Source organism: Actinomycetospora succinea (assembly GCF_004363095.1).
GTDB lineage: Bacteria > Actinomycetota > Actinomycetes > Mycobacteriales > Pseudonocardiaceae > Actinomycetospora > Actinomycetospora succinea.
Genome location: NZ_SNYO01000001.1, coordinates 683,868 through 1,140,815, shown reverse-complemented (window position 1 = coordinate 1,140,815; position 456,948 = coordinate 683,868). Strand labels below are relative to the sequence as shown.

442 protein-coding genes, 2 tRNA genes and 2 pseudogenes (2 of these 446 running past the window's edge) are annotated in these 456,948 nt (G+C 74.6%); 180 read left to right on the top strand and 266 right to left on the bottom strand.

What is annotated here, in order from left to right; all coding sequences use genetic code 11:
* The 4 genes in view from EV188_RS05440 to EV188_RS05425 are tightly spaced (at most 28 nt apart) and all read right to left on the bottom strand, a layout consistent with a single transcriptional unit that may run on beyond the window.
* Positions 1–255: the 5' portion of an alpha/beta hydrolase gene (locus EV188_RS05440; protein WP_243741485.1), read on the bottom strand. Its footprint begins 450 nt before the window's first position; only the first 255 of its 705 coding nucleotides appear in the window; the start codon lies at positions 253–255; its stop codon lies beyond the left edge, outside the window.
* A gap of 28 nt (positions 256–283) precedes the next feature.
* Entirely contained in the window at positions 284–871 is a 588-nt protein-coding gene (locus tag EV188_RS05435) for a maleylpyruvate isomerase family mycothiol-dependent enzyme (RefSeq protein WP_133825141.1), read from the bottom strand.
* Complete coding sequence (locus tag EV188_RS05430; protein WP_133825140.1) at positions 868–1,299, bottom strand: VOC family protein; 432 nt, start codon at positions 1,297–1,299, stop codon at positions 868–870. The genes EV188_RS05435 and EV188_RS05430 overlap by 4 nt, the downstream gene beginning before the upstream one ends.
* Positions 1,300–1,308: 9 nt before the next feature.
* Positions 1,309–1,752, bottom strand: a complete 444-nt coding sequence (locus EV188_RS05425; RefSeq protein ID WP_243741484.1) for a helix-turn-helix domain-containing protein — start codon at positions 1,750–1,752, stop codon at positions 1,309–1,311.
* A 76-nt stretch (positions 1,753–1,828) separates the two neighbouring features.
* Here EV188_RS05425 and EV188_RS05420 point away from each other — a divergent pair, with 76 nt between their 5' ends.
* Entirely contained in the window at positions 1,829–2,290 is a 462-nt protein-coding gene (locus tag EV188_RS05420; RefSeq protein ID WP_133825138.1) for a peroxiredoxin, read from the top strand.
* A gap of 9 nt (positions 2,291–2,299) precedes the next feature.
* Here the strand turns inward: EV188_RS05420 and EV188_RS05415 are convergent, their stop codons facing one another.
* Together EV188_RS05415 and EV188_RS05410 are read right to left on the bottom strand one after the other, a co-directional pair.
* Positions 2,300–3,124, bottom strand: a complete 825-nt coding sequence (locus EV188_RS05415) for a DUF1295 domain-containing protein (RefSeq protein ID WP_133825137.1) — start codon at positions 3,122–3,124, stop codon at positions 2,300–2,302.
* The gene (locus EV188_RS05410; RefSeq protein WP_243741483.1) at positions 3,121–4,452 is read right to left on the bottom strand and encodes an SAM-dependent methyltransferase; all 1,332 of its coding nucleotides are present in this window, start codon (positions 4,450–4,452) and stop codon (positions 3,121–3,123) included. Before EV188_RS05410 ends, EV188_RS05415 begins: the two co-directional genes overlap by 4 nt.
* Positions 4,453–4,604: 152 nt before the next feature.
* On the opposite strand from EV188_RS05410, the gene EV188_RS05405 reads away from it, so the two are divergent.
* The 3 genes from EV188_RS05405 (at position 4,605) to EV188_RS05395 (ending at position 7,013) form a co-directional block, all read left to right on the top strand.
* Positions 4,605–5,297: a M50 family metallopeptidase gene (locus tag EV188_RS05405; RefSeq protein ID WP_133825135.1), complete on the top strand. Its 693-nt coding sequence runs from the start codon at positions 4,605–4,607 to the stop codon at positions 5,295–5,297.
* 94 nt (positions 5,298–5,391) lie between these two features.
* Positions 5,392–6,117, top strand: a complete 726-nt coding sequence (locus tag EV188_RS05400; protein ID WP_133825134.1) for an alpha/beta hydrolase — start codon at positions 5,392–5,394, stop codon at positions 6,115–6,117.
* Positions 6,118–6,173: 56 nt separating this feature from the next.
* Complete coding sequence (locus tag EV188_RS05395; protein WP_133825133.1) at positions 6,174–7,013, top strand: lysophospholipid acyltransferase family protein; 840 nt, start codon at positions 6,174–6,176, stop codon at positions 7,011–7,013.
* Between the two features lie 194 nt (positions 7,014–7,207).
* Here EV188_RS05395 and acs read toward each other — a convergent pair whose 3' ends face one another.
* Entirely contained in the window at positions 7,208–9,145 is a 1,938-nt protein-coding gene (acs, locus tag EV188_RS05390) for an acetate--CoA ligase (protein ID WP_133825132.1), read from the bottom strand.
* Between the two features lie 241 nt (positions 9,146–9,386).
* On the opposite strand from acs, the gene EV188_RS05385 reads away from it, so the two are divergent.
* The 3 genes from EV188_RS05385 (at position 9,387) to EV188_RS05375 (ending at position 12,599) form a co-directional block, all read left to right on the top strand.
* On the top strand, positions 9,387–10,919 hold the full coding sequence (locus EV188_RS05385; protein ID WP_133825131.1) for a DUF7782 domain-containing protein: 1,533 nt from the start codon (positions 9,387–9,389) through the stop codon (positions 10,917–10,919).
* A 28-nt stretch (positions 10,920–10,947) separates the two neighbouring features.
* On the top strand, positions 10,948–11,421 hold the full coding sequence (dtd, locus tag EV188_RS05380) for a D-aminoacyl-tRNA deacylase (RefSeq protein ID WP_133825130.1): 474 nt from the start codon (positions 10,948–10,950) through the stop codon (positions 11,419–11,421).
* A gap of 179 nt (positions 11,422–11,600) precedes the next feature.
* Entirely contained in the window at positions 11,601–12,599 is a 999-nt protein-coding gene (locus tag EV188_RS05375; RefSeq protein ID WP_133825129.1) for a sigma-70 family RNA polymerase sigma factor, read from the top strand.
* A 238-nt stretch (positions 12,600–12,837) separates the two neighbouring features.
* Here EV188_RS05375 and EV188_RS05370 read toward each other — a convergent pair whose 3' ends face one another.
* From EV188_RS05370 to EV188_RS05355, 4 genes are all read right to left on the bottom strand, one after another.
* A complete protein-coding gene (locus EV188_RS05370) occupies positions 12,838–13,341 on the bottom strand; it encodes a hypothetical protein (RefSeq protein ID WP_133825128.1) in 504 nt (167 codons plus the stop codon).
* Positions 13,342–13,574: 233 nt separating this feature from the next.
* Positions 13,575–16,265, bottom strand: a complete 2,691-nt coding sequence (locus EV188_RS05365; RefSeq protein WP_133825127.1) for a bifunctional acetate--CoA ligase family protein/GNAT family N-acetyltransferase — start codon at positions 16,263–16,265, stop codon at positions 13,575–13,577.
* 34 nt (positions 16,266–16,299) lie between these two features.
* The gene (locus tag EV188_RS05360; protein ID WP_243741482.1) at positions 16,300–17,499 is read right to left on the bottom strand and encodes an acetoin utilization protein AcuC; all 1,200 of its coding nucleotides are present in this window, start codon (positions 17,497–17,499) and stop codon (positions 16,300–16,302) included.
* Between the two features lie 17 nt (positions 17,500–17,516).
* Positions 17,517–18,446, bottom strand: coding sequence for a sulfurtransferase (locus EV188_RS05355; RefSeq protein ID WP_133825126.1), 930 nt, complete (start codon positions 18,444–18,446; stop codon positions 17,517–17,519).
* A gap of 85 nt (positions 18,447–18,531) precedes the next feature.
* On the opposite strand from EV188_RS05355, the gene EV188_RS05350 reads away from it, so the two are divergent.
* Together EV188_RS05350 and galE are read left to right on the top strand one after the other, a co-directional pair.
* The gene (locus EV188_RS05350; RefSeq protein ID WP_133825125.1) at positions 18,532–19,260 is read left to right on the top strand and encodes an iron-dependent transcriptional repressor DtxR; all 729 of its coding nucleotides are present in this window, start codon (positions 18,532–18,534) and stop codon (positions 19,258–19,260) included.
* Positions 19,261–19,308: 48 nt separating this feature from the next.
* Entirely contained in the window at positions 19,309–20,319 is a 1,011-nt protein-coding gene (gene galE / locus EV188_RS05345) for a UDP-glucose 4-epimerase GalE (RefSeq protein WP_133825124.1), read from the top strand.
* A gap of 19 nt (positions 20,320–20,338) precedes the next feature.
* Here the strand turns inward: galE and EV188_RS05340 are convergent, their stop codons facing one another.
* Positions 20,339–21,403, bottom strand: a complete 1,065-nt coding sequence (locus EV188_RS05340) for a DUF4192 domain-containing protein (RefSeq protein ID WP_166659719.1) — start codon at positions 21,401–21,403, stop codon at positions 20,339–20,341.
* 166 nt (positions 21,404–21,569) lie between these two features.
* On the opposite strand from EV188_RS05340, the gene sthA reads away from it, so the two are divergent.
* Together sthA and EV188_RS05330 are read left to right on the top strand one after the other, a co-directional pair.
* Positions 21,570–22,997 (top strand): Si-specific NAD(P)(+) transhydrogenase, encoded by a 1,428-nt coding sequence (sthA, locus tag EV188_RS05335; protein WP_133825122.1) that lies wholly within the window; start codon positions 21,570–21,572, stop codon positions 22,995–22,997.
* Positions 22,975–24,138 (top strand): aminotransferase class V-fold PLP-dependent enzyme, encoded by a 1,164-nt coding sequence (locus EV188_RS05330; protein WP_243741481.1) that lies wholly within the window; start codon positions 22,975–22,977, stop codon positions 24,136–24,138. Before sthA ends, EV188_RS05330 begins: the two co-directional genes overlap by 23 nt.
* 70 nt (positions 24,139–24,208) lie before the next feature.
* On the opposite strand, the gene EV188_RS05325 is transcribed toward EV188_RS05330, so the two are convergent.
* A complete protein-coding gene (locus EV188_RS05325; protein ID WP_133825121.1) occupies positions 24,209–25,336 on the bottom strand; it encodes a baeRF2 domain-containing protein in 1,128 nt (375 codons plus the stop codon).
* Positions 25,337–25,469: 133 nt separating this feature from the next.
* Here EV188_RS05325 and EV188_RS05320 point away from each other — a divergent pair, with 133 nt between their 5' ends.
* The 8 genes from EV188_RS05320 (at position 25,470) to EV188_RS05285 (ending at position 31,281) form a co-directional block, all read left to right on the top strand.
* Complete coding sequence (locus EV188_RS05320; RefSeq protein WP_243741480.1) at positions 25,470–26,300, top strand: fumarate hydratase; 831 nt, start codon at positions 25,470–25,472, stop codon at positions 26,298–26,300.
* Positions 26,297–26,860 (top strand): fumarate hydratase C-terminal domain-containing protein, encoded by a 564-nt coding sequence (locus tag EV188_RS05315; RefSeq protein ID WP_133825119.1) that lies wholly within the window; start codon positions 26,297–26,299, stop codon positions 26,858–26,860. Before EV188_RS05320 ends, EV188_RS05315 begins: the two co-directional genes overlap by 4 nt.
* The gene (locus tag EV188_RS05310; RefSeq protein WP_133825118.1) at positions 26,857–27,321 is read left to right on the top strand and encodes a cupin domain-containing protein; all 465 of its coding nucleotides are present in this window, start codon (positions 26,857–26,859) and stop codon (positions 27,319–27,321) included. The genes EV188_RS05315 and EV188_RS05310 overlap by 4 nt, the downstream gene beginning before the upstream one ends.
* Before the next feature lie 11 nt (positions 27,322–27,332).
* The gene (locus tag EV188_RS05305; protein ID WP_243741479.1) at positions 27,333–28,175 is read left to right on the top strand and encodes an endonuclease/exonuclease/phosphatase family protein; all 843 of its coding nucleotides are present in this window, start codon (positions 27,333–27,335) and stop codon (positions 28,173–28,175) included.
* 100 nt (positions 28,176–28,275) lie between these two features.
* Positions 28,276–29,022: a dienelactone hydrolase family protein gene (locus tag EV188_RS05300; protein ID WP_133825116.1), complete on the top strand. Its 747-nt coding sequence runs from the start codon at positions 28,276–28,278 to the stop codon at positions 29,020–29,022.
* A gap of 1 nt (position 29,023) precedes the next feature.
* Positions 29,024–29,281 carry a DUF6295 family protein gene (locus EV188_RS05295; protein ID WP_133825115.1) on the top strand — a complete coding sequence of 86 codons (258 nt, stop codon included), beginning with the start codon at positions 29,024–29,026 and terminating at the stop codon, positions 29,279–29,281.
* 161 nt (positions 29,282–29,442) lie between these two features.
* A complete protein-coding gene (locus EV188_RS05290; protein WP_133825114.1) occupies positions 29,443–30,216 on the top strand; it encodes a PadR family transcriptional regulator in 774 nt (257 codons plus the stop codon).
* Positions 30,217–30,375: 159 nt separating this feature from the next.
* Entirely contained in the window at positions 30,376–31,281 is a 906-nt protein-coding gene (locus EV188_RS05285; RefSeq protein ID WP_243741478.1) for an alpha/beta fold hydrolase, read from the top strand.
* Here EV188_RS05285 and EV188_RS05280 read toward each other — a convergent pair.
* Positions 31,278–32,324, bottom strand: coding sequence for an alpha/beta fold hydrolase (locus EV188_RS05280; RefSeq protein ID WP_133825113.1), 1,047 nt, complete (start codon positions 32,322–32,324; stop codon positions 31,278–31,280). The two genes, EV188_RS05285 and EV188_RS05280, sit on opposite strands and share 4 nt — an antisense overlap.
* A 50-nt stretch (positions 32,325–32,374) precedes the next feature.
* Here EV188_RS05280 and EV188_RS05275 point away from each other — a divergent pair, with 50 nt between their 5' ends.
* Entirely contained in the window at positions 32,375–34,423 is a 2,049-nt protein-coding gene (locus EV188_RS05275; RefSeq protein WP_243741477.1) for a prolyl oligopeptidase family serine peptidase, read from the top strand.
* A gap of 74 nt (positions 34,424–34,497) precedes the next feature.
* Here the strand turns inward: EV188_RS05275 and EV188_RS05270 are convergent, their stop codons facing one another.
* Together EV188_RS05270 and EV188_RS05265 are read right to left on the bottom strand one after the other, a co-directional pair.
* Entirely contained in the window at positions 34,498–34,698 is a 201-nt protein-coding gene (locus EV188_RS05270; protein ID WP_133825111.1) for a DUF397 domain-containing protein, read from the bottom strand.
* Positions 34,699–34,827: 129 nt separating this feature from the next.
* On the bottom strand, positions 34,828–35,694 hold the full coding sequence (locus EV188_RS05265) for a helix-turn-helix domain-containing protein (protein WP_133825110.1): 867 nt from the start codon (positions 35,692–35,694) through the stop codon (positions 34,828–34,830).
* 242 nt (positions 35,695–35,936) lie between these two features.
* On the opposite strand from EV188_RS05265, the gene EV188_RS05260 reads away from it, so the two are divergent.
* The gene (locus tag EV188_RS05260) at positions 35,937–36,221 is read left to right on the top strand and encodes a hypothetical protein (RefSeq protein ID WP_133825109.1); all 285 of its coding nucleotides are present in this window, start codon (positions 35,937–35,939) and stop codon (positions 36,219–36,221) included.
* Positions 36,222–36,330: 109 nt separating this feature from the next.
* Positions 36,331–36,591 carry a plasmid mobilization protein gene (locus EV188_RS05255; protein WP_133825108.1) on the top strand — a complete coding sequence of 87 codons (261 nt, stop codon included), beginning with the start codon at positions 36,331–36,333 and terminating at the stop codon, positions 36,589–36,591.
* A gap of 3 nt (positions 36,592–36,594) precedes the next feature.
* Here the strand turns inward: EV188_RS05255 and EV188_RS05250 are convergent, their stop codons facing one another.
* The 4 genes from EV188_RS05250 to EV188_RS05240 form a co-directional block, all read right to left on the bottom strand.
* Positions 36,595–36,999 (bottom strand): hypothetical protein, encoded by a 405-nt coding sequence (locus EV188_RS05250; protein ID WP_133825107.1) that lies wholly within the window; start codon positions 36,997–36,999, stop codon positions 36,595–36,597.
* Between the two features lie 64 nt (positions 37,000–37,063).
* The gene (locus EV188_RS31370; protein WP_166659718.1) at positions 37,064–37,231 is read right to left on the bottom strand and encodes a hypothetical protein; all 168 of its coding nucleotides are present in this window, start codon (positions 37,229–37,231) and stop codon (positions 37,064–37,066) included.
* A 59-nt stretch (positions 37,232–37,290) separates the two neighbouring features.
* Positions 37,291–37,779 (bottom strand): GNAT family N-acetyltransferase, encoded by a 489-nt coding sequence (locus EV188_RS05245; protein ID WP_133825106.1) that lies wholly within the window; start codon positions 37,777–37,779, stop codon positions 37,291–37,293.
* A 21-nt stretch (positions 37,780–37,800) separates the two neighbouring features.
* Positions 37,801–38,199: a VOC family protein gene (locus EV188_RS05240; protein ID WP_133825105.1), complete on the bottom strand. Its 399-nt coding sequence runs from the start codon at positions 38,197–38,199 to the stop codon at positions 37,801–37,803.
* Between the two features lie 68 nt (positions 38,200–38,267).
* Here EV188_RS05240 and EV188_RS05235 point away from each other — a divergent pair, with 68 nt between their 5' ends.
* Positions 38,268–39,011 (top strand): TetR/AcrR family transcriptional regulator C-terminal domain-containing protein, encoded by a 744-nt coding sequence (locus EV188_RS05235; protein WP_243741476.1) that lies wholly within the window; start codon positions 38,268–38,270, stop codon positions 39,009–39,011.
* On the opposite strand, the gene EV188_RS05230 is transcribed toward EV188_RS05235, so the two are convergent.
* The 7 genes from EV188_RS05230 to EV188_RS05200 form a co-directional block, all read right to left on the bottom strand.
* Positions 39,001–40,212 (bottom strand): CynX/NimT family MFS transporter, encoded by a 1,212-nt coding sequence (locus EV188_RS05230; RefSeq protein ID WP_133825103.1) that lies wholly within the window; start codon positions 40,210–40,212, stop codon positions 39,001–39,003. The genes EV188_RS05235 and EV188_RS05230 overlap by 11 nt on opposite strands.
* Entirely contained in the window at positions 40,209–41,114 is a 906-nt protein-coding gene (locus tag EV188_RS05225; protein ID WP_243741475.1) for a patatin-like phospholipase family protein, read from the bottom strand. The genes EV188_RS05230 and EV188_RS05225 overlap by 4 nt, the downstream gene beginning before the upstream one ends.
* Positions 41,115–41,185: 71 nt before the next feature.
* Positions 41,186–42,145, bottom strand: a complete 960-nt coding sequence (locus tag EV188_RS05220; RefSeq protein WP_166659717.1) for an esterase-like activity of phytase family protein — start codon at positions 42,143–42,145, stop codon at positions 41,186–41,188.
* Positions 42,146–42,170: 25 nt separating this feature from the next.
* A complete protein-coding gene (gene ppsA, locus EV188_RS05215) occupies positions 42,171–44,552 on the bottom strand; it encodes a phosphoenolpyruvate synthase (RefSeq protein ID WP_133825100.1) in 2,382 nt (793 codons plus the stop codon).
* 120 nt (positions 44,553–44,672) lie between these two features.
* Positions 44,673–45,059, bottom strand: coding sequence for a DUF3037 domain-containing protein (locus tag EV188_RS05210; protein ID WP_133825099.1), 387 nt, complete (start codon positions 45,057–45,059; stop codon positions 44,673–44,675).
* Complete coding sequence (locus EV188_RS05205; RefSeq protein WP_133825098.1) at positions 45,056–45,808, bottom strand: HipA family kinase; 753 nt, start codon at positions 45,806–45,808, stop codon at positions 45,056–45,058. The genes EV188_RS05210 and EV188_RS05205 overlap by 4 nt, the downstream gene beginning before the upstream one ends.
* Positions 45,809–45,825: 17 nt before the next feature.
* Positions 45,826–46,392, bottom strand: a complete 567-nt coding sequence (locus EV188_RS05200) for a nucleotidyltransferase (RefSeq protein WP_133825097.1) — start codon at positions 46,390–46,392, stop codon at positions 45,826–45,828.
* A 55-nt stretch (positions 46,393–46,447) separates the two neighbouring features.
* On the opposite strand from EV188_RS05200, the gene EV188_RS05195 reads away from it, so the two are divergent.
* Positions 46,448–47,197: an endonuclease/exonuclease/phosphatase family protein gene (locus EV188_RS05195; RefSeq protein ID WP_133825096.1), complete on the top strand. Its 750-nt coding sequence runs from the start codon at positions 46,448–46,450 to the stop codon at positions 47,195–47,197.
* On the opposite strand, the gene EV188_RS05190 is transcribed toward EV188_RS05195, so the two are convergent.
* From EV188_RS05190 to EV188_RS05170, 5 genes are all read right to left on the bottom strand, one after another.
* Complete coding sequence (locus EV188_RS05190) at positions 47,158–47,838, bottom strand: hypothetical protein (RefSeq protein ID WP_133825095.1); 681 nt, start codon at positions 47,836–47,838, stop codon at positions 47,158–47,160. The two genes, EV188_RS05195 and EV188_RS05190, sit on opposite strands and share 40 nt — an antisense overlap.
* A 54-nt stretch (positions 47,839–47,892) precedes the next feature.
* Positions 47,893–51,237: an ATP-binding protein gene (locus EV188_RS05185; protein ID WP_166659716.1), complete on the bottom strand. Its 3,345-nt coding sequence runs from the start codon at positions 51,235–51,237 to the stop codon at positions 47,893–47,895.
* Positions 51,238–51,406: 169 nt separating this feature from the next.
* Positions 51,407–54,262 (bottom strand): vitamin B12-dependent ribonucleotide reductase, encoded by a 2,856-nt coding sequence (locus EV188_RS05180; protein WP_133825093.1) that lies wholly within the window; start codon positions 54,260–54,262, stop codon positions 51,407–51,409.
* Between the two features lie 99 nt (positions 54,263–54,361).
* Positions 54,362–54,895 carry a transcriptional regulator NrdR gene (gene nrdR, locus EV188_RS05175; RefSeq protein ID WP_243741474.1) on the bottom strand — a complete coding sequence of 178 codons (534 nt, stop codon included), beginning with the start codon at positions 54,893–54,895 and terminating at the stop codon, positions 54,362–54,364.
* A gap of 404 nt (positions 54,896–55,299) precedes the next feature.
* Positions 55,300–55,887, bottom strand: a complete 588-nt coding sequence (locus EV188_RS05170; RefSeq protein WP_208113979.1) for a LysM peptidoglycan-binding domain-containing protein — start codon at positions 55,885–55,887, stop codon at positions 55,300–55,302.
* Between the two features lie 217 nt (positions 55,888–56,104).
* Here EV188_RS05170 and lexA point away from each other — a divergent pair, with 217 nt between their 5' ends.
* The 3 genes from lexA to EV188_RS05155 all read left to right on the top strand — a co-directional run bounded on the left by lexA (position 56,105) and on the right by EV188_RS05155 (position 58,818).
* Positions 56,105–56,887 carry a transcriptional repressor LexA gene (lexA, locus tag EV188_RS05165; RefSeq protein ID WP_133825092.1) on the top strand — a complete coding sequence of 261 codons (783 nt, stop codon included), beginning with the start codon at positions 56,105–56,107 and terminating at the stop codon, positions 56,885–56,887.
* An 81-nt stretch (positions 56,888–56,968) separates the two neighbouring features.
* Positions 56,969–57,658 carry a FadR/GntR family transcriptional regulator gene (locus EV188_RS05160; protein ID WP_133825091.1) on the top strand — a complete coding sequence of 230 codons (690 nt, stop codon included), beginning with the start codon at positions 56,969–56,971 and terminating at the stop codon, positions 57,656–57,658.
* A complete protein-coding gene (locus tag EV188_RS05155) occupies positions 57,655–58,818 on the top strand; it encodes an MFS transporter (RefSeq protein WP_133825090.1) in 1,164 nt (387 codons plus the stop codon). Before EV188_RS05160 ends, EV188_RS05155 begins: the two co-directional genes overlap by 4 nt.
* A gap of 289 nt (positions 58,819–59,107) precedes the next feature.
* Here the strand turns inward: EV188_RS05155 and EV188_RS05150 are convergent, their stop codons facing one another.
* From EV188_RS05150 to dapF, 4 genes are all read right to left on the bottom strand, one after another.
* Positions 59,108–59,989 carry a LysR family transcriptional regulator gene (locus tag EV188_RS05150; protein WP_133825089.1) on the bottom strand — a complete coding sequence of 294 codons (882 nt, stop codon included), beginning with the start codon at positions 59,987–59,989 and terminating at the stop codon, positions 59,108–59,110.
* Positions 59,990–60,096: 107 nt separating this feature from the next.
* Positions 60,097–61,029, bottom strand: coding sequence for an NHL repeat-containing protein (locus tag EV188_RS05145; protein ID WP_243741473.1), 933 nt, complete (start codon positions 61,027–61,029; stop codon positions 60,097–60,099).
* A 71-nt stretch (positions 61,030–61,100) separates the two neighbouring features.
* Complete coding sequence (gene hflX / locus EV188_RS05140; RefSeq protein WP_133825087.1) at positions 61,101–62,630, bottom strand: GTPase HflX; 1,530 nt, start codon at positions 62,628–62,630, stop codon at positions 61,101–61,103.
* Between the two features lie 42 nt (positions 62,631–62,672).
* Complete coding sequence (dapF, locus tag EV188_RS05135; protein ID WP_133825086.1) at positions 62,673–63,512, bottom strand: diaminopimelate epimerase; 840 nt, start codon at positions 63,510–63,512, stop codon at positions 62,673–62,675.
* Between the two features lie 116 nt (positions 63,513–63,628).
* Between dapF and EV188_RS05130 the strand changes: the two genes are divergently transcribed.
* Positions 63,629–64,231: an acyl-CoA-like ligand-binding transcription factor gene (locus EV188_RS05130; RefSeq protein ID WP_166659715.1), complete on the top strand. Its 603-nt coding sequence runs from the start codon at positions 63,629–63,631 to the stop codon at positions 64,229–64,231.
* Between the two features lie 57 nt (positions 64,232–64,288).
* Positions 64,289–66,214 (top strand): MDR family MFS transporter, encoded by a 1,926-nt coding sequence (locus EV188_RS05125; protein ID WP_133825084.1) that lies wholly within the window; start codon positions 64,289–64,291, stop codon positions 66,212–66,214.
* Positions 66,215–66,397: 183 nt separating this feature from the next.
* On the opposite strand, the gene miaA is transcribed toward EV188_RS05125, so the two are convergent.
* Positions 66,398–67,318: a tRNA (adenosine(37)-N6)-dimethylallyltransferase MiaA gene (gene miaA, locus EV188_RS05120; RefSeq protein ID WP_208113978.1), complete on the bottom strand. Its 921-nt coding sequence runs from the start codon at positions 67,316–67,318 to the stop codon at positions 66,398–66,400.
* A gap of 125 nt (positions 67,319–67,443) precedes the next feature.
* Between miaA and EV188_RS05115 the strand changes: the two genes are divergently transcribed.
* Positions 67,444–68,880: a DUF349 domain-containing protein gene (locus EV188_RS05115; RefSeq protein ID WP_133825083.1), complete on the top strand. Its 1,437-nt coding sequence runs from the start codon at positions 67,444–67,446 to the stop codon at positions 68,878–68,880.
* Here the strand turns inward: EV188_RS05115 and EV188_RS05110 are convergent, their stop codons facing one another.
* Both EV188_RS05110 and miaB read right to left on the bottom strand, forming a co-directional pair.
* Complete coding sequence (locus EV188_RS05110) at positions 68,881–69,306, bottom strand: Rv2732c family membrane protein (protein ID WP_133825082.1); 426 nt, start codon at positions 69,304–69,306, stop codon at positions 68,881–68,883. It abuts the gene before it with no gap.
* Positions 69,307–69,312: 6 nt separating this feature from the next.
* Positions 69,313–70,857, bottom strand: coding sequence for a tRNA (N6-isopentenyl adenosine(37)-C2)-methylthiotransferase MiaB (miaB, locus tag EV188_RS05105; protein WP_133825081.1), 1,545 nt, complete (start codon positions 70,855–70,857; stop codon positions 69,313–69,315).
* Positions 70,858–70,889: 32 nt separating this feature from the next.
* Between miaB and EV188_RS05100 the strand changes: the two genes are divergently transcribed.
* A complete protein-coding gene (locus EV188_RS05100) occupies positions 70,890–71,846 on the top strand; it encodes a TAXI family TRAP transporter solute-binding subunit (RefSeq protein ID WP_133825080.1) in 957 nt (318 codons plus the stop codon).
* On the opposite strand, the gene EV188_RS05095 is transcribed toward EV188_RS05100, so the two are convergent.
* Both EV188_RS05095 and EV188_RS05090 read right to left on the bottom strand, forming a co-directional pair.
* Positions 71,822–73,282 carry a sensor histidine kinase gene (locus EV188_RS05095; RefSeq protein WP_133825079.1) on the bottom strand — a complete coding sequence of 487 codons (1,461 nt, stop codon included), beginning with the start codon at positions 73,280–73,282 and terminating at the stop codon, positions 71,822–71,824. The genes EV188_RS05100 and EV188_RS05095 overlap by 25 nt on opposite strands.
* A 3-nt stretch (positions 73,283–73,285) precedes the next feature.
* Positions 73,286–73,960 carry a response regulator transcription factor gene (locus tag EV188_RS05090; protein ID WP_133825078.1) on the bottom strand — a complete coding sequence of 225 codons (675 nt, stop codon included), beginning with the start codon at positions 73,958–73,960 and terminating at the stop codon, positions 73,286–73,288.
* Between the two features lie 205 nt (positions 73,961–74,165).
* Here EV188_RS05090 and EV188_RS05085 point away from each other — a divergent pair, with 205 nt between their 5' ends.
* From EV188_RS05085 to EV188_RS05060, 6 genes are all read left to right on the top strand, one after another.
* Positions 74,166–74,894 (top strand): amino acid ABC transporter ATP-binding protein, encoded by a 729-nt coding sequence (locus EV188_RS05085; protein ID WP_166659747.1) that lies wholly within the window; start codon positions 74,166–74,168, stop codon positions 74,892–74,894.
* Positions 74,895–74,912: 18 nt separating this feature from the next.
* Positions 74,913–75,809, top strand: coding sequence for a glutamate ABC transporter substrate-binding protein (locus tag EV188_RS05080; RefSeq protein ID WP_133825076.1), 897 nt, complete (start codon positions 74,913–74,915; stop codon positions 75,807–75,809).
* Between the two features lie 66 nt (positions 75,810–75,875).
* Entirely contained in the window at positions 75,876–76,520 is a 645-nt protein-coding gene (locus EV188_RS05075; protein WP_133825075.1) for an amino acid ABC transporter permease, read from the top strand.
* A complete protein-coding gene (locus EV188_RS05070) occupies positions 76,517–77,374 on the top strand; it encodes an amino acid ABC transporter permease (RefSeq protein ID WP_133825074.1) in 858 nt (285 codons plus the stop codon). Before EV188_RS05075 ends, EV188_RS05070 begins: the two co-directional genes overlap by 4 nt.
* Positions 77,375–77,381: 7 nt before the next feature.
* Positions 77,382–77,897, top strand: a complete 516-nt coding sequence (locus tag EV188_RS05065) for a GNAT family N-acetyltransferase (protein WP_208114028.1) — start codon at positions 77,382–77,384, stop codon at positions 77,895–77,897.
* 2 nt (positions 77,898–77,899) lie between these two features.
* Positions 77,900–78,355, top strand: a complete 456-nt coding sequence (locus tag EV188_RS05060; protein ID WP_133825072.1) for a DUF3592 domain-containing protein — start codon at positions 77,900–77,902, stop codon at positions 78,353–78,355.
* A 50-nt stretch (positions 78,356–78,405) separates the two neighbouring features.
* Here EV188_RS05060 and EV188_RS05055 read toward each other — a convergent pair whose 3' ends face one another.
* From EV188_RS05055 to EV188_RS05030, 6 genes are all read right to left on the bottom strand, one after another.
* A complete protein-coding gene (locus EV188_RS05055) occupies positions 78,406–79,260 on the bottom strand; it encodes a succinate dehydrogenase/fumarate reductase iron-sulfur subunit (RefSeq protein WP_133825071.1) in 855 nt (284 codons plus the stop codon).
* Between the two features lie 2 nt (positions 79,261–79,262).
* A complete protein-coding gene (locus EV188_RS05050; protein WP_133825070.1) occupies positions 79,263–81,260 on the bottom strand; it encodes a fumarate reductase/succinate dehydrogenase flavoprotein subunit in 1,998 nt (665 codons plus the stop codon).
* Entirely contained in the window at positions 81,260–82,096 is an 837-nt protein-coding gene (locus EV188_RS05045) for a hypothetical protein (RefSeq protein WP_133825069.1), read from the bottom strand. The genes EV188_RS05050 and EV188_RS05045 overlap by 1 nt, the downstream gene beginning before the upstream one ends.
* 310 nt (positions 82,097–82,406) lie before the next feature.
* Positions 82,407–83,057 (bottom strand): regulatory protein RecX, encoded by a 651-nt coding sequence (locus tag EV188_RS05040; protein ID WP_243741472.1) that lies wholly within the window; start codon positions 83,055–83,057, stop codon positions 82,407–82,409.
* A gap of 4 nt (positions 83,058–83,061) precedes the next feature.
* A complete protein-coding gene (gene recA, locus EV188_RS05035; RefSeq protein ID WP_133825068.1) occupies positions 83,062–84,102 on the bottom strand; it encodes a recombinase RecA in 1,041 nt (346 codons plus the stop codon).
* A gap of 264 nt (positions 84,103–84,366) precedes the next feature.
* Entirely contained in the window at positions 84,367–84,561 is a 195-nt protein-coding gene (locus tag EV188_RS05030; RefSeq protein WP_133825067.1) for a DUF3046 domain-containing protein, read from the bottom strand.
* 110 nt (positions 84,562–84,671) lie between these two features.
* Here EV188_RS05030 and EV188_RS32890 point away from each other — a divergent pair, with 110 nt between their 5' ends.
* Complete coding sequence (locus EV188_RS32890) at positions 84,672–84,797, top strand: hypothetical protein (RefSeq protein WP_279536700.1); 126 nt, start codon at positions 84,672–84,674, stop codon at positions 84,795–84,797.
* Between the two features lie 2 nt (positions 84,798–84,799).
* Here the strand turns inward: EV188_RS32890 and EV188_RS05025 are convergent, their stop codons facing one another.
* On the bottom strand, positions 84,800–86,266 hold the full coding sequence (locus EV188_RS05025; RefSeq protein WP_133825066.1) for a glycosyltransferase family 39 protein: 1,467 nt from the start codon (positions 86,264–86,266) through the stop codon (positions 84,800–84,802).
* A 131-nt stretch (positions 86,267–86,397) separates the two neighbouring features.
* Between EV188_RS05025 and EV188_RS05020 the strand changes: the two genes are divergently transcribed.
* Positions 86,398–87,615: a sensor histidine kinase gene (locus EV188_RS05020; protein WP_133825065.1), complete on the top strand. Its 1,218-nt coding sequence runs from the start codon at positions 86,398–86,400 to the stop codon at positions 87,613–87,615.
* Positions 87,612–88,313: a response regulator transcription factor gene (locus EV188_RS05015; RefSeq protein WP_133825064.1), complete on the top strand. Its 702-nt coding sequence runs from the start codon at positions 87,612–87,614 to the stop codon at positions 88,311–88,313. Before EV188_RS05020 ends, EV188_RS05015 begins: the two co-directional genes overlap by 4 nt.
* Here EV188_RS05015 and EV188_RS05010 read toward each other — a convergent pair.
* Complete coding sequence (locus EV188_RS05010) at positions 88,294–88,977, bottom strand: GAP family protein (protein WP_133825063.1); 684 nt, start codon at positions 88,975–88,977, stop codon at positions 88,294–88,296. The genes EV188_RS05015 and EV188_RS05010 overlap by 20 nt on opposite strands.
* Positions 88,974–90,209 carry a patatin-like phospholipase family protein gene (locus EV188_RS05005; protein ID WP_133825062.1) on the bottom strand — a complete coding sequence of 412 codons (1,236 nt, stop codon included), beginning with the start codon at positions 90,207–90,209 and terminating at the stop codon, positions 88,974–88,976. Before EV188_RS05005 ends, EV188_RS05010 begins: the two co-directional genes overlap by 4 nt.
* A gap of 67 nt (positions 90,210–90,276) precedes the next feature.
* On the opposite strand from EV188_RS05005, the gene EV188_RS05000 reads away from it, so the two are divergent.
* Complete coding sequence (locus tag EV188_RS05000) at positions 90,277–94,998, top strand: ATP-dependent helicase (RefSeq protein ID WP_133825061.1); 4,722 nt, start codon at positions 90,277–90,279, stop codon at positions 94,996–94,998.
* An 88-nt stretch (positions 94,999–95,086) separates the two neighbouring features.
* A complete protein-coding gene (locus EV188_RS04995) occupies positions 95,087–96,067 on the top strand; it encodes a hypothetical protein (protein WP_133825060.1) in 981 nt (326 codons plus the stop codon).
* Positions 96,068–96,090: 23 nt separating this feature from the next.
* Here EV188_RS04995 and EV188_RS04990 read toward each other — a convergent pair whose 3' ends face one another.
* From EV188_RS04990 to EV188_RS04975, 4 genes are all read right to left on the bottom strand, one after another.
* Positions 96,091–96,333: a hypothetical protein gene (locus EV188_RS04990; protein ID WP_133825059.1), complete on the bottom strand. Its 243-nt coding sequence runs from the start codon at positions 96,331–96,333 to the stop codon at positions 96,091–96,093.
* 8 nt (positions 96,334–96,341) lie between these two features.
* Entirely contained in the window at positions 96,342–97,484 is a 1,143-nt protein-coding gene (locus tag EV188_RS04985) for an inorganic phosphate transporter (RefSeq protein ID WP_133825417.1), read from the bottom strand.
* Between the two features lie 130 nt (positions 97,485–97,614).
* A complete protein-coding gene (locus tag EV188_RS04980) occupies positions 97,615–98,427 on the bottom strand; it encodes an IclR family transcriptional regulator (RefSeq protein ID WP_133825058.1) in 813 nt (270 codons plus the stop codon).
* A 93-nt stretch (positions 98,428–98,520) separates the two neighbouring features.
* The gene (locus tag EV188_RS04975) at positions 98,521–100,032 is read right to left on the bottom strand and encodes a M28 family metallopeptidase (protein ID WP_133825057.1); all 1,512 of its coding nucleotides are present in this window, start codon (positions 100,030–100,032) and stop codon (positions 98,521–98,523) included.
* A gap of 169 nt (positions 100,033–100,201) precedes the next feature.
* Between EV188_RS04975 and EV188_RS04970 the strand changes: the two genes are divergently transcribed.
* The 5 genes from EV188_RS04970 to EV188_RS04950 all read left to right on the top strand — a co-directional run bounded on the left by EV188_RS04970 (position 100,202) and on the right by EV188_RS04950 (position 106,793).
* Positions 100,202–102,019 carry an MFS transporter gene (locus EV188_RS04970; protein WP_243741471.1) on the top strand — a complete coding sequence of 606 codons (1,818 nt, stop codon included), beginning with the start codon at positions 100,202–100,204 and terminating at the stop codon, positions 102,017–102,019.
* 55 nt (positions 102,020–102,074) lie between these two features.
* On the top strand, positions 102,075–102,398 hold the full coding sequence (locus EV188_RS04965; RefSeq protein ID WP_133825056.1) for a hypothetical protein: 324 nt from the start codon (positions 102,075–102,077) through the stop codon (positions 102,396–102,398).
* A 25-nt stretch (positions 102,399–102,423) separates the two neighbouring features.
* Positions 102,424–103,302: a DNA-formamidopyrimidine glycosylase family protein gene (locus EV188_RS04960; RefSeq protein ID WP_133825055.1), complete on the top strand. Its 879-nt coding sequence runs from the start codon at positions 102,424–102,426 to the stop codon at positions 103,300–103,302.
* 33 nt (positions 103,303–103,335) lie between these two features.
* Positions 103,336–106,056: an ATP-binding protein gene (locus EV188_RS04955; RefSeq protein WP_133825054.1), complete on the top strand. Its 2,721-nt coding sequence runs from the start codon at positions 103,336–103,338 to the stop codon at positions 106,054–106,056.
* Between the two features lie 104 nt (positions 106,057–106,160).
* Positions 106,161–106,793, top strand: coding sequence for a hypothetical protein (locus tag EV188_RS04950; RefSeq protein ID WP_133825053.1), 633 nt, complete (start codon positions 106,161–106,163; stop codon positions 106,791–106,793).
* On the opposite strand, the gene EV188_RS04945 is transcribed toward EV188_RS04950, so the two are convergent.
* On the bottom strand, positions 106,768–107,184 hold the full coding sequence (locus EV188_RS04945; protein WP_133825052.1) for a DUF2000 domain-containing protein: 417 nt from the start codon (positions 107,182–107,184) through the stop codon (positions 106,768–106,770). The genes EV188_RS04950 and EV188_RS04945 overlap by 26 nt on opposite strands.
* A 50-nt stretch (positions 107,185–107,234) precedes the next feature.
* Between EV188_RS04945 and EV188_RS04940 the strand changes: the two genes are divergently transcribed.
* A complete protein-coding gene (locus tag EV188_RS04940; protein ID WP_133825051.1) occupies positions 107,235–108,044 on the top strand; it encodes a helix-turn-helix transcriptional regulator in 810 nt (269 codons plus the stop codon).
* 82 nt (positions 108,045–108,126) lie between these two features.
* Here EV188_RS04940 and EV188_RS04935 read toward each other — a convergent pair whose 3' ends face one another.
* The 4 genes and pseudogenes from EV188_RS04935 to rimO all read right to left on the bottom strand — a co-directional run bounded on the left by EV188_RS04935 (position 108,127) and on the right by rimO (position 111,952).
* The gene (locus EV188_RS04935; RefSeq protein ID WP_133825050.1) at positions 108,127–108,957 is read right to left on the bottom strand and encodes a PspA/IM30 family protein; all 831 of its coding nucleotides are present in this window, start codon (positions 108,955–108,957) and stop codon (positions 108,127–108,129) included.
* A 511-nt stretch (positions 108,958–109,468) separates the two neighbouring features.
* Positions 109,469–109,684: pseudogene (locus tag EV188_RS33180) on the bottom strand (helix-turn-helix domain-containing protein); the annotation flags it as partial.
* A gap of 154 nt (positions 109,685–109,838) precedes the next feature.
* Positions 109,839–110,465 carry a CDP-diacylglycerol--glycerol-3-phosphate 3-phosphatidyltransferase gene (pgsA, locus tag EV188_RS04925; protein ID WP_133825048.1) on the bottom strand — a complete coding sequence of 209 codons (627 nt, stop codon included), beginning with the start codon at positions 110,463–110,465 and terminating at the stop codon, positions 109,839–109,841.
* Positions 110,462–111,952 carry a 30S ribosomal protein S12 methylthiotransferase RimO gene (gene rimO / locus EV188_RS04920; RefSeq protein WP_133825047.1) on the bottom strand — a complete coding sequence of 497 codons (1,491 nt, stop codon included), beginning with the start codon at positions 111,950–111,952 and terminating at the stop codon, positions 110,462–110,464. The genes pgsA and rimO overlap by 4 nt, the downstream gene beginning before the upstream one ends.
* A gap of 95 nt (positions 111,953–112,047) precedes the next feature.
* On the opposite strand from rimO, the gene EV188_RS04915 reads away from it, so the two are divergent.
* Positions 112,048–112,581 (top strand): amino-acid N-acetyltransferase, encoded by a 534-nt coding sequence (locus tag EV188_RS04915; RefSeq protein WP_166659713.1) that lies wholly within the window; start codon positions 112,048–112,050, stop codon positions 112,579–112,581.
* Between the two features lies 1 nt (position 112,582).
* Here EV188_RS04915 and EV188_RS32175 read toward each other — a convergent pair whose 3' ends face one another.
* The 5 genes from EV188_RS32175 to EV188_RS04890 are packed head-to-tail and all read right to left on the bottom strand — an operon-like array spanning position 112,583 to position 117,603.
* The gene (locus EV188_RS32175; protein WP_208113977.1) at positions 112,583–113,287 is read right to left on the bottom strand and encodes a CPBP family intramembrane glutamic endopeptidase; all 705 of its coding nucleotides are present in this window, start codon (positions 113,285–113,287) and stop codon (positions 112,583–112,585) included.
* Positions 113,288–113,297: 10 nt separating this feature from the next.
* A complete protein-coding gene (locus EV188_RS04905; RefSeq protein WP_133825046.1) occupies positions 113,298–115,331 on the bottom strand; it encodes a sensor histidine kinase in 2,034 nt (677 codons plus the stop codon).
* Entirely contained in the window at positions 115,331–115,993 is a 663-nt protein-coding gene (locus EV188_RS04900; RefSeq protein ID WP_133825045.1) for a response regulator, read from the bottom strand. Before EV188_RS04900 ends, EV188_RS04905 begins: the two co-directional genes overlap by 1 nt.
* 6 nt (positions 115,994–115,999) lie before the next feature.
* Positions 116,000–117,085, bottom strand: coding sequence for an alpha/beta-hydrolase family protein (locus tag EV188_RS04895; RefSeq protein WP_133825044.1), 1,086 nt, complete (start codon positions 117,083–117,085; stop codon positions 116,000–116,002).
* A complete protein-coding gene (locus EV188_RS04890) occupies positions 117,082–117,603 on the bottom strand; it encodes a phospholipase A2 family protein (protein WP_133825043.1) in 522 nt (173 codons plus the stop codon). Before EV188_RS04890 ends, EV188_RS04895 begins: the two co-directional genes overlap by 4 nt.
* A 158-nt stretch (positions 117,604–117,761) precedes the next feature.
* Here EV188_RS04890 and EV188_RS04885 point away from each other — a divergent pair, with 158 nt between their 5' ends.
* Positions 117,762–118,910, top strand: coding sequence for a sensor histidine kinase (locus tag EV188_RS04885; RefSeq protein WP_133825042.1), 1,149 nt, complete (start codon positions 117,762–117,764; stop codon positions 118,908–118,910).
* Positions 118,907–119,569 (top strand): response regulator, encoded by a 663-nt coding sequence (locus tag EV188_RS04880; RefSeq protein WP_133825041.1) that lies wholly within the window; start codon positions 118,907–118,909, stop codon positions 119,567–119,569. Before EV188_RS04885 ends, EV188_RS04880 begins: the two co-directional genes overlap by 4 nt.
* On the opposite strand, the gene EV188_RS04875 is transcribed toward EV188_RS04880, so the two are convergent.
* From EV188_RS04875 to EV188_RS04865, 3 genes are all read right to left on the bottom strand, one after another.
* Positions 119,530–120,741, bottom strand: coding sequence for an MFS transporter (locus tag EV188_RS04875; RefSeq protein WP_243741470.1), 1,212 nt, complete (start codon positions 120,739–120,741; stop codon positions 119,530–119,532). The two genes, EV188_RS04880 and EV188_RS04875, sit on opposite strands and share 40 nt — an antisense overlap.
* A 91-nt stretch (positions 120,742–120,832) precedes the next feature.
* A complete protein-coding gene (locus EV188_RS04870) occupies positions 120,833–121,795 on the bottom strand; it encodes a LysR family transcriptional regulator (protein ID WP_133825039.1) in 963 nt (320 codons plus the stop codon).
* Positions 121,795–122,286 (bottom strand): putative immunity protein, encoded by a 492-nt coding sequence (locus tag EV188_RS04865; RefSeq protein WP_133825038.1) that lies wholly within the window; start codon positions 122,284–122,286, stop codon positions 121,795–121,797. Before EV188_RS04865 ends, EV188_RS04870 begins: the two co-directional genes overlap by 1 nt.
* A 113-nt stretch (positions 122,287–122,399) precedes the next feature.
* Between EV188_RS04865 and EV188_RS04860 the strand changes: the two genes are divergently transcribed.
* The 9 genes from EV188_RS04860 (at position 122,400) to EV188_RS04820 (ending at position 131,474) form a co-directional block, all read left to right on the top strand.
* Positions 122,400–123,314, top strand: a complete 915-nt coding sequence (locus EV188_RS04860) for a fumarylacetoacetate hydrolase family protein (protein WP_208113976.1) — start codon at positions 122,400–122,402, stop codon at positions 123,312–123,314.
* Entirely contained in the window at positions 123,311–124,309 is a 999-nt protein-coding gene (locus tag EV188_RS04855) for a cyclase family protein (protein ID WP_243741469.1), read from the top strand. The genes EV188_RS04860 and EV188_RS04855 overlap by 4 nt, the downstream gene beginning before the upstream one ends.
* On the top strand, positions 124,309–125,436 hold the full coding sequence (locus EV188_RS04850; protein WP_133825036.1) for an FAD-dependent monooxygenase: 1,128 nt from the start codon (positions 124,309–124,311) through the stop codon (positions 125,434–125,436). Before EV188_RS04855 ends, EV188_RS04850 begins: the two co-directional genes overlap by 1 nt.
* Before the next feature lie 11 nt (positions 125,437–125,447).
* Positions 125,448–126,383 (top strand): VOC family protein, encoded by a 936-nt coding sequence (locus EV188_RS04845; RefSeq protein ID WP_133825035.1) that lies wholly within the window; start codon positions 125,448–125,450, stop codon positions 126,381–126,383.
* Positions 126,383–127,339 carry a fumarylacetoacetate hydrolase family protein gene (locus tag EV188_RS04840; RefSeq protein ID WP_133825034.1) on the top strand — a complete coding sequence of 319 codons (957 nt, stop codon included), beginning with the start codon at positions 126,383–126,385 and terminating at the stop codon, positions 127,337–127,339. The genes EV188_RS04845 and EV188_RS04840 overlap by 1 nt, the downstream gene beginning before the upstream one ends.
* Positions 127,336–128,355, top strand: a complete 1,020-nt coding sequence (locus EV188_RS04835) for an amidohydrolase family protein (protein ID WP_133825033.1) — start codon at positions 127,336–127,338, stop codon at positions 128,353–128,355. Before EV188_RS04840 ends, EV188_RS04835 begins: the two co-directional genes overlap by 4 nt.
* A 24-nt stretch (positions 128,356–128,379) precedes the next feature.
* Complete coding sequence (locus EV188_RS04830; protein ID WP_133825032.1) at positions 128,380–129,033, top strand: alpha-ketoglutarate-dependent dioxygenase AlkB family protein; 654 nt, start codon at positions 128,380–128,382, stop codon at positions 129,031–129,033.
* The gene (locus tag EV188_RS04825; RefSeq protein ID WP_133825031.1) at positions 129,030–129,302 is read left to right on the top strand and encodes an Ada metal-binding domain-containing protein; all 273 of its coding nucleotides are present in this window, start codon (positions 129,030–129,032) and stop codon (positions 129,300–129,302) included. The genes EV188_RS04830 and EV188_RS04825 overlap by 4 nt, the downstream gene beginning before the upstream one ends.
* Positions 129,303–129,371: 69 nt before the next feature.
* Positions 129,372–131,474 carry an HNH endonuclease signature motif containing protein gene (locus EV188_RS04820; RefSeq protein ID WP_133825030.1) on the top strand — a complete coding sequence of 701 codons (2,103 nt, stop codon included), beginning with the start codon at positions 129,372–129,374 and terminating at the stop codon, positions 131,472–131,474.
* 14 nt (positions 131,475–131,488) lie between these two features.
* Here the strand turns inward: EV188_RS04820 and EV188_RS04815 are convergent, their stop codons facing one another.
* The 3 genes from EV188_RS04815 to EV188_RS04805 form a co-directional block, all read right to left on the bottom strand.
* The gene (locus tag EV188_RS04815; RefSeq protein WP_133825029.1) at positions 131,489–131,977 is read right to left on the bottom strand and encodes a P-loop NTPase family protein; all 489 of its coding nucleotides are present in this window, start codon (positions 131,975–131,977) and stop codon (positions 131,489–131,491) included.
* Positions 131,978–131,999: 22 nt separating this feature from the next.
* Positions 132,000–134,699 carry an FtsK/SpoIIIE family DNA translocase gene (locus EV188_RS04810; RefSeq protein ID WP_133825028.1) on the bottom strand — a complete coding sequence of 900 codons (2,700 nt, stop codon included), beginning with the start codon at positions 134,697–134,699 and terminating at the stop codon, positions 132,000–132,002.
* An 81-nt stretch (positions 134,700–134,780) separates the two neighbouring features.
* Positions 134,781–135,539, bottom strand: a complete 759-nt coding sequence (locus EV188_RS04805) for a hypothetical protein (protein WP_133825027.1) — start codon at positions 135,537–135,539, stop codon at positions 134,781–134,783.
* Between the two features lie 535 nt (positions 135,540–136,074).
* Here EV188_RS04805 and EV188_RS04800 point away from each other — a divergent pair.
* From EV188_RS04800 to EV188_RS04745, 12 genes are all read left to right on the top strand, one after another.
* On the top strand, positions 136,075–136,533 hold the full coding sequence (locus EV188_RS04800; RefSeq protein ID WP_133825026.1) for an MSMEG_3727 family PQQ-associated protein: 459 nt from the start codon (positions 136,075–136,077) through the stop codon (positions 136,531–136,533).
* 36 nt (positions 136,534–136,569) lie between these two features.
* Positions 136,570–138,261 carry a PQQ-dependent dehydrogenase, methanol/ethanol family gene (locus EV188_RS04795; protein ID WP_133825025.1) on the top strand — a complete coding sequence of 564 codons (1,692 nt, stop codon included), beginning with the start codon at positions 136,570–136,572 and terminating at the stop codon, positions 138,259–138,261.
* Positions 138,262–138,318: 57 nt separating this feature from the next.
* The gene (gene pqqA, locus EV188_RS04790; RefSeq protein ID WP_133825024.1) at positions 138,319–138,408 is read left to right on the top strand and encodes a pyrroloquinoline quinone precursor peptide PqqA; all 90 of its coding nucleotides are present in this window, start codon (positions 138,319–138,321) and stop codon (positions 138,406–138,408) included.
* A gap of 94 nt (positions 138,409–138,502) precedes the next feature.
* Positions 138,503–138,718 carry a rubredoxin gene (rd, locus tag EV188_RS04785; RefSeq protein ID WP_133825023.1) on the top strand — a complete coding sequence of 72 codons (216 nt, stop codon included), beginning with the start codon at positions 138,503–138,505 and terminating at the stop codon, positions 138,716–138,718.
* A gap of 13 nt (positions 138,719–138,731) precedes the next feature.
* Positions 138,732–139,496, top strand: coding sequence for a ribonucleotide-diphosphate reductase subunit beta (locus tag EV188_RS04780; protein WP_133825022.1), 765 nt, complete (start codon positions 138,732–138,734; stop codon positions 139,494–139,496).
* A 74-nt stretch (positions 139,497–139,570) separates the two neighbouring features.
* The gene (pqqA, locus tag EV188_RS04775; protein ID WP_133825021.1) at positions 139,571–139,663 is read left to right on the top strand and encodes a pyrroloquinoline quinone precursor peptide PqqA; all 93 of its coding nucleotides are present in this window, start codon (positions 139,571–139,573) and stop codon (positions 139,661–139,663) included.
* Positions 139,664–139,750: 87 nt separating this feature from the next.
* Positions 139,751–140,692, top strand: a complete 942-nt coding sequence (gene pqqB / locus EV188_RS04770) for a pyrroloquinoline quinone biosynthesis protein PqqB (RefSeq protein ID WP_133825020.1) — start codon at positions 139,751–139,753, stop codon at positions 140,690–140,692.
* 8 nt (positions 140,693–140,700) lie between these two features.
* Positions 140,701–141,435 (top strand): pyrroloquinoline-quinone synthase PqqC, encoded by a 735-nt coding sequence (gene pqqC / locus EV188_RS04765; protein WP_133825019.1) that lies wholly within the window; start codon positions 140,701–140,703, stop codon positions 141,433–141,435.
* Complete coding sequence (pqqD, locus tag EV188_RS04760) at positions 141,432–141,713, top strand: pyrroloquinoline quinone biosynthesis peptide chaperone PqqD (protein ID WP_133825018.1); 282 nt, start codon at positions 141,432–141,434, stop codon at positions 141,711–141,713. The genes pqqC and pqqD overlap by 4 nt, the downstream gene beginning before the upstream one ends.
* Positions 141,706–142,842, top strand: a complete 1,137-nt coding sequence (gene pqqE, locus EV188_RS04755) for a pyrroloquinoline quinone biosynthesis protein PqqE (RefSeq protein ID WP_243741468.1) — start codon at positions 141,706–141,708, stop codon at positions 142,840–142,842. Before pqqD ends, pqqE begins: the two co-directional genes overlap by 8 nt.
* 48 nt (positions 142,843–142,890) lie before the next feature.
* Positions 142,891–143,490: a TMEM165/GDT1 family protein gene (locus tag EV188_RS04750; protein WP_166659712.1), complete on the top strand. Its 600-nt coding sequence runs from the start codon at positions 142,891–142,893 to the stop codon at positions 143,488–143,490.
* A gap of 7 nt (positions 143,491–143,497) precedes the next feature.
* Positions 143,498–144,565 carry a sodium:calcium antiporter gene (locus EV188_RS04745; RefSeq protein ID WP_133825016.1) on the top strand — a complete coding sequence of 356 codons (1,068 nt, stop codon included), beginning with the start codon at positions 143,498–143,500 and terminating at the stop codon, positions 144,563–144,565.
* A 24-nt stretch (positions 144,566–144,589) separates the two neighbouring features.
* Here EV188_RS04745 and fdhA read toward each other — a convergent pair whose 3' ends face one another.
* The 3 genes from fdhA to EV188_RS04730 all read right to left on the bottom strand — a co-directional run bounded on the left by fdhA (position 144,590) and on the right by EV188_RS04730 (position 146,952).
* Positions 144,590–145,804 carry a formaldehyde dehydrogenase, glutathione-independent gene (gene fdhA, locus EV188_RS04740; RefSeq protein WP_208113975.1) on the bottom strand — a complete coding sequence of 405 codons (1,215 nt, stop codon included), beginning with the start codon at positions 145,802–145,804 and terminating at the stop codon, positions 144,590–144,592.
* A gap of 78 nt (positions 145,805–145,882) precedes the next feature.
* Positions 145,883–146,344 (bottom strand): hypothetical protein, encoded by a 462-nt coding sequence (locus EV188_RS04735; protein ID WP_133825015.1) that lies wholly within the window; start codon positions 146,342–146,344, stop codon positions 145,883–145,885.
* Positions 146,341–146,952: a phosphatase PAP2 family protein gene (locus EV188_RS04730; RefSeq protein WP_166659711.1), complete on the bottom strand. Its 612-nt coding sequence runs from the start codon at positions 146,950–146,952 to the stop codon at positions 146,341–146,343. Before EV188_RS04730 ends, EV188_RS04735 begins: the two co-directional genes overlap by 4 nt.
* A gap of 37 nt (positions 146,953–146,989) precedes the next feature.
* Between EV188_RS04730 and EV188_RS31365 the strand changes: the two genes are divergently transcribed.
* On the top strand, positions 146,990–147,376 hold the full coding sequence (locus EV188_RS31365) for an NUDIX hydrolase (RefSeq protein WP_166659710.1): 387 nt from the start codon (positions 146,990–146,992) through the stop codon (positions 147,374–147,376).
* Between the two features lie 2 nt (positions 147,377–147,378).
* On the opposite strand, the gene EV188_RS04720 is transcribed toward EV188_RS31365, so the two are convergent.
* A complete protein-coding gene (locus EV188_RS04720) occupies positions 147,379–148,476 on the bottom strand; it encodes an MFS transporter (protein ID WP_166659709.1) in 1,098 nt (365 codons plus the stop codon).
* Positions 148,473–148,808, bottom strand: a complete 336-nt coding sequence (locus EV188_RS04715) for an ArsR/SmtB family transcription factor (protein WP_133825011.1) — start codon at positions 148,806–148,808, stop codon at positions 148,473–148,475. Before EV188_RS04715 ends, EV188_RS04720 begins: the two co-directional genes overlap by 4 nt.
* Before the next feature lie 70 nt (positions 148,809–148,878).
* Between EV188_RS04715 and EV188_RS04710 the strand changes: the two genes are divergently transcribed.
* The 5 genes from EV188_RS04710 (at position 148,879) to EV188_RS04690 (ending at position 151,856) form a co-directional block, all read left to right on the top strand.
* Positions 148,879–149,412: an ArsI/CadI family heavy metal resistance metalloenzyme gene (locus EV188_RS04710; RefSeq protein WP_133825010.1), complete on the top strand. Its 534-nt coding sequence runs from the start codon at positions 148,879–148,881 to the stop codon at positions 149,410–149,412.
* Positions 149,413–149,464: 52 nt separating this feature from the next.
* On the top strand, positions 149,465–150,175 hold the full coding sequence (locus EV188_RS04705) for a DUF1326 domain-containing protein (RefSeq protein ID WP_208113974.1): 711 nt from the start codon (positions 149,465–149,467) through the stop codon (positions 150,173–150,175).
* Between the two features lie 4 nt (positions 150,176–150,179).
* Positions 150,180–150,995 (top strand): DUF2182 domain-containing protein, encoded by an 816-nt coding sequence (locus tag EV188_RS04700; protein WP_133825009.1) that lies wholly within the window; start codon positions 150,180–150,182, stop codon positions 150,993–150,995.
* Between the two features lie 61 nt (positions 150,996–151,056).
* On the top strand, positions 151,057–151,380 hold the full coding sequence (locus tag EV188_RS04695) for an ArsR/SmtB family transcription factor (protein WP_133825008.1): 324 nt from the start codon (positions 151,057–151,059) through the stop codon (positions 151,378–151,380).
* The gene (locus tag EV188_RS04690; RefSeq protein WP_133825007.1) at positions 151,377–151,856 is read left to right on the top strand and encodes an SRPBCC family protein; all 480 of its coding nucleotides are present in this window, start codon (positions 151,377–151,379) and stop codon (positions 151,854–151,856) included. The genes EV188_RS04695 and EV188_RS04690 overlap by 4 nt, the downstream gene beginning before the upstream one ends.
* Positions 151,857–151,867: 11 nt before the next feature.
* Here EV188_RS04690 and EV188_RS04685 read toward each other — a convergent pair whose 3' ends face one another.
* The 4 genes from EV188_RS04685 to thyX all read right to left on the bottom strand — a co-directional run bounded on the left by EV188_RS04685 (position 151,868) and on the right by thyX (position 155,662).
* On the bottom strand, positions 151,868–153,661 hold the full coding sequence (locus EV188_RS04685) for a ribonuclease J (RefSeq protein WP_133825006.1): 1,794 nt from the start codon (positions 153,659–153,661) through the stop codon (positions 151,868–151,870).
* Positions 153,662–153,827: 166 nt separating this feature from the next.
* Positions 153,828–154,244, bottom strand: coding sequence for an SMI1/KNR4 family protein (locus EV188_RS04680; RefSeq protein ID WP_133825005.1), 417 nt, complete (start codon positions 154,242–154,244; stop codon positions 153,828–153,830).
* A complete protein-coding gene (locus EV188_RS04675) occupies positions 154,245–154,877 on the bottom strand; it encodes a TIGR03085 family metal-binding protein (protein WP_133825004.1) in 633 nt (210 codons plus the stop codon).
* 29 nt (positions 154,878–154,906) lie between these two features.
* On the bottom strand, positions 154,907–155,662 hold the full coding sequence (gene thyX / locus EV188_RS04670) for an FAD-dependent thymidylate synthase (protein ID WP_424922908.1): 756 nt from the start codon (positions 155,660–155,662) through the stop codon (positions 154,907–154,909).
* A 99-nt stretch (positions 155,663–155,761) separates the two neighbouring features.
* Between thyX and EV188_RS04665 the strand changes: the two genes are divergently transcribed.
* Complete coding sequence (locus EV188_RS04665; RefSeq protein WP_208113973.1) at positions 155,762–156,508, top strand: toxin-antitoxin system HicB family antitoxin; 747 nt, start codon at positions 155,762–155,764, stop codon at positions 156,506–156,508.
* Positions 156,505–157,422: a DUF4097 family beta strand repeat-containing protein gene (locus EV188_RS04660; protein ID WP_133825002.1), complete on the top strand. Its 918-nt coding sequence runs from the start codon at positions 156,505–156,507 to the stop codon at positions 157,420–157,422. The genes EV188_RS04665 and EV188_RS04660 overlap by 4 nt, the downstream gene beginning before the upstream one ends.
* Positions 157,423–157,589: 167 nt before the next feature.
* Here the strand turns inward: EV188_RS04660 and EV188_RS04655 are convergent, their stop codons facing one another.
* The 3 genes from EV188_RS04655 to EV188_RS04645 are packed head-to-tail and all read right to left on the bottom strand — an operon-like array spanning position 157,590 to position 161,033.
* Positions 157,590–158,345: a succinate dehydrogenase/fumarate reductase iron-sulfur subunit gene (locus tag EV188_RS04655; RefSeq protein ID WP_133825001.1), complete on the bottom strand. Its 756-nt coding sequence runs from the start codon at positions 158,343–158,345 to the stop codon at positions 157,590–157,592.
* Positions 158,346–158,358: 13 nt separating this feature from the next.
* Positions 158,359–160,335, bottom strand: a complete 1,977-nt coding sequence (locus EV188_RS04650) for a fumarate reductase/succinate dehydrogenase flavoprotein subunit (protein WP_133825000.1) — start codon at positions 160,333–160,335, stop codon at positions 158,359–158,361.
* Between the two features lie 2 nt (positions 160,336–160,337).
* The gene (locus EV188_RS04645; RefSeq protein WP_133824999.1) at positions 160,338–161,033 is read right to left on the bottom strand and encodes a succinate dehydrogenase cytochrome b subunit; all 696 of its coding nucleotides are present in this window, start codon (positions 161,031–161,033) and stop codon (positions 160,338–160,340) included.
* Positions 161,034–161,109: 76 nt separating this feature from the next.
* Between EV188_RS04645 and EV188_RS04640 the strand changes: the two genes are divergently transcribed.
* Positions 161,110–162,054 (top strand): LysR family transcriptional regulator, encoded by a 945-nt coding sequence (locus EV188_RS04640; protein WP_133824998.1) that lies wholly within the window; start codon positions 161,110–161,112, stop codon positions 162,052–162,054.
* Here the strand turns inward: EV188_RS04640 and EV188_RS04635 are convergent.
* Positions 162,024–163,277, bottom strand: coding sequence for a winged helix-turn-helix domain-containing protein (locus EV188_RS04635; RefSeq protein ID WP_133825409.1), 1,254 nt, complete (start codon positions 163,275–163,277; stop codon positions 162,024–162,026). The genes EV188_RS04640 and EV188_RS04635 overlap by 31 nt on opposite strands.
* A gap of 152 nt (positions 163,278–163,429) precedes the next feature.
* Between EV188_RS04635 and EV188_RS04630 the strand changes: the two genes are divergently transcribed.
* The 3 genes from EV188_RS04630 (at position 163,430) to EV188_RS04620 (ending at position 166,343) form a co-directional block, all read left to right on the top strand.
* Entirely contained in the window at positions 163,430–163,702 is a 273-nt protein-coding gene (locus EV188_RS04630; protein ID WP_133824997.1) for a hypothetical protein, read from the top strand.
* 74 nt (positions 163,703–163,776) lie between these two features.
* The gene (locus EV188_RS04625; protein ID WP_243741466.1) at positions 163,777–165,066 is read left to right on the top strand and encodes an acetyl-CoA hydrolase/transferase family protein; all 1,290 of its coding nucleotides are present in this window, start codon (positions 163,777–163,779) and stop codon (positions 165,064–165,066) included.
* Positions 165,063–166,343 carry a wax ester/triacylglycerol synthase domain-containing protein gene (locus tag EV188_RS04620; protein ID WP_133824996.1) on the top strand — a complete coding sequence of 427 codons (1,281 nt, stop codon included), beginning with the start codon at positions 165,063–165,065 and terminating at the stop codon, positions 166,341–166,343. The genes EV188_RS04625 and EV188_RS04620 overlap by 4 nt, the downstream gene beginning before the upstream one ends.
* Here EV188_RS04620 and EV188_RS04615 read toward each other — a convergent pair.
* Both EV188_RS04615 and EV188_RS04610 read right to left on the bottom strand, forming a co-directional pair.
* Complete coding sequence (locus tag EV188_RS04615) at positions 166,304–167,062, bottom strand: methylenetetrahydrofolate reductase (protein WP_133824995.1); 759 nt, start codon at positions 167,060–167,062, stop codon at positions 166,304–166,306. The genes EV188_RS04620 and EV188_RS04615 overlap by 40 nt on opposite strands.
* Positions 167,059–167,550: a beta-class carbonic anhydrase gene (locus tag EV188_RS04610; protein WP_133824994.1), complete on the bottom strand. Its 492-nt coding sequence runs from the start codon at positions 167,548–167,550 to the stop codon at positions 167,059–167,061. Before EV188_RS04610 ends, EV188_RS04615 begins: the two co-directional genes overlap by 4 nt.
* 79 nt (positions 167,551–167,629) lie before the next feature.
* Here EV188_RS04610 and EV188_RS04605 point away from each other — a divergent pair, with 79 nt between their 5' ends.
* On the top strand, positions 167,630–168,223 hold the full coding sequence (locus EV188_RS04605) for a GNAT family N-acetyltransferase (protein ID WP_133824993.1): 594 nt from the start codon (positions 167,630–167,632) through the stop codon (positions 168,221–168,223).
* Between the two features lie 9 nt (positions 168,224–168,232).
* Positions 168,233–168,820 carry a hypothetical protein gene (locus EV188_RS04600; protein WP_133824992.1) on the top strand — a complete coding sequence of 196 codons (588 nt, stop codon included), beginning with the start codon at positions 168,233–168,235 and terminating at the stop codon, positions 168,818–168,820.
* Here EV188_RS04600 and dapB read toward each other — a convergent pair.
* The 7 genes from dapB to truB all read right to left on the bottom strand — a co-directional run bounded on the left by dapB (position 168,817) and on the right by truB (position 176,498).
* Positions 168,817–169,551, bottom strand: coding sequence for a 4-hydroxy-tetrahydrodipicolinate reductase (gene dapB, locus EV188_RS04595; protein WP_133824991.1), 735 nt, complete (start codon positions 169,549–169,551; stop codon positions 168,817–168,819). The genes EV188_RS04600 and dapB overlap by 4 nt on opposite strands.
* On the bottom strand, positions 169,548–170,828 hold the full coding sequence (locus tag EV188_RS04590; RefSeq protein WP_243741465.1) for a M16 family metallopeptidase: 1,281 nt from the start codon (positions 170,826–170,828) through the stop codon (positions 169,548–169,550). Before EV188_RS04590 ends, dapB begins: the two co-directional genes overlap by 4 nt.
* 89 nt (positions 170,829–170,917) lie before the next feature.
* Positions 170,918–173,215: a polyribonucleotide nucleotidyltransferase gene (locus tag EV188_RS04585; RefSeq protein ID WP_133824990.1), complete on the bottom strand. Its 2,298-nt coding sequence runs from the start codon at positions 173,213–173,215 to the stop codon at positions 170,918–170,920.
* Positions 173,216–173,485: 270 nt separating this feature from the next.
* Positions 173,486–173,755 (bottom strand): 30S ribosomal protein S15, encoded by a 270-nt coding sequence (rpsO, locus tag EV188_RS04580; protein ID WP_133824989.1) that lies wholly within the window; start codon positions 173,753–173,755, stop codon positions 173,486–173,488.
* 197 nt (positions 173,756–173,952) lie between these two features.
* Positions 173,953–174,438, bottom strand: coding sequence for a helix-turn-helix domain-containing protein (locus EV188_RS04575; protein ID WP_133824988.1), 486 nt, complete (start codon positions 174,436–174,438; stop codon positions 173,953–173,955).
* 97 nt (positions 174,439–174,535) lie between these two features.
* Positions 174,536–175,486 (bottom strand): bifunctional riboflavin kinase/FAD synthetase, encoded by a 951-nt coding sequence (locus EV188_RS04570; RefSeq protein ID WP_133824987.1) that lies wholly within the window; start codon positions 175,484–175,486, stop codon positions 174,536–174,538.
* A gap of 64 nt (positions 175,487–175,550) precedes the next feature.
* Entirely contained in the window at positions 175,551–176,498 is a 948-nt protein-coding gene (gene truB, locus EV188_RS04565; protein WP_243741464.1) for a tRNA pseudouridine(55) synthase TruB, read from the bottom strand.
* A 64-nt stretch (positions 176,499–176,562) separates the two neighbouring features.
* On the opposite strand from truB, the gene EV188_RS04560 reads away from it, so the two are divergent.
* Positions 176,563–177,831, top strand: a complete 1,269-nt coding sequence (locus tag EV188_RS04560) for a geranylgeranyl reductase family protein (RefSeq protein WP_243741463.1) — start codon at positions 176,563–176,565, stop codon at positions 177,829–177,831.
* Positions 177,832–178,058: 227 nt separating this feature from the next.
* Here EV188_RS04560 and EV188_RS04555 read toward each other — a convergent pair whose 3' ends face one another.
* The 8 genes from EV188_RS04555 to rimP all read right to left on the bottom strand — a co-directional run bounded on the left by EV188_RS04555 (position 178,059) and on the right by rimP (position 186,801).
* On the bottom strand, positions 178,059–179,384 hold the full coding sequence (locus EV188_RS04555) for an MATE family efflux transporter (RefSeq protein WP_133824985.1): 1,326 nt from the start codon (positions 179,382–179,384) through the stop codon (positions 178,059–178,061).
* Positions 179,381–180,394, bottom strand: a complete 1,014-nt coding sequence (locus EV188_RS04550) for a DHH family phosphoesterase (protein WP_133824984.1) — start codon at positions 180,392–180,394, stop codon at positions 179,381–179,383. The genes EV188_RS04555 and EV188_RS04550 overlap by 4 nt, the downstream gene beginning before the upstream one ends.
* Before the next feature lie 74 nt (positions 180,395–180,468).
* On the bottom strand, positions 180,469–181,008 hold the full coding sequence (gene rbfA, locus EV188_RS04545) for a 30S ribosome-binding factor RbfA (RefSeq protein ID WP_133824983.1): 540 nt from the start codon (positions 181,006–181,008) through the stop codon (positions 180,469–180,471).
* Positions 181,009–181,041: 33 nt separating this feature from the next.
* A complete protein-coding gene (locus EV188_RS04540) occupies positions 181,042–181,338 on the bottom strand; it encodes a DUF503 domain-containing protein (RefSeq protein WP_133824982.1) in 297 nt (98 codons plus the stop codon).
* A gap of 68 nt (positions 181,339–181,406) precedes the next feature.
* A complete protein-coding gene (infB, locus tag EV188_RS04535) occupies positions 181,407–184,571 on the bottom strand; it encodes a translation initiation factor IF-2 (RefSeq protein ID WP_133824981.1) in 3,165 nt (1,054 codons plus the stop codon).
* 59 nt (positions 184,572–184,630) lie between these two features.
* Positions 184,631–184,903, bottom strand: coding sequence for a YlxR family protein (locus tag EV188_RS04530; protein ID WP_243741522.1), 273 nt, complete (start codon positions 184,901–184,903; stop codon positions 184,631–184,633).
* A gap of 147 nt (positions 184,904–185,050) precedes the next feature.
* Positions 185,051–186,157 (bottom strand): transcription termination factor NusA, encoded by a 1,107-nt coding sequence (gene nusA / locus EV188_RS04525; protein ID WP_133824979.1) that lies wholly within the window; start codon positions 186,155–186,157, stop codon positions 185,051–185,053.
* A complete protein-coding gene (gene rimP / locus EV188_RS04520; protein WP_133824978.1) occupies positions 186,154–186,801 on the bottom strand; it encodes a ribosome maturation factor RimP in 648 nt (215 codons plus the stop codon). The genes nusA and rimP overlap by 4 nt, the downstream gene beginning before the upstream one ends.
* 217 nt (positions 186,802–187,018) lie before the next feature.
* Between rimP and EV188_RS04515 the strand changes: the two genes are divergently transcribed.
* Positions 187,019–187,510, top strand: coding sequence for a hypothetical protein (locus tag EV188_RS04515; RefSeq protein WP_133824977.1), 492 nt, complete (start codon positions 187,019–187,021; stop codon positions 187,508–187,510).
* Positions 187,507–187,989 (top strand): ferritin-like domain-containing protein, encoded by a 483-nt coding sequence (locus EV188_RS04510; RefSeq protein WP_243741462.1) that lies wholly within the window; start codon positions 187,507–187,509, stop codon positions 187,987–187,989. The genes EV188_RS04515 and EV188_RS04510 overlap by 4 nt, the downstream gene beginning before the upstream one ends.
* 52 nt (positions 187,990–188,041) lie before the next feature.
* Here the strand turns inward: EV188_RS04510 and EV188_RS04505 are convergent, their stop codons facing one another.
* Together EV188_RS04505 and EV188_RS04500 are read right to left on the bottom strand one after the other, a co-directional pair.
* Positions 188,042–189,415, bottom strand: a complete 1,374-nt coding sequence (locus EV188_RS04505) for a hypothetical protein (protein WP_133824976.1) — start codon at positions 189,413–189,415, stop codon at positions 188,042–188,044.
* Positions 189,416–189,502: 87 nt separating this feature from the next.
* Positions 189,503–190,312 (bottom strand): SDR family NAD(P)-dependent oxidoreductase, encoded by an 810-nt coding sequence (locus tag EV188_RS04500; RefSeq protein WP_166659707.1) that lies wholly within the window; start codon positions 190,310–190,312, stop codon positions 189,503–189,505.
* Between the two features lie 44 nt (positions 190,313–190,356).
* On the opposite strand from EV188_RS04500, the gene EV188_RS04495 reads away from it, so the two are divergent.
* Positions 190,357–190,767 carry a secondary thiamine-phosphate synthase enzyme YjbQ gene (locus EV188_RS04495; protein ID WP_133824974.1) on the top strand — a complete coding sequence of 137 codons (411 nt, stop codon included), beginning with the start codon at positions 190,357–190,359 and terminating at the stop codon, positions 190,765–190,767.
* A gap of 16 nt (positions 190,768–190,783) precedes the next feature.
* On the opposite strand, the gene EV188_RS04490 is transcribed toward EV188_RS04495, so the two are convergent.
* Positions 190,784–191,971 (bottom strand): ROK family transcriptional regulator, encoded by a 1,188-nt coding sequence (locus tag EV188_RS04490; RefSeq protein ID WP_133824973.1) that lies wholly within the window; start codon positions 191,969–191,971, stop codon positions 190,784–190,786.
* Between the two features lie 60 nt (positions 191,972–192,031).
* Between EV188_RS04490 and EV188_RS04485 the strand changes: the two genes are divergently transcribed.
* The 5 genes from EV188_RS04485 (at position 192,032) to EV188_RS04465 (ending at position 198,989) form a co-directional block, all read left to right on the top strand.
* Positions 192,032–192,697, top strand: coding sequence for an HAD-IA family hydrolase (locus tag EV188_RS04485; protein WP_243741461.1), 666 nt, complete (start codon positions 192,032–192,034; stop codon positions 192,695–192,697).
* Positions 192,694–193,920 (top strand): MFS transporter, encoded by a 1,227-nt coding sequence (locus tag EV188_RS04480; protein ID WP_133824971.1) that lies wholly within the window; start codon positions 192,694–192,696, stop codon positions 193,918–193,920. Before EV188_RS04485 ends, EV188_RS04480 begins: the two co-directional genes overlap by 4 nt.
* A gap of 104 nt (positions 193,921–194,024) precedes the next feature.
* Positions 194,025–195,290: an alpha/beta hydrolase family protein gene (locus EV188_RS04475; protein ID WP_133824970.1), complete on the top strand. Its 1,266-nt coding sequence runs from the start codon at positions 194,025–194,027 to the stop codon at positions 195,288–195,290.
* Positions 195,287–195,979, top strand: a complete 693-nt coding sequence (locus tag EV188_RS04470; RefSeq protein ID WP_133824969.1) for a DUF1345 domain-containing protein — start codon at positions 195,287–195,289, stop codon at positions 195,977–195,979. Before EV188_RS04475 ends, EV188_RS04470 begins: the two co-directional genes overlap by 4 nt.
* 193 nt (positions 195,980–196,172) lie before the next feature.
* On the top strand, positions 196,173–198,989 hold the full coding sequence (locus EV188_RS04465) for an AfsR/SARP family transcriptional regulator (protein WP_133824968.1): 2,817 nt from the start codon (positions 196,173–196,175) through the stop codon (positions 198,987–198,989).
* On the opposite strand, the gene EV188_RS04460 is transcribed toward EV188_RS04465, so the two are convergent.
* Entirely contained in the window at positions 198,982–200,724 is a 1,743-nt protein-coding gene (locus EV188_RS04460; RefSeq protein WP_133824967.1) for a proline--tRNA ligase, read from the bottom strand. The two genes, EV188_RS04465 and EV188_RS04460, sit on opposite strands and share 8 nt — an antisense overlap.
* A gap of 50 nt (positions 200,725–200,774) precedes the next feature.
* On the opposite strand from EV188_RS04460, the gene EV188_RS04455 reads away from it, so the two are divergent.
* The gene (locus EV188_RS04455; protein ID WP_133824966.1) at positions 200,775–201,449 is read left to right on the top strand and encodes a hypothetical protein; all 675 of its coding nucleotides are present in this window, start codon (positions 200,775–200,777) and stop codon (positions 201,447–201,449) included.
* Here EV188_RS04455 and EV188_RS04450 read toward each other — a convergent pair.
* On the bottom strand, positions 201,413–202,390 hold the full coding sequence (locus EV188_RS04450) for a sugar-binding transcriptional regulator (RefSeq protein ID WP_133824965.1): 978 nt from the start codon (positions 202,388–202,390) through the stop codon (positions 201,413–201,415). The genes EV188_RS04455 and EV188_RS04450 overlap by 37 nt on opposite strands.
* 210 nt (positions 202,391–202,600) lie before the next feature.
* Here EV188_RS04450 and EV188_RS04445 point away from each other — a divergent pair, with 210 nt between their 5' ends.
* On the top strand, positions 202,601–202,873 hold the full coding sequence (locus EV188_RS04445; RefSeq protein ID WP_133824964.1) for a cupin domain-containing protein: 273 nt from the start codon (positions 202,601–202,603) through the stop codon (positions 202,871–202,873).
* A 4-nt stretch (positions 202,874–202,877) separates the two neighbouring features.
* Here the strand turns inward: EV188_RS04445 and EV188_RS04440 are convergent, their stop codons facing one another.
* The 4 genes from EV188_RS04440 to EV188_RS04425 all read right to left on the bottom strand — a co-directional run bounded on the left by EV188_RS04440 (position 202,878) and on the right by EV188_RS04425 (position 208,076).
* Positions 202,878–204,722, bottom strand: a complete 1,845-nt coding sequence (locus tag EV188_RS04440; protein ID WP_133824963.1) for a coiled-coil domain-containing protein — start codon at positions 204,720–204,722, stop codon at positions 202,878–202,880.
* A gap of 188 nt (positions 204,723–204,910) precedes the next feature.
* Positions 204,911–206,332: an HNH endonuclease signature motif containing protein gene (locus EV188_RS04435; protein WP_133824962.1), complete on the bottom strand. Its 1,422-nt coding sequence runs from the start codon at positions 206,330–206,332 to the stop codon at positions 204,911–204,913.
* A gap of 185 nt (positions 206,333–206,517) precedes the next feature.
* Positions 206,518–207,606, bottom strand: a complete 1,089-nt coding sequence (locus EV188_RS04430) for a cysteine--tRNA ligase (protein WP_208113972.1) — start codon at positions 207,604–207,606, stop codon at positions 206,518–206,520.
* The gene (locus EV188_RS04425; protein ID WP_133824961.1) at positions 207,603–208,076 is read right to left on the bottom strand and encodes a LapA family protein; all 474 of its coding nucleotides are present in this window, start codon (positions 208,074–208,076) and stop codon (positions 207,603–207,605) included. The genes EV188_RS04430 and EV188_RS04425 overlap by 4 nt, the downstream gene beginning before the upstream one ends.
* Positions 208,077–208,211: 135 nt before the next feature.
* Here EV188_RS04425 and EV188_RS04420 point away from each other — a divergent pair, with 135 nt between their 5' ends.
* Positions 208,212–208,880, top strand: coding sequence for an alpha/beta fold hydrolase (locus tag EV188_RS04420; RefSeq protein WP_133824960.1), 669 nt, complete (start codon positions 208,212–208,214; stop codon positions 208,878–208,880).
* Here the strand turns inward: EV188_RS04420 and EV188_RS04415 are convergent, their stop codons facing one another.
* From EV188_RS04415 to EV188_RS04390, 6 genes are all read right to left on the bottom strand, one after another.
* On the bottom strand, positions 208,881–209,231 hold the full coding sequence (locus EV188_RS04415; RefSeq protein ID WP_133824959.1) for a cobalamin biosynthesis protein: 351 nt from the start codon (positions 209,229–209,231) through the stop codon (positions 208,881–208,883).
* Entirely contained in the window at positions 209,232–210,098 is an 867-nt protein-coding gene (locus tag EV188_RS04410; RefSeq protein ID WP_133824958.1) for an alpha/beta fold hydrolase, read from the bottom strand.
* Positions 210,095–211,453 carry a cobyrinic acid a,c-diamide synthase CobB gene (locus tag EV188_RS04405; protein ID WP_208113971.1) on the bottom strand — a complete coding sequence of 453 codons (1,359 nt, stop codon included), beginning with the start codon at positions 211,451–211,453 and terminating at the stop codon, positions 210,095–210,097. The genes EV188_RS04410 and EV188_RS04405 overlap by 4 nt, the downstream gene beginning before the upstream one ends.
* Positions 211,450–212,064: a cob(I)yrinic acid a,c-diamide adenosyltransferase gene (gene cobO / locus EV188_RS04400; RefSeq protein ID WP_133824956.1), complete on the bottom strand. Its 615-nt coding sequence runs from the start codon at positions 212,062–212,064 to the stop codon at positions 211,450–211,452. The genes EV188_RS04405 and cobO overlap by 4 nt, the downstream gene beginning before the upstream one ends.
* A 58-nt stretch (positions 212,065–212,122) precedes the next feature.
* Entirely contained in the window at positions 212,123–214,156 is a 2,034-nt protein-coding gene (locus tag EV188_RS04395; RefSeq protein WP_133825403.1) for a VWA domain-containing protein, read from the bottom strand.
* 241 nt (positions 214,157–214,397) lie between these two features.
* On the bottom strand, positions 214,398–215,213 hold the full coding sequence (locus tag EV188_RS04390) for a S1 family peptidase (protein WP_243741460.1): 816 nt from the start codon (positions 215,211–215,213) through the stop codon (positions 214,398–214,400).
* 377 nt (positions 215,214–215,590) lie between these two features.
* Between EV188_RS04390 and EV188_RS04385 the strand changes: the two genes are divergently transcribed.
* Complete coding sequence (locus tag EV188_RS04385) at positions 215,591–216,991, top strand: mycothione reductase (RefSeq protein WP_133824954.1); 1,401 nt, start codon at positions 215,591–215,593, stop codon at positions 216,989–216,991.
* Positions 216,992–217,004: 13 nt separating this feature from the next.
* Here the strand turns inward: EV188_RS04385 and EV188_RS04380 are convergent, their stop codons facing one another.
* Both EV188_RS04380 and EV188_RS04375 read right to left on the bottom strand, forming a co-directional pair.
* Positions 217,005–217,868 carry an ABC transporter permease gene (locus tag EV188_RS04380; protein WP_133824953.1) on the bottom strand — a complete coding sequence of 288 codons (864 nt, stop codon included), beginning with the start codon at positions 217,866–217,868 and terminating at the stop codon, positions 217,005–217,007.
* Positions 217,868–218,848 carry an ATP-binding cassette domain-containing protein gene (locus tag EV188_RS04375; protein WP_133824952.1) on the bottom strand — a complete coding sequence of 327 codons (981 nt, stop codon included), beginning with the start codon at positions 218,846–218,848 and terminating at the stop codon, positions 217,868–217,870. The genes EV188_RS04380 and EV188_RS04375 overlap by 1 nt, the downstream gene beginning before the upstream one ends.
* A 68-nt stretch (positions 218,849–218,916) precedes the next feature.
* On the opposite strand from EV188_RS04375, the gene EV188_RS04370 reads away from it, so the two are divergent.
* The gene (locus EV188_RS04370) at positions 218,917–219,567 is read left to right on the top strand and encodes a TetR/AcrR family transcriptional regulator C-terminal domain-containing protein (protein WP_133824951.1); all 651 of its coding nucleotides are present in this window, start codon (positions 218,917–218,919) and stop codon (positions 219,565–219,567) included.
* Positions 219,568–219,569: 2 nt separating this feature from the next.
* Here the strand turns inward: EV188_RS04370 and EV188_RS04365 are convergent, their stop codons facing one another.
* Together EV188_RS04365 and EV188_RS04360 are read right to left on the bottom strand one after the other, a co-directional pair.
* Positions 219,570–219,749 carry a hypothetical protein gene (locus tag EV188_RS04365; protein WP_133824950.1) on the bottom strand — a complete coding sequence of 60 codons (180 nt, stop codon included), beginning with the start codon at positions 219,747–219,749 and terminating at the stop codon, positions 219,570–219,572.
* A 163-nt stretch (positions 219,750–219,912) separates the two neighbouring features.
* Positions 219,913–220,578, bottom strand: a complete 666-nt coding sequence (locus EV188_RS04360; RefSeq protein WP_133824949.1) for a TetR/AcrR family transcriptional regulator — start codon at positions 220,576–220,578, stop codon at positions 219,913–219,915.
* A 103-nt stretch (positions 220,579–220,681) separates the two neighbouring features.
* Between EV188_RS04360 and EV188_RS04355 the strand changes: the two genes are divergently transcribed.
* Positions 220,682–221,131 carry a nitroreductase/quinone reductase family protein gene (locus EV188_RS04355; RefSeq protein WP_133824948.1) on the top strand — a complete coding sequence of 150 codons (450 nt, stop codon included), beginning with the start codon at positions 220,682–220,684 and terminating at the stop codon, positions 221,129–221,131.
* Between the two features lie 30 nt (positions 221,132–221,161).
* A complete protein-coding gene (locus EV188_RS04350; RefSeq protein ID WP_133824947.1) occupies positions 221,162–222,385 on the top strand; it encodes a saccharopine dehydrogenase family protein in 1,224 nt (407 codons plus the stop codon).
* Here the strand turns inward: EV188_RS04350 and EV188_RS04345 are convergent.
* The 12 genes from EV188_RS04345 to dxr all read right to left on the bottom strand — a co-directional run bounded on the left by EV188_RS04345 (position 222,364) and on the right by dxr (position 234,821).
* Positions 222,364–223,893 carry a cobyric acid synthase gene (locus tag EV188_RS04345; protein ID WP_133825402.1) on the bottom strand — a complete coding sequence of 510 codons (1,530 nt, stop codon included), beginning with the start codon at positions 223,891–223,893 and terminating at the stop codon, positions 222,364–222,366. The two genes, EV188_RS04350 and EV188_RS04345, sit on opposite strands and share 22 nt — an antisense overlap.
* A 44-nt stretch (positions 223,894–223,937) precedes the next feature.
* Positions 223,938–224,513 carry a pyridoxamine 5'-phosphate oxidase family protein gene (locus tag EV188_RS04340; protein ID WP_133824946.1) on the bottom strand — a complete coding sequence of 192 codons (576 nt, stop codon included), beginning with the start codon at positions 224,511–224,513 and terminating at the stop codon, positions 223,938–223,940.
* A 13-nt stretch (positions 224,514–224,526) separates the two neighbouring features.
* Entirely contained in the window at positions 224,527–225,000 is a 474-nt protein-coding gene (locus EV188_RS04335; protein ID WP_133824945.1) for a hypothetical protein, read from the bottom strand.
* Positions 225,001–225,033: 33 nt separating this feature from the next.
* The gene (locus EV188_RS04330; RefSeq protein ID WP_133824944.1) at positions 225,034–226,044 is read right to left on the bottom strand and encodes a dihydrofolate reductase family protein; all 1,011 of its coding nucleotides are present in this window, start codon (positions 226,042–226,044) and stop codon (positions 225,034–225,036) included.
* Between the two features lie 4 nt (positions 226,045–226,048).
* Complete coding sequence (map, locus tag EV188_RS04325) at positions 226,049–226,906, bottom strand: type I methionyl aminopeptidase (protein WP_133824943.1); 858 nt, start codon at positions 226,904–226,906, stop codon at positions 226,049–226,051.
* A gap of 41 nt (positions 226,907–226,947) precedes the next feature.
* Positions 226,948–227,670 carry a GIY-YIG nuclease family protein gene (locus EV188_RS04320; protein ID WP_133824942.1) on the bottom strand — a complete coding sequence of 241 codons (723 nt, stop codon included), beginning with the start codon at positions 227,668–227,670 and terminating at the stop codon, positions 226,948–226,950.
* Positions 227,671–227,704: 34 nt separating this feature from the next.
* On the bottom strand, positions 227,705–228,070 hold the full coding sequence (locus EV188_RS04315) for a DUF3054 domain-containing protein (protein ID WP_133824941.1): 366 nt from the start codon (positions 228,068–228,070) through the stop codon (positions 227,705–227,707).
* Positions 228,071–228,084: 14 nt separating this feature from the next.
* Positions 228,085–228,918 (bottom strand): GNAT family N-acetyltransferase, encoded by an 834-nt coding sequence (locus tag EV188_RS04310; protein ID WP_133824940.1) that lies wholly within the window; start codon positions 228,916–228,918, stop codon positions 228,085–228,087.
* Positions 228,919–228,983: 65 nt separating this feature from the next.
* On the bottom strand, positions 228,984–230,999 hold the full coding sequence (locus tag EV188_RS04305; protein WP_133824939.1) for a S9 family peptidase: 2,016 nt from the start codon (positions 230,997–230,999) through the stop codon (positions 228,984–228,986).
* 41 nt (positions 231,000–231,040) lie between these two features.
* The gene (ispG, locus tag EV188_RS04300) at positions 231,041–232,204 is read right to left on the bottom strand and encodes a flavodoxin-dependent (E)-4-hydroxy-3-methylbut-2-enyl-diphosphate synthase (RefSeq protein WP_133824938.1); all 1,164 of its coding nucleotides are present in this window, start codon (positions 232,202–232,204) and stop codon (positions 231,041–231,043) included.
* Between the two features lie 73 nt (positions 232,205–232,277).
* Complete coding sequence (locus EV188_RS04295; RefSeq protein ID WP_133825401.1) at positions 232,278–233,570, bottom strand: M50 family metallopeptidase; 1,293 nt, start codon at positions 233,568–233,570, stop codon at positions 232,278–232,280.
* A 72-nt stretch (positions 233,571–233,642) separates the two neighbouring features.
* Positions 233,643–234,821, bottom strand: a complete 1,179-nt coding sequence (dxr, locus tag EV188_RS04290; protein ID WP_133824937.1) for a 1-deoxy-D-xylulose-5-phosphate reductoisomerase — start codon at positions 234,819–234,821, stop codon at positions 233,643–233,645.
* A 96-nt stretch (positions 234,822–234,917) separates the two neighbouring features.
* Here dxr and EV188_RS04285 point away from each other — a divergent pair, with 96 nt between their 5' ends.
* Complete coding sequence (locus EV188_RS04285; protein WP_133824936.1) at positions 234,918–235,241, top strand: DUF2631 domain-containing protein; 324 nt, start codon at positions 234,918–234,920, stop codon at positions 235,239–235,241.
* The gene (locus EV188_RS32430) at positions 235,238–237,223 is read left to right on the top strand and encodes an APC family permease (RefSeq protein WP_133824935.1); all 1,986 of its coding nucleotides are present in this window, start codon (positions 235,238–235,240) and stop codon (positions 237,221–237,223) included. The genes EV188_RS04285 and EV188_RS32430 overlap by 4 nt, the downstream gene beginning before the upstream one ends.
* Before the next feature lie 68 nt (positions 237,224–237,291).
* Here the strand turns inward: EV188_RS32430 and EV188_RS04275 are convergent, their stop codons facing one another.
* On the bottom strand, positions 237,292–238,674 hold the full coding sequence (locus EV188_RS04275) for an FAD-dependent oxidoreductase (protein ID WP_133824934.1): 1,383 nt from the start codon (positions 238,672–238,674) through the stop codon (positions 237,292–237,294).
* A 64-nt stretch (positions 238,675–238,738) separates the two neighbouring features.
* On the opposite strand from EV188_RS04275, the gene ligD reads away from it, so the two are divergent.
* On the top strand, positions 238,739–239,701 hold the full coding sequence (gene ligD, locus EV188_RS04270; RefSeq protein ID WP_133824933.1) for a non-homologous end-joining DNA ligase: 963 nt from the start codon (positions 238,739–238,741) through the stop codon (positions 239,699–239,701).
* A 6-nt stretch (positions 239,702–239,707) separates the two neighbouring features.
* Here ligD and EV188_RS04265 read toward each other — a convergent pair whose 3' ends face one another.
* The 14 genes from EV188_RS04265 to rpsB form a co-directional block, all read right to left on the bottom strand.
* A complete protein-coding gene (locus tag EV188_RS04265; RefSeq protein ID WP_133824932.1) occupies positions 239,708–240,967 on the bottom strand; it encodes a GNAT family N-acetyltransferase in 1,260 nt (419 codons plus the stop codon).
* A 7-nt stretch (positions 240,968–240,974) separates the two neighbouring features.
* Complete coding sequence (gene rlmN / locus EV188_RS04260; RefSeq protein ID WP_133824931.1) at positions 240,975–242,123, bottom strand: dual-specificity RNA methyltransferase RlmN; 1,149 nt, start codon at positions 242,121–242,123, stop codon at positions 240,975–240,977.
* Complete coding sequence (locus EV188_RS04255; RefSeq protein ID WP_133824930.1) at positions 242,120–242,812, bottom strand: hypothetical protein; 693 nt, start codon at positions 242,810–242,812, stop codon at positions 242,120–242,122. The genes rlmN and EV188_RS04255 overlap by 4 nt, the downstream gene beginning before the upstream one ends.
* 54 nt (positions 242,813–242,866) lie before the next feature.
* On the bottom strand, positions 242,867–243,838 hold the full coding sequence (locus EV188_RS04250; RefSeq protein ID WP_166659706.1) for an electron transfer flavoprotein subunit alpha/FixB family protein: 972 nt from the start codon (positions 243,836–243,838) through the stop codon (positions 242,867–242,869).
* Between the two features lie 11 nt (positions 243,839–243,849).
* On the bottom strand, positions 243,850–244,605 hold the full coding sequence (locus EV188_RS04245; RefSeq protein ID WP_133824928.1) for an electron transfer flavoprotein subunit beta/FixA family protein: 756 nt from the start codon (positions 244,603–244,605) through the stop codon (positions 243,850–243,852).
* Between the two features lie 5 nt (positions 244,606–244,610).
* On the bottom strand, positions 244,611–247,106 hold the full coding sequence (locus tag EV188_RS04240; protein WP_133824927.1) for a GcvT family protein: 2,496 nt from the start codon (positions 247,104–247,106) through the stop codon (positions 244,611–244,613).
* Between the two features lie 15 nt (positions 247,107–247,121).
* Positions 247,122–247,943, bottom strand: a complete 822-nt coding sequence (locus EV188_RS04235) for a methylenetetrahydrofolate reductase (protein ID WP_133824926.1) — start codon at positions 247,941–247,943, stop codon at positions 247,122–247,124.
* Between the two features lie 11 nt (positions 247,944–247,954).
* Positions 247,955–249,181, bottom strand: coding sequence for a glycine cleavage T C-terminal barrel domain-containing protein (locus EV188_RS04230; protein ID WP_133824925.1), 1,227 nt, complete (start codon positions 249,179–249,181; stop codon positions 247,955–247,957).
* A 183-nt stretch (positions 249,182–249,364) separates the two neighbouring features.
* The gene (locus tag EV188_RS04225; protein ID WP_208113968.1) at positions 249,365–250,087 is read right to left on the bottom strand and encodes a class I SAM-dependent methyltransferase; all 723 of its coding nucleotides are present in this window, start codon (positions 250,085–250,087) and stop codon (positions 249,365–249,367) included.
* Entirely contained in the window at positions 250,084–251,022 is a 939-nt protein-coding gene (locus EV188_RS04220; protein WP_133824924.1) for a phosphatidate cytidylyltransferase, read from the bottom strand. Before EV188_RS04220 ends, EV188_RS04225 begins: the two co-directional genes overlap by 4 nt.
* A 6-nt stretch (positions 251,023–251,028) precedes the next feature.
* Complete coding sequence (frr, locus tag EV188_RS04215; RefSeq protein WP_133824923.1) at positions 251,029–251,586, bottom strand: ribosome recycling factor; 558 nt, start codon at positions 251,584–251,586, stop codon at positions 251,029–251,031.
* Positions 251,587–251,599: 13 nt separating this feature from the next.
* Positions 251,600–252,346: a UMP kinase gene (gene pyrH, locus EV188_RS04210; RefSeq protein ID WP_133825399.1), complete on the bottom strand. Its 747-nt coding sequence runs from the start codon at positions 252,344–252,346 to the stop codon at positions 251,600–251,602.
* A gap of 104 nt (positions 252,347–252,450) precedes the next feature.
* Positions 252,451–253,275 (bottom strand): translation elongation factor Ts, encoded by an 825-nt coding sequence (gene tsf, locus EV188_RS04205; protein ID WP_133824922.1) that lies wholly within the window; start codon positions 253,273–253,275, stop codon positions 252,451–252,453.
* Positions 253,276–253,318: 43 nt separating this feature from the next.
* Positions 253,319–254,329: a 30S ribosomal protein S2 gene (gene rpsB, locus EV188_RS04200; RefSeq protein ID WP_133824921.1), complete on the bottom strand. Its 1,011-nt coding sequence runs from the start codon at positions 254,327–254,329 to the stop codon at positions 253,319–253,321.
* A gap of 526 nt (positions 254,330–254,855) precedes the next feature.
* On the opposite strand from rpsB, the gene EV188_RS04195 reads away from it, so the two are divergent.
* Complete coding sequence (locus tag EV188_RS04195; RefSeq protein WP_133824920.1) at positions 254,856–255,446, top strand: M23 family metallopeptidase; 591 nt, start codon at positions 254,856–254,858, stop codon at positions 255,444–255,446.
* Positions 255,447–255,452: 6 nt separating this feature from the next.
* Here EV188_RS04195 and EV188_RS04190 read toward each other — a convergent pair whose 3' ends face one another.
* The 10 genes from EV188_RS04190 to trmD all read right to left on the bottom strand — a co-directional run bounded on the left by EV188_RS04190 (position 255,453) and on the right by trmD (position 265,825).
* Entirely contained in the window at positions 255,453–256,604 is a 1,152-nt protein-coding gene (locus EV188_RS04190) for a FliA/WhiG family RNA polymerase sigma factor (RefSeq protein WP_341770737.1), read from the bottom strand.
* Entirely contained in the window at positions 256,597–257,550 is a 954-nt protein-coding gene (locus tag EV188_RS04185) for a tyrosine-type recombinase/integrase (RefSeq protein ID WP_424922907.1), read from the bottom strand. The genes EV188_RS04190 and EV188_RS04185 overlap by 8 nt, the downstream gene beginning before the upstream one ends.
* Positions 257,551–257,922: 372 nt before the next feature.
* Entirely contained in the window at positions 257,923–259,158 is a 1,236-nt protein-coding gene (gene dprA / locus EV188_RS04180) for a DNA-processing protein DprA (protein WP_133824918.1), read from the bottom strand.
* Positions 259,155–260,723: a YifB family Mg chelatase-like AAA ATPase gene (locus EV188_RS04175; protein WP_133824917.1), complete on the bottom strand. Its 1,569-nt coding sequence runs from the start codon at positions 260,721–260,723 to the stop codon at positions 259,155–259,157. The genes dprA and EV188_RS04175 overlap by 4 nt, the downstream gene beginning before the upstream one ends.
* Position 260,724: 1 nt before the next feature.
* On the bottom strand, positions 260,725–261,123 hold the full coding sequence (locus EV188_RS04170) for a YraN family protein (RefSeq protein ID WP_133824916.1): 399 nt from the start codon (positions 261,121–261,123) through the stop codon (positions 260,725–260,727).
* Positions 261,124–261,286: 163 nt separating this feature from the next.
* Positions 261,287–261,607, bottom strand: coding sequence for a DUF2469 domain-containing protein (locus tag EV188_RS04165; protein ID WP_133824915.1), 321 nt, complete (start codon positions 261,605–261,607; stop codon positions 261,287–261,289).
* Positions 261,604–262,392, bottom strand: a complete 789-nt coding sequence (locus EV188_RS04160) for a ribonuclease HII (RefSeq protein ID WP_424922916.1) — start codon at positions 262,390–262,392, stop codon at positions 261,604–261,606. Before EV188_RS04160 ends, EV188_RS04165 begins: the two co-directional genes overlap by 4 nt.
* 152 nt (positions 262,393–262,544) lie before the next feature.
* The gene (gene lepB, locus EV188_RS04155) at positions 262,545–263,507 is read right to left on the bottom strand and encodes a signal peptidase I (protein ID WP_133825396.1); all 963 of its coding nucleotides are present in this window, start codon (positions 263,505–263,507) and stop codon (positions 262,545–262,547) included.
* Between the two features lie 1,008 nt (positions 263,508–264,515).
* On the bottom strand, positions 264,516–264,875 hold the full coding sequence (rplS, locus tag EV188_RS04150) for a 50S ribosomal protein L19 (RefSeq protein ID WP_133824914.1): 360 nt from the start codon (positions 264,873–264,875) through the stop codon (positions 264,516–264,518).
* Positions 264,876–264,976: 101 nt separating this feature from the next.
* Positions 264,977–265,825, bottom strand: coding sequence for a tRNA (guanosine(37)-N1)-methyltransferase TrmD (trmD, locus tag EV188_RS04145; RefSeq protein WP_133824913.1), 849 nt, complete (start codon positions 265,823–265,825; stop codon positions 264,977–264,979).
* A gap of 45 nt (positions 265,826–265,870) precedes the next feature.
* Between trmD and EV188_RS04140 the strand changes: the two genes are divergently transcribed.
* Complete coding sequence (locus tag EV188_RS04140) at positions 265,871–266,599, top strand: MgtC/SapB family protein (RefSeq protein ID WP_208113967.1); 729 nt, start codon at positions 265,871–265,873, stop codon at positions 266,597–266,599.
* Positions 266,600–266,603: 4 nt separating this feature from the next.
* Here the strand turns inward: EV188_RS04140 and EV188_RS04135 are convergent, their stop codons facing one another.
* From EV188_RS04135 to EV188_RS04115, 5 genes and pseudogenes are all read right to left on the bottom strand, one after another.
* A complete protein-coding gene (locus EV188_RS04135; protein WP_133824912.1) occupies positions 266,604–268,502 on the bottom strand; it encodes an ABC transporter ATP-binding protein in 1,899 nt (632 codons plus the stop codon).
* A gap of 5 nt (positions 268,503–268,507) precedes the next feature.
* Positions 268,508–269,047, bottom strand: a complete 540-nt coding sequence (gene rimM / locus EV188_RS04130) for a ribosome maturation factor RimM (protein WP_133824911.1) — start codon at positions 269,045–269,047, stop codon at positions 268,508–268,510.
* Positions 269,048–269,057: 10 nt separating this feature from the next.
* Positions 269,058–269,297, bottom strand: coding sequence for an RNA-binding protein (locus EV188_RS04125; protein ID WP_133824910.1), 240 nt, complete (start codon positions 269,295–269,297; stop codon positions 269,058–269,060).
* 58 nt (positions 269,298–269,355) lie between these two features.
* Positions 269,356–269,688 (bottom strand): annotated as a pseudogene (rpsP, locus tag EV188_RS04120) (30S ribosomal protein S16); the annotation flags it as partial.
* Between the two features lie 124 nt (positions 269,689–269,812).
* A complete protein-coding gene (locus EV188_RS04115; RefSeq protein WP_243741458.1) occupies positions 269,813–270,562 on the bottom strand; it encodes a LamB/YcsF family protein in 750 nt (249 codons plus the stop codon).
* 55 nt (positions 270,563–270,617) lie between these two features.
* On the opposite strand from EV188_RS04115, the gene EV188_RS04110 reads away from it, so the two are divergent.
* On the top strand, positions 270,618–272,042 hold the full coding sequence (locus EV188_RS04110) for an MFS transporter (RefSeq protein ID WP_243741457.1): 1,425 nt from the start codon (positions 270,618–270,620) through the stop codon (positions 272,040–272,042).
* A 61-nt stretch (positions 272,043–272,103) separates the two neighbouring features.
* Here EV188_RS04110 and EV188_RS04105 read toward each other — a convergent pair whose 3' ends face one another.
* Positions 272,104–273,198, bottom strand: a complete 1,095-nt coding sequence (locus EV188_RS04105) for an amidohydrolase family protein (protein WP_133824907.1) — start codon at positions 273,196–273,198, stop codon at positions 272,104–272,106.
* A 38-nt stretch (positions 273,199–273,236) separates the two neighbouring features.
* Between EV188_RS04105 and EV188_RS04100 the strand changes: the two genes are divergently transcribed.
* On the top strand, positions 273,237–273,635 hold the full coding sequence (locus EV188_RS04100; protein WP_243741456.1) for an MmcQ/YjbR family DNA-binding protein: 399 nt from the start codon (positions 273,237–273,239) through the stop codon (positions 273,633–273,635).
* Here the strand turns inward: EV188_RS04100 and ffh are convergent, their stop codons facing one another.
* The 8 genes from ffh to smc all read right to left on the bottom strand — a co-directional run bounded on the left by ffh (position 273,636) and on the right by smc (position 286,819).
* Positions 273,636–275,258 carry a signal recognition particle protein gene (gene ffh, locus EV188_RS04095; RefSeq protein ID WP_133824906.1) on the bottom strand — a complete coding sequence of 541 codons (1,623 nt, stop codon included), beginning with the start codon at positions 275,256–275,258 and terminating at the stop codon, positions 273,636–273,638.
* Positions 275,259–275,370: 112 nt separating this feature from the next.
* Positions 275,371–277,848, bottom strand: coding sequence for a [protein-PII] uridylyltransferase (locus tag EV188_RS04090; protein WP_133824905.1), 2,478 nt, complete (start codon positions 277,846–277,848; stop codon positions 275,371–275,373).
* Positions 277,849–277,934: 86 nt separating this feature from the next.
* Positions 277,935–278,273 (bottom strand): P-II family nitrogen regulator, encoded by a 339-nt coding sequence (locus tag EV188_RS04085; protein ID WP_133824904.1) that lies wholly within the window; start codon positions 278,271–278,273, stop codon positions 277,935–277,937.
* Positions 278,274–278,278: 5 nt separating this feature from the next.
* Positions 278,279–279,574 carry an ammonium transporter gene (locus EV188_RS04080; protein ID WP_133824903.1) on the bottom strand — a complete coding sequence of 432 codons (1,296 nt, stop codon included), beginning with the start codon at positions 279,572–279,574 and terminating at the stop codon, positions 278,279–278,281.
* Between the two features lie 193 nt (positions 279,575–279,767).
* Positions 279,768–280,166 carry a VOC family protein gene (locus EV188_RS04075; protein ID WP_133824902.1) on the bottom strand — a complete coding sequence of 133 codons (399 nt, stop codon included), beginning with the start codon at positions 280,164–280,166 and terminating at the stop codon, positions 279,768–279,770.
* Between the two features lie 52 nt (positions 280,167–280,218).
* Positions 280,219–281,964: a signal recognition particle-docking protein FtsY gene (gene ftsY / locus EV188_RS04070; protein WP_424922906.1), complete on the bottom strand. Its 1,746-nt coding sequence runs from the start codon at positions 281,962–281,964 to the stop codon at positions 280,219–280,221.
* A gap of 407 nt (positions 281,965–282,371) precedes the next feature.
* Entirely contained in the window at positions 282,372–282,950 is a 579-nt protein-coding gene (locus EV188_RS04065; protein ID WP_133824901.1) for a hypothetical protein, read from the bottom strand.
* Between the two features lie 152 nt (positions 282,951–283,102).
* Positions 283,103–286,819, bottom strand: a complete 3,717-nt coding sequence (gene smc, locus EV188_RS04060) for a chromosome segregation protein SMC (RefSeq protein ID WP_133824900.1) — start codon at positions 286,817–286,819, stop codon at positions 283,103–283,105.
* Between the two features lie 139 nt (positions 286,820–286,958).
* On the opposite strand from smc, the gene EV188_RS04055 reads away from it, so the two are divergent.
* Together EV188_RS04055 and EV188_RS04050 are read left to right on the top strand one after the other, a co-directional pair.
* On the top strand, positions 286,959–287,408 hold the full coding sequence (locus EV188_RS04055) for an SRPBCC family protein (RefSeq protein ID WP_133824899.1): 450 nt from the start codon (positions 286,959–286,961) through the stop codon (positions 287,406–287,408).
* Positions 287,409–287,490: 82 nt separating this feature from the next.
* Entirely contained in the window at positions 287,491–287,715 is a 225-nt protein-coding gene (locus EV188_RS04050; RefSeq protein WP_133824898.1) for a hypothetical protein, read from the top strand.
* Positions 287,716–287,741: 26 nt separating this feature from the next.
* On the opposite strand, the gene EV188_RS04045 is transcribed toward EV188_RS04050, so the two are convergent.
* On the bottom strand, positions 287,742–288,281 hold the full coding sequence (locus tag EV188_RS04045; protein WP_133824897.1) for a helix-turn-helix transcriptional regulator: 540 nt from the start codon (positions 288,279–288,281) through the stop codon (positions 287,742–287,744).
* A gap of 165 nt (positions 288,282–288,446) precedes the next feature.
* Here EV188_RS04045 and EV188_RS04040 point away from each other — a divergent pair, with 165 nt between their 5' ends.
* On the top strand, positions 288,447–288,935 hold the full coding sequence (locus tag EV188_RS04040; RefSeq protein WP_133824896.1) for a DUF1059 domain-containing protein: 489 nt from the start codon (positions 288,447–288,449) through the stop codon (positions 288,933–288,935).
* A gap of 52 nt (positions 288,936–288,987) precedes the next feature.
* On the opposite strand, the gene mutM is transcribed toward EV188_RS04040, so the two are convergent.
* From mutM to coaD, 6 genes are all read right to left on the bottom strand, one after another.
* Positions 288,988–289,863, bottom strand: a complete 876-nt coding sequence (gene mutM / locus EV188_RS04035; RefSeq protein ID WP_133824895.1) for a bifunctional DNA-formamidopyrimidine glycosylase/DNA-(apurinic or apyrimidinic site) lyase — start codon at positions 289,861–289,863, stop codon at positions 288,988–288,990.
* Positions 289,856–290,626, bottom strand: coding sequence for a ribonuclease III (gene rnc, locus EV188_RS04030; RefSeq protein WP_133824894.1), 771 nt, complete (start codon positions 290,624–290,626; stop codon positions 289,856–289,858). Before rnc ends, mutM begins: the two co-directional genes overlap by 8 nt.
* A gap of 25 nt (positions 290,627–290,651) precedes the next feature.
* On the bottom strand, positions 290,652–290,834 hold the full coding sequence (gene rpmF / locus EV188_RS04025) for a 50S ribosomal protein L32 (protein ID WP_133824893.1): 183 nt from the start codon (positions 290,832–290,834) through the stop codon (positions 290,652–290,654).
* A gap of 15 nt (positions 290,835–290,849) precedes the next feature.
* A complete protein-coding gene (locus EV188_RS04020) occupies positions 290,850–291,437 on the bottom strand; it encodes a YceD family protein (protein WP_133824892.1) in 588 nt (195 codons plus the stop codon).
* Between the two features lie 69 nt (positions 291,438–291,506).
* Entirely contained in the window at positions 291,507–292,268 is a 762-nt protein-coding gene (locus tag EV188_RS04015) for an ATP synthase F0 subunit B (protein ID WP_166659705.1), read from the bottom strand.
* A gap of 105 nt (positions 292,269–292,373) precedes the next feature.
* Positions 292,374–292,847 carry a pantetheine-phosphate adenylyltransferase gene (gene coaD / locus EV188_RS04010; RefSeq protein WP_133824891.1) on the bottom strand — a complete coding sequence of 158 codons (474 nt, stop codon included), beginning with the start codon at positions 292,845–292,847 and terminating at the stop codon, positions 292,374–292,376.
* A 34-nt stretch (positions 292,848–292,881) separates the two neighbouring features.
* Between coaD and EV188_RS04005 the strand changes: the two genes are divergently transcribed.
* Positions 292,882–293,544 (top strand): GNAT family N-acetyltransferase, encoded by a 663-nt coding sequence (locus EV188_RS04005; RefSeq protein ID WP_166659704.1) that lies wholly within the window; start codon positions 292,882–292,884, stop codon positions 293,542–293,544.
* Here EV188_RS04005 and EV188_RS04000 read toward each other — a convergent pair.
* A complete protein-coding gene (locus EV188_RS04000) occupies positions 293,534–293,893 on the bottom strand; it encodes a hypothetical protein (RefSeq protein ID WP_133824889.1) in 360 nt (119 codons plus the stop codon). The two genes, EV188_RS04005 and EV188_RS04000, sit on opposite strands and share 11 nt — an antisense overlap.
* 134 nt (positions 293,894–294,027) lie before the next feature.
* Between EV188_RS04000 and EV188_RS32165 the strand changes: the two genes are divergently transcribed.
* Together EV188_RS32165 and EV188_RS03990 are read left to right on the top strand one after the other, a co-directional pair.
* Positions 294,028–295,011, top strand: a complete 984-nt coding sequence (locus EV188_RS32165) for a hypothetical protein (RefSeq protein WP_208113965.1) — start codon at positions 294,028–294,030, stop codon at positions 295,009–295,011.
* Positions 295,008–295,226: a hypothetical protein gene (locus EV188_RS03990; RefSeq protein ID WP_133824888.1), complete on the top strand. Its 219-nt coding sequence runs from the start codon at positions 295,008–295,010 to the stop codon at positions 295,224–295,226. The genes EV188_RS32165 and EV188_RS03990 overlap by 4 nt, the downstream gene beginning before the upstream one ends.
* Before the next feature lie 40 nt (positions 295,227–295,266).
* Here EV188_RS03990 and EV188_RS03985 read toward each other — a convergent pair whose 3' ends face one another.
* From EV188_RS03985 to EV188_RS03975, 3 genes are all read right to left on the bottom strand, one after another.
* Positions 295,267–295,692, bottom strand: a complete 426-nt coding sequence (locus EV188_RS03985; RefSeq protein WP_133824887.1) for a hypothetical protein — start codon at positions 295,690–295,692, stop codon at positions 295,267–295,269.
* Positions 295,693–295,878: 186 nt separating this feature from the next.
* Entirely contained in the window at positions 295,879–296,424 is a 546-nt protein-coding gene (gene rsmD, locus EV188_RS03980; protein WP_133824886.1) for a 16S rRNA (guanine(966)-N(2))-methyltransferase RsmD, read from the bottom strand.
* Positions 296,421–299,801 carry a pyruvate carboxylase gene (locus tag EV188_RS03975; RefSeq protein WP_133824885.1) on the bottom strand — a complete coding sequence of 1,127 codons (3,381 nt, stop codon included), beginning with the start codon at positions 299,799–299,801 and terminating at the stop codon, positions 296,421–296,423. Before EV188_RS03975 ends, rsmD begins: the two co-directional genes overlap by 4 nt.
* Positions 299,802–299,925: 124 nt before the next feature.
* On the opposite strand from EV188_RS03975, the gene EV188_RS03970 reads away from it, so the two are divergent.
* Positions 299,926–300,633, top strand: coding sequence for a hypothetical protein (locus tag EV188_RS03970; RefSeq protein ID WP_133824884.1), 708 nt, complete (start codon positions 299,926–299,928; stop codon positions 300,631–300,633).
* Positions 300,634–300,689: 56 nt separating this feature from the next.
* Here EV188_RS03970 and EV188_RS03965 read toward each other — a convergent pair whose 3' ends face one another.
* From EV188_RS03965 to EV188_RS03955, 3 genes are all read right to left on the bottom strand, one after another.
* Entirely contained in the window at positions 300,690–301,490 is an 801-nt protein-coding gene (locus tag EV188_RS03965) for an alpha/beta fold hydrolase (RefSeq protein WP_166659703.1), read from the bottom strand.
* A 318-nt stretch (positions 301,491–301,808) separates the two neighbouring features.
* Positions 301,809–302,705 (bottom strand): C40 family peptidase, encoded by an 897-nt coding sequence (locus tag EV188_RS03960; RefSeq protein ID WP_133824882.1) that lies wholly within the window; start codon positions 302,703–302,705, stop codon positions 301,809–301,811.
* 400 nt (positions 302,706–303,105) lie between these two features.
* On the bottom strand, positions 303,106–305,361 hold the full coding sequence (locus tag EV188_RS03955; protein WP_133825391.1) for an ATP-dependent DNA helicase RecG: 2,256 nt from the start codon (positions 305,359–305,361) through the stop codon (positions 303,106–303,108).
* 167 nt (positions 305,362–305,528) lie between these two features.
* Between EV188_RS03955 and rpmB the strand changes: the two genes are divergently transcribed.
* A complete protein-coding gene (rpmB, locus tag EV188_RS03950; protein WP_133824881.1) occupies positions 305,529–305,717 on the top strand; it encodes a 50S ribosomal protein L28 in 189 nt (62 codons plus the stop codon).
* 10 nt (positions 305,718–305,727) lie between these two features.
* Here the strand turns inward: rpmB and EV188_RS03945 are convergent, their stop codons facing one another.
* Entirely contained in the window at positions 305,728–306,555 is an 828-nt protein-coding gene (locus EV188_RS03945) for a helix-turn-helix domain-containing protein (RefSeq protein WP_133824880.1), read from the bottom strand.
* A gap of 317 nt (positions 306,556–306,872) precedes the next feature.
* Positions 306,873–307,115, bottom strand: coding sequence for a DUF397 domain-containing protein (locus tag EV188_RS03940; protein ID WP_133824879.1), 243 nt, complete (start codon positions 307,113–307,115; stop codon positions 306,873–306,875).
* 121 nt (positions 307,116–307,236) lie between these two features.
* Between EV188_RS03940 and EV188_RS03935 the strand changes: the two genes are divergently transcribed.
* Positions 307,237–307,689 carry a hypothetical protein gene (locus EV188_RS03935; RefSeq protein WP_133824878.1) on the top strand — a complete coding sequence of 151 codons (453 nt, stop codon included), beginning with the start codon at positions 307,237–307,239 and terminating at the stop codon, positions 307,687–307,689.
* 4 nt (positions 307,690–307,693) lie between these two features.
* Here EV188_RS03935 and EV188_RS03930 read toward each other — a convergent pair whose 3' ends face one another.
* A complete protein-coding gene (locus tag EV188_RS03930; RefSeq protein WP_133824877.1) occupies positions 307,694–308,380 on the bottom strand; it encodes a uracil-DNA glycosylase in 687 nt (228 codons plus the stop codon).
* A 164-nt stretch (positions 308,381–308,544) separates the two neighbouring features.
* Here EV188_RS03930 and EV188_RS03925 point away from each other — a divergent pair, with 164 nt between their 5' ends.
* The 7 genes from EV188_RS03925 to EV188_RS03895 all read left to right on the top strand — a co-directional run bounded on the left by EV188_RS03925 (position 308,545) and on the right by EV188_RS03895 (position 319,840).
* Positions 308,545–308,934: a CU044_2847 family protein gene (locus EV188_RS03925; RefSeq protein ID WP_133824876.1), complete on the top strand. Its 390-nt coding sequence runs from the start codon at positions 308,545–308,547 to the stop codon at positions 308,932–308,934.
* Between the two features lie 31 nt (positions 308,935–308,965).
* The gene (locus EV188_RS03920) at positions 308,966–312,799 is read left to right on the top strand and encodes a hypothetical protein (protein WP_133824875.1); all 3,834 of its coding nucleotides are present in this window, start codon (positions 308,966–308,968) and stop codon (positions 312,797–312,799) included.
* A gap of 131 nt (positions 312,800–312,930) precedes the next feature.
* Positions 312,931–315,084 (top strand): malate synthase G, encoded by a 2,154-nt coding sequence (locus EV188_RS03915; RefSeq protein ID WP_133824874.1) that lies wholly within the window; start codon positions 312,931–312,933, stop codon positions 315,082–315,084.
* A gap of 26 nt (positions 315,085–315,110) precedes the next feature.
* A complete protein-coding gene (locus EV188_RS03910; protein WP_166659702.1) occupies positions 315,111–315,860 on the top strand; it encodes an HAD family hydrolase in 750 nt (249 codons plus the stop codon).
* A gap of 4 nt (positions 315,861–315,864) precedes the next feature.
* A complete protein-coding gene (locus EV188_RS03905) occupies positions 315,865–317,316 on the top strand; it encodes an FAD-binding oxidoreductase (RefSeq protein ID WP_133824872.1) in 1,452 nt (483 codons plus the stop codon).
* Complete coding sequence (locus EV188_RS03900) at positions 317,313–318,455, top strand: FAD-binding oxidoreductase (protein ID WP_133824871.1); 1,143 nt, start codon at positions 317,313–317,315, stop codon at positions 318,453–318,455. Before EV188_RS03905 ends, EV188_RS03900 begins: the two co-directional genes overlap by 4 nt.
* Positions 318,452–319,840, top strand: a complete 1,389-nt coding sequence (locus EV188_RS03895; protein WP_133824870.1) for a (Fe-S)-binding protein — start codon at positions 318,452–318,454, stop codon at positions 319,838–319,840. The genes EV188_RS03900 and EV188_RS03895 overlap by 4 nt, the downstream gene beginning before the upstream one ends.
* Positions 319,841–319,897: 57 nt before the next feature.
* On the opposite strand, the gene EV188_RS03890 is transcribed toward EV188_RS03895, so the two are convergent.
* The gene (locus EV188_RS03890; RefSeq protein ID WP_133824869.1) at positions 319,898–320,314 is read right to left on the bottom strand and encodes a VOC family protein; all 417 of its coding nucleotides are present in this window, start codon (positions 320,312–320,314) and stop codon (positions 319,898–319,900) included.
* A gap of 87 nt (positions 320,315–320,401) precedes the next feature.
* Between EV188_RS03890 and EV188_RS03885 the strand changes: the two genes are divergently transcribed.
* A complete protein-coding gene (locus EV188_RS03885; RefSeq protein WP_133824868.1) occupies positions 320,402–321,349 on the top strand; it encodes a helix-turn-helix transcriptional regulator in 948 nt (315 codons plus the stop codon).
* Between the two features lie 36 nt (positions 321,350–321,385).
* Here the strand turns inward: EV188_RS03885 and EV188_RS03880 are convergent, their stop codons facing one another.
* Positions 321,386–322,384 carry a thiamine-phosphate kinase gene (locus EV188_RS03880; protein ID WP_133825390.1) on the bottom strand — a complete coding sequence of 333 codons (999 nt, stop codon included), beginning with the start codon at positions 322,382–322,384 and terminating at the stop codon, positions 321,386–321,388.
* A 138-nt stretch (positions 322,385–322,522) separates the two neighbouring features.
* Here EV188_RS03880 and EV188_RS03875 point away from each other — a divergent pair, with 138 nt between their 5' ends.
* Together EV188_RS03875 and EV188_RS03870 are read left to right on the top strand one after the other, a co-directional pair.
* On the top strand, positions 322,523–322,759 hold the full coding sequence (locus tag EV188_RS03875; RefSeq protein ID WP_133824867.1) for an Lrp/AsnC ligand binding domain-containing protein: 237 nt from the start codon (positions 322,523–322,525) through the stop codon (positions 322,757–322,759).
* A gap of 6 nt (positions 322,760–322,765) precedes the next feature.
* Positions 322,766–323,323 (top strand): DUF3515 domain-containing protein, encoded by a 558-nt coding sequence (locus EV188_RS03870; RefSeq protein WP_243741455.1) that lies wholly within the window; start codon positions 322,766–322,768, stop codon positions 323,321–323,323.
* Here the strand turns inward: EV188_RS03870 and EV188_RS03865 are convergent.
* From EV188_RS03865 to pdxR, 3 genes are read right to left on the bottom strand one after another with little or no spacing between them, the layout of a single operon-like run.
* Positions 323,313–324,398, bottom strand: coding sequence for a D-alanine--D-alanine ligase family protein (locus EV188_RS03865; RefSeq protein WP_133824866.1), 1,086 nt, complete (start codon positions 324,396–324,398; stop codon positions 323,313–323,315). The two genes, EV188_RS03870 and EV188_RS03865, sit on opposite strands and share 11 nt — an antisense overlap.
* A gap of 21 nt (positions 324,399–324,419) precedes the next feature.
* Positions 324,420–325,217 (bottom strand): tryptophan 2,3-dioxygenase, encoded by a 798-nt coding sequence (locus EV188_RS03860; RefSeq protein WP_133824865.1) that lies wholly within the window; start codon positions 325,215–325,217, stop codon positions 324,420–324,422.
* Positions 325,214–326,596 carry a MocR-like pyridoxine biosynthesis transcription factor PdxR gene (gene pdxR / locus EV188_RS03855; protein ID WP_243741454.1) on the bottom strand — a complete coding sequence of 461 codons (1,383 nt, stop codon included), beginning with the start codon at positions 326,594–326,596 and terminating at the stop codon, positions 325,214–325,216. The genes EV188_RS03860 and pdxR overlap by 4 nt, the downstream gene beginning before the upstream one ends.
* Before the next feature lie 69 nt (positions 326,597–326,665).
* Here pdxR and EV188_RS32425 point away from each other — a divergent pair, with 69 nt between their 5' ends.
* Positions 326,666–327,313, top strand: a complete 648-nt coding sequence (locus EV188_RS32425) for a pyridoxamine 5'-phosphate oxidase family protein (RefSeq protein WP_243741453.1) — start codon at positions 326,666–326,668, stop codon at positions 327,311–327,313.
* Between the two features lie 13 nt (positions 327,314–327,326).
* Here the strand turns inward: EV188_RS32425 and EV188_RS03845 are convergent, their stop codons facing one another.
* From EV188_RS03845 to EV188_RS03835, 3 genes are all read right to left on the bottom strand, one after another.
* Complete coding sequence (locus EV188_RS03845) at positions 327,327–327,797, bottom strand: ATP-binding protein (RefSeq protein ID WP_133824862.1); 471 nt, start codon at positions 327,795–327,797, stop codon at positions 327,327–327,329.
* An 83-nt stretch (positions 327,798–327,880) separates the two neighbouring features.
* Positions 327,881–328,912: an NAD(P)H-dependent glycerol-3-phosphate dehydrogenase gene (locus tag EV188_RS03840; RefSeq protein ID WP_243741452.1), complete on the bottom strand. Its 1,032-nt coding sequence runs from the start codon at positions 328,910–328,912 to the stop codon at positions 327,881–327,883.
* Positions 328,909–329,649, bottom strand: a complete 741-nt coding sequence (locus EV188_RS03835; protein WP_243741451.1) for a lysophospholipid acyltransferase family protein — start codon at positions 329,647–329,649, stop codon at positions 328,909–328,911. The genes EV188_RS03840 and EV188_RS03835 overlap by 4 nt, the downstream gene beginning before the upstream one ends.
* Before the next feature lie 179 nt (positions 329,650–329,828).
* On the opposite strand from EV188_RS03835, the gene cofC reads away from it, so the two are divergent.
* Positions 329,829–330,527, top strand: a complete 699-nt coding sequence (gene cofC / locus EV188_RS03830; protein WP_208113964.1) for a 2-phospho-L-lactate guanylyltransferase — start codon at positions 329,829–329,831, stop codon at positions 330,525–330,527.
* A gap of 101 nt (positions 330,528–330,628) precedes the next feature.
* Here the strand turns inward: cofC and EV188_RS03825 are convergent, their stop codons facing one another.
* Positions 330,629–332,251, bottom strand: a complete 1,623-nt coding sequence (locus tag EV188_RS03825) for a DUF6777 domain-containing protein (RefSeq protein WP_133824859.1) — start codon at positions 332,249–332,251, stop codon at positions 330,629–330,631.
* 156 nt (positions 332,252–332,407) lie between these two features.
* Positions 332,408–334,129, bottom strand: a complete 1,722-nt coding sequence (locus EV188_RS03820; protein WP_133824858.1) for a DUF6777 domain-containing protein — start codon at positions 334,127–334,129, stop codon at positions 332,408–332,410.
* A gap of 199 nt (positions 334,130–334,328) precedes the next feature.
* Between EV188_RS03820 and EV188_RS03815 the strand changes: the two genes are divergently transcribed.
* The 4 genes from EV188_RS03815 to glxA all read left to right on the top strand — a co-directional run bounded on the left by EV188_RS03815 (position 334,329) and on the right by glxA (position 342,677).
* Complete coding sequence (locus EV188_RS03815; protein ID WP_133824857.1) at positions 334,329–337,241, top strand: AfsR/SARP family transcriptional regulator; 2,913 nt, start codon at positions 334,329–334,331, stop codon at positions 337,239–337,241.
* A gap of 81 nt (positions 337,242–337,322) precedes the next feature.
* Positions 337,323–339,665, top strand: a complete 2,343-nt coding sequence (locus EV188_RS03810; protein WP_424922905.1) for an RNA degradosome polyphosphate kinase — start codon at positions 337,323–337,325, stop codon at positions 339,663–339,665.
* Positions 339,662–340,573, top strand: coding sequence for an NUDIX hydrolase (locus EV188_RS03805; RefSeq protein ID WP_133824856.1), 912 nt, complete (start codon positions 339,662–339,664; stop codon positions 340,571–340,573). Before EV188_RS03810 ends, EV188_RS03805 begins: the two co-directional genes overlap by 4 nt.
* Positions 340,574–340,724: 151 nt before the next feature.
* Complete coding sequence (gene glxA, locus EV188_RS03800; protein ID WP_133824855.1) at positions 340,725–342,677, top strand: radical copper oxidase GlxA; 1,953 nt, start codon at positions 340,725–340,727, stop codon at positions 342,675–342,677.
* A 46-nt stretch (positions 342,678–342,723) separates the two neighbouring features.
* On the opposite strand, the gene EV188_RS03795 is transcribed toward glxA, so the two are convergent.
* A complete protein-coding gene (locus tag EV188_RS03795; RefSeq protein ID WP_133824854.1) occupies positions 342,724–343,548 on the bottom strand; it encodes a siderophore-interacting protein in 825 nt (274 codons plus the stop codon).
* Between the two features lie 39 nt (positions 343,549–343,587).
* A complete protein-coding gene (locus tag EV188_RS03790; RefSeq protein WP_133824853.1) occupies positions 343,588–344,415 on the bottom strand; it encodes a LysR family transcriptional regulator in 828 nt (275 codons plus the stop codon).
* An 83-nt stretch (positions 344,416–344,498) separates the two neighbouring features.
* Here EV188_RS03790 and EV188_RS03785 point away from each other — a divergent pair, with 83 nt between their 5' ends.
* Positions 344,499–345,206 (top strand): SDR family oxidoreductase, encoded by a 708-nt coding sequence (locus tag EV188_RS03785; protein WP_133824852.1) that lies wholly within the window; start codon positions 344,499–344,501, stop codon positions 345,204–345,206.
* A 6-nt stretch (positions 345,207–345,212) separates the two neighbouring features.
* Here EV188_RS03785 and leuD read toward each other — a convergent pair whose 3' ends face one another.
* Both leuD and leuC read right to left on the bottom strand, forming a co-directional pair.
* Complete coding sequence (gene leuD / locus EV188_RS03780; RefSeq protein ID WP_133824851.1) at positions 345,213–345,803, bottom strand: 3-isopropylmalate dehydratase small subunit; 591 nt, start codon at positions 345,801–345,803, stop codon at positions 345,213–345,215.
* Between the two features lie 11 nt (positions 345,804–345,814).
* Positions 345,815–347,233: a 3-isopropylmalate dehydratase large subunit gene (leuC, locus tag EV188_RS03775; protein ID WP_133824850.1), complete on the bottom strand. Its 1,419-nt coding sequence runs from the start codon at positions 347,231–347,233 to the stop codon at positions 345,815–345,817.
* 43 nt (positions 347,234–347,276) lie between these two features.
* Between leuC and EV188_RS03770 the strand changes: the two genes are divergently transcribed.
* Complete coding sequence (locus EV188_RS03770) at positions 347,277–347,978, top strand: IclR family transcriptional regulator (RefSeq protein ID WP_166659701.1); 702 nt, start codon at positions 347,277–347,279, stop codon at positions 347,976–347,978.
* Here the strand turns inward: EV188_RS03770 and EV188_RS03765 are convergent.
* Positions 347,975–348,292 carry a DUF3040 domain-containing protein gene (locus tag EV188_RS03765; RefSeq protein ID WP_166659700.1) on the bottom strand — a complete coding sequence of 106 codons (318 nt, stop codon included), beginning with the start codon at positions 348,290–348,292 and terminating at the stop codon, positions 347,975–347,977. The genes EV188_RS03770 and EV188_RS03765 overlap by 4 nt on opposite strands.
* Positions 348,293–348,654: 362 nt before the next feature.
* On the opposite strand from EV188_RS03765, the gene EV188_RS03760 reads away from it, so the two are divergent.
* Together EV188_RS03760 and EV188_RS03755 are read left to right on the top strand one after the other, a co-directional pair.
* Positions 348,655–348,834, top strand: a complete 180-nt coding sequence (locus tag EV188_RS03760; RefSeq protein ID WP_133824847.1) for a hypothetical protein — start codon at positions 348,655–348,657, stop codon at positions 348,832–348,834.
* A 20-nt stretch (positions 348,835–348,854) separates the two neighbouring features.
* The gene (locus EV188_RS03755) at positions 348,855–349,598 is read left to right on the top strand and encodes a hypothetical protein (protein WP_133824846.1); all 744 of its coding nucleotides are present in this window, start codon (positions 348,855–348,857) and stop codon (positions 349,596–349,598) included.
* A gap of 10 nt (positions 349,599–349,608) precedes the next feature.
* On the opposite strand, the gene EV188_RS03750 is transcribed toward EV188_RS03755, so the two are convergent.
* Complete coding sequence (locus EV188_RS03750; RefSeq protein ID WP_243741450.1) at positions 349,609–351,096, bottom strand: ferredoxin reductase family protein; 1,488 nt, start codon at positions 351,094–351,096, stop codon at positions 349,609–349,611.
* 183 nt (positions 351,097–351,279) lie between these two features.
* On the opposite strand from EV188_RS03750, the gene EV188_RS32160 reads away from it, so the two are divergent.
* Entirely contained in the window at positions 351,280–352,257 is a 978-nt protein-coding gene (locus EV188_RS32160; protein WP_208113963.1) for a hypothetical protein, read from the top strand.
* Between the two features lie 169 nt (positions 352,258–352,426).
* Here the strand turns inward: EV188_RS32160 and EV188_RS03740 are convergent, their stop codons facing one another.
* From EV188_RS03740 to EV188_RS03715, 6 genes are all read right to left on the bottom strand, one after another.
* Positions 352,427–353,521, bottom strand: a complete 1,095-nt coding sequence (locus EV188_RS03740) for a winged helix DNA-binding domain-containing protein (protein WP_133824845.1) — start codon at positions 353,519–353,521, stop codon at positions 352,427–352,429.
* Positions 353,522–353,552: 31 nt separating this feature from the next.
* Entirely contained in the window at positions 353,553–354,572 is a 1,020-nt protein-coding gene (locus EV188_RS03735) for an amidohydrolase family protein (protein ID WP_133824844.1), read from the bottom strand.
* The gene (locus EV188_RS03730; protein WP_243741449.1) at positions 354,569–355,318 is read right to left on the bottom strand and encodes an NAD(P)-dependent oxidoreductase; all 750 of its coding nucleotides are present in this window, start codon (positions 355,316–355,318) and stop codon (positions 354,569–354,571) included. Before EV188_RS03730 ends, EV188_RS03735 begins: the two co-directional genes overlap by 4 nt.
* Before the next feature lie 8 nt (positions 355,319–355,326).
* A complete protein-coding gene (locus EV188_RS03725; RefSeq protein WP_133824842.1) occupies positions 355,327–356,409 on the bottom strand; it encodes a 4-oxalomesaconate tautomerase in 1,083 nt (360 codons plus the stop codon).
* Positions 356,406–357,101: a 4-carboxy-4-hydroxy-2-oxoadipate aldolase/oxaloacetate decarboxylase gene (locus EV188_RS03720; protein ID WP_133824841.1), complete on the bottom strand. Its 696-nt coding sequence runs from the start codon at positions 357,099–357,101 to the stop codon at positions 356,406–356,408. Before EV188_RS03720 ends, EV188_RS03725 begins: the two co-directional genes overlap by 4 nt.
* 72 nt (positions 357,102–357,173) lie before the next feature.
* Positions 357,174–357,824 carry a GntR family transcriptional regulator gene (locus tag EV188_RS03715; RefSeq protein WP_208113961.1) on the bottom strand — a complete coding sequence of 217 codons (651 nt, stop codon included), beginning with the start codon at positions 357,822–357,824 and terminating at the stop codon, positions 357,174–357,176.
* Positions 357,825–357,937: 113 nt separating this feature from the next.
* Here EV188_RS03715 and EV188_RS03710 point away from each other — a divergent pair, with 113 nt between their 5' ends.
* The 3 genes from EV188_RS03710 to ppk2 all read left to right on the top strand — a co-directional run bounded on the left by EV188_RS03710 (position 357,938) and on the right by ppk2 (position 361,400).
* Complete coding sequence (locus EV188_RS03710) at positions 357,938–358,861, top strand: amidohydrolase family protein (RefSeq protein WP_133824840.1); 924 nt, start codon at positions 357,938–357,940, stop codon at positions 358,859–358,861.
* Positions 358,858–360,228: an MFS transporter gene (locus tag EV188_RS03705; protein ID WP_133824839.1), complete on the top strand. Its 1,371-nt coding sequence runs from the start codon at positions 358,858–358,860 to the stop codon at positions 360,226–360,228. The genes EV188_RS03710 and EV188_RS03705 overlap by 4 nt, the downstream gene beginning before the upstream one ends.
* A 212-nt stretch (positions 360,229–360,440) precedes the next feature.
* The gene (gene ppk2 / locus EV188_RS03700; RefSeq protein WP_133824838.1) at positions 360,441–361,400 is read left to right on the top strand and encodes a polyphosphate kinase 2; all 960 of its coding nucleotides are present in this window, start codon (positions 360,441–360,443) and stop codon (positions 361,398–361,400) included.
* A gap of 1 nt (position 361,401) precedes the next feature.
* Here ppk2 and EV188_RS03695 read toward each other — a convergent pair whose 3' ends face one another.
* The gene (locus EV188_RS03695; protein WP_133824837.1) at positions 361,402–361,737 is read right to left on the bottom strand and encodes a bifunctional 3-phenylpropionate/cinnamic acid dioxygenase ferredoxin subunit; all 336 of its coding nucleotides are present in this window, start codon (positions 361,735–361,737) and stop codon (positions 361,402–361,404) included.
* Positions 361,738–361,974: 237 nt separating this feature from the next.
* On the opposite strand from EV188_RS03695, the gene EV188_RS03690 reads away from it, so the two are divergent.
* Entirely contained in the window at positions 361,975–363,417 is a 1,443-nt protein-coding gene (locus EV188_RS03690) for an MFS transporter (protein WP_133824836.1), read from the top strand.
* A gap of 8 nt (positions 363,418–363,425) precedes the next feature.
* Here EV188_RS03690 and EV188_RS03685 read toward each other — a convergent pair whose 3' ends face one another.
* Entirely contained in the window at positions 363,426–364,601 is a 1,176-nt protein-coding gene (locus EV188_RS03685) for an NAD(P)/FAD-dependent oxidoreductase (protein WP_133824835.1), read from the bottom strand.
* A 376-nt stretch (positions 364,602–364,977) separates the two neighbouring features.
* Between EV188_RS03685 and EV188_RS03680 the strand changes: the two genes are divergently transcribed.
* The 3 genes from EV188_RS03680 to EV188_RS03670 are packed head-to-tail and all read left to right on the top strand — an operon-like array spanning position 364,978 to position 367,136.
* A complete protein-coding gene (locus EV188_RS03680; protein WP_133824834.1) occupies positions 364,978–366,123 on the top strand; it encodes an aromatic ring-hydroxylating oxygenase subunit alpha in 1,146 nt (381 codons plus the stop codon).
* A 39-nt stretch (positions 366,124–366,162) separates the two neighbouring features.
* Positions 366,163–366,351, top strand: a complete 189-nt coding sequence (locus tag EV188_RS03675) for a hypothetical protein (RefSeq protein WP_133824833.1) — start codon at positions 366,163–366,165, stop codon at positions 366,349–366,351.
* Between the two features lie 5 nt (positions 366,352–366,356).
* A complete protein-coding gene (locus EV188_RS03670; RefSeq protein ID WP_133824832.1) occupies positions 366,357–367,136 on the top strand; it encodes an IclR family transcriptional regulator in 780 nt (259 codons plus the stop codon).
* Between the two features lie 84 nt (positions 367,137–367,220).
* On the opposite strand, the gene purU is transcribed toward EV188_RS03670, so the two are convergent.
* Positions 367,221–368,072, bottom strand: a complete 852-nt coding sequence (gene purU, locus EV188_RS03665) for a formyltetrahydrofolate deformylase (protein WP_133824831.1) — start codon at positions 368,070–368,072, stop codon at positions 367,221–367,223.
* A 10-nt stretch (positions 368,073–368,082) separates the two neighbouring features.
* The gene (locus EV188_RS03660) at positions 368,083–369,447 is read right to left on the bottom strand and encodes an L-serine ammonia-lyase (protein WP_133824830.1); all 1,365 of its coding nucleotides are present in this window, start codon (positions 369,445–369,447) and stop codon (positions 368,083–368,085) included.
* Positions 369,448–369,549: 102 nt separating this feature from the next.
* On the opposite strand from EV188_RS03660, the gene EV188_RS03655 reads away from it, so the two are divergent.
* Complete coding sequence (locus EV188_RS03655; protein WP_133824829.1) at positions 369,550–370,218, top strand: GntR family transcriptional regulator; 669 nt, start codon at positions 369,550–369,552, stop codon at positions 370,216–370,218.
* A 20-nt stretch (positions 370,219–370,238) separates the two neighbouring features.
* Here the strand turns inward: EV188_RS03655 and EV188_RS03650 are convergent, their stop codons facing one another.
* Genes EV188_RS03650 through glyA form a run of 7 tightly spaced genes read right to left on the bottom strand, consistent with a single transcriptional unit; the run spans position 370,239 to position 379,431 of the window.
* Positions 370,239–370,739, bottom strand: a complete 501-nt coding sequence (locus EV188_RS03650) for a formimidoyltetrahydrofolate cyclodeaminase (RefSeq protein ID WP_133824828.1) — start codon at positions 370,737–370,739, stop codon at positions 370,239–370,241.
* Positions 370,740–370,768: 29 nt separating this feature from the next.
* Positions 370,769–373,252, bottom strand: a complete 2,484-nt coding sequence (locus EV188_RS03645) for a GcvT family protein (RefSeq protein ID WP_133824827.1) — start codon at positions 373,250–373,252, stop codon at positions 370,769–370,771.
* Between the two features lie 32 nt (positions 373,253–373,284).
* On the bottom strand, positions 373,285–373,878 hold the full coding sequence (locus EV188_RS03640; RefSeq protein WP_133824826.1) for a sarcosine oxidase subunit gamma: 594 nt from the start codon (positions 373,876–373,878) through the stop codon (positions 373,285–373,287).
* Complete coding sequence (locus EV188_RS03635) at positions 373,871–376,636, bottom strand: 2Fe-2S iron-sulfur cluster-binding protein (protein ID WP_133824825.1); 2,766 nt, start codon at positions 376,634–376,636, stop codon at positions 373,871–373,873. Before EV188_RS03635 ends, EV188_RS03640 begins: the two co-directional genes overlap by 8 nt.
* Positions 376,633–376,887: a sarcosine oxidase subunit delta gene (locus EV188_RS03630; RefSeq protein ID WP_133824824.1), complete on the bottom strand. Its 255-nt coding sequence runs from the start codon at positions 376,885–376,887 to the stop codon at positions 376,633–376,635. The genes EV188_RS03635 and EV188_RS03630 overlap by 4 nt, the downstream gene beginning before the upstream one ends.
* 10 nt (positions 376,888–376,897) lie before the next feature.
* On the bottom strand, positions 376,898–378,136 hold the full coding sequence (locus EV188_RS03625) for a sarcosine oxidase subunit beta family protein (RefSeq protein ID WP_133824823.1): 1,239 nt from the start codon (positions 378,134–378,136) through the stop codon (positions 376,898–376,900).
* Positions 378,133–379,431, bottom strand: coding sequence for a serine hydroxymethyltransferase (gene glyA / locus EV188_RS03620; RefSeq protein WP_133824822.1), 1,299 nt, complete (start codon positions 379,429–379,431; stop codon positions 378,133–378,135). Before glyA ends, EV188_RS03625 begins: the two co-directional genes overlap by 4 nt.
* Before the next feature lie 111 nt (positions 379,432–379,542).
* Here glyA and EV188_RS03615 point away from each other — a divergent pair, with 111 nt between their 5' ends.
* Positions 379,543–379,782 (top strand): hypothetical protein, encoded by a 240-nt coding sequence (locus EV188_RS03615; RefSeq protein ID WP_133824821.1) that lies wholly within the window; start codon positions 379,543–379,545, stop codon positions 379,780–379,782.
* Positions 379,783–379,897: 115 nt separating this feature from the next.
* Here EV188_RS03615 and EV188_RS03610 read toward each other — a convergent pair whose 3' ends face one another.
* The 3 genes from EV188_RS03610 to EV188_RS03600 are packed head-to-tail and all read right to left on the bottom strand — an operon-like array spanning position 379,898 to position 381,229.
* The gene (locus EV188_RS03610) at positions 379,898–380,080 is read right to left on the bottom strand and encodes a hypothetical protein (RefSeq protein WP_133824820.1); all 183 of its coding nucleotides are present in this window, start codon (positions 380,078–380,080) and stop codon (positions 379,898–379,900) included.
* A gap of 46 nt (positions 380,081–380,126) precedes the next feature.
* Positions 380,127–380,582 carry a hypothetical protein gene (locus EV188_RS03605; protein WP_133824819.1) on the bottom strand — a complete coding sequence of 152 codons (456 nt, stop codon included), beginning with the start codon at positions 380,580–380,582 and terminating at the stop codon, positions 380,127–380,129.
* Entirely contained in the window at positions 380,579–381,229 is a 651-nt protein-coding gene (locus EV188_RS03600; RefSeq protein WP_133824818.1) for a DJ-1/PfpI family protein, read from the bottom strand. Before EV188_RS03600 ends, EV188_RS03605 begins: the two co-directional genes overlap by 4 nt.
* Before the next feature lie 74 nt (positions 381,230–381,303).
* Between EV188_RS03600 and EV188_RS03595 the strand changes: the two genes are divergently transcribed.
* Together EV188_RS03595 and EV188_RS03590 are read left to right on the top strand one after the other, a co-directional pair.
* Positions 381,304–381,732: a MarR family winged helix-turn-helix transcriptional regulator gene (locus tag EV188_RS03595; RefSeq protein WP_133824817.1), complete on the top strand. Its 429-nt coding sequence runs from the start codon at positions 381,304–381,306 to the stop codon at positions 381,730–381,732.
* Positions 381,729–382,136 (top strand): DoxX family protein, encoded by a 408-nt coding sequence (locus EV188_RS03590; protein ID WP_133824816.1) that lies wholly within the window; start codon positions 381,729–381,731, stop codon positions 382,134–382,136. The genes EV188_RS03595 and EV188_RS03590 overlap by 4 nt, the downstream gene beginning before the upstream one ends.
* Here EV188_RS03590 and EV188_RS03585 read toward each other — a convergent pair.
* The gene (locus EV188_RS03585) at positions 382,133–382,723 is read right to left on the bottom strand and encodes a TetR/AcrR family transcriptional regulator (protein ID WP_133824815.1); all 591 of its coding nucleotides are present in this window, start codon (positions 382,721–382,723) and stop codon (positions 382,133–382,135) included. The genes EV188_RS03590 and EV188_RS03585 overlap by 4 nt on opposite strands.
* 94 nt (positions 382,724–382,817) lie before the next feature.
* On the opposite strand from EV188_RS03585, the gene EV188_RS03580 reads away from it, so the two are divergent.
* Genes EV188_RS03580 through EV188_RS03545 form a run of 8 tightly spaced genes read left to right on the top strand, consistent with a single transcriptional unit; the run spans position 382,818 to position 391,706 of the window.
* Positions 382,818–384,335, top strand: a complete 1,518-nt coding sequence (locus EV188_RS03580; protein ID WP_133824814.1) for a class I adenylate-forming enzyme family protein — start codon at positions 382,818–382,820, stop codon at positions 384,333–384,335.
* Entirely contained in the window at positions 384,332–385,123 is a 792-nt protein-coding gene (locus EV188_RS03575) for an MBL fold metallo-hydrolase (protein WP_133824813.1), read from the top strand. Before EV188_RS03580 ends, EV188_RS03575 begins: the two co-directional genes overlap by 4 nt.
* A 9-nt stretch (positions 385,124–385,132) precedes the next feature.
* The gene (locus EV188_RS03570) at positions 385,133–385,897 is read left to right on the top strand and encodes an SDR family NAD(P)-dependent oxidoreductase (RefSeq protein ID WP_133824812.1); all 765 of its coding nucleotides are present in this window, start codon (positions 385,133–385,135) and stop codon (positions 385,895–385,897) included.
* Between the two features lie 8 nt (positions 385,898–385,905).
* Positions 385,906–388,245 (top strand): xanthine dehydrogenase family protein molybdopterin-binding subunit, encoded by a 2,340-nt coding sequence (locus EV188_RS03565; protein ID WP_133824811.1) that lies wholly within the window; start codon positions 385,906–385,908, stop codon positions 388,243–388,245.
* Positions 388,242–389,078: an FAD binding domain-containing protein gene (locus EV188_RS03560; RefSeq protein WP_133824810.1), complete on the top strand. Its 837-nt coding sequence runs from the start codon at positions 388,242–388,244 to the stop codon at positions 389,076–389,078. The genes EV188_RS03565 and EV188_RS03560 overlap by 4 nt, the downstream gene beginning before the upstream one ends.
* The gene (locus tag EV188_RS03555; RefSeq protein ID WP_133824809.1) at positions 389,075–389,560 is read left to right on the top strand and encodes a (2Fe-2S)-binding protein; all 486 of its coding nucleotides are present in this window, start codon (positions 389,075–389,077) and stop codon (positions 389,558–389,560) included. The genes EV188_RS03560 and EV188_RS03555 overlap by 4 nt, the downstream gene beginning before the upstream one ends.
* Complete coding sequence (locus tag EV188_RS03550) at positions 389,557–390,888, top strand: enoyl-CoA hydratase/isomerase family protein (RefSeq protein WP_133824808.1); 1,332 nt, start codon at positions 389,557–389,559, stop codon at positions 390,886–390,888. The genes EV188_RS03555 and EV188_RS03550 overlap by 4 nt, the downstream gene beginning before the upstream one ends.
* A gap of 5 nt (positions 390,889–390,893) precedes the next feature.
* Complete coding sequence (locus tag EV188_RS03545; RefSeq protein WP_133824807.1) at positions 390,894–391,706, top strand: alpha/beta fold hydrolase; 813 nt, start codon at positions 390,894–390,896, stop codon at positions 391,704–391,706.
* Here EV188_RS03545 and EV188_RS32155 read toward each other — a convergent pair whose 3' ends face one another.
* From EV188_RS32155 to EV188_RS03490, 11 genes are all read right to left on the bottom strand, one after another.
* A complete protein-coding gene (locus tag EV188_RS32155) occupies positions 391,707–392,603 on the bottom strand; it encodes an SRPBCC family protein (protein ID WP_243741448.1) in 897 nt (298 codons plus the stop codon).
* Between the two features lie 22 nt (positions 392,604–392,625).
* Positions 392,626–393,948 (bottom strand): FMN-binding glutamate synthase family protein, encoded by a 1,323-nt coding sequence (locus EV188_RS03535; RefSeq protein WP_133824806.1) that lies wholly within the window; start codon positions 393,946–393,948, stop codon positions 392,626–392,628.
* Positions 393,949–393,963: 15 nt separating this feature from the next.
* Positions 393,964–394,680, bottom strand: a complete 717-nt coding sequence (locus EV188_RS03530) for a glutamate synthase (RefSeq protein ID WP_133824805.1) — start codon at positions 394,678–394,680, stop codon at positions 393,964–393,966.
* The gene (locus EV188_RS03525) at positions 394,668–395,561 is read right to left on the bottom strand and encodes a class II glutamine amidotransferase domain-containing protein (RefSeq protein ID WP_133824804.1); all 894 of its coding nucleotides are present in this window, start codon (positions 395,559–395,561) and stop codon (positions 394,668–394,670) included. Before EV188_RS03525 ends, EV188_RS03530 begins: the two co-directional genes overlap by 13 nt.
* Before the next feature lie 54 nt (positions 395,562–395,615).
* Positions 395,616–395,891: a hypothetical protein gene (locus EV188_RS03520; RefSeq protein WP_133824803.1), complete on the bottom strand. Its 276-nt coding sequence runs from the start codon at positions 395,889–395,891 to the stop codon at positions 395,616–395,618.
* A complete protein-coding gene (locus EV188_RS03515; RefSeq protein ID WP_133824802.1) occupies positions 395,891–396,568 on the bottom strand; it encodes a hypothetical protein in 678 nt (225 codons plus the stop codon). Before EV188_RS03515 ends, EV188_RS03520 begins: the two co-directional genes overlap by 1 nt.
* A gap of 1 nt (position 396,569) precedes the next feature.
* Positions 396,570–398,033 (bottom strand): APC family permease, encoded by a 1,464-nt coding sequence (locus tag EV188_RS03510; RefSeq protein WP_133824801.1) that lies wholly within the window; start codon positions 398,031–398,033, stop codon positions 396,570–396,572.
* Positions 398,030–398,212, bottom strand: a complete 183-nt coding sequence (locus EV188_RS03505; RefSeq protein WP_133824800.1) for a hypothetical protein — start codon at positions 398,210–398,212, stop codon at positions 398,030–398,032. The genes EV188_RS03510 and EV188_RS03505 overlap by 4 nt, the downstream gene beginning before the upstream one ends.
* Positions 398,209–398,673: a hypothetical protein gene (locus EV188_RS03500; RefSeq protein WP_133824799.1), complete on the bottom strand. Its 465-nt coding sequence runs from the start codon at positions 398,671–398,673 to the stop codon at positions 398,209–398,211. The genes EV188_RS03505 and EV188_RS03500 overlap by 4 nt, the downstream gene beginning before the upstream one ends.
* Positions 398,670–398,966 (bottom strand): hypothetical protein, encoded by a 297-nt coding sequence (locus EV188_RS03495; RefSeq protein WP_133824798.1) that lies wholly within the window; start codon positions 398,964–398,966, stop codon positions 398,670–398,672. The genes EV188_RS03500 and EV188_RS03495 overlap by 4 nt, the downstream gene beginning before the upstream one ends.
* Positions 398,967–399,133: 167 nt before the next feature.
* On the bottom strand, positions 399,134–399,856 hold the full coding sequence (locus EV188_RS03490; RefSeq protein WP_133824797.1) for a FadR/GntR family transcriptional regulator: 723 nt from the start codon (positions 399,854–399,856) through the stop codon (positions 399,134–399,136).
* A 174-nt stretch (positions 399,857–400,030) separates the two neighbouring features.
* Here EV188_RS03490 and glnT point away from each other — a divergent pair, with 174 nt between their 5' ends.
* The 5 genes from glnT to EV188_RS03465 are packed head-to-tail and all read left to right on the top strand — an operon-like array spanning position 400,031 to position 406,464.
* Positions 400,031–401,389 (top strand): type III glutamate--ammonia ligase, encoded by a 1,359-nt coding sequence (glnT, locus tag EV188_RS03485; protein WP_133824796.1) that lies wholly within the window; start codon positions 400,031–400,033, stop codon positions 401,387–401,389.
* Between the two features lie 32 nt (positions 401,390–401,421).
* Positions 401,422–402,699: a sarcosine oxidase subunit beta family protein gene (locus tag EV188_RS03480; RefSeq protein ID WP_133824795.1), complete on the top strand. Its 1,278-nt coding sequence runs from the start codon at positions 401,422–401,424 to the stop codon at positions 402,697–402,699.
* Between the two features lie 45 nt (positions 402,700–402,744).
* Positions 402,745–403,011, top strand: a complete 267-nt coding sequence (locus EV188_RS03475) for a sarcosine oxidase subunit delta (RefSeq protein WP_133824794.1) — start codon at positions 402,745–402,747, stop codon at positions 403,009–403,011.
* On the top strand, positions 403,008–405,836 hold the full coding sequence (locus EV188_RS03470) for a 2Fe-2S iron-sulfur cluster-binding protein (RefSeq protein ID WP_243741447.1): 2,829 nt from the start codon (positions 403,008–403,010) through the stop codon (positions 405,834–405,836). The genes EV188_RS03475 and EV188_RS03470 overlap by 4 nt, the downstream gene beginning before the upstream one ends.
* Positions 405,829–406,464, top strand: coding sequence for a sarcosine oxidase subunit gamma (locus EV188_RS03465; protein WP_133824793.1), 636 nt, complete (start codon positions 405,829–405,831; stop codon positions 406,462–406,464). The genes EV188_RS03470 and EV188_RS03465 overlap by 8 nt, the downstream gene beginning before the upstream one ends.
* Positions 406,465–406,469: 5 nt before the next feature.
* On the opposite strand, the gene EV188_RS03460 is transcribed toward EV188_RS03465, so the two are convergent.
* From EV188_RS03460 to EV188_RS03450, 3 genes are read right to left on the bottom strand one after another with little or no spacing between them, the layout of a single operon-like run.
* Positions 406,470–407,270 carry a cyclase family protein gene (locus EV188_RS03460; RefSeq protein WP_133824792.1) on the bottom strand — a complete coding sequence of 267 codons (801 nt, stop codon included), beginning with the start codon at positions 407,268–407,270 and terminating at the stop codon, positions 406,470–406,472.
* A gap of 14 nt (positions 407,271–407,284) precedes the next feature.
* Positions 407,285–408,238, bottom strand: coding sequence for a fumarylacetoacetate hydrolase family protein (locus EV188_RS03455; protein WP_133824791.1), 954 nt, complete (start codon positions 408,236–408,238; stop codon positions 407,285–407,287).
* Positions 408,235–409,500, bottom strand: a complete 1,266-nt coding sequence (locus tag EV188_RS03450) for an MFS transporter (protein ID WP_133824790.1) — start codon at positions 409,498–409,500, stop codon at positions 408,235–408,237. The genes EV188_RS03455 and EV188_RS03450 overlap by 4 nt, the downstream gene beginning before the upstream one ends.
* A gap of 129 nt (positions 409,501–409,629) precedes the next feature.
* Between EV188_RS03450 and EV188_RS03445 the strand changes: the two genes are divergently transcribed.
* A complete protein-coding gene (locus EV188_RS03445) occupies positions 409,630–410,280 on the top strand; it encodes a TetR/AcrR family transcriptional regulator (protein WP_133824789.1) in 651 nt (216 codons plus the stop codon).
* Between the two features lie 9 nt (positions 410,281–410,289).
* Here the strand turns inward: EV188_RS03445 and EV188_RS03440 are convergent, their stop codons facing one another.
* A complete protein-coding gene (locus EV188_RS03440; RefSeq protein ID WP_133824788.1) occupies positions 410,290–411,012 on the bottom strand; it encodes a DUF3159 domain-containing protein in 723 nt (240 codons plus the stop codon).
* A gap of 85 nt (positions 411,013–411,097) precedes the next feature.
* Positions 411,098–411,844, bottom strand: coding sequence for an enoyl-CoA hydratase/isomerase family protein (locus EV188_RS03435; RefSeq protein WP_166659699.1), 747 nt, complete (start codon positions 411,842–411,844; stop codon positions 411,098–411,100).
* A gap of 68 nt (positions 411,845–411,912) precedes the next feature.
* Between EV188_RS03435 and EV188_RS03430 the strand changes: the two genes are divergently transcribed.
* The 5 genes from EV188_RS03430 (at position 411,913) to EV188_RS03410 (ending at position 417,329) form a co-directional block, all read left to right on the top strand.
* A complete protein-coding gene (locus EV188_RS03430) occupies positions 411,913–412,143 on the top strand; it encodes a hypothetical protein (protein ID WP_133824786.1) in 231 nt (76 codons plus the stop codon).
* Between the two features lie 56 nt (positions 412,144–412,199).
* The gene (locus tag EV188_RS03425; RefSeq protein ID WP_133824785.1) at positions 412,200–414,113 is read left to right on the top strand and encodes a S9 family peptidase; all 1,914 of its coding nucleotides are present in this window, start codon (positions 412,200–412,202) and stop codon (positions 414,111–414,113) included.
* A gap of 31 nt (positions 414,114–414,144) precedes the next feature.
* Complete coding sequence (locus tag EV188_RS03420) at positions 414,145–414,783, top strand: DJ-1/PfpI family protein (protein WP_133824784.1); 639 nt, start codon at positions 414,145–414,147, stop codon at positions 414,781–414,783.
* Between the two features lie 92 nt (positions 414,784–414,875).
* Positions 414,876–416,897: an HNH endonuclease signature motif containing protein gene (locus EV188_RS03415; protein WP_166659698.1), complete on the top strand. Its 2,022-nt coding sequence runs from the start codon at positions 414,876–414,878 to the stop codon at positions 416,895–416,897.
* Between the two features lie 48 nt (positions 416,898–416,945).
* Positions 416,946–417,329 carry a DUF2255 family protein gene (locus tag EV188_RS03410; RefSeq protein WP_133824782.1) on the top strand — a complete coding sequence of 128 codons (384 nt, stop codon included), beginning with the start codon at positions 416,946–416,948 and terminating at the stop codon, positions 417,327–417,329.
* Positions 417,330–417,332: 3 nt separating this feature from the next.
* Here EV188_RS03410 and EV188_RS03405 read toward each other — a convergent pair whose 3' ends face one another.
* Together EV188_RS03405 and EV188_RS03400 are read right to left on the bottom strand one after the other, a co-directional pair.
* The gene (locus EV188_RS03405; RefSeq protein ID WP_133824781.1) at positions 417,333–419,282 is read right to left on the bottom strand and encodes a heavy metal translocating P-type ATPase; all 1,950 of its coding nucleotides are present in this window, start codon (positions 419,280–419,282) and stop codon (positions 417,333–417,335) included.
* A 2-nt stretch (positions 419,283–419,284) separates the two neighbouring features.
* Positions 419,285–419,656 carry an ArsR/SmtB family transcription factor gene (locus EV188_RS03400; RefSeq protein WP_133824780.1) on the bottom strand — a complete coding sequence of 124 codons (372 nt, stop codon included), beginning with the start codon at positions 419,654–419,656 and terminating at the stop codon, positions 419,285–419,287.
* 60 nt (positions 419,657–419,716) lie between these two features.
* Here EV188_RS03400 and EV188_RS03395 point away from each other — a divergent pair, with 60 nt between their 5' ends.
* Both EV188_RS03395 and EV188_RS03390 read left to right on the top strand, forming a co-directional pair.
* Positions 419,717–420,025 (top strand): hypothetical protein, encoded by a 309-nt coding sequence (locus tag EV188_RS03395; RefSeq protein WP_133824779.1) that lies wholly within the window; start codon positions 419,717–419,719, stop codon positions 420,023–420,025.
* Between the two features lie 292 nt (positions 420,026–420,317).
* Positions 420,318–421,892 carry a DUF1996 domain-containing protein gene (locus tag EV188_RS03390; RefSeq protein WP_133824778.1) on the top strand — a complete coding sequence of 525 codons (1,575 nt, stop codon included), beginning with the start codon at positions 420,318–420,320 and terminating at the stop codon, positions 421,890–421,892.
* Positions 421,893–421,946: 54 nt separating this feature from the next.
* On the opposite strand, the gene EV188_RS03385 is transcribed toward EV188_RS03390, so the two are convergent.
* The 9 genes from EV188_RS03385 to EV188_RS03345 form a co-directional block, all read right to left on the bottom strand.
* Positions 421,947–422,573, bottom strand: a complete 627-nt coding sequence (locus EV188_RS03385; protein WP_133824777.1) for a L,D-transpeptidase — start codon at positions 422,571–422,573, stop codon at positions 421,947–421,949.
* Positions 422,574–422,669: 96 nt separating this feature from the next.
* On the bottom strand, positions 422,670–423,299 hold the full coding sequence (locus EV188_RS03380) for a trimeric intracellular cation channel family protein (RefSeq protein WP_133824776.1): 630 nt from the start codon (positions 423,297–423,299) through the stop codon (positions 422,670–422,672).
* 21 nt (positions 423,300–423,320) lie between these two features.
* A complete protein-coding gene (locus tag EV188_RS03375; protein WP_133824775.1) occupies positions 423,321–424,475 on the bottom strand; it encodes a cytochrome P450 in 1,155 nt (384 codons plus the stop codon).
* A complete protein-coding gene (locus tag EV188_RS03370; RefSeq protein ID WP_243741446.1) occupies positions 424,472–425,623 on the bottom strand; it encodes a cupin domain-containing protein in 1,152 nt (383 codons plus the stop codon). The genes EV188_RS03375 and EV188_RS03370 overlap by 4 nt, the downstream gene beginning before the upstream one ends.
* Positions 425,620–426,939, bottom strand: coding sequence for an MFS transporter (locus tag EV188_RS03365; RefSeq protein ID WP_133824774.1), 1,320 nt, complete (start codon positions 426,937–426,939; stop codon positions 425,620–425,622). The genes EV188_RS03370 and EV188_RS03365 overlap by 4 nt, the downstream gene beginning before the upstream one ends.
* 17 nt (positions 426,940–426,956) lie before the next feature.
* Positions 426,957–427,877: a 4-hydroxy-tetrahydrodipicolinate synthase gene (dapA, locus tag EV188_RS03360; protein WP_133824773.1), complete on the bottom strand. Its 921-nt coding sequence runs from the start codon at positions 427,875–427,877 to the stop codon at positions 426,957–426,959.
* Positions 427,874–428,800, bottom strand: a complete 927-nt coding sequence (locus EV188_RS03355) for an ornithine cyclodeaminase family protein (protein WP_133824772.1) — start codon at positions 428,798–428,800, stop codon at positions 427,874–427,876. Before EV188_RS03355 ends, dapA begins: the two co-directional genes overlap by 4 nt.
* On the bottom strand, positions 428,797–429,657 hold the full coding sequence (locus EV188_RS03350) for a fumarylacetoacetate hydrolase family protein (RefSeq protein ID WP_133824771.1): 861 nt from the start codon (positions 429,655–429,657) through the stop codon (positions 428,797–428,799). Before EV188_RS03350 ends, EV188_RS03355 begins: the two co-directional genes overlap by 4 nt.
* Positions 429,654–430,796, bottom strand: a complete 1,143-nt coding sequence (locus EV188_RS03345) for an LLM class flavin-dependent oxidoreductase (RefSeq protein ID WP_133824770.1) — start codon at positions 430,794–430,796, stop codon at positions 429,654–429,656. The genes EV188_RS03350 and EV188_RS03345 overlap by 4 nt, the downstream gene beginning before the upstream one ends.
* A 99-nt stretch (positions 430,797–430,895) precedes the next feature.
* On the opposite strand from EV188_RS03345, the gene EV188_RS03340 reads away from it, so the two are divergent.
* Complete coding sequence (locus EV188_RS03340; protein ID WP_133824769.1) at positions 430,896–431,819, top strand: LysR family transcriptional regulator; 924 nt, start codon at positions 430,896–430,898, stop codon at positions 431,817–431,819.
* On the opposite strand, the gene EV188_RS03335 is transcribed toward EV188_RS03340, so the two are convergent.
* Positions 431,809–433,017 carry a cytochrome P450 gene (locus tag EV188_RS03335; protein ID WP_166659697.1) on the bottom strand — a complete coding sequence of 403 codons (1,209 nt, stop codon included), beginning with the start codon at positions 433,015–433,017 and terminating at the stop codon, positions 431,809–431,811. The two genes, EV188_RS03340 and EV188_RS03335, sit on opposite strands and share 11 nt — an antisense overlap.
* 143 nt (positions 433,018–433,160) lie before the next feature.
* On the opposite strand from EV188_RS03335, the gene EV188_RS03330 reads away from it, so the two are divergent.
* A complete protein-coding gene (locus EV188_RS03330) occupies positions 433,161–434,108 on the top strand; it encodes an EamA family transporter (RefSeq protein ID WP_133824767.1) in 948 nt (315 codons plus the stop codon).
* On the opposite strand, the gene EV188_RS03325 is transcribed toward EV188_RS03330, so the two are convergent.
* The 3 genes from EV188_RS03325 to EV188_RS03315 form a co-directional block, all read right to left on the bottom strand.
* Positions 434,105–434,899, bottom strand: a complete 795-nt coding sequence (locus EV188_RS03325) for an alpha/beta fold hydrolase (RefSeq protein ID WP_133824766.1) — start codon at positions 434,897–434,899, stop codon at positions 434,105–434,107. The genes EV188_RS03330 and EV188_RS03325 overlap by 4 nt on opposite strands.
* Positions 434,900–434,962: 63 nt before the next feature.
* Positions 434,963–435,035 (bottom strand) — tRNA-Glu (locus tag EV188_RS03320).
* 50 nt (positions 435,036–435,085) lie between these two features.
* A tRNA-Gln gene (locus EV188_RS03315) sits at positions 435,086–435,157 on the bottom strand.
* A gap of 189 nt (positions 435,158–435,346) precedes the next feature.
* Between EV188_RS03315 and ileS the strand changes: the two genes are divergently transcribed.
* The 5 genes from ileS to EV188_RS03280 all read left to right on the top strand — a co-directional run bounded on the left by ileS (position 435,347) and on the right by EV188_RS03280 (position 444,435).
* A complete protein-coding gene (gene ileS / locus EV188_RS03310) occupies positions 435,347–438,487 on the top strand; it encodes an isoleucine--tRNA ligase (protein ID WP_133824765.1) in 3,141 nt (1,046 codons plus the stop codon).
* Positions 438,488–438,738: 251 nt separating this feature from the next.
* Positions 438,739–440,907, top strand: a complete 2,169-nt coding sequence (locus EV188_RS31355; protein WP_166659696.1) for an HNH endonuclease signature motif containing protein — start codon at positions 438,739–438,741, stop codon at positions 440,905–440,907.
* 195 nt (positions 440,908–441,102) lie between these two features.
* Positions 441,103–441,768 carry a hypothetical protein gene (locus EV188_RS03290; RefSeq protein ID WP_133824764.1) on the top strand — a complete coding sequence of 222 codons (666 nt, stop codon included), beginning with the start codon at positions 441,103–441,105 and terminating at the stop codon, positions 441,766–441,768.
* 129 nt (positions 441,769–441,897) lie between these two features.
* Positions 441,898–443,622 (top strand): LamG-like jellyroll fold domain-containing protein, encoded by a 1,725-nt coding sequence (locus tag EV188_RS03285; RefSeq protein ID WP_133824763.1) that lies wholly within the window; start codon positions 441,898–441,900, stop codon positions 443,620–443,622.
* Positions 443,623–443,640: 18 nt separating this feature from the next.
* Entirely contained in the window at positions 443,641–444,435 is a 795-nt protein-coding gene (locus EV188_RS03280; RefSeq protein WP_133824762.1) for a class I SAM-dependent methyltransferase, read from the top strand.
* A 1-nt stretch (position 444,436) separates the two neighbouring features.
* Here the strand turns inward: EV188_RS03280 and EV188_RS03275 are convergent, their stop codons facing one another.
* The 10 genes from EV188_RS03275 to EV188_RS03230 form a co-directional block, all read right to left on the bottom strand.
* A complete protein-coding gene (locus tag EV188_RS03275) occupies positions 444,437–445,228 on the bottom strand; it encodes an ABC transporter permease (protein WP_243741445.1) in 792 nt (263 codons plus the stop codon).
* 3 nt (positions 445,229–445,231) lie between these two features.
* Positions 445,232–446,098 carry an ABC transporter ATP-binding protein gene (locus EV188_RS03270; RefSeq protein ID WP_133824761.1) on the bottom strand — a complete coding sequence of 289 codons (867 nt, stop codon included), beginning with the start codon at positions 446,096–446,098 and terminating at the stop codon, positions 445,232–445,234.
* Positions 446,099–446,103: 5 nt separating this feature from the next.
* Positions 446,104–447,165, bottom strand: coding sequence for an ABC transporter substrate-binding protein (locus EV188_RS03265; RefSeq protein WP_133824760.1), 1,062 nt, complete (start codon positions 447,163–447,165; stop codon positions 446,104–446,106).
* Between the two features lie 100 nt (positions 447,166–447,265).
* On the bottom strand, positions 447,266–448,258 hold the full coding sequence (locus tag EV188_RS03260; RefSeq protein WP_133824759.1) for a LysR family transcriptional regulator: 993 nt from the start codon (positions 448,256–448,258) through the stop codon (positions 447,266–447,268).
* Between the two features lie 45 nt (positions 448,259–448,303).
* Complete coding sequence (locus tag EV188_RS03255) at positions 448,304–449,149, bottom strand: alpha/beta fold hydrolase (protein ID WP_243741444.1); 846 nt, start codon at positions 449,147–449,149, stop codon at positions 448,304–448,306.
* Positions 449,146–450,213 (bottom strand): amidohydrolase family protein, encoded by a 1,068-nt coding sequence (locus tag EV188_RS03250; RefSeq protein ID WP_133824758.1) that lies wholly within the window; start codon positions 450,211–450,213, stop codon positions 449,146–449,148. The genes EV188_RS03255 and EV188_RS03250 overlap by 4 nt, the downstream gene beginning before the upstream one ends.
* Positions 450,210–451,310 carry an amidohydrolase family protein gene (locus EV188_RS03245; protein WP_133824757.1) on the bottom strand — a complete coding sequence of 367 codons (1,101 nt, stop codon included), beginning with the start codon at positions 451,308–451,310 and terminating at the stop codon, positions 450,210–450,212. Before EV188_RS03245 ends, EV188_RS03250 begins: the two co-directional genes overlap by 4 nt.
* A complete protein-coding gene (locus EV188_RS03240; protein WP_133824756.1) occupies positions 451,307–451,732 on the bottom strand; it encodes a Rieske (2Fe-2S) protein in 426 nt (141 codons plus the stop codon). Before EV188_RS03240 ends, EV188_RS03245 begins: the two co-directional genes overlap by 4 nt.
* A gap of 60 nt (positions 451,733–451,792) precedes the next feature.
* The gene (locus EV188_RS03235; RefSeq protein ID WP_133824755.1) at positions 451,793–453,082 is read right to left on the bottom strand and encodes an MFS transporter; all 1,290 of its coding nucleotides are present in this window, start codon (positions 453,080–453,082) and stop codon (positions 451,793–451,795) included.
* 47 nt (positions 453,083–453,129) lie between these two features.
* Positions 453,130–454,281: a CaiB/BaiF CoA transferase family protein gene (locus EV188_RS03230; protein ID WP_133824754.1), complete on the bottom strand. Its 1,152-nt coding sequence runs from the start codon at positions 454,279–454,281 to the stop codon at positions 453,130–453,132.
* A 152-nt stretch (positions 454,282–454,433) separates the two neighbouring features.
* On the opposite strand from EV188_RS03230, the gene EV188_RS32885 reads away from it, so the two are divergent.
* Both EV188_RS32885 and EV188_RS03220 read left to right on the top strand, forming a co-directional pair.
* Positions 454,434–455,915 carry a class F sortase gene (locus EV188_RS32885; RefSeq protein ID WP_133824753.1) on the top strand — a complete coding sequence of 494 codons (1,482 nt, stop codon included), beginning with the start codon at positions 454,434–454,436 and terminating at the stop codon, positions 455,913–455,915.
* Positions 455,916–455,927: 12 nt separating this feature from the next.
* The gene (locus EV188_RS03220) at positions 455,928–456,668 is read left to right on the top strand and encodes an AIM24 family protein (RefSeq protein ID WP_133824752.1); all 741 of its coding nucleotides are present in this window, start codon (positions 455,928–455,930) and stop codon (positions 456,666–456,668) included.
* 1 nt (position 456,669) lies between these two features.
* Here EV188_RS03220 and lysS read toward each other — a convergent pair whose 3' ends face one another.
* A protein-coding gene (gene lysS / locus EV188_RS03215) for a lysine--tRNA ligase (RefSeq protein ID WP_133825379.1) crosses the window boundary here: on the bottom strand, positions 456,670–456,948 show its 3' portion. The gene runs 1,368 nt beyond the window's last position; the window shows 279 of its 1,647 coding nt (coding positions 1,369–1,647); the start codon falls outside the window, past its right edge; its stop codon occupies positions 456,670–456,672.

The following is a 456,948-nucleotide window of genomic DNA, read 5'->3' as shown; positions in this document are numbered from 1 at the left end:
CCGGGCGTCCTGCACGGGGTCGAGGTCGGGGGCGTTCCAGCCGCGGTAGCGGTAGCGCAGCAGCCCGACGTCCACGCCGCGGCGGGCGCCCGCGGCGGCCAGGCTGCGGGCGAACGGCACCATGCGCAGGTAGGGCAGGCGCAGCCCGTCGGCGGCGTCGTGGCCCTCGGGGCGTCCGCCGTGCAGCACGAGCACCGCCCCGACGGCGGGCCCGCGCGTCGCGGGACGGACGCGGTCGAGGCGCGGCAGGGTCACGCCCCCATCCTGCGGCCGCCGGCCCGTCTCAGCGCGCGAGGACCGACCCGCGGCGCCCGCTCAGGGCGAGGATCACGTCCGCGGCGCTGCCGGCGACGGGCTCCCCGTGACCGTGCGCCCAGTCGAGGTCGGTCGCCCGCAGCGCGCGGCCGGCGGTGTCGACCCCGAACACGGTGCGGTCGCCGGCGCCGACGAGCTGGTGGAGCACGGTCCGTGCGGCCTCGTCGGCGCACACCCGGCCGAGGCCCAGCGGCACCGTCACGTCCAGTCCGTGGATCACGACGTGCGTCAGGGACCCCGCCATGCCGCCCCCGGGCTGCGCGAAGGACGCCATGGTGTCGCTGCGCAGGTCGGCGAGCAGGTCGGCCGGCGGGAGCGACGCCCCCGTCTCCGCCAGGCGGTCGGAGGTCCGCGCGAAGTCGTACCCGTCGGCCGCCAGCTCGGCGGCGAACCGGTCGGCCGGGTAGCGCGCGGCCATCGTGAGGTGGGCGACGACGTGGGCGACCGACCAGCCGGCGCACAGCGAGTCGGCCGCCCACCCCTCGGGCCCGAGGGGGGCGAGCGCCTCGGCCAGCGCGGCGAACTCGTGGGCGACGAGTGCCTCGAGCGTGCTCATGTCGTGTCTCCGTCCTCGCGAGTCTGGGTGAGCCGGACCTGGTTGCCCGACGGGTCGCGGAAGCCGGCGTCGAGGCCGTAGGGCCGCGGCTCGGGCTCCTCGGTGAACTCGACGCCACGGGCGCGCAGCAGCGCGTGGTCGCGCCGCACGTCGTCGGTGGCCAGGAAGATCGCTCCGCCGAGGCCCTGGGACGTGACCGCGCGGATCAGCTCCGTCTGCTCGGGGGTCACGACAGGCGGCTCCGGGATCGCCATGAGGACGAGCTCGAACCCCGGCTGGCCCGGCGGCCCCACGGTCAGCCACCGGAACCCGCCGAGCTCCGGGAAGGTCGCGTCGGCGCGCAGCTCGAACCCGACCTTGCCGGTCCAGAACTCGGCGGCGACCTGCTGGTCGTGCACCCAGACGTTGACGCGGTGGACGGCGATCACACGGCGAGACTAGGAAGCCGCCGGCGCCGAATCTTCTCGAAAGCTCCGGTTCTGCGGCCGACCGTGGAACCGCACGACGCACCCCGGCACGAGCGCGTGGTCGTGGGCCGGGGGAAAGGCCGCCCGGTACGCGGTGGGCGTGCGGCCGAAGACGCGGCGGAAGCTGGCGGTGAAGCTGCCGACGCTGCTCAGCCCCACCTCGGTGCAGACCCGCGCCACCGAGTGGTCGGTGTGGCGCAGCAGGGTTGCGGCGCGCTCGAGCCGTCTCGTCAGCAGGTACGCGTGCGGCGTGACCCCGAAGGCCGCGGCGAATCGCTCGCTGAAGTACGCGGGGCTCAGGGCTGCGGCGCGCGCGAGGTCGGGGACCGTCAGCGGCTCGGCGTAGGACCGGTCGGCGAGGTCCCGCGCGCGCAGCAGGTGGCGCTCGACCGGGTGGGAGGTCGGCGTGGGCACACCGCCATCATCGCCGAACCGCTCCCCGCCCGGCCACGAACGAGGTCGAACCCAGCAGACCGGAGGACGACACCGCATGAAGACCGGAGACACCGCCCCCGACTTCGAGCTCGCCGACGACACCGGCACCCGCCGGACGCTGTCCGGGCTCCTCGCCGACGGCCCGGTGGTGCTGTTCTTCTACCCCCTGGCCTCCTCGGGCGGGTGCACCCAGGAGAGCTGCCACTTCCGGGACCTCGCCGGGGAGTTCGCGACGGTCGGCGCGCAGCGGGTCGGCATCAGCGCCGACTCCGTCGAGAAGCAGCACGCGTTCTCCAGCGCGCACTCGTTCGGCTACCCGCTGCTGTCCGACCCCGACGGTGCCGTGGCCAAGCAGTTCGGCGCGAAGCGCTCGTGGCTCCCGGCCCTGCCCGTCAAGCGCCGGACCTTCGTCATCGACACCGACCGCACGGTCCTCGGGGTCATCGGCGGGGAGATGAAGTTCGACCAGCACGCCGACGACGCCCTCGAGCTGCTCCGGTCGCGCCAGGGCGCGTGACGCGCCCCCTCACGTGGCGCGGGCCGGGCGTGAACCCGGGGGCAGCGGGAGGAAGCCCGAGGTGCGGCGGACGTACTCGTCGTACCCGGGCCGCCCCGACATCGACTTCTCCGTCAGCTCCTTGCCGGTGACGCTCACCAGCAGGTAGGTCATCAGCAGCGGCCCGACGACCGTGACCAGTGCCCACGGGTGCCCCGCGGCCACGACGAAGATCCCCCACCAGACACACGCGTCGCCGAAGTAGTTCGGGTGGCGGGTGTAGCGCCACAGGCCCGAGTCGAGGATCTTGCCCTTGTTCTCCGGGTCCGCCTTGAACGCCGAGAGCTGCGCGTCGCCGACGGACTCGAAGACGAACCCGACGAGCCACAGCAGCACGCCCACGATCACCACCGGCAGCACCGTCGACGCGCGGACCATCGCCGCGAGCACCGGCAGCGACACCACGAGCATCACGCCCGCCTGCGGCAGGTAGACCTTGCGCAGCACCGTCGAGGTCACCGCGCCGGGCGCGTGGTCGTCGCCGAGCATCGCGGCGTAGCGCGGGTCCTCGCCCTTCCCGCGGTTGCGCAGCCCGATGTAGATCGCGAGCCGCAGCCCCCAGACCGCGACGAGGGCGAGCGCGACCGTCCGCACCCCGGCGTCCCCGACGCCCATCACGCCGGAGATCAGGTACGCGACGATGCCGACGGCCACGAACCCGAGGCCCCACGTCACGTCGACGACGCTGTGGCGCCCGGTGGCGCGGGCGACGGCGAGCGTGATGCTGAACGCCGCCACGACCGTCGCCACCGCGCCCACGAGCAGCAGGCCGAAGGCCGTCAGGTCGAAACTCACGTGCCCGGCTTACCCGCCTCCGTGCGCGAGCGCACCGCCCAGTCGTCGCGGGTGGCCGGCATGCCGCTGCGGCCGCGGTCGGTGGGGCGGGCCAGGAGGATCTGGTCGACGCCCATGCGGTTCTCCTCGAACGCCAGCGCGCCGCCGGCGAGGTAGAGCCGCCACATGCGGGCGCCGCGCTCGCCGACCAGCGACACCGCCTCGTCGAACCGCTCCTCGAGCGTGGCGAGCCAGGCCCGGATCGTCGGCACGTAGTGCTCGCGCATGACGTGGACGTCGCGGACCTCGAGGCCCGCGTGCTGCAGGAACGTCAGGGTGTCGCCGACGGGGCGCATGACCATGTCCGGGGTCACGTAGGTCTCGATGAACGCGCCACCGCCGGGGGCGTTCGCGCCCCGGGACATCTGCTGCACCAGAGCCCGCCCGCCGGGGCGCAGCGCGCCGTGCAGGATCGCGGCGAACGTCGGGTAGTGCTCGTCGCCGACGTGCTCGCCCATCTCGATCGCGCTGACGGCGTCGAACGGGCCGTCGACCGCGGTGATCTTCTCGGCGACGTCGCGGTAGTCGAGCAGGTCGACCTGGACCTGGCCGGCCAGCCCCTCGGCGCGGATGCGAGCGTTGACGTGGTCGCGCTGCTCGCGGGAGATCGTCACGGCCCGGACCTGCGCGCCGTGCTCCCGGGCGGCGTGGACGGCGAGCGAGCCCCAGCCGCAACCGATGTCGAGCAGGCGGCGGCCCGGCGCGAGGTCGAGCTTGCGGCAGATCAGCTCGAGCTTGTCGTGCTGGGCCCGGGCGAGGGTGCTGTCCTCGCTCGTCCAGTAACCGCTCGAGTAGGCCATCGAGGCGTCGAGCAGCAGCGAGTAGAACGCGTTGCCGGCGTCGTAGTGGTGGGCGATGACGTCGCGGTCGCGCCGGCGGCTGTGGAGGCGGCCCTTGATCTTGATCGCCTCGGGCGGGGGTGCGGGCTTGGTGCCGAGGAGGCCGAGCCTGACGGCCTGCGCGGCGAGTCCCAGCAGCTCTGTGGCCCCGGGTCGGCGCTTGGTGATCGTCCCGGAGTTCACCAGCGACCACATCGCCGACAGGCCCTCGGCGAGGTCGCCGTCGACGTCCAGGTCGCCCGAGACGTAGGCGTGCGCGAGCCCCATCTCCCCCGGCTCCCACAGCAGGCGGCGCAGCGCCCGCCGCGAGCGCAGCACCACGGTCGGCACGCCGGGCCCCGGCGCCGCCCCGGCCTCGCTGCCGTCCCACGCCCGGATGCGCACCGGGACCGGTCCGTCGAGGAACGCCCCGACCGCACCCGCCACCCGCGCCGCCGCTCCTGCACCCACGCCGATCTCCCTCCGCCTGTGTCGCAGCATCATCGGACCGCGGCGGGGATCGGTTCGGCCGGTGCGCATCCGTCACAGTCGCTCGTCGCGATCAGGTGTAGGCGGCGTGTCGTTCGGGTGAGCTGCCTACTGACCGTGGTGACATTCACACCATGGGGGGCCTGGGGGTTGGTCTAGGAGTCAATGACGTCCCGATCGTGGGGCAGCCGGTGGCGTTCGGGGCGGGATTCATCGCGCTGCTTGTCGTCTGCTTTTCGATGTACGTCGCGCGGTACTTCTATTTCTACGCTTCAACGGGCGGGGCTCTCCTCGTGCTCGTCGGCCTTGCTCGACCGGTCGCCGGCTACACGCTCGGCGACGAGCATCGAGTGTTCGCGAGCATCGTCGGTTTCGTTGGCGGACGGACCGCTCTCGTCCTGCAGGCCATCGGAAACTACGTCGGCGCGCCTCTGCTCGGACTAGCAAGCGCAGCCCTGATCGCCGTGGGGAATCCCTGGGCCGTGCTCTTCGGCGCAACCTTCCTCTCACTCCTCGCGCTCCTCGTCGCACTCAACCCGCTCGCCTTCACGATCCCGCTGCTCGTGGTGCTGGGCCTTGGCGCGACGCTGTTCTACGGGAGCGGAGCACAGCAGGCGTTCGCGGCGGCCTTCGTCGCATGGTTCCTTCTCCTCGCCGGGACGCTCGGGGCCTTCCGTATCCCAGGACTTGGTGGCGGCCCCAACACCCTGGCAGGGAAGACCTTCATACCCGGCTTCTTGTGGCAGCTCCTGTTCATCGGCGTCGCGATCGTCGCCCTCATCGTCGGCGGGCAGCTCCTCCTCCGCCCCGGTTACGACATCGTCTAGCGACCACTACCGCAGGAAGCCGCACCCCAGCAGGATCGGTCGCACTCGGCGACGACGCCGGGGACGGCTCTCGACCGCGCGGGAGGACACCCCGATGAGCACGTATGTCCTGGTCCACGGCTCCTGGCACCACGGCGGCCTCTGGGAGGGCGTCGCCGAGCCCCTCCGCGCCGACGGCCACACCGTCCACACGCCGACCGTCGCCGGCCACGGCAAGGGCGTCGACAAGGCCGTCGTCCACGACGACTGCGTCGCCTCGATCGTCGACCACATCGTCGGCCAGGACCTGAGCGACGTCGTCCTGCTCGGCCACAGCTTCGGCGGCACCGTCATCGCCCGCGTCGCCGAGGAGATCCCCGACCGGCTCCGGCGGTTGATCTTCTGGAACGCGTTCGTGCCCGCGCCCGGCAACTGCCTCGACGACGAGACACCGCCGCACTACCGGGAGCTCTTCGCGCAGCTCGCGGCGTCGACCGACGACGACACGATCATGCTGCCCTTCCCGATCTGGCGGGAGGCGTTCATCCAGGACGCGCCGCTCGAGCTGGCGCAGTCGACCTACGAGCTCCTCTCCCCCGAGCCCGCCCAGCCCTTCCGGGACAAGCTCGCGCTCTCCCGCTTCTACGAGCTCCAGATCCCCCGCTCGTACATCAACGCGACCGAGGACATCGCCCTGCCGCCCGGCGAGTGGGGGTGGCACCCGCGGATGTCGAGCCGCCTGGGGATGTACCGCCTGGTGCAGCTGCCGGGGAGCCACGAGGTCATGTTCACGAACCCGGGCCTGCTCGCGCAGAAGATCGTCGAGGCCGGGCGCGACTGAGGCGCCGAGCAGTTCTACGCATGCACGCCGCGCCCCGGCGAGACATGATCCGGGGCATGGCGCGGCAGGACCGACTCCGGCGGATCTCCCAGTCCCACGACCGTCGGCGCTCGGGGCGGGCGATCCGGCTCTGGCGCAAGCTCGCGATCTGGGTGCTCTACCCGCGCACCGACCGCGGGTTCTGGTACGGGTTCGCGATCGACCTGCTCTGGCCGGTGCTCATGGCCGTGGCGCGCTGGGACTTCCGCGGCGGCAACCAGGTCCCGACCAGGGGCGGGGCGCTGCTCGCGGTCAACCACCTCTCGCACGTCGACCCGATCGTCCTCGTGTCCTACGTGCTCGCGAACGGCCGCGTGCCCCGCTTCCTCGCGATGAAGGAGCTGTGGGGCAAGACGGTGGTCGGCGCGCCCCTACGCTGGGGCCGGCACATCCCGGTCGACCGCAAGGCATCCGGGATCGAGGCCTACCGGGCGGCGGTCGAGGCGGTGCAGCGCGGCGAGGTGGTCGTCGTCTACCCGGAGGGCGGGTTCGCCGACCACTCCGACGGCTGGCCCCGCGCCGCCCGCACGGGCATCGCTCGGATGGCCCTGGAGACCGGCGCGCCCGTCATCCCCGTCGCACAGTGGGGCTCGAACCATCTGCTGCCGCCCACCGCGTCCCGCCCGACGCTGTTCCCCCGCGCCACGCTGCGGGTGCTCGCCGGCCCGCCCGTCGCGCTCGACGACCTGCGCGAGGGCCGCATCGGCCGCAAGGCCCTGCAGGAGGCCACCGACCGGATCATGGGCCGGATCACCGAGCAGCTCGCCGTGCTGCGCGGCGAGGAGCCCCCGCGGCCACCGGAGACCGAGGAGCCCGCCCCGGCGGCCGCCGACCTCCAGCCGCCCGCCGTGAGCTGACCGAACCGGCCGGGCCGAGATCACGGGCACCGTTATGCACCCGGCCTCGCCGTTCCGGTGCACCACGTCGCCCCTGATCTCCGTGAGCGCGCCACCCCTCGCCCGTCGACGCCCCCCGGCGGAGACACGAACGGCGCCCCCGCTGCATCGAAAGCAGCGAGAGCGCCGTTCGTTCCTCGAACCCTGCGGGCGACCTAGCCGTTCATCTGCTTCTGCATCTGCTCGACGACGCTCGGGTCGACGAGCGTGGACGTGTCGCCCAGCTCCTCGCCCTCGGCCAGGTTCTTCAGCAGCCGCCGCATGATCTTCCCCGACCGCGTCTTCGGGAGATCGCTGGAGAAGATCACGGTGGCCGGGCGAGCCAGCTTCCCGATCGACTGGGCGACCTGCTCGCGCAAGGCCTGCTCCAGCTCCTCGGTGCCCTCCTTGTCGCCCTTGAGCGACACGAACGCGACGATCGCCTGGCCGGTGTCGTCGTCCTTGCGCGCCGCGACCGCGGCCTCGGCCACGTCGGCGTGCTCGACCAGCGCGCTCTCCACCTCGAAGGTCGAGAGACGGTGGCCGGACACGTTCACGACGTCGTCGATGCGACCCATGAGCTGGATGTCGCCGTCGGCGTCGTACTTGGCGCCGTCACCGGCGAAGTACGCGTCGGAGTACTTCGACCAGTAGGTGTCCTTGAAGCGCTCGTCGTCCTTATAGAGCGTGCGCATCATGCCGGGCCAGGGCTGGGTGAGCACGAGGTTGCCAGTCTGCTCGACGTCGAGCTGGTTGCCCTCGTCGTCGCGGATCTCGGGCCGCACGCCCGGGAACGGCTGCTGCGCCATGCCCGGCTTGAGCGTGGTGATCCCCGGCAGCGGCGTGATCAGGATGTGCCCGGTCTCGGTCTGCCACCAGGTGTCCATGATCGGCGCCGTGCCGCCGCCGATGTGCTCGCGGTACCACTCCCACACGTCGGGGTTGATCGGCTCACCGACGCTGCCCAGGATCTTGATCGACGACAGGTCGTGGCCCTCGATGTGCTGCTCGCCCGCCTTCATGTGCGACTTGATCGCCGTCGGCGAGGTGTACAGGATCGTGACCCCGTACTTGTCGATGATCTTCCACCAGACGTCCTTGCCCGGGTAGCCGGGGACGCCCTCGAAGAGCACCGAGGTGCACGCGTTGGCCAGCGGGCCGTACGTGATGTAGCTGTGTCCGGTGATCCAACCGATGTCGGCGGCGCACCAGTAGACCGAGTCGTCCTTGACGTCGAAGACGAGGTTGTGGGTCGTCGTGACGCCGAGCAGGTAGCCGGCCGTGGTGTGGACGACGCCCTTGGGCTTGCCCGTCGAGCCGGAGGTGTAGAGCAGGAAGAGCAGGTCCTCCGAGTCCATCGGCTCGCAGGGGCAGCTCTCCGGGTCGTCCGACTCGTCGGCCACGAGGTCGTGCAGGTAGACGTCGCGGTCGTTCATCGGGATGTCCGCGCCCGAGCGCCGCACCACGACGATCTTCTCGACGGTGGTGGGCCCGGCGTCCAGGCCCTCGTCGGCGTTGGTCTTCTGCGCGCCGGCCTTGCCGCCGCGCATCGCCTCGTCCTGGGTGATGAGGACCTTGCACTCGAGGTCGTTGCAGCGCTCCGCCACGGCCTTGCCGCTGAAGCCGCCGAACACCACGGTGTGCGGCGCGCCGAGACGGGCGCACGCAAGCATCGCGACGACGGCCTCGGGGATCATCTGCATGTAGATCCCGACCGGCACGCCCTTGCCGACGCCCAGCTTCTTGAGGCCGTTCGCCATCTTGACGACCTCGCGCTGCAGGTCGGAGAACGTGATGTCCCGGGCCTCCGGGGAGTCGGGACCGTCGTCGGGCACCACGTGCAGGGCGACCTTGTCGCCCTTCCCGCCCTCGACGTGGCGGTCGACGCAGTTGTAGCAGGCGTTCAGCTTCCCGCCGACGAACCACTTCGCGTACGGGAGCTGCCAGTCGAGGACCTCGTCGTAGTCCTCGAACCAGTCCAGGCGCGCCTTGGCCTGCTCGTCCCAGAACTCCCGGAGGTCCTGCTCCTTCATCTCCGGCCGCACGTTGGCCGTCTTCGACAGCTCCGGGTCCGGCGGGTACGTCTTCCCCTCGGTGGCCGTCTGTTCCGACATCCGCGTGTGCCTCCCCGTCGATGTGCGGCACCGGCCGACGCCGGGTCGACGCCGGGTGCCCTTGCTGTGTGCGCAGCGTCTTGCACTTCTCCGCCCGTGACAACGGTGCGTTCGGAGGGGTCGGGGACAGGGTGGCCACGCCGACCTGCGGTGCAGGTGTGACGATCTCCCCGTGCCCCGACCCGACCTGCCGGACGCTGAACGTCGCCCTGCGGACGGTGTCGACGTCTCAGATGCCCGAATGTGGCGTGGCTTACGCACCGCCCTCGCCCGCGGCGGGTTCACCGTCGACGGCGTGGCCGCGCTGCTCGGTCCGGGCGCCCGCGCAGCCCTCGACCGCGGGGAGACCACGCCGGCCCGCCGCGCGGCCAGAAATGCGGGGAACAGCAGGGACGCCGGGCCCGCCGGAACGCTCGTGCGCCTGTTCCTGCTGGGCGACGCCGTCCCGCGCGCCGAGGCCGCGGCCGCCCTCGAGCCCGCCGACCTGGACGAGGCGGTCGCCGCCGGGCTGCTGAGCAGCGCCGACGGCCAGGTCCGCGCCGCCCTCGACCTGCGCCCGCACGGCGACGCGGCCATCCCCGACGCGGCGCCGTGGTGGGTGCTCTCGGACCTCGAGGTCGGCCCCGCCACGCGGACGGCAGGCCGCGAGCACGTCCTCGGCACCGGCGCGGCGTCGCTGTCGCTGGCGCGGGCGACGGTGCGGCGGCCGGTCGGGACGCTGCTCGACGTGGGCACGGGGTGCGGGGTGCAGGTGCTGCACTCGTCGGGGCACGCCGCGGAGCTCACCGCCACCGACGTGTCCGAGCGGGCGCTGGACATGGCGCGCGTGACGTTCGCGCTGTGCGGGCTCGACGTCGAGGTGCTCGCCGGGCCGTGGCTGGAGCCGGTGGCGGGACGGCGCTTCGACCAGATCGTCAGCAACCCGCCGTTCGTGCCCGGGCCGCCGCAGGTCGACCACGTCTACCGGGACTCCGGGCTCGGCGGCGACGGGGCGAGCGCGCTGCTCGTCGGCGCCCTGCCCGCGCACCTCACCGAGGGCGGGGTCGCGCAGCTGCTCGCGTCGTGGCTGATCACCTCCGAGGACTGGACCGAGCGCCCCCGCACCTGGCTGGACGAGGCCGCCCGATCCGCGGCGCCGGGCGGGCTCGACGCCTGGGTGGTCCAGCGCGACGTCGCCGACCCCGCCCTGCACGTCGGGACGTGGCTGCGCGACGCCGGCGTCGACCCCGCCTCCCCGGAGGGGACCGCCCTGTCCGAGCGGTGGCTGGACTTCCTCGCCGCCGAGGGCGTGCACGCGATCGGGTTCGGGTTCGTCACGCTGCGCCGGACCGCGCCCGACGTCGCCGGCACCGTCGTCTGCGAGGACCTGCGCCAGTCCCACGACGACCCCCTGGGCCCGGAGATCGCGGCCTGGCTCGACCGCACCGCCTGGCTCGCCCGGCACCCCGGTGACGCGCTGCTCGACGCCCGCCTGCGCGTCCCGGACACCGTCGCCCTCGAGCGCGGGCTCGTCGGCACCGACGAGGGCTGGGAGGCCGTCGCGGCGACGCTCGTGCGCCTCGACGGGCCCCAGTGGCGCCACGACGTCGACGAGCTCGGCGTCGCGCTGCTCGCCGGGTGCCGGGGGTACCTCCCGCTGCGCGACCTCGTGGAGCTCCTCGCCGTCGCCCACGGCCGCGACCCCGACGAGCTCGCCGCCGCCGCCCTGCCCGTCGTCCGCGACCTCGTGCACCACGGGATGCTGGTCGCAGGTGAGGGATACGGGTCGTCATGACGACCCATAACCCTCACGAGGCGAAGCCATGAGAGCCGTCGTCAGCCGCGTCACGACGGCCCGGGTGGTCGTCGACGGCTCGGAGGGGCCGGAGGTGGTCGGCGCGCTCGAGGAGCCCGGGCTGCTCGTCCTGCTCGGCGTGCACCGCGACGACGGCCCCGACGCCGCGGCCACCATGGCCCGCAAGCTGCACGAGCTGCGCATCCTGCGCGACGAGCGCACTGAGCTCGATGATCGAGCTCCGCGGAGCTACGTCTCCTGCGCGGACACCGGCGCCGGCCTGCTCGTGGTCAGCCAGTTCACCCTCTACGGGGACACCCGGAAGGGCCGGCGCCCGTCGTGGTCGGCGGCCGCCGGGCCGGACGCCGCACGCGCCGCCGTGGACGCCGTCGTCGCCGCGCTGCGCGAGCGGGGCGCACCCGTCGCGACCGGGAAGTTTCGAGCGGACATGCGCGTTGAATCCACCAACGACGGCCCGTTCACGGTGATCGTCGAGAGCTGAACGCCGGAGATCTCCGCTCCCCGCCACACGTTGTCCGCGAGTGGTGCCCGCCATGCGTCATGCACGACACAGCGGGCACCCGTCACCGGACGCCCACGGCGGGAACGAACGCCGATCCCGACGCGTTCGACCTAGTGACGCGGCGCCACAGCACCTTCGCGCCGCGCAGGGAGGAAGCAATGACGGCGACACTCGCACCGCAGACCGGGTCCGAGACGGTGTTCCCCTCGGTGCCTGCTGAGAGCGACCTCGACGCCCAGGGCCCTGCGGCGGACCTCGTCCGCGTCTACCTCAACGGTATCGGAAAAACCGCGCTGCTGACCGCCGCCGACGAGGTGGAGCTGGCGAAGCGCATCGAGGCCGGTGTGTACGCAGCGCATCTGCTCGAGGAGTCCGGTGACGACCTCGAGCCGCAGCGCGCCACCGACCTGCGCGCGGTGGCCCGCGACGGCCGCCGCGCCCGCGCGCACCTGCTCGAGGCCAACCTGCGCCTCGTGGTCTCGCTGGCCAAGCGGTACACCGGACGCGGCATGCCGCTGCTCGACCTGATCCAGGAGGGCAACCTGGGTCTGATCCGGGCCGTGGAGAAGTTCGACTACAGCAAGGGCTTCAAGTTCTCGACCTACGCGACGTGGTGGATCCGCCAGGCCATCACCCGCGGCATGGCCGACCAGGCCCGCACCATCCGCCTGCCCGTCCACCTGGTCGAGCAGGTCAACAAGCTGGCCCGCATCAAGCGTGACCTGCACCAGACCCTCGGCCGCGAGGCCACCAACGAGGAGCTGGCGGAGGAGTCGGGGCTGACGCCCGAGAAGGTCGCCGACCTGCTCGACCACAGCCGCGACCCGGTCAGCCTGGACATGCCGGTCGGCTCCGAGGAGGAGGCCCCGCTCGGGGACTTCATCGAGGACGCCGAGGCCACCGACGCCGAGTCGACGGTCATCTCCGGCCTGCTCCACGACGACATGCGCCGCGTCATCGCGACGCTGGACGACCGCGAGCAGAACGTCATCCGGCTGCGCTACGGCCTCGACGACGGCCAGCCGCGCACGCTCGACCAGATCGGGCGCCAGTTCGGGCTCTCCCGCGAGCGGGTGCGCCAGATCGAGCGCGAGGTCATGGTCAAGCTGCGCGACGGCGACCGCGCGCGGCGGCTCAAGGCCTACGCCGCGAGCTGAGGCTCGACCCGCCACGAGTGGCACGCTGCGTGACGGGATCGGTCCCGCAGCGGCCACCGGGTCGACGCATTGACGGTGACTCGCCGGTAACGGCAGTCTGAACCGCACGGGCCGGATGTGACCCCACTCACGTGGGGTCACCCGGCCCGGCCAAGTCCACGAGGCGGGCCCGAGCGCTCGCCGGCGACGGGAGACCGGGACGGTCGGGGGCCGGCCCGGTCTTCCGGCTTTCCGGTTCTTAGGGAACCGCGCCCGTGAGGACCACCGGGCGCTCCCCCAGCGGCGCCGCGAGCGTCGCCTCCAGCGGCGGGTACACGAGCTCCCGCGTGCACGGGCCCGGCCCGGTGCTGAACTGCTCGACACGCAGCACGACGCGCTCGGTGTCCTGCTCCACCACGGTCAGCCGAGCGTCGGTGCAGCCTCCCGCGCGGCCGTAGACCCCGACGACGGCGTCCCCGCGCGTCCACACGAGCGTCGGCAGCCCGGCCGGGAGCGCGCTCGCGTCGACCCGTCCGGTCGGCAGCGCCGTCGCGCCCGCCGGCGGCGCCGCCGTCAGCGGATCGGGCTCCGCCGGGACCGGGCGGTTCGACGGCGGCGGCGCGCCGGTCGGGATCATGGGCGGGGCTGACGGGGTGCCGGCGGGCTCCGGCGGGTCCGACTGCCCACACCCCGCGGCCAGCAGGACCGCGGCCGCGAGCAGGCCGAGGCGCAGGGTCGGCGGGAGAGCAGGGGGTCGGCGCATGGTCCGACCGACCGTAGGGCGGCCCCGCGCTCGATGCCGTCTCGACGCGGTCACTCCTTCGAGCAGCCCTGTGATGGTTACTGGCTGGTATCGCTCGCCTGGCGAGCGATACCAGCCAGTAACCGGGTCGAGTCGGCTCAGACGCCCGCCAACGCGCACCGGCGTCGCCGTCGCGCTCCCGCCCGGCGGAGACGTGCTGGTCCTCGCCTACCTGGCGCTCGCGGCGCTCGCGCTCAGCGCAGTCGCCGCGGCCCGCCGTCGCGGGGTCCCGGCGGTGGCCCGAGCGTGACCGTGACGCCGGTCGGGTGCGCGCCGCGGTCGGCGGCGAGCACCGGGTCGAGCACCAGCGAGCGGATCTCGGGGATCGCGTCGGCGAGCACGCCGATGCGCAGCACGAGGTCCTCGAGCGCGGGGAGGTCGGCGCGCCGGGCGCCGCGGTAGCCGTCGAGCAGCGGGGCCGCGCGGGGTGCGCGGACGAGCGTCGCGGCGTCCATCGTCGACAGCGGCGTGGCGCGGTAGGCGCGGTCTCCGAGCAGCTCGCCGACGACGCCCGCGAGGCCGAACGAGACCAGCGACCCGAACGACGGGTCGTCGCGGATCTCGATCACGCACGGGATGCCCGGCGGCGCCTGGACCTGCACGTACACCTCGTCGGTGCCCGAGAGCTCGACGAGCTGCTCGTAGGCGCTCGAGATCGCCGTGGACTCGGTGAGCCCCACGTGCACCCCGCGCAGGTCGGTGCGGTGGCGCCAGGCCCGGTCGGCGGTCTTGAGCACGACCGCGCCGCCGAGCTCGCGGGCCACGGCCACGGCGTCGTCGGCCGAGTGGACGCGGCGGAACGGGGCGACGACGACCCCGACGCAGCGCAGCAGCGCGTCGGCCTGCTCGTCGGTGAGCACCGTGCGCGGGCCGGGCGCGATGTCGTCCACCAGCGCCCGCGCGGCCTCGACGTCGACGCCCTCGGGCACGACGAAGTCGCCGACCGGCCGCGAGCGCCACTGCGTGTACCGCACGGCCCGGGACAGGGCGAGCACCGCGCGCTCGGGGCTCGGGTAGGACGGGATGCTGCCGCGCCCGGGCCCCGCGTGCCCGTTCGACACGGTGAGCACCTCGGGCACGCCCTCCGAGGCGAGGAACGTCGAGACCACCGGCTTCTCGGCGTCGCGCACCGCGTCGGCCAGCGCGCGGGCGTGGTCGGTCGGGTCGGTGGTGACCGCCGGGACGAAGACGACGACGAGGGCGTCGCACTGGTCGTCGGCCAGCAGGTCGGCGACCGCCGCGCGCAGCTCCTCCGCCCCGGCGCCCGTGCCGAGGTCGACGGGGTCGCGGGCCAGGAACAGACCCTGGGCGAGCACGACGTCGGCGGCCAGGATGCCGAGCGCGGTCGAGTTGCCGACGATCCCGATCCGCGGGCCGGGCGGCAGCGGCTGGTGGGCGAGGAGCTGGGCGGCGTCGAAGAGCTCGTCGACGGAGTCGACGCGGATGACCCCGGACTGGTCGAACACCGCGCCCACCGCGGCCTCGTCGATCGGCTGCGCGCTGCCGGCGAGTCCCGGTGCCACGGCGACGTGCCGCCCGCTCTTCACCGCGATCACCGGCTTCGTCCGGGCCAGCCGGCGGGCGACGCGGGCGAACTTGCGCGGGTTGCCGAAGCTCTCGAGGTAGAGCAGGACGACGTCGGTGTCGGGGTCGGTGTCCCAGTACTGCATGAGGTCGTTGCCCGAGAGGTCGGCGCGGTTGCCGGCCGACACGAACGACGAGAGCCCGAGACGGCGGTCGGCCGCGGCGGCGAGGATCTGGATGCCCAGCGCGCCCGACTGGCAGAAGAAGCCGACCCGGCCGGGCGGCGGCAGGTGCGGCGCGAGCGAGGCGTTGAGCGACACCTTCGCGTCGAGGTTGATCACGCCGAGCGCGCTCGGCCCGACGACGCGCATGCCGTTGGCGCGGGCGTCGGTGACCAGCTCGCGCTGGGCGGCGAGCCCGGTCGGGCCCGTCTCGCCGAAGCCCGAGGTGATCACGACGAGCGCGCGCACCCCCTTGGAGAGGCAGGCGTCGAACACGCCGGGCACCTCGTCGGGCGGCACCGCGAGCACGGCGAGGTCGACGTCGTCGGGGATGTCGGTCACCGACGGGTAGGCCCGCACCCCGCGCACCGAGCGCGCCTCGGGGTGCACCGGGTAGACGGGGCCGGTGAACCCCCCGCGCAGCAGGTTCGCGAGCACCACGTGGCCGATCTTCGTCGCGTCCGGCGAGGCGCCCACGACCGCCACGGAACGCGGGGTGAGGACGTTGGCGACGCTGCGGGCCTCGGCGCGCTGCTCGCGGGAGAGCTGGACCTCGCGGGCGCGGGAGGTCGACGCGACGTCGAACTCCAGGTGCAGCGTCGAGCCCTCGAGCGCGCGGCTGACCTCGAACCCGGCCTCGCGGAACACCCGCACCATCTGGTGGTTCTCGGTGAGCACCTCGGCGACGAAGCGGGTCAGCCCGCACTCGCGGGCGGCCGCCGCGAGGTGCTCGAGCAGGATCGAGCCCAGGCCCCGCCCCTGGTGGTCGTCGCGGACGACGAACGCCACCTCGGCGGCCGGCGACTCCGCGAGCCGCACGTAGCGCCCGATCGCGATGATCTCCCGGCCGAGCCAGAGGACCAGGGCGACCCGGTCGTGGTGGTCGACCTCGACGAAGTTCTTGAGGTCGCGCTCGGGGATCTGCGGATAGGGGCTGAAGTAGCGGAAGTAGCGGGTGCGGTCGGAGAGCCGGCCGTGGAACGCGACCACGGCGTCGGCGTCGTCGGTGGAGATCGGGCGCAGGTGGGCCGTGGCCCCGTCGGAGGCCACGACGTCGGCCTCCCAGTGGGCGGGGTAGGGCGCGTCGGGCACCGCCCGGACCTCTGCGGTGATGGCGTCGGGGTCCGCCGTCTCGGTCATCCTCGCCCTCGGGTGGGTCGGGGTACTGCTGTGGTCAGTCGCGGGAGTCCGCCGGGTCGAGGCCGTGCAGCGGGAACACGGCCCGCCGGGTCTCGAGCAGGAACGGGTCCACCTCGACCTCGGTGAACCCGCCCCACGGCTCGAAGTCGGTCGGGGCGTCCTCGGTCATCGAGGTCGGCAGGGGCCGGCGGGTCTTCTCGGTGGCGTAGGACGTCCAGTCGGCCGGGATCGGGCGGTGCGGCTCGACGTCGCGGTCGAGCACCGTCGCCAGCAGGTGGGTCCACGAGCGCGGCACCGCCCGGAAGAGGCCGTAGCCGCCCCCGCCGAGCGCGAGCCACTGGCCGCCGCTGTGCTCGGCGGCCAGCCGGCGCAGGCTCTGGTAGATCGCGCGGTGCCCGTCGACCGAGAGCGAGAGCTCGGCCAGCGGGTCCTCGTGGTGGGTGTCGACGCCGCACTGGGTGACCAGGATCTGCGGCTGGAACGACCGCAGCAGCCCGGGCACGACGGCGTGGAAGGCGCGCAGCCAGCCGGCGTCGCGGGTGCCAGGCGGGAGCGCGAGGTTCACCGCGCTGCCCGACGCCCGGCCCGAGCCCAGCTCGGAGGCGAACCCGGTGCCCGGCCACAGCGTGCGCGGGTGCTGGTGCATCGAGATCGTCAGCACCCGGTCGTCGTCGTAGAACGCGGCCTGGACGCCGTCGCCGTGGTGGACGTCGGTGTCGATGTAGCAGATGCGCTCGTAGCCGTGGTCGAGCAACCACGAGATCGCGACGGCGCAGTCGTTGTAGACGCAGAAGCCCCAGGCGTGGTCGGCCATCGCGTGGTGCAGGCCGCCCGCGATGTTGACCGCCCGGTCGGCGCGGCCCTCGGCGATCTCCCGGGCCGCGGCGATCGAGCCGCCGCAGACCAGGGCGCTCGCCTCGTGCATGCCCTCGAAGATCGGGTTGTCGGACGTGCCGAGCTGGTGGCGCGGGTCGTCGCCGTGGGACGGGGCCCGGCGCACCGCGTCGAGGTAGGACGCGACGTGGATGCGCTCGACCTCGGAGTCCGGGGCGGGCACCGGCACCAGCGGCTCGATCCCCTCGAGCACCCCGAGGGAACGGGCAAGGCGCATGGTGAGGTCGAGGCGCACCGGGTGCAGCGGGTGCTCCTCCGAGAGCTTGTAGCCCAGGAGGCTCTCGTCCCACACCACGGCCACGCGGGCCGGGTCCACGGTCGGCGCACCGGAGCTGGTCACGCCCGGACCCTACCGACCTACCCGGCGCCCTCGCCGGTCTCGACCGGGCGTCCCGTCCCGCACCAGTGCGACCAGCTGCCGACGTACAGGCCCGCGGGGTCCTCGGGCGGACGCAGCCCGGCGTGCTCGAGGCCGAGCACGAGCATCGCCGCGCTCACCCCGGAGCCGCAGTACGCGCCGACCGACCCGGCCTCCTCCACCAGCGGGCGCAGGATCGCGGCGGCGTCGTCGGGGTCGCGCCAGTGGCCGTCGGCGATCAGCGACGCGGCGGGCATGTTCGCCGCGCCCGGCACGTGGCCGGCGATCGGGTCGAGCGGCTCGGTCTCGCCGCGGAAGCGCTCGGCCGCGCGGCCGTCGAGCAGCACGCCGCCCTCGTCCGCCGCCACGCCCGCGGCGTCCTCGGCGGTGAGCACCGGCATCGAGCCCGCCGTGAGCCGCAGGCCGCCGGGCCGGCGCACGCCGCCCGACGTCGTCGCGACCTCACCGCCGGCCGCCGTCCACGCGGGCCAGCCGCCGTCGAGCACCGCGACCTGGCCGGGGTGGAGCCCCGCCCACCGCAGCACCCACCACGCCCGCGCCGACGCCATCCCGTCGCCGCCGTCGTAGAGGACGATCTCGGAGTCGTCGTCCGCCCCGGCGCGCTGCACGGTCTCCTCGAGCACGTCGGGATCGGGCAGCGGGTGGCGTCCCGCGGGCCCGGGCGGGCCGGCGAGCTCGGTGTCGAGGTCGACGTAGACCGCGCCCGGGATGTGCCCCGCCTCGTGCTCCACGAGACCGGGCGGGTCCTCCCGCGCGGCGGCCTTGCGCTCCTTGGCGTTGCGGGGCGGCGGGCGCAGCGTCCAGCGCACGTCGAGCACGACGGGACGCCGGTCCTCACGCCCCAGCGCCTCCCGCAACCAGGCGACGGACACGACCGGTGTGGGCAGGGGACCCGGCGAGGTGGCCATGGGACGATCGTGCCCTGCCCCACGAAGCGACCGCCGTCCGGTGTCTGGCGCCGTCGGTACCATGGGTGCGGAGAAAGGGGTGGACATGAACGACCTCATCGACACCACCGAGATGTACCTCCGCACGATCTACGAGCTCGAGGAGGAAGGGGTCGTCCCCCTCCGAGCCCGCATCGCGGAGCGCCTGGAGCAGAGCGGGCCGACCGTGAGCCAGACCGTGGCGCGCATGGAGCGCGACGGGCTCGTCCACGTCGCCGGCGATCGCCACCTCGAGCTCACCCCCGCCGGCCGCGCCAAGGCGGTCGCCGTCATGCGCAAGCACCGCCTCGCCGAGCTGCTGCTCGTCAACGTCATCGGGCTCGAGTGGGAGCACGTCCACGTCGAGGCGTGCCGCTGGGAGCACGTCATGAGCGACGCGGTCGAGCGCAAGCTCTTCACGCTGCTCGGCGAGCCCTCGGTGTCGCCGTACGGCAACCCGATCCCCGGCCTCGAGTCCCTGCGCAGCGGCGCGGAGATCGACGGCGAGGTCACCGCGCCGCAGCGCACGCCGACGCCCGACGAGGCCGGCCTCGTGCGCCTCGACGAGTTCGCGCGCAGCGGTGGCGGCAAGGTCGAGGTGCGCCGCATCGCCGAGCACATCCAGCTCAACGAGCCGCTCATGGCCCACCTCAAGTCCGCCGGTGTCCTGCCCGGCAGCGACGTCGACGTCATCGCCATCCCCCGCTTCGGCGACGCCGTGGGCGTCGGGCACAAGGGCGCGCGCTCGGAGGTCGACCCCCTGGTCGCCCACGCCGTCCTGGTCCGCGCGCAGTAGGTCCACCCAGCCCGTCCGGCGCCGGGTCCGCCCGGCACACTGGCGACCATGACGCTGGTGGTCACGGGCGGGGCGGGCTACGTCGGCAGTGTGTGCGCACAGCACCTGCTCGACGCCGGGCACGACGTGGTGGTGGTCGACGACCTCACCACCGGGCACGAGGACGCCGTCCCCGCGGGCGCGCGGCTCGTGGTGGGCGACGTCGCGGAGGTCGCCGACGACGTCCTCGGCGCCGGGGGCGTCGACGGCGTGATCCACTGCGCGGCCCGCTCGCTGGTCGGCGAGTCGGCCGAGAAGCCCGCGAAGTACTGGCACGGCAACGTCGTCACGACGATCGCCCTGCTCGACGCGGTGTGCCGCCACCGCGTGCCGCGCCTGGTGTTCTCGTCGACGGCCGCGACCTACGGCGAGCCGGAGTCCTCGCCGATCACCGAGGACGCACCGACCCGGCCCACCAACACCTACGGCGCCACGAAGCTCGCCGTCGACCACGCGATCGGCACCTACGCCGCCGCGTCCGGGGGCGAGCTCGGCGCGGTGAGCCTGCGCTACTTCAACGTGGCCGGCGCGCACGCGGGCGCCGGGAGCGCCCTCGGCGAGCGGCACACCGTCGAGACCCACCTCATCCCGCTCGTGCTCCAGGTCGCCCTCGGGCAGCGGGACGAGATCGCGATCTTCGGCGACGACTGGCCCACCGCCGACGGCACCTGCGTGCGCGACTACATCCACGTCGACGACCTCGCCGAGGCCCACCTCCTCGCGCTCGACCTGCTCGCCCGCGGCGACGCCTCCGTGATCGAGAAGGCGGGCGGCCACCTCGTCTGCAACCTCGGCAACGGCACCGGGTTCTCGGTGCTCGAGGTGATCGAGGCCTGCCGCCGCGTCACCGGCCACCCGATCCCGGCCCGCGTCGCCCCGCGACGCACCGGCGACCCCGGGGTCCTCGTCGCCTCGTCCGCGCGCGCCCGCGACGAGCTGGGCTGGAAGCCGACCCACACCGACCTCGACGGGATCGTCGCGGACGCCTGGGCCTTCGCGCGGTCCCGGGCCGCGGGCTGAGCGCATCGCCGGCTGAGACTCACCCGGCCCGTCCCCGCAGGTGCGCCACCGACTCGGCGCTCGCGTCGCGGATGACCGCGCGCACCGCCTCCGGGCCCGCGCCGGTCGCGAGGAGCGTTTGCACGATGGTGGTCAGCCGGTGCCCCGGGTCGGCGCGGTGCGCACGCTCGAGGGCGACCCCGACCAGCGCCGAGCCGCCCCGCACCAGCAGCGTGCAGGCGAGCAGCACCGCGGGGTCGGCGACCTCCGGGGCCGGCACCGCCCGGACCAGCAGCGTCCACAGTGCCTGCGCGGCCGCCGCCACGGCCTCGTCCGGGTCGAGCGCCCAGCCCATGGCGGCGTCGCGCACCACGGGGTCGCCCAGCGCCACGGCGACCCGGGCGATCTCGGTGTCGGTGAGCACCCGGCCGGCCGCCACCTCGTCGCGCGCCGTCGCGACGGCGTCCAGGTCGCGGCGCGCGGCCGCGGGCCCGCCGAGCTCGCGGTCGAGGATCGCGGCCTCGAGCTCGGCGCGCAGCAGCCCGTCGAGGCGCGGGAGCGGCGGGCCCGGGGCGAGCGAGGCCTCGAGCTCGGCCCGCGAGTCGTAGGTGACCTGCCCCAGCCAGGCCGCGGCGGCCGCAAGCGGCGAGTCGTCGGTCGGCCCGACGGTGCCGCGGCAGTCGCACGGCGGGTAGCAGCGCCAGGGCGCGCCGCCGGCGATGCGCGGCACCCACATCCGCGTGGCGGTGTCGACGCCGTGGCCGGTGAAGGCCTCGCGGGCGGCGTCGGCGACGTCCCGGCGCGGCGGGTCGGCCAGACCGTCCGTGCCGTCCGCCTCCTCGACCACGATCACCATCACCTCCCGCGGGCCGGTCGCCGCGACCCGCGCGGCGCACCCGTGCACCACCGCGTCGAGGTCGTCCGGCGGCGGGAGGTCCGCCCGTGCGACGACACCGAGACGGCGGCTCCGGCCGGTGCCGTGGACCGCGACCAGGACGAGGGACGCCACGGGCCGGAAGCCCAGCAGGTGGGGCACCGCGGCCACGAGCTCGCCGGGGTCGTGCAGGCGCAGGGACAGGGACGCGGACCGGGGTTCGGTGTTCACACGGGTTCCGACGCAGCGGCGGTTCCCCCGGCTCCGAACGATTTCCGGGCCTGTGGACAACGGGCCCGCGCTGTTCGCGCGCCCGTCACCGGCGGTGCGGTTGCCGGTCTGCGCGGCGACGGCGAGGGTGAGCAGCGTGCACCCGGTGGATCCGCCCGCTGAGCCCGTGTCCGAACCCGATGCCGCACCGCGCCGCGACTACGACCTCGTGGTCATCGGCTCCGGCCCCGGCGGGCAGAAGGCGGCGATCGCGGCGGCCAAGCTCGGCAAGCGCGTCGCCGTCGTCGAGCGTCGCGGCATGATCGGCGGTGTCTGCACGCAGACCGGCACGATCCCGTCGAAGACGCTGCGCGAGGCCGTCCTCTACCTCACCGGCTACGCGATGCGCGGGCTCTACGGCGAGAGCTACCGCGTCAAGCAGGACATCACCGTCCAGGACCTGCTGGCCCGCACCCACTTCGTCATCGGGCGCGAGGAGGAGGTGATCCGGGCGCAGCTGCAGCGCAACCGGGTCGACCTGCTCGCCGGCGCCGCGCGGTTCGTCGACGACCACAGCATCGAGGTCATCGGCGAGCGCCGCGGCGAGCACCAGGTGGTCACGGCCGACCGCGTCGTCATCGCCACCGGTACCCGGCCCGCCCGGCCGCCGCAGGTGGAGTTCGACGACCGCCGCGTCCTCGACTCCGACGGCATCCTGACCATGGAGCACATCCCGTCGAGCATGGTCGTCGTCGGTGCCGGCGTGATCGGCATCGAGTACGCCTCGATGTTCGCCGCCCTCGGCACGCGCGTCACCGTCGTCGAGCGGCGCCCGCAGATGCTCGACTTCTGCGACGCCGAGGTCGTCGAGTCGCTGAAGTTCCACCTGCGCGACCTCGCGGTCACCTTCCGCTTCGGCGAGGAGGTCTCCGGGGTCTCGGTGTCCGAGCGCGGCACGGTGACCACGCTCGTCTCCGGCAAGAAGATCCCGGCCGAGACGGTCATGTACTCGGCGGGGCGCCAGGGCGTCACCGACGAGCTCGCCGTCGAGCGCGCCGGGCTCGAGACCGACGCCCGCGGCCGGATCAAGGTCGACGAGCACTTCCGCACCGCGGTGCCGCACATCTACTCGGTCGGCGACGTCATCGGCTTCCCCGCGCTCGCGGCGACGTCGATGGAGCAGGGCCGGCAGGCGGCGTACCACGCGTTCGGCGAACCGGTCCATTCCATGGCCGAGGTCTCGCCGTTCGGGATCTACACGATTCCCGAGGTCAGCTACTGCGGGGCGACCGAGTCCGAGCTGACCGAGAAGGCGGTCCCCTACGAGGTCGGCATCTCGCGCTACCGGGAGCTCGCGCGCGGCCAGATCGTCGGCGACGACTACGGGATGCTCAAGCTGCTGGTCTCCCCCGACACGCACGCGCTGCTCGGCGTGCACGTGTTCGGCACCTCGGCCACCGAGCTGGTGCACATCGGGCAGGCGATCATGGGGTGTGGCGGGACCGTCGACTACCTCGTCGACGCCGTCCTGAACTACCCGACGCTGTCCGAGGCCTACAAGGTCGCCGCGCTCGACGCGACGAACAAGATCCGTGCCCTCGAACAGTTCGCCTGAGCCCGGGTTCGCGCGCACCGACTTCGTCCTGCCCCGCGCGCCCGACGGCTCCGACGCGGTCTACCTCGCCGGCAACTCCCTCGGCGCGCAGCCCCGCGCCGCGCGGACGGCCCTGCTGGCCGCCGTCGACGAGCAGTGGGCGGCGGTCGGCGTCGCGGGCTGGGAGGACTGCGGCTGGTGGGCGACCCCGCAGCGCCTCGGGGACCGGGTGGGCGCGCTGGTCGGGGCGGCGCCGGGGCAGGTCGTCGTCGGCGACTCGACGTCGGTGCAGCTCTTCGGCGCGCTGATTGCCGCCGCCCGGCTGCGTCCCGGGCGCAGCGTGCTGGTCTCCGACGGCGGCCACTTCCCCACCGACCGCTACCTCGCCGCGTCGGTGGCGCGCCTGACGGGTCTCGAGCTGCGCACCGCCTCGCCCGACGCGATGGTCCCGGACGCCGACACCGCGGTGGTCGCCGTGCCCGCCGTCGACTTCCGGACCGGCGAGCGCTGGGACCTCGCGGCGATCGTCGAGCGCGCCCACGAGGCCGGCGCCGTCGTGCTCGTCGACCTCTCGCACGCGGTGGGCGTGATGCCGGTGGCCCTCGACGCGCTCGACGTCGACCTCGCGGTGGGCTGCACGTACAAGTACCTCAACGGCGGGCCCGGCGCGCCGGCGTTCGCCTACGTCGCGGCCCGCCACCACGACGTCCTCGACCCGCCGCTCACCGGCTGGACCGGGCACGCCGACCCGTTCGCGATGACCGAGGCGTGGACGCCGGCGCCGGGCGTCGGGCGCCTGCGCATCGGGACCCCGCCGATGCTCTCGATGCTCGCGCTCGACGGGGCGCTCGGGGTGTTCGACGGCCCCGACAGCCCTGACCTCGCCGGTGTCCGCGCCGCGTCCCTGGCGCTCGGCGACGCGTTCCTCGAGGCGCTGCCGGACGCCGCGGACGTCGTCACCCCGCGCGCGCACGAGCGCCGGGGCGGGCACGTCGCGGTCCGGGTCCGCGACGCCGAGGGCCTGTGCGCGGCGCTGGCCCGGCGCGGCGTCGTCGTCGACGCCCGGCCGCCGGACCTGCTGCGCTTCGGCTTCGCGGCGCCGTACGTGACCGTCGACGACGCCCGCACCGCGGCGCGGGAACTGGCGGGGCTGGTCCAGTAACAACGAACGCGCCGTTCGCTGCGCTGGGAGCAGCGAACGGCGCGTTCGTGTCGTACGGCGGTGGCGGAGATCAGCTCCCGGTCGGGAAGCGCAGGTTCGCGCCGACGCCGTCCTGGAGCTCGGCGCCACCGCCGAGGACCTGGACGTCGCCGCCGAGCGCGCCGACGGCGCGCAGCAGCACCTGCTCGGCGGGCCGGGCGACGGGCTCGACGTCGGACATCTCCTTCAGGTTGGCCGGGTCGGTGGAGATCTGCTCGGGCGAGGAACCGACGTAGAGCTCCCCGGGCACCTCCTGGCCGTCGACCAGCAGCAGCGTGTCGACGGCGCCGGTGCGGGCGGCCTCGAGGACCGGCTCGAGGCCCTCGACCGCGTTGGCGTGGCCCTTGCCCTCCTCGAAGCGTTGGCGCACGCGCGTCTCGCGCTCGGTGGCGACGACGCCGGCGGCCGTGAGCATCTCGTCCTCGAGCGCGTCCTCCGACGCGCCGGCGGCCCGGCTGCCGGCCTCGATCTCGCGGGTGATGTCGGCGAGGTCGCCGGGCAGCTCGTTGCGCACCGAGGAGCGGCCCTGGACCTCGCCGGCCAGGACGATGACCTCGGGGCGGAACTGCTTGACCGCGCTGCGGATGCCCTTGACCACCTCGTCGGCGTTCTCGTACGACGCCATCTCGTGGCGGTTCTGCCGCGTGCGGTTGCCGGGACCGCCACCCCGCGCCTTGTGCACGGTCTCGATGGCCTGGCCCTTGATCGTCTCCTCGGAGAGCTCGCGGGCGCCCTCGCTGTTGTCGGCGATCACCTGGTACAGGTCGCCGCCGGTCTGGTCGACCACGGCGAGCAGCACGCGGACCGAGCCGGTCTGGCTGCGGTAGTACCGGCCGAGCTCGGGCAGCGGCGACCAGACGGCGATGTCGCCCGCCGCGTCGACGGCCTCGACCTCGTCGTCGAAGAGCACGCCGTCCGCGGACGCCACCAGGACGCGACCGACGCCGGTGACCGAGCCGGCACGCTCGCCGCCCAGCTCGTCGTCCAGCGCGGCGAGCGTCTTGTCGTCGGCGCCGGCCTCCTTGAGCTGCTTCTGCAGGTCCCTCCAGCGCAGCTCGACCTGCTTCGCCGAGTTCTCCCCGGCCTGCACGGCCTCCAGGTAGACCGTCGCGAACGGGCCCGGCCGCTCGAAGATCTCACGGGTGCGCGACAGGTCCATCCGGTGTTCCTCCTCTGATCCCGCGCGGGTCGCGGGTCGGTTCTCGGGGTGTCCCCACGCCTACCCGAACGCCCGGCTGCACATGCGTCCTCGCCCCGAGTGCGGTAAGCCGGGCGACGTGCGGGAGATAGCCGTGGACGACGTCGCCGACACGGTCCGGCGGCTGTGCATCGAGGCCAACCACGAGCTGCGCGGCGACCACGTCGACGCGCTGCGCCGGGCCCGGGACCGCGAGCAGTCCCCGATCGGGCAGGAGGTGCTCGACCGGCTGCTCGCCAACGCGGAGGTCTCGGCGCGCGAGCAGATCGCGTTCTGCCAGGACACCGGCTACGCCGTCTGCTTCCTCGAGATCGGCCAGGACGTCCACTTCACGGGCGGCTCGCTCGCCGCGGCCCTCGACCGCGGCGTTGCCGACGGGTACCGCGAGGGCTACCTGCGCGCCTCGCTGGTCCGCTCCCCCGTCGACCGCACCAACACCGGCGACAACACGCCCGCAATGGTCCACTACGACCTCGTCGAGGGCGACGGCGTCCGCCTGACGCTGCTGGTCAAGGGCGCGGGCTGCGACAACATGTCGGCGCTGCGGATGCTGACGCCGGCGGCCGGGGTGGCGGGCATGAAGCGCTTCGTCGTCGAGACGATCGAGGCGGCGGGCCCGAGCGCCTCGCCGCCGGTGACGGTCGGGATCGGGATGGGCGGGACCTTCGACCGCGCCGCGGTGCTCGCGAAGAAGGCGCTGACCCGCGAGCCCACCGGGTCGCCGTCCCCGGTCCCGGAGCTCGCCGAGCTGGAGGCCGAGCTCGTCGACGCGATCGACGCCACGGGCATCGGGCCGGCGGGCTTCGGGGGCACGGTGACGACGGTGGCCGTGCACGTCGAGGCCTACCCGACGCACATCGCCGCCTTCCCCGTCGCGCTCAACCTCGACTGCCACTCCCACCGCGTCCGGACGGTGACGCTGTGACCCGCGCGGTCCGGCTGCCGCTCGACGCCGAGGTCGTCGGGGAGCTGCGCAGCGGGGACTCGGTGCTCCTGTCCGGCCCGCTCGTGACCGGCCGGGACGCCGCGCACGGCCGCTTCGCCGAGGCGATCGAGGGCGGCGGGCTGCTCCCGTTCGACCCGGCCGGCGAGACCCTCTATTTCGTCGGCCCCACCCCCGCCCGGCCCGGGCACGCGATCGGCGCCGCCGGCCCGACCACCGCGTCGCGCATGGACGCCTGGTCGCCGCTGCTCGTCGAGCGAGGCCTGCGCGGCATGATCGGCAAGGGCCGGCGCTCGGAGGCCGTCAAGGACGCGATGCTCGAGCACGGCTGCGTCTACTTCGGCGCGATCGAGGGCACCGCGGCGCTCCTGTCGCAGTGCGTCGTGTCGTCCGAGATCATCGCCTACGAGGACCTGGGCGCCGAGGCCGTGCGCCGTCTCGAGGTCCGCGACTTCCCCGCGCTCGTCGTCAACGACCTCCACGGCGGCGACCTCTACCGCGACGGCCCGGCACGCTGGCGCCGCGCGCCGGCCTCGCCATGAGCACGATCTCGTTCCCGGACGGCCAGCGGATGACCGTCGAGGCGTCGGCACCGGACTTCGTCTTCTCCGCCGTCCTGCCGCCCCGGCACGCGGGCCCGCCCGCTCATCGGCACCGTCGCGAGCGCGAGGTGTTCACCGTCGAGGAGGGCCGCCTCGTGGTGCGGCTCGGGAGCGAGCGGCGCCTGCTGGTGCCCGGGGAGTCGGTCGCCGTGCCGCCCAGCACGACCCATGCGTTCGCCAACCCCTTCGACGAGCCGGTCCGGCTCCGCACGGTGGAGGCCCCGGCGGGCCCGCTGCAGGCCCAGCTCCGCGCCCTGGCCGCCGCGTCGGGACGGCCGCCGCTGCTCGAGCTGGCGCGGATCAACGCCGAGCACGGCTTCTCGTTCACCGCCGCCGGCCTGCCCGACGGGCCCCAGCGCGTCCTCTGGCGGCTGCTCGCGCGATGGGCGGCGCGCCGGTGACGGCCCCGCACGTGACGACCCTGCGCGTGGCGACCTGGAACCTCTGGTGGCGCTTCGGTGACCCCGACCGGCGCCGGCCCGCGATCGCCGCCGAGCTGCGGGACACCGACGCCGACCTCGTCGGGCTGCAGGAGGTGTGGTCCCGCGGCGACCGGCACCTCGCCGCGGAGCTCGCCGACGAGCTCGGGCGGCACGTCGCCTTCGTCGCCGTCCCCGATCCCTCGTTCTGGACCGACCGCCTCGGGGACGACTCCTTCGGCCTCGGCAACGCGGTGCTGAGCCGCTGGCCGCTGCGCGACGTCCGCGCCGAGGTCCTGCCCACCGGGGGCGGGCCGGAGGCCCAGATCCTGCTCTCGGTCGTGGCCGACACCCCGGCCGGCTCGCTGCGCCTCGTCACGACGCACCTCACCCCGGCCCTGACGGACTCGGCCCGCCGGGTCGCCCAGGTCCGCGCGCTCGCGCGCCACGTGGTGGACGCGGAGCCCACCGACCTCCCGCCGGTCGTCACCGGGGACTTCAACGCCGAGCCGGACTCCGACGAGATGCGGCTGCTCGAGGGCCACCTGACCGCGCCGGCGGAGCCCGGCCTGCTGCTCGCCGACGCCTGGCGGTGGGCGACGCCGCCCGCGCGGGACGACGGGGCGACCTGGCGGTCCGACAACCCCTACGTCGCCGCGCGCGGGGACCCGCCGTCGCGTGTCGACCGCGTCCTGCTCGGGCTCGGCCGCGGTCGGGTGCCCGTCGGCGTCGAGAGCGTCGGGCTGCTCGGCACCCGCGGCCGTCCGGGTCCCGACGGCGAGGTCTGGCCGTCCGACCACGCCGGCGTCGTCGTCGACCTGCGGGCCGGGACGTGACCGGAGCGGGGCACTTCGGTCGAACCACGCCCACGGGGTGCCCGGCGGGGCCGCGGGTGCTCTGATCGACCGCACAGACATCGACGTGCGGAGGCGGAGCATGCAGTACGACGCGATCCTGGCCGAGACGATCGGGATCCGCGGGCACGCGGACGACGAGATCGAGGCCTACACCGCGCGGCCGATGGACGGCGGGTCGCGCGGCGGCATGATCGTCATCCACCACATGCCGGGCTACGACGCCGGGACGAAGGAGATCACCCGGCGCTTCGCGACCATGGGCTACCACGCGATCTGCCCGAACCTCTACACGCGCGAGGCCCCCGGCGCCGACCCCGACGACGCCGCCGCCACCGCCCGCGCGCAGGGCGGCGTGCCCGACGAGCGGTTCGTCGGCGACGCCGCGGGCGCCGCGCGCTGGCTGCGCAGCCTGCCCTCGGCCAACGGCAACGTCGGGGCGATCGGCTTCTGCTCCGGTGGGCGCCAGGCGGTGCTCGCCGGCATCGAGGTCGACCTCCAGGCCGCCGTCGACTGCTACGGCGCGTTCGTCGTCGGCACGCCGCCGGAGGGGTTCCCGCTGCAGGTCTCGCCGCTCGCCGACCGCATCCCCGAGCTGCGTGCCCCGCTGCTCGGCCTGTTCGGCAACGAGGACTCCTACCCCTCCCCCGACCAGGTCGACGAGCTGGAGAAGCTGCTCCAGGAGAACGGCAAGGCCTACGAGTTCCACCGCTACGACGACGCCGGCCACGCGTTCTTCTCCGTCGACCGCCCCGCCTACCGCGTCGCCGCGGCCGTCGACGGCTGGGAGAAGATCAGCTCCTTCCTCGCCCGCCACCTGGGGTCCTGACATGTGCACCTACAGCACCGAGAAGCTCGACCTCGCGAAGTCCAGCGGCAAGGGCCCCGAGGGCTGGTTCCCGCTGGAGACGGCGACCGTCTACTACGACCACCCCGTCCACGCGCCCGACGAGCACACCGTCAACATCGACTTCCTCAACCCCGGGCGCGGGCCGGGCGCGCGCGTCGCCGTGGAGCTGAGCCTCGACTCGGCGCGCGCGCTCCTCGCCGCCCTCGCCGTCACCGTGGAGCGCGCCGCGCACCACTGAGCCCGCCCCCGACGGTGATCAGGGGCGACGTCGCGCACCTTCGGGCGGTCCCGAGGTGCGTGGCGGCACCCCTGATCACGGTTCGGCATCGGCGCCTTGCTGTACCGACAGTCGCGATATATCGTTGACGTGTCGCGAACGAACGAAGAAGGAGGAGCGACATGACTACCCACGATTTTCCCGGCGGTCGCCGGGACGTCGATGACGACGGCCCCGAGGGCCGTGCACACGGGCGGGGACGCGGGCACGGCCCGCACCGCCACCCCGGCTTCGGCCGGGAGGCCATGTTCGGTGAGTTCCCGGGCGGTCCGCGCGGGAAGTTCCGCCGTGGCGGACGACGGGGCGGCCCGTTCGGCCGGCCCGGCTTCGGGCCGGGTGGCCCGGGCGGATTCGGTGGCTTCGGTGGCCCCGGCGGCGGCTTCGGCGGCCCGCGCGGCGGACACCGTGGTCGCCGGGCGCGCGGTGACGTGCGCACGGCGGTGCTGGCCCTCCTCGCGGAGGCGCCGATGCACGGCTACCAGATCATCCAGGAGATCGGCGAGCGCTCCGGCGGGTCCTGGCGACCCAGTCCGGGGTCGGTCTACCCGACCGTCTCGCAGCTCGCCGACGAGGGCCTGGTGCGCACCGAGAAGGCCGAGGGCCGCTCGGTGATCCACCTGACCGACGCCGGCCGCACCTACGTCGACGAGCACCGCGAGGAGCTCGACGCCGTCTGGAGCACGGCCGCCGCCGAGGACGGCTTCAGCGCGCTGCGCGAGGCCGGGGCGGGGCTGGCCGGCGCCGTCGCGCAGGTCGCCCAGGTCGGTCGGGACGAGCAGGTCGCCGAAGCGGTGCGCCTGCTCGACGACACCCGCCGGCGCCTCTACCTGCTGCTCGCGGGCGAGGAGACGGCGAGCACCGACGCCCCGGACGACGAGTCCGACACCGCCGGGTGAGCGTCACGGGCCGGCAACGCGCGCGACACGTCGTGTCACACGACCGGCCTAGGCTCCGGATTTCGCTGATCTCCGCGAGACCGAGGAGGCCTCGGACCGGCCGTGTTGCTGCGCCGACCACCGTCGGGACCACCCTCGCCCGGCCCCGTCCTGCGGGACGTGCCGGGCGAGGAGTGGACCCTGCAGTACCGCACCGTGCACGGGTATCGCCGTGCCTTCCGCCGCGCGGGCTCGGGCCCGGTGCTGCTCCTGATCCACGGGATCGGCGACGACTCGTCGACGTGGGGTCCCCTGCTCGACGACCTCGCCCGTGACCACACCGTCCTGGCCCCCGACCTGCTCGGTCACGGCGGCTCGGACAAGCCCCGCGGCGACTACTCCGTCGCCGCCTACGCCAACGGGATGCGCGACCTGCTCGGGGTCCTCGACATCGACCGGGCCACCCTCGTCGGGCACTCGCTCGGCGGCGGCGTGGCGATGCAGTTCGCCTACCAGTACCCCGAGCGCACCGAGCGGATCGTCCTCGTCGGCGCCGGCGGCGTCTCGCGGTCGGTGAGCCCGGCGCTGCGCGCGGCGTCCCTGCCCGGCGCGCAGCTCGTCCTCGGCATGCTCGGGATGCCCGGGGTCCGCGCCCCGACCGAGGCGGCGATGTGGGCGCTGACCCGCCTCGACCACCCGCTGGGCCGTGACGCCGAGGACCTCGTCCGGATCGTCGACGCCCTGCCCGACGCCACGAGCCGCAGCGCCTTCCTGCGCACGCTGCGCGCGGTCGTCGACTGGCGCGGCCAGGTCGTCACCATGCTCGACCGCTGCTACCTCACGGCCGGCATGCCCACGCTGCTGCTGTGGGGCGCTGACGACATGATCGTGCCGGTCGAGCACGCGCGCGTCGCGCACGAGGCCATGCCCGGCAGCAGGCTCGAGGTCTTCGACGGCGCCGGGCACTTCCCGTTCCACACCCACGCGGACGCGGTGCTCGCCGCGCTGCGCGCCTTCCTCGCGGACACGGAGCCGGCGCGCTGGAGCGCGGCGGAGTGGCGCGAGCTGCTGCGGACCGGCCGCTAGGACGACAGCATCTCCGCCATCACCGCGTGGATGCGGCGCGTGTCCTCGTCGAGGAGCCCGAACATCGCGAAGTGACCCGCCGGGGTGTCGATCACGCGCAGCTCGCCGTGCGGCATGTGCCCGGCGTCCTCCTCGCAGTCGGCGACCGGGAAGAACTGGTCGCCGCCGAAGGGCACGACGAAGAAGTGCGTCGAGATCCGCCCCAGCGCGACGGGCAGCGAGCCGTTGCCGTGGGCCGAGAGGTCGGCGTCCCGCCACTTCGTGGCCTGGCTGACGAGGTTGTTGGGGTCCATCGGGGCGAACCAGGCGCGGACGAAGCCCTGGCGGAAGTCGTCGACGCTCGCGAAGCCGAGCCGGCGCCAGTGCTCCCCGCGGTACCACTCGGGCGTGAAGCCGAGCAGCGAGAACGCGAGCGCGTGGCGGGCCAGGCCGAGGCGCACGTCGGCGGCGTCGGCGTAGAAGCCGCCCGCGAAGGCCGGGTCGGAGCGCAGCAGCTCGAGGTGCAGGTCGATGAAGACCTGGTTGTGGACCGGCGTCCGCGCCGTGCCCGCGAACGCCGCTGCGCGCGGGACCATCGCGGGGAACCGGACGGCCCACTCGTACGTCTGCTGCGCGCCCATCGACCAGCCCAGCACGGCGTGCAGCCGCTCGATGCCGAGGTGCTCGGTGACGAGGCGGTGCTGCGCGACGACGTCGTCGACGATCGACACCGGCGGGAACTGGCCGCGGTCGAACGGCGCCGGGGTGTTCGACGGCGAGCTGGACATCCCGCCGCCGAGCTGTCCGGGACAGATGACGAAGTACCGCTCCGGGTCCAGCGGCAGGCCGGGCCCGATGTGCCTGTCGAGCGACGACGGCGTCCCGGAGTACATGTGCGGGAAGAGCACCGCGTTGTCCCGCGCGGCGTTCAGCGTGCCGTGCGTGCGGTAGGCGAGCCGGGCGCCCGACAGCGTGTAGCCGGACCGGAGGACGAAGGCCCCGAGGTCGGCGTACTCGTGCTCGCCCTGCTGCTCATGGGTGTAGTACCCGGCCACGCGCGACATCAGATCACGCCGTCCTCCGGGCCCGTCGCGCGATGGGTGAGGATGGAGCGGTGAGCTCCCCGGCACCCTCCACGCCCGACACCCCCGACGACCCCTACCTCTGGCTCGAGGACGTCACCGGCGACGACGCGCTGGCCTGGGTGCAGGAGCGCAACGACGAGTCGCTCGAGGTCCTGACCGGATCGGAGCGCTTCGCCGAGCTGCGCGACGACCTGCGCGCGATCCTCGACGCCGACGACCGCATCCCCTACGTCCGCCGGCGCGGCGAGCTGCTCTACAACTTCTGGCAGGACGCCGAGCACCCCCGCGGGCTGTGGCACCGCACCACGCTCGAGAGCTACCGGTCCGGCGACCCCGACTGGGAGCTGCTGCTCGACGTCGACGCGCTCGCCACCGCCGAGGACGAGAACTGGGTGTGGGCCGGCGCGGGCGTGCGCTACCCCGACTACACGCGCGCGCTGGTCCAGCTCTCGCGCGGCGGCGCCGACGCGACCGTGGTGCGCGAGTTCGACCTGGGCACCCGGGAGTGGATCACCGACGGGTTCACGCTCCCCGAGGCCAAGAGCCGGGTGAGCTGGATCGACGAGGACACCGTCTTCGTCGGCACCGACCTCGGGTCCGGATCGATGACGACGTCGGGCTACCCGCGCGTGATGCGCCGGTGGCGGCGCGGGCAGCAAGTCGCCGAGGCCGAGATCGTCTTCGAGGCCGGCGAGACCGACGTGTCGGCGTTCGCGGGCCACGACCACACGCCGGGCTACGAGCGCGACTTCGTCGGGCGCAGCCCCGACTTCCACACCAGCGAGGAGTTCCTGCTCCGCCCCGACGGCACGCAGGTGCTCATCGACGTCCCGCCGGACGCGGACACCGATATCGAGCGGGAGTGGCTGCTGGTCCGGACGCGCTCGCCGTGGTCGCTGTCCGGCACCGAGTACCCGGCCGGCGCGCTGCTCTGCTTCGACTTCGAGGCCTACCTCGCGGGCGACCGCACCGCGCGCGTGCTGTTCGCGCCGACCGCGAGCCGCTCGCTGAGCTCCCACGCCTGGACGAAGAACCACCTCGTCCTCTCGGTGCTCACCGACGTCGTGACCCGCCTCGAGGTGCTGACGCCGTCGCGCGACTGGGCGCGCCGGGAGCTGCCGGCGGGCCCCGACCTCGGCTCGGTCGACCTCGTGGGCGTCGACCCCGACCAGAGCGACGAGTACTTCCTCGACACCGACGGCTACACGCAGCCCTCGACGTTCCTGCGCGGCGAGCTGGGGCTCGACAGCGACCCCGACCCCGAGGTCCTGCGCACCGCGCCGGCGCGCTTCGACGCCACCGGGCTCGAGGTGCGGCAGTTCTTCGCCACCTCCGACGACGGCACGCGGATCCCCTACTTCGTGGTCGGCCGGGTCTCGGACACCCCCGGACCGACGCTGATGACCGGCTACGGCGGCTTCGAGATCGCGCTGACGCCTGGGTACAGCGGGCTCATCGGGCGCGCCTGGCTCGCCCGCGGCGGCACCTACGTCGTCGCCAACATCCGCGGCGGCGGCGAGTACGGGCCGACCTGGCACACCGCGGCGCTCGGCGAGCACCGCCACCGTGCCTACGAGGACTTCGCCGCGGTCGCCCGCGACCTCGCCGACCGTGGGATCACGACGGCGTCGCAGCTCGCGATCCACGGCGGCAGCAACGGCGGGCTGCTCATGGGCGTGATGCTCACGCGCTACCCGGAGCTGTTCGGGGCGATCGTGGTGATGGTGCCGCTGTTCGACATGCGCCGGTTCCACCTGCTGCTCGCCGGGGCGTCGTGGATGGCCGAGTACGGCGACCCCGACGTGCCCGAGGAGTGGGCCTGGATCGCGCAGTACTCGCCGTACCAGAACCTGCGCGCCGACGAGGCGTACCCGCCGGTGCTGGTCACGACCTCGACCCGCGACGACCGCGTGCACCCCGCCCACGCCCGCAAGGCCGTGGCGCGGATGCGCGAGCAGGGCCACCGGGTCGAGTACTACGAGAACATCGAAGGCGGCCACGGCGGCGCGGCCGACAACGCCCAGCGCGCGTTCCAGTGGGCGCTCGTCTTCGAGTTCTGCTGGCGCCAGGTGGGCTGAACGGGCAAAGAGAAAGCGGCCACGAACCCCAGAGGGAGGGGTCCGTGGCCGCTGCGACCTTCAACGCAACCGAGCTACAGGCTCTCCCGGTCGAATTCGCCGGCCTTGACGCCGGCGATGAAGGCGTCCCATTCGTGCGGCGTGAACACATGAGGAGCGCCGCTGTGATCTTTCGCGTCTCGGACGGCCACCTGCCCGGCGGGGAGCAGTCCCACCTCGACGCAGGCACCGCCTGCGCAGAACGAGGAACGCACGTACTGGGGAGCATCAGACACGAAGGATCTCACCTCTCATCGGGGATCTCCCACCCGACGAGCCGGCATGGGAGCCCGCTCCCTCCCTCCCGAGGGAAGGAGGGAGAGGGTTCTGAGGACGATGTCGAGCGATGAGAGGAAATCGTTCGATCATCCGGACACCCCCAGTTCCGCCAGGTGGCGAACGAGGGTCTTGCTCTCTTCGGCAGAAAGCGACGAATATTCGAGGGCGTCGAATGACGCGACGAATCGTGCGACGTCGTCGCGATCGTCGAAGTAGGCATCGTGAAACGCGCTCTCGAGGTTGACCACGATCGGGTCGACCTCTTCGCGTGGCACGAAGATGGTGAAGGGACTTTGTAGCGCGAGGTGCGGCGGCGCCTCGAACGACCGGACCCGCAGGTCGGCAGTATCCATGAGCTCGACGAGCCGCTCGAGCTGCCGACGCATGAGAGCGGCATCGCCGATCTGTCGGCGAAGGACCGCCTCGTCGAGGATGAACCGGAGACGCGGAGCGCCGTCCGCACGCAAGAAGAGTTCCTGGCGCTTCATGCGGACGTCGACGAGGCCCTCCAGCTGGCCCTTCGACAGATCGGGCAGCGTTGTCGCCAACAAAGCGCGCGCGTAGTCCTCGGTCTGGAAGAGACCATTGAGGTAGGGCGCGCAGTACCCGCGAATCTCCGCCGACTCCGACTCCAGCGAGACGTAGTGGTCGAGATCGGCCGGGCTGGCATCCGAGTAGGGATGCCACCAGCCCTCAGCCTTGCTCTCGGCCACCCAGCGTTCGGCCTTGCGCCGGTACTCCTCGTCCTCGACGCCGTAGAGCGTCAGGAGGTTGCGGACGTCCCAGACCTTGGCCGGGATCTGGGCATTCTCCAACCGACTGATCTTGCTCGGAGAAGCCTCGAGTTCACGGGCCACCTGGTCGAGACTCATGCCGGCCTCGCCGCGCAGACGGCGCAGCTCGGAGCCAAGCCTCTGTCGGACCACCACGGGCCCGAAGGAGCGCTCGGCCACCGATCCCCCCTCACGCCGGCCGACTCATCAGGTCTGACTTATGCATGCATTCGGGTCGCGCGCGCAACTTGCACAGTAACGGCCTTGCTGAGCCGTTGCCTCCCACGACGGTGCACTTTAGCGTTGAGTCATCGCACGATCGCACCGGGTCGACTCCGACACGCGGAGCAACCCGATCGGCGACAGGACCGAGCAAACGACGGGGAGAGCGCGCCCAGCACGACCTCACGGGGGAGGCACTCATGGCAGGCGACGACGCTCCAGGGGCACCCGGCGAAGACCGGCGTCCAAGACGGACCCGCGACGTGCTGAGACGGGCGATCAGGACCGCCAGCGCCGAGTTCAACCTCCGCCGCCGCATCGAGGCGATGCTCGCGAACATGCGCGCGTTCGGCCGTCAGGAAGAGCTGAGCCACGCCGACCAGCGCTGCGTCGTGATGGCCTACCAGCTCAGCCGTCTGCAACCTCCCTTCCCGGACCTCGACCCGCGGCCCGCTCCCCCGTCGACCCTGGAGCCGACCGCCTGAGCCGACGTCCGCAGCGAATGCTCTTGCATTTGGACGTCCGATCATTCTGGACTGTCGTCTGTGCTACGTAATACAGTCGCGGAATGCGAGCTGTTTCGGGAGTCACCTGATGCCGGCCGCCGACACGTCACCGGCGACGTTCCGCGTGAGCCCCCAGGAGCGCTACCTCCTGGAAGCCGTAGCGCACTACACCGGCAAGACGATGTCGGCGTTCGTCCGAGAAGCCGCGCTCGGTGTCGCACGGGGTGTGGTCCGGGACGTTGGGTCGGAGACGGTGCTCGAGGGTGATCGTGAGTGGAGCGAGAAGGGCAGGCTCACCATCGAGGAGCGCCGCGAGGCCCTGGAACAGCAACGCGACCACAAGATCTGACAGTTAGCGCACGGTGAACAGCCCGCTGGGCGGGCCGCCGGTGTCACGGACGATCGACCACGCGGCCTCGTAGATCCGCTCTCGCGCGAGGTTCAGGAGCCCACGGTTCTCCGCGGAGCGCGTCGCGAGCTCCTCCAGGACCGGATCGAGCAGGACGAGCACGCCGACCAGGTTCTCGGTGTCGACCGCACACCCGGGCGTGGCGTAGTGCCGCACGATCTGCAGGTAGCGCATCGCGTAGGCCGCGATCTCCACAGCCGGAGCACCGTTGGCGACGTGGTCGACGTCGTGGAGCGGGATCGGGTACTGCGCCGGCACGGCGAAGTCGACGCGCAGCGCGTCGAAGACGCGGCCGGACAGTCCGTGGAGGTCGAGCACCTCCTGGGGCTTGTTGCCCTCGGATCGCACCCGGTCACCCCCCGAATCCCCGCCACGAGGAACGGTAGGCATTCACTCGGCCGAATGACAGGGGTCAGACGAGGCCGTGGGCCAGCGACATCGCCGCGACGCCGGCCGCGACACCCAGTGCGAGGACCGGCACCACGATCGCTCCGACGACCGGGATGCGGGAACAGACCATCGCGACCAGCAGTGCGACGACGATGACCAGGACCGCGACGGTGTGCGCTGAGAGCTGCATGACGCCTCCTCTGTAGTACGTAATACAGACTACAGAGTCGGTTGCGCCCCGCCAAGTACTCACCACAGATCGCGGGTGAACCAGTGGTGGGCATAGGGGTTGGCGTTGTAGGGCTCGGTCTCGACGAATCCCTCGCGGACGTAGAGCGCGCGGGCCGCGGCGAGGTCCTCGGCGGTGTCGAGGACCAGGCGCCGTAGCCCGGCCTCGCGGGCCAGGTCCGTCAGGTGCGCGAGCAGTCGCCGCCCGAGACCCTGGCCCCGGATCGTCGGGTCGACCCACATGCGCTTGACCTCCCCGGCGCCCGGCGGCACGTCGGCGCCCTCGAAGCGCAGGCCAGCGCAGCCGACGACCTGCTCGTCCGCCTTCGCCACGACGAACACGCCGGACGGCGGGGTCAGCGCCATCGGGTCGTCGGCGAGGAACTCCTCCGACCACTCCGGCTTCGGCGCCTTCTCCGGCCACCGGCGGGCGAGCTCGCCGGCGTAGGCCCGCAGGGCGGTCAGGCCGTCGGGCGAGTCGGGGCGCACGGGCGCCAGGACGATCTCCACGCCCCCATCGTGACGGCCCGCTCAGCGGTACTCGGGAGCCACCTCGCCGTTCCAGTCGACGAGCTGCACGATCACGCGGTTCGGGTCGCGCACCTGGAACGCGCGCTCACCCCAGGGCTCCGGGGTCAGCGGCATCGTGATCGTCACGCCCTCCCCCTCGAGGCGGGCCAGCTCGCCCTCGAGGTCGTCGACGACGAACGCGAGGATCAGCCCGGCGGCGTGCTCGTCGCGCTGGTCGGCCGGCAGCGACGCGAGCCCGGTGCGCAGGAACACGACGGACATGCCGGCGTCCTCGCGCGCCAGCGACGCGAACCCGTCGGCCGCCACGACCTGCTCGAACCCGAAGTGGTCGACGAGGAACGCCGCCGACGCCGCGGGATCGGCGACGGTCAGCGAAACCGCGGACGCGGTGATCTTCATGGGCACCCCTTCTCTCCGTACGCTGTACAACGTACGCCGTACAGAGAACCTGTGCCAGGATGACCGCCGTGGCCACGGACCCCGCGCGCACGCTCGCCCTGCTGTGGCGGGTCGAGCCGCCGGCCGGCGCGCGCGGGCCACGGCGGGGCCTCGACCTCTACGACGTCGTCGCCCGCGCGACCGCGCTCGCCGACGCGGGCGGACCCGACGGCCTCGCGGCGCTCAGCGTGCGGGCGCTGGCCCGCGAGCTCGGCGTCGCCCCGATGACGCTCTACACCTACGTCCCCGGGCGCGAGGAGCTCGCCGACCTCGTCGTCGACGCCGCGTACGCCGCCATGGCCCGCCGGGACACCGCGGGCCTCGGATGGCGCGAGCGCCTCACCGCGGTCGCCGAGGAGAACCGCACCCTGTACCGCGCCCACCCCTGGGCCGCGCGCGTCGACCCCGGACGCCCCGTGCTCGGTCCCGGCGAGACCGCGAAGTACGAGCACGAGCTCGCGGCGTTCGACGAGCTCGCCGAGACCGCCAGTCTCGACGACGTCGACCGCGACGCCGCCCTGACCTTCCTGCTCGACGTCACCCGGGCCGCGACGCTGGTCGAGCAGCAGTCCGACGACACGGGCGACGCGCAGGCGTGGTGGGCGGCCCGCGCCCCGGTGCTCGAGCAGGTCCTCGACCCCGGCCGCTACCCGCGCGCGGTCCGCGTCGGCGCTGCGGCGGGCGCCGCCCAGCAGTCGGCGCGCGACCCCGACCGGGCCTGGCGCTTCGGCCTCGAGCGGGTGCTCGACGGCCTCGCGGCGCTCATCCGCTGAGCACGTGCCGGTCCCGCCCGGCGCCCCACCCCACGACGAGCAGCGGCACCACGAGCACCAGCATCACGACCAGCGGCACGGTCCAGCCGCCGCTCGCGTCGTGCAGCGCGCCGAGGGCGAACGGCCCGAGCGCGGCGAGCGTGTAGCCGATGCCCTGCGCCATCGCGGAGAGCTCCGCGGTGTGCTCGGTGTCGGGCGAGCGCAGGGTGATCAGCAGCAGCCCGAGGGCGATGTTCGAGCCCTGCGCGATCCCGAGCAGCACCATCCAGAGCGCGGCCAGCGACCCGGGCGCGGCGAGCAGGCCCACGTAGCCGACGACGTAGAACGAGGTCGTCGTGACGACCACGACGCTCTGCGACGGGCGGCGCATCGCGAACGACGGCGCCGTCGCGGAGAACACGAGGCCGACGAACCCGGCGAGCGACAGCAGCAGCCCACCCTCGGCCGGCGTCTTCCCGGCGTCGACGAAGATCGTCGGGATCCAGGCCGACAGCGCGTAGAACTGCAGCGACTGCAGCCCCATGAACAGCGTGACCTGCCAGGCGAGCGGGTCGCGCAGCAGCGCGCTGCGCAGCGTCTGGCCCTCCCGCGCCGGCGGCGGGGGCACGGTGCGCCGCCGCGCCCGCGGCAGCCACACCACGAGTGTCACGAGCGTGAGCAGCCCCCAGAGGCCGAGCGTCGCGCTCCAGTCCAGGCCGGTGAGCCGCTGCATCGGCACCGTGACCGCGGCCGCCACCGCGCCGCCCCCGGTCAGGACCATCGAGTACGCGCCGGTCATCGCGCCGGTGCGGTGCGGGAAGTCGCGCTTGACCAGCGTCGGCAGCGACACGTTGCCGATCGCGATGGCGGTGCCGACGAGCACGCTGCCGACGAGGATCACCGCGAGCGAGGAGAGCAGCCGCAGCGCGATCCCGATCCCGAGCACCACGAGCGCCGCGACGAGCAGCCGCTCGAGCCCCCAGCGCCGGGCCAGGCGCGGCGCGACGGGCGCGAGGAGGCCGAAGCAGAGCACCGGGAGGCTGGTCAGCAGCCCGGCGACGCCGCTGGAGACGCCGAGCGCCTCGCGCGCCTGGTCGACCAGCGGCGCGACGCCGACCACCGGCGGGCGCAGGTTGGCGGCGAGCAGGAGCACCGCGAACGCGGCGACGAACCCGCCGCGCCGGACGGCGGTCGCGCCCGCGGTGGGGGTCGGAGCGGTCACGCCCACGCCTGCGCGATCTCGGCGGCCCGCGCACGGCCCTGCTCCCGCCCGGCGCGCGCGGACGCCGGCATCGTCGCCGGGTCGAGGACGTTGGTGCCGAACGCGGCGACGGAGGTCTCGTCGGCGATGACCGCCACGGCGGTCGTGTCCGGGTGCTGCTCGGCGCGGTGCTCGATCTCCTGGGTCACCGAGCGGAACGGGCCGCCCGCCGGCGGGTCGAGCGGGGCGACGACGATCAGACGCCCGGCGGGGCCGACGACGTCGAACCCGTCGTCGTCGGCGCGCGCCACGTGCACGATGGACGCGACGCCGCCGTCGATGTACCGGCGCGGGCCCACCGTCATCGGCGGCCACACACCGGGCACGGCGCAGCTGCCGGCGACCGCGTCGACCAGCCGCACGCGGGTCTCGCGGGTGAAGACGGCGAGGTGCCCGGTCTCGGCGTCGACCGCGGTGATGCGCAGGTCGACCTTCGGCCACTCCTTCACCGGCAGACGGGCGTCGATGACCTCGAGCCGCTCGGCCTCCGGGGGCGTGTCGGCGGCCAGCGCCCACGCGCCGAGCCGGGCCCGCATCTCCCCCGCGTCGGCGGCGCCGTCCATCGCGGCGGCGAGCTCGGCGCCGAGCACCTCCATGTCGAGGTTCGCCGGCGGCCCGCTGCTGCCGGAGCCGTCGCCGGCGAGGTGCTCCTCGTGCACGGCGGCGAGGTCGACACCCGTCGCGAGGAGCGTCCCGACGACCGATCCGGCCGAGGTGCCGACGATGCGGTCGGCGAGCCCGAGGTCGACGCCGCCCTCGGCGAGCCCGACGAGGACGCCGACCTCCCAGGCGATGCCGGCGAGGCCGCCGCCACCGAGGACGAGGGCGCGGACGGGCGTGGTGGTGCGAGCGTCGGCGGTCACCGCGCCACCCTCTACCCCCGCGGCACGCGGCGCACGGCTGATGTCGCCGATGGCACGATTCACGGCGGTGTTCATCCCGGGGGCAGGCGCACGAGGACGTCGTAGAGCCGGGTCGTCTGCTCGGGGTCCTGGTTGTCGTCGCTGACGAGCAGCACCCGCAGCGCGCCGTCGATCGTGCGCCCGAGCACGGTCATGCCCTCGACGTTGTCGAGCAGCGGGTTCGCCTGGGCCTGCTGGGCGGTGGCGCCGAGGCTCGGGCAGGCGCCGAGGTCGGCGAGCAGCGTGCGCGGCAGCGCGCCGTCCGTGGCACGCGCCGGGTCGGCGAGGGCGAGGTGCACGGTGTTGCCGACGCCGGAGGTGTAGGAGCGCTCGATCACCAGCAGGCGCCCGTCCCCCGTCGCCGCGAGCTCGGAGACGTCGAGCCCGGGGTCGGGGCGGTAGGTCCACCCCGCACCGGGCCACGTCACGAACCGCCGCACCCCGGGGTCGTCGCCGTCGAGCGCGCCCTCCATCGCGGCGACCACCGGCCCGCCGGGCGCGAGGACGGCGACGCCCTCGAGGGTCTCGTTGCGCCGCGCCCGGTCCGCCACGTCGGGCGGGACGTCCAGGCGCCCCTCGACCCGGCCGGCCCGGTCGAACCGGAGCACCGCCACGTCGCTCTCCGAGGTGACCAGGCGCGTCCCGTCGCCCTCGACCGCGATCCCCTCGGCGTCCAGGGACGCGCCCGTCCCGTCGACCAGCGGCGTCGCGCTCGTCGGCTCCCGGGTGCGCGGGTCGAGCGTGAAGAGCACCGAGCGGTCGCTCAGGGCCAGCAGCGCGCCGTCGCGGTCGACGGCGAGCCCCGAGAGCCCGGCGACCGGCCACGTCCGGCGCGCCCCGTACTCGCGGCCGTCGAGGACGTCGGAGAACCCGGTGATCTCCACGTTCGGCGAGCAGGGCGTCGGGGCCACCGTCGCGGACGTCGGTCCCGGCGCCCCGCCGCACGCCGCCAGCACGATCAGCAGGAACGTGAGCGCCGCTGCTCTGGTCACGCCGCGCAGCGTGCCGTAGCCGGGCTCAACCCCGCTTCTTCTCCGCCTCCGCGACGCGCTCGATCACGGTGAGCACGCTGTCGGGGTTCAGCGACATCGAGTCGATGCCGTGGGAGACGAGGAACTCGGCGAGGTCGGGGTGGTCGCTCGGGCCCTGGCCGCAGATGCCGACGTAGCGGTCCTTGGCGTGCGCCGCCTCGAGCAGCATCGTGATCATCTTCTTGACCGCGGGGCTGCGCTCGTCGAACAGGTGGGTGAGCCGGTCGTCGTCGCGGCCGATGCCCAGGGTGAGCTGGGTGAGGTCGTTGGAGCCGATCGAGAAGCCGTCGAAGCGGTCGGCGAACTCGTCGGCCTGCAGGACGTTCGACGGGATCTCCGCCATCACGTAGACCTGCAGCCCGTCGCGGCCGCGCTCGAGGCCGTACCCGGCCATCGTCTCCAGCACCCGGTCGGCCTCCTCGGGCGTGCGGCAGAACGGGACCATGACGATCACGTTCGTGAACCCCATGACCGTGCGCACGCGCTCCAGCGCCCGGCACTCCAGCGCGAAGGCCTCGCGGTAGTCGTCGCTGTAGTAGCGCGACGCCCCGCGCCACCCGAGCATCGGGTTCTCCTCGTCGGGCTCGAACTGCGTGCCGCCGAGCAGCCCCGCGTACTCGTTGGTCTTGAAGTCCGAGAGGCGCACGACCACCGGCTCCGGGTACTGCGACGCGGCGATCGTCGCGATACCGCGGGCGAGGTGGTCGACGAAGTACTCGCCCTTGTCCTCCCAGCCCGCGGTCAGCTCCTCGATCTGCGCCTTCGCGTCGGCGTCCTCCAGCTCGTCGAGGTGCAGCAGCGCCAGCGGGTGGGCCTGGATGACGTTGTTGACCAGGTACTCCATGCGCGCCAGCCCGATGCCGTGCGCGGGCAGCCGCCACCACTGCATCGCCGCGGCGGGGCTGCCGATGTTCATCATCACGCGGGTCTCGGGCTGCGGGACCGACTCGAGGTCGAGCTCCTGCTCCTCGTAGGCGAGCAGGCCCTCGTAGACGTGCCCCTCGTCGCCCTCGACGCACGAGATCGTCACCTCGCGGCCGTCGCCGAGGACCTCGGTGGCGTTGCCGGTGCCGACGATCGCGGGCACGCCGAGCTCGCGGCTCACGATCGCGGCGTGCGACGTCCGCCCGCCCCGGTCGGTGACGATCCCGGCGGCGCGCCGCATGATCGGCACCCAGTCCGGGTCGGTCATCTCGGTGACGAGCACCTTGCCGTCCTCGAAGGAGTCGACGTCGTCCGCCGACGCGATCACCTGCACCTCACCCGCGGCGATCGCCTGCCCGATCGCGAGGCCGGAGACGAGCACGTCGCCGGACTCGGTGAGGCTGAACGTCGAGAGGGTGCCGGCGCCGGCGCGCGACTGGACGGTCTCGGGACGCGCCTGGACGACGAACAGCTCGCCGGTGCGCCCGTCGCGCGCCCACTCGACGTCCATCGGGCGCTCGTAGTGCTTCTCGATCACCGCGCCCCAGCGGGCGAGCTGGAGGATCTCGTCGTCACCGAGGACGAACGCGCGCCGCTCCTCGGCGGTGGTCTCCTCGTTCGTCGTCGGCTCGGGGCCGTCGTCGGTGTAGACGAGCTTGCGCTCCTTCGCCCCGACGGTCTTGGCGAGGACCGGGACGAGCTCGTCGTTCTCGAGGAACGGCTTGTAGACCGTGTACTGGTCGGGCGTGACCTCGCCGCCGACCACGTTCTCGCCGAGGCCCCACGCGGCGTTGATGATCGCGGTGTCGGGGAAGCCGGTGTCGGAGTCGATCGTGAACATGACGCCCGCCGACCCGAGGTCGGAGCGCACCATCTTCTGGATGCCGATCGAGAGCGCGACGTCGGTGTGCTCGAAGCCCTGCTCGACGCGGTAGCTGATCGCCCGGTCGGTGAACAGCGACGCGAAACAGTCCTTGCACGCGGCGAGCAGCGCGTCCGCGCCGGTGATGTTCAGGTAGGTGTCCTGCTGGCCGGCGAAGCTCGCGTCGGGCAGGTCCTCGGCGGTCGCGCTGCTGCGCACGGCCACGTCGACGTCGGTCGTGTCGTAGCGCTCCCCCAGCTCCGCGTACGCCGAGCGGATCGCCTCGGCCGTCGACTCGGGGAACTCGGCGCGGTCGAAGAGGTCGCGGACGGCCTTGCCGGCGTCGGCGAGCTCGCGCTTCCCGTCGGCGAGCTCGCCGAGGATGCTCGCGATCCGGTCGTCGAGCTCGTTGGCCGCGAGGAACGAGCGGTAGGCCGTCGCGGTGGTCGCGAAGCCGCCGGGGACCCGGATGCCCTTCTCCGCCAGGTTCCCGATCATCTCGCCGAGCGAGGCGTTCTTCCCGCCCACCTCCTCGACGTCCCCGGACCCCACCGTCTCCAGCCAGCGGACCTCGTCGGCCACCGTGTCCTCCTCCGTCGTGGCCGGCGCGCCGCCGCTCGCCGCGACGGTTGCGCGCGGCCGACCACTTGCCGTAGTCCCCCGTCCGCACCCCGGGGGAAACGCGGGAGCGATTCAGGCGGGTCAGGTGGGGCGGACGAGCCGGGCGACGAGCCGCTCGATCTCGGCGTCCGGGTCGGCGGTGAGCCCGGTGTGCACCGGACCGGGCTGCAGGACGGTGCTGCGCGGCGCGGTCAGCCAGCGGAAGCGCTCGCCCGGGGAGAGCACGGCGGCCGGTCCCTCGCCCCGCACCGCCCGTTCCCAGGCCTCCACGGCGTCGCGCACCGCGTCGAGGTCGGCACCGGCGTCGAGCATGCGCACGCGGTCGACGTCGAGGGCGGTCCGGGCGTCGAGGTGCTCGCGGTGGCGGCAGTAGAGCAGGACGCCGACGTTGACGCACTCGCCGCGCTCGATGTCGGGCACGGCGCGCAGCAGGGCGTACTCGAACGTGTCCATCTGCCCGTTCGTCATCGCGGCACCCACGCCTCTCGCGCGGCGAGACGGCCCAGCAGGTGCTCGACGTAGGCCTCGCGCAGCGCGTCGGGCGACGGGAACGCCGGGTCCTCGAGCCAGATGTCCGGGACGCGGTGCACGACGTCGATCAGCAGACCGGCGTCGACCAGCCCGGCGAGCTCGGCGTCGGCCTCGACACGCGCGGTGGCCGCGGGCGCGAGCACGTGGTCGCCCGCGTCGTAGGGCCGGGCGACCGCGGCGGCCGCACGCGCCCAGGAGTGGTGGAAGTACAGGCAGGCGCCGTGGTCGATCAGCCACAGGTCGCGGTGCCAGCGCAGCAGGTTCGGGTTGCGCCAGGAGCGGTCGACGTTCTCGACGAAGGCGTCGAACCACAGGACCCGCGACGCCTCGGCCGCGTCGACGCGGTGCGCGACGGGGTCGAAGCCGATGGCGCCGGGCAGGAAGTCCATGCCGAGGTTGTCGCCACCGCTGCGGGCGAGGAGCTCCTGGACCTCCCAGTCGGGCTCGGCGCGGGCGATCACGGGGTCGAGCTCGAGCACCACCAGCTCGGGCACCCGCAGGCCGAGCCGCCGGGCCAGCTCGCCGGCGATCACCTCGGCGACCAGCGCCTTCGCGCCCTGCCCGGCGCCGGTGAACTTGGCGACGTAGGTGCCCAGGTCGTCGGCCTCGACGAGCCCCGGCAGCGAGCCGCCCTCGCGCAGCGGGGTGACGTACCGGGTGGCGACGACCCGGCGCAGGACGGACACGGGGCCATCCAACACGCTCACGGCGTGGGCGACCCGGGAGCCACGCGGAGGCGCCGCAGCAGGAACAGGCACGCCACGGCGAGGTCGTTGTCGGCCGTCGCCGCCTCGGCGCGCGGCCAGTCGATCTTCTCGCGCAGGGCGCGGGCGGTCGGGAGGACCTTGGACAGGTCGCAGGCGTGCTCGTTGAGCGCCGCGAGCTTGCCGATGATCAGGTCGGTGGCGTCGACGACGGGCATCCGCACCGAGAGCACCTCCTGCTCCACGGCGCGCCCGAGCAGCTCGTCGTCGACGGTCTCGCTGGCCAGGCGGAACAGGACGTCGACCATCGCGCCGTCGCTGTAGACCTTGAACAGCCAGTCCTCGGGCGGGTGCGCCACGTCGAGGCCGGCGGCGGCGAGGACCTCGGCGGCACGTCCGGCGTCGGTCTCGGTGACGACGAAGTCGACGTCGTTCTCCGGCTCCGGCCCGCCGAGGGCCCACCCGGCGTACCCGCCGGCCAGCGCGAACCCGACCCCGCCCTCGCGCAGGGACACCGCGACCCGCTTGAGCGCCTCGCGCCGTCCGGCGCCGTCGGGGTCGCTCATGGGACGTCCGTTACCCCGGGTGGGCCGACGCCGAACCCGGGGAACCCGGGGGCTCGTGCGACTCGGGACCTGGAACGTGCTGCACGGGGCCGCCACCGCGGACGGGCCCGTCGACCTGCAACGCTTCGCCGACGCCGTCCGCGGCCTCGACGTGGACGTGCTCGGGCTGCAGGAGGTCGACCGGGCCCAGCCCCGCTCGGGCGAGGCCGACCTGGCCGCGGTGGCGGCCGAGGCGCTCGGCGCGACCGACCACCGCTTCGCGCCGACCCTGCACGGCGTGCCGGGGACGTGGGTCGAGGCCGACGTGCCCGGCGCCCCGGCCTACGGCGTCGCCCTGCTGTCGCGGTACCCGGTGACCGAGTGGCGCGTGGTGCCGCTGCCGCGCCTGCCCCGCGACGTGCCGCTGGTGGTGGGCAGGCCCCGCCGGCTCGTCGTGGTCCGCGACGAGCCCCGGACCGCGCTGCTCGCCCGCGTCGCCGGCCCGCACGGCCCGGTGGCCGTCGTCACCACGCACCTGTCGTTCATCCCGGGCTGGAACCTCGTCCAGCTGCGCCACCTCGCACGGACGCTGCGCGACGAGGAGGCGCTCGTCGTCACCGGCGACCTCAACCTCGGCGTGCGCCGCGCCCGGCTCGGCAGCGGGCTGCACGGGCTCGCCCACGGCCGGACGTTCCCCGCCGACGCCCCGCGCCGCCAGATCGACCACCTGCTCGGACGCGGCGTCGTCGCCTCCGCGCCGCGCGTGCACCACCCGCCGCTCTCCGATCACCGCGCGCTCTCGGCGACGGTGGTGCCGGCGGAGTAGGGCGTCACCGGGGACCGGTGCGGCGCGCGGACCATCGCGACGGCGAGGCCCACGGTGGCGACCGCCTCGAACAGCTCGACCTGCAGGCCCGTGAGCACCGGGGCCTCGGGCAGCGGCACGAGCACGCCGAGCGCGGAGAGCACGAAGGCGACGCCGATCCAGCGCGGCACGTGCCCGTGCACGAGCAGCGCGACGCCGACGAGCAGCACGCCGGCCACGAACACGAGGCCGCCGACCGTCTGCAGCGTCACGAAGGACGGGGCGGCGAGGATCGAGCCGTCGGCCGGCACGAGGTCGGGCCGGGTGCCGACGATCTCGCGGGCGACGAAGCCCTCGACGACCAGGTGCGACTGCGCCGAGAGCGCGTTGCCGATCATGTAGAGCCCGAAGCCGACGAGCCCGAGCAGCCCGACGCGCGGGGCGAGCCAGGCGTACGCGGCGGGCAGCCCGAGCATGAGCAGCACCGCGCCGCCGTAGAGCAGCAGGTACGCGGGTGGCCCGCCCTCCGCGGTCATCGACGCCACGGAGTGCGACCGGCCGTCGACCACCGGGTGCAGCACGCCGCCCGCGAGCCCGGCGAGGCCCGACGCGGCGAGCGCGGTCGCGCCGAGGGTGTGGACGAGACGGCGGGTGACGATCACGGGAGGCTCCCTGGCTCCGAGGAGACCCGGCCGGTCTCCTGTCGTCCGGGAGCGTCACCGTCCGGACTTGTAGACGGCTTGCAGGTCGCCGTGCAGGGCCGCGGTCTCCGCCAGCCACCGGGGCGCGCCGATCCGGCGGGCGAGGTCCGCGGCCCGGTCGAGGGCAGCGGCGGCCGCCCGGGGCTCGCCGGCGGCGATCGCGGCGCGGGCGAGCACGAGGTCGACCGGGGCGAGCACGAGCTGGCCGTTGACGGTGTGCACGAGACGCCCGCGCCACGGGGCGAGGTCGGCGCGCGTGCGGCGCAGGACCTCCTCGTCGCCCAGGCGGGCGGCGGCCAGGCACTGCAGCGCGGTCTCGAGCAGCCACGTCCCCTCGCGCGGCAGCGGGGGCAGCGGCCATCCCGACCGCGCGCGCTCCTCCTGCCCCGCGTCGAGGCGGGCGTGGACGAGCAGCACGGCGACCAGCGCCGGGTCCCGCGCGGCGATCTCCTCGAGCTCGCCGAGCATCGGTGACGCGTCGCCCCCGGCGGCGGCGAGCGTGGTCATCGCCCAGGCGCGGATGACGCGACCGTTGGGGTCGCCCGTGGCCGCGAGGCGGGTGGTGAGGTCGTCGAACGCCGCCCACGCGGCCTCGGTGCTCCCGGCGACGAGGTCGAGGGTGGCCTCGAACAGGGCCACCGAGAGGAGCAGGACCGGGAGCTGGCCACCGGTGGCGACGGCGGCCGCGTCGTCGAGGTGGCGCCGGGCCTCGTCGAGCGCGCCGCGGCCGACCGCCTCGGCCGAGAGCACGAGGTGGGCGAGCGACCGGTGCTCTGGCAGGCCCGCGCGGGCGGCGAGCGCGAGCATCTCCTCGCCGGTGCGGCGGTGGTGGTCGGGGTCGGGCACGGCGAACGTGTGCAGGTACTCGACGTTCAGCGCGCGGCACAGCAGGCGCGCGTCACCGATCTCCCGGGCGATCGCGAGCGCCTCCACCGCGGCGGGCCGGCCGGTCTCGAGGAGCCAGGGCTCGCACTCGTGGGCGAGGGCGAGCAGGAGGTCGACGCGCAGCGCGCGGTCGGCGGGGTCGACGGTCGCGAGGAGCTCCTGCAGGCGCGCGACGGCCGGCCCGTTGTCCTCGTCGCTGGGCCGGGTGCTCCAGAGCGTCGTCACGTCCCAGCGCCACGCCCGGGCCTCGAGGGCGAGGTCGCCGAGGGCCTGCGCTGCCGCGACGGCCCGGGCGCGCTCGGCGCGCGCGGCCAGGAGGTCCCCGCTCGCCGCGAGGGCCCCGACCAGCTCGCCCTGCGCGTCGACCCGGCTCTCCGGGGTGCCGGCGCCGAGGTCGTGGGCGCGCAGGACCGCCCGCCACCAGCGCACGGCGTCGTCGACGGCGCCGGCCTCCCGGGCGTCGCGGGCGCCGGCCCGCAGGTGGGGCAGGGCCCGCGCGGCCGTCGCCGCCGACAGGGCGACCTCGGCGTGGTGGGCGAGGGCGTGGACGCGGTCGGGGTGCTCGCGCTCGAGGACGTCGAGCAGCGCCAGGTGCATCCGGGCGCGGCGCAGCGGCGGGGTGCGCTCGGCGAACGTGTCCCGGATCAGCGCGTGGGCGAACCGCAGCCCGGTGTCGGGGCGCTCGACGAGCAGACCGGCGACGACGCCGGTGTCGAGGTCGTCGAGCAGGTCGTCGTCGTCCAGCCCGCCGCGCAGGGGGTCGACGGCGAGCAGCAGGTCGACGTCGACGTCGCGGCCGAGCACCGCGGCCCGGGTCAGCGTCGCCACGGCGCGCGCCGGGAGGCGCTCGACCCGGCGGTCGATCAGCTCCCGGACCCCGGCGGGCACCCCGCGCGCGGCGACCTCGACGCCCTCGGACGCCACGAGCCGCCCGAGCTGGCCGAGGAACAGGGCGTGGCCCGCCGCCCGCTCCACGAGCGCGCGCCAGATGTTCTCGGGGAGCTCACGGCCGGCGACCCGGCGCAGCAGCGTGCGCGCCGAGACCTCGTCGAGGCCGCCGAGGTGGACCCGGTCCGCGGTCCGGCCGGCGAGCAGGGCGAGGGTGCGGGCGAGGTCCTCGGACACCTCGTCGTCGCGGAAGCTCGCGAGCACGAGCACCGGGTCGGTCGACGTCGTCACCAGGTGGCGCAGGACCTGCAGCGTCTCGCCGTCGGCGCGGTGGACGTCCTCGGCGACGAGCACCGCGAGCCCGTCGGCGCGGACCGCGTCGAGCGCCGCCGCGAGCTCCCCGGTCAGCGTGAACGCGTCGCGCGCCGCGGGCGGGGCGCCGGTGTGGCGGGTCAGGAGGTCGCGCCACGCCCAGCCGGGCGGGGCGCCGTCGACCTCCGAGCACTGGGCCCGCAGCACCCCGAACCCGGCGAGCTCCCCGGCCACCTGCTCGAGCAGCGCCGACTTGCCGCTCCCCGCCGCGCCCTCGACCCACAGGACCGCGGCTCCCCGCCCGCCGGCCGTCGCCCGCACCGCCCGGTGCAACCGCGCCCGCTCCCCGGCGCGCCCGAGGAACCCCGCCCCGGCTGCAGCGAACGTGGCGTTCGCTGCTTCTCCGCGCGCGTCGTCCCCGGTCGCGTCGGCCTCGCGCGGGGGTGGCGTGCCCCGGGTGGCAGCGACCGTGGCGTTCGCTGCGTCCAGGCGCCCGAACTCCCCGGTCGCGCGCGCGCACGGCGATCCCACGTCCCCCGCGAGGACCGCGGACTCGGCCGCGCGGAGATCCGCGCCCGGGTCCACGCCCAGCTCGTCGACGAGGCGGTCGCGGGTGGCCCGGACGACGGCGAGCGCGTCGCCCTGGCGTCCCGCCGCCGCGAGCGTGCGGGCGAGCACGGCGGCGGTCCGCTCGCGCAGCGGGTCGCCGCGCAGGACGGCCTCGAGGTCGGCGAGCGCGTCGTCGGGGCGTCCCACCGCGATCGCGGCGGCGCCGGCGAGCTCGGCGGCCGACGCCCGGGTCGCGATCAGCCGGTCGACCTCGGCGCCCGCCCACGGCTGGTCCGCCGACGCCGCGTAGGGCGGGCCGGCCCAGAGCGCCCGGGCGTCCGCGAGCAGCGCGAGGGCGCGCTCCGGCTCCCCGGACTCGCGTGCCCCCGCGACGAGCGCGACGTAGTGCCAGGCGTCGACGGCCTCGGCGGGCAGGTCCAGCCGGTAGCCGGGGGCCGCGCTGACGAGGACCCGCGCGGGGCGGCGGGGCCCGCGGTCGGGCTCGAGGACCCGCCGCAGGTGGGAGACGTAGGCCTGGAGCGCGCCGATCGCCCGCGGCGGCGGCTCGCCGGCCCACAGGTCCTCGACGAACCGGTCGGTGGGCACCACGGCGCCGTTCGCCGCGACGAGCAGCGCGAGGACCGCCCGCTGGCGGGGCCCGCCGAGGTCGAGGCGCCGGCCGTCGAGGTGCGCGCGCACCTCGCCCAGCACCCCGATCTCGAGCACGCGATCAGCGTACGGAGATCGCGCGGGGTGATCAGGCCGGGCTGACCCGCTCCCGGCCACGACCCGGCAGCCAGCGTCCGTCCTCACCGCCCGGGGTGCCCGACGTCGTCACGACGCCGGACACCCCGGGCGGGCTGGGGAGCGGACCTGGTCTCGGGCGGCGGCAGCGTCAGCTGCAGCCGCTGGTGGAGCCGCAGCCCTCGCAGACGTAGCAGGAGCCCGCGGGGCGCATCTTCGTGCCGCAGGTCAGGCACAGCGGCGCGTCGGCCGCCTTGCCCTGCTGCAGCTCGAGCAGCTCGGTGGAGCTGCCGACCGACACGTCGGCCTTGCGCTGCGCCGGGTTCTCGCCCGACTCGGGCACGGCCACGTCGATCGAGGTCCGCAGCGACTCGACGTCGGCGGGCTCGGCCGGCGCCGCCGGGGCGGCGGGCGCCCCGGTGCCGTAGTCGGTGGCCGCGACCTGGGCCGAGCGCTCGTCCGCGGAGAAGATGCCCAGCTGGGCGCGCTTCTCGTAGGGCAGGTGGTCGAGCGCGATGCGGCGGAACAGGTAGTCGACCACGCTGGTGGCCATGCGGACGTCGGGGTCGTCGGTCATGCCCGCCGGCTCGAAGCGCATGTTGACGAACTTGGAGACGTAGGTCTCCAGCGGCACGCCGTACTGCAGCGCGATCGAGATGGCCATCGAGAAGGCGTCCATGACGCCGGCCAGCGTCGAGCCCTGCTTCGACATCTTGACGAAGATCTCGCCGAGGCCGTCGTCGGGGTACGAGCCCGCCGTCATGTAGCCCTCGGCGCCCGCGACGGCGAACGACACCGTCTCGCTCGGGCGCTTCTTCGGCAGGCGCTTGCGGACCGGGCGCTGCTCGACGACCGCGGGCGCGGCCTCGGTGGTCTTCTCCGCGGCGTTCTTCTTGCCGGTGGACAGCGGCTGCCCGACCTTGCAGTTGTCGCGGTAGATCGCGAGCGCCTTGAGCCCCATCTTCCAGGACTCGAAGTAGATCTCCTCGACGTCCTCGACGCTGGCCTGCTCGGGCATGTTGACGGTCTTGGAGATGGCGCCGGAGATGAACGGCTGGACCGCGGCCATCATCCGCACGTGGCCCATCGGTGCGATCGAGCGCTGGCCCATCGCGCAGTCGAACACCTCGTAGTGCTCGGGACGCAGGCCCGGGGCGTCGATGACGTGGCCGTGCTCGGCGATGTACTCGACGATCGCCTCGCTCTGCTCGGCCTGGTAGCCGAGGAGGTCGAGCGCGCGCGGGATGGTCTGGTTGACGATCTGCATCGAGCCGCCGCCGACCAGCTTCTTGAACTTGACCAGCGAGAAGTCCGGCTCCACCCCGGTGGTGTCGCAGTCCATCATGAAGCCGATGGTGCCGGTGGGGGCGAGCACGCTGGCCTGGGCGTTGCGCCAGCCGTTCTTCGCCCCGACCTCGAGGCCGGTCTGCCACTGCGCGGTGGCGGCGTCGCGGACGCGGGCGTCCTCGCGGTGCATCGTGCGGATGGCGTCGTTGGCCGCGGCGTGCTTGCGCATGACCCGGCGGTGGGCGTCGGCGTTGCGGGCGTAGCCGTCGTAGGGGGCCACCGCGCCGGCGAGCTCGGCGGAGCGGCGGTAGGCCGTGCCGGTCATCAGCGAGGTGATCGACGCCGCCAGCGCGCGGCCGCCCTCGGAGTCGTACGCGCGGCCCGTCGCCATGAGCAGCGCGCCGAGGTTGGCGTAGCCGATGCCGAGCTGGCGGAAGGCGCGCGTGGTGTCGCCGATCGCCTCCGTCGGGAAGTCGGCGAAGCAGATCGAGATGTCCATCGCGGTGATGACCAGCTCGACCGAGCGCACGAAGTCGTCGACGCGGAAGGTGTTGTCGTCGTCGAGGAACTTCATGAGGTTCAGCGACGCGAGGTTGCAGCTGGAGTTGTCCAGGTGCAGGTACTCCGAGCACGGGTTGGACGCCGTGATGCGCCCGGACTCCGGCGAGGTGTGCCAGTCGTTGATCGTGTCGTCGTACTGCAGGCCCGGGTCGGCGCACTCCCAGGCGGCCTCGGCCATGCTGCGGAACAGCGACTTGGCGTCGACGGTGTCGATGACCTCGTTGGTCATCCGCGCGCGCAGGCCGAACTCGCCGCCCGACTGCACCGCGCGCATGAACTCGTCGGAGACCCGGACCGAGTTGTTGGCGTTCTGGTACTGCACCGAGGCGATGTCGGAGCCGCCGAGGTCCATGTCGAACCCGGCGTCGCGCAGCACGCGGATCTTGCGCTCCTCGTCGCGCTTGGTGGCGACGAACTCGGCGACGTCGGGGTGGTCGACGTCGAGGACGACCATCTTGGCCGCGCGGCGCGTGGCCCCGCCGGACTTGATGGTGCCGGCCGAGGCGTCGGCGCCACGCATGAACGAGACCGGCCCGGAGGCGGTGCCGCCCGAGGACAGCAGCTCCTTCGACGAGCGGATGCGCGAGAGGTTCAGGCCGGCGCCGGAGCCGCCCTTGAAGATCAGCCCCTCCTCGCGGTACCAGTTGAGGATCGACTCCATCGTGTCGTCGACCGAGAGGATGAAGCAGGCGCTGACCTGCTGCGGCGAGGTGGTGCCGACGTTGAACCAGACCGGCGAGTTGAAGCTGAAGTACTGGTGCAGCAGCATCCAGGTCAGCTCGTGGGAGAAGACCTCCGCGTCCTCGGGGGTCGCGAAGTAGCCGTGCCGCGTGCCCGCCGCGGTGTAGGTGCCCACCACGCGGTCGATGAGCTGGCGCAGGCTCGACTCGCGCGCCTCGGTGCCCAGGGCGCCGCGGAAGTACTTGCTGGTGACGATGTTGACGGCGTTGACCGACCAGGCCTGCGGGAACTCGACGCCACGCTGCTCGAAGTTGATCGAGCCGTCGCGCCAGTTCGTCATCACCACGTCACGGCGTTCCCACACGACGTCGTCGTAGGGGTGGACCCCCGCGGTGGTGTGGACACGCTCGATGGTCAGACCCCGCCGCGGCGCGGCGGTTCCCGACTCCTCGGACGTGGTGCCGACGGTCTCCGTCATCGGTGCCATCCCTCTGTTCGTCGCTCGCGACGGTCCGGCGGCGCTTCCCCACGCTCCGACCCGTCGCTGTCTCTCACCGACACTGTGTGTCCCCGACCGTCAGTCCCCGGCCCGTGCCGCCGGCACGTCCCGCACGTCCGATCCCGGCTCCCCCGCAGTGTCGTCCCGACCCCCGACATCCCCGTCCGGCGCGGCGGCGCGCAGGTCGGCGATCTCGGCCTCGAAGTCGGCCACGGAGGAGAAGTTCCGGTAGACGCTGGCGAAGCGCAGGTACGCCACCTCGTCGAGCTCGCGCAGCGGCCCCAGGATGGCCATGCCGACCTCCTGGCTGGGCACCTCGGCGGTGCCCGCGCCCCGGATCGTCTCCTCGACCCGGTGGGCCAGCTGGGCCAGGGCGTCGGTGTCGACCGGACGCCCCTGGCAGGCCCGGGCCACCCCGCGCACGACCTTGTCGCGGCTGAACGGCTCGGTGACCCCGCTGCGCTTGACCACGGCGAGCACCGGTTCCTCGACGGTGGTGAAGCGCTTGCCGCACGACGAGCACGACCGGCGTCGCCGGATCGCCTGCCCCTCGTCGGCCTCGCGCGAGTCGACGACCCGGGAGTCGGTGTGCCGGCAGAACGGACACCGCATGTCGACTCCCCCTCCCGCGTCGCGGCCCCCTCGGCGGAGTTGTCCCCAACCCCCGTGATCGCGGACCCGGATTCCCGCCGTCCTGGGGACGGACCTGGGGATCGCCGGGCCCGACCCGTGGATCGAGCGCCCCCGCCGGTGGAGCACCACCGTTGTCCCGGTGGAAGACCCTGTGGAAGGACCTTCACCAGTGTGCACAAGCTGTGGACTAACTACACCAGTGTAACCACTAGATGTTGGGGTGGGACGGTAGCGACGCGCCGACGTCCGATGCAACTCCCCAGCCACCCACTCGTCGCCCGGGCGCCGAGCGGACGTCGCCCGAGGATCAGCGGGCCGGGCTGTCGATCAGCGGGGCGTGCGGTGCCCGAGTGGGTGTCCCGATCGCGCACGAGCCGTCCGGATCACCCCGCGGCGGGCACCACGAGCGGGCGACCGGCGGCGACGGCGGAGCCGTCGAGGCCGTTGAGCTCGCGGATCCGGGTGACGACGGCCCCGGTGTCGGCGCCGGGGGCGACACGGCCGGCGACGTCGGTGAGCGACTCCCCCGCACCCACGACCGCCACCGTGGTGCCCGTCGGGGCCGGCCCGGCCGGGGCCCCGGACGGCACGACGAGGCCGAGGAGCACGCCGACCAGCGCGCCCAGCAGGACACCGAGGACCGCGACCGCGGCGACCCGGCGCCGGCGCAGGACGACCGGCGTGACCTCGGCGGCGATCCGCTCGCGGGGCGCCGTCGCCCCTCCCCCGGCGACCCGCGGGCGCACCGGAGGGAGCGCCGCCGGCGCGCGCCGTCCGGCCGGGCGGACGGGCCCGCGCGCGTCCTCGGGGCGCGCCGGGCGCGAGCCCGCGGGCTGCGGGCGCGCGGCCGGGCGGGCGAGCGGCGTCGGCGTCACACCTCCGGGCGACGCCTCCTCGGCACGCGGCGCGGGCACGCGGCCCGCCGTCTCGGCGTCGCAGCGGCCCAGCGGACCGGTCGTCCCCACGGACATGTCGACCTCCTCGCATCGCACACGCGTTCGATCGAACGCGTGTGCGATGTCTAGCATCGACCCCCGACAACGTCGACGGATCGCCCGGCGTGTCGTTCGAACACGTGTTTGATCCCGTCGGTGCACGGCGCTACTTTCGCCGTCGAACCCCCCGCCACCTGCGCGGGGCGCGGCACCCCCGCCGGGCGCCGCGGACGACGTCGGAAAGGACACGGCCATGGCACGCACGCCCCAAGGCCCGGACGGCCCCGAGGAGTCGGGGGCACGGCCAGCGGTGGCCGAGGTGGCCGACGCGGTCGTGCCGGCCCGGGTCCACCCCTTCCCCGAGCCCGCGGACGCCGACGCGTCGCCCGGCCTCACGCCGCGCCAGCGCAAGGTCCTCGAGGTCATCCGCGACCACGTCGAGCGCAACGGCTACCCGCCGAGCGTGCGCGAGATCGGCGACGCGGTCGGGCTGACGTCCACGTCCTCGGTGGCCCACCAGATGCGCACCCTCGAGAAGAAGGGCTACCTGCGCCGCGACCCCAACCGGCCGCGCGCGCTCGACGTCCGCCTCCCCGAGGAGCTCGAGGGCGCCGGCGCCGAGCCCGCCGTGCACACCGAGGAGATCCGCGCCGACCGGCCCGCGCCGACCTTCGTGCCGGTCGTCGGCCGCATCGCCGCCGGTGGCCCGATCCTCGCCGAGCAGGCCGTCGAGGACGTCTTCCCCCTGCCCCGCGAGCTCGTCGGCGAGGGGTCGCTGTTCCTCCTCAGCGTCGTCGGCGACTCGATGATCGACGCCGCCATCACCGACGGCGACTGGGTGGTCGTCCGCCAGCAGCCCGTCGCCGACAACGGCGAGATCGTCGCGGCGATGATCGACGGCGAGGCCACGGTGAAGACGTACCGGCGCAAGGACGGCCACATCTGGCTGATGCCCCACAACGACGACTTCGAGCCGATCCCGGGCGACGAGGCCACGGTGCTCGGCAAGGTCGTCGCGGTGCTGCGCCGGCTGTAGCGGACGGGGCCCTCCTCCACGGCTTGCCGTCGGAGGGCGCCCGACCTATCGTCCAGGTCATCTGATGACCTGAGGAGTGTTGTGCGGGCCGTACGCCGTGGCGGGCTGGTGGAGCAGGTGATCGACGCGCTCACCGCGCCGATCGAGAGCGGGGAGTGGCCGCCCGGGCACCGGTTGCCGGCGGTCACCGATCTCGCCGCGGAGCTGGAGGTCGGCCGGTCGACGGTGCGCGAGGCCGTGCAGGCGCTGGCGCACCGCGGGCTGCTCGAGGTGGCCCAGGGCCGCGGGACGTTCGTCGCCGAGTACCCGGGCGCCGGGACGTGGACGTTGACGCTGCGGCGCACCGAGGCGCTCGACGTCTACGAGGCGCGGCGCGGTCCGGAGATCGAGGCCGCCCGCCTCGCCGCGCTGCGCCGCACCGACGACGACCTCGTCGCCATCGCGGCCGCGATCGCCGACCGGCGCACGGCCCGCACCTGCGGGGCGGTCGGCGAGTGGGCCGCCGCCGACCTCGCGCTGCACCGCGCCGTCGTGACCGCGACCCACAACCCCGTCCTCGGCCGGATCTTCGACGCCCTCGCCGACGGCGTCCACGACTCGTTCACCCACACCAGCGCCGACCCCGGCTCCGGCGTCGACACCGCCGCCGAGCACGACGCGCTCGTGGACGCGATCGCGCGCCGGGACCCCGAGGCGGCCGCCGCCGCGACCCGCGGCTACCTCGACGCCTGCGAGGGCGAGCTCCGCGGGCTGCTGGGCGGGACGGCGTGAGCGGTCGCCGCCGGGCCCTCGGGCTCGCCGTCGAGCACGGGGTCGACGACCTCTACCAGGGCGCGGTCCCGGCGCTCGTGCCCGCGCTCGTCGCCGTCCGCGGCTGGGACCTCACCCGCGCCGGCGGCATCGTGCTGGCCGCGACCGTGCTGTCCTCGCTGGCCCAGCCGCTCTTCGGCCTCGTCACCGACCGCCGGCGGATGCCGCGCCTGCGCATCCTCGGGATGCTCCTCGCGGCCGCCGGCGTCGGGGCCGTCGGGCTCACCGACTCCTACCTCGCGACCTGGTGCGCCGTCCTGCTCTCCGGTCTCGGCATCGCGGCCTACCACCCGGAGGCGGCGCGGGCGGTGCACGCGACCGGCACCGGCGACCGCGGGATGGGCTGGTTCACCGTCGGCGGGCTGGCCGGGTTCGCGGCCGGGCCCGCGGCGGTCGGGCTCGTGGTCGGCGGGCTGGGGCTCGCCGCGACGCCCCTGCTCGCGGTGCCCGCGGTCGTCGCGGCGATGCTGGGGCTGCTCCCCCGCCGGCGTCCCGGGCCGGTCACCACGTCCTCCGAGCCGCCCGTGCTCGAGGGACGCGAGGACTGGCGGCGCTTCGGGTGGCTGACGGGCGTGGTCGTCACCCGCTCGATCGCGTTCTACGGCCTGAGCGCCTTCCTCGCCGTGCACCTCACGATGCGTTTCGGGTTCGGCCCGGGGCTGGCCGCGACGACGCTGGGGATCTTCACCGGTGCCGGCGCGGTGGCCACCGTCGCGAGCAGCGCGCTGACCCGGCGCTGGGGGCGGACGGCGGTCCTGCGCTGGTCCTACGTCGCCGCCGTGCCGCTGCTCGCGGCCACGCTGGTCGCGCCCTCGCCCGTCCTCGCGCTCGCCGCCACCGGGCTGCTCGGGGCGGCGCTCGGCGTGCCCGTCCCCGTGCACACCACGCTCGGCCAGGCCTACCTGCCGCGGCACCTCGGCCTCGCGGCATCCGTGACGCTCGGGCTCGCGGTCAGCGCCGGCGGGCTCGCCTCCCCCGCCCTCGGCGCACTCGCCGACCACCGGGGCACCACGGTCGCGCTGGCGGTGCTCATCGCCGGCCCGGTGCTCGCGGCGGTGCTGACGCTGGCGCTGCGGGACCCCGCCGATCCGGCGGCGCGAACGGGGACTCCGGACGCGTAGAAGCAGCGAACGGCCCGTTCGTTGCGTCCGCCTCGGGACCGCGGCGCTCGCGCACCCACGCCCGGACGCCGACCGTGACGACGACGGCGCCGACCACCAGCACCGCGACCGGGATGCCGAGGCCCCAGAACCGTTCGGCCGCGCCGCCCCGGGACGCGACGAGCCCGCCGAGGAGCACCAGGGGGACGAGCAGCACGGGGAGCGCGCGGTGCAGGGCCGGTTCCATCGCCCGAGCCTGACCCGGCGCGCCGGCCCGCACCATGCGCGATCCCGAGAGCCGGCCTCCGTCTCAGGCAGAGGCAGCGTGGCGGAGGTGCTCGGCGAGCTCGTCGACGCCGGGTCCCGGGCGGGCGCCGCGGCGCAGGACCAGGGTGCGACGCGCGAACGGCTCGGCCAGCTCGCACACCGCGAGGCCCCGGTCCGGGTCGACGACGTGGCGCGGGACGACCGCGAGCCCTACGCCGGCCGCGGCCAGGTCGACGACGGTGCCGAGGTCCACGGCGCGTCCGCGGTAGCGGGGCACCGGGGCGTGCTCGCCGAGGTTGGCCTCGAGGGTCTGCGCGAGCGGCGCGTCGGGCTCGAGACCGACCAGCGGGTGCTCGGCGGCCTCGGCGAAGGTCATGGCCTCGCGCCCCGCGGGGGCGCCGCCGGGCGGACCGACCACGACCAGCGAGTCGTCGGTCAGACGGTCCGCGGCGCTCGGCGGGTCGTCGCGGGCGTCGACGACGACCACCCCGAGGTCGGCCTCCCCGTCGGCGAGCATCCGGACGGTGTCGGCGCTGCGACGCTCGCGGGTGACGACGTCGACGTCCGGGTGGGCGACGAGGAAGCCCACGAGCGCGCGGGGCACCAGCCGGCGCATCGCCGAGCTCCCCGCGAGCAGGGTCACCGGGGTGCCCGCCGGCCGCCGGTACCCCGCGACCGCGCCCTCGAGACGCCCGAGGTCGTCGAGCACCTCCCCGGCGTGACGCGCGAGGGCGCTGCCCGCCGGGGTCGGGCGCACCCCGCGGCGCCCGCGCACGAGCAGCTCGACGCCGGCGTGGTGCTCGAGCGCCCGGACGCGCGCGCTGGCCGACGGGAGGCTCAGGTGCAGGCGCGCCGCCCCCGCGGTGATCGACCCCTCGGTGACGACCGCCCGGAAGAGCCGCAGGTCGAGCAGGTCGTAGCGCACGTGACGCAGCCTACGGCCGCGACGCAGGCAGAAACCGATGATCAACGAGGACTTCGGGCGCGTAGAAGCAGCGAACCGCCCGTTCGCTGCGGGAGGCTCGAGGCGCGTCAGCCCCGGCGCCGGCGCACCACCGCGACGACGGCCACGAGCGCGAACACGCCCGCCGCGACAGCGAGGACCACGCCGATGCTGGCGAGCGGCTCCGGGAGGCCGGCGCGGTCGGCCACCGGGGCGGCCGAGGGCGTCGCCGGCGGAGCGTCGACCACCAGCCCCGTCGCCCCGGGCACGGCGTGCAGCGGCGCCGGCGGCCCGTCCTCCGGCGTCTCGCCGGTCGAGAGCAGCGTCCCGTCCGGCGCGAAGGCCAGGGCCTCGCCCTGCACCTCGTTCGGGAGGGGCACCCGCACCGGCGTCGCGCGCAGGGCCGCGACGACGTCGTCGGCGGTCGCGGTGCCGCCCGGCGCCGGGTAGAGCCAGGCGTCGGCGTAGGTGCGGAGCGCGACGACGCGGCCGTCGGCGGAGATCGCGCCGCCGGTGTACGCGCCCGCGCCCAGGGACGTGATCGCCTCGCCGGGCACGACGACCTCGCCGGCCCGCCGCAGCGTCCCCCGTCCCCCGCCGCCCACGGGCGAGTCGGCGACGTAGACCCCGCTGCGCCCGCTGAGGTCCTTGGTGACGATCACCGGCCGGTCGTCGCCGGGCATCAGCAGCGACTCGGCGTCGTGGGCGCCGTCGGGGTAGGTCAGGCGGGTGATCGTCTCGTCGCCCCCGGGATCGATCCGGAGGACGGCCACCGTGCTGCGCTTCCGGTCGTTGTCGCCGATGTCGGCGAGCCACAGCGTGCCGTCGGCGCCGCGGGCGAGGTCCTCGACGTCGCGACCCTGGTCGGGCACCTCGATCTCGCCCACCACCGCGCACGTGTCGTCGAGCCGGTACACGGTGCTCGGGTTGCCGCTGTCGTTGACGACCTCGACGGCGCCGTCGGCCGCCACGACCAGCCCCGACGTCTCGGCGAGCCGCGGGTCGTCGAGGGTGCAGCGCACGTCCGGGTCGGCCCACGCGACGCCGGGAGCAGTCAGCCCGGCCAGGACCAGCAGGACCAGCGCGAGGACTCTCAGGGCACCCGCGCCGGATCCACGGCCGCCGCGCGCAGCGACGCCGCGAGCTCCTCCGAGACGCGGGCGTGCAGCACCGTGCCCTCGGGGGTGTGGCGCTCGGCGAGCACCTCGCCCTCGCCGTGGGCGCGGGCGACGAGGGCGCCCTCGGTGTAGGGCAGCAGCACCTCGAGCTCGACGTCGGGGTGCGGCAGCTCCTCGGCGAGGCGGGCCGTGAGCCGGTTCAGCCCCTCGCCCGTCTGCGCCGACACGAACACCGCGCCGGGCAGCGCCCCGCGCAGCTCCGCGAGCGCCATCGGCTCGGCGGCGTCGACCTTGTTGACGACGAGGAGCTCCGGCGGCGCCGGCGCGTCGAGGTCGGCGATGACCTCGCGCACCGCGGCGATCTGGTCCTGCGCGGACGGGTCGGAGCCGTCGACGACGTGGACCAGCAGGTCGGCCTCGGCGACCTCCTCCAGCGTCGAGCGGAACGCGTCGACGAGCTGGTGGGGCAGGTGGCGCACGAACCCGACGGTGTCGGTGAGCGTGACCTCGCGCCCGTCCTCGGTCTCCCAGCGCCGCGTGGTCGGGTCGAGGGTCGCGAACAGCGCGTCCTGGACCAGCACCCCGGCGTCGGTGATCGCGTTGAGCAGGCTCGACTTGCCGGCGTTGGTGTAGCCGGCGATCGCCACCGAGGGCACGGCGTTGCGCCGGCGCCCGCCGCGCTTGGTGTCGCGGACGGTCGACATCGCCTCGATCTCGCCGCGCAGCTTGGAGATGCGCCGGTGGATGCGGCGGCGGTCGGTCTCGAGCTTCGTCTCACCCGGACCGCGGGTGCCGACGCCGCCGCCGCCCGCCCCGCCACCACCGCCGGCGCCGCCGCCCTGCCGGGACAGCGACTCGCCCCAGCCGCGCAGGCGGGGCAGGAAGTAGCGGAGCTGGGCCAGCTCGACCTGCGCCTTGCCCTCCCGCGAGCGCGCGTGCTGGGCGAAGATGTCGAGGATCAGCGCGGTCCGGTCGACGACCTTGACCTTGAGCTTCTCCTCCAGGTTGCGCAGCTGGCCGGGCGAGAGCTCGCCGTCGCAGATGACGGTGTCGGCGCCGGTGGCCTGCACCGTCTCGCGCAGCTCGATCACCTTGCCGGAGCCGACGAACGTGCCGGGGTCGGGCGTCTGGCGGCGCTGGATGAGGCCGTCGAGCACCTCGGATCCCGCGGTCTCGGCGAGGCGCGCCAGCTCGACCAGCGACGCCTCGGCCTCCCGGGAAGTGCCCTCGGTCCAGACGCCGATCAGCACGACGCGCTCGAGGCGCAGCTGCCGGTACTCGACCTCGGTGACGTCGGTGAGCTCGGTGGACGACCCGGTGAGGCCGGGGACCCGTCGCAGCGACGTGCGCTCCTCGAGGTCGAGGGCGCCACCGGTGGGCTCGTCCGCCGGCTCGACGAGGTCGTCCGGGGCGGCGGCCCGGGGGTCGAGGCGGATGCTGCTCGAGCGCCGCGTGGAGCGGGCGGGGCTCGAGGGTCGGGGGTCCTGCGGTGCGGGTTCTGTCATGTTGCCGTCCATGGTTCCACGAGGGGCAACGCGAAAACCACCTCAGACACCCGCCGGGACCGCCGCTCCCCACGTGCCGTGGGCGACGAGCTCGGCCGGGCCGGTCAGCGTCGTCGTCGCGCCGTCGACGCCGACGAGCAGCGTGCCGCCGGGCGTGTGGACGGTGACGGTGCCCGTGTGCCGGCCGGCGGCGTCGAGGGCGGCGACCGCCCCGGCGACCGTGCCCGTGCCGCACGAGCGGGTCTCGCCCGAGCCGCGCTCGTGCACGCGCAGGCGCACCGCGCCGTCGGCGAGCGGCGTGAGGACCTCGACGTTCACCCCGTGGGGGAAGAGCGTTCGGTCGTAGGCGGGCGGCGCGGCGAGGTCGAGGGCGTCGAGCGGGGTGCCGGTGACGCAGGCCAGGTGGGGGTTGCCGACGTCGACGGCGACGCCGGTGAGCTCGACCCCGTCGACGACGGTCGTCGACGCGGGCCCGAGCACGGAGGGGCCCATGTCGACGGTGACCGGGCCGGTGCGGTCGACCGTGACCCAACGCGTGCCCGCGCGCGTGGCGACCGGGTGGGTGCCGGGCGCGACGAGGCCGGCGTCGAGCAGGTAGCGCGCGAAGACGCGCACGCCGTTGCCGCACATCTCGGCGAGCGAGCCGTCGCCGTTGCGGTAGTCCATGAACCAGGTGGCCTCGGTGCCGTCGACCCCCGCCGCGACCGCGACCGGCGCGTCGGTGCGCACGACGCGCAGCACCCCGTCGGCGCCGATGCCGCGCCGCCGGTGGCAGAGCGCGCGGACCAGGTGGCCGTCGTCGGTGTCCAGGTCGATCGAGCCGTCGGGGTCGGGGAGCACCACGAAGTCGTTCTCGGTGCCGTGTCCCTTGACGAACTCCACGTCGTCCAGCCTAACGACGCCCGCCGGTCCTGCGTCCGCTGCACAAGTTCGTGACGTGCAAAACACCTCGACGCGCAAAACTGCAGACACTGCAAGATCGGCGTACCGTCGATGACGTGACCACGGGACTGCGCGAGCGCAAGAAGCTCCGGACGCGGCGGGCGCTCGGAGCCGCCGCCCTCGAGCTCGCGGTGACCCACGGGCTGGCCGAGATGACGGTCGAGCAGATCGCCGACGCCGCCGACGTGTCGCCGCGCACCTTCTTCAACTACTTCTCGTCGAAGGAGGAGGCGGTCGTCGCCGCGGACGTCGAGCGCGCCCGCGACTCGGCCGAGCGCCTGGCCGAGCGCCCGCTCGACGAGCCGGTGCTCGACTCGGTCCGCGCGGTGATGCACGAGATGGTCGGCGACGCCCCGCGCTCGCGGGAGTGGATCGCCCAGGTCCGGCTGGTGAAGTCCGAGCCGTCGCTCGTGCCCCAGCAGCTCGCGGCCTACGCCGCCGCCGAGGCGCACCTCACCGCGGTCATCGCCGAGCGCACCGGCCTCGGCGCCCAGGACCTCTACCCGGCGGTCACCGCCGCCGCCGTCATGTCCGCGATGCGCGTCGCCACCACGCGGTGGCTCGAGTCCGACGAGCACGGCGACCTCGTCGGCGTCGTCGACCGGGTGATCGACCTGCTCGCCGTGGGTCTCCAGTCACCGCCCTCGCGCGCGCCCTGAGCCCCGGCGCCACCCCGCACGTCCACCACCCCTGCGCTCCCCCGACGGAGAACCCTGATGTCCGCACCGGCGACGACGCCGCCCGCTCTCGCTGACAGCGCCGAACCCCCCGCCACCCGCCACGTGCTGGTGGCCCTCTCGGGCCTGCTCATGGCCCTGTTCGTCGCGATCCTGTCCTCGACGATCGTGTCCAACGCGCTGCCGCGGATCCTCGCCGACCTCGGCGGCACCCAGGCGCAGTACACGTGGGTCGTCACCGCGTCGCTGCTCGCGATGACGGCGTCGACCCCGATCTGGGGCAAGCTCGCCGACCTCTTCTCGAAGAAGCTGCTGGTCCAGATCGCGATCACGATGTTCATCGTCGGGTCGATGCTCTGCGGCCTGACGACGAGCACCGAGATGCTCATCGGCTTCCGCGTCATCCAGGGCCTCGGCATGGGCGGGCTCATGGCGCTGGCCCAGGTCGTGATCGCCGCGATCATCCCGCCGCGCGAGCGCGGCCGGTACTCCGGCTACCTCGGCGCGATCATGGCCGTGGCGACGGTCGGCGGCCCGCTCATCGGCGGCGTCATCGTCGACACCATCGGCTGGCGCTGGTGCTTCTACGTCACCGTGCCGATCGCGGTCGTCGCGCTCGTCGTCCTGCAGCGCACCCTGAGCGTGCCGACGGTCAAGCGCGAGGTGCACATCGACTACCTCGGCGCGGTCCTCATCGCCGCCGGCGTCTCGGCGCTGCTCATCTGGACCTCGCTGGCCGGGCACCAGTTCGCCTGGGGCTCGTGGACGTCGGTGGCCTGGGTCGGCGGCGGCATCCTCGCCCTCGTCGCGGCCGTGGTCGTCGAGTCGAAGGTGCGCGAGCCGATCGTGCCGCTGCACCTCTTCCGCAACCCGACGGTCGCGCTGGCCACGATCGCCGGCCTGTTCGTCGGCGTCGCGATGTTCGGCTCGACGGTCTACCTGAGCCAGTTCTTCCAGCTCGCCCGCGGCGCGACGGCCACCGAGGCCGGCCTGCTCACGCTCCCGATGATCGCCGGGCTGTTCCTCGCCTCGACGGTCGTCGGCCAGCTGATCTCCCGCTACGGCCGCTGGAAGCCCTACCTCGTCGGCGGCGGCATCCTGCTCACCGCCGGGCTGCTGCTCGAGGGCCTGTTCGTCAGCGCGACCGTGCCCTACCCGCTGCTCGCGGTGTTCATGGCGATGGTCGGCATCGGCGTCGGCGCCACCCAGCAGAACCTCGTGCTCGCGGTGCAGAACCAGGTCGCGATGAGCGAGATGGGCGCCGCCAGCTCCACGGTCGCGTTCTTCCGCTCGCTCGGCGGTGCGGCCGGCGTGGCCGCGCTCGGCGCGCTGCTCACCACCCAGGTCTCGAGCTCGATCACCGCGGGCCTGGCGAACCTCGGCATCCCGGCCTCGGCCACCGGCTCCTCGGGCGGCCAGATCCCGAACCTCGCGACGCTGCCGGCGCCGATCCGCACGGTCATCGAGAACGCCTACGGCGACTCGATCGGCACCCTGTTCCTCGTCGCCGCGCCGCTGGCGCTCCTCGCGCTGGTCGCGATCGTCTTCCTGCGCGAGGTGCCGCTGCGGCACACGATCGACATCGAGTCCACGGTCACCGAGACCGAGACGGGCGCGACCGGTGCCGACACCGTCCGCCTGCGCCGCCCGACCCTGCGCGGGATCGTGCGCCACGACGGCGAGCCCGCCCCGTACGCGGTGCTCACGGTCGTCGACGCCGACGGCCGCCAGCTCGGACGGGCCGTTGCCGGGCACGACGGCGCCTACACCGTCGACGCCGCGACCCCCGGCCGCCCGCACCTGCTCGTCGTGCAGTGGCAGGGCAACCCGCACGTCGAGGCGCTGGGCGGGGCCACCGGGCCGCAGCACCGCGACATCGCGCTGACGACGTCCTCGCACACGGGCCGGCACTCGCGCGCGGAAGCTCTCGACGCCCCGACGGTGTCGCTGGGCGCCGAGCGGTAGCGCTCGCCCGCCCCGGGTTCCGACCGAAGGGCCCCTTCGCTCAGCTAGATCGAGCGAAGGGGCCCTTCGCTCGTCTCCGGGAGGAGTGCCAGGGAGATCAGGGGCGACGCCATGCACCGTCGGCGTCCGGCGACGTGCGTGACGTCGCTCGTGATCACCGGCGGGGCCGGGCCTCGCGACACCTCAGAGCAGGCCGAGCACCGCGGCGACGAGGTCCGGTGCGGCGGCGTCGAGCCACTGCACGCGGGTGTCGCGCCGGAACCACGAGCGCTGGCGGCGCACGAGCCGCCGGGTGGCGACGACCGTGCGGCGCCGGGCCTCGTCGAGGTCGATCGCGCCGTCGAGGTGCTCGAGGACCTCGCGGTAGCCGACGGCGCGCGACGCCGTCACGCCGTCGCGCAGCCCGCGGTCCGCCAGCGCCGCCACCTCGTCGACGAGCCCGCCGGCGAGCATCGCGTCGACGCGCACCTCGATCCGCTCGTCGAGCACCGCGGTGTCGCGGTCGAGCCCGACGAGCACCGCGTCGTGCCGCGGCGCCCCCGGCACGGGCAGGCTCGCCGCGAACGGGCGCCCGGTCAGCTCGACGACCTCGAGCGCCCGGACGATGCGGCGCCCGTTGCTCGTGAGGATGTCGCGCGCCGCGTCCGGGTCCCGCGCGGCGAGGCGGGCGTGCATCTGCCCCGGCCCCACCGCCGCGAGCTCGGCGTCGAGCCGGGCCCGCAGCGCCGGGTCGGTGCCGGGGAACTCGAGGTCGTCGAGGACCGCCTGCACGTAGAGCCCCGACCCGCCGACGACCAGCGGCACGCGTCCCCGCGCCCGGATCGCGTCGACCGCGGCGCGGGCGTCGCGCTGGTAGGCCGCGACCGTGGCCGTGTCGGTGACGTCGAGGACGTCGAGCAGGTGGTGCGGCACACCGCGGCGCGCGTCCGGCGGGAGCTTGGCGGTGCCGACGTCCATGCCGCGGTAGAGCTGCATGGCGTCGGCGTTGACGACCTCCGCGCCCGACCCGCGGCGGGCGAGCGCGTCGGCGAGGTCGAGCGCGAGGTCGGACTTCCCGGTCGCCGTCGGGCCGACCAGGGCGATCGGGGCGATCGGGCGGGTCATCGCCGCCCAGGATGCCGGACGCCCGACCCGGGTCGCGCGAGCCCACCACGGGGGCAGGGAGTTCCTGCACACTCGGCGGACCTGCTTGAATGCCCGAACCGTAGGAGCTGGAGGTGTCGGGGCCGATGACCGACGAGCAGGCTGCGGAGGCCGTCGACGGGGCGCGCCCCGACGGCGCCACCGAGGCCGCACCCGAGGCCGTCACCGTGACCTCCCCCGAGGTCGCGCAGGCCGTCCCGCAGGCCACCCCCGACGTCGCGCACACCGACGCTGCTGCTCACCCGGCCCCGCCGGCCGCCCCCACGCCCGGCCCCTCCGGGTCGGCGCCCGCGTTCCCGTCCGTCCCGTCGGCGGCGGCCGACCCCGCGCGCTGGGGCCGGGTCGACGACGACGGCACCGTGTGGGTCACGACGGCCGACGGCGAGCGGGCGGTCGGTTCCTGGCAGGCCGGCGACGCCGTCGAGGGCCTCGCCCACTTCGCGGTGCGCTTCGACGACCTGCGCACCGAGGTCGACCTGCTCGTCCGGCGTCTCACCGGCGGCCGGGGCGAGGCCCGCGCGATCCTGCGCAGCGCCACCACCCTGCGCGAGAAGCTCGTCGACGCCGCCGTGGTCGGCGACGTCGTGGGGCTCGGCCACCGTCTCGACGCCGTGGTCGCCGCCGCCGAGGGCGCCGAGGAGACCGAGCGGGCCGCGCGGGCGGGCGCGCGCGACGACGCGGTCGCCCGCAAGGAGGCGCTCATCGCCGAGGCCGAGACCCTCGCCGAGGAGACCACGCGCTGGAAGCACGCCGGCGACCGCTTCCAGGCGATGATCGAGGAGTGGAAGGCGGTCAAGGGGATCGACCGCAAGACCGACGACGCGCTGTGGAAGCGCTTCTCCCGCGCCCGCGAGACGTTCGCCCGCCGCCGCGGCGCCCACTTCGCCGAGCTCGACCGCGCCCGCACCGCCGCGAAGGCGCGCAAGGAGGACCTGGTCGTCGAGGCCGAGTCGCTCACCGAGTCCACCGACTGGGGGCCGACCGCCGGGCGCTACAAGGAGCTCATGGCGGAGTGGAAGGCGGCCGGGCGCACGAGCAAGGACGCCGACGACGCGCTGTGGGCGCGGTTCCGCGGCGCCCAGGACGCGTTCTTCTCCCGCCGGTCGGAGGCGTTCTCGGCCCGCGACGCCGAGTTCACCGACAACGCCCGCGCCAAGGAGGCGCTGCTCGCCGAGGCCGGGCGCATCGATCTCTCCGACGTCGACGCCGCCCGCACCGCGCTGCGCGAGGTGCAGGAGCGCTGGGACGCGATCGGCAAGGTCCCGCGGGAGCGGGTGCGGGAGTTCTCGGCGCGCCTCAAGGAGGTCGAGGACCGCGTGCGCGCGGCCGTCGACCGCCGCTGGCAGGCCGCGGACCCCGAGACCGAGGCCCGGGTCGGCCAGTTCCGCGCGCGCGTCGAGCAGTTCGAGGCCCAGGCGGCCAAGGCGCACGCGGCGGGCGACCGCCGCCGCGCCCAGGAGGCGGAGCGCCAGGCCGCGCAGTGGCGGGAGTGGCTCGCCGCCGCGGAGGACGCGACCCGGTAGTCAGCGCCGGGAGAAGGCGAAGCTCGCCCAGCGCCCGGCCAGCACGATCATCGCCAGCAGCGCCAGCCAGAGCCCGATGCCCGGGCCCGTGCCGGCGCTGGTGTTCTGCGACCAGATCGCCCACAGGCCCGTCACCGAGGTGATCGTGCAGCCGGCGGCCGTGACGAACACGGCGGGCCAGCGCCGGGTCAGCAGCGTGACCGCGGTGCCGACCACGCCGAACACCACCGCGAGCGTGCCGAACAGGCGCGGCAGCCCGGTGACGCCGGGGCGGCCGAGGACGACCTCCCAGCCCGACGCGCCGAGCCCGGTCCACGGCAGGACCGCGGCGAGCAGCAGCACGAGGACCGCGACGGCGGCGACGAGCGCGCCGGGCCCGAAGTCGACGCGGGCCGAGGGGGCGGGGGCGGTGGAGGATTCGGTCATCGGTGCTCAGACCTCCGTCAGGGGTGCCGGGAGACGGAGCGCAGCGGAGCTCGACCCGTCGGCCGAGCAGCCCGGGGCCGACACAGCCGGCGCGGCGGCCGGCGGGCCGAGCGTCGGCAGGCCCAGCCCGGTGGTGCGCGGCGTGGTCGGCCGCTGCCCCGCCGCGTGGGCGTCGCCGGCGCGCGTGCGGCGGTGGGTCAGGACGTCGCCGTCGGCGACGACGTGGTGCGGAGCGCCGTAGGTGGCGCGGACGGTGACGACGTCGCCGGGCCGGATCTCCTCCGTCGTCCCGGTCGGCGTGAAGTGCACGAGCCGCCCGTCGCGGGCGCGCCCGCTCATCCGCCGGGTCGCGGTGTCCTTGCGGCCCTCGCCCGTGGAGACGATCAGCTCGAGCTCGCGCCCGACCTGCTCCCGGTTGAGCTCCAGGGAGATTTCCTCCTGGAGCGCGACCAGCCGGTCGTAGCGCTCCTGCACGACGGCCTTCGGCACCTGGTCGGGCAGCGAGGCGGCGGGCGTGCCGGGGCGCGGCGAGTACTGGAACGTGAAGGCCTGCGAGAACCGCGACGCCTCGACCACGCGCAGCGTCCCGGCGAAGTCCTCCTCGGTCTCCCCGGGGAAGCCGACGATGATGTCGGTGGTCAGCGCCGCGTCGGGCATCGCGGCGCGGACGTCGTCGACGATGTCGAGGTAGCGCTTCGCGCGGTACGACCGGCGCATCGCCTTGAGCACCCGGTCGGACCCCGACTGCAGCGGCATGTGCAGCTGCGGGCAGACGTTCGGCGTCTCGGCCATGGCGGTGATGACGTCGGAGGTGAAGTCGCGCGGGTGCGGGCTGGTGAACCGGACCCGCTCGAGGCCCTCGACGCGCCCGCAGGAGCGCAGCAGGTCGGCGAACGCGGTGCGCCCGCTGGCCCGGTCGTCGAACGAGACGCCGTACGCGTTGACGTTCTGGCCGAGCAGCGTCACCTCGAGCACACCCTCGGCGACGAGCGCCTCGACCTCGGCGAGGATCTCCCCCGGGCGCCGGTCGACCTCCTTGCCGCGCAGCGACGGCACGATGCAGAAGGTGCAGGTGTTGTTGCAGCCCACGGAGATCGAGACCCAGCCGGCGTAGGCGGAGTCGCGGCGCGCGGGCAGGTGCGACGGGAAGGTCTCGAGCGCCTCGAGGATCTCGACCTGGGCCTCGCCGTTGTGCCGGGCGCGCTCGAGCAGCGCGGGCAGCGACCCGGTGTTGTGGGTGCCGAAGACGACGTCGACCCACGGCGCCTTCCGCACGACGGCGTCGCGGTCCTTCTGGGCCAGGCAGCCGCCGACCGCGATCTGCATGCCGGGCCGCTGGGCCTTCTCCGGGGCGAGGTTGCCGAGCTGGCCGTAGAGCTTGTTGTCGGCGTTCTCGCGCACCGCGCAGGTGTTGAACACGACCAGGTCGGCGCCGTCGGCGTCGTCGGTGTGCTCGTACCCGGCCTCCTCCAGCACGCCCGCGAGGCGCTCGGAGTCGTGCACGTTCATCTGGCACCCGTGGGTGCGGATGTGGAAGGTCGCGGCCGTCATCAGGGCCCAGGGTAGGCCTCCGGGGTGCGACGATGCCGCGCGTGGTCGCCTCCCGCCGCACGGTCCTCCTGACGGCGCTCGCCGCCGCGGGCGCGGCCGCCGCCGGCTGCGCCGGACCGGCCGGCGGCGAGTCGCCGGTCGTCGTCGCGACGGGCGGTCCGCAGGGCGTCTACCGGCGCCTCGGCGACGCCCTGGCCGGCATCTGGGGCGTCGATCCCGGCGTCGCCACGGGCGTGCTCGGTAGCGAGGGCTCCGTCGACAACGTCGGCATGCTCGTCTCCGGGCGCGCGCGGGTCGCGTTCTGCGCCGCCGACGTCGCGGTCGACGGCGCGGTCGACGGCGCCCGGCCCCGCCACCCGCTGCAGGCGCTGGCCCGGGTGCACGACGACGGCATCCACGTCGTCGTGCCCGCCGAGTCGCCGGTCCGCCGCCTCGCCGACCTGCGCGGGCGCCGGGTGTCGGTCGGCGCCCGGAACTCGGGCGTCCTCGTCATCGCCCCGCGCCTGCTCGCCACCGTCGGGCTGACCGCCGAGCGGGACATGGACGCGGTGATGCTCGGCCTCGACGACTCCCTCGCGGGCCTGGAGCGCGGCGAGCTCGACGCGTTCTTCTGGTCCGGCGGCGTGCCCACCGCGGGCGTCGACCAGCTCGCCCGACGCCGCCCCGTGCGCCTGCTCGACCTCGGCGAGGAGACCGCCCGGCTGCGCACCGGCTACCCGGTCTACGACGTCACCACGGTCCCGGCGGGCACCTACCGGCTCCCCGACCCCGTGAGCACCACGTCGGTGCGCAACGTCCTGCTCGTCACCGCGGACATGGCGCCGGACCTGGCCGAGGCGCTGGTCCGCTCGATGCTCGAGCGCCGCGACGCCCTCGCGCTCGCCGACCCCGCCGGGCGCAGCATCGACCCGCGCACCGCCATCGGCACCCAGCCGGTGGCCCTGCACCCCGGCGCGGTCGCGGCCTACCGGGCGTTCAAGGGGGTCTGAGCTCCCGCCTCGGCCGCCCCCGCCTCCCCCGCGGCGTCCCGCGCCGCGCCCGGCGGCAGGCGCAGCACGACGCGCAGGCCGCCGTCCTCGGGCAGCTGCAGCACGAGCTCCCCGCCCGCGCGCTCGGCCGACCGCGCGGCGATGGCGAGGCCGAGCCCGGTCCCGTCGTGCCCGTTCTGGGCCGGTGCCCGCCAGAACCGGTCGGTCGCCCGCTCCAGCTCCGCGGGGTCGAGGCCGCGGCCGTGGTCGCGCACGCCGATCTCGACCCGGCCCTCGACGCGGGCGGTCGACAGCTCGACCTCGGTGCCCGGCGGGGCGTACTTCAGGGCGTTGTCGAGGACGGCGTCGAGCACCGCGACCACGGAGTCGACGTCGGAGCGCGCCACGAGCCCGCCCGGGCCGCGGCGGCGCAGGGACAGGCCCTCGTGCTCGGCGAGCACCCGCCACGCGTCGGCCCGGTCGTCGAGCAGCGGGTCCAGCGGCATCGCCACGGGCTGCGCCGGGCGTCCCTCGGCCTTCGCCAGCGCGAGCAGCGCGTCGAGCACGCCCGCGAGCCGGTCGGTCTCCTCCAGCGCCGCGCCGTGCTCCTCGCGCAGGTTGTCGTCGACCCGCGCGTCCGGCGCGGCGAGGGCGGCGCCGACGTTCTGCATCCGCAGGCGCAGCGCGGTCAGCGGGTTGCGCAGCTGGTGGCCCGCGTCGGCGACGAACGCGCGCTGGGACTCGAGCGCGTGGGTCACGCCGGCCGCCATCTGGTCGAAGTGCCTGCTCAGCCGGCGCAGCTCGGGCGGCCCGCGCCCGTCGCCGACCGGCCGTGGCGCCCGCCCGGCCCGCACGGCCGCGGCGACCTGCGCGGTGCCCTCGTCGAGGCTCTCGACCGGGGCGAGGATCCAGCGCACCAGCGGCAGCGCGAGCCCGGCCGCCACGGCGAGCGCCACCAGGCCCGCCGCGGCGAGCGCCGCCCACACCCGCAGCGTCTCGGCCCGCGCCGGCGCGATCGGCGAGATCGTCACCGCCGCGCCGCGGACCTCGCCGCCGACGAGGACCGGCTCGGCGAGCAGCAGCGGCGCGCTCTGCCACGGCCACACCGGGTCCGGCGGCTCGGAGCGCTGACCGGCGAGCGCGAGCTGGACCCGGCGCGCGGCGGGCTCGGGCACCTCGGACCGCGACGACGCGAGCACCCGGCCCTCGCGGTCGACGACCAGCGCGGTGACGCCGTAGACGTCGTCGTAGCGTGCGAGCTCGGCGGCCAGGGCGCTCGTGTCCCCGTCGCCGACCGCGCGCTGCGAGAGCGCGGCGAAGCGCGAGGTGTCGCCCAGCCGGTCGGCGAACAGCCGCGAGGTCGCCGTCGACGCCGACGCGCCCGCGAGCGGCAGCCCGAGGCCCAGCACCAGCATCCCGACCAGCACCGAGAAGACGACGAGCAGCCGCGTGCGCACGGTTCAGGCCCCCGTCGCCAGCCGGTACCCCACGCCCCGGACCGTCGCGACCATCCCCGGCCGGCCGAGCTTCGTGCGCAGCGTGGCGACGTGGACGTCGAGGGTGCGGTCGGCGCCCGGCCACCGGCGTCCCCACACCTCGGCGACGAGGCGGTCGCGGGTGCACACCGCGCCGTCGGCCTCGGCGAGCAGCGCGAGCACCGAGAACTCCTTGCGCGAGAGGGACACGTCGGCGCCGTCGACGGTCAGCGTGTGGCGGGCGCGGTCGAGCACGACGCCCTCGCCCAGCTCGGTCACGGGGTCCGGAGCGGCAGCCGGGGCGGTCGTCCCCCGGCGCCGGCGCACCGCGTGGATCCGGGCGACGAGCTCGCCGATGTCGTAGGGCTTGACCAGGTAGTCGTCGGCGCCGTAGTGCAGCCCGAGGATGCGCTCGTCGACGCTGCCGCGGGCGCTGACGACGATCACCGGGACGTCGGCGGCGTCGCGGATGCGCCGGCACACCTCGAGCCCGTCGACGTCGGGCAGGCCGAGGTCGAGCAGCACCACGTCGGTGCCGGGCAGGTGCGGCAGCACCGCGAGGCCGCGGCTGACCCGCTCGACCTCCATCTCGTGGCGGGACAGCGCGGCGCGCAGGGCCGCGGCGACCCGGTCGTCGTCCTCCACGACGAGCACTCGCACGGCGGCCCCCTCTCGGCGGCGAACGTCCCCGACGTCCCTGACGTTACGGAGCGGCGGGGTAACCCTAAGTCTTCCTCAAGAGCGTGGACGCCCAGATCACGGCGCTGGCACCTTCCGTGCACCGCCTCACGGTGGAGCGACGGACAGGAGCCCGAGCATGGCCGACCAGACCCCAGCGCCGTCAGGACCCTCCTCCGGCACCCCGATGGTGCGGATGACGGGCGTCAACAAGCACTTCGGCGACCTGCACGTCCTGCGCGACATCGACCTCGAGGTCGCCCGCGGCGAGGTCGTCGTCGTCCTCGGCCCGTCGGGGTCGGGCAAGTCGACGCTGTGCCGGGCGATCAACCGCCTCGAGCCCGTCGACGGCGGCACCGTCGAGATCGACGGGACCCCGCTGCCCGCCGAGGGCCGCGACCTCGCGAAGCTGCGCTCCGACGTGGGCATGGTGTTCCAGCAGTTCAACCTCTTCGCCCACATGACGATCCTCGACAACGTCACGCTGGCGCCGACGCGGGTGCGCGGGAAGTCGAAGTCCGAGGCGCAGGAGCGGGCGCGGACCCTGCTCGACCGCGTGGGCATCGGCAACCAGTCCGACAAGTACCCCGCCCAGCTCTCCGGCGGCCAGCAGCAGCGCGTGGCCATCGCCCGCGCGCTCGCCATGGAGCCCAAGGTGATGCTCTTCGACGAGCCGACCTCGGCGCTCGACCCCGAGATGGTCGGCGAGGTCGTCGAGGTCATGTCCGGCCTCGCGAAGGACGGCATGACCATGGTCGTGGTCACCCACGAGATGGGCTTCGCCCGCCGCACCGCGCACCGCGTCGTGTTCATGGCCGACGGCGAGATCGTCGAGGACACCACGCCGGACAGCTTCTTCTCCCGGCCCGCCACGGAACGGGCCCGCGACTTCCTCGGCAAGATCCTCACCCACTAGAAGTTGGAAGGAGCCGTCATGAGACGCCTCGTCTCGCTCCGGTCCCTCGGCGTGCTCCTCGCGGTGCTCGCGATGGCGTTCGGCGCCGCGTGCGGCCGTGAGGGCAGCCCCGGCGGTCAGCCGGTCGCGGGGTCCCCGGTCGCCCAGAACGTGCAGGTGCCCGGCTCGCCGGTGTTCGCCTCGATGCAGCAGCGCGGGCGCCTGATCCTCGGCGTCAAGAACGACCAGCCGGGCCTCGGCATCCAGGACCCGACCACCGGCCAGTACACCGGCTTCGACATCGAGATCGGGCGCATGGTCGCGGCCGGCCTCGGCTTCGCGCCCGAGCAGATCGAGTACCGGGTCATCCCGTCGGCCGCCCGCGAGGACGCGATCTCGCGCGGCGACGTCGACCTCTACGTCGGCACGTACACGATCAACGACAGCCGCAAGCAGCGCGTCGGCTTCGCCGGCCCGTACTTCGTCGCCGGCCAGGACCTCCTCGTCCGCGCCGACGACCAGTCGATCACCGGCCCGCAGACCCTGCAGGGCAAGCGGGTCTGCTCGGCGACCGGCTCGACGCCGATCCAGCGGGTCCGCGAGCAGAACCTGACCCAGAACGTGGTCGAGTTCCAGAACTACTCGCAGTGCGTCGACGCCCTGCGCGGCGGCCAGGTCGACGCCGTCACGACGGACAACGCGATCCTGCAGGGCTACGCCGCCCAGACCCCCGACCAGCTGCGCGTCGTGGGCCAGACCTTCTCCGAGGAGCCGTACGGCATCGGCATGAACCGCGACGACGTCGCGCTGCGGAACAAGGTCAACGACCTGCTCCAGCAGGCCGAGAACGACGGCACCTGGACGCGGCTCTACAACGAGACGCTGGGCCGCTCCGGCACCCCGGCGCCCCAGCCCCCGCCCATCGAGCGCTACTAGGCGCTCCGCGCACGTGAGGGATCCGGGTCGTCATGACGACCCGGATCCCTCACGAGGGGAGACCCCATGGACGTCCTGTTCGGCAACCTCTCCGAGTACCTCACCCGCTTCGGCGGCACGATCGGGCTGTTCGTGCTCTCGGCGATCGCGTCGCTGATCCTGGGCGTGATCCTGGCGGCGATGCGGGTCAGCCCGGTCCCGGCGATGCGCGCGGTCGGTACGGGCTACGTGACGCTGCTGCGCAACACCCCGCTGACCCTCGTGCTGTTCTTCTTCGCCCTCGGGTTCACCAAGCTCTTCTTCTACCTGCCGTTCTTCCTCCTCGCGGTCATCGGGCTCTCGCTCTACACGGCGGCGTTCGTGTGCGAGGTCGTGCGCGGCGGGATCAGCACGGTGCCCGCGGGCCAGTCCGAGGCGGCCCGCGCGCTCGGGCTCGGCTTCAGCCAGACCCTGAGCCTCGTCGTGCTGCCGCAGGCGGTGCGCTCGGTGATGCCGCCGCTGACGAGCGTGCAGATCGCGCTGCTGAAGAACACCACCGTCGCCGCGGGCTTCTCGGTGTTCGAGGCCGGCGGGTTCTACCGCGCGGTCAACGAGCAGGGCGGGTCGACGCTGGTGGCGCTGCTGTGGGTCGCGGTCGGCTTCATCATCCTCGTGATCCCCCTGACGGTGCTGCAGCGCCGGCTGGAGAAGCGCTGGAGCGTGGCCCGATGAGCGCCCCGACCGCGGTCCTCTTCGACGTCCCGGGGCCGCGCGCGAAGGCCCGCAACACGGTCGCGGGCGTCGTCACGCTGGTGTTCGTCGCCGCGCTGGTCGGCGTCATCATCTGGCGGCTCGCGGCCACCGGACAGCTCGACGCCCGCGCGTGGGAGTGGATCCTCTACGAGAACGTCCAGCTCGCCCTGCTCGACGGCCTGGTCAACACGCTGCGGGCCTTCGCGTCCGGCGCCGTGCTGGCGCTGGTCCTGGGCGCGCTGCTCGCCCTCGGGCGGCTCTCCGACCACCGCTGGCTGCGGACGCTGTCGAGCTGGTTCGTCGAGCTCTTCCGGGCCGTGCCGCTGGTCGTGCTGATGTTCCTCTTCTACTACGGCCTGCCGTCGGTCGGGATCACCGTCTCGACCTACGCCGCCGTGGTGCTGGGCCTGACGCTCTACAACGGCGCCGTGCTCGCCGAGGTGTTCCGCGCCGGCGTGCTCGCCGTCCCGCGCGGGCAGTCGGAGGCCGCGTACGCCCTGGGCCTGCGCAAGTCGGGGGTCATGCGCTTCGTGCTGCTGCCGCAGGCGGTGCGCTCGATGCTCCCGGCGATCGTCAGCCAGCTCGTGGTGCTGCTCAAGGACTCGGCGCTCGGGTTCCTCATCACCTACCCCGAGCTGCTGTTCCAGGCCCAGTTCCTCGGGTCGAACGCGACGCTGGGCTCGCCGCTGATCCCGGTCGCCATGGTCGTCGCGGTCATCTACATCGCGCTCTGCCTGCTGCTCTCGTGGCTCGCGTCCTGGCTGGAGGCCCGGTCGCGCCGCAATCCGGCGGTCCTCACGGTCGCGCCGACCGAGCGGGCGGATGCGACCTGACCCCGTCGTGATCCGCGCGGCGCGCCCCGGTGAGCTCGAGCTGCTCCGGCAGATCGAGGTCGCCGCGGGCGCGCCGTTCCGCGACGTCGGCATGGACCCGATCGCCGACGACACCCCGCCCTCGACGGTGGTCCTCACCGGCGCGCTCGAGCGCGGCGGGCTGTGGGTCGCCGCCGAGGACGATCGACCGGTCGCCTACCTCATGGACGACGTCGTCGACGGCGAGGCGCACCTCGACCAGGTCTCCGTGCACCCCGACCACGCCCGCCGCGGCATCGGGGCCGGGCTCGTCGAGCACCTCGCCGGCCGCGCCCGGGCCGCCGGGCGCGCCGCGATCACCCTGACCACGTTCGTCGACGTGCCGTGGAACGCGCCGTACTACGCCCGGCTGGGGTTCCGCGCGCTCGCCGACGACGAGCTCGGGCCGGGGCTGCGCGCGGTCCGCCGGACCGAGGCGGCGCGGGGGCTGGACCGCTGGCCCCGCGTGGCGATGCGGCGCGATCTCGGGGCCGGAGACCCGTAGTCGTGGCCCGGTCGCGCGTCGGGTGGTCCGTGGTCACGCTCGTGCTCGTCGCCGGCACCGGCTGGCTGCTGTGGCAGGCGGGCACGGCCATCTGGGACGCCACGTCGCTGGCGGTCCGGGGCGAGGTGGTGTCGGCCCGGGTGGTCGACGTCGACCTCCACACCAGGCTGGGTATGGCCGACGACTACCTCGTCGTCCCGGGCGGTGACGTCGCCGTCCCGATCAGCACCCATAGCGAGGACATCCCGGTCGGCGCCGTCGTGGACGTCGTCGTCGACCCCGACGACCCGGGCCGCGCCGATCTCGCGGGCGACGGGTGGCCCTGGCTCGCCACGCTGATGCCGCTGTTCCTCGCGGTGGTCTGCGGCGTCACGGCGCTGCTCACCCTGGGGTTCGCGCTGGGCGTGCCGATGCCGTTCGAGGAGAGCGGACCCGAGAGGGATGCCGAGGAGACCTAGACACGCGACGGACCCGTGTCCTCGGGACACGGGTCCGTCGCGTCGGGATCTCAGGTCGTGCCGACCGGGCCGATCCGGTCGGCGTCGAGCGCGGACCCGTTGTCCGGGCCCGGGTTCTCGAGCGATTGGGCGCCGGTGGCGCCGCGCTGCTCGAGGTCCTGCCGCTTGAAGATCTTCTTGCCGAGCCAGACCAGCGGGTCGTACTTCCGGTCGACGACGCGCTCCTTCATGGGGATGAGCGCGTTGTCGGTGATCTTGATGTGCTCGGGGCAGACCTCGGTGCAGCACTTGGTGATGTTGCAGTAGCCGAGGCCGCCGTCCTCCTGCGCGTCCTCCTTGCGGTTGCGCACGTCGAGCGGGTGCATGTCCAGCTCGGCGAAGCGCATGAGGAAGCGCGGACCGGAGAACGGCTCCTTGTTCTCCTCGTGGTCACGGACGACGTGACACACGTTCTGGCAGAGGAAGCACTCGATGCACTTGCGGAACTCCTGCGAGCGCTCGACGTCGACCTGGCTCATCCGGTACTCGCCGGGCGCGACACCCTCCGGCGGCGCGAACGCCGGGACCTCCCGGGCCTTCGCGTAGTTGAAGTCCACGTCGGTGACGAGGTCGCGGATCACCGGGAACGTCCGGATCGGCGCGACCGAGATCTCCTCGTCCTCGCCGAACGTCGACATGCGCGTCATGCACATGAGGCGCGGACGCCCGTTGACCTCGGCGCTGCACGACCCGCACTTGCCGGCCTTGCAGTTCCAGCGCACCGCCATGTCGCCGGCCTGGGTGGCCTGGAGCCGGTGCATGATGTCGAGGACGACCTCGCCCTCCTCGACCTCGACGCGGTAGTCGACGAAGTCGCCGCCGTCCGCGTCGCCCCGCCACACCTTGAACTGCGCCTGGTAGCCCATGCTTACGCTCCCCCTCCCGTGTGCTCGCTGCCCGGGTCGTCGGCGTTGACCTCGTCCTTCCGGACCGGGGCGTCGCTGCGGTGGCCGCCCAGCTCGTCGCCGGTGTAGTACTTCTTCAGCTCGTCCATCTCGAACAGGTCGAAGAGGTCCGACCGCATCGAGGGCTGGCCCTGGTGCTCGAGGGTCACCTCGCCGTCCTGCAGCGAGCAGACGAGCAGCTCGCGGCGCCAGTTCTCGTCCATCGTCGGGTAGTCGTCGCGGGTGTGGCCGCCGCGGCTCTCCTGCCGCTCGAGCGCGGCCATCGCGATGCACTCGCTGACCATGAGCATGTTGCGCAGGTCGAGCGCGAGGTGCCAGCCCGGGTTGTAGGCGCGGCGGCCGTCGACCGCCACGCGCGGGATCCGGTCGCGGAGCTCGTGGAGCTTCTTGAGCGCCAGCTCCATCTCGTCGGCCTTGCGGATGATGCCGACGAGGTCGTTCATCGTCTGCTGCAGTTCCTGGTGCACGGTGTAGGCGTTCTCGCCGCCCGAGTTCTGGATCGGGCGCTCGACGTCCTCGCGCGCCGCCGTGACCGACTCGTCGGACACCGTCGGCACGCTGGCCAGGCCGTCCAGGTACGCCGCCGCGCCGGCGCCGGCGCGGCAGCCGAACACCAGCAGGTCGGACAGCGAGTTGCCGCCGAGCCGGTTGGAGCCGTGCATGCCGCCGGCGACCTCGCCCGCGGCGAAGAGCCCGGGCACCGCCGACGCCGCCGTGTCCGGGTCGACCTCGACCCCGCCCATGACGTAGTGGCAGGTCGGGCCGACCTCCATGGGGCCCGCGGTGATGTCGACGTCCGCCAGCTCCTTGAACTGGTGGTACATCGACGGCAGCCGCCGGGTGATCTCTGCGGCCGGCATGCGGCTGGAGACGTCGAGGAAGACGCCGCCGGCCGGCGAGCCGCGGCCCTCCTTGACCTCGTTGTTGATCGCGCGGGCGACCTCGTCGCGGGGCAGGAGCTCCGGCGGGCGCCGGTTGTTGTCCGCGTCGGTGTACCAGCGGTCGCCCTCGTCCTCGCTCGTGGCGTACTGCTCGCGGAACACCTCGGGGATGTAGTTGAACATGAAGCGCACGCCGTCGGAGTTCTTGAGGACGCCGCCGTCACCGCGCACCGACTCGGTGACGAGGATGCCCTTCACGCTCGGCGGCCAGACCATCCCCGTGGGGTGGAACTGGACGAACTCCATGTTCAGCAGCTTCGCCCCGGCGCGCATGGCCAGCGCGTGGCCGTCGCCGGTGTACTCCCACGAGTTGCTGGTGACCTTGAACGACTTGCCGACGCCGCCGGTCGCGAGCACGACCGCCGCGGAGTGGAAGCAGACCAGCTCACCGGTGGGGCGCTGGTAGCCGAACGCGCCCGCGACCCGGTCGCCGTCCTTGAGCAGCTCGGTGATCGTGTACTCGTGGAAGACCTTGAGGTCCGACTCGTAGTCGCCGGTGCGCGCGAAGTCCTCCTGCTGCAGCGAGACGATCTTCTGCTGCAGGGTGCGGATCAGCTCCAGGCCCGTGCGGTCGCCGACGTGGGCCAGGCGCGGGAAGTTGTGCCCGCCGAAGTTGCGCTGGCTGATCTTGCCGTCGGGCGTGCGGTCGAACAGCGCGCCGTAGGTCTCGAGCTCCCAGACCCGCTGCGGCGCCTCCTTGGCGTGCAGCTCGGCCATGCGCCAGTTGTTGAGGAACTTCCCCCCGCGCATGGTGTCGCGGAAGTGGACCTCCCAGTTGTCCCGCGGGTTCGCGTTGCCCATCGACGCGGCGATCCCGCCCTCGGCCATGACCGTGTGGGCCTTGCCGAACAGCGACTTGCAGATGATCGCGACCCGCTTGCCCCGCAGGCGGGCCTCGATCGCGGCCCGCAGGCCCGCTCCCCCGGCACCGATGACGATGACGTCGTAGGTGTGGTGGGTGACGGCGGTCGGGGGTTCGTGGGCCGCTTCGAACGCTGTGGTGGTTCCGGGGTCGGTCATCAGTTCACGATCCGCAGGTCGGAGATGGTGCCGCTCGAGACGAGCATGATGTAGAGGTCGGTGAGGATCAGCGTGGCGATGGTGATCCACGCGAACAGCATGTGGCGCGTGTTCAGCTTCGAGACGCCGGTCCAGATCCGGTAGCGCACCGGGTGCTTCGAGAAGTGCTTGAGGCGCCCGCCGGTGATGTGCCGGCACGAGTGGCACGACAGCGTGTAGAGCCAGAGGCCGATCACGTTGATCAGCAGGATGATCGTGCCCAGCCCGATCCCGAACGACGTCTGCCCCGTGGCCGGGTCGGTGCTCTGGAACGCCAGCACCATGTCGTAGGTGTTGAGGATCGAGATCAGGCCGGCGACGTAGAAGAAGTACCGGTGCGCGTTCTGCAGGATCAGCGGGAACCGCGTCTCCCCCGTGTACTTCGTGTGCGGCTCCGCGACCGCGCACGCCGGCGGCGACGACCAGAACGCCCGGTAGTACGACTTCCGGTAGTAGTAGCACGTCAGCCGGAACAGGAGCAGGAACGGCAGCGAGACCAGCGCGTAGGGCAGGAACCACGGCAGCGCGGGGAACCACTGGCCGAGGTGGCTCGCCTCCGGGACGCAGGAGGCGGTCACGCACGGCGAGTAGAACGGCGAGAGGTAGTGGTACTCCTCGACGTAGTACGCCGCGCCCCACAGCGACCGGATCGTCGCGTAGACGACGAAGGTCGCGAGCCCCAGCGCATTCGCCAGCGGCGGCAGCCACCAGCGGTCGGTGCGCAGGGTGCGCTGTCGGATGTCGGGGCGTCCCGGCGCCGGCGGCCGGTACGTCCCGGAGTCGTGTGTGGTGGTCACGGCACCGGTCCTGTCCTGGTGGGTCGTCCTCGTCTGCGGAGACGCGGCGTCGGCGGGTCGCGACGCCGGCCGAGCCGGCCGGTGTCGGTGCGGAACCCCGCGGACGCGACGCTCTGTGGTGCGCCGCACACTACGACGCGTCGAATACCGATGTCGCCCGGGTCACCCCGGTGCCGGGGCGTGACGATGGCCACGTCCGTGATCGGGACCGGTCCACCGGCGGCGTTCTCCGTGCGCACGGGCGCGTGACGGCCGCGACCGGCGGTACCGACAGCCCGCCGACGGTCGTGGCCCGCGGCGCGCGGGACCGTCAGCGGTCGTCGGCGTCCGGCTCGGCGCCCGCCAGGAGGTCGTCGAGCGACCCGGCGCCGTCCTCACCCTCCGGAGCCGCCGTCGGCGAACGCTGCGCCAGCGCCTCCCGCACGACCGTGTAGGCGACGCCGGCGTCGTAGCCCTTGCGCGCGAGCATCCCGACCAGGCGCCGCGCGGCCACCGCGTCGTCGAACCGGGCGAGCGAGGGCAGCCGCCGGTCGACCAGCGCCCGGGCGCGCGCCTGCTCGTCGTCGCGGCTGATCTCGTCGATCGCCGTGGTGGCGGTCTCGCGCTCGACGCCCTTGCGGTGCAGCTCGCCGGCGAGCGCGCGCTTGCCCAGACCCTGGTGGCGGTGTCGCGAGGACACCCACTGCTCCGCGAACGCGGCGTCGTCGACGAGCTTGGCCGCGGCGAGCCGGTCGAGCACGCGGCCGGCGACGTCGTCCGGGACGTCCTTGCGGGCCAGCGCGTCGGCCAGCTCCGCGCGGGAGCGGGCGCGCGTGGTGAGCATGTTCAGGCAGATGGTGCGCGCGACCGACGCGGGGTCGGCGGGCGGATCCGCCTGCGCGTCGTGCCCGTCGGGGTCGGGCGGCTCCGGCGCGCGCCCCCGCGACGTCCGGCGCCGCCCGGCCCCCTGACCGATCGCCACCGGCTCAGAAGTCGACCGGGGCGGGCGTGCTGTCGTCGGCGTCGAGCTTGGGGCCGATGCCGAGCTTCTCCTTGATGCGCTTCTCGATCTCGAGGGCGACGTCCGGGTTGTCGCGCAGGAACTTGCGGGCGTTCTCCTTGCCCTGCCCCAGCTGGTCGCCCTCGTAGGTGTACCAGGCCCCCGACTTGCGGACGATCGCCTGCTCGACGCCCATGTCGATCAGCGAGCCCTCCTTCGAGATGCCGTGGCCGTAGATCATGTCGAACTCGGCCTGCTTGAACGGCGGGGCCACCTTGTTCTTCACGACCTTGACCCGCGTGCGGTTGCCGACCGCGTCGGCGCCGTCCTTGAGCGTCTCGATGCGACGGATGTCGAGCCGGACCGAGGCGTAGAACTTCAGCGCCTTGCCGCCCGTGGTGGTCTCCGGCGAGCCGAACATGACGCCGACCTTCTCGCGGAGCTGGTTGATGAAGATCGCCGTCGTGCCCGAGGCGTGCAGCGCACCGGTGATCTTGCGCAGCGCCTGGCTCATCAGGCGGGCCTGGAGACCGACGTGGCTGTCGCCCATGTCGCCCTCGATCTCGGCGCGCGGCACGAGGGCGGCCACCGAGTCGACCACGATGACGTCGAGCGCGTTCGAGCGGATCAGCATGTCCATGATCTCGAGCGCCTGCTCACCGGTGTCGGGCTGCGAGACCAGCAGCGCGTCGGTGTCGACGCCGAGCGCCTTGGCGTACTCGGGGTCGAGCGCGTGCTCCGCGTCGATGAACGCCGCGATGCCGCCCTGGGCCTGGGCGTTGGCGACCGCGTGCAGCGTCACCGTCGTCTTGCCCGAGGACTCCGGGCCGTAGATCTCGACGACGCGGCCGCGCGGCAGGCCGCCGACCCCGAGCGCCACGTCGAGCGCGATCGATCCGGTGGGGATGATGTTGACCGGCGCCCGGCCCTCGTCGCCCAGCCGCATGACCGAGCCCTTGCCGAACTGCTTGTCGATCTGGGCGAGGGCCAGCTCGAGCGCCTTGTCGCGATCCGGTGCCTGTGCCATGGGGATGTCACCTTCGGGGTCAGGGGTCGACTCTCGGACGCCGACGGTAGGCGGGGGGTCCGACATCGCGGTGCCGGAGCCGGTCGCCCTGGGGACGGACGGAACGGTTGTGGACGGACGGCGGCGACGCTGACGTCGCAGGACGACCGTACGGAGCAGGGTAGACGAACACGTGTTCGAGTGGGGAGCCCGGGCGGGCCCGGGCGTGTCGGCAGGTCACCGGCACTCCCACCGGCGTCCTCACCGGCACTCCCACCGGCGTCCTCACCGGCGTTCGACCGGCACCTCGAACTCCGCGCACACCGCGCGCCAGACGTCGCGCGGCTCGTCCCCGTCCTCGAGGGCCTGCTCGACGGTGCGTCCCCGCAGACCGCCGAAGACGTGGTCACGGGCGATCGAGCCGGCGCGCACGGTGCCGAACTCGTCGTCCATCAACTGCCGGAAGTGGGTCAGCCGCACGTTCCCCACGATAGGTCCGACCCGACCGGCCGGCGCCGCCCTCCCCGCGGGCGGCACCGGCCGCGGAGAACCTCACGAACCGGGCACACCGCGCGGCGTAACCTCGGCCCGTGGCCCTCCTCCTCGCCGCCGCGCTCGACCCCACCGGGGGCACGCTCGGCACGATCGTGGCCGTGCTCGGCCTGGTCGCGGCGCTCGTCGTGCTCCTGCGCTGGTGGTTCCAGAACCGCCGCTAGCGCTACGTCACGTCCAGGTGCCGCAACGTCGGCCAGAAGCTCTCCCACGGCGCGAGCCGCCCGGTCGCGAGCCAGACCGTCGCGTCGGTGCCGGCCGCCCCGACGGGCCGGACGTCGGCGAACCACGGCCGCAGCTCGTCGGCGCTCGATCCGAGGTAGAGCACCGCGTCGACGTCGTCGCTCGGCGGCGGGAACCATCCGTAGCTGCGGTTGCTGCTCAGGGCGGGCGGCAGCGCGTCCTCGGGCGCGGCGACGTCCAGGTAGGCGGCGTAGATGTACGACTCGGCCATCACCCCGGTGCGCGCCCGCTGCTCCGCGGGCAGCGCGTCGTAGGCGTGGACGGTCGCGCCCGCGACGGTGTCGGCGACCTCCGGCGCGGCCATCACCGTCGAGAGCGGCATCATCGCGATCGCCGCGGCGGCGCCGATCACGGTCGCGGGCCACGCGACCCAGCTCATCCGCCGGTGCCCCGCCTCGCGGCGGCGCTGCAGCCCGACGGCACCCACCGCGGCGAGCAGCCCGTAGAGCCCGGCGAGGTAGTAGGGGCGGCCGAGCGTCACGGAGAAGAACGCGTAGAGCACCACCGTCGTGAGGGCGAGGTAGCGCAGCTCGGCCAGGTGCGGGTCACGGACGAGACGCCACAGACCGTAGAGACCGAGCGGCACGCCGATCACGCCCGCGGCCGCGATCATCCCGAGCATGACCCCGGAGAGCCCGCCGTAGAGGAACTCGGCCTCGGAGGCCACCACCGGTCCCATCCGCAGCTGCGGCCACCCGTGGAGCGCCTGCCAGACCAGCGTCGGCGCGGCGATCGCGGCCGCGAGGACGGCCCCGACCCACAGTCGGCGGCTGCGGAGCATCGCGCGCGGCCCGAGCACGGCCACCGAGGCCAGCAGCACCGCCGCGAGCAGCAGGATCTGGAACTTGGTCTGCGCCCCGACGCCGACGACCACGCCGACGGCCACGAGCAGGCGGTCGTCGCGCACGCGCCACCAGCGCACGAGCAGCCAGCCCAGGGTGAGCCAGAGGACGGGCTCGAGCGTGTAGGGCGTCGTCCAGTGCCCGCCGATGGCGAGCCAGAGCCCGGTCCCCTGCGCGATCGCCGTGAGCGTCTGCGCCCGCCGGTCACCGCCGAGCTCGCGGGCGATCAGGGCGGCGAGGACGACGGAGGCGGCGGTGGCCGCGATCGCCGGCAGCCGGAGGACCAGGACGTTCCCCGGGGCGAGGAGGTCCATCAGCCCCGCGAGCAGCGGCGCCACGGGCGGCTGGTCGGCCGAGCCCCAGTCGAGGTGGTCACGCCCGATCGCGAGCATCAGGGCCTCGTCGAAGAACCACCCCGGCCGCCACGCGACGGCGAGGTGCGCGGTCGCCACCAGGGCGGCGACGACGCCGACGGGCCGGCGCGCGAGCCGGTGCCGGGGGCGGGGTGCGGGCGTCGTGACCGGCGCAGGGGCCTCCGTGACGGACATGGCAGTGATCGTCGCGAGGAGCGGGCGACGCCCACCACGGTGCGACGTCCGGGATGCCCCCGCCGAAAGGACGAGCCCTGATCGACCTTCGACCGAGGCCGCTGTCGGACGGTGCCACTAGCGTGGCCGTCGTGCCGACCACCGGGCCCACGCCGCGCTTCTGGGACGCCGGCGCGGTCGCCCTGTCCCTGCTCGGCACCTATCTCGTGCTGTGGGTCGACCCCGCGACGTCGCCGGGCGAGGCCCCGGCATGGTGGTGGGTCGACCTCGCGGGCGGTGTCGCCGCGGCGGGCGTGGTCCTCGCCCGTCGCCGCGCCCCGGTGGGCTCCGCCCTCGTCGTCTACGCGCTGGCGGTGCCCTGCACGTCGGCGTGGCTGGCCGGGGCGGTGGCCACGTTCTCCCTGGCCGTGCGCAGGCCCTGGCCCACCGCCGCCGCCCTGGGTGCCTTCTCGCTCGCGCTCGGGCCGTTGCAGGGACTCCTCCGGCTGCAGAGCCCCGAGAGCGCGTCCTGGGGCTCGTTCGCGTGGGCCGCGGGCACGACGGTCGTGGTGGTGGCCACCGGCGCCGCCGTCCGTGCGCGCCACGAGCTGATGGACTCGCTGGTCGAACGCGCGGAGCGCGCCGAGCGCGAGGCGGCCCTGCGCGCCGACGCCGCCCGCACCGCCGAGCGCACCCGCATCGCGCGCGAGATGCACGACGTCCTCGCCCACCGGCTCTCGATGGTGTCGCTGCACGCCGGCGCGCTGGCCCACCGGCGCACGGCGTCGCCCGACGAGATCCGCGACGCGCTCGAGGTGGTCCGGGCCGGCGCTCGCGAGGCCCTCGTCGACCTGCGCGCCATCCTCGGGGTGCTGCGCGACCCGGACGCCGACCCGTCCGCGCCGGGCGAGGTGGGCACCGCGGCGATCGCCCCGCAGCCCACGCTCGCCGACCTCGACCGCCTGGTGGACGGCGTGCGCGCGGCCGGCACCCCCGTGACGCTGCACCACGGGCTCGACGGCGTGACCGTGCCCGACGAGTGCGGGCGCACGCTCTACCGGATCACCCAGGAGACGCTGACCAACGCCGCCCGCCACGCCCCGGGCCGGCCCGTCGAGGTGCACCTCCGCACCGCCGAGGACGGCGAGGTCGAGCTCGACGTCAGCAACCCCCTGCCGTCCGCGGGCGCCGGGCCGCCGGGCAACGGGCTGCTCGGCATCACCGAGCGGGTCGAACTCGCGGGCGGTCGCGTGCTCTCCCGCGGGCCCGACCACGGCCGCTTCCGGGTCGCGGTGCGGATCCCGCGGCGGTCCGAGGAGAGGTCGGCGGACGAGCGCCCGGCCGTCGCAGCCCGGGAGGAGATCGCGTGACCCGCGTGCTCGTGGTCGACGACGACGCGCTCGTGCGCTCGGGGCTGCGCCTCATGCTCGGCGAGGCGGAGGACATCACGATCGTCGCCGAGGCCACCGACGGCGACGAGGTGCCGGCCGCGGTCGCCGAGCACCGCCCGGACGTCGTGCTCATGGACCTGCGGATGCCGCGGGTCGACGGGGTGCGCGCCACCGCGGAGCTCCTCGCCGGCACCGACCCGCCGGCCGTGCTCGTGCTGACGACCTTCGACTCCGACCAGGACGTCCTCGCCGCCCTGCGGGCGGGCGCCACCGGCTACCTCGTCAAGGACACCCCGCCCGCCGACATCGAGGACGCGATCCGGCGGGTGGCGGCCGGCGGGACGAGCCTGTCGTCGTCGGTCACCCGGCGGCTGATCGCGGCCGCGACCGGTGGCGACGGTCGGGGCGGACGCGAGGACCGCAGCACCGCGGCGAGCACCCGCCTCGCCGCGCTGTCCGAGCAGGAGCGCGCCGTCGCCGCGGCCGTCGGGCGGGGCTGGGGCAACGCCCGCATCTCGACCGAGCTGTGGCTCTCGCTGTCGACGGTGAAGACCTACCTGTCCAGCGCGCTGGCCAAGCTCGACCTCGACAACCGCACGCAGCTCGCGCTGCTCGCCCACGACGCCGGGCTGTCGACCGAGGACGACGGCGGCGACCTCACCCCAGGAGGCCGCTGAGCCCCTTGACCACGAGGTAGATCCCCACGGCGCCGACCAGCCCCCCGAGCAGCACCCGGGAGTTGCGGTGCCCCCACGCGTGCGCCGACCGCACGATCTCCATGGTGCGGTCGGGTCGCAGCAGCACCAGGACGAGCGCCGCGACGGGCGCCGCGAAGCGCAGCAGCGTGTACACCGACACCTGCACGATCCCGTCCACCGCGCCCGGGTGGGTCTGCAGGATCGCCACGAGCGCGGCGAGGTAGTAGAGCCCGGGGAGGTTCGTCAGCAGCCCGGCGCCGATCACCATCGGCACCGTGGGGGCGCGCAGCCGCCGGTCGAGGGCCTCGGGCAGGACGGTGCTCCGCTCCCGCTTGCGCTCCTTCCGGGGCCGGCGCAGCTTGATCGGGTGCCCGGCGAGGTGGAAGCCCGCCCAGACGACGGCGAGCACCCCGAGCACGACGTCGACCCAGAGACGGCCCGCCGTGGCCTCCGAGGTGCGCGTGCCGGTGTGCAGCCAGGTCACGACGACGATCCCGACGCCGAGGGTGATGGCGGCGCCGGCCACCACGTAGGCGACCAGCAGCCGGCGCGACTGCTCGGAGAGCAGCAGCGCGTAGACGATCGCGAGCGTCACCCCGCGCACCGCGCTGACCAGGCCGAGGACGAGCGCCTCGGGGCTCATCGCTCGTCCTCCGGCACCGGGCCGAGCCGCAGGGCGACGACGCGCCGGCCGACGACGGTCACCGTGAGGACGCCCGGGGCGCCGTCGACGGTCACCCGCCACGTGACGTCCTCGCCCACCAGTTCCTTGCGCGTGACGTCGCGGACCACGGCGTCGGCGAGGAACGCCGGCAGGTCCGCCGGCGGCACGACCGGGGCCTCGACCTCGATCGCGGCGCCGGCGAGCAGCTCCCCCAGCACCACGACGTCGCCGTCGGTCCACGCCTGCTCGAAGCGCAGCGCGGCCAGGAAGACGTCGGCCTGGTGGCGGCCGCGGCGGCGCAGGTCGCGCAGGAAGGAGACGTCCCGGTTGACCTTGGACGCCGCCCCGAGGAGCCCCGCCGCGGGTGGGCGGGCCAGCTCGAGGACGCGGACGGCGACCTGGCGGTACCCGCTGTCCGCGGTGAGCGTGCCGGCCGCGAGGAGCTGGTCGATCTTCTCGATCGAGGCGAGCTCCTGGTAGAGCGAGAGGTTGCCGGCGAGCTCGTTGCGCCGGTCGGCGATGTCGAGGGTGGTGCGCGGCTCGTCGTCGCGCCGCGTCGGGTTGATCTGCACGACCCACAGCTCGTCGGGGTCGTCGTCGAGCAGCGGCGCGACCGGCGGGTTCTGCGAGAACAGCCCGTCCCAGTACGCCCCCTCCTCGACGTGGACCGCGCGGAAGAGGGTGGGGATCGCCGCCGAGGCGAGCACCGTGTCGGGGGTGATCACGTCGCGGCGGCTGTCGAACGCCCGGAACGCGCCGCTGCGCACGTCGACCGCGCCGAGCACGAGCCGGGGGTGGCGGGCGTCGGTGTCGGCGGTGAGCGCGTCGAAGTCGACGTGGCGGCGCAGCAGCCGGCGGAACTCCTCGCGGCCGTCGAACGGCGGCGGCACCAGATAGGGGTTCAGCGGCGGCGCGAGGCCGAGGCTCTGCGCGAGCCCCGCCCCGACGAGCAGGGCGTTGCCGACGCGCTCGATCGGCCCGCTGGCGGCGTTGTCCTCCCAGAAGGCCTCGAGCACGGACGGGATGGCGTCCCGCCGGCCCTCGCGCAGCACCGACCACGCGAGCAGCGCGTTGATCGCCCCGCCGGAGGTCCCGCTGACCGCCACGATGTCGTGACCGTCGAACGCGCCCCGGTCGACGAGACGGGCCACGACGCCCGCGGTGAACGCGGTGTGGCTCCCGCCTCCCTGAAAAGCCAGCGCGATCCGCACCCGGTGAGGCTAGCGGTGTCCGATCCGCTCAAGCGTGGTTGTCGGGGGTCGGGGGCACCATGGAGTCGTGAGTGTCCTCGACCGCTTCTCCCCCGCCACCCGCGACTGGTTCACGGGTGCCTTCGAGGGCGCCACGCCGGCACAGGCGGGCGCCTGGGAGGCGGTCGCCGGCGGGCAGCACGCGCTGGTCGTCGCGCCCACCGGCTCGGGCAAGACGCTGGCCGCGTTCCTCTGGGCGCTCGACCGGCTGGCCACCACGCCGCCGCCCGAGGAGCCCACGCGCCGCTGCCGCGTCCTCTACGTCTCGCCGATGAAGGCGCTGACCATCGACGTCCAGCGCAACCTGCGCTCGCCGCTCGCCGGGCTGGGCCAGGCGGCGCAGCGCCTCGGGCTCCCCCGTCCCGACGTCACGGTCGGCTCGCGCACCGGCGACACCCCCGCCGACGAGCGCCGCTCGTTCAACCGCACGCCGCCCGACATCCTCGTCACCACGCCCGAGTCGCTGTTCCTGCTGCTCACCTCGGCGGCGCGCGAGTCGCTGCGCGGCATCGACACGGTGATCGTCGACGAGGTCCACGCGGTGCTCGCCTCCAAGCGCGGGGCGCACCTGGCGCTGAGCCTCGAGCGTCTCGACGCCCTGCTCGACGCGCCGGCCCAGCGCATCGGGCTCTCGGCCACCGTGCGCCCCATCGACGAGGTCTCCGCGTTCCTCGGCGGCGGACGGCCGGTGCGGGTGGTCGCGCCCGAGTCGACGAAGACCGTGCAGGTCCGCGTCGAGGTGCCGGTCGAGGACATGGCGGCGCTCGACAGCGGGGGTGACAACGCCTCCGGGCCGGGCGTCGAGGAGGAGGTCGAGGGGTCCGCCGCCGGTGCGGCGCAGCGGGCCTCGATCTGGCCCGCGGTGCAGGAGCGCATCCTCGACCTGGTCGGCGAGCACCGCTCGACCATCGTCTTCGCCAACTCCCGACGGCTGGCCGAGCGGCTCACGGCGCGGATCAACGAGCTGGCCACCGAGCGGGCGCAGGCGTCGGCGGAGGACTCGCCCCCGGTGGAGCTGGACGACGAGGCCGACGAGCTCGCCCCGGTGATCGGGCCGTTCCCCGCCGAGGCGGTCGGCCAGTCCGGGACGGCCGAGCCCGCCGAGGTGATCGTCGCCCGCGCCCACCACGGCTCGATGAGCCGCACCCAGCGAACCCAGGTGGAGGAGGCGCTCAAGTCCGGCCACCTGCCGTGCGTCGTCGCCACGTCCAGCCTCGAGCTGGGCATCGACATGGGCGCGGTCGACCTGGTGGTGCAGGTCGAGGCGCCGCCGTCGGTGGCCAGCGGGCTCCAGCGGGTCGGCCGCGCGGGCCACCAGGTCGGCGCGATCTCCTCCGGCGTCGTCATGCCCAAGTACCGGGGCGACCTCGTGTCGTGCGCCGTCGTCGCCGAGCGGATGGCGAGCGGGGCCATCGAGGCGATGCACTACCCGCGCAACCCGCTCGACGTGCTCGCCCAGCACGTCGTGTCGATGACGGCGATGGAGCAGTGGTCGGTCGAGGACCTCGCCGCCCTCGTGCGCCGCGCCGCCCCGTTCGCCGGCCTGCCCGACTCGGCGCTGGGCGCGGTGCTCGACATGCTCGCCGGGCGCTACCCCAGCGACGACTTCGGCGAGCTGCGCCCGCGCATCACGTGGGACCGGGTCACCGACCAGCTCTCCGGGCGGCCCGGCGCCCAGCGGCTCGCGGTCACCAGCGGCGGCACGATCCCCGACCGCGGGCTCTACACGGTGGTCACGCCCGGGTCCGGCGAGGGCGGCACCGGCGGCTCGCGGGTGGGCGAGCTCGACGAGGAGATGGTCTACGAGTCCCGCGTCGGCGACACCTTCCTGCTCGGCTCCACGAGCTGGCGGGTCCTCGACATCACGCGCGACCGGGTGGTCGCCGAGCCCGCCCCCGGCGTGCCGGCGCGGATGCCGTTCTGGAAGGGCGACGCCCTCGGGCGCCCGCTCGAGCTGGGCCGGGCGCTCGGTGCGTTCGTGCGCGAGCTCTCCGCCGCCGACGACGAGGCGGCCCACGAGCGCGCGCAGGCCGCGGGGCTCGACGAGAACGCGATCACCAACCTGCTCACCTACCTGCGCGAGCAGAAGGAGTCGACGCGCCACGTCCCCAGCGACCGCACGATCGTCGTCGAGCGCTTCCGCGACGAGCTGGGCGACTGGCGCCTCGTCGTGCACTCCCCCTTCGGCGCGCAGGTCAACGGCCCCTGGGCGCTGGCGATCGCGGCTCGGTTCCGCGAGACGCGGGGCCTCGAGGTGTCGGCCGCGAGCGCCGACGACGGCATCGTCCTGCGCCTGCCCGACGCCCTCGACGACGCCGGCGAGGAGATCATGCCGACCGCCGAGGACGTGCTGCTCGACCCGGACGAGGTCGAGCAGATGGTCACGGCCGAGGTCAGCAACTCGGCGCTGTTCGCGTCGCGGTTCCGCGAGTGCGCGGCCCGGTCGCTGCTGCTGCCGCGCCGCGACCCCACGCGGCGCACCCCGCTCTGGCAGCAGCGCCAGCGGGCGGCGCAGCTGCTCTCGGTCGCGAGCCGCTTCGAGCAGTTCCCGGTCGTGCTCGAGACGATGCGCGAGTGCCTGCAGGACGTCTACGACGTCCCGGGCCTCACCGAGCTGATGCGCGACGTCCGCTCGCGCGGAGTGCAGGTCGTCGACGTCGCGACCACCAGCGCGTCGCCGTTCGCGCGCACGCTGATGTTCGGCTACGTCGGGATGTTCCTCTACGAGCTCGACGCGCCGCTGGCCGAGCGGCGGGCCGCCGCGCTCTCGCTCGACTCGGCGCTGCTGGCCGAGCTCCTGGGCTCCGAGGCCATCCGCGAGCTGCTCGACGGCGACGTGCTCGCCGAGATCGAGGGCCAGCTGCAGCGCACCGACCCCGAGCGCCACGTCCGCGACGTGGAGGGCACGGCCGACCTCCTGCGGTTCGTCGGCGACCTCACCACCGCCGAGGCCGCCGCCCGCGGGGTCCGGGAGGAGTGGCTCACCGAGCTCGAGTCGTCCCGGCGGGCGATCCGCGTGCGGGTCGCGGGCGAGCAGCGCTGGATCGCGATCGAGGACGCGGGCCGCTTCCGCGACGCCCTCGGCGCGGGCCTGCCGGTCGGGGTGCCCGAGGCCTTCACCGAGCCCGTCACCGACCCCCTCGGCGACCTCATCGCCCGCTTCGCCCGCACCCGCGGCCCGTTCCCGGTCGCCGCGCCGGCCCACCGCTTCGGGCTCGGCGTGGCCGTGGTCGGCGGCGTGGTCGACCGGCTGGTGTCCACCGGGCGCCTGGTCCGCGGCGAGCTGCGCCCCGACGGCGCGCCGCCGCTGCCCGGGGTGCCCGCCGATCTGGCCGGTAGCGGCCCGGACGTCTGCGACGCCGAGGTGCTGCGGCGCCTGCGCCGCGGCTCGCTCGCCCGGCTGCGCGCCGAGGTCGAGCCGGTGGAGCCGGCGGCACTCGGGCGGTTCCTGCCGGCGTGGCAGGGCGTGGGGCGCAGGATTCGCCGCGCGCCCGGCCCCGACGACGTGCTCGGCGTGGTCGAGCAGCTCGCGGGGGCGCCGATCCCCGCGAGCGCCCTGGAGAGCCTGGTGCTCCCGGCGCGGCTGCCCGGCTACTCCCCCGCGCTGCTCGACGAGCTCACCAGCGCCGGCGAGGTCACGTGGACCGGCTGCGGCACGCTCGCCGGCGGCGACGGCTGGCTGGCGGTCGCGCCCACCGACCTCGCCGACCTCCTGCTGCCCGACGCCGAGCCCGACATGGTCGACACCCCGCTGCACCGCGCGCTGGCCCAGACGCTGGACGCCGGCGGGGCGCTGTTCTTCCGCCAGGTCACCGAGCGCGCCCAGGCGGTGCTGCGCGAGGGGGGCGAGGCGGAGACCGCGATGCCCGACGACGCCACGATGGTCGCCGCACTCTGGGACCTGGTGTGGGCGGGGCTCGCCACCAACGACACGCTCGCCCCGGTCCGGGCGCTCGTGTCCGGCGGCGGCTCGCGGGGTTCCGGCGGTTCGAAGGGCGGCGCCCACCGGCAGCGCCGGGCGCCCTCGCGGGGTCGCTACGCGCGGCTCGGCCGCGCGCCCATGCCCTCGCGCACGGGTCCGCCGACGGCCGCGGGGCGCTGGTCGGGGGTGCCGGCGCGCGAGGAGGAGCCGACCCGCCGCGCCCAGGCCCGCACCGAGGCGTTCCTCGAGCGCCACGGTGTGCTCACCCGCGGGGCGCTCGACACCGAGCGCGCCACCGGCGGCTTCGCCGGCATCTACCCGGTGCTGCGGGCGATGGAGGAGTCCGGGCGCGCCCGGCGCGGCTACGTCATCGAGGGCCTGGGCGCCGCGCAGTTCGCGGTGCCCGGCGCGATCGACCGGCTGCGCGCCGAGTCGCGCGACGACGACGGCGCCGGCGAGGCGAAGGCCCTGGTGCTCGCGGCCACCGACCCCGCCCAGCCGTGGGGCGCGGCGCTGGAGTGGCCGGCCACCGTCGGGGAGGGATCCCACCGCCCGGGGCGCAAGGCGGGCGCGCTGGTGGTGCTCGTCGACGGCGAGCCGGCGATCTACGTCGAGCGCGGCGGCAAGTCGCTGCTGAGCTTCACCACGTCCCGCGAGGCGCTCGCCGCCGCCGCGGCCGCGCTGACCACGGCCGTGCGCGAGGGCTGGCTGGGCAGCATCGCGGTGGAGAAGGCCGACGGCTCGGGCGCGCTCGACGGCGTCCTCGCCGAGGTCCTCACCGAGGCTGGGTTCCGCCACAGCCCGAAGGGCCTGCGGCTGCGGGCCTGACCGGACGCGCTCACCCACCCTCCCCGCGCGCGCTCGCGGCGCCCACGGCAGGCTGGACGGCGCACCGTCAACGACCCTGGGGAGAGCGATGGCGCTGGCGTGCCCGACGTGTGAGGAGTCCGCCGCCGAGTACCTCGGCATGGCCGACGACGGCCGCAACATGATGCGCTGCACGGCCTGCGGGCACGAGTGGGTCCTCGGGGCCAAGCCGGTGTCGCCGCGGGCGGTCAGCCAGACCACGCGGTCGCGCAGCACGAGCTCGACCAGCAAGAAGTCCAGCACGACCACCCGGCCCCCGACGCGCTCCTCGGCCAGCGTGACGCGCTCCGCCGGCCGGACCTCGGGCACGCGCGGCCCGGTCCGGGAGCGCGAGCGGCGCCCGCTCGAGGACGTCGGGACCGCGCGGGCGCGCTTCACGGCGACGGCTGACCAGGTGACGCCGGAGCGCTGGCGGATCCTCGAGGGGCTGCGGCGGGAGTTCCTGTCCGACTTCCCGCACCCCGACGAGGAGGCCGGGCGCTACCGCGACGTCTACCGGCAGGCGTTCGAGGCCGACGCGCTCCCCTACACCACGCCGGTGGCCCTCAAGGACTTCGCGAACAGCAAGGTCGTTGCCCGGCCCGGCAACATGAGCCGGTTCAACGACGAGTGGCGCGCGCTCGGCAACGTGCGTGCGGCCGAGGCGTTCCGCGGCGTCGTCGACCACCTGCTGCGCGGCGAGGACCCGCCCGCGCCGGAGGACCGGCTGACCGAGCTGATCACCTCCGACGACGCGCCCGCCATGCCCGGGTTCCGCGAGGCGATGCTGACGCGCGTCCTGTGCATCGCCGAGCCGGAGCGGTTCCTGCCGATCCTGATCTACACCAGCCCGTCCGGGGGCAAGCGCGAGATCGCCCGGCAGGTGTTCGGCCTCGAGCTGCCGTCACCGGAGACGACGTCGCAGACGATCGGGCGCCTCGCCTACTGGAGCAACGACCTGCTGGTCGAGCTGATCGGCAGCCGGTTCGTCGACCTCGACCACGCGCGCCAGTTCCTGTGGTGGGTCAAGGACCATCCCGACCTGGCGTAGGACACGCCGGCCTCGGGCGCGCGTCAGGAGACGATGACGTACAGCCCGAACCCGACGATCGCGACGACGGCGGCGAGGCACACGGCCGCGATGGCCGTGCCGGCGCCCGCGCTCAGGGTCGGCGCGCCGTCCTCGGCCCCGCCGGGCCGCGGGCGCACGCGCGCCGACAGGCCCACCAGGGCGAACGACACCAGCACGACGACCGCGACGCCCGCGGCGAGGGACACCACGGACACGAGGCCCAGCGAGGCCCAGTCGATCGTCATGATCGCTCCTATCGGGCCGGGACGGCCGGCTCGTGGGCGACGGCGGCGTCGTCGCCGACGTCGTTGACGTTGTCGGCCGTGACCGGACGGCGACGCGAGACGGCGTAGATGCCCGCGGCGAGGGCGATCGCGACGACGGCGACCAGGACGATCCCGACCGTGCCGGCGGAGGCCACCCAGGCCGCGACCGCGCCGACGGCCGCCGCCGCCGGCAGGGTGAGGATCCAGGCGACGACCATCTGGCGGGCCACGCTCCACCGCACCGCGGCGAGGCGGCGCCCCGAGCCGGCACCGAAGATCGCACCGGTCGCCACCTGGGTGGTCGAGAGCGCGAGGCCGAGGTGCGAGGACGTGAGGATCACCGCGGTGGTGCTCGCCTCGGCGGCGAAGCCCTGCGGCGTCTCGATCTCGCTGACCCGCTTGCCGAGGGTGCGGATGATCCGCCAGCCGCCGAGGTAGGTCCCGAGGCCGATCGCGAGGCCCGCGGAGAGGATCACCCAGAACGGCGGGCCGGAGTCCGGCGAGAGGACGCCGGCCGTGATGAGGGTCAGCGTGATGATCCCCATGGTCTTCTGGGCGTCGCTCGTGCCGTGGGCGAGCGCGACCATCGACGCCGACCCGATCTGGCCGGCCTTGAAGCCCTTCGTGACCGTGCCGCTGTCCGCCCGCGCGGTCGTGCGGTAGGCGAGGTAGGTCGCGGTCAGCGCGATGATCCCGGCGAGGACCGGCGAGACGATCGCGGGCAGGATGACCTTGGAGAGCACGGCGCCGAAGTGCACGGCGCCCAGGCCCGCGGCGACCACGGTGGCACCGATGAGCCCGCCGAACAGGGCGTGCGACGAGCTCGAGGGCAGCCCGAGCAGCCAGGTCAGCAGGTTCCAGATGATGGCGCCGATCAGGCCCGCGAAGATCACCACGGGCGAGATCCGGGCCTCGTCGACCAGGCCGCTCGAGATCGTCCTCGCCACCTCGACGGACAGGAACGCGCCGACGACGTTGAGCACGCCGGCGATCAGGACGGCCACCTTCGGCCGCAGCGCGCCGGTGGCGATGGAGGTGGCCATGGCGTTGGCCGTGTCGTGGAAACCGTTCGTGAAGTCGAAGACGAGGGCGGTGATGACGACGACGATGACGATGAGCGAGACGTCCACCGGCGCCGTCACCCCCCTCCGTGGCTGGCGCGGCCGCGACCGTCGGCGGCCGTCTCGGACGGGGCAGAGGACGCGGTCATCGCCGTTCTACCTACCCGGAGGCTCCCCGTGGATCACCTCAGCAGGGTGATCAGGAGGTCGAGCCGCCCCAGCCGAGGCGGCTCGACAGGTCCTCGGCGGCGGCACGCAGCTCGGGGACGATCGCGCGCGCCCGGCGCCGCGGGAGCCGGTACGACGGGCCGGCGGCGCTCAGCGCGGCGACGACGTCCCCCGCCGCGCCCCACACCGGGACCGCGACGGCGTGCAGGCCGACCTCGAGCTCCTCGAACGAGCGCGCGTGGCCCTCGTCGACGACCCGGGCGAGCTCGGTGCGCAGCGCGGCCGGCTCGGTGATCGTCGACTCGGTGTAGCGGGGCAGGCGCCGGCGCAGGAAGGCGCGGCGCTCCGGGTCGCTCATGTAGGCCAGCAGCACCTTGCCGGCCGACGTCGCGTGCAGCGGGGTGCGGCGGCCCACCCAGTTCTGGGTGGTCACCGACGCGGTCCCGAACTCCTGGGTGACGTTGATGGCCGCCTCGCCGTCGTGGATGGCGAGGTTGACCGTCTCCCCCACCTGCTCGGCGAGCTGCTGGCAGGTCGGCTGGCCGAGGCGCGCGATGTCCATCCGGCCGGTGGCGGACGCGGCGAGGCGCACCACCCCGAACCCGAGCGCCACCCGCCCGCGGTCCCCGAGCTGCTCGAGCATCCCGCGGCGCGCGAGGGCCGCGACGAGCCGCGAGGCGGTGGACTTGTGCACGCCGAGCTCCTCGGCGAGCTCGGTGATGCCGACCTCGCCGCGCTCGGCGACCACCTCGAGCGCCGTCACCGCCCGGTCGACCGAGCGGACGAGCGAGGGCTCGCTCCGTCCACGTCCGGTCTCCTCGGAGTCGCCGTCGGTGGCCGTCATGGCTGTCCATCCTCCCCGATCGGACCTGCCCGGCCGGGAAGAGGGGGGTCGCGCCGGCGCCGCGGGTTGCGTGATCCGCAACCCTACCGCGTCTCAGCGCGTCTGACGCTGCTCGCGAGTGGGGACTCCGTTCGGCCCACCGAGATCGACCGCATAGGTGCCGACGCCCACGGCGAGGGCGTCGAGCATGCGGTCGAGGGCGACGCGGTCGATGTTGGTCAGCGAGTCGCAGGCCTGGTGGTAGCAGGCGTCGTAGGGCGCGCCCGCCCGGCCGCCCCAGAGCGTGGCCTGCTCCGGGGTCTTGACCTCCTCGGCCCCGCTGAAGAGCCCGCCCGACGGGATGCCGGCCTCGACGAACGGCCCGTAGTCCGACCGGCCGTCGAAGTCGGTGCCGCGCGGCTGCACCCCGGCCGCGGTCAGCGCGTCGGCGAGCGTGCGCTCGATGCCCTCGGACCCCCGCGGCCCGGGCGGCGCGCCCTGCCGGTCGGAGTCGTCGCCGTCGTAGACGAAGTAGGCGGGGTTCGGCGAGGCGAGCATGTCGGCGTTGAGCAGCACGGCGATGTCGCGGCGCGCCTCGGGCGTCAGGCCCTGGACGTAGGCCGTCGAGCCGAGCAGCCCGACCTCCTCGGCGCCCCACCACGCGAACCGCACGGCGTTCGTCACCGGGGGCGCGCCGCCGAGGCGCACGGCGAGCTCGAGCTGCGCGGCCGAGCCGGAGCCGTTGTCGTTGATCCCCGGGCCCTCGGGCACGGAGTCGAGGTGGGCGCCGGCCATGACGACCTCGTCGGTCCGGCCCGTCGTCGTCTGCGCGATGACGTTGCGGGTCGTGATCGTCCGCGACTGCGTCACCAGCGTGACCGTCGCCGGCTGGCCGGCGCGGCCGAGCAGCGCGTCGAAGTCCGGCTGGAGGAGCCCGCCGGTGGGCAGGCGGCCCTCGCCGACCGAGCCGAGGGTGCCGCCGAGCGGGCCGGCGACGTTGTTGCCGACGAGCACGGCGGCGGCGCCGACCTCGGAGGCGATCTGCTGCTTCTGCGTGAACGTGCACGCGCCCCGGCGGACCAGCAGCACCGCGCCGCGGGCCGGCAGGTTCGCGTAGTCGGTCGCCTCGCAGCCCGGCGTCGGGTCGCCCGGCGCGTCCGGCGCCACGACCAGCGGCCCGGTGACGCCCTCCGGCGGGGTCGTCGGCGAGTAGGTCAGCGCCGTCACGGCCGGGCCGGGCGCGCCGCCGACCGCGAGCGTCTGGGCCTGGGCGGCGAAGGTGTCGAACGGGAAGCTCGGCGTGTCCACCCGGTACCCCGCCGCGCGCAGCTGCCCGGCGACGTAGTCGACGCTCGCGTCGTAGCCCGGCTGCCCGGACGCGCGGTTGCCGCCGTTGGCGTCGGCGATCCGCTGCAGCTCCTCGAGCCGCGCGTACGCCCCGTCGCCGGTGACCTGCTCGGCGAGGCGCCGCGACAGCCCCGGGTCACCGGTGGGCGCGGGGCCGGACGCGGACGGCGGCGGGGGTGTCGTCTGCTCCCCGGCGCCGCCGGCGGGTCCGCTCCCGCACGCCGCGAGCGCCAGCACGGCACCGAGGGCGAGGGCCGTCACGACCCGCGTGGCGCTCATGCTCACGGACCGTAGCGGATGGCTTCGGGTGGAGTGACAGGAACCACCCCGGACCGCGCACGGAGGCCCGGAGCGACCCGATTCACGTCCTCGCGCCACTTCCGCAGCGACCGTCGCGGGCTACAGTTGGTTGGCACAGCCAACGATCGCCGGTCCTCGAGGAGAGTGTGTGGCGCACGCCGACGAGCCGGAGCAGACCGGCACCCGGCCCAGCCCGGCCCTCGTCGTCACGGTCCTGTCCTCGGTCGGCCTCGTCGCGTCGCTGTGCATGACCCTGGTCGTGCCGCTCGTGCCCCAGCTCCCCCAGCTGCTCTCGACGACGACGGCCACCGCGTCGTGGGTGATCACGGCGACCCTGCTCGCCGGCGCGGTCGCGACGCCGATCGCCGGCCGCCTCGGCGACATGATCGGCAAGCGCCGGGTCCTCGTCGCCACGCTCGGGCTGCTGGTGGCCGGCTCCGTCCTCTGCGCGGTCACCGACGACCTCGTGCCGGTGCTGATCGGGCGCTCGCTGCAGGGCGTCGCGGTCAGCGCTGTCCCGCTCGGCATCAGCCTGATGCGCGACACGCTCCCGCCCGCGCGCCTCGGGTCGGGCATCGCGCTGATGAGCGCGACGCTGGGCATCGGCGGCGGGCTGGGCCTGCCGCTCGCGGCCGTGATCGTCGAGATCGCCGACTGGCACGCGCTGTTCTGGGTCGCCGGCGGCCTCGGCCTCGCCGGGCTCCTGCTCGTCGCCCTCGTGATCCCGGAGTCGTCGACCCGCTCGGGCGGGCGCTTCGACGCCGGCGGCGCGATCGGGCTCTCGATCGGGCTGATCGGGCTGCTGCTCGCCGTGTCCAAGGGTGGCGAGTGGGGCTGGGGCAGCGCGGCCACGCTCTCGTCGGCCGGCGTCGCCGTGGTCGCCCTCGTCGCGTGGGGCTTCTACGAGCTGCGCGTGCGCGACCCGCTGGTCGACCTGCGCCTCAACGTGCGCCGGGCGGTGCTGCTGCCCAACCTGATCTCCATCCCCGTCGGCGTCGCGATGTTCACGGGCATGGTCGTGTTCCCCCAGCTGCTCTCGGCGCCGGTCGCGTCGGGCCACGGGCTGGGGCTCACCCTGCTCGTCGCCGGTCTGACGCTCGCGCCGAACGGCATCGTCATGATGCTGATGTCGCCGGTGACCGCCCGGATCTCCGCGCGGTGGGGCCCGCGGGCGTCGCTGCGCATCGGGCTCGTCATCATCGGCGTCGCCTACGCCGCAGGCACGATGCTGCTCTCGGAGGCGTGGCAGATCTCGCTGGTCATCGCGGTGATCGGGGCCGGGGTCGCCCTGGCCTACGGCTCGCTGCCCGCCCTGATCATGCGCGCGGTCCCGACGACGCGGACCGCCGCCGCCAACGGCCTCAACACCCTCATGCGCTCGATCGGCACGTCGACCGCGTCGGCGGTCGCCGCCGTCGTGCTCGGGGCGTCGACGGTGCGCGTCGAGGGGTCGCTGGTGCCGTCGCTGGGCGCGATCCAGACGACCCTGCTCATCGCGGCCGGGTGCGCGCTGCTCGCGCTCGTGGTCAGCCTGGCGGTGCCGAACCTGCCGGAGCCGAGCGAGCACGTCGAGCAGATCGAGCCGATCGGACCGGCGGAGAGCCCGCACGACGGTGCGCCCCTGCTCCGCGGCCGCGTCCTGCACGACCACGGCGGCCCCGCCGCGGGCGCGCGCGTGACGCTGGTCGGCAACGACGGGCGCCAGCTCGCCGTCACGCCGGTCGACCCCGACGGGGCGTTCGCCGCCGACCCCGGCCCCGACCGCCCGGTGCTGCTCATCGCCGGGCTCGCCGGCGCGCGGCCCACCGCCGTGCACGTCGCGCCGGGCCAGGACACCCTCGAGCACCCGCTGGTGCTGGCCCGCGCCGCCGACCCGCTCGCCGCGGTGACGCGCCCCGGCCCGGAGCTCACCGAGATCTCGAGCGCCGAGTGCACCTCCGCCGGGTGTACCCCGCGGGGTTTGTGACCCGCTCCACCCGTGGCACTCCGTGGGTCCGCCCCACGAGCCCCGGGAGGGATCCTTGTCCAGCGACGACACCCCCGTGGTGGCCGTCCGGGAGGCCATCACGGCCCTGCGCGCGGGCACGGTGACACGCGAGCTCGACGGCCGGGACCTCGCGATGCTCGGCACCGAGGCCCGGGCCCTGGTCGAGCAGCTCGTCGACGTCCTGATGAGCGTCGACCGCGCGACCACCGACCCGCGCGATCCGCACACCCGCGACCTCGAATCGCTGCGCTCCCGCCTCGCGACCGCGCTCGCGCCGGTCGACGTCGCGGGCGGCGATCCCCGCGACGGCGTCGAGGAGGCACCCGCGCCCGCCCACCACGGCACGGCGGACGACTGACCACCCACGATGGGACGATGGCTGCGTGCCCGAGGGTGACACGGTCTTCCTCGCCGGCCGGCGGATGCACGACGCGCTGGCCGGCCAGGAGCTGACGCGCGGGGAGCTGCGGCACCCGCGGCTGGTGGAGCACGACCTCGCGGGCCGCACGGTCCTCGAGGTCGTCAGCGTCGGCAAGCACCTGTTCACGCGCCTCGACGACGGCACCAGCCTGCACAGCCACTTCCGCATGGACGGCACCTGGCACCTCTACCGGCCCGGCCGGCCGTGGCGCGGGGGCCCGGAGCACTCGATCCGCGCGATCCTCGAGGTGCCCGACCGGGTCGCCGTCGGCTACCGGCTCCACGACCTCGACCTGCTGCCCACCGAGCGCGAGGACACCTGGGTCGGGCACCTCGGGCCCGACCTGCTCGGCGACGACTGGGGACCCGACGCCGAGGCCGAGGTAGAGCGCCTGCTGCGCGCGGACCCGGCCCGCGAGCTCGGCGCCGCCCTGCTCGACCAGCGGGTGGCGTGCGGGGTCGGCAACCTCTACAAGGCGGAGGTCTGCTTCCTGGTCGGCGTCTCCCCGTGGACGACGGTCGGCGACCTGACGGACCGCCAGGTGCACGACGTCGTCGCGTGGTCCCGCAAGCTGCTCCTGCGCAACGCCTGGCGCCCCGAGCAGTCGACCACCGGTGACCTCGGCGGCAACGCCCAGCACTGGGTGTTCGAGCGCGGCGGGCGGGGCTGCCGGCGCTGCCGCGACGTCGTGCGGACGGCGGGCCAGGACGACGGGAGCCCGGACCGCGAGGACCGGATCGCCTACTTCTGCCCCACCTGCCAGCCGGGCCCCCACCCGCCGCTCGAGCGCCGGCGCGGCCGTCGGCCCCAGCAGCAGTCCGGTCGCCAGGCGCGCTACTAGGGCCGGAGGCCGGACCGGTCCACACTGCGTTCCGTGGACGCTGCGCCGCCCGGCCGCGAGCACGAGACGGCCGCGCTCGTCTCGGCGCTGGACGACGCGTGCGCCGGCCGGGGCACCGCGGTGCTGGTGGTCGGCGAGGCGGGCATCGGCAAGTCGACCCTGCTCGGGGCGCTGGTCGACGCGGCGGAGCACCGCGGGGTGCCCGCGCTGCTCGGCCGGGCGAGCGCCGACCTCGGCACCCCCGCCTTCTGGCCGTGGCTGCGCCTGCTGGGCAGCCCCGCGGCGCGGGACCGGGGCCTGGACCCGGGCGTGCTCGACCTCGGCGCGGCGGCCGCGGACGGCAGCGACGCCCGGGCCCGCTTCGGCGCGATGGCCGACACCGCCGACGCCCTCGCGGCCGCCGCGGACGGCGGGCTCGTGGTGGCCGTCGAGGACGTGCACGCCGCCGACCCCGCCTCGCTGGCGCTGCTGCACCACCTGGTCGGCGAGGTGGTGGCGACGCGCGGGCCGGCCCTGCTGCTCGTGGCCACGTCCCGGGAACCGGCACCCGAGGGGCTCGAGGCGGCGGTCCCGACCGTGCTGCGCCCGGGCCGGCTCGGGCGCGGGCCCGTCGGCGAGCTGCTGCGACGCCGTGACGGCACCGAGCCCGACGGCGCCGCGGTCGACACCCTGCTGCGGGTGAGCGCGGGCCACCCGCTGCACCTGCGCGAGCTCCTGCGCGCCCCCGCGATTCACGCGGAGGCGGTCGCGCCCCTGGTGCGCCGGCGCGTCGCCGCGCTCTCCCCCGCCGCGCAGGACCTGCTGGCCACCGCCGCGGTCGCCGGCGAGGACGTGGAGCTCGCCCTCCTCGGCGGGCACCCCGCCGAGCTGCTCGCGGCGCACCTGCTCGTCGAGGACCCGCAGGACCCCGGGCGGGTGCGCTGGTCCCACGCGCTGGTCCGCGCCGCCTGCCGGGACGGGCTCCCGCCGGCGCGGCGCCGCGACGAGCACCGCCGGCTCGCCGACGCCCTGCCGCCCGACCGGGCGGGCGAGGTGGCGGGCCACCGGCTCGCGGCCGCCGACTCGCCCGCGGGCCGGGCCGCCGCGGCGAGCGCGTGCCGTGCCGCCGCGGAGGACGCCACCGCCCGGCGGGCGCCCGACGACGCCGCCGACTGGTGCCGGCGCGCGCTGGAGGTCACCGACGACCCCGTGGCGCGGGCCGAGGTGCGGCTGGCGCTGGCCCGGGCGCTCGTGCGCGCCGACCGCACCGCCGACGCCCTCGACGAGGCGGCCGCCGTTGTCGACGCCGCCGAGGACGCCGGGCGCGCCGACCTCGCCGCCGCCGCGGCGGTCGTGGTGCGCGGGATCGGCCCGGACCTGGTCGCCGGGCGGGTCGAGGCGCTCGTCGCGCGCGCCGGCACGCTGCTCGCCGGCGAGGACTCGGCGCGCCGGGCGCGGGTGCTGGCGCAGGAAGCCATGGTCGCGGGGGTCCGGGGCCGGTCGGACGAGGCGGCGGAGATCTCGGCGCGGGCGCTCGCGATGGCCGACCGGCACGAGCACGAACCGGACGGCGTCGATGCGGTCCTGCACGCGCTGCACGCCCGCTACGAGCTGTGCGGCGGGCCGGGCCTGGTGTCGGAACGGCTCGCCGTCGGGCGGCGGACCATCGCCCTCGGCACGGCGACGCGGCGGCCCGAGGCCCTGGTCTGGGGCCACGTGTGGCGCATCGAGGACGCCTTCGAGCTGGGCGCGCTGGACGTCGTCGAGGCGGGGATCGAGGCCCTCGGCGAGGTCGCCGACCAGCTCGGCGGCACCCTCGCCCGCTGGCACGAGCTCCGGGCGCGCGCGGCCCGCGCCCACCTCGTCGGGCGGTACGACGAGGCGTTCGCGCTGGCCGGCCGGTTCCGCGAGCTCGGCCGCCGCAGCCAGGACCCGACGGCCGAGGCGATGTACCAGGCGTTCGTGACCCTGCTGCACCGCGACCTCGGCACCCTCGCGACGTGGCACCCCGACGGGGACGCGATGGCCCGCACGGCACGGCTCCCCGTCATGTGGGCCACCGCCGGCGTCGCGTTCCTCGACCGTGGCGACGCCGACCTCGCCCGCACGCTCTACGCCGAGCTGCGCCCGCACCTGTTCGCGGTGCCGCACAGCAACCGCTGGCGCCCCGTCGTGTGCTGCGGGAGCGAGCTGGCCGTCGCGTTCGGCGACACCGAGGTCGTCCGGGCGACCCTGGACCAGCTGCTCCCGCACACCGCGCTGCGCACCGACAGCAGCACCGGCTGCCCCGGGCCGGTCGCCCGGTTCGCCGCCACCGCCGCCCGCCGGCTCGACGAGCACGACGAGGCCGTCCGGCTGGCCGACCAGGCGGTGACCTCGGACCGGCGCCTCGGCGCGATGCCGGGGCTCGCGCGCTCGGGCCTGGAGCTGGGCCGGGCGCTCGCGGCGCGGGGCACCGCGGCCGACCGGGACCGCGCCCGGCGGGTCCTCGAGGAGTCCCGGACCGTGGCCCGCCGCCTGGGGCTGCGCCCGACGCTGGACGGCGCCACGGCGCTCCTGGGCGAGCTCACCGGGCTCGGTCCCGGCGCGGGCTCGCTGACCGCCCGCGAGCGCGAGACCGTCGCCCTCGTCGTCACCGGGCTGGCCAACCGGGAGGTCGCCGCCCGGCTCGTGGTCAGCGAGCGCACCGTCGAGAGCCACGTCCGCAACGCGCTGGCCAAGCTCGGGCTGCACAACCGCACGCAGCTCGCCGCGTGGGCGGCGGAGGCCCTCTAGCCGGCCCTGCGTACCGGGAACTCCGTGCCAGCACGGAGGTCTCCCCGCGGCGCCCGGACCACGCTCGACGGCATCCACCAGCACACCGAGAGGACGTGGACGCCGTGTTCGCCCGATTCCAGACCGTCAGCTCCCCGCACACCGACGACCTCGAGGCCCGCCGCGGCGAGCTCACCGACATCCTGCGCCGCCACGCCGGCTACGGCGGGGCCTACTTCATGGTCTCCGGGCCGACCGCGATGCGGGCCCTGGTGACCCTGTGGGCCACCGAGGAGGACGCCCGCGCGGCGTCGGAGCGCACCCGCGCGGCCACCGGGGACACCGCGTCCCCGGTGACCATCCACGAGGACACCGTCTACGAGGTCACCGAGGACGAGCCCGGCCCGGCCGCGGACGCCGAGCCCACGGTCGCGGCCGTCGCGGCCTTCGACGGGCCGTTCAGCGACGCCGGCCGGGACGCGATGGACCGGATCCACGGCGGCAAGGTCATCCCGGCCGTGCGGGCGCTGCCCGGCACCGTGCGGCTGCTGTTCCTCTGGGACCGGCTCTCCCGCTCGATGCGGGGGCTGCACCTCGCCACCGACGCCGCCCCGCTGGACGCGGCCGGGCCCGCCGTCGACGCCACCGACCCGGCCGCGGGCGAGGACCCGGCGCTGATCTCGCCGCCGGACCGCGTCGAGCGCTGGGCGGTGGGCGGCGCCGACGTGCCGGTCACGGGTGCATCCGCGCGCCCTTGACGATCTTGTCGACGGCGTTGCGCGGACCGTGGACGGCGATCCCGACGAGGTCGAGGTCGTCGCGGGCCACCTTCGCTACGGCCGCGCGGTTGTCGGCGTCGTTGCCGGTGGCGAAGAGGTCCGCGGTGAACACGGCGATCCGCAGGCCCCGGCCCAGCGCGCGGCCGTGGGCGGCGCGGAGCACGTCCGCGTCGGCGGCGAACACCATCACCGGCTGCCCGAGCATCGCCAGGTACGGGGTGCCGTCGGCGTCGACGTAGGGCTCGCCGACGAGCTCCGGCGTCGCCGCGGTGATCCCGCTGGTGAGGAACGCGGTCACGTTGAGGGCCTGCCAGCCCGCGAGGTCGTCGCGCAGCACGACGGCGATCTTGGTGTCGAATCCGCTGGTCATGGCGCCCACGATCACCCGCCGGCGGCGCCGCGGTCTTGTACGTTCCTGGCATGGGCGAGCACGCCGGGGAGCTCGTGAGGGCCTGGCGCCCGGCCGTCCCGGGCGTCACCGAGGTCTTCCACGCCCGCTTCACCGAGCACGCGTACCCGTCGCACACCCACGACACCTGGACGCTGCTGATCGTCGACGACGGCGCGGTGCGCTACGACCTCGACCGCCACGAGCACGGCGCGCTCCCGGCCTCGGTGACGCTGCTGCCGCCCCACGTCGCCCACGACGGGCGCTCGGCGCGGCCCGGCGGGTTCCGCAAGCGGGTCGTGTACCTCGACGACACCACGCTGGGACCGTCGCTCACCGGGCACGCCGTCGACCGGCCGGCGTTCGACGACCCCGTCCTGCGCCGCCGCGTCGACCAGCTGCACCACGTCCTCGCCCACCCCGGCGAGGAGCTGGCGGCGCAGAGCAGGCTCGCGCTGATCACCGAGCGGCTGGCGGGGCACCTCGGAGGGCACCTCGGGGAGGCATCGAACGGGCGCCGACCCGACCCGGGCCTCGCGCACCGGCTCCGCGACCTGCTCGACGCCCGCGTGCGCGAGGGTCTCGGGCTCGACGAGGCCGGGCGGCTGCTGCACGCCCACCCCACGCACCTCGTGCGGGCGTTCGGCGCCGAGTTCGGGCTCCCGCCGCACCGCTACCTCACGGGCCGGCGCATCGACCTCGCGCGACGGCTCGTGCTCGCGGGCATGCCGCCCGCGGATGTCGCCACGACCGCGGGCTTCCACGACCAGGCGCACCTCACGCGGCACTTCCGCCGCGTGACCGGGACGACGCCGGGGCGGTTCGCCGCCCGCCCCGGCTGATCCCCGCCGCCCCGGACGAACGAACGGCGCTCTCGTTGCTGCACAAGCAGCGAGAGCGCCGTTCGTTCCTCGAGGCGCGCGCTCAGTTCTGGCGCGGCACCTGCTGCTGCGTCGGCTGCTGCTGGGGCTGCGCGGGCTGGGCCGGCTGCACCTGCGGCTGGGCCGGCTGGCCCGCCGGGACCTGGCCCTGACCCTGCCCCATCGAGGCGCGGATCTGGTCGAGACGGCTCTTGCCCGCGTAGTCGCGCGAGGCGGCCTCGACCTCGAGCATGCGGCCCTGCACGCTGTTCTGCGCGAGCTCGGCCTGCCCGAGAGCCGTCGAGTAGCGGCGCTCGATCTTGTCGCGCACCTCGTCGAGGTTCGGGGTGTTGCCCGGCGCCGCGACCTCGCTCATCGAGCGCAGCGACGCGGAGACCTGCTCCTGCATCTTGGCCTGCTCGAGCTGGCTGAGGAGCTTGGTGCGCTCGGCGATCTTGGTCTGCAGCGTCTGGGCGTTGCGCTCCACGGCCTGCTTGGCCTGCTGGGCGGCGCCGATCGACTGGTCGTGCAGCGTCTTGAGGTCCTCGACGTTCTGCTCGGCCGTCACGAGCTGCGAGGCGAACTGCTCCGCGCTCTGCTCGTAGCGCTGCGCGCCTTCCTCGTCGCCCTTGGCCCGGGCGTCGTCGGCCATGACCAGCGCCTGGCGTGCCGAGGCCTGCAGCTTCTCGATGTCGGCGAGCTGACGGTTCAGCTTCATCTCCAGCTGTCGCTGGTTGCCGATCACCGACGCGGCCTGCTGCGACAGCGCCTGGTGCTGACGCTGCGCGTCCTCGATGGCCTGCTGGATCTGGACCTTCGGGTCCGCGTGCTCATCGATCTTCGAGGAGAACGCGGCCAGGAAGTACCGCCAGGCCTTGACGAAGGGGTTGGCCATCTGCTCCCGCCCAACTCATGATGTCGATCCGGCTCAGGCGGCGACATCCGCGCCTGGTCTCACGGTCCATCGTCTCACCTCCTCGCGGAGGCTTCCACCGACCCGCCGAACCCGACGATCACCCTGGGAACAGGGCTCACATCGATCACACCGGTCAGGCCGCGACGCACTCCACCGTCGGCCGGCGGAGACCGTCGGCACCCCCGGCCAGGCCCACCAGCCGCACCGTCGTCGCACCCTCGACCGGCGCCACGACCTCCTCGCCGTCGTCGGTGAGCGGGGTGCCCTCCGGCTCGGGCAGCGCGACGGTGCGCGGCGCGGCCGGCTCCGCGGGCTCGGGCGGCGTGGGGATGCGGGCCGACATGCTCGCGGCCGCGGCCTCCCCCGACTCGCTCTCCGGCTCGAACGCCTCCTCGACCGCGGTGCGCAGCTCGTCGTCGACGGCGTCCGCGAAGCCGCCACGTGCACCGGCGCCGACCGGCACCCGACGCGGCGTCGGACGCATGAGGTCGGCGACCTCGTCGAGCAGCTCCGGCAGCGGCAGGTCCAGCGCCTCGCAGACGGCCGCGAGCAGCTCGCTCGACGGCTCCTTGCGGCCCCGCTCGATCTCCGAGAGGTAGCCCAGGCTGACCCGCGCCTCCCGCGAGACGTCCCGCAGCGTGCGGCGTCGCTCGGTCCGGGCGCGCCGGATGGTCCCGCCGATGGCCTCGCGCAACAGCAGCGACATGCCACACCTCCCAGCACCGGTCGTGGGTGTCCCCGTGGCGACGCCCGGGAGAGCTCCTCCCGGACCTCGACGACCGTGTGCGTCCACCGTACCGAGATCGACGGGACGGCGACGCCGGCGCGAGCCCGGGGCTGTTCGTCCTGAGCGAACAGGCTCAGGCGGCCCGCGCCCGGGCGCGCAGCCGCAGGGCTCTGACCAGGTAGTCGACGCCCGTGACGACCGTGACCACCACCGCGGCGATCATCAGCACGGCCACGCCAGGCTCGACGAACGCCGGCAACGGCATGATCGCGAGCCCCAGTGCCACCGTCTGCAGCACCGTCTTGATCTTGCCGCCGCGGCTCGCCGGGATGACGCCGTGGCGCAGCACCCAGAACCGCAGCAGCGTCACGCCGAGCTCGCGCGCCGCGATCGTGATGGTCACCCACCACGCCAGCTCGCCGAGCATCGAGAGCCCCACGAGCGCGGCGCCGGTGAGGGCCTTGTCGGCGATGGGGTCGGCGATCTTGCCGAAGTCGGTGACGAGGCCCCAGCGGCGCGCGAGGTCGCCGTCGAAGGTGTCGGTGAGCGAGGCGATCGCGAACACCGCGAACGCCGCCCACCGCCAGGCCGTGCTCTGCCCGTGGTCGACGAACAGCACCACGAGGAAGACCGGCACCAGGAGGAGCCGGACCACGGTCAGCGCGTTCGCGATGTTGACCAACGGCACCGGGGCCGGCGTGACGACCCCGGCCGTGGACGCGGTGGACGGGGACTGCCCGCCCGAGCCGCGGGTGGTCATCGGGCCCCGGCGCCGACGGGCGCCCGGTCGTCGCTGTCGTCGGTCTCGGGGGCCTCCCCCGTCCGGTGCCGCGCCTCGACGACCAGGTCGATCCCCTCGGCGTCGATCACCTCGGCCGTCACGACGGACCCGGGCGCGAGCGCGTCGAGCAGCTCCTCGTCGCCCTCGAGCCGGCACTCGCCGTCGACGTCGGGACCCTGGTGGGCGGCGCGGCCGATCCACTCGGCCTCGTCCTCGTCCCACCGCTCGACCAGCACCTCGACGGTCGTCCCGACGCGGCGGGCGGCGCGGTCCTCGGCGACGTGCTCGGCGAGGCTCGTGATCCGCTCGACGCGCGCGGCGATCTCCGTCGGCTCGATCTTGTCGGGCAGCCCGAGGGCCTCGGTGCCGTCCTCGTCGGAGTAGCCGAACACCCCGACGGCGTCGAGCTCGGCCTCGGCGAGGAACGCCTCGAGCTCGGCGAGCTCCTCCTCGGTCTCGCCGGGGAAGCCGACGATGACGTTGGAGCGGATGCCCGCCTCCGGGTCGAGCGCGCGGATCTCGCGGCAGAGCGCGAGGAACGTCTCGCGGGAGCCGAAGCGCCGCATGCGACGCAGCACCGTGGCGCTGGCGTGCTGGAAGGAGAGGTCGTAGTAGGACGCGACCCGGGGCGTCTCGGCGATGGCGCGCAGCAGCGGCGGCCGCACCTCGGCCGGCTGGAGGTACGAGACGCGGACCCGGCGCATCCCGGGCACCACCGCCAGCTCGCCGAGCAGGCGCTCGAGCGCCCCGCCCGCCGCGCCGCGGGCGTCGATGTCCTTGCCGTAGGACGTGGAGTTCTCGCTGACCAGCAGCACCTCGGCGACGCCGTGGTCCGCGAGCCAGGCGGCCTCGGCGACGACGTCGCCCGGGTCGCGCGAGACGAAGGCGCCGCGGAAGGACGGGATCGCGCAGAACGTGCAGCGCCGGTCGCAGCCCGAGGCGAGCTTCAGCGGGGCGACCGGGGCGTCGTCGAGGCGCTGCCGCGGCACCGTCGGCACCCACTCGTGGCCGGGGATGCTGGTGTCGCGCACCGCCTCGGGCCGCTTCACCGGGCTGATCGGCAGCAGCGCGCGCCGGTCGGTGGGCGTGTGGGACGCGAGCGGGCGCCCGGCGAGGACGTCGTCGAGCCGGGACGGCAGGTCGCCGTAGTGGTCGAAGCCGAGCACCGCCGCGGCCTCGGGCAGCGCCTCCGCGAGCTCGGCGCCGTACCGCTCGGCCATGCAGCCGACCGCGACGACCTTCGCGTCGCCGCCACCCGCCGCCAGCACGGCGTCGACCGAGTCCTTCTTGGCCTGCTCGACGAAGGTGCAGGTGTTGACGACGACGACATCCGGCCCATCACCATCGACATAGCCCTCGGACCCGTCGGCGGACGCCGCGACGTCCCAGCCGTCGGCGGCGAGCCGGCCGGCCAGTTCCTCGGAATCGACGTCGTTGCGGGCGCACCCGAGGGTCACCAGCGCCACACGGGGGCGCTCTGGGGCATCAGGGGAGCGCTCGACCACCTGCCCAGCCTATCGGCCCGGGGGCTGGCCTACCCTCCGCTGGTGGTGAGCACCGGGTGACCGAGATCGTCGACAGCGCCGCAGACCGGGCCGCACCCGTCCTCCTGCGACGCGCCCGCACCGCCGACGTCCGGGGCATCAAGACCCTCGTCGACTCGTTCGCCGACGACAACATCCTGCTGCGCAAGCCGCTGGTCACCCTGTACGAGACGGTCCAGGAGTTCCGCGTGGCCGTCCGTGGCCGGGAGGTCGTGGGCTGCGGGGCGCTGCACGTGCTGTGGGAGGACCTCGCCGAGATCCGCACGATCGCCGTCGACCCGCGGATGCAGGGCGCGGGCATCGGGCACGGTCTCGTGCACGAGCTGTTGGCCCAGGCGCGGGCGCTGGGACTGCGCAGTGTGTTCGTGCTCACCTTCGAGGTCGCGTTCTTCGAGCAGCACGGGTTCCGCGAGATCGAGGGCTCGCCGGTGAGCCCGGACGTCTACGCCGAGATGATGCAGTCGGCCGACGAGGGCGTCGCCGAGTTCCTCGACCTCGCCTACGTGAAGCCGAACACGCTCGGCAACAGCCGGATGCTGCTCGAGCTGTGACCTACAGCACCAGCGCCGCCAGCCCGAACACCAGCGCGTTGTTGACGCCGTGCGCGACGACGCCGGGCCAGACCGAGCCACTGCGGCGCAGCAGCAGGGCGTTGAGCACGCCGAGCACGAACGCCGCCGGCAGGACGACCGAGAGGCCGTGGGCGAGCGCGAACACCAGCGAGCTCCCGAGCACCGCGACCCACGCTCCGTAGCGCCCCAGGGCCGTGGTGACGACCCCGCGGAAGAGCAGCTCCTCCCCCACCGGCACGACGACGGCCCCGAGCAGCATCATCAGCGCGAAGGTCGGGAGATCCCCGGTGATCCCCGGGAGGAAGGCGGCCTGCGGATTGGACGTGTCCCCGCTCAGCAGCACGTACCCGATGACGATCACTCGGTTGACGAGGAAGGCGACCACGCCCGCCCCCAGGCCGGCGAGCAGCCACCGCCGCGTCGTCGCTCGCGCGCCGATCGCCGGCCACGAGCGCACCCGGACCACGACGGCCAGCGCCGCCGCCCCGAGCGCGGCGCACCCCGAGACGCCGATCGACGCCACGGCGAGCGACGCCGAGCCCGGCGCCACCACCCCGCTCAGCGGGATCACGGCGAGGACGGTCAGCGCGAGGTAGCCGACGAGGGCCACCGCGATCTCGGTCCAGCCCGGGCGGGCCGGCGCCGGGGCGCCGACGGTGGGTTCGGGTGCTGGTGAGGTGGTCACCCCGGCGACGCTAGGGCGCCGCCGGGGCCGTGATCGTCCGCCGCGGAGCGGGTCCCGGCCCGTCGGCGTCCTCCTCGAGGAGGAGGCCCGCCTCCCGGCGCGGCAGGTGCGCGGCGACCCGCCAGCCGGCGCCGCAGGGGCCCGCCTCGACGGTGCCGCCGACGAGGGCGGCCCGCTCGCGCATCCCGACGATGCCCAGCCCGGAGCCCTCCCCCGCCTGTCGGTGCCCGGCGCGGACGCCCTCGTCGACGACCTCGACCGCGACGACGTCGGGCTCGTGGCGCACGGTCACCCGGGTCGGCGCGGGGCCCGCGTGGCGCAGGGCGTTGGTGAGGGCCTCGGTGACGATGCGGGCGGCGATGACGTCGGTCTCGGGCCGGTCGGCGGAGGCGTCGCCGACGACGTCGACGGTGACCGGCAGCCCGGCGTCGCGCACCGGGGCCACGAGCGCCGTGACCGCCGCGGTGTCGAGCTCGAGGTGCTCGGCCGCGTCGCCCGACGGCACGCCGGGGCCGAGCCCCTCGAGCAGGGTGGGCAGGGCGCCGGCGATCCGCTCGCCGGCCTCGGTGATCGCGTCCAGGGTGGCGGGCTCCGGGGCCACCCGGGCGGCGTGCACGGTGACCACGAGCGCGGACAGCTCGTGGGCCAGGACGTCGTGGAGCTCGCGGGCCAGCCCGAGGCGCTGCGCCGTCACCGCCCGTGAGGCGGCCGCAGCCGCGCGCTCCGCGGACCGGCGGGCGTCGGCCTGCGCCGAGCGTCGCTGGAGCACGCCGAGGCCCCAGACGGCGGGGACGAGCAGGTAGGACAGCGCGATGCCGGCGCGGCCCACCGGGACCGCACCGGGCCAGCCCACCACGAGCGTGGTGACCAGCACCGCGGCCGAGCACACCGTCACCGTGACCGCGGACGCCACGGTGCCCGCCGCCAGGCCCGCGCCGAAGACCAGCACGCCCCACGTCGCCTCGGTGACGATGTGGGTGGTGCCCAGCACGGAGCCGACACAGGAGGCCGCCGTGGCGACGACGAGCGCGGGCAGCGGGGCGCGGCGCCACCACCCGAGAGCCAGCGCCTGGACCACCAACGGCGTGAGGGCGAACGGGCGCCCGACGTCGAGGTCGAGCATCGCCATCGCGTCCGTGGCCGGGCCGGGCTCCAGATGCGGGATCGCGACGTTCGCCAGCAGTCCGATCCCCGCGGTGACCGCGAGCGCGACGGCCCCGAGCAGCAGCCCCCCGCGCGAGGGGCGCCACGAGGGCGCGTCCGGGCGCGGTGGAGCCGCCACCTCGGTGTCCGCGGCCGGCGGCGCCGCACGCAGGACGGACAGCGCGCGGCGCATGCCCGCGAGGGCGGCGCGGGCCTCGGCGGCGATGGCCGAGAGCGTCGGTCCGGGGTCGTCGACCGGGGTCAGGGCCCTCGTGCGTGTCACCACCCGCTCGACCCGGACCGCGACCAGCTCCCGCAGGTCCCCGGCGAGGCGGTCGCGCTGGGCGGCGAGGGCGTCGGCGAGCCGGTCGTGCTCCTCGCGGCGTCGCCGGACCGCAGCCTGCGCCGCCCGGGCCCGGGTGACGACGGCCAGCGCCGAGACCGCGAGGACCACCGGCACGAGCGTGACGTCCATGCCGACCGCGAGCCCCACCGCCGTCTCCGGGTCGCCGGGATACACGGCGAATCCGGCGAGCAGCGGCGCCAGCACCGAGGTCCCGATCGTGGCGAGCGCCCCGGGCACGGGCCGGGCGCGGCGGACGACCCCGTAGACCAGGACCGCCCACGCCCAGGTCGCGACGGTGCCCGAGACCATCCACCCGATCGGCACCATCACGCCGAACACCAGCAGGGCACCGACCGGACGCTCGCGGCGCCAGAGCACCGGCACCGTCTGCACCGTCCCCGTCGCGATCACCGCGAGGACCCCCGCCGTGCTCGTCCCCGGGACCCAGGTCCCCAGCGTCAGGGCGGTCAGCACCACCATGACCAGCAGCAGGCCGACCACGACCGCGTCGACCGGTCGCAGCTCGGGCAGCAGGTCGCTCCAGCGCCGGGGCACTACGTCCCCCGCGCCGGCACCAGGCCGCACTCGAAGGCGTGGACGACGAGCTGCACCCGGTCGCGGCGCTCGAGCTTGCGCAGCAGGTGGGCGACGTGGGTCTTCACCGTCGACTCGGCGACGACCATCTCCGCGGCGATCTCGGCGTTCGACAGCCCGCGGGCGACGAGCACCAGCACGTCGTGCTCGCGGGCGGTCAGACCCTCGGGCGGGCCGTCGGGCGGCGCGGGCACCGGTTCCTGGGCCACCCAGTCGCGGACGAGGCGCGTCGTCACCGACGGCGCGAGCAGCGACTCCCCCGCGTGCACCGTGCGGACCGCGCGCACGAGGTCCTCGGGGTCGGAGTCCTTGAGCACGAAGCCGCTGGCGCCCCCGCGCAGCGCGCGGCGCACGTAGTCGTCGACGTCGAACGTCGTCACGACGAGCACCCGCGTCTCGGGGTACGCCGCGGTGATCTGCTCGGTCGCGGTGAGCCCGTCGCCGCCGGGCATGCGGACGTCCATGAGGACGACCTCGGGCCGGTAGGACGCCACGGCGGCGACGGCGGCGGGACCGTCGCCCGCCTCGCCGACGACGTCGATCCCGCCCGCCGCGGTGAGCACCGTGCGGAACCCGGTGCGCACGATGGGCTGGTCGTCCACCAGCAGCACCCGGATCCCCACGGCGGATCATCCTGCCAGCAGGTGGTCCCACGCCGCCCGCTGCTCGGCGCCGTAGTGGTGCCCGGACCCGGCCGGCGCGCCGACCGCGCCGAGCAGGTCGACCGAGGTCTGCACGAACGACACGACCGGCACCCACGGCGTGCCCGTCGGCCGGTCCGGCGGGGCCACGAGCAGGCGCGTCGACCTCACCGCCGCCGGGTCGGACGGGTGGACGAGCACGGTGGCGCCGGCCGTCCGGGTGTCGGCGGGCGGCCCGACCCACAGCGCCCCGTCCGCGGCGCCGGGGCGGTGCGCCCACGCCTCGGCGCCGGCGAGCGCGCCGAGGCTCTGGCCGTAGAGCAGGACCCGCTCGCCCGGAGCGCGGGTCGCCGCGACCGCCCCGAGCAGCGCCTCGGTGGTGGCGACGGCGTCGTCGCGGGCGGTCAGGTACGACCACCAGCTCGGGGCGTCGTCGTACGCGACGGCCACGGTCGCGACGTCGCCCCCGGTCGCCGCCTCGAGCGTCGACAGCGCGGCCGGGTCGGTCCAGCCCGACCCGGTCGGGACGACGACCACGACGGTCCGCCGGGCCGGCCCGCCCTGCGCGCGGAGCGCCCCGACGGCGGCGTCGGCGCGCTCGGCGGGCGAGCCCGGCCCGAGGGGCAGGGCGACGTGGACGGGCGAGACGCGCAGCGGCGACCCGGTGGTCGCCGTTGCCGGGGCCGGAGCCGCCACGGCGGTGCCGCCGGCGACCCCGCCGAGCGACACCACGAGCGCGACGGCCAGCGCGCCGGACGTCAGCGCCCGGGCCGGGACCGTCTCCCGTCTCGCGGCGAGCACGATCGCCGTCCCCGCCACCGCGAGCAGCGCCCAGCCGACGGGCCCGAGCCCCATGTCCACGCGCTGCGCGTCCTGCCACCCGAGCGTGACCGCGACCCACGCCCCGACGAGGACGACGCCGACCGCCGGGACCGCGGCACCGGCCCACCGGTCCACGCGCCACCCGATCCCGGCCAGCACCGCCGACTCCACGAGCTGGGTGACGACGTCGCGGGGCAGCATCGGCGGGAACGTCGACACCGCCAGCAGCAGGCCTGTGAACACCCCGATCACGGCTCGCCCCGCACGAACGGCCCGTGCTCGACGACCGGGACGCTCCAGCCCTGGCGCCAGGAGTTCACGGCGACGACGAGGTCCGCGACGCCCGCGAGGACGTGGCACCGCGCGGGCCCGGTCTCGCAGGCCGCCGACAGGTCCCGCGCGAGCTGCTCGTCGATCGCCCGCCGCGCCCAGGGCCCGAGCGGACCGCCCTGCGCGGCGGCGTGGCGCAGCAGGTCGTAGCCGAGGTCGTGGGCGCGGCACGCGTCGTCGAAGGAGGCAGGCAGGTCGACCGGCGACGAGCACGAGCCGCGCGGGTCCAGCAGCTTCCCGCCCACGACCACCGGGCGGTCGCCGGCCGCGAAGGACGCCGGGATCGCCACCGCGGTGCGGTCCGGGCCGGTCAGCTCCGCCACCGCCCGCGCCGACTCGGCGTCCTCGGGGCCCCGCTGGGCCACGGTCGCCCGCCCGGTGCCGGAGGCGAGGAACAGCGCGGCGAGGACGGCGGCGAGCGACGCGAGAAGCCTGGTCACGACCCGGAACGATCATCGGCGAGGGCCTCGTCGGGCGTCGCCCCGCAGAGCCGTCCCCCGGGCGCTACGCCGGCGGCGGGTCGGGCGGGACGTCATACCCGGGGCTGAGGACCTGGGAGGGACGACACCGCCGGCGCCGCCTCCTAACCTCCTGCTCCATGCGCCGGAACCGCTGGTCGTACGCCGGCCGCATCGTCCTGGCGGGCATCCTGCTGGCGATCGCCTGGCCGACCTCCCTCAACGAGCTCGCCGTGACCCCGGCGACGGCGCTGGCGGTCGCCCTCGTCGTCGCGCTCCCGGTGCTCGTCGCGCCGGAGCACCCGTGGCGGGCGTGGGTGGCGTCGGCGCTCGGCGGGGTGCTGATCGCGCTGCTCGTCGGGGCCGCGCCCGGCTACGCGCTGAGCGTGCAGGCCGTGCACCTCGTGGTGCTCTGCGGCCTCACCGCGCTCGTGGTCGCGCGGTGCGCGCCGTGGGCGGCCGCGGTCGCGACGGCCGGGCTGGTCGGCCTGTTCGTCCTCGCGACGCGCACCACGGAGGGCGCCGGGCTCGGGATCTTCTTCACCGTGGTGGTGCTCGCGGTCGGGCTGCTGGGCCGGCGGGTGCTCACCCAGCGGCGCCAGATCGTCGAGGCCGAGGAGCAGCGCGCCGACGAGGAGTCGCGGCGCGCGGTGCTGCAGGAACGCGCGCGGGTCGCCCGCGACCTGCACGACGTCGTGGCCCACTCGATGTCGATGGTCGTGGTCCGCGCCGAGACCGCCCGCTACCGGCTGCCCGCGGTCGACGCGGCCTCGGCCGAGGAGTTCACCGCGATCGGCGACGCGGCCCGGGCGGCGCTCACCGAGCTGCGCGGCGTCCTCACCGTGCTCCGTGCCGACGACGACGCCGCCGACCTGACGCCGCAGCCGGGCGCCGACGACGTCGACGAGCTGCTCGCCGCCACGTCCGCGGCCGGCGTCGAGCTGACGGTGACGACCACCGGCGACCCCGCCGGGCTCGGGCCGGCGGCGTCGGTCTCGCTGTACCGGATCCTCGCCGAGGCCCTGGCCAACGCCTCGCGGCACGCCGCCGACGTGCCGGTCGCGGTGACCATCGACCACACCCCGGACACTGTGCGCCTGCGGGTCGTCAACGGGCCCGGGCGCTCGGCGGCGGGCCCGGGCTCCGGTCTCGGGCTGCCGGGGATGCGCGAGCGGGCCGCCGCCGTCGACGGTGCCCTGACCGTCGGCCCGACCGGGGACGGCGGGTTCGCGGTGGACGCGAGCCTCCCGGCCGGGCGTGCGACGCTGAGCCGTGTGAGCGGCCCGTGACCCGGATCCTCGTCGTCGACGACCAGGCCATGGTCCGCGAGGGGTTCGGCGCGCTGCTGGACGCCCAGGACGGGCTCGAGGTCGTCGGCCACGCCGCCGACGGCGAGGCGGCCGTGGCGGCGGTGGACCTGCACACCCCCGACGTCGTGCTCATGGACGTCCGCATGCCGCGCCTCGACGGCCTCGCCGCCACTCGCCGGATCCTCGAGCGCCACGACGACGTACGGGTGCTCGTGCTGACCACGTTCGACGTCGACGAGTACGTCTACGAGGCCCTGCGCGCCGGGGCGAGCGGCTTCCTGCTCAAGGACGCCCCGGCCGACGAGCTGGTGCGGGCGGTCCGCGTGGTCGCCGGCGGCGACGCGCTGCTCGCGCCGTCGATCACCCGGCGCCTCGTCGCCGAGTTCGCGTCCCGCGCGGTCCCCGCCCGCTCGGTCCCGGCGCGGCTCGACGTGCTCACCGCCCGTGAGCGCGAGGTGCTCGTCCTCGTCGCCCGCGGGATGTCGAACGCCGAGATCGCCGCCCACCTCGTGCTCGCCGAGCAGACGGTGAAGACCCACGTCGGGCGGATCCTCACCAAGCTCGACCTGCGCGACCGCGTCCAGGCCGTCGTCCTCGCCTACGAGACGGGCGTCGTCACCGCGCGGCTCGACCGCTGAGAGCTGCGCACGATCACAGGCGCCACCACGGCCACCGCTGCCGTCAGCACGCCCAGCGCCAGGATCGCCGCCGAGAGGCTCCCGAGCGGGCCGGCGACGGCGAGCAGCACGAGCGGGCAGAAGAACTGGCCGATGAACATCGCGGCGGTCCAGAAGCCGGTGCCCCGGCCGCGCTCGGCGAAGCCCAGCCCCGACAGCGCCCAGGTCAGCAGCGTCGGCAGGAGCAGGCCGGTGCCGGCGCTCGCGATCACGGCACCGACGGCGATCACGGGCACCGACGGGGAGATCCCGACGACCACGAGACCGACGGCCGCGAGCCCGAGGGCGACCGGGAGCAGGACCCGCGTGCCGCGCCGGGCGACCCGGCCGAACGTGTAGCCGCCCGCCGCCGTCGCGAGCGAGGCGACGGCGCTGAGCAGGCCGATCGTGGCCGTCGACGTCACGCCGACCGAGGCCAGCACCAGGGAGAGCTCGGCGATCGGGGTGTAGAAGACGATCCCGCCGAACAACGTGACCAGGCACGGCACGGCGATGAGCCGCCACGGCACGGGCGGCAGCTCGGCGGCCCGGGTCCGCCCGGTGGAGCGCACGAACACCGCGACGAGCACCGCGACGACGAGGCTGGAGAAGTACAGGACGAACGGCGCCCGCCAGCTGACCGCGCCGAGCGCGCCGCCGAGCCCGAAGAAGACGGTGGCCGCGAGCGTCGTCGCGATCGTCTGCCGGCCGAACCAGCGGTCGCGGGACGTGCCGTCGAACAGGTCGGCGAGCAGCGTCGTGCAGGCGGTCATGATCGCGGCCTCGCAGATCCCGACCCCGACCCGGCTGGCGACGATCGCGCCGAGCGAGTCCAGGTAGAGCGGCGCGGTGCCGAACAGGGCGTAGACCACGAGGGCGGCGACGAGCACCCGTTTGCGCCCGGCTGCGTCGACGATGCGACCGGCGACCGGCGCGAGCAGGCCGATCACGAGCGCGGGCGCGGTGAGGACGATCGGGACCAGCGCCTCGACGCCCGCCGTGCCCGCGAAGGCCTCCATCATCCGCGGCAGCACCGGTGCGAGGAGCACCGAGCCCAGGATGGGCAGGCAGCTGCCCGCCAGCAGGATCGCGCCCTGCCCGGTCGCGCCCCGGGACCGGGCCGCCCTGCCCTGGTCCGCTTCCTCGCCGGTCACCGTCACGGTCTCCTCCGCACTCTCTCCCCGGGGGCCGTGATCGGCACCACACGTCCGGCGAGTGTCGGGGCGGGCGAGGAGTGATCGGAAATCACTCCTGTTGGGGGTCACCATCCGCGGCGCTGATGGCGGGCAGGTCCGCGCCCACCTCGGTGAGCAGCCCCCGCAGCCACCGGTGGGCGGGGTCGGCGTCGTACGTCGGGTGCCACCACATGGCCTCGACCAGGGGCGTCGCGGTGAACGGGCACGGCAGGACCCGCACCCCGTCGTCGGGACGCAGCCGCGCCGCCAGCCGGCCCTGCAGCAGGCCGACCCGGTCGGTGCCGGCGACGAGGTCGGGGATCGGCAGGAACGACTCCACGACGACCTGGGCGCGCGGCTCGATGCCGTGGGCCCGCAGCTGCTGCGCGGCGGGGATGAACGCGGTGGGCCGGTGGTAGACGGTCACCCACGGCAGCGCGGCGAGGTCGTCCAGCGTGACCGTCTCCCCCACCCGGTCGTTCGTCGTGGCCACCAGCACCACCCAGTGGTCCTCGTAGAGGTCGAGGTAGGGCATGTCGTCGACGAACCCGTGCGGCAGGAGCAGCCCGTCCACCGCCCGCAGGCGCTCCGCCGCCCCCGTGACGTCCTCGGGGCGGTGGGGGCACAGCCGCAGCCGGGCCCTCGGCGCCGTGCGGGCGAACGCCGCGGCGAGCGGCGGCCCGAGCACGCTCGTCGCGTAGTCGGAGACGAGCAGGGTGAACTCGCGGGTCGTGGCCGCGGGGTCGAAGTCGGGCGCGGCCGAGAACACCCGCTCGATCCCCGCCACCGCGGCCTCGGTGCGGTCGATCAGGCGCGCCGCGAGCGGGGTGAGCTCGTAGCGGTTGCCGACGCGGACCAGCAGCTCGTCGCCGAAGTGGCGGCGCAGCCGGGCGAGCGCGGCACTGACCGCGGGCTGCGAGAGCCCGAGGGCGGCCGCGGCGCGGGTGACGTTCCGCTCGGTGAGCAGCGCGCGCAGGGAGAGCAGCAGGTTGAGGTCGAGGTTGGCGAGCCGGAGCGGCGGTGCCTCGTCCATCAGGTAGGCGTACCAGACCGCAGCGCGGCGTCGAGGGCGCGCATCAGCTCGCCGGCGCGTCCGTACCCGGGCGGCGCGGGCGGGTACCGGCGCAGGACGTCGACGACGACGGGCGGGGCGAGGTCCCGGCAGCGCTCCAGGTGGCCGTCGTCCCCCAGCGCCAGCGTCGCGGACGCCGCCGCGCCCAGGATGTGGCCGACCTGGGTGGCCGTCGCCAGCGGGTGCAGGAACGCCGCGCCCGCCGCGTGCCCGGCAGCCCGTGCCGCCTCGCGGGCCGAGGCGTCGGAAGCCTCCCGCGCCGCCCGGTGGGCCGCCCAGGCGACGTCGCGCAGGGCCTTCGTGCGCCCGGCGCCGGCGGCGAACGCCCGCGCGGTGTCGATCGCGGCGCGGGGCCGCGGGTCGTCGCCGACGAGCGCCAGCGCGGGCTCCGCGCAGGCCACGGCGTAGGCGGTGACCGCGCGGATCTCGTCGAGGGACAGCTGCACGGGCATCAGCCTCGCCGATGCCCGGCATCAGCGGTTGGGCCTTCCGGGCCCGCGCGCGGCGGCCGCATCGTGGTCGCGACCACACCGACGATGTTGCGGAGGGCACGCCCATGGGGGCGATGAGGCTGGGGACGTTCGCCGACGCGAGCGGGCGCGGGTTCGCGGGGCTGGTGACGGACGCGGAGACGGTCGTCGAGGTCGGCGCGAGCACGCGGGAGCTGCTCGCCGACTGGGACCGGGTGCTGCCGACGCTCGACGCGATGTCCGAGGCCGAGGGCGTCCCCCTCGACGACCTCACCGTGCTCCCGCCCGTCGAGCCCGGACAGATCCTCCAGTCGGGCGCCAACTACCGCACCCATGTCATCGACCTGGCCGCCGCGCACCACGCCGAGCGCGGGAACCGACCGGACGCGGAGCTCCGGGCGGAGGTCGCGGGGATGATGGACCGGCGCGCCGCCGAGGGCACGCCCTACCTGTTCATCGGCCTCCCGTCGGCGGTCACCGGCCCGAGCGACGACGTCGTGATCCCGCCGTGGACGCAGAAGTTCGACTGGGAGCTCGAGCTGGCCGCGGTGATCGGCCGCGAGGCGTTCCGCGTCGACCGGTCCCGGGCGCTGGACCACGTCGCCGCGTACACGATCGCCAACGACCTGACCGCCCGCGACCAGGTCTTCCGCCGCGACATGCCCGAGATCGGCACCGACTGGTTCCGCGCCAAGAACGGCCCCGGCTTCACCCCGCTCGGCCCGTGGCTCGTGCCCGCCCGGGACGTCGACCCCTCCGACCTGCGACTGCGCCTGGAGCTCAACGGCGAGGTCATGCAGGACGAGACCACCAAGGACATGCTCTTCGACGTCGCCGCCCTCGTCGCCGCGGCCTCGGAGATCACGCCGCTGCGTCCCGGCGACCTGGTGCTCACCGGCAGCCCTGCGGGCAACGGGATGGCGCTCGGCCGGCTGCTGCGCGCCGGGGACGTCATGACCGGGTCGATCACCGGTCTGGGCACCCAGACCACCCGGGTGGTGGCCCCGTGACCGCCGCCGCCGCGACCACCGACCGGACGGCGATCGTGGCCGCCGGGCACGACCCGGCGAAGCCCGAGGAGGCCGTCGCCGCCGTCGCCGCCCGCGTCTCGCGCTGGGGCCGCTGGGGTCCCGACGACGTCCTGGGCTCGCTGAACCTGCTCACCCCCGCCAAGCGGGTCGAGGGGGCGGCGTGCGTCCGCACCGGGACCGCGTTCTCGCTGTCCCAGCCCTTCGACGAGACCGGCCCGCAGAACGGCTGGAAGAAGCGCACCAACCCGGTGCACACCATGCTCGGCACCGGTCACGAGGCCCTCGACGGCGAGTTCCCCCACGGCATCGGCGGCGCCGACGACGTCATCGCGATGCCGCTGCAGTGCTCGACGCAATGGGACGGCCTGGGCCACATCTTCGACCACGGCAAGGCGTGGAACGGCCGGGACGCCGCCGCGGTGGTGCGGGTCGAGGGCGACCGGCTCACCGGCATCGAGACCGCCGCCGCCCACCTCGCCGGGCGCGGGGTCCTGCTCGACGTGGGCCGCGTGATCGGCGGGGGCGAGCTCCCCGACGCCTACCCGATCACCGCCGACGAGCTCGACGAGGTCGCCCGGGTCCAGGGCGTCGAGGTCCGGCCCGGCGACATCGTCTGCGTGCGCACCGGGCAGTACGCCCGCACGCGCCGCGACGGCTGGGGCGGCTACGCCGGCGGCCCGGCGCCCGGCCTGTCGTTCACCACGCTCGACTGGCTGCACGACACCGACATCGCCGCGGTGGCCACCGACACCTGGGGCGTGGAGGTCCGGCCGAACGAGTTCGACGTGGCCTTCCAGCCGCTGCACCAGGTCGCCATCCCGCACCTCGGCCTGTTCCTCGGCGAGATGTGGGACCTCGACGGTCTCGCCGACGCCTGCGCCGCCGACGGCCGCCACGACTTCTTCCTCACCGCCGCGCCGCTGCGGATCACCGGCGCCGTCGGCTCCCCCGTCAACCCGATCGCGGTGAAGTGATGATCTCCGATGTCTTGGTGGTCGGCGGTGGCGCCGCCGGCGCCGCCACCGCCATCCTGCTGGCCCGCGCCGGGGTGGCCGTCGACCTCGTCGACGCCACGCCCGCGATCGGCGCCTCCGGGTCCGGCATCACGCTGCAGGGCAACGCGCTGCGGGTCTTCCGCGACCTCGGCGTCCTCGACGACGTCCTCGCCGCCGGGTACGCGTTCGACGAGGTCGGGTTGCGCACCCCCGACGGCGGCGTCCTCGCCGTCATCCCCGACGCCCGCACCGGCGGGCCGGACCTGCCCGCGACCGTCGGGATGCCGCGTGGCGAGATGGCCCGGCTGCTGGCCGAGCGTGCCGCCGAGGTCGGGGTGAAGGTCCGCACGGGCGTCCGGCTGGAGAGCGTCACCGAGGCCGGGGAGGCCGCCTGCGACGACGGCACCCGGCAGACCTACGACCTCGTCGTGGGCGCCGACGGGCTCAACTCCGCGGTCCGCGCGCAGATGGGCATCGACACCCGCCCGGAGCCGCTCGGCATGGGCATCTGGCGGGTCTTCACGACGCGGCCCGAGGACGTCACGCGGACCGACCTCACCTACGGCGGCGCCGCCTACATCGCGGGCTACTGCCCCACCGGCGACGACTCGATCTACGCCTACCTCGTCGAGGACGCGGCCGACCGCACCGGCCTGTCCCCCGACGAGCAGCTCGCCACCATGCGCGAGCTGGCCGGCCACTACGGCGGGCCCTGGCGCGAGATCCGCGAGCGGATGACCGACCCGTCGCGGGTGAACTACACGTGGTTCACCCACCACCTCGTCGACGGCCCGTGGCACCGGGGGCGCGTCGTGCTCGCCGGCGACGCGGCCCACTCGTGCCCACCCACCCTCGCGCAGGGCGCGGCGATGGCCCTCGAGGACGCGTCGGTGCTGGTCGAGGAGGTGCTCGGCGGGGACGACCTGGACAGCGCCCTCGCGGCCTACACCGCCCGGCGCCGCGAGCGGGCCGGCGCGGTGGTGGCGGGCTCGGTGCAGCTCGCCCGCTGGCTGCTCGACCACGAACCCCCGCCCCAGGCCGGCGGCGCCGCCGACGTCCCGGGGCTGATGGCCCGCACCTCCGCCCTTCTCGCGCAGCGGCCGTAAGGAGCACCCGCATGGACCGCCTGATCACCCACCTCCGGCACGTCGACCTCGCCGTGCCCGACTTCGACACCCAGCTGGCCTTCTACCGCGACCTCTGGAAGCTCTCGCCGGAGACCACCGACACCGGCATCGCGTTCCTCGCCGCGGAGGGCTCGCCCGAGCAGTACCAGGTGCGGCTGCGCGCCGACGCCGACAAGCGCGTCGACCTCATCGCGTTCGGCGCCGGGACGCCCGGCGACGTCGACGCCCTGGCCGAGAAGCTGGGCCGGGACGGCGTGACGCTCGTCAGCACGCCGGACAAGCTGGCGACCCCCGGCGGCGGCTACGGCTTCCGCTTCTTCGACCTGGAGGGGCGCACGATCGAGGTGTCGGCCGACGTCGCGACCCGTGCGCACCGCCGCGTCGAGGAGGGCGAGTCGGTGCCGGTGAAGCTGTCCCACGTCGTCATCAACTCGCCGCAGCCCGAGGCCCTGGTCGCCTGGTACGACCGCCACCTGGACTTCAGGCTCTCCGACACCCTGTTCTCGCCGCACATGGGCGAGATGATGTGGTTCCTGCGCTGCAACCCCCAGCATCACTCGCTCGCGATCGCGCGCTGCCCGCACGTGTCGCTGCACCACGCGAGCTTCGAGCTGCGGGGCATCGACGAGTACATGCGCGGCACCGGCCGGCTGCTGCGGGCGGGCGTCGAGAAGGTCTGGGGCCCGGGCCGGCACCTGGCCGGGAACAACACGTTCTCCTACTTCCTCGACCCGCAGGGCAACACCGTCGAGTACACGACGGAGCTGGAGTGCCTCGACGAGGACACCTGGCACCCGTCGCTGTACGACTTCACGAACCCCGAGGTCTCCGACCAGTGGGGCACGGCGAACCCGATGAGCGAGTTCGTCGCGAAGAAGTCCTTCAACGACCCCGACCGCGGCGTGTTCGTCGCTCCCCCGGTCTGATGCGGATCGCCTCGGTCCTCGCCGACGGGTCCTTGCGCGTGGGCGTCGTCGTCGACGACCACGTCCACCTGCTCGACCGGCCCGTCACGGTGCTCTCGCTGCTGCAGGAGGGGACGCTGCTCGACGCCGGTCGGGAAGCCCTGCGCGCGCGTGCGGTGGCGCTCGCCGACGTCCGCCTGCTCGCCCCGCTCGAGCCCCCGAGCGTGCGGGACTTCGTGACGTTCGAGGAGCACGTGGAGGGCATGCGGGCCCCCGCCGGGCTCCCCGACGCCTGGTACGACGCGCCGACCTTCTACTTCTCGAACCCTGCCGCGACGCTCGGGCCCGCCGACGACGTCCCGGTGCCGCCGGGGTGCGCGGTGCTCGACTTCGAGCTCGAGGTCGCCGCGGTGATCGGCCGCACGGGCCGCGACGTCGCGTCCGCCGACGGGTGGGGCCACGTGGCCGGACTGACGATCCTCAACGACTGGTCGGCGCGCGACCTCCAGTCCCGCGAGATGCAGGTCGGCCTCGGCCCGGCGAAGGGCAAGGACACGGCGACGACGCTGGGGCCGTGGCTGGTCACCGCCGACGAGTTCACGCCCGACGGCGAGGGCTTCCTGGACCTGGCGCTGCGGGCGTCGGTCAACGGCACGGTCGTCGGCGAGGACCTGCTCTCCAACATGGGCTGGCCCTTCGGCGACCTGATCGCCTACGCCTCGCGCGGCACCGAGCTCCGCCCCGGCGACGTCCTCGGCTCCGGGACCTGCGGCAACGGTGGCTGCCTCGGCGAGCTGTGGGGCCGCGGCGCGTCCCGCACCGACCTGCCCCCGCTCACCCCGGGCGACGTCGTGACGCTGGACGTCGAGGGCATCGGGACGCTGACCTCGCGCGTCGTTCCCGGCGCCACCCCGACCCCCATCCCGCGCGCCCGGCCCCGTCCCCGCACCCGACCCGCGCACCGGGAGCACGCATGAGCCCGACGACCGACGTCCACGCCCACCTCCTGGTGCCCGCCGCCGAGGCCCTCGTCGCCGACGAGCCCGCCCTCGGCGACGCCCGCGCCGCCGAGGCCCGGGCCGCCGGGGCGGCGTCGGCGCGCGTCAACCGCGAGCAGATCGCCGCCCTCGGCCCGGCGCTGACCGACCGCGCCGTCCGGCTCGCGGGCATGGACGCCGCGGGCATCGAGGTGCAGCTCGTCAGCCCGATGCCGATCCACCACACCTGGGCCGAGCGCGACCTCGCCGCCCGCTACGCGGCGACCGTCAACGACGGGGTGCTCGCCCACTGCGCCGGCGCCCCGGACCGGCTCGTCGGGCTCGGCACGACGCCCCTGCAGCACCCCGACCTCGCCGTCTCGGTGCTGCGCGCGGCGATCGCGGACGGGCTGCGCGGCGTCGAGGTCGGCACCCACGTCACCGGACCGGACGGCGCGCGCCGGGAGCTCGACGACCCCGCGCTCGCCGGCTTCTGGGCCGCCGCCGCGGAGCTCGAGGCGATCGTGTTCGTCCACCCCTGGGGCTGCACGCTCGGCGAGCGCCTCGACGTCGGCTACCTGTCCAACAGCGTCGGCAACCCCGTCGAGACCACCGTCGCGCTCTCCCGGCTCGTGGCGTCGAACGCCCTGCCCGCGGGGGTCCGCGTCCTCGCGGCCCACGGCGGCGGCTTCTTCCCGCAGGGCACCGCGCGCCAGGACCACGCCTGGCACGCCCGCCCCGGCGACCGCGCGGCGGCGGCCTCGCCGAGCGAGGCCCTGCGGCGGCTGTGGTTCGACGCGCTGGTCTACACCCCCGAGGCGCTGCGGCACCTCGTCGCCGTCGCAGGCGCCGACCGCGTCGCCCTCGGGACCGACTTCCCGTTCGACATGGGCGTCACCGATCCGCTCGACCGCCTCTCCGCCGCCGGCCTCGACCCCGCCGACGCCGAGCTGGTCCGCGCGGGCAGCGCCGCCGCCCTGCTCGCCCCGGCCCGCGAGCGCGCCGCGCCACGGTGAGGCGGCGTCCGGTGTTCCCCCGACGTGCTCGAACTGATCCCGCGCTCGCGACGTGAGCTGGCGCCCGGCGTCGTCCACGTGCCGGACTGGCTGTCCGAGGACGCGCAGCGCGTCCTCGTCTTCGCGGCCCGGGAGTGGGCGCGGGAGGGACCCGGCGCGCGGCACGCGACCCTGCCGAACGGCGCCCGGATGAGCGTCGAGACGGTGTGCCTCGGGTGGCACTGGATCCCCTACCGCTACAGCCGCACCCGCGACGACCAGGACGGATCGCCGGTCCAGCCCTTCCCCGCGTGGCTGGCCGAGCTCGGGGCGAGCGCCGTCGCGGACGCCTACGAGGACCCCGGCGTCGACTACCGCCCGGACGTCGCGCTGGTCAACTCCTACCGCGGGGACGCCCGTCTCGGGATGCACCAGGACCGCGAGGAGCTCGCCCCCGACCCCGTGGTGTCGCTGAGCCTGGGCGCGGCGTGCGTGTTCCGGATCGGTTCGCCCCACGACCGCCGCGGCCCCTGGCAGGACGTCGAGCTGCAGTCCGGCGACCTGATCGTCTTCGGCGGGCAGCACCGGCTCGCCTACCACGGCGTCCCGAAGCTGCTGCCCGACCGCGACGTCCCCGACATCGGGACCGCCCCCGGCGAGCGCCTCAACATCACCCTGCGCGTCTCGGGCCTGGCGTGACCTACCGGCTGGTCGGTCCCGACGGCCGCCCGTACGCGTCGCCGGTCCCGGGCACGCTCGGCGGGCACCGCCGCCTGCGCCTCTACGGGCGGCTCGACTGCCCGAGCGCGCTGCGCTGGCTCGCCCGCGGGCACTACGCGCGGCACCGCGTCTTCTTCGCCGACGAGGCGACCGCCCGCGCCGCGGGGTTCCGGCCGTGCGCGGTCTGCCTGCCCGAGGCGTACCGCGCGTGGCGGTCTTCCGACCCGGGGATCGTGACCATTCTGTGACCTGCCGTGGTGGTCTGACCTGGGCTTTTCGGGGCGGGGTTGTCGGGGGTCGGTCCTAGCGTTCTCGGTGTGAGCATCGACCACGACCTGAGCCTGGCCGGCCCGGCCGGGCTGGCGGGTCGTGAGCCGGATGCGGGTCTGGTGGCCGAGCTCGACGGGATCGACCCGACGGTGTTGACCGGGGAGGACCTGGCGGCCTATGTGCGGGCGCGGTGGCGGGTGCACAACCGGGCCGAGGCCCAGCTGCTGGCCGGGCTGCGCGAGCTGGGCACGGCGCAGGACGGGCACACCGGGCGGCTGGCGAGCTCGGATGAGTTCTCCGGTGACGAGGTCGCCGCGGTGCTGGGCTGCTCGCGCACCGCGGCGTCGGCGCGCCTGGATCTGGCCGACGACCTGGCGGTGCGGCTGCCCGCGCTGGGTCGGGCGTTGTGGGACGGGCGCCTCGACGAGCCGAAGGTCCGCGCGATCAGCGAGCTGACCCGGGACCTGGCCGACGACCACGCCCGGCTGGCGGTGGCGGTGGTGCTGCCCGAGGCGGCGGGGTTGGCGGTGATGGCGTTGCGGGAGCGGGTCGCCGAGGTGGTGCTCGACATCGACCCCGACTGGGCGGAGCGGCGTCGGCGGCGGGCGGAGTCGCGGGGCCGGGTGGATCTGACGATGAACCCCTCGGGGACCGCGACGTTGGCGGTGGTGGACGCCCCCGCGGCGGAGGGGATCGCGTCGATGTCGCGGATCGAGGCGCTGGCCGCGGTGGTGCGCGGGCTGGGGGTGCTGACCCCGATCACGCTGCTGCGCCGTCAGGTCGGTACCCGGCTGCTCGACGGCTCCACCGCGGGCATGACCGACGCCGAGGTCGCCGAACTCCTCGCCGCCGAGTACCACGCCGACATCACCCCACCCGACCCCGACGACGGTGATGACGACCCCGACGACCGGGGTCCCGACGGCGAGCCGGACGAGGGCGGGCCGGACGACGGCGGGCCGGACGACCGCGGGCCCGACGACGACGGACCCAGCGACGACGGACCCAGCGACGACGGACCCGGCGACGACGGACCCAGCGACGACGGACCCAGCGACGGCGGGCCGGCCGACGGGCCCGACGACCCGCACGACGGCCATGGGCCTCACGGCGCTGCTGACGAGCCCGCGCCACACGCCGAGCAGAGCGTGCTCGACCTCCTCGATGTGCCGCTACCGACCGCCGAGCCCGAGGCCCGGGACGCGCGGCTGCGCCACGGCACCGTCGAGGTCCGGCTCCGGCTGTCCACCGCGCTGGGGCTCGACCAGCATCCCGGCACCGTCCCCGGCTACGGCGCGGTCTCCGCGATCGTGGCCCGCGACCTGATCGCCGCCCGCCACCACGGCGAATGGCGCGTCGTGCTCGTCGACCCCGGCGGGCACCTGCACCACGTCCTGCTCGCCCGCCGCCGACCCGAACGACCACCCAGCCCCCGCGGCCGCCATCGCACGCGGGGGCGGGCACCGGGCGCGACCCGGACCGGCGCGATCGTCGAACTCCAGGTTCCGACGACACTGCTCGCCGCCCTCGACCCCGCCGACCACCCCGCATGGGCCGCGCTGCTGGCCGAGCTCCAGCAACGCCTCACCGACCTCGTGGCCTCCGGAACCCTCGGGCGTCCCCCCGACGCCGACGCCGGCCCCGACCAGTGGACCCGGCGCCGCGCCGGCGCCGAGACCGAACGCTGGATCCGCGCCCGCGACCGAGCCTGCGTCGCCCCCTGGTGCCGCAGCCGCGCGCACCGCGCCGAGATCGACCACACCCGCGAGCACGCCTCCGGCGGCCCGAGCCTGTCGTGGAACCTCGGCACCTGGTGCAGCCACGACCACCGCGCCAAACACCTCGCCGGCTGGACCGTGCGCCAACCCCTGCCCGGCTGGTTCGTCATCCGCACCCGCGCCGGGATCACCCACACCACCAGCCCACCCCAGATCCTCCGACCACTGCCCGGACCCCGCCCCGCCCCCGGGCCCCGACCCCTGCCCGACGACGGCCGACCCGACACGCGACCCGGCGACGACGACCCCGACGAACCCGGCTGGCGCGAGAAGTTCGCCGCCGCGTTCGCCGCCAAGTTCGGCACCCGCCGCACCGCGGCGGCCGCGCCACCGGCACCGCCTTTCGACCCCGACGACCCCCCGCCCTTCTGAGGGACGGCTCGACGTCAGGCCCCGACGTCAGGCCCGGTGTCAGGGCCGGCGTCGCGGAGGAACGCCGTCAGCTGTCGCGGCGAGGTGATCACGTGGACGTCGGCGCCGCGTCCGTAGGACCGGATCGCGGCCGCCACCACCGGTCGGCTCCGCCGACGCCAGGTGAGCAGCCACCACCAGAAGTCGACGCGCTCCCGCGACCGACGCAGGGCCCGACAGGCGCATCGCGGCAGTCCGAGATCGAGGACGACGACGGTGTCGGCGCGGCACAGCCGAGGCGCGAGGACGTCGTAGGGCCCCAGGTCACCGTCCATGACCCAGCGCTCGCCGGCGGCGAGCTCGGCCTGCACGCTCGCCCATCTCGCGGGCGGCGTGGCGGTCAGGTCGTCGGACCAGAAGTACCGGTCGAGCTCGAGGACCGGCGCGTCGATGACCTTCCCGAGCCGGCGGGCGGCGGTCGTCTTGCCCGCGCCGCCGCGCCCCAGGACCACGACCCGCTGCATCCCGCGAGCCCGCCGCGCGCGGCTACCCGCGCTCCTCGTCCTCCGTCGGCGGCGGGATGTCCGAGTCCGGGTCGGCGGCCGGCGCCGGGGCCGGCTCGCCGCGCAGGGACGCCAGGAGGTCGGGCAGCTCGTCGGGCTTGAACAGCACGTCGCGGGCCTTCGACCCCTCCGACGGCCCGACGACGCCGCGGGTCTCGAGCAGGTCCATCAGCCGCCCGGCCTTCGCGAACCCGACGCGCAGCTTGCGCTGCAGCATCGACGTCGACCCGAACTGGCTGGTGACGATCAGCTCGGCCGCCGCGACGACGAGCTCGAGGTCGTCGCCGATGTCCGGGTCGATCTCCTTCTTCTCGCCCGCGGCCTCGGTGGTGACGCCCTCGGTGTACTGCGGGTCGGCCTGCTCCTTGCAGTGCTCGACCACCGCGGAGATCTCGTCGTCGGAGATGAACGCGCCCTGCAGGCGGTTCGTCTTGCCCGCGCCCATGGGCAGGAAGAGCGCGTCGCCCATACCGATGAGCTTCTCGGCGCCGGGCTGGTCGAGGATGACCCGCGAGTCCGTCAGCGACGAGGTCGCGAACGCCAGCCGCGACGGCACGTTCGTCTTGATCAGGCCGGTGACGACGTCGACGGACGGGCGCTGCGTGGCGAGCACCAGGTGGATGCCGGCGGCCCGGGCCTTCTGGGTGATGCGGACGATCGCGTCCTCGACGTCGCGGGGCGCGGTCATCATGAGGTCGGCGAGCTCGTCGACGATGCACATGATGTACGGGTAGGGCCGGTAGACCCGCTCGGAGCCGAGCGGCGCCTGGATCTCCCCCGACCGCACCTTCCGGTTGAAGTCGTCGATGTGTCGCACGCGGTTGGCCTGCATGTCCGCGTAGCGCTGCTCCATCTCCTCGACCAGCCAGGCCAGGGCCGTGGCGGCCTTCTTGGGCGAGGTGATGATCGGCGTGATCAGGTGCGGGATGCCCTCGTAGGGCGTCAGCTCGACCATCTTCGGGTCGATGAGGATCATCCGGACCTCGTCCGGCGTCGACCGCGACAGCAGCGACACGAGCATCGAGTTGACGAAGCTGGACTTACCGGAGCCGGTGGACCCCGCCACCAGCAGGTGCGGCATCTTCGCGAGGTTCGCCGTGACCATCCGGCCCTCGATGTCCTTGCCGAGCCCGATCACCATCGGGTGGGTCTCGGCGCGGGCCGTCGGCGAGCTCAGCACGTCGGCGAGGCGCACCATCTCGCGGTCGGAGTTGGGCACCTCGATGCCCACCGCCGACTTCCCCGGGATCGGCGCGAGCAGCAGCACGCGGTCGGTGGCCGCGGCGTAGGCGAGGTTGCGGTGCAGCGCGGTGATCTTCTCGACCTTCACGCCGTGCCCGAGCTCGACCTCGTAGCGGGTGACCGTCGGCCCGCGGGTGAAGCCCGTGACCTCGGCGTCCACCTTGAACTGCTCGAGGACCCCGGTGATCGCCTCGATCATCGCGTCGTTCGCGGCGCTGCGGGCCTTGGGCGCCTCGCCGGGCGTGAGCAGGTCGGGCGGCGGGAGGCGGTAGTCGCCGTCGACGTCCTCGCGGTGGGAGCTGAACGACGCCGCGGCCTGCGGGTCGGGCTCGGTCTCCTCCGGCGGGGCGGGCGGCGCTGCGACGGGCGCGGCCACCCGGGCCGGGGCCTTCGGGCGCGCCTTCGACGGTGTTGCCGCCGGCGCCTCGGCCGGCACACCGTCCGGAGGCGTCGTCAGGTCCGGCACCGCCGCGGCGTTGCGGTCGCGATGACGCGCCGGGTGACCGGCGGCGTCGGGATCCTCCGAGCCGTCGGCCGCGTCCTCCGCAGCGTCCTTCCGACGGCCGCGGCGCGGGATCGCCGTGGTCGGCGCGGTGCCGTCGTCCTCCTCGGGGTCCCCGTCGACGTCGACGTCGTCCGGTCCGCCCCACTCGTCGTCCGGGTGCTCGCCGGTGACCAGCGCGCGCAGGCGCACCCCGACCTCGCGCACCGGCGTGCCGGTGAGCACGAGCAGCCCGTAGAGCCCGACCAGCACGAGGACGATGCCGGCGATCCACACGGTGACGCCGCGCGCCAGCGGGTCGGCGACCACGGCCCCGAGGACGCCGCCGCCGTCGCGGCGCCCGGCGAGGTCGCGCGGCGCCCCGACGACGAGGTGCCAGACGGCGAGGACGCTGATGCCGAGCAGCAGCGCGCCGATCACCGTCCGCGGGCGGGTCTCGGGCACCGGGTCGGTGCGCAGCAGCACGACCGCGATGCCGACCAGCACGACGGGCAGCACGAGGGCCGCGGCGCCGATGACGGTGCGCAGCCCGACGTCGAGGCCGACGCCGACGGGCCCGCCGGCGCCCCACCACACGCCCGCGGCCGTGAGCACCGCGAGCACCACCAGGCCGAGCGCGATGCCGTCGCGCTGGTGGGCGGCGTCGACGTCGCGCGCGCGCCCCAGCGTGCGGACCAGGGAGCCGAGACCGCGGGCGGTGAGCACCCAGCCGCCACGCAGCGTGCGCACGACGGGGCCGGGACCGGTGCGCCGCGCGGGCCCGCGTCCCTTGCCGGTCGAGCGCCCCGCGGGCCGCTTGCCGCCCTGCGCGGGGCGTCGCTGCTGGGGTGATCGGGTCGCGGTGTCGGGACCGCTGCCCTTGCGGCGCGGGGTCCGTCCGCCCGTGATGGGGCGGCTGCGGGACCCGCGCTTGTCAGGTGTCTCGGTCCGCCCGGCCATGGCCACACGGTAGCCCGGAGGCCCCACGAGCCCCGGTAGCCACACGCGTCCCGGTGGGTGACCGACCGATCAGTGCGACCCTCAGCCGCGCCGGCGGCCGACGATCTCGTCGTGCCACACCGCGGTCTTCGTCGTGTACTCCGGCGCGACCATGACGTCCCGCTCGGCGAGCAGCGCCTCGAACGCCGCGGCGGTGTCCGGCACCTCCCGCGGGCAGCAGCGCGTCGAGAGCTCCACCAGCTCGCGCCCGCTCGGGAACCGGAAGTGCTCGAGGTCGACGCGGCGCAGACCGAGGCCCGTCGCCGCGACCTTGACCCGCCGCACGACCATCGGCCCGTGGACGCGCAGCTCACTGAGCCGCGCGTCGTCGACGGTCTCGTTCCCGCCGGTCAACGCCCAGGTGCACTGGGTGGAGGACAGCAGCTCCCGCGCCTTCGCCGAGCCGGCGATGACCGACGCGGCGATCGCCGAGTCGATGTCGCGACGCACCTCGATGTCCTTCCAGACCCCCTCGGGCACGACGTCGTACTCGACGCGCGCGCCGGGCGGCCGGTAGCACCCGAGCTCGGTGCCGCGGCGGCGCGCGGACACCGCGAGGTCGAACTTCCCGCGCGCCCGGCGTCGCAGGCGAACCTCGACGCCGGCCCGGAGGAGATCGAGGTCCGCGGTGTCGAGGAGGTAGCTCTGGCGCACGCTCCAGGTGGGTCCGTGGCGCCCGGTGAGCGCCTCGGCCGCGGCCCCGGCGGGCGGCACCACCAGGGTCTTCATCTCCACGCTGTCGGCGTGGACCCCGTGCGTGCTGAGCCATCGGAGCGCCTCGGCCGACCCGAACCTTCCCACCCGATAGTCCTCCCGTCCGGCGCCGACCGCCCCCGCCGGCAGCGTCGCCCACGACCGACCATAGCCCGGCCTCGGTGATCCACGACACCTCGTCGCGCCGATCCCGACCGGTCGGACAGGTCCCGTCCGTATCCGGACCGACACGCCGAGTTTCCGGAGAACGGAACGCAGCCGAAAACTACGAACGGTGATCAGCGCAGGCCGCGCGGGTGATCATGCCCCGATGCGCATGATCGAGATCTGATTCCCCCCGCATGCCTCTTGCCGACGTCGGACCGGCTCCCTACTGTCGCCTGTGGCTCAGCACACACCGCTCGGCGCCCGGCACCAACCGGCCGCCGTGAGACGGACGTGTCCTGCCGCCCAGTGGTCGACGTCGTCGGCCGGACGGTCGAGGGACCGGTGGCAGCAGCAGAGAGCCCGCCCCCGCTCGACCTCCCCCGTCGGCACGCCACGTCCCGTCGCCCCCGGCCGTCCCTGCGCCCGGGTCCGTCGACGGAGAAGAAATCCGGGCATCCACGAGGAGGTACGTCGGATGACGTCCACAGATCGAGACGCGGACCTGGCCGCTGCAGGCCTGGACGGCCAGAACAGGACGGCGCTGGGCCGACTGCTCGGCACGGGGAGCATCGGGCACGCCGAGAAAGGGTCCGACGGCATCATGCGCGCCACGGTGCGCATCCCGGAGGACGAGCTGATCTGGGAGCCCTCGATCCTCGTCTTCCCCGAGGGCGGCGAGGTCGAGCTGACGCTCATCAACGACGACAAGAACACCCACTGTGCGGTGCTCCCGCACAACGGTGACCCCAAGATCATCTGGCTGGTCAACCACTCGAAGGGCACGGCCCGGCTCTCGCTGTCCGGCCCGGGCACCTACTACTACGGCTCCACGACCGGCAACGACGAGGGCCGCGGCCTGACCGGCGCGCTCGTCTTCGGTGGCGAGGTCCCCGACCAGGCCAAGCAGGACCGTCCCCCGCAGCCGCGCCCGTAAGAGCCCGGTCGAGCCCGTAGAGAGGAAGAACGTCACATGACCGACTACGTGGACGCCGGCGAGGCCGTCCCGCACAAGACCCTGAGCGCCACCAAGGGCCAGGCCCCGGCCACCGGGAACGTCGACTTCGAGCGCATCAAGAACGCCAAGTCGGAGCCGGCGAACTGGCTGACCTACTACGGCAGCTACGACGGCCAGCGGCACAGCCCGCTGAACCAGATCAACAGCGACAACATCAAGAAGCTCACGCCCGCGTGGGTGTTCCAGGCCGGCATGAACGGCCTGCACTCCGGCGCCTCGACCTACTCGTTCGAGGCCTCCCCGCTCGTGGTCGAGGGCGTCATGTATGTCTCCGGCCCCGACGGCAAGGTGTGGGCGATCGACGCCGCCACCGGCGAGGAGCTGTGGCGCTACAAGTGGGCGTCGCCGTACGACGTCTCCCTGTGCTGCGGCAACGTCAACCGCGGTGTCGCGGTGGGCCACGGCAAGGTGTACCTCTACACCCTCAACGCCCACCTCATCGCCCTCGACGCCCAGACCGGCGACCTCGTGTGGGACACCGTCAACGGCGACGTCCGCGCGGGCGAGTCCGGCTCGGTCGCCCCGCTGCTCGTCAAGGACAAGGTCGTCGTCGGCAGCGCCGGCGGCGAGTTCGGCCTCCGCGGCCACATCGACGCCTTCGACGCCGAGACCGGCGAGCGGCAGTGGCGCTGCTACACGGTGCCGAAGCCCGGCGAGCCCGGCTCGGAGACCTGGGGCGACGAGAACGCCGAGGCGTGGCAGCGCGGCGGCGCGAACTGCTGGGTCACCCCGACCTACGACCCCGAGCTCGAGCTGCTCTACCACGGCACGGGCAACCCGGCGCCGGACTTCGACGGCGGCGTGCGCCCCGGTGACAACCTCTACACCGACAGCGTCGTCGCGGTGGACGTGAACTCCGGGACCATCCAGTGGCACTACCAGTTCACCCCCCACGACCTGTGGGACTACGACTCGACGATGGAGAACCTGCTCTTCGACGCTCCGGACGGGCGCAAGCTGCTCGCCCACGCGGACAAGAACGGCTACTTCTTCGTCCTCGACCGGACCAACGGTGAGCTGATCCGCGTCTTCCCCTTCGTCGACCGCATCACCTGGGGCGAGATCGAGCCGGACGGCAAGGTCACGCCGAAGGTGTACCCGGAGGAGGAGGGCGTCCCGGTGCACTTCTGGCCGGGGCCGGCCGGTGGCAAGGAATGGACGCACATGTCCTACAACCCGGCCACCGGGTTGATCTACGTGCCCGTCCAGGAGGTCGGGGCGACGGCGACCCGCCGGCGCCGCGAGTTCAAGGAGAGCATCCCCTACTGGGGCGCGGGCGTGGCCGTCGACCTCGACGACTTCTATGGCTACACCGCCGCCATCGACCCGGTGACGGGCGAGGAGAAGTGGCGCTGGAACAACGAGTACCCGATGTGCGCCTCGACGCTGACCACGGCGGGCAACCTGGTGTTCCAGGGCACGCCGACCGGTGAGTTCGTCGCGCTCAACGCGGAGACCGGCGAGAAGCTCTGGTCGTTCCAGTGCGGCAGCGGGCACCACTCGAGCCCGATGACGTACGAGGTCGACGGACGCCAGTACATCGCGGTCCCCACCGGGTGGGGCGGCTGGGTCGAGGGCTTCCTGCCCGGGCTGCTCGGCGCGGCCGCCGGCGACGCGCTGTTCTGCTTCGCCCTGCCCGAGAGCTAGTCCGTCCCCGCAGAAGAAGCGTCACGTCGGCACCCGCCGACAGGAAGGAGACACGACATGGAGCTCCACGTGTGGGAGGCCCCCGAGTTCGAGGAGATCGGGGTCGCTCCCGAGGTGACGATGTACGTCGCCCAGATGGACGACTGACCGACAACTGATCGCGAAGGGGCGCCGGACGGGTTCCGGCGCCCCTTCGCCACGTTTCGATGTCCCCGGGGTCGGCGAACCGTCAGGAGATCCCATGTCCGTCGAGCAGACCGAGGCGCGGCCCGCGGCCAAGCGATGGCTCTGCGAAATGTGTGGCTTCATCTATGATCCGGAGGAGGGTGACCCCGACAGCGGCATCCCGCCCGGGACGCCCTTCGAGGACATCCCCGACGACTGGATGTGCCCGATCTGCGGCGCCGAGAAGGCGGACTTCCGCGAGGTGGAACCGGGCGAGTTCCCGGAGATGTGAGGATGCTGCATACATGATCACCGGGTACGGCCACTTCGCCCAGCTCGCGGAATCGCTGCAGTGGGACGAGAACACCATCGACCTGACGGCCGACATCGAGGCCTGGCCGAAGCTCGAGCAGGACGAGTACGACCAGGTGCTCGGCCTGCTCGCGGGCTTCTGCATCGGCGAGACCTCGGTGGCCACCCACCTCACCTCGTTCCACGCGGCCGCGTCCACCGACGACCGGATGGGCGAGGTGTTCCAGGCCCAGGCCCGCGACGAGGCGCGGCACGCCCGCTTCTTCGACCGGGTCGTGCGCGAGGTCGCCGGGGTCCCCGGCGCGAACATGATCGAGCGGGTCGACCACCTGCGCGACCGCGTCAGCCCCGCCCTCGTCGAGCTGTTCGAGGAGCGCCTGCCGGCGATCGCGGCGAGCGTGGCCGACGACCACGCCAACCTCACCGCGGCCGTCGGGCTGTACCACATGATCCTCGAGGGCGTGGTGCTCACGGCGGGCCAGCACGCGCTGCTCCAGACGATCGAGCAGTGCTCGGTGAAGCTGCCGGGTGTCCACAAGGGCATGGAGCTCGTGCTGCGCGACGAGCGCTGGCACATCGGCTTCGGCTCCCGCGTCATCCAGAGCGCGGACATCGTCGACGACGAGATGGAAGAACTGTTGACGCAGGGCGTGAAGGCCGCGTCGGCGTGGGGTGACCTCATCTCGCAGGACGACATCGCGAAGGTCGAGCACCTCCACCAGCGTCGCCTCAAGTCCGTCGGCATCAAATTCTGGTGATCTCGCGCGCTGCCCCGGCAGCGCGCACCCGGTAGCGTTGATCGAGCAATGATCGAGAGGAGGTGGCCGCAATCATGGAGTCGCTCTCCATCTGGGAGACGCCGGAGTTCGAGGAGTTCGGTGTCGCCCCCGAGGTGACGATGTACATCGCCCAGCTCGACGACTGACGACAAGCGCGACAGGGGCGCCGGAATCGTGTTTCCGGCGCCCCTGTCGCTGTCGGACGGAAATGCGGCGGAGGAGGACGAACGGCGATGTGGCTGCGGGTGCTCGGCGCCGGCGCGGGCGGCGGTTTCCCCCAGTGGAACTGCGGGTGCCCCGGGTGCCGCGCGGTCCGGGACGGCTCGCGGCCCGCGACGCCGCGGACGCAGTCGTCGATCGCCGTCAGCGCCGACCGCACGACGTGGTTCCTCGTCAACGCCTCCCCCGACCTGCGAGCCCAGATCGAGGCGTTCCCGAAGCTGCGGCCAGGCGGCACGAAGCGCAGCGGAGCTGCCGCGCCGGAGGCCGGACACAGCTCGAAGCGCGACAGCCCTCTCGCCGCCGTCCTGCTCACCGACGCCGAGCTCGACCACACGATGGGACTGCTCCTGCTGCGCGAGGGCCCGGGCGTCGAGCTGCACGCCACCGACGCGTCGCTGGAGACCCTGCGCAGCGGCACGGGCTTCCTGTCCACGCTCGAGCGCTACACGCAGGTCACGGCGCACCGGGTCGTCCCCGGCGACTCCGTCGCGCTCGGCGAGGGGCTGACCTACACGGCGTTCGACGTGCCGACGGTGAAGAAGGCCCGGTTCGGTGGTGGCACCGAGGACGTCGGCCGCGTGGTGGGCTACCGGTTCACCGACACCGCATCCGGGCGCAGCGCGGTGTACCTGCCCGGCGTCCAGGAGGTCACCCCTGCGGTGCACGAGGAGCTGGCGGGCGCGGACGTCGTCCTGGTCGACGGCACGACGTGGACCGACGACGAGATGATCCGGCTGGGGCTCGCGTCGAAGACCGCCCACGACATGGGCCACATGGCCGTCGACGGGCCGGACGGGAGCCTCGCGGTGCTCGCCGGCCTCCCGGCCGAACGCAAGATCTACGTGCACATCAACAACACGAACCCGATGCTGCTCGAGGACTCCCCCGAGTACGCGACGGTCGCCGCCCGCGGGGTGGAGATCGCCCTCGACGGGCTCGAGGTGGAGGTCTGAGGAGCGGCATGACGGTCACCCACGCGACCAACGGCACCAGCAGCGCCGTCGACCCCGAGGCCCTGGTCGAGCGACTGCGCTCCCAGGCCACGCGCTACCACAGCGAGCACGACTTCCACGTGCGCATGAACGCCGGCGACCTGTCGCCGGAGCAGATCCGGGGCTGGGTGGCCAACCGCTTCTGCTACCAGGAGGCGATCCCGCGCAAGGACGCCGCGATCCTCGGCAACTGCCCCGACCGCGAGATCCGCCGGCGCTGGATCCGCCGGATCACCGACCACGACGGCACCGACACCACCGAGGGCGGCATCGAGGCGTGGCTGCGCCTCGGCGAGGCCTGCGGCCTGACCCGGGCCGAGATGGAGGACGGGCGCCACATCGTCCCGGGCGTGCGGTTCGCCGTCGGCGCCTACGTGACGTTCGCGCGCACGAGCCCGTGGGTCGAGGCGGTCGCGTCGTCGCTCACCGAGCTGTTCGCGCCGGGCCTCATGGCCGAGCGCCTCGCGGCCTTCGAGAAGCACTACACGTGGATCGACAAGGACGGCCTCGACTACTTCCGCAACCGGCTCCACCAGGCGCCGCGCGACTCCGAGCACGCGCTGGAGATCGTCAAGGAGCACTGCCGCACCGCCGAGTCGCAGGACGCCGCGGTCGCCGCGCTGGCGTTCAAGAACGACGTGCTCTGGAGCATGATGGACGCCATCGATGTTGCTTACCCGGCTGACAAGGCGTACCCCTCGTGACCAGCACGGTCCCGCGCACCGGGCGGCCGAAGCTCGCCCGGTTCGTCAAGACGCGCTACGACTCCGCGCGCGAGCGGCAGGTGCTGCTCGGGCCCGAGACGGTCGTGGTGCTCAACCCCACCGGCGCCGACATCCTCGCGCTCTGCGACGGCGCGCGCAGCGTCGCCGAGATCGTCGACGAGCTCGGCCGCCGGTACGACCGCGTCGTCGACGACGAGGTGGAGGCCTTCCTCGCCAAGCTCGTCAGCCGGCGCTGGGTGGAGATCGACCATGCCTGACGTGACGCTGGACGGCCCCCTCGGCGTGCTCGCCGAGCTCACCCACGCGTGCCCGCTGTCGTGCTCCTACTGCTCCAACCCGCTGGAGCTCACCAAGCGCTCCGCGGAGCTCTCGACCGACGAGTGGCGCCGGGTGCTCGACGAGGCCGCCGACCTCGGCGTCCTGCAGGGCCACTTCTCCGGCGGCGAGCCGCTGCTGCGCCGCGACCTCGTCGACCTCGTGGGCCACGCGAGCGGGCTCGGGATGTACACGAACCTCGTGACCAGCGCGATCGGCCTCTCGCGGCCACGTGCGGAGGCGCTGCGCGACGCCGGTCTCGACCACGTCCAGGTCAGCATCCAGGCCGACGAGCCGGTGCTCTCCGACCGCCTCGCCGGCATCTCCTCGTTCGAGAAGAAGATCGAGGCGGCCCGGCTGGTCAAGGAGCTGGGCTGGCCGCTGACCCTCAACGTCGTGCTGCACCGGCAGAACATCGACCGGATCGGCGCGATCCTCGAGTGGGTCGAGGAGCTCGAGGCCGACCGCGTCGAGCTGGCCAACACCCAGTACTACGGGTGGGCGCTGCGCAACCGCGAGGCGCTGCTGCCGAGCCGCGAGCAGCTCGAGCACGCCGAGAAGGTCAGCCGCGAGGCCCGGGAGCGCCTGCGGGGGCGCACCGACGTCATCTACGTCATCCCGGACTACTACAGCCAGTATCCCAAGCCGTGCATGGGCGGCTGGGGCTCCCGGCAGCTCGTCGTCGGACCCGAGGGCAACGCGTGGCCCTGCCTGTCGGCCCACGAGCTGCCGCTGCCGCGGGCCAACGTCCGCGAGCACGACCTGTCCTGGATCTGGCGCTCCTCACCGCTGTTCACCGCGTTCCGCGGCACCGACTGGATGCCCGACCCGTGCCGCAGCTGCGACCGCCGCGAGGTCGACCTCGGCGGCTGCCGCTGCCAGGCGTTCCAGCTGACCGGCGACATGCACCGCACCGACCCGGTCTGCGTCCTCTCCCCCGACCGCCACATCGTCGACGAGGCGGTGGCGGCCGCCAACGACCCGGCCGCCGCGCCGGCCGCGGGGTCGTCGCGCGAGCCCGTGCTGGTCCCGATGCCGGAGGTCTCGGTCCGCCCTCACCGCGCGGACTGACCCCCTGGCGTCCCGTCCTTGCGGACCGGTGCCGCGTGCCGTACTCAGGTGCTCGTGTCCGTGGTCGCGATCACCTTCGTCATCATCGCCCTGGCGGAGGTCGCGGACACGAGCGGGCTGGTCACGCTCGTGCTCGCCACCCGGTTCCCGGCCCGCTGGGTGCTGCTCGGCGTCTGCGCCGGGATGCTCGTGCACGTCGGCATCGCCGTGGCGGCGGGCAGCCTCGTCGGCCTGCTCCCGGAGCGTCCCCTCGAGGCGATCCTCGCGGTGATGTTCCTGCTCGGCGCCTTCCTCACGATCCGCGAGGGCATGGAGGACGACGACGATGACGACGATGACGACGACGACGAGGAGCGGGAAGCCCCGCGGACGCGGTGGGCCGTCGTGGCCACGGCGTTCGGGATCACGGCGCTCTCGGAGCTCGCCGACCCCTCCCAGATCCTCACCGCGACGCTGACCGCGCAGTACGACGACCCGCTGCTCGTCGGCATCGGGGCGCTCCTCGGCCTCTGGGCCGTGTCCGCCCTCGCCGTGTACGGCGGCAACCGGCTGCGTCAGATCGTCCCGGTGAAGTGGGTGGCGTGGGTGGCCGGCGGGATCATGGTCGTGCTCGCCGTGATCAGCGCGATCTCCGCGATCCGCGGCTGACACACCCGTGATCCCGATCGTCGAGTTCGTCCTCGGTGTCGCCGTCCTCGTCTACTGCGCCGAGAAGCTCATCGGCCACCTCGTCGGGGTGGCGAGCCGGTGGGCGATCTCGCTGTTCCTCGTCGCGGTGGTGTTCACCGGCATCGAGTTCGACGACCTCGCGTTCGGCCTCGCGCTGGGGCTCGAGGACCTGCACGAGGTGGCGCTCGGCACCGTCGTCGGCACGACGATCGCCATGCCCGGCCTGGTGCTCGCCCTCGCCGCGATCATCGCGCCGACCGCGGTCGAGGTGCCGCGCGACTACCTCGGCCTCTACGTCGGCGCCCCGATGGTGATGTACGCGCTCGCGCTCACCGGGACGCTGACGCCCGCCGCCGGGGTCGCGCTGCTGGTGCTCTTCGGTGCGTTCGTCGGCTGGATCGCGCTGCGCGAGTACACGGCCCGCCGCCCGGTCTGGCGCGACGCCGCGCTCTACGAGCAGATCGACCGCGTCACCCTCGGCGGCGGGGTCGCGTCGCGGCGTGGGCGTGGCGACGAGCCCGCCGGGCCCCGCGGCGAGCCACCGCCGGGCGTCGACCGCGGCTTCCTCCGCGCCCGGCAGCACTCCCCCGTCGGCTCCGTGGCCCTCGCCGTCCTCGCCCTCGCCGGGCTCGTCGTCGGCGCCGCGGTCGCCGGGGCGGGCACCGAGGGCATCCTCGACGAGTTCGCCCTCTCGGGCACGGTCTTCGGCGTCACGATCGCGACGCTCGCCCTGTCGCTCGAGGACCTCCTGCTCACCGCGGAGCCCGCCCGCCGCGGCGCGCCCGAGATCGGCGTCGCCAACGTCGTCGGCAGCGTCGTGTTCTCGGTGACCGGCAAGCTCGGGATCCTCCTGCTCGCCGGCGGCGCGGTCCTCGTCCCGCCCGAGGTCGTGCGCTGGCACCTGCCGGTGCTCGTGCTGATGACGGCGACCTCGGCGGTCTTCCTGGCGACCGGCCGTCTGCGCCGCCGGCACGGCGTCGTCCTGCTCACCGCCTACATCGCGTACTTCCTGGTCAGCCTCGTGTTCTTCGGCGGGGTCCCGGTCGACTCGTGAGGGCCGACCGGGCCGCCGGGCTGATCAGGCCGCGATCGAGCCGTGCGGATCGATGACGAACTTCTTCGCGACCCCCGAGTCGAACTGGGCGTAGCCCTGCGGGGCGTCGTCGAGCGAGATGACGGTCGCGTTGACCGCCTTCCCGATCTGCACCCGGTCGCGCAGGATCGCGTTCATCAGCTGGCGGTGGTAGCGCATGACCGGGCACTGGCCGGTGGTGAACGCGTGCGACTTCGCCCAGCCCAGGCCGATGCGGATCGAGAGGCTGCCCTCCTTGGCCGCGTCGTCCGCCGCCCCCGGGTCGCCGGTGACGTAGAGGCCGGGGATGCCGAGCTTCCCGGCCGCCCGCGTGATCTCCATGATCGAGTTCAGGACCGTCGCCGGCTGCTCGTGGTCGGAGTCCTTGCCGTGGCCGCGGGCCTCGAAGCCGACCGCGTCGACCGCGGCGTCCACCACGGGCTCGCCGACGATCTGCTCGAGCTTGTCCGGGAGCGAGCCCTCCTGGGTGAGGTCCACGGTCTCGGCGCCGATCACGTCCCGCGCGTGCCGCAGTCGCTCCTCGTTCATGTCGCCGACGATCACCGCGGCGGCGCCGAGCAGCTTCGCCGACGCCGCGGCCGCGAGCCCGACCGGTCCGGCGCCCGCGATGTAGACCGTCGACCCGGTGGTCACCCCGGCGGTCACGCAGCCGTGGTAGCCGGTGGGGAAGATGTCCGACAGCATCGTCAGGTCGAGGATCTTCTCCATCGCCTGCGCCTTGTCGGGGAACTTCAGCAGGTTCCAGTCGGCGTACGGGACCATGACGTACTCGGCCTGCCCGCCCTGCCAGCCGCCCATGTCGACGTAGCCGTAGGCCGAGCCCGGGCGGTCGGGGTTGACGTTGAGGCAGACCCCGGTGTGCCCCTCCTTGCACATCCGGCAGCGCCCGCAGGCGATGTTGAACGGGGCGGAGACGAGGTCGCCCTGCTGGATGAACTCGACGTCGCGGCCGACCTCGACGACCTCACCCGTGATCTCGTGCCCGAGGATCAGGCCGGGCGGCGCGGTGGTGCGGCCGCGGACCATGTGCTGGTCGGAGCCGCAGATGTTCGTGGCGACCAGCTTGAGGATCACGCCGTGGGGACACTGGCGTCCCACGTTGGCCGGGTTCACCCCCGGTCCGTCCTTGAGCTCCAGGCTCGGGTCCTCGATGTCCTGGATCTCGACCTTCATCGGTTCGATGTACGCGACAGCCTTCATCCCCCCGATTCTGCGACGGTGGGTGATCCACGTCACTCGTGCGGTCGCACGAGGCGATCCCCCTCGCCGGACCCGTCGTCAGTGGGTCGGACGCGAAGCCCAGTCGTGATCCGCGAGATGTGTGCGTTCCGCGGGTAGCTCGCGGTAGTGGTCGAGCGCCGCGAGGAGCATCGCCGGGTCCGCGGCCAGCCCGGCGGTGGGCAGGACGAGGGTCCTCCGATCTCCCGGGCGCCCGGCCGGGCCGGCCGTCAGGCGGTCGAGCAGGGCGCCCGGTTCCCGGGTCGAGCTCCGCTGCGCTCCGTCTTCCACGGGCACGCCGAGGACGTCGAGCGCGATCCGGCGCGGGCGCCCGTCGGCGTCCTCGGGCCCGTGGGAACGGACCGCGCCCACCTGCTCCCACGGGATCACGAGCCGATCCCGCCCCGCGCGGATCTCGACGGCCCGCTCGGTCAGCGCGACCTCCCGCAGTCGCCGCAGGGGCCCGTAGCGCGCCACCTGCGCGGCGCCGTCGGGCCGCGCCTCGACCCGCAGGCCCCTCACGGCACCCCGGCCAGGGCGAGCACCGCCGTCGTCACCCCGGCCCCGACGACGAGGCCGGCGACGACCTGCGTGACCGTGTGCGCCCGCAGCACGAGCCGCGCCCAGCCCACCACCGGGACCGCGAGCCAGGACAGCGCCCACCACCCGCCGCCGAGCAGCGTCAGCACGGCCGCGGCGGCACCCACGACGGCGACGTGGAAACTGACCTTCCAGACGAGGGTGATCGCGGTGGCGACGGCGAGGGTCGCGAGCACCGCGATCTGCAGGGCGCTGATCGGCCGGGGCGCGCCCGCCACGAGCAGCACGACCACGCCGAGCGCGACCGACGCCGCGGCCAGGCCCAGCGGCACGGCGCGCTGCTCGCGCTCGCGCAGGTGGTGGTCGGTGTAGCGCCCGGACCGCACCCCGCGGTCGACGATGAACGCCGGGATCGCCACGGTGAACAGCATCCCGACCAGCGACCACGCCACGCCCACCGGGCCCGCGGCGAGCGCCCCGACGATCGGGTACAGCACGGCGAGCAGGAGGGTCGGGGAGGTGGCGGTGGTGACGCGGGCGGCGACCCGCCGGGCGGGCGTGGTCACCTCGGCGGCGTCAGCGGTGGTCACCCGCCGTAGCCTAGGCCCCCGGACGGAGGGAGGACCCGTGAGTCGGCAGGTGCACCTCGTGCTGGCCGTGGTGACGGCCCCTCCCGGGCGGCTGCTGCTCGTCCACCGGCCCGGCGAGATGCCCCCGGCGGTCCTGCCCGGCGGGCGCCCCCAGGACAAGGAGTCGCCGGGCGCGACCGCCGAGCGCGGCTGCCGCGAGGAGACCGGGGTCGAGATCCGCGCGGGCCGGCAGCTCGGGCGCTTCAACCACGACGGCATCGCCACGATCTACGTCGCGGCGCGCCCGGTCCACGAGGTCGACCCCGAGGAGATCCCCGAGAGCGTGCGTGCCGGCTGGTACCTCCACGACCAGGTCGACATGGTGCTGCCGGACCTCTGGGCGCCGGTGCGCCTGCACCTGGAGAAGACGATCCGCCGGCGCTGAGCTCACCGCGCGTACGCCGCCACGCACGCCCAGCTCAGCGCCGCGAGCCCGAGGAAGCCGGCGTAGACCACGCCGTACCCGACGAGGCCGGCGACGCCCGCCGCGGTGACGGGCGCGACGAGGCCCGCGACGCCCCAGCCCGTGAACACCCGGCCGTAAGTGGTGCCGAAGCGCTCGGGCGGCACGACGTCGGAGGTCGCGGCGGGGATCAGCGCCGACAGCGCGCCGTACTGCGTGCCGAGCAGGAGCAGCGCGACGAGGGCGACCGGTCCCGTGGCGCCGGTCGCGAGCGGGACGCACGCGAGCACCAGCAGCCCCGAGTTCGCGTGCAGGGCGGCGCGCCGGCCGACGCGGTCGGAGAGCGGTCCCGCGACGAGACGGCCGGCGAAGTTGCCGACGTTGAGCAGCGCGACCGCGAGCGCGACCGCCGCGCCGGACAGGTTCCCGGCCTGCGCGAACGCGGCGAGGCCCGGCGCGCTGCCGAGGCCGAACGCCAGCCAGAGCGCGACGACGGGCCGGGTCGCACGCGCCTTCTCCCGCGTGGTGCGCGCGGGTCGTTCTCCGGGCACGAGGACCGCGGCGACGGCCAGGAGGACGCCGAGCGCGGCGGCCAGCACGACGAACGTCGCGGCGCGCCCGACCGCGCCGACCAGCGACGACACCACCGGCGCGAGCACCGCCGTGCCCGCCGCGTAGGCGCTGACGACCAGCCCGAGGGCGAGGCCGCGCCCGGACGCGACGGTGCCGGCCACGCGCACCGCGGTGGCGTAGCCGAGCCCGGTGGACCCCCCGACCAGCACGCCGAAGGTCAGGAACAGCACGACCACCGACGACGCCGCGGCGCTGCCCAGCAGCCCGAGCACGGTGCCGGCGAGCGCGACGAGGGCGAGCCGGCGGGGTGCGACGGCGTCGGCGGCCCGTCCCCCGAGCAGGACGCCCAGCATGAAGGCGAGCAGGCCGACCGAGAACACGCCCGCCAGCACCGCGTGCCCGACGCCGAGCTCGCGACCCAGGACGCCGGTGACGACGTCCCACGCGAAGAGCGGGCTGACCGCGAGGTCGAGCAGGACGGCGCCCGTGAGCGCCCGGGCCGTGCTCACCGGTCCGGCACGAGCACCGCGGAGGCCCGGGCGAGCAGGTCCGGGCACACCCGGTAGTAGATCCAGGTCCCGCGGCGCTCGCCGGTGATCAGCCCGGCCTCGCGCAGCACCTTGAGGTGGTGGCTGATCGTGGGCCCGGACAGGTCGAACACGTCGGTCAGGTCGCACACGCACGCCTCGCCGCCGGCATGCGACGCGATGAGCGAGAGCAGCCGCAGGCGCACCGGGTCGCCCATCGCCTTGAACACCCGCGCCAGGTCGACCGACTGCTCGGCCGACAGGGGGTCGCGGACGAGCGGGGCACAGCACACGACGGCTTCCGGACTCGACACGCTCCTATCTTGACGACCGTCGAATCAGCGAGCAACCTCTGCTTCGACAGTCATCGAATCAGGAGGCATCATGTCCCGCGTCCAGCTCGCCCTGCGGGTCTCCGACCTGGAGGGCTCGATCCGCTTCTACCGCCGGCTCTTCGGTGTCGAGCCGGCCAAGCGCCGGCCCGGCTACGCCAACTTCGCGGTCGCCGACCCGCCGCTCAAGCTCGTCCTGCTCGAGGGCGGGCCCGACCGCCCGACGGTGATGGATCACCTCGGCGTCGAGGTGGGGACCACCGACGAGGTCCACGACGCCGCCGTGCGCCTGTCCGGCCTCGGCCTGTCCACGCAGGTCGAGGACGACACCACCTGCTGCTACGCCCGCCAGGACAAGGTGTGGGTGCAGGGACCGGGCGGCGAGCCGTGGGAGGTCTACACGGTCACGGAGGACTCCCAGGTCTACGGCGCCGACGGCACCATCAGCGCGATGCCCGACGGCGCCACCGGACAGACGGGCTGTTGCGGGGTCGCCGCGTGCTGCTCCGGCGAGGAGGCAGCGACCGAGCCCGGCGTGACCGCCACCGAGGCCAAGACCGCCGCAGGCTGCGGGTGCGTCGCGTGACCCCTGGGACGACGGCGTCCCGGCCTGGGCATGCCGATCCCCGACAGGAGAATTGTCCGGAAAGAATGACGAGTCGGACCCGAGGCCCATTCCCGCCTTGACTCGATCAACCGCGCGCAGGACAGTCGTTTCCCTTTCGGTGGTCGAACGGGGTGCGACGATGTCGTGGAACCTGCGCGGACAGTACGTGGAGACGTGTTCCTGCGAGTTGATGTGTCCCTGCAACCTCTCGCTGGACCACGGGGCGACCTATGATTTCTGCCGCGCGAGCCTGGCGTTCGACATCCGCGAAGGATCGATCGAGGGCACCGACGTCGCCGGCTGCAAGGTCGTCATCATCATCGACACCCCGAAGGTGATGACCGAGGGCAACTGGCGCGTCGGCGTGTTCGTCGACGACCGGGCCGACGACGCCCAGTTCGATCGCCTCGTCGCGGTGTTCGGTGGGCAGCTCGGCGGGCCGATGGCCGGACTCGGGCCGCTCGTCGGCGAGATCCTAGGGCCGGAGCGCGCCACGATCGAGATCGACCACGACGGCCTGCGGCATTCGGTGCACGTGTCCGGAGGAATCGACTTCGAGATCGAGGACATCGTGCCGTTCGGCAAGGAGATCGCCGAACCCGTGAAGTTCTCGGGCATGTTCCACCCGGTGGCGTCGGACCTGACGATGGCCGAGGCCACGCGTTCCCACATCGACGCCTTCGGGATCCGGTACGAGGGAAAGACCGGCGTCTCGCACGCGGACTTCTCGTGGGCAGCCTGAACCCATGACCCTGGAGGACCGGGGAGATCGGGCCGCGGACGACGGCCCACGCCCGGCGCAGGTGGCCGCCCGCGCGCGGCTCGGCCTCGTCGTCGCGCTCCTCCTCATCGCCGCGGTCGCCTGGTGGTGGTCCGTCGAGCAGATGCGGGGCATGGACGCCGGGCCGTGGACCGCGCTCGGCGGGCTCGCCGGGTTCGTCCTGCTCTGGGTCGTGATGATGGCGGCGATGATGTTCCCGTCGGTCGCTCCGACCGTCGCGCTCTACACGACGATGACGAGGACGCGGACGCCGCTCGCACCGGCCGCCTTCACCGCGGGGTACCTGCTGACCTGGACCGCCGCCGGCGTGGCCGCGTGGGTCGTCGGGTCAGCGGTCGGCCGCGTGGCCGGCGACTCCCTGGCCTGGGACGGTGCCGGGCGCGTCGTGGCCGGTGGCGCGATCCTCGTCGCCGGGATCTACGAGCTCACCCCGCTGAAGAACGTCTGCCTGACCCGGTGCCGCAGCCCGCTCGGCTTCCTGCTCGGCTCCTGGCGCGACGGTCCGGCCGGCGGTCTGGGGATGGGCGTCACGCTCGGCGCGTGGTGTCTCGGGTGCTGCTGGGCGCTCATGCTCGCCCTGTTCGCCCTCGGGGTCATGAGCGCCCTGTGGATGGCGTTCATCGCCGTCCTCATCGCCGTCGAGAAGATCGCCCCGTGGCGGTCGCTCCTCACCTACGGCACGGCGGCGCTGCTCGTCGCCCTCGGCGTGGTCGTCCTCCTCGCGCCCACGGCCGTTCCCGGTCTGACGGTTCCGGTGATGCAGGACATGCCGATGATGTGACGCCCCGACGGCCGATGTCAGGGCTACCGACGGGCCATCGGTCGGTCTACGCTTACCGTTCGTGTCAGCTTACCGAGATGCCGGGCTGGGGCTGCTGGGCGACCCCATGCGCCGCGCGATCTTCGAGATGCTGGCGCGGCGGCCGAGCTCCGTCCGTGAGCTCGCCGACCAGCTCCCGATCAGTCGCCCCGCGGTGTCACAGCACCTCAAGGTCCTCAAGGACGGGGGGCTCGTCGCCGTCCGCGCCGAGGGCACGCGACGCATCTACCGCCTCGACCCGCAGGGCGTCGGCGCCCTCCGGACGTGGCTCGACGGTGTCTGGGAGCACGCCCTGGCGGACTTCCACAAGTTCGTCGAACAGCACGCGACCGAGGAGCAGCCATGACCACGCCGATCCCGGCGATCGAGGGCAAGACCACCGTCAACGTCAGCCGTGACCGGGCCTTCGACCTGTTCACGGGCCACTTCGGTGCCTGGTGGCCGCGGCAGTACCACATCGGGGCCGCCGAGGTCGCCGACGTCGTCCTCGAGCCGCAGGAGGGCGGCCGGTGGTTCGAGCGCGGCGTCGACGGCAGCGAGTGCGACTGGGGCCGCGTGCTGGCCTGGGAGCCGCCGGAACGGGTGGTGTTCACCTGGCAGATCGGGGGCGACTGGCAGTTCGACCCCGACCCGGCCCACGCCAGCGAGATCGAGGTCCGCTTCCACGCCGACGGGCCGGAGCAGACCACGGTGGAGGTCGAGCACCGCCACTTCGAGCGCCTCGTCGGCGGCGAGGGCGTCCACGGCGCCATCGAGCACGGAGGCGGCGGCTGGGTCGCGCTGCTTGCCGCCTACGCGCAGATGGTGGAGGGCCGGTCCTGACCGGCCGGTGATCAGACCGGCAGGACCGTCGGCACGATCATCGGCCGGCGGCGGTAGGTCTCCCCCACCCACTTGCCGACGACCCGCCGGACCGCCTGGGCGATGCGGTGGGTGTCGGTGATGCCCTCGGCCTCGGTGCGGGAGAGCTCCATCTCGACCAGGGAGACGACGTTCTCCAGCGCCTTCGGGTCGTCGGAGAACCCGCGCCCGGAGATCCGCGGCGCCGACAGCGCCCGGCCCGTGGCCGCCTCGACCGCGACGGTGATCGCGATGAACCCGCCCTCGCCGAGCACCGTGCGGTCCGACAGCGTCGACTCGCCGACGTCGCCGACCTGGTTGCCGTCGACGTAGACGTGCCCCACCTCGACCCGGCCGCTGATGGCGGCGCGGCGTTCGACGAGGTCGACGACGACCCCGTCCTCGGCGATGACGACGTTCTCCACCCCGGTGCGGCGCGCGATCTCGGCGTTGGCCCGCAGGTGGCGCCACTCGCCGTGCACCGGCATGACGTTGCGGGGCCGCAGCGCGTTGTAGAGGAACATCAGCTCGCCGGCACTCGCGTGACCGGAGACGTGGACCTTGGCCACCCCGGAGTGCACGACGTCGGCGCCGAGGCGCGTGAGGCCGTTGATCACCGCGAACACGGCGGTCTCGTTGCCGGGGATGAGGCTCGAGAGCAGGACGACGGTGTCGCCCGGCATGATCGTGATCTGGCGGTGGTCACCGCGGGCCATACGCCCCAGCGCCGAGAGCGGCTCGCCCTGCGACCCCGTCGACACCAGCACGACGTCCTTCTCGGGCATCGCCAGCGCGTCGTCGAGGTCGACGAGCAGCCCCTCGGGCACGTCGAGCAGGCCGAGGTCGGTCGCGATGCCCATGTTGCGCACCATCGAGCGGCCCGTGAAGCAGACCTTGCGGCCGTGCTTCGCGGCGGCGTCGAGCACCTGCTGCACGCGGTGCACGTGGCTCGCGAAGCACGCGACGATCAGCCGGCTCGGGGCCTTGCGGAACACGTCGTCGATCACCGGGGCGATCTCGCGCTCCGGGGTGACGAAGCCCGGGACCTCGGCGTTCGTCGAGTCGACGAGCAGCAGGTCGACACCCTCGTCGCCCAGGCGGGAGAAGCCCGCGAGGTCGGTCAGGCGCCCGTCGAGGGGCAGCTGGTCGAGCTTGATGTCGCCGGTGTGCAGGACCGTGCCGCCGGGCGTGCGGATCGCGACGGCCAGCGCGTCGGGGATCGAGTGGTTGACCGCGAAGAACTCGCAGTCCCACGTGCCGAAGTGGTTGCGCTCGCCCTCGCGGACCTCGAGCAGGTGCGGGGTGATCCGGTGCTCGCGGCACTTGGCCTCGACCAGCGCCAGCGTGAACCGCGACCCGACGACCAGCAGGTCCGGCTTCTGGCGCAGCAGGAACGGCACGGCGCCGATGTGGTCCTCGTGCCCGTGGGTGAGCACGAGGGCGTCGACGTCGTCGAGCCGGTCCTCGATCGTCCGGAAGTCCGGCAGGATCAGGTCGACGCCGGGCGAGTCCTCGGACGGGAACAGCACGCCGCAGTCGACGACCAGCAGGCGGCCGCCGTACTCGAGCACGGTCATGTTGCGCCCGATCTCGCCGATGCCCCCGAGGGCGACGACGCGCAGCGCGCCGTCCGGGGTCGGCGGCGGGGTGCCCTCGGAGCCCGGGACCGACTGCGTCGGCACGCCGGAGCCCTGGGCGCAGTCGTGGCTTGCGTGGTCCGGTTGCGGGGACTGCTGCTGGCCTCGCTGCTGACCCTGCTCGGGGCGGCGGGCGGTGGAGCGGCTCATCGGGTCGTCCCGGTGGGCATGTCTCGGGTGGGAATCGGTTCCTCCTGATCACGGGGCACCCGGCGGATCGCGCGTCGACGCCGGGTGGGCGGGCAGCCCGCTCCCGGCCCCTCGAGGGGGACGGTACCGCGCGGGACCGGACGGGCGCCGGACCAGGCCGTGCCCGTCACTCGTGCAACAGATCGACGAAGGCGGTGAAGGTCGGTGCCAGGGGCGCGGCTCCGCCGTCGACGTCCCAGAACACGACGGGGGGCGCGTCGAAGTCCGTCCGGTAGGAGAAGCAGAACAGGTCGCCCCCGATGTCCTCCGCGAAGGGGATCACGCCCTTGTCCAGGACCTCCTCGACCGGGAACCGGCGGGTCACGATGTTGCCGAAGCCCTCGGCGAAGTGCAGGAGCCGAGCCACCGCGGTGCCGGCACCGTTCGTCAGGCCCACGGCGGCGGGCACCGGCCGTGCTCCCTGGAGACGCTGGGCCACGGCGAGGAAGTCGCTCGGCAGGTCGACCCGCAGGGCGTCCTCGTGCGCCCGGACGTCGGCGTCGGTCGCGGGCGGGAGGAGCACGTCCTGGACCCAGTCGACCATCTACAGGCCCCGGTCGAGCGCCATCACCGTGGCGACGTCGGCGGGCTCGCCCTCGGGGTGCACGACGCACTCGTCGCGCCCCGCCGCGTGCAGCAGCAGCTCGCCCGGCTCGCCGGTGAGGATGACGGTGCGCGGGCCGGAGCGCACGGCGTGCTCCTCGCCGTCGGGGCGGCGCAGCGTCACGGCGACCGGGCTCGAGCGGTAGGTCAGCCGGCCGAGCAGGCCGACCATCCGCCAGATCGTCCTGTCGCGCGCCTCGTCCGGCGGGCGCGGCGACCAGCCGGCCTGGGCCCGGCGCACGTCCTCGTGGTGGATGAAGAACTCCTGGACGTCGACGGCGCGCAGCGGCGGCAGCGCCATCGGGCTCCAGAACGGCGGGCCGGAGCGCAGCGTGGCCACCAGCTCGCCGAAGTCGCCGCGGGCCACCGCGGCCTGCACGTGCCCGGTCCAGCTCGCGAGCGGCGGGATGAGGATGCCGGGCGCGGCGTCGGGCCGGCGCTCGCGGGTGATCAGGTGCGCGAGCAGGTCGCGCGTGGTCCAGCCCCCGCACAGCGTGGGCTCGTCGGGGCCGAGCCGCAGGAGCAGGTCGGCGAGATCGCGACGCTCGGCGTCGGCGATCTGGGCGGCACTCATGGGGTCCTCCTACCCGGACGCCGCCCGGCTCAGCCTTCGGCGACGAACGGGCTCGCCGCGACCTCCGACCCGCTCGGCAGGCGGCGGATCTCGAAGTCGGCGAACACGTTCGGCACCTCGGCCTGGAGCACCTTCAAACAGGCGATGGCGAGGTCGCGGATCTCGACGTCCGCGTGCTCGCTCGCCCGCATCGCGATGAAGTGGCGCCAGGCCCGGTAGTTGCCGGTGACGACGATGCGGGTCTCGGTGGCGTTGGGCAGCACGGCGCGCGCGGCCTGGCGGGCCTGCTTGCGGCGCAGCGTGCGGTTGGGCTCGTCGGCGAAGCGCTCCTCGAGGCCCGCGAGGAGCTTCTCGTAGGACGCCAGCGCCGCGGCGCTCGCCTCGGCGAACATCTGGTGGAGCTCGGGGTCGTCGGCGATGACGTCCGGCTCGACCATCGCCGCGTCCTTCTCGGGCACGTACCGCTGCGAGAGCTGCGAGTACGAGAAGTGCCGGTGGCGGATCAGCTCGTGGGTGAGGCTGCGCGAGATCCCGGTCAGGTAGAAGCTGACCGTGCCGTGCTCGAGCACCGAGAGGTGCCCGACCTCGAGGATGTGCCGCAGGTAGCCCGCGTTCGTCGCCGTCGCGGGGTTCGGCTTGCTCCACGACTGGTAGCAGGCGCGCCCGGCGAACTCGGCGAGCGCCTGGCCGCCGTCGACGTCGGTCTCCCACGGGACCCCGGGCGGGGCGAAGAACTCGGTCTTCGCGATCAGCGTCACCTGGGGGGTCACGGTCTCGGGGGCCACGCGGCCCACGGTACAAGTCGAGTTTTCCGGGTGTTCGCTGGCAGCGAGCATGACACCACGATGGTGGCGATCAGTCGGTCGTGGTGTCACAATGGTGTCATGGACCTGACACCGTACGTCGCCTCCCTGCGCGACGACCTCGCCGCGGCCGCCGCGGTCGGCGACGAGGCCACGAGCCGGGCGGGCTCCTCGCTCGCCGCCGCCCTCGAGCCCGCCGTCCGGCTGGCGCTCATGAACGCCCTGTCCGACCTCGCCGGCGAGGTCTCCGAGCAGCTCGGCGACCGCACGGTCTCGCTGCGCCTCTCCGGCCGCGAGGTCAAGGTGGTCGTCGACCGCGACCCGTCGGACGAGGACGGCTTCTTCGCGGGCCCGTCGTCGTCGCCCTTCGCGGGCACGCCCGGTGGCGGCCCCGGCGGTCACCGCCAGACCCCGCCGCCCCCGCCCGGGCCCGGCTTCCCCGGCTTCGGCGGCGGTCAGGGCGGCTTCGGCGGGCAGGGCGGCCCGGACGTCGGCGACATCTCGCGGATGACCCTGCGCCTCGTCGACCAGATCAAGGGCCAGGCCGAGAAGGCCGCCGCGTCCCAGGGGATGTCGCTGAACTCCTGGATCGGCCAGGCGGTGCAGGGCGCGCTGCGCCAGCACGGCGGTCCGCGCGGCTGGGACCGCGGCGGAGACCAGAGCTGGGACGAGAACTGGCGCAAGGGCTGGGACCAGGGAGCTCCCTCGTCGTCCTCGTCATCCTCCACCGACGACGCTCCCCCGAAGGACGCGCCGAAGGACCCGGGCTCCGGGAGGAAGGACGACGAGGGCGGCGGGGACGAGGTGTCGGGCTGGGTGCGGGGATGAGCGCCCCGGCACGTGAGCTCACCGGGACCGGGTCGGAGCCGGTGACCCTGGACCTCGCGATCGACGCCGGCACCGTGCGCGTGCACCTGGACCCGGGTCCCGACGCTTCCGTGGGCCTCCGGCTCGAGGCCGACCCCGACGCGCCGCCCGGGTGGCTGCGCGGGATCTCGGGGCTGCTCGGGTTCCTCGGTGCCGACCGCACGCCGACCACGCCGGAGGAGCGCGCGGCCGCGGCCGTCGCCGCCACCACGCTCGGCTGGGACGCCGACGCCCGCCGCCTGGTCGTCCGCGGGCCGGGCGACCTGGCGCTGCGCGGGATCCCGCTCGCCGTCACCGTCCGGGCCCCGCGCGGCTCGTCGCTGCGCCTGCGGGCCGGCGCCGCCCGCATCCGGGTCGAGGGCCGCGCCGACGAGGTGTCCGTGCACGGCACCGGCGAGATCCGCCTCGACGAGGTCGCCGGCCGCACCGAGCTGCGCTGCGGCGCCGGCGAGGTCCGGATCGGGCGGCTCGAGGGCCCGCTGCGCATGACGGGCGGGGCCGGCGGCGTGCGCGTCGACCACGTCCTCGCGCCCGCGGAGATCACCACCGGCGCCGGGCGCATCCGGCTCGGCGAGGTGCACGCCGACGTGGCGGTCCGGGCCGCGGCCGGCGACGTCCGGGTCGCCGACGCCGTGTCCGGGGAGCTGGAGCTCGGCACCGGCGTGGGCTCGCTGTGGGTGGGCGTGCACGCCGGCGTCGACGCGAAGGTCGCCCTGCACGCCGCGGTGGGTCACGTGCGCACCGACCTGCCGGTGCGCACGGAGCGCCCGGAGGCGCCGGCGGGCGAGCCGCTGAGCGTCCGCGCCCGCACCGGGGCCGGCGACGTCACCGTCGCCACCGCGAAACCGCGCCCGGCGCTCGCCGCGGCGACGTGAGCACTCCCGGTTCCGAGCGAAGGGCCCCTCCGGTCAGCTAGATCGACCGAAGGGGCCCTTCGCTCAGTACGTGGTGCCGCGCCGGGTTCCGGCGGCGGGCACCCCTCGCCCGTCTATCCGAGCGAAGGTGCCCTTCGCTCGAATCGGGGGGCGACGGGGCCGGGCGCCTAGTCCGAGCGCGCGCCGGTGAGGGTCGCGCCGAGGACGTCGTGGTTCAGCTGCGCGATCGAGGCCAGCGGGATGCCCTTCGGGCACACCTCGTGGCAGGCGCCGACGTTGGTGCAGCCGCCGAAGTCCAGCTCGTCCTGCTTGGCGAGCATGTTCATCGCGCGCGTCGCCCGCTCGGGCTGGCCCTGCGGGAGCAGGCCGAGGTGGGTCACCTTGGCCGCGGTGAACAGCATCGAGCTGCCGTTCGGGCACGCCGCGACGCACGCGCCGCACCCGATGCAGGTGGCCGCGTCGAACGCGTCGTCGGCCGAGACCTTGTCCACCGGGATCGCGTGCGCCTCGGGCGCCGAGCCGGTGTTGACCGAGATGTAGCCGCCCGACTTGATGATCTCGTCGAGCGCGCTGCGGTCGGTGACCAGGTCCTTGACCACGGGAAACGCCCGCGCCCGCCACGGCTCGATGTCGATCGTGTCGCCGTCGCTGAAGTGCCGCATGTGCAGCTGACAGGTGGTGGTGTTCTTCTGCGGGCCGTGCGCGGTGCCGTTGATGACCATGGCGCACGAACCGCAGATGCCCTCGCGGCAGTCGTGGTCGAACGACACCGGGTCCTTGTCGTCCATCACGAGCTTCTCGTTGAGCACGTCGAGCATCTCGAGGAACGACATGTCGGGCTCGACGTCGTCGAGCACGTACTTCTGCATCTTGCCCTTGGCCTCGGGCGAGGCCTGACGCCAGATGCGCAGGGTCAGCTTCACTGGGGTGACTCCACTACTTGTAGCTGCGCTGGCTCGGGTGCACGTAGGAGAACTCGAGGTCCTCCTTGTGCAGCACCGGCCGCTGGTTGTCGCCGCCGTACTCCCAGGCCGCCACGTACGAGAAGTTCTCGTCGTCGCGCTCGGCCTCGCCGTCCTCGGTCTGGTGCTCGACGCGGAAGTGACCGCCGCAGGACTCCTCGCGGTGCAGCGCGTCCATGCACATGAGCTCGGCGAGCTCCATGAAGTCGGCGACGCGGTTGGCCTTCTCCAGCGACTGGTTGAACCCGTCGCCGGTGCCCACGATCTTCACGTCGCGCCAGAACTCCTCGCGCAGCGAGGGGATCCGGTCGAGCGCCTTCTCCAGGCCCTCCTTGCTGCGGGCCATGCCGCACTGGTCCCAGACGAGCTGGCCCAGCTCGCGGTGGAACGAGTCGACGGTCCGGTGACCGTTGGCCGACAGGAGCTTGTCGATCCGCGCCCGGGTCGAGTCGACCGCCTCGACGACGGCGGGGTGGTCCGCGGGGACCTCGTCGAACGGGGCGTCCGCGAGGTAGTCGGCGACCGTCGTCGGCAGTACGAAGTACCCGTCGGAGAGGCCCTGCATCAGCGCCGACGCGCCGAGGCGGTTGGCCCCGTGGTCGGAGAAGTTGGCCTCGCCGCCGACGAACAGGCCCGGGATGGTCGAGCGCAGGTCGTAGTCGACCCACAGCCCGCCCATCGTGTAGTGGATCGCCGGGTAGATGCGCATCGGGACCTCGTACGGGTCGTCCCCGGTGATGCGCTGGTACATCTCGAACAGGTTCCCGTACTTGGCCTCGACGGCGTTGCGGCCGAGGCGCTCGATGGCGTCCTTGAAGTCCAGGTAGACGCCCAGGCCGCCGGGGCCCACGCCGTGCTCGGCGTCGCACATGTTCTTCGCGGCGCGCGAGGCGATGTCGCGCGGCACCAGGTTGCCGAACGCCGGGTACTGGCGCTCCAGGTAGTAGTCGCGCTCGTCCTCGGGGATGTCGTTCGGGTTGCGGTCGTCGCCGCGCTCCTTGGGCACCCACACGCGGCCGTCGTTGCGCAGGGACTCCGACATCAGGGTCAGCTTCGACTGGTACTCGCCGGAGACCGGGATGCAGGTCGGGTGGATCTGCGTGTAGCAGGGGTTGGCGAACAGCGCGCCCCGCTTGTGCGCCCGCCAGGCGGCGGTGACGTTGGAGCCCTTGGCGTTCGTCGACAGGTAGAAGACGTTGCCGTAGCCGCCGGAGGCGAGGATGACGACGTCCGCGAGGTGCGTGTCGATCTCGCCGGTGAACAGGTTGCGCGTGACGATCCCGCGTGCGCGGCCGTCGACCACGATGAGGTCGAGCATCTCGGTGCGCGGGTGCATCTCGACGGTGCCGGCGTGGACCTGGCGCTCGAGGGCCTGGTAGGCGCCGAGCAGCAGCTGCTGGCCCGTCTGGCCGCGGGCGTAGAAGGTCCGCGAGACCTGGGTGCCGCCGAACGAGCGCGTGTCGAGCAGTCCCGAGTACTCGCGGGCGAACGGCACGCCCTGCGCGACGCACTGGTCGATGATGTTGAGGCTGACCTCGGCGAGGCGGTGCACGTTCGACTCGCGCGAGCGGAAGTCGCCGCCCTTGATCGTGTCGTAGAACAGCCGGTGGATCGAGTCACCGTCGTAGCGGTAGTTCTTCGCGGCGTTGATCCCGCCCTGGGCGGCGATCGAGTGCGCGCGCCGCGGGCTGTCCTGGTAGCAGAACGACTTGACGTGGTAGCCGGCCTCGCCCAGCGTCGCGGCCGCCGCACCACCGGCGAGGCCGGTGCCGACGACGATGACGCTCATCTTGCGGCGGTTGGCCGGGTTGACCAGGCGCGCGGAGAACTTGCGGTCGGCCCAGCGGTCGCCGATCGGGCTGTCCGGGGCGCGGGTGTCGCCGATCGGGTCGCCGACGACGTACCGGCCCTCGCCCTGCGTGGCCGTGGGCTCCTGCTGCAATTCGGACATCTCTACCCCACCAAACCGAACATCACGGACAGCGGCACGATCGCGAAGCCGATCGTGATCACCGCGGCCACGACGAAGGAGAAGGTCTTGAGCGCGTTCTGCTTGAGCGCGCTGTTCTGGCCGAACGTCTGGATCGCCGACCAGAGGCCGTGCCGGATGTGGAAGCCCAGCGCCACGACGGCGAGGACGTAGAACAGCGCCACGTACCAGCGGTCGAAGCTGGCGACGAGCTTCATGTAGGCGCTGTCGTCGCCGCCGAGGGGGTTCACGGTCCCGGTGGTCAGGTCGAGGATGTGCCAGATCACGAACAGCGCGATGATCACCCCGCCCCAGCGCATCGTGCGGGCCGCGTAGCTGCCCTGCCAGCTCTGCCGGTGCTGGTACCCGATCGGGCGCGCCTTCTTCGCGCGCGCCCAGAGCGAGAACGCCGCCCACATGTGCAGGACGACGCTGACCGTCAGGACCAGGCGGATGATCCAGAGGACGCCCTCGTAGCCGAAGATCGCCTCACCGATCTCGCGCAGGTGCTGCGAGTAGGCGTCGAAGGCCTGGATCCCGAAGAAGATCTTCAGGTTCCCGATCATGTGGGCGATGACGTAGAGCAGGAAGATCCCGCCGGTCACGGCCATGACCGACTTCTTCCCGACCGAGGTGCCCCACGTCCTCGACACGATGTTGCGCTGCGGGGTGATGACCACGTGAAAACGGTAAGTCGGGGATCCCCGGAGCGCTAATGCATGCAACACGGTCGTGCCATAGCGTGGAGCTATGGCGATGACCATCAAACAGCTCAGCTACTTCCTCGCTGTGGTGGACACCGGCCGATTCACGCAGGCAGCGGGCCTGTGCCGCGTCGCGCAACCCACGCTGAGCAAACAGATCCGCAGCCTCGAGGAGGACCTGGGCGAGACCTTGCTCACGCGCGGTCACGACAACGTCACACCCACGCCGGCGGGCGAGGCGCTGCTCCCCCTCGCCCGGAGGATCGTCGCCGACTCCGAGACCGCCCGGATGGAGATCGCCGAGCTCGCCGGGCTCCGCAAGGGCCGGCTGCGCCTCGGGGCCACGCCGAGCCTCTGCGTCAGCGTGGTCGCCGACGTGCTCGAGGTCTTCCACGGCCGCTACCCGGGCATCGCCATCCAGATCTCCGAGGGCGGCTCGCAGGACCTCGTCGCCGACCTGCAGCGCGGCCAGCTCGACGTCGCCCTGGTCATCGACCGCAAGCAGCCGGTCCCCGACCTCGCGATGACGCCGGTGCTGCGCGAGGAGCTGGTCGTCGTCACGGGGCGTGGTCGCCCCGACCTCGGCGAGCACATCGGCATCGCCGACCTCGCCCACCACCCGCTGGTCGTCAACCGGCCCGGCTACGAGCTGCGGGAGGTGACGCTCGCGGCGTGCGCGGCCGCGGGCGTCACCCCGCGCATCGCCGTCGAGGGCGGCGAGATGGACGCCGTGCTGCGCATGGTGGAGCGCGGGCTGGGCGTGGCGATCGTGCCGAGCCTCGTGCTCGCCGGACACCCGACGCTGCGCGCGACCCGCCTCGACGGCGGGGCCTGGAGCCACCGGACCATCTCGCTGGCCCACCGCACCGACGTCGCCCCGACCCGCGCCGCGCAGGCGTTCCGCGAGGACCTCCTCGCCGTGCTCGCCCGCACGTCACGCACCGGGCACCTGCCGCCGGGCGTGCGCTACGTCCACCCCCCGACGTTGTCGGCCTGAGCCTTGACGGCGTGGGCCAGGGCCGGCGCGAGGTCGCCGCCCCCGTCGACCAGGACGCCGTCGAGGCCCAGCCACTCCGCCATCGTCGCCAGCTCGGCGGCGAGCTCGGCGGCGACCCGGGACTCGGGCGCGCCCTCCTCGAGGTAGGCGCCGGGCACCCGGAGCAGCCCGATCGCGCGGTCGGCCTTGAGGTCGACGCGCGCCACGAGCCGCCCGTCGAGCAGGAACGGGAAGACGTAGTAGCCGTGGGTGCGCTTCTCGGCGGGCGTGTAGATGCCGATGCGGTAGTGGAAGTCGAAGAGCCGCAGCGTGCGGGCCCGGAACCAGATGAGCGGGTCGAACGGCGCCAGCAGGGCCCGGCCGGTGATCCGGCGCGGCACGCGCGTCTCGGGCGTCCGGTAGGCCGGCGCGCTCCAGCCCTCGACCTGCACGGGCACCAGTTCCCCCGCGTCGACGAGCTCCGCGACCGCGGCCTGGCTCTCGGTGGGCGGCAGGCGATAGTAGTCGCGCAGGTCGGGCTCGGTGGCGACGCCGAGCGCCCGCGCGGCACGGCGGATCAGCTCGCGCATCGACTCGTCGCGCGCCGGGTCGCGGGCGTGGACGTCGGGCGGGAGCACGCGCTCGGTGAGCTCGTAGGCGCGCCGGAAGCCGCGCCGCGTGCCGGTGGTGAGCTCGCCGATCGCGAAGAGGTGCTCGCACGCGACCTTGATGTCGCTGCGCTGCCACCAGCCGCCGTACGCGCGGGCGCGCCGGTCTCCCGCGTCGCCCAGCACCTTCTCGATCTCGCCGGCCTCGAGCGGGCCGTGCTCGGCCACGACGGCGGTGACGACGTCGAGGACGTCGGACCGGTGCTCGAGCGCGCTGCCCAGCCAGCGTCCCTGCTTCGCGGCGTTGTCGCGCATGCGCCAGCGGAAGAGCGGCCACTCGTCGACGGGCAGCAGGCTCGCCTCGTGGACCCAGAACTCGACCAGGGTCCGCCGGCGGGCCTGCGCGGGCTTCTGCGGCCACGCGAGCGCGTCGAGGGTGTCGCGGTCGTAGGGCCCGAGGCGGGAGAACAGCGGCGCGTAGTGCGCCCGGACGGCGACGTTGACGGAGTCGAGCTGGAGCAGGCCCAGCCGCTCGACCTCCGTCGCGATCGTGCGCCGCGCCGGCTGCCCGCGCCGCGCCGATCCGCCGAACCCCTGCGCGGCCACGGCCGCGCGCCGGGCCTGCGCCACCGACATGGTCTCCACGTCCCCGATCCTGCCCGAGGGGTCCGACAGTGGGACGGAGCATCAAGGGGAGCACGCCGATAGGGGAGCTCGACCATCGACTCAGTGCGGAATGAGCAGCCCCGCACCGGCGTTGACCTGGGTAAACGCTGTGAGGAGGACCCATGGTCGGGGACCGTGTGGAGATCGTCGTCGACGCCGGTGGCGCGACGCGGACGTGGGAGGTCGAGGCGACGAAGGCCGGGCGGCGCGTGGACATCGCGCACGGCCGCGGCGTGGTCGAGGTCAGCGAGGTGACGCGCGGCGGGACGCCGGTGCGCACCGCGAGGTTCATGTCGTCCCGGGTGCTCGCGCTCGTCGAGCACCCGGCCGGGCAGGCCCGTCTCGCCGACGACGAGCCCCCGGCGCTGCCGTTGCCGCGGCCCGCCTCCGTCTAGACAGCGGGTGACCGGGCGGGCGCGGACCGCGATCCTGCTGGTCAGGGCGAGATCCCTGCCCCAGGATCCGGGGCGTGCCCTCCCTCCCGGACATGATCGCCGCCGCGCGCCGACCGGCCGAGGCCGTCCTCGACCACGTCGGCCCGGGCAGCCAGATCGTCGTCAACTCGTTCAACGGTGAGCCCGCGACGGTGCTCGACGCCCTCGAGGCCGCCGGCGACCGGCTGGACGGCGTGCGGGTGCACCAGATGCTGGCGCCGCGCTCGCGGCCGTCCATCGAGGGCAAGATCCCGGGGCTGCGGCACGTGTCGTGGTTCCTGTCCCCCGCGACGCGTGAGGCCTTCCGCGCCGGTCGCTGCGACCTCGTGCCGAACAACTTCAGCGACGTCCCGCGCCTGTTGCGCCGGGCGGCCAACCCGGACCTCGTGGTCGCCTCGGTGTCGCCGCCGGACCGGCACGGCTACTTCTCGCTCGGCACCGACGCGACGTACACCGCGGCGTTCATCGGCGAGGTGCCGTTCTTCGTCGAGGTGAACGCGCAGATGCCGCGCACCTTCGGCGCCAACCAGCTCCACATCAGCGACGTGGTCGGCTGGTGCGAGGCCGACCGTCCCCTGGTGGTGCCGCCGAGCCCCGAGGTGACCGATCGCGACCGGGCGATCGCCGGGTTCGTCGCCGAGCGCATCCCGGACGGCGCGACCCTGCAGATCGGCATCGGCGCGGTGCCCGACATGGTGCTCGCCGCCCTCGGCGACCACCGCGAGCTGGGCGTGCACACCGAGGTGTTCGGCACCGGGTTCGTCGACCTCGTCGAGGCCGGCGTCATCACCGGCACCCGCAAGGCGACCCACCGCGGCAAGATCATCACGACGTCGAGCCTGGGCACCCAGCGCCTCTACGACTTCGTCGCCGACAACCCCGGCGTCGAGTACCACCCCGTCGACTACACCAACGACCCCTGGAACGTCGCCCGCGAGCCGCAGTTCCGCGCGGTCAACGCGACCCTCGAGGTCGACTTCCTGGGCCAGTGCGCCTCGGAGTCGCTCGGCAGCTCGTACTTCTCGTCCTCGGGCGGCCAGCCCGACTACGCGCGCGGCGCGATCATGTCCGAGCACGGCGCCGCGTTCATCGTGCTGCACTCGGCGACCCACGACGACACCGTGTCGCGGATCGTCCCGCAGCTGCAGCCCTGCGCCGCGGTCACGACGTTCAAGAACATCGTCGACAACGTCGTCACCGAGTACGGGGTCGCCGAGCTGCGCGGCGCCACGATCGCCGAGCGCACCGCGCGCCTCATCGCGATCGCGCACCCGCGCTTCCGCGACGAGCTCACCGCGGCGGCCCGGACCCTGGGGTACCTGTGAGCATCCCGCTCAGCATCCCTCTGGGCACCGAGGACCGCGCCATCCTCGACCTCGAGTGCACCACCGTCGTCGGCCACGTCCTGCACGCGGCGATGCTCGTCGGCCCGCCGGTGACGGCCGCCGGGATGCGCGCCCGGATCGCCGAGCGCCTCCCCGCCGCGCCCGAGCTGCGCTACCGCCTCGACGAGAGCGACGGCGAGCCCGTCTGGGTGCCCGACGCCCAGCTGGACCTCGCGGAGCACGTCGTCGACGCCCCCGGCGGGCCCTACGACCACGCCGGGTTGTGCGCGCTGGTGGCCGAGCGCTTCGCCGAGCACCTCGACCGGTCCCGGCCCCTGTGGTCCATGGACGTCGCCCCGCTCGCGGGCGGCGGCACCGCCCTGCTCTGGCGGGTCCACCACGCCCTCGCCGACGGCGCGACGATGACGCGCCTGTCGCACACCGTGCTCTACGACGAGGAGCCGCCCGCCGCCGCCGGTCACGCCGCCACGATCCGCGCCGACCACGAGCGACGCCGGGCCCACCTCGCGGGCGTCATCGCGCGCGAGTTCACGGTCGGGCGGGCGCACTCGCCGTTCGACGGCGAGATCTCCACCCGGCGCGGGGTGGCGTTCGTCGACACCGACCTCGCCGCCCTGCACGCCGCCGCCCGCTCGGTCGGCGCGACCGTCAACGACGCGTTCCTCGCGGTGCTGGCCGGCGGCCTCCGGCGGTGGATCGACCACCACGCGGGCACGGTCACCGACCTGCGCGTCCGCGTCCCGGTGAGCCTGCCGCGCGAGGACCCGTCGGCCGGCAACCGCGACTCGGCGTTCGACCTCCCGCTGCCGGTGCACGTCACCGATCCCCTCGAGCGCCTGCGCGCCGTCCACGAGCTGACGACCGCGCGCAAGGACGCCCGCGACGCCGCGCTCCTCGACGACCTGCTCCACCACCTCGCCGACGTCTCGCCGCCCCTGCGCCGTGTCTGCGACCGCCTGCGGGCCACGGCGCGCGCGTTCACCGTGAGCGTGTCCGACGTGCCCGGACCCCGCGAGCCCGTGGCGGTGCTGGGCCGCCGGGTCCGCGCGACCTGGCCCCTCGCGGAGATCGGGTTCCACCACGCGCTGCGGGTCACCGCCGCCTCGATGGTCGACGTGCTGTCGTTCGGGGTGACCGTCGACCCCGGCCTCGTGCCCGACGTCGACGTGCTCGCCGACGGGCTGGGCGCGGAGGCCGACCTGCTGGTCAGCGCAGCTCAGACGAGCCCGGCGAGCCGGTCGGCGACCTCGCGGTAGCGGCTCACCGCGACGAGGTGGATGCCGTCGACCCCGGCGTCGCGCAGGGCGAGGGCGTGCTCGACGGCCGGGTCGACGCCGGCGGTCTCGTCCTGCTCCAGGGCGTCGACCACGTGGTCCGGCAGGTCGAGGTCCATGCCCTCCGCGACGCCCCGGGCCATCCGTGGCCCGGTCGGGACCAGGACGCCGGCGCGGACGGGCTGCTCGAGGTCGGCGTGCCGCGCCCGCCAGTCGGCGACCGCCGGCACCGAGAACGTGGGCGCGAGCCAGACCACGTCGGCGTCGCGCTTCCACGCCGGCAGGTCGCGCCCAGGAGCCGCGACCACGCCGACGCGCAGGGTGGCCTCGTGCTCCGCGGCCAGCGCGCGGGCCTCGCGGAGCATGGCGCCCACCGTCAGCGGGCCGTCCTCGCCCTCCTGGTCCGGTTGGTCGCCGCGCAGCAGCAGGACCTCGTGCACGCCGAGCGCCAGCAGGCCGAGCAGGTCGCGGCGCAGGCCGAGGGTGTTGCGGTCGCGGGCGTTGAGCACCGCGACCGCCTCGTGCCCGCACCGGCGGACCTCGGCGGCGACGACCAGCCCGGCGACCGCCGCGCGCGCCGTCGCGTTGTCCGGCACGAGGAACCGGGCGGCGACCGGCGCGAGCGCGTCGAGCTGGCGTCCGACCGGTGTGAGGTCCGGGCGGTGCGGGACGTCCAGCTCGGCGGTGATGTCCAGGGTCACGCGACCTCGGTCAGCGACCCGCTGTCGACGTCGTAGACGAACCCGCGCACGCCGTCGGTGTGGACGAGGAACGGGCTCGAGCGCACGGCGGCGACCGAGTCACGGACGTCCTGCTCGGTGTCGCGGAACGTGCCGGGCGCCCAGGTGGGCTTCTGGCCGGTCTCCGACTCGAGCTCGGCGACGAAGTCGTCGTCGGTGAACGTCGCCATCCCGCACTTGGTGTGGTGCAGCAGGACGACCTCGCGGGTCGACAGCTTGCGCTGGCTCACGGCGAGCGAGCGCAGCACGTCGTCGGTCACCACGCCCCCGGCGTTGCGGATGACGTGGGCCTCGCCGTCGCCCAGGCCCAGCACCCGGTAGACGTCGAGGCGCGCGTCCATGCAGGCCACGACCGCGACGCCGCGCGAGGGCGGGCCGGGCAGGCCGGGCTTGTCGAAGCCCGCCGCGAAGCTCTTGTTGGCCGTCAGCATCTCGTCGGTCGCCGTCATGCCCCCGATCCTGGCGAGACCGTCCCCGGCGCGCACCGTGGGGTGATCCGGATCCCTGAGCTCCGCTTAGTCTCGGGGCATGGCGCTCGCCTCCGTCCGCCTCGCCACCGCCGAGGACGCCGCGGCCGTCGCGCACGTCCAGCGCACGGTGTGGACCTCCGCCTACGCCGACCTGCTGCCGCCCGGCGCCGTCGAGGGCTTCGACGTCGACGCGGTCGCGGCGGGGTGGGCGGGCCCGATCGACGCGGGCGCGGTGTGGGTCGCGACCGAGGGCGACGCGCTGGTCGGCTTCTGCGCGGCCGGGCCGGCGTCACCCGACGACCTCGCCGACGCCGCGGGCGCCGTGCCCGACGACGCGTCCTCGGTGGCCGCGGTCGCGGCGCTGCTCGTCGAGCCACGCTGGGGCCGGCGCGGGCATGCGGGACGCCTGCTGGTCGAGGCCGCGGCGGCGCTGCGGGCCGCCGGGGCGACGCGCGCGATCGCCTGGGTGCCCGAGCGCGACACCGCCTCGCGCCGGTTCTACGAGCGCGCCGGCTGGGACCCCGACGGCACCGTCCGCACCCTCGACGCGGGCGGGCGGCCGCTGCGCGAGATCCGGGTGGCCGGCGGCCTCGACCTGGAGTTCCGCCCCGAGCCCTCGCTGGACGACCTGGATCTCCCCCTGCTGACCTGAGGAGCGCCCGTGCTGATCGTCTACGGCTTCACCCGCGTCGCCGTCGTGGTGCGCCGCTGGTTCGAGATCTCCCCGGAGGCGGTGATGGAGCACGGCGCCCGCGTCGAGCTGCGCCTGCTCGCCCCCCAGGAGCACCGGGGCAGCGAGTCGGCCGCCCAGAGGACGGTCGTCGACCAGGCGTTCTGGCGTGCCGACCTGTTCACCCGGCTCGACCGGCCCGCCGACTCGTGGTCGGCCGCCCACTTCCACCCGTTCTTCGACGGTGACGAGCCCTCCGACCGCGTCTGGTCCACCGAGCTCACCGCCGACCCGTGGGGCTGGCTGACCGCGCAGCTGCAGGACGTCGGCGACCGGCTCGAGGGCGCCGGACACGACCGCGCGCTCGCGGCCGACGACGTCGACGAGGTCCGGGCGGCCGTCCCGCAGATCGTCGCCGCGGCGCGCTCGTTCAGCCCGGAGGACCGGATGTCGCGCGACGAGGACTTCCGGCTCACCAAGGACGCCGCGGAGCGCGTCCGGCGGATGGTCGCGCTGATCCCGGACACCGTCGAGGTCGACCGCGACTACCTGCGGCCCTGGCTCGAGCAGCAGCCCTAGTCGAGATCCAGCAGCGCGTCGAGGCCGACCGTCAGGCCCGGGTGCTCGGCGACCTTGCGGCACGCCAGCAGCACGCCCGGCATGAACGAGCTGCGGTGCAGGGAGTCGTGGCGGATCGTGAACGTCTCGCCCTCGGTGCCCAGCAGGACCTCCTGGTGCGCGACCAGGCCGGCCATGCGCACCGCGTGCACCGGGATGCCGTCGACCGTGGCGCCGCGCGCGCCGTCGGGGTCGTGGGTCGTCGCGTCCGGGCCGGACCCGAGGCCCGCCTCGGCGCGGGCGGCGGCGATCACCTGGGCGGTGCGCGTGGCCGTGCCCGAGGGGGCGTCGGCCTTGCGCGGGTGGTGCAGCTCGATCACCTCGACCGAGTCGAAGAACCGCGCCGCCTGCGCCGCGAAGCGCATCATCAGCACGGCGCCGATCCCGAAGTTCGGGACGACGAGCACGCCCTGCCCGGGCTGCAGACGCCCGCGGACCTCGTCGAGCAGGTCCTGGCCGACCCCGCTCGTGCCGACGACGACGTGCAGGCCGGCGTCGACGCACCAGCGCAGGTTGTCGGCCACCGCGGACGGGTGGGTGAAGTCGACGACGACGTCGGCCGCGCGCAGGGCCTCGCGGTCGTCGCCGACATCCACGCGAGCGACCAGCTCGAGGTCGTCGGCACCCTCGACGGCGCCGCACGCCTCGGAGCCCATGCGGCCGTTCGCGCCCAGCACTCCGACCTTGATCACTGCACCATCTCCCGCACCTCGTCCGGCAGCTCGTCGACGTCACCGTAGGGACCGACGACCGCGGCCGAGCGGGGGGCGGTGAGCAGCGACGACGCCAGCGATGCCACATCGCTCGCACCGACGGCGTCGATGCGCTCGAGCGTGCTCGCGAGGTCGGTGGCGCGGTCGAGCCCGCCGTGGTCGAGCTCGCGGCGGCCGAGGCGCGTCATCCGCGACGACGTGTCCTCGAGGCCGAGGACGAGCTCGCCGCGCAGCTGCCCGCGGGCGCGCACCAGCTCCGCGTCGGTGATGCCGTGCGCGGCGAGGTCGGCGATCTCGTCGCGCACCACCGCTGCCGCGGCCCCGAGACGCTCGGGCGCGCAGCCGACGTAGACCGCGAGCGCGCCCGCGTCGGTGTAGCCCGTGGTCGACGAGTAGACCGAGTACGCGAGCCCGCGCTGCTCGCGGACCTGCTGGAACAGCCGCGAGCTCATGCCGCCGCCGAGCACGGTGGACAGCACCTGCAGCGCGGGCCAGCGCTCGTCGGCGCGCCGCAGCGACGGCACGCCGAGCATGAGGTGGGCCTGCTCGGTGTCCTCGTCGCGCACCGAGAGGCGATCCGCGGGCGTGCCGGGCGTGTCCCCGGCGGCGCGGTGCCAGGGCTCGCCGGAGCCGCCGAGGCGCGACCCGTAGACCTCGGCCACCGCGTCGAGCACCTCGGCGTGCGCGACGTTGCCCGCCACGGCGAGCACCGAGCGTGCGGGGACGTAGTGGCGGGCGTGGAAATCGGCGAGCCGGTCGCGGGTCATGCCCGTGACCGACTCCTCGGTGCCGATCACCGGCAGGCCGAGCGGGTGCGCGCCGAACAGCAGCGCGTCGAAGTCGTCGGCCAGCAGGTCCTCGGGGTCCTCGTCGCGGCCGGCGATCTCGGAGAGCACGACGTCGCGCTCGAGCTCGACGTCCGCGCCCGCCATGACGGCGTCGAGCACCACGTCGCCGAGCACGTCGACCGCGAGCGGCATGTCTCGGTCGAGCACGTGCGCGTAGAAGCAGGTGTGCTCCTTGCCGGTGAACGCGTTGAGATCGCCGCCGACGGCGTCGATCTCCTCCGCGATCGCCCGGGCCGAGCGGCGCCGCGTGCCCTTGAACAGGAGGTGCTCGAGGTAGTGCGCGGCGCCGTGCGTGCCGGCGCCGAGGGCCGGCTCGTCGCGCGAGCCGACCTCGACCCACAGGCCCACCGACGCCGACCGCGCGCCGGCGACGTGCTCGGTGACCACCCGCAGGCCCCCGGGCAGCACGGACCGTGCTACGCCGGGGGCCGGGTGGTGCGTCTCGACAGCGGGAGCAGCAGGGTCGATGGTCGAGCTCCGCTCCGCTACGTCTCCCGTCACTCCTGCGACGAACCCCCGATGGCGCCCGTGACCGCGCCGGAGGTGGCCGGAGCGGCGTCGGTCGACGCGGCGGGCGCGTCGCCGTCCGACGCGGCGCCCTCGGCGGCCGCGTCCTCCTCCTTGACGGGGACGAGGCTGATCTTGCCGCGGTTGTCGATGTCGGTGATCTCGACGCGCAGCTTGTCGCCGACGTTGACGACGTCCTCGACCTTGCCGATGCGCTTGCCGCCGCCCAGCTTCGAGATGTGGACGAGGCCGTCGCGGCCCGGCAGCAGCGAGACGAAGGCACCGAAGGCGGCGGTCTTCACGACCGTGCCCAGGAAGCGCTCGCCGATCTTCGGCAGCTGCGGGTTGGCGATGGCGTTGATCTTGTCGATCGCGGCCTGGGCGCTCGGCCCGTCGGCGGCACCGACGTAGATCGTGCCGTCGTCCTCGATGGAGATGTCGGCGCCGGTCTCCTCGGTGATCGAGTTGATCATCTTGCCCTTCGGGCCGATGACCTCGCCGATCTTGTCGACCGGCACCTTCACCGTGGTGATGCGCGGCGCGAACTCGCTCATCTCGTCGGGCGCGTCGATGGCCTCGGCCATGACGTCGAGGATCGCGAGGCGGGCCCCGCGGGCCTGGGTCAGCGCCCGGCCGAGCACCTCGGACGGGATGCCCTCGAGCTTGGTGTCGAGCTGCAGGGCCGTCACGAAGTCCTTGGTGCCGGCGACCTTGAAGTCCATGTCACCGAACGCGTCCTCGGCGCCGAGGATGTCGGTGAGCGCGACGTAGGTCTCCTTGCCGTCGACCTCGCCGGACACGAGGCCCATGGCGATGCCCGCGACCGGCGCCTTGAGCGGCACACCGGCGTTGAGCAGCGACATCGTCGAGGCGCAGACCGAGCCCATCGAGGTCGAGCCGTTGGAGCCCAGCGCCTCGGAGACCTGGCGGATCGCGTAGGGGAACTCCTCGCGCGTCGGCAGGACGGGCACCAGGGCCCGCTCGGCCAGCGCGCCGTGGCCGATCTCGCGGCGCTTCGGCGAGCCCACGCGGCCCGTCTCGCCGGTGGAGAACGGCGGGAAGTTGTAGTGGTGCATGTACCGCTTGGTCGTCTCCGGGCCGAGCGAGTCGATCGTCTGCTCGAGACGGAGCATGTTCAGCGTGGTGACGCCCAGGATCTGGGTCTCGCCGCGCTCGAACAGGGCCGAGCCGTGGGCCCGCGGGATGACCTCGACCTCGGCGGCCAGCGGACGGATGTCCGTGGTGCCGCGGCCGTCGATGCGGAAGCCGTCGGAGAGGATCCGCTGGCGGACGGTCTTCTTGGTCAGCGAGCGGAACGCCTCGCCGATCTCCTTCTCGCGGCCCTCGAACTTGCCGGAGAGCTCCGAGACCAGGCGGTCCTTGATCGCGTCCTGGGCCTCGTCGCGGTCCTGCTTGCCGGTGATCTTGAAGGTGTCGTCGAGGTCGGAGCCGACCGCGCTCTCGACCGCCGAGAAGACGTCGTCCTGGTACGCCGGGAAGGTCGGGTAGTCCTTCGTCGTCACACCGGTCGCGGTGTAGAGCTCCTTCTGCGCCTCGCAGAGGGTGCGGATGAACGGCTTGGCCGCCTCCATGCCCGCCGCGACGATCTCCTCGGTGGGCGCCTGGGCGCCCTCGCCGACGAGCTGCCACGCGTGGTCGGTGGCCTCGGCCTCGACCATGGCGATCGCGACGTCCGAGCCGTCCTTGGTCACCGAGCCGGCGATGACCATGTCGAACACGGCGCCCTGGAGCTGCTCCCACGTCGGGAACGCGACCCACTGGCCGTTGATGAGGGCGACGCGGGTGGCGCCGATCGGGCCGTCGAAGGGCAGCCCGGAGATCTGGGTGGACGCCGAGGCCGCGTTGATGGCCAGGACGTCGTAGGGGTCCTTCGGGTCCAGGCTCTGGACCGTGATGACGACCTGGACCTCGTTGCGCAGGCCCGAGGTGAAGGTCGGGCGCAGCGGCCGGTCGATGAGCCGGCAGGTGAGGATCGCGTCGGTCGACGGGCGGCCCTCGCGGCGGAAGAACGAGCCGGGGATCCGGCCCGCGGCGTACATCCGCTCCTCGACGTCGACGGTCAGCGGGAAGAAGTCGAAGTTGTCCTTCGGCCGCTTCGACGCCGTCGTCGCGGAGAGCAGCATCGTGTCGTCGTCCAGGTAGGCGACGACGGCGCCGGCCGCCTGGCGGGCCAGCCGGCCCGTCTCGAAGCGGACGGTGCGGGTGCCGTAGGCACCGTTGTCCAGGACCGCAGTGGTCTCGTGGACTCCCGAGTCGGTCTCGGTCATGCGGGGTTCTCCTCTGCAGGGCCCCTACCGCGCCCGACCACGGCGGTCACGCCACGCGGCCGGTCTTCGATCGAAGCCCGGGGACGCCCAGAAGAGTGCTCTGTCGTCCCAGGGCCACTACCGAGGACCGGACGACGCGCGGGCGTCCCGGAGACGTGGCGGGTGGCAGCGGGGCCGGATAAGGGTTCTGCGCACGCCACCGCGCCGGCCGGCGTCTCGGCCGGTCGGCGCGGTGGGTGCGCGGGGTTCAGGGGTGCTCCGTCCGGAGGCTCAGCGACGCAGCCCCAGCCGCTCGATGAGCGAGCGGTAGCGGGCCACGTCGACGGAGGCGACGTACTTCAGCAGGCGACGACGACGCCCCACCAGCAGCAGCAGTCCGCGGCGGGAGTGGTGGTCGTGCTTGTGCATCTTGAGGTGCTCGGTGAGCCGCACGATGCGCTGCGTGAGCAGCGCGACCTGCGCCTCGGGCGACCCGGTGTCCGTCTCGTGGACGCCGTACTCGGTGAGGGTCGCCTTCTTCTGCTCGGTGGTCAGTGCCACGGGGTGGTGCTCCAGTCTGCTGTCGTCGGTGCCGTGAGCATGGGCGCCGACCGCCAGCACCCCACCGTGGCGAGGATGGATGCGGACGACGCACTCGCGGGGGCCTGTCCTTCGAGAGGGACCACCCGCCGCCCGGCCACCACGGACCGCAGCCAGGCGAAACAGCTCCCAGTGTACCGACGGGTCCGACGCTCCCGTCAGCGGCCCGGCTCCGGGGCCTCGAGGCTCGCCGCCTGTCTCAGGATGCCCGCGAGCGAGGGGAAGCCGCGGTCGAGGGTGTCGGCCGCGCGGGCCAGCTCGTCGGGGCCGGCGACCGTGCGGAGCAGGTCGTACGAGCCCTGGGTGGTCGTCGACGTGCTCGTCGGGGCACGGGGCTCGGCGGCCCGGACGGCGGCGAGGAGCCGCTCCACGGCGGCCGGGTCGTGGAGGGCGCTGCGGGGCACCGCCTGCTCCAGCAGCACCAGCCGCCCGTACACGGCCGGCGTCCCGATCTTGACCCGTCGGCCGCTCATGAGCTGCGAGAGCATCGGCGAGCTGACGCCCAGCGCGGCGGCCAGCGCCGCCTGCGAGACGTCGAGCGCACCGAGGAGGCGTCGCAGCCGGTCGCCCAGCGGCTCGCCGTAGAAGCGTCGCTGCAGCTCGCGGTTGCGCCGCACCGTCTCCGTCGTCTCCGACCGACCCACCCGCGCCACCTCGCTCCCCAGACCCTCGGCGAGGGTGGCAGCCGGCGTGTGGCGGTGGTGGCCGTTCGGGAGAAGTGCCGGGTCGGAGGCGGTCGTGTCAGAGACCCAGGACCTCGCGGGTCCGCGCCACGTCGTTGTCCATCGCGGCGATGAGCTCGTCGATCGAGTCGAAGCGGTCCATCCCGCGCAGCCGCTCGACGAAGTCCACGCCCACGCGGGCGCCGTAGAGGTCCTCCTCGGCGTCGAGCACGAACGCCTCGACGGTGCGCCGGCGTCCCTCGAACGTGGGGTTGGTGCCCACCGACGTCGCGGCGGGCCGGACCTCGCCCCGGTGGTGGAACCAGCAGGCGTACACCCCGTCGGCCGGGATCGCCGCGTGCTCGCCGCAGTCGACGTTGGCGGTGGGGTAGCCCAGCTCGCGGCCCCGCTGGTCGCCGCGGACCACGACCCCCTCGAGGCGGTGCGGGCGGCCCAGGGCCTCGGCGGCGGCCGCGACGTCGCCCGCGGCGATGCTCGCGCGGATGTAGGTGGACGAGAACGTGACCGTCGAGCTGCTCGCGGCGGCGCCGAGGGGCTCGGTGACCAGGTCCACGCCCTCGGCCGCGAAGCCGAAGCGCTGGCCGAGGCGCTCGAGCTCGGCGACGTCGCCCGCCGCCTTGTAGCCGAACGTGAAGTTCCGCCCGACGACGACCATCGCCGCGTGCAGCCGGTCCACGAGCAGCTCGTGGACGAACTCGTCGGGCGCCACCCGGGCGAGGTCGGGGGTGAACGGCAGCACCCAGAAGGCGTCGACGCCGAGCTCGGCGACCAGCTCGGCCCGCCGGGTCAGGGTGGTCAGGCGCGCGGGGTGCGTGCCCGGGCGCAGGACCGACGCGGGGTGCGGGTCGAAGGTGATCAGCACGGTCGGCAGGCCGAGCTCGCGCCCGTGGGCGACGGCCCGGGCGATGAGCTGCTGGTGGCCGCGGTGCACGCCGTCGAACACGCCGATCGTGACGACGCACCGCCCCCAGCCCGACGGCACCCCGTCGAGTCCCCGCCAGGTCTGCACGGCCGGGAGCGTACGGCCGGTACCCGCGGTCACGCCGTGTCGGTGGGGGTGATCAGGACGGGTCTCACGCGGGCGCCAGCACGAGGACCGGGCGCGCGGCGCCGCGGTCGTCGGCGACGAGCCCGATGACGTGGCCGTCGGGACCGAACACGCCGACCGTCCCGTCGCCGCCGCCCGGCCTCAGCGGGCGCCCGTGCGCGAGCCCGGCCGCCTCGTCGGCGTCGGCGTCGCGGCGCGGGAAGGCCGTGGCGACGGCGGCGTCGAGGTCGAGCGAGAGCGACGCGCGGCCCGCCGTCTCCTCCTCCTCGGCGAGGACCTCCAGCGACCGGGCCTGCGCGAGCGTGAACGGCCCGACCCGGGTGCGCCGCAGCGCCGTGAGGTGCCCGCCGACGCCGAGCCCGGCGCCGAGGTCGCGGGCCAGCGCGCGCACGTAGGTGCCCGACGAGCAGTCGACGAGCACGTCGAGGTCGCGGAACGGCCCGTCCTGCCGGGTGGCGAGGACGTCGAAGCGGCTCACGGTGACCGGGCGCGCCTCGAGCTGGACGTCCTCGCCGGCCCGGGCGCGCTCGTACGCGCGCCGGCCGTCGACCTTGATCGCCGAGACGCTGCTCGGGACCTGGGCGATGTCGCCCGTGAGCGCTCTGATGCCGTCGGTGATCGCCTGGTCGGTGATCTGGTCCGTCTCGACCGGGTCCCCGAGGGCCTCCCCCTCGGCGTCGTCCGTGCTGGTGGCGAGGCCGAGGCGGACGGTCGCGAGGTAGCTCTTGGTGTCGAGCGCGAGGTGGCCGAGGAGCTTCGTCGCGCGCTCGATGCCCAGCACCAGCACGCCCGTGGCCATCGGGTCGAGCGTGCCCGCGTGCCCCACCTTCCGCGTGCCCATCAGGCGCCGGGCGCGCCCGACGACGTCGTGCGAGGTCCACCCCGCGGGCTTGTCGACCACCAGCAGCCCCGGCGGCGGGGGCTCGCGCCGCTCGCCCCGGTCTCCCGCCCTCCCACCACCACGTCCGGACACGGGCGACCATGATGCCCGCCCCATCGCCGGGCCCCTCAGGGTCCCGGCAGGCATGCTGGGGAGCGTGACGATCCCGACGCGCACCGACGTCCTCGTCGTGGGCGCCGGCCCCGCCGGGTCGGCCGCCGCGGCGTGGGCCGCCGAGGCCGGCCACGACGTCGTCCTCGCCGACGCCGCCGTCTTCCCCCGCGACAAGGCCTGCGGCGACGGCCTGACCCCGCGGGCGATCGCGGAGCTCGAGCACCTCGGGCTCGGCGACTGGGTCCGCGGGCGCGGCAGCAACCGGGGCCTGCGGGCCGCCGGGTTCGGCCAGCTGCTGGAGCTCCCCTGGCCCGGCGGGTCGCTGCCCGCGCACGGCGGGGCCGTCGCGCGCACCGAGCTCGACGCCCGCATCCGCTCGGTCGCCCTGGAGAAGGGCGCGCAGCCGGTGGAGGGCGCCCGCGCGGTCGACGTCGAGCGGGACGGTGACCGCGTCACCGGCGTCGTGCTCGCGGGTCCGGACGGGCCGACGACGATCGCGTGCCGGCGCCTCGTCGTCGCCGACGGGGCGCGCTCGACGCTCGGGCGGGTGCTCGGGCGCGAGTGGCACCGCGAGACCGCCTACGGCGTCGCCGCCCGCGGCTACGTCCGCTCCGGGCGCCACGACGACGAGTGGATCTCGTCGCACCTGGAGCTGCGGGGCACCGAGAACGAGGTGCTCTCCGGCTACGGCTGGGTGTTCCCGCTGCACGACGGGCACGTGAACATCGGCGTCGGGACCCTGGCCACCGAGGCGCGACCCGCGAACGTGCGGCTCCGCTCGCTGATCGCGCACTACGCCGACCAGCGCCGCGACGACTGGCAGCTCGACGGCGAGGTGCGCGACGTCGCGTCGGCCCTGCTGCCCATGGGCGGCGCCGTCTCGGGCGTCGCGGGGCGCAACTGGGCGCTCGTCGGCGACGCCGCCGGGCTCGTGAACCCGCTCAACGGCGAGGGCATCGACTACGGCCTGGAGAGCGGGCGCACGGTCGCGGGCCTGCTGGACAGCGAGGACGACCTCTCGCTGGCCTGGCCCGCCACGCTGCGCCGGCACTACGGCTCGGCGTTCTCGATCGCGCGGCGCCTGGCGACGCTGCTGACCACGCCGCGCCTGCTCCCGATCGCCGGGCCGGTCGGCATGCGCTCGCGGGCCCTGATGACCGTCGCCCTGCGCGTCATGGGCAACCTCGTCACCGACGAGGACGCCGACCTCGTCGCCCGCGCCTGGCGCGTGGCCGGGCGCGCGTCGCTGCGCGTCGACGAGCTGCCGCCGTTCCCCGCCGCCGACCTGCGCCGCCCGGTCGCGGCGGGCTGAGCCACTCGGATCGGGCCGACCCGTGTCCCGAGGACACGGGTCGCCGGGGTCAACGATGGCCCGACGCCGGCGAGGGGCGGTCACGGCCGCTCGAGCAGCATGATCGCTGCAGGTGCTCCTCCGACCCCGTGACACGTGGTCTCCGGAGCACCGGGAGCGATCATGGTGCTCCCTCACCGCGCGCCTCCGCTCCCGGTGATCAGGAGCGCTGTGGGTTCCGAGGTTCCTCAGGTGCCCGTGACCGCCCAGTCCTCGCCGCGCACGCGCACGCCCACCGCGACGGCGCGGGCGACGATGAACAGCGCCAGGCCCGCCCAGATCCCGACCAGGCCCCACCCGAACGCGAGCGAGAGCCAGATCGTCGGCAGGAACACGACCACGGCCGAGCCGACGGTGATCCGGCGCAGGTAGGCGGCGTCGCCGGCGCCGAGCAGCACCCCGTCGAGCGCGAAGACGTAGGCGGCGATCGGCTGCAGCGCGACGAAGAACCACCACGCCTGCGGCACGACGTCGCGCACGGCCGGGTCGGGCGTGAACACCCCCGGGAGCACGCCCGCGGTCACGGCGAACACGACGCCCGCGACGCACCCCAGGACGAGCCCGTAGCGGGTCACCCGGCCGCTCACCCGCCGCGCGGTCCCCACGGACGCCGCCCCGAGCGCCGCCCCGACCAGCGACTGCGCGGCGATGGCCAGCGCGTCCAGCACGGTGACCATGAACGTCCAGAGCTGCAGGACGATCTGGTGGGCGGCCACGGACTCGGCGCCGAAGCGCGCCGCCACGGCCGTCGCCGACAGGAAGCAGGCCTGGAACGCGGCGCTGCGCAGGAGCAGGTCGCGCCCGAGCCCGAACTGCGCGCGCATGTCCGCCGGCACCGGCCGCAGGGACACGCGCTCCCGGACGAGCGCGCCGACGAACAGCAGTCCGACCACCGCCTGGGCGCCGACGTTCGCCCACGCCGAGCCCTCGAGGCCCAGCTCCGGGAACGGGCCGACGCCGTACACGAGCAGCGGGCAGACGATCGCCGAGAGCCCGTTGCCGGCGAGCACGACGACGATCGGGCGTCGCGTGTCCTGGACCCCGCGCATCCACCCGTGCCCGGCGAGGGCGACGAGGATGCCCGGCGCACCCCACACCGCGATCCGCAGCCAGCCGGTCGCGGCGGCGGCGACCTCTCCCCCGCCGCCGAGCAGGTCGGCGAGCCAGGGCGCGAGCAGCCAGAGGGTCGCGATGACGACCGCCCCGACGCCCAGCGCGATCCAGGTCGCCGCGACGCCCTCGCGCACGGCGGCCGCGCGGTCGCCGGCGCCGTGGTGGCGGGCGGCGCGCGCCGTGGTGCCGTAGGCCAGGAACGTCCCGAGGCCCGCGATCTGGGCCAGCACCACCCCGCCGACCGCGAGGCCGGCCAGCGGCACGGCCCCGAGGTGCCCGACGACCGCGGTGTCGACGAGCAGGTAGAGCGGCTCGGCGACGAGGACGACGAGCGCCGACGAGGCCAGCGCGAGGACCCGCCGCGCCCCGGGATCGGTGTCCGGTTCGGTGCCTGCCGTCATCCCAGGAGCGGGGCGTCCGCCAGCGCGCGGCGTACGCGGTCGAGGATGTCCGGCGCGTCGCCGTCGACCGTGAAGCCCGACGCGTGCCGGTGCCCCCCGCCGCCCAGCGCCGACGCGGCCGCGGCGACGTCGAGGCGGCCCTTGGAGCGCATGTTCGCGGTCCAGCGCCGGTCGCCGACCTGCTTGAGCACCACCGCCACCTCGGCCTCCGCGGTCGTGCGCAGGACGTCGATGACGCTCTCGATCTCCTCCTGGCGCCCGACGTCGATGTGGTCGCGGGTGACGCGGGCGTGCACGAGCCCGAGGCCGCGGGCCTCATCGACCTCGAGGCGGGCGGTGGCCAGCACCGCGGAGAGCATCGCGAGCCACGAGAACGGGTGGGTGTCGAGCAGCGGGCGCGTCACGGCCTCGGCGTCGACGCCCGCGACGAGCAGGCGCGCCGCCATCGCGTGGGTGTCCGGGGAGGCGGCGCGGAAGTTGCGGGTGTCGGTGACGAGCCCCGCGTAGAGGCAGCGCGCCGTGGGGAGGTCGACGGGCGCGCCCATGGCGTCGAGCAGGTGCAGCACCATCACCGCGGTGGCCTCGGCCCGCGGGTCGACGTAGTAGAAGGTCCCGAACCCGGAGTTCGAGACGTGGTGGTCGATCACCAGCGTCGTGGCCGCCGTGTCGGCGCGGTCGGCGAGGGTGCCGAGCCGGTCGACGCTGCCGGTGTCGAGCACGACGAGCAGCTCGGGGGCGTGCACGACCCGGTGGTGGGGCACGACGAGGCCCGCGACGTCGAGGTCGCGCAGCGACTCGGCCGGGTGCTCGGGCGCCCCGAACGACACCTGCACGTGCGCGCCCCGGCGGTGCAGCGCGAGGCCGAGGGCCAGCGCGCTGCCGAGCGCGTCCGCGTCCGGGTTGACGTGGGCCAGCAGCACCACCTGACGGGCGCCGGTGAGCACGCCGACCGCCTCGTCGAGGGTGATCGGCCGGCTCGTCAGGGCCCGGCTCTCGTCCGCCGCCACCATCGCGGGTGCGCTCCCCTCGAGACGTCCACCGACGGGGGGCGTCGGCGTGACGCCGTCACGGTACGGAGTCGGGGTCAGCCCGTCGACCGCGCGCTGTGATCGGGGTCGACCGCGCCCATGGTCGAGCTCCGCTCCGCTCCGTCTCTCTCGTCGCCCACCGGGACGTCGTCGAGCTCCCCGTCGTCGTCCTCGTCCTCGCGCGGCTTGCGGTACGGGTCGGCCTCGCCGGCATAGGCGGCGCCGACGGCGAGGGTGGCGACCTCCGCGTCCGCGCGCCGCACGCCCTCGAGCACCTCGTCGAGGCGCTTGGCGCCCTCGGGGATGGCGTCGGGCACGAACTCGAGGCTCGGTGTGAACCGCACCCCGGTCTGGCGGCCGACGGCCGTGCGCAGCACGCCGCGCGCGCTGGCGAGGGCGGCCGCCGACCCGGCGCGCTCGGTGTCGTCGCCGTAGACGGTGTAGAAGACCGTGGCCTCCCGGAGGTCCGGGGTGACACGGGTGTCGGTGATCGTGACCATCGCCAGGCGCGGGTCCTTGACCTCGTGCTCCAGCGTGGAGGCGACGATCTGGGAGATCCGCTTGGCGAGCCTGCGGGCCCGTGGCGCGTCGGCCATGGCGGGGGCTCCTTCTCGAAGTGCAGGGAGGGGCTAGTCGTCGTGCGGACCCAGCCAGCGGGTCCGCGCGGAGAGCACCTGGAACTCGGGGTGGGAGGCCACCAGGCGCTCGCAGTGGTCGAGCACGTCGGTGACGTGCTCGGGGTCGGCCGCGACCGCCGCGACCCCGATGAGGGCACGGCGGTGCAGGTCGAGATGACCGGCCTCGGCGACCGACACCGCGTACTTCCGCTTCAGCTCGGCGACGACGGGCCGCACCACGGAGCGCTTCTCCTTGATGGACCCGACGTCACCGAGCAGCAGGTCGAGCTCGAGGGCGCCGACGTACATCCGTCAGCGCCCCCGAGCCGAGGTCGAGCTCCGCTTCGCTGCGTCTCCCGACCGAGAGATCGAGACCGTCACTCGCGGGGCTTCTCCCGCATCTCGTAGGTCATGATCTTGTCGTCGACCTTGATGTCGTTGAACGACCCGAGCGTCAGACCGCACTCGTAGCCGTCGCGGACCTCGGTCGCGTCGTCCTTGAACCTCTTCAGCGAGTTCACCGTGAGGCTCTCGGCGACGACCGCACCGTCGCGGACCAGGCGCGCCTTGCCGTTGCGCCGGATGATCCCGTCGGTGACCAGGCAGCCGGCGATCGTGCCGACGCGCGAGGAGCGGAAGACCTCGCGCACCTCCGCGGTGCCGAGCTCCACCTCCTCGTAGATCGGCTTGAGCATGCCCTTGAGGGCCTGCTCGATCTCGTCGATCGCCTGGTAGATGACCGAGTAGTAGCGGATGTCGATGCCCTCGCGGGTGGCCAGCTCCGTGGCCTTGCCCTCGGCCCGGACGTTGAAGCCCAGGACGATGACGTCGGAGGCGATCGCGAGGTTGATGTCGCCCTCGGTGATCGCACCGACGCCGCGGTGCAGCACCCGCAGCTGGACCTCCTCGCCCACGTCGATCTTCATGAGCGCGTCCTCGAGAGCCTCGACGGTTCCCGAGTTGTCACCCTTGATGATCAGGTTGAGCTCGTTGGTCTCCTTCAGCGCGGCGTCGAGGTCCTCGAGGCTGACGCGCTTGCGACGGCTCGCGAGCTGCGCGTTGCGCTCGCGGGCACGGCGCCGGTCGGCGATCTGACGGGCCACGCGGTCCTCGTCGACGACGAGGAACGTGTCGCCGGCGCCCGGCACCGACGTGAAGCCGATGACCTGCACCGGACGGGAGGGCAGCGCCTCCTTCACGTCCTCGCCGAACTCGTCGAGCATCCGCCGGACACGGCCCGACGCGTCGCCCGCGACGACGGAGTCGCCGACGCGCAGCGTGCCGCGCTGGACCAGGACCGTCGCCACCGGACCGCGGCCGCGGTCGAGGTGCGCCTCGATCGCGACACCCTGGGCCTCCATGTCCGGGTTGGCCCGGAGGTCCAGGGAGGCGTCCGCGGTGAGCAGGACGGCCTCGAGCAGCCCCTCGATGTTGATGTTCTGGCGGGCCGAGATGTCGACGAACATGGTGTCGCCGCCGTACTCCTCGGCCACCAGGTTGTACTCGGTGAGCTGCTGGCGGATCTTCTGAGGGTTGGCGCCCTCCTTGTCGATCTTGTTGACCGCCACCACGATCGGCACGTCGGCCGCCTGCGCGTGGTTGATCGCCTCGATCGTCTGGGGCATGACGCCGTCGTCGGCCGCGACCACGATCACCGCGATGTCTGTGGACTTCGCGCCGCGGGCACGCATGGCGGTGAACGCCTCGTGACCCGGGGTGTCGATGAAGGTGATCTTCCGGTCGGTGCCCTCCAGCTCGGTGTCGACCTGGTAGGCGCCGATGTGCTGGGTGATGCCGCCGGCCTCGGCCTCGGCCACCTTCGTCTTGCGGATGGTGTCCAGCAGGCGCGTCTTGCCGTGGTCGACGTGACCCATGACGGTGACGACCGGCGGGCGGGCCTCGAGGTCCTCGTCGTCGCCCTCGTCGGAGCCGTAGCTGAGCGAGAACGACTCGAGCAGCTCGCGGTCCTCCTCCTCGGGGGAGACGACCTGCACGTCGTAGTTCATCTCGCCGCCGAGCAGCTCGAGGACGTCGTCGGACACCGACTGGGTGGCCGTGACCATCTCACCGAGGTGGAACAGCACCTGCACGAGCGAGGCCGGGTTCGCGTCGATCTTCTCCGCGAAGTCGGTCAGCGACGCGCCGCGGGGCAGCCGGACGGTCTCGCCCTTGCCCTTCGGCAGACGGACGCCGCCGACCGACGGCGCCTGCATGTTGTCGAATTCCTGGCGCTTCTGACGCTTCGACTTGCGACCGCGACGCGCCGGGCCACCGGGACGCCCGAAGGCACCCGCGGCACCGCCGCCACGACCACGGCCACCGGGGCCGCCGGGACGGCCACCGCCGCCACCAGGGCGGAAGCCACCGCCGGCGGGCGCGCCGCCACCGCCGCCACCGCCCCCACCGGGACGGAAGCCGCCGGGACCACCACGACCCCCACCGGGGCCACCACGGCCGCCACCGGGACCACCGCGACCCCCACCGGGGCCGCCGGGACCACCGCGTCCGGGCGGACCGGACGGGCGGGACGGCATCATGCCGGGGTTCGGACGCGGGGGCATGTTGCCCGGCGTCGCGCCACCGGTGCCGCCGGGACGCGGCGGACGGTCGCCGCCGCCGGCCGCGGCCGCCGGACGCTCGCCGTCACGCGGCGGGCGGGGCGCGGGCGCGTCGCCGTCACGCGGCGGACGCGGGCCGCCCTGGCCCTGGCCCTGACCGGGCTGCTGCGGGCGCTGGGGACGCGGCGGGGCGCCGGAACCGACGCCGAACGGGTTGTTGCCGACGCGCGGCGACTTCGGGCCGGGCTTCGGCGCCGCAGGACGCGGCGGGACGGTCGCGTCCGCGGCTGCGGCACCACCCTGGCCGTCGGCGGCCGCGGCCGCCGGACGCTGCTGCGGACCGGGACGCGGGGGACCGCCCTGACCGCCACCCTGACGGTCCTGGCCACCACCCTGACGCTCCTGGCCGCCGCCCTGGCGCTGGTCGCCACCGCGGTCGGCCGGACGGTCCCCGCCGGGGCGGGGGATGCCGCCGGGACGCGGACGGTCGCCACCGGGACGCGGGCGGTCGCCGCCGGGACGCTGGCCCTGCGGGGCCGGGCGCTCGGTCGACGGCGCGGACGGCGCCGCCGAGGCGGAGGCCGCCGCGGGCTGGTCCTGGCGCTCGCCGCCGCCCGCGCCGGGGCGCGGGCCGGGACGCGGCGCGCCACCGGAGGAACCGTTGCCGCCGCCCGACGCGTCGGGCCGCGGGCCCGGGGTCGCGCCGGGGCGCGGGGCACCGCCGGACGACCCGGACGGGCCGGGCTTGGGGGCGCCCCCACCGGGGCGCGGGCCGGGCGTGGCGCCGGGACGCGGCCTGCGGTCGGAACCGCCGCCGTTGCCACCGCCGGCCATGGAGTCGCGCAGCTTGCGCGCGACCGGGGCCTCCACCGTCGAGGACGCCGACTTGACGAACTCTCCGAGGGACTCCAGCTTCGTGAGTACCTGCTTGCTGGTGACGCCGAGCTCCTTGGCGAGCTCGTGCACCCGGGCCTTACCTGGCACTGATCTCCTCATTCTCGAGGTCAGCGGGGGCCCGCGACCTCGTGTCTACGCCTGCGCCGTCATCGTGAGGGCTTCACGGCTGGCTCATGGGGGTCGACCTGCTTCCTCGTACTCACGCGACGGTCGTCGCGCCTGTCGTGCCCGGCGGGTGATCCGGGCGCCGGATCGAGCAGTGCGTGCAGCGCTCCCGTGTCCAACGGCCCCGGGACGCGCAACGCCCTGGGGAACGCCGACCGGCGCTCCGCGCGGTTCAGGCAGTCCGGGTCGGGGTGCACCCACGCACCGCGACCGGGCTTCCGATGCCGTGGGTCGGGATCGGCGATCCCGTCCACGGCCACCACTCGCAGCAGTTCCGACGCCGAGGCCCGCGAACGGCAGCCGATGCAGGTGCGCACCGGTCCGTGGACGCCGTGGACGCTGCCGCGACGGTCACGATCCGGAGCCACCCCACGACCGGGCTCGCGGGTTCGGGCCACCGGTCACTCTACCGCGCCGCTCGAGGGCCGCTCGACCCCGCCACCGGAGACCCCGATCTCGGAGGCCTCCCCGGGGGTCTCGTCGGCCGCGTCGTCGGCCGCCCCGTCCGCCGTGTCGGCCGCCATCTCCGGCGGGGGCTCGGCGTCCGAGCGGATGTCGATGCGCCAGCCGGTGAGCCGCGCGGCGAGGCGGGCGTTCTGGCCCTCCTTGCCGATGGCCAGCGAGAGCTGGAAGTCCGGCACCACCACCCGCGCGGTGCGCGCCTTCGGGTCGACGACCGTCACCGAGACGACCTTCGACGGCGAGAGCGCGTTGCCCACGTACTCGGCGGGGTCGTCCGCCCAGTCGATGATGTCGATCTTCTCGCCGTTGAGCTCGCTCATCACGCCGCGGACGCGGGCGCCCATCGGGCCGATGCACGCGCCCTTCGCGCCGAGACCCGCGACCTTCGACCGCACCGCGATCTTGGTCCGGTGCCCGGCCTCCCGGGCCACCGAGACGATCTCGACGTGGCCCGCGGCGATCTCGGGGACCTCGAAGGCGAACAGCCGCCGCACGAGGTTCGGGTGGGTCCGCGAGAGCGTCACCTGCACGCCGCGGGGGCCGCGGTTGACCCCCACCACGTAGCAGCGGATGCGGGCGCCGTGCTCGTAGCGCTCGCCCGGCACCTGCTCGGCGGCCGGGAGCACGCCCTCGATGGACCCGATCTCGACGACGACCACGCCGCGGGCGTTGGCCCGGGCGTCGCGCTGCACGACGCCGGCGACGACCTCGCCCTCCTTGGCCGAGAACTCGCCGTAGGTGCGCTCGTGCTCCGCGTCGCGCAGCCGCTGCACCACGATCTGGCGCGCCGTCGCCGCGGCGATACGTCCGAAACCCTCGGGCGTGTCGTCGTATTCCCCGAGGACCTCGCCGTCCTCGCCGGTCTCCGGCACGAGGACGGCCACGGCCCCGCTCTTGCGGTCGACCTCGACGCGGGCGCGGGGGTTCTCGCCGCCGTTCTGCTTGTAGGCGGTGAGCAGCGCGGTCTCGATCGCGGAGAGCACGGTCTCGAACGGGATCTCCTTGTCCCGCTCGATGGCGCGCAGCGCGGCGATGTCGACCTTCACGACCGTTCCTCCTGTCCGTCCTGCGCGTCCTGCGCGTCGGCGGCGGCCTTCACCAGGGCCTCCACCTCCGCGGGCGGCGCCGGCTTGAACTCGACCTCGACCACGGCCTGCTTCACGTCGGCCAGCGCGACCTCGTGCAGCACCGGTCCGCGCGGGGTGCCCTCCGCCAGCGTCACGGTCACGCCGTCGTGCCCGCCGTCGCCGGTCTCCCCCGCGGCGCCGACCGGACCGACCCGCGCGCTGAGCGTGCTGCCGTCGGTGCGCGTGACGCCGACGCGGCGCAGCCACGCCCGCCGCCAGTGGTGCGGGCGGGTGAGCGGTCGGTCGGTGCCCGGGGTGGTGACCTCGAGCGTGTACTCGCCGTCGGGCGCGCGGTCGTCGGCGGCCTCGTCCAGGGCGTCGAGCGTCTTCGAGAGCTCCCGGCTCACCCCGGCGACGGCGTCGAGGTCCGGGCTCGGGGCCGGCGGGTCGTGCGGGCCGGGCACCTCGGCGGTGTCCACCACGACACGCACGACCTGGCGCCGCCCGGCCGGGCGCACCTCGAGGTCGTCGAGGACGAAGCCGGCGGCCTCGACGACCTCGACGACGGTCGGGCGCAGGCGGTCGGCGGCGCCGGCCTGCGCAGGGGGTGTCCCAGGGGACAACGGGGCTCCTCACGGGCTGGCCCGCCGCGGGCGGCGTGGGCGCTCGGGTGGCGGCGGTGGCGGTCACCGGGGCGCCGGACCGGGCGGGGCGGGCGAGAGCTGAACGGTTCCTGACGCGGCGCCGGGAGGCCGGCGCGCAGTGGTCCAGCCTAGCGCTTGCCCCGCATCGCCCCGCCGTGCCGCCGGTCGGCCCCGAGGGCTGGCAGACTGGCCCGCCGTGTCGGGCATCGTCGGCGGGGACACCCGCGTGGGCACGCCGCGACGCACCGTCCTGCAGGGTGCCGCGGCGGTCGTCGCGGTCACGGGCCTCGCGGCCGCCGGGTGCGCCCGCGACGAGGGACCCGACGAGCTCGAGGCCCCGCTCGCCGCGGCCCGCGCGGACGCCGCCACGGCCGCGGCCGCCGCCGCCGCGTACCCGGACCTCGCCGCCCGGCTCACCCCGGTCGCGGACGCCCGGCACGCGCACGCCGACGCGCTGGCCGCCGAGATCCGCCGCGCCCGCCCGGACCGCGCGCCGGTCGTCGACGCCACCCCGGCGCCCGCGGACCGGCCGGCGAGCGCCGCCGCGGCCCTGACCGCCCTGCGGGGCTCGCTGGGCACGGCCCGGGACGCCGCCGGCGCGCTGGCGCTGACGACCGCCTCGTACCGCTGCGGGCTGCTCACCTCGGTGGCGGCGAGCTGCGCGGGCCAGGCGACGGTGCTCGCGTGACGACGCCCGCCGCCCCGCCCCCGCCCCTGTCGGGCGACCTGCAGGCCGCCGTCCTCGCCGCGCTGGGCACCGAGCACGCCGCGGTGTGGAGCTACGGGCTCGTGTCGGCGTTCCTGCCGACGGCGGACACGGCCGCGGTCACCGCCGCCTCGCTCGCCCACCGCGAGCGTCGCGACGCCGTGGTCGCCCTGCTCGCCCGCGCCGGCGTCACCCCGCCGACCGCCGCCGCGGCCTACCGCCCGCCGTCGCCGGTGACGGACGCGACGTCGGCGGCGGTGCTCGCGATCGTCGCCGAGGACGACGTCGCCGCCGCCTGGCGCGCGGTCGCCGAGCGCACGGAGGCCGACACCGGCGGCGAGCTGCGGCGCCTGGCGCTCGACGCCGTCACCACCTCGGCGACGACATCGGTGACGTGGCGGCGCATCGCCGGGCGGACGCCGCTGGTCCCCGCGTTCCCGGGTGATGGCTCCGCCACGTGAGCGATCCGGGTCGCCCGGGCGACCCGGAACCCTCACGAGGCGCGGAGCGCCCTCAGCGCAGGGCCAGCCCCGCGCGGGAGATGCGGTCGAGGGCCTCGCCGTCGGTGAAGTCGGGGTCGATGCCGTCGGCCTCGGCCACGGCGACGCGGTCGCCGAGCTGCGCCGAGGCGTAGCCCTGGCCGGACAGCGCGGGCGGCGCGCCGGGGTAGCCCCGCCCCTCGCGCAGCAGGTCCGAGACGTTGCCGGTGCCGTTGCTGTCGACCAGCGAGCGGAAGGCGGTGGCGGTCGACGTGTCGGCCAGCTGCACGGTGGCCACGGCGACGACGACCTCCTGGCCCTCGGCGTTCCCCGACCACAGCGAGCGGTCGAGGTGCAGGCATCCGCGCTCGCGCAGGAACGCCGCCGCCTGGTTGTAGGCGTGGCCCTCGCAGGAGGTGTCGCTGGTGGCGACCTGGCGCGTGTAGGTCACGCCGTCGACGACGCGTGTCGCGGCGGGGTCGGCCGGCGGGTCGGTGCCGACCGCCGCGCGGCCGACGAGGACCGCGAGCCCGAGGGCGACGAGGAACGCGGCGACGGCGGCGACGGTCAGGCCGCGCCAGCCCCACACCCACGCCGGCATGCGGCGCCCGTAGCGCCCGCGGGCGGCCCGCGCCGCGCGCCCGGCCCGGGCGAGCCCGCCGATGCCGCCGGGCGGCTCGCTCGCCGAGCTCGCCGAGCTCACCGAGCTCACCGGACCGACGGGCCCCACCGGCGGCCCGGACGACTCGGGCGCCGAGGCCGGCAGGCGCCCGGTGCGCGGGAGGCCGGCGCGTCCCTCGGGCTGCGAGCCGCTGTCCTGGACGGGCACGGGCGTGGTCTCGGGGGCGGCGCCGGCCCGCAGCGCCGGGGTGTCCGGGGCGAGGAAGCCGGCCTCGGCGAGGCGGTCGTCGTCCGGGACGTGGTCGCCGAGGCGGAAGGCGACGAGCAGGCGCCGCAGGTCGGCGACGTCGACGACGCGGAAGGAGCCGACGGGCGCGGCGAGCGCGGCGCACGTGTCCGCCTCCTCGCCGACGCTGGGCAGCACCCGGCGGGGCGCGGCGCACGGCGGGTCGCCGAGGCTCAGCAGGCGGTCGAGCTCGTCGAGGACGGCCCGGGCGGTCGGCCCGTCACCGCGGGCACCCGTGCTCGGCGCCGAGGGCGCGGGGCCGCCGCCGGCCGCGACCGACTGTCGGGCCGCCTCGCGCTCGCCGACGGGCAGCGCCGCGAGGCCGAGGACGCCGTCGGGGCGCAGGACGAGGCCGTCGAGCGGGCCGTCGGGACCGCCCGGCAGCGCCACGGCGACGCCGGGCACCGGGGTGCTGCGCTCCGCCTCCTCGAGCAGGGCGCGCACCCGCGCCACCCGTTCCGGAGCGATGCCGAGACGGGGATCGGGGGCCAGCACCAGCATCCGATCCTCCACGTTCGGGGGACATGGACCGCGCTCAACGTAGCCGAACGGGTCACGATGCGATCACGACCCCCGTCCGGCGGGTCGTCATCGGGACAAGCGGCGTCGCTCACCCATCCGCGCGACCAGCGGCACCGCGATCCTGGCGACCCCCGGCAACGCCGCCGAGGTCCGCTGGAGCGCCGCGCGCCAGCCCGGCACGGTACGCATCGCCCGGCGGGACCCGAGCATCCCCATCCCCGCGTCGACGACCTCGTCGACCGAGAGCAGCCGCGTGCCGGTGAACAGCAGGGCCGCGCTGGGCCGGTGGGCGACGTTGCTGACCAGCGAGGTGTCGACGACGTCCGGGCACAGCGCCCGCACCCGGATCGGCCGGCGCACCGAGGCCAGCTCGATGTCGAGGGCCTGCGAGTAGCTCAGCGCCGCGGCCTTGCTGGCGCCGTACGTCGCGAAGCCCGGGGTCGGACCGAGCCCCGAGAGCGAGACGAGGTTGAGGACGTCGCCGCGCCGCATGACGTCGATCGCCGCGCGGCAGCCGTGCACCACGCCGAGGGTGTTGATCTCGAAGGTCGCCGCGACCTCCTCGTCGGTGGACTCCCACACCGAGGCCGTCGAGAGCACCCCGGCGTTGTTGACCCACACCGTCACGTCGCCGATCTCCGCGGCCGCGAGCGCGACCGCGCGGTGCGCCGACGGCTCGCGCACGTCGAGCGGCATCGCCGTCGCCGGGCCGTCGAGGGCGTCCGCGGTGGCCTGCGCCGCGGCGGCGTCGACGTCGGTGACGACGAGGTGGTGGCCGCGGGCCGAGAGCGCGGCGGCGAGACCGGCGCCGATGCCTCGGCCCGCGCCGGTGACGACCGCGACGGCGACTCGTCCCTGTCCGGAATCGGGGTGCACGGCGGGCATTCTGGACCGTCGCGCGCCGCCTATCCTCGGCGGCCGTGCACAGCGAGGAGATCGAGGTCCGCACCGGCGACCGGGAGACCGTCCGGGACATCACCCGGGAGTGCGCGCGGTTCGCCGCCGACGCGGGCGCGCCCGACGGCCTGCTGCACGTGTTCGTGCCCCACGCGACGGCCGGGGTGGCCATCATCGAGACCGGCGCCGGCAGCGACGACGACCTGCTGACCCAGCTGCGCGACCTCCTGCCCGCCGACGAGCGGTGGTCGCACCGCCACGGCTCGCCCGGCCACGGCCGCGACCACGTGCTGCCCGCGCTCGTCGCCCCGTCGATGTCGGTGCCGGTGATCGGCGGCCGGCTGGCGCTCGGGACGTGGCAGTCGGTGTGCCTCGTCGACACCAACGGCGACAACCCGACGCGGACGGTGCGGCTGAGCTTCCTCGCCGGATAAGAGGGGCGCCGGCTGACTAGGGCTCGCAGAAGTCGGCGAGCCCCTCCGGGCTCGTGGCGTGGTCGAGCGCCAGCGCCGCCGCCCCGAGCAGGGCGCCGTCGTCGCCGTGCTGCGCGTCGAGCACGGGCACCGGGGCATCGCGGCGGAAGGCCATGAGGCCCCGGAGGTAGGCCTCGTCGAACCCGGGCGCCGCGCGCAGGCCCCGGGCGAGCCCGCCGAGCACGACGACGTCCGGGTCGTGGACGTGCACCAGCCCGGCGACCCCGCGGGCCAGCGCGGCGGCGACCCCGCACACGGCGTCGGCGGCCCGCGCATCCCCGCCCGCGGCCCGCTCGAGCACCGCGACGGCGGAGGAGCGCGGGTCGTCCGGCGCCGGCTCGCCGAGGCGCCGGGCGAGCGCGCGGCCGTCGACCTCGGGCCCCCAGCAGCCCGACGCCCCGCACGCGCAGGCCCGCGCGGGGTCGCCGAAGGGCAGGTGCCCGTACTCCCCCGCCTGCCCGTGTGCGCCGAGGTGCGGGCGCCCGTCGAGCAGCAGCGCGCCGCCGAGGCCGACCTCGACGGTGAGGTACACCGCGGTCGCCGCCCCCGCGGCCGCACCGGTGCGGGCCTCGGCGACGCCGGCGAGCGTCGCGTCGTTGCCGAGGCGCAGCGGCACGCAGTCCGGGCCGAGCGCGGCGGTCACCGGCGCGAGGTCGACGGCGTCCCAGGCCAGCTCGGTGGCGCGCACGAGGCCGTCGTCCGAGACCGGCGCGGGCGCGGCGAGGCCGACGGCGACCGTGCGGTGCCCGGCGGCGACCTCGGCGACGGCGGTCCGCAGCGCGGCGGCCACGTGCTCGGGGTCGCGGTCGTGGCGCGCGCCGCGGGTGGCGGTGATGCGGCCGTCGAGCCCGGCGAGGCCGACGCGCCAGTCCTCGTGGCGCACGTCGACGGCCACCACCCGGGGCCCGTCGGGGGCGGGCTCGAGCGTCGTCGTCGGGCGCCCCCGGCCGTGCACGGGTGCGCGGTGCTCGCAGATCCACCCGGCGTCGCGCAGCCGCGTGACCGTTTCCGTGGCCGACGCGCTGGACAGCCCGAGGCGGCGGGCGAGCTCGACACGGGTCAGGCCGGGGCTGCGCCGGACCTCCGCGAGGACCTCCGCCTTGGTGCGCCAGCGGTCGACACGGGCGCGACCGGGCTCACGTCCCGTCTCCGTTGACGCGGTCATGGTGCTGATTATGCTCGGACTACGAGAATATAGCTACCGATGCTCCCGGAAGGACCTCCTGTGCAGATCGAGGCACCCACCCGTCCGACGACGTGTGGGTTCACCGCCGTGCTCCTGGACATGGACGGCACCCTCGTCGACTCCGACGCCGCCGTCGAGCGGTCCTGGCGCACCTGGGCGCGCCGCTGGGGCGCCGACCCGGCCGCCGTGCTCGCCGTGATGACCGGGCACCCCGCCGAGAGCACCGTGCGCCGCGTGCGCCCCGACCTCGACGAGGCCCTGGTCGCCGCTGCGACCCGCGACCACCTCGAGCACGAGTACGTCGACCTCGCCGACGTCGTCGCCGCCCCCGGCGCCCACGACCTCGTCGCGCACCTCGACGCCACCCACACGCCGTGGGCCGTCGTGACCAGCGCCGACGCCCGCCTCGCGCGGGCCCGTCTCGGCGCCGCCGGCATCGACGCGCCGGTGATCGTGCCCCGCGACATGGTCGCCGCCGGCAAGCCGGCCCCCGACGGCTACCTCATGGCCGCCGAGTTCCTCGGCGTCGACGCCTCCGACTGCCTCGTCGTCGAGGACTCCGCCGTCGGCGTCGCCGCCGGCCGCGCCGCGGGCGCCACCGTCGCCGGCCTGCGCGGCGAGCCCGCCGACATCCCGGTCGACTCCCTGTCCGACGTCGTCCCGACCCTGATCGCCGCAGAGATCGAGACCGAGGTGACCGCGTGACCCCGCCGACCTCGACCGAGGCTCCCCCGCAGACGCAGACGGCTTCCCCGGAGGTCACGCGGCGCCGCGTCCCGGCCGGCGTGAGCCTCGCCGCCCTGTCGCTCGGCGGCCTCGCCATCGGCACCACCGAGTTCGCGAGCATGGGCGTGCTGCCCGGCTTCGCGAGCGACCTCGGGGTCTCGGTGCCGACGGCCGGCGCCGCCATCAGCGCCTACGCCCTCGGCGTCGTGTTCGGCGCCCCGCTGATCGCGCTCGTCGGCGCGCGCTGGCCCCGCAAGCGGCTCGTCGTGGCGCTGGCCGTGTTCCTCGTCGTCGCCAACGCGCTGTCGGCGATCGCGCCGTCGTTCGTGCCGTTCGTCGGCCTGCGCTTCCTCGCCGGACTGCCGCACGGCGCCTACTTCGGCACGGCCGCCGTGCTCGGGGCGGCGCTCGTGCCCCCGGAGCGGCGCGCCCGCGCGCTGGCCACGGTGATGCTCGGGCTGACGGTCGCCAACATCATCGGCGTGCCCGCCGCGACGTGGCTGGGCGACGCGTTCGGCTGGCGCAGCGCCTACGTCGCCGTGACGATCATCGCCCTGAGCACGGTGCTGGCCGTCGTGACGCTCGTGCCGAGCCCGGCAGGCGACCGCGGCGGCAGCCTGAGCAACGAGCTCACCGCGCTGCGGCGCCCGCAGGTGTGGCTGACGCTCGGCGTGATCGCCGCCGGCTTCGGCGGCATGTTCGCCGTCTACAGCTACATCAGCCCGATCCTCACCAACCAGGCCGGCGTCGCGACCTCGGTCGTGCCGTTCCTGCTCGGCGCGCTGGGCGTCGGCATGACCGTCGGCAACATCGCCGGCGGCCGCTTCGCGGAGAAGGCGCCGCGGCTGACGATCGCGGTCGCGCTCGTGGCCTACGCCGCGGTCCTGCTCGCCTTCACGGTCGCGGCGAGCAACGCGATCGCGGCGACGATCGGGCTCTTCGCCATCGGCTTCGTCGGCATGTCGGCCGGCCCCGCGCTCATGGGCCGGCTGATCGACTTCGCCGCCGAGGGCCCGTCGCTCGCGGCCGCGAGCTTCCACTCGGCGTTCAACGTCGCCAACGCCGTCGGCGCGGCCCTCGGCGGCGTCGTCCTCGCCGCCGGGCTCGGCTGGTCCGCGCCGGCCGCGGTCGGGGCCGTGCTCCCGCTGCTGGGTCTCGGCGTCCTGGCGGTGTCGGTGCGCATGGAGCGGCGCACCAGCTAGCCGGTCCCCCGCGTCGCTCCCGGGACCACGGGAGCGACGCGGGAGCGGCGTGAGAGCGCCGTCGTGACTCTGGGTGTCCACCGCACGGACACCCGGAGGCACGCATGAGCACCCCGACCCACACCAACCCCACGCAGAAGACCCCGGTCGTCTCCTTCGTCGGCGCCACCGGCCCCGCGCTGCGCACCGGCGACGCAGCGTTCGACGCGCAGATCGAGCGCTCGCTGACCGCCGCGATGCGCGGCAGCGCCGACCTCGGCGAGGTGGCGGCCACCGTCGCCCGCATCACCCCCGGCGACCTCGGGTCGTGGCGCGCGGAGTGGTGCGCGACGGCCGACCAGGTGCGCGGCGAGGGCGACGCGAGCCTGGCCGCCGGGCACCGCGTGAGCGCACGCCGCTGCTTCCTGCGCGCCGCCGAGTACTTCCGCCAGGCGTTCTTCTTCAACCGCACCGACATCGCGCGCCAGGACCTGCAGGACGACTACGCCGCGCACGTGAGCGCGTTCCGCGCCGCGGTGCCGCTGCTCGGCCACCCCGTCGAGACGATGGAGATCGAGCAGGACGGCGTCGTCGCCACCGGCTACCTGCTGCGCCCGGACGGGGAGGACACCCCGCGGCCGACCGTGATCGTGCCCGCCGGCTACGACTCGACCGCCGAGGCCGGCTACCTCGACAACGCCGTCGGCGCGCTCGAGTACGGCATGAACTGCCTGCTCGTCGAGGGCCCGGGCCAGGGCGGGGTCCTCTACGTGCGCGGCTTGCCGCTGCGCCCCGACTACGAGACCGTGCTGCGCCCGGTCGTCGACTGGCTCGTCGAGCGGCCCGGCATCGACCCGACGTCCCTGGTCCTCTTCGGCCGGAGCTTCGCCGGGTACCTCGCGCCGCGCGGGGCCACCGCCGAGCCCCGGATCGCCGCGGTCGTCTGCGACCCCGGCCAGTACGACTTCGGCGCCGCGATCCGCGCCCGCCTCGGCGACGCCGCCTGGGCGCGCCTGCAGGACCACGACCCGGCGCTCGAGGCGGACCTCGCCGGCCTCATGGCCGACCCGCAGCGCGCCAACGACTTCCGCTGCCGCCTCGCCACCCACGGCGTGACCACGCTGACCGACTACTTCCGCTCGCTCGCCACGTTCTCCCTCGACGGCCTCGCCGACCGGATCACCTGCCCGCTGCTGGCCACCGACCCCGAGGGCGACTTCGCGAGCCTCGGGCAGATCGACCCGCTGGTCGCGGCCGTGCGGGGGCCGGTGACCCGCCGCCGGTTCACCGCGGCCGAGGGCGCCGCCGGGCACTGCGAGGGGCTCGGCCAGTTCCGGCTCGAGCGCGTCGCCTACGACTGGATCACCGACACGCTCGGGCGGGCGTCGTGACGGCCACCGCGGCGCCCCCGTCCGCCCACCCGCTGTGCCGCGACGGACGGCGCGGACTGGTCGCGCTGGCCGTCGCGGTCCTCGTCCCCCTCGCGGTGCGCCTGGCGCTGCTCCCGTCCCCGCTGGTCGCCGAGAACCCGTGGGAGACCCGGACGCTCCTGCTCCTGGTCGGCTTCGACCTCTTCGCGGTGGTCTACGTCGTGCTGACCCTGCGGACGTTCGGCGGCATCGGTCCCGGGGAGTTCCGCGCCCGGATGCTCGCGCGCGACACACCCCGGCGGCGCTCGACGCTCGGCGGCGGGCCGGCCTTCGCGTTCGAGGCGACCGTGGTGGCGCTGGTCGCGGCGCTCGTGTTCCCGCACGTGCCGGGCATCGCCCTCGACGACCTCGTCCTCGTCCCGATGAGCCTGAGCGTGCTGTTCAGCTCCTGGGCGCTCTCGATCGCCGCCTACGCCCTGCACTACGCCCAGCGCGACATCGACGAGTCCGGCCTGGACTTCCCGGGGCGGCGCACCGGCGACTTCGCCGACTACCGCTACTTCGCCCTCGCGGTCGCCACGACGTTCGGCGCGACCGACGTCAGCATCACGACGCCCGCGATGCGCCGCGTGGTCAACCTGCACACGTTGCTGACCTTCGTCTACAACTCCGTGATCGTGGCCCTGCTGGCCTCGTTCCTGATCCGGTAGGGGCACCGTGATGGATGCGGCCACCGACCTCGACCCGTGGCACGACTTCGGTCTCGCCGTCTCGATCAACGTCGAGCGGGTCTCGAGCAGGGCTGGGTGCTCCTGATCGAGATTCTGCGATGAGTCACGCACCGTGAGCAATTGGGCCAACTAGGTGGTGCAGAATGACGTGTCGCGCATCTAGGGTCGGCGGGTGCGGGTGCGCGACCTGGGCCCCCTCCTCGTGGAGGCCGACGGCGTCGAACGACCGTGCTCCGGCACGAAGCAGGCGGCGATCCTCGCGACGCTGGCGATGCACGCGAACCGTCGCGTCGCAGTCGAGGACCTGGTGGTCGCCGGGTGGGGATACGACGCGGGCGCCAGCACGTCCAGCGTGGAGAACCACCTCTGGCGCCTGCGCCGCATCCTCGAACCGACCCGTCCCCGCGCCCTCGCATCGTGCCTCGCCAGCGACGCCGGTGGCTACCGCCTCACGATCCCGGCCGACGACGTGGACTCGCGGCGCTTCGAACGGCTCGCCGCCGTGACCCGCGACGACGCCGAGCCGGCGACGACGCTGCAGCGCTGCGACGAGGCCCTCGCGCTGTGGCGGGGCACGCCGTACGAGGTCGTCGCGCACGCGACCGCCACCGCCGCCGTCGTCGCCCGGCTCGAGGAGCTGCGCGGGCAGGTCGCCGAGCGACGCCTCGCCGCGCTGCTCGCCCTCGGGCACCCCGACCGGGTGCTGGTCGACGTCGAGCCGCTCGTGCTCGAGCACCCGTTCCGCGAGCGGCTCTGGGCGCTGCGGATGTCGGCGCTCGCCGACCTCGGGCGCACCGAGGAGGCCCTCGCGACGTTCCGGCGGGTCCGCGCACTGCTGCGCGACGAGCTGGGCCTCGACCCCGGCCGCGAGCTCCAGGACCTGCACCGCGCGGTGATGGCGCAGGAGCCGGCGCCCGCCGCTGTGAGCACGGCCGCGCCCCTGAAGCTGCCCGCGCGAGCCGGCGCCCTCGTCGGCCGCGACCGGGAGCTCGGCGAGCTCTGCGCCCTCCTGCCCACCGCCTCCCTGACGACGATCACCGGGCCCGGCGGGTGCGGGAAGACGCGCCTCGCAGTGCAGGCGGCCCGCGACAGCGCCGGCCGCTTCCCCGACGGCGTGTGGTTCGTCGACCTCACCGAGGTCGTCGCGGGCCGGCCGGTCGCCGACCTGGTCGTCTCCCGGCTGGGCCTGCTGCCCGGCGACACCGGGCCGGAGGCCGTGCTGCGGGCGTTCGTCCGCGGCCGCCGGGCCCTGGTGGTGCTGGACAACTGCGAGCACGTGATCGACGGCGTCGCCGCGCTGGTCGAGGAGCTCCTCGCGGACGACCGGAGGGCCACCCTGCTCGCCACCAGCCGCGAGCCCCTCGACGTCGACGGCGAGGTCGTCCGGGCGCTCGGCCCGCTCTCGCTCGTCCCCGGGACGCCCGGCCCCTCCCCCGCCGCCGAGCTGTTCCTGGCCCGGTCCGGCGGCTCCCTCGACGACCTGGACGACCTGCGGCTCGTCGAGACGATCTGCGCCGCCGTCGACGGGCTGCCGCTGGCCGTCGAGCTGGCGGCCGCGCGGACGCGCTCGTTCACGCTCGCCGAGATCGAGGAGCAGGTCGCGAGCGACCCCGGCGGGCTCGGTCGGGTCGGGCGCGGGCCGGCCGACCACCGCCGGACGGTGCGGGAGGCGATCGAGTGGAGCCACCGCCTGCTCGATCCGGACGAGCAGGTCGTCCACCGCGCCCTGTCGGTGCTGCCGGGCCCCTTCACGCTGCCCGCCGCGGCAGCGGTGATCGGACCCGCGCTCGACGTCGCCGCCGTCCCGACCCTGCTCGCCCGGCTCGCCCACCGGTCGCTGCTGGTCACGACGCCGCCGGCACGCCCCGGCCGGTCCACGGTCTTCCGCCAGCTCGACACGGTCCGCGCGCACGGGCGTCACCACCTCGCGGCGTCCGGCGACGAGGAGCGGACGCTGGCCCGGCGCGACGCGTGGGTGCTCGGCGTGCTGGCCGCCCGCCCACGGCTGGGGCGTGCCGCGGAGGCGGACTGGTACGACCTGCTCGAGGAGAACTCGCCGGTGGTCCGGGCCGCGCTGGACGACCTGCTGGTCGCGGAGCCCGATCCCCGCGCCCTGGGCCTCGGGGCCGAGCTGATGTGGTTCGGCTACTACCGCACGCGGGTGCACGAGAACGACCGGTGGCTCGAGCAGGCCGTGGGGAGCGCCGGGAGGGACGCCGACGGCCTGACCGTGCGGTTCGCCGGCGCGGGCGCCCGCATCCTCCTCGGCGACATCGAGCGCGGCGGCCCGATGCTCGGCGACGCCCTGGTCCTGCTCGACGCCCTCGACCCGGTCGCCGAGGAGCCGGACCGGCTCCGCGCGCTCGTCGAGATCGGCGTCGGCTGCGTCGGCTCCGCCTGGACCCACAACCGCTGGGACCTCGTCGGGCGCGGCTGCGAGGGCCTCGCCCGGGTGGCCGCCGTGGTGGCCGACCCCGACCTCACCCTCGCCGTCGAGGCCATGGCGTGCGCCGGCCGGCTCGGGGCAGGAGACCCCGACGCCCTCGCCGACCTCGCCGCGCGCGCCACGGCCCTGCACGAGCGCGCCGTCGCCCGCGACCACGTCTGCGCGATCTGGATCCTGTGCGCGGTGAACAACATCGTCGCGCAGGTCCGGGCGGACCCGGACGCCGGCATCCCCTGGACCGAGCGGCTCATCGTGGCCCAGAGCCGGCTGGGGACGGGCGGCACCGGGGTCTACGTCGAGGCGATGGCGAACTTCCTCGTCATGCGCGGCGAGCTCGCCGAGGCCGTGACCTGGTACGCGTCGGCGTACACGCAGACCCGCCGGGCGGGCATGGTCTGGCCCGCGCGCGAGCACACCCAGGAGCTGATCGACCGCGCCCGCGCGGGGCTCCCGGACGACGAGCACCGGCGGGCGTGGGACGAGGGCGTCGTCCTGGGCACCGCCGACGTGATGCGCCGGCCGCTGCCCGCCCCGGTCAGCTGAGCTCGGCCACCACGTCGTCCAGCGGGACCTCGCGGCGGTCGCCGGAGGCACGGTCGGTGACCTCGACGACGCCGTTCGCCAGCCCGCGCCCGACGGTGACCGTGGTCGGCATGCCGAGCAGCTCGGCGTCGGCGAACTTGACGCCGGGCGAGGCCTTGCGGTCGTCGAGCAGGACGTCGAGCCCCGCGGCGGCCAGGCCGTCGGCGATGCCGGTGGCGGCCTCGGCCTGGGCGGGGTCCTTGCCGGCGATGACGATGTGCACCGCGTATGGCGCGACCTCGGCGGGCCAGACGAGGCCCTTCTCGTCGGCGTGCTGCTCGCTGATCGCGGCGACGGCGCGCGTGACGCCGACGCCGTAGGAGCCCATCGTCACCGTCGCGGGCTTGCCGTCGGCGCCGAGCGCGGTCAGGCCCAGCGCGTCGGCGTACTTGCGGCCGAGCTGGAAGATGTGGCCCATCTCGATGCCGCGCGCGGCGACCAGGGTGCCGCCGCCGTCGGGCGACGGGTCGCCCTCGCGGACCTCGGCGGCCTCGATCGTCCCGTCGGGCGTGAAGTCGCGGCCGGCGACGAGGTCGACGACGTGGCGGCCGTGCTCGTCGGCACCGGTGACCCAGGCCGTGCCGGTGACGATGCGGGGGTCGACGAGGTAGCGCACGCCGTTCTTGGCGAGCCCGACCGGGCCGATGTAGCCCTTGGTCAGGAAGGGGTTCGCGGCGAAGTCGGCGTCCTCGAGCAGCGCGACGTCGGCCGGCGCCACCGAGGCCTCGAGGCGCTTCATGTCGACCTCGCGGTCGCCGGGGACGCCGACGCCGAGCAGCGTCCACTCGGCCGCGCCGGGCAGGCGGGTCTTGACCATGACGTTCTTGAGGGTGTCCGCCGCTGTGAACGTCCGTCCCAGCCCGAGGCCGTTGACGTGGTCGACCAGCGTCTCGATGGTCGGCGTGTCCGGGGTGTCGTACACGACCGCCTCGGGCTTGTCCGCGACCGACTCGTCCGGCGGCGCGGGCGTCGTCACGGCCTCGACGTTGGCGGCGTAGCCGGAGGCGGGACAGCGGACGTAGGTGTCCTCGCCGGAGTCGGCCGTCGCGAGGAACTCCTCGGACTTCGAGCCACCCATCGCCCCGGACATCGCCGAGACGATCTGCGTCTCGAGCCCCAGGCGGGCGAAGATGCGCAGGTAGGCCTCGCGGTGACGGGCGTACGAGGCGTCGAGGCCCTCGTCGGTCAGGTCGAACGAGTACGAGTCCTTCATGACGAACTCGCGGCCGCGCAGGATGCCCGCGCGCGGGCGCTCCTCGTCGCGGTACTTGTTCTGGATCTGGTAGAGCGTCACCGGGAAGTCGCGGTAGGAGCTCGTCTCCCCCTTGACCATGAGGGTGAACAGCTCCTCGTGCGTGGGCCCGAGCAGGTAGTCGGCGCCCTTGCGGTCCTTGAGGCGGAACAGCGCCGGGCCGTACTCGGTCCAGCGGCCGGTGGCCTCGTAGGGCTCGCGGGGCAGCAGCGCCGGGAAGTGGACCTCCTGGCCGCCGATGCGGTCCATCTCGTCGCGGATGATCGCCTCGACGCGCTCGAGCACCTTCATGCCCAGCGGCAGCCACGAGTAGATGCCGGGCGCGACCCGGCGGACGTAGCCGGCGCGCACGAGGAGCTTGTGGCTGATCACCTCGGCGTCGGCCGGATCCTCGCGCAGCGTGCGCAGGAACAGACCGGACATCCGCGTGACCCCTCGTGCCATGTTCCGAGCCTAACGACGGCGGCGGAGCGGGTTGCGCCTACCGTGCCCGCGTGGACCCGGACCAGGCCCGCAGGCTCGTCGCCGCCGAACCCACCTACGAGTGGGGCTTCCAGGAGGGGCGGACGTGCTCGGTGTGCGGGGCCAACATCCTGTCGCCGGACCGCGACCCGCACACCCGCTGGCACCGGGCGCTCGCGGAGCTGCTCGGGGTGGGGTGGGAGGACCTGGCGGCTCGGGCTCCGGCCGACGACGAGCTCGCCGCAGCCGTCGACGCCGTCGTCAACCCGCGGGGCCTGCGGCGGCTCTCGCGGATCGCGACCGCGGGTGTGCCCTGGCGCGCCATCCCGGACGTGCCGCTGGGCGAGGACGGGGTGGCGACGCTGCTCGTCGGGACGCCGGGGGTGGTGGTGGCGCGGGCTGCTCCCGGCCGGGTGGAGGTCCGGGGCGGCGTCGTGCACGTGGGCGGGCACCGGACGGCGCTGGCCGACTCGCTGCGTGGCGCCGTCGGCGTCGTGCGGGCGGCACTCGGGAGGGAGTCGCTGCGCGTGTGGGGCGTCGTCGTCGGTCTCGAGGGGCTCACGGGCGGCGACCCGGACCCGTCGGAGGTGCTCGCCGCGGCCGGCGACGGGCTCGCCGACCGGCTGGCGATGCTCCCCGAGGCGCTGGGGTACGGCGAGCTGGAGTCGGTCTACGACCTCGCGCGGCGGTCGTCGACCTGGCGCTGAGCCGTCTCCTGCAGCGCCCGGGCGGTGGCCGCGTCGGTGACCAGGGTGGTGCCGAGCCCCGAGCGCAGGAGCGCGTCGGCGGCCCGGGCCCGCTCCGGCTCGGCGACCAGGACGATCACCTCGCGGACCGCGCGCAGCGCCGCCTCGTCGATGGCGAGCACGCGGCGCGCGAGGTCGACGTCGAGCACCCGGCCGTCGGCGTCGAACGGGAGCGCCACGACCTCGCCGACGACGCCGCGGTCCGCCAGCGCCGCGCGCTCGTCCGCGTCGAGCACGTCGTGGACCGTCGAGTGCTCGGGGCTCCAGGCCCCGACCGAGATCACCGCGATCGTCAGGTCGGCGAAGCGGCCGAAGGCGTCGGCGACCCCCGGCTGCTCGCGCAGGGTGCGCGCGGTCTGGTCGTCGGGGAGCACGAGCGGGGCGTAGATCGGGAACGTCGGGCCCCCGCACAGCGCGCCGACGCGCGCGACGGTCTCCGCCGACGTGTCGGAGCGCCACGGCAGCGAGTACGCGCCGCAGAGCTGGACGACCGTGCAGGGCGGGAGCGCCGTCAGCGCGTCGACCGCCTCGTTGATCGTCCGTGACCAGGCCAGCCCGAGGACGTCGTCGGCACCCACGATCTCGGTGAGGAGCTCGGCGGTCAGGCCGGCGACGAGGGAGCGGCCGTCCCGCGGGGCGACCAGGGCCCGGCGCAGGCCGTAGGTCGCGGCGAGGTCCTCCGAGGCCCGGTGGTCGAGGTCGTCGCCCGCGGTGACCTCGATGCGCACGAGACCCTGCTCCTGCGCCGCGTCGAGCAGGCGGGCGACCACGAACCGGCTCATGTCGAGCTCCCGGGCGATCTCGACCTTGGTGCGCCCGAGCACGTGGAAGCGGTGGGCGGCCGTGGCCGCGAGCAGGCGGCGACCAGGTCCCCAGCCGGCGCTCTCGACGCTTGTGCTCATATGAGCATCGTAGCGTCTCGGCTCAGCACTTGACGTGGGCAAGATGCGGGTTCTCTACTGCGGGGGGAGGTCTTGGCTGAGCGGTCCGAACTGCTCAGATGAGCGCTCGATTCGTTCTACCGCGCCGAGGAGGAGACGGATGAGCACGACCGCACCGGAGCCTGCGTCGATCGCCGGGGACGGGCTCGCCCTCGATGCGGTCGACGCCCAGTGGTGGGGCCGGACGACGGCTACGGCGGCGTCTCGCTGGTGCGGATGACGCTGGCGCCGCACGCCCACACGGGCCCGCGCCGGTACGACGACGCCGACCGGCTCGTGATCGTGCTGGACGGCCACGCGCGCATCGAGGTCGAGGGGCGCCCGGCCGTCGGGCTGGGGCCGAACGAGGTCCTCCACGTCCCGCGTGCGACGCGGCACGGCGTCGAGACGGTCGGCGGCGTCGAACTGCTGGTGCTCGCGGCCGACGGTGGGGGTCAGCGGTAGAGGGTCAGCGGTAGAGGACGACGTCCGGGGCCGGCTCGGCCGCGAGGATCTCGCGGGCGCTCGGGCCGCCGGTGGGCACGACGGTCCCGCGCAGCGCGGGCGGGGTCGCGTCGCCCGTGGCGACGAGGGCGATCTCCGGGGGCGCGCCGGTCGCCGCGCCCGGGACCACGAGCAGCTTCTGCGGGAGGTTCGCCGCCCGGACGACGTCGGCGAGCCAGCGCGTCGCCGCGCCGAGCTCCTCGGGCGGGAGCGGCGTCGCGGCGTCGAGGGCGAGGCCGACGTCGGGCTCGCGGAGCAGGCGCTCCCAGGGCTCGACGGCCTCGACGACGCCGGTCGGGCCGGTGGGGACCGCGAGCACCAGCAGCTGGCGGTGGGCGCGGGTGAGGGCGAGCTGCTGCCACGCGGCACCGCTCGCGGCCGCGTCGGCCACCGGCAGCTCGAGCGCCGGCAGCGCCTCCCGGTCGGTGGTGCGGAACGCCGTCGCGGTGGACTCGACGCGATCGGCCGTCTCCTCCGTCGACACGCCGGGCGTCGCGCGGAGCACGACGACCCGGTGGTCGGGCGCGATCGTCGTCCCGCCACGGGGCAGCTCCTGGCGGGGTGCGGGTGCCGCCGGTGCCGGTGCCGCACCGGCGGCGGACGCCGCGGCCACCGGCGTCTCCACCGCGCTCGCCGGGACCGCGGCCGAGCCCCCGCCGAGCGCCGTCACGATCGCCAGCGCGAGCGCGATCAGCCGCGGCACGATCCACACGGCCGCCACCGCCGCCAACGCGATGAGGAAGATCAGGAGCACGCGCCGACGGCGGCGCTTCCGGTCCGCCTTCGCCGCCTGCCGCGCCGCCTCGTCCCGCGCGGCGGCCTGGCGCGCGACGGACGGTGACACCGCCTCCCCGGGCAGCGTCGCGACACGCTCCTGCTCGGCCTTCTCCCGCGCCTCGCGCTCGGCCGCTGCGCGCGCCGCCCTGGCGCGCGCTTCGCGTTCGCGGGCTTCGCGTTCGGCCTTCTCCCGCGCTTCGCGTTCGGCCTGCTCGCGTGCTTCTTGCTCGGCCTTCTCGCGAGCCTCCTGCTCGGCCTTCTCGCGGGCCTCGCGTTCGGCGGCCTCGCGGGCGTCGCGCTCCGCTGCCTCGCGAGCTTCCTGCTCAGCCTTCTCGCGGGCCTCCCGTTCGGCCCGCTCACGCGCTTCCTGCTCAGCCTGCTCGCGCGCTTCGCGCTCGGCCTGCTCGCGCGCCTCGCGTTCGGCCTGCTCGCGAGCCTCCCGCTCGGCAGTCTCGCGTGCCTCGCGTTCGGCGGCCTCGCGAGCTTCCTGCTCGGCCTTCTCGCGGGCCTCGCGTTCAGCGGTCTCGCGGGCTTCGCGTTCGGCGGCCTCGCGAGCTTCCTGCTCGGCCTTCGCGCGAGCCTCCCGTTCGGCAGTCTCGCGGGCTTCGCGTTCGGCCTGCTCGCGCGCTTCGCGTTCGGCGGTCTCGCGGGCTTCCTGCTCGGCCTTCTCGCGCGCCTCCCGTTCGGCAGTCTCGCGTGCTTCCTGCTCGGCCTTCTCGCGAGCCTCCCGCTCGGCGGTCTCGCGAGCTTCGCGTTCAGCCTGGTCGCGCGCCTCCTGTTCGGCAGCCTCGCGGCTCTCGCGTTCAGCCTGCTCACGCGCTTCGCGCTCAGCTTGATCGCGCGCCGCGCGCTCGTCGTGCGCCGTGCGTTGGGGCGTCTCTCCCGCGCCGGTCGTCTCGCGGGCCTCGCGCTCGGCGTCGTCGGGCGAGTTGCGGGGGGCGGGCGCGAGGGTCACCTCGTCCGGTCCGCCCCAGACGTCCTCCGCGCCGAGCTCGGCGTCGGTACGACGCCACCATCGGGTGCCCACCACCACGAGGCCACCTCCCCTCCGCCGCCGGGGACGGGGCCTCCCACCCAGGCGCGCGGCCCACGGTAGGGGGATGTTCGACGAGATCCGGCGCGCCGCGCCATGACACGCGGAGAGGTGTTCGACGCGCCACGCCCACGACCGGGCAGAGATCGCGCCGCCTCGGCGACGCGGGACGCACCGCCCGCGACGCCTCAGAGGGGGACGCGTGGTCGTCCGCCGGGTCGGGGTCGTCGTTCGGGGTCGATGATCCAGGGTGGGGTGAACCAGGGCAGCCCGTCGATCATCTGGATGGTCCAGTGCCCGTGGTGGATCACCTGGTGGTGATATCGGCACAGCAGGCACATGTTCTCGGTCGCCGTGGGCCCGTGGTCGATCCACTCTTTGACGTGGTGGGCCTGGCAGCGCCGGGGTGGGAGGGTGCAGCCGGGGAACGCGCAGCCCCCGTCGCGCAGATTGAGCGCCCGGCGGATCGCGTCTGGCGCGGTGCGCTGCAGGCGCCCGACGTCGAGGGGTTCGGACTTGCTGCCCAGCACCACCGGGACGATCTCGGCGTCGCACGCCCAGCGGCGCACCGTGCCCGGATGCACCCGCACCCCGGACTCCAGGACGCCGTAGCCGCCCCTCTCGGTGAGCGCCCCACGCAGCCAGCGGTGATCGATGGTGATGGTCAGCAACGCCCGCCCCGGTCGCCCGGGCACCGGGCGGCGGCGCTCGGATGCGGGGCGGCGCGGCTCGGGGATCAAAGCCTCCGGGGCGTCCGCCTGGTCTGACCCATCCGCCGGCCCGTACCCATCGCGGGGTCCATCGACAGGTCCGTCGGTGGCTCCGTCGGTGGCTCCGTCGGTGGCTCCGTCACCAGGTTCGCCGTCGGGTCCGTCGGCGGAGATGCCGTGCGGTCGGCGCGCGTCCCCGACGAGGTCTTTGAGGCCTTCGATGCGGCGCAGGGCCAGCTCACGGGTGTCGTCGGGACCGCACGGGGCGGCGAGGTCGTCGACGACAGTCTGGAACGCCTCGGCGTCGACCGGATCCGACATTCGGCCGCGGAAGTGCAGCACCCCGTTCTTGCGGCGGGTGAACAGCAACTCGTCGTCGCAGCCCGCGTTCTCCTCGGGCGGCTCCTGACCGTCCGGATCGAGATGGGCCAACAACCGGTCCGCGACCGCCTGCAACCCCTTGGGGCCGAGCCGGGTCGCGTCGTCGGCCAGGCGGCGCTCGGCCTCGACCCACTCCTCGAGCGGCAGACCCTCGACCCGGTCGAGACGGCGCATCGTCGTGCGGATGATCGCGATGTGCGCCGGGCCGAGCAGCCCACTCTTCGCCGCCGCGGCGGTGGCCGGCAACCGCGCCGGCAGCGCCTCTCCGATGATGGAGCGGCGCGGGCACAGGTCGGCAGCCTCGGCGACCAGCCGTTTCGCCTCGACCGCGCCGATCCGCCACAGCTCCTCGAGCAACCGCCCAGTCGAACGCGCCCCGCTGACCTCCGCGACCTGCAGCTCCTCCAGCGCAGCGACCTGCTCGAGACGCGCGTAGTCCTCCCGGCGGCGGGCGATCTCGCCGAGGCGGGCGCGCTCGATCGCGTCCCGCTCCACCGACCCGAGCACCCGTTCGCTCATGTGTTCGATTCTAGAGCGCACCCCCGACAACGCCGGGCCCGTTCGCGGAGACCGCCTCAACGAACTCCGCGACCGGCAACAATCCGCAGCCCGAGCACCCCGATGATCCGGCGTAGGGCGCCCCTCGCCGGTCTATCCGAGCCAAGGTGCCCTTCGCTCAGTAACCACGGCGCGCGAACCACGGCTCACGCCAGCCCCAGCACCGCCAGCGTCGTCCGGGCCGCTTCGCCGCCCTCGGTCTCGGCGAGATCGAGCGCCCCGGGCACGTCGAGGTCGTCGAGCAGCCGCGCGAGGACGGCCTCGGCCGCCGGGCCGTCGCCGCCGGGGTGCCGGGCCGCGGCGGCGTAGAGGCGCTCGAGGCGCGCGGCGGCGGCGTCGAGGGCGCCCGTGGTGACGTCCCACGGCTGCGCCCAGGGCCGGTCGAGCAGGAGCAGCCGCACAGCGGCGGCCGGGTGGGTCTCGAGGAGCTCGCCGACGAGCAGCAGGTTCCCCGCCGATTTGGCCATCTTCTCGCCGTCCACGCGCACCGTGCCGACGTGCAGGCGCGCCCGGGCGAAGGGCGCGACGCCGGTGACCGCCTCGACCATCGCGGCCTGGGTGGTGTGGTGCGGGTGGCGGAGGTCGGCGCCGCCGATGTGCAGGTCGATCGACGAGCCGAGGACCGTGAGCGCCATCGCCGCGCACTCCGCGTGCCAGCCGGGGCGCCCGTCGCCCCACGGGCTGGGCCAGGCGGCCTCGCCGGGCTGCGCCGGGCGCCAGACGAGGGCGTCCGCCGGGTTCTCGGCGTGGGGCCAGGGCGCCTCGCTGGACGTCTCGTCGCCGACGGGATCGGCCACCGACGGCAACAAAGAAGAACGGAACAGCACCGCCCCGCCCCGCTCGTACGCCGCACCCCGCTCGAGCAGCGCCGCGGCGAGGGCGACGACGCCGTCGACGTGGTTGTGCGCGCGCGGCTCGTGGGTCGGCGGGCGGACGCCGAGCGCGGCCATGTCGTGGTCGAAGCGGAACTGTCCGACGGCGGCGAAGCTGTCGAACCGCGCCCCGGCCCGCTCGGCGGCGGCGTCGAGGACGTCGTCGACGTCGGTGACGTTCCGGCAGCTCACGACCTCGATCCCGAGGCGACGCAGCACGCGGGAGGCCACGTCGGCCCACACGAACGTCGACGCGTGGCCGAGGTGGGTCGTGTCGTAGGGCGTGATCCCGCAGACGTAGGCGCGGGCGCGCCCGACCAGCGGCAACGGCGCGCCGGCCAGGCGCAGCGACGGGTTCGTCAACGGGTCCTCCCCGTGCGCTTGGCCGCACGGCGCCACTGCACCATCCGCCCGAGTCCGGGGATGGCGAGCAGCAGCACCCCGGCGATCGCGGCGAACAAGAGCCAGATGCCGAGCGGCAGGGTGGCCTCCAGCCCGAGGAACACGACGCGCGCCGGGTCGAGGTTCTGGAGGATGAAGACCAGCAGGAACACGAGCACCACGGCACCGAGGATCAGCCCGATCCACGCGCCGCCGATCCGCGTCCGCCCCGGCGAGGTCCGGATGCGCGGGCGCGCCGCCGCGGCACCGTCGGGGATCGTCACGGGTTCCGACGGCGGCCCGGCCACTCGATCGCCCGCCGGTCGATCACCCGGCGGTCGATCACCCGGCAGTCGATCACCGGCCAGCTCGGCCCGGGACACCGCTCCGGTGCCGGGCGTGGTCGGCCCGTCGGCCGGCGACGGCGCGCCGTACCGGGACTGCTCGCTCATGGCCGCCATCTTCGCGCGTCCCGGCGCCGGACGTGAGCCCCGAGGCGAGTGCCACGCCGATCAGAAGCTGCGGTGATGGCACACAGACCTGACATGTCTTCGACGTATGGCTCGCGGGCCGCGACGATCGACGCCATGACCACCTTCGTCCTCGTCCCCGGGATGTGCCACGGCGGCTGGTGCTTCGACGACCTCGCCGCCGAGCTGCGCGCCGCCGGCCACACCGTCAACGCGCTGACCCTGACCTCGGTCGGCGACCCGGACACCCCGCCCGACCCCGCCGTCGACCTCGAGACCCACGTCGCCGACGTCGTGCGTGCCCTCGACGCCGCCGACGGGCCGGTGGTCCTCGCCGGGCACAGCTACGGCGGGCTCCCGATGACCGTCGCCGCCGACCGTCGCCCCGAGACGGTGGACGCGCTCGTCTACCTCGACGCCTTCGTCCCCCGCGACGGCGAGACCGCCCGGACGATGACCGACGACCACGAGCGCGCCTGGTACGGCGAGGGCCGCGCGACCGGCCTCGTCCCGAAGCTCCCGTTCTTCGACGCCCGCGCGACCGACCACCCGCTCGCGACCCTCGAGCAGCCCGCCGTCCTCGCGCACGGTCTCGAGCGCCACCGGAAGCGCGTCTACCTCTACGCGAAGGACTGGGGCGCGCTCACCTCGCCGTTCGTCGACACCCTCGCCCGGCTGCGCGACGACCCGGCCTGGTCGGTCCACGAGCTCGACGCCGCCCACAACCTCATGCGCGACGTCCCCGAGCAGCTCCGCGACCTCCTGCTCGACGCCGCTCGTCGGTGATCAGCGGGCCACCGCCACCGTCACCCCGCGCCCCCGCTGCTTCGGCATCACGAGCACGCCGCCGCCGTGCTCGCGGGCGGCGAGGATCGCGGCCGCCTCGGCGACGCTGCCGGTGCCGGTGAGGCGGCGGACGACGGCCGAGGGGCTGGGGACGTCGACGGTGTCGAGCTCGCTCGCGGGGTAGGTCCGCAGCAGGCGCCCCGCGGCGAGCTCCAGGACCGCCGGCTCCGACGCCCGCGTCACGATCGTCGCGACGACGTCGACGCCGTCGAGGCCGAGCGCGCCCACCGCCTCCTGCAGGTGCGCCAGCGGCGTGCCCGGCTCGATCCCGACGCCCAGGACGAGCACCATCTACGGCGTCACCAGCGCGTCGAGCACGTCGCCGACGTGGTCCTGGATCGACAGGTGCCCGGTGGCCGGGAGCCGGTGCAGGCGCCCGACGCCGGTGGGGAGGCGCGAGGCGATGTCCTCGGCGTGGTGCATCGGCACCATGGCGTCGGCCTCGCCCTGGAAGATCTCGACGGGCGTGGTGACCGCGGACCAGTCGATCTTCCAGGGTTGCGCCCACAGCCGGTACTCCTCCATCACCCCCGCGGGCCCCTGGCGCAACGACTCCACGAAGAAGGACATCTCCTCCTTCGGGGAGCGCCGGGCGAGGAAAGCGCGGTCGGGCTCGGTGAGCTCCTCGGCGATCTGGGCGACGGCGGTCTTCGGCACGATCTCGCTCGCCCACTTCTGCAGGCGCAGCATCATGGCCTCGCGGCGCGGGTGGTCGTCGAGGTTGTCGAGCATCTCGAGGTCCGACTTCGCCAGCCCCTCGCGGGCGCCCGGGCGGTCGTCGATGGGCCCGGCGCCGGCCATGAGCGCGGTGCCCGTGATCCGCGGCCCGCAGCCGGCCGCGCACGCGAGTGCGAACGGCCCGCCCGCGGAATAGCCGACGGTCGCGAAGCGGTCGATCCCGAGGGCGTCGGCCAGCGCGATCACCTCGCCCGCGTAGCCCGCGATCGTGCGCCCGGGCACCGGGTCGGAGCGCCCGATCCCGCCGCGGTCCGGGCAGAGGACGCGCAGGCCCCGCTCGCGGGCCGGCCCGTCGGTGAAGTCCTTGCCGAGGCGGCTGTCCGGCGTGCCGTGGAAGAAGAAGACGGGCGCGCCGGCGGGGTCGCCGTGCTCGACGACGGCGACGGCGCGCCCGTGGACGGTGACGCGGCGGTCGGTCATCGGGACATCGTGACGTGTCGCAGCCAGCGGGCGACACCGTCGGGACGGCCCGCCGGGTGGGTGTGCAGGTAGGAGGCGTGGACGCCGCCGGCGACGAACCCCTCGGGCTCGGCGTCGCCCCAGCGCCAGGCCGGGGCGGCGCCGGCGCGCGGGGTCGTCACGGTGCGGTGGAACTCGTGGCCGGTGACGGTCTCGCCGGCCGCGGCGAGCGGGGAGTCGGCGCAGGCCGTCGCGGTGCGGTAGCCCAGCGCCAGGCGGGGGCCCATGGCGGCGTTGGCGTCGAGCACCCCGCACATCGGCGCGCCGTCCAGCGAGCGCGCGAGGTAGAGCAGCCCGCCGCACTCGGCGTGCACCGGCCCGCCCGCCGCTGCGAACGCGCGCACGTCCTCGCGCAGGGCGGCGTTGGCGGACAGGGCCTCGGCGTGCTCCTCGGGGAAGCCGCCGGGCAGCACGAGGCCCGCCGTGCCCGGGGGCAGCGCGGTGTCGTGGGCGGGGTCGACGGTGACGACCTGGGCCCCGCCGGCGGCCAGCAGCTCGACGTGCTCGGGGTAGCCGAAGGTGAACGCCGCTCCCCCGGCGACGGCCACCACCGGGTCGCCCGGGACGGCCGGGCCCACCGCCGCCTCCGGGTCCCAGGCCGACGCCGGCGTCGACGGCGCCGAGCGTGCGAGGGCGGCGACGGCGTCGAGGTCGACGTGGTCGGCCACGAGGCCCGCCATCGCGTCGACGGCGGAGCGCGCCGCGGCGCCGTGCTCGGCGGCGGTGACCAGCCCGAGGTGGCGGGACGGCACGGCGAGCTCGGCGTGGCGCGGCAGGACGCCCAGCACGGGCAGGGCGACCTCGGCGCACGCGGCGCGGAGGATCTCCTCGTGGCGGTGCGACCCGACCCGGTTGAGGATCACGCCGCCCAGCCGCAGCCGCGGGTCGAAGTCGCGGAACCCGGCGAGCAGCGCGGCGACCGACCGGGACTGGCCGCGCGCGTCCACCACGAGCACCACCGGGGCGTCGAGCATCCGGGCGACGTGGGCGGTCGAACCATCGCCGTCCGGAGAAGCGCCGATCCGCCCGTCGAAGAGCCCCATGACGCCCTCGATCACGGCCAGCTCCGCGCCCCGGGACCCGTGGACCACCAGCCCGGGCAGGGTCGCGGCGTCGACGAGGACGGGGTCGAGGTTGCGCCCGGGGCGCCCGGCGGCCAGGGCGTGGTAGCCGGGGTCGACGTAGTCGGGGCCGACCTTGAACGGGGCGGCGGCGGTGCCGCGCGCCTCCAGGGCGCCGAGCAGGCCGGTGGCGACGGTGGTCTTGCCGCTGCCCGAGGACGGCGCCGCGACGACGACCCGGGCAGGAAGCGTCACCACTCGATCCCCTTCTGCCCCTTCTGCCCCGCGTCCATCGGGTGCTTGATCTTCGTCATCTCGGTGACGAGGTCCGCGGCGTCGATCAGCGCCGGCGGGGCGTCGCGGCCGGTGACGACGACGTGCTGGTGGCCGGGACGGTCGTTCAGCACCGACACCACCTCGTCGACCTCGATCCACCCCCACTTCAGCGGGTAGGTGAACTCGTCGAGCACGTAGAAGTCGTGCGCGCCCGCCTCGAGGCGGCGCCGGATCTCCGCCCAGCCCTCGCGCGCAGCGTCGGCGTGGTCCTCCTCGGACCCCTGCTTGCGCGACCAGGACCAGCCCTCGCCCATCTTGTGCCACTCGACGGGCCCGCCCTGGCCGGTCTCGCGGTGCAGGTCACCAAGGGCGCGCAGGGCGGTCTCCTCGCCCACGCGCCACTTCGCCGACTTGACGAACTGGAACACCGCGATCGACGACCCGGCGGTCCACTGCCGCAGCGCGAGCCCGAACGCCGCGGTGGACTTGCCCTTGTTCACGCCGGTGTGGACGACGAGCAGCGGTCGCCGCCGGCGCTGGCGCGTCGTCAGCCCGTCGTCCGGGACACTGCTCGGGACCCCCTGCGGCACGGCGACCCTCCTTCGTCGGTATGTGAGCGAAATTCACGGCTATGGCCGGGAATTCCGCTCACGAGGCCCGGAACTGCTCGACCACGCCGGCGACGGACTCGCCGGTCAGCTCGTCGAGGGTGACGACGGTGCCGCCGGCGACGCGCGCCACGCGGCCGGCGAGCCCGAGGCGCACCGGACCGGACTCGCAGTCGACGACGACCGTGCTCATGCTCGCGCCCCGCCCGGCGGCCCCGGCGTCGCGCGCCAGACCCCGCGCGGCGTCCAGGGCGGCGTCGAGCCCGCCGGACGACGTCGCGCGCCCGTCGGTGAGCACCACCAGCAGCCCGCGCCGCCGGGGATCGCGCGTGCGCTCGGTGCGCAGCACGGCCCGGGCGGTGCGCAGGCCGTCGGCGAGCGGGGTCCGCCCGCCGGTGCGCAGGTCGTGGAGGCGGGCGTGGGCGGCGTGCACGGACGTCGTCGGCGGGAGCGTCACGCTCGCCGACGAGCCCCGGAACGTCACAACACCGACGCGGTCGCGGCGCTGGTAGGCGTCGCGGAGCAGGGCGGCGACGGCCCCGGTGACCGCGGACATCCGCCGCCGCGCCGCCATCGACCCCGACGCGTCGACGCAGAACAGGACGAGGTTGCCCTCGCGGCCCTCGCGCACGGCGTGGCGCAGGTCGTCACGCCCCACCTGCGCACCCCGCCCGGCGGCCGCGAGCACCGTCGCGGGGACGTGCAGCGTCGTGTCGTCGCGGGCGTCCGGCACCGCGCGGACCACGCGGCCCTGCCGGCCCCGGGCACGCGAGCGACGGCCCGGCGCGCCCTCCCCCGTCCCGCGGATCTCGAACCGGCGCGCCTTCAGCCGCGTCCGCGCGGGGGCGCCGACCGGGACGCCCGCGGGCTCCGAGGGCTGGGACGGCTCCGACGGCTGGGACGGCTCGGACTGCTGAGGAGATGAGTCCGACGACGACCCGTTCGACGGCGGGCTCGGCGGCACCTCCCCGGACGCCGGCGGCGGCGCGCCGCCCCCGCCCGGCCCGTCGCCACCACCGTCGGGAGGACCGCCCCCGTCGTCCGGCGGACCGCCACCGTCATCGTCCGGGCCGCCCTCCGGCGGTTCCGGTGGTTCCGGCTCGTCCGCCGCCTCGTCCGCCTCCTGCTCGGCCTTTTCCAGGGCCTCGTCGAGCTCGTCGTCGCCGAGGTGCGGCTCGTCGAACGGGTCGCGGCGGCGCCGGTGGGGCAGGGCGAGGCGGGCGGCAGCGCGGACGTCGGACGCGTCGACGGCGTCCGCGCCGCGCCAGGCGGCGTGGGCCACGGCCGTGCGGGCGAGGACGACGTCGGCGCGCATCCCGTCGACCTCGACCTCCGCGCACAGCGCCGAGATCCGCACGAGCTCGGCGTCGGGCAGCACCACGGACGCCAGCCGGGCCCGGGCCGCCACCAGACGCGCCCGTAGCGCGTCTTCCTCACCGGCGAAGCGTTCCGCGAACCCCGCCGGGTCGGCGTCGTGCGCGAGCCGCCGCCGCACCACCTCGGTGCGCTCGGCGACGTCGCGCGAGGCCGTGACGTGCACGGTCAGCCCGAAGCGGTCCAGCAGCTGCGGGCGCAGCTCGCCCTCCTCCGGGTTCATGGTCCCGACCAGGAGGAACGCCGCGGGGTGGGTCAGCGAGACGCCGTCGCGCTCGACGGTGGCGCGGCCGGTCGCGGCGGCGTCGAGGAGCAGGTCGACGAGGTGGTCGTGCAGGAGGTTGACCTCGTCGACGTAGAGAACGCCCCGGTGCGCGGCGGCGAGCAGGCCCGGCCGCACGGTCGCGCGCCCGTGGGCGAGGACCTCCTCGAGGTCGAGGGACCCGATGACCCGGTCCTCGGACGCGCCGACGGGCAGCTCGACCAGCCGCACGGCACGGCGCTCCCGATCAGCGTCCGCCGGGAACGGACCGTCGGGGCTCTCCTCACCGGCGTCGACGTCCACCGAGAACCGGTCGGCGGTGACGACCTCCACCGGCGGCAGGAGCGTCGCGAGCGCCCGCACGATCGTCGTCTTCGCGGTGCCCTTCTCCCCGCGCACCAGCACGCCCCCGATGCCCGGGTCGACGGCGGTGAGCATGAGGGCGGTTCGCAGGTCCTCGTGGCCGACGACGGCCGAGAACGGGAAGCCCAAGACGGGTCCTCACGAGTAGGGGGAGACAGGACGGCCGACCCTAACCCACGACATCTGAGCGTCCGCTGAGATGACCGCGACAGGGAGGCGCCTCCGCGGAGCGGGACCCGGACCCGGGGGCAGGTGGGCCCGGGTCCCGTCTCCGTTTCGTCGGACCGGTCTGCCCTCCGGTCCGGACGTCTCTACCTCAGTTCAGCTGGGGCGCCAGCGCCGCGCTCACCGCGGCGATCCGCACGTAGAACCCGGGCTTGCCGGCGCGGGCGCACCCGTCACCGAAGGACGTGACGCCGATGAGCTTCCCCCCGGCGACGAGCGGCCCGCCGGAGTCGCCCTGGCACGAGTCGACGCCGCCCTGGTCGAACCCGGCGCAGGTCAGGCGGCGGGCGTCGAACGACCGGTCGCCGGCCCGGCAGTAGTCGTCGCCGCGCATCGGCACGGTCGCCGTCAGCAGGTACCGCGACGGCGCGCCGCTCTCCGCCGTCGTGCCCCAGCCGAGGATCTGGGCGGCGCGACCGTCCTGGTAGAGCTTCTCGTCGCCCGGGCCGGCCAGCGGCAGCGGCGTGCGCGCGCTCGGGGTCGCGAGCGTCAGCACCGCGAGGTCGGTGCCCTGGCCGACGCCCTCGAACTCCGGGCTCGTCCAGGAGGACGTCACGGCCGAGGTCTCGCCGACCGTCGACTGCTTGTCGTCCCGGCCGAAGACCACCCGGGTCTGCTGCGCGGTGGTGCTGGCCATGCAGTGGGCGGCGGTGAGCACCTTGTCCGGCGCGACGAGCGTGCCGCCGCAGAACTGGAAGCCGCCCTGGTCGGTCAGGAAGACCGCCCACGGGTTCTCGTCGGTGGTCGTCCGCGCGCCACCGACGACGCGGACGCCGGCGTCGACGACGAGACCACCGCCGGAGCCGTCGTCGGTGGGCGGCGTCCCGTCCGCCGCCCAGGCGCCCCCGGCGGCGGCCAGCGCGAGCAGGAGGGCGGCACCGGCGAGCACGAGGGCCCGTCCCGTCACGAGGACGACATGACCTCCCGGCCAGTCGGCCAGCCCACCGCGCACGCCGTTCGACATCCGGTCCGCCCTTTCGCCCAGGTCCGTTCGGCGGCTCCTCGACTGCGCTGTGTGGCGCAGTGGGAGCTGCCGTTGGCCGCAGACCACAGCAGCCGCTCGACCCCCGGACAAGGCGGTGGACGGAAGGTTCGCTCCGCCGAGCGACGATGAACGGTCGATTTCCGTCGGTAAACGACACCGACGGGTGGTCGTCGGCCGGTGAGCGGTCGCCGCTCGTCGACGAACGGACCGCCCGCCGACCGTTCGTCGCGAGGGTCCCGCGTGGGTGACCCTCACCGGCCGGACCGCACGGCCTCCGGTGGCGCACTACCGTGGAGCCCGTGCCCCACCACGACCTGGTCATCATCGGCACCGGCTCCGGGAACACGATCCCGGACGAACGGTTCGCCGGCATGGACGTGGCGATCATCGAGCACGGCGTCTACGGCGGGACCTGCCTGAACGTCGGCTGCATCCCGACCAAGATGTACGTGTACGCGGCCGACGTCGCCGAGACGATCCGGCACGCGAGCAGGCTCGGCGTGGACGCCTCGGTCGACAAGATCCGCTGGACCGACATCCGCGACCGCGTCTTCGGGCGGATCGACCCGATCTCGGCGGGCGGGCAGGCCTACCGGCAGGGCCAGGAGGGCACGACGGTCTACCTCGGCCACGCCCGCTTCGCCGGCGAGCGCGAGCTGGCCGTGACGCCGACCGAGGGCCCCACAGGCAACAGGGCGCCGGTCACCGTCACCGGCGACCGCGTGGTCGTCGCCGCGGGCGCGCGGCCGGCGATCCCCGAGGTCATCGCCTCGAGCGGCGTCCCGTTCCACACCTCCGACGACGTCATGCGCCTCGACGAGGTCCCGCGCCGCCTGACGATCGTCGGCGGCGGCTACATCGCCGCCGAGTTCGCGCACGTGTTCTCCGCGCTGGGTTCCGAGGTCACCCTCGCCACCCGGGGGCCTGCGCTCCTGCGCGACCAGGACGAGGAGATCTCGGCGCGGTTCACCGAGCTCGCCGCGCAGCGGTGGAACGTCCTGCTCGAGGCCGCGCCCACCGCGCCGCCCGAGCAGCGCGCGGACGGCACGATCGTCCTGCACTCCCACCAGGGCTCGATCGAGGGCGACGCGCTGCTCGTGGCCACCGGGCGCATCCCCAACTCGGACCGCCTCGACGCCGCCGCGGGCGGGCTCGCGCTGCACCCCGACGGCCGGATCGTCGTCGACGAGCAGCAGCGCACCACCGCCCCGGGCGTGTGGGCGCTCGGCGACGTGAGCTCGGAGTTCCAGCTCAAGCACGTCGCCAACCACGAGGCCGCCGTGGTGCGGCACAACCTGCTCCACCCCGACGAGCCGCGGGCGACGAACAACGCCCACGTGCCGTCGGCGGTGTTCACCGACCCGCAGATCGCCTCGATCGGGCTGCGCGAGCAGGACTGCCGCGACCGCGGCATCCCCTACGTCTGCAAGACCCAGCGCTACGGCGACGTCGCCTTCGGGTGGGCGATGGAGGACACCACCGGTGTCGTCAAGATCGTCGCCTCGCCCGACGGGACGCTGCTCGGCGCCCACCTCATGGGCCCCGAGGCGTCCTCGCTGGTGCAGCCGCTCATCCAGGCGATCACGTTCGGCCTCGACGCACGGACGATGGCCGAGAAGCAGTACTGGATCCACCCGGCGCTGCCCGAGGTGATCGAGAACGCGCTGCTCGGGCTCGCGCTCGACCCCGAGAACTGGTGACCACCCGGTCCCCCTATTCGGTGCGACGGAACCGCCACACCGCCAGCGCCAGCAGGATCACGCACGACGCCACGGTGATCAGGATCTGCACGCTCACCGGCACGTGCCAGCTCCCCCAGACGATCCCCGGGTCGAACCGGGCGCGGGTGGCGGCGTCGACGTCGAGGTGGTCGAACACCACCGAGCGCAGCGGCTCGACGGCGTAGGTCATCGGGTTGACGTGGGTCAGCACCGTGAGCCACGTCGGGAGCCCCGAGAGCGGGAAGAGCGCGCCGGACAGGAACATCAGCGGCGTGATCACGAGCTGGACCAGCGGCATCGCCGTCTGGACCTGGCGCACGCGGGCGGCCAGCACGAGGCCGAGCGAGGTGATCATGAAGCCCATGAGGAAGATCAGGCCGATCATCGCCAGGAGCATCAGCGGGTCGTAGGGCACGCCGACGAGCCCGGCCAGCGCGAGCAGCACGAGGCACTGCAGGGTCGCCACGGACGCGCCGCCGAGGGCCTTGCCGACGAGGATCGACGCCGTCGACACCGGCGCGACGAGCATCTCGCGCAGGAACCCGAACTCGCGGTCCCAGACGATCGAGATGCCCGCGAACGCGGCGGTGAACAGCACCGAGATCGCCATGACCCCGGGGAACAGGAACGTCGTGAACCCCACGGTGCCGCCGGCGCTGCTGTTCAGGAGCGAGCCGAGGCCGGTGCCGAGCACGAACAGGAACAGCAGCGGCTGGGCCAGCGAGGACAGGATCCGCGACCGGTCCTTGACGAACCGGATCATCTCGCGCTGCCAGACCACGGTCGCGGCGCGGGTCTCGGTGACGAGGCTGCTCTGCGGGATGTGCAGGGCCTCGGGTCGCACGGTGGTGGTCATCAGCGCCTCATCCGCATCGCCATCGGGTGCATGCTCGGGCCCGCCTCGGCGTCCCGGATCGTCGAGCCCGTGTGGGCGAGGAAGACGTCGTCGAGGCTGGGGCGGGTGACGGTGACCGAGCGGATGGCCACGCCGTGGCCGCCGAGACGGTCGAAGAGCCGGGGCACGAAGCCGGCGCCGTCGGGCACCGCGATCGTCACCGCCCCCTCGCGCACCGCCCCCTCGAGCCCGAGCTCGGTGCGCAGCGCCCGCAGGGCCGCCTCGTCGTCGTCGGTGGTGATCGAGACCCGGTCCGCGCCGACCTGCGCCTTGAGGGCGTCCGGGGTGTCGAGGGCGACGATCCGGCCCTCGTTCATGATCGCGATCCGGTCGCAGTGCTCGGCCTCGTCCATGTAATGGGTGGTGACGAAGACCGTGATCTCCTCACTGCGGTGCAGCTCGGCGACGTAGTCCCAGATCGTGCCGCGCGTCTGGGGGTCGAGCCCGATCGTCGGCTCGTCGAGGAAGAGCACCTGCGGCGAGTGCAACAGGCCGCGGGCGATCTCGAGGCGGCGCCGCATGCCGCCGGAGTAGGTGCGCACCTCGTCGCCGCGGCGGTCCCACAGGCCGACCATGCGCAGGACCTCCTCGCGGCGGGCGGGCGCGCGCCGGCGGTCGACCCCGTAGAGCTCCTGGTGGAAGCGAAGGTTCTGCTCGCCCGACATGGGGGCGTCCAGGGTCGGGTCCTGGAACACCAGGCCGATGCGCCGGCGCACCGCGGCGCGGTCCCGCACGACGTCGAGCCCGACGACCTCGGCGTGCCCGTCGGTCGGCTCGACGAGCGTGCAGAGGATGTTGATCGTGGTCGACTTGCCCGCGCCGTTTGGCCCGAGGAAGCCGAACGTCTCGCCGCGCGCCACCTCGAGGTCGATGCCGCGGACCGCCTCGACCGTCCCGTAGCGCTTCACCAGGCCGCGGACCGCGACCGCCGGTGTGTCCATCCCGTGCCCCTCCTCTAACGGTGTTAGAGACGCTACTCTGACACTGTTAGAGAGAGCAAGGAGCGTGCATGGCCCTCACCCGCGACGACGTCGTCGATGCCGCCGTGCGTCTCCTGGCCGAGGTCGGCCTCGAGGGGCTGTCCCTGCGCCGCCTCGCCCGCGAGCTGGGCGTGAGCGCGCCGACGCTCTACTGGCACGTCGCCGACAAGCGCACGCTGCTCGACCACGTCGCCGAGCGGCTGCTCGTCGACCAGTGGCACGTCACGCCGCCCGCGCCGGGCGAGGACTGGGCGGACTGGCTGCGCGAGCGCGCGACCCGCCAGTACAGGGCGCTGGTCACCCACCGGGACGCGGCGCTCGTCGTCGCCGGCAACCGGCCGACCGAGGCGGCGATGCCGGCCGTCGAGCAGGTGCTCGGCACCCTGGTCGGCGCGGGCTTCGCGCCGACGCAGGCGTTCGCGGCGATCCAGGCCGTCGGCAACCTCGTCATCGGCTCGGCGCTGGAGTACCAGGCCGAGCGGGAGCGCGACACGGCGGTGGACGCATCGGAAGGCACCGCGCACGACGCGGCGCGCTTCCCCCAGCACGCGGCGCTCACCGCCGTGCTCGCCGACCGCTCCGAGCACGGCGCCGACCACGAGGCGCTCTTCCGCCACGGCCTCGAGCTCATGATCGCGGGGCTGCGCGTCCAGCTCGGGGACGCGGTGGCACCCGCCTGACCTCAGTCGCGCTTGCGGTACTCCTCGCCGGGGATCGGGCGCGGGTTCTCCTGCGCCTCCTCCGCGTCGGCGTGCTCGGCCTCGGCCCGCTCGCGGTGCTCGGTCCCCGGCAGCGAGGTGTCGAGCTCGTCGGCCGCACGTCGGGCCTTGCGCTCGGCCTCGGGCAGCGAGTCCGCCGTCACGTCGGCGACCTCCTCGGCTGCGCGCTTACGCTCGACGGTCTCGGGGAGCGACGGCTCACCCTCCGTGCCGGACCGCCTGTGCTCCGCCATCGGGCCCCCTTCAGCGTCGTTGACCTCGTTACCGTCGGGTGCCGGGCGCACGGCGTCAAGCGCCCGGACGGTCTCAGATCTTCTCGGGCAGCCCCACGGATGTCGCAGCCGCGGCGGCGACCGCGTCGAAGTAGGCGTCACGATCGACGACGACGTTCTCGTACTGGCCGAACAGCTCGAACCCGACGGTGCCGTAGAGCTGGGTCCACGCCACCACCGCGGGCACCGACAGGGCCGGCGGCAGACCCGGCAGCACGTCCGCGCGCAGCACCTCGGGCCACGGTGCGACCCCCGACGGATCGCCGTGCTCGACGACGATCGCGGCGAGGACGACGCCGACGCGCCCGGCCGCCGGGATGGTCTCGACGGGCGCGGCGTAGCCGGGCACCGGCGAGCCGTAGATCAGCGCGTACTCGGCGGGGTGCTCGTGGGCCCACGCCCGCACGGCCCGCCACACCGCGCGCCACTGCTCGCGCGCCGGCGCCTCCGGGTCGCGCGCGGCCTCCGCCCGCTCCCCCACGGCGTCGTAGGCCTCGACGATCAGGCGGGTCAGCAGCTCGTCGCGGCTCGCCACGTAGCGGTAGACCGCCGAGGACACCATGCCGACCTCGCGCGCCACCGACCGCAGCGAGAGCGCCGCCGCGCCGTGCTCGGCGAGCTGGCGGCGCGCCTCGTCGAGGATCGCGCGGGAGGTCTCGGCGCGCGCCCGCGCGCGGGTTCCGGGAGGCACGACGAGCATCCTGCCACAAAGCGAGAGCAGTGCTCTTGACAGGCCGGGGCGACGGGAGAACACTCGACAGCAATCGAGAGCACCGCTCTCCGAACAAGCCAGGAGCACCGCCATGACGACCCACTACCAGGCCCCCGGACGCCTCACCCGCCGCGTGATGAACCCGCTCGTCGCGGGCCTGACCCGCCTCGGCCTGCCGCTGGCCGGCTCCGCCGTGCTCGGCGTCCGCGGCCGCACGAGCGGCGAGATCCGCACGACGCCGGTCAACCCGCTGACCCTCGACGGCCGCCGCTACCTCGTCGCCGCGCGCGGCGAGACCCAGTGGGTCCGCAACATCCGCGTCGCCGGCGAGGGCGAGCTGACGGTCGGCCGGCGCACCGAGACGGTCCGCGCGGTGGAGCTCGGGACGGCGGCCGAGAAGATCCCGGTCCTGCGCGCCTACCTGCGCGCCTGGGCCTGGGAGGTCGGCGCATTCTTCGAGGGCGTCGGCGCGGACGCGAGCGACGAGGAGATCGCGGCGATCGCCGACCGCCACCCGGTCTTCGCGATCACGACGGCGTGAGGCCGGACTACCGGCCGGTATCGTGCGGCCATGTCCGGTGATCGTGAACATGAGCTGGTCCTGTTCGGCGCGACGAGCTTCGTCGGGGAGCTGACGGCCGACTACCTGGCCCGCCACGCCCCGGCCGGCACCCGGATCGCGCTGGCCGGACGCTCGCGCGAGCGCCTGGAGAAGGTCCGCGACCGGCTGCCCGCGCCCGGCTCCGACTGGCCCCTCGTCGTCGCCGACACCGCCGACACCGCCGCGCTCGCGCGGATGGCCGCGTCCACCGACGCGCTCGTGACCACGGTCGGCCCCTACGCCAAGTACGGCCTGCCGGTGGTCGAGGCGTGCGCCGCGGCCGGCACGCACTACGCCGACCTCACCGGCGAGGTCCAGTTCGCCCGCGAGGCCATCGACCGCTACGACGACGCCGCCCGCGCGAGCGGCGCGCGGATCGTGCACTCCTGCGGCTACGACTCGATCCCCTCCGACCTCGCGGTCCTCCTACTGCACAGCCGGGTCCAGGCCGACGGCGAGGGCGAGCTCACCGACGTCACCGCGATCGTCCGGGTCCGCGGCGGCGTCTCCGGCGGCACGATCGACTCGATGAAGGGGCTCGCCGACGGCGCGAAGGCCGACCGGTCGCTGTTCAAGCTCATGCGCGACCCGTTCGGCCTCTCCCCCGAGCGCGACGCCGAGCCCGACACCCGCCAGCCCAGCGACAACCCGGCACCGCACCGGGTCGACGGCCGCTGGGTCGCGCCGTTCGTCATGGCCTCGTACAACACCCGCATCGTGCGGCGGTCCAACGCGATCGCGGGCTACGCCTACGGCAAGGGCCTGCGCTACGGCGAGGTGATGGGCGCCGGGAGCGGCCCGGTCGGCGCCGTCACCGCCGGCGCGATCACCGCGGGGCTCGGCGGGCTGCTCGCCGGGCTGTCGACCCCGGGCGTGCGCCAGGTCCTCGACCGCGTGCTGCCCAAGCCCGGCGAGGGCCCGAGCGAGAAGACCCGCGAGAACGGGTGGTTCCGCCACGACATCGAGGCGACCACCACCACCGGCGCCCGCTACACCGCGCGCGTCTCCGGCTCGGGCGACCCGGGTTACGCCGCCACCGCGGTGATGCTCGGCGAGAGCGGCCTGTGCCTGGCCCTCGACGGCGAGCGCCTGCCCGCGCGGACCGGCTCGCTCACCCCCGCCACGGCCATGGGCCCGGCGCTGGTCGAGCGGCTGCGCACCGCCGGGCACGTCTACGACGTCGCGCGCGCCTGACCGATCGTCGTCTGGATGGCCGGCAGTCCCGCCGGCGCGCCGTCGGTGATCAGCCGCTCCAGCGCGTCGGTGTCGAGGTTCTTCTCGACGAGGTCGCCGAGCAGGTCGAGCTGGGCGGCGCGGACGGCCGCGTAGGACGTGTCGGGCGCGGGGGTGAAGTCCCGGCCCGCGGCCGCCGCCGCCCGGCCGAGCAGACGCCGGCGCAGGGCGTCGTTCTCGAGCAGCCCGTGGGCGTGGGTGCCGAGCACGTGCCCGGCGTCGACCCCCTCCGGCGTCCCGCCGGCGAGGGTGACCAGGGGCGCTCCCGCGCCGCGCAGCTCGCGGCCGTGGTGGATCTCGTAGAACGCCACCGGCTCGCCGAGCGCGGTGCCGGTCGGCGTGCCGAGGTGCTTGGCGACGTCGAAGGTCACCTCGACGTCGAGCAGGCCCAGCCCGTCGACGGTGCCGGGCGTGGCCTCGACGCCGTGCGGGTCGTGGATGCGCCGGCCGAGCATCTGGTAGCCGCCGCAGACGCCGAGCACCGGCTTGCCCGCGCGCGCGTGCGCCGTCACGGCGTCGGCGAGCCCCGTCGAGCGCAGCCACACGAGGTCGGCGACCGTCGTCTTCGAGCCGGGCAGGACGACGAGGTCGGCGTCGGCGAGGCGCGACGGCTCGGTCACCCAGCGCACGGCGACCCCGGGCTCGCTGGAGAGCGCGTCGACGTCGGTGCCGTTGGAGACCCGGGGCAGGCGCACGACCGCGACCCGCAGCCAGTCCCGCCCGTGCGGCGGCGCCGGGCGCCCGACGACGCCGTCGGCGACGTGACCGAGGGAGTCCTCGGCGTCGATCCAGAGCTCGGGGCTCCACGGCAGCACGCCGAGGGTGGGCCGGCCGGTCAGCGCGCGCAGCTGGTCGAGCCCGGGGGCGAGCAGCGCGGGGTCGCCGCGGAACTTGTTGACGATCCAGCCGGCGACGAGGGCCTGGTCGGCCGGCTCGAGGACCGCGAGCGTGCCGAACAGGTGGGCGAGCACGCCGCCGCGGTCGATGTCGCCGACGACGACCACGGGCAGGTCGGCGGCGCGGGCGAGGCCCATGTTGGCGATGTCGGTGGCCCGCAGGTTGATCTCCGCGGGCGACCCGGCGCCCTCGCAGATCACCACGTCGTGGGCGGCGCGCAGCTCGGCGAGGGTGTCGACCACGACCTCGAGCAGCGCGGCCTTGCGCTCGCGGTAGCTCGCCGCCGACACCGTCCCGTCGACGACGCCGCGCACCACCACCTGCGAGCTGCGGTCGGTGCCCGGCTTGAGCAGCACCGGGTTGAACAGCACGCTCGGCGCGAGCCCGCACGCGGCGGCCTGCAGCGCCTGCGCGCGCCCGATCTCGCCGCCGTCGCCGGTGACGACGCTGTTGTTGGACATGTTCTGCGCCTTGAACGGCGCCACGTCGACGCCGCGGCGGTGCAGCCAGCGGCAGATCCCGGCGACCAGGACGCTCTTGCCCGCGTCGGACGTGGTGCCGGCGACGAGCAGCGTGCCCGTCGTCCTGGTCCGGCTCCGCTGCGCTCCGCGTCCCGTCACCAGTCCGGCAGTCCGGCCAGCCCGGGCAGGCCGTCGAGGGAGTGCTGGTTCTTCTCGGTGCGGTAGTTCCGCAGCCACTCCGGGCTGCGCCGCTCGGCCCACGAGTCCAGCAGCTCGCGGTCGCCCTCGAGCTCCATGCGCGGCACCGCGTAGCCGCACGCGTCGGCGACGCGGGTGACGTCGACGGTGATCACGCCGCGGGCCTCGGTACGCCGCGACGCCAGCCCCATGACGAACGGCGCGAGCGCGTCGTCGAACCCGGGCTCGCCGTGCGTCACCACCCGGCCGCGCCCGTGCAGGCGCACGACGTTCGGCGTGCCGTCGAACGAGCAGAACATCACGCAGACGCGGCCGTTCTCGCGCAGGTGGGCGATCGTTTCGACGCCGCTCGCGGTCATGTCGACGTAGGCGAACGTGTGGTCGTCGAGGACGCCGAACGTGCCGCGCAGGCCCTTCGGCGAGACGTTGACCAGCCCGTCGCCCGACAGCGGCGCGGTGCCCACGAAGAACACCGGCTGCTCGCCGATCCAGCGTGCCAGGCGGGGCTCGATGCGCTCGTAGACCTTCGCCACGCCCGCCAGTCTTTCAGGCGACGCCCAGCTCGACATCCAGGAGCACGCCGCGGTCGCGGTCGTCGTCCACCGCCTTCGGGATCGCCGAGAGGTCGCGCGCGGTCAGCGCCACGGTCCGCTCCCCCGTCGCCTCCTCGCGCACGGTCTCGGTGAGCAGCCGCACGCGGTGGATCCGGCCGGTGGTCTCGAGGCCGTCGAGGGGGTCGACGACCAGCTCGCCCCGCAGCCGCACCGGCCCGTCCACCCGGTGCGGGGCGTCCCAGACCGCGCGGAACCCGTCGCCGTTGAGCTCGACGGTGCCCTCGCCCCGCGGGTCCGCGTGCGCCTCGACCACGTCGGACCAGCCCGCGGGGCGCGGGAGGCGCTCGGCGCCGGCGGTGTGCTCGACGAACCGCAGCCGCCAGGTACGGACCTGGCGGATCGACGCGAGCGGGCACGCGCGGGCCGTGATCACCGCGGCGGGCAGCAGGATCGGCAGGGAGCGCACGTCACCACCTTGAACGAGGAGGCACGACGGCGCTCAGCGGTGCCGGTTGGGTCGCCGCGCGAGGTCCTCGAACCCGGGACACTCGACGACCTCCACCCCGGCGGCCTCGAGCCGGGCGGCGCCCGACGGCGTGCCGACGAACAGCGGGGGCTCGCGCCAGGCCATGACCACCCGGCCGATGCCGGCGTCGAGGATGTGCTGGGCGCAGGTCACGGGCCGCGACGCCCGCTGCCCGCACGGCTCGAGCGAGGTGTAGATCGTGGCGCCGGGCAGGCGGGGGTCGGCGCGGTCGACGTCGCGCAGGGCGACCTCCTCGGCGTGGTCGAGGACGTCGTCGCGGCGGCTGTGCCCGGTCGCGAGCACCGTGCCGTCGGCGGCCACCACGACGCAGCCCACCGAGAACGCCGACGGCGAGGGCGGGCAGCGCTCGGCGAGCGAGCAGGCCTCCCCCAGCCAGCGGGCGTCGGCGTCGCCGAAGCGGTAGCGCAGCAGGACGTCGGGCCCGACGGTGCGGGCCTCGACGAGGTGCGCCTCGTCCGGCGCCCCGGTGAAGCGCGGGCCGTCGCCGACGAGGCGCGGGGCCACCGCCAGCTGCAGCTCGTCGACCACCCCGGCGCCGAGGAACTCCCGGTGCACGCCCGCCCCGCCCTCGACCATGAGGCGCACGACGCCGTGGCCCGCGAGGTGGTCGAGCACCTCGTGCGGCGTGCCCGCGAGCACGACGGTGTCGGCGACGTCGCGGCCCTCGGTGAGCACGCGCGCGCCGGGGTCGACGGCCTGCGAGGACAGCACCACGCGCAGCGGCGAGGGCCCGAGGCCACGCTCGACCCGGTCGGCGCGCCGGTCCGGCGAGCGCACGAGCAGGCGCGGGTCGTCGGCGCGCACGGTGCCCGCGCCGACGAGGATCGCGTCCACGCTGGCGCGCTCGGCGTCGACGCGGTCGAGGTCGGCGGGCCCGGACAGCACGAGCCGCTGCGGCGAGGCGTCGTCGAGGAACCCGTCGATCGACACCGCCGCCGACGCGAGCACGTGCGGCCGCTTCATGCGCTCACGGCAGTGTGAGGATCTCGCTGCCGGTGTCGGTGACGAGGATCGTGTGCTCGAACTGGGCGGTGTGCGACTTGTCCTTCGTCGTCACCGTCCACCCGTCGTCCCAGACGTCGTAGTCGATCTCGCCGCGGGTGATCATCGGCTCGATCGTGAAGGTCATGCCGGTCTCGAGCATCTCGTGCCGCGAGGGGTCGTCGTAGTGCACGACGACGAGCCCCGAGTGGAACGCCCGGCCGATGCCGTGGCCGGTGAAGTCGCGGACGACGCCGTAGCCGAAGCGGTTGGCGTACGACTCGATGACGCGCCCGACGACGTTCAGCTCGCGGCCCGGCTTCACCGCCCGGATCGCGCGCATCGTGGCCTCATGGGTGCGCTCGACGAGCAGGCGGTCCTCGTCGTCGACGTCGCCGGCGAGGAACGTCGCGTTCGTGTCGCCGTGCACGCCGCCGATGAAGGCGGTGACGTCGATGTTCACGATGTCCCCGTCCTCGATCACCGTCGAGTCGGGGATGCCGTGGCAGATGACCTCGTTGAGCGAGACGCAGCAGGACTTCGGGAAGCCCCGGTACTCCAGCGTCGAGGGGTACGCGTCGTGGTCGAGCAGGAACTCGTGCACCACGCGGTCGACGTCGTCGGTGGTGGCGCCGGGCTTCACGGCCTCGCCGCCCGCCTGCAGGGCCTGCGCGGCGATCCGCGACGCGACCCGCATCGCCTCGATCACCTCCGGCGGCTGCACCCAGGGGTCGGTGCTGCGCGCGGGGGCGGGCTTGCCCACGTACTCGGGGCGGGGGATGTGCGGTGGCACCGGGCGCAGCGGCGTCTGCTCCCCGGGCCGCAGCGGAGCGCGAACCGGCATGCCCCCAGCGTAGGCGTCCCCGCGAGTGCTCTGCCCCAGGGCTACATACGAGCATCCTGCCCCATAACGAAACGATATATTCCCTCGAGTTCGTCGGGGTTCGTCAAGAACCACTCGGAGGTCGCGACGGAATCAAGGGCATGACCACGAAGAAGCAGGATTCCGTGAAGAACGCGCTCGAGGACCGCAGCGTTCTCGTGTCGGATCACGAGAGGGACCCTCGGAGACTCGGGCAAGGCCGTCCGGTGAGTCTCCATCCTCTTGTCCAACTGACCGGTCGTCATACCGATCTTGATCGGCCAGCGGCTCTCCCCTCGCGACTCAGCAGCGGCACGATAGACATCAAGGTAGAAAGTGTAGACGAGATGGGGGCCGTTCCCGATATCCCTCTCGATACTGGTGCGCGGAGCTGCTACTTCCTCGAGCTCGCCGAACGCGCTCTCGCTCGTGTCCTGCTGCAGTGCGCCGACGGACTCCTCGTCGTCGCGCTCCCCGGCACCGTTCTCTGCAAGCACCCAGACCCCGTGCGCACCGCTCGGCCTGACAACTTCTTGCTTGGTCAGGTCGGACAGAGCTTTCTTCACTGACGCCGTCAGATTGGAAGTGAAGCGTCGTCCACTGACGGACAGCCACTCACGCTCAGCGGCCTCGATAAATGCGCCTCGCTTGCTCGGGCCGTTCACCTCCAAGTACTCGACGATGAACTGGCCGAGGTGCCTCGGCGTGGGCTCGGCACTGAGCGCGGCAAGCTGGGCGAAATCCATGAGAGAATTCTCCCACAAGACACCGACAACGTTGTCACCTTCGAGTCGCGAGGCCTCTCGTCAAATTCACGAGGTGGAACAGGCCTCGCCAGCCGAGCACCAGCACGCCCAGCGAGATCGTCGCCACGACGGCGAACGAGAGCGGCAGGCGGCCCGTGGACGCCGCGCGCAGCACGAGGCCGACGACGGCGGCCCCCGCCCACACGGCGAGCCCGGAGCGCCAGGACAGCGGGTCGCGCCACGTCCGGGCGGCGAGCGTGCCGACCGCCGCACCGGCGACGAACGGCGCCGCGGTCAGCAGCGTGCCGGCGAGGTCCTCGGCGTGGCTCGCCCGCCCCAGCGCGGCGAACGCCACGACGGCCACGGCGTCGAGCGCCAGCCAGCCGGCGCCTCGCCGCACCGGTGCGATCGTCGTCAAAACAGCACCGTCGCGAACGACCCGACCTGCTCGAACCCGATGCGCTCGTACGCGCGCCGGGCCGGGGTGTTGAACGCGTTGACGTAGAGGCTCGCGACGCGGCGGGCGCGCACGAGGTGACCGACGACGGCCGCGGTGCCCGCCTGGCCGAGGCCGCGTCCGCGCCAGTCGGGGTGCACCCACACGCCCTGGATCTGGCCCACGCGCGAGGACAGCGCACCGATCTCGGCCTTGAACACGACCTCGCCCTGCTCGAAGCGCACGAAGGCCCGGCCCGCGCCGATCAGCTCGGCGACGCGGGCGCGGTAGCCGGCGCCGCCGTCACCGAGGCGCGGGTCGACACCGACCTCCTCGAGGAACATGGCGATGGCCGCGGGCAGGTAGCGCTCCAGCTCGTCGGGACGCGCCTGGCGCACCGCCGGGTCGGGCACCACCGACGGCGCCACGGCGGTGGCCATCAGCGGCTGGTCGGGCCGGACCTCGCGGGCGGCGTCCCAGTGGTCGCTGAGCTCGTCCCACAGCGGGAGCACGAGCTCGCGGCGCCCGACGAGCGACGAGCAGTTGCGGCGCTGGCGCCGGGCGCGCTCGGCGAAGTGACGCACCTCGGTGCGGTCGCCGCGCAGCGGCACGAGGTTGGCCCCGGAGAAGCACAGACCGTCGAGACGCCCCCCGACGCCCCAGAGCTCACCGCCCAGACGCCAGGGCTCGACCCCGACGGTCTCGACCCGGGACGCCACCATGCACGTGGCGACGGGGTCGGCGTCGAGGGCGCTTCGCACCTTCGACCGGTCCCGGTCGTCGAGCAGCCGCGCACCGGCGGTACGGAGCACCCGTCCAGCCTGCCACGTCGGGGGACGGAACTCCCAGTGGAGTCCCCCGGAACACCCGTGTGTCGCTACACGAGCGCGGGACGTTCGTAGGCGGCGCCGAGGACGTGGTGGTCGAGGAACGCCCACACCGTCCGGTACCAGAGCTTGGCGTCACCCGGCTGGAGCACCCAGTGGTTCTCGTCGGGGAAGTAGAGGAACTGGGACTCGACGCCGCTGCGCTGCAGGTCGTACCAGAGCCGCAGGCCCTCGGAGATCGGGACGCGGTAGTCCTTGTCGCCGTGGATCACCAGGGTCGGCGTGGTGATCGCCTTGATGTGCCGGTGCGGGGAGTGGGCGTCGTAGCGGTCGCGCTCGTCGAGCGGGTCGCCCCACTCGCGGCGCCAGTGGAACGACGCGTCGGTGGTGCCGACGAAGCCGTCGAGGTGCCAGATGCTGGCGTGGGTGACGATCGCGGCGAAGCGGTCGGTGTGCCCGGCGATCCAGTTGGCCATGTAGCCGCCGAACGAGCCGCCCATCGCCGCCACGCGGGTGGCGTCGACGTCGTCGCGGGCCAGCGTCGCGTCGGTGGCGGTCATGAGGTCGGTGTAGGGCAGGTCGCCCCACGCCCCGGTGGCCGGGTCGAGGAACTCCTGGCCGTACCCGGTGGACAGGCGCGGGTCGGGCAGCAGGACCGCCCAGCCGCGCGCGGCCATCAGCCACGGGTTCCAGCGCCACGACCACGCGTTCCAGCTCGACAGCGGCCCGCCGTGGATCCACAGCACGAGCGGCGCCGATGTCGCCGCCGACGCCCCGCCGGGCAGGACGAGCCACGAGCGCAGCGGCGTGCCGTCGGCGGCGGTCGCGTGGACCTCGGTGAGGGTGCCGGGCAGGGGGTCGATCGTCGTGACGCCGCGCAGCGCGACCGGCTGCTGGTCGGCGGCGGCGGGGTCGAGCCGGACGGGCGTCGGCGGCGCGTCGACCGCCGAGCGCAGCGCGTAGAGCGCGGAGCCGTCGGCCGCGGCCACGACGTCGGTGTAGGTGCCGGTGGCCGTCAGGCGCGTCACCGACCCGTCGGTGATCGACACCCGGAGCACCGGCCCGTGCCCGAGCTCGTCGACGACGACGTAGACGACGTCGCCGGCGGGTGCCCCGGTGACGCCGCGGACCTGCCAGGCCTCCTCGGGCAGGACGTCGCGCTCGGCACCGTCGACCAGCGACCGGGCCTTGAGCGTGTGCGCCATGCCGCGCCCCGGGCGGGGGTGGCGCTCGCGAACCCACAGCAGCCAGCGGCCGTCGGGGGTGATCGTCGGGGCCTCGTGGTCGGCGCCCGGCTCGTCGCCGACGACGACCGTGCCCGCACCGTCGTCACCGTCGGTGTGCAGCTCGAGGCGACGCCGCCAGGACGCCGGGTCGGCGGGGTCCGGGACGTCGACGACCACCGCGACCGTCCGCCCGTCCGGGCTGATCGCGCTGCCGCCGAGGCGCTCGTCCCGGCCCGGGGCGACGTGCTCGGGCTCGCCGTAGCCGGCGTCGGGGTCCGCGGGATCCGGCGGGGCGCAGCGCTGCAGGTGCGCGCGGCCCGGCCCGAGGTCGTGGTCCCAGAACCGCACGGGGAACTCGGTGTGCAGGCGCGCCGACACCCCCGCGGTCTCGCGGGCCTCGCGCTGCTCCTCGGCGTCGCCGACCACCGGCTTCGGCGTGACCAGGGCGAGCGTGCCGGCGTCGCGGGCGACCGCGAAGCCGCTGACGCCGCCCGGGCGCTCGGCCACCGGGCGCGCCTCTCCCCCGCCGGCGGGCAGCAGCCACAGGCCGGTGCGGTCCTCGGTCGGCTTCTCGGCGGCGGGGTCGGCGCGCCGTGAGGTGAACAGGAGGTCGCCGTCGGGGGTGAACGCGGCCGACGACTCGCCGGTCGACGAGCGGGTCAGCCGTCGCGGGGCGCGCTCGCCGGCCGGGTCGAGCTCCCACAGCGAGGTGCCGTACTTCTTCCCGTCGGCCGCGAGCTCGGAGACCGTCGAGACGAGCCGCGACCCGTCCGGGGAGAGCGCGAGTCCGGCGCAGCGGCGGGTGGCGGCGAAGGCGTCGAGATCGTCGAACGTGCTCACGCGCCCATCCGACCACGGCACCGCGCCGCCGTGCAGCGCACCTAGCCGACGCTCACCGTCGGGGCGCCGCCGGCCTGGCCGCCCGAGAGCTCGCCCTCGCCGGCCTCCTCGGCGAGCCGCATGGCCTCGTCGATGAGCGTCTCGACGATCTGGGCCTCGGGCACGGTCTTGATGACCTCGCCCTTGACGAAGATCTGACCCTTGCCGTTGCCGGAGGCCACGCCGAGGTCGGCGTCGCGGGCCTCGCCGGGGCCGTTGACGACGCAGCCCATGACGGCGACGCGCAGCGGCACCTCCATGCCCTCGAGGCCTGCGGTGACCTCGTCGGCGAGCTTGTAGACGTCGACCTGCGCGCGCCCGCAGGACGGGCAGGAGACGATCTCGAGCTTGCGGGGGCGGAGGTTCATCGACTCGAGGATCGACAGCCCGACGCGGACCTCCTCGATCGGCGGCGCCGAGAGCGACACGCGGATGGTGTCGCCGATGCCCTTGGCGAGCAGCGCGCCGAACGCCGTGGCGCTCTTGATGGTGCCCTGGAAGGTCGGCCCGGCCTCGGTGACGCCGAGGTGCAGCGGGTAGTCGCACTGCTCGGCGAGCAGCTCGTAGGCGCGCACCATCGTCACGGGGTCGTGGTGCTTCACCGAGATCTTGATGTCGTGGAAGTCGTGCTCGGAGAAGAGCGAGGCCTCCCACAGGGCCGACTCGACCAGCGCCTCGGGCGTGGCCTTGCCGTACTTGGCGAAGATGCCGGGCTCGAGCGAGCCGGCGTTGACCCCGATGCGGATCGGCGTGCCGGCGTCCTTCGCGGCCTTCGCGATCTCGCCGACCTTGTCGTCGAACTTCTTGATGTTGCCGGGGTTGACGCGCACCGCGGCGCACCCGGCGTCGATCGCGGCGAACACGTACTTCGGCTGGAAGTGGATGTCGGCGATCACCGGGATCTGCGACTTCTTCGCGATCGCCGGCAGCGCCTCGGCGTCGTCGGCCGACGGGCACGCCACGCGCACGATGTCGCAGCCCGCCGCGGTGAGCTCGGCGATCTGCTGCAGGGTCGCGTTGACGTCGGCGGTCAGGGTGGTGGTCATCGACTGCACCGACACCCGGTGGTCGCTGCCGACACCGACCCCGCCGACGTCCAGCTGGCGGGTCTTGCGGCGCGGGGCGAGCACGGGCAGGGCTTCGGGCAGGCCGAGGTCGACGGTCATCTCTCTCCTCGACGAAGTGGACCAGTCGTCATCCAGTCTCCCCCACATCCACCGGCCCCGCCGGTGGCGAGGCTTACAGCCCCAGATCGATGGGGTTGACGATGTCCGCCACGATCACCAGCAGGCCGTACGCCATGATCAGCGCGGCGAAGCCGACCCCGATGGGCATGAGGCGGGCCAGGTCGACCGGCCCGGGGTCCGGACGGCCGCGGAGGCGGGCGATCCGCTTCTTGACCGCCTCCCACAGCGCCGGGAGCACGTGACCGCCGTCCAGGGGCAGGATCGGCAGCAGGTTGAGCAGGAACAACGACAGGTTCACCGCGGCGAGCAGGTTCAGGAAGATCGAGATCTCCACCGACGCCGGGCGCTCCTGCTGGAGCACCTGACCGCCCATCACCGAGACACCGACGAGGCTGACCGGGCCGTTGGCCTCGCGCTCCTCGCCGAGGAACACGGCGCCGAAGAGCGCCGGCACCTTCTCCGGCAGGCGCGCGATCGCGTAGACCGAGCCCTCGAGCATCTTGCCCATCCGGTCGGTGACCTGCCCCACGCTCTGCGCCATCACCGGCTCGATCGGCGTCAGGCCGAGGAACGAGGCGGTGACGTAGCGGGGGTCCTCGCCCAGCGGGGTGTCCAGGTCGGCGACCTGGTTCTCGATGAGCGTCGGGTAGAGCGTGAGCTGCTGCCCGCCGCGCTCGACGACCACCGGGACGGTGCCGCGCGCGTCGCGGATGGCGCGCTGCAGGCTCTCCCAGTCCGGGTAGGTCCGGCCGTCGAAGGACACGATGCGGTCGCCCGCCCGGAACCCCGCCTGCGCGGCCGGCGTCGGCACCGCGCCGGGCGGGCAGCCGGGTCCGGTCTGCGTCGCCGGCACCACGCACTCGCTGACCGCGGAGACCACCGGCTGGGCGGTCGGCACCCCGAAGCCCATGAGGACGATCGCGAACAGGACCACCGCGAGGATCAGGTTCATGAACGGACCCGCCAGCATGACGATGATCCGCTTCCACGGCTTGCGGGTCCAGAACTGGCGGTCCTCGTCGCCGGGCTCGAAGTCGCGGACCGAGTCGGCGCGGACGTCGTCGACCATGCCCTGGAACGGGCCGGACCGGCGGCTGCGCCCGACGAGCTCCCCGGCCGCGGGCGGCACCATCCCGATCATGCGGATGTAGCCGCCGAGCGGGATCGCCTTGATCCCGAAGCGCGTCTCGCCCTTCTTCACCGACAGCACCGTCGGGCCGAAGCCGACCATGAACTCGGGCACGCGGATGCCGAACAGGCGCGCGGTGGAGTAGTGGCCGAGCTCGTGCCAGGCGATGGAGAGCAGGAGCCCCAGCGCGAAGAGGACGATCCCCAGGACGAGCATCACGGCGGCACACGGTAGTCGCGGGGACGGTGTGCCCGGTGTGGGGGCTCGCAGCTGGCTCGGCCCCCGGCCTCAGACGGTGACGCCCAGCCGCTCCCCCGCCCGGCGCCGCGCCCACTGCTCGGCGGCGTGCACGTCGTCGACGTCGCGCGGGTCGCGGGCCCACTCCCCCGCGTCGTCCAGGACCGCGGCGAGGGTCTCGTCGATCCCGGTCCACGCGCAGCGCCCGGCGAGGAACGCGGCGACGGCCTCCTCGTTGGCGGCGTTGTAGACGGCGGGCAGGCAGCCGCCCGCCGACCCCGCGGACCGCGCGAGCTCGAGCGCCGGGAACGCCGCGGTGTCGACGGGCTCGAAGGTCCAGCTCGTCGGGTCGGCGAAGGTCTCGGGCCTGCTCGCGCCGGCCAGGCGCTCGGGCCACGCCAGCGCCAGGGCGATCGGCATGTGCATGTCCGGCGGGCTGACCTGCGCGATCGTGGCGCCGTCCACGAAGGTCACCATCGAGTGGATCATCGACTGCGGGTGCACGACCACGTCGATGCGCTCGTACGGGATCCCGAACAGCAGGTGCGCCTCGATCAGCTCGAGACCCTTGTTGACCAGCGTCGACGAGTTCAGCGTCACGACCGGGCCCATCGCCCACGTCGGGTGCGCGAGGGCCTGCTCGACGGTGACGCCGGCCAGCTCGTCGCGGGGACGCCCGCGGAACGGGCCGCCGGACGCCGTGAGCACCAGGCGGTCGACCTCCTCGGGGCGCCCGCCGCGCAGGCTCTGGGCCAGCGCGGAGTGCTCCGAGTCGACCGGGACGATCTGGCCGGGCGTCGCCGCGCGCGTCACCAGCGGCCCGCCCGCCACCAGCGACTCCTTGTTGGCCAGCGCCAGCGTCGAGCCCGCGGCCAGCGCCGCCAGCGTCGGCGCGAGGCCCCGCGAGCCGTCCATGGCGTTGAGCACCACGTCCGCGCCCGACGCCGCCAGGTCGGCCGCCGCCTGCGGGCCGGCGAGGACCTCGGCGGCGGTGAGCGCGGCGAGGTCCGGCGCGGCCGCGGGGTCGGCGACCGCGACCGTCGGCACCCCGAACTCGGCGGCCTGTGCGGCGAGCAGGTCGGGGCGTCCGCCGCCCGCGGCGAGGCCCGTCACGACGAAGCGGTCGGGGTGGGCGCGGACGATGTCGAGGGCCTGGGTGCCGATCGAGCCGGTGGACCCGAGGAGGACGAGACGTCGTGGGGTCGGGGGCGGGCTCGAAGGTGTGCTCATCGCGGCTCATCATCACGGGCGGCTACGGCGCGCGGTAGGTGGGCGCGCGGTAGGTTGGGCGCGCCCCTGGCCCCCACCGCGAAGCAGGAGACCTCCGTGGCCACCAACAGCCCCGCTCGGCAGGAGCACGGCGGTGACACCGGTGGGGAGATCGCCCACCACGACAGCCACCTCCCCGCTCCCGTGGTGGTCAAGGGGATCTCCTCGGACGACGAGCCCTCGGTCGCGTGGGGCTGGCACGCCCACTACCCGAAGGTCGCGCGCCTGTCCGGGTTCGTGGTCGCCGCGGTCCTGCTGATCATGCTCTGGGGCAACCACGAGGGCCGCCAGGAGGAGATCTGGCTGGTGGGCCTGGCCATCGGCTTCTTCGCGCTCTCGCTCGGGGCGATCATCCGTTCACGGACGTCCTGGCGGCGGTGAGCGCTCCGCCGGCCCCGCCCACCGGATCGACCGAGCGGCGGGAACGGTCCTCGGCCCTGCGGCGCTGGCTCCTCGAGGGCCTCGTCGACCGGGGCTCGCAGTACTCCGGGCCCCACGCCCGCCCCGCACCGGAGCACCAGGGCAAGCCGTGGTGGCGCGTCATGTGCCTCACCGGCGTCGACTACTTCTCGACCCTGGGCTACCAGCCCGCGGTCGCCGTCGTCGCCGCCGGGCTGATCTCGCCGATCGCGACGCTCGTCCTCGTGGTGCTGACGCTCGCCGGCGCCCTGCCGATCTACCGGCGCGTGGCGCGCGAGAGCCCCCACGGCGAGGGCTCCGTGGCGATGCTCGAGCGGCTGCTGTCGTACTGGTGGTCGAAGCTGCTGGTGCTCGTGCTCCTCGGCTTCGCGGTCACCGACTTCCTCATCACGATCACCCTCTCCACCGCCGACGCGACCGCCCACGTCGTCGAGAACCCGCTGGTCGGCGGGGCGCTGCACGGGTGGGAGGTGCCGATCACCTGCGGGCTCGTGCTGCTGCTCGGCGTCGTGTTCCTCATGGGCTTCGCCGAGGCGATCGGCATCGCGGTGGTCGTCGTCGCGACGTTCCTGCTGCTCAACCTCGTGGTGGTCGCCGGCGCGCTCTACCGCGTCGCCACCGAGCCGGTGCGCATCGTCGACTGGGGCGACGCGCTGCTGACCCAGCACGGCAACCCGCTGATCGTGGTGGCGATCGCCCTGGTCGTGTTCCCCAAGCTGGCGCTGGGCCTGTCGGGCTTCGAGACCGGCGTCGCGGTGATGCCGCTGGTGCGGGGCAAGCCGGGCGACACCGAGAAGCACCCCGAGGGCCGCATCGCGGGGGCGCGCAAGCTGCTCACCACCGCCGCGCTGATCATGAGCGGTTTCCTCGTCACCTCGAGCTTCGTGACCACCCTGCTCATCCCGCTCGACCAGTTCGGCCCGGACGGGCAGGCCAACGGGCGGGCGCTCGCGTACCTCGCGCACGAGCAGTTCGGCCCGGTGCTGGGCACGGTCTACGACCTGTCGACGATCGTGATCCTGTGGTTCGCCGGGGCGTCGGCGATGGCGGGGCTGCTGAACCTGGTGCCGCGCTACCTGCCGCGCTACGGCATGGCGCCTAACTGGGCGCGCGCCGTGCGGCCGATGGTGCTGGTGTTCACGGCGCTCGGCATCCTCATCACGATCGTCTTCGACGCCAGCGTCGACGCCCAGAGCGGCGCGTACGCGACCGGCGTGCTCGTGCTGATCACGTCGGCGTCGATCTCGGTGACCCTCTCGGCGCGGCACAAGGGGCAGAAGGCGGCGACGATCGGCTTCGGGGCCATCGCGCTCGTCTTCGTCTACACCACGATCGCGAACATGATCGAGCGCCCGGAGGGCCTGCGGATCGGCCTGATGTTCGTGGCCGCGATCTTCGTGGTGTCGTTCGCGTCGCGGGCGCTGCGCAGCACCGAGCTGCGGATCACCGGCGTGCACCTCGACAAGACCGCCCGCCGGATCGTCCGCGAGGCCACCGAGTCCGACCCGCACGCGACGATCCGCCTGGTGGCCAACGAGCCGGACCGCCGCGACAAGCGCGAGTACGAGGAGAAGGACCTCGAGGAGCGCTACGACCACCACATCCCGTCCGGCGACGCGGTGGTGTTCGTCGAGATCACCGTCGACGACCCGTCGAACTTCGAGTCCGAGCTGCACGTCCTCGGCGAGGAGCGCCACGGCTACCGGATCCTGCGCGCGCGCAGCTCGACGGTGCCGAACGCGATCGCCGCGCTGCTGCTGCACCTGCGCGACCTCACCGATCGCGTGCCCCACGTCTACTTCGAGTGGGACGAGGGCAGTCCGGCCACCAACCTCGCCCGCTACCTGCTCTTCGGCGTCGGCGAGGTCGCGCCGGTGACCCGCGAGGTGCTCCGCGAGGCCGAGCCCGACCGCACCCGCCGCCCGGCCGTCCACGTCGGGTGATGGGCAAGCCCTCGTGAGTGGAATGGGTCGCCGGAGCGACCCATTCCACTCACGTGGGGCTCGCCCCATCACACCGGTGACGCCGGGATCGCGCCCTGGACCTCCTTGGCGGCCTTGCGGGCGGCGACGAGGACCGCGTCCCAGACCGGCGAGAACGGCGGCGCGTAGGACAGGTCCATGAACGTCATCTCCTCGACGGTCATGCCGTTCCAGATCGCGGTGGCGAAGACGTCGATGCGCTTGGCCGACCCCGCGTGCCCGACGATCTGGGCGCCCAGCAGGCGCCCGGTGCGCTGCTCGGCCAGCAGCTTCACCGTCATCCACTCCGCCTCGGGCCAGTAGCCCGCCGTCGTCGTCGACTCGACGGTCGCGGTGACGTAGCCGTACCCCGCGGCGTCGGCCTCGCGCTGCCCGAGCCCCGTGCGCCCGATCTCCAGCGAGCACACCTTGCTGATCGCGGTGCCGATCACGCCCGGGAACGCGCCGTAGCCGCCGGCGATGTTGGTCCCGATGATCCGTCCGTGCTTGTTGGCGTGGGTGCCCAGCGCGATGTGCACGCCCGTGCCCGACAGGCGGTGGTGGACCTCGACGCAGTCGCCGCCGGCCCAGACGCCCGGCGCGGCCTGCATGCGCACGTCGGTGACGATCCCGCCGGACGCGCCGATCCTCAGCCCGGCGTCGGCGGCGAGCTGGGCGTTCGGCTTCACGCCCAGGCCCATGATCACGATGTCGGCGGGCAGCACGGTGTCGCCGGCGCGCACCGCGGTGACGCGCCCGTCCTCGCCGACGTCGAAGCCGTCGACGGCGACCCCGGTGAGCACCGTGATGCCCATGTTCTCCATGGCCTCGCGGATCAGCGCGCCCATGTCCGGGTCGACCTGGGTGAACGGCTCGGGCGCCTGGTCGAGGATCGTCGTCTCGATCCCGCGCACGACCATCGCCTCGGCCATCTCCACGCCGATGTAGCCGGCGCCGACGACGACGGCCCGGCGGCGGTCGCCGTCCGCGAGGTCCTTGACGATCTGCTCGCCCTGCTCCAGGGACTGCACGCCGAAGACGCCCTCGGCGTCGGCGCCGGTCAGCGGCGGCACGGTCGGCACGGCGCCCGTGGCGATGACGAGCTCGTCGTACCCGAGCTCGTAGGTGTCGCCGTCGTCGACCCCGCGGACGCTGACGGTCTGCTTCTCGGTGTCGATCGCCGTGGCTTCGGTGCGCATCCGCACGTCGATGCCGGCCTCGCGATGCTGCTCGGGCGAGCGGGCGATCAGCGCGTCGCGCTCCCCGACGTGCCCGGAGATCCAGTACGGGATGCCGCACGCGGAGTACGACGTGTAGTGCCCGCGCTCGAGGACGACGACCTCGAGCTCGCCGGCGTCGTCGTGGCGCAGGGCGGTCGACGCGGCGGACATGCCGGTGGCGTCGCCCCCGATGACCACCATCCGCTTGCTCATGACACTCCGCTCCTGACACTCGGATCACGGTCGTCCGGCCGCGGCGGCGGTACCGTTCCGGCTCGTGGCCGCGACCGACGCTGCGGAGATCGAGGTGGACGGCCGGACCGTGCGGCTGACCAACCCGGGGAGGGTGTACTTCTCGGCCCGGGGAGAAACCAAACTCGATCTCGCGCACTACTACCTCGCCGTCTCCGACGGCATCGTCCGGGCCCTGCGCGAGCGGCCCTGCATGATGCACCGCTTCCCGACCGGCGTCGACGGCGAGAAGGTGCACCAGAAGCGCCTGCCCAAGGGCGCGCCGGACTGGGTCCGGACGGTCCGCGTGCACTTCCCCCGCTACAACCGCACCGCCGACGAGCTGTGCGTCACCAGCCCCGCCGACGTGATCTGGGCGGTCCAGATGTCGACCGTCGAGTTCCACCCCTGGAACACCCGCGCCGCCGACGTCGAGACGCCCGACGAGTGGCGCATCGACCTCGACCCGATGCCCGGCGTCGAGTTCCCGACGATCCGGCGGGTCGCCGCCGTCGCCCACGAGGTGCTCGACGAGCTGGGCGCCGTCGGCTACCCCAAGACCTCGGGCGGCAAGGGCCTGCACGTCTACGTCCGCATCCGACCCGAGCACTCGTTCACCGAGGTGCGCCGCGCCGCGCTCGCGTTCTCCCGCGAGGTCGAGCGGCGCGCGGGCGGGCTCGTCACCACCGCCTGGTGGCGCAAGGACCGCGAGCCCGGCACGGTCTTCCTCGACTGGAACCAGAACACCCGCGACCACACGATCGCCTCGGCGTACTCGGTGCGCGGCACGCCCGAGGCGCGGGTGTCGGCGCCGCTGCGCTGGGACGAGGTCCCCGACGCCGAGCCGGGCGACTTCACCATCGCGACGATGCCCGCCCGCTACGCCGAGGTCGGCGACCTGACCGCCGGCATCGACGAGAACGTGTTCGACCTGCGCGCCCTGCTCGACTGGGCCGACCGCGACGACTCCGTCCCCGACGAAGTGCCCGACGAGCCGCCCGAGGTCTGAGACGCCTCAGAACCGGATGCCGTTCCAGGGCACCGACGGCGCGGCGAGCAGCCGGGCGAGGCGCCCGGCGGCGCCCGGCGTGCGCTCGGAGAGGCGCCCGGCCCGCGCGAGCACGCGCGGGTCGACGCCGCCGAGGTAGACCGAGCCGAGGGCCGCCGCGTCGAGAGCGACGTCCGGCTCGGCGGTGGTGGCGACGACCTTCGGCTCGACGGGGTCGCCTGCGTCGAGCAGCCAGGTGCCGGCGGCGTACCCAGCCGGGTCGTCCACGGCGAGCACGATCCGCTCGGTGACGGGGTACCGGCGCGCGCCGAAGGCGGCGGGGACGTCGAGGATCCGCAGCCAGAGCATCTCGCGGCTCGTGCCCGTCTCGACGGCCCGCGGGTCGGCGAGCAGCCAGGGCAGCGGCTCGTCGACCGACGCGTCCGACCAGCTCACCGTGCCCACGAGGTCGAGCGAGCACAGGTGCCGCCACAGCTCCCGGTACGACTCGGGGGTCGTGGCCTGCAGGTCGTGGACCGCGATCCGCGCCGAGCCCGTGCTCCACCACCCCTCGGCGACGCCGTAGACGACGTAGCCGGCCGGACGACCGGTGGCGTCGGACCAGCCGATCGCGTAGCGCGGGGAGTCGTCGTACACGCCGCCGGTGACCAGCGCGTTCCACGACGCGGCCGAGCGGTCAATCGACCCGGGGTGACGGCGCCGCGCGCGGTCCTGGACGGGCGCGGAGGCGGCGGCGAAGCCGGCCGGGTCGAGCGTGCGCAGACGACCGGTCGGGTCGGGGTCGCGGAACGTCGCCGCGTGCGTGTCGACCGTCAGCGCGCGCGTCCACGTCGCCAGGCCGAAGCCGAAGCGCTCGTAGAGCGAGCCCTGGGTGGACGTCAGGGCGGCGACGGGGGTGCCGGCGCGCGACGCCTCGGCGAGGTCGTCGACGAGCACCGCGCGCAGCAGGCCGCGGCGCCGGTGGGTCGAGCGCACGCCGATCGAGGTGATCGCGTCGGCCGCGACCTCCCCGCCCGGCACGCTCATCCGCGCGTCCCACGAGCGCAGGGTCGCCACCGGGGCGGTGTCGCCGGGCTCGTAGACCCCGCGCAGCCGCTGGCCGGCCATCATCGACGCCTGCGCGGCGATCGTCTCGGGCGTGGGCCGCCCGCCCAGGAACGCGGCCGACATGGCGCGGATCCAGGTGGCGGTGTCGGCGTCGGGTGCACCCTCGGTGCCCGAGGGGACGAGACGGTGGACCTGCCAGCCGCCCGCCGGGGTGCTCACGACCCGATCACTGCTGGGCGGTGGCGGCCAGCTGCCCGCAGGCGGCGGCGATCTCGCGACCGCGGGTGTCGCGCACCGTGCAGGCCACGCCGCCGTCGCGCACGCGGCGGACGAACTCCGCCTGCACCGGGGCGGGGCTCGCGTCCCACTTGCTGCCCGGCGTCGGGTTCAGCGGGATGAGGTTGACGTGCACCAGGCGCCCGAGGTGCTTCGACGCCAGCTTGGCCAGCAGGTCGGCGCGCCACGGCTGGTCGTTGACGTCGCGGATCAGCGCGTACTCGATCGAGATGCGCCGCCCGGTGACCTCGGCGTAGCGCCGGGCGGCGCCGAACACCTCGGCGACCGGCCAGCGGGTGTTCACCGGCACGAGCGTGTCGCGCAGGTCGTCGTCGGGTGTGTGCAGCGAGACCGCGAGGGTGACCTGCAGGCCCTCGTCGGCGAGCCGGTGGATCGCCGGGACGAGGCCGACCGTCGACACGGTGACCGAGCGCTGCGAGAGCCCCAGGCCCGCCGGCGGCGCGTCGCAGAGCCGGTGCACGGCGTCGACGACGCGCTTGTAGTTGGCGAGCGGCTCGCCCATGCCCATGAACACGACGTTGGAGAGGCGCCGCAGGTCGGCCCCGAGCTCGCCGCCCTTCACGGCCGCCGCGGCCGCGCGGACCTGCTCGACGATCTCGGCGGTCGACAGGTTGCGCTCGAGGCCGTTCTGGCCGGTGGCGCAGAACGGGCACGCCATGCCGCACCCGGCCTGGCTGGAGATGCAGACGGTCGCGCGGTCCGGGTAGCCCATGAGGACGCTCTCGACGAGCGCGCCGTCGTTCGCGCGCCAGAGCGTCTTGCGGGTGGCGCCACCGTCGCAGTCGACCACCGAGGTGGGCGTGAGCAGCTCGGGCAGCAGCGCCGGGCCGAGCGTCTCCCGCGCAGCCGGGGGCAGGTCGGTCATCGTCCCCGGGTCGGCCTCGAGCCGGGTGAAGTAGTGGCGCGAGAGCTGGTCGGCGCGGAACGCGGGGAGCCCCAGCTCGGCGACCGCCACGCGGCGGCCGGCCTGGTCGAGGTCGGCGAGGTGGCGCGCCGGGCGGCCCTTCCGCGAGCCGCGGGGCGAGAGGGAGAGGACCGGGCCGGCGGCGTCGGCGGCGTCGATGGCTGGCTCGGTCATCGCCGGCGGTCCCGCAGCATCTCGACGAGGCCGACGCGGTCGGCGGCGGAGAGCAGCAGCAGGATGCCCGCGAGCACGCCGAGGATGCCCTGCGAGACGAAGCCGCCGGCCGTGCCCAGGGTGATGAGGGCCGACAGCAGGCCCATGGCGACCAGCGCGATCCCGAGCCAGCGCGTCGGGCGCTGTCCCGTCGCGCGGCTGAGCAGCACGAACGCACCGCCGGTGAGCAGCAGCGCGATGCCGGGCAGGAAGGCCGAGGCGCTGAGCAGCCCGAGCACGATCGACGCGATGATCACCGCGGCGATGACGCCGCCGCCGAGGCGCAGGAGCTCCGTGGACCGCGAGGTGTCGAACGGGCGCGGCCCGCGCCGGCGGTTCTCCACGCCGATGCCGATGGCGATCGCGATGCCGACCGCGAGCACGAGGGTGCCCGCGCCGTCGGCGGCGAGGCCGAGCGTGCCCACCGCGAGCCACACGAGACCCGCCCCGAGCTCGACGAGCACGGGGTCGAGGCGCACGGCGCGCCCGCCACGTCCGGCGGTGCCGCGCCGGGGCGGCGGCGCGCCCTGGAAGCCGCGGTCACCGCCGTGTCCCCCGGGGTGGCCGGGGCGTCCCGGCCGGTGGGGACCGCCGGGGCCACCGCGACCGGGATACCCGGACGGCGGACGAGGAGGGGGGTACGCGGACACGACATCCACGGTAACGCGACCGCGCCCCTGGTCCGGACGCCAGCCCCGGGTCGGTCAACCCCCGGATCGCCGCCGGAGCTCCTCCACCACCGCCGGCAGCACCTCGTGCACGTCGCCGATCACCGCCCACGTCGCCCGGCTCACCATCGGCGCCTCGGGGTCGGTGTTGACGGCGAGGATCGAGCGCGCGTTCATGCACCCCACCCAGTGCTGCGTCGCGCCGCTGATCCCGCACGCGATGTAGAGGTCCGGGCTGACGCGGGTGCCGGTGAGCCCGACCTGGTCGGCGTGCGGGCGCCAGCCGTTGTTCGTGGCGACCCGCGAGCACCCGACAGCGCCCCCGACCAGCCCGGCGAGCTCCTCGAGCACCGCGTAGCCCTCGGCGCTGCCGACCCCGCGCCCGCCCGACACCACCACGGGCGCGGTCGCGAGCGTCATCCCGCTGGCCCGTGCCCGGCGCTCGATGAGACGGGCGCGCGGCACCGTGGCGTCCAGCTCCGGGACGAACGCGCGGACGGTCACGTCGGCGGCCGCGGCCGTCTCGGTGGGCGTGCGCGTACCGGTGCCGAGCGTGCAGAAGCGGATCGGCGCGTCCAGCTCGGCGTCCTCGAGCAGGATGCCGCCGGCCCGTTCGCGGGTGACCTCCCACGGCTGGCCGGGGCGGATCCCGGGCCGGATCGCCGTGCACGCCGTGGCCAACGGCACACCGAGCCGGGCCGCCGCCCCGGCCATCGCCTCGGTGCTCGCGTCGCCGGCCGCGGCGAGCACGGCCACCGGGCGCTCGGCGGCCACGAGCTGCGCGAGCGCCTCGCCGACGGTCGCGGCCTCGCTGTCCGCGAGCAGCTCGTGCCGCAGCAGGTGCAGCGTCGAGACACCGCGCTTGACGAGGTCGTCGGGCAGGTCGCCGGGGTCCCCGACGGCGACCGCGCCCACCGAGCCGCCGAGCGAGTCCGCCAGGTCCCGTGCCGCGGCCAGCACCTCCGCCGACGCCGCGGTCAGGACGCCCTCGCCGTCCCGTTCGATCATCGCGAGCACCATCAGCGCACCATCCCCAGCTCGGCGAGGACGTCGGCGACGGCGGGGGCCGCCGCCGCGCCGCGTCCCAGCACCACGGTCTCCGCGCGGGCCTCCGGCCGGTGGCGCAGCCGCAGGGTCCGCAGGCCCCCGGTCACGGCAGGGCCGTCGAGCACCCGCACCGGCGCCTTCTTCGCCCGCAGCCGGCCCTTGATGGTCGGGTAGCGCGGCAGGTTGAGGCCCTCGAGCACGGCGGCGACGGCGGGCAGCGGGGCCTCGTGCACCTCGACGCCGTCGGGGACGTGACGCTCGAGGCGCACCCGGCCCTCATCGACCTCGATCCCCTTCACCCCGCCGACCACCGGGCGGCCCAGGGCCGCCGCCACCCGGAAGCCCACCTGCGCGTGCCCGGCGTCGGCCGAGGCCTCCCCGAACAGCACGAGGTCGTAGGGCCGCAGGTCGGGCAGCGCGCCGACGACCGCGGCGGCGGTGACCTCCGGGTCGGGGTCGGCCACCGGCGCCTCGACGCGCACGGCGTGGTCGGCGCCCATCGACATCGCGTAGCGCAGCTGCTCGTCGGCCTCGGGCGGCCCGACGGTGAGCACGCCCGCCGACCCGCCGGTGCGGTCGGCGATCCGCACGGCCTCCTCGACCGCGCACTCCTCGTGGGGGCCGATGGTGAAGCCGAGGTGGCGGGTGTCGACGGCGGTCGCGTCGGCGCTGAGCTGGATCGATGCGCCCACCGCCGGGACGCGCTTGATGCAGACCAGGACGTCCATGTCCGTCACCGCATCCGCGCGTCGTCGGGGTCGAACAGCGGCATGCGGCCGACCCGCGCCACCGTGACCGGGTAGCGCTCCCCCAGGTACTCGACGAGCAGCCCGGTGCCCTCCACCGCGTGCCACGGCGGTAGGTACGCCATGAGCAGGTGCGTCCCGAGCGACGGCGCCGCGCCCGCGCTCGTGACGTACGACGGCCGCCCGCGCCGGTCGGTGATCCGCGCGCCGTCGACCGTCAGCACCGGCTCGCCGCCCTGGGGATAGCGACGGTGTGCCGAGGCGTCGAGGGTCAGCGTGCACAGCGTCGCCTCGGGCTCGCCCTCGCGCGCCTTGGTGTACGCGGCCTTCCCGACGAAGTCCGCCGCCTTGAGCCCGGGCAGCGCGAGCCCCGCCTCGACCGGGCCGTGCTCGCCGTCGAGCTCGTGGCCCATGAGCCGGTAGCCCTTCTCGATGCGGGCCGTGGTGCCGTAGACACCGATGCCGGCGGGGACGATCCCGTGCTCCTGCCCGGCCGCCGCGATCTCGTCCCACAGGCGCAGGCCGCACTCGGTCGGCGCATGCAGCTCCCACCCCAGCTCGCCGACGTACGACAGCCGCAGCGCGAGCACCGGGATCGACCCGACCATGACCGTCCGGGCGGTCCCGAACCGGAAGGCGGCGTCGCTGACGTCGTCGTCGGTGACCGCGGCGAGCACGTCGCGGGCCCGCGGCCCCCAGACCCCCAACGTGCACACGGCCGACGTGAGGTCGGCGAGCGCGACCGAGCCGTCGGCGGGCAGGTGCCGCGTGAACCAGTGCAGGTCGCGCGCCCCGTCCGACCCGCCGGTGACCACGCGGAAGTGCGACTGGCCGAGGCGCACCACGGTCAGGTCGCTGCGGAAGCCGCCGTCGGGACCGAGCACCGGCGTGTAGATCACGCGCCCGACCGGCCGGTCCATCTGCGCGACGGTGAGGTGCTGCAGGTACGCGAGCGCCCCGGGACCGGACACGTCGAACTGCGCGAACGCGCTGAGGTCGATCATCGCGACGCCCCGGCGCATCGCCAGGTGCTCGGCGTTGATGATCGGCGACCACCACCGCGCGTCCCACTCGTGCGGGCGGTCCTCGACGCCGAGCTCGGCAACCAGGGGCTCGTTGGCGCGGTACCACTGCGGGCGCTCCCAGCCCGCGACCTCGAAGAACTCGGCGCCGAGGGCCTCCTCGCGCGGGGAGAACGGCGAGCGGCGGGCGCCGCGGTCGGAGCTCCACTGCTCGCGCGGGTGGATGATCCCGTAGGTCTTGTTGTAGCCCTCGGCGGCGCGGGCGCGCACGTGGCGGCGGGTGCGCTCGTGCGGGGCGAAGCGGGCGACGTCGGCGGCGTGCGGGTCGATCTCGGGGACGCCCGCGGTCATCCACTCGGCGATGAGACGCCCGACCCCCGGGCCCTCCTTGATCCACACGGCGGCCGCGGACCACAGCCCGGCCACCTCCGGGGTCTCGCCCAGCAGCGGGTGGCCGTCCGGCGTCAGCGAGAGCAGGCCGTTGATGGCGTGCCGGATGCCGGCGTCGGGGCGGTCGAGGATGCCGGCGAACAGCTCGAGCGCCGCCTCCATCTGCGGGTCGAAGTCGTCGGCGGTGAACGGCAGCTGGGTCGGCGAGAGCGCCGCGGCCGCGTTCGACGGGATGTCGTCGGGGTCGCAGAGGATCGGCCGGTGGGCGTAGGACCCGATCTCCAGGTCGGCGCCGCTCTGCCGCTCGTACATGAACGGGTCCATGTCGCGGATGATCGGGAACGCGATCTCCCGGCCGGTCTCCGCCAGCTCCGCGATCGGGCCGACGTCGATCATCTGGTGCACGGCGGGCGTCAGCGGGATCGTCGCGCCGGCCAGCGCCGCGATCCGCGGGCTCCACACCCCGCAGGCGACGACGACGTACTCGGTCTCCACGTCGCCGCGGTCGGTGCGGACGCGGCGCACCCGGCCGTCCTCGGTGTCGACGGCGAGCACCTCGGTGAGCGCGGAGACGGTCAGCGCGCCCGCCGCGGTCGCCCGCTCGCGCATCAGCTCGCCCGCGCGCAGCGGGTCGACGACGGCCACCGACGGCGTCCAGAACGCGCCGAGCAGCGGTGACGGGTCGAGGAACGGGACCTTGTCGGCGACCTCGGCCGGGCTGATCAGCTCGGCGTCGATGCCCCAGGCCGTCGCCGACGACATCCGCCGGTCGAGCTCCTGGACCCGCTCCGGGGTGCGGGCCACCTCGATCCCGCCGCACGTCGTCAGCGTCCCGAGCTCGGCGTACTGGCGCGCCGAGTCGCCGGTGAGCAGCGTGATCTCGCGGGAGTGGTCGACCGGGAAGATGAAGTTCGACGCGTGGCCGGTCGACCCGCCCGGGTCGGGCAGCGGCCCCTTGTCGACCAGCAGGATCTCGCGCCACCCCAGGCGCGCGAGGTGGTGCACGACGGCGTTGCCGACGATGCCGGCCCCGATGACGACGACCTGGGCCCGGTCCGGGAACGTGGTCACGGTTGCTCCTGCGGGTCACGCCGCCGTGCGGCGGGCCTGCGACAGCCACCGCACGGTCGGCTCGATCTGGTTGAACGTGAAGAGGTGCAGCCCGGCGAGGTCGCATCCGCCCGCGGCCAGTCCCGCGACGAGCTCGTCCGGGGTGTGGCGGCCGGGTCTCAGCAGCGCGCCGGCGGTGCTGCGGTGCGAGCGGGCGAAGCGCACGGCGTCGGCGACCCCGATCCGCACCGACAGGCGCAGCAGGCGCGCGGCGTCGACGACACCGGGGACGCCGGCGACCACCGGCAGGTCGATCCCCCGCTCCCGGGCCTCGCCGGCGAACCGGCACACGAGGTCGGCGTCGAAGCACAGCTGCGTGACGGTGTAGTCGGCGTGGAACTGCTTGACCCGCAGGTCGGCCCACAGCACGTCGTCGGCGATGCGGTGGTGGCCGTCGGGGTACGACGGGACGCCGACCCGCGGCGGGCGCCGGCCGAGGTCCTCCATCGCCCGCAGCAGCGCGAGCCCGTCGGGCAGGTCCCCGGCGGGCTCGCGCGCGTCACCGCCGACGACGAAGACCTCGCGGACCCCGGCCGCGGCGAGCCGGTCGAGGTGCCCGGCGAGCTCGCCGCGGTCGCGCACGCTGCGCGCCGCGAGGTGGGGCACGGCCGTGTACCCACGCGCGGCGAGCGCGACGGCCGTGTCCACGGTGGCCGCGAGGCCCCGGCTCGGTGCGGCGGTGACGGTCACCGTCGCCCCGGCCGGGATCGCGGCGGCCGCGTCGAGCACCCCGGCCGTCGGCGCCACCTCGTAGCGCGGGTCCGCGAGCAGTGCCGCGAGCGGCGAGACGTGGTCCATGACCGGCCCCGTCAGCCCTTGGGCGTCTGCTTGCGCGGGTCGACGAACGGCTTCTCGACGACGACGCCGTCGCGCACGTCGTCCGCCGTGACGATCTGCAGCGTCGTGCCCAGCGGCGTCGACGGCGTCGCGACCATCGCGAGCCCGATGTTGCGCTCGAGGCGCGGTGACCAGCAGGCGCTGGTCACGGTGCCGACGAGCTCCCCCGCGTCGTCGCGGACCGTGAACGGCTCGATCATCGACCCGTCGTTGAACGTGCCGAGGCGGGAGCCCCCGATCTCGACGCCGACCATCGACCGCGAGAGGCCGCGCGCCTTGGCGCGGATCAGTGCGTCCTTGCCGACGAAGTCGGCCTCCTGGCCGAGGTCGACCATCCACGTGTAGTCGTAGCCGACCTCGAGCGGGTTGGTGTCGAGCGTGATGTCGCAGCCGTAGGCGAGCATGCCGCCCTCGATCCGCCGCATGTGGCACGGCCCGATCGGGCGCATCCCGTGCGGGCGCCCCGCCTCCCACACGCGGTCCCAGAGCCGGCCGGCGTCGCGGACGGCGTCCCGCAGGTAGATCTCGTAGCCGATCTCCGCGCTGTAGCCGGTGCGGCTGACGACCACCGCCATGTCGTCGATGACCGCGTGGCGCAGGTGGTAGTACGGCATCTCGGCGACGTCCTCGCCGAACAGGTCGGTGACGACGGCCTTCGCCTTCGGCCCCTGGACCTGCACCGGGGCGACGTCGATCTCGCGGACCGTCACGTCCCAGCCGCCGGCGTGGGCCAGGCCGGTCGCCCACAGCCCGACGTCGGAGTCGGCGAGCGAGAGCCAGAAGCGGTCCTCGTCGACGCGCAGCAGGACGGGATCGTTGATGATCCCGCCGTCCGGCGCGGTGATGAACACGTACTTGCACTGCCCGACCGCGCACTTGGTCAGGTCGCGCGGCACCAGCATGTTCGTGAACGCGAAGGCGTCCGGCCCGACGATCTCGATCTGGCGCTCGACGCCGACGTCCCAGAGGGTCACGTCCTCGAGCAGCGCCCAGTACTCGGCGATCGGGTCGCCGTAGTGGCGCGGGTGGTACGTGTGGTTGTACACGCTGTACATCGCCACGCCGTGCGCCCGTGACTTCCAGAAGTACGGCGACTTCCGCAGGCGCGGGTAGAGCAGGATCCCCGGATTCGTGACCACCGTCGACGACGGCTCCGGCACGAGCTCCACCGCCGCCCGGCTGGGCAGGACGTCCGTCATCAGCACCTCACCTCATCGTGCGTCCGGCGGCCCCCCGAGCCGGTTGTCGGACGTGGTTGCGAGGAGTGCAACCAGGTTTCGCTTGGCGCAACCACCATGCGACCGTGACCGAGATCACGTCAAGAGATCCGGCGCGACGAACTGATATATCCGTCCGACGGCTCAGGGCCGCGGGAGACCGGCTCAGGGCCGCAGGAGACCGACCGGCTCGCGGCGGGTGTGCACGCGGTAGCCCACCGAGAGGGTGAGGCCGGGAGTGCCGTCGATCGCCTTCTGCGCGACGGCCGGGGTGAACTCGATCCGCAGGACGTCGGCGAGCGTCGTGCGGTCGGCGAAGCGCCAGAGGGTGTCGACGCGGCGCACCGCGAAGCCGTGGCCGGCGAAGAAGCGCTCGGCAGCGCCCGGGTCGTAGCGCGGGGCCGACGCGCGCATCCAGGAGCCGTAGGAGTGGCGGGTGGCGTCGAGGTCGACGATCACGAGCACGCCGCCCGGGCGCAGCACCCGGGACGCCTCGGCGAGCCCGGGCTCGCAGCCGGGCCCGAAGAAGTAGGCCGTGCGGGCGTGCACGACGTCGGCGCAGTCGTCGGGCAGCGGCAGCGCGGCCGCGCTCCCCTGCTCGGCGCGGGCGCCCGGCAGGCCGGCGACCCGCTCGCGGGCGCGGTCCACCAGCGGCGCGTGGGGCTCGACGCCGACCACGGTCCGCGCGCGCTGCGCGAACCGCGGCAGGTGGTAGCCGTCGCCGCAGCCCACGTCGACGACGTCCGCGTCGCCGTGCGGGGCCAGCTCGGCGACCGTGTCCCACAGCGCGCCCGTGGCGTCCTGGGCCTCGTTCTCGCGCTCGTAGACCTCGGGCCAGCGCCAGATGTTGGGGGACTCGATGATGTCCCTCTCGCGGAACCGGGTCACGTCACGTGCACGGGGACCAGCACGAGCAGCAGCAGCCAGGCCATCGGCGCCGAGGTGACCAGCGAGTCGAGGCGCTCCATCAGCCCGCCGTGGCCCGGGATGGTGCTGCCCATGTCCTTGATGCCGAGGTCGCGCTTGATCAGTGACTCGACGAGGTCACCGGTGACGGCCGTGCCCACGAGCAGCGGCCCGACGACGAGCCCGTACCACCAGTGGTCGTCGAGCAGCAGCGCCACGCACAGGCACGCGCCGGTCGACCCGGCGATGAGCGACCCGGCCAGGCCCTCCCACGACTTCTTGGGGCTGACCTTCGGCGCCATGGGGTGCTTGCCGAACAGCGCGCCCAGGGCGTAGCCGCCGGTGTCGGAGCAGATGACGACGATGAGGAACGTCAGGACGCGCGCGGTGCCGTCGGCGGGGACGACGAGCATCGACCCGAACGCCATGCACAGCGGCACCCAGCACAGCACGAGCATCGAGGCGCCGACGTCGCGCACGAAGCCGGCCGCGCCCAGGCGCATGCGCCACAGGAAGCAGCCGAGCACGGTGACGAGCAGGGCGCCGAGGATGCCCTCGGTGCCGAACGGCCAGGCCAGCCAGATCATCGCCTGCCCGCCGACCAGCACGGGGACCCGCGAGAGGCGGATGCCCGCGCCGCGGTGCAGGGCGCCGAAGAGCTCCCACGTGCCGATCACCGCGGAAACCGCGACGATCCCGATCCACGCCTGCCGCACCGTCAGCAGCGCGACCAGGATGACCGCGCCCATCGCGAGGCCGACGCCGATGGCGACGGGGAGGTTGCGCCCGGCGCGCGAGCTCTTCTTCTCCGCGGGCTTGTCGGGCGTGTCCTCCTCCGCCGGGGTCGCCGGGGAGCCGGCGGCCGTCGCTGCGACGCCGGCGTCCGGCCGCCGGGGCCGCGATGCGGAGGAGGGCATGGTGACTCAGACCTCGAGGAGCTCGGATTCCTTGTTCTTCACGAGGTCGTCGACCTGGGCGACGTACCGCGCGGTGACGGTCTCGAGCTCCTTCTCGGCGCGCTGTTCCTCGTCCTCGCCGGCCTCGCCGTCCTTGACGATGCGCTGGAGCTCGGTCATCGCGTTGCGGCGCACGCTGCGGATGGACACCTTGGCGTCCTCGCCCTTGCTGCGCGCGACCTTGACCATGTCCTTGCGGCGCTCCTCGGAGAGCTGCGGGAACACCACGCGGATGATCTGGCCGTCGTTGCTGGGGTTTACGCCGAGGTCGGAGTCGCGGATCGCGCGCTCCATGCTCTGCAGCTGGCTCGCGTCGTAGGGCTTGATGACGGCCATGCGGGCCTCGGGCACCTGCACCGACGCGAGCTGGTTCAGGGGCGTCCAGGCGCCGTAGTACTCGACGCTGATGCGGTTGAACATCGCCGGGCTGGCACGGCCGGTGCGCACGCCGCCGAGGTCCTCCTTGGCGACGCTGACCGCCTTCTCCATCTTCTCCTCGGCGTCGAGGAGCGTCTCGTCGATCATGTGTCGCCTCTCCTCAGGAGCCGGAAGGGGTGTGGACCAGCGTGCCGATCCTCTCACCCCGCACCGCGCGTGCGATGTTCCCGTCGACCAGCAGGTTGAACACCATGATCGGCATGTTGTTGTCCATGCACAGGCTGAACGCCGTGGCGTCGGCGACCTTGAGGCCCTTCTCCAGCACCTCGCGGTGGGAGATCTCGTGGAACATCGTCGCCGTGGGGTCGAGCTTCGGGTCGGCCGTGTAGACGCCGTCGACGCCCTTGGCCATCAGCACGATCTCGCACTCGATCTCCAGCGCGCGCTGGGCGGCCGTGGTGTCGGTGGAGAAGTACGGCATCCCGACGCCGGCGCCGAAGATGACGACGCGGCCCTTCTCGAGGTGGCGCATCGCGCGCCGCGGGATGTACGACTCGGCGACCTGGCCCATGGTGATGGCGGTCTGCACCCGGGTGTCGATGTGGTGCTCGCGCTCGAGGAAGTCCTGCAGGGCCAGGCAGTTCATGACCGTGCCGAGCATGCCCATGTAGTCCGCGCGCTGGCGCTGCATGCCGTAGCGGTGCAGCTCCTCGCCGCGGAAGAAGTTGCCGCCGCCGATGACGACGGCGATCTGGATGCCGGAGTTGACGACGTCGGCGATCTGGCGGGCGACGGTCTGCACGACGACCGGGTCGACCCCGACCCCACCACCGCCGAACATCTCGCCGCCGAGCTTGAGCAGGACCCGGCGATGTCCGGAACGGGCATCGGGGCCCGCGTCCGACACGGTCTGGGGACTGGCCACGCGCTCTCCTCCCACCGACGGGGACGTGCTCTGCGAGTGCGTCGGGGGCGGGGCCGGGTGTGCACCCGGCCCCGCCCCCGCACGACTCAGGGCTGGCCGACCTCGAAGCGCGCGAAGGTGCGGACCGAGACGCCCGCCTCCTCCAGCACCTTGCCGACCGACTTCTTGTCCACGGCCACCGAGTCCTGCTCGAGGAGCACGGTGTCCTTGTAGTAGCCGTTCAGACGACCCTCGACGATCTTCTCGAGGATCTTCTCGGGCTTGCCCTCCTCGCGGGCGGTGGCCTCGGCGATGCGCTTCTCGTTCTCCACCACGTCCGCGGGGACCTCGTCGCGGGTGGTGTAGAGCGGACGCGCCGCCGCGACCTGCATGGCCGCGCCGCGGGCCGCCTCGGCCGCGTCGTCACCGTCGCCGGTGTAGCCGACGACGACGCCGATGGCCGGCGGCAGGTCCGAGGACCGGCGGTGCAGGTAGGTCGCGGTCGGGCCGTCGAGCAGCGCGACGCGGCGCAGCTCGAGCTTCTCGCCGATGCGCGCCGAGAGCTCCTGCACCTTGTCGTCGACCGTGCCGTCGCCGAGCGAGGCGGCCTTGAGGGACTCGAGGTCCTTGGTGCCGCTCGCGAGCGCCACGCCGAGGATGTCCTCGGCGAGCTGGACGAAGTCCGCGTTCTTGGCCACGAAGTCGGTCTCGGAGTTGAGCTCGATCATCGCGCCGTCACGGGCGGCCACCACGCCGTTGGCCGTGGTGCGGCCCGCCCGCTTGCCGACGTCCTTCGCACCCTTGATGCGCAGGGCCTCGACGGCCTTGTCCAGATCGCCCTCGTTCTGCTCGAGGGCCTTCTTGCAGTCCATCATCCCGGACCCGGTGAGGTCCCGGAGCTTCTTCACGTCCGCAGCGGTGTAGTTCGCCATGGTGCGGCTCTCGTCCGTCCTCTTGTCTTGCGGGTTCTGTCGGTCAGCTCTGCGGGGTGCCGTTGACCTGACCGGCCTCCGGCGCCGCCGCGATGGCGTTGTCGTCGCTCTCCGCGTTCGCGTCGACGGTGCCGGCGGTGCGCTCGGGGCGGCTCACCGGCGTGGTGTCGTCGCCGATCGCGTTGGTGGTCTCCTCCGCCTCGGGCGTCGCGACCGGCGCGTCGCCGGGGGCGTCCACCGCGGAGCTGGTGCTGCCCTGCTCCAGGCCGGTCGGCGCGCTGGCGCCGTCGCCGCCCTGGGCCATGAGCTCCTGCTCCCACTCGGCCAGCGGCTCGTCCTCGCCGCGCTCGCCGCCGCCGTCGCGCTGGCCGCGGGCCTGCAGGCCGTCGGCGCACGCCTGGGCGACCACGCGGGTCAGCAGCGCCGCCGAGCGGATGGCGTCGTCGTTGCCCGGGATCGGGTAGTCGACCTCGTCGGGGTCGCAGTTGGTGTCGAGGATGGCGACGACCGGGATGTTGAGCTTCCGGGCCTCACCGACCGCGATGTGCTCCTTCTTGGTGTCGACCACCCACACCGCGCTGGGCACGCGGCCCATGTCGCGGATACCGCCGAGGGTCTTCTCCAGCTTGTCGTGCTCGCGGGTGAGCATGAGGATCTCCTTCTTGGTGCGACCCTCGAAGCCCCCGCTCTGCTCCATGGCCTCCAGCTCCTTGAGCCGCTGGAGGCGCTTGTGCACGGTCTGGAAGTTGGTGAGCATGCCGCCCAGCCAGCGCTGGTTCACGAACGGCATGCCGACGCGACGCGCCTGCTCGTCGATGGCCTCCTGGGCCTGCTTCTTCGTGCCGACGAAGAGCACCGTGCCGCCGTGGGCGACGGTCTGCTTGACGAACTCGTAGGCGCGATCGACGTAGGACAGCGTCTGCTGCAGGTCGATGATGTAGATGCCGTTGCGCTCGGTGAAGATGAAGCGGCGCATCTTGGGGTTCCAGCGGCGGGTCTGGTGTCCGAAGTGGACACCCGAGTCCAGCAGCTGGCGCATCGTGACGACGGCCATGCGGTGGAACTACCTCTCTCGGCGGCCCGATCTCTGGCGACCAGGCCTGGCGGTTGTCGCGACGGTCCCGGTCGGGCCGTCGCCCTGGTGCCCTCGTGACCGATCCGGAAACCCGCCTCGGCGGGACCGCCCGGATGCGGCGGTGGCAGCGCTCGGCGTGCGGGCGCTTGTGAGGACACGCGAAGTCGGCCCGTTCGACCCCGCACGGGGCAGGACACGACGGACCGCTGGTCAGAAGTGTACCCGCGCGCCCTCCCCCGCCTCCCCGCGGGCGTCGTTCCCCCGGCTCGCGGACGCACGTCGTGTGTCAGCGTGGCGGCCACGCTGACGTTCAACGCCAGGATCGCCACATGCTCGCCCGCGCGACACGCCGGGGTGGGCGCCGCCGGCGGGCGCCGTCGCGAGTCCCGGAGATCAAGGGCGTCGCCACGCACCCGGATCAGCGCCGGAGGTGCATGACGACGCCCCTGATCTCGGTCGCGAGGTTCGAGGGAGCCGTGGGCGCCCCCGGTGCGTCCAAGCCCGTGTGAAGCGTCGTCTCCACGCCGCCGTCGCCCTCGCCCTGGTGCTCGCGGTGATACCGGCCGTGGTGCCGGCCGCCCCGGCCGGCGCCGCGGCCGCTCCCCCGCCCGTGGTCCCGGTCGGGGCGTTCGGGTGGCCCGTGGCCGGGGTGGACGGGCGTGCCGCGCCGGCGACGGCGGGCTCGCCGGGTGCGGTGACGCGGCTGTTCGACCCGCCGCCGCACTACTACGGCCGCGGGCACCGGGGCGCCGACGTGGCGGGCAGGCCCGGGCTCGCGGTGATCGCCGCCGGCGACGGGGTCGTGGTGTTCGCGGGCCGGGTCGCCGGGCGCGGGGTGGTGTCGGTGGAGCACGCCGGCGCCCTGCGGACGACGTACGAGCCGGTGGCGGCCACCGTCGTCCCGGGCGCGCCGGTCCGGCGGGGCGACGCCCTGGGCACGCTGGAGCCCGGGCACCGCGGATGCCCCGTCGCCGCCTGCCTGCACTGGGGCCTGCGCCGGCCCTCGGCCGACCCCGCCGCCGGCGCGCTCGACTACCTCGACCCGCTGCTCCTCCTCGGGCTCGGCCGGGTGCGCCTGCTCCCGACCGACCCGTGAGGCGCGTCAGGCGTGCTGGAGCTCGGCGAGCCGGGCGCGCAGCCGCATCACGGCGCGGGTGTGCAGCTGGCAGACCCGCGACTCGGTGACCCCGAGGACCCGCCCGATCTCGGCGAGGGTCAGGTTCTCGAAGTAGTAGAGGCCGACCACGGTGCGGTCGCGCTCGGCGAGCTGCCCGACCGCCTCGGCGAGCAGGCGCCGGGTCTCGCGGTCCTCCATCGCCGAGAGCGGGTCCTCGGCGCCGGTGTCGGGCAGCGAGTCGGCGAGCGACGGGGCGCCGGCACCCTCGCCGGCCCCGCCCCCGCGTCCCGCGGCGACGAGCTCGTCGAGCGCGGCGACGCTCGTCATCGCGATCTGCCCGAACGTCGAGCGCAGGTCGTCGGTGGACGTGTCCAGCTCGGCGGCGAGCTCGGAGTCGCTGCAGGAGCGCTGCTCGCGCCCCTCGAGGCGCTCGATGGCCCGCTCGATCTCCCGGGCCCGGGAGCGCACCGAGCGCGGCACCCAGTCCTGGGACCGGAGCTCGTCGAGGATCGCGCCGCGGATGCGCTGCATCGCGTAGACCTCGAACTTGCGGCCCCGGTCCGGCTCGAAGCGCTCGATGGCGTCGACGAGACCGAAGATCCCGCACTGGATGAGGTCGGCGACGTCGACGTGCGACGGCAGGCCGGTGCCGACCCGGCCGGCGACGTACTTGACCAGCGGCGCGTAGTGCAGCACCAGCCGGTCCTTGGTCGACTTGCGCGGGTCGTCGGCGTACGCGGCCCAGAGGTCGGCGATGCCGGCCTCGACCATCGCCTCCTCGTCCGCGCCGCCCGGCGAGGCCCCGCCGAGCGTCGCCGGCAGCACGTGGCCGTCGGCGGGGCGCTGCCCGCGGGACCCGTCGGCCGGGGAGGGCACCGGGGCGAGCGCGGTCGCGCCGTCGGTGACCGGACCCGGGGTGTCACGGCGCTCGGGAGCCCGCCGGCGCGGGGTGCGAGCGGCGACCCCGGCGGCGCGCACCGCGGCGTCCGAGTCCGACCCGGGCAGGGCGGGCAGGGGCCCGGTCTGCGGGCCGGTCTCGTGTCCGACGTGGTGTCCGGTCTGGTGCCCGGTGTGCGGCGCGTCGGCGGACATCGTGGCCACGGAGGCCGCCGCGGCGCCGCCCCACGCCTCAGGCACGGGGGTGGGCGGTGTCGTGGACGGCGCGCAGCCGCTCCGCGGACACGTGCGTGTAGAGCTGCGTGGTCGCCGGTGACGCGTGACCCAACAACTCCTGAACGCTCCTCAAATCCGCTCCCCCCTCGAGCAGGTGTGTCGCCGCCGAGTGCCGGAGCCCGTGCGGCGCGATGTCGGGTGCCCCCGGGACGGCACCGGCGGCGTCGTGCACGACCCGGCGCGCGATGCGCTGGTCGAGACGGCCGCCGCGGGCCCCGAGCAGGAGCGCCGGTGGTGACGTCGGGACGGCGAGCGCCGGGCGCCCCTCCCGGCGCCAGGCGTCGAGCGCGGTGGCGGCCGGCGCGCCGTAGACGACGGTGCGCTCCTTGCCGCCCTTGCCGAGCACCCGCAGCGTGCGGCGGCCGTCGTCGACGTCGTCGACGTCCAGCCCGCACAGCTCGGCCACCCGGACGCCGGTGGCGTAGAGCAGCTCGAGCAGCAGGTGGTCGCGCAGTGCGACCGGGTCGCCCTCGGCGGCGCCGGAGGCCGCCGCCTGCAGGGCCGCGGCGGCCTGGTCGGCGCGCAGCACCTCGGGCAGGCGGCGGTGGGCCCGCGGCGATGCGAGGCGGGCGCCGGTGTCGGTGCCGGCGCGCCCGGTGCGGGCCGCCCACGCGGTGAACGTGCGCGCGGCGGCGGCCCGGCGCGCCAGCGTCGTGCGGCTCGCGCCCCTCGCCCGGACGTCGGCGAGCCACGCGCGCAGGCCGGCGAGGTCGAGCGCGTCGAGGTGCAGCGGCTCGTCCTCGCCGGTGTCGGGCCCGCGCAGGTGGGCGAGCAACGAGGTCACGTCGCCGAGGTAGGCCCGCAAGGTGTGCGGCGAGAGCGCCCGCTCGTAGCGCAGGTGGTCGGCGTACGCGGCGAGGTGGGCCACGGAGCTCGCGTCGGCGACCCGCTCCGGCCGCGGGGCCGGCACCGCGGCGGCTGCCGGGACGTTCGTCGCGGATCGGTCGTCCGCAACGTGACGCGGAGCATCCGGACCGGTCGGTTCCGCCGGGCCCGACCCGCCCGAGGTCCCCGCGCTGCCCGTGTGGGCGAACGCGGAGCGTGACGATTTCACCGGGTCGAAGGGGAACTCACGAGAGGCCCCTCGACCGGGTGACCGCGACGGTCCGGACAGCCCTCGGGCTGCCTCGTCGGGAGAGAACGTGCCGGTCATCGCCGTGAAGACTCCCGATCAGAACGGCGACGGTCAAGCACCGCCGCACCGCGTTCGGTGACCGTCGGCCACCGTCGGGGAGCGGTTCCACTCGTCGCGCTCTGCAACCGTTCGTCGCTCTGCGCCTGTTCACCCGGGTCGGCGACGCCACCACCCGTCGTCCTCCGACACGGGCCCACGGGCCTCGAGATCCCTCAGGTGGGTGGTCGTCTCCGCGAGGGCGACCCCGGCGTCGTGGGCCAGACGTACCGCTGTGCGCGCCGCGTGGAGGGGCAGCGCTTCACGCACACGCAACGCCCCCGGGTCAAGACCGTCCGTCGGACGCGTCGGGGTACCCGGTGGAGGGGCGAGGCCGTCCCCCACTCGACTCACCTCCTCGACGACGTGCTCGACCCGGCCGGTGACCGACACCTCGGGCCGACGGGCGAGCTCGTGACACCCGAGCGACATCAGCGACGTGACCGGGCCGGGCACGACCATCACCGCACGCCCCAGCGCCTCCGCCACCAGCGCCGTGCGCATGGCGCCCGACCGCGCGGCGGCCTCGACCACCAGCGTCCCGGCCGTGAGCGCGGCGATCAGCCGGTTGCGGACGAGGAACCGGTGGCGCGCCGGCGTCGCGCCCGGCGGGTACTCGGTGACCACCAGCCCGCGGTGCCCGACGTGCTCGAGCAGCGTGGCGTGCTTCGGCGGGTAGGCGCGGTCGATGCCGCAGGCGAGGACGGCCACCGTGTCGCCGCCGACGGCCAGCGCGCCGCGGTGGGCCGCGCCGTCCACGCCGAGCGCCGCGCCCGACACCACGGTGCACCGCCGGTCGGCGAGCTCCGCGGACCAGTCGCGGGCGACCCAGAGCCCGTACTCGCTGGCCGCCCGCGCCCCGACCACGGCGACCCACCCGCTCGGGCCGGCGTCGAGGCGCAGCGGTCCGCGCGCCCAGAGCGCCAGCGGGGCGGCCGGGCCGTCGCGGGTCGCGGGGCCCTCGAGCCCCGGCGCGCCGTCGGGCCCGGCGACCGTCCCGAGCCCGGCCAGCGCGGCGGCCGGCCACTCCGGGTCCTCGGGGACGATCAGCCGCCCGCCCCGTGCGGCGAGCAGGGCCAGGTCGGCCTCCGCCCGGTCGGTGCCCCGCCGCGCCGAGGTCTCCCGGACGACCTCGGGCGGCAGCGCGCCCGGCCCCTCGGTGACCGCGTCACGGACCCGCCGGGCGGCGACGACCGGGCCGACGTCGTCGACGAAGGCGGCCAGCGCGGCGGCCGGGGGCTCCGCGACCCGCGAGAGGTAGGCGCGGGCGACGAGCACCTCGCGGTCGACGGGCACGGCGTCCACGGAGCTCGGCGCGGACCGTGGCGGGGTCGGGGCGGTGCTCACGCGACCTCCTCGCCGGCCGTGGCGGGCGCGCCGTCGGTGGCGAAGCCCTTGAACCCGACCGCCTCCACGACGTCCGGCAGCTCGGGTCCCGGCGCGCCGCGCAGGTCGGCCACCGTCCAGGCCACCCGCAGCGCGCGGTCGGCCCCGCGCGCGGTCATGGCCCCGGAGCGGAGCTGGTGCTCGAGGACCTCGGCGGCCTCGCGGGGCAGGCGCCCGCGGCGACGGAGCTCGGGGCCCGGCACCTCGGCGTTGGTGCGCCACCCGGCGTCGCGCCAGCGCTCGCGCGCGGCCGCCCGCGCGGCGAGCACCCGGGCCCGGACCGACGCGGTGTCCTCGGGGACCTCCTCGAGCGGCACGGCCGAGGCGCCGTCCCACGACAGCGCCTCGACCGGGCGCAGGGTGACCTGCAGGTCGACGCGGTCGAGCATCGGGCCGGACAGGCGCTGGGTGTACCGGCGCTGCGCGAGGCTCGAGCAGGTGCAGTCGGTGGGCTTGGGCGGCGCGCACGGGCACGGGTTCGCGGCCATCACCAGCTGGAAGCGCGCCGGGTAGCGCACGACCCCGTCGGTGCGGGCCAGCCGGACCTCGCCGTCCTCGAGGGGTGTCCGCAGCATCTCCAGGACGTGCGGGCCGAACTCGTAGATCTCGTCGAGGAAGAGCACCCCGCGGTGGGCCAGCGACACCGCGCCCGGCCGCGCCAGCCCGCTGCCGCCGCCCACCAGCGCCGCCGAGGAGACCGAGTGGTGCGGGGCGACGAACGGCGGCGTGGACGGAAGGGCCTCCTGGGGGTCGAGCGCGCCCGCCAGCGAGCGGACCGCGGCCACCTGCAGCGCCGAGTCGACGTCGAGGTCGGGCAGCAGGCCGGTCATCCGCCGCGCCAGCATCGTCTTGCCCGAGCCCGGCGGGCCCACCATCAGCAGGTGGTGCCCGCCGGCCGCGGCGACCTCGATCGCGCGCCGGGCGGCGAGCTGCCCGACGACGTCGGCGAGGTCCTCACGCGGACCGCCGGCCTGCAGCCGCGGCCCCGAGCGCACCGGGAGCAGGCGCCCGCGGTCGCCGCGCAGCCAGGCCAGCACGTCGGACAGGTGCTCGGCGCCGAGCACCTCGAGCCCGTCCACCAGTCCCGCCTCGACCGCGGCCGCCGCCGGCACCACCGCCTGCTCCACCCCGAGGCGCCGGGCCGCGAGCAGCGCCGGCAGGATGCCGCGGACCCCGCGCACCCGCCCGTCGAGGGCCAGCTCGCCGATCAGCACCACCCCGCGCAGCGCCGCGACCGGCACGTCCCGCGCGGCAGCGAGCACCGCGCAGGCGAGCGCCACGTCGTACCCGCTGCCCTGCTTCGGCAGGGTCGCCGGGGACAGGGCGAGCGTGATGCGGCGCGCGGGCCACGTCTCCCCGGAGTTGACCACCGCCGCCCGCACCCGGTCGCGCGACTCGGCGAGCGCCGCGTCCGGGAGCCCGACCAGCGACACGGCGGGCAGCCCCTGGCCGATGTCGGCCTCGATCTCGACGACCTCGCCGTCGACCCCGCGCAGGCCGATCGCCCACGCGCACGCGAGCGCCACGTCAGAACGCCCCCTCGTAGTGCTCGACCTGCGGCGCCGCCCCGGGCACCACGAGGACGGCGAGCACGTCGAAGCGCACCTCGGCGAAGCCCGCCGCGCCAGCGGCGTGGCGCTCGGCGAGCCAGTGCTGGGCGAGCCGGCGGATGCGGGCCGCCTTCACGCGCGTCACGGCCTCGGCGGGGAATCCGAACCCGGTGCCCGACCGCGTCTTCACCTCGGCGACGACGAGACGCTCGCCGTCGGCGGCGATTAGGTCGAGCTCGCCCTCCCGGCAGCGCCAGTTGCGGTCGAGCACGGTCAGGCCGCGGGCCGCGAGGTGCTCGGCGGCCACGTCCTCGCCGTGGCGCCCGAGCTCCCGGCGATCAGGAGGCGGCTCGTCGGCAACGTGCGTGGTGGACATGACCCGGCCCCCTCGTCCTCGCCGGGCCCTCCGGCGGCGGGATCGAGCGTGGCGGGCGCGCGCCGCCGGGGAGAAGCACCGGGCCGGCGCCTGGGGACAGGCAGGTGGAGTGGGGACGGACCGGCGCCGTGCCGGCGGCCCATCTACCCCGCGCGGAGCAGCCTCAGCCGCTGAACGGGCCCTCGTCAAGCCGGAGGTCGGGCTTCTCCAGCTCCTCGACGTTGACGTCCTTGAACGTCACGACGCGCACGTTCTTGACGAAGCGGGCCGGGCGGTACATGTCCCACACCCACGCGTCGGACATGGTGACCTCGAAATAGACCTCGCCGTCGGCGTTGCGGACGGCGACGTCGACGGTGTTGGCCAGGTAGAACCGGCGCTCGGTCTCCACCACGTAGGAGAACTGCGAGACGATGTCGCGGTACTCGCGGTAGAGCGAGAGCTCCATGTCGGTCTCGTACTTCTCGAGATCCTCCGCGCTCATCGCACCTCTCCCCCCTCGAACTCCTCCATGTCCTCGGGCCCGTCGAACGCGTCCTCCGGCGCCACGAGCTCGTCGGCCTCCCCGCTCTCGGCGGACACGTCGTCGACGGTCACCGTCCCATTGTGGCGTACGCCCGCCGGGAAGCCGTCCAGGCTCCGTCCCCGGGCGGCCGCGGCGACGTTGACGAAGCTGAAGCGGTGCTCCGGGCACGGGCCGTGCTCCGTCAGCGCTGCGGTGTGCGTCGGCGTGCAGTAGCCCTTGTGGAGGTTGAAGCGGTACTCCGGGTGGCGGTCGTGCAGCTCGGTCATCAGGCGGTCCCGGGTGACCTTCGCCAGGATCGACGCGGCCGCGACGCACGCCGCCGCCAGGTCGCCCTTGGGCACGGCGAGCGAGGGCACGCCGAAGCCGGTGACGGGGAAGCCGTCGGTGAGCACGTAGCCGGGGCGCACGTCGAGGCGCGCCACGGCCCGGCGCATCCCGTCGATGTTCGCGATGTGCACCCCGCGGCGGTCGACCTCCGGCGGGTCGACGAGCACGACACGCCAGTCGACCGCGCGGCGCTGGATCGTCGTGAAGAAGCCCTCGCGCTCCTCGGCGCTGAGCAGCTTCGAGTCCGTGAGGCCCTCGAAGCGGGCGGCGTCCCCGGGCCGCAGGATGCAGGCCGCGACCGCGAGCGGGCCCGCGCAGGCGCCCCGCCCGGCCTCGTCGACGCCGACCACCGGCCCGAGCCCGTGGCGCTCGAGGGCCGACTGCAGCGCCCAGCTCTCGGTGCTGCGCCGCACGATCGCGCGCGGCGGCTGGACCCCCGTGCGCGGCGGCAGCGGCTTGCGCTTGCGGGCCGGGCGACGGCCGGTGCCGGGCCGGCCGGTCGGGCACCGGCCACCCGCGTCCTGTCCGGAGCCGGAGGACGACCTCGGCTCCGCTGCGTCCCCCGCGGTCACCGGCCGGGATCGGGGGACGGAGGTGCGGATGCGGGCTCGCCGGGCCGAGAAGTCTGGGAGGTCCACCCGTCCTGCGACGTCCACCGCCGGCGCACCCGCCGGGTGACCACGACGAGCGGGATCGCGCCGAGGACCCCGGCCGCGAGCGGCGCGCCGGAGGTCCACACGGGCGCGCCGAGCGCCGACGGGCGGGCCTGCGGGTCGGTGTCGGGCACGCCGCCCCACCGGCCGACCGGCAGCACGATCACGCGGGCCTTGCCGATCACGTCGGTGACGCCGATCGGGCCGTGCACGCGGGCGTCCGCCGAGTTGTTGCGGTTGTCGCCCATCACCCACAGCTGGCCCTCGGGCACGCGCACCGGCGCGAAGTCCGCCTGGGTGCGCCCGAGGTTGGGCTGGTAGTAGATGTACGGCTCGTCGAGGGGCTGGCCGTCGACCGTCACGCGATTCTGCGGGTCGCAGCACGCGACGGTCTGCCCGCCGGTGGCGATGACGCGCTTGACGAAGTCCTTCTCGTTCGGCGGCGCCAGGCCGACCAGCGACAGCCCGCTCTGCAGGCCGCGGACCAGCACGTTCCCCGACGGCTGCTCGCCGGAGACCTCGCCGTTGTCGCCCCACGTCGGCGGCCCGCGGAACACCACGACGTCGCCGGGCGCCGGGTCGGAGAACCGGTAGGTGAGCTTGTCGACGGCGACGCGGTCGTTGGCGCAGCCGTTGCAGCCGTGGAGCGTGCGCTCCATCGAGGCCGACGGGATGACGTAGATGCGCGCCAGGAACGTCTGGATGACGAAGGTCAGGACGACGGCGACGACGATGAGCAGCGGGAGCTCGCGCCAGAACGAGCCCTTCTTTTTCGTCTTGCCCTTGCCGCGACCGCCCTTGTCGCTGCCGTGACGCCCGGCGCCGGCGGGGACGGCGTCCTCGGCCTCGTCGGGCACCTCGTCGCCCGGTGCGGCCATGCCGCGGCGGTGGCGGCCGGGGACGACCCCGCCGCCGGTGATCGCCGTGGTGGTGGCCGTGGTCGACGACGGGGCGGCGTCGTCGCGCGGACGCGGGGCGCGGGAAGCGAAGCCGTCGGAGCCGGCGAGACCGGTGTCCGCCGGGCTCGCGGACGGGGTCGCTGCCTGGGTGTCCTCGGCACCGCCGGCGGCCGGTGTCCCCGAGGGGGCAGCCGGCGGCCGCGGCGGCGGAGGGCCGGGCGGGGGCCCGGCCGGGCCGGTGCTCTGCGGCGGCACGGGCGGCGAGACGGGCTGGGCCATCGGGCGGGCCTGCTGGCCGTGGGGGTGCGGCGGGGGCGGGCCCACGGGACGGCCGTCGGGCCGCGGGCCTCCGTACCCGCCCGGGGGCGGCGGGGCCGGGCGTCCCGCACCCCACTCCGAGCCCCACGGGCCCGCGGGCGGTGCGACCGCGCCGTGCGGCTCCGGGTGGCCGCCGGGACCCGGGTAGCCGCGGCCGGCGTCGTTGGGGGGAGGCGGCGCGGACCGGCCGTTCATGCCGACCGCCGGGTCGCCGTAACCGTCGCCGTAGCCGTCCACGGAGCCGTTGCCATACCCGTTGCTGTTGGGGGCGCCGTGGCCGTTGGGGGCGCCGTAGCCGTCCGGACCGCCGTACACCGGCCCGTGGCCGACGCCGTTGCCGTCCGGGTAGCCGCCCCCGTACCCGTTCCCCGGGTCCGACGGACGGCCGTTCGCGTACCCGCCGACGTCGCCGTACGCGGCGTCGCCGTCGGCGGGGCGGTCGGAGCCGCTCCAGCCGGACGAGCCGTAGGGCGCGTGGCCGCTGGGCCCGTGGGCCGGGACGTCGCCGTACGGGTCGGCGTCGGCGTCGTCCTCCGGCCGTGCATGCGCCCCTCGTCCCGGGGCGTCGGTACGAGTCGTCTCGCCGCCCGTTCCGTGACTCCGGAACGGGGGCCCGCCTGGCTCCTGGGGACGCACGCGCTTCAGGTTAGGAGACCGGGTCGCGTCGGCTCAGGAGGCCGGCGTGGTCTCGCGCTTCTCGCGGATCTTCGCGGCCTTGCCCCGACGCTCACGGAGGTAGTACAGCTTCGCGCGCCGGACGTCACCGCGGGTGACGACCTCGATCTCCGCGATGTTGGGTGAGTGCACCGGGAAGGTGCGCTCCACCCCGACGCCGAAGGAGACCTTGCGGACGGTGAACGTCTCGCGCAGGCCGCCACCGTGGCGGCGGATGACGACACCCTGGAAGACCTGTACACGAGAGCGTGAACCCTCGATGACCCGGACGTGCACCTTCACGGTGTCCCCGGCACGGAAGTCGGGGATGTCGGAGCGCAGCGACTTGGCGTCGAGCTCGTCCAGGGCGTTCATCGTCAGCGTCCTCGCGGTCTCACGGCCCCGGTGACCAGGCGCCCGCGGGCGGGTGACCTGGTCTGCCGAGGAGAAGCGGTTCTCGGGCGGCGGGACGGCGCTCAGCGACCCTGATCGGGTCGTCCGCCGTCCGCGGCAACCTCCCCAGTCTGCCATGCCGCCGCGCGGGGCCCGGGGGCCGGGTCGTACCCGCACGCCGCGAGCACCTCGCGGTCGCGGGCGTCGAAGGCGTCGGCGCCGTGCCGGGCGACGAGTGCGTCGAGCAGGTCGGGGCGCACGGCCGCGGTGCGCTCGAGCGAGCGGTCGCGGCGCCACCGGTCGACGACGGCGTGGTTGCCGCCGCGCAGGACGTCGGGGACGTCGAGCCCGCGCCACTGCTCGGGCCGCGTGTAGGCCGGCGCCTCGAGCAGACCGCCGGTTCCTTCCGCGAAGCTGTCCAGCTCCGCCGACGCCGGGTTGCCCAGCACACCGGGGACCAGCCGCGACACCGCCTCGACGACCACCAGCGCCGCGACCTCCCCGCCGGCGAGCACGTAGTCGCCGAGCGAGACCTCCTCGACGGGCATCCGGCGCCCGGCGTCGGCGAGCACGCGCGCGTCGATGCCCTCGTAGCGCCCACAGGCGAGCACGAGCCACGGCTCCGACGCCCACCCCGCCGCGCGGCGCTGGGTGAGCGGCGCGCCCGCGGGGGTGGGCACGAGCAGGCGGGGGACCCCGTCCCCGGAAGCGGTCACCTCGTCGAGCGCCGCCCCCCACACGGGCGCCGTCATCAGCATCCCGGGGCCGCCGCCGTAGGGCGAGTCGTCGACGGCCTTGTGCACGCCGGACGCCCATCCGCGCAGGTCGTGGACCCGGACGTCGAGCAGGCCGGCGCGCCGCGCCCGCCCGACGAGTGCCTCGTCGAGCGGGGCGAGGTAGCCCGGGAAGATCGTGACGACGTCGATGCGCATCGGGCACGATCCTGCCCCTGACACGTGCGCGGGAGGTGGCGAGGGGTGGAGCAGTTCCTGTCCTACCCGCAGGAGTGGCGCCTGCTGGCGCCGCTGGCGCTGGCGGTGGTGCTGTGCACGCTGATCGGCCTCGAGCGCGAGCTGGCGGCCAAGAGCGCGGGTCTGCGCACGCACACGCTGGTCGGCGTCGGCTCGGCCGCGTTCATGCTGATCTCGAAGTACGGCTTCAACGACCTGCTCAGCTCCCCCGACATCGCGCTCGACCCCTCGCGCGTCGCGGCCCAGATCGTCTCCGGCATCGGCTTCATCGGCGGCGGGCTGATCTTCGTGCGCCGCGACGCGGTCCGCGGGCTGACGACCGCGGCCACGGTCTGGACCGCCGCCGCGGTGGGGACGGCGTGCGGTGCCGGCCTGCCGCTGCTCGCGATCGGCGGCACGGCCGTCCACTACCTCGTGACGCGGGGCTACCGCCCGCTCGCCCGCTGGGTCACGCGCTCGTCGACGGTGCCGCGCGACGTGACCCTCTCCTACGCCGACGGACGCGGGGTGCTGCGCCGGGTGCTCTCGATCTGCACGGAGCGGGGGTTCGCCGTCGCCGGCATGCACGTCGACCGCGAGGACGCGACCGACGGCGCCGGGGGCACGGACGGCACGACCCACGTCGCGACGGTGACGCTCTCGCTGTCCGGGCGCGGCCCGCTCGCGCCGCTGTCCGGCGAGCTCTCGGAACTGCCGGGCGTCCTGGCCGTGGGGGTCCCGACCGAGGAGGAGTAGCCGCTCAGGCGGCGTACGCGCGGCCCTGGAGCGCGAACAGCTCCCGGTAGAGCCCGCCCGCGGCCATGAGCTCGTCGTGGGTGCCCTGCGCGGTGATCCGGCCGCCCTCGAGCACCACGATGCGGTCGGCGGTGCGGACGTTCGCGAGGCGGTGCGTCACGAGCACCGTGATCCGGTCGCCGCCCGCCGAGAGCTCGCGCAGCGACGAGAAGACGGCGTGCTCGGCGCGGGCGTCGAGGGCGGCGGTCGGCTCGTCGGCCACCACCAGCGGGGCGTCGCGGTAGAGCCCGCGCGCCACCGCCATCCGCTGCCACTGCCCGCCGGAGAGGTCGCGCCCGCCCTGGAAGGCGCGGGAGAGCACGGTGGCGCGCCCGCGCGGCAGGTCGTCGACGACCTCGGCGGCCCCGGAGCGCCCGAGCGCGTCCTCGTAGGCCCGGTCGGCGGGGTCGTCGCGGTCGAGGCGCCCGATGCGGACGTTGTCGTCGGCGCGCAGCGGCCACTGCACGGGCGCCTGCGCCACCAGCGCGACGTGCTCGAGGGCGGCCGCCGAGTCGGTCTCGCGCAGGTCCCGCCCGTTCCACCGCACCCGGCCCTCGGTGGGCAGGTAGAGCCCGACCAGCAGCTTCGCCAGCGTCGACTTCCCCGAACCGTTCTCCCCCACCAGCGCGACGACCTCGCCGCGGCGCAGCGTGAGCCCGACGTCGGCCAGGGCCGGGACCTCCTGGCCCGGGTAGCGGAACGTCACGCCGTCCAGCTCGACGACCTCGGGCGCCCCCGGCGCCGGACCGGCCGGGGCGCGCCGCCGCGAGCGGGCGTCCTCCACGCACCGCGTGTACAGCTCGACGAACAGCCCGGCCTCGAACAGCAGGTTCGCGCCGAACACCGACGTCTGCACCGCGCTCGACGCCGCGCGCATCGCGACCACCGCCGTGCCGGCCAGCGGCAGCGCGAGCCCGCCGGTGTAGACGAGCAGGCCCACCGCGACGTAGCCCAGCGCGGTCGCGACGCCGGACGCCGCACGCCCGACCGTGACGAGCGCGTTGCGGCGCTGCTCGACCCGGATGCCCTCGCGGGAGAGCTCGGTCGCGAGGCGCTCGTGCTCGTCGGCGAGCACCCCGCCCACCGTGAACGCCCGCACCTCGGCGGCGTTGTCCCGCCGCGAGATGAGGTCGCCGACCACCGCGAGGCGGCGGGCCTGCGCGATCGTGCGCAGCGTCGAGGCGAACATCAGCCGGACCCCGGAGACGGCGGCCCACGCCTGCGGCAGGCCGGCGAGCAGCACGATCGGCGCGAGCAGGGGGTGCACGATCCCGGCGGCGACCACCGACGCGACCACCGCGACCGACCCGGACACCAGGTCGCCGACGACGCTCGCCCCCATCCGGATCCGCGTCACCGAGTGCTCGGCGCGGTCGACGAGCGCCGTGAAGTCGGCGTCGTCGAACGCGACGAGGTCGACGGCGACCAGGGCGGTGTAGAGGTCGGTCTGCACGCGGCGCTCGACGCGCGGCACCAGCTCGGCGGTGACCGCGCCGGCCGCGGCGTCGAGCAGCCCCCGCGCGGCCAGCGCCGCGACGACCACGGCGAGGGCGGGCAGGGCGGCCACGACGCGTTCCGGGGTGGGGCCCTCGGCCAGCAGCCTCGAGAACACGTCGGCCGTCGCCAGCAGCCCGAAGGCCGTGACGACGCCGGACACGAGGTGCACGACGACGGCGAGCGCGGTCCAGCGCCGCGAGCCCTGCCACGCCCATCGGGTCAGGATCGCGACCGTCCGCGGCACCGCCCGCGCGACCGCCAGCGGCCCGGCCTGCGCCGTCGCCTCGAGCCCGAGGGCCCAGGCCGGCGTCTCCAGCTCCTCGGCCCCGAACAGCGTCCGGCGCCCCGACTCCCCCGCGTCCCCCACGGGTGTCAGTCTGCGGGGTCGAGCAGGCCTTCCGGGGGATCGAGCACGAGCCGTCCGCCGGCCACGTCGACCTCGGGGACGATCGCGGCCACGAACGGCACGAGCAGCTCGCCGCCCTCGACGCGGTCGACGGAGAGCAGCTCGCCGCCCACCCCGTGCAGGACCGCGGTGACCGTCCCGACGGCCGTCCCGTCGGTGAGCACCGCGGTGAGGCCCTCGAGCTGGTGGTCGTGGAACTCGTCGGGGTCGTCGGGCGCCTCGGCGAGCGCTGCCGCCGTGAGCTCCGCGGTCCGCAGGGCCTCGGCGCCGTCGCGGTCGCCGACCTCCTCGACCGTCACGAGCAGCCGGTCGCCGTGACGGCGGGCGGCGACGACGGTGACGGACGTGACCTGCGACAGGCGCGAGCCCCGCACCAACAGCACGGTGCCCGGGGCGAACCGGGCCTCGACGTTGTCGGTACGGGGCTCGACGACGAGCTCTCCGCGCAGGCCGTGGGCCTTGACGACCCGGCCGACGACGCGCTGGTCGTCGGACGGAGCGGTCACGGTGCCGTGCTCAGCGGTCGGTGTCGACGACGTCGACACGCACGCCACGGCCGCCGATGCCGCCGACGACGGTGCGCAGGGCGGTGGCCGTGCGGCCGTTGCGGCCGATCACCTTGCCGAGGTCGTCGGGGTGGACCCGGACCTCGAGGGTGCGACCGCGGCGGTTGGTCACGAGGTCGACGGCGACCTCGTCGGGGTGGGCGACGATGCCGCGCACGAGGTGCTCGAGCGCCTCGGCGAGCTCGCTCATCGAAGGGCTCCAGCTCCGCTGCGCTGCGTGTCGCTCACTCCGCGGAGCCGGAAACCTTGGCCAGCTCCTCGTTGAAGCGGGCCTGCTTGTCGACCTTCTCCGGCTGCGGCTGGAGCTTGCCCTCGGCGCCGGGGAGGCCCTTGAACTTCTGCCAGTCGCCGGTGACCTTGAGCAGGCCGTGGACCGGCTCGGTCGGGATGGCGCCGACGCCCAGCCAGTACTGCGCGCGCTCCGAGTTGATCTTGATGACGCTCGGCTGGCTCTTGGGGTGGTACTCGCCGATCGTCTCGATGACACGACCGTCACGGCGGTTCTTCGCGTCGGCGATGACGACGCGGTAGTGCGGCTCGCGAATCTTGCCGATGCGGGCGAGCTTGATCTTGACAGCCACTGCTGGGTACTCCTCGGTCGATGGTCGGGGCCGCCCTGCCGAGGAGGACCTCCGGGGCGGCGTGCCCGCTCGTGCGTGGTCACGGTCGTGCCGTGACAACTCGTCGATTGTGCCAGACGGCCACTCAGGCGAACGGCGCGAGGGTGACCCCGGCGTCGCGGAGGGCCTCGGCGACGCGCCGGGCCGAGGTCACCGCGTCCGGGGTGTCCCCGTGCAGGCAGAGCGAGGCGGCCTCGGTGGGGATCTCGGTGCCGTCGACCGCGACGATCACGCCGTCGGTGGCCAGCCGGCGGGCACGCTCGACGACCGCGTCGGCGTCGGGCAGCAGCGCGCCGGGCTCGCGGCGGGGCACGAGGGTGCCGTCGGAGGTGTAGCCGCGGTCGCCGAACGCCTCGGCGTACGTGGTCAGGCCCGCCTCGGCCGCCCGCGCGAGGAACCGCGAGCCCGGGAGCCCGAGCACCGGCAGGCCTGCCTGCTCGGCGGCCGCGACGACGGCGCCGGCCTGGGCGTCGTGGTGCACGACGGCGTTGTAGAGCGCGCCGTGGGGCTTGAGGTAGGCGAGCTCCCCGCCCGCCGCCCGCGTGAACTCCCGCAGCGCCCCGACCTGGTAGACCAGGTCCGCGGTGAGCTCGGCGGGGTCGGCGTCGACGAACCGGCGACCGAAGCCCGCCAGGTCGCGGTAGGACACCTGCGCGCCGACGGCCACGCCGCGCTCGACCGCCGCCGCGGCGACCCGCTGCATCGTCAGCGGGTCGCCCGCGTGGAAGCCGCACGCCACGTTCGCCGAGGTGATCACGTCGAGCAGCGCGTCGTCGTCGGTGAGCGACCAGATCCCGAAGCCCTCGGCGAGGTCGGCGTTGAGGTCGATGCGCACTCTCCCCACCCTAGGAGCTTGACCTGGAGCGCACTCGAGGGCGCAGTCTGTCCCCGTGAGTGATCCGCTGACGGCGCCCGTCGCCGTCGAGGAGGAACCCCCCGTCCGCGTCGGCCTGTTGCTCGGCGTGCTGCTGGTCGCGGTGGCGGTCGCGGTGCTCGCCAACAGCATGGTGCTGGTCCTGGTCCCCGAGATCGGGCGCGACTACGTCGCCTCCCCCGGCAGCCTCGCCTGGGTCGTCACCGCGTTCTCGCTGAGCTTCGCGGTCGCCACGCCGCTCTACGGGCGCATCGCCGACGTCTTCGGCGTGCGCCGGGTGTTCGCCGCCGGGATCGCGGTGTTCCTCGTCGGCTCGGTGATCGCGGGGCTGGCCCCGAGCATCGGCGTGCACCTCGTCGGGCGGGTGCTGCAGGGCCTCGGCAGCGCCGCGGTGCCCGCCCTCGGGTCGGTGGCGGTCGCGCGGGCGCTGCCACCGGGCCGCCGCGGGTTCGGCTTCGGGATCGTCGGCACCGGGGTCGGCGCGGGGCAGGCGCTGGGGCCGCCGCTGGCCGGGTTCGTCGCCGAGCTCGCCGGGTGGCGCTGGCCGTTCCTCGGCGCCGCGCTGCTGGTCGCGCCGTTGCTCGTGATCGCGCCGCGGGTGCTCCCCGACGGCCGGCAGAGCGCCGACCCGTCGTGGCGCCAGATCGACCTCGTGGGCGGCGCGCTGCTCGGCGGCGCCGTCGGGATGGGCCTCTTCGGCCTCACGCGCGCCCAGCAGACGGGGATCCTCGCGCCGTCGGCGTGGGGCGCGGTGCTCCTGGCCGTTGTGCTCGCGGGCGGGTTCGCGCTGCGCATCCGGCGCACGCCCCGCCCGTTCGTCCCGCCGTCGCTGCTGGCCCACGGCCCGTTCCTCACGGCCGTGGCGGTCGGGTTCCTCGCGATGTTCTGCTACCTCGGCACGATCCTGCTCGTGCCGCTGCTGGTCGCGACCGTCAACGGGCTCGGCGTCGGGCACGTGGGCCTGGTCCTGCTGCCCGGCGCGCTCGCGGTCGCCGCCCTGTCCTCGCCGGCGGGCCGGCTGTCCGACCGCCTCGGCCCGCGCCGGCTCGTCGGGATCGGGCTGACGCTGCTGCTCGCGGCCGTCGCGGCGCTCTCGACCGTGGCGGGCGGGTCGGCGGTGGTCCTGTCCGCGGTGACGTTCGCGGTCGGCCTCGCGCTCGCGTCGATCACCTCGCCGCTGATCAACGCGGTGGCCGCCGCGGTCCCGACCGAGCACGCCGGGGTCGGGCTCGGCATCTACCAGGGCGCGTTCTTCCTCGGCGGCGGGACGGGCGCGGCCGTGCTCGGCACCGTCCTCGCGGCGCGCACCGCGGGCGGCGCCGGGTCCTGGAATCCGCTGCACGACGGCGCGGGCGCCGCGTTCTCCGACGCCCTGCTGGTGATCGCCGCCGTGCTCGTCGCGGCGATCGCGCTGTCCCGGCGGCTCCCGGCGCGGACCTAGCGAGCGAGGGACTCCCCGGCTGCGTCCCACGCAGGCGGGGACGCCCTCGCTCCGCCCGGCGTCAGCGCAGCGACGTCCCCGCCCGCAGCACCAGCCGCGGCGCGCGCAGCGTGTCGGTGTCCACCCGGGGGTCCTCGGTGGTGACGACGAGGTCCGCGGGGGCGCCGTCGACCAGGCCCGGGCGCCCCAGCCACGCCCGCGCGTCGCCGCACGCCGCGGCGAACGCCCGCGCCGGCCCGAGCCCGATCCCCGCCAGCGCGGCGACCTCGTCGACGATCCGGCCGTGGACGATGCCGCCGCCGGCGTCGGTGCCCGCGAACACCGGCACGCCCGCCTCGATCGCGACGGCGAAGGTGCGCGGCGCGCGGGCGTAGAGCTCGCGCATGTGGGTGCCGTAGCGGGGGAACTTCTCGCCGGCCGCGTCGGCGAACGACGGGAAGTTCTCGACGTTGATCACGGTCGGGACCAGCACCGTGCCGCGCTCGACCATCATCGCGATGGTGTCGTCGGTCAGCCCGGTGCCGTGCTCGATGCCGTCGATGCCCGCCCCGATCAGCCCCGGCAGCGCGTCCTCGCCGAAGACGTGGGCGGTGACCCGCGCGCCCTCGGCGTGCGCGGCGTCGATCGCGGCGCGCAGCACGTCGTCGGGCCACAGCGGCGCGAGGTCCCCCTCCTCGCGCTCGATCCAGTCGCCGACCAGCTTCACCCACGGGTTGGCGCGCGCGGTCTCGGCGACGGCGGCGGGCAGCTCGTCGGGCTCGACGTCGATCGGCAGCCCGCGGATGTAGCGCTTGGGCCGGGCGAGGTGGCGCCCGGCGCGGACGATCTCCGGCATCCGCGGGTCGTCGTCGAGCGGGCGGGTGTCGACGGGGCTGCCGCAGTCGCGCAGCAGCAGCGCGCCCGCGGCGGCGTCGGTGTGCCCCTGCTCGCGGGCCTCCTCGAGCTCGACGGGGCCGTCGGGGCCGATGCCGACGTGGCAGTGGGCGTCGACCAGGCCCGGGAGGATCCACCCGCCGTCGGCCACCGTCTCGGCGTCGGGCACCGGGTCGAGGCTGATCCGCCCCTCCGCGGTGACCCACAGCTCGCCGGCGCGCTCCCCCTCCGCCGTGCCGTCGAGGAGGACGCCGCGCAGGTGCAGGGCCGAGGGGATCGCCATGGCCGGGAGGGTAGCCAGCCGCGACCTAGGCTCGCCCCGTGAACCCCGCCCGCGTGGAGGACGTCCACGCCCTCGCGGCCGCGATGCCGCACGTCACCGCGCTCGAGGGACCGAAGGGCAACACCGTCTACCAGGTCGGCGGGAAGTCGTTCGTGTTCTTCCGGACCCCGCAGCCCGACGCCCGCGACCCGGAGACCGGCGAGAAGTACCCCGACGTGATCATGTTCTGGGTCGAGTCCGAGGAGGACAAGGACGCGCTCGTGCACGACGCGTCCACGCCGTTCTTCACCACGCCGCGCTTCGACGGGCACCTCTCGGTGCTGCTGCGCGCGGCGCACCTCGACCGCATCTCCCGCGAGGAGCTGACCGAGATCGTGCAGGACGCCTGGCTGGCGCGGGCGTCGAACCGGCGGCGGGAGAAGTGGCTGGAGGGCTAGCTACTTCCGCTTCTTCTTGTTGCCCTTCTTGCCCCCGCCGTTGCCGCGGGAGCCACCGCCGCCGGCGTTGCCGGGGAAGGTCAGGGCCGACGGGTCGAAGCCCGCGGGCAGCTCGTTCATGCCCGCCAGCGCCGGCGGGAGCTGGTTGAGGCCCGGGGTCTGGTAGCTGCCGACCGAGCGCTCGCCGCGGTCCTGCTGCCCGGTGCTCTCCTGGGCGATGCCCGCGATCGCCGGCATCTGCTTGGGACCCTTCCGCCCCTTGACCGCGGCCTTCGCCGCCTGCCGCTTGCCCTTGCGCCCGCCGCCCATGCCCGGCAGCCCGAACTGGCCGGCCATGTTCTTCATCATCTTGCGGGCCTCGAAGAACCGCTCGACCAGCTGGTTGACGTCCGTGACCCCGACGCCCGAGCCGTTCGCGATCCGCAGCCGGCGCGACCCGTTGATGATCTTCGGGTCGGCCCGCTCGGCGGGCGTCATGCCGCGGATGATCGCCTGGACGCGGTCGAGGTGCTTCTCGTCGAGCCCCGCGAGCTGGTCCTTCATCTGGTTCGCGCCGGGGAGCATGCCCAGCACGTTCGCGATCGGGCCCATCTTGCGCACGGCCATCATCTGCTCGAGGAAGTCCTCGAGCGTCAGCTCGCCGGTGCCCATCTTGGCCGCGGCGGCCTCGGCCTGGCCCTCCTCGAAGGCCTGCTCGGCCTGCTCGATGAGCGTGAGCACGTCGCCCATGCCGAGGATGCGCGAGGCCATCCGGTCGGGGTGGAAGACGTCGAACTCGTCGAGCTTCTCGCCGTTGGAGGCGAAGAGGATCGGCTCGCCGGTGACCTCGCGGACCGACAGCGCGGCACCACCGCGAGCGTCGCCGTCGAGCTTGGTCAGCACCACGCCGGAGAAGCCGACGCCGTCGCGGAAGGCCTCGGCCGTGGTGACGGCGTCCTGGCCGACCATGGCGTCGAGGACGAACAGCGTCTCGTCGGGCGTCACGGCGTCGCGGATGTCCGCGGCCTGGCGCATCAGCTCCTCGTCGACACCGAGACGGCCGGCGGTGTCGACGACGAGCACGTCGTACTGGCGGCTGCGCGCGTCGGCGACGGCGCGGCGGGCGACGTCGACCGGGTCGCCGACGCCGTTGCCGGGCTCGGGCGCGAACACCTCGACGCCGGCGCGCTCGCCGACGATCTGCAGCTGGTTGACGGCGTTGGGGCGCTGGAGGTCGCAGGCCGCGAGCATCGGGGTGTGGCCCTGGCTCTTGAGCCAGAACGCGAGCTTGCCGGCGAGCGTCGTCTTGCCGGAGCCCTGCAGGCCGGCGAGCATGATCACGGTCGGCGGCTGCTTCGCGAAGCGCAGGCGGCGGGTCTCGCCGCCGAGGATGCCGACGAGCTCCTCGTTGACGATCTTGACGACCTGCTGCGCGGGGTTCAGCGCCTCGGAGACCTCGGCGCCGCGCGCCCGCTCCTTGACCTGCTTGACGAAGCCCCGGACCACGGGCAGGGCGACGTCGGCCTCGAGCAGCGCGATGCGGATCTCGCGGCACGTCGTGTCGATGTCGGTCTCGGAGAGCCGACCCTTCCCGCGCAGGTCGGACAGGACCGACGTGAGGCGGTCGGACAGGGCGTCGAACACGGCGCTCGCACTCCTCGATCTGTCGAATGAGGCGCCGGGAGGCATGGCGCAGGACGAACCCCCAGCCTAACGGTCGCGTGACCGGGGCCCGCCCCGCGGCTCAGCCTGCTACTCAGCCCACCACCGGGCGCTCCGGCGCCGAGAGCCCGCTCGAGGCCGCGGCGAGCACGACCTCCTCCACCCGCCGGCGGCACTCCGGGTCGAGCCCCGCGTGCTCCGCGGTCTCCAGGCAGAACGCATCGAGCACCGAGCTGCCCAGCGTCGACACCCGTGCCCACCGCACGTCGAGCCCCTCGGACTCCAGCGCGGCCGCGACCCGGTGCAGCAGGCCGATCCGGTCGCCGGTGCGCAGCTCGAGCACGACCGCGCCGGTGGCCTCGTCGTCGAACCACAGCACGCGGCTCGGCGCCGGGGCCGGTCCCGGGCGGTCGTAGTCGCGCTCCTTGGCCTCGAGGCGCGCCGGCAGGTCGAGCGAGCCGCGCAGCACCCGCACCAGGTCCTCGCGGATCAGCGAGGCCTCGGGCAGGCGACCGAAGCGCGGGGACACGGTGAACGCGTCGACGGCGACGCCGTCGTGCTCGCCGAGGTCGGCGGTGTGCACCTGCAGCGAGTGCAGCGCCAGCACCCCGGCGGCCCGCGAGAGCAGGCCCGGGCGGTCGGGCGCGGCGACGGTCATCGTGATCGTGGTCAGCTCGCCGTCCCCGGAGACCGACACCTCCGGACGCCCGCTGTCGGCCACGGCCTTCGCGAGGCTCAGGGCCTCCTCCGAGAGCGTCGTCGGCCCGGGGGTCGGCTCGCCGGACATCACCACCCGGCAGCGCCGGACGAGGTCGCCCATCAGCGTCGCGCGCCACGGCGTCCACACGCCCGGGCCGGTGCCCAGCGAGTCGGCCTCGGCGAGGGCGTGCAGCAGCTCGAGGAGGACCGGGTCGGCGCCGAGGGTCTCGACGACCCGCTCGACGGTCGCGGGGTCCTCGGGGTCGCGGCGCGACGCGGTGTGGGGCAGCAGCAGGTGGTGGCGCACCATCGCGGCGAGGGTGTCGACGTCGGCGGGCCACAGGCCCAGCCGCTTGCCGAGGGCCGCCGCGAGGCGCTCGCCGACCACCGAGTGGTCCTCGTCGCGGCCCTTGCCGATGTCGTGCACGAGCGCGCCGAGCAGCAGCAGGTCGGGCCGCGAGACGCGCGTGGTGAGCTCGGCGGCGCGGGAGGTGACCTCGACGAGGTGGCGGTCGACGGTCCACACGTGCTGGCGGTCGCGCGGGGGCAGGTCGCGCACGGCGCCCCACTCGGGGAACAGCCGCCCCCACAGACCCGTGCGGTCGAGCGCCTCGACCACGTCGACCATGCCCTCGCCCGCCCCGAGGAGGGCGAGCAGCTCGGACAGTGCCGCCCGCGGCCACGGCTCGCGCAGCTCGGGGGCGACGTCGGCCAGGCGGTGCAGGGTGCCCGCGGCGATCGGCAGCCGGGTGCGCGCGGCCGTCGCGGCCAGGCGGAGCACGAGCGCCGGGTCGCGGGAGACCTGCGCGTCGCGGGCGAGGACCACCTCGCCGGCGTGCTCGACCACCCCGTCGTCGAGGGGGCGGCGGGCCGGCGCGCGGCGCAGGGCGGCCAGGCCCCGGCGCGGCAGGGCGGCGCGCGCCGAGCGCAGCGCGGTGTCGGTGGCGAACACGACCGTCCGCGCGGCGCCGGAGAGGGCGCGGGCGAGGTCGAAGCGGTCGGTGACGCCCAGCTCGCCCGCCGCGGCGGCGACGACCTCGTGGGCGTCCTCGGCCTGCATGACGTCGCGCGCCCGCCCGGCGCGGCGGTGCAGCTCCACGCGCAGGTCGAGCATGAGGCGGCGCGCGTCCTGGACGTCGACGGTGGGCCGGTCGACGAGCTGCGCCGCGGCCAGGGCGTCGAGCAGCTGGATGTCGCGCAGCCCGCCGCGGCCGTTCTTGAGGTCGGGCTCGACGCGGTGTGCGACCTCGCCGGAGCGCTCCCAGCGCGTCTCGGTGGCGGCGACGAGGTCGTCGAAGCGGTTGCGGATGCCGGCGCGCCACGCCTGGCGCGCGGTGACGGCGAGGCGCTCGGCGAGCTCCGGGTCGCCGGCGAGGTAGCGGACCTCGAGCAGGCCCAGGGCGACGCGCAGGTCGGTGGTGGCGACCTCGATGGCCTCGCCGACCGTGCGCACCGAGTGGTCGAGCCCGATCCCGGCGTCCCACAGCGGGTACCAGAGGGCGTCGGCCACGCGGGAGATCTGCTCGCGGCCGCCCTTGCGCCCGCGGCCGTCGTGGATCAGCACGAGGTCGAGGTCCGAGTACGGCGCGAGCTCCTTGCGCCCGAGCGCGCCCACGGCGACGAGCGCCGAGCCCTCCCCCACCCCGACCGCCGCGGCCCGCGACGACAGCCAGAAGTCGTGCAGGTCGACCAGCGCCTCGCGCAGCGCGGCCGGGCCCAGCCGCCGCGCCCCCGGCGGCGGGTCGAGCAGGGCGGCGCGGGCGCGGACGAGGTCCACGGCGTCGCCGTTCGTCGTCCCGCGCTCGTCGTCGAGGCCCGGCGGTCCCCCGCCGTTCCGCCCCCCGCCGTTCCGCTCGGCGTCCGCCACGGCCATCGGCCCGCGTCCCCTCTCGCTGGTGCCTGGTACGACGACGCCGGGTCCCCACCGATCGGGGGACCCGGCGCCGTCGAGGTGCCGAACTACAGGGCGTCCGCCCCGCGCTCGCCGGTGCGCACGCGCACCACGGTCTCGACCGGGGTCACCCAGACCTTCCCGTCACCGATCTTGCCGGTGCGGGCGGTCTCGGCGATCGCGTCGACGACCTTCTCCGCGGCGGTGTCGTCGGTGACGACCTCGATGCGGACCTTCGGCACGAAGTCCACGGAGTACTCCGCACCCCGGTAGACCTCGGTGTGGCCCTTCTGGCGGCCGTAGCCCTGGACCTCGCTGACGGTCATGCCCAGGACCCCGAGCTGCTCGAGGGCGCCCTTGACGTCCTCCAGCACGAACGGCTTGATGATCGCGGTCACCATCTTCATCTCGTTCAGCCCTCCTTGCCTGCGGTCGCCGTGACCTGGGTCGGAGCAGACAGCGTCGACTTCGAGGACCCGAGACCGCTACCCCCGGTCCGCAGGCTCGAGAAGTCGTAGCCCGACTCCGCGTGCTCACCCTCGTCGATGCCCACGGCCTCGCTCTCGTCGTCGACGCGCAGACCCATGATGGCCTTGACGACGAAGGCGATGATCGCGGTGACGACGCCCGAGTAGGCGATCACGGCGACGGCGGCGAGCGCCTGGATGCCGAGCTGGCCGAAGCCGCCGCCGTAGAAGACGCCGGACACCTCGGACGGGGAGCCGTCCCAGGCGAAGAAGCCGATGAGCAGGGTGCCGAGGAGACCACCGACGAGGTGGACGCCCACGACGTCGAACGAGTCGTCGAAGCCCAGCTTGTACTTCAGGCCGACCGCGTAGGCGCAGCCGATGCCGGCGATGAAGCCGATGGCCATGGCGCCGAGCGGGGTGACCGCGGCACAGGCCGGGGTGATGGCGACCAGACCGGCGACGATGCCCGAGGCGGCACCGAGCGAGGTGGCCTTGCCGTCGCGGATCTGCTCGATGATCAGCCAGCCGCAGATCGCGGTGCAGGTGGCGACGACGGTGTTGAGGAACGCGTAGGTGGCCGAGTAGTTCGCCACCGCGGCCGAGCCGGCGTTGAAGCCGAACCAGCCGAACCACAGCAGGCCGGCGCCGAGCATGACCATCGTCAGGTTGTGCGGACGCATGGGCTCACGGGGCCACCCGCGGCGCTTGCCGAGGACGATGCAGAGCACGAGCGCGGCCGTACCGGCGTTGATGTGCACCGCCGTGCCACCGGCGAAGTCGATCGCGCCGATGCCGTTGGCGATCCAGCCGGCGTCGAGGTCGAACACCCAGTGGGCGATCGGGAAGTAGACCAGCGTCGCCCAGAGCAGGGAGAACACCATCCACGAGTTGAACTTCATGCGGTCCGCGGCGGCGCCGGCGACGAGGCCCACCGTGAGGATCGCGAACATGGCCTGGAAGGCCACGAAGGCGATGTCCGGCAGCCCGTCGGTCTGCACCGTCTCGGAGAGCAGGCTCGAGAGCATGAAGTACTGGCCCGGGTTGCCGAGCAGGCCACCGCCGAGGTCGTCCCCGAACGACATCGAGTAGCCGAAGATGACCCACAGCACGCCCACCGTGGCGCAGGTGCTGAACACCATCATCATCATGTTGAGGACGCTCTTCGAGCGCGCCTGGCCGCCGTAGAACAGCGCCAGGCCCGGCGTCATGAGCAGGACCAGCGCGGTGCTGGTCAACATCCAGGCGATCGTTCCGCTGTCGAGTTCCACGGCCAGCCGCGTCCCTTCTCGCTCCCACTGATTTCGAAGAGCGAGAATGCGCAGGGCGTGTTTCCGGTGAGGGCGCGCTGCGTTTCGGCGCAGTTAACAGCCCGCCCGTGCATGTCACCATCATGTTTCGCGGGCGGCGTTACCGGACAGCGGGAGACGTGCGTCATGACGCTCCGCGATCATCGGCCTCCCGAACGGCCGACCGCACCAGGCAGAAGGGGTTGCCGTCGGGGTCGAGGAAGACCCGGAAGGTCGTCCCCGGCTGGTGGGCCGTCTTCGTCGCGCCGGCGCGCAGCACGGCCGCCTCGGCCGTGTCGAGGTCGTCGACCTCCACGTCGAGGTGGAACTGCAGCGCCCCGTCCTCGGGCCAGGCCGGGGCACGCTTCGCGGGGGCGAGCTGGAAGGCGAGCGTCGGGCCGCCACCGCCGTTGAGCTCGATCCAGTCGTCGTCGGTCGCGGACTCGTCGATCGGGAGCCCGACGAGGGTCGCGTAGAACTCCGCGAGCGCCCGGGGGTCCGGGGTGTCGATGGCCGTCAGCTGCAGGCGGGCGATGCCGGTCATGGGGCGCAGGGTAGGGGCGCGCCCCGACAGCTCGTCTCGGGTCAGCAGCTCGTCACTTCAGCAGCGCGTCCACGAACGCCCCGGGCTCGAACGGCGCGAGGTCGTCGGGACCCTCGCCGAGGCCGACGAGCTTCACCGGCACCCCCAGCTCGCGCTGCACCTGGAAGACGATGCCGCCCTTCGCGGTGCCGTCGAGCTTGGTGAGCACGACGCCGGTGACGTCGACGACCTCGCTGAACACCCGGGCCTGGGTCAGCCCGTTCTGGCCCGTGGTGGCGTCGAGGACGAGCAGGACCTCGTCGACCTCCGCCTGGCGCTCCACGACCCGCTTGACCTTGCCGAGCTCGTCCATCAGGCCGGTCTTGGTGTGCAGGCGGCCCGCGGTGTCGAGCAGGACGGCGTCGACGCCGGCGTCGGTGCCGCGCTTGACGGCGTCGAACGCCACGCTCGCGGGGTCGGCGCCCTCCTTGCCGCGCACGGTCTCGGCGCCGGCGCGCTCGCCCCAGGTCGCGAGCTGCTCGGCGGCCGCGGCGCGGAAGGTGTCGGCGGCACCGAGGAGCACGACGTGCCCGCCGCCGACGAGCACGCGGGCGAGCTTGCCGGTGGTCGTGGTCTTGCCGGTGCCGTTGACGCCGGCGACGAGCACCACCGCGGGGCGCCCGTCGTGGGCGAGCGCGCGCACCGAGCGCTCCATGTCCGGGCCGAGGGCCTCGACGAGCACCTCCCGCAGCAGCTCGCGCGCCTGGTCGGCGGTGCGGACACCGCGCGTGGCGATGCGCTCGCGGAGCTTGGTGACGATCTCCTGCGTCGTCGCGGACCCGAGGTCGGCCAGGAGCAGCGTGTCCTCGACCTCCTCCCACGAGTCCTCGTCGAGGTCCCCGGCACCGAGCAGACCGAGCAGGCCCTGCCCGAGCGTCGACCGCGACCGGCCCAGCCGGCCCCGCAGACGCTCGAGGCGGCCCTCGGCGGAGGGGATCTCCTCGGCGGGCGCGGCGGGCGCGACCGTCGCCCCGGTGGACGGGGCGATCGTCTCCGTCGTGTCGTCGGGGGGAGCGGCCGTCGTCGCCGTGTCCTCAATGGGCGCCGCGGCCGGGGCGGTGCCGTTCGTCGAGGGGGCGGGGGCCTCGGGCGCGGCGGTCTCCGGCCCCGCGGTCTCGGGCTCAGCGGTCTCGGGCTCAGCGGTCTCGGGCCCCGCGGTCTCGGGCTCAGCGGTCTCCCGCTCGGCGGTCTCGGGCTCGGCGGCTTCCGGCGGCGCGACGGCCTGGGGGCCGGCCTCGACGTCGGGGTCGGCGAGCAGACCGGGGCCGGTGGCGGCGGTGTCGGGCTCGGTGGTGTCGGTGGTGTCGGTCTCGGGCTCGGCGGGCGCCGGCGTCTCGCGGGCGGGCGGGGCGGCCGGGGGCGCGTCGGCCGCGGCGGGCGAGGCGGTGCCCTGCGGACCACCGGCCTCAGGGTGCTCGGCCGGCTCGGCGGGTTCGGGCGACGGCCGGGGCTCGGGGCGCGGCGGGGTGAGCGTGGAGCCGCCGCTGCCGGCGCTGAAGCTGAACCCGCCGCCCGCGGTGTACGAGCCCTTGGTGGGCTTGGCCTGCTCCTCCTGCTCCTCGGCGAGCGAGACCTGGCGGCGCCGGCGCAGGTAGAGGCCGATGCCCAGCACGATGAGCAGGACGACGACCACCGCGACCACCACGATCGTGGCGATCAGTCCGGGCGACAGACCGGCCGGCGCCGCGAGGGCGGCACTCGCCACCGGGTCGAGGGCGACCGGGTCGAGCGGAGAGGTCAGCGACGAGCTCAGTGACACACCGGCCAGTGTCCCAGCCGCGCACGGCGATGGCGCGCGGCCCGTCGACCGACCCCGGTGATCAGGAGCGTCCCCACGCACCTCGATCGTCACGCAGGGTGCACCACGTCGCCCCTGATCACCCCGACGACCCGGGCCCGCGCCGACCCCGGTGATCAGGAGCGTCCCCACGCACCTCGATCGCCGCGCCGGGTGCACCACGTCGCCCCTGATCACCCCGACGACCCGGGCCCGCGCCGACCCCGGTGATCAGGAGCGTCCCCACGCACCTCGATCGCCGCGCGGGGTGCACCACGTCGCCCCTGATCACCCGGGCGCATCCCGGCAGGCAGGCACCGGCGTGATCAACGGGGACATCGGGCGCGGAGAAGCAGCGAGATACCCGTTCGCTGCGCCGGGCCCGGGACTCAGGCCACGAGCAGGACCACCGCGAGGACGAGGAGCCCCAGCGCCGCGAGGACGGCGACGCCGCCGAGGGCCAGCAGCGCGGCGCCGAGGGTGAATCCGGCGGTGCGCTGGCGGGACGGCCCGAGCGAGCCGGCGAGGCGGGGCAGGGCGGGCGCGCGGTAGAAGACCTCGACCGTGTTGCCCGCGCACACCGGCACCGCGTCGGCGACGTGGCCCCAGGCGCGGCGACCGGCGCGCCCGTGCTCGACCTCGATCTCCACGAGGTGCCGGCCGGCGGGCAGGTCGATCGGCGTGCGGCCCCACGCGAAGCGCCACGGGAGCCCGTCGACGCTGACCGCGACGCGGCGCGCGCCGAGGTGCGGGGACAGGCGGGAGTAGGAGGTGTCGATCACCAGGCGCCCGGACGCGAGCTCGACGGCGGCCGACGGCACGGCCGGCGAGCGGACCACGGTGCGCAGCCGGACGAGCGGACCGGACGGGGTGCCGTCGCCGGCGCGGGCGTGGCGGCCGGTCCCCGTCGACGGCGCCGGGGACACGGGGGCGGCGTGGGCGGGCGCGCCCCTCGGACTGGGTCGCACCGCCGTCATGATCGCCCCCCGGTCGCTCGCAGCCCTCTCACCAGCACGGTAGAGGCGCCGGTCGCGAGCCGGGAGGCCACGACAGCGTCGTCCTCGCCCCCCGATCCGGGCTGCCGGTGATACTCAGAGCAACGTAGCAGCACGCACAGTGATCACGACGGGGTGGTCTCGGCATACGGTCCGGGCGCATCCGCGCCCCGCAGGCGTTGCGAGATGACAGCGGTGATCCCGTCGCCCCGCATGCTGACGCCGTAGAGCGCGTCCGCGATCTCCATCGTGGGCTTCTGGTGCGTGATGATGACGAGCTGCGAGGTGCGGCGGAGCTCCGCGAGCAGGCCGATGAGGCGCCGCAGGTTGGCGTCGTCGAGCGCCGCCTCGACCTCGTCCATGACGTAGAACGGCGAGGGGCGCGCCCGGAAGATCGCCACGAGCATGGCCACGGCGGTCAGCGACTTCTCCCCGCCGGAGAGCAGCGAGAGCCGCTTGACCTTCTTCCCCGGCGGCCGCGCCTCGACCTCGACGCCGGTGGCGAGCAGGTCGTCGGGGTCGGTGAGCACGAGCCGGCCCTCGCCGCCCGGGAACAGCACGGGGAACACCGTCTCGAACTCCCGCGCGACCTCGGTGAACGCCGTCGCGAAGACCTCGAGGATCGTCGCGTCGACCTGCGAGACGACCTCGAGGAGGTCCTTGCGGCTGTTCTTGACGTCCTCGAGCTGCGTGGACAGGAAGCGGTAGCGCTCCTCGAGCGCCGCGTACTCCTCGAGGGCGAGCGGGTTGACCTTGCCGAGCGTGCCCAGCTCCTTCTCCGCCCGCGTCGCGCGGCGCTGCTGGGTGGCGCGGTCGAACGGCTCGGGCGGGGGCATGACGACCTGCTCGCCGCGCTCGCGAGCCGCCTCGACCTCGGCGACCTCGCCGGCCGGCGGGGGGATCGGGACCTCGGGGCCGTACTCGCTGACGAGGTCCTCGAGTCCGATCCCGAAGCGCTCGCCGATCCCCGCCTCCATCTGCTGGAGCCGGGTGCGCTGCTCGGCGCGCACGACCTCGTCGCGGTGGACGGCGTCGGTCAACCGCTCGAGCGAGGCCTGCAGCTCCCGCTGGCGCTCGCGGGCGGTGTCGAGCTCGCCGGCCCGCGCGGTGCGCACGGCCGCGGCGGCGTCGCGGGCCTCGGCGGCGCGGGCGAGCGAGGCCTGCAGGCGCGCCAGCGCGTCCTCGCCGTGCCGGACGGCCTCCTCGGTGAGCCGCGCGACGCGCGCGCGCTCGCGGGCCCGCTCCTGCGCCCGGGCCCGGGCCTCGCGCTCGCCCTCGGCGCGCCGGCGCATGCCCTCGGCCCGCCCGGCGACGGCCCGCAGGCGCTCCTCGGCGGTGCGCAGGGCCAGGCGCCCGTCGACCTCGGCGGCCCGGGCGGCGGTCAGCGCGGCGGAGGCCTGGTCGCGCTCGGCGGCGTGGTCCTCGGCGTCGGAGCCCGCGGCGTCGTCCGCGGCCTCGTCCTGGGCCATCGCGAGCCGCTCGGTGAGCTCGTCGAGCTCGTCGCGGCGCTCGTCGCGGGTGCGCTCGACGGCCGCGCGCCGCTCGGTGAGGCGCTGAGCCTCGGCCTCGGCGGCGCGCACGGTCTCGGACAGGCGGCCGTGCCGGCGGGCCGCCTCGGCGCGCGCGGCGTCGTCGGCGGCCCGGCGGGCGTCGGCGGCGCGGCGGGCCTCGGCGTCCGCGCGGCGCCGGTCGTCGCGGACCTGCCGGGCGACGCCGACCTCGGCGCGGGCGGCGGACTCGGCCTCGCGGGCGGCCTCGAGCGCCGCGTCGGCCTCGCGGACGTGGCGCTCGGCGGCGGCGAGCCGGTCGCCCGCCTCGTCGGCGGCCGCCTGCATCTCGAGCAGGCTCTGATTGCCCGACGGGCCGCCGGCCGCCCAGTCGGCGCCCAGGAGGTCGCCGGCGCGGGTGACGGCGCGCAGGTGCGGGTGGTCGCGGACGACCGCGCGGGCGGCGGGGCGGTCGTCGACGACGACCACCCCGGCGAGGACGCGGGCGACGGCGCCGGCGAGCTCGTCGGGCGCCCGGACGAGGTCGGCGGCCCAGCGGGACCCCGCCGGCGGGTCGCCCGCGTCGGGGACCGCATCCCCTCCCCCGCCGACGAGCAGCCCCGCGCGCCCGCCCTCGGTCTCGTGGAGCCGGTCGAGCGCGTCCGCGGCCGCCTCCGGCCCGCGCACCGCCACGGCGTCCGCCGCCGGCCCGAGCGCGGCGGTGACCGCGTCCTCGTCACCCGCACCGACCCGCAGCAGGGCGGCGACCGAGCCGAGCACCCCGGGCACCGGGTCGGCGGCCGCGAGCAGGGCGCCCGCGCCGTCGCGGCGGGTCAGGCCGAGCGCGAGCGCGTCGGTGCGGGCCTGCCAGTGGGCGCGGTCGCGCTCGGCGTCGCGGTGCGCCGCGCCGGCGGCGTCGACGCCCGCCCGGGCGGCCTCGTGGCGCTCGACGGCGGCGTCGAGGGCGGCCTCGGGGTCGGGGGCGTCCTCGTCGGGGACCGCCGCGGGCTCGGCCGCGGGCTCGACCGAGGGCTCCGGCCCCGTCTCCTCCTCCACCGCCGCCAGCTCCTCGCGGGCAACGGTCGCGCGCTCGTGCGCCTCGTGCAGCGAGCTCGCGATCTGCTCGAGCTCCTCGGTGGACGACGCGAGGCGCCCCCGCAGCGTCTCGACCTGGCCCGCGAGCGTGGCCACGCCCTCGCGGCGGTCGGCGGCGGCGCGCGTGGCCGCGGCGAGGCGCCGCTCGGCGGTGGTCAGCGCGTCCTCGGCCTGCTCGCGGCCCTCGGCGTGCGCCTCGAGCGTCGCGCGGGCCTCGGCGACCTCGGCCTCGAGCGTCGTCTCGTGCTCGGCGGCCGCCGCGGCGCCGCGCTCGAGCTCGTCGGGATCCGGGCCGGTCGGCGCGTCCTCGGCCCCGGCGACGTGGCGGTGGCGCTCGGCGGCCAGCGCGACCGTGCCGCGCAGGCGCTCCTGCAGCGCCGAGAGCCGGTACCAGCCCTCCTGCGCGCGGGTGTGCGCCGGCGTCGCGGCCTCGACCGCCGCCTCGAGCGTCGTCACCTGCTCCCCGACCTCGGCGAGCGACCGCTCGGTCTCGTCCCGACGGCGGCGGGCGGCGTCCTCGTCGGCCTGCTCGCGGGAGATCGTGGTGCGCAGCGTGACCAGGTCGTCCGCGGCGAGGCGCAGCCGGGCGTCGCGGAGGTCGGCCTGGATGGTCTGCGCGCGGCGGGCGATCTCGGCCTGGCGCCCGAGGGGCTTGAGCTGGCGGCGCAGCTCGGTGGTCAGGTCGGACAGGCGCGTGAGGTTGGCCTGCATCGCCTCGAGCTTGCGGAGCGCCTTCTCCTTGCGCTTGCGGTGCTTGAGGACGCCCGCGGCCTCCTCGATGAACGCCCGCCGCTCCTCGGGACGCGACTGCAGGATGGTGTCGAGCTGGCCCTGGCCGACGAGGACGTGCAGCTCGCGGCCGATGCCGGAGTCGGAGAGCAGCTCCTGGACGTCGAGCAGGCGGCAGCTGCTCCCGTTGATCTCGTACTCGCCGGCGCCGGAGCGGAACACCCGCCGGGTGATCGACACCTCGGCGTACTCGATCGGCAGCGCGCCGTCGGCGTTGTCGATGGTCAGCGTGACCTCGGCGCGGCCCAGCGGGGCGCGCCCCGAGGTGCCGGCGAAGATGACGTCCTCCATCTTGCCGCCGCGCAGGGCCTTGGCCCCCTGCTCGCCCAGCACCCAGCTGATGGCGTCGACGACGTTGGACTTGCCCGACCCGTTGGGGCCGACCACGCACGTGATGCCCGGCTCGAAGCGCAGCGTCGTGGATGACGCGAAGGACTTGAAGCCCTTCAGCGTGAGGCTCTTCAGGTGCACGCCTGGCCCTCCTCCCCCGCCCGGGTCCACCGAGACGCTACGCGACACCCGAAACGTCCACGGGATCGGTCGAGCGCGTTAGCCGTGTCGCACCGAACGCGTCGTTTCAGGTCCGTCACCGCCTGTCAACCCGTGGGGCATGGCAACCGCAACGCACTACCTCGAGGTCAACGCCCCGGCCGCGCAGTGCTACCATTGGTGGCGGCCGCTGACCCACCTGCCGCAGATCATGGACGACGTGAAGTCGGTGGAGCCGAAGAACGGCCAGGCCGACGTCACGCACTGGGTGGTCGAGGGCCCGCTGGGCAAGGACGTCGAGTGGGACGCCAAGATCATCGACGAGGAGCGCGACCGGAAGATCGCGTGGAAGTCGCTCGAGGAGAGCAACAACCACGTCGAGACCGGCGGCGCGGTGCGCTTCGACCCGCACGGTGACACCACCGGTGTCGAGGTCAGCCTCCACGTGCAGACGCCGGGTGGCGCCGCGGGCGACGCCGTCGCCAAGCTCTTCGCCGACCCGCAGAAGAAGATCGAGAAGGCGCTCGAGGAGTTCAAGGAGCTCATGGAGCACTCCTCCCAGAACGTCTGAGCACCCTCGCTCGTCGTCCGGGCCCCGCATCGCCGCGCGATGTGGGGCCCGACGTGTCTCCGGGGCCGCTACTCTCGGAGGGGTGACAGCGCCGGGAGACGAGCCGGGATACACCGAGGACGGCGTGCCCACGTTCGAGCACGTCCGCGAGACGATCGAGCGCCGCTCCACGACGGCCGCCGGCTACGAGGAGCTCGTCGCCGACAGCCCCGCGGGGCGCGAGCGGGCCGAGCGCGAGGCCGACCACGACGCCGCCGCGCGCGACAAGCTCGAGGAGATCCGCCGCTCGGTCCGCGGCGACGGCTGATCGGGCCGGCTGATCGGGCCGGCTGCTCAGGCCGGCGGCACCGCCAGTCGCAGGGCCGCCGACGTCCGGTCGTGGACGCCGAGCGCGGCGTAGGCGTTCTCCAGGTGCTTGCCGACGGTCCGGCGGCTGATCCCCAGCTCGTGCGCGATCGCCGCGTCCGTCGCGCCCCGGGCCACCCGGGCGACGACCGCGTGCTCGCGGGCCGTGAGGGTCCGCGTCGGCGCGCCGTGCGCGGCGCGCCACAGCGCGTCGGCGAGGTGGGGGCGCACGAGGTGGAGCAGCGCCACGTCGCGGGCGGTGAAGTCGCCCTCGCCTCGGTGCAGCGCGACGCAGGCCTCCCCGCCGCGGCGCCGCAGGACGAGCACGGCCCGGAACCGCGCCTCGGGCACCCCGCTCGGCGGCCACGCCAGCGGGCGCCCGTCGAACCCGGTCGCCGCGAGGCTCCCGGCGGCGACGAGGGTGGCGAGCCCGGGCCACACGGCGCGGTCGAGGTCGGCGGCCGTGCGCACGGCGGCGGACGCCGCGGCGAGGTCGAGGGCGGCGGTCAGGGTGCGCTCGGCGGTCATGGCCACCCCTGGAGGTGAGCGGGTCACCGAGTGTCGCGCGGGTCGGCGTCGGCCGGGAGTCGGCATCACCCGCTCGGCCTACGGAGCCCTCCGTATCGAGGGCGGCACCGTGACCGGACTTCACTGGTCCTCCGCCGTCCGTGCGAACACCCAGGGAGGTCCGCCATGCGCAGGATGCTCGACTGTCGCGAGGTCCCCAGCGAGAACGGCTGCACGCTGACCCTCACCGGCGAGGAGGACGAGGTCCTCGAGGCGGGAGCCGCCCACGCGGTCGCCGCGCACGGCCACACCGACGGCGAGGAGCTGCGCGCCGGGCTCCGCGACCACCTGCGCGACGCGCCCTACGCGACGGGCGCCGGCGCGTTCGTGCAGCTCATCGAGTTCCGCACGCAGCAGTACGACCAGATGGACATGCTCATCGACGGCTGGGCGGCGGAGATCGGCGCCGACCGCACGGCGCGCTGGATGGTCATGGGCCGCGACCTGGACCGCGCCGACACGTACGTCGAGGTCGTCGAGTTCCCCAGCGCCGAGGCGGCCAAGAAGAACTCCGACAGCCCCGTGACCTCGGCGTTCGCCAGCAAGATGATGGGCGTCTGCGACGGCCCGGCGACCTTCCGCAACCTCGAGGTCACCCGCGCCGAGACACCCTGACATGTGAGCGACATTCCCGGCCATAGCCGGGGATGTCGCTCACGTAGGCCGTTCAGACGTGCCGGCGGCGCGGGCGGGGCTGGCAGGTCGGGCACCAGAACGACGAGCGGTTCATGAACGCCGCGCGCCGGACGGGGGTGCCGCAGCGCGGGCAGGGCCGGTCCTCCTGCCCGTACACGGCGAGCGCGCGGTCGAAGTAGCCCGAGTCGCCGTTGACGTCGACGTAGAGCGCGTCGAACGACGTGCCGCCGGCCGCCAGGGCCTCGCCCATCACCTCGCTCGCCGCCGCCAGCAGGCGCCGCCCCTCGGGGCGCGTGAGCGTGGCCGTCGGGCGCTCGTAGTGCAGCTTCGCGCGCCACAGCGACTCGTCGGCGTAGATGTTGCCGATCCCCGAGACCAGCGTCTGGTCGAGCAGGGCGCGCTTGAGGCCGGTGCGCCGCCGGCGCAGGCCGCCCACCGCCGCCTCGGCGTCGAAGTCCGGGTCCATCGGGTCACGGCCGATGTGCGCGACGGGGACCGGCAGCGCGTCGGGGCCGGTGACGTCGACGACCGTCAGCCCGCCGAACGTGCGCTGGTCGACGAACCGCAGCTCGGGGCCGTCGTCGTCGAACCGGACCCGGATGCGCAGGTGCAACTCGTCGAGACGGTCGGCGGGCTGGACGAGCAGCTGCCCGCTCATCCCGAGGTGGGCGAGCAGGGCGGCCTCGACGTCACCCTCGGGCTCGCCCAGCTCCACCCACAGGTACTTGCCGCGACGCCGGGCCGCGCGCAGGACCCGCCCGGAGAGCCGCTCCCCCAGCTCGACGGCGCCGCCGGCCTGGCGGCGCACGGAGCGGGGGTGGGTGACCTCGACGGACTTGACCCGGCGGCCGAGCACGTGGTCGGCGAGACCCCGCCGGACGACCTCGACCTCGGGGAGCTCAGGCACTGCTCGACGGGCCGGCTCCGCTGCGCTGCGCGTCCTGGCCCTCGGCGGAGCCGTCCTCGCCGTCGAGGTACTGGTAGGCCGCGCGGGCGGCCTTCTGCTCGGCTTCCTTCTTCGTGCGCCCGACCCCGGTGCCGCGCTCGTCGCCGGCGACGACCACCGTGGCCGTGAAGACCTTGAGGTGGTCGGGGCCCTCGTCGACCATCCGGTACTCGGGCACGCCGAGGTCGGAGGCGGCGGTGAGCTCCTGCAGGCTGGTCTTCCAGTCGAGCCCGGCGCCGAGCAGCGGCGCGGTGCGCAGCAGCTCGCCGAACAGGCGGTCGACCACCTGGCGGGAGACCTCGATGCCGTGCTGGAGGTGGACCGCGCCGAGCACGGCCTCGACGGCGTCGCCGAGGATGCTCGGCTTGTCGCGCCCGCCGGTCATCTCCTCGCCGCGGCCGAGGTGCAGGCGGTCGCCGAGCCCGAGCTCGCGGGCGACGCCGGCGAGCGCGTGCATGTTGACGACGCTGGCACGCAGCTTCGCCAGCTGACCCTCGGGCAGGTCGGGGTGCTCCCGGTAGAGCCGCTCGGTGACGACGACGCCGAGGACGGAGTCGCCGAGGAACTCGAGGCGCTCGTTGGTCGGCAGCCCGCCGTGCTCGTAGGCGTAGGAACGGTGGGTGAGAGCGAGCTCCACCAGCTCGGGGTCGAGATCGACCCCGAGCACCTCACCGAGCGTGGGCTCCGTCGGGTTCTCCGCCGGCCGCGTACTGGACGCCGTCATGCCGCGGGCGCGTTCGGGTCGGCCGTCAGGCCGGGGTGACGGCCCGGCGGCCGGCGTACTGGCCGCAGTGCGGGCAGGCCACGTGCGGGGGCTTGGGCTGCGCGCAGGCCTTGTTCTGGCACGCCACCAGCTGCGGCACCGACGCCTTCCACTGCGAGCGGCGGGCATGGGTGTTCGCGCGGGACATCCGGCGCTTCGGGACGGCCACTTCGGTCAGCTCTCCTCAGTTCTCGTGACTGCCGGCGCCGCCGTACTTCTCCTGCAGCGCGGCCCAGCGAGGATCGATTGTCTCACGAGCCTCTCCCGCCGGGACGAAGGCCCACGCCTCGGGGTCCGGGGACTCCGGACCGGGGCAGTCCTCGCGGCAGAGCGGCGTGACGGGCAGCTCGAGCAGGACCGCGTCGCGCACGGCCGGCTCGAGGTCGATGCGCTCGTCGACGATCCGGCTGACCTCGTCCTCCTCGGACGTCTCGTCGGTGACGGAGTCCGGGTAGGCGTAGAGCTCGGTGAGGTCGACGTCGACGTGTTCGGTGAACGGCTCGAGGCAGCGCGAGCACTCGCCGCGGACCTCGGTCTCGACCGTGCCGGAGGCCAGCACGCCCTCCATCACCGACTCGAGGCGCAGGTCGAGGTGGATCGGCTCGCCGACGGGCACGCCGATCATCTCGAGCCCGAAGCCCTCGGGCGCCGGGACGTCGCGCTGCAGCGTCTTCATCTGGCCGGGTCGGCGCAGCAGTTCGCGCGCGACGTCGACGACCCAGGGGCTCGCCGCGTCGACGTGGACTTCGGGGTGCTTCTTCTCGCCTGTCATCTCTGGTCCCGCCGGGTCTGGCTCGATCGGGCCACGACAGGCCCGGCCGATCAGTCTACGCGAGCAGGGTCAGGCGCCGAGCCGCTCGCTCCACCGCCGCCAGCCCTCGCGCGGGGCGACCTCGCGGCTCTCCGACTCCTCGTCCTCCCGGCTGCGCGGCGGCCCGGCGGCCCCCTGGCCGGTGGGGGCGCTCATGCGCAGCTGGTGGCGGTGGCGCCCGACCGTGTCGAGCACCGACTCGAGCGTCTCGGAGAAGTCGGCGAGCGTGCCATCGACGTAGTGGTCGCACTCGGCGCGGCGGCGGTCGGCCTCGTCGGTGGCGGCGTCGACGATCCGCTCGGCCTCGGTGTGCGCGGCGCGCGTGACCTCGTGCGCCTCGACGAGGCGGGCCTGCTCGGCGCGCCCGTCGGCCACGGACCGCTCGTAGTTCTGCCGGCCGGCCTCGACCATGCGCTCGGACTCGGCCTCGGCGCGCTCGGTGAGCTCCGCGTACTCGCGACGGCCGCGGCCCACGGTGCGCTCGGCCTCGTGCTCGGCCTCGGCGATCATCTGCTGGGCCTGCTCGCGGGCCTCGGCGAGCAGGCGGTCGGCCTCGGCCTGCGCCTCGGTGCGCGCCCGCTCGGCCTCCTCGGTCGCGTCCGCGACGAGCTTGTCGCGGTGGTCGAGGACGTCCTGCGCGTCGTCGAGCTCACCGGGGATGGCCTCGCGGACGTCGTCGAGCAGCTCGAGGACGTCGCCGCGCGGCACGACGCAGCTGGTGGTCATCGGGAGACCGCGCGCCTCCTCGCAGAGGGTCACGAGCTCATCGAGCGCCTCGAACACGCGGTACACGCCGGTCAGTGTGCCGCCGCCGATCACGGTCACGGCGTATTGCGCGCACCCACCGGCGTGTCGCGGGAGACGGAGCGCAGCGGAGCTCGACCCGTGTGGCAGCGCTCAGCCGAGACGCTCCAGCAGGCGGCGGTGCACCTCGGGCGGCAGGAACGCCGCGACGTCCCCGCCCCCGCGCGCGACCTCCTTGACCAGCGAGCTCGACACGTACGAGAACCGGGGGTCGGTGATGAGGAAGACCGAGTCGACGCCGGTCTGGTGGCGGTTCATCTGCGCCATCGGCTCCTCGAACCCGAAGTCGATCGACGAGCGCAGGCCCTTGACCAGCGTCGCCGCGCCGATCGAGCGGCAGTAGTCGACGACCAGGCCCTCGAACGCGTCGGTGCGGACGTTCGGGACGTCGGCGAGGGCGGTCGACAGCAGCTCGCGGCGCTCGTCGACGGTGAACAGGCCCTGCTTCGCAGGGTTCACGGCGACCGCGACGACCACCTCGTCGAACAGGGCCGCGGCCCGGGTGACGACGTCCACGTGCCCGAGGGTGACGGGGTCGAACGAGCCGGGGCAGACCGCGATCGCCATGCCGGCGATCTTCCCAGACCGGCAGGATGCCCGCGTGGACGCCGACCTCCTGCGCGCCGACCTCGCGGCGCTCTACCCGCAGTACGGCCTGCGGGTGGCCCACCAGGGCACCGTCCTCCTCGCGCCGACCGACGAGGAGCTGCTCGAGCTCGCCGACATCGTCGCCGAGCCCGGCGGGATCGTGGCGCCGGGCCGCGTCGGGGAGCTCCTGGGCTGGCCCGAGGACGAGGGCGCGGCCGCCGCCCGCCGGTTCCTCGAGTGGGCGTGGCGGCTGCGCGAGGCGCCGACGCCCGCACGCTGGCGGGCCCCGATGGCGGTGCTCGACGGGGGCCGCGTCCTCGGGCTCGCGACGCTGGCCCACGAGCTCGACGACCCGGCGGGGACGGCGCGCACCGCGTCGTGGCTCGCGCGCGCCGAGCAGGGCCGCGGGCTCGGGCGGCGGGTGCGGCTGATGCTGCTCGAGCTGGCGTTCGGCCCGCTCGGCATGACGCGGGCGGTCACCGCCGCGGCCGAGGGCAACGAGGCCTCCCGCGCGGTGAGCGCCGCCTGCGGCTACCGGGAGACCCACCGCGCGACCGGCTCCGACGGCGTCCTCGAGGTGCACGCCGCCGTCACGGTGGCCGCGTGGCGGAAGAAGCGCCTGCGCGACGTCGACGTGGAGGGCGTGGACGCGCTGCTCGCCGCGATCAGGTCGTGAACGCGGTGACCGTCAGCCCGGCCGGGTCGCCGCGCACCTCGCGGTACACGATCGCGCCGTCGGGGTTCGCGAGCCGCTGCTGGACGCCGTCGGCGGGCAGCCCGGACGCCGCGCGCCACGCCGCCCCGTCGGGCAGCCGCACCGCGAGGACGACCCGGGTGTCGATGCCGCCCTCGGTCTCGAGGCGGGTGACGACCGCGCCCGGCGGCAGCGGCGCGAGCGCGGCGAAGCGCAGGGCCCGGCCGACCTGCTCGGGCGTCGGCGCAGCGGCGGGCCCGCGGGTCGGGCCGGGGCAGCCGGACAGGACGAGCAGCGCTGCCAGGAGCCCGGCGAGGGCGGTCCACCGCACCCGGTGATGCTGGCAGAGCCGCTGGTCAGACCCGCCGTCTGGGCCGTCGGGCGGGCCCCGCTGGGCCGACCGGGCTCGTTTCCGGGCCGGTCGCGCCCGGCCATCCTGCCGGGCACCCCGAGGAGGAGGCCCGCATGGCTGAGAATTCCCCGCGTCGCACCCGGCGGACGAGCACGTCGAGCGACGACGGAGCCTCGCGCTCCGAGAGCACGCCGGCCCGGCGCACGGAGCGCCCCACCGAGGAGCGCCGCGCCTCGGGACGGACGACCGCGCGTCCCGAGGGCCGCCGTGCCGAGGAGGGCGGCCGTCGCGAGGGCGGACGTGCCGAGGCCGGCGGCCGGCCCGACGTCTACCTCGACGTCCCGAAGCTCGAGGTCGAGCACATCGGGCTGAAGGTCGAGGACCTGCGCGCGAAGGTCTCCCTGCAGGCCGAGGTGCTCAACCTGCTCAAGCTCAACGTGGGCGTCGACGCCCAGCTCGGCTCGGTCGAGCTGGAGATCGACGGCGTGTCGGCCGAGGCCACGCTGAAGGTCCGCCTCGACGAGGTCGGGGCGATCATCGACCGGGTCCTGACCACGATCGACCGCAACCCGCAGATCCTCGAGACGATCGCGCGCACCGCGCAGGACGCCGTCCGCGAGGTCGGGTCGGGCGTCGGCGAGGCGGTCGGCGAGGTCGGGAGCGCCGCCGGCGACGCGGTCGGCGAGCTCGGCCAGCAGGCCGGGTCGGCGGTCGGCGAGCTCGGCAGCTCGGTCGGGGACGCCGCCGGCGATGCCGTCGGCCAGGTCGGCGGCGCGGCGGCGGACACGGTCGGCGAGGTGGGGAACGCCGCGGGGGACGTGGCGGGCACGGCGACCGACGCCGCCGGTGAGGTGACCGGCACGGCGACCGAGGCCGTGGGCGAGGCGACCGGATCCACAGGCGAGGACGGTGCGGACGAGGCCGGGGACACCGACGACGGGGACGAGGAGCCGACCGTCGTCCGGCGGCGACGGTCCTCGAAGAGCAGCACCACCGGGAGCAGCGACGACACCGGGACCGACGACCCGCCGGCCAAGGGCACCCGCCGCAGCTCGTCGAACTCCCGCCCGCGACCCGCGCGACGGGCCACCGGGTGAGCGAGGACCGCGCGCCCGACATCGAGTTCCGCGCCTCGGTCCGGGCCCGCCGCCTGCGCTTCCACGCCGAGCCCCGGGTCGAGATCGACGCGACGCGCTCCGGGAGCCGGCGCACCAACCTCCCGGACGAGGTCGAGGCGCACGTGACCTACTCCGACGTGCAGGTCGACGAGGCGATCCTCTCCTGGCTCGAGGAGCCCGACGAGCGGTCCTGACCGCCCGGTGGCCGATCCCGCCGGCCACCGGGGCGCCCGGTCAGCTGGTGGCCTTGCTCCGGCGCCGGCGACGCGGTTTCTCGGTCGCCGGCTCCGCCTCCTCCGCCTCCTCGGCGTCCTCGGCCTCGTCGGCCGGCTCGTCGTCCTCGTCGAGGTCGTCGTCCTCGAGGTCGTCGTCCTCGTCCACGAACTCCTCGTCGTCGACGTCCTCGACGTCCTCGTCCACGGGCTCGTCGCCGGCCTCGTCCTCGTCCAGCGGCTCGTCCTCGTCCAGGGGCTCGTCCTCGACCGGTTCGTCCTCGACGTCCTCGATCTCGTCGCCGACGACGTCGTCCCCGTCCCGGTCCTCGGCCCGCTCGTCGCGCGGCGGCTCGTCCTCGGTCGTGATGTCGATCCGTATCCGGCGGCCGTTGATCACCACGGACCCGTGCAGGTCGATCGACTCGATGCCCAGCGCTTCGCTCATGCTGCGGTTCCTCCCGGGGTCCACGGGCGGCGGGTGCAGGGGGTGATCCGCCGCGCGGAGGCCGGTCTTCCCCGGCGCGGGGCCCCGGACGCCGTCCGCACGCCCTCGGCCGGAAAGTGGCTCCGGCCGGATCAGCGCCTGCCGCCCGGCGGTCGAAATCCGCGCGGCCGGACGCCACGGCCGGGATCAGGAGACGGTCGCGAGGTACAGCGTCGTCTCCCCGTAGACCCGGGGGTCGTCGGGCTCGAAGCCCTCGGGCCACACCGGCGCCGGCGACCGCGCGTCGCGCTCGATCACGACCACCGCGTCCCGGCGCGTCCAGCGCGGCAGGCGCGCGACGACCTGGTTCACGGAGTCGCCCGTGTCGGTGTAGGGCGGGTCGACGAAGACCAGGTCGACCGGCCCCGGCGTCTTCCTCAGGAACGCGTCGACGGCGCTGCGGCGTACCAGCGCGCCGTGCACCCCGGCGACGCCGACGTTGCTCTGGATCACCGCGCAGGCCCGGGGGTCGCGCTCGACGAGGATCGCCGTGGACGCGCCGCGCGAGAGCGCCTCGATCCCCAGCGCGCCGGAGCCCGCGAAGAGGTCGAGGACCTCGGCGTCCTCGATCACCCCGCGGGCCTCCAGCGCCGAGAACAGCGCCTCGCGCACCCGGTCCGACGTGGGCCGGGTGCCGGTGGGCGGCACCGCGATCTGCCGCCCGCCCGCCGTGCCGCCGATGATCCGCGTCACGTGGTGAGCACGACGACCAGGTCGCCGCCCTCGACCTGCTGCACCGACCCGATCGCGAGCCGCTCGACCGTGCCGGCCGTGGGCGCGGTGATCGAGGCCTCCATCTTCATGGCCTCGATCGTCGCGACGGTCGCCCCGGCCTCGACGCGGTCGCCCTCGCCGACCTGCAGCGTCACGACCCCGGCGAACGGCGCCGGCACGTGGCCCGGGTCGCTGCGGTCGGCCTTCTCGGCGGCCTTGACGTCGGTGTCGACCGAGCGGTCGCGCACCGACAGCGGGCGCAGCTGGCCGTTGAGCGACATCAGCACGGTGCGCATGGCGCGCTCGTCGGGCTCGGAGATCGCCTGGAGCTCGATGAGCAGCTGCACGCCGGTGTCGATGTCCACCGCGTACTCGCGCTCGGACTCCAGCCCGTAGAAGAACTCCTGGCTGCGCAGCACCGAGGTGTCGCCGTAGGACTGGCGGTGCTCGCGGAAGTCCTTCGTCGGCCCGGGGAAGAGCAGGTCGTTGAGGGTCGCGGCGCGGTCGGACTCGAGGCCCTTGCGGTCGTCGTCGGTGAGCTCGGCGAGCCCCGGGCGCTCGGTGCGGCCCTCGAGGGCGCGCGTGCGCAGCGGCTCCGGCCAGCCGCCGGGCGGGTCGCCCAGCTCGCCGCGCAGGAAGCCGATCACCGAGTCGGGGATGTCGAACTTCGAGGGCTCCGCCTCGAACGCCGCCGGGTCGACGCCGGCGCCGACGAAGTGCAGCGCGAGGTCGCCGACGACCTTCGACGACGGGGTGACCTTGACCAGGTGCCCGAGCATCCGGTCGGCGGCGGCGTAGGCGTCCTCGACCTGCTCGAAGCGGTCGCCGAGCCCGAGCGCGACGGCCTGCTGGCGCAGGTTCGACAGCTGCCCGCCGGGGATCTCGTGGGTGTAGACGCGCCCGGTCGGCGACGCGAGCCCGGCCTCGAACGGCGCGTACACCTTGCGCACGAGCTCCCAGTAGGGCTCGAGCGCGTTGACGGCGTCGAGGCTCAGGCCGGTCTCGCGGGCGCTGTGGTCGGTGGCCGCGACGAGCGCGGACAGCGAGGGCTGCGACGTCGTGCCCGCCATGCTCGCCACCGCCGCATCCACGGCGTCGACCCCGGCGTCGATCGCCGCCGTGAGGGTCGCGAGCTGGCCGCCCGCGGTGTCGTGGGTGTGCAGGTGCACGGGCAGGTCGAAGCGCTCGCGCAGCGCCGTGACCAGCGTGCGCGCGGCCGGCGGGCGCAGCAGGCCGGCCATGTCCTTGATCGCCAGGATGTGCGCGCCCGCGTCGACGATCTGCTCGGCGAGGCGCAGGTAGTAGTCGAGCGTGTAGAGCTGCTCGCCCGGGTCGGACAGGTCGCCGGTGTAGCAGAGGGCCACCTCGGCCACGGCGCCGCCGGAGGCGCGGACGGCGTCGATCGCCGGGCGCATCTGCCCGACGTCGTTCAGCGCGTCGAAGATCCGGAAGATGTCGATGCCGACGCGGGAGGCCTCGGCGACGAACGCGTCGGTGACCTCGGTCGGGTAGGGCGTGTAGCCGACGGTGTTGCGCCCGCGCAGCAGCATCTGCAGGCAGAGGTTGGGGACGGCCTGGCGCAGCCGGGCGAGGCGCTCCCACGGGTCCTCGGCGAGGAAGCGCAGCGCGACGTCGTAGGTCGCGCCGCCCCAGCACTCGAGCGAGAGCAGCTCCGGGGTGGTGCGGGCGACGTGCGGCGCGACGTCGATGAGGTCGCGCGTCCGGACGCGCGTGGCGAGCAGCGACTGGTGGGCGTCGCGGAACGTGGTGTCGGTGACCGGGACCGTGGTCTGCGCCCGCAGCCAGGACGCGAAGCCCTCGGGCCCGAGCTCGCCGAGCCGCTGCCGCGAGCCGTCCGGCGGCGCCGCGGTCAGGTCCACCGCGGGCAGCTTCTCGCGCGGGTCGACCAGGCGCGGGGGCTCGCCGTACGGCTTGTTGACGGTGACGTCGGCGAGGTAGTTCATCAGCCGGGTGCCGCGGTCGGCGGGCGCGCGCGCCGCGAGCAGGTCTGGGTGCTCGGCGATGAACGACGTCGTCACCCGGCCCTCGCGGAAGTCCGGCTCGTCGAGCAGCGCCATGAGGAACGGGATGTTCGTGGCGACGCCGCGCACCCGGAACTCGGCGAGCGCGCGGCGGGCCCGGCGCACCGCGGTGGTGAAGTCGCGCCCGCGGCACGTGACCTTGACCAGCAGCGAGTCGAAGTGCGCGCTGATCTCGGCCCCGGCGTAGGCGGTTCCGCCGTCGAGCCGCACGCCCGACCCGGACGCCGAGCGGTACGCCGAGATCATCCCGATGTCGGGCCGGAACTCGTTGGCGGGGTCCTCGGTGGTGATGCGGCACTGGATCGCGAACCCGTGCAGCGCCACCGTGTCCTGCGAGAGCTCGAGGTCGGCGAGCGTGGCACCCGACGCGATGCGCATCTGGGCCCCGACGAGGTCGACGTCGGCGACCTCCTCGGTGACCGTGTGCTCCACCTGGATGCGCGGGTTCATCTCGATGAAGTGGTGGTTGCCCTCGCCGTCGAGCAGGAACTCGACGGTGCCCGCGTTGACGTAGTCGATCGCCTCCGCGAACTTCACGGCGTCCGCGCAGATGCGTTCCCGCAGCTCGGGACTCAGGTGCGGGGCGGGCGCGATCTCGACGACCTTCTGGTGGCGCCGCTGCACCGAGCAGTCGCGCTCGAAGAGGTGCATGACGTTCCCGTCGCCGTCGGCGAGAATCTGGACCTCGATGTGGCGTGGGTCGACCACGGCCTGCTCGAGGATCACGGTGGCGTCGCCGAAGGCGCTCGAGGCCTCGTTCATCGCGGCCTGCAGCGCGTCGCGCATGCCGCCGTGCTCCTGCACCAGCCGCATGCCGCGCCCGCCGCCGCCCGCGACGGCCTTGACGAACACCGGGTAGGTCATCGACTCGGCGGCCGCGAGCAGCGTGTCGAGGTCGTCGGAGGGGTCCGACGAGTCGAGCACCGGGACGCCGGCCTCGCGGGCGGCGGCGACGGCCTTGTGCTTGTTGCCGGCCATCGCGAGCACGCGCGGGGGCGGGCCGATGAACGTGATGCCCGCCTGCTGGCACGCGGTGGCGAGCCCCGGGTTCTCGGAGAGGAACCCGTAGCCGGGGTAGACCGCGTCGGCGCCGGAGCGCTTCGCGGCCTCGATGATCTCCTCGATCGAGAGGTAGGCGCGGACCGGGTGGCCGACCTCGCCGATCTGGTAGGCCTCGTCGGCCTTGAGGCGGTGCTCGGAGTTGCGGTCCTCGTGCGGGAACACGGCCACGGTGGCGGCGCCGAGCTCGTAGGCGGCCCGGAAGGCCCGGATCGCGATCTCGCCACGGTTGGCGACGAGCACCTTGCGGAACATCGAGCGACACCCTCCTGCCGTCACCACCCGGCACCCGGGCCGGCGAACGCTATCGCGCTGGTCGCGTCGTCGGGCACCGTCGTGCGGTATCAAGGAGGGAGACGACACAGGCCGGGAGGACACCGTGGACCGACCCCGACGCTCCGCCGCGCCCTGGCTGTACGGCCTCGCCGGGCTGCTCACGCTCCTGTCGCCGGTGATCTTCCTGGCCGTCTGGGTCGCCGCGGGCGACATGGAGGGCCTCGGGGTCGCGCTGCTCGCCGCCGTCGCCGACCTGGTCGCAGCGATCATCGCCACGATCATCGCCACGATCATCGCGGTGCGCCGGGGCGTCACGCGCGTGCGCACCGTGGTGCACGGCCACCCGCAGGGCCGGGTCGGGCGCCTCGCCGAGCACGACGCGGCGCGCTGGCACCTCGCGCGCGACCGGTTCGCGACCCTGCAGGCCGAGTACGCCGCCTTCGAGGCCGACAAGTACGCCGTGGCCGCCCGCCCCGCGCTCGCCGACGTCACCGTCCCGGCCACCGCGCGCTTCGTGCAGGCGATGGGCGACGCCGAGTTCCTGGCCACCGAGGAGGAGCCCTCGGGCCCCCGGCGCGCCGAGTTCGCCGCCGCCGTCGACCGCGCCGCCGCCGCGTGGCAGGACGCCCAGCGCGTCGCCGAGGGCCTCGCGCAGTCGCGTCACGTGGCGCCGGCGCCGGAGACCCGCGCCGTCGACCCCGCTCCCCCGCGCGTCAACCCGCCCGGCTCGGAGTACACCCAGGCCGCCGACGCCGTCCGCCGCGCGGCCGTCCGCGGCGCCAGGGACCTGCGCGACCGCCTGCGCGCCTGAGAGGGAAGCATCGAACGGCCGGTTCGCTGCGTCTCCGCGCACGAACTCCCCGGTGATCACCCCCGCACGGCGTCCGCGAACGCCGCCGGCTGCTCCACCGGGACGTAGTGCCCGGCGTCAGGGACCACGACCACGCGCCGCCCGGGCGCCAGGGGCGTGACCGTCGCGACCGTGAGGTCCGGGGCACCGCCGGCCACGACGAGCACCGGCATCGCGAGCGGGCGGGGGTCGGCGCGCTGGGCCACGGCGTCACGGTCGAGTGCCCGGTAGCGGCCCATGGCGGCGTCGAGGCGGCCCGGCGGCGCGTAGGCGGCCACCGCCTCGTCCACGGGGAAGGCCGGCGTCGCCGTGAACGCGGCGAGGAACGCCGGCAGCCGGTCGCGCTGCGCGGCCTCGACCGCGCCGGGCGGGGCGTCGCCGAAGGCGCGCAGGTGTGGCGGGCCGAGCTCGGCCAGGCCGAAGCCGGGGACGCCGCCGCCGGAGAGCACCAGCCGGGCGACCTGGTCCGGCCGGTGGCGGGCCCAGGCGACGGCCGTCATGGCGCCGAGGTCGTGCCCGACGACCGTCGCGGGGGGCAGGCGCAGGGCCGTGGCGACCCCGGCGAGGTCGGCGGCGAGGTCGGCGGTGGCGTAGGCGTCCGTGCCGGCCGGCGCGAAGCCGGAGCAGCCGGCCCCCCGCAGGTCGGGGACGACGACGCGGTGGTCGGCGGCGAGGTCGGACGCGACGGGCCGCCAGGTGGCCGCGGTCTCCGGGAAGCCGTGCAGGAGCACGACGGGCGGGGCCTCCGCCGGGCCGGCGAGAGTGACGTGCAGGGGGACCCCGCCGGTCTCGACGGTGCGCGTGTCCGCTCCGGGCACGGCCGGGACGCACGATCCCGGCGCGGGCGACACACCGCACGAGGCGGTGAGCACGCTGAGGAGCAGGACGGCTGCGCCGAACGGGCTACTGCGGCGGGCACCGGGTCGCACGGGTACAGGGTGACCGGCGGGCGCTCAGAACAGACCGATCAGCCCGGAATCGGGGTTTGTGCCGCGGGCCACGAGGTTATCCACGGAGCACGGACTTGGTGGGTGGGAGCTGGGGAGCCTCCGCGCACCACATGGTCCGGGCCCGTCGTTCGGGGCGACGGGCCCGGACCCTCTCTTCCGAGCTATTGCAGGCTTCGAGCGACAGGCTCAGCCGACGCGGCGGATCGTGTTCATGTCGTCCATGCGCCGCTGGACGTCCGAGATCTTGACGTCGGAGCCGGAGTTCGGCGCCTCGATCATCTTGCCGCCGCCGATGTAGATGCCGACGTGGCTGACCGGGCTGTTGAAAAAGATGAGGTCGCCGGGCTTCATGCTGTCGGCGCTGACCTCCTGGCCCTCCTGGGCCTGGGCGCGCGAGGTGCGCGGCAGCTCGATGCCGGCCTTCTCGAACGCGAACTGCGTGAGGCCGGAGCAGTCGAAGCCGTCCGGCGTGGTGCCGCCCCACACGTACGGGACGCCGAGCTGGCCGCGGGCGGCCGAGATGGCCTGCTGCGCGACCGAGGAGCCGGCGCTGGAGGCCTGCGGCTCCTTCTTCTTCTGGTCCGAGCGGTCGGACGCGGCGGCCTGGCGCTCCTGCGACTGCTGGGCCGTGCGGGCGGCCGCGGCGCGGGAGTCCGGCGAGTCGTGCTTGATCGACGAGGCGCCGGCGGGGGCGCCCTGGTTGACGACCGGGAGCACCGACGACGTGGCGGCGGCGGTGTCGTGCGCGGCCGGGGCGATCGCGAGGTTCGCCGAGGCCAGCTGCGGGCTGATCGCCTGCTCGCCGGTGGCCGGCGGCTCGTCGCCGCCGATGAGGCCGTGCGTGGCCATCCCGCCGGCGGTCGCGACGGCGCCGAGGGCCGCGAGCGAGAGGCCGGCGGTGCGCGCGGCACGCGAGAGCGGGTGGGCCGTCGTCGCCTGCGGGGCGCCCTCGGGGCGACCGTGACGCCCGTGCCCGGACCGCGTGCGGCGGTCGGCGGGGATGACGCCCATCGAACCGGTCGGCGCGTCGTCGGGGGCGCGGTGGCGACCCTGCGGGTCGATCTCGGGCAGCACAGCGGTCATGCGCGAACTCCACGCCCGTCGGATGGCACTCGAGCGGACCGGGCCGTGGGGACGGCTCCGGGCCTTCCGGACGGCGGGCCGCTGGGGAGCTGCGGCTCGACGTCGGTCACCCGCCCCGTCCTGGGAGAACGTGCGCTCCGGGGAGGCCGCCGGACGGGGAGTCGGACGAAGCGGCCGAGCGCGCCGCCAAGCTGATGCCGAGCGACCACCAGAACGTAACCGATCCGTGACCACCCGGGTCCACGCCACGCCGTCACAGCGCGCTCGCCGGTCGTCGCACCGCGCTCATCGGCAGGGTGACGGTGATCCTGAACCGCTCGCCGCGAGGCTCCCCTGAATCGGTGACGACGAACGGCGGTTCTCACGCCCCGTCGCCGGCGTGCGGCCGGACGAGCGGTGCCTACAGCCGATCGAGGAACGCCGCCTCGTCGTCCCCGACCACCGACCGCACCAGACCGGCCAGACCCGGGTGATGCGCCAGCGTCGGATCCCCCGCCACGACCGACCGCGCCTCGTCGCGCGCCTCGGCCACGAGGTCGCCGTGCTTGAGCACGGAGAGCATGTGCAGGCCCGAACGCCGTCCGGACTGCTGCGCCCCGAGGACGTCGCCCTCGTCGCGCACCTCGAGGTCGATGCGCGAGACCTCGAAGCCGTCCGGGGTCGCCGCCAGCCGCTCGAGGCGCTCGAGCGCCGGCGAGCCGCCGACGGCCTCGGTGACGAGCAGGCACGACGACGGCGCCGACCCGCGACCGACGCGGCCGCGCAGCTGGTGCAGCTGGGAGACGCCGAACCGGTCGGCGTCCATGATGATCATCATCGTGGCGTTGGGGACGTCGACGCCCACCTCGATGACCGTAGTGGCCACCAGCACGTCGACCGTGCCGTCCGAGAACGCCCGCATGACGGCGTCCTTCTCGTCGGTGGGCATCCGGCCGTGGAGGATCTCGAGGCGCAGCCCCGCCAGCGGACCCTCGGCGAGCATCGGGCCCACCTCGGTGACGGCGAGCGGCGGGCGGGCCTCCTCCTCGGGCTCCTCCTCCTCGGGAGGACGCAGCTTGCGGAGGGTCTCCTCGAACTCGTCGGTGGGCGCCTCCGGGTCGAGCAGGTCGTCCTTCGCGGGTTCGGGCCACGACTCCCCCGGCTCGCCCCCCTCCTCGCCGATCCGCGGGCACACGACGTACACCTGGTGGCCGGCGGCGACCTCCTCGTGCACGCGCTCCCACGCCCGCTCGAGCCAGCGCGGCTTGACGCCCGCGGGCACCGCCGTGGTGGCGATCGGCTGGCGGCCCTTCGGCAGCTCGTCGAGCACGGAGGTGTCGAGGTCGCCGTACATCGTCAGCGCGACGGTGCGCGGGATGGGCGTCGCCGTCATCACGAGCACGTGCGGCGTCGTGGTGCCGGGCCGCGAGCGCAGCTCGTCGCGCTGGTGGACCCCGAACCGGTGCTGCTCGTCGACGACGACGAGACCGAGGTCGGCGAACCCGACGCTCTGCTGGATCACCGCGTGGGTGCCGACGACGATGCCCGCGGCCCCGGACTGGGCGTCGAGCAGCGCCTCGCGCCGCGCCTTGGCCCCGAGCGAGCCGGTGAGCAGCGTGACCCGCGTGGCCTGCTCGGTGTCCGCGTCGAGCTCGCCGGCCCGACCCAGCGGCCCGAGCATCGCCCGCAGGGAGCGGGCGTGCTGCGCGGCGAGCACCTCGGTGGGCGCGAGCAGCACCGCCTGCCGCCCCGCGTCGACGACCTGGAGCATGGCCCGCAGCGCCACCATGGTCTTGCCCGAGCCGACGTCGCCCTGCAGCAGCCGGTTGAGCGGTTCCTCGCCCGCGAGCGCGTCGGCGATCGACTCGCCGACCCGCTGCTGGGCGCCGGTGAGGGTGAACGGCAGCCGCGCGTCGAACGCCGCCGCCAGGCCGTCCTCGCGCCGGGGGCAGGCGGGGGCCGGGCGGGTGGTGGCGCTCGCGCGCCGGCCCGCCATCGCGAGCTGCAGCGCGAACGCCTCGTCCCACACGAGGCGCCGCCGGGCGTCCTCCTGCTCGTCCCAGGTGTCGGGCAGGTGCACGCGGCGCAGGGCGTCGCCGAGGGAGGCGAGGCCGTGGGCGGCGCGCAGCGTGTCGGGCAGCGGGTCCTCGGGGTCGTCGAGCAGGTCGAGCACCTGGCGGACCGCCATCATGATCACCCAGGAGCGCAGCTTGCGCTTCGCCGGGTAGATCGGGATCAGCCCCGGCAGCAGCCCGCTGTCCCCGTCGCCGAGCACGATGAACTCCGGCGCCACGAGCTGCCAGCTGTTGCGGTAGCGCTTGAGGTCGCCCGAGAACAGCGCGGTGGTGCCCGGCTGCAGGTCGCGCTCGCGGTAGGGCTGGTTGAAGAACGTGCACGTGAAGTGGTTGCCGCCGACCGAGACGGAGACCTCGAGGACGTGGCCCCGGCGCTGGCGCATCCGCCGGCCGGCGACCCCGTCGACCTTGCCGAGCAGCGTGACGTGCTCGCCCGGCCGGAACCGCTGGTCCTCGCGCTCGGAGGAGTGGGTCACCGAGTTGTGCGCGATGTAGCGACGCGGGTAGTGGCGCAGGAGATCGCCGACCGTCTCCATCTCGAGCTGCTTGGCGAGCGGCCGCGCCGTCTTGTCGCCGAGGGCCGTGCGCAGCGATGTGTCCATCCCGACCACGTCCGCGAGGATGTCACCCCGCACCGACAGCCGCGGCGGACGGCCCGCCGACACCCCGCCGGACGGGCCGCGTCGCGCGCTCCGTTACGCTGGAGGAAGTGCGCACCCACCGGTCCCGGTGTGAGTGCGGAGTCGTCAGCGTGTCGAGGAGTTCAGCCGTGAGTGCCGTGTGTGACGTGTGCGCGAAGGGCCCGGGGTTCGGGAAGTCGGTGTCGCACTCGCACGTGCGGACGAACCGTCGCTGGAACCCGAACGTGCAGGTCGTCCACACCCGCCTGGACAACGGCAACCGCAAGCGGATGAACGTCTGCACCTCCTGCCTGAAGGCCGGCAAGGTCAACCGCTAGGGGTTCGGGCTCAGCCCAGCTCCGCCCGCAGCGCCCGCAGGGCGTCGCGGGTCTCGTCCGGTGCCAGCGCCTGGACGCACAGCAGTTCCATCGTGGCGAGGTAGTCGTCCACGTCGGCGCGCTTGTCGAGGTACAGCGCGCTCGTGAGCTGTTCGAGGTAGACGACGTCGGGCACCGCGGACTCCCGCGGGAACCGCAGGATGCTGAACGGACCGCCGGCCCCGGCGTGCCCGCCGAGGTGGAACGGCACCATCTGCACCACGACGCCGCGGCGCTCCGAGACGTCGATCAGGTGGTCGACCTGCTCGCGCATCACCTCGACGCCGCCGGTCATCCGGCGCAGCGACGCCTCGTCGAGCACGGCCCACAGCGTCGGCGCCTCGTCGCGCTCGAGCACCTCCTGGCGGCGCAGCCGGAGCTCGACCCGCCGCTCCAGCTCGTCGTCGGACATCGTCCCGTGCCCGAGGGCGGTCACGTGGCGCATCATCGCCTCGGTCTGCAGCAGCCCGGGGACGAAGTGGGGCTCGTAGGTGCGGATCTGCGTGGCGGCCTGCTCGAGGCCCACGTAGGTCTCGAACCACGCGGGCAGCAGGTCGGAGTACCGGTGCCACCACCCCGGGGCGTTCGCCCGGCGCGCGAGGCAGAGCAGCGCGTCGCGCTCGTCGGCGTCGTGGACCCCGTAGAGCGTCAGCAGGTCGCCGACGTCGCGCTCCTTGAACCCGGTGCGCCCGTTCTCCAGCCTGCTGATCTTGGCGTGGGAGCCGCGGATGCGGTCGCCCGCGGTCTCGCGGGTCACCCCGGCGCGTTCCCGGAGGGCCCGCAGCTGCTGGCCGAGCATGATGCGCAGGACCGTGGGGCCGCCGCCGGGGACGTCACGGATGTCTCGGACGGCACCGACCTCGCCGGATCGTTCCTGCGGCGCCTGGTCGCCAGACGCTGCACCTGCGGGTTCCCGGGGTGGGACCACGCCGGCACCTCCACCAGCATCGCTCGCCGGCGCGCGTGTGGGCGCGCCCGGACAGGGAGCCGACCCTAGCAGTCGGTCCCGGTCCGGACGGGTCGTGCGCGCTGCACGCCCGCCTCGGAGCGCGGCGCCGCACGTCGGCACATCACGCGACGCAGGAGCGTGAGGTGCCGAACCGGCTTGCCGCGACGCTAAGCGCCTTCGGCGAGCAGGTCGTCGAAGTCGCCGTCCTTCGCGCCCAGCAGGAACGCGGTCATCTCCGCGGCCGTGTAGACGAGGACCGGCCCGTCGCGGTGGCGCGAGTTGCGCACGGCGACCCCGCCGTCGGGCAGCGGGGCGACCTCGACGCAGTTCCCCGTGGGGTTGCTGCGGCGGCTCTTGCGCCACGCGACGTCGTCTCTGCGTATGTCGCGGGCATCCGTCGGCTCGGGCATGCGACCTCCCCCTGGTCGTGCAACGGCTCTCGGCGGTGCATGTGTTCTTGCATCTGCACAGTACGTCGGTCAGGATCGACCTCGTCGCCGCCGTCGGGGAGAGCGACGAACGGAGGTCCGCGTGAGCCAGCCGGGACGCCCAGGGGCTCCGGGGCGCGCCCCTGCCCCGCTCCGGGTGATCTCCGAGCGTCTCACCGAGGACGAGGCCCGTTCGGCCACCGAGGCTCCTCCTGCTGCCGCTCCCGCCGCTCCGCCGAGCGCCCCTCCGGCCGCGCCCACCGGCCCGGTGCCCGTCTCCCCGGCCCCCGTCGGCGACGGGTGGGGCCCGGCCTCCACCGCGATGCCGTCCGGTGCGCCGGTCATGACGATGGCGCCGTCGGCCGCCCCGGTCGTCGCGCCGCGGCCCTCGCTGCCGGTGGTGGCCCCGCGCCCGCGGCGCCGCTTCTCCGACCTCTGGCGGCTGGTGTTCTCCCGCCGCCGCGCCGGGCGCCACCGTCCGGAGACCACGCCGCCCCACAGCTGGGGCATGATCTCGCCGCAGCGCCGCCGTCGCCGGCGGTGGGGACGGCGCTGACCCGTTAGGGCAGCCGCCAGTCGACCGGCTCGTCGCCGAGCTCGGTCAGGTACTCGTCGACCCGGCTGAACGGGCGTGAGCCGAAGAACCCGCGGTCCGCCGACATCGGGCTGGGGTGCGCCGACTCGACGGTCGGGACGTCCTCGCCGAGCAGCGGCTTGACCGTCTGCGCGTCACGACCCCACAGGACCGCGACGAGCGGCTGGTCCAGACGGCCGACGAGGGCCGCGACGGCGGCCTCGGTGACCTTCTCCCAGCCCTTGTTGCGGTGCGACCCCGGCGCGCCGGGCCCCACCGTGAGCACCCTGTTGAGCAGCAGCACGCCGTTCGCCGCCCAGGGCGAGAGGTCGCCGCTGCTCGGCGGCGGATGCCCGAGGTCGCTGGTGTACTCGCGGAAGATGTTCTGCAGGCTCTTCGGCAGCGGGCGCACGTCCGGCGCGACCGAGAACGACAGGCCGACCGCGTGCCCCGGCGTCGGGTAGGGGTCCTGGCCCATGATCAGGACGCGGACGCTCTCGAACGGCTGCTGGAACGCCCGCAGGACGTTCGCGCCCGCCGGCAGGTAGGTGCGGCCCTCGGCCACCTCGGTGCGCAGGAAGTCGCCCATCGCCGCCACGGTGTCCGCGACCGGCTCCAGCGCCTCGGCCCAGCCGGCCTCGACGGACTCGCTGAGGGGACGGGCCACGCTCATGCCTCCACACCGACCGGATGTCTGCCCCGGCGACGCTAGCCCCTCGCCGGGGGCGTTCCGCACCCACCCGGGACCCGGAGCGACGCTGGGCCTTTAGCGTGATCTTGCTGGTCGATTCCCGGCGTGGACCACGGAGCGTGTCCGGCCTCCGTCACACTCCAGCCGTGTCGGACTTCGTGCGTTTCGAGCTCACGGACGGCTCGGAGGTGCTCTTCGAGACGGCGAGCAGCGACCTGGTGCAGCAGTACGCGGGAGCCGCGACGACGACGGACGGCGGTGCCCTCGGCCAGCGGCTGGCCGGGGCGGCGGAGACGGCCGAGACCGTGGCCCGCACCCTGCGCTCCCGGCTGACCCCGAGCGAGCTCTCCCTCGAGCTCGGTCTCAAGGTGTCGGGCGAGGCCAACTGGTTCTTCGCCAAGAACCAGGCCGAGGGCACCATCAAGGTGACCCTCAAGTGGGCGGCGCCGCCCACGCCGGGTGCCGCGGTGCCGCCGGTCGAGGAGGACGCCCCGGCTCCGCGGAACCCGGCGCCCGACGCCGAGCCCCCGTCCTGAGCCGGTCGCCGTGAGTGGTTCCTCGACGGCGGTGGCCGCCACGGCCACGGTCTACGACGGAGACCGGCGGCTGGGCTCCGCGGTGCTCGTCGACCGCCGCCGGCTCCTGACCGCGCGCCACGTCCTGCCCGAGACCGCCCGCGGCCTCGCGGTGTCCTTCCCCGACACGGCCCCCACGGTGCGCCTGCCCGTCCGCACCGTGCCGCCCGAGGTCGAGGACGGCACCTCCCCCGACGTCGCGGTCCTCGAGCTGGAGGCCGGCGGGGGCGAGGACCACGACACCGTGGAGCTCCCGGTCCCGGTGCCGGTGCGGTCGGCGCGGCGGCCGCCCGACACGGTCGAGGTGTTCGGCTTCCCCACCGCCGACCGGTCGGTGGCCGGGGTGTTCCGCACGTTCCCCGTCGCGGGTCGCACGGCCGGCGGGACGATCCAGGTCGACTGGTCGCACCAGGGCACCATGCCGGGGCACAGCGGAGCGCCGGTCCTCGACGCGGCGACCGGCGAGCTCACCGGCATCGTCGTCGAGGGTGCCCCGCAGGGCGGCTTCGACCGCTACCTGCCCGTGGGCGCCGCCCACCGCCTCTGGCCGTCGCTGCCCCGGCCCTGGGTGGTGCACGGGCCGGAGGGCCGGGGGCACTTCCTGCGCCGGGCCGAGGGCCAGCACAGCGTCGACCGCGGCGGCGACCGCTTCCGCGGGCGGCGACTCGCCCTCGACCGGGTCACCGACTGGATGCGGCGCGACGAGCCGCCGGGGCTCCCCCTGGTCGTCACCGGGCAGCCGGGCGCCGGGAAGTCCGCGGTGCTGTCCCGGGCGGCGTTCCACGAGGCGACCGACGTCGCCGCCCTCGGGCTGGCGGTCCATGCGCGCGGGCTCACGCACCGCGAGTTCCTCGACCGGCTCGCCGAGCTGGTCGGCACCCGGCACCCGACCCCGGCGCGCGACCTGGTCGTCACCGATGTCGAGCGGGCCCGGGAGCCCGTCCTCATCGCCGTGGACGCCCTGGACGAGGCCGCGACCGCGGACGACCGCGTGAACCTCGCCCAGACCCTCGCCGAGCTCGCCCGCCTGCCCCACGTGCGGGTCTGTGTCGCGAGCCGACCGCTGGCCGCCGCCGACCGCTTCGCCGCCGGCACGCTGCTGCGACGGCTCGGGATGCGGTCCGCGGAGGCGCCGAACCTCGTCGACCTCGACGCCGACGCGTGGGCGGACGGCGACGGACTCGTGCAGTTCGCGGCGGCCGTGCTCGAGCAGGCCGGCGCCCGGCACCCGGGTCCGCCCGGGTGCGCCTGGGAGCACTACCGGGCGCACCCGGCGGTCCGGGACCGCCTCGCGTCGGTGATCGCCCGCCAGGCCCACGGCAACTATCTCGTCACCTCCCTCGCGGCCGCCGCCCTCTCCGACGCCGAGGACCCGCTGGACCCGGCCGATCCGGGGTTCGACCAGTCCGCCGTGCCGACGGACGTCGAGGACTTCGTCGAGCGGTTCCTGCACCCCGGCGGCGACGCCCCGGACGGGCACCGGGAGGCCCTGCTCTCGGCGCTCGCCTACGCGTACGGCGACGGCCTCGACGACGACACGTGGCTGCGGTTCGTCGCCGCGCTGGGGCACCACGCGGACCGCGACGACCTGGCGCGCCTGCGCACCTCGTCGGCGGCGGACTACCTGCTGCAGTCCGTGCCCGCCTCGGGCGGCGGCGCCCGCACCCGGGTCTTCCACCAGGCGCTCGTCGACGCCCTGCTCGGACGCCGGCTCGACCCCGTCGCCGACCAGCGCCGCCTCGTGCGGGCCCTCCTCGACGCGGTCGCCGCGGCGGGCGGATGGGAACACGCCGACGCGTACGCGCGCCGGCACGCCGCCGACCACGCCGCCGGCGCCGAGAGCCTCGACGAGCTCCTCGACGACGGGGACTTCGTCGCGGTCGCGGACTTCGTGCGCCTGCTGCCGCTGCTCAACGGCGAGAGCCGCCACAGCGGCGCCGTGCGGCGGGTGATCGTGCGCGCCGGGTCGCTGGGTGGCCGCCTCGCCCCCGGGCCGCGCCGGCAGCTGCTCGCGCTGGGCGCCGCCCACCTCGGGCGGCCGGACCTCGCCGAGCGCCACCTCGGCGACGGCGGGTCCGGCGTCCGCCCGCTCTGGGCGCACCACCTCGGCCAGCCCCACCAGCAGCTCGACGGCCACCGCAGCGCCGTGCGCGCCGTCGCGCTCGGCCGGGTCGATGGGCGCGGCGTGGTCGTGTCGGGCGGCGGGGAGACCGTGCGGCTGTGGGATCCGAGCACGGGCGAGCCGACGCGCTCTCCGCTCAACGCGCGGCGGGGACGCGTGCGGGCGGTCGTGGTCCGCCTCGCCCGCGACCGGGTGGAGATCGTGTCGGGGGGCGCCGACGGCACCGTGCGCCGGTGGGACGCGCGCACCGGCGCGCCGGTGGGACGGCCGACGGTCTGCTGGCCCGGCCCGGTCCGCGCGATGGCCCTGGGGACGCTCGACGGCCGCGAGGTGGCGGTCGGGCTGGACGACCGGGGCGTGGCGCTGCGCGACGTCTCCTCCGGCGAGGTGCTCGCGCAGCCGGCGGGGATCGACCCGGCCGTGGTGCGCTCCTTCGCGATCGGCCGGATCGGGTCGAAGGACGTCGTGGTCGTCGGCACCTCGGACGCGCGGCTGCACCTGTGGGACCCCGCCGAGCCGGGCGCCCCGGACGACGTCGCCAGCGGCCACGCCCGCTCGGTCACCGCCGTGGGGGTGGGCCGTCTCGACGGCCGCGACGTGGTGGTCACGGGCGGCGGGGACTCGCTGGTCGTGGCCTGGGACGTCACGACGCGCGAGCTGGTGCGCGAGCCGTTCACCGGGCACGTCCGCGCGGTCCGCTCGGTGGCCATCGGCGTGATCGACGGCCGGAACGTCATCGTGTCCGGCGGGGAGGACACCGCGGTGCGCGTCTGGGACCCGTCCGCCGACGCCCTGACGGGGCGGCCCCTCGACGGCCACCACGGCTGGGTGCGCTCGCTCGCCGTCGGACGGGCCGGCGGCGAGGACGTCCTGGTCTCCGGGTCCGACGACCGGCGGGTCGGGGTGTGGGACCCGGCCACCGGGAGGGCCCGCCGCTTCCTGACCGGTCACACGAGCCCCGTCCGCGGCGTCGCGCTCGCCGGGACGGAGGACCAGGAGGTGGTGGCGTCGGTCTCCGACGACCACACGCTGCGGCTCACCGCACTCGACGGCACCCCGCAGGTCGCCGCCCCGGTCTCCCGGCTCCACTCCTGGGCGCGCGGGGTCGCCGTCGGCACGGTCGGCGGGACGGAGACGGTCGTCGTCGCCGAGGTCGACCGCGTGCGGGTGCTGCGCGGTGGGCAGGAGGAGCAACGGGCGTGGCCCGGCCTCCGGGCCGTGGCCCTCGGCTCCTTCGAAGGGCGTGACGTGCTCGTGGCCGGCGGGGACGACGGCCTCGTGCTGGTCTGCGACGCCCTCTCCGGGGACCAGCTGGTGACGTTCGCCGACCACGACGACGCCGTGGGCGCGGTCGCGCTCGGTCGCCTCGGCGGCCACGACGTCGTCGCCTCGGGGAGCCGCGACGGCACGGTCCGGGTCGGCAGCGGCGCCGACGGCCGCGACCGCGAGGTCCTCCGGCACGGCGACCGCGTGCGGGCGGTGTCGACCGGCACCCTCGGCGGGCGGGACGTCGTCGTGACCTGCTGCGAGGACCATCTGGTGCGCCTGTGGGACCCCGTGGCCGGTCTCGTCACCGCCGTCGCGGTGCACACCCCGGCGACCGCGGCGGTCGTCGCCGGTCACACCCTCTACGTCGCGACGGGTCGCGCGCTGTGCGCTCTCACCGTCGACGCCGACGGGTCACACTGGCGCCCACCCCGGTGATCCGGGTCGGAGGTCGTCGCGGGGAGTGACGCGGCACTCGATCCTGCGACCGGGCAGGCGATGGGCTTACGGTCTTGCCCTTCCCCGTGCAGGGTCCAGCAGGCCAGAGAGGCGGTCCGTCAGTGTTCGGTATGTCCGAGCGGTCGGGGCTGAAGGTCGACGAGCACCTCCGGGCGTTCGTCGAGGACGAGCTGCTCGCGCAGGTCGAGCTCACCGGCGAGGAGTTCTGGTCGATCCTGGCCCGCCTGCAGGAGCGGTTCGCTCCCCGCATCGCGGCGGCGCTGGCCGAGCGCGACCGGCTGCAGGAGCGGATCGACGCGTGGCACCGCGAGCACGGCGCCGGGTCCCGCGACTCCTACGAGCAGCTGCTGACCGAGCTCGGGTACCTGGCGCCGGAGCCCTCGAGCGCCACGACGATCGACGTCGACCGGGTCGACCCGGAGATCGCCGAGGTCCCGGGCCCCCAGCTGGTCGTGCCGTCGACCAACGCCCGCTTCGCGCTCAACGCCGCGAACGCCCGCTGGGGCTCGCTGTTCGACGCGTTCTACGGGACCGACGCGCTGCCTCAGGAGCACGAGCTCGCCCCGGGCTACGACGAGCGGCGCGGCGCGCAGGTCATCGCGGCCGCCGACGAGCTGCTCGACGAGCTGTTCGCGCTGGAGCGCGGGAGCCACGCCGACGTCAGCGCCTACCGGGCGTCGACCGACGGCCTGGTCGCCGACACGGCCGACGGCACGGTCGGCCTCGCCGACCCGGCGGCGTTCGCCGGGTTCACCGCCCCGGACGCCGAGGGCCGGGGTCACGTGCTGCTCGTCCGCCACGGCCTGCACGTCGACCTGGTGCTCGACCCGACCACGCAGGTCGGCCGGCAGCACCACGCGGACGTCAGCGACGTCGTGCTGGAGTCGGCGGTGACCACGATCGTCGACCTCGAGGACTCCGTCGCGACCGTCGACGGCGAGGACAAGGCGCTGGCGTACCGCACGTGGCTCGGGCTGATGACCGGTGACCTGGTCTCGGAGTTCCGCAAGGGCGACCGGACCGTCACCCGGCGGGTCAACCCGGACCGCGAGTACACCGCCCCCGACGGCTCGCAGCTGACGTTGCCGGGCCGCTCGATGCTGCTGGTCCGCACCACCGGTCACCACCAGACCACGAACGCCGTGCTCACCGCGGGCTCCGAGGAGGTCGCCGAGGGCGTGCTGGACGCGCTCGTCTGCGCCGTCGCGGGCCTGTACGACCTGCGCGGGGTCGGGCCGCACACCAACTCCCGGGCCGGGAACGTCTACGTCGTCAAGCCCAAGCAGCACGGCCCCGACGAGGTCGCGCTGACCGTCGAGCTGTTCGCGGCGATCGAGGAGGCCCTCGGCCTCGACGAGAACACGCTCAAGATCGGCATCATGGACGAGGAGAAGCGCACGACGGTCAACCTCGCGGCCTGCATCGGCGAGGCCGCGCACCGCGTGATCTTCGTGAACACCGGCTTCCTCGACCGCACCGGGGACGAGATCCACACCTGCTTCGCCGCCGGCCCGGTGGTCCGCAAGGGCGACATGAAGTCGACGGTGTGGCTGCAGACCTACGAGGACCGCAACGTCGACGTCGCGCTGGCGGCGGGCTTCGAGCACCGGGCCCAGGTCGGCAAGGGCATGTGGGCCAAGCCCGCCGCCATGGCCGAGATGCTGGAGCAGAAGATCGGCCAGCCGAGGGCGGGCGCGAACACGGCCTGGGTGCCCTCGCCGACCGCGGCGACGCTGCACGCGCTGCACTACCTGCGCACCGATGTGCACGCGGTCCAGGAGGAGCTGGCGAAGCGGGAGACCGCCGACCGGCGCCACCTGCTGGAGCTCCCGCTCGGCGACCCGGGCAGCCTGTCCGAGGAGGAGCGGCGCCGCGAGCTGGAGACCAACGTGCAGTCGATCCTCGGCTACGTCGTGCGCTGGGTGGGGATGGGCATCGGCTGCTCGACCGTGCCCGACCTGGACGGGGTCGGGCTGATGGAGGACCGCGCGACCCTGCGGATCTCCAGCCAGCTCATCGCGAACTGGCTGGAGCACGGCGTCGTCGACGAGGCGACCGTCCGCGACACCTTCGCCCGCATGGCCGCCCTGGTCGACGAGCAGAACGAGGGCCAGGACGGCTACCCGCCCATGACGCGCGACCTCGACGACAGCGAGTCGTTCCAGGCCGCCCTGGAGCTGGTGTTCGCGGGCGGCAGCGAGCCCAACGGCTACACCGAGCGCGCCCTGCACCAGTGGCGGCGCAAGGCCAAGGCCCGCGCCTGACCCGACGCCTCAGGAAGGAGTGGGCGGTGACGCCACGGGTCGCGGTCTGCTGGGACGTCGACGGCACGCTGCTGCACGGCGGGCCGATCGGTGTCGAGGTGCTCGGGGCCGCGTTCACGCAGGTCACCGGCCACCCGGCCCGGTTCGACGCCATCCGGATGGGCGGGCACACCGACTGGCTCATCGGCGAGGCGCTGCGCGACGCGCTGGACGCCGAGGACGCCGCCGTGGTCAGCGCGCGGGGCGACGACTTCGGCCACGCCATGATCGCCGCGGTCAGCGACGGCTGGCACCGCCGCGCCGGAGACCTGGCCGCGGTCTCCCGCACGCTGCCGGGCGTCCGCGCGACCGTCGCCGCGCTCGCCGCCGACCCGGACGTCGTCCAGACCCTGACCACGGGCAACGTGCGCGCCGGGGCGACCGCGAAGCTCACCGCGGTGGGGCTCGCCGACGGGCCCATCGACCTCGGGCTCGGCGGCTACGGCGAGGGGCCGGGCGCGCGGGTGCGGGTCGTCGAGCAGGCCCGCGACGCGCTCACCGCCCGGTACGGCGCGGCCCCGACCATGGTCGTCGTCGGCGACACCCCCAGGGACGTCGAGGCCGCGCACGGGGCCGGCGCGATCGCGGTGGGCGTCGCCACGGGCCGCTCGTCGGTCGAGGAGCTGGTGGATTCGGGCGCCGAGCACGTCTTCGACGACCTCGCCGACCCCGCCCGTCTGGTGGCGGTCGTGCGCTCCGCGGGCGAGGATCGTCACGCAGCGGAAGCGGGGAGGTAGCACCATGCTCGACGCCGCCATGGTTCGTGAGTTCACGGATCTCCTGTCGGAGAACGGGGTCATCACCGACGAGGTGGGCCTGCGCAGCTACGAGTGCGACGGGCTCACCGGGTTCCGGCAGGTCCCGGCGCTGGTCGTGCTGCCGCGCGACGCGCAGGAGGTCGCCGGCGCGGTCCGGCTGTGCGCGAAGTACGGCATGCCGTTCGTCGCCCGGGGCGCGGGCACCGGCCTGTCCGGCGGCGCGATGCCCGTCGCCGACGGCGTGGTGATCTCGCTGCAGAAGCTGCGCCGCATCCTCGAGATCGACGTCGAGAACCGGCGCGCGGTCCTCGAGCCCGGCGTCTACAACCTCGAGATCTCCAAGGCCGCCGCGCCGTACGGGCTCTACTACGCGCCGGACCCGTCGAGCCAGCAGGTCTGCACCATCGGCGGCAACGTCGCCGAGAACTCCGGCGGCGCGCACTGCCTGAAGTACGGCTTCACCACCAACCACGTGCTGGAGATGGAGGTCGTGCTCGCCGACGGCTCGGTGGTCACCCTCGGCGGCCCGACCGGCGAGCAGGCGGGCCCCGACCTGCGCGGACTGTTCATCGGGTCCGAGGGGACGCTCGGCGTCTGCACCAAGGTGACCGTCCGGCTGCTGCAGACCCCGGAGACGGTCCGCACGGTGCTCGCCGACTTCCCGTCGATCGAGGCGGCGGGCGACACCGTCGGCGACATCGTCGACGCGGCGATCGTCCCGGCCGCGGTGGAGATGATGGACTCGCTGGCGATGGAGGCCTCCGAGGCCGCGACCGGCGCCGGGCTCACCGTCGACTCCCCCGCCGCGCTGATCATCGAGCTGGACGGGCCCGGCGACGAGGTCGAGGCGGAGTTCGAGCACCTCACCGCCATCTGCGAGCGCCACGGCGCCACCCGCCTGCACGTGCCGACCGAGGCCGAGGAACGCCAGAAGGTGTGGAAGGGCCGCAAGGCCGCGTTCGCCGCCGTCGGCCGGATCAGCCCGGACTACATCGTCCAGGACGGCGTCGTCCCGCGGACCCGGCTGGCCGAGGTGCTCACCCGCATTGCGGAGATGGGCCGCGACGCCGACCTGCGCGTCGCGAACGTCTTCCACGCGGGCGACGGCAACCTGCACCCGCTGGTGCTCTACTCGGAGGCCGCCGGCGAGCACGACGCCGCGGAGAAGCTCTCCACCGACATCGCCGAGCTCTGCGTCGAGCTGGGCGGGTCGCTCTCGGGCGAGCACGGCATCGGCACCGACAAGGCCTGCTCGATGCCGGCGATGTTCTCCGAGGACGACCTCGGCGTCATGCACCGCGTCCGGCTCGCGTTCGACCCCGACTCCCGCTGCAACCCGGGCAAGCTCTTCCCGACGCCCCGGCTGTGCGGCGAACGTCCGGGCAAGTACGCGCCCCACCCCCTCGAGGAAGCCGGAGTGATCGAGCGCCTGTGAGCACCACCGTCACGCCCACCACCGTTGACGACCTCCGCGACGCCGTCCTCGACCGCCCCGGCACGCTCCGCGTCGCGGGGGCCGGCACCGCCGCCGACTGGGCGGGCACGCCCGCGCCCGCCGACACAGTCCTGGACCTCACCGGCCTGAGAGGCATCGTCACCCACAACCCCGGCGACATGACCGTAGAGGTCCGCGCCGGGACGCCGTTCGCCTCCCTGCAGGAAGAGGTCGGCGAGCACCACCAGCGCGTGGCCGTCGACCCGGCCCGGGCCGCGGCGGGGGCCACCTTGGGCGGGCTGTTCGCGACGGCCGACTCCGGGCCGCGCGCGCTGCAGTACGGCTCGCTGCGCGACCTCGTGATCGGCGCGACGATCGTGCTCGCCGACGGCACCGTGGCGCGCTCGGGCGGGCACGTCATCAAGAACGTCGCGGGCTACGACCTCACCAAGGTGCTGCACGGCGCCCACGGCACGCTCGGCGTGATCGCCGGGCTCGTGCTGCGCCTGCACCCGTCCCCGCAGGCCACCGCCACCGTCGCGGTCCCGTGCGACCGGGCCGCGTCGGGCGACCTCGCGCGCCGGATCGCCGACAGCCCGGCCGAGGCGGTCGCGGTGCAGTGGCACGCCGACCGGCTGCTCGCCATGGTCGAGGGCTCCGAGAGCGGCGCCGACGCCCGGGCCCGGCGGCTCACCGACGCCGTGGGCGGCGAGCTCCTCTCCCCCGACGACGCGGGGGCCGCGTGGGAGGCGCACGCGGCCGCGGTCGACCGGCGTGGCGACCGGGCCGTGCTGCGCCTCGGCGTCATCCCCTCGGCGCTGACCGGGGTGCTCGACGGGCTCGAGGCCGACTCCGGGGGGCTCGCCGACGTCACCACGTCGCCGCGCACGGGAGTAGCGACGGTGTCCCTGCCCGCCGACGCCGACGTCGTGGCCGCCGCGCACCGCCGGGTCGCCGAGGCCGGCGGCACGTCGACGCTGCGCCAGCGGCCCGCCGGCGCCGAGCTGCCGGCGTTCGGGCCCGCGCCCGCGTCGGCGGTCGTGCTGCGCGCCGTCGCCGCGTCCCTCGACCCCGACCAGCGCCTGGGCCGCGGGCGCCTGTCGCCCTGGATCCCCGAGCCGACCGGAGTGACCGCATGACCTCCCACCCCACCACCGGCCCGTCGCCCGACTTCTCCTCCGAGCGCGGCGAGAAGCCCGCCCCGGAGCGCGCCGACGTCCTCGGGGGCGACTTCGGGTCCTTCGACGACCACCGCCCGCCGGCCCAGGAGCTGCTCGACGACTGCGTGCACTGCGGCTTCTGCCTGCCGACGTGCCCCACCTACGCGCTGTGGGGCGAGGAGATGGACTCGCCGCGCGGGCGCATCTACCTCATGGAGATGGCGGAGAAGGGCGAGATCCCGCTCGAGGGCGCGTTCACCACCCACATCGACCGGTGCCTGGGCTGCATGGCGTGCGTGACGGCGTGCCCGTCGGGCGTGCAGTACGACCGGCTGCTCGAGGCGACCCGGCCCCAGATCGAGCGCCACGTGCCGCGCTCGCGGGCCGACCGGCTCTTCCGCGAGGCGATCTTCGCGCTCTTCCCCTACAAGCGGCGGCTGCGTGCGGCGTCGATCGGCGGCGCGCTGTACCAGAAGCTGCGGCCGAAGAGCATGGACAAGGTGATGGCCAAGCTGCCGTCCCGGCTCGCCGCGATGGAGTCGCTGCTGCCGCCGGTGCGGGTGCGCGAGGCGTTCGCCCGCATCCCGGCCCGGACGCCCGCGATCGGTCCTCGTCGTGGGCGGGTCGGCCTGCTCACCGGGTGCGTCCAGGACGTGTTCTTCCACCCGGTCAACGAGGCCACCGTGCGCGTGCTGGCCGCCGAGGGCTGGGACGTCATCGCGCCGCGCGAGCAGACCTGCTGCGGGGCGCTCGGGCTGCACGCCGGCCGCGAGCCCGAGGCGGTCGAGCGGGCGAAGAAGCTGATCGCGACGTTCGAGCGCGCCGAGGTCGACACGATCGCCACGAACGTCGCCGGCTGCGGGTCGTCGATGAAGGAGTACGGCGAGCTGCTCGCCGACGACCCGGCGTGGGCGGAGCGCGCGCAGGCGTTCGCGGCGAAGGTGCGCGACATCTCCGAGGTCGTCGACGAGACGCTCGCCGACCCGCGGGCGCGCCGGCACCCCATCGAGGCGACCGTCGTCTACCACGACGCCTGCCACCTCGGGCACGCCCAGAAGATCCGCTCCGAGCCGCGACGGGTGCTGCGTGCGATCCCGGGCGTCGAGCTCGTCGAGCTGCCCGAGGCCGAGCTGTGCTGCGGGTCGGCGGGGATCTACAACATGCTCCAGCCCGAGGCCGCGGGCGACCTGGGGCGGCGCAAGGCGGGCAACATCCGCGGCACCGGCGCCGACGTCCTCGTCACCGCGAACCCGGGCTGCCTGCTGCAGATCCGCAAGTACCTGGAGGGCGAGCTGCCGATGCTCCACCCGATCCAGCTCGTCGACGCCTCCATCCGCGGCGTCCGGCCGCCGGAGATGGGCTGACCTACCTATGTGAGCGAACTTCGGTGCCATAGCACCGAAGTTCGCTCACATACCGGCTCAGTGCTGGACGGCAACGTCCATGACCCAGGTGACGCCGAAGCGGTCGGTGAGCATGCCGTAGAGCGGCGACCACGGGGCCGGGCCGAGCGGCTGCCGCACCTCGGCGCCCTGCGCCAGGCCCTCCCACAGCGCGGTGACCTCCTCGGGCGTCTGCCCGCGCATCGACACGAAGAACGACTCGGTGCCCCGGTCGAACGCGCGCGCCGCGGGCACGTCGAACGCCATGAGGTGGAAGCCGCCCGGCGCGGCGACCTCGCCCCACATCACCTGCTTCGCCTCGGCCGGGTCGCCCACCGCGCCCAGGTCCTCGTAGGTGACGATCGTCGGCTCGCTCCCGGCGACGCCGGCGTAGAACTCGAGCGCCTCGCGGGCCTCGCCGCGGAAGTTCAGGTGGACGACGGTCTGCACGGACATGGGATGGGCTCCTCCTGTTGGCTGCAGAACCCATGGTCGTCGCAGAAGAGGCCAGCTTCTGGCCTCTTCTCGTCGAGAATGGAGGACGTGCACGAGACCTCAGCCCGCCTGCTCGCCCTGCTCTCGCTCCTGCAGGCGCGCCGCGACTGGCCGGGCGGGCTGCTCGCCGAGCGCCTCGAGGTCAGCCCGCGCACCGTGCGCCGCGACGTCGACCGGCTGCGCGAGCTCGGCTATCCGATCCAGGCCACCAAGGGTCCCGACGGCGGCTACCGGCTCGACGCGGGCGCGGACCTGCCGCCGCTGCTCTTCGACGACGAGCAGGCCGTGGCGCTCGCCGTCGGGCTGCAGATCGCGGCGACGAGCGGGGCCGGCGTCGAGGAGGCCGCGGCCCGCGCGCTGGGCACCGTGCGCCAGGTGATGCCCGCGCGGCTGCGGCACCGGATCGACGGGCTGCGGGTCACGGCGCTCGGCGCCTCGACGACCGTGGACGCCGGCGTGCTCGCCGCCCTGGGGGATGCGGTGCGGGCGCGCGAGGTGCTGCGGTTCGGGTACGGCTCCGACGCTGCGACGAGACGCGCCGAGCCCCACCACCTCGTCACCCGGGGCGGGCGCTGGTACCTCGTCGCCTGGGACCTCGACCGCGCCGACTGGCGGACCTTCCGCGCCGACCGGATCACCCCGCGCACCCCGACCGGGCCCCGCTTCACGCCGCGCGAGGTGCCCGGCGGGGACGTGGCGGCGTTCGTGGCGGGACGGTTCCGCGGGAACCCGGGCGCGGGTGACTGGCCCTGCCGCGGCGAGGTGATCGTCGCCCTGCCCGCCTCCGAGGTCGCCCCGTACACGCGCGACGAGCTGGTCGAGGAGATCGACCCGGGGCGTTGTCGGCTCGTCGCCGGGGCGTGGTCGTGGATCGGCCTGGCGGCGAGCCTGGGCCGGCTCGACGCCGAGATCGAGGTCGTCGGCCCGCCCGAGCTCGCCGACGCCTTCGCCGCCCTCGCGACTCGCTTCGCGCGCACCGCCACCCCACGTGCGTGATCTTCTGAGCTATAGCTCAGAAGATCACGCACGTACTCAGCGCCAGTGCAGGTAGCCCGGGTCGCCGGCGCCGCCCCAGCGGTCGGCGTCGACGGTGACGCCGGTGCCGGCGCGGACCTCGCCGCACACCACCCAGCCGGCGGGCACCACGTCCTCGCTCGGGAAGGTCGCGACGAGGGAGTGGTCCTCGCCGCCGGTCAGCGCCCAGTTCATCGGGTCGCCGCCGAGGGCCGAGGCGACGTCGCGCAGCTTGTCGGCCACGGGCACGAGCCGCGAGGACAGGTCGATGTGCACGCGCGAGGCGGCGGCGACGTGGCCCAGGTCGGCGAGCAGCCCGTCCGAGGTGTCGATCATCGACGTCGCGCCGGCGAGCGCGGCGACGGGGCCCTCGCGCCAGGGCGGGCGCGGCGTGCGGTGCGCGGCGACCATCGCCACCGGCGAGCGGAACCCCCGGCGCAGCACCGCCATCCCGGCCGCCGACCACCCGAGCACGCCCCGCACCGCCACGATGTCCCCGGGGCGCGCGCCCGACCGGGTGACGGCCTCCCGACCCTCCAACGAGCCCAGCGCCGTGATCGAGACCACGATGGTGTCCGACGACACGGTGTCGCCCCCCACGACGCCGATCCCCGCGTCCGCGGCGGCGTCCCAGACCCCGGACGCGAGCCCGTCGAGCACCTCGGTGGGCGTCGTCCCGGGGCACGCGAGCGAGAGCAGCAGCGCCGTCGGGACCGCCCCCATGGCGGCGACGTCGGCGAGGTTCGCGGCCACCGCCTTGCGCCCGACCTGTTCGGGCGCGGACCAGTCGAGGCGGAAGTGCACGCCCTCGACCAGCGTGTCCACGGTCGCGACCACCCGCCCGTCGGGCGCCGCGACGACCGCCGCGTCGTCGCCGGGGCCGAGCAGGGTCTGCTCCGGCTGGAAGCGGTCGGCCGTGAAGCGGTCGATCAGCCCGAACTCGCCGAGCTCCCCGGCCGTCTCCGCGGCAGACGGGGTCGCCCGATCGGGCGCCGACCCACCGGCGGTGCCGCCGATGCGCCGGACCGACCCCTCGGATCGTCCGTGTCCCCCGCGCCCGTTCGCCGTCCGGCTCACCCCTCGACTCGCTGCGGTACCTTCCCTGCCACCCTGGCCGACGTCACCGTCGGCCCGTTCCCCCGAGGAGGCACGTCCGTGGTCCAGGCCTACATCCTGATCCAGACCGAGGTCGGTCGTGCCGCCGCGGTCGCCTCGGACGTGGCCGGCATCGACGGTGTGACCCGGTCCCAGGACGTCACGGGACCCTACGACGTCATCGTCTGCGCCGAGGCCGATGACGTCGACACGCTCGGGCGGGATGTCGTGGGCGCGGTGCAGAAGGTCCCGGGGATCACCCGCACGCTCACCTGTCCCGTCGTCTCCACCGACTAGGCCCCCGTGGTCCTCTCCCGCGCGCCGCGGGTGGTGCGCCGGCTGCCCCGCGTGCTCGTCGGCCTCGCGCTGACGGTGCCCGTGCTGCTGGTGGCGGGCGTGATGGTGGCGTCGGTGCTGCTGGTCCGCGAGCCCGTGCCCGACGTCGACACCGTGCGGCTGCCGGTCTCCGGGGTGCCGACGCCGGCCGCGGCGAGCGCCGACTGCTCGCGGCTGCTCTCCGGCCTGCCCGGCGAGATGGCCACCCAGCGCGGGATGATGGCGCGCCGCGTGCTCGCCGACCCGGTGCCGCCCGCCACCGTCGCCTGGGGCGGCGAGCACGGCACGACGCCGGTCGTCATGCGCTGCGGGCTGCCGCGGCCGCCCGAGCTCGCCGGCGGCGGGTCGCTGACCGTCGTCAACGGCGTGGACTGGATCGAGGTCGACGACGGCGTCCCGGGCAGCGCGACCTGGGTGACCACCGACCGCGCCGTCTACGTCGGCCTGACCGTCCCCGACGACGTCGGCACCGGGCCGATCCAGGACATCTCGCGCGGGGTCAAGATCGCGCTCGTCAGCCGCTGAGGTGTGACCGCCGCGCCAGCGCCGTCTCCACGAGCGTGGTGAGCAGCGTCGGGTAGTCGACGCCCGCGGTGGCCCACATGCGCGGGTAGAGCGACGTCGCCGTGAACCCGGGCACCGTGTTCAGCTCGTTGACCACCAGCGACCCGTCCGCGGTGAGGAAGAAGTCGACGCGGGCCAGGCCCTCGACGTCCATCGCCTGGAACACCGCGACGGCCGTGGCGCGCACGGCCTCGGCGACGTCGTCGTCGAGCTTCGCGGGCACGTCGAGCTCGCAGGCGTCGTCGAGGTACTTGGTGTCGAAGTCGTACCACCCGGCGTCCCCGCCGACGACGCGGATCTCGGCGGGCACGCTCGCCTCGACGCGGCCGTCGGGGTGCTCCAGCACTCCGCACTCGATCTCGCGCCCGACGATCGCCGCCTCGACCAGCACCTTCGGGTCCTCGGCGCGGGCGGTGGCGATCGCGGTGTCGAGGTCGGCCCAGTCGGCGACGCGGGTGATGCCCACCGACGACCCGGCGCGCGCGGGCTTGACGAACACCGGCAGGCCGAGGCGGGCGCGCTCGTCGTCGGTGAGGGTGTCGCGGTCGCGGGTGAGCACGACGACGTCGCCGACGGCCAGGCCGGCGTCGCGCAGCAGGCGCTTGGTGATGTCCTTGTCCATCGACGCCGCGCTGGAGAGCACGCCCGCGCCGACGTAGGGCACGCCGGCGCTCTCGAGCAGGCCCTGCACGGTGCCGTCCTCGCCGCCGGGGCCGTGCAGCACGGGCAGGACGACGTCGACGCGGCCGAGCGAGCTGCCGTCGTCGAGGGCGATCAGCTCGCGGCGCGTCGGGTCGGCAGGCAGGGCGACCGGGCGCCCGGAGGTCACCTCGGGCAGCTCGCGGCCCTGGAGGCGCAGCTCGGCGGGGTCGGTCGGGCCGAGCACCCAGGCGCCGTCGGGCGTGATGCCGACGGGGACCACGTCGTAGCGGGCCGGGTCGAGCTGGGCGAGCACGCTGCCCGCCGACAGACAGGAGATCTTGTGCTCGCTGCTGCGTCCCCCGAACAGGACGACCACGCGGGGACGTTCCGTCATGGCGCCGGAGCGTACGCGGGGCTACAGCGCCGTCCGCACCGCGTACAGCTCCGGGAAGAAGGTCAGGTCGAGCACGCGGCGCAGGAACGACGCGCCGCTCGTGCCGCCAGTGCCGGTGCGCAGGCCGATGGTGCGCTCGACGGTCTTGAGGTGACGGAAGCGCCAGAGCTGCAGGTTGTCCTCGATGTCGACGAGCTCCTCGCAGGTCTCGTAGACGTCCCAGTGATGCTCGGGGTCGTCGTAGATGGCGCGGAACACCTCGACCAGCCGCGGGTCCTCGCGGTGGGGCACCCGGACGTCGCGCTCCAGGACGTCCGCGGGGATCGCGTGGCCGCGGCGGGCGAGCAGGCGCAGGAACTCGTCGTAGAGGCTCGGGCGGTCCAGCGCCGAGGTGAGCAGGGCGCGGGCGGTCTCGTCGTCGGCGTGCACCTCGAGCATCGCCGGGTCCTTGGCGCCGAGGACGAACTCGACGGCGCGGTACTGGTAGCTCTGGAACCCCGACGACGACCCGAGGAAGCCGCGGAAGCGCTGGTACTCGGTGGGCGTGAGGGTCGCGAGCACCGTCCACTGCTCGATCAGCTGCTTCTGGACGTGCTTGACGCGCGCCAGGCGCTTGAGGGCGAGCGGGAGGTCGTCGTCGGCGAGGTCGTCGCAGGCGCCGGTCAGCTCGTGGAGGGCGAGCTTGAGCCAGAGCTCCGAGGTCTGGTGCTGGATGATGAACAGCAGCTCGTCGTGGGCCTCGGGGCGCGAGAGCGGGGCCTGTGCGGTGAGCAGCGCGTCGAGGTGCAGGTAGCGCCCGTAGGTCAGCGGCTCGGTCATGCCGCCAGGATCCTCCTCAGACGCGCCAGCGCCTCGTCGAGCTCCGCGGCGCCGGGACCCGCCCAGCCCACGAGGATCCCGAACACGGTGCCGGGGCCCAGGTGGTACTCGGCGAGGCCGCTGACGAGGACACCGGCGTCCTCGGCGGCCCGGAGGACGGCGTCCTCGGTCGCGCGGTCGGGCAGCGGGACGACGAGGTGCGCGCCGGCGCGGTCGCCGCGCACGGTGCGGCCCGCGCCGGTGACGGCGTCGACGACCCGGGTGCGGCGGGCGGCGAGCTCGCGGCGCAGGCGGGCGAGGTGGCGGGCGAGCGCGCCGTCGGCGTGCAGGGCGGCGACCACCTGCTGGCCCGCCGGCGCGGGGCGCACGCTCGTGGCCCGCCGGCGCGCCAGCACCGCGTCGCGCCAGGCCGGCGGCGCCACCATCCAGCCCGCGCCCAGTCCGGGACTCAGGATCTTGCTGGTGGTGCCGAGGTGCACGGTGACGTCCGGGGCCAGGCCGGCGAGCAGGGGCAGCGGGGCCACGTCGTAGCGCAGCTCGCCGTCGTAGTCGTCCTCGACGAGCAGCAGCCCCTCGGCGCGGGCGCGGGCGACGAGGTCGGCGCGCCGGGCCACGGGCAGGCGCGCGCCGAGGGGGTACTGGTGCGCGGGCGTCAGGTAGACGGCGTCGACCCCGGCCGGCACGTCCGCCACCCGCAGGCCCTCGGCGTCGACGGGCACCCCGACCGGCTCCGCCCCGGCGTCGCGCAGCAGCGCGGTGGCCCGCCCGTAGCCGGGCTCCTCGACCGCGACGCGCGGCGGGCGGCCGGTCGCGGTGCGCAGGACGGCGACGAGCTCGGCGAACCCGTCGGTGGTCCCGGACGTCGCGAGCACGTCGTCGGGCGTCGCCGCGAGCCCGCGGTGGTGCAGCAGCAGGCGCGCGACGGCGTCCCGGTAGGCGGGGACGCCGGCGGGCTCGGGGCGCGCGGCGGGCTCGACGTCCCCGGCGCGCCGCCACGCCCGCCGCCACGCCTGCCGGTCGAGCACCGCGACGCACGGCGAGCCGGGCCGGAGGTCGACGGGCTCGGGGCTACGTGCGTGATCTTCTGAGCTATCGCTCAGAAGATCACGCACGTGGGGAGCCGTGGCCAGCACGTAGGTGCCGGCGCCGCGGCGGGGGCCGAGCCAGCCCTCGGCGACGAGCTGGTCGTAGGCGGCGGCGGTGACCGTGCGGCTCACGCCGAGCTCGTCGGCCAGCGCGCGGGTCGAGGGCACCCGCTCCCCCACCCGCAGCGCGCCGCGGGTCACGGCGGCCCGCAGGCCCTCGGCGAGCTGGACCGCGAGCGGGGTCGTGGCGGCGCGGTCGAGCGGCAGCGCGAGCTCCGGGGACACACCGCGCACGAGTGGCCTCCTGAACTCGGCCGGGAGTGGCCGTTCGAGGATGCCACCGCGTCGCCCACCCTGGGAGACATGACCAGCACGCTCTCCCCCACCGACCGCTCGAGCGTCCGCCGCCACCGCGACCGCCAGCGCAGCGACCGGGCCGAGCTGCACGCCGTGCTCGACGAGGCGCTCGTCGCGCACCTCGGCCGCGTCGTCGACGGCGAGCCCGTGGTGCTGCCGACGATGCACGCGCGGGTCGGCGACACGCTCTACCTGCACGGGTCGAGCGGCGCGGCGAGCCTGCGCGGCGGCGAGCCGGTGTGCGTCACGGTCACGCTGATCGACGGGCTGGTCTACGCGCGCCGCTGGTTCACCCACTCCGCGAACTACCGCAGCGCGGTCGTCCGGGGCCACGCGCGGAAGGTCACCGACCCCGACGAGGCGATGACGGCCCTGCGCGCGCTCGTCGCCCACGTGGCTCCGGGCCAGGAGGACCACGCCGCGGCGCCGACGCGCAAGGAGATGGCCGCGACCTCGGTGATCGCGGTCGACCTCACCGAGGCCAGCGTCAAGGCGCGCACCGGCCCGCCCGGCGACGGTGACGCGGTCGCCGAGGGGGACGCGCGCTGGGCCGGGGTGGTCCGGCTGGAGACGCGCGTGGCCGAGGTCACGACGTGTCCGGCGCTGCCGGAGGACACGCCGGTGCCGGCGCACGTCCCAGCCGTGGAGAAGTAGACGCCGTGGAGTCCTAGACGAGCGCGGCCTCGCGCCGCACGGGCACCGGCACGCGCCGGCGCAGCTGCACCGTCGTGCCCGACGGACCGGGCAGGACCGCGGTGGCGTGCATGAGCTCGCGCATCAGCGGCAGACCGCGACCGCGCCAGCCCGGGCCGCTGCTCGGGCGCCACGCCCCCTCGTCGACGACGGTGACGACGAGGTCGCGGCCGGTCAGCAGCGGGCAGGACACCGCGGCCCACAGCGTCATGAGGCCCGGCGCGCCGCGCTCGGCGTAGGCGTGGTCGACGACGTTGGCCAGCGCCTCGTACACGGCGAGCGCGAGGTCGTCGGCCGTGTCGGCGTCGGTGATCTCGCCGACCCAGCAGCGGAAGCGCCGACGCAGTGTGGCCGCGTTCTCGGTGGTCGCGAGCGCGCAGAGCTCCAGCGGCGCCACGGCCGTCGCCGGCGCCGTCCTCGGGCCCATCCGCTGCAGCACGTCCATCGCGGGCAGTGTTCCCGGGGCCGTCGGGGGCAAACGTGGTGGGTGGGAGACGACGCGGAGCGGAGCTCGACCGGTGTGCGGGCTCACTCCACCTTCAGCTCGCGGTTGATCAACTCGTCGCCGACCTCCTTGGCCGACACCTCGCCGTCGCACACCCGCCGCACCGCGTCGACGATCGGCGTGTCCACGGCGTGCCGACGGGCCAGCTCGCTGATCGCGTCGCACGACTTGACGCCCTCGGCGACCTGGCCGTGGTTCGCCTCCTCGGCCTCGGCGACGGTCAGCCCGCGGCCCAGCGCCTCGCCGAAGCGCCGGTTGCGCGAGAGCGGCGAGGCGCAGGTGGCCACGAGGTCGCCCATCCCGGCGAGCCCGGCGAGCGTCAGCGGCTCGGCGCCCAGCGCCACGGCGAGCCGGGAGATCTCGGCGAGCCCGCGCGTGATCAGCGAGGCCATCGTGTTGTCGCCGTAGCCGAGCCCGGCGGCCGTGCCGCAGGCGAGCGCGATGACGTTCTTGCAGGCCCCGCCGAGCTCGCAGCCGACGACGTCGGTGTTGGTGTAGGGCTTGAAGTAGCCGGTGGAGCAGGCGTGCTGCACGGCGATCGCGCGGTCGTGGTCGGGGCAGGCGACGACGGTCGCGGTGGGCTGCTCGGCGGCGATCTCGCCGGCGAGGTTGGGCCCGGAGACCACGGCGACGCGGCCGGGGTCGGCCTCGGTGACCTCGCAGATCACCTCGCTCATCCGCAGCAGCGTGCCGCGCTCGACGCCCTTGGCGAGGCTGACGAGCGTCACGCCCTCGGGCAGGTGCGGACGCCAGTGCTGGAGGTTCTCGCGCAGCTTCTGGGCGGGGAGCGCGAGCACGACGGCCTGCGCCCCCGCGAGGGCCTCGTCGGCGTCGGCGGTCGCGGCGAGCTCGGCGGGCAGCTCCACGTCGGGCAGGTACTCGGGGTTGCGGTGCTCGCGGGTGACCGACTCGGCGACCTCGGCGCGCCGCGCCCACAGGGTCACCGGCGTCCCGGCGTCGGCGAGGACCTTGGCGAACGTGGTGCCCCAGGAGCCCGCGCCGAGCACCGCGACCCGGTCGAGGGGGCGGATGCCGTCGGGGATCACCGCGCTCACTGCTCCGTGCTCCGCGACTCCGGGCCGCGCGTCCCGCGGGTGACCTCGGGGACCGGCTCGCCGCGCACCTCGCCGAGCAGCTCGCGCACCGCCGTCATCATCCGCTCGGTGGTCTCGCGCAGCAGGGGCCGCGGGCCGCGGTCGGCGAGGCGGGCGCGCAGGTCGTCCATCGGGATCGGCGGCCCGGCCTTCACCGTGATCGTCGTGCGCCACGACGGGCGGAAGCGGCGCCGGTAGTGGTCGTACACCGACTTCGTCCCCCAGTGCACGACCGGGATGACGGGGACGTCGACGTCGAGCGCCAGGCGCGCCGCGCCCGACCGCGCCGCCATCGGCCACCCGTCCTCGTCGCGGGTGATCGTGCCCTCGGGGTAGATCACGACGACGCCGTCGTCGGCGAACGAGGCCTGCGCCGCCTCCAGGCTCGCCCCGGCCTCCGCCGACCCGCGGCTGACCGGGATCTGGCGGCTCCCCTGCAGGACCCGCCCGAACACCGGGATCTTCCACAGCGACGCCTTCGCGAGGAACCGCGGCACCCGGCGCGCCCGGTGCACGAACACCGCCGTGTAGACGGGGTCGAGGTAGGAGACGTGGTTGCACACCAGCAGCGCGGGACCCGTCGCCGGGATGTGCTCGAGGCCCTCCATCCGGCGCTTCGCCAGCAGCAGGGTCAACGGATAGAACACGAAGGCCGCCAGCGCCACCGCCGGCCCGCCTTTCTCGCGCGCCGGTGCCACCGGGTCGCCACCTCCGCCTCGGGTCGGGCACATCGCTTCGGGCACATCTATTCGGGCACATCTATTCGGGCACGGACGGAATTCGCCCCGTCGCGCGCAGTCTCTCCCGCGCCCGGCGCACGGTCCAGCGAGACCCGCCACCGTCACCCCGCTCCGCCGAACGGGGGCAGACTGGGGTGGTGGACGTCGCGGTCGACCTCGTGGTGCCGGTCAAGGAGCTGCGCCGGGCGAAGTCACGCCTCGCCCCGGCCGTCGCCGACCTGCCCGGGGACGACGCCGACCGCGAGCAGGCCCACCGGTCCCTGGCCCTCGCCCTGGCCCGCGACACGCTGACCGCCGCGCGGGCCGCGCGCCGCGTCGGACGCCTGGTGGTGGTCACCACCGAGTCCGCCGAGCGCCTCGGCGCCGCCGGCGAGCCCCGCGAGGTCGTGCACGACGACGGCGGCGGGCTCAACGCCGCGATCCTCGTCGGCGAGGCGCACCTGCGGGGCACCGGCTCCCGGTGCGTCGCCGCCCTCCAGGCCGACCTGCCGGCCCTGCGCCCCGAGGAGCTCGACGACGCGCTGGCGCGGGCGGCGGCGCTCTTCGCGACCGGCGCCGACGCGGCCGTCGTCGCCGACCACGAGGGCACCGGCACGACGCTCCTGGTCGCCGCGCCGGGCCGGGCGCTGCGTCCGCGGTTCGGTCCGGGGTCCGCGCGCGCCCACACCCGGGGCGGCGCGGTCGCGCTCGACGGCGACTGGCCGGGCCTGCGCGGCGACGTCGACACCGTCGCCGACCTGGACCGCGCCCGCACCCTCGGCACCGGCCCGGCCACCCGGGCCTGGTCGGACGACCGGGCGCACCGCCCGATCGGGGTGCCCTCCGGTCCCTCCTGACGTCGCGCCGTCAGCCGGACCGGAGCGAAGGACTCCCCGACTGCCCTCCACGCAGCCAGGGAGTCCCTCGCTCCGACAGCGGGTGCCCCCGGCGGCGGTGATCAGCCGTCGCCGCTCGACGGGCTGGTGCCGCCGGCGCTCGTGCCCCCGCTGCTCGATCCCCCGTCGGTGACCGGGGCACCGTCCCCGGCGCCGCGGTCCTGCCGGGGCTCGAACGGCGGGTCGATCGGCGGGACCGTCGTGCCGCCGGTCGGGCGCGGCGTGAACGGCGGGTCGATCGGCACGGTCGGCGTGGGCGTCCCGTGCGGCCCCGTCGGGCCGCCGTGACCCGTCGAGGGCGCCGGCACGGTGGTGCCGTCCGGCTGGACCGTCCCGCCGTCGGGGAGGGTGGCCTCCTTCCGGACCGTGCCGTCCGGGTTGCGCACCTGGCCCGCCGCGTCCCGGATCACGCCGCCGGTGACGGTGCCGGTCACGATGTTGATCGGCTTGCCCTGCGGGTGGTAGACGACGACGGTGTCGTCGCCGCGGCGGTTGTCGGTGATCACCGTGACGAACCCGTCGTGGCCGCGCACGACGGTCACGCCCTCGAGCTGCCGCTCCCCGATCGGCGAGCCGCTCGCGTCGAGGAGCGTCCCGTCGGGGGCGAGGACGACGAGCTCGCCGCCCTGCTCGGACAGGCGCACGTACTCCCGCGGCGAGCCGTCGCGGTTGCGGTACGTGCCGTCCGCCTCGCGGTAGCCGCCGTCGGGCAGCGGGACCGCCCCGGTGGGCAGCGGCGGCAGCGTGACGATCCGGCCGTCCGCGGTCTGGACACGCCCGTCGGACAGGGTGATCGACCCGTCCCAGTTGAACGTGCCGGTGAGCGGGGGCGTCGTCGGCTGGTCCGGTGTCGCCGGGCCTTGCGTGACGGGGTCGGAGGTGTTCCCGCCGGTCCCGCCGCCGGTCCCGCCGTCCTGGTCGACCGGGATCGGTCCGCGGCCGGTGACGTCGGGCGTGGCGGGCCGGCGCACGGGCTCGCCCGTGGCCGGGTGGTGGAACGTGTGGGTCGCGATCGGGGCCGCCGTGGGGACGACGCTGGTCACCCCGGCCTCCTCGCTCGTGCGGGGCGTCAGCGGGTTGCCCGAGAAGCACTTCACCGTGGGCTGGCCGTAACTGTCGACGAACACCGCGGTGCCGGCCGCGAGCACCGCGGAGCGCGGCACGTCGGACCCGGCGCGGTAGCCGTGGTCGACGACGGCGGTGTCGGCGCGCAGCACCACCGGGGTGAGGCTCCCGACGAACGCGGGCAGCTCGGCCGGCGTGGTGCGCTGGACCTGCGCCCACACGGCCGCCCGCTCCGGGTCGGTCCGCAGGGCGCCGAGCAGGGCCTGCGCGTCGCAGGACGGGTCGGCGGGGTCGGCGGCGTACATCTCCGGGGTGTCGCCGGCCTGCCGGCCGCCGGGCCCGGTCGAGGTGAGCCCCGCCCGGTCGGTGCCCACGGGCGCGGTGAACGGGTCGTCGCCGGCGAAGGACACCGTCTCGTAGGAGGTCCGCGTCCCGAACGGGTCGAGGCCGCCGACCACACCGGAGACCCCGGCGACGACGGCCGCGGCGACGACGCCCGCCGCGACCCGGGTGCCGAGGCGCCGGGGTGGTGGAGCACCGGGGGGCGGGACGGAGCGTGTGCGCCCGCCCGCCGGGACGACCGAGAAGTGCTCGGTGGGGCCGTCGAGGGTGTTCGTCATGGTGGTGCCTTCCTGGGTTGGGTTCCTGGGGTGGGTTCCTGGGGTGACGGTGCGCCGCGCGGGTTCGGGCGTCCCTCGCGGACGATGAAATGCGCAGGTCAGCCGGGCGCGGAGCCCAGGACCGCCGGGTCCCGGCCTCCGTGCTCGTGAGGGCGTTCAGCCGGACGTGGTGGTGCCGGCGATGGGGGTGTCGGCGCCCCTGGCCGGGGTCTCGGTCCCGCTGCCGGCGTCGCTGCCGGTGCCGGAGCCACTCTCGACCGGCGGGCCGACGACGCCACCGTTCTCGCCCGGTGCGGGCTCGACCGCCGGGTCGGCCGGATCGGCCGGGACGACCGGGGTGACCGGGGTCGTCCTCGGTCCGACGACCCCGCCGCCGTCCTGCGGCAGCGGCTGGCCGTTCTGGCCCGGCACGGGAGCCGGGGCCGGCGGGATCGTGCCGCCGGTCGGGGTGACGACCCCGCCGCCGGGGATGTCGACGCCCGGCAGGCGCTCGGTCCCGTTCCAATTGACGATCTTGCCGTCGGGCGTCGTCAGGATGCCGTGGAGGTACTCACCGATGACCGCGTCGCCGTGCTGACCGTCGGGCGAGGTCGTCATGAAGACGGACCCGCGCGGCCCCACGCCCCGCTCGAAGTAGGTCACCGACCCGTCGTAGTGGCGGATGACGCCGACGTTCGCCGGGAGCGGCACCTCCTGGCCGTCGGAGAGGAGCATGCGTCCCTCGGGCGTCAGGAAGAAGTTGACGACGCCCTCGATGCCGTACACGGGCATGAGGTCTCGGCGCGAGCCGTCCCGGTTGTAGTGGAGCCCGTCCTTGTCGCGCCAGCCGCCGTCCACCAGGCCGGTGGTGTCCGGCCCGCGCTGCGGCAGCGTGACGACCCGCCCGTCGACGGTCTGGAGCCGCCCGTCGGAGAGCATGATCGATCCGTCGTAGTTGTAGGAGCCCGTCACCGGGATCTGCGACGGCCCCTGCGTCACCGGGTCCGGGGTGCCCGTCCCGGGCCCGGCCGGGCCCGCCGGCCCCGGCGTACCGGGGGCGCCGGGCGCGCCACCGGTCCCACCGTCCGGCTCGACCGGGATGGGCGCGCCGCCGCTCCCGCCGTCGGCCTCCACCGGGACCGGGGTCGGGCCGCTGCCCGTCGTGTCCGGCTTGCCCGGCTGCGCGACGGGGCCGCGGGCCACCGGGTCGTGGAAGGCGTAGGTGGCGATCGGGGCCGCGGCGGGCCGCACCCGCGTCACCGCCGGATCGCTGCTCGTGCCCGGCGTCAGCGGGTTGCCCGAGAAGCACTTGACCACGGGCTGGCCGTAGCTGTTGACGAACACCGCGGTGCCCGGGGCGAGCACCGACGGCGTGGCGACGGACCGCCCGTCGCGGTACCCGTGGTCGACGACCGCGGTCTCGGTCCGCAGCACCACCGGCGAGAGCCCCTGGACGAACTCGGGGATCCGGTCGGGCGCGACGCGCTGCACCTGCGCCCAGACGGCCGCGCGGGCGGGATCGGCCTGCAGCTCCGAGAGCAGCATCGCGGCGTCGCAGGACGGCGCGGACGGGTCGGCGGCGTACATCTCCGGGGTGTCGCCGTCCTGCTCGCCACCGGCTCCCGCGACGGGTGCGACGCCAGGCCGGTCGGTGCCGACCGGGGAGGCGAACGGGTTGTCGCCGGCGTAGGACACCGGCTGGTACCGGTTCTCCGGACCGGCAGGGCCCAGACCGTCGACGACCCCGGCCACGCCGCCGGCCACGGCGAGCGCGACCGCCGCGGCCCCGAGCGTCCGGAGGAACCGCCGGGGTGGCGGTGACACCGGGGGCGGGACGGGGCGTGTCGGCGGGGGCACCGCGGCGAAGCGGTCGGACGGGGTGCCGAGGGTGCGCGTCATGGTCGTGTCCTTCGGGTCGCAGGCGGGGTCGCAGGCGGGGTCGCAGGCGGGGTCGCAGGCGGGGTCGCAGGCGGGGTCGGGGACGGTGGGTCGCCCGCTGCGCACCGTGCGCGACGTCGCTGCGACGAGTCCTCCCGGATCGTGAAATCCGCAGGTCAGACCCCTGGGCGGCGGCCATGCCCCGTGGTGGAATCGCCGGGTGGCGGTCGAGTTCCGGGTGCTGGGCGAGGTCGCCGTGCTGCGCGACGGACGCCCGGTCGACGTGGGTCACGCCCGCCAGCGGTGCGTGCTCGCGGTGCTCCTGGTGGAGCTGGGCCGCCCCGTCCCGACCGATGAGCTGATCGACCGCGTCTGGGCCGACCGGCCCCCGTACCGCGCGCGGAACGCCCTGTCGGCCTACGTCTCCCGGCTGCGCACGCTCGTCGCCGCGCCGGAGGTCGAGCTCGCCCGCGCCGGCACCGGCTACGCGCTGACCGCCGACCCCGCGTCGGTGGACCTGCACGCCTTCCGCCTGCTCGCGGCGCAGGCGCGGGCGGCGGACCGGCCCGCAGACGCGGCCGCGCTGGCCGACCGCGCGCTGGCGTCGTGGCGCGGGACCCCGCTGGGCTCGGTCGACACCCCGTGGTTCGCCGCCGTCCGCACCTCGCTCGAGGCCGAGCGGCTCGCCGTGCTGCTCGACCGCAACGACGCCGCGCTCGCCGCCGGGCGCCACGCCGACCTCCTCGTCGAGCTCACCGACGCCGTCCGGGCGCACCCGCTCGACGAGCGCCTGGCCGGGCAGCTGATGCTCGCCCAGGTCCGCAGCGGACGGCAGGCCGACGCGCTCGCGTCGTTCCGGGCGGTGCGCGCGCGCCTCGCGGACGAGCTGGGCGTCGACCCCGGCGCGCCCCTGCGCGCGGTCCACCAGCGGATCCTCACCGGCGACGCCGCGACCCCGACCCCGAGCGCGCCGACCGTCCCGGCGCCCCGCCCGGAACCCGCGCCCGAGCCCGAGCCGGCCACCCCCGCCCTCCCCCGCCGCGCGACCAGCTTCGTCGGACGCCGTGCCGACCTCGACCGCGTCACCGCCGCGCTCGCGGCCGGGTCGCTGGTCACGCTCACGGGCCTCGGCGGCGTCGGCAAGACCCGCGTGGCGCTGGAGGTCGCGCGCCACGGCGGCGGTGCCTGGTTCGCCGAGCTCGCCCCGCTGGAGGACGGCGGCCCGGTCAGCCAGGCGGTCGCGACGGCCCTGCACCTCCAGCAGCGGGCGGGCGCGACGATCGAGCAGACGGTGATCGAGTACCTCCGGGACCGCGAGCTGCTGCTCGTCCTCGACAACTGCGAGCACGTCCTCGCCGGCGCCGCCGGGCTCGCCGAGCAGGTCCTGCGGCACTGCCCGGCCGTCACGGTGCTCGCGACCAGTCGCGAGCCGCTCGGCGTCGAGGGCGAGCGGATCGTGCCGATCGACCCCCTGCCCCCGCACGACGCGGCCACCCTGTTCGTCGACCGGGCCCGCGCCGCCCGTCCCGGCTTCGACCCGGAGGCCGAGAAGCCCGGCGCGGTCGTCGACCTGTGCCGGCGCCTCGACGGGCTGCCGCTGGGCATCGAGCTCGCGGCGGCGCGGATGCGGGCGATGAACGCCGCGGAGGTGGCGAGCCGGCTGGCCGACCCGTCGTTCGTCGCGGGCGGCTCACGCGCGACCCCGACCCGCCACCAGAGCCTCGCGGCGGCCGTCGCGTGGTCCCACCGCCTGCTCTCCGACCGCGAGCGGACGCTGTTCGACCGGCTGTCGGTGTTCGCCGGCGGCGTCGACCTCGACGCCGCGCACGCCGCCTGCGCCGAGCCCGGCGACACCGAGGCCGACACCGCCGACCTGCTCACGGCGCTGGTCGACAAGTCGATGGTCACCGTCGACCACGCCGGCGACGCCACCTGGTACCGGCTGCTCGAGACCATGCGGCGGTACGGGCGGGAACGTCTCGGCGACGACCTCGACGCGGCCCGCGAGCGCCACGCCCGCGCGGTCCTGGACCTCACCGAGCGGGCCGCGGCCGGGCTGGTGGGCCCCGACGAGGGGCAGTGGGTCGAGCGGCTCCTGCGCGCGTGGGACGACGTCCGGATCGCCGTCGGGTGGGCGATCGCCCGGCAGGACGCGGACCTCGCCCTCCGGCTGGTGGTCGGCGTGCCCGACGTCGCCTACTGGTGCGTGGGCTACGAGCTCGCCGACTGGGCGCAGGACGCCGTCCGCCTGCCCGGCGCCGCCGGCCACCCCCTGGCGCCCGCGGTCCTCGGCGCCGCCGCCCGCGGCGCGTTCTGCCTGGGCGACTTCCCGCGGGCGGTCCGCCTCGCCCGCGAGACCGGCGTCCCCGAGTGGGTCGAGGGCGCCTCCCGCGGCTCCCAGCCCGGCGACGTGCTCGCCATCATCGACGTCTACGAGGGCGGCGGGCCGGACGGCCACACCCACTACGCCCGCCAGGTCGAGCTCGCCCGACCGAGCGGCGACCTCACGCGCCTGACCTGGACGCTCTCCCAGCTCTCCCTGAGCCGCACCTTCCTCGGCGCCACCGAGGCCGCGCTGCGCGACGCCGAGGAGTGCCTCGCCGTGGCCCGCGCGGCGGGCGGCAACCCCACGGGCGTGGCCCTCGGGCTGCTGAGCATCGGCCGCGCGCTCCAGGACACCGACCCGGCCACCGCACTGGCCTACCTCGACGAGAGCGCCGCGACGTTCGCGTCCGTGCGCAACCGGTGGTTCGCCGCGTACGCCGGCATGTACGCCGCGGCCACCCACGTCGAGCACTCCGACGTCCCGACCGCGACCGCGGCGCTGCTGCCCGTGCTCGACGCCTGGGAGCAGCTGGGCGAGCGCAGCCAGCAGTGGCTGACCCTGCTGTTCTCGGCGCGCCTGCTGATCCGGCTCGGCGCCGACGCGGAGGTGGTGACGCTGCACCACGCGCTCGTCGCGGCCGGGCAGCCCGCCCTCCTCGGCGCCGACCGGCTCGCCGAGCTGGACGCGTCGCTCGGCGCGGTCGCCTCCGAGGCCGCCGCCCGCCGCGGCGCGACGGCGGACGGCCCGGCCGCGATCGCCGTGGTGCGCTCGGCGCTGCGCGTCCGCACCCCGGCACCGGTGGCCTGACTCGTCCGCGCCCGGACCTCACGGAGTGGGACCGCGCGCGGGCGCTCGCGACGGCCGCCCACCTGGGGCACCATCAGCCCCGTGAGCCCCTCTACGTCCTCCTCGTCCTCCGTGACGTCGACCGGCTCGACCGACGAGGCACCCCTCGCGTCCCACGGCGCCCACGAGGCGGTCGACACCGACGACCCCACCGACGACCCCACCGACGGCACCGAGGTCACCGAGACCGCCGACCTCGCCGGTCCCCGCCCGCCGGCCGCGCCCGACGAGACCGCCCGGTCGGTGCGCCGCACCCCGTCCGCGCCCGCCGCCCCGACCGCGGGGCCCGCCGGCGCCGCCGACCTGCCGTCGGACCGCTACGACAGCCGCGAGCTGTCGTGGCTGGAGTTCAACGCGCGGGTGCTCGCGCTGGCCGAGGACACGAGCCAGCCGCTCCTCGAGCGGGCGAAGTTCCTGTCGATCTTCGCGTCGAACCTCGACGAGTTCTACATGGTCCGCGTGGCCGGTCTGAAGCGCCGCGACGAGGCGGGGCTCGCGGTGCGCGGCGCCGACGGCCTGACGCCCCGCGAGCAGCTCGTCCGCATCGCCGCCCGCACCCAGGAGCTCTCGCACAAGCACGCGCGGGTGTTCCTCGACGAGGTCCGCCCCGGGCTCGACGAGGCCGGCATCCACATCATCGACTGGTCGCAGGTCACCGAGTCGGCGCGCCCGCGACTCTCGGACTGGTTCGCCCGCCAGGTGTTCCCGGTGCTCACGCCGCTGGCCGTCGACCCGGCGCACCCGTTCCCCTACATCTCGAACCAGTCGCTCAACCTCGCGGTGGCGGTGCACGACCCGGAGGCGGGCACCGAGCACTTCGCCCGCGTCAAGGTGCCCAACAACGTGCCGCGGCTCGTGCGCGTGCACCCCGACCCGGACGACGACGGCGCGTCCGACGACCGGCAGGCGTGGTTCCTGCCGATCGAGGACCTCATCGCCGAGAACCTCGACCAGCTCTTCGAGGGCATGAACGTGGTCGAGCACCACGTGTTCCGCGTGACCCGCAACGCCGACCTCGAGGTCGAGGAGGACCGCGACGAGGACCTGCTCCAGGCCCTCGAGCGCGAGCTCGCCCGCCGGCGCTTCGGCCCGCCGGTGCGCCTCGAGATCACCGACACGATGAGCGAGCACATGCTCGAGCTGCTGCTGCGCGAGCTCGACGTCGACCCGCACGACGTCGTGCAGGTGCCCGGCCTGCTCGACCTGTCGGCGCTCATGGAGCTCATGGGCCTCAACCGGCCCGAGCTCAAGGACCCGGTGTTCGTGCCGTCCACCCACCCCGCGTTCAGCGAGGGCGAGACGCCGAAGAGCGTGTTCGCGACGCTGCGCGAGGGCGACGTCCTCGTCCACCACCCGTACGACTCGTTCTCCACGAGCGTCCATCGCTTCATCGAGCAGGCCGCGGCCGACCCGAAGGTGCTGGCGATCAAGCAGACGCTCTACCGCACCTCGGGTGACTCACCGATCGTCGAGTCGCTCATCGACGCCGCCGAGGCCGGCAAGCAGGTCGTGGCCGTCGTCGAGATCAAGGCGCGCTTCGACGAGCGCGCCAACATCGGCTGGGCGCGGGCGCTGGAGCGCGCGGGCGTGCACGTCGTCTACGGGCTCGTCGGGCTCAAGACCCACTGCAAGGCCGTGCTCGTGGTGCGCCAGGAGGGCTCGGCGATCAAGCGGTACTGCCACCTCGGCACCGGCAACTACAACCCGAAGACCGCCCGGCTCTACGAGGACATCGGCCTGTTCACCGCCGACGAGACGATCGCCGCGGATCTCACCGACCTGTTCAACGTGCTGACCGGCTACGCGCGGCGCACCTCGTACCGCAAGCTGCTGGTCGCCCCGTACGGCCTGCGCCGCGGCATCCTCGAGCGGATCGACGGCGAGCGCGAGCGCGCCGAGCGCGGCGAGACGGCGGGGATCCGGATCAAGGTCAACGGGCTGGTCGACGAGCAGATCATCGACGCGCTCTACCGGGCGTCGGCGGCGGGCGTGCCGATCGACCTCGTGGTGCGCGGGCTGTGCTCGCTGCGCGCGGGCGTGCCCGGGCTCTCCGAGAACATCCGCGTGCGCTCGATCCTCGGGCGCTTCCTGGAGCACTCGCGGATCTTCCACTTCGTCGGCGCCGAGGAGCGCTGGATCGGCAGCGCGGACATGATGCACCGCAACCTCGACCGCCGCGTCGAGGCGCTGGTGCCGGTGACCGACCCGCGGCTGACCGCCCAGCTCGACGAGATCATGGACTCGGCCGTCGCCCCGTCCACGCGGTGCTGGATGCTGCAACCCGACGGCTCCTGGGACCCGTGGCCCGTCGCCGCCGGCGAGGACCACGAGGGCCTGGCCGTCGACGACCACCAGGTGCAGCTGCTGCGACAGGGGGGCAAGTGACGGTTCATGCCGCCGGAGCCGTGGTGTGGCGTCCGGCCGGGGAGGACGGGACGGACGAGAAGGTCGAGGTGGCGATCGTCCACCGCCCGCACCACGACGACTGGAGCCTCCCGAAGGGCAAGGTCGACCCGGGCGAGACGCGCGTCGACGCGGCGGTGCGCGAGATCGCCGAGGAGACCGGGTTCGCGTCCGTCCTGGGCCGGCACCTGCGGACCGTGCGCTACCCGGTGAACGGCGAGGAGAAGGTCGTCGAGTTCTGGGCCGCGCGGGCGGGCGTCGGCGAGTTCGTCCCGGGTGACGAGACCGACGAGCTGCGCTGGCTGGCGCCCGCCGACGCCGCGCCGCTGCTGACCTACGACTCCGACCGCGACGTGCTCGACACCTTCGCCGCGCACCCGGCGGGCCTGCGGACGGTGCTGCTCGTGCGCCACGCGCTCGCCGGCAAGCGCTCGGAGTGGGACCGGCCCGACGCCGAGCGCCCGCTCGACGTCGAGGGCCGCGAGCAGGCCCAGCAGATCGCCGCGCTGCTCCAGGGGTTCGGGATCGGCGCCGTGCACGCGGTCCCGATCGTGCGCTGCCGGCAGACCGTCGAGCCCTACGTCGCGCTGACGGGGCTCACCCTGCACGACGCCCCGGACCTGGCCGACGAGGCGGTCGCGGACGACGAGGCCACCGCGCTCGCGACGCTGGCCCTGCTCGCCGACGGCGACGTGACGGCCGCGGTGTGCGCGCAGGGCTACGGCATCCCGCAGCTCGTCGGGACCCTCGCCGCGACCGCGCCGCGGCCACCGGAATCCGACCGTGACCTCGCCGACCCGCCGTGCCGCAAGGGCAGCATCTGGGTCCTGTCGTTCGGCCCCGACGGGGTGCTCGTGGCCGCGGACTACCACCGCGACGCCACCTTCTGAGATCCGCATCTCGGGACGAACCGTCCGGTAACGGACAGATCGGGAGCAATCAGGGCGGGCGCGGGCGGTGTCCCGGGCTGGGTTAGCGTCGGGCCGCCCCCAGCCCCCTCCCCACACCTGCCGCCTCCCCCACCCGCAGGAGCTTGCCCCGGTGCGTCCGTCGAACACCCGACGCGTCCGCCAGGTCGTCCTCGTCGTCGTCGCCGCGGCCGTCCTGCTGGGCGTCAACGTCCCCCCGGCGTGGTCGTACATCAGCGAGTGGCGCCACGAGGAACTGATCAACAGCCCGGACTACATGCGCCGGTTCGGGCACTGGGACACGATCGACGTCCCGGACCCGAACCGCGTGAACGCCATCCACGCGGCGCTGCTCTCGACCGGCAAGGTCCTGCTGATCGCCGGGTCGGGCAACAAGGAGGACATGTTCGCGACGCGGGCGCTCAAGAGCCTGCTCTACGACCCGGCCACCGGGCAGTCGCGGATGATCCCGGTCCCCGACGACATGTTCTGCGGCGGCCAGACCACGCTGCCCGACGGGCGCCTGCTCGTCGCCGGCGGCACCCAGCGCTACGAGAAGCTCGACGGCGCGGTCACCAACGCCGGCGGCACGATGACCGTCAAGAACGAGGACCCGAACAACCCGATGGTCCTGCCGCCGGGAACGATCTTCGTCTCGCCCACCGGCATCCGCTACCGCGCCGACGCCGAGACCGCGCTGCCGCCCGCCACCAAGGCCGGGCAGGGCAAGCGGACCCAGGTGACGGCGTCGGAGAAGCCGGTCTTCGTCGAGGCCGTCGACCCGGGACCCGCCGCGGTGAACGAGAATCCCGCGCAGTACCAGGTCGAGGGCCTGCCGCCGGCGGTCGCGCGCAACGTCTACGGCCAGGGCCAGCGGATGACGCTGCGCAAGCAGGACTACCAGGGCACCAACCAGGCGTACACGTTCGACCCGGTCAAGGAGACCTGGTCCCGGGTCGGCGACATGGAGTTCCACCGCTGGTACGCCACGCTGACGCCGATGTCGGACGGCCGCGTGCTGACCACGGCCGGGCTCGACGGCACGGGCGAGGTGCTCAACGGGCAGACCGAGATCTTCGACCCGCAGACGAACGCCTTCACCGAGCACAAGGAGCTCACGCACTACTTCCCGACCTACCCGGCGATCTTCGAGACCGACCGGGCCAACCGGATGGTCTACACCGGCGCGAACGCGGGCTACGGGCCCGCCGAGCGGGGTCGCGAGCCGGGCTTCTGGAACACCGTCACGGGGGCGTTCGCGCCGATCCCGGGCATGCGGGACCCCGACCTGCTCGAGACCGCGGGCTCGGCGTTCATCGGGCCGGCCAACGACCAGCGCATCGCCGTCGTCGGCGGCGGGGGCGTCGGTGAGAGCCCGCGCTCGACGGGCCGCATCGACTACCTCGACATGCGCGACCCGGCGCCGCACTTCACGCCGGGCCCGTCGCTGCCCGAGGGCGTGCGCTACCCGAACCTCGTGAACCTGCCCGACGACACGATGCTGATCTCGGGCGGCTCGCGCGACTACCGCGGCAAGGGCGGCACCAACAACCACATCGCCCAGCTGCTGCGCCCCGACTCCGGGCAGCTCACCCCGGCCGCCGACCCCGCCGTGGGCCGCGACTACCACACCGAGGCGATCCTGCTGCCCGACGGCCGCGTGCTCACGGCCGGCTCGGACCCGCTGTTCGACGACGAGCAGAACCTCGTCCCGGGCACCTTCGAGCAGCGGATCGAGATCTACAGCCCGCCGTACCTGTACCAGGGCGCCCGCCCGACGATCGGCGACGCGCCGCCGACCCTCGCCCGCGACCAGACGGCGACGATCCCGACGCCCGACGCGAGCCACGTCCGCAGCGCCCGCCTGATCAAGGCCTCGACCGCCACGCACGTCACGACGACCGACATGCGCTCGGTCGCCCTCGACGTGAGCCCGGCCGCGAACGGCGTCTCGGTGCACGTCCCGAAGAACCCGGCCCTCACCCCGCCGGGCCCGTACATGCTGTTCATCGTCGACGACCGCGGCGTGCCCTCGGTGGCGAAGATGGTCGACGTGGGCCCGGGGCAGCGGGCGCTCCCGGACTGATGGCCTCCGGCCACGTGAGTGATATGGGTCGCCGGGACGACCCATGTCACTCACGTGGCGAAGCCTTCTTCTCCGCCTGGAACGTGTCCTCGTCGGCCCCCCGGCGCCAGTACCCCGAGATCGAGAGCATCTCGCGCGCCACGCCCCGCTCCTCGAGCACGTGGCCGCGCAGGGCCTTCACGTCGCCGGTCTCGCCGTGGACGAAGGCGTGGACGGTGCCCGCCGGCCAGTCGGCGGCGCGGACGGTGTCGACCAGGTCCTCGCCGGCGTCGCGGTGCAGCCAGCGCAGGGACAGCGCGCCCGCGGTGGTCAGGGCGACCTCGTCGTCGGGGCCGTCGACCTGCACCCACGCGTGCACCGGCACCCCGGCCGGGACGTGCTCGAGCGCCGCGGCGATCGCCGGGAGCGCGGCCTCGTCGCCGACGAGCACGTGCGCATCGGCCTCGGGCGACGGCGCGTAGGCCCCGCCCGGCCCCATCAGCGTGATCTCGTCGCCCGGCGCCGCGGCCAGCGCCCACGGGCCGGCGACGCCGGTGTCGCCGTGCACGACGAAGTCGATGACCATCTCCCCGGCGGCGTGGTCGAGCGAGCGGACGGTGTAGGTCCGCACGATCGGCCAGTCCTCCCGAGGCATCGCCTCGCGGATGGCCGCCACGTCGAACGGCGTCGGGTACGCGACGCCGGGCCGTGGGAAGGCGATCTTGACGTACTTGTCGGTGCAGCCGTTGTCGACGACGCCGTCGAGGCCGGGGCCGCCGAGGGCGACGCGCTGCAGGTGCGGGGTGAGGCGCTCGGTGCGCAGCACGCGCAGCCGGTGGCCCGGTCCACCCTTGGAGCGGCGGGCGGGGGCCTGGGTGTCGGGGGCAGCCATGGTCACGACTCTACCCCTGCGACTTAGGGGAGCCTAAGTTCAGAGTCGGGTCGCGACGCGGACCAGGTCGGCCAGCGCCCGCGAGCGGCTGTGCGCCGGCCATGCGACCACGGTCGTGACCGGCGCGGCGTCGACGAGCGGCACCGCGACGACGTCGTCGGCCAGGCCGTGCCGGGCGGAGTCGGGCAGCACCGCGACGGCGCGCCCGAGCGACACGAGCTGGCGCAGCTGCGCGGTGTCCCGGACCTCCGGGCCCGCGCCGTCCGGGTAGCCGCCGTCGGGCAGGGGCCACCGGGGCAGCGGCAGACCGGCGACGTCGGCCATCCGCAGCTCCGGGCGGGCGGAGAGCGGGTGCCCGGCCGGGAGGTAGAGCGACTGCCCCTCGACGACGAGGTCCTCGGTGTCGAAGCCGGCCGTCGCGTCGAACGGCCGGTGCAGCAGCGCGACGTCGGCGCGCCCGTCGCGCAGCAGCCGCTCCTGCTCGCCCGGTCCGCACAGCTGCACGTCGACCTCGACCGCCCCCGGCTCCGCGGCGTACGCGTCGAGCAGCTTCGCGAGCAGCTCCTCCGACGCTCCGGCCTTCGACACGAGGACGAGGCCCGGGCCGTCGACGGTCCGGCGGGCCCGGCGCTCGGCGGCGTCGACCGCGTCGAGCGCGGCCCGGCCCTCGGCCAGCAGGACCGCGCCGGCCTCGGTGAGGTCGACCTCGCGGGTGGTGCGCTCGAGCAGCCGGACCCCGACCCGGCGTTCCAGCTGCTGGATCGCCCGCGACAGGGGCGGCTGGGCGATGCCGAGGCGCTCGGCGGCGCGGCCGAAGTGCCGTTCCTCGGCGACCGCGACGAAGTACCTCAGCTCCCGCGTCTCCACACCGTCATTGATACCCCGGCGATATGGGTGCCCACCGAGTCGGTCTTGGCCCGCGCCCGGTCCGCGGGCACATGATCGGAGACATGAGCGAGAAGACCACGGCCCTGGTCACCGGGGCGAACAAGGGCATCGGCTACGACATCGCCGCGGGCCTGGGCGCGCTGGGCTGGCGGGTCGGTGTGGGCGCGCGCAACGACGCCCGCCGCGAGGAGGCCGTCGAGAAGCTGCAGGCGGCCGGCGTCGACGCGTTCGGCGTGCCGCTCGACGTCACCGACGATGCGAGCGTGTCCGCCGCGGCGGCGTCGCTCGACCGGCTCGACGTGCTCGTCAACAACGCCGGCATCACCGGTGACGGGCCCCAGGACCCGACCACCATCGACCTCGACATCCTGCGCACGGTCCTCGAGACGAACGTCTTCGGCGTCATCCGGACGACCAACGCGATGCTGCCGCTGCTGCGCCGCTCGGAGCACCCCCGGATCGTCACCGTGTCCTCGAGCGTCGGGTCGCTCACGCGGCAGTCCGCCGGTCAGGCCGGACCGATCGCCGTCGGGTACTCGCCGTCCAAGACCTACCTGAACGCGGTGACCCTGCAGTACGTCCGCGAGCTGGAGGGCACCAACATCAAGATCAACCTGGCGTGCCCCGGCTACGTCGCGACCGACCTCAACGGCTTCCAGGGCCACCGCACCACCGAGCAGGGCGCCGCGACGCCCATCCGTCTGGCCACGCTGCCCGACGACGGCCCCACCGGCGGCTTCTTCGAGGACGCCGGCGAGGTCCCGTGGTGATGAGCCTCAGCCGGTCGTGACCGGCTTGTGCGCCGGCCGCGTGGCCTCGTAGGCGTCGATGTCGTCGGCGTGGCGCAGGGTCAGGCCGATGTCGTCGAGGCCCTCCATGAGCCGCCAGCGCGTGTAGTCGTCGACGGTGAAGGGCACGGTGAGGTCGTCGGCGGTGACCGTCTTCGCCTCGAGGTCGACGGTCAGCTCGAGGCCCGGCCGCTCCTCGATCTTCTTCCAGAGCAGCTCGACGTCGGACTGCTCGACGGTGGCGGCCAGCAGGCCCGCCTTCGACGAGTTGCCCTTGAAGATCTCGCCGAAGCGCGAGGAGATGACGACGCGGAAGCCGAAGTCCATCAGCGCCCAGACGGCGTGCTCGCGGGACGAGCCGGTGCCGAAGTCCGAGCCCGCGACCAGCACGCTGCCCCGCGAGAACGGCTCGACGTTGAGGACGAAGGCCGGGTCGGTCCGCCAGGAGGCGAACAGGCCGTCCTCGAAGCCGGTGCGCGTGACGCGCTTGAGGTAGACGGCCGGGATGATCTGGTCGGTGTCGACGTTCGACACGCGCAGTGGCGTGCCGATGCCGGTGTGGGTCGAGAACTTGTCCATGACGGGTCCCCTCAGGCGAACTGCGGCGCGGCGGTCAGGTCCTCGGGCGAGGACAGGGTGCCGCGCACGGCGGTGGCCGCGGCGACGAGCGGCGAGACGAGGTGCGTGCGCCCGCCCTTGCCCTGGCGTCCCTCGAAGTTGCGGTTCGACGTCGACGCGCACCGCTGGCCGGGCTCGAGCTGGTCGGGGTTCATGCCCAGGCACATCGAGCAGCCCGCCGAGCGCCACTCCGCGCCCGCGTCGGTGAACACGGCGTCGAGCCCCTCGGCCTCGGCCTGCGCCTTGACCTGCATCGAGCCCGGGACGACGAGCATCTGCACGTCGTCGGCGACGTGGTGGCCGCGCAGGACGTCGGCGGCCGCGCGCAGGTCCTCGATGCGCGCGTTGGTGCACGACCCGAGGAACACGACGTCCACCGCGATGTCGCGCAGCCTGGTGCCGGGCTCGAGCGCCATGTAGCGCAGGGCCTTGCGCGTCGCGGCGGCGTCGTCGTCGTTCATCGTCTCGGGGTCGGGCACGGCCTCGCCCAGCGGCAGGCCCTGGCCGGGGTTGGTGCCCCAGGTGACGAACGGCGTCAGCGCGTCGGCGTCGATGTGGACGACCGTGTCGAACTCGGCGTCGTCGTCGGTGCGCAGCTCGCGCCACGCGGCGACGGCCTCGTCCCACTGCGCGCCCTGCGGGGCGTGCGGGCGGCCCCGGAGGTACTCGAACGTCGTCTCGTCCGGCGCGATCATGCCGGCGCGCCCGCCGGCCTCGATCGACATGTTGCACATGGTCATGCGGGCTTCCATCGTCATCTCCCGCACGGCCTCGCCGCGGTACTCGAGCACGTAGCCCGCGCCGCCGCCGGTGCCGATCTGGGCGATCACCGCGAGGATGACGTCCTTGCTGGTCACGCCCGGGCGCAGCGATCCGGAGATCTCGATGGCCATGGTCCTGAACGGCCGCAGCGGCAGCGTCTGGGTGGCCATCACGTGCTCGACCTCGGACGTGCCGATGCCGAACGCGAGCGCGCCGAACGCCCCGTGGGTGGAGGTGTGCGAGTCGCCGCAGACCACCGTCGTGCCCGGCTGGGTGAGCCCCTGCTCCGGGCCGATCATGTGGACGATCCCCTGGTTCTCGGTGCCCATGGGGAACAGGCGGACGCCGAACTCCTCGCAGTTCCGGCGCAGCGTCGACACCTGCGTCGCCGAGGTCTCGTCGGCGATGGGCAGGTGGAGATTCTTGGTGGGGACGTTGTGGTCCTCGGTGGCGACGGTGAGGTCGGTGCGCCGCACGGGCCGGCCGGCCAGGCGCAGGCCGTCGAACGCCTGCGGGCTCGTCACCTCGTGCACGAGGTGGAGGTCGATGTAGAGGAGGTCGGGCTCCTGACCTTCACCGTGACGGACCACGTGCTGGTCCCAGACCTTCTCCGCGAGCGTGCGTCCCATGTGTTCTGCCTCTTCCCACATTCTGGGACTAGTATGTCGTCCCGTGGGACAGGGTAGCGGTATCGGCGTGCTCGACAAGGCGGTGGTGGTCCTGCGGGCGGCCGCCGCCACGCCGTGCGCGCTCGGGGAGCTGTGCGAGCGCACGGGCCTGCCGCGCGCGACGGCGCACCGGCTCGCGGTCGGGCTCGAGGCCCACCGGCTCCTGGCGCGCGACGCCGACGGCCGCTGGCGCCCGGGACCCGCGCTGGGCGAGCTCGCCCACGGCCACGGCGACCCGTTGCTCGCGGCGGCCGAGGAGGTGCTGCCCGAGCTCCGCGACCTCACCGGCGAGAGCATCCAGCTCTATCGCCGGGACGGCTCCGACCCCACGGTGCGCGTGTGCGTCGCCGCGGCCGAGCCGTCGAGCGGGCTGCGCGACACGGTGCCGGTGGGTGTGCGGGTCTCGATGGCCGCCGGGTCCGGCGCCAAGGTGCTGGCCGCCTGGTCGCGCGACCACGCCTCGACGTTCACCGAGCCGGTGCTCGACGAGGTCCGCCGCCGCGGCTGGGCCCAGAGCGTCGCCGAGCGCGAGGCCGGCGTGGCCAGCGTGTCCGCGCCCGTGCGCGACGCCGGCGGCGCCGTCGTGGCCGCCGTGTCGGTGTCCGGCCCGGTCGACCGGATCGGCAGGCGACCGGGGGCGCGCTGGGCGGACGCCCTGCTCAGCGCGGCGCGCCGGCTCGAGAGCCGGCTCGCCGAGGTGGGCTAGGAGCTCGTGCCGCTGTCCCTGCCGTTGTCCTTGCCGCCGAACACCGCGGGCCAGGGATGCGCCGACCCCGGGCGTCGCCAGTGCCACACCAGCATCGGGACCGCGGACATCACGATCAGCAGGAGCCCGTGCCCGACGGGTCCGATGGAGGCCAGGCCGACGCCCATCAGGACGCCGACCACGAGGGCCGTCACCGACCACCAGTAGGACCGCCGGTCGTCCTTCGGGCGGGCGAGGCGGGCCAGCGCGGGATCGCTGCCCTCGATCTCGCGCTCGATGTCGGCCAGGATGCGCTGCTCACGTTCGTCGAGCACCAGGAGACTCCCTCGGCGTCGTGCTGTCGGGCGATCGGAGCACCGAGGAGGGTCGCGGGCCGCTGTCGCCGGATCACAGAGCGAATTCCCCGCGTCGAACAGGCGAAACGCCGACGACACCCACGTCACGGCGAAGCGACGGCACGCGGCGGCGACCGGGACGGCGGGCCGTCCTCACGCCCCGCTGCGCCCGGCCCCCACTGGTCCCGGGCCGCCGACCGCCAACCGACGACCCGGGCGCAGCGGCGGCCGGACGGGCGAGCGCGCCGAGGACCGCGGGACCGTGGCGTACAGTTCGGCTCATCCGTTCGAGTGAGACTGGCGTCACGAGTCGGGGACGATCCCGGCGGGAGGTTCCGAGCATGAACATCGGAGAACAGCGGCGGGTCCTGCGCGTCGAGCCCATCGTCGACCCCGTCCCCGACCGCGACTTCCCCGACAGACCGGCGGAGGTGCCCCCTCCGCTCCCCCGGCCGACGCCGCGCTCCGGCGCCGTGCCGACCCCGCGAGGCCCGGTCGGCGGCGACTCCCCGCTGCCGTGACCGATGGCGTGACCGATGGCGTGACCGATGGCGTGACCGACGGCGTGGGCGAGGCGCCGGACACCGCGGTCCCGGTGGTCGGCTGGCGGGTGTGGCGCCTGGGGGGCGACCGCACCGGACCGGAGCTCGTCTCGCCCGCGGTGACGGCCGGCTGGCCCGCCCGGACGGCGATGACGGCGGCGTGCCGGCGGGGGTGTCCGTCGGCGCCCGCGTGGGACTGCGGGTGCGGGCTCTACGCGACCACGACGCTCGACCTCCTCCTGCCCTCGTTCACCGACGCGGGCGCCGTGCTCGGCTGCGTCGCGCTCTGGGGACGGGTCGTCGAGGCCGACCGTGGGTGGCGCGCCGAGCACGCCTACCCCCTCCTCGCCCTCGCGCCACGCCCGGACGCCGTCGCGCAGGCGCTCGAGCGGTCCCTCACCGAGCAGGCCCTGGAGCGGTACCTCTCGCGGGGCGCGCTGCGGGTGCAGCGCGTGCGCCTGCTCGCCCGGCTGCGGTCGAGCGCGCGTCCCGACGCCGACGTCGTGCACGCGCTCGGCACCCGCTACGGCGTGCCCGCGCACCTCGTCGGCGGCGCACTGCCGTCGGTCCCCGACGCCGTCGTGGCCCGCCGGGCCGAGGCCGTGCGCGACGAGGCGGCCCGCGGTCTGGCGGCCCGACGCCTCGGCGACGCCCACGCCCGGCGCCGCTTCGACCGGGCCGTCGAGGACCTCGTCGCCGCCCTCGGGCGCCGGGCGGACCCGGGGTCGCCGATCTCGGCCTGAGCGGGCCCCTCTACGAGCTGTGCGTGGCGCGGTGGGAGCCGGTCCGCGCCGGCGCGGCCCCGTCCTGCCCGGCGTCGACGCGCGGGATCGGGAACGACGGATGCGTCGGGAGGCGGTCGGCGGGCGAGCCGACGTCCCGGCTCGTCCTTCTCGTGCGACCCGCCTGCTCCGGCCGGGGCGCCGGGACGTCCGCGCGCGTGGCCGTCGGCATCGGGCCCGTCCACCCGAACTGCTCGCTGTGGACCGTCGCCGGCGGGACGCCCAGCTCGGCGAGGGCGGCGAGCGTGCCCGAGAGCAGCGAGGGCGGCCCGCACACGTAGTACTCGAGCCGCCCGCGGGCGCGAGGCAGGATCTCCGCGAGCAGGTCGGCGTCGACCCGCCTCCCCGCGGTCCGGAGGATCTCGAGGTCGAGGCGGCGCGCCAGCACCTCGAGCTCGGGGCCGAACAGCGGCTGGTCGGCGCGCTCGGCGAGCACGAGGCGGTGCAGGCGGCGGTCGCCGCGCTCGGCGAGCGTGCGCAGCATGCTCATCATCGGCGTGATCCCGACGCCGCCGGCCACCAGCACCAGCCCGTCGACGTGCTCGGGCGCGTCCGGCGTGAAGCTGCCGTGCGGGCCGTCGAGCCAGACCTTGCTGCCCGGCCCCATGCGGGCCAGCGCGCGGGTGAAGTCGCCGTTCGCGCGGACGGTGAGCTCGAGGCGGTCGGTGAGCTCGGCGCTGGAGGCGATCGTGAAGGGGTGCTCCTGCACGCCGATCGCCCGCCGGTGCAGACGCAGCCACACGAACTGCCCGGGCGCGAAGCCCCGCAGCCCGCGGCGACGGAACACCGGGGTCAGCGCGAGCGTCGCGACCTCCGGTCCCTCGTGGCGCACGCCGTAGACGACGTACGCGCCGCGCTGCGAGAACAGCGGCTGCCAGACCCACCGCCGGGCGAGGACGACGAGCAGCGCCACGGCGAGCGCCGCCAGAACGACCCGCATCACCGGGTCCTCGATGAGGTCGCCCATCCAGAACACGTGCAGCCCGGCGAGCACGAGCGCGAGGGCGGCCGCGGCGACGTGCAGGCGCGCCCACCACTCGTAGCGCGTCCCGCGCCGCCGGCCCCAGGCCGCGGCGCCCGAGAGCAGGAGCATCCCCGCGAACGACGCGTACCCGAACCCGATGCCGAGCGAGACGCCGAACGGATTGATCAGCTTCGGGCTGCGGACGACGGCGAGCACGGTGTGGCCGGCGACGAGCACCAGGGCGGCGACGCCGAGCCACCGGTGGGCGCCCATGACGCGGTCGATGCCGAGCGCGGTGGTCAGCGCCTTGATCCGCGAGGCGCCGACGGTCGTGAGCGCCATCGCGACCACGGCGACCAGCCCCGTCAGGACGATCCCGAGCCCCATCAGCTCGCCGGGCTCGATGCCCTCCCGGCCCAGGTACACCGCCGGTGGACCCAGCAGCAGGAGGACGAAGGCCGACGACCAGACCGCCCGTTTCGCGCGCTTCGACACGGCTCCCGACGCTAGGGGCGGTCCGGCGGCTGATCGTCCGGTCCTGAGAGAAGCAGATCAACTCGCAAGACGGGCGGCTCTCTGCACACGGTGGGACGCACCGTCCTTGCAACGAACGGGCTAACGGTGCGCGCCGGTTGCCGTCCTGACTCTCAGGGCCCGGCGCCGGGTAGTCCCCCGGGCGTGACCTCCCTGCTGACCGGACTCCTGCGCGGCACCGCCGCCGGCGCCGCGGGCACGACCGCGCTGAACGTCGCCACCCAGACCGACATGGCCCTGCGGGCGCGGCCGGCGAGCGACACCCCCGTCGAGACGGTGTCGGCGCTCGTCGACCGCGTCGACGTCGCGGTCCCCGGACGCCGCCGGGAACGCCGGCACCGGCTCGAGGGTCTCGGCGGGCTCGCCGGGTCCGCGACGGGCGTCGCGGTCGGGGCCGTCGCGGGCGCCCTGCGCAGCGCGGGCGTGCGCCTGCCGGCCGTGCTCGGCGTCCCCGCGCTCGGCGCCGCCGCGATGCTCGCCTCGGACCTGCCGACCGCCCGCCTCGGGCTCACCGACCCGCGCCGCTGGAGCTCCGTCGACTGGGCGGCCGACGTCGTGCCGCACCTCGCCTACGGCGTCGCCACCCACGCCACCCTGGCCTCGACCTTCCGCGCCGAGGACCGCGAGCGCGCCGAGCACCCGGAGCGCTTCCCCCGCCCGGCGACGACGGGCGCGCTCGCCCGCGCCGTCGCCCTCGGCGCGGCGACCGGGGCGCGCAGCACCTTCGGCTCCGCGGCGATCGCCTGGCGCGCCTGCCCCGACGACCGGGGGCCGGGCCGCGTGCTGGCGGGCCGGTTCGGGCGCGGCGCCGCGACGCTCGGCGCGCTCGGCGAGGCCGCCGGCGACAAGCACCCCGCGGTCCCGCCGCGCACGGCGCCGCCCGGGCTCGCCCCGCGGCTGACGCTGGCCGCCGGCGGCGCGGACGCGATCGCCCGCCGCGACGGGTACGAGGTCGGGCCCGGGGTCCTGGTGGCGACGGCCGCGGCCGCCGGCGCCGCGTTCGGTGGCGTGCAGCTGCGCGCCGCGGCCCAGGAGCGCTTCGGCTCCGACCTCCCGGGCGCGTTCGCCGAGGACGCGCTCGCGGCGCTGCTCGCGTGGTGGGGTGCGGGCCGGGCTCGGTGATCAGGGGCGACGTCACGCACCTGCTCGAGCGGTCGAGGTGCGTGGCGACGCCCGTGATCTCCACGGCCGGGGCGCCGAGCGCGGTGTCCGGTGATCAAGGGCGACGTCACGCACGCCGGCGGCCCGCGCAGGTGCGTGGCGACGCCCGTGATCTCCGGAGCCGGCGCGCTCAGCGGGGCGACGCCGCCACCGTGACCCGGTGATGCGCGCCGCCCGAGAGGAAGCCGGCCACGGCGCGTCCCTCCTCGGCGACCGCCGCGCGGTCGGCGCGGGTGAAGCGCCGCAGCGGGGTCACGGTGACCGCACCGTCGGCGGACGTCCAGGTCGCCGCGACCCGGCCGTCGACGAGCACCGCGCGCTCGCCCGCCACGGACAGACCGCGGTCGGCGTCGTCGATGATCCGGCTGCGGTCGTCGTAGCCGAGGATCGCGTTGTCGAACGCGGGCAGGAAGCGCACCGGGGCCGGGGTGTCGGGGTCGGGGCGGGGCGCGTCGGGGAGGTCGAGCAGCTCGCGGCCCCGCTCGTCGCGGAAGCTCACCAGCCGGTCGCGCACCGCGGCGACCGCCGCCGGCAGCCCGGCGAGCCCCGACCAGGCGCGCAGGTCGGCCGTCGCCGCCGGGCCGTACGCGGCGAGGTAACGCAGCACCAGCGCCTCCCCCACCGGGTCGGTGCCGTCCGGAGCGGGCGGGTCGACCGGGCGGCCGAGCCACGACGCGACCAGCAGACACGCGGCCGGGCCGGCCTCGCCCCACAGCCCGCGCGGCGGCACCTGCACCACCGGCACGAGCGTGCCGAGGGTCTCGCCGAGCACTCGCGGGGCGACGTCCGGCCAGCGGTCGGCGAGCGCCCGCCCGACGTCGGGCAGGGTGCGCGCCTCGTCGGCGAGCAGCGGCGCGCCGGCGTCGACGAGCTCGTCGAGGTCCACCGCGGCGAGGTCCTGGCGGTACACGCCGAGCAACCGCTGGCGCAGCATCGCGTCGTGCCGCGACCGCCACGCCACCGCGTCGTCGGCGGTGACGAGGTGGACGGTGCGGCGCATGAGGTGGGTGCGCACGACCCGGCGCGCGGTGAGATGGCCGGAGAGCTCCGCGGGGTCGAACCCGGCGAGTCGTGACCAGAGCCCGACGTAGGGCTCCTGCGGCTCCTGGGCCTGCAGCCCGCCGAGGTGCGCGACGGCGTCGAGCACCGGCAGCGACCCGCGCTCGAGGAGGTGCTGACGGGCCAGCGACGCCCGGTTCAGGGCGCGCCGGTCGAGAACGGTCACATCCGGCAGCCTGGCACGGCGGACCGACGGCTCAGCGCCCCTGCGCCCGCAACCTCTGGTCGAGCCGCGGGTAGACCCGGCGGGCATTGTGCTCGTAGACCCGATCCCGGTCCTCGGGCTTCAGCCCCGACGCCTCCACGTAGCGGCGGGTGTCGTCGAAGTGGTGGCCGGTGCGCGGATCGATCCCCCGCACCGCGCCGACCATCTCGGAGCCGAAGAGGATGTTCTCGGGCTCGATCACGTCGACGAGCAGGTCGATGCCCGGCTGGTGGTAGACGCAGGTGTCGAAGAAGACGTTGCCCATCACCGCGTCCTCCACCGCGGGACGGCCGAGCATGTCGGCGAGCCCGCGGAACCGTCCCCAGTGGTACGGCACCGCACCGCCGCCGTGCGGGATCACCAGCCGCAGTCCCGGGAGGTCGCGGAACAGGTCGGCCTGCACGAGCTGCATGAACGCCGTCGTGTCGGCGTTGAGGTAGTGCGAGCCGGTGGCGTGGAAGTTCGGGTTGGTCACCGCGGAGACGTGGACCATCGCGGGGACGTCGAGCTCGACCATCGCCTCGTAGAACGGGTACCAGTGCCGGTCGGTCAGGGGCGGCGCCGTCCAGTGCCCGCCCGAGGGGTCGGGGTTGAGGTTGACGCCGACGAAGCCCAGCTCCTCGACGCACCGGCGCAGCTCGGCGACCGAGCGCTCGATCGGCACGCCGACCGACTGCGGCAGCTGCCCGACGCCGGCGAAGTGCTCAGGGAAGAGGTCGACGACGCGGGCGACGAGGTCGTTGCTCGCCCGCGTCCACGCCGCGCTGACCGCCTCGTCGCCGTGGTGGTGGCCCATCGCCGAGGCGCGCGGGGAGAAGATCGTCAGGTCGATGCCGCGCTCGGCCATGAGCCGCAGCTGGCTGCCCTCGATCGACTCGCGGATCTCGTCGTCGGAGATCGCGGGGTAGGCCGGGGCGGGGCCGCCGTCGTCGAACGCGGCCGTCTGCGCCTCCCGCCAGGAGGTGTGCGCGGCCGGGGCGGTCGTGTAGTGGCCGTGGCAGTCGATGATCATCCAGGGTCTCCGTCCCGCAGCGCGGCGAGCAGGTCGTGGGCGGCGGTGGCGGTGCGGGGCTCGACGCCCAGCTCGCGCAGCTGCTCGGCCGCGGCGGCCATCTCGTCGGCGCGGCGGCGGGCGTGGCGGCGGGTGCCGTCGACGAGCCGGTCGATCGTGTGCTCGTCGAACCCCGCGAGCTCGGCGGAGACGTTGGCGGCCAGCCAGTCGGCGCAGCCCGCGGCCTCGGCGCCGGCGAGCGCCTCGACGACCGCGGCGGCGAGCCCCTTGTAGAAGACGCTGCGCAGGAGCTTGCGGGAGATCGCCGTGCCCGCGGGCCCGGGCTGCACGGTGACCGACGCCCCGAGCGCGCCCATCACCTCGGCGTACCGCGCCGCCCCGTCGCCGGAGACCAGCATCGGGGTGCGCAGCCCCTTGCCGGGGACCGGCGACATGAGGGCGACGTCGACGACGAGCGCGTCCGTCGCCTCGACCAGCGCGGCCTTCGTCCCCGGGGAGGCCGTGTTGAGGTCGGCCCAGACCGTGTCGGGCCGCAGGCCCGGGCGGGCGTTCGTCAGCGCGGTGAGGGCGTCGTGCGAGCTGTTCACCGACAGCACCAGCTCGGCGTCGCGGACCGCGTCGGCCTCGTCGACGCGCTTCTCCACCCCGTCGACACCCGGCACCACCGGGTCGTAGCCGCGCACGTCGGCACCGGCGGCGACGAGGTCGCGGGCGATCTCGCACCCCGCCTCCCCGAGGCCGAGCACGGCGATCCTCACGAGTCGGCCCGCGGGAAGGCCAGGCCGTCGGCGAGCTTGCGCGCCGTCCGCACCACCCCGGAGCGCAGGACGCGCGGCGGCGTGCTCGCCGCGTCGACGGCGACGTCGACGAGGAAGTGGCCGGTGGGGTGCTCGACGTCGATGCGGGTCGTGCCGTCCGGCCAGGCCTCGGCGATCTCGTGGCCGACGGCACCGGGCAGCAGCATCCCGGTGACGACGCTGACCGCGGCGAGCACGCCGATCGCGGTGTGCGGGCGCACGGGGATGAACGAGCGGGTGGCGACGTGACCGCCGTCCGCGGGCGGGGCGAGCAGCACGGTCTTGGGCACCGAGGAGTCGCCGACGTCGCCGAGACCCATCAGCGCGCCCGCCTTCGTCCGCAGTGCGTCGATCCGCTGGGCGAGCGCGGTGTCGGCGGCCAGCTCGTCGTGGGTCTCGTGCCCGGTGAGCCCGAACGCGTCGGCCGCGGCGAGCACGACGGGCATCCCGTTGTCGACGCACGTGACCTCGACGCCGTCGACGGTGTCGCGGACCCGCCCGGTCGGCAGCAGCGCGCCGGTGGCCGAGCCCTCCGTGTCGGCGAACGCGAGGGTGATCGGCGCGGCGGTGCCGGGGACGCCGGCGATCGCGACGTCGCCGCGGTAGGTCACGCGCCCGCCCGGGGTGGGGACGGTCGCGACCGCGACGCTGTCGGAGTTGACCATGCGGATGCGCACGTCGGTGACGCCGTCGACGGCCGCGACCAGGCCGCGCTCGAGGGCGAACGGCCCGACACCGGCGAGGATGTTGCCGCAGTTCTGGCGGTCGGAGACCGTCGCCTCCTCCACCCCGAGCTGCAGGAAGAGGTAGTCGACGTCGGCGTCGGGGTGGTCCGAGGGGCCGACCACCGCGACCTTGCTGGTCAGCGACGTCGCTCCTCCGAGCCCGTCGATCTGGCGCGGGTCCGGGGTGCCCATCAGCCGCAGCAGCAGGTCGTCGCGCGCGGCCGTGTCGGCGGGGAGGTCACGCGCCTGCAGGTAGAGGCCCCGCGAGGTGCCGCCCCGCAGGATCATCACGGGGACCCCCGCCTCGTCGGTCATCCCCGCTCCTCGGCGAACGGCACGTACTCGATGCCGAACTCCTCGATCCGGTCGCGCAGCCCGTAGCGGTCGAGGCCCAGCTCGCCGTCCCGGAACGCCGCGCGGCTCGCGGCCTCCTTCTCGAGGCGGGCCTGCGACGCGGTGAGCGCCCGCGCCACGTCGCCGCGCGGGACGACCATGACGCCGTCGTCGTCCCCGAGCACGACGTCGCCGGGGTGCACGACCTGGTTGCCGAGGGTCACCGGGACGTTCACCGCGCCGGCCGTCGCCTTCACCGACCCCTGCGCCGAGACCGCGCGCGACCAGGCCGGGAAGGCCATCTCCCGCAGGTCGGCGACGTCGCGCAGCCCGCAGGCGAGCACGACCCCGCGCACACCCCGTCGGGCCAGCGACGTCGCGAGCAGCTCGCCGAACAGGCCGTCGGTGGACGGCGACGCCGTGGCGACGACGAGGACGTCGCCGGGCCGGCACTGCTCGACGGCGACGTGGATCATCAGGTTGTCGCCGGGCCAGCACAGGGCCGTGACCGCGGTGCCGCCGGCCCGGGCGCCCGCCCACGCGGGGCGGAACTCGGGGCCGAGGTAGCCGGTGCGCCCGAGCGCCTCGTGGACCGTCGCGACCCCGTACCCGCCCAGCGCCGCCGCGTCGTCGACGTCGGCGCGCGGCGGGTCGGTCACCACCACCGTCCTCATGCCTGCCTCCTCGCTCGGGTCGACATCGAGCATCGGAGGTGTCGCCAAGATTGTCAACAATCTGCGCGACGGTCACGCGTCGGCGGGGCTCCCGACCTGCGGCAGGGTCTCGATCACGCTCGCGAGGTGCGCCCGCATGGCGGCCTCGGCGCGGCCCGCGTCGCGCGCACAGATCGCCTCGACGATCTCGAGGTGCTGCGGCAACGACACCGACGCACGCCCCGGCAGGAGCGCCAGCCGGTACTGGTGGCGCACGTTCTGCCCGCGCAGACGGTCGAGCACGGCGTCGGCCACGCTCTGGTCGGCGACGGACCGCACGGTCGCGTGCAGCCGGCGGTTGAGCTCGGAGTAGGCGAGGACGTCGCCGGCGTCGACGGCGGCGCGCATGTCGGTGGCGATGCCGCGCAGCGTCGCGAGGTCCTGCTCGCTCGCCCGCTGCGCCGCCTTGGCCGCGCACAGGCCCTCGACGACCATGCGCACCTCGGAGATCTCGACCGCCTCGTCCAGCGAGACGGCCCGCACCCGGGCCCCGCGGTTCTGGATGCGCTCGACGAGACCCTCGCCCGCGAGCTGCACCAGGGCACTGCGGACCGACGCCCGACTCGCGTGGAACTGCGTGGACAGGTCGACCTCGATGAGCCGCTGACCGGGCACGAAGTCACCCTCGAAGATCGCGCGACGCACGTCGTCGACCACGTCGCCGGACTCGACCGCGGGACTCACGCGCCGATCTTAGCACCGAGAAGGCGGACGAAATTGTTGACAATCCTTGCGCCGATCCTGGTGACGGTGAAAGCTCACTCCCCGACGACCGGCACCGACGACGGGAGGACGCCGTGGTCTTCACCCCCACGGCCGGGTGGCTGACCTGGGACCCGTCGCCCTCGACGCCCACCGTGGCCCTGCCGCCGGGCACGGTCGACGCCCACTGCCACGTCTTCGGGCCGGCCGAGCGCTTCCCGTTCGCCCCCGAGCGCAAGTACACGCCCACCGACGCCGGCCGCGAGCAGCTCTTCGCGCTGCGCGACCACCTCGGCGTCGCCCGGCAGGTGATCGTGCAGGCCACCTGCCACGGCACCGACAACCGCGCGCTCGTCGACGCCCTCGACGCCGCCAATGGGCGGGCGCGCGGCGTGGCGGCCGTGCGCGGCGACGTCACCGACGACGAGCTCGCCACCCTCGACCGGGCCGGCGTCCGGGGCCTGCGCTTCAACTTCGTCAAGCGCCTCGTCGACGCCGTCCCCACCGACGAGCTCGCCGCGGTCGCGGAGCGGATCGCGCCCCTGGGCTGGCACGTCGTCGTCTACTTCGAGGCGGCCGACCTGCCCGACCTCGAGGACTTCTTCGGGCGCCTGCCGGTGCCGGTGGTGGTCGACCACATGGGCCGCCCGGACGTCACCCGCGACGCCGACGGCCCCGGGTTCGACCGGTTCCTGCGCTTCGTCGACCGCCACGACGTGTGGGTCAAGGTCAGCTGTCCGGAGCGCCTCAGCGTCACCGGTCCCCCCGCGGTCGACGGCGAGCGGCACGCCTACGCCGACGTCGTGCCGTTCGCCCGCCGCGTGGTCGCCGAGGTCGGCGACCGCGTGCTCTGGGGCACCGACTGGCCCCACCCCAACCTCACCGACCACATGCCCGACGACGGGCTGCTGGTCGACCACGTCCGCCACGTCGCACCCACGCCCGAGGACCGGCAGCGGCTCCTCGTCGACAACCCGATGCGCCTGTACTGGCGCGAGGAGACGGAGGCGGCCCGATGACCGCAGCCACGGCACCGAACGCCCAGCAACGCCTCGACCGCCTGCCCATCGGGCGGTTCCACATCGTCACGCTCGTCGCGGTGTCGTTCGCGTACTTCTTCGAGTTCGCCGACATCAACACCTTCGCCGTCACCGCGCCCCGCCTGCTCAAGCTGTGGGGCGTGACGGTCGACCAGGTCGCCTACGTGACCTCGACGTCCTTCGTCGGCATGTTCCTCGGGTCGATCATCGCGGGGGCGCTCGCCGACCGCGTCGGGCGCAAGCCCGCCCTCACCGCCACGGTGCTCTTCTTCGGCGTCTTCTCGCTGGCGTCGGTGTTCTCGTGGGACGTCGTGTCGCTCGGCGTCTTCCGCTTCCTGACCTCGGCCGGGCTCTCGGCGATGACGGTCGTCGCGGTCATCTACGTCAGCGAGCTCTTCCCGGCCGCGCGCCGCGGCAAGTACCAGGCGTACGCGATCGCGATCGGCATCTGCGGCACGCCTGCGACCAGCCTCATCGCGAGCTTCGTCGTCCCGCTCTCGGACTGGTCGTGGCGCCTGGTCTACCTGTGGGGCGCGCTCGGCCTGTTCTTCGTGTTCTTCCTGCGCCGGCTCAAGGAGTCGCCGCGCTGGCTGGAGAACCGCGGCGAGCACGAGCGCGCCGACGCCGTGCTGCGCGAGATCGAGGAGTCGGTGGCCGCCGAGAAGGGCCCGCTGCCGGAGCCCGCGCCGGCGCTGGTCGCCCCGGACACGACCGAGGCCTCCGCCGCGTGGTGGCGCGTGCTCCTGCGTCGCCGGGTACTGCTGCCGACCCTGCTGCTCTGCGTCCTCTGGGTCACACAGACCATCGGGTTCTTCGGCTACTCGAGCTGGGCGCCGACCCTGCTCGCCAAGCAGGGCTTCAGCGTCGAGAACTCCATCTTCTACGTCGCCCTCACCACCATCGGCGCCCCGCTGGGCTGCCTGCTCGCCGCCGCGGTCACCGACCGCTTCGAGCGCAAGTGGTGCCTGGTCGTCTTCGGCGCGGTGATCGGCGTGTGCGGCCTCTTCTACGGGCTGACGTTCGACCCGGTGCTGATCGTCGTCTTCGGCTTCCTCGTCAACCTCGTCGAGCGCGGCTACACCGCGCTGGCCTACGCCTACTCCCCCGAGCTGTTCGACACGCGGACCCGCTCGCTCGGTACGGGCATCTCCTACGGCGTCGGGCGCCTGTCGAACGCCGCCGGGCCGCTGATCATCGCCGCGCTCTACACCGGAAGCGGCTACCAGGCGGTCTTCGTCTTCATCGCCGCGACGTGGGTCGTCGGCGCGGTCGTCGTGGCCCTGTTCGGGCCGCGGACCAAGCTGCGCACGCCCGCGGTCGCGCCGCCGAACCCCGTGGGGGCCTGAACCACGCCGGTCGACTCGACGCCAGGTCCCGGCGATGGCCCGGCAGGGTCGCGCTCACCAGCGGACGTCCTCGCTCTCGGGCAAACGCTTCGGAAACCGAAGCATGTCCACCGGAGAGTCGCCCGCCTCGCGGCCGACCGAGGAGCGTGGGACGCCGCACAGCAGGGGCTCGTGTTCACCCGCACGCCACCCGACGCAGCGACGATGCGCCGATGACCGACGACGCCCACGCTCCCCAGACCCCCGACGAGCTCGACATCGACGGGGCGTCCGTCGAGGACCACGGTGACGACGACCCGTTGCTCGTGGGCGCCGACGGCCTGCCGGTCGACACGTGGCGCGAGGGCTACCCGTACGCCGAGCGGATGCCGCGCGAGGAGTACGAGGAGCAGAAGCGCCTGCTCCAGATCGAGCTGCTGAAGCTCCAGAGCTGGGCGCGGGACTCGGGCAGCAAGATCGTCGTGCTCTTCGAGGGCCGGGACGCCGCGGGCAAGGGCGGCACGATCAAGCGCTTCATGGAGCACCTCAACCCGCGGGGTGCGCGGATCGTGGCGCTCGAGAAGCCCAGCGAGCGCGAGCGCGGGCAGTGGTACTTCCAGCGCTACGTCGAGCACCTGCCCGCGGCCGGCGAGATCGTCCTGTTCGACCGCAGCTGGTACAACCGCGCCGGCGTCGAGCGGGTCATGGGCTACACCGAGGCCCGCGAGTACATGGAGTTCATGCGCTCGGCGCCCGACCTCGAGCGGATGCTCGTGCGCAGCGGCATCCACCTGGTCAAGTTCTGGTTCTCGGTGTCGCGCAACGAGCAGCGCACGCGCTTCCTCATCCGCCAGGTCGACCCGGTCCGGCGCTGGAAGCTCAGCCCCACCGACATCGCCTCGCTCGGCCGGTGGGACGAGTACACCGCCGCCAAGGAGGCGATGTTCTTCTACACCGACACCGCCGACGCGCCGTGGACCGTCGTCAAGAGCAACGACAAGAAGCGCGCCCGGCTCGAGGCGATGCGCCACGTGCTCTCGCGGTTCGACTACCCCGAGAAGAACCACGAGGTCGTCGGCACGCCCGACCCGTTCGTCGTCGGGCCGGCGGCCTCGCTGTTCGAGCACGGGGAGGACGGCCACGCCGCCGCCCCGCCGCCGCTGGCGATGAGCCCGAAGCCCCGCCGGGACTGAGTCACTCGACCCCGGCGAGCGCCCGCGCCTCGACGCGCACGGTCTCCTCGACGTAGACGAGGCCGTCCTCGACGGCGACCCGGTGGGTCCGCACCGGCTTCTTCGCCGGCGGACCGCTGGGCTGCCCGGTGCGCAGGTCGAAGCACGCGGCGTGCAGCGGGCACTCGACCGCGCACCCCTCGAGCCACCCGTCGGACAGCGACGCGTCCTGGTGCGTGCACGTGTCGTCGATGGCGTAGAGCTCGCCGTCCGCGTTGAAGACCGCGATGGCCACCGAGCCCTGCACCCGGACCGACTCCCCGACGGGGATGTCGGACAGCTCGCCCACGTAGATCATTCTGGCTCCTGTTGCGCTATGCGCATCGAGTCCTGTCATCCGCAACACAGAGCCTGAAGCTTGTGAATCGCGCCGTCAAGGGGTGCGACCACCCGCAACGAAGATTTACGTTGCAGCAATAGACCGAGACTGATACACGTCTCATATGTCAGCAGCACGAGGCTGACGGCGCCGTCGGGATGCCACACTCCCCGGCGAGACGAGCCCGCCACCGCCGCCGGCTCCGGGAGTGATCACATGGCCGAGCACGCGCAGCCGCGAGGGCCGCGGCGGCGCGGCGGCGCGCCCCGGGCGATCGAGGGCGAGCACACGGTGCGCCGGGCGACCGCCGCGGCGGCCATCGGGAACGTCGCCGAATGGTACGACTTCGGGATCTACTCGTACCTGGCCGGCGCGGTCCTGACCAGGGTGTTCTTCCCCGACGCGGGTCCCTGGGCGGCCGTGTACACGCTCGGCGCCTTCGCCGCGGCGTTCCTCGTGCGCCCCCTCGGCGGGCTGTTCTTCGGCCCCCTCGGCGACCGCATCGGGCGCACCAGGGTGCTGTCGGTGACCGTCCTGCTGATGGCGCTGGCGACCGTCCTGCTCGGCCTCGTCCCGAGCCACGGGGCGATCGGGGCGGCCGCGCCGATCCTCGTGCTCGTCATGCGGATGCTGCAGGGCTTCTCGGCAGGCGGCGAGTACACGGGCGCGCTGACGATGATCGCCGAGTACGCGCCGGACCGGCGGCGCGGGTTCTTCGGGAGCTGGCTCGAGTTCGGCACCCTCACCGGCTACACGCTCGGCGCCGGGATCAGCGCGACGCTGATCGCCCTGTTGCCCGACGAGGACCTGCTGACCTGGGGCTGGCGCCTGCCGTTCATGCTCGCGCTGCCGCTGGGCGTCGTCGGCATCTACCTGCGGCTGCGCCTCGAGGACACCCCCGCATTCCGGCAGCTCATGGAGCGCTCCCCCGCGCTGGCGACGATGCCGCTGCGCCGTGCCCTGCAGATCCTCTGGGTCCGCTACCGGCGCGCGCTCGTGGTCGCCGGCGGCCTCGTCGTCGCCTGGAACATCACCAACTACGTGCTGACCAACTACATCCCCATCTACCTGACCAGCACGCTCGGCGAGCACGGCGAGACGGGCACCGAGAAGGCGACGTCCACGGCCCTGCAGGTGGTCGTCATGGTGGCGATGCTGCTGGTGGTCACGTCGCTGGGCCGCCTGTCCGACCGCGTCGGGCGCCGTCCCGTGCTGATGGCGGGCAGCGTGGCGCTCGTGCTCGGCGGCCTGCCGGCGGTCTGGCTCCTGCGCCAGGGCCTGCTCGGCCAGCTCGGCGGCCTCGCGCTCATCGGCGCGTGCCTGGTCTGCTTCGCGGCCGTCGCGCCGTCCACGCTGCCCGCGCTGTTCCCGACCCTCGTGCGCTACGGGGGCCTCGCGCTGACGTTCAACGTGGCCGTCTCCCTGTTCGCGGGCACGGCGCCGACCGTCATCGCCGCCGCGACGACGGCGACCGGCAACCTCGACTGGCCCGGCTACTACCTGGTCGCCGCGGGCGTCATCGGAGTGGTCAGCGTGCTGTTCCTGACCGAGTCCGCGGGACGCCCGCTACCGGGTGCCGCGCCGCTGACCTCGAGCGCGGACCTGCCGCCCCCTGCGCTCTCGGAGGACGGGGTGCCCCTCGAGCAGCCGCGGGACTGACGCGCCGCTCAGGCGGCCTGCGGGCGGCCGAGCTCGCTGCGGCGCAGGCGGCCGAACCCGCGCGGGTTCGCCATCGCGAAGACGCCGGTGGTGACGCCCGCGTCGTCCACGTAGCGCGCGACGAAGCGCCCGTCGCCGGGCTCGCCGTCGACGACGTCGACGCGGTCGTGCGCGGACGGGTGACCGGCGAGCTGGAGCATGCGCCCGTACTGCTCCGACCACACGTAGCCACTGGGCCGGAAGGTCGCCTCGGAGGTCGCGGACAGCAGGTTGGCGGCGGCGACGGCCGCCTGCTCGCCCGCGCTGGTCCAGTGCTCGTGGCGGCGCGCGCCGGACCGGGCCACGTCGCCCACGGCCACCACGTTCGGCAGGGCCGTGACCATCCCGGCGTCGGTGCACACCCCGTTGTCGAGCGGCAGCCCGGAGCCGTCCAGCCAGCCGGTGTTCGGGGTGATGCCGATCCCGACGACCACGACGTCCGCCTTGACGGTGGTGCCGTCGCCGAGCTCGACGCCGACGACGCGGCGCGCGTCGTCGCTGGGGACGGTGGCGAGGCCCGCCACGGTGGCGCCCGCGCGCAGGTCCGTGCCGTGCTCCGCGTGCAGGTCGACGCAGCTGCGGGCGATGCTCGGGCCGAGGACCGGCGCCATCGGCAGCGGCAGGCCGTCCAGCACCGTCACCTCGAGGCCCATCGCGCGGCAGGTCGAGGCGACCTCGGCCCCGATGAACCCGCCGCCGACGACGGCGACGCGCGGCGAGCCGTCCCGCAGCTCCCGGCGCAGCGCCAGGGCGTCGTCGAGCGTGCGGAGGGTGTGCACGCCCTCCACCCCGGCGGTCCCGGGCAGCCGGCGGGCGCTGCCCCCGGTGGCGATCACGACGCCGTCGGTGGGGACGTCGGTGCCGTCGGCGAGCACGACCCGCCCGCCCGCCGGGTCGAGACCGGTCGCGGTGGCCCCGAGCCGCAGGTCGAGGGCGAGCTCAGCCTCCTCGTCGGCGTCGAGCAGGCCGATCGCGTCGACGTCGAGGGAGCCGTCGAGGAACGCCTTGGACAGCGGGGGCCGGTCGTAGGGCCGGTGGACGTCGTCGCCGACGAGCACCAGCCGGCCGTCGAACCCGGCGGTGCGCAGGGCCTCCGCGGAACGGATGCCGGCGACCGATCCGCCGACGATCGTGATGGTGTGCATGCGGCCTCCAGGAGGGCTGCGAGAGGGAGGGACCGACGACGGGACACCCCACGATCTGGAGTGTTGCGTTGCGCTTTACGAGACGTGATGCCTGATGCGCAACTCAAGACCGTGGGAGACGTGAACCTGCTTGTCAAGAGCGGTTCGACATGGCGCTGTGACGCACTCCCGCACGAACTCGCCCGCGCGCTCTCTTGACACACGACCTCGCGGTCGTCGACCGTGGTGTTGCGCATGACGGATCGTGTTTCTCATCGCGCAACTCAACGGCGAGTCGGCGTCAGGCCGTCGGCCCGCTCCCACATCTGGTCGCGGCCGTTCCCCCGGTCGGACGACGCCCCTCCCCCGTAGGCGCACCTCGAGGAGCACGATTCGCATGACCACCGGAGAGATCGCACCGGAGATCGCGTCGCCGGCACTGCCGGCGAGCCTGCGCGGCACGCTGCCGGGCCGGTACTACACCGATCCCACGATCTTCGCGGCCGAACAGGCCCTCATCTTCGAGACCGGCTGGTTCTGCGCGGTCCTGTCCGCCGACCTGACGAAGGCCGGCGACTTCGAGACCGTCCAGATCGGGCGCGAGAGCGTGATCGTCGCCCGCGGCCGCGACGGCGGCGTCAACGCCCACCTCAACGTCTGCCGCCACCGCGGCGCCCGGATCTGCACCGAGGAGAAGGGCAGCGTCCGGCGCTCCTTCCAGTGCCCGTACCACGCGTGGACCTACGGGCTGGACGGCAAGCTGATCTCCGCCCCGAACATCGGCGAGATGCCCGACATCGACCGCGTCGAGTACGGCCTGCACCGGGTGCACGTGCGCGAGTGGCTCGGCTACGTGTGGCTGTGCCTGGCCGAGGAGCCCCCGTCGTTCGAGGACACGGTGATCGGCGACGTCACGGCCCGTCTCGGGTCGCCGGACACGATCGTCGGCTACCAGGTCGCCGACCTGAAGCTGGGCCGGCGCATCGAGTACGACGTGAAGGCGAACTGGAAGCAGATCGTCGAGAACTTCATGGAGTGCTACCACTGCGGGACGATCCACCCCGAGCTCACCGAGGTGCTGCCGGAGTTCGCGAACGGTCTCGCGGCGCAGTACTTCGTGGGGCACGGCGCCGAGTTCGGCGAGGACGTCGCCGGGTTCACGGTCGACGGGTCCGCGGGGCTCGAGCGGATCCCCGGGGTCGGCGACGACCAGGACCGGCGCTACTACGCCATCACGGTGCGCCCGCAGGTCTTCATCAACCTCGTGCCCGACCACGTGGTGTTCCACCGCATGTTCCCGCTCACCGCGGAGCGGACGCTGGTGCGCTGCGACTGGCTCTACCTGCCCGAGGTGGTCGACTCCGGCGCCGACATCGACCGGTCCGTCGAGCTGTTCCACCGCGTCAACGTGCAGGACTTCGACGCCTGCGAGCGCTGCCAGGTCTCCATGGACTCGCGCTCCTACGCCCGCGGCGGCGTCCTCGTGCCCAGCGAGCACCACATCGGCGAGTTCCACGACTGGGTCGCGCAGCGCGTCGGCTGAGCACCCCCGCGTCCCCCACGAAGCCTCCAGGAGCAGACGATGTCCATCACCCCCGAGAACCGCGACCCCTCCGGCGACGTCTCCACCACGCCGTACCGCGACGCCTTCCGCGTGGCCGACGAGCTGGCGGTGCACGGCAGCGACTGCGTCTGCCCGACGTGCGCCGCCCGCCTGCCCGGACTGCTCGCCGAGCTGGCGCGCGCCATCCGCCAGGACTCCACGGACTGATCGGCGTGCGCACGTCGGGAGCCGGCGAGGGCTCCGCCGTCCAGTCGGTCGACCGCGCGATCACGATCCTGGAGATCGTCGCGGCGCGCGGCGAGCTCGGGATCACCGAGATCGCCGAGGAGCTCGACGTGCACAAGTCCACCGCGTCGCGCCTGGTGTCGGCGCTCCAGCACCGCAACCTGCTCGAGCAGCTCGGCGAGCGCGGGAAGTACGCGCTGAGCTACGGCGTGGTGCGCCTCGCGGCCGCCACGACCGCCCGGCTCGACGTCGCGCGGCTCGGTCAGCCGATCTGCCAGCAGCTCGCCGAGAGCCTGGGCGAGACCGTCAACATCGCCGTCACCGACGGGGAGGCCGGCATCACGGTGGCCCAGGAGTACGGCACGGCGGCGATCACCTCGCAGAACTGGGTGGGCCGCCGCAGCCCCCTGCACGCCACCGGCGCGGGGAAGGTCCTGCTCGCGTGGATGCCCGAGGAGGACCGCCGCCCGGTGCTGCGGCGCCGCCTCACGCGCTACACCGACGAGACGATCGTGGAGACCGCGGTGCTGCGCACCGAGCTGGCCCGCGTCCTCGACGAGGGGCACGCGCGGTCGTTCGAGGAGCTCGAGGTCGGCATGCACGCCGTCGCCGTCCCGGTGTTCTCGGCCGACGGCACCGTGGGCTCGGCCCTGTCGGCGACCGGCCCCGCCTACCGCCTCCCCCGCCGCCGCGCCCGCGCGATCGTCGCCGACCTGCGCGACGGCGCGGCCGAGCTGTCGGCGAAGCTCGGGTACCGCGGGGAGTAGGCGCCCGGCCGCTTTCCGGCGACGGGCGCCCCTCGCCCCTCTCCTCGAGCGAAGGTGTCCTTCGCTCGGAAACCCGAGGCCGGCCTACCGGAAGACCACCGTGCGGTGGCCGTCGACGAGCACGCGGCGCTCGCAGTGCCAGCGCACGGCTCGCGACAGGGCCAGCGCCTCGGCGTCACGGCCCACGGTCTGCAGCGCCCGCGGGTCGTAGGAGTGGTCGATGCGGACCACCTCCTGCTCGATGATCGGCCCCTCGTCGAGGTCCGCGGTGACGTAGTGGGCGGTGGCGCCGACGAACTTCACGCCGCGGTCGTAGGCCTGGTGGTAGGGCTTGGCGCCCGCGAAGCCGGGCAGGAACGAGTGGTGGATGTTGATCGCCCGCCCGCGCAGGGTCGCGCAGGTGCGGTCCGAGAGGACCTGCATGTAGCGGGCGAGCACCACCAGCTCCGCGTCGAGCTCGCCGACGATCCGCAGCATCTCGGCCTCGGCGTCCGGCTTGGTGGCCGGCGTGACGGGGACGTGGAAGAAGGGCAGATCCGCGGACTCGGCCATCGGGCGCAGCGTCTCGTGGTTGGACAGGACGCCGACGAGCTCGGCGCCGAGGCTGCCCGAGCGCCACCGGAAGAGCAGGTCGTTGAGGCAGTGCCCCGACGTGGAGACCATGACGAGGACGCGGGGCTCGCGCTGCCGGTGGAACTCGTGGTCCATGGCGAACGCCTCGGCGACGGGGGCGAAGTCCGCCGCGATCGCGTCGAGGTCGGTGCCCTCGGGCGCGGTCACGCGGGTGCGCATGAACAGGCGCCCGCTGACGGGGTCGTCGAACTGCTGGTGCTCGACGATGTCGGCGCCGTACGCCGTGAGGTGGCTGCTGACGGCGCGGACGATGCCGCTGCGGTTGGGGCAGCTCAGGGTGAGGACGAAGGACTCGGTGTCCATGGGGTTCCCGTCAGCACTCGACGACGTTGAGAGCGAGCCCGCCGCGGGCCGTCTCCTTGTACTTGACCTTCATGTCGGCGCCCGTCTCGCGCATCGTCTTGATCGCCTTGTCGAGCGAGACGTGGTGGACGCCGTCCCCGCGCACCGCCATCCGGGCGGCGGTGATCGCCTTGACCGACGCCACGGCGTTGCGCTCGATGCAGGGGATCTGCACGAGCCCGCCGACCGGGTCGCAGGTCAGGCCGAGGTTGTGCTCGATGCCGATCTCGGCGGCGTTCTCGACCTGCTCGGGCGAGCCCCCGAGCAGCTCCGCGAAGCCGGCGGCGGCCATCGAGCACGCCGAGCCGACCTCGCCCTGGCACCCGACCTCGGCGCCCGAGATCGACGCGTTGCGCTTGAACAGCAGCCCCACGGCACCGGCGGTGAGCAGGAAGCGCACGACGGCGTCGCCGTCGAACGACCGCAGCGACCGGGCCGCGTGGTGCAGCACCGCCGGCACGATCCCGGCGGCGCCGTTGGTGGGGGCGGTGACGACGCGCCCGCCGGCGGCGTTCTCCTCGTTGACCGCGAGGGCGTCGAGGGTGACGCGGTCCATGTCGGTGCAGCCGGCGTCCTCGGCGTCCAGGTGGCGGCGCAGGTCCGGCGCGCGCCGGCGCACCCGCAGGCCCCCGGGCAGCACGCCCTCGGTGGAGCAGCCGCGCTCGACGCACTCGCGCATCACCGACCACAGGTGCAGCAGGCCCGCGCGCGTCTCGGCCTCGGGGCGCCAGGCCCGCTCGTTGGCGAGCACGACGTCGCTGATGCGCAGACCGTGGGTGCGCGCGATGGCGACGAGCTCGTCGCCGGTGGTGAACGGGTGGCGCTCCGGGGTCGCGTCCTCGCGCAGCACGGGCTCGCCGGTCTCGTCCTCGTCCAGGACGAAGCCTCCGCCGACCGAGTAGTACTCGCGGCGCGCGATCTCGCGCCCGTCGGCGTCGCGGGCGCAGAAGACCATCCCGTTGCTGTGGAACGGCAGGCGCTCCTTGCGGTGGAGCACGACGTCGTCGTCGACCGAGAAGGCGATCGGCTGCTTGCCCGCCAGCGCGATGCGGCCCTCGGCGCGGGCGGCCGCGACCAGCGGCCCCGCCTCCACCGGGTCGACCAGGTGGGGCTGCTCGCCGCACAGGCCGAGGACGACCGCCGGGACGCTGCCGTGGCCGTGGCCCGTCGCCCCCAGCGAGCCGAACAGCTCGCAGCGCAGCGACGCGACGTCGTGCAGACGGTCGGTGTCGTGGAGGCGCGAGACGAAGAGGAACGCGGCGCGCATCGGGCCCACCGTGTGCGAGCTGGACGGACCGATCCCGACCTTGAAGAGGTCGAACACCGAGATGGCCATGGGACACCCCCAGGAGGCCGTGTCGAGCGTTTGATGTTGAACTAGTATATCAACCGTGGCCGACAGAGAGAAGGAGTAATCGCGTTGTTGTACGCTCCGTGCATGACCGTTCTCCCGGACGAGCAGGAGTCGAGCCCCCCGCTCTCGCTGTCCGAGCGCGCCTACCAGGCCATCCAGGACAAGCTGATCATGCTGGAGATCCCGCCGATGGCGCCGATCGACGAGGTCGCGCTGGTCGAGTCGCTGGGTGTGGGGCGCACGCCGGTCCGCGAGGCGCTCAAGCGTCTCGAGGTCGACCGGCTGGTCGTCTCCTACGCCCGGCGGGGCACGTTCGCGACGGCCGTCGACATCACCGACCTGGCCTACATCTCCGACATCCGCGTGCAGCTCGAGCCCCTGGCCGCGCGCCGGGCCGCCGAGGACGCCTCGACCGCGACGCGCGAGGAGCTCGCCGCGCTGGCCGACGCCACCGAGCGCCTCGACGTGCCCGAGCTGTCCCGCGAGGAGCTGATGCGCTGGGACATGCGGGTGCACCGGGCGATCTACCACGCGGCGGGCAACCCGCACCTCGAGGACACCCTCGTGCGCTACGACAACCTGGCGACGCGGATCTTCTGCCTGTTCCTCGACCGCATGCACGACTTCGTGTCGCACGTCGAGGAGCACGCCGGCCTGCTGCGCACGATCGCTGACGGCGAGGCCGACGTCGCCGCCCGCAAGGCCCGCCAGCACGTCCAGGGCTTCGAGAAGGCGATCCGCTCGGTCATCTGACGCACCCCTACGTGCGTGGGTCAGCGCAGCAGCTGCTCGCGGACGACGGCGGTGACCTTCGCGGCGCGCAGGACGACGTCGTCGACGGGGTCGATCGCGAGGAGCAGCTCCTCGCGCACGGCGGGGTCGGTGATCCCCACGAGGTGCGCCTCGACCTCGACGCGCGCCGTGCCCACCGCGGCGCGCAGGGCCTCGGCGGCCGCGGCGACGTCGGTGGCGCCCACGCCCCGCTCACCGGGCCGCAGGGTCTCGGCGAGGCCCAGGGCGCGCTCGGCGACCTCGATGACCTGCACCGCCGCCCGGGCGTCGTCCGAGCCGTCGGCGCCCGGGGTCGCCGCGGCGAGGCCCAGCGCCTTCTCCCGCAGGTCGTCGGCGATCTCCGCCGCGCGTCCGCCGTTCGGCCCGACGGCCCGGGCGACGAACGCGGCCCCGGTCGCGGCGTGCAGGGCGGCGGCGCCGCCGGGACCGGTTCCCGACGACGCCACCGACTCCAGGAGCTGCTCGACCGAGTCGCTGCGCACGACGCCTCTCTCCTGCTCGGGTCCGGGGCTCAGCGCCGGATCCGCGCCATCTCGGGATCGACGAGCGGCTCGCTCGCGACCGTCGCCCGCACGGGGTGCCCGAAGTACTGGATCTCCACGGGCGTGCCCGGCTCGAGCCCGGCGGGGAGCCACGCGTACGCGATCGGCCGGCCGATCGTGTGGCCGTACGCCGCCGACGTCACGTAGCCCGAGGGCTCGCCGTCGACGAGCACCGGCTCGTGCCCGAGCACCACGCTGCGTCCGTCGTCGACGGTCAGGCAGGTCAGCGACCGCGCCACGTCCTGCGCGCCCTCGGCGGTGACCGCCGCGCGGCCCACGAAGTCGCCCTTCGTCGACGGGCGCACCGCGAACCCCAGCCCCGCCTCGTACGGCGAGTGCTCGGTCGTCATGTCGGCGCCCCAGCTGCGGTAGCCCTTCTCCAGCCGCAGGCTGTTGAACGCCGCCCGCCCCGCGGCGACGACGCCGTGCGCCTGGCCGGCCCGCCAGAGCACGTCCCAGAGCCGCTGCCCGTACTCGGCGGTCGTGTAGATCTCCCAGCCGAGCTCGCCGACGTACGACAGGCGCATCGCGGTGACCGGGATGCCGCCGATCTCGGTCTGCACGCACCGGAAGAACTTCAGCCCCTCGTGGGAGAGATCGGCCGAGGTCAGCGGCTGCACCAGGTCGCGGGCGAGCGGGCCCCAGACCCCGATGCAGCAGGTGCCGCCGGAGATGTCGCGCACGGTGACGTCCCCGGCCTCGGCCGCCGCGCGGCGCAGCATCTCGAGGTCGAGCGGGCCGTTGGCGCCGACCTGGAAGAGCTCCGGGCCGAGCCGGGCGACGGTGAGGTCGCTGCGGATGCCGCCGGCCTCGTCGAGCGCCAGCGTGTAGGTCACCGAGCCGACCGACTTGTCCATCTTCCCGGTGACCAGGCGGTCGAGCATCGCGCACGCCCCCGGCCCGGAGACCTCGATCCGGGTCAGCGAGGTCATGTCGTACATCGCGACCGCGGTGCGGGTCTTCCACGCCTCGACCGCGGCGATCGGCGAGTGGAACCGCGCCGACCACGCGTCGCGCGTCGGCGGCAGCCACTCGGTCGGCAGCTCCGCGACCAGCGGGGCGTTCGCCGTGTACCACTGCGGGCGCTCCCAACCGCGGGCCTCCAGGAACACCGCGCCGAGGTCGGTCTGCCGCGCGTAGAACGGGCTGGTCCGCACCTCGCGGGGCGAGAGCTTCGGCTGCAACGGGTGCACGACGTCGTAGATCTCGACGAAGTTCTGCTGCGAGGTCTCCGCGACGTAGTCGTCGGCGAGCTGGAACTCCTCGAACCGGTGCACCGAGCAGCCGTGCAGCTCGATCTCGCTGCGGCCGTCGACCAGCAGCTGGGCGACGCTGCGCGCGACGCCGGCGGAGTGGGTGACCCACACGGCCTCGGCGATCCAGAACCCCGCCACGTCCGCCGACTCGCCGACGAGCGGCCCGCCGTCCGGGGTGAACGAGAAGATGCCGTTGAACCCGTGGTCGATCTTCGTGTCGTTCAGGGAGGGCAGCAGCAGGCGGCTCTGCTCCCACTGCGGCGCGAAGTCGTCCTCGGTGAACGGCAGCATCGAGGGCTGCCGGCTCTCGCTGACGTCGTCGACCTCGGGCAGCTCGGCGAGCGACACGGGCATCGGGCGGTGGGCGTAGGAGCCGATGCCGATGCGGTCGTTGTGCTCGCGGTAGTACAGGTCCTGGTCCTGGTGGCGCAGGATCGGCAGCCGGGCCTCGATCGCCTCGTCGTTGCGGCCGGCGAGGTCGGGCACCTGCCCGGTGAAGACGTACTGGTGCGCGAGCGGCAGCAGCGGCACGCGCATCCCGACCATGGCGCCGATCTCGCGGCCCCAGAACCCGGCGCAGGACACCACGATGTCCGCCGGGACCAGGCCCTGGTCGGTCTCGACGCCGGTGACCCACCCGCCCTGCTGCGCCACGCCGGTCACGCGCGTCGACCCGCGGAACACCGCGCCCCGCGACTCGGCCCGACGGATCAGCGCGGTGACCGCGCGGGCGGCCTTCGCGAGCCCGTCGGTGGGCGTGTGCAGGCCGCCGAGGATCCGCGTGGGGTCCATCAGCGGGTGCAGGCGGGCGCACTCGTCGACGTCGACGACCTGCGCCGGGATGCCGCGCGCGGTGGCCCAGCCCTGCTTGCGGTGCAGGTCGGCGAGCCGCTCCGGGGTCGTGGCCACCTCGAGGCCGCCGACCTGGTTGAAGCACCAGGCGCCGTCCCCGCCTCCGAGGACACTGTCGAGCGACAGGAACTTCTCCACCGTGTAGGAGGCGAACTCGCTCATCGTCTTCGACGCGTTGGTCTGGAACACCAGACCGGGTGCGTGCGAGGTCGACCCGCCGGTGAGCGGCAGCGGTCCCTGGTCGAGGACGGTGACGTCGGTCCAGCCGCGGCCGGTGAGCTCGTCGGCCAGGTTGGCGCCGACGATCCCGGCTCCGATGACGACGACGCGGGGGGTGGTGCTCATGGCGTCTCCACGCGAGTACGGGGGTGGGTGGATCAGGGCTGGAACTCGGCGGCGGCGTCGACGAGCCAGTCGGCGACGTAGCCGGCGAAGGAACTGCGGACGATCAGGGCGAGGTCGTCGACGTCGTAGGCGACGAGCACGACGGCGGCCTGGCCGAGGAGGGTCTGGGCGCAGCGGCCGCGCGGGAACGCGGCGGGGCGCAGGTCGAGCGAGCAGCCGAACGCGAGCAGGTCCCGCGCGGCGGTGCCCCGCACGCGCACGCTCGTGCGCTGGGCGGACACGTCGACGGCCATGCCGCCGTGGGCGCTCGCCGTCTCGTCGACGTGGAACTCCCAGTCCTGGGGGTCGGCGGTGGTGCTGGTCAGCAGCCACTCGTCGGGCCCCAGGCGCAGGGCGAGGCCGCTCGGGAGCGCGGTCCACGTGTCGGGCCGCGCCGGCAGGGCGGCACCGACGGCGGCGCCGACCGCCGCGGGACCGGAGCCGTCGGGGTCGACGCGCAGGTCGACGGCCGCGACCGGCGCCTCGAGGTCGAGGCTCAGGAGCGTGCCGACGGAGGCGGCGGCGAGCGCGTCCCGCCGGCCCTCCAGCGGGTGGACGAGGGTCAGGCCAGGGATGCCGTCAGCCATCTCGGCGGGCTCCTTCCGGGTCGACGAGGACGGTCTCGCCGATGCGGGCGGCCACGAGCTCGTCGCCGACGGGCACGTGGACGACCTCGCCGAGGCGCTCCCGCCCGCCCTTGACCAGGGCGAGCGCGAAGGGCCGGGCGAGCTCGGCGCTGTGGTAGCTGGAGGTGACGTGCCCGAGCATCGGGACGGGCGCCGGGGGCAGGGCGCCGTCGTCGCAGAAGCGGACGATCTGCGAGCCCTCGGGCAGCTTGGTGGCGGCGTCGGTCGGCAGCAGCGAGACCAGCTGCTTGCGCAGCGGGTTGCGGTTCTCCGCCCGGGCGTGGGACCGCTTGCCGACGAAGTCGTCCTTCTTCTTCGACACGGCCCAGCTCATGCCGAGGTCGTGCGGCGACACGGTGCCGTCGGTGTCCTGGCCGATGATCGGGTAGCCCTTCTCGGCCCGCAGGACGTGCATGGTCTCGGTGCCGTAGGGCGTGATGCCGAACTCCTGCCCGGCCTCGAGCAGGCGCGCCCAGACCGCCGGGGCGTACCAGGAGCTGACGGTGACCTCATACGCGAGCTCGCCCGAGAACGAGATGCGCGCGAGGCGCACCGGCACGCCGTCGAGCGTCGTGTCCGCCCAGCACATGAACCCGAGCGCCTCGTTGCTGACGTCGACGTCGCCGAACACCGCGCCGATGACGTCGCGCGAGCGCGGGCCCGCGACGGCGGCGATCGACCACTGCTCGGTGACCGAGGTCAGCCGCACCCTCAGGTCGGTCCACTCGGTCTGGACCCACTCCTCCATCCAGTCGAGGACGTGGGCGGCGTTGCCGGTGGTGGTCGTGACGAGGTAGCGGTCCTCGGCGAGGCGCAGCACGGTGCCGTCGTCGAAGACCATGCCGTCGTTGCCGCACATCACGCCGTAGCGGACGCGCCCGACCTTCAGGCTCGACATCATGTTCGTGTAGAGCCGGTCGAGCAGGACCGGGGCGTCGGGGCCGCGGACGTCGATCTTGCCGAGCGTCGAGGCGTCCATGATGCCGACCGACGTGCGCACCGCGGCGCACTCGCGCAGGACCGCCGCGGTCATGTCCTCGCCGGCCTGCGGGTAGTGCCGGGCGCGCTTCCACTGCCCGACGTCCTCGAACTCCGCGCCGGCCGCGACGTGCCAGGCGTGCAGCGGCGTGGTCCGCACCGGGTCGAACAGGTCGCCGCGCTCGCGCCCGGCGAGGGCGGCGAACGCCACCGGGGTGTACGGCGGCCGGAAGGTCGTGGTGCCGACCTCCTGGATCGGGCGGCCGGTGAGCTCGGCGAGGATGCCCAGCGCGAGGATCCCGGAGGTCTTGCCCTGGTCGTGCGCGGTGCCGATGGTCGTGTACCGCTTGACGTGCTCGGGGTGGGTCATCCCGGCGCCGACGGCCCGCGCGACGTCGGCGACGGTCGCGTCGCGCGCGACGTCGACGAACTGGCGAGTCGCCTCGCCGGGGGTGTGCCAGAGGACGAGCGTGGGCTCCGGCCACTCCTCGGCGGGCGCGACGGGGGCGTCGGTGCCGCCGGCCTCGCGCAGGATGTCGGCGAGGGCGAACGTGCCGTTGGCGGCACCGACGGCCTCCACGCCCGCGGGCAGCGGGGCGGCCGGCCGGAACGCGCCCAGCGCGGCGTCGTAGGCGAGCGTCCCGCCGACGTGGCTGACCAGGTGCGCGGTGGGGTTCCAGCCGCCGCTGACCAGCAGCAGGTCGCAGGGGACCTCGCGGCGGCCAGAGTCAGTGACAGTGCCCACGACCGCGGCCGTGAGGTGCTCCTCGCCGCGGGTGCCGTGGACGAGCGTGCCGGTCTCGACGGCGACGCCGCGCTCCTCGCAGCGCTGCCGCCAGGACTGCGGCGCCCGCTCACGGGCGTCGAGGACGCGGACGGCCGCGCCGGCGTCGGCCAGGTCGGCCGCGGCGGCGTAGGCGGCGTCGTCGCTGGTGAAGACGACGACCTCGCGGCCGGCGAGGACGCCGTGGCGGTGCAGCAGGTCCCGCGCGGCCGAGGCGAGCATGACGCCGGGGCGGTCGTTGTCCTCGAAGACGATCGGCCGCTCGATCGCGCCCGCCGCGACCACCACGCGCCCGGCGCGGATGCGGTGGACGCGCTGGCGGGTGCGTGCGGTCTCGCCGCGGCGCTCGAGGGCGAGCACGAAGCCGTCGTCGTAGTGCCCGAACGCGGTGGTCCGCTGCAGGTGCGTGACCCCGAGTGCCGCCAGCTCGGCGACCGTGTCGGCGACGACGTCGAGCGCGGGCCGGGCGTCGATCGTCTCGGTGCCGGTCAGCGTGCCGCCCGCGGTGGGCCGGTCGTCGACGAGCACGACGCTCTCGCCGCGGCGGGCGGCGGTGCGGGCGGCGATGAGGCCGGCCGGGCCGGCACCGACGACGAGCACATCGCAGTGGTGGTGCCGGCGGTCGTAGCGGGCGGTGTCGGGGACCTCGGCGAGGCGCCCCTGTCCGTTGACGCCGCGCACGACGAGCCCGTCGGAGGCCTCGACGGTCGCGGCGAGCAGCATCGGCTCGGGGAACGGCTCCTCGACCTGGACCAGGCCGGTCGGGTCCTCGGTCCACGAGGACGTGATGCCGCGCGGGCGCCCGTACTTGACGCTCGTGGTCTGCGGGCGCGCGTCGTGCGCGAGCAGCACGGACGCGACGGTGTCGCCCGGGTGCCCGGTGTAGGCGGTGCCGTCGACGGTGACGGTGATCGTGCGGCTGCGGTCGACGCGGCCGTACCCGGCGATCCTGCTCATCGGGGCACCTCCTCGAGGAACTTGTGGGTGCGCGTGTCACGGACGGCGGTGAACCAGCGGCGGCAGCCCGAGGCGTGCGCCCAGCGCTCGGCGAAGGGGCCCTTGGGGTTGTCGCGGAAGAAGACGAAGTGCGCCCACTGCTCGTCGGTCAGCGAGGCCGGGTGCTCCGGGTAGGGCACGTGGGCCTGGCCGCCGTAGGAGAACTCGGTCTCCTCGCGCGGGCCGCACCAGGGGCAGGCGATGAGTTGCATCCGGGGCTCCTTAGTGCGCGACCGCAGCGGCGCCGTGCTCGTCGACCAGGGCTCCGGTGACGAAGCGGTCGAGGCCGAACGGCGCGACGAGGGGGTGGGGGCGGCCGTGGGCGACGGTGTCGGCGAACGCCCAGCCCAGGCCGGGGGTCGCCTTGAAGCCGCCGGTTCCCCAGCCGCAGTTGAGGAAGACGTTCTCGTAGGGCGTGGCGCCGACGATCGGGCTCGCGTCCGGGGTGACGTCGACGACGCCGGCCCAGCTGCGCAGCAGGTGGGCGCGGGCGAAGACCGGGAAGAGCTCGACGGCGGCGGCCATCTGGCGCTCGATGATGTGGAAGGCGCCGCGCTGGCCGTAGCCGTTGTAGCTGTCGACGCCGGCGCCCATCACGAGCTCGCCCTTGTGGGCCTGCGAGACGTACACGTGCACCGCGTTCGACATGACGATCGTCGGGTGCACGGGCTCGAGGAGCTCGGAGACCAGGGCCTGCAGCGGGTGCGACTGCAGCGGCGCGCGCACGCCGAGCATGTCCAGCAGCACCGAGGTGTGGCCGGCCGCGCAGAGGGCGACGGTGCCGGCGGCGATGGTGCCGCGGGTGGTGCGCACGCCGGTGACACGGTCGGCGTCGGTCACGAACCCCGTGACCTCGCAGTTCTGGATGATGTCGATGCCGGCCTCGCTCGCGCGGCGGGCGAAGCCCCAGGCGACGTAGTCGTGCTTCGCGATGCCCGCGCGCGGCTGGAACGTCGCCCCCTGGACCGGGTAGCGGATGTCGGCCGAGACGTTGACGATCGGGCAGACCTTCGCCACCTCGTCGGGCCCGAGCCACTCGGCGTCGATCCCGTTGAGCTTGTTCGCCTCGACGCGGCGCACCGAGTCGCGGACGTCCTGCTCGGTGTGGGCGAGGTTGAGCACGCCGCGCTGGCTGAACAGGATCGGGTAGCCGAGGTCGTCCTCGAGGCCCTCCCACAGCTTGAGCGCGTGCTCGTAGATGCCCGCCGACTCGTCCCAGAGGTAGTTCGAGCGGATCAGGGTGGTGTTGCGGGCCATGTTGCCGCCCGCGAGCCAGCCCTTCTCGAGCACCGCGACGTTGGTGATGCCGTGGTTCTTCGCGAGGTAGTGCGCGGTCGCGAGGCCGTGGCCGCCGCCGCCCACGACGACGACGTCGTAGACCTTCTTGGGCTCGGCGTCGTCCCAGAGGTGGTCGGGGTGCTCGGGCAGGTGGGCGCCCGGGGGGATCGGTGCGGTCGTCATGCCTGCAGCTCCGGGTAGAGGGGGTGGCGGGCGGCGAGGGCGGCGACACGCTCGGCGAGCGCGTCCAGCTCGGTGTCGGTGACCTGCGGGCGCAGGGCCCGGGCGATCACGTCGGCGACGACCACGAAGTCGTCGGCGTCGAAGCCGCGCGCGGCGAGCGCGGCCGTGCCGATGCGGACGCCGGAGCTGACCATCGGCGGGCGGGGGTCGAACGGGACCGCGTTGCGGTTGACCGTGATGCCGACCCGGTGCAGGCGGTCCTCGGCCTGCTTGCCGTCGAGCTCGGAGTCGCGCAGGTCGACCAGGACCAGGTGGACGTCGGTGCCGCCGGAGACGACGCCGACGCCGCGCTCCGCGAGCAGCCGGTCGGCCAGGAGGCGCGCGCCTTCCAGCGTGCGCTCCTGGCGCTCGCGGAACTCGGGCTCGCCCGCGAGCTTGAACGCCACGGCCTTGGCGGCGATGACGTGCTCGAGCGGGCCACCCTGCTGACCGGGGAAGACGCTGGAGTTGAACTTCTTCGCCAGGGCCTTGTCGGCGGAGAGGATGACCCCGCCCCGCGGCCCGCCGAGGGTCTTGTGGGTGGTCGAGGTGACGACGTGCGCGTGCGGCACCGGCGACGGGTGCAGGCCCGCGGCGACGAGGCCGGCGAAGTGCGCCATGTCGACCATGAACCAGGCGCCGACCTCGTCGGCGATCCGGCGGAACTCCGCGAAGTCCTGCCGGCGCGGGTACGCCGACCAGCCGGCGATGATCAGCTTCGGGCGACGTTCGTGGGCGAGCGCCTCGACCTCGGCCATGTCGACGCGGTGGTCGTCGGCGCGGACGTGGTAGGCCGCGACGTCGTAGAGGCGCCCGGAGAAGTTGAGGTGCATGCCGTGGGTGAGGTGGCCCCCGTGCGCCAGCGCGAGGCCGAGGATCGTGTCGCCGGGCTCGAGCAGCGCGGCCATGACCGCGGCGTTCGCCTGCGCGCCCGAGTGCGGCTGGACGTTCGCGAACTCGGCGCCGAACAGGGCCTTGAGCCGGTCGATGGCGAGCTGCTCGACGACGTCGACGTGCTCGCAGCCGCCGTAGTAGCGCCGGCCCGGGTAGCCCTCGGCGTACTTGTTGGTCAGGACCGAGCCCTGGGCCTCCATCACCGCGAGCGGCGCGAAGTTCTCGCTCGCGATCATCTCGAGGGTGCCGTGCTGGCGGCGCAGCTCGCGCTCGACGGCGGCGGCGACCTCAGGGTCGGCCTGCGCGAGCGACCGGTCGAGCACCGGGACGGTGCGACCCTCGGGAGCGACAGTGATCGACATTCGCGATCCTCATCGTAGCCAACTGATATATCTGACAGCGATGACTGTAGACAGCGACGCCGAGCAGGGTCAACACTTGTGCGGGCCGGAAACACCGAGGGAGGTCGCGGGATGCACGAGGGCACGGCGGGCGTCGACGAGTGGACGGCCGGGTTCGAGATGGGACGTCTGGATCAGCAGCTCGCGGCGCTGATCCTGCGCGACCGGCCGGTGGGCCTGACGATCCGCAGCGTCAACCGCACGCAGGCCGCGGCCATCGCGCGACGGCACGGGTACGAGCTGCGCCTGCGCCCGGTCGAGGAGCCGGGACGCGAGTGGGCGGTGTTCTCACCGATGTTCTCGCCGGTGTAGGGAGCGGAGCAGGAAGCCGTCGCTCGTCGCTCGCCATGTCGATCTCTCGACGGTGTCACCAGGGTCGTCATCTCGAGAGCCCTGACGGCTCCCCGGAGAGATCGAGATGGAGAGGTCAGTCGTCGGGCGTCACGAACAGGGCGCCCATCGAGGTCTCGCCTGCCGAGCCGCCGGAGAGTGGGTGGCCGATGACCAGCTCCGTGCCCGTCACGACGAGCAGGGCGAACAGGAAGATGCCGACCGCCACGGCGACGTGGCGGGCCAAGCCGGGCGACGCCGATCGCTCGTGTCTGGTCACGGAGAGATAACGAGCCCTCCGGTCGAGCGATACGGCTGGGACCCGCTCACACTCCCGTCGTCGAGCCCGGGCGCACGATCATCAGCACCGCCACCACGGCCCAGAGCAGGTTGAACACGCCGGTGGCGGCGGCGAGCCGGCCCGTCGACGCGACGAGCACGTCGCGCGGGCCGACGCCCTCCAGCAGCGCCCGCTGGCGCGGCAGGACCACGCCCGCCAGCACCCCCGCCGCCGCGAGCGTGAGCACGATCGACACGAGCACCCACCCCTCCATGAGCACGCCCATCGACGCCGCGGTGGCCAGCCCGAACACCGGGACGGCGACGCCGACGACCGCGTAGGTCCGGCAGATCCGCGCGAGCACCGGGAGCCGGGACGCCGCCCCGGGGTCGTCGTTCAGCGCCTGGCGCGCCTCGGGCGGGAACATGCTCGCCGCGACGCAGACCGGGCCGATCGCCACGATCGCCGCGAGGACGTGGACCGCGAGCAGGACCGCGTTCACGGGGCGCCCGCGGCGACCCCGACCGGACGCCACACCGTGCCCCGCCGCTCGTGGCGCATGACGCCCTCCACGGCGTGGGCGACCTGCGGGCCGACCTCGCGCTCGAGCAGGTAGAGCGCCATGTCGATGCCGGACGTGACGTTGCCGGCGCTGACCAGGTCGCCGTCGTCGACGACCCGCGCCGCCACCGGGCGCGCGGCGGTGCCGGCGAGGTCCTCGCCGCGGCCGTGGGTGACCAGCGGCCGGTCGTCGGCGAGCCCGGCGTGGGCGATGATCAGCGACCCGCCGCAGACGGTCGCGACGACGGTCTCCGCGCGCTCCACGGCCGTGCGCAGCGCCGGGGCCAGCGGGCCCGACCCCGCGCGCCCGAGCAGCGACGCCACGCTCCCCTCCACCGTGGGGTCCAGCGACAGCGAGCCCGCCGCGCCGGGCACGACCACGAGGTCGGCGAGGGCGGGGTCGAGCACCGCGGTCGCGGTCAGCGACACCGCGGGGATGCCGCTCGGCACCTCGCACGGCCCCTCGGCGCTGACGAGCTCGACGGTCACCGCACCGCCCGAGAAGCCGCCGCCGGCGTGGAAGACCTCGTACGGCCCCAGGACGTCGAGGGGATCGAAGCCGTCGAACAGCACGATCTGCACGTGCACGTCCGCCTCCTTGGTTTCAGTCTGTCTGTAACTTCTTACAGTGGGACTGTAACCCCACGCGAGGAGGTGTCGCCATGAGCACCGGGCCGCGGCCCGCCAGTGCCGCCTTCCTGCTGATGGCGCTCGGGCGCCGGGTGCGCGAGGAGGTCGAGGGCGCGCTCAAGGACGAGGGCATCGCGATGCGCCACCTGTCGGCGCTCGGCCACCTCGCCCCGCACCCCGGCCTCTCCTACAGCGAGCTGGCCCGCCGCGCCGGGGTGACGCCGCAGAGCATGCAGTCCACGCTCGCCGCCCTCGAGGCGCGCGGCGCCGTCGCCCGCGACACCGACCCGGGCCGCGGGCGCACCGCCGAGCTGCACGTCACGACGGAGGGCGCGCGCCTGCGGCGGGTCGGGACGGACATCATCACCGGCATCGACGAGCGCCTGCGCGCCCGGCTGGACGACGCGACGTACGGCACGCTGACCGAGGCGCTGTCCACCCTGTTCCGCGAGGACCCATGATCCGCACCGTCGCGCGCGTCCTGCTCGGGCTCTTCCTGCTCGCGGCCGGCACGACCCACCTCACCGTCGCCCGCGAGGCGTTCCGCGCCCAGGTGCCGTCGTGGTTCCCCGCCGACGCCGACGCGGTGGTCGTCGTGTCGGGCGTGGTGGAGATCGTGCTCGGCCTGGCCCTGCTCGTGCTGGTGCGCCGGCGCGCCGTCGTCGGGCTGGTCGTGGCGGCGTTCTTCGTCGCGATCTTCCCGGGCAACGTCGCGCAGTTCGTGGAGGGACGGTCGGCGTTCGGCCTGGACACCGACACGGCCCGTGGCGTGCGCCTGCTGTTCCAGCCGCTGCTCGTCGTGTGGGCGCTGTGGTGCACCGGCGCGTGGGCGTGGCTGCGCGAGCGGCGGCGCGTCGCGAGCTAGGGAGCGCCGACGATCCGGAGCGCGAACCCGCTGTACTGGTCGGCCACGGCGTCGGCGGTCAGCGCCCCCTGCGGGGAGAACCACCGCGCGACGCTCACGCACATCTCCCGGATCGCGAAGGACGCGAGCGCCGGGGACTCGACGTGGAACGCGCCGGCCGCGACGCCGTCGGCGATGACGGCGCGCAGCGCGTGCTCGTGCTCGCGGCGGCGGGCCTGCATCTCGCCGAAGGCGGGCTCGGCGAGGCTGCCGGTGTCGCGGTTGACCACCAGCGCCTCGCGGCGGTGCGTGGCGTGGCGGTGCACGTAGACCCGCGCGGCCTTCCGGAGCTGCTCGGCGGGCGGATCGGCGGGGTCGACGACCCGGTGGAAGTCGGCGAGCACCGCGGCGGTGGTGCGGTCGACGATCGTGCGCAGCAGGTCGTGCTTCGAGCCCATGTGGTTGTAGAGGCTGGGGGTCCGGACCTGCAGGGCCTCGGCGATCTCGCTGAGCGCCGTGCCGTGGTAGCCGCGCTCCGCGAAGAGGGTGAGGGCGGCGTCGAGGACGACCTCCGGGTTCAGCGCCAGCCGCGTGCTCACGCGGGACATCGTGCCACGACGAACGAGCGTTAGTGAGCCTTGTGTGGCGGCGACGACGCTCGCTACGGTCGACTAACGAGCGTTCATCAGCCCAGGAGGCGCGGTGCTGCGTACCGAGGTGATCCGACCCGTCCACGAGCTGCTCGACGCCCACGCCGCCGCGCGGCCCGGGGACGTCGCGTTCGCCGACGACGTGCGCGCGGTGACGTGGTCGGAGCTCGCGACGACCACCCGCAGGCTCGCCGGGCACCTCGCCGCGCTCGATGTGGGTCCCGGCGACCGCGTCGCGATGGTGATGGGGAACGCGGTCGAGGTGGCCGAGACCTACCTCGCGGTCCCCCGGGCCGGCGCGGTCGCGGTGTGCCTCAACCCGGACGCCGCGCCGGCGGAGCTCGAGTACATGCTCGCCGACTCCGGCGCCCGCGTCGTGGTCACCGACGAGGCCCACGCCGGCCTGGTCGAGGGCACCGGCGCCTCCGTGGTGCTCGCCGGCGGCAGCCGACCGGGCTGGTCGTCCTACGCCGACCTGATCGCCACCGAGCCCCCGGTCGCCGCGCCCGACCCCGCCGACCTGGATGTCACCGCGTTCATGCTCTACACGTCGGGCACCACCGGGCGACCCAAGGGCGTGGAACTGAGCCTGCGCAGCTGCCTGTGGGTGGTCGCGGCGTGCTGGGCGCCGATCGTCGGCCTCGGCTCGGACGACGTCGTGCTCTCGGCGCTGCCGCTGTTCCACTCCTATGCGCTGGACCTGTGCGTGCTCGGCGTGGTCGCGACCGGGGCGGGCGAGCGCATCCTGCCCCGCTTCTCCCCCACCCGGATCCTGGAGATGCTCGGCGGCGAGCAGCGCTACACCGTCCTGCCCGGCGTCCCCACCGGCTTCTCCTACCTGCTCCAGGCCGCCGGCGACCGGCCCCCGGCCCACCGCCTGCGCCTGGCGATCTCGGCGGGCGCGATCCTGCCCGCGGCCGTCGACGAGGCGTTCGAGCAGGCGTTCGGGGTCCAGCTGCTCGACGGCTACGGGATCACCGAGACCTCGACGATGGTCACCATGAACTGGCCGCACGGCGCGCGGCCCTACGGATCGTGCGGGCTGCCGCTGCCCGGTCTCGCGGTCCGCCTCGTCGATCCCGCGACGGGCACCGACGCGCCGCCCGGCGGCGAGGGCGAGCTGTGGGTGCGCGGCCCGAACGTCATGCGCGGCTACTGGGGCCGGCCCGAGCAGACGGCGAGCGTGCTCGTCGACGGCTGGTACCGCACCGGCGACCTCGCCCGCGCCGACGCCCACGGCTACCTCACGATCAGCGGGCGCACCAAGGAGATGATCATCCGCGGCGGCGAGAACATCTACCCCGCCGAGATCGAGAACGTGCTCCTGACCGCGAACGGGGTGGCCGACGCCGCCGTCGTCGGCCGCGCGCACCCCGACCTGGGCGAGGAACCGGTGGCCTTCGTCGTCGGCGACGCCGACCTCGACGCGCTCGCGGCGCACTGCCGGGAGCGGCTCACGTGGTTCAAGGTGCCGGCGGACTTCCGGGTCGTCGACGTCATCCCGCGCACCGGCTCCGGGAAGATCAAGCGCTTCGAGCTGGTGCGACAGCTGGACGAGGTGACGGCGTGAAGGTCGGCGACCTCGAGATCCTCCCGGTGATCGACGGGACCGGGCGGGAGCAGGCGCGCGAGGTGCTCACCGCCCCCGGCGACGACCGGTGGGCCTGTCACCCCGAGCACCTCGACGCCGACGGGAACCTCGAGCTGACCCTCGGCGGCTTCCTCGTGCGCACCGGCGACCGCGTGGTCCTCGTCGACGCCGGGGTCGGCCGCATCCGCAACGACCACTACGCCGGCGGCGGCTTCCTCGACGCCCTCGCCGCGCTCGGCGTCACGCCCGACCAGGTCACCGACGTCGTGTTCACCCACCTGCACTTCGACCACGTCGGCTGGGCCACGAGCAGGGGCGAGGTGGTCTTCGACCGCGCCACCTACCGCGTGCACGAGGCCGACTGGGTGCACTTCGTCGAGGCGGCCGACGCCGACCCCGGCGCGGTGCGCAAGCTCGCGCCGCTGCGCGAGCGCCTCGAGACCTTCGACGCCGAGCACACCGTCGTCCCCGGCCTCGACGCCCGCCCCACACCGGGCCACACGCCGGGCTCGACCACCTACGTCGTCTCCGGCCGCGGGCAGCGCGCCCTGCTGATCGGGGACGTCGCGCACTCCGTGGTGGAGCTCGAGGAGCCGGACTGGCAGGCCACCTTCGACGTCGACCCCCTCGCCGCGCAGGCGATGCGCCGCCGCCTCGCCGACGAGGTCGCCGACACCGACGACCTCGTCGTGCCCGCCCACCTGCCCGGTCTCGCGTGGGGCCGGATCGTCACGTTCGGCGAGACGCGCCGGTTCGTCGCCGTCTAGGGAGAACGCATGGATCTGCAGCTCGCCGGCACCACCGTGCTCGTCACGGGCGCCGGTCAGGGCCTCGGCCGCGCGATCGGCGAGGCCTTCGCCGCCGAGGGCGCCCAGGTGGCCTTCGGCTACAACACCTCGTCCGCGGGCGCCGAGGAGGCCGCCGAGGCCGCGCGCGCCGCCGGCGTCAAGGCGATCGCGGTCGCTGTCGACACCCGCGACGACGAGGCGGTCGCCCGCGCGGTCACGGCCGTCGAGTCGGAGCTCGGGCCGATCGGCGTACTCGTTAACAACGCCGCGGTCACCAGCCGCGGCCGCTTCCTCGAGCGCTCCGCCGACGAGTTCGCCGCCGAGATCGACGTGACGGTGACCGGCACCGTGCGCATCTCGCACGCCGTCGCGCGACGCATGGCCGAGCACGGCGGCGGCGCGATCGTCTCGCTCATGGGCGACTCGGGACGGGTGGGCGAGTCGGGCCTCACCGTCACCGCGACCGCCCGCAGCTCGACGCTCGGGCTGACGAAGTCGCTGGCCAAGGAGCTCGCCCGCCACGGCATCCGCGCGAACGCCGTGTCGATCGGCCTGGTGCAGACCGACCGGTTCTCCGACCACGCCGGCGGCACCGACGACGAGCGCCTGAAGAAGATCACCGCGCTGTACCCGCTGCGGCGCCTCGGACGCCCGGAGGACGTCACGCCGACGATCCTGCTGCTCGCCTCCCCCTGCTCGTCGTGGACCACCGGCCAGGTCGTGTCGGTCAACGGCGGCTTCGCGATGCCGTGACCGGTGACATGACTCCTACCGACGAGCACGCCCCCGCCAGCGGCACCCCCGTGCGCCGCAAGGAGGACGCGCGCCTGCTCACCGGGCGCGGGCGCTTCGTGTCCGACCTCGCCCTGCCGCGGATGCGGCACGTCGCCTTCGTGCGCAGCCCCGTCGCGCACGGACGGATCACCGGGGTCGACACCGCCGGGGCGCTCGAGGTCGAGGGCGTGTCCGCGGTCTTCACCGGCGAGCACCCGGCGATCGCGCCGGTCGCGCTGCGCGCGCAGTCCGGCCTGCCCGGCTACGTCGAGACCGACCAGCCGCCGCTCGCCCGGGGAAAGGTCCGCTTCGCCGGGGAGGCCGTCGCCGCCGTCGTCGCCGACGACCGCTACCTCGCCGAGGACGGCGCCGAGGCCGTGGTCGTCGACTACGAGCCGCTGACCCCGACGGTCTGCGCGTGGGCGGAGCCGGAGCACCCGGTGCACGAGGAAGCGCCCGACAACGTCCTGCTCTCCCGAACCTTCCGCGCGGGCGACGTCGACGCCGCGCTCGACGGGGCGGCCGTCGTCGTCGACCGGGAGCTGACCACCAACCGCCACGGCGGCAACCCCATCGAGTGCCGCGCCGGGGTCGCCCGGTACGAGGCGGCCGATCGGAAGCTGACGTTCTGGTCGGGCACCCAAGTGCCCTGGATCGTGCGGACCCAGCTCGCGGAGCTGCTCGACCTGCCCGAGGGCAACATCCGCGTCATCGCCCCCGACGTCGGCGGCGGGTTCGGGGTGAAGGCCGTGCTCTACCCCGAGGACGTCGCCCTGTGCCTCATGGCCATGGCGATGCCCGGCACGCCGCTGAAGTGGGTCGAGGACCGGGTCGAGCATCTGCTCGCGGCCACCCACGCCCGCGACCACCGCTACGTGCTGCGCGCGGGCTTCGCCGCCGACGGGGAGCTGCTCGCGGTGAAGGCCGACGTCTGGTGCAACACCGGCGCGTACTCCGTCTACCCGTGGACCGCGGGCATCGAGCCGCTCATGGCCGGCGGCCTGCTCACCGGCCCCTACAAGCTCACGGACTACGAGTGCACCGTGCGCGGCGTCGCCACCAACACCAGCCCGTCCGGCCCGTACCGCGGCGTCGCGCGCCCCTCGACGGTGTTCGCGATGGAGGCGCTGATGGACTCCGGCGCCCGCGCGCTCGGGTTGGACCCGATCGCCCTGCGCCGCCGCAACCTCATCCTCCCCGCCGACATCCCGTACAAGATGCCGTCCCGGTTGGTCGACGACTCCGGCGCCTACGAGGCCTGCCTGGACAAGGCGGTCGCGACGTTCGACCTCGACCGCTGGCGGGCCGAGCAGTCACGGCGACGCACGGAGGGCGGGCGCCCGATCGGCATCGGCGTCGGTGTCTACAACGAGCTCACCGGTCTGGGCCGCGCCGCGTCCGCCGGGCCCCGCATGGCGTTCCGGACCGGCCACGACGCGTGCACCGTGCGGATCAACCCCGACGGCGCGGTCACCGTGTTCTCCGGCGTGACCTCCCAGGGCCAGGGCCTCGAGACGACGATGGCGCAGGTCGTCGCCGACGCCCTCGGGGTCGACTACGGCGACGTCGAGGTACGCTACGGCGACACCGACGAGTCGTTGTGGGGCTTCGGCGCCTTCTCCTCGCGCCAGGCCGTGATCAGCGGCGGCGCCGCCCACCTCGCGGGCGAGCACGTGCGCGGCCGGGCGCTCGCCCTCGCCGCGGCGCTCAAGGAGGCGCCCGTCGAGGACCTCGACCTTCGCGGCGGGGAGGTCTACATGGCCGGGCAGGAGAAGCCGATCATCTCGCTGGCCGAGGTCGCGCGGGTCGCCTACCTGCAGTCCGACCGCCTGCCCGAGGGCTTCGAGCCGGGTCTCGAGGGGACGAAGTTCTACGACCCGATCCGCGGGGCGTTCGCCGCGGGCGCCCAGATCGCCGCGCTCGAGTTCGACCCGGCCACCGGCGAGATCGGCATCCTCGACTGGGTGTGCGTCGAGGACGCCGGCCGGATCGTCCACCCCGTGATCGTCGACGGGCAGATCGCCGGCTCGATCGCGCAGGGCATCGGCGGCGCGATGTACGAGCACCTGGTCTACGACGAGGACGGCAACCTCTCGACCGGCACCCTGCTCGACTACCTCATGCCCACGGCCGGGGAGATCCCCGAGCTGCGGATCGGCCACGTGAGCACCCCGGGGAAGAACCCGACGGGCGTCCGCGGCGTCGGCGAGGGCGGCACGCTCGCGCCGAACGCCGTGGTGGCCGGGGCGCTCGCCGACGCCCTCGGCGTCGAGGTCGACGACCTGCCCGTCACCCCCGCCCGGGTCTGGGAGCTGGTGAACCCGTGAAGTGCCCTCCGTTCTCCTACCACCGCGCGACGAGCGTCGACGACGCCGTGGCGGCGCTGGCGGCCGCCGGCGGCGAGGGGAAGATCCTCGCCGGCGGCCAGAGCCTGGTCCCGGTCCTCGCGCTGCGCCTGGCGCGGCCCGACGTGATCGTCGACGTCGACCGCGTCCCCGGCCTCGACGGCCTCGAGCTGCGCGACGGGGTGCTGCACGCGGGCGCGCTGGTCCGCCACCTCGCGCTCGCCGGCCAGGCCCTGCACCCGCTCGCCGCCGAGGCCGCCCGCTGGATCGGGCACACCGCCATCCGCAGCCGCGGCACGCTGGCCGGCAGCCTCGCGCACGCCGACCCGGCCGCCGAGCTGCCCGCGGTGCTGCGGGCCTGCGACGGCGCGGTGCACGTCGCCGGGCCGTCCGGCACGCGCCGGATCGGCGCCGACGACCTGTTCGTCGGCGCGCTGCAGAGCGCCCTCGAGGACACCGAGATGATCACCGGGGTCGAGCTGCCGGTGCCCGACGCCTGGGGCTTCGCCGAGTTCGCCCGCCGCCACGGCGACTTCGCCGTCGTCTCGGTCGCCGCCGCCCGCTTCGGCGACCGGCTGCGCGTGGTCGTCGGCGGCGTCGCCGGCGTGCCTCACCTCGTCGACGCCGGCGACCTCGCCACCGTCGACGGGGAGATCTCCGAGGACCGCGTCGCCATCCTCGCCGCGGCCGCCGCCGACGACGTCGACCCGGCCGACGACCTCCACGGCAGCGCCCGCTACCGCCGCGCGCTCACCGAGCAGATGACCGCCCGGGCGCTCGAGCAGCTCACCACCACCGTCCGGGAGCCCGCATGAAGATCACCCTCACGGTCAACGGCGAGCGGCACCGCGTCGACGTCGAGCCCCGCCGCACGTTGTCCGACGCCCTGCGCGAGGACCTCGGCCTCACCGGCACCCACGTCGGCTGCGAGCACGGGGTGTGCGGCGCCTGCACGGTGATCGTCGACGGCCTCCCGGCCCGCGCGTGCCTGATGCTCGCCGTGCAGGCCGACGGCGGCTCCGTCGACACGGTCGAGGGCCTCGCCGACGACGACGGCACCCTGCACCCGCTGCAGGAGGCGTTCTCGCGCTGCCACGGCCTGCAGTGCGGCGCCTGCACCCCCGGGATGCTCATGACCGCCGCCCACCTGCTGGACACCGAGCCCGACCCCGACCGCGCCACGATCCGCGCCGAGATGTCGGGGAACATCTGCCGCTGCACCGGCTACCTGGGCATCGTCGACGCCGTCGCCGACGCCGCCGCGCACCGGCGCGCCCGGCCGGAGGAGGCGTCATGACCACCACCACCGCCACGGTCTTCGACCGGGACGCCGCGCTGCTCTCGGAGCACCTCGGCGCGCTCGACGACGAGCTCGCGCAGCTCCCGGCCCGTCCCGTCCGGGGCCCGGAGCAGCAGGAGCAGGCCACGGCGGTCCTCGAGCGGGGCCGGGCCGCGCGCGAGCGCTTCCTCGACCAGCACCTCGGGGCGGTCTACGACGCCCTCACCGAGGGTGGCACCCGGACGCTGCGCGCCGCCGAGCTCACCTACGCCGCCGCCGACCTCGTGCCGGGCCTGACCCCGACCCGCGAGCGGATCGCCGCCGAGCGCCGGCACGCGCAGAAGGACAAGGAGGGGTGGGAGGTCGACCAGGGCATCTTCCTGTCCCGCGTCCTCGACGACCCGCGCACCGGTCACCACCTCCTGCACGCCATGGCGCAGCCGCGCCGCGAGGCCCTCGACCTGCTGGGCGAGTTCCGGCGGACCGGCCGGGTCGACCTCGGCACCTGCCGCCTCGAGCGGCACGGCCCGGTCGGCCACCTGACGATCGCCCACCAGAAGTACCTCAACGCCGAGGACGACGAGTCGACCGCCGCGATGGAGACCGCCACCGACCTGGTGCTGCTCGACGAGCAGATCGAGGTCGGCGTGCTGCGCGGCGCCGAGGCGGAGCACCCCCGCTACGCCGGCCGCCGCGTCTTCGACACCGGGGTCAACCTCACCCGGCTCTACCACGGCGAGGTCTCGCTGATCGAGTTCTTCGTCGAGCGCGAGCTCGGCCTGATCACCAAGTGGTACCGCGGGCACTCCCTGGGCTCCGGCGAGGTCAGCATCGTCGAGCGGCGCCACGAGAAGCCGTGGATCGCCGCGGTCGACTCGTTCGCGATCGGCGGTGGCTGCCAGTTCCTGCTGGTCATGGACCGGGTGATCGCCCGCTCCGGCGCCTACGTCAACCTCCCGGCGCGCCGCGAGGGCTTCCTGCCCGGCTGCGGGAACATGCGCCTGCCCCGGTTCGTCGGGGAGAAGGTCGCCCGGCAGGGGATCTTCTTCAACCGCGACATCTACGTCGACTCCCCCGAGGGGCGCCTGATCGTCGACGACCTCGCCGTCGACGAGGCCGGGATACAGGCCGCGATCGACGACGCCGTCGACGCCCTGACCGCGACCGGGCCGGTGGGCGTGAACGCCAACCGCACCCAGATGCGCGTCGGCGTCGAACCGCTCGAGACCTTCCGCCACTACATGGCCAACCTCGCCATCGGGCAGGCTCGCTGCATGTACTCGCCGGCGATCATCCGCAACCTCGAACTGGCGTGGGACCCGAAGCGCCGCGGCGGGGTGAAGTGACGGCCGTGCTCACCCCCGACGGGGTCGAGCTCGCGGTGCAGGTGCACGGGCCCGACGACGGCAAGCCCCCGATCCTCTTCGTCCACGAGTTCGGCGGCGACCACCGCTCTTGGGCGCCGCAGGTCGCGCACTTCGCCGCCCGCCGGCGCTGCGTCACCTACGACGCGCGCGGCTACCCGCCCTCGGCCGTCCCGACCGACCCCGCGGCGTACTCGCAGGACCACGCCGTCGCCGACGCCGTGGCGGTGCTCGACGGCCTCGGGATCGACCGCGCCGTCGTCGTCGGGAACTCGATGGGCGGGTTCGCGACCCTGCACCTCGGGCTGCGCCACCCCGACCGCTGCGTCGCCCTCGTGGTCGCGGGCTGCGGCTACGGCGCGCACCCCGACCACACCGAGGCCTTCCGCGCCGACGCGCTCGCCCTCGCCGACGCCTACGAGCGCGAGGGCAGCGCCGCCGTCGCCGCCGACTACGGCAACCGTCCCTCCCGCCGGCCCCTGCGGGACCGCGACCCCGCCGCCCACGACGAGCACCTGCGGGTCCTCGCCGAGCACGACCCGGTCGGCGCGGCGCTGACGATGCGCGGCGTCCAGGCGTCGCGCCCCTCGCTCTACGCCCTGCGCGACGAGCTCGCGACCCTGGCCGTGCCGATCCTGCTCGTCGTCGGCGACACCGACCGCGACGCCCTCGACGCGAACCTCATGCTCGCCGCGACGCTGCCCGACGCCGGGCTGGCGGTGCTCCCCCGCACCGGGCACCTCACCAACCTCGAGCTGCCCGACGTGTTCAACCGGCTCGTCGAGGACCTGCTCGCCTGATCACGTCTCCGCGGCGGCCGCGAGCCGGTCGAGCGAGCCCATCAGGCGCTCGGTGGTGGTGTTGCGCGCGCGCTCGAAGCGGTGCTCGTCCACGAGACCCGTCCAGTCGTAGGTGTGGCGGACCGCGGTCCGGTCACCGCTCAGCGGCTGGAGCTCCCAGCGCCAGAGGTGCCCGGGCGGCGGCGTGCGGCCGGGGTCGGACGGCGTCCAGGCGAGCAGGCGGCCCTCCTCGAACGCGACGACGTGGTTCTCGCGCTCCTCGCCCATGGTCAGCCGCATGACGAAGACGTCGCCGACGGCGCGGACACGCTGGCCGCCGGCCGCCTCGGCGAGGTTGGCGTTGCCGTCCCAGGCGGGCTGGCGGGCCGGGTCGGCGATCAGCTCGAACACCGTCGACGCCGGTGCGCCGATCACCCGCGCGGCCGTGACGACCTTCGGCGCCTCGTACAGGGCCGCGAGGCGCTCGGCGACCCCGCGGACGGTCTCGCCGTACGGGTCGTCGCCGAGCACGCCCAGCACCTCCTGCCCGCGGGCGAGGTGCTCGCGGGCCCGGGCGTCGTCGCCGACCCGCCGGTAGTCGTCGGCGAGGCCGAGCAGCAGCGACGGGTAGAAGCTCGCGACGGTGAGCCCCGCGTGGAACGCCGCCAGCCGCTCGTCGGTGACCTCGTCGGCGGCCTCCAGCGCCCGGAGGTCCCACGCCAGCTCCTGCTCGACGTCGGGCTCGGCGTCGGCGGCGAAGTGCGCGACCACGCAGCGGTGGAAGGCGTCGTCCTCCGCGACGGCGGCGCGCCACAGCTTGGCGAACGCGGCCCGCGCCCCGTCCACGTCGCCGGCGCGGGACAGCTCGCCCGCCGCGCCGATGTGCGTCATCACGGGGTCGCTGGAGGGCTGGCTCACGCCCCGCACGGTAGGCCCTCGCTCAGAACCCCTGCCCCGGGATCCAGTTCGTGCCCGCCAGCGGCACGCGGGCCATGGCGGCGGCCTCGATGGTGAGGGCGACGAGGTCCTCGGGCTCGAGGTGCAGGACATGCGCCTTCCCGCAGGCCCGCGCCAGGGTCTGCGCCTCCATGGTCAGCACCCGCAGGTAGTTCGCCACCCGCCGGCCGCCCTCGACCGGGTCGAGGCGGGCGGAGAGCTCGGGGTCCTGGGTGGTGATCCCGGCCGGGTCGCGCCCGTCCTGGAAGTCGTCGTAGTACCCGGCCGCCGACCCGATGGCCTCGTACTCCTCGGCGTACTGCGGGTCGTTGTCCCCCAGCGCGACCAGCGCCGCGGTACCGATCGCGACCGCGTCGGCGCCCAGGGCCATGGCCTTGGCGACGTCGGCGCCGGTGCGGATGCCCCCGGAGACGATGAGCTGGACCTTGCGGTGCACCCCGAGCTCCTGCAGCGCCTGCACCGCCTGGGGGATGGCGGCGAGGGTGGGGATGCCGACGTGCTCGATGAACACCTCCTGGGTGGCCGCGGTGCCGCCCTGCATCCCGTCGACCACGACGACGTCGGCGCCCGCGGCGACGGCGAGCTTGACGTCGTAGTAGGTGCGGGTGGCGCCGACCTTGACGTAGACCGGCTTCTCCCAGTCGGTGATCTCGCGCAGTTCACCGATCTTGATGGCGAGGTCGTCGGGGCCGGTCCAGTCGGGGTGGCGGCACGCAGAGCGCTGGTCGATCCCGGGCGGGAGGGTGCGCATCTCGGCGACCCGGTCGGAGATCTTCTGGCCGAGCAGCATCCCGCCGCCGCCGGGCTTCGCGCCCTGCCCGAGCACGACCTCGATCGCGTCCGCGGCCCGCAGGTGGTCGGGGTTCATCCCGTAGCGGCTGGGGAGCAGCTGGTAGACCAGCGTCTTCGACTCGCCGCGCTCCTCGTCGGTCATCCCGCCGTCGCCGGTGGTCGTGGAGGTCCCGACCTCCGACGCCCCGCGCCCCAGCGCCTCCTTGGCCTGCGCCGACAGCGCCCCGAAGCTCATCCCCGCGATCGTCACCGGGATGTCGAGGTGCAGCGGCCGCGTCGCGTGCCGGTTGCCCAGCACCACGTCGGTGTCGCAGCGCTCGCGGTAGCCCTCCAGCGGGTAGCGCGACATCGACGCCCCCAGGAACAGCAGGTCGTCGAAGTGCGGGACGGCGCGCTTGGCGCCCCACCCGCGGATGTCGTAGACGCCGGTGCGCGCGGCGTGCTGGATCGCGGCGATGCTCGCGCGGTCGAACGTCGCCGACTCCCGCAGCCCCCGCTCCGAGGGATCCTTCATCGAGTAGCTATCCCCTCAATAACTGGCGCTGTGCTCGCTGGTGAAGTGGTACAGCGTCCGACCCGAGCCGTAGCGGCGGAACTCGTCGACGGAGTGGTCGAGGCCGGCCGCCGCGAGCAGCTCCGCGAGCTCGGCGCGGTGCTCGTCGCGCATCTCCTTCTCGACGCAGTCCGCGCCCAGCGTCCCGACGGTGCCGCGCACGTAGATCCGCGCCTCGTAGATCGAGTCGCCGAGCCCGTCACCGACGTCACCGCACACCACCAGGCGCCCGGCCTGGGCCATGAACGCGCCCATCGCGCCGATGTCCCCGCCGACGACGATGTCGATCCCCTTCATCGAGATGCCGCAGCGCATCGACGCGCGCCCCTCGATGACCAGCAGCCCGCCGCGACCCGTCGCCCCGGCCGCCTGCGACGCGTCCCCGCGCACGCGCACCGACCCCGACATCATGTTCTCCGCGACGCCGTTGCCCGCCGAGCCGTCGACGACGACCCGCCCGCGCTGGTTCATCCCGGCGCAGAAGTAGCCCGCGTTCCCGCGGACGTGCACGTCGATCTCGTGGGCGATGCCGGCGCCGATGGAGTGCGCGCCCAGCGGGTTGAGCACCTCGTACGCCGCCGCGGTCGGCGCGTGCAGCTCCGCGTTGAGCGCCCGGACCCCCGACTCCCGCAGATCGACGGTGACCGGGCTCGGCGCCCGCTCCTCCGCCTCCGACCGGCTCAGCGCTGCCATGTGTAGACCTTTCCGGGGTCGGGCTCCCAGACGCGGGCCTCACCGATGCCCGGGAGGTCGGCGAGCGCCCGGAACTCCGAGGCCATCGCCACCCACCGCGGGTGCTCGGCGATCACGGCCGGCTTGCAGGCGATCTCGTCGCGGACCACGGCGAACCCCTCCTCGCTGGTGACGAGCAGGGTGTAGAAGCCGTCGAAGGTCTCGCCCAGCCGCAGCAGCGCCTTCTCGAGGTCGTCGCCCTCGGCGAGGCACGCGGCCACGAACCGGGCGCCGACCTCGGAGTCGTTCTCGGAGTCGAAGCTGACGCCCGCGCGCTGGAGGTCGCGGCGCACCGTGGCGTGGTTGGAGAACGACCCGTTGTGGACCAGGCACTGGTTCGGGCCGACCGAGTAGGGGTGGCAGCCCTCGGGGATGATCGCGGACTCGGTGGCCATGCGCGTGTGCGCGAGCCCCTGCCAGCCGGTGACCTCGCGCAGCCCGTAGGTGACGGCGAGGTCCGACGGGTGCCCGACGCCCTTGTAGACGACGAGGTCGTCGCCCCGCCCGACCACCAGCGCGTCGGGGGCCGCCGCGGCGACCGCGGCCGTCAGCGCCTCCGCCGCCACCGGCGCCGCCAGCACCGTGGTGTCGCCGGTGCGCGTGGCCGTGACGGACGGCCGGTTCGGCAGCAGGGCTCCCACGGCCACGTCGAGGTCACCGGGCGCGTGCAGCACCGACACGGCGCTCTGGCCGGGCGGGTTGCGCTGCTCGTCGCCGTAGACCGCGACCCCCACCGAGTCGGGCCCGCGTTCGGAGACACCGCAGAGCATGTCGTCGAGGAGCGAGCCGAGCATCGGGTGGAGCTCGGGATCGCGGAGGTGCAGACCGATGATGCCGCACATGGGACTCAGCCTTCCTACGTCGGGAGAGGACCGGGTCGACCTATTCACATGAAACTAGTTTGCCTGCGGGGAGACGTCGACCGATGTCGCGTGCTCCCGGCGCACCGCCCAGGTGTAGGCGTCGAACAGGCTCACCGCGTAGACGAACAGCCCGCCGGCCAGGCGACCGACCAGCGAGGTGTCGGGCGTCGTCAGGTTCCAGGTGATCACGCCGAGCAGCAGCGTGTAGAACGCGAACATCAGGCCGCGCACCGGCATGCGCAGGAGGACGTGGCCGCAGCCCGGCAGCACGACGGCGACCAGCAGGACCATCCACGGGCGGACGCGCATCAGGACGTCACCTCCACGACGGCACCCTGGGCGCGGTCGCCGACCTGCTCGAGCACCGCGACCGCGCGGGTCAGCGCGTCGGGACGCAGGCGCGGGCGGTCGAACACCGCCCGCCGGGTGGAGCGGTAGCTCGCCTGCTCGGCCTCGGCGACCCGCAGGACCACCCGCAGCCCGCCCCGGCCCACGCCGAGCTCCTTGGTGTCCCGGTCGGCGAGCAGCTCGACGGCGGGCGCCAGGACGTCCGGCGACGGCGCCCGCCCCGGACCCGCGCAGGACACGCGGACCGGGCGGGGCACGCCGGCGGGCGGCTCCAGCTCGTGGGTGAAGCCGGAGTCGGGCGAGAAGAACTCGGTGCCCAGCGGCCGGAGCAGGACGTTGAGCGTGCCCGGCACGGCGAGCGGCCGGTGGACGACGACCTCCACCCACAGCACCGGCAGCTTGCGCAGCGCGACCGCGTCCACGATCACCCGCATCGTCACGGGGCGCCCGTCCAGCCGACCGGTGAGCACGGGGTGGTCACCGCGCTCGCCGGTCAGGCGCGCGTCGTCGAGCAGGGGCAGCACGTCGGCGAACAGCGCCCACCGCTCCGTGGCGGCCGCGGCCCGTGCCCGGCGGTGGAGCACGACGAGCACGACGACGCCCGCCGCCACGAGGGCCAGGACCACGAGGGTCGTCATCTCAGTACCCCTGCGGCCGCGGCAGGTCCGCGGTGAACTGGGCGCCCCGGCGGACGTACTTGTAGCGCCGCAGCACGAACCAGATCGAGGCGAGCAGGTAGAACGCCAGGATCGAGAGCAGCGCGACGCCGTACCCGAGGAACGTCGCGAAGAAGACCACGGCCGACAGGGCCAGCAGCGCGATCGCCGGTGCCGGGTGCAGCGGCAGGGTGTAGGCCCGCGCGATCGTGCCGAGCGGCCACAGCTTGCGGAACCGCATGAAGCTCGGCCCCATGAAGCTGTACATCAGCAGCCCGGACAGGATCGAGAACGTGATCACCGTCGAGAGCAGCGTCGGCTCGTCGAGCACCACCGGGAGCAGCGCGAACGCGATCGCCACCGGGACGAGGAACACGATCGCCCGGAACGGCGTGTGGTACCGCGGGTGCACCGCGCCGAACCATTCCGGCAGGTAGCGGTCGCGCCCCATCGAGAACCAGGCCCGCGAGGCGTCGTTGATGCAGCCGTTCGCCGAGGCGAGCGTCGCGCACAGCGTGCCCAGCAGGAGCAGCACCACCAGCACGCCCTGACCCGACACGAGCGCGGCGTCGAACAGCGGTGTGATGGCCGTGCCCAGGTAGTGCCAGGGCAGGGTGCCGGCGCAGACGTACCAGGTCAGCGACGCCGCGATGATCAGCGTCATGATCCCGGCGAGGCTGCCCAGGGGTACCGACCGCGGGGCGGAGCGGCACTCCTCGGCGGCCTGGGCGGTGCCCTCGATCCCGAGGTAGAACCACATGCCGAACTGGAAGGCCGCGATGACGCCGATCCAGCCGTACGGCAGCGCGTTCGTCACGTCGCCCGCGAGGCCCGCGAGGTCGAGCTCTGCCGACGGCGACCACCCCTGCAGTCCCACGAACAGCACCAGGATCGTCGCGAAGGCGAACGCCGTGATCACGAGGTTGAGCGTCAGCGACGCGAACACCCCGCGGTAGTTGAGGAAGGCCAGCGCCAGGATCGCGAGGATCGCGAACGGGTAGGGCGAGAGCTCCTGCTCGCTGCCGAGCAGCCCGGACAGCGCGGTGAGGAGCGCGCTCATGACGTTGGCGTTGGCGGCCTCGAGCATCGTGTAGGCGAGCGTCAGGTACAGGCCCACGTTGAACGCCATGAGCGGCCCGACCGTGTGCTTGGCCTGCGCGTACTGCCCGCCGGCCGCCGGGATCGCCGAGGTGACCTCGGAGTTGATCATGACGATGCACGTGTAGAGCAGGCCGACCACCCAGCAGGCGACCAGCGCGCCGTACATGCCGCCCTTCTCGACGGCGAAGTTCCAGCCCATGAACTCGCCGACGAGCACGATGCCGACGCCGAGCGCCCAGATGTGCATCGGGGCGAGCACCTTGCGCAGGGCGGGGCGGTCGGTGCCCGGCCCGTCGCCGGACCCCGTCGCGGCGACCGGGGTCGGGGCGTCCTCGGTGGCGCTCATGCCGACCTCACCCCGGCGCCGTCACCGGTCGCCGGCGGGTCCTCGAACGGATCCGGGACGTTGACCAGCGAGGACTCGTCGTGCTGCCGTCCGATCCGCAGCAGGTCGGACACCAGCCAGATCGCGATGATCGCGCTGAGCACCCACGCGATCAGCTCCACCACGGCCACGGCACTCATCGCTGCCTCCCGGGGGTCTCGGTCGGGTCGGCCGCCTCGGCGGGGCCGAAGCGCTCCTCGATGACCTCGCGGTACTCGCGGAACGACGTGCGGTAGACGAAGCCGAGGTACAGCCCCAGCAGCACGATCGTGCCGATCAGCGCGAGGACGTCGATCTCGTACTTGTCGTCGGAGGGCTGGTTCGCCTCGACGCCCGCGGCGAGCGTCGGCTCGTCCGCGACCCCCGCGTCGATCATCTTCTGGTACTGGGTGCGCTCGCCGGGCGTCAACGGCTGCTCGGCCAGGGGCCGGGCCTCGGTGGTCGCCTGGTCCTCGGCGCTGGTGATGTAGGTCGTGGCGAACAGCGTCACGAAGATCAGGGCGAGCACGACGACGGCGTCCAGGAGCTGTCCGCCCACCGACTGCTTGGGGGGCTCGTAGGCCTGACGGGGCGCGGCGGGCCCGCCGCCCTCGGCGGTCACGACGTGCCCTCACGGGCGGCCCGCTGGGCGTCGAGGTTCTCGATGTCCGGGCGGTAGACCTGGTCGCTGGCCAGCCGGTAGCGGCGGATCAGGGCCGCCGCCGACGCGGTGTTCAGGGCGCCGAGGGCGACCAGCGCCGCCGCGAGCACCACGAACAGCCCGGTGCTCGGGACGGTCGGGGCGGCCGCGACGAGGACGAACACGAGGACCACCCACATCGCGACGGTCGCCCCCAGGGCGAGCAGACGGTCACGGTGCAGCAGCACCGCGATCCGTTCGTCGAGGCTCTTCATCGGCATGCCTCCGTGCGCGGCGCACCGGCGTCACGAAGCGATCCGACGACGTCGTGCGGGCGCTGGTCCGTGCTTTGGTCCGGAGTGAAGACCATGGACGGAGGGAGAGTAGGTGGCCCACGCCACACCGTGTCAACCCCGTGTGAAACGGACAGGCCCGGATCGGGTCAGACGGACGACCACGCCGGGTCGTCGTCGTCGGCGCCGAACACGATGGCCCGCAGCTGGCGGCGCGCCCCTTCGAGGTGCGCCCGCATCGCCTCGGCGGCACGGTCGGCGTCACCGTCGCGGACCGCCTCGAAGATCGCCTGGTGATCACGGAGCGTCTCCTCGACCGGCTCGCGGAACGGCAGCAGGTCGCGGGGGCTGAAGAGCTCGCCGCGGGCGGTCTCGACGGCGTCGGTGAGGCGCTCGTTGCCCGCCGCGCGGGCCAGGGCGACGTGGAAGCGGGAGTCGGCCTGGCGGAACGCGGTGCGCCCGATGACGTCCCGCAGCGCCCCGAGCGACTCCTGCACCGGGGCCAGCGTGACCTCGGTCTTCCGGTGCGCGGCGAGCGCGGCGGTCTGCGTCTCGAGCGCGATGCGGAAGTCGAGGATGTCGTCGATCTCGCCGGCCTGCTCGCGCATCCGGGCACGCCAGGCCTCCGCGGGACGGCGCAGCTCGGTGACGTACGTGCCCCCGGTGGAGCCCCGCCGGACCTCGACGTAGCCGTCCTCGCGGAGCTGCCGGATCGCCTCCCGGAGGCTGATCCGGGCGACGCCGAGCTGCTCGGCGAGCTCGCGTTCGGCGGGCAGGCGCTCACCCGGGCTGACGTCTCCGCGGTGGATGCGCATGCGCAGGTGGTCGGCCACCGCCTGGGTCAGCGAGGTGGAGGTGACCTGCCGGGCCATGCCGCGAGACTAGCGCGCCTGGTCACCCTGTGTGTCGGGTCGAGATCCCGGGCCGCGGCGAACCGTTCGCTGGGATGTGACGGGGTTGACACTCCTCCCCGGTCACGGTTGCCTCTCCAAAGGTTCTAAGTCCACACCTTGATCCGCCGTCGGCGCGGCAGAGGGAGGCCCGGCATGGGCAGCGACAGCGCACGGAACGACCTGCGGGAACGTGCCGAGGCCGACGGCATCGAGTTCTTCCTCGCGATGTTCGTCGACCTGCACGGCAAGCCGTGCGCCAAGGCGATCCCGTTCTCGTCCTTCGACCTGCTCATGGACGGCGGCGCCGGATTCGCGGGCTACGCCGCCGGCGACCTCGGCCAGTCGCCCGCCGACCCGGACGTCCTCGTCGTCCCGGACCCCGCGTCGTACACCCCGCTGCCCTGGAAGCCCGGCGTCGCGGTGCTGCACTGCGACCCGCACGTCGAGGGCAAGCCCTGGCCGTACGCGCCGCGCGTGATCCTCAAGCGCCAGCTCGCCGAGCTCGCGGACAAGCGCGGCTGGGTGTTCAAGACCGGCACCGAGCTCGAGTACAGCCTGCTGCGCCGCCGCGAGGACGGGTCGCTGGAGTTCGCCGACCCGCACGACACCGCCGCCAAGCCCTGCTACGAGGTCAAGGGCCTGACGCGGATGTGGGACCACCTCTCGACGGTGTCGCGCCACCTCAACACCCTCGGCTGGGGCAACTACGCGAACGACCACGAGGACGGCACCGGCCAGTTCGAGAACAACTGGAAGTACTCCGACGCGCTGACCACCGCGGACCGCACGATCTTCTTCCGCTACATGGTCCACATGCTGGCGCACGACGCCGGCATGGTCGCGACGTTCATGCCCAAGCCGTTCAGCACCGTCACGGGCAACGGCCTGCACATCCACCAGAGCCTCTGGACGCAGGACGGCACGGCGCTGTTCGACGACGAGTCGGACTCCCTCGGCCTCTCCCCCACCGCCCGCCACTACCTGGGCGGGCTGATCGAGCACGGCCGCGCGGTCGCCGGGATCATCTGCCCGACCGTCAACTCCTACAAGCGCATCGGCGTCGGCGCCCCCACCTCGGGCTCGACCTGGGCGCCGGCCTACGTCGCCTACGGCGGCAACAACCGCACGGTGATGCTGCGGGTGCCCGAGGGCGGGCGCATCGAGCACCGCGGCGTCGACGGCTCGGCCAACCCGTATCTCGCCGCCACCGCGCTGCTCGCGGCCGGCCTCGACGGCATCGACCGCGAGATCGACCCGGGCGCGTGCACCGACGACAACCTCTTCGCGCTGCACTCCGACGAGGTGCGCGCCCGCGGCATCAAGCACCTGCCGAAGACGCTCGACCGCGCCGTCGAGGAGCTCGTGGCCGACGACGTCCTGCGCGCCGCGCTCGGCAAGACCTCGGGCGGCGACTTCATCGACTACTACGCCGCGGTCAAGCAGGCCGAGTTCGACGAGTACCACGCGTCGGTGTCGGACTGGGAGGTCCGGCGGTACCTGACCCAGGCCTGAGCCGACCGACACCTTCGCGAGAGGACCCCCGGGTGAGCTCGAACAACGGACACGGCGGACACTCCCGCTACTCGGCGTGGAGCCTGGTGCGCCACGGGCTGACCCCGAAGTCGGGGTGGCCGCGCGCCTGGCGCGAGCACGACCTCGAGTCGTCCTACGACGCCGTGATCATCGGTGGCGGGGTGCACGGTCTGGCGACCGCCTACTACCTGGCGCGCGACCACGGGATGCGCAAGGTCGCCGTCCTGGACAAGGCCTACATCGGGTCGGGCGGGTCGGGGCGCAACACGGCGATCCTGCGCTCGAACTACCTCACCCCGGAGGGCGTGCGGTTCTACGACCGGTCGGTGAAGCTCTACGAGCACCTGGCCGCGGACCTGAACTACAACGTCATGTTCTCCCAGCGCGGGCACCTGACGCTGGCGCACAACGACTCCTCGCTGCGCACGATGCACTGGCGCACCGAGGTCAACAAGCTCCAGGGCGTCGACTCGTCGGTGATCGGTCCCGACGAGATCAAGAAGCTCGTGCCGTACCTCGACACCTCGGCCGACACCCGCTATCCGATCCTCGGGGCGCTCTACCACCCGCCGGGCGGGATCGTCCGCCACGACGCGGTGGTCTGGGGCTACGCCCGCGGGGCGGACGCGCACGGCGTGCACATCCACCAGCAGACCGAGGTCACCGGGATCGACGTCAGCCACGGCCGGGTCACCGGCGTGCAGACGAACCGCGGTCCCATCTCCACGCCGGTGGTCCTCAACGCCACCGCCGGGTGGGCAACGCTGATCTCGGACATGGCCGGGGTGTCGATGCCCGTGCAGACCTTCCCGCTGCAGGCCGCGGTGACCGAGCCGGTGCGCCCGTTCCTCGACACCGTCGTCGTGTCGGGCACGCTGCACGTCTACGTCTCGCAGACCGACCGCGGCGAGCTGGTGTTCGGCGCGAGCGTCGACCCGTTCGCGTCGTACTCGATGCGCGGGTCGCTCGAGTTCACCGAGGGCATCGCCGGGCACGTGCTGGAGCTGATGCCCGCGCTGCACCGCATGAAGCTGCTGCGGCAGTGGGCCGGGCTCTGCGACATGACCCCGGACTACAGCCCGATCATGGGCCCGACCCCGGTGGAGGGCTTCTACGTCGACGTCGGCTGGGGCACCTACGGCTTCAAGGCCGGCCCCGTCTCCGGCGAGGCGATGGCCGCGACCCTGGCGTCCGGGAAGCCGCCGGAGATCATCTCGGCGTTCGGGCTCGACCGGTTCACCGACGGGCGCCTCGTCGGCGAGAAGGGCGCGGCCGCGGTCGGCCACTGAGCACTCGTAGACCCGTTCTTCTCGTATCGCTGGGGTGATTCGACCATGATGCTGCTGCCGTGCCCGTGGTGCGGGCCGCGCAATGCCACCGAGTTCCGCTACGTCGGCGAGGCCGGTCCGCGCCCGGACCCGGCGTCCACGACGCCCGAGGAGTGGCGCCGCTACCTGTTCATGCACGCGAACCCGTGCGGGCCGGTCAAGGAGACCTGGTACCACCGCGCCGGGTGCCGGCGGTACCTCGCCGTCGAGCGCGACACCGCCACCAACGAGGTCCGCTCCGCCGTCGACTCGGCCACGGGGGTCGCCCGATGAGCCTGCTGCCCACCACGCGCCGCGGCGCCGACGCCCCGGTCTCGATGCGCCTGGGGCCCCAGCCGGGCGAGGTCATCGACCGCCGCCGCACGATCCCCTTCACCTGGAACGGCGAGGACCACCGCGCCTTCCCCGGCGACACGATCGCCTCCGCGCTGGCCGCGGCCGGCGTGCGGGTGTTCTCGCGGAGCTACAAGTACCACCGCCCGCGCGGCCTCCTGACCGCCGACTACCTCGACCCGGGGGCCTTCTTCCAGGTCGGCGACGAGCCCAACGTGCGCGGCGCGCACCGTCTCGTCGAGCCCGGCATGGAGGTGTCCTCGCAGAACACCTGGCCGTCGCTCAAGTACGACGTCAAGGCGGTCAACCAGCTCGCCGGCCGGTTCCTGGCCACCGGCTTCTACTACAAGACCTTCATCAAGCCCGAGCCGCTCTGGCCGCTCTACGAGAAGGTCCTCCGGCGCTTCGTGCACGCCGGCGCGATCACCCCCGACCCCGGGGAGGCGTTCTACGACCACCGCCACGCCCACCCCGACGTCCTCGTCGCCGGCGGCGGCCCCGCCGGCATGGCCGCCGCGCTCGCCGCCGCGCGGGCCGGGGCGTCGGTGATGCTGGTCGAGGAGAACCACCAGCTCGGCGGGCACCTGCGCTGGGGCGACGCCGCCGACCTCGCCGCGCTGGGCGAGCTCCGCGCGCAGGTCGCCGCCGAGACCGGCATCGAGGTCCTCACCGACTCGGTGGTCACCGGCCGCTACGACGACAACTGGGTCGGCATCGCCCAGCGCAACCTCCCGGGCGTCGCCGAGCGCCTGATCAAGGCCCGCGCCGGGACCCTCGTCGTCGCGCCCGGCCTGATCGAGCGCCCGTACGTGTTCGCGGGCAACGACCTGCCCGGCGTCATGCTCTCCACCGCGGTCCGCCGGCTGGTCAACCTCTACGCGGTCCGGCCCGGGCAGCGGGCCGTGGTGATGAGCGCCAACCCCGAGGGCGACCTCGCGGTCGCCGACCTCGAGCGCGCCGGGGTCGAGGTGGCCGCGGTGCTCGACGCCCGCGAGCGCCGCGGCGTCGTCCGGGCGCACGGTCGGGGCGGGCTGCGCGCGGTCGAGACCAACGAGGGCCGGCGCATCGAGGCCGACCTGCTGGTCACCGCCACCGGCTGGACCGCGCCGACCTCGCTGCTCAACCAGTCCGGCGACCGCCCGGTCTACGAACCCACCGCGGCCCGGTTCCGGCCCGACCCCGCGCGGATGCCCGACAACGTCCTCGCCGCCGGCGAGATCGTCGGCGACGCGACCGTCGAGGCCATCGTGGAGCACGCCGACGCCGTGGGGCGCGAGGCCGCCCGCCGCGCGGGCCGGGGCGGCCCGGCCGTCACGATCCCCTCGCTGGCCCCGCGGCCGCACCCCGAGCTGTTCACCGCGGGCACGGGCGGGTTCGTCGACCTCTGCGAGGACGTGTCCGCCAAGGACATCACCACGGCGGTCGCCGAGGGCTACGACTCGGTCGAGCTGGTCAAGCGCTACACGACGGTCACCATGGGCCCCACCCAGGGCAAGCTCGAGACCGTCAACGCCGTCGCGCTGGTCGCCGCGGCCACCGGGAAGAGCATCGCCGAGACCGGCACCACCACCTGGCGTCCCGTCTACGCCCCGGTCACGCTGGGCGCGCTGGCCGGGCGGCCCCACGAGCCGGTGCGCCATTCGCCGATGCAGCCCTGGCACGACCGCCACGGCGCCACCCCGCTCGTCGCCGGGCAGTGGATCCGCCCCGAGCACTACGGCGACCCCGCCGCCGAGGTCCGCGCCGTGCGGACCGGCGTCGGGATCATCGACGTCACCCCCATCGGCAAGCTCGACCTCCGGGGCCCCGACGTCCCGAAGCTGCTCAACCTGCTCTACGTCAACAAGTGGTCGAAGCTCGGGCTCGGGCGGGTGCGCTACGGGGTGATGTGCGCCGAGGACGGCGTCGTCATGGACGACGGGGTCACCGGCCGCCTCGGCGAGGACCACTACCTCATGTCCACCACGTCCTCGGGCGCGGCGACGGTGTGGGAGTGGGTCGAGAACTGGCTGCAGACCGCCCACCCCGACTGGCAGGTGCACGTCACCCCGGTCACCACCGCCTACGCGTCGATCAACATCGCCGGACCCCGCTCGCGCGAGCTGCTCGGACGCCTGACCGACGTCGATCTGTCCGCCGACGCGTTCGGCTACATGAACGTGCGGCAGGGCAGCGTCGCCGGCGTCGACGACTGTGTGCTGTGGCGGATCGGGTTCACCGGCGAGCTGTCCTACGAGATCCACGTGCCGGCCTCGTACGGCCTGCACGTGTGGGAGCAGCTCATGGCCCGGGGCGCCGACCTCGGCGTGACGCCGTTCGGGGTCGAGGCCCAGCGCATCCTGCGCCTGGAGAAGGGCCACTTCATCGTCGCCCAGGACACCGACGGGCTGACCCAGGGCTACACCGCCGGCATCGACGGCCTGATCAAGCTCGACAAGGACGACTTCGTCGGCCTGCCCGAGCTGCGCTGGCAGCGGGAGCGCGACGAGCACGCGCACCTGGTCGGCGTGCGTCCCCTCGACGGGTCGATCGTGCCGCCGGAGGCCAGCCAGATCCTCGACAGCTCCGGCGGGATCGCCGGCCGGATCACGTCGAGCCGCATGTCACCGACGCTCGGCCGGTCGATCGGGCTCGCGCAGATCGACCGCGAGCTCGCCGCCGTCGGGACCCGGGTCACGGTCCGCCTGCCCGACGGTCGCGACATCACCGTCGAGATCACCGACGCCGTCCACGTCGACCCCGAAGGAGAGCGTCAGCGTGTCTGACACGACCCCCCTGGCCCGCGGCCCGGTCGCCGTCGCCACCCCCGTCGTCCGCGACGGGTGGGAGCTCGACGCCCGCGTCGCGACCGGGCCGCTCACGCTCTCCGACGAGTCCCCGCTCGCGAAGGTGCACGTCCGCGCCCCGTTCGACGGGGCGAGCCGCGCGGCCCTCGGCGTCGGCCTCGGCCGGACCGCGCGCGGCGACCTCGGCACCGGTGACGTGCTGGTCGTCGGGTCCGGGCCCGGCGAGTGGCTGGTGCTCGGGGCGCCCGGCACGGCGAGCGCGCTGCGGGCGTCGATCGAGCAGCGGCTCGCCCGCACCGGCGAGTTCACGACGGTCCTCGACCTCACCCACGGCCGGGCGTTGCTCCGGCTGACGGGCCCCACGGCGGCCCGTGTCCTGGCCGGCGTGTGCGCGATCGACTTCTCGGACGCCGTCACGCCCGACGGCGCGGCGCTGCGGACCTCGCTCGCCGCGGTCGTCACCGACGTCGTGCGCGACGACCGTTCCGGGGTGCCGAGCTACCTGCTGCACGTCGAGCGCTCGTCGGGGCAGTACCTCGCCGACGCCCTGCTCGACGCCGGCCGCGGCTCGGGCCTGGAGATGACGGGGTTCCGCGGCCTGGGCTGAGCGGATCAGTCCACGAACGCCACCGCCCGGGCCGGGGCGGCGCTGGTGCCCGGCAGCTTGATCGGGAAGAAGCCGACCGTGAAGCCGGTCAGCGGCAGGGCACCGAGGTTGGTCATCTGCTGGACGATGAACGCCTCCTTGTCGCGGATGGCGAAGTGCCCGTCCCAGATCTGGGCGGGGTCGCCGGTCTCCTCGAACGCGCGGCGCATCACGGGGAACGGGCGGTCCCACGCCATCGCGTCGGTGCCGAGGATCGTGGCGCCGCGGGAGGTCAGCCAGCGGGTGGTCTCGCCGGTCATGCCCGGATAATTGAAGTACTCCGGATCGGCGACGGTGTACCAGTCCTCCTGCCCGGTGCGCAGCAGCACGGCGTCGCCGTCGGCGATGTCGCGGCCGGTGGCCTTGACCGCCGCCTCGAGGCCCTCGATCGGGATCGCCTCGCCCGGCGACACCCATTCCCGCAGGTCGAGCACCATGCCGGGGCGGAAGAGCTCGTCGAGCCCGATGTCGGACAGCGTCCGGGCCGGCCTGCCTTCGATCCGGTTGCCGCTGTGCAGTGGGGCGTCGACGTGGGTGCCGCAGTGGGTGTTCATGTCGGTGAGCAGGTCCTCGCCCCAGCCCTCGCCGTCGGGCAGGTCGGAGGGCTCGCACCCGAAGATCGAGGTCATGCGGTCGAGCCCGCCGGACTCCGGGCGGAGGTAATCGATGCGCGGCGCGATCACGGTCTCGAGCGCGCGGAACGACTCGTGCACCCGGGCGCGGCGCTCCGGGTCCATGGTGCGGGTGAGGTCGACGAGCGTCGTCACGGTTGCCTCCGGATCTAGAAGCCCGTGCGCAGCCGGGTCACGGCGGGCGCGGGGAGGATGGTCTGGGCGGTCTCCCCCAGCGCCGGCGAGCGCAGGGAGACGACGTCGCCGGGCCGGAGCCAGCCGGAGAACGCGGCGATGTCGGGGGTGTCGACGTGCTCGAGCAGGCAGCCGCCCGGCACCGTGCCGGAGCCGACGACGTCGCCGGGCAGGAGATCGGTGCCGCGCGAGACGTAGGCGAGGATCTCCCCGAACGACCAGTCGGCGTCGGCGAGCGAGCCGCGGGCGACCTCGGTGCCGTTCACGGCCGCCGACACCTCGACCGGGAAGCGCCCGTCGGCGGCGGCACCGAGCTCGTCGACGGTGACCAGCGCGGGCCCGAGCGTGATCGCGCTGTCCTTCGCCTTGCCCATCCCGATGCCGTGGGCCATGTCGCGGATCTGCAGGTCGCGCCCCGACCAGTCGTTGAAGAAGGTGAGCCCGACGATGTGGCTCGCGGCGTCGTCGGGGTGCAGGTCGCGCCCGCCGCGCCCGATCACGGCGCCGATCTCCAGCTCGAAGTCGAAGAGCTCGCACGCCGGCGAGATCGCGACGTCGTCGTGGGGCCCGACGACCGCCGCCGGGTTGCCGAAGTAGAAGGCGGGCGTCTGCGACCACACCTCCGGGAGCTCCGGCGGGCGACCCAGGGCGCGGTAGCAGCCGCGCAGGTGGTCGAGGAAGCAGAGCGCGTCGCGGACGGCCGGCGGCCGCGGGATCGGCGCGAGCAGCCGCACCGCGTCGAGCGGGCGGACCTCGGCGGGGTCGGTGCGCGCCGTCTCCCCCGCGGCGGCGAGGCGCTCGCCGTCGTCGCCGAGCAGGGACAGCAGGGTGGTGCCGGCGGCCAGGCCGTGGACCTTCGCCCCCTCGAGCTCGCCCTCGAGCAGGCCGGTCCGGGCGCCGTCACCCGCGTCGTAGGTCACCCACTTCATGCCGCACCTCCGGTGCTCGTCGCGGGGACGGGGGCGTCCGCCGCGGGGGTCGTGCTCGGGAAGCGTGGCGCGGTGAGGAGCAGCAGGACGGCCACGCCGAGCAGGGCGACGGCGCCGAGCAGCGGGGCCGTGTAGCTCCCGGTCCCGGCCCGGACGGCGGCCATGATCAGCGGGCTCGCGCCGACGCCGAGGGTGAACACGGCGTAGAAGACGCCGAACATCCGGCTGTAGGCGGCCATGCCGTAGTAGCGGGCGACGAGGTAGCCGACGACGTCGACCTCGGCGCCCAGGGCCAGACCGACGCCGACCGCCGCGGCGCTCGCGAAGGTCGGCCCGCCGACGACGAGCGCGACGTAGCCGAGCGCGGCGACGAGCAGGACGCCGACCATCACGCGCGGGGCGAAGAACCGGTCGACGAGCAGCCCGCTGATGACCCGGCCGACGATCACCGCGATGCCCACCAGCCCGGCGGTCGCCGCCGCGGAAGACGGGGCGACGCCGGCGTCGCGCAGCAGCGGGACGAGGTGCACGGTCAGGCCGCCGACGGCCAGGGAGATCGCGAGGAAGGCGACGGCGAGGCGGGCGAAGAGCGGGGTGCGCAGCAGCGGCGCGATCCGGAAGGCCGGGGCGGCCTCGTCGGTCGGCGCCGCGACCGGCCGGTGGCGCGGCATCAGCAGCAGCACGAGCAGCGCGCCGGCGAGGATGACGACGCCGAGGATCCGGTAGCCGCCGCGCCAGTCCTCGGCGATCTGCGCGCCGAGGATCTGCGGGACGGCGAACGCGACGAGCCCGGCGCCGCCGAGCGCGATGCCGAGGGCGAGCCCGCGGGCGCGGTCGAAACGCTCGTTGACCGTGCGCGTGAACGACACGGCCGTCGAGGCGGCGGCCAGCACGTACATGCCGACCCAGATCGCGAGGTAGCCGGCGAACGACGAGCCGCTCGCGGACAGGAGGAAGTAGGCACCGCCGAGCACGACCAGCGAGACCACGCCGGGCAGGCGCACGCCGAACCGGTCGACGATGACGCCGACGAAGGGCGAGGTCAGGATCGTGATGACGGCGCCGACCAGGGCCAGGGACGACAGCTGGGACCGGGTCCAGCCGAACTCGGCCTCGAGGGCCGGGATGAACAGGCCGTTCGTGTAGAAGGGCATCACGGCGACGCCGGTGCCGATGCCGACGGTGGCCGCGGTCAGCGCGGCCCAGTGCCGGCGCAGCTCGCCGACGGGGCCCGGCGACGGGGTGGGGGGTGCGAGGGACATCGGTGCTCCTCGATGACATGAATCCGTACCCGAGTACAAGTTCGGGCGGTGACGGACGCTAGAGGGCCGACCCCCGACGAAACAAGACCCGAGTACAACTTCGTGTGTGCTCGTGGTGTACTGGGGGCGATGAACCTCGACACCGCGCCGACGATCCGCGAGCTGGTGGCGGATCCCGACCCCACGCCCGGGCCACCGCCGTCCCGCCGGACGCGCGGGCGCACCGAGCGCCGCGACCGCATGTTCGAGGCGGCGGTGGAGCTCTTCGTCGAGCGGGGCTTCGAGGAGACCTCGATGGACGACATCGCCGAGCGCGCCGGCCTCGCCCGCACGACGGTGTTCAACCACTTCCCGCGCAAGGCCGCGTTCCTCGAGGAGTGGACCCTGCGGCGGCGCCAGCAGGCGGCGCAGTCGTTCAAGGACTCGGACCGCACGCGGCGGTCAGCGCGCACCCTGCTCGGGAGCTACTTCCGGGCGCTCGCCGCGGTCAACCTCGAGACCCGGGTGGAGACGGCGGCGATCATGCCCGTCGGCGTGCGGTCGACCGACATCCTGCTCGACCACCCGCTCGCACGGGACCTTGCCGAGCTGCTGTCGGACGCCGGCGCGACGCTGGCGGACTCGGCCACCCCGCAGCAGGTCGGCCGCCTCCTGGCGCTCGGGTACTTCTCAGCCGTCATGCGCTGGGTCGCCATCGACCCCGAGCCCTTCGACCTCGCCGCGGAGCTCGCCTCCGTCCTCGACACCGTCCTCGACGGCGCCCTGGCGACGACTCACTGACCGCGCGCTCTACCGGGCCTTGATCAGGCGCTTCGTCGTGCGGCGGAACGCCCAGATGACGACCAGGCCCATGAGGGCGGTCAGGGGGAAGCCCGTGACGACCTTGGCCGCGGCGAGACCGCCGGTGGAGTCGGCGAGGTAGAGCCACTGGTTGACCGCGAAGCGCCCCGCGAACACGACGGCCGCGAACGCGGTGGCCACGTCGTGGGCGCGCCGGGATCCACGGTCCTCGCGCCAGGCGAACTGCGTGCCGTAGAGCCAGCTCCACGCCATCCCGGTGACGGGCCGGCGGACCACCAGCGAACCGACCAGGACGACGGTGGCGGCGAAGGCCAGCCAGATGCCGACGAGGAAGAAGTCGCGCGCCGTGCCGGTCCAGACGGTGATCGCACCGGCGAACGCGACGCCGATGATGCCGCCGGAGGCGGAGACGAGCTTCTCCCTGCGCACCGTCAGACGGAACACGGCGAGCGCGACCGCGGACGCCATCGCGACGGCGAGGCTGGTCAGCAGCGGGACCGAGGCGTTGGCGATCGAGAAGACGATCGCGGGCACGTTGGTGTAGACGACCCCGGGCCAGCCGCCCATCTGCTCGAGGATCACCTTCCCCGGCGAGGTGGGCGGGGCCGCGGCGATCGCGGTCGTCGGCACGTCCTCCGGCCTGGCGACCGGCACCGGCGCGGTGACGGCGTCGTGCTCCTCGCGCACGGGGCGCGTCTGCTCGATGATCATGTCGTCCCCTCCGGGCTCTGTGGCGTCGATGGGGACGAGGGAAGGCCGTGCCGCTGCGGCACACTCAAGCGCGGTGTGGTCCGGGTCACCCTGCGCCCAGAGAACTCCGGTACGCGGCGAGCGCCGCGCGCGTGTCGTCGGCGGCGAAGACGCCGGCGAACTCGTCGATGCTGCGGGCCGCGCCCTCGGCCAGCGGCGTGCTCTGCCACGTCTCGAACAGCCGCTTCTGGGCCGCGACGACGGTGCGGGTGTGGCCGCCGACCCGGCCGAGCAGGTCGGCGACGGCCGCCTCGAGCCCCTCGGGCGCGATGGGCCGACCGCACAGGGCGGCGACCTGCGGGGCGTCGACCGGGTAGACGTCGCCGGTCAGGATCATCTCCTTCGCGTGGCCGAGGCCGACGAACTGCTGGAGCAGCGCGGCGTCGATCACCGACGGGATGCCGAGCCGCACCTCGGGCAGGCCGAAGCGGGCCCGGGTGCTGACCACCCGCAGGTCGGCGGCGAGCGCCAGCTCGAACGCCCCGCCGAGGCAGTGCCCGTCGATCACGCAGATCGTCACGGCCGGGACCGTCCGGACCGCGGCGAGCAGGTCGCGCAGCGCCGTGATGAACGAGCGCGCCGCGTCCGGGCCGTCGAGGGCGAGGAACTCGCCGATGTCGACCCCGGCGCTGAACGCCCGGTCGCCGGCGCCGCGGAACACGACGGCGCGCAGGCCGGGGTCGTCGAGCAGCCCGGTGATCTCGTCGACGTCGGCGCGGCGCAGGGCGTTGCGCTTCTCCGGCCGGTCGAAGGTCACGTGCAGGACGTCGTCCGTGCGCTCCGCGCGAGCCATGCCACTCTCCTCGGGGTTCCTCGGTGTCGCCGACGTGCGCATGATGGGGCCCGGGGAGGGAGGTCACCGTGTCCGACGAGGAGCTGATCGTCGCGTTCGCCCTCACGCGGCTGGATCACCCGGGGCTCGACCTGGACGAGGTCGCGGCGCTGCTCGTGCGCCGGCTCGGGCCGGAGCAGACGGTCGACTTCGCCGCGCAGAACCTGTCCGACCGCGGGGAGCTGCGCGGGGCGCTGTTCGACGCCGCCGTCGAGCGCGTGATGCGGGTGGTGCTGGCGCTGCGGGACGCCGCCGACTGAGATCTCCGTCACGGCTCCTTGAGCATGCCGTGACGGCACACCGTCGCATGGTCGGCATGACGCAGACGCCCACCAGCACACGGCCCCGGCTCCGGGACGTCGAGGAGTACTTCGACAACCCGGACTTCGCCCACGCGACGATCTCGCCCGACGGGACGCGGCTCGCCTACCTCGCGCCGGAGTACGGCCGGACGCAGGTCTGGGTCCGCGGCCTCCACGAGGACCACGAGCAGGCCGTCTGCGTCACCCACGACCGACGCCGGGGCGTCAGGACGTACCACTGGACCGACGACCCGCGCTGGCTGCTCTACCAGCAGGACACCGACGGCAACGAGGACTGGCACCTCTTCCGCGTCGACCTCACCGCGCCGGAGCAGCCCGCCGTGGACCTGACGCCGCTGCCGCCGGGGTCGCGGGTCGTCGGGGCCGAGCCGCTGCCCTCGGACCCCGGGGCGCTGATCGTCTGGATGAACCAGCGGCCGATGTTCTTCGACGCGTTCCGGGTCGACGTCGCGACCGGCGGGACGACGCTGCTCCACGAGCAGCCCGACGTGCGGTCCAGCTACCTCACCGACCGCGACGGGCGCCCCGTCTTCCTCTCGACGCTGACCGAGGACGGCGCGTACGAGTTCTCCGCGGTCGACCCCGAGACCCTCGAGGCCCGGCTCCTGCGCCGGGTCGGCGGGCCGGAGCACCCGCTGGGCGTGCAGCCGCAGATCGTCACCCCGGACGGGTCGGGCCTGCTGCTCGGGCTCTACCAGGACTCCGACGACCTGCGGCTCGTGCGCATCGACCGCGAGACCGGCGAGGAGACGGTCGTCGCCGCCGCCGACGGGGCGAGCCTCGACACGATGGGGATGATGGCGCCCGGCCTCATGCCCTCCACGGTCTTCGAGAGCGCCCGCACGCACGAGGTGATCGCGGCCCGCTTCGTCGGCGACCGGGCCCGGATCGAGGTGATCGACCCGGCCTACGCCGACCTCTTCGCCACGCTGTCGGCGCTGTCGGACGGGGTGCTGCACTCGGCGCTGTCCGACGACGCCGAGCGCTGGTGGCTGGCGATCTTCGTCCACGACCGCGAGCCCGGCGTGACCTGGCTCCACGACCGCGAGACCGGCGAGAGCCGGCTGCTCTTCCGCGCGTTCTCGCACCTCGACCCGGACGAGCTGGCCCCCATGACGCCGGTACGTTTCCCGGCCCGCGACGGGCTGCCGCTGCACGCGTTCCTGACGCTGCCGGTCGGGGTGCCCGCCGAGCGGCTGCCGCTGGTGCTGGTCGTGCACGGCGGGCCGTGGGCGCACGACACGTGGGGCTACGACCCCGAGTCGCAGTTCCTCGCCAACCGCGGCTACGCGGTGCTGCACGTCAACTTCCGCGGGTCGAGCGGCTACGGGCGCCGGCACATCACCGCCGCGATCGGCGAGCTCGCGGGCACGATGCACGACGACCTCGTCGACGCCGCGCGCTGGGCCGTCGACGAGGGCGTCGCCGACCCGGACCGCATCGGCATCTACGGCGGCTCGTACGGCGGCTACGCGTCGCTGGTCGGCGTCACCGTGACCCCGGACTTCTTCGCCGCCGCGGTCGACTACGTGGGCATCTCGAACCTGGCGAACTTCATGCGCACGCTGCCGCCGTTCGCCCGCCCCAGCATGATCAACAACTGGTACCGGTACGTCGGCGAGCCGGAGGACCCCGAGCAGGAGGCCGACATGCTGGCCCGCTCGCCGATCACGATGGTCGACCGGATCCGCACGCCGCTGCTGGTCGCGCAGGGCGCCAACGACGCCCGCGTGGTGCAGGCCGAGTCCGACAACATCGTCGCGTCGCTGCGGCAGCGGGGCGTGCCGGTGGAGTACCTGGTCGCGCAGGACGAGGGGCACGGCTTCGCGAACCCGGAAAACCAGTTCCGCCTGTACCGGGCGATCGAGCAGCATTTCGCGCAGCATCTGGGGGGAGACCGTCTCTGACCCCCGTCTCCGGGTCCACCGAGGAGCCAGCGTGCAGGTCGCCATCCCGATCTTCCCCCGGTTCACCGCGCTCGACGCCGTCGGGCCCTACGAGGTGATCCAGCGGCTGCCGGACGTCGAGCCGGTGTTCGTCGCCGAGCAGCGCGGGGAGGTCCGGACGGAGAACGGGTTCCTCGGCATGGTCGCCGACGCGACGTTCGCCGAGGTCCCGGCGCCGGACGTGGTGATCGTCCCGGGTGGGTTCGGGAGCCGGGCGCTGCTCGAGGAGAACCCGCTGCTCGCGTGGCTGCGGGCCGTCCACCCGGGGACGCGGTACACGACGTCGGTCTGCACGGGGGCGCTGCTGCTGGCCGCCGCCGGGCTGCTCGACGGCCTGACGGCGACGACGCACTGGGGTGCGGTCGACGTGCTGCAGGAGCTCGGCGCGGTGCCGGTGCACCAGCGGGTCGTCGAGCACCTCGACCGGCGCATCATCACCGCCGCCGGCGTCTCCTCGGGGATCGACATGGCGATCCGGCTGGTGGCCCTGCTCGAGGACGACCTCGCCGCCCGGGCGACCCAGGTCTTCATCGAGTACGACCCCGAGCCGCCGTTCGACGCGGGGCATCCGAGCAAGGTCGGCGACGACGTCATGGCCCGCGTCGCGGAGTACCGGAACGCCCGGCGGTGACGAGGAACGTTGTCGTTCTGTGACCTTGGAGCGCGGGCTGACCTGCTCTTTTCGGTCCGGCGTTGTCGGGGGTCGGTTCTAGCGTTCTCGGTGTGAGCATCGACCACAACCTGGGGTGCGGCCTGGCCGCGCTGGCGGGTCGTGAGCCGGATGCGGGTCTGGTGGCCGAGCTCGACGGGATCGACCCGACCACCCTGACCGGGGAGGACCTGGCGGCCTACGTGCAGGCCCGCTGGCGGGTGCACAACCGGGCCGAGGCCCAGTTGCTGGCCGGACTCCGCGAGCTGGGGACCGCGCAGGACGGGCACACCGGGCGGCTGGCGAGCTCGGATGAGTTCTCCGGCGACGAGGTCGCCGCGGTGCTGGGCTGCTCACGCACCGCCGCGTCGGCGCGCCTCGATCTCGCCGACGACCTGGCGGTGCGGCTGCCCGCGCTGGGTCGGGCGTTGTGGGACGGGCGCCTCGACGAGCCGAAGGTCCGCGCGATCAGCGAGCTGACCCGCGACCTGGCCGACGACCACGCCCGGCTGGCGGTGGCGACGGTGCTGCCCGAAGCCCAGGGGTTGGCGGTGATGGCGTTGCGGGAGCGGGTCGCCGAGGTGGTGCTCGACATCGACCCGGAGTGGGCGGAGCGGCGTCGGCGGCGGGCGGAGGCGCGGGGGCGGGTGGATCTGACGATGAACCCCTCGGGGACCGCGACGTTGGCGGTGGTGGACGCCCCCGCGGCGGAGGGGATCGCGTCGATGTCGCGGATCGAGGCGCTGGCCGCGGTGGTGCGCGGGCTCGGGGTGCTGACCCCGATCACGCTGCTGCGCCGCCAGGTCGGTACCCGGCTGCTCGACGGGTCGACCGCGGGGATGACCGACACCGAGGTCGCCGAACTCCTCGCCGCCGAGTACCACGCCGACATCACCCCACCCGACCCCGACGACCCCGACGACCCCGACGGTGGTGACGACCCCGACGACGACGGACCTGACGGCGGACCCGGCGACGGCGGACCCGGCGACGGCGGGCCGGCCGATGGGCCCGACGACCGGCACGACGGCCATGGGCCTCACGGCGCTGCTGACGAGCCCGCGCCACCCGCCGGGCAGGGCGTGCTCGGCCTCCTCGATGTGCCGCTGCCGGCCGTCGAGCCCGAGCCCCGGGCCGGGCGGCTGCGCCAGGGCACCGTGGAGGTCCGGCTCCGGCTGTCGACCGCGCTGGGGCTGGACCAGCATCCGGGTACCGTCCCCGGCTACGGCGCGGTCTCCGCGATCGTGGCCCGCGAGCTGGTCGCTGCCCGCCGCCACGGTGAATGGCGCGTCGTGCTCACCGATCCCGGTGGGCATCTGCACCACGTCCTGCTCGCCCGCCGCCGACCCGAACGACCACCCAGCCCCCGCGGCCGACATCGGGCACGGGGGCAGGCACCGGGCGCGACCCGGACCGGCGCGATCGTCGAACTCCAGGTTCCGACGACACTGCTCGCCGCCCTCGACCCCACCGACCACCCCGGATGGGCACCGCTGCTGGCCGAGCTCCAGCAACGCCTCACCGACCTCGTGGCCTCCGGGACCCTCGGGCGTCCCCCCGACGCCGACCATGGCCCCGACCTGTGGACCCGGCGCCGCGCCGGCGCCGAGACCGAACGCTGGATCCGCGCCCGCGACCGGGCCTGCGTCGCCCCCTGGTGCCGCAGCCGCGCGCACCGCGCCGAGATCGACCACACCCGCGAGCACGCCTCCGGCGGACCGAGCCTGTCCTGGAACCTCGGCACCTGGTGCAGCCACGACCACCGCGCCAAACACCTCGCCGGCTGGCACGTGCGCCAACCCCTGCCCGGCTGGTTCGTCATCCGCACCCGCGCCGGTGTCACCCACACCACCAGCCCACCGCAGATCCTCCGACCACTGCCCGGGCCCCGGCCCACCGCCGGGCCCCGGCCCCTGCCCCACGACGGCCGGCCCGACACCGGGCCCGACGCCGACCCCGGCGACGACGACCCCGACGAACCCGGCTGGCGCGACAAGTTCGCCGCCGCGTTCGCCACCAAGTTCCGCACCCGCCGCACCGCGCCGGCCCTGACACCGGCCCCGCCCTTCGACCCCGACGACCCGCCGCCGTTCTGACCGCGCTCCTGGACATCGAGTGCGGTCGAGCTCCTAGCGTGATCTCCCATGACCACCACCTGGTCGGCGGAGGCGCTGCAGCAGGTCGCCGAAGCCGATGAGCTCGAGATCGCCGTCCGGCGGGCCGACGGCACCCTGCGACGCGCGACCCCGATCTGGGTCGTGAGCGCAGGGAACCAGGTTTACGTCCGGACCTGGTACCGGCGGTCCACGGGCTGGTTCGGCCGGGTCCTGGAGTCGGGCCGGGCGCGCGTCCACGTCCCGGGCCTCGACGCCGACGTCACCGTGGACGACCTGGGCACCGCGGACCGGGAGATCGTCGACGACGCCTACCGCGCCAAGTACGGCGCGCGCTACGGCGCCGGCTCCGTGGAGCGCATGGTGGGCGACGAGGCCGCCGCCACCACCCTGCGGCTCGACCCGGAGCCGTAGCCGTCAGCAGCACCCGTCCCCGCCGGACACGACCGGCGCCGGCGCGAGGCCCGGAGCCGTCACGGGTGGCGGCGGGCGCGCCGACGGCAGCGCCACGATCCGCGCCGCGCGCAGGGCGTTGCCGATGACCAGGACCTCGGCCAGCTCGTGCACGAACACCACCGTCGCCAGCCCCAGCGCGCCCAGCGCCGCGAGCGGGATGAGCACGACGATGATCGCCAGGGACAGGCCGATGTTCTGCAGCATGATCCGCCGCGCCCGCCGGGCGTGGGTGAACGCTTGCGGGAGGTGACGCAGATCGTCGCCCATCAGCGCCACGTCCGCGGTCTCGAGCGCCACGTCGGTGCCCATCGCCCCCATCGCGACGCCGACCCGGGCGGTCGCGAGCGCCGGAGCGTCGTTGATGCCGTCGCCGAGCATGGCCACACGGTCGCCCAGCTCCGCCACCCGCGCGGCCTTGTCCTCGGGCAGCAGGCCGGCGTGGACGTCGGCGATGCCGGCCCGGTCCGCGAGGGCGCGAGCGGTGCGGGCGTTGTCGCCGGTCAGCACCACCGTCCGCAGGCCCAGGGCACGCAGGGACGTCACGGCCTCGGGCGCCTCGGCGCGGAGGTCGTCACGGACCGCCAGGGCACCGAGCACCAGGCCGTCGCGCTCGAGGACGACGACCGTGGCGCCCGCCTCCTCGAGGTCCGCGACCCGTTCCCGCAGGTCATCGGGGCCGACCCAGTCGGGGCGACCGAGTCGCACCCGGCCGCCGTCGACCACACCGGTCACCCCCCGCCCGGGCACCGTCGCGACGTCCGCCGCCACCGGCGGGTCGCCGGCCGCGCTGACGATCGCGGCCGCCAGCGGGTGCTCGCTGCGGCGCTCCAGGGCGGCGGCGAGCGCCAGGACCTCGTCGCGCGTCGCCGCGCCGCCCACGACCTCGACGACGCGAGGATCGTTGCGGGTCAGCGTGCCGGTCTTGTCGAGCGCGACGACCTCGACCCGGCCGAGCTCCTCCAGCGCCGCGCCACCCTTGATCAGCACGCCGTGCCGGCTCGCCGCGCCCACGGCCGCCACGACCGTCAGCGGCACGGCGATCGCCAGCGCGCAGGGCGAGGCGGCGACGAGCACCACGAGGGCGCGCTCGATCCAGCGCAGCGGGTCGCCGAGCACGACGCCGAGGCCCGCGACCAGCGCCGCGAGCACCAGGATCGCCGGCACCAGCGGCCGCGCGATCCGGTCGGCGAGACGCTGCCCGGCGCCGCGGCGCTCCTGGGCCTGCTCGACCATGTGCACGATCCGCGCGAGCGAGGAGTCCACGGCGCGCGCCGCGACGACCAGTTCCACCGCGCTGCCGGCGTTGATCGCGCCTGCCGGGACGCCGCCGCCCTCCCCGACCTCGACGGGCACCGACTCCCCGGTGATCGCCGAGACGTCGAGGACCGTGGCGCCGCCGACCAGCGTCGCGTCCGTCGCCGCGCGCTCGCCGGGCCGCAGCAGCAGGCGGTCGCCGACGACGAGGGCCTCGGGCGCGACCTGCTCCTCCCCGCCGTCCCGGAGCACCGACGCCGTGCGCGGGACGAGCGACAGGAGCGCGCGCAGGCCCCGGCGGGTGCGCTCCACCGCGAAGTGCTCGAGGCCCTCGGCGGTGGAGAACAGCACCCCGAGCAGGGCGGCCTCCTCGAACCGGCCCAGGGCCACGGCGCCGACCGCGGCGATCGTCATCAGCAGGCCGACGCCGAGCCGGCCCCGGCGCAGACCGCGCAGTGCGCCGGGCACGAAGCTCAGCGCGCCGACGGCGGCCGCGAGCAGCTGTAGGCCGATCGCGACCGGTTCGGCGAGCACGGGGATCCATCCGAGGAGCAGCAGCACCGCGGCGACCAGCGCGTACTGCAGCTCCCGCACCTGCCACCAGGCCCGCGTGGTCGGGGCCGGCGTCTCGTCGGGGCCGCAGCACGCGTCGGACACGGTCAGACCTCGCTCACCGCGGGCCCGAGGACGGCGCGCACGAGCTCCCGCCCGACGGGGGTCAGCCGGTACATGACGAGCTTGCCGTCGCGCCGCGAGGTCACCAGGCCCGCCGACCGGAGCTGGCGCAGGTGGTGCGACGCCAGGTTCTGCGCGTGGCCGACGACCCACGCCATGTCGCAGACGCACAGCTCGTCCCCGGCGAGGAGGGCGGCGGCCACGGCGAGGCGCGTCGGGTCGGCGAGCGCCCGGCCGAGCGCCGCCCGCGCCGTCAGGACCTCGAGATCGGGCAGCGTCGTCCGGATGTGCTCGGCGTGCGGGAGGTCGAGGCACAGCAGGTCGCACTGGTCGTCGGGACGCGCCGGCTCGGTCACGCCAACACGCTAACGAGCGTTGGATCGTTGCGACAGTGCCGGCGCCGGTACCGTGCGGGCGTGACCGACAGGACGCCGTCCCGGCCCGAGGACGCGGCCGCCGCCCGGCGGAGGGCCCTGTCCGCGTCGGCGCAGCGGGACACCGGCCCCCGGCTCGTCGACCGCGTGCGGCCCGACGAGCGCCGCCGCTACGTGTTCCAGCTCTGGACCACGTCCGCGTTCGCCGCCGCCTGGCTCCTGGTCTACGTCCTCACCGGCTCCTGGATCTTCCTCGCGCTCGCGGGCGGCTTCCTCCTCCTCACGGTGCTCGCGGCGGCCGCCCTGCGCGTGCTGCGGAGATCGTCCGGGAGCCCGACGGAACGGACCTGAGAGACCCCGGGGCACTCGGCCGCCCGATTAGGACATCCGGCGCAGACGGGGCGTTGTTCGGCGCGTCCAGCGAGCCTCTGGGCGTCGGCGCGACCGCCGGGCTCTCAGACAGGCGATCACCGGCGCGCCGTGTCCCTACCGTGATCTCTCGTCGGAGCCGGGCGGTGACGCTCCCCCTCGTCATCCCGCCGTCCGCGCTCCGCCGACCCCCACAGGACACCCCTGCCCGGGCGTCGACCCGCGGACGAGCTCCCCCGTCCCCGACGTCGCGGGCCCCCTCAGGAGGTTCCCCGTGCCCCGACGCGGACGACATCGCTCCAGCCTGCCGACACGCCTGATCGCGGCCGTGGCGGCCCTGCTCGTCACCCTCGGCGTCGTCATGGTGGCCGGCTCCGCGGCCGCCGACGACTCCGGCGAGGGTGGCGGCGGCATCCTCAGCGCCCTGACCGGCGGGTCCTCGGACAGCGAGGGGTCCGGCGACGGTGAGTCGGGCGGCGACTCCGGCGGTGACTCCGGCGGAGACTCGGACAGCGACTCGGGCGGTGACTCGGACAGCAGCTCGGGCGACGACGGCTCGAGCGGCGACAGCTCCGGTGACGACGGCTCCGGTGACGACGAGGGCCGCGGCTCCGGCGAGGACGGATCCGGCGAGGGCGCCTCGACCGAGGACGGCGCGGGCGACGAGGGTTCCCGGGACGGCGAGGACGCCCGCGACGACGAGCGTGCCGACGACCCGGGCACGAACGACGAGACCGCGAACGACGGGACCGCGAACGACGGGACCGCGGACGACGAGACCGAGGGCCGGGGCGACCAGGACGGTCGGGACGGCGAGGCCGAGGAGCAGGGCGCCGACCAGCAGAGCGATCGCGTGAACCGGCAGCGGCCCGCCGAGGACGTCGGCGAGGTCGAGGGCACCAACGACGACGCCGGCTCTGCCGCCGCGGCCGCCGACCCGTTCCCCGGTCGCGACGAGGCCGCCCCGGCCGGCGCCGACGACTACGTCGACATCGCCGACGTCGAGCCGACCGGCGGCACCCTCGGCGAGGGCGGCGTGTTCAACCGCGGCTCCTACACCGTCGACTGCGGCGTGAGCGACCACAACAACTCCGACAACTACATGGCCGCGCCGGGCAAGCGGAACGGCGCCCAGCACGTCCACGACTACGTCGGCAACCGCACCACCGACGCGAACTCGGACGAGAGCTCGCTGGAGGAGGGCGCCACGTCCTGCGGCAACGGCGACCAGTCGACGTTCTTCTGGCCCGTCGTCCGCGACCTGAACGGCACCGGCCCGGACGTCGGCGAGGACGGCGGCAGCCTCGACGGCAACGTCGGCTCGATCCTGCGGCCCCGCTCGGCGGAGCTGAGCTTCCGCGGCCACGGCGACCGCGAGATCGAGCCCATGCCCGCCCACCTCATGATCATCATGGGCAACGCGAAGGCCGGAGCGCAGGACCAGAAGAACGTCAACGCCAAGTACACCTGCACCGGGCAGGAGGAGCGGGTCACCGACAAGTACCCCATCTGCGGCCCGGGCTCGCAGCTCGTGCGCATGCTCGACTACCCGAGCTGCTGGGACGGCGAGAACCTCGAGACCGAGGACCTGCGCTCGCACATGACGTTCCCGGACGAGCGGGGCAACTGCGAGAGCGACGAGGTGCCGGTGCCGGCGCTGCGGATCACGCTGACCTACGACCAGCCCGCGGGCCGCTCGTTCTCGATCGACAGCTTCCCGAACGAGCAGCACGACCCGCGCACCGACCACTCCGACTACGAGAACCTCGCCACCGAGGCGCAGTCGCGTCGCGGCGCGGAGTGCATCAACACCGGTATCCGGTGCGCGGACATCCCGCGCGAGGGCTGATCCCCCGCTGACGCCGACCGGCGGGCGGGGCCACCACGGTGGCCCCGCCCGCCGTCAGCGTGTGGCGCCGCCGCGGGCGACCTGCTCCTCCGAGGCGTTGACGACCTGGACCTTGTCGCCGACCTGCAGGTCGTCGAACGTCGCGCGGGCGTCGTCGGTCTCCATGCGGATGCAGCCGGCCGAGGAGCGGGAGGGGTCGCCGCTGTGGAAGGCGATCCCGCCGTCGGCGAAGAACACCGAGAACGGCATCGGCGCGGGCCGCCCGTCGCGGGTCTTCGACTCGCCGGAGACGTGGTCGGCCTCCTTGCGGTACACCCGCAGCGAGTGCCCGACCGGCGTGGCGCGGCCCTCGCCGCCGGACGCGATCGTCATCGGGCCCCGGGTGACCTTGCCGTCGCGGATCAGCCAGGCCCGCTGGGACTCGAGGTCCACGCAGGCCCGGGCCGACGCCGAGCACGGCGTGCCGGGCACCAGGGCCTCGGCGTGCGCGGCCCGCGCCGCGGGGCTCTCCTCGACGTTCTGGGCAGTGGCCGGCGCCGCGATCGCGGGCACGGCGAGCGCGGTGCCCGCCGTGACGGCCAGCGCGCCCAGGGCGGCGGCCGCGCGACCGGGGTACCGGCGCAGCGCGCTCCGCGCGACGACGAGCCGGTGACGGCCGCGTCCTGCCGGGGTCGAGCTCATGGGACGTCCTCCTCCACGACGGGCGGGCGCCCCGTCCCCCTTCCTTCGACGGGCCGGACCGGGCCCTTCAGCCGCCGACCGGGTGACGCGCGCCCGTCACTCGGGGCGACCCGGCGGGTGGGGCGCGTCGATCCGGTACCGGAGACCGACCAGCCGGACGAGCAGGCAGAGCGCCGCCCCGGCCAGCGCCGGGGCCAGCGGGCCCGCCCCGAGCCGCGTCCCCACGACGGCGACCGCCGCCCCGAGCAGGGCCGGGATCGCGTAGAGCTCGCTGCTCAGCACCGTCGGGACCCGGCGCACGAGCACGTCGCGGATCGTGCCCCCGCCCACCGCGGTGATGCCGCCGAGCAGGATCGCCTGCCCGGCGCCCGCTCCCAGCGCCATCGCCTTCGCCGCGCCCGTCACCGCGAACAGGCTCAGGCCGAGCGCGTCGAAGATCTCGATGGGCGTCGCGAGACGCTCGAGCTGGCGGCTCAGCCCGAAGGCCAGCAGCCCCCCGGCGCCGGCGACCACGAGGTAGCGCCAGTCGTTGAACGTCGCCGGCGGCAGCGCACCGAGCAGGACATCGCGCACGATCCCGCCGCCGAGCGCCGTGATCATCCCGAGCGTGATCACACCGACGATGTCCAGGCGCGCCGCCCGGACCGCCGTGAGCGCGCCGTTGAGGGCGAAGGCGAACGTCCCGGCGAGGTCGAGGACCAGCGCCGTCACCGCGGCCGTCGTCATGGCGCCATCCTGACGGGCGCCTCACTCCCCGAAGACGACCGGCAGGGTGGTGGGGCCCAGGTGGTTGCCGCCCTGCAGCCCGCTCCAGCCGACCTCACCGCGCAGGCGCAGCGGCGGACGGGCGCAGAGCTCGGTGAGCAGGATCGTCAGCTCGGCCCGCGCCAGCGCGGCGCCCGGGCACAGGTGGATGCCCCACCCGAAGCCCAGGTGGCCGCGGACGTCGCGGTCGGGGTCGAAGCGGTCGGGATCCGGGAAGCGCGCCGGGTCGCGGTTGGCCGCCGCGAACGACAGCAGCACCGCGTCGCCCTCCTCGACGCGCTGCCCCGCGACCGTGACCGGGCACGTGGCGCGGCGCGCGAAGTTCTGTGCCGGGCTGCGGTGGCGCAGCATCTCCTCGACGAACCCCGGCGCCAGCGACGGATCGGCGCGCAGCCGCTCCTGGCGGGCCGGGTCCTCGAGCAGCAGGGCGACCAGCGTGCTCGCCGCGTTCATCGTCGTCTCGTGTCCCGCGACGGCGAACGTGGCGAGGATGCTGATCCGCTCGTCCTCGCCGAGGTCGGCCGCGAGCAGCGTGGACACGAAGTCGTCGGCCCCGTCCGCACGGTGCGCGGCGAGCTCGCCCGCCATGAGCTCGGAGATCCGCCGGAACGCCCCGGCGAAGTCGACCTCCTCCCCGCCGGCGGTGAGCCCCGACCACGTCTGCTCGGTGACCTCGCGGAACCGCTCGACCGTGCCCGGCGAGAACCCGACGAGCTCGGTGAGCACCGCGAGCGGCAGCGGCAGCGCCACCTCACGGACGAAATCGCCACCCCCACGCGCCGCGAACCCCGCCACGAGGTCGGCGATCGTGCGCTCGAGGAACGGCCGCATCTGCCGCACCCGCGTCGTCGAGAGCGCCGGCCCCATCAGGCGCCGGTAGGCGGTGTGGAGCGGCGGGTCGAAGTCGATGGGGATCGAGTGCTGGGTGCCGTCGGTCGGGATGCGGTGGCCCGATGCCGACGAGAACGTGCCCGGGTCGCGCAGGGCCGCGCGGACGTCGTCGTAGCCGGTGAGCACCCAGAACCCGCCCCGGCGCCCCGACCGCGCCACCGGCCCGGCCGCGCGGGCCGCCGTGTAGACGTCCCAGACGGTCGGCTCGGTCAGCGTCGGGTCGTACGGGTCCCAGTCGATGCTCACTCGCCGGCCTCGCGGGGCCCCACGAAGCCGGTCTGGCCCGCCTCGGAACCCAGTGCCAGCACCGGCCCGTCCATCTTCTCCTGCCACACGAGCGACTCCATGCCGATGTGCAGCGGGTGGTCCTGGACGGTGTAGACGGCGAGGCCCTCGGGCCCCTCGTAGTGGGCGTGCTCGAGCCAGCCCGGCGCCGAGAGCAGCAGGTCGCCGGCCTCCCAGGTGATGTCCTGGCCGTCGACGGTGCTCATCCCGGAGCCCGCGAAGTGGTAGTTGATGGCGACCGAGGAGTGGCGGTGCCCCGGCCCCCGCGGCCGCGGCGGGCGGCCCGCCGGCATCCCCGACGCCGTGACGAAGAAGCTGTGCGTGGCGCCCTGCCGGCGCTGGGTCGCCGGGTTGTACAGCGCCATGATCGTGCGCTTGCCGTCGCCCACCTCGGTGGACAGGTGCGACGCGACCTCGGCCCACGGCCAGTGCAGGGCCCGGGACTCGACGACCTCGATGTCGACGAGGAACTCGTAGCCCCGCAGCCGCGCGCCCTGCGTCCCGATGGCGATGTCGGGCGCGGTCGCGCGGGTGTAGGCGACCTTCTCGCTGTCCTCGGTCGTCGGGGCCGGCGCGTCGGCGGGCGAGGGCCGCCAGGTCAGCGGCAGGTCCTCGGCGTAGTGCACGCCGAGCTTCTCGAGCAGCGGCGCGTTGGAGTAGCTCAGCCGGGCCCAGACGTCGGTGGAGTCGTTGCGGAACCGGAACGGCTGCATCGACGGCAGGTTGGCGACGTCGAGGTGGGCGAGGTCGACGCCGGAGTCGGCGACCTCGATGCGGCCCCGGCCGAGGATGCCGATCTCCACCCGGTGCGCGTTCTCGCGCAGCGGCGCGGTCTCCTCCCCCGGGTTGAGCACCTCGATCGTCACCGCGATCCCGGGCGAGAGCCCGAGGCCGGGCGCGACCGCGGACGGGTGCACGATCCGGGCGCCGCGGCGCCCGTTGGCGGGACGCGGCGCGGCGGCGAGGCGCTCGATCTCGGCCTCGATCTCCGCGCGGGCGATCTTCACCGGGGCCCACGGCTGCGGCGTCGACGCGGGGTCGCCGCTGACGTCGACCATGCGCGTGGCCGTGTCGGGGCGGGTCTCGGGGCGGGTGTGGGTGAGGCTCATGCGGGCTTCCTCTCGAGAGGCGCGTCGGCCGGCGCCGGCGACGCCGGCTCGTCCGTCACGGGATGGGGGCTGCGGAGGGTGAGGGTCGCGACGAGGCTGACCAGCCCCAGCACGACCACGTAGGCGGAGATCGCCGTGCCGGTGCCGGTCGCGGCGAAGAGGACGGTGGCGACGATCGGGGCGAGGGCCCCGCCGAGGACGCTGCCGACGGCGTAGGCGACGGACGCGCCGCTGTAGCGCACGGCGGTCGGGAACGCCTCGGCGAGGTAGGCGCCGTACGGCCCGGACGCCACGGCGAAGCCGGCGCCCGCGACGACGCAGGCCGCGAGCGTGCCGAGGACCGTGCCGGTGTCGATCAGCCAGAAGTAGGGGAAGGCCCACAGGGTCAGCACGGCGACGCCGACGAGGATCACGGGACGTCGCCCGCGGCGTGCCGCCCACACCGCGGCGAGCGGGATGACGCCCGCCCAGACCAGCGCGGTGACCACGGTGACCGCCAGCATCGTCGACGCCCCGACCAGCTGCCGCGTCGCGACGTAGCCCAGGGTGAAGACGAGCAGGACGTTGGCGAGCCCGGACACCAGGACGTTCAGGCAGGCCGCCGGGACCAGGACGCGCGGGGTGCGCAGGACGTCGGCGAGCGGTGCCCGGCGGACCTCGGTCTGCGCCCGGACCTGCTCGAACTCCGGGCTCTCGTCGAGACGCAGTCGCAGGACCAGGCCGAAGACCACGAGCACGGCGCTGAGCAGGAACGGCACCCGCCAGCCCCACGCCGCGAACGCCGCCGGGTCCAGGCCGAGCCGGACGACGAGGAACACCAGGCTCGCCAGCACCACCCCCAGCGGCAGGCCGACCTGCGGCAGCGAGCTGTAGAGCGTGCGCTTCGACGGCGGCGCGTGCTCGAGGGCCAGCAGCGTGGCCCCGCCCCACTCCCCGCCGACCCCGATGCCCTGGACGAACCGCAGGAGCACGAGGAGCACGGGCGCGGCGACGCCGATGGCGGCGTAGGTCGGGAGGAGCCCGATGAGCAGGGTGCCGACACCCATGATCAGCAGGGACGCGACGAGCATCCGCCGCCGCCCGAGGCGGTCGCCGAAGTGGCCCATCACCGCCCCGCCGACGGGGCGGGCGACGAAGCCGATGGCGAAGGTCGACAGCGCCGCGAGGGTCCCGGCGACCGGGCTGACCTGCGGGAAAAACTGCGGCGCGAACACCAGCGCGGCCGCCGTGCCGTAGATGAAGAAGTCGTACCACTCGATGGTGGTCCCGATCAGGCCGGCGAGGGCGACCCGGCGGGGACGGTGGGGCTCGGACATCGTCGTCCTCTCTCGGGTCAGGACTTCTCGAGCAGGGCGGCACCCTGCGCGAGCAGCGCGTCGACCCGCGGGCGGGCCTCGTCGGTGAGGGGGATCAGGGGCGGGCGCACGTGGTCGGAGGCGATCCGGCCCTGCCGGAGCAGCACGGACTTCGCCGGCGCCGGGTTGGTCTCGACGAAGAGCAGGTCCACCAGCGGGTGCAGGCCGTAGTGCAGCTCGCGAGCGGTCTCGTGGTCGCCCGCCTCCCACGCCTCGTACATGCGGGCGACGGCCCACGGCGCGAGGTTGCTGACCGCCGAGATGAACCCGGCGCCGCCGAGCGCGAGCAGCGGCAGCCCCAGCAGCTCGATGCCCGACCAGACCATGAGCTCGCGCCCGCACAGGTGCAGCACGCGGGAGAAGTGCTCGAAGTCCCTGGTCGTCTCCTTGACCCCGACGACGTTGTCGCAGTCACGGAAGAGGCGGGCCACGGTCTCGGGCGCCACGTCGACCGCGGTCCGGGAGGGCACGTTGTAGATCACGATCGGCAGGTCCGGGAACTCGCCCGCGACCGTCGCGAACCAGCGGTACAGCGCCTCCTGGGTGGGCCGCGCGTAGTACGGGGTGATCACCAGCGCGGCGTCGGCGCCCGCGTCCCGGGCGGCCGCGGTGATCTCGAGGGTCTCGTCGAGCTTCGCCGACCCCGTGCCCGGCAGGAACGGCACGGCGTCGTCGATCTCCTCGGCCACCGCACGGATCGCGGCGATCCGCTCGGCCGCCGACTGCGCCGACGGCTCGCCGGTCGACCCGCCGATCGAGACGCCGTGCGCCCCGGACGCGAGCTGCCAGCGGACCAGGCCGCGCAGCGAGTCGAGGTCGAGGGCGCCGTCGGCGAGGAACGGCGTGATCACCGGGGCGATCGAGCCGCGGATGCGGGACGGGTCGCTGCGGAACTTCACGACCGCTCCCCCACCAGCAGCCCGGCCACGGCCAGGTCGGACAGGCCCATGCCCATCCCCTTGAACACGGTCAGGCGGGGGCGTTCCGGCCGCGCGACCTTGCCGGTGACGACCTCGGCGAGCGTGCGGACGCCGCCCCACTCGTCCTCCGATCCACAGTGCTCCCGCAGCTCCCGGGACCCGCGGCGCGCGTTGGCCTCGCTGTCGACGACGGTGAGCGCGGACGTGGCGAGCACGTCGGGGGCCAGCTCCGCGTGCGTCGGCAGGATCGCCCCGACGGCGTTGAGGTGGGCGCCGGCGGCGAGGTGGCCGGCGGCGAGGAACGGCTCGGCGGCCCGGGTGATCGCGGTGACGACCGGGGCGTCGCGGGTCGCGTCCTCGACGCTCGCCGCGACGTCGGCGCGCAGGCCCAGCTCGTCGCGGACCCGCGTCGCCAGCGCCTCGGCGCCGGCCGCCGTCCGGTTCCACACCCGGACCCGGCGCAGCGGGCGGACCGCCGCGACGGCCTCGACCTGGCGCAGCGCCTGCCGGCCGGCCCCGAGCAGGGCGAGCTCGTCGGCATCGGGGTCGGCGAGCCACCGCGTTGCGACCCCCGAGATGCCCGCCGTCCGCAGCGCCCCGGCCGCGCCGGCCTCCGCGACGCCGAGGGTGGCGCCGTCGCCGGCGGCGAAGAGCGTCATCAGCGCGCTCGCCCCGGCCGGCGTGTTCACCCACGTCTTGAAGATCGTCACGTCGGCGGCGAGGTCGACCGCGCCGAGCGCGTGCGCGCTGCCGCGGCCGTCCTCGAGCGGCCAGGTGCTCATCGTCTTGTCGACGTTCCACGCGGTGCCGTCGGCCTCGTGGGCGAGCACCCGCTCCAGGGCCTCGATCGCCGCGTGCACGGTCAGCCCCGCGCGGACGTCGTCCTCGGTCCAGAACCTCATGCCCCCACCTCCGCGAACGCCGGCACCTCGTCGACCACGCCGTGGCGCAGGACCCCGACCCCGGAGACCTCGACCTCCAGCTCGTCGCCGGGGCGCAGGAACCGCGGCGGGTCCCGGCGCAGCCCGATGCCCTGTGGGGTGCCGGTGGCGATGAGGTCGCCGGGGCGCAGCGGGGTGAAGGTGCTGACGTAGGCCACGAGCTCGGCGAAGCCGAAGGTCAGCCTGTCGGTGGTGTCGTCCTGGACGACCGCGCCGTTGAGCCGGGTCGTGACGCGCAGCGGGCCCTCGCCGACCTCGTCGGCCGTCGTCAGCCACGGGCCGACGGCGCCGGACCGGTGCCAGTTCTTGCCGGCGGTGGCCTGGGTGGAGTGGAGCTGCCAGTCGCGGACGCTGTTCTCGGCGACGCAGGTGACGCCGGCGACGTACGACCAGGCGTCGGCGGCGGGGATGCGCCGGCCGGGGTGGCCGACGACCAGGGCCGCCTCGCCCTCCCAGTCGAGCGAGTCCTCGCCGTCCGGTCGGACGACGGGTGTGCCGGCGCCGACGAAGGAGTCGCCGAAGCGGGCGAACAGGGTGGGGCGGGACGGCTCGTCCGGGGCGCGGGTCGACTCGGCGGCGTGCGCGGCGTAGTTGAACCCGACGCAGACGACCTTGGGGTGGTCGCCGATCGGCGGCTCCCAGGTGAGCGTGGCGACGGGCACGCGGGGGTCGTCGGACAGTGGGGTCACGGGGTCGGCGAGCAGGTCGTCGAAGGACGCGACACGGTGGTCGAGCCGGGCGACGTGGTCGCCGAGCACGACCCCGAAGCCGGTGTCGACGGCGGGGCCGGCGGCGGTGCGGAAGCGCGCGATCCTCATCCCGCCGCCACCGGCTCCCGGGTCGCGGCCGGGGTCCCGACCGGCGTCCGCACGCCGGCCCGCTCGAGGCGCGGCAGCACGTCGCGGGTGAAGTCGGCGAGGCCGGCGTCGTAGTCGACCCAGGTCAGCAGCGCGCCCTCGATGCCCGCGGCGCTGAGCATCTCGAGGCGCTCCGCGATCGTCTCCGCGGTGCCGACCAGCGGGAATCCCCCGGCCCCCGCCGCGAAGCGCTGGCGCATCGCGGTCATGACCTCGGGCGGCATCAGCTGGGTGTTCGCGCCCTGGAGCCGCATCCAGGCGTCGACGCTCTCGACGTCCTCGAACTCCTGCGAGAACCGCCGCAGGTACGCGTCGGCCTCGGCCTGGGTGTCGCGCTGCACGACGACGGTGTGGGTCCAGAGCCGGACCTCGCGGCCGAACTCCTCGCGCGCCATCCGCTGGTAGCCCTCGATCTGCGCGCGGATCGCGTCCTCGTCCTCGGACTGCACGATCACGAAGCAGAGGTCGGCGTGCTCGGCGGCGAACCGCATGCCGCGCGGCGACCCGCCCGCGTTCATGATCGGGATGGTGGGCTGCACCGGCTTCGGCTGCGAGACGCCGCCGACGATGTCGAAGAACCGCCCGTGGAAGTCGAGCTCCTCGGTCTCGGCCCAGAGCTTCCGGACCACCTCGAGCCATTCGGCGAGGTGGTCGTAGCGCTCGTCGTGCTCGCGCATCGGCGCGCCGAACATCTCGAGCTCCGGCCGGTTCCAGCCGCCCACCACGTTGAGGGCAAACCGTCCGTGGGAGATGTGGTCGACGGTGGCCGCCTGCTTGGCGGCGACGATCGGGTGCAGGGTCGGCGCGTGGGACGTGGCGAAGACGCCGATGTTCTCGGTGGCCGCGGCGATGCCGGCCGCCCACGTGAACGGCTCCATGACCCGCCCCGACCGGTGCTCCGGGCGACCCTCCGGGTAGCCCTTCCACCGCGCGAACGGCACGACGGCCTCGAAGCCCGCGCGGTCGGCCGCCTGCGCGGTGCGCACCGAGCGGTCCCAGTCCATCTCGGGCGCCTCGGGCACCAGCGTCTGCGACGCCCCCGATCCGTTCGTGCAGAACAGGCCGAGCTTGAGCGTGTTGCCGCTGACCAGCGGATGCATCGCAGACCTCCTCGTCCGTGGTGGTGTGCATCCGACGCTAGAGAGCTGGAACACATAGCACCATGACGAGTAGTGCGACCCTTCGATAAGCTTTCTCGTATGACTCTGTCGTCCCAGCTGCGCCGCCTCGAGATGTTCTGCGCGGTGGTCGACGAGGGCGGCGTGACGCGGGCCGCCGAGCGGTTCCAGGTCGCGCAGCCGTGGGTGTCGGCCCAGTTGCGGACCCTCGAGAAGGCGGTGAAGGCGCCGCTGTTCGTCCGCGAGGGGCGGCGGATCGCGCTGACGGAGGCGGGCACGCGCTTCTACGCGTGGGCCAAGGAGGTCCTCGCCAGCGGCGCCCAGGTGCAGCGCGACATCGAGGACCTCGACGCCGGCACGGCGGGCTCGCTCGCGGTGGCGACGAGCATGGCGATCGGCACCTACCTGATCCCGCCGCTGATGACCGACCTGCGGCGCGCCCGAGAGGGCGCCGACATCACGATCTCGATCAGCGAGCCGGCCGTCGCGATGCGCCGGGTCGAGATCGGCGAGGTCGACTTCGCGGTCACCACCTGGTACGACGATGTCCCCCCGGCGGGCGTGCAGGCCGAGAAGCTGTGGGACGAGGAGATCGTGCTCTGCGCGGCACCCGACGGGCCGCCCGGCGGCGACGAGATCGACCTCGCCGACGTCCTCGAGCTCCCGATCGTCGGGGTGCCGTCCGGCGTCGCGATCGAGCGCGTGCTGCACGACCAGCTGCGCGCCCACGGCCTGCCGGCCCCGACCTACGTGATCCGGCTCGGGCACGCCGAGGCCCTCAAGGCGGCCGTCGCCGCGAACGACTGGGTCTGCTTCGCGCCCTGGTACTGCGTCGCCGACGACGTCGCGTCCGGGCGCCTGCGCGCCGTCCGCATCCGGGACGCCGAGCTCGTCGAGGGCATCGGCCTGTTCTCCCGCGACACGAGCTGGTTCTCGCCGCTGCAGCGCGCGGCCGTGGCGGCGCTGCGCGAGGTCGCGGCGAGCAAGCGCGCCGTCAGGAGCTGAGGCGCACCGGCAGGGTCGCGAGCGACGGGAACATCAGCGAACCGAACCGCTCCGACGGGCCGTCCGGCGCGATCTGCGTGGCGTGCCGGGCCAGCCCGGTGATCGTCTCCTGGAGCTGGATGCGGGCCAGGGGCGCGCCGAGGCAGTGGTGCAGGCCGCCGCCGAACGCCAGGTGCCGGGCGGCGTTCGGGCGGTGGAGGTCGACCCGCTCCGGCTCGTCGAAGGTGCGCTCGTCGAGGTTCGCCGAGCCGAGCGCGCAGAGCGTCGTCGCGCCGGCCGGGACCGTCGTGCCGTCCGAGGCCGTGAACGGCGCGGTGAGGATCCGGGGGATCACCTGCACCGGCGCCCGCAGGCGCAGCGTCTCCTCCACCATCGGCGTGACGAGCGCCGGGTCGCCCCGGACCGCGTCGAGGAGACCAGGGACCGTCGCGAAGAGCTCGACGACGTTGGCGATCGACGTGCGGGTGGTCTCGAAGCCGGCGTCGAGCACCGTGTGCATGAGCGAGAGCACCTCGTCGCGGGAGAGCTCGCCCTGCGCCTCGGCGTCGAGCAGACGCCGGACGAGGTCCGTCGGTGCGGTGGTGCGCCCGAGCAGGCCGTCGAAGTAGTCGAAGTAGAACTGCGAGACCTCGTCGAGGCGCGCGTGCCGCTCGGCGTCCAGCGGGAACGGCGAGAAGATCATCAGGAAGTCGATCTGGGTGCGCAGCAGCGAGTCCCAGTCCTCGTCGGGCATCCCGATCAGCAGGCGCAGCACGCCGCGCGGCACCCGCGCCGCGAGCTGGGACACCGCGTCGAACCGCCCGCCCGCCGCCGTGAGCGCGCCGAGCTCGTCGGCGACCTCCGCCGCCGCGGCCGCCCGCAGCTTCTCGACCTGCCGCGCGGTGAACAGCGGCGCGACGACGCCCCGCAGCCGCGTGTGGATCGGCCGGTCGGTCTGCACCATGTTGGCGCGCAGCCGCCGCCGCGCCGGTCCCGGCGCCATCCACGGGGGCGCGTCCTGGCCCTCCGGCTGCACGCGGCCGGTCGTGTCGCGCAGGACCGCCTGGGTGTCGGCGTACCGCGTGAGCACGTGGGTCGGATGGTCGGGATCGCCGACGACGAGGACGGCGCCGGCGTCGCGCATCGCGCGGTACCCGGCGTGACGGTCACCGGTGAGGAAGGCGGGGTCGTCGAGGATCGACGGCGTCGTCGCGGTCATGGGGTGGCTCCTCGGTCGCGGAGTGACCCACGCTAGGAGCGCGCGTTCCATCAGCACCAATACCGGAAACCCGGGGAACCCATCAGCGTTCCGTGATGGTTCTGCTTGCCCGCCGCGACCGTCACCTGCTCTGATGATCGATCGTGGGCGACCCCGGCGCCGAGGCCGAGCACCAGCGGGCCCGCACCGCGCCCGGACTCGCGATCGCGCTGCTCTCCGGGTTCTCGTTCGGTCTCGCCGGCCCGTTCGCCGCCGCGCTGCTCGCCACCGGGTGGTCGCCGCTGGCCGTGGTGCTCGGGCGGCTCGGCGGCGGTGCGCTGCTGCTCGTGGTGCCGCTGGCGGTCATGGCGGCGCGCGGCCGCTACCTGCGACGACGGCACCTGCGTCCCGTCGTCGTCTACGGCGTCGTCCCGCTGGCCGGCGCCCAGATCTGCTACTTCAGCGCCGTCGGTCACCTCTCGGTCGGCGTCGCCCTGCTCATCGAGTACACCGCTCCGGTCCTGCTGCTCGCGTGGACCTGGGCGCGCACCGCCGCGCGGCCCCGGCCGGCGACGCTGGTCGGCGCCGCCCTCGCGATCGCCGGCCTCGGGCTGGTGCTCGACGTCGGGCGCGGCGCGGACGTCGACGTCGTCGGCGTGCTCTGGGGGCTCGGCGCCGCGGTGTGCCTGGCGGCCTACTTCCGCCTGTCCGCCGACGCCGGCGAGGTCGACGGCCCGCCGGCGCTCGTGCTCACCGCCGGCGGCGCGCTGGTCGGCAGCGCCGTCGTGGTGCTCGTGGGCCTGGTCGGCCTGCTGCCCCTCGAGGCGAACACCGCCCCGATCGACCTCGCGGGCTGGACCGCGCCGTGGTGGGTCGGCGTCGTCCTCGTCGCGGCGCTGTCGACGGCGCTCGCCTACCTCACCGGGATCGCCGCCGTCGCGCGCCTCGGGTCGCGGCTCGCGTCGTTCGTCGGCCTGAGCGAGGTGCTCTTCGCCGTGCTCGGGGCGTGGTGGCTGGTGTCCCAGGAACCGACGGCGACCCAGGTCGCGGGCGGCGTGCTCGTCGTCGCGGCGATCGCGCTGATCCGGTGGGCCGAGCCGCCGGGCGACTAGTCCGGCGCGAGCCCCGTCAGCACCTCCACCAGCCGCTCCGGCCACAGCTGCACCCCGACGTGCGAGGTGGCCACGTCGACGACCGTGAACGGTTGGGGCAGCGCGGCGTCGGCCTCGGCGACGAACCGGTCCTGCAGCGCCGGCAGCAGTGCCCGGTCCCCGCTGAGCCGCACGTAGGTGTGCGGCAGCAGGCCCCATGCGCCCGGGTCGACGCGCACGGCGTCCTCGTCGATCGCCAGCGCCTCGCGCACGTCCATCGCCGCGAGCACCGCGAGCAGCTCGGCGCGGGTGCCGTCGGCGAGCAGCGCGTCCTGGAGGGCGTCGAGCGCCGTCGCGTCGGAGGTGTGCAGGTCGACGCGCAGCTCCCCCACCTCGGCCGGGTCGGCGGTGATCAGGCTCGGCGCGAGGACGTCGAGGGCCGACGGACCGGTCTCGGCGAGGTAGGTCGACGGACCGGCGGTGACGCAGCACCACGCCGAGACGTAGACGACGTGGTCGAGCAGCTCGGGCACGGCGTTCGCCACCGCGGTGACCGTCATCCCGCCGCGGCTGTGCCCCACGAGCACCACCGGGCCGTGCTCGCGCGCCGCGCGGACGGTCGCGACCACGGCGGCGACGTCGTCGGCGGTGGAGATCCCGGCGAGCCCGGTGGGCCGCGCGTCGAGCCCGTGACCCGGGAGGTCGACCGCGACGGCCCGGTGGCCCTGCAGCGCGAGCGCCCGGCACACCGGCCCCCAGTGCGACGCGTTGGCGAACGCACCGTGGACGAGGACGAAGGTGGTCGGCGACATGCGAGCCCTCCGGCGGAGACGACGAACGCGGTGCACCGAGGACGGTGCACCGCGTTCGTGGAGTAGCCCCGAGGGGATTCGAACCCCCGCTACCGCCTTGAGAGGGCGGCGTCCTAGGCCGCTAGACGACGGGGCCCTAGGAGAGAACGGCGACGACTCTAGATCACGCTCCGCCACCGCTCGCAGCTGGGGTACCAGGACTCGAACCTAGAACAACTGAACCAGAATCAGCCGTGTTGCCAATTACACCATACCCCAAGGCGATCACCGAGCGTGACGCAGCGCGCTCTGCCCGATGACGTCGACCAGTCTAGGACATGGCCGCGCGGAGGTTCGACACCCCCCGGAGCGACCCCGGGACCACCTCTGCCCCGCAGCTCAGGACCCCGGTGGAGCGCCCGGTAACCTGGGTGAGTTCGGCCGCCGCACCACCAGGAAGATCGAGACGTGAGCTCAACGCCGTCCCCCGGTCCCGCGGGCAAGCCCGCGTTCGCTGCTCTCCCCGCGAGCGTGGACCTGCCCGCGATCGAGCGCGAGGTCCTGGCCCGCTGGGCCGACCGCGACGTGTTCCGTCGCTCCCTCGAGCGCACGGCGGACGGCGAGCCGTGGATCTTCTACGAGGGCCCGCCGACGGCCAACGGCCAGCCCGGCACCCACCACGTCGAGGCCCGCGCGTTCAAGGACCTCTTCCCGCGGTTCAGGACGATGCGCGGCTACCACGTCCCGCGCCGCGCCGGCTGGGACTGCCACGGCCTGCCCGTCGAGCTCGCCGTCGAGAAGGAGCTCGGCTTCACCGGCAAGGCCGACATCGAGACCTACGGCATCGCCGAGTTCAACGCCGCCTGCAAGGAGTCGGCGCTGCGCAACGTCTCGGCCTTCGCCGCGATGACCGAGCGCATGGGCTACTGGGTCGACCTCGACGAGGCCTACCTGACCATGGCGCCGCGCTACGTCGAGAGCGTCTGGTGGTCGCTCAAGAAGATCTTCGACGACGGCCTGCTCGTCGAGGACCACCGCGTGACGCCCTACTGCCCGCGTGACGAGACGCCGCTGTCGGACCACGAGGTCGCCCTCGGCTACGAGGACGACGTCGACCCCTCGGTGTACGTCCGCTTCCCGCTCACCGACGGGCCGTGGGAGGGCGCCGACCTGCTGGTCTGGACGACGACGCCCTGGACGCTGCCGTCGAACACCGCGGTCGCCGTGGCCCGCGACATCGTCTACGTGCGGGCGACGACCGCCGACGGGGACGACTTCGTCGTCGCCGAGGACCTGCTGTCGGTGCTGGGCGAGGGCGCCACCGTCACCGACCGCGCGACCGGCACCGACCTGCTCGGCAGCCACTACCGCCGCCCGCTGGACCTCATCGACGACGAGCGCTTCGGCGACGCGCACCGCGTCGTGCACGGCGACCACGTCACCACCGACGCCGGCACCGGCCTGGTGCACATGGCGCCCGCCTTCGGCGCCGAGGACCACCTCGTGGCCAAGGCCGAGGGCCTCGAGATGGTCAACCCGATCGGGCCGGACGGGCACTTCTACGCCGACGTCCCGCTCATCGGCGGGATGTTCTTCAAGGGCGCCGACCCGACGCTGGTCGAGGAGCTCCGCTCGCGCGGGGTGCTGTGGCGCTCCGAGTCCTACGAGCACTCGTATCCGCACTGCTGGCGCTGCCACACGCCGCTGATCTACTACGCGCTGCCGTCGTGGTTCATCCGCACCACCGAGATCCGCGACCGGCTGGTCGAGGAGAACGAGCGGACGAACTGGTACCCGCCGCACATCAAGCACGGGCGCTACGGCGGGTGGCTCGAGAACAACGTCGACTGGGCGCTCTCGCGCAACCGCTACTGGGGCACGCCGCTGCCGATCTGGCGCAACGACGCCGACCCGTCGGAGATGGTGTGCGTCGGCTCGCTCGCCGAGCTGGGCTCCTACGTCGGGCAGGACCTCTCCGAGCTCGACCCCCACCGCCCCTTCGTCGACGACGTCACGTTCCCGGCCCCGAGCGGGACGGGCACGATGCGCCGCGTCACCGACGTCATCGACGTCTGGTACGACTCGGGCGCGATGCCGTTCGCCCAGTGGGGGGCGCCGCACCACCACGAGGCCGACTTCGAGAAGGCCTACCCCGCGCAGTACATCTGCGAGGCGATCGACCAGACGCGCGGCTGGTTCTACTCGCTGATGGCCGTGGGCACGCTGGTGTTCGACCGGTCGTCCTACGAGAACGTCGTGTGCCTGGGCCTGCTGCTCGACGAGCAGGGCCGCAAGATGTCGAAGCACCTGGGCAACGTGCTCGACCCGTTCGAGCTGTTCGACTCCCACGGCGCCGACGCCGTGCGCTGGCTGATGCTCGCCCAGGGCTCGCCGTGGGTCGACCGGCGCGTCGGGCACGAGGCGCTGCGCGAGATCGTCCGCAAGATCCTGCTGACGTACTGGAACACCGCGTCGTTCCTCGTGACGTACGCGAACGCGTCGGGGTGGACGCCCTCGTCGGAGCCGACGCCGAGTGACCACCCCATGGACCGCTGGGTGCTCGGCGAGCTCGCCACCTGCGTCCGCGAGGTCACCCGCGCGCTCGACGACTTCGACTCCTCGAGCGCCGGCAGGGCCATCAGCGCGTTCGTCGACGACCTGTCGAACTGGTACGTGCGCCGCTCGCGCCGCCGCTTCTGGCACGGCGAGCCGGCCGCCCTGTCGACCTTGCACACCTGCATCGAGACGCTCTCCCGGCTCATGGCGCCGTTCACGCCGTTCGCCACCGACTACCTGTGGACGCTGCTCCAGGGCGACGTCGTCGACGGCGCGCCCGACTCGGTGCACCTCGCCGACTGGCCCGTCCTCGACGAGTCCGCCATCGACCCGGGCCTCGCCGACCGGATGGCGCTCGTGCAGCGGATCGTCGAGCTGGGCCGGTCGACGCGCGCGGCCAGCGGGGTGCGCACGCGCCAGCCGCTGTCCCGCGCGGTGGTGGCCGCGCCCGGGTTCTCGGCGCTCGAGCCCTCGCTGCTCGCCGAGATCGCCGAGGAGCTCAACGTCGGGCGCGTCGAGGCCGCGGGCTCCGACCTCGTCGAGGTCACGGTGAAGCCGAACTTCCGCGCGCTCGGCAAGCGCTTCGCGAAGCAGACCCCCGTGGTCGCCGAGGCGGTCAAGGCCTCCACCGCGGCCCCGGTCGACGGGGCGCTGACGGTGGTCGTGGACGGCGAGGAGATCACGCTGTCCGGCGACGAGATCCTCGTGGAGGAGACGCCGCGCGAGGGCTGGGCGGTCCGGTCGGAGGGCGGCCTGTCGGTCGGCCTCGACACCGAGCTCACCGACGAGCTGCGCGCCGCCGGGCTCGCCCGCGACGTCGTGCGCGTCGTGCAGGAGGCCCGCAAGACCCGGGGCCTCGAGGTGTCCGACCGCATCGCGCTGACCTGGGCGGCCGAGCGCAGCGACGTCGCCGACGCGGTCCGCGCCCACGCCGGGACGATCGCCGAGGAGGTCCTCGCGGTGTCGATGACCGAGGGGGCCGTCAACGGCGACGCCGCGGCGCGCTCCGACGACCTCGCGCTCGCCGTGGCGATCACCCCGACGCAAGCCTGACGCCCGAGGTGTCAGCGGGGGGCATCGCAGACGCTGAGCGTCCGAGATGCCACACGCTCGCCCGGAGTGTCAGCGGCGTGGCCCTATCGGCGTGCTCAACTGGACGCTGACGTCGAGTGTCGTAACGCCACGCGCTCGCGGCGGGGAGATCACCGCGCTCGAGGATCGTTACCGTTCCGTGACCTGGAGTGGGGCTCTGTCCTGGGGTTTCTCGGGCGGCGTTGTCGGGGGTCGGTCCTAGCGTTGTCCTCGTGAGCGTGGAGCAGGATCAGCGGCCCGGGCTGGTGGCCCGGCTGGCTGGTCGTGCTCCCGACGCCGATCTTCATGCGCTGCTGGACACGGTCGATCCGAGCAGCTTGGACGGCCCGGAGCTGGCGGCGTTCGTGCGGGCCCGGTTCGCGGTGCACAACCGCGCCGAGGCCCAGCTGCTGGCCGGGCTGCGGGAGCTGGGGATGGCCACCGAGGACGCCGAGGGGCGCCCGCGGCGGTTGCCGAGCTCGGACGAGTTCTCCGGCGACGAGGTCGCCGCCGTGCTCGGGTGTGCGCGCACCACCGCGTCGCGGCGCCTGGAGCTGGCCGAGGACCTGTTCTGCCGGTTGCCGTTGCTGGGTGAGGCGTTGTGGTCGGGCACGCTCGACGGGCCGAAGGTCCGCGCGATCAGCGAGGGCGTGGCCGACCTGTCCGAGGACCACGCCCGGCTCGCGGTGGCCGAGGTCCTGCCCGAGGCGGGTGGGATGCCGGTGATGGCGTTGCGGGAGCGGCTCAGCGAGGTCGTGGTGGCGATCGACCCGGACTGGGCGGAACGGCGCCGCAAGCGGGCGGAGGCGCGGGGGCGGGTGGGGTTGGTGTGCAACCCGTCGGGGACGGCGACGTTGTCGCTGGCCGATGCGCCCGCGGCGGACGGGATCGCGTCGATGGCCCGGGTGGAGGCCCTGGCCGCGCAGGTGCGCGGGCAGGGAGTGCTGACCCCGATCAACCAGCTGCGCCTGCAGGTCGGCACTCGTCTGCTCGACGGCTCCACCGCCGGGATGACCGACGACGACCTCGTGGCCCTGCTCGCCGCGGAGTACCACGCCCTCCAGCGCCCCGACGACCCCGACGACGGCGGGCCCCAGGACGGCGGGCCCGATCACGGACCTGACGACGGACCTGACGACGGGCCGGACGACGGGCCGGACAGCGGGCCGGACGGTGGCGGGCCGGACGGTGGCGGGCCGGACGGTGGCGGGCCGGATGACGGCGGGCCGGTTGATGGACCGCACGAGAGTGGCCCCGAGGACGACAGTGCTGACGACGGCGCTGACCTCGGCGCTGACGCCGGCGCCGACGACGAGGCGGACGACGAGGCGGACGACGAGGCCGGCCACGAGACCGGGAGCGGTCGTCACGACCTCGAGCTGTCGGTGCCGGCGCCGGGCTCACCCGACGCCCAGGGCGCCGTGGACCTCCCTGGCCTGCCCGGCCTGCCCGGCCTGCCCGGCGAGCCGGAGCAGGAGCCGGAGCGGCGGGACGGGCGGTTGCGGCACGGCACCGTCGAGATCCGGCTCCGCCTGTCCACCGCGCTCGGGCTCGACGAGCACCCCGCCACCGTGCCCGGCTACGGCGCGGTCACCGCCGCCGTGGCGCGCGACCTCGTCCACGCCCGCCACCACGGCGAATGGCGCGTCGTGCTCGTCGACGACGACGGGCACCTCCACCACGTCCTGCTCGCCCGCAGCCGACCAGCCGGCCCCCGCACGCGGGGGCGAGCACCGGGCGCGACCCGGACCGGCGCGATCGTCGAACTCCAGGTTCCGACGACGCTGCTCGCCGCCCTGAACCCCGACGACCACCCCGGATGGGCACCGCTGCTCACCGAAGTGCAGGCCCGCCTCGCCGACCTCGCCGGCACCGGCCGGCTGGGGCGCCCACCCGACGCCGACAGCGGCCCCGATCAGTGGCGACGCCGCCGCCCCGGCGCCGAAGCCGACCGCTGGACCCGCGCCCGCGACCGGCACTGCGTCGTGCCCTGGTGCCGCCGCGCCGCCCACCGCGCCGAGATCGACCACACCCGCGACCACGCCCACGGCGGGCCCACCGTCACCTGGAACCTCGGCGCCTGGTGCACCCACGACCACCGCGCCAAGCACCTCGCCGGCTGGCACGTGCGCCAGCCGATCCCCGGCTGGTTCGTCATCCGCACCCGTGCCGGGATCACCCACACCACCCGTCCTCCCAAGGTCCTCCGGCCGCTACCGGCGCCACAGCCCGCCGGACGGGCGCGACCGCTGCCCGACGACGGCTGGCCCGACCAGGACACCGACAGCGAGCACCTGGACGACTGGCGCCGGCGCTTCACCGCGACGTCGAACAGCACCACCACGACCCCGCCGACGCCTGCAGCGACAGCCTTCGACCCCGACGACCCACCACCGTTCTGAGCCCTACGACCAGGCTCGCGCCATCACTCCGACGGAGGTCTCGCGAGCGCGTCGGTCAGCGACACGCCGAACTTGGCGTCACTCGTTAGGCTCTGTGGGTTAATCGAAAGGTCCGCGTGTCCGATGTGACGATGCGCGGGAGATCCTGAACCGACCTTCCGGGCAGCACTCATCGTCGCTCGGAAGGTGGTTCGGATGCCCAGGGACAACGGGTCCCCCCAGCAGCGCCGGTTCGTGCGGCTGATCGTCGCGGCCGGTCTGGTCGGCGCACTGTTCATGTCGCTGGCCATGACCAACACCTTCTCGGCGTTCGTCGCGACGATCACCAACACCAACGACACGGCGGCCACCGGCTCCTTGATCCTCCAGGAGACCGGCGCCACGGGCACCACGGCGTGCAACAGCACCGACGGCGGCGGCGTCAGCACCAACACCGCCACGTGCGCCACGTTCAACAAGTACGGCGGCAACACCGCGATGCTGCCCTCGAACGCGGCCGGGACGACCAACAACGTCACGACGCTGGTGAACTTCAAGAACACCGGCACGGCTGCGGCGACGGCGTTCACCATGGGCTTCGGCCCCTGCACGCAGTCGGCGGCGGCCGGCGCGGGCACCGCGACCGACTTCTGCAGCAAGCTGCACGTCAAGGTCACCTCGGGCGCGACCGTGGTCCAGGCCGACACGGTCGCCTCGACCCTGGCCGGCACCACGGTCAACCTGCCCGCGGCACTCATCCCGGCGGCCAACTCCGGCTCGACGATCCCGCTGACGTTCACGACGTACGTCGACGTCTCGGCCGGCAACACCTACCAGGGCCTGACCGCGTCGCAGCCGATCACCTGGACCCTGACGGGCTGACGAGCGGACCCGGAAACGCCAGTGGGTACGTCCCTCCCCGACACCGACGTCGACCCCGACGCGGTGACGGCTCCCCTCCCGCTGCCGCTCCCCCCGGACACCGGTCGACGGACGTCGATCGTGCCCGGCGTGCTCGCTGCGACCGTGGTCGTGGTGCTGTTCGCCGGCGCCCTGGTCTGGCACCTCTCCGGGGGGCGCTGGCAGATCATCACCACGCCCTCGATGGGCACCGCCGCGCCCGTGGGCTCGGTGGTGCTCACGCGGCCCGACACCGTGATCGGGGTCGGCGAGATCGTCACCTTCCGGCCGCCCGCGGAGCTCGGCCGGTCGGTGACCCACCGCGTCGTCGCCCTCGAGACCGGCCCGGGCGGCATCGGCATGAAGACCCGCGGCGACATCAACGGCGCCGTCGACCCGTGGACGCTGCACGCGCCGGACCTCACCGGCCGCGTCGTCCTCGTCCTGCCCGGGCTCGGCTGGCTGATGTGGGCCCTGCCGGCCCTCATCGTCGGGATCGTGCTGCTCTTCTGGGCCACGCGGCGCTGGCTGCCGTGGCTGTGGGCGGTGCCGACGCGGGTGCTCGGCCTGTCGCTCCTCCTCGCCGCGGTCAGCGTGTGGCTGCGCCCGTTCGTCGGCACGGTGACGCTCGGGTCGTCGGCCGACGCCGGCGAGGCGACCATCAACCTGGTCTCGACGGGCATGCTCCCGACCCGCGTCAGCGCCGACACCGGCGGCGTGCTCGACCTGGTCAGCGGCGAGAAGGGCGTGCTCGTCACCCCGCGGCCCGAGCAGGCGGGCGGCAACGTCCTGACCAGCGGCGTGCACATGCCCTGGTGGCTGTGGATCGTGATGACCGCGTTCTGGCTGCTGCCGATGGTGTACGGGCTGATCGCCGCCCACCGGCACCCGCTCGTGGACGACGCGGGCCCGACCGCGCCCGGCCCGCCGCCCGCGCCGCCCGCGCCGTCCGCCCCCGACCCCGGGCCCCGCCGCGGACCGGGCGCAACGTCGACGTTCCTCGGCATGGCGCTGGCCCTCGCGCTGACGATCGCGCCGAACCCCACGCTCGCGGCGTTCACCGGGACGCTGACCAACACGACGAACACCGCGGGCGCCGCCCCGTACTTCACCTGCCTGGGCGCCACCGCCGGCTTCGGCAGCAACTACATCGCCTGGCCCCTCGACGACGCGAACGTCGCCAACCTGGCGACCGCCCGCTCGCTCACCGGGGGGACCACCGGCACCTACAACGGCCTGCTCGGCTTCACGGCCGCCGCCACCAGGCCGTGCCCGCGCGACACCCCGGCACGCGCGGTGACGATCAACGGGTCGGCGGTCCTCACGCCCTACGTCGCCACCACGAGCACCACCGCGATCGCGAGCACCAACGTCTTCTCGATCGTCGGGTGGTTCCGCACGAACACCGTCCTGGGCGGCCGGATGATCGGCTGGGGCAGCTCGCGGACCGGCCTGACCTCCGGCGGCTACGACCGCCACCTCTACATGACCAACTCCGGGCAGCTGACGTTCGGCGTCTACCCCAACGCCACGAAGACGATCACCAGCCCGAACGCCTACAACGACGACGCCTGGCACCTCGCCGTCGCGACGCTCTCCCCGGCGGGGATGGTGCTCTACGTCGACGGCGCCCAGGTCGCCGCCGACCCGACGACCACCACGGCCGAGGGCGGGACGACGCGCACCGGCTGGTGGCGCGTGGGCTGGGACAACCTCAACGGCTGGCCCAACGCGCCGACCACCTACGCGTGGGCGGGCAGCATGTACGACGCCGCCGTGATGACCACGGCGCTCACCCCCGCCCAGGTGACGCAGCTCTACCGCTCCGGGACGTAGGGCGCGACACTGCAGGTCATGGCCGTGACCACCCACGACTGGACCGTCGTCGACGAGGGCTGGGGCCGCCGGGCCGTCGACTTCGCGACCCTCTCCGAACCGTCGAACTGCCGCGAGTACGTCGCGATCCACCACCGGCTGGGCGTCGACGACGGCGACCGGGTCCTCGACGTCGCCTGTGGCTCCGGCCTCGCGCTCGAGCTCGCCGCGCTGCGCGGCGCGACGTGCGCCGGCATCGACGCCTCCGCGCGGCTCGTCGCCGTCGCTCGCGACCGCAACCCGGACGCCGACGTGCGGGTCGGCGACATGCACGCCCTGCCGTGGACCGACGGCAGCTTCGACGTCGTCACCAGCTTCCGCGGCGTCTGGGGCACCACGCCCCACGCCCTCGCCGAGGTCCACCGCGTGCTCGCGCCCGGCGGCCGCGTCGGCATCACCGTGTGGGGCCACATCAAGGTGTCACCCGGCGCGTGGGCGCTCGCCCCGTTCCGCCTGGCCGAGGAGCCGGCCGTCGCCAACCAGGCGGCGATGGTGCGGCTCGGGCGGCCGGGCGCGGGCGAGGAACTGCTCGCGTCGCACGGCTTCACCGACGTCCGGCGCGTGTCGCCGCGGTTCGCCTGGGAGTTCGCCGACCCGCAGGCCTACGCCCGCGCGCTCGCCTTCACCGGTCCGGCGTACGAGGCCATCCGCGCCGTCGGCGAGGAGGCGTTCCACGACGCCGCGGTCCGCACGGCCGAGCGGGTCGTCCGCGACGGGCTCCCGCTGCGCGCCGAGATCGACCTCGTCGGCTACCTGGCCCGCACGCCCGCCTGAGTCAGGCGAACTCCTTCTCGCTCACCGACTCGTGCCACGGGATGACGAGGCGCTTGGCCAGGTTGACCGCGAAGAAGAGCACGGACCCGACGGCGGCGAGCAGGACGATGACGGCGAACAGCGCCGGGGCGTCGAGGGCGTTCAGGCTCGACACCACGAGGAAGCCGAGGCCCTCGTTGCCACCGAGGTACTCGCCCACGATCGCGCCGATCACCGAGAAGACGATCGCGACCTCCATGCCCGCGAAGACGTAGGGCAGCGTGCTCGGCAGCTCCAGGTTGCGGAACGTCGACCACCGCGTCGCCCCGAGACCGCGCATGACGTCGCGGTGCCCGCGGTCGACCGAGCGCACGCCGAGCAGGACGTTGAGCAGGATCGGGAAGAACGCCAGGATCGCCGCCATGATCACCTTCGAGGTGAGGCCGAACCCGAACCAGATGACGAAGATCGGGATGAGCGCGACCTTGGGCACCACCTGGAACGCGACCAGCGCCGGGCGCATCGCCACCTCGAGCCAGGCGATCCGGCCCAGCACGACCCCGCCGAGCACCCCGAGCACCAGCGCGATGGCGAAGCCGGAGAGCACCTCGGTGACGGTCACCTGCACGTGACCCCACGTCGCCGGGTCGACCAGCAGCTCCCCGAGCGACGCCGCCACCGCCGACGGCGGCGGGAGCACGAACTCCGAGATGCCGAACACCGAGACCACCAGCGACCACACGATCACCAGCAGCACGAGCATGACCGGCGCCGACACCCACGGCAGCCACTTCGCGACCCCACGCTGTTCCACCGGTCAGGCCTCCTCGTCCAGCGCTGTGCGCAGCGCCCGCACCGTCTCGCGGAACGCCGGCTCGACGTCGATCTCCAGCTCGCGGGGGCGGGCGAGGTCCACGTCGACGACCGAGTGGATGCGCCCGGGGCGCGGCGAGAGCAGCACGACCCGGTCGGCGAGGAAGACCGCCTCGGGGATCGAGTGCGTCACGAACACGACGGTGGCGCCGGTGGTCGACGCGATGCTCTGCAGCTCGAGGTTCATGCGGTCGCGGGTGAGGGCGTCGAGCGCGCCGAACGGCTCGTCCATGAGCAGCACGCTCGGGTCGCAGCTCAGCGCCCGGGCGATCGCGGCGCGCTGGCGCATGCCCCCGGACAGCTCGCGCGGCAGCGACTTCTCGAAGCCGCCGAGCCCGACGAGGTCGCACAGCTCGTGGGCCCGGGCCCGCCGGGTCGCCCGGTCGACCCCGCGCAGCTTCAGCGGGAGCGCGACGTTGTCCTCGATCGTGAACCAGGGGAAGAGGTTCGGCTCCTGGAAGACGAGCCCGAAGCGGCTCACGGTCTCCTCGTCGCGCCGCCCGCCGCGCCACACCGGGCGCCCGCCCGCGCGCACCTCGCCGCCGGTCGGCGGGAGCAGGCCCGCGAGGATCCGCAGCAGCGTCGTCTTCCCGCAGCCGGAGCGCCCGACCAGCGCGACGAACTCGCCGGCGGCCACGCGCAGGTCGATGCCGCGCAGCGCCTCGGTGGTGCCGCGCCGCGAGCTGTAGACCTTGTCGACGCCCGCGAGCTCGAGCTCGGGCGTCAGCGTGTCCGCGGGCGTGGCCGGCTCGTCGTACCCCTGCGGCAGCTCCGCTTCGCTGCGTGCCGCCCTGAGGAGGTGTTCGGTCATGCGGCTCAGCTCCCGAGCAGCTCGTTGGTGAACCAGGGGTCGGGCTGCAGTCCGCCGGGCATGACCCCGGCGGAGCTCAGCTCGGCGTAGGTCGCCTGCCAGCGCGCCGGGTCGGTGCGCATGAGGTTCTGCGGCCCGGCGGCGTTCCAGTTCGCGCTGTAGGCCGCGAGGCTCGTCTTCGCCAGCGCGGTGTCCTGCAGGATCGGGAAGTCGAACCGGCTGCGGATCGTCGCGAGCGTCTGGTCGCCGCTCGGGTCGGCGAGCACCGCGTTCACCGCCGAGCGGATGCCGCGCAGGTAGCGCGTCATGAGGTCGCGGCTGCGGGGGTCCTCGAGCTGGGGGCGCGAGGTGGCGTAGAGCTGGGCGCCGCTGGCGATGACGTCGGCGGGGTTGAAGATCACGGCCTCGGGGCGCTGGATCCGCAGCTGCTCGGAGGTGTCGAGCGAGGCGACGTAGGCGGCGATGCGGCCCTGCACGACGAGGTCGAACACGCCGGGTGCGAGGCCGACGACCTGGCGCTGTACCGACGCGGGGTCGACGCCGCCACGGGCGAGCACGAGGTCGAGCGTGGTCTCGCTCGTGCCGCCCTGCGACGGCAGCCCGATGGTCTTGCCCGCGAAGTCGGCCGGGGTGCGGATGGGCGCGCTCGCCGCCGACACCATCCGCACCGTGACCTGCTGCAGCATCGTGCTGACGTTGACCAGCGGCGCGTTGCGCTCGCCGACGGCGATCATGGTCTCGATGTCGCCGATGCGCGACACCAGCGCGCTGCCGGCGATGAGCGTCTGGATCGCCTGCGCGGAGCCGCGGGTGGTCTGGAACTGGACGTCGAGGCCCTCCCGCGCGAAGTGCCCGCCCGCGGAGGCGACGAGCTCCGGGGTGAAGGAGAGCGTCTCGAGCGGGAGGACGTTGAGGAAGGTCACGCGGTCGCCGCCCCCGCCCGCCCCCGACGAGCAGGCGGGCACGACGACCGCGGCGGCGCCGACGGTGGCGGCGAGCCCGGCGCGCTGCAGGAATCGACGGCGGGAGAACCCCGGCGCCGCACTGATCGGGAACGACGTCGTCACCCGAGCCTCCTCATTCCATTCACGGACTCCGGGCTGCGCGGAAAATCACACTACGAACGATTCCGCGTCGACGGCCAATCAGTAGTTCGAATTGACGTCATCATCCGGATGTATGGCTTGTCGCCGTGATCGCGCCGTGATCAGGGAGGGAGATCTCGGGCGCGAGCCGGGCGGCCTGCCGGACGACGCCGCGCAGCCACCGGTGTGCCGGGTCGTCGTCGAGGCGCTGGTGCCACCACAGGCACTCCACGATCTCGGGCGGGTCGCCGGGGCACGGCACGATCCGCAGGTCGCTGCGGTCGGCGAACGTGACGGCAAGGCGCCGCTGCATCACCGCGACCCGGTCGGTGCCGGCCACGAAGTAGGGCGTCGCCCGGTAGCTGTCGACGCGCACCGCGACGTGCGGGCGCCGCGAGAGCCGCGCCAGCAGCGGGGTCAGCGGGTAGCTGGCCGGATAGCCGCCGTCGGGGTGGTGCGGCACGACCCAGGGCAGCGCCTCGAGCTCGCGCAGCCCGAGGCCGTCGGCAGCGGGGTTGTCGCGGTCGAGCACGCAGACCCACCGGTCCCGGAAGAGCTCGAGGTCGCGGATCCCCGCCGTGCGCAGCGCCTGCGTGGGGGCGGAGAGGATCCCGTCGATCACCCGCAGCGTGTCGAGCGGGTCGGCGGGCAGCGCCTCGTTGACGAGCTTGACGTGCAGCCGGGTGCCCGGCGCGGCCCGGTACATCGTGCGCGAGAGCGTCTCCCCCAGCGCCGTGACGACGTAGTCGGGCATGAGCAGCGTGAACTCGCGGCGGGAGTCGTCGGCGCGGAAGTCCCCGGTGGTGACGAACAGGGCCTCGAGGGACTCGCAGACCGGCTCGACCTGGCCGGCGAGCTGCTCGGCCAGCGGGGAGAGCACGAACTGGGCGCCGTTGCGCACCAGGAGCTCGTCGGCGAAGTGCCGGCGCAGGCGCAGCAGGGCCGCGCTGGCGGCGGGCTGCGTGACCCCGATCCGCTCGGCCGCGCGGGTCACGTTGCGTTCGCGGAGCAGCTCCCGGAGGAACACGACGAGGTTGAGGTCGAGGTTCGCCAGCGACGCCCGGGAGCGGCTCATGGGTGATTCTGCTGGGGCGGCGACCGGCGGCGTCAACGGTCGTTCTCAGTGGGCGAGAGGCTTCCCCAGGAATCGACGCAGCTCGGTCAATGTCTCCTCGGGCCGTTCCTCGGCCGGGTGGTGGCCGCAGTCGAGCGCCCGGCCGGTCGCCGCCGGGGCCCAGCGCCGCCAGGTCCCGAGCACGTCGTCCGCCCGTCCCAGCGGTCCCTCGCTGCCCCAGAGCACCAGGGTCGGGCACCGGATCCACCGCCGGTCGCGGTCGGCGTCGTCGTCGGCGGCGTCGACGGTCGCGCCGGCGCGGTAGTCCGCGCACATGGCGGCGACGACCTCGGGGCGGCGCCAGGCCTCGCGGTGCGGGACCGGGTCGGGCACGTAGCGCGCGAAGAACGCGTCGGGGTCGGCGAGGATCATCCGCTCCGGGACGCCGCCGGGCTGGGCGAGGAAGAACCAGTGCCAGGCGGCGAGCGCGAACGCCGCGTCGACGCCCGCGAACACGTCGCCGGTGGGCAGGACGTCGAGCACGGCGAGCGCGGTGACGGCGTCGGGGTGGTCCAGGGCGAGGCGGTAGGCGCAGCGCGCGCCGCGGTCGTGCCCGACGACGGCGAACCGCTCGAACCCCAGCCCGGCCATCACCGCGAGCTGGTCGGACGCCATCGCGCGCTTGTCGAACCGCGCACCGGGCGGGGCGGTGCTCGCCCCGTAGCCGCGCAGGTCGGCCGCGACGACGGTGTGCTCGCGGGCGAGCCCGGGCGCGACCGCGTGCCACATCGCCGAGGTCTGCGGCCAGCCGTGGAGCAGCAGGACCGGCGGCCCCGACCCCGCGACCTGGACCCGGATCCGCACGCCCGGCGCGGTCCCGACGTCGTCGGGGGCGAAGCCGGGCAGGGTCACAGCCCGTACCACGCGACGGCGTTGTCGCGGGTCACCGCCGTCCGCTCGTCGTCGGTGAGCGCGTCGAGCAGCCACTGCCCGCCGGGGCCGTGGTCGTGGGGGTGGTCGCTGGCCCAGAGCAGCGGGCCGGTGCCGCCGAGGAGCTCGAGCACCTCGCGGACGCGCGCCGGGTCCTGCGGGAGCGCGGCGGGCGCCGTCGTGAACCGCACGTGCTCGCGCACGATCGCCGAGGGCCGCCCCGCGACCCACGGGACCTCGCGCCAGACGCCCTTCCAGTCCTTGTCGAAGCGCCACAGCAGGGCCGGCAGCCACGAGAAGCCGCACTCCAGGAACGTCACCCGCAGCCCCGGTACCGCGGCGAACGCGCCCTCGGTGACGAGGCTCGTGAGCTGGGCCTGCGCGGCGACCTGGGAGTTGGTCAGGTAGTCCTCGAGGTAGGTGTGGGTCAGCCCGGACGGGGTGCCCGCGTGCCCGACGCGGCCCCAGGCGTGCAGGCCGACGACCAGCCCGTGCTCCGCCGCGGCCTCGAGCACGGGACGGTGGCGCACGTTGCCCCACGGCGCGTCGGTGCGGACCGGGAGCAGGACCTGGACGACGCCGGGGTGCGCGCCGACCCGCTCGATCTCCGCGACGGCGGCGCGCGTGTCGAGGGTCGGCACGACGATGCTCGCGCGCAGGCGGGGCTCGGCGGCCAGCCAGTGCTCGAGCAGCCAGTCGTTGACCGCGCGGGTCAGGGCCGCCTCGTAGTACGGGTTGCGGTTGACCGGGAACGCGCTCGTGCAGCTCAGCACCGCCGTCGCCAGGCCGGCGGGGTCGAGCAGCGCGTCGCGCAGTGCGTCGACGGTGCCCGCGGCGGGGAGCAGGCCCGCGGCGCGCGCCTCCGGGGTCGCGCTCGTCGGCGCGGCCGGCGGGTACGCGCCGGCCTGGGTGGGCGAGAGCGAGATCCCGCCGTCGACGACGTAGCCGCGCCAGTAGTCGTCGAAGTAGCCGGTGAGCACGTCGAGGTGCGCCGGGGCGACGTGGACGTCGCAGTCGACGGCGCCCGCCAGCACCGGTGCGCTCACGGCTGTTCCCGCGCGGGCAGGCCGTAGAGGCGGCAGGCGTTGGCGCCCATCACGGTGTCGCGGATCGCCGCCGGGAAGGCCCGCGGCGCGTGGCGCGGCGAGTCGAAGTCCCAGTGCGGGTAGTCCGAGGCGAACAGGATGCGGTCGTCCATGTCGAGGTGGCGCAGCGCGAGCTCGAGGTGCCCCGGGTCGTCGGGCTCCTCGATGGGCTGCGTGGTGAACCAGACGCGCTCGCGCACGATCTCCGACGGCGGGCGGGTCAGGTGCGGCACGTCCTCGCGCAGCGTCGACCACGCCTGGTCCAGCGCCCACAGCAGCGGCCCGGCCCACGCGATCCCGCCCTCGACGAGCACGAGCTGCAGCGACGGGAACTCCTCGAAGACGCCCTCGAGCAGGAAGCTCGTCAGCAGCGCCGCCATGGTGTTGCCGTTCCAGACGTGCTCCTCGAGGTAGAACGACGGCCAGCCCGCCGAGCGGTGCTGCGCGAGCCCGCCGGTGTGCGCGGCGACGGGCAGCCCGGCCTCCTGCGCCGCCGCGTAGATCGGCCAGTAGTTCCGGCGCCCGAGGGAGAGCTCGGTACCGGTCGAGAGCAGGACCTGCACGAACCCGGGGTCGCCGGCGTGGCGCCGGATCTCGGCGGCGGCCAGGTCGGGGGCCTCGTGCGGGATGGCGATCGAGCTGCGCAGCCGCGGCTCGGGGTCGAGCCACTCCTCGCGTAGCCAGGTGTTGAGGGCGCCGCACAGCGCGTTCGCGTACTCCGGCGCCTCCATGCCCCAGCTGTGGCCCTGCAGCGGGATGAGGATGCCGTGGTCGACGTCGAACTCGTCGAGGAGCTGGTCGCGGACCATGCCGAGGTCGCTGCCGGGGAACCCGCCGGGCGGCCAGGCGTCGGCGCGGAACCCGGCGTTGCGCACCCGCGGGTAGATCTCCGGCGGCGCGAGCACGCGGCTGCCGAACATCTCCCAGCGCCGCCGGTGCGCCGGGGCGAGCCGCGCCGCGATCTGCGGGGCCAGGGCGTGGGGGTGGATGTCGGCGTCGACGAGCGTGCGGCCCGTCCGGCGCGGCGTCGTCGTGGCCGCGCTCTCGGTGATCGTCATGTGGAGTCCTCTCCGCGCGTCGCGGTGTCCACCACGACCCACGCGTCCTCGACGTGCACCGGGTACGTCTCGACCACGTACGGCCCCGGTTCCCGGGCGCCCACCGACACCCCGTACGTGCGCACCGGCGGCTCCCCCGGGCCGAGGAACGACTGGCCGGTGGCGAGGTCGTACTCCCAGCCGTGCCAGGGGCACGCCACGAGCGCCGCGTCGCCGTCGACGCGGTAGTCGCCGGGCGCCGTCGAGCGCACCCACGGCGCCGTGCGCCCGAGGCACAACGGTCCGCCCTGGTGGGGGCAGTGGTTGTTCAGGGCGTAGAAGCGGTCACCGACCCGGAACACGCCGATCGACTTCCGGCCCGCCGCGACGATCCGGCGCTCTCCCGGGGGGAACTCGTCGAGTCGTGACACCGCGATCCGCACAGGGCCGATCGTAAGAATGTCGTCGGCGGGCAGAGAAACAGCGATCGGGAATGGTCGACATCAATTCGGCTGATGCTCCGGCTCTGCCGCTGTCCGCGCGGAGCCCTCGCGCAGGCCGAACACGGCGAGCAGCGTCAGCAGCGAGAGCGCCGCGACGTAGAGCGCGATCGGTGTCGACGAGCCGGTGGCGCCGAACAGCGCGGTGGCGACGATCGGCGTCACCGCGCCGCCGACCATGCCGCCGACCTGGTAGGCGATGGAGATCCCGCTGTAGCGCACGCGCACCGGGAAGATCTCGCTGAACAGCCCGCCCTGGGCACCGGCCATGATGCCCTGGACGACGGCGGCCACCGCGAAGGCGAGCCCGGCCAGGGCCGCTGAACCCGTGTTGACCAGCGCGAACATCGGCAGGGGCCAGATCACGGCGGTGAGGGCGCCGACGACGTACACCGGCCGCGAGCCGACGCGGTCGGCGAGCACGGCGGCCCCGATGATCGTCGCGACCCACACGACGGTCGACAGCATGATCAGCGTGAGCAGGGTGGTGCGCTCGTAGTCGAGCACCGTCGTGCCGTAGCTCAGCATGTAGACGATCACCGTGTAGCCGATCGCCGGCGGCGCGATCGAGGCGAGGCTCGCGAGCACGAGCGTCCTCGGGTGCCGCCGGACCAGCTCGGCCACCGGCACCGTGCTCGTCTCCCGGGCGGCCTTCACCTTCTCGAACTCCGGCGCCTCCTGCAGGCGGCTGCGCACGACGAAGCCGACCACCACGAGCACCACCGACAGCAGGAACGGGATCCGCCAGCCCCACGAGCGGAACGCCTCGTCGGGCAGGCCGGCGACGGCGAGGAAGGCGAGGTTGGACGTCAGGACACCGATCGGGACGCCGAACTGGGCGAAGCTGCCGTAGACCGCGCGGCGCCGGCTCGTCGCGTGCTCGGTGGCGATGAGCACGGCGCCGCCCCACTCGCCGCCGACGCCGAAGCCCTGCAGGAGGCGCAGCAGCACGAGCAGCAGCGGGGCGCCGATCCCGATCGCCGCGTACGTCGGCAGCAGGCCGATCAGCGCCGTCGCCCCGCCCGTGAGCAGCAGCGTCAGCACCAGCATGGCCTTGCGGCCGAGGCGGTCGCCGAAGTGGCCGATGACCGCGGCGCCCAGCGGGCGGGCGATGAAGCCGACCGCGAAGGTGCCGAACGCGGCGAGCGTCCCGGCGACCGAGGAGAACTGGGGGAAGAAGAGGCTCCCGAACACCAGCGCCGCGGCGGTGCCGAAGATGTAGTAGTCGTACCACTCGATCGACGTGCCGACGAAGCTCGCCGTGAAGATGCTCCTGCGCGAGGGACCGGCCATGGGGTGCGAGGGAAGCGCACCCGACCGGCGAGGACAACCTCGGACGCTCAGGTCTTCCGGAACTCGGAAAGGACGGCGTCGGTGTGCTCCCCGACGTCGGGGATCGGGCCCATGCGCAGCGGGCGGCCGGGCAGGCCGATGGGCGGGACGAGCGCGGGCACCTCGCCGCCCGGGGAGCCGACGGTGCGCCAGCGGTCGCGGGCGAGGTGCTGCGGGTGGGTGAGCACGCCCTCGTCGCCGACGAGGTCGCGCTGGCGGGCGTGGGCGATGCCGGCGGCCACGAGGCGGGCGACCACCGCCTCGCCGTCGAGCGACCCGAACACCCTGCCGATCGCCGCGTGCAGTTCGTCGCGGTGCTCGAGGCGCGCCGACCCGGTGGCGAAGCGGGCGTCGGTCGCGATCGCCTCGTCGCCCAGGACCTCGGCGCAGAACCGCACCCACTCGCGCTCGTTCTGGATCGCCAGGACGACCTCGGCGCCGTCGCCCGCGGTGAACGTGCCGTACGGGGCGATCGCGGGGTGCGAGGTGCCCGCGCGCTGCGGGGCGCGCCCGGCGCCGGCCGCGTAGGTCAGCGGGAAGCCCATCCACTCGCTCAGCGCGTCGAAGAGGCTGACCTCGAGCGCGGTGCCCTCCCCCGTGCGCTCGCGCTCGTGGAGCGCCGCGAGGATCCCGGAGAACGCGTACATCCCGGCGCCGATGTCGGCCGCGGGGATGCCGGCCTTCGCCGGGTGCTCGGGGGTGCCGGTCATCGTCACCAGCCCGGTCTCGGCCTGGATCAGCAGGTCGTAGGCCTTGGCGTCGCGGTACGGGCCCGCCGAGCCGTAGCCCGAGATGCTGCAGTGCACGAGCCGCGGGTGCTCGCGGCGCAGCTCGTCGGCGCCGAGCCCGAGACGCTCGGCGGCGCCGGGTGCGAAGTTCTGCACGAAGACGTCGGCCTTGTCGACGATGCGCTGGAGGTCGGCGAGCGCGTCCGGGTCCTTGAGGTCGAGCGTCACGCTCTCCTTGCCGCGGTTGAGCCAGACGAAGTGGCTCGAGAGCCCGCCGACGACGGTGTCGTAGTCGCGCGCGAAGTCGCCGCGTCCCGGCCGTTCGATCTTGATCACGCGAGCGCCGAGGTCGGCGAGGTGGCGCGTCGCGAGCGGGGCGGCGACGGCCTGCTCGCAGGCCACGACGAGGACGCCGTCGAGGGGCAGGGGCATGCCGTGATCGTGCCCCTCCGTGCGCATCCCCGCGCGACACCGCTCGTTGTGACGCACGACGTCCCGATCATCCGAACCGCTTCCCCCGTTCGGCCGAACGATGCGGCGTCGGGGTCGGGGCGGAGACCACAGCGAGCATCGGAGACGGCGGGATGGCACCACGAACGGGGCGGCCGGTCGGGCGGCGGGCCGGCACGGCCGCGCTGGCCCTCGTCACGACCGCGCTCGGCATCGGCGGGACGGGGATCGCCGCGGAGCACGGGCTCGTGTCGCTGGCCTCGACGTCGTCGACTCTCGCCGCCCCCGACGAGGACGGCCTGCTGCGCGTCGCCCACCTCTCGCCGTCGACCGGTGCCGTCGACATGTACGCCGAGGGGCCGGGGCTGCCCCTGACCAGGGTCGCCGCGAACGTCTCGTACCGCGGGCTGACCGACTACCTGCCGGCCGCGCCCGGCGTCTACACGCTGCAGGCCCGCCCCGCCGGCGCCGCCGCGTCGACCCCGCCCGCGCTCACCGCCTCGGTCGCCGTCACCCCCGGGAACGCGCAGACCGCGGCGTTCGTCGACGTCGGCCCGAACGCCACCCCGCAGGCGGAGCTGCTCAGCGACCGCACCGTCGCGCCGCCGCCCGGGTCCGCGCTCGTGCGCGTGATCTCCGCGGCCGCCGGGGTCGGCGCCGTCGACGTCACCGCGCAGGGCGGCGGGCCGCTCGCCGACGACGTCTACGGCGCGGCCTCGGACTACGCCACCGTGGACGCCCGCACCTGGACCATGGACGTCACCACCAGCTCCGGGCAGTCGACGCAGGTCACGCTGCCCGTCGCCAGCTCGTCGGTGAGCTCCGTGATCGTCACCCGCGACCCGCAGGGCGCGCTCGCGGTCACCGCGGTCCCGGACGGCGCCGCCGCCCCGGCGCCCGCCACCCCCACGACCACCGCGAGCCCGACCCCGCCGTCGCGCTCCCCGTCGAGCGCCGTCCCGCCGGCCGGCCCGCCGGCCTCGACGGGACCGGCGCCGACCGCGACGCCGTCCCCCTCGACCACCTCGTCGCCCACCCCCGCGCCGCGCCGGACCCCCAACGGCGGCGTGCCCGCGGGCTACGGCGGGCTCGCCGGGGCGTCCGCGCCCTCGCTCGCCCCGGCCGCGGCCCCGATGCCGGTGGTCGACCTCCCGGCGTCGTCGCGGTCGGCGCTGCGTCCCACCGGGCTCTCGGTGCCCGCGGCCGGGATCGCGGCCGGTCACCTCACCGACCTCGGCGTCGAGCCCCGGGGCGGCGCGCTCCAGGTGCCGGCGGGCCCGCAGGACGTCGGCTGGTTCAGCGAGGGATCGGTGCCGGGCGAGGCCGGGCCCGCCGTCGTCGTCGGGCACGTCGACTCGTGGCAGGGCCCCGGCGTGTTCTCGCGGCTGCGCGCGCTGCGGGCCGGCGACGCGATCGACGTCCCGCGCAGCGACGGCACCGTCGCGCACTTCGTCGTCGACTCGGTCGAGCAGTTCGGCAAGGACACCTTCCCGACCGACCGCGTCTACGGCCCCACCGCCGGCCCCGCGCTGCGCCTCGTGACCTGCGGCGGGCCGTTCGACCGCACCACCCGCTCGTACGTCGACAACGTCGTCGTCTTCGCGTCGCCGCGCTGACAGACTCCCCGCGTGCGCAGCAACCTCTTCGCCCCGGAGAACCAGGAGCAGGAGTCGGCTCAGCCGGGCCTGCGCCTCCAGAACTCGAAGATGCTCAAGGTCGAGCTCGCCGGGGAGTGCCTCGCCCGGCAGGGGTCGATGGTCGCCTTCCAGGGCGACGTGCGGTTCGAGGCCCTCGGCTCCGGCGGGATCGGCGGCTTCCTCAAGAAGCAGCTGACCGGCGAGGGCGTCCCGCTGATGAAGATCGCCGGCCGGGGCGACGTCTTCCTCGCCGACGCCGCCCAGGACGTCCACCTCATCGACCTCGAGGGCCCGCACGACGCCCTGTCGATCAACGGCAAGAACGTGCTGGCCTTCGAGCCGACGCTGTCCTACGACATCCAGATGGTGTCCGGCGCCGCATCGATGTCGGGCGCGGGCCTGTTCAACTGCGTCTTCTCCGGCCGCGGGCGCCTCGCCATCACCTGCAAGGGCTCGCCGGTCGTGCTCAACGTCGACCAGCCCACCTACGCCGACCCGGAGGCCGCCGTCGCGTGGTCGGCGGGCCTGCAGACCGGGGTGCACCGCGCCGACCAGGTCGGGCTCGGCACGCTGCTCGGCCGCACGACGGGCGAGGCGTTCACGATGACCTTCGCCGGCCAGGGCTTCGTCATCGTGCAGCCGTCCGAGGAGGTGCCGATCAGCCGCATCGGCGGCCACGGCGGCGGCGAGCAGTCCGGCGCGAGCAACGTGCTCGGGCAGTTCTTCCGCTGACTCAGCCGCCGAGCAGGTGGCGCACGCGCTCCGGACCGGCGGCGAGCAGCAGCGTGGGCAGGCGCGGGCCGGTGTCGGCGCCCACGAGCAGCTGGTAGACGACGACGAAGAAGCGGCGCTGGGCGGCCTTGAGCTCGTCGGTGGGCTTGACGTCGAGCGGCAGGCCGGCCTGCTTCTTGGGCACGCCGTAGACCAGGGTCGTCAGGCCGTCGAGCGACCAGTCGTCGGTGAGGTGGTCGCGCAGCATGGCGACGGCCTCGCGGTCCTGGTCGTCGAGCGA

Coding starts and splice junctions, on each gene's coding strand:
- EV188_RS05435 (WP_133825141.1), bottom strand. CDS start 871: ATGAGCACGCTCGAGGCACTCGTCGCCCACGAGTTCGCCGCGCTGGCC.
- EV188_RS05420 (WP_133825138.1), top strand. CDS start 1,829: ATGAAGACCGGAGACACCGCCCCCGACTTCGAGCTCGCCGACGACACC.
- EV188_RS05405 (WP_133825135.1), top strand. CDS start 4,605: ATGGGGGGCCTGGGGGTTGGTCTAGGAGTCAATGACGTCCCGATCGTG.
- EV188_RS05400 (WP_133825134.1), top strand. CDS start 5,392: ATGAGCACGTATGTCCTGGTCCACGGCTCCTGGCACCACGGCGGCCTC.
- EV188_RS05395 (WP_133825133.1), top strand. CDS start 6,174: ATGGCGCGGCAGGACCGACTCCGGCGGATCTCCCAGTCCCACGACCGT.
- acs (WP_133825132.1), bottom strand. CDS start 9,145: ATGTCGGAACAGACGGCCACCGAGGGGAAGACGTACCCGCCGGACCCG.
- EV188_RS05385 (WP_133825131.1), top strand. CDS start 9,387: ATGTGGCGTGGCTTACGCACCGCCCTCGCCCGCGGCGGGTTCACCGTC.
- dtd (WP_133825130.1), top strand. CDS start 10,948: ATGAGAGCCGTCGTCAGCCGCGTCACGACGGCCCGGGTGGTCGTCGAC.
- EV188_RS05375 (WP_133825129.1), top strand. CDS start 11,601: ATGACGGCGACACTCGCACCGCAGACCGGGTCCGAGACGGTGTTCCCC.
- EV188_RS05370 (WP_133825128.1), bottom strand. CDS start 13,341: ATGCGCCGACCCCCTGCTCTCCCGCCGACCCTGCGCCTCGGCCTGCTC.
- EV188_RS05365 (WP_133825127.1), bottom strand. CDS start 16,265: ATGACCGAGACGGCGGACCCCGACGCCATCACCGCAGAGGTCCGGGCG.
- EV188_RS05355 (WP_133825126.1), bottom strand. CDS start 18,446: ATGGCCACCTCGCCGGGTCCCCTGCCCACACCGGTCGTGTCCGTCGCC.
- EV188_RS05350 (WP_133825125.1), top strand. CDS start 18,532: ATGAACGACCTCATCGACACCACCGAGATGTACCTCCGCACGATCTAC.
- galE (WP_133825124.1), top strand. CDS start 19,309: ATGACGCTGGTGGTCACGGGCGGGGCGGGCTACGTCGGCAGTGTGTGC.
- EV188_RS05325 (WP_133825121.1), bottom strand. CDS start 25,336: ATGGACCTGTCGCGCACCCGTGAGATCTTCGAGCGGCCGGGCCCGTTC.
- EV188_RS05310 (WP_133825118.1), top strand. CDS start 26,857: ATGAGCACGATCTCGTTCCCGGACGGCCAGCGGATGACCGTCGAGGCG.
- EV188_RS05300 (WP_133825116.1), top strand. CDS start 28,276: ATGCAGTACGACGCGATCCTGGCCGAGACGATCGGGATCCGCGGGCAC.
- EV188_RS05295 (WP_133825115.1), top strand. CDS start 29,024: ATGTGCACCTACAGCACCGAGAAGCTCGACCTCGCGAAGTCCAGCGGC.
- EV188_RS05290 (WP_133825114.1), top strand. CDS start 29,443: ATGACTACCCACGATTTTCCCGGCGGTCGCCGGGACGTCGATGACGAC.
- EV188_RS05280 (WP_133825113.1), bottom strand. CDS start 32,324: ATGTCGCGCGTGGCCGGGTACTACACCCATGAGCAGCAGGGCGAGCAC.
- EV188_RS05260 (WP_133825109.1), top strand. CDS start 35,937: ATGGCAGGCGACGACGCTCCAGGGGCACCCGGCGAAGACCGGCGTCCA.
- EV188_RS05255 (WP_133825108.1), top strand. CDS start 36,331: ATGCCGGCCGCCGACACGTCACCGGCGACGTTCCGCGTGAGCCCCCAG.
- EV188_RS31370 (WP_166659718.1), bottom strand. CDS start 37,231: ATGCAGCTCTCAGCGCACACCGTCGCGGTCCTGGTCATCGTCGTCGCA.
- EV188_RS05240 (WP_133825105.1), bottom strand. CDS start 38,199: ATGAAGATCACCGCGTCCGCGGTTTCGCTGACCGTCGCCGATCCCGCG.
- EV188_RS05210 (WP_133825099.1), bottom strand. CDS start 45,059: ATGACGAACGGGCAGATGGACACGTTCGAGTACGCCCTGCTGCGCGCC.
- EV188_RS05200 (WP_133825097.1), bottom strand. CDS start 46,392: ATGAGCGACCCCGACGGCGCCGGACGGCGCGAGGCGCTCAAGCGGGTC.
- EV188_RS05180 (WP_133825093.1), bottom strand. CDS start 54,262: ATGACGGAGACCGTCGGCACCACGTCCGAGGAGTCGGGAACCGCCGCG.
- nrdR (WP_243741474.1), bottom strand. CDS start 54,895: ATGCGGTGTCCGTTCTGCCGGCACACCGACTCCCGGGTCGTCGACTCG.
- EV188_RS05170 (WP_208113979.1), bottom strand. CDS start 55,887: ATGTCCGTGGGGACGACCGGTCCGCTGGGCCGCTGCGACGCCGAGACG.
- lexA (WP_133825092.1), top strand. CDS start 56,105: ATGGCACGCACGCCCCAAGGCCCGGACGGCCCCGAGGAGTCGGGGGCA.
- hflX (WP_133825087.1), bottom strand. CDS start 62,630: ATGACAGAACCCGCACCGCAGGACCCCCGACCCTCGAGCCCCGCCCGC.
- EV188_RS05125 (WP_133825084.1), top strand. CDS start 64,289: ATGTCCGCACCGGCGACGACGCCGCCCGCTCTCGCTGACAGCGCCGAA.
- miaA (WP_208113978.1), bottom strand. CDS start 67,318: ATGACCCGCCCGATCGCCCCGATCGCCCTGGTCGGCCCGACGGCGACC.
- EV188_RS05115 (WP_133825083.1), top strand. CDS start 67,444: ATGACCGACGAGCAGGCTGCGGAGGCCGTCGACGGGGCGCGCCCCGAC.
- EV188_RS05110 (WP_133825082.1), bottom strand. CDS start 69,306: ATGACCGAATCCTCCACCGCCCCCGCCCCCTCGGCCCGCGTCGACTTC.
- miaB (WP_133825081.1), bottom strand. CDS start 70,857: ATGACGGCCGCGACCTTCCACATCCGCACCCACGGGTGCCAGATGAAC.
- EV188_RS05100 (WP_133825080.1), top strand. CDS start 70,890: ATGCCGCGCGTGGTCGCCTCCCGCCGCACGGTCCTCCTGACGGCGCTC.
- EV188_RS05085 (WP_166659747.1), top strand. CDS start 74,166: ATGGTGCGGATGACGGGCGTCAACAAGCACTTCGGCGACCTGCACGTC.
- EV188_RS05080 (WP_133825076.1), top strand. CDS start 74,913: ATGAGACGCCTCGTCTCGCTCCGGTCCCTCGGCGTGCTCCTCGCGGTG.
- EV188_RS05075 (WP_133825075.1), top strand. CDS start 75,876: ATGGACGTCCTGTTCGGCAACCTCTCCGAGTACCTCACCCGCTTCGGC.
- EV188_RS05070 (WP_133825074.1), top strand. CDS start 76,517: ATGAGCGCCCCGACCGCGGTCCTCTTCGACGTCCCGGGGCCGCGCGCG.
- EV188_RS05055 (WP_133825071.1), bottom strand. CDS start 79,260: ATGGGCTACCAGGCGCAGTTCAAGGTGTGGCGGGGCGACGCGGACGGC.
- EV188_RS05050 (WP_133825070.1), bottom strand. CDS start 81,260: ATGACCGACCCCGGAACCACCACAGCGTTCGAAGCGGCCCACGAACCC.
- recA (WP_133825068.1), bottom strand. CDS start 84,102: ATGGCACAGGCACCGGATCGCGACAAGGCGCTCGAGCTGGCCCTCGCC.
- EV188_RS05025 (WP_133825066.1), bottom strand. CDS start 86,266: ATGTCCGTCACGGAGGCCCCTGCGCCGGTCACGACGCCCGCACCCCGC.
- EV188_RS05010 (WP_133825063.1), bottom strand. CDS start 88,977: ATGAGCCCCGAGGCGCTCGTCCTCGGCCTGGTCAGCGCGGTGCGCGGG.
- EV188_RS04995 (WP_133825060.1), top strand. CDS start 95,087: ATGGCGCTGGCGTGCCCGACGTGTGAGGAGTCCGCCGCCGAGTACCTC.
- EV188_RS04990 (WP_133825059.1), bottom strand. CDS start 96,333: ATGACGATCGACTGGGCCTCGCTGGGCCTCGTGTCCGTGGTGTCCCTC.
- EV188_RS04980 (WP_133825058.1), bottom strand. CDS start 98,427: ATGACGGCCACCGACGGCGACTCCGAGGAGACCGGACGTGGACGGAGC.
- EV188_RS04975 (WP_133825057.1), bottom strand. CDS start 100,032: ATGAGCGCCACGCGGGTCGTGACGGCCCTCGCCCTCGGTGCCGTGCTG.
- EV188_RS04945 (WP_133825052.1), bottom strand. CDS start 107,184: ATGACCAGCGGATTCGACACCAAGATCGCCGTCGTGCTGCGCGACGAC.
- EV188_RS04940 (WP_133825051.1), top strand. CDS start 107,235: ATGGGCGAGCACGCCGGGGAGCTCGTGAGGGCCTGGCGCCCGGCCGTC.
- EV188_RS04935 (WP_133825050.1), bottom strand. CDS start 108,957: ATGGCCAACCCCTTCGTCAAGGCCTGGCGGTACTTCCTGGCCGCGTTC.
- pgsA (WP_133825048.1), bottom strand. CDS start 110,465: ATGACCACCCGCGGCTCGGGCGGGCAGTCCCCGTCCACCGCGTCCACG.
- EV188_RS04885 (WP_133825042.1), top strand. CDS start 117,762: ATGCGCCGGAACCGCTGGTCGTACGCCGGCCGCATCGTCCTGGCGGGC.
- EV188_RS04870 (WP_133825039.1), bottom strand. CDS start 121,795: ATGGACGAGGCACCGCCGCTCCGGCTCGCCAACCTCGACCTCAACCTG.
- EV188_RS04865 (WP_133825038.1), bottom strand. CDS start 122,286: ATGCCCGTGCAGCTGTCCCTCGACGAGATCCGCGCGGTCACCGCCTAC.
- EV188_RS04860 (WP_208113976.1), top strand. CDS start 122,400: ATGAGGCTGGGGACGTTCGCCGACGCGAGCGGGCGCGGGTTCGCGGGG.
- EV188_RS04850 (WP_133825036.1), top strand. CDS start 124,309: ATGATCTCCGATGTCTTGGTGGTCGGCGGTGGCGCCGCCGGCGCCGCC.
- EV188_RS04845 (WP_133825035.1), top strand. CDS start 125,448: ATGGACCGCCTGATCACCCACCTCCGGCACGTCGACCTCGCCGTGCCC.
- EV188_RS04840 (WP_133825034.1), top strand. CDS start 126,383: ATGCGGATCGCCTCGGTCCTCGCCGACGGGTCCTTGCGCGTGGGCGTC.
- EV188_RS04835 (WP_133825033.1), top strand. CDS start 127,336: ATGAGCCCGACGACCGACGTCCACGCCCACCTCCTGGTGCCCGCCGCC.
- EV188_RS04815 (WP_133825029.1), bottom strand. CDS start 131,977: ATGCAGCGGGTCGTGGTCCTGGGGCGCGGCGGCGCGGGCAAGACGACC.
- EV188_RS04810 (WP_133825028.1), bottom strand. CDS start 134,699: ATGGCCGGGCGGACCGAGACACCTGACAAGCGCGGGTCCCGCAGCCGC.
- EV188_RS04800 (WP_133825026.1), top strand. CDS start 136,075: ATGACGTCCACAGATCGAGACGCGGACCTGGCCGCTGCAGGCCTGGAC.
- EV188_RS04795 (WP_133825025.1), top strand. CDS start 136,570: ATGACCGACTACGTGGACGCCGGCGAGGCCGTCCCGCACAAGACCCTG.
- pqqA (WP_133825024.1), top strand. CDS start 138,319: ATGGAGCTCCACGTGTGGGAGGCCCCCGAGTTCGAGGAGATCGGGGTC.
- rd (WP_133825023.1), top strand. CDS start 138,503: ATGTCCGTCGAGCAGACCGAGGCGCGGCCCGCGGCCAAGCGATGGCTC.
- EV188_RS04780 (WP_133825022.1), top strand. CDS start 138,732: ATGATCACCGGGTACGGCCACTTCGCCCAGCTCGCGGAATCGCTGCAG.
- pqqA (WP_133825021.1), top strand. CDS start 139,571: ATGGAGTCGCTCTCCATCTGGGAGACGCCGGAGTTCGAGGAGTTCGGT.
- pqqB (WP_133825020.1), top strand. CDS start 139,751: ATGTGGCTGCGGGTGCTCGGCGCCGGCGCGGGCGGCGGTTTCCCCCAG.
- pqqC (WP_133825019.1), top strand. CDS start 140,701: ATGACGGTCACCCACGCGACCAACGGCACCAGCAGCGCCGTCGACCCC.
- pqqE (WP_243741468.1), top strand. CDS start 141,706: ATGCCTGACGTGACGCTGGACGGCCCCCTCGGCGTGCTCGCCGAGCTC.
- fdhA (WP_208113975.1), bottom strand. CDS start 145,804: ATGAAGGCTGTCGCGTACATCGAACCGATGAAGGTCGAGATCCAGGAC.
- EV188_RS04710 (WP_133825010.1), top strand. CDS start 148,879: ATGTCCCGCGTCCAGCTCGCCCTGCGGGTCTCCGACCTGGAGGGCTCG.
- EV188_RS04700 (WP_133825009.1), top strand. CDS start 150,180: ATGACCCTGGAGGACCGGGGAGATCGGGCCGCGGACGACGGCCCACGC.
- EV188_RS04690 (WP_133825007.1), top strand. CDS start 151,377: ATGACCACGCCGATCCCGGCGATCGAGGGCAAGACCACCGTCAACGTC.
- EV188_RS04685 (WP_133825006.1), bottom strand. CDS start 153,661: ATGAGCCGCTCCACCGCCCGCCGCCCCGAGCAGGGTCAGCAGCGAGGC.
- EV188_RS04680 (WP_133825005.1), bottom strand. CDS start 154,244: ATGGTCGACTGGGTCCAGGACGTGCTCCTCCCGCCCGCGACCGACGCC.
- EV188_RS04675 (WP_133825004.1), bottom strand. CDS start 154,877: ATGAGTGCCGCCCAGATCGCCGACGCCGAGCGTCGCGATCTCGCCGAC.
- EV188_RS04665 (WP_208113973.1), top strand. CDS start 155,762: ATGGACCTGACACCGTACGTCGCCTCCCTGCGCGACGACCTCGCCGCG.
- EV188_RS04660 (WP_133825002.1), top strand. CDS start 156,505: ATGAGCGCCCCGGCACGTGAGCTCACCGGGACCGGGTCGGAGCCGGTG.
- EV188_RS04650 (WP_133825000.1), bottom strand. CDS start 160,335: ATGTCCGAATTGCAGCAGGAGCCCACGGCCACGCAGGGCGAGGGCCGG.
- EV188_RS04640 (WP_133824998.1), top strand. CDS start 161,110: ATGACCATCAAACAGCTCAGCTACTTCCTCGCTGTGGTGGACACCGGC.
- EV188_RS04635 (WP_133825409.1), bottom strand. CDS start 163,277: ATGTCGGTGGCGCAGGCCCGGCGCGCGGCCGTGGCCGCGCAGGGGTTC.
- EV188_RS04630 (WP_133824997.1), top strand. CDS start 163,430: ATGGTCGGGGACCGTGTGGAGATCGTCGTCGACGCCGGTGGCGCGACG.
- EV188_RS04610 (WP_133824994.1), bottom strand. CDS start 167,550: ATGACGGCGACCGACGAGATGCTGACGGCCAACAAGAGCTTCGCGGCG.
- EV188_RS04605 (WP_133824993.1), top strand. CDS start 167,630: ATGGCGCTCGCCTCCGTCCGCCTCGCCACCGCCGAGGACGCCGCGGCC.
- EV188_RS04585 (WP_133824990.1), bottom strand. CDS start 173,215: ATGACCGAGACCGACTCGGGAGTCCACGAGACCACTGCGGTCCTGGAC.
- EV188_RS04555 (WP_133824985.1), bottom strand. CDS start 179,384: ATGACGGCAGGCACCGAACCGGACACCGATCCCGGGGCGCGGCGGGTC.
- EV188_RS04550 (WP_133824984.1), bottom strand. CDS start 180,394: ATGGTGGCGGCGGACGAGAGCCGGGCCCTGACGAGCCGGCCGATCACC.
- rbfA (WP_133824983.1), bottom strand. CDS start 181,008: ATGGCCGACGCGCCACGGGCCCGCAGGCTCGCCAAGCGGATCTCCCAG.
- EV188_RS04540 (WP_133824982.1), bottom strand. CDS start 181,338: ATGTACGTCGGCGCCCTCGAGCTCGACCTGCTGCTCGGTGACGTCGGG.
- EV188_RS04505 (WP_133824976.1), bottom strand. CDS start 189,415: ATGCTGGTGCTGGCCCCCGATCCCCGTCTCGGCATCGCTCCGGAACGG.
- EV188_RS04490 (WP_133824973.1), bottom strand. CDS start 191,971: ATGACCGCGTCAACGGAGACGGGACGTGAGCCCGGTCGCGCCCGTGTC.
- EV188_RS04475 (WP_133824970.1), top strand. CDS start 194,025: ATGAGCACCCCGACCCACACCAACCCCACGCAGAAGACCCCGGTCGTC.
- EV188_RS04460 (WP_133824967.1), bottom strand. CDS start 200,724: ATGGCACGAGGGGTCACGCGGATGTCCGGTCTGTTCCTGCGCACGCTG.
- EV188_RS04450 (WP_133824965.1), bottom strand. CDS start 202,390: ATGAGCACAAGCGTCGAGAGCGCCGGCTGGGGACCTGGTCGCCGCCTG.
- EV188_RS04435 (WP_133824962.1), bottom strand. CDS start 206,332: ATGAGCGAACGGGTGCTCGGGTCGGTGGAGCGGGACGCGATCGAGCGC.
- EV188_RS04425 (WP_133824961.1), bottom strand. CDS start 208,076: ATGAGCGAGCAGTCCCGGTACGGCGCGCCGTCGCCGGCCGACGGGCCG.
- EV188_RS04420 (WP_133824960.1), top strand. CDS start 208,212: ATGACCACCTTCGTCCTCGTCCCCGGGATGTGCCACGGCGGCTGGTGC.
- EV188_RS04415 (WP_133824959.1), bottom strand. CDS start 209,231: ATGGTGCTCGTCCTGGGCGTCGGGATCGAGCCGGGCACGCCGCTGGCG.
- EV188_RS04410 (WP_133824958.1), bottom strand. CDS start 210,098: ATGACCGACCGCCGCGTCACCGTCCACGGGCGCGCCGTCGCCGTCGTC.
- EV188_RS04395 (WP_133825403.1), bottom strand. CDS start 214,156: ATGCTCACCGCCGTCGACCCGGGCATCGGGGGCGTGCTGGTGCGCGGG.
- EV188_RS04380 (WP_133824953.1), bottom strand. CDS start 217,868: ATGACCACCACCGTGCGACCCGAGGCCCTGCACATCCCGCAGAGCAGC.
- EV188_RS04375 (WP_133824952.1), bottom strand. CDS start 218,848: ATGGACACACCGGCGGTCGCGGTCCGCGGCCTGGTGAAGCGCTACGGG.
- EV188_RS04370 (WP_133824951.1), top strand. CDS start 218,917: ATGGCCCTCACCCGCGACGACGTCGTCGATGCCGCCGTGCGTCTCCTG.
- EV188_RS04360 (WP_133824949.1), bottom strand. CDS start 220,578: ATGCTCGTCGTGCCTCCCGGAACCCGCGCGCGGGCGCGCGCCGAGACC.
- EV188_RS04355 (WP_133824948.1), top strand. CDS start 220,682: ATGACGACCCACTACCAGGCCCCCGGACGCCTCACCCGCCGCGTGATG.
- EV188_RS04350 (WP_133824947.1), top strand. CDS start 221,162: ATGTCCGGTGATCGTGAACATGAGCTGGTCCTGTTCGGCGCGACGAGC.
- EV188_RS04330 (WP_133824944.1), bottom strand. CDS start 226,044: ATGAAGCGGCCGCACGTGCTCGCGTCGGCGGCGGTGTCGATCGACGGG.
- map (WP_133824943.1), bottom strand. CDS start 226,906: ATGCCGGTTCGCGCTCCGCTGCGGCCCGGGGAGCAGACGCCGCTGCGC.
- EV188_RS04320 (WP_133824942.1), bottom strand. CDS start 227,670: ATGGATTTCGCCCAGCTTGCCGCGCTCAGTGCCGAGCCCACGCCGAGG.
- ispG (WP_133824938.1), bottom strand. CDS start 232,204: ATGACCGTCGACCTCGGCCTGCCCGAAGCCCTGCCCGTGCTCGCCCCG.
- EV188_RS04295 (WP_133825401.1), bottom strand. CDS start 233,570: ATGCTCGTCCTGGGGATCGTCCTCTTCGCGCTGGGGCTCCTGCTCTCC.
- dxr (WP_133824937.1), bottom strand. CDS start 234,821: ATGAGCACACCTTCGAGCCCGCCCCCGACCCCACGACGTCTCGTCCTC.
- EV188_RS04275 (WP_133824934.1), bottom strand. CDS start 238,674: ATGAGCAAGCGGATGGTGGTCATCGGGGGCGACGCCACCGGCATGTCC.
- rlmN (WP_133824931.1), bottom strand. CDS start 242,123: ATGACCGAGCCAGCCATCGACGCCGCCGACGCCGCCGGCCCGGTCCTC.
- EV188_RS04250 (WP_166659706.1), bottom strand. CDS start 243,838: ATGATCGAACGGGACGGCGAGGGCGTCCTGACCGCGGCGTCGGCGGAG.
- EV188_RS04245 (WP_133824928.1), bottom strand. CDS start 244,605: ATGGACGTCCTGGTCTGCATCAAGCGCGTCCCGGCGGTGGGCGCATCG.
- EV188_RS04235 (WP_133824926.1), bottom strand. CDS start 247,943: ATGGACCACGTCTCGCCGCTCGCGGCACTGCTCGCGGACCCGCGCTAC.
- EV188_RS04230 (WP_133824925.1), bottom strand. CDS start 249,181: ATGACGGACGTCCTGCCCAGCCGGGCGGCGGTGGAGCTCGTGCCGGAG.
- EV188_RS04220 (WP_133824924.1), bottom strand. CDS start 251,022: ATGCCCTCCTCCGCATCGCGGCCCCGGCGGCCGGACGCCGGCGTCGCA.
- frr (WP_133824923.1), bottom strand. CDS start 251,586: ATGATCGACGAGACGCTCCTCGACGCCGAGGAGAAGATGGAGAAGGCG.
- tsf (WP_133824922.1), bottom strand. CDS start 253,275: ATGGCGAACTACACCGCTGCGGACGTGAAGAAGCTCCGGGACCTCACC.
- rpsB (WP_133824921.1), bottom strand. CDS start 254,329: ATGGCCGTCGTCACGATGCGCCAGCTGCTGGACTCGGGTGTCCACTTC.
- EV188_RS04170 (WP_133824916.1), bottom strand. CDS start 261,123: ATGTCCACCACGCACGTTGCCGACGAGCCGCCTCCTGATCGCCGGGAG.
- EV188_RS04165 (WP_133824915.1), bottom strand. CDS start 261,607: ATGAGCGCGGAGGATCTCGAGAAGTACGAGACCGACATGGAGCTCTCG.
- lepB (WP_133825396.1), bottom strand. CDS start 263,507: ATGGCCGCACCGGGCGACGAGGTGCCCGACGAGGCCGAGGACGCCGTC.
- rplS (WP_133824914.1), bottom strand. CDS start 264,875: ATGAACGCCCTGGACGAGCTCGACGCCAAGTCGCTGCGCTCCGACATC.
- trmD (WP_133824913.1), bottom strand. CDS start 265,825: ATGCGCATCGACGTCGTCACGATCTTCCCGGGCTACCTCGCCCCGCTC.
- EV188_RS04125 (WP_133824910.1), bottom strand. CDS start 269,297: ATGAGCGAGCTCGCCGAGGCGCTCGAGCACCTCGTGCGCGGCATCGTC.
- EV188_RS04105 (WP_133824907.1), bottom strand. CDS start 273,198: ATGGCGATCCCCTCGGCCCTGCACCTGCGCGGCGTCCTCCTCGACGGC.
- EV188_RS04090 (WP_133824905.1), bottom strand. CDS start 277,848: ATGGCCGTGGCGGACGCCGAGCGGAACGGCGGGGGGCGGAACGGCGGG.
- EV188_RS04085 (WP_133824904.1), bottom strand. CDS start 278,273: ATGAAGATGGTGACCGCGATCATCAAGCCGTTCGTGCTGGAGGACGTC.
- EV188_RS04080 (WP_133824903.1), bottom strand. CDS start 279,574: ATGTTGACCAGCACCGCGCTGGTCCTGCTCATGACGCCGGGCCTGGCG.
- EV188_RS04075 (WP_133824902.1), bottom strand. CDS start 280,166: ATGACCGGCATCGCCCGCCTGCAGCTGACGGCCATCGACACCCCGGAC.
- EV188_RS04055 (WP_133824899.1), top strand. CDS start 286,959: ATGGCAACCGCAACGCACTACCTCGAGGTCAACGCCCCGGCCGCGCAG.
- EV188_RS04045 (WP_133824897.1), bottom strand. CDS start 288,281: ATGACCGCCGAGCGCACCCTGACCGCCGCCCTCGACCTCGCCGCGGCG.
- EV188_RS04040 (WP_133824896.1), top strand. CDS start 288,447: ATGCGCAGGATGCTCGACTGTCGCGAGGTCCCCAGCGAGAACGGCTGC.
- rnc (WP_133824894.1), bottom strand. CDS start 290,626: ATGACGGCGTCCAGTACGCGGCCGGCGGAGAACCCGACGGAGCCCACG.
- EV188_RS04020 (WP_133824892.1), bottom strand. CDS start 291,437: ATGACAGGCGAGAAGAAGCACCCCGAAGTCCACGTCGACGCGGCGAGC.
- coaD (WP_133824891.1), bottom strand. CDS start 292,847: ATGGCGATCGCGGTCTGCCCCGGCTCGTTCGACCCCGTCACCCTCGGG.
- EV188_RS32165 (WP_208113965.1), top strand. CDS start 294,028: ATGGCTGAGAATTCCCCGCGTCGCACCCGGCGGACGAGCACGTCGAGC.
- EV188_RS03985 (WP_133824887.1), bottom strand. CDS start 295,692: ATGAGCGAAGCGCTGGGCATCGAGTCGATCGACCTGCACGGGTCCGTG.
- EV188_RS03975 (WP_133824885.1), bottom strand. CDS start 299,801: ATGTTCCGCAAGGTGCTCGTCGCCAACCGTGGCGAGATCGCGATCCGG.
- EV188_RS03960 (WP_133824882.1), bottom strand. CDS start 302,705: ATGACCGCTGTGCTGCCCGAGATCGACCCGCAGGGTCGCCACCGCGCC.
- EV188_RS03955 (WP_133825391.1), bottom strand. CDS start 305,361: ATGGACACATCGCTGCGCACGGCCCTCGGCGACAAGACGGCGCGGCCG.
- EV188_RS03945 (WP_133824880.1), bottom strand. CDS start 306,555: ATGCTCGGCCAGCAGCTGCGGGCCCTCCGGGAACGCGCCGGGGTGACC.
- EV188_RS03940 (WP_133824879.1), bottom strand. CDS start 307,115: ATGCCCGAGCCGACGGATGCCCGCGACATACGCAGAGACGACGTCGCG.
- EV188_RS03930 (WP_133824877.1), bottom strand. CDS start 308,380: ATGAGCGTGGCCCGTCCCCTCAGCGAGTCCGTCGAGGCCGGCTGGGCC.
- EV188_RS03915 (WP_133824874.1), top strand. CDS start 312,931: ATGTCCGAGCGGTCGGGGCTGAAGGTCGACGAGCACCTCCGGGCGTTC.
- EV188_RS03905 (WP_133824872.1), top strand. CDS start 315,865: ATGCTCGACGCCGCCATGGTTCGTGAGTTCACGGATCTCCTGTCGGAG.
- EV188_RS03895 (WP_133824870.1), top strand. CDS start 318,452: ATGACCTCCCACCCCACCACCGGCCCGTCGCCCGACTTCTCCTCCGAG.
- EV188_RS03890 (WP_133824869.1), bottom strand. CDS start 320,314: ATGTCCGTGCAGACCGTCGTCCACCTGAACTTCCGCGGCGAGGCCCGC.
- EV188_RS03865 (WP_133824866.1), bottom strand. CDS start 324,398: ATGACGGAACGTCCCCGCGTGGTCGTCCTGTTCGGGGGACGCAGCAGC.
- EV188_RS03860 (WP_133824865.1), bottom strand. CDS start 325,217: ATGACCGAGCCGCTGACCTACGGGCGCTACCTGCACCTCGACGCGCTG.
- EV188_RS32425 (WP_243741453.1), top strand. CDS start 326,666: ATGACCAGCACGCTCTCCCCCACCGACCGCTCGAGCGTCCGCCGCCAC.
- EV188_RS03845 (WP_133824862.1), bottom strand. CDS start 327,797: ATGGACGTGCTGCAGCGGATGGGCCCGAGGACGGCGCCGGCGACGGCC.
- EV188_RS03825 (WP_133824859.1), bottom strand. CDS start 332,251: ATGACGAACACCCTCGACGGCCCCACCGAGCACTTCTCGGTCGTCCCG.
- EV188_RS03820 (WP_133824858.1), bottom strand. CDS start 334,129: ATGACGCGCACCCTCGGCACCCCGTCCGACCGCTTCGCCGCGGTGCCC.
- EV188_RS03795 (WP_133824854.1), bottom strand. CDS start 343,548: ATGGCTGCCCCCGACACCCAGGCCCCCGCCCGCCGCTCCAAGGGTGGA.
- EV188_RS03785 (WP_133824852.1), top strand. CDS start 344,499: ATGAGCGAGAAGACCACGGCCCTGGTCACCGGGGCGAACAAGGGCATC.
- leuD (WP_133824851.1), bottom strand. CDS start 345,803: ATGGACAAGTTCTCGACCCACACCGGCATCGGCACGCCACTGCGCGTG.
- leuC (WP_133824850.1), bottom strand. CDS start 347,233: ATGGGACGCACGCTCGCGGAGAAGGTCTGGGACCAGCACGTGGTCCGT.
- EV188_RS03760 (WP_133824847.1), top strand. CDS start 348,655: ATGAACATCGGAGAACAGCGGCGGGTCCTGCGCGTCGAGCCCATCGTC.
- EV188_RS03735 (WP_133824844.1), bottom strand. CDS start 354,572: ATGATCATCGACTGCCACGGCCACTACACGACCGCCCCGGCCGCGCAC.
- EV188_RS03725 (WP_133824842.1), bottom strand. CDS start 356,409: ATGACCGACGAGGCGGGGGTCCCCGTGATGATCCTGCGGGGCGGCACC.
- EV188_RS03720 (WP_133824841.1), bottom strand. CDS start 357,101: ATGAGGACGGTGGTGGTGACCGACCCGCCGCGCGCCGACGTCGACGAC.
- EV188_RS03705 (WP_133824839.1), top strand. CDS start 358,858: ATGACCGCAGCCACGGCACCGAACGCCCAGCAACGCCTCGACCGCCTG.
- ppk2 (WP_133824838.1), top strand. CDS start 360,441: ATGACCGACGACGCCCACGCTCCCCAGACCCCCGACGAGCTCGACATC.
- EV188_RS03695 (WP_133824837.1), bottom strand. CDS start 361,737: ATGATCTACGTGGGCGAGCTGTCCGACATCCCCGTCGGGGAGTCGGTC.
- EV188_RS03690 (WP_133824836.1), top strand. CDS start 361,975: ATGGCCGAGCACGCGCAGCCGCGAGGGCCGCGGCGGCGCGGCGGCGCG.
- EV188_RS03685 (WP_133824835.1), bottom strand. CDS start 364,601: ATGCACACCATCACGATCGTCGGCGGATCGGTCGCCGGCATCCGTTCC.
- EV188_RS03680 (WP_133824834.1), top strand. CDS start 364,978: ATGACCACCGGAGAGATCGCACCGGAGATCGCGTCGCCGGCACTGCCG.
- EV188_RS03675 (WP_133824833.1), top strand. CDS start 366,163: ATGTCCATCACCCCCGAGAACCGCGACCCCTCCGGCGACGTCTCCACC.
- purU (WP_133824831.1), bottom strand. CDS start 368,072: ATGGACACCGAGTCCTTCGTCCTCACCCTGAGCTGCCCCAACCGCAGC.
- EV188_RS03660 (WP_133824830.1), bottom strand. CDS start 369,447: ATGGCCATCTCGGTGTTCGACCTCTTCAAGGTCGGGATCGGTCCGTCC.
- EV188_RS03655 (WP_133824829.1), top strand. CDS start 369,550: ATGACCGTTCTCCCGGACGAGCAGGAGTCGAGCCCCCCGCTCTCGCTG.
- EV188_RS03645 (WP_133824827.1), bottom strand. CDS start 373,252: ATGAGCACCACCCCCCGCGTCGTCGTCATCGGAGCCGGGATCGTCGGC.
- EV188_RS03640 (WP_133824826.1), bottom strand. CDS start 373,878: ATGGCTGACGGCATCCCTGGCCTGACCCTCGTCCACCCGCTGGAGGGC.
- EV188_RS03635 (WP_133824825.1), bottom strand. CDS start 376,636: ATGAGCAGGATCGCCGGGTACGGCCGCGTCGACCGCAGCCGCACGATC.
- EV188_RS03630 (WP_133824824.1), bottom strand. CDS start 376,887: ATGCAACTCATCGCCTGCCCCTGGTGCGGCCCGCGCGAGGAGACCGAG.
- EV188_RS03625 (WP_133824823.1), bottom strand. CDS start 378,136: ATGACGACCGCACCGATCCCCCCGGGCGCCCACCTGCCCGAGCACCCC.
- glyA (WP_133824822.1), bottom strand. CDS start 379,431: ATGTCGATCACTGTCGCTCCCGAGGGTCGCACCGTCCCGGTGCTCGAC.
- EV188_RS03615 (WP_133824821.1), top strand. CDS start 379,543: ATGCACGAGGGCACGGCGGGCGTCGACGAGTGGACGGCCGGGTTCGAG.
- EV188_RS03595 (WP_133824817.1), top strand. CDS start 381,304: ATGAGCACCGGGCCGCGGCCCGCCAGTGCCGCCTTCCTGCTGATGGCG.
- EV188_RS03590 (WP_133824816.1), top strand. CDS start 381,729: ATGATCCGCACCGTCGCGCGCGTCCTGCTCGGGCTCTTCCTGCTCGCG.
- EV188_RS03585 (WP_133824815.1), bottom strand. CDS start 382,723: ATGTCCCGCGTGAGCACGCGGCTGGCGCTGAACCCGGAGGTCGTCCTC.
- EV188_RS03570 (WP_133824812.1), top strand. CDS start 385,133: ATGGATCTGCAGCTCGCCGGCACCACCGTGCTCGTCACGGGCGCCGGT.
- EV188_RS03565 (WP_133824811.1), top strand. CDS start 385,906: ATGACTCCTACCGACGAGCACGCCCCCGCCAGCGGCACCCCCGTGCGC.
- EV188_RS03555 (WP_133824809.1), top strand. CDS start 389,075: ATGAAGATCACCCTCACGGTCAACGGCGAGCGGCACCGCGTCGACGTC.
- EV188_RS03550 (WP_133824808.1), top strand. CDS start 389,557: ATGACCACCACCACCGCCACGGTCTTCGACCGGGACGCCGCGCTGCTC.
- EV188_RS03535 (WP_133824806.1), bottom strand. CDS start 393,948: ATGAAGGATCCCTCGGAGCGGGGGCTGCGGGAGTCGGCGACGTTCGAC.
- EV188_RS03530 (WP_133824805.1), bottom strand. CDS start 394,680: ATGGCAGCGCTGAGCCGGTCGGAGGCGGAGGAGCGGGCGCCGAGCCCG.
- EV188_RS03525 (WP_133824804.1), bottom strand. CDS start 395,561: ATGTGCGGCATCATCGGTCTGCACCTCCGCGATCCCGAGCTCCACCCG.
- EV188_RS03520 (WP_133824803.1), bottom strand. CDS start 395,891: ATGCGCGTCCGCCCGTGGATGGTCCTGCTGGTCGCCGTCGTGCTGCCG.
- EV188_RS03515 (WP_133824802.1), bottom strand. CDS start 396,568: ATGACGACCCTCGTGGTCCTGGCCCTCGTGGCGGCGGGCGTCGTCGTG.
- EV188_RS03510 (WP_133824801.1), bottom strand. CDS start 398,033: ATGAGCGCCACCGAGGACGCCCCGACCCCGGTCGCCGCGACGGGGTCC.
- EV188_RS03505 (WP_133824800.1), bottom strand. CDS start 398,212: ATGAGTGCCGTGGCCGTGGTGGAGCTGATCGCGTGGGTGCTCAGCGCG.
- EV188_RS03495 (WP_133824798.1), bottom strand. CDS start 398,966: ATGAAGAGCCTCGACGAACGGATCGCGGTGCTGCTGCACCGTGACCGT.
- EV188_RS03490 (WP_133824797.1), bottom strand. CDS start 399,856: ATGGCCCGGCAGGTCACCTCCACCTCGCTGACCCAGGCGGTGGCCGAC.
- glnT (WP_133824796.1), top strand. CDS start 400,031: ATGGGCAGCGACAGCGCACGGAACGACCTGCGGGAACGTGCCGAGGCC.
- EV188_RS03475 (WP_133824794.1), top strand. CDS start 402,745: ATGATGCTGCTGCCGTGCCCGTGGTGCGGGCCGCGCAATGCCACCGAG.
- EV188_RS03470 (WP_243741447.1), top strand. CDS start 403,008: ATGAGCCTGCTGCCCACCACGCGCCGCGGCGCCGACGCCCCGGTCTCG.
- EV188_RS03455 (WP_133824791.1), bottom strand. CDS start 408,238: ATGAAGTGGGTGACCTACGACGCGGGTGACGGCGCCCGGACCGGCCTG.
- EV188_RS03450 (WP_133824790.1), bottom strand. CDS start 409,500: ATGTCCCTCGCACCCCCCACCCCGTCGCCGGGCCCCGTCGGCGAGCTG.
- EV188_RS03445 (WP_133824789.1), top strand. CDS start 409,630: ATGAACCTCGACACCGCGCCGACGATCCGCGAGCTGGTGGCGGATCCC.
- EV188_RS03440 (WP_133824788.1), bottom strand. CDS start 411,012: ATGATCATCGAGCAGACGCGCCCCGTGCGCGAGGAGCACGACGCCGTC.
- EV188_RS03435 (WP_166659699.1), bottom strand. CDS start 411,844: ATGGCTCGCGCGGAGCGCACGGACGACGTCCTGCACGTGACCTTCGAC.
- EV188_RS03425 (WP_133824785.1), top strand. CDS start 412,200: ATGACGCAGACGCCCACCAGCACACGGCCCCGGCTCCGGGACGTCGAG.
- EV188_RS03410 (WP_133824782.1), top strand. CDS start 416,946: ATGACCACCACCTGGTCGGCGGAGGCGCTGCAGCAGGTCGCCGAAGCC.
- EV188_RS03385 (WP_133824777.1), bottom strand. CDS start 422,573: ATGAGCTCGACCCCGGCAGGACGCGGCCGTCACCGGCTCGTCGTCGCG.
- EV188_RS03380 (WP_133824776.1), bottom strand. CDS start 423,299: ATGACGACGGCCGCGGTGACGGCGCTGGTCCTCGACCTCGCCGGGACG.
- EV188_RS03370 (WP_243741446.1), bottom strand. CDS start 425,623: ATGAGCCTCACCCACACCCGCCCCGAGACCCGCCCCGACACGGCCACG.
- EV188_RS03365 (WP_133824774.1), bottom strand. CDS start 426,939: ATGTCCGAGCCCCACCGTCCCCGCCGGGTCGCCCTCGCCGGCCTGATC.
- EV188_RS03355 (WP_133824772.1), bottom strand. CDS start 428,800: ATGAGGTTCTGGACCGAGGACGACGTCCGCGCGGGGCTGACCGTGCAC.
- EV188_RS03350 (WP_133824771.1), bottom strand. CDS start 429,657: ATGAGGATCGCGCGCTTCCGCACCGCCGCCGGCCCCGCCGTCGACACC.
- EV188_RS03345 (WP_133824770.1), bottom strand. CDS start 430,796: ATGCATCCGCTGGTCAGCGGCAACACGCTCAAGCTCGGCCTGTTCTGC.
- EV188_RS03340 (WP_133824769.1), top strand. CDS start 430,896: ATGACTCTGTCGTCCCAGCTGCGCCGCCTCGAGATGTTCTGCGCGGTG.
- EV188_RS03335 (WP_166659697.1), bottom strand. CDS start 433,017: ATGACCGCGACGACGCCGTCGATCCTCGACGACCCCGCCTTCCTCACC.
- EV188_RS03325 (WP_133824766.1), bottom strand. CDS start 434,899: ATGTCGCCGACCACCTTCGTCCTCGTCCACGGTGCGTTCGCCAACGCG.
- EV188_RS03290 (WP_133824764.1), top strand. CDS start 441,103: ATGCCCAGGGACAACGGGTCCCCCCAGCAGCGCCGGTTCGTGCGGCTG.
- EV188_RS03280 (WP_133824762.1), top strand. CDS start 443,641: ATGGCCGTGACCACCCACGACTGGACCGTCGTCGACGAGGGCTGGGGC.
- EV188_RS03270 (WP_133824761.1), bottom strand. CDS start 446,098: ATGACCGAACACCTCCTCAGGGCGGCACGCAGCGAAGCGGAGCTGCCG.
- EV188_RS03260 (WP_133824759.1), bottom strand. CDS start 448,258: ATGAGCCGCTCCCGGGCGTCGCTGGCGAACCTCGACCTCAACCTCGTC.
- EV188_RS03245 (WP_133824757.1), bottom strand. CDS start 451,310: ATGACGATCACCGAGAGCGCGGCCACGACGACGCCGCGCCGGACGGGC.
- EV188_RS03235 (WP_133824755.1), bottom strand. CDS start 453,082: ATGGCCGGTCCCTCGCGCAGGAGCATCTTCACGGCGAGCTTCGTCGGC.
- EV188_RS03230 (WP_133824754.1), bottom strand. CDS start 454,281: ATGCCCCTGCCCCTCGACGGCGTCCTCGTCGTGGCCTGCGAGCAGGCC.
- EV188_RS32885 (WP_133824753.1), top strand. CDS start 454,434: ATGGCACCACGAACGGGGCGGCCGGTCGGGCGGCGGGCCGGCACGGCC.